This window comes from Candidatus Methanoliparum sp. LAM-1, assembly GCF_020885915.1.
Classification (GTDB): Archaea; Halobacteriota; Methanoliparia; order Methanoliparales; family Methanoliparaceae; genus Methanoliparum; species Methanoliparum thermophilum.
Window position 1 is genome coordinate 285,382 of sequence record NZ_AP025251.1, and the last position, 461,373, is coordinate 746,754.

Here is a 461,373-nt window from a genome sequence, read left to right on the forward strand (position 1 = left end):
CTTTACCAAAATCTATCAAATCATTATCATTTAATAAATCATCTTCATATGCTTTTACTAATTTTTCTCTAACAATCATAGATCTGTATCTAGGGTGAGATAATGGTATATTAGCCATATTTATCCTAAAATTGTTTGATAATCGTCTATATTAATCTTTTTTATCTGATGATATGTGATCTTCCAAACATTATCTCTGTCTCGTGCAATACTCCATGGTCTCTAAGACAGTCGTACTTGTTAATTGCAAATACCGTCCCGCCGATCATAGCCATACTCGCAAGACCACCATTTGTTATTACGTCCTCGATCGCATCTTTTATCTTTCCATCTACCAGCCCTATTTCAGATGAAAACTCGCAAGATAACTTCATAAAATTTTCTAAAGTCGGTCTTTTAAGAAGACTCTTTAGCTTTTCTTTTCCCACCTTGTTAATCATACCCATAATCTTTCCATCTTCAAGAATATCTTTTGTGCAGATCTCTTTAATGAGGATATAACCAACCTTTTTCTCCTCAACAGGTATTATATCGAAAGATCCATAATTTACCGATCCTCCCTTTTTACGCATAACAAGCCCACCACCAACAGAAATTGCATCTACATCTCCCAGTCCTGTCTTATTTTCTACCTCTGCAATATGTGCTATCTCTGATAATTTGTTGAAAGTTAAATTTTTTGAATAAAGTTTATTTAAAGCGAGCGCAGTACTTATAGCACCAGCAGCGCTGGCACCAAACCCACCTTTAATGGGAACATCAAAATTAGAACTAATCTTTACTCCCTCGTTTTTTAAAATTTTAAGTGCTACATAACGGGACGTTTTTGCCTCGTCTTCCACACCATTAATGTATATTTTTATCTCTTCACTATTGTTCTTCTCTGCTTTTGTGATACATCCATCCTTCAAAATTATTCCTGCCCCCATTGCACCTTTTTTTTTCGGGTTTAAATTGTTATCCGCCGAAAAAAATCCGGTTATGTGAGACGGAGAGTATGATTCAGAAAACTCGGTCATCTTTCAAGATCTCGGATAATTTTGATACTATTTTTTCTGCTATTATCTTTTTAGGACCTTGGACATGTTTTATATCATCTCTGCTCTTTATGATGTACACATCGTTATCCGGTGTGCCCATACCTCCTCTTCCTACATCATTGGCAACTATCAACTCCATCTTTGTCTCATCTTTCTTGGCAATTGCTCTGTCGATCAATTCTTTTACCTCCAAATTCGTCTCTGCTTTAAATCCCACTACTATAAGTTCAGGAAATCTCTCTTTGACATCTTTTATTAATTTTTTTGCCGGTTTGAGCCGTAATATAACTTCTTTATTAGAAGAGATTTTTGTATTTGATTTATTTACAATATAATCAGATATGGCAGCCGCACTTATGAAAATATCATATTTCTTAAGATTTAATTCATTAATGACTGCATCATACATCTCTTCTGCACTCTCCACATATATCTCGTCTATGCCGATAATATCGATATTTCCCTTATGTACTACCGTAACCTTTGCCCCCTCTTTAAAACACTCTTTAGCCAATTCCTCTCCGGTCTTACCAGATGCACGATTTGTTATGATACGTATAGGATCTATCGGCTCTACCGTTGCCCCGCTCGTTATCAAAACTCTTTTACCTTTAAGTACCTTCTTTGATAGGATATGTTCTACATGAAGAACGATCTCATCGTTCTTTGCTATCTTTGCCTTCCCCTCCTCTATTCTTGGTCCTATAAAAGTTATACCTAATTTTTTTAATTTTTCAATATTTTCGAGCAGAATAGGATTTCGATACATAGATTCATGCATCGCAGGGACTATTGCTACAGGAATATTAGACCCGAGCGCCGTATTTGCAAAAAGTGTGATCGTAGTATCGCTTATACCCCCTGCTATCTTGTTTATCGTATTAGATGTTGCAGGTGCTATTAATAACAAATCAGCCTCTCCGTCCATCCCTAAAAACTCTATATGTTCAATTCTACCTACCAGTCTTTCAATTACTTCGTGACCTGATGCATAATGAAGTGTATAAGGATGAATAATGTTTTTTGCATCATCGGTCATAGCAACATAGACATCTGCACCGTACCTTATCAGTTCTCTACATAACTCTACTATTCTTACCGCGGAAACGCTACCTGTGACACCTACTACTATCTTCTTTCCTATCAATGCTCTGCTCTTTGTCCCTTTTATCCTTAAGGTAGGATGAAAACCTCGGTCGTTGTTCTCATTCATTTTGTCGATACGATCTTTATAATATCGTTCTCTTTCAATTCATAATTTTCTCCCACTCGCACGTTTTTTCTAGCATCTATTGCAAAAAGAAAGCTTTCTCCTATTTCACTATGTACCTGATATGCCAGATCTCTCGGAGTAGATCCTCTTTTTAACAAAAACGAGTCTGGAAGAATATTACCATTTTTATCGGTCCATTTTTTCTCGTTTTCCACCGGATATACCTTTATCATATTCAGATTAAATACCACGGTATTAATAGCCTCTTGTACCCCGGTACCCCCAAATTTCCTCATTATATCTTTTATTAAATTTAAAGCGTTCAATTGTTTTTTATTCAATTTTTTTATATTTAATATCTCAAAATCTTTATCACCTGGAATATATTTAATTATACCATTCTTTTCTGCCAGCCTTAATGCCAATTCTCCCTCTGCCGTTGTTAATACGACATTATATCCTTTATCCTTAAGTCTTTTTAATTTTTCAATATTTTCTTCGGGTGTTATATCAACTTTGTTTGCCACTATCAAGATAGGTTTACTCTTTTTTATAAGCTGATTAGAGAAGCGCATGAGTTCCTCGTCGCTCCATCGATAAACCTCATCCGGTAAATCCATCTTATTTATTAAATCGATCGTATCTTGTCTATTTATCTTGAGACTGGCCAATTTATCAAAAAAAACGTTTAATCCATCCATCCTCATCTTTCTGCTAATTTTATTCCAATCCCTGTGTATGATATTATATAACCACATAGAAAGCTCTCTCTCTATGAAATCAACCTCTTTTAATGGATCGTATCTGCCAATTCCTACGATATTTCCATACTCATCCGTAGATCCGGACGCATCTATTACATCAATAATGGCATCAACCTCTCTAAGATTGTCCAAAAATTCATTGCCCAATCCTTTTCCTTGATGTGCATCCGGTACCAGCCCTGCAACATCGATCATCTCTATAGGGGTAAACCTATTTCCATCTTTACAATGTCCACATCTTGTATCCAGCTCGGTGCAAGGGCATATACTTCTTACAAATGCGATACCATGATTTGCATCTATAGTCGTGAACGGATAATTTGCTATCGCTATATCGATAAGCGTAGCCGATTTAAAGAAAGTCGATTTCCCACTATTCGGTTTGCCTGCTATACCTATCTTGATCATAAAACAAAATATAGATCAGTATATAAAAATAAATACCTTTCGATTAAAAATCAGAGATATACTCTTTTAAAGATTTTATCGCCATCTTATCATATTTTAGTATCTCGATAGCATCTACTGCTGCTTTTGCTGCCTGTACTGTCGTTATATATGGTATTTTTAAACCTATCGCAGCCTTTCTAATAGAGTAATCATCTTTTCTCGATCTTTTAGACGATAGTATGTTTATTATAAGTGATACATCTCTTCTTTCTATCATATCCAATATGTTAGGGCTGCCCTCATTTACTTTTTTAACATTAATAGTCTCCACTCCGTGTTCATATAGGTATTCTCCAGTTCCTCTTGTTGTTATTATAGAAAATCCATAATCTTTTAGTCTCTTGCTTAAATCTACTATTTTTTCTTTTAATTCATCACAAACAGATATAAAAATGGTGCCGTTTATTGGTAATTCGTTATTTGCAGCAAGCTCTGCTTTAAAAAAGGCTAGACCAAGTTTATAATCTATTCCCATTACCTCTCCTGTACTCTTCATCTCAGGGCTTAATACAGGATCTATTTCGTCTAGCATATCAAAAGGTAAGACTACCTCTTTAACTGCAACATGCCTTTTTATATCTCCTTTTTTATCCAAATATCCCATCTCTCTCAGATTACGACCTATCATGCATTTTGCCGCAATTTTTGCCAGAGGAATACCCGTTGCCTTGCTAACAAATGGTATGGTTCTACTAGCTCTCGGATTTGCCTCTAAAACATAAATTTCGCCGTCTTTTATTGCCATCTGTATGTTCAATAAACCGATTATCTTTAAATTTAATGCAATCTCTCTAGAAATCCGTTCTATCTCCTCTATCTCTCTTTTTGTAAGAGATTGTGATGGAATCACGCATGCAGAATCTCCAGAATGAATTCCTGCCTCTTCTATATGTTCCATTATGGCACCAATCAAGACATCTGATCCGTCTGAGACAAGATCAACATCTATCTCTATCGCATTCTCCAAGAATTTATCTATCAGTACGGGATGTTCTCGCGTTACCTTCACTGCCTCTTTCATATACTTCTCGAGATCTTCCTCGTCGTACACAATCTCCATAGCCCTTCCGCCAAGAACGTAAGACGGCCTAACAAGAACAGGATATCCTACCTCTTTTGCAACTTTTTTTGCATTTTCAAACGATTTTGCAATACCGTTCTTTGGCTGATTGATATTCAACCTTTTCAAAAATGCACTGAAGAGATCTCTATCCTCTGCAATGTTTATATCTTCAGGAGAAGTCCCTAATATCTTAGTATCCAATCTTCTTCTCTCAATCTCTTCTTTTAGCGGAATTACAAGATTGACAGATGTCTGTCCGCCAAACTGTACCATTACTCCATAGTATCTCTCTTTCTCGATGATGTTTATGACATCTTCTACACTTATCGGATCAAAAAATAATTTATCCGATGTATCATAATCTGTAGAGACCGTCTCTGGATTATTATTTATAATATGTGTCTCGATATTCTCTTCTTTTAATGCCATTACTGCATGAACGGTACAATAATCAAATTCTATACCTTGCCCTATCCTTATAGGACCCGATCCAACTATCAAAACCTTTTTTTTATCGGATGGAACTAACTCGCAACTTTTCTCATAAGTAGAATAATAATAAGGCGTTTTTGCCTCAAATTCTGCCGAACAGGTATCAACCATTTTATATGTAATATTGATATCTTCTTCTCTTAATCTGTAAATCTCATCTATCTTCTTACCGGTTATCCTTGCTATTGTCTCATCGGCAAACCCCATCCTTTTTGCCTTGGCAAAATTCGTTTTAAGATCTTTTTTAAGATTTTCTTCCATTGTTATAATTTTTTTAATCTTTTCCACGAAGAATGGATCGATATTTGTCATATTGACTATCTCATCTATGCTAAAGTATCCTTTCCTCAGCGAATCGAATATTGCAAAGATGCGCTCGTTTGTCGGGAGACTTATATGTCTTTCTGCATCTTCTTTACTATATTCTGTCAATATATTCTCAAAAATATCCAAAGACCGTAACGCTTTCATTAAAGCACTTTCAAAAGTTCGTCCTATCGCCATAGTCTCACCGGTACTCTTCATATGTGTTGTTAATCTGTTATCTGCCTGAGGAAACTTATCAAATGGCCATCTTGGTATTTTTACAGCGATATAATCCATTGCAGGCTCGAAAGATGCAAATGTCGTTTTAGTAACATCATTCTGGATCTCGTCAAGATTCAAGCCTATCGCGATTTTTGCAGCGACTCTTGCGATAGGATAACCTGTTGCCTTTGATGCAAGGGCTGAAGATCTGGATACACGAGGATTTACTTCAATTACCCTATATTCTCCGTTTTTAAGAGCAAATTGAATATTGCATCCTCCTTCAACCTTTAAAGCTCTTATTATCTTTAAGGATGCGGTTCTCAACATCTGGTATTCCATGTCTGTCAACGTTTGAGACGGTGCTACTACTATCGATTCACCCGTATGTATCCCTATTGGGTCTATATTCTCCATATTACATACGGTGATACATGTATCTTTTGCATCCCGTATCACTTCATACTCTATCTCCTTCCAACCACCGATGCTCTCTTCTAAAAGTACTTGATGTATCCTAGATTTGTTCAATCCGCCTCTCACGATACTTTTTAACTCTTTTAAATTATTAGCAATGCCTCCTCCCGTTCCACCTAAAGTATATGCAGGTCTTATAATTATTGGAAAACCAAGAGATTCAGATGCGGCTATCGCCTCCTCAATAGAATTTATCGCTTTACTCTTCGGAATCGGCTCTTTTATCTGCATCATAAGATTTTTAAACCTGTTTCGGTCTTCTGTATTTAAAATAGAATCAAATGATGTCCCTAAAAATTTTATGCCATATTTATCAATTATTCCCCGTTCTTTAAGTTCTGCAGAAACATTTAAAGCCGTTTGACCTCCAAAACCTGCAATTAATCCATCAGGCCGCTCTTTTTCAATAATCTTTGAGATTATATCGGCATCTATAGGTTCTATGTATATCTTATCTCCCATATCAGGATCGGTCATGATCGTTGCAGGGTTTGAATTAATCAAGACAACGCTTATCCCCTCCTCTTTTAATACTTTACATGCTTGCGATCCAGAATAATCAAATTCTGCTGCCTGTCCTATCTGTATAGGCCCAGATCCTATTAATAATACCTTCTTTATATCGCTTCGTTTCGGCATATCTATTCCATATTCTCTCACATTATTATTCTTTTTAAATCATATAAAAATTTTTTTTTGCTATCCTGCGGGCCAGGAGTAGCCTCTGGATGGTATTGAACGGTTAAAATATTTAAATAATTGCTATGTAATCCCTCTACCGTATTATCATTTACATTGATCTCTGTTATCTCTATCTTGCTATCTTTATCAAAAGAATTCTCATCTACCGCGAACCCATGGTTTTGTGATGTAATAAATACGTTTCCTGTCTTAAGATTTTTGACGGGATGATTTCCTCCTCGATGCCCAAACTTGAGTTTATATGTATCTCCACCCGCTCCTAAACATACGATTTGATGGCCTAAACAGATACCTATCAAAGGTTTAATTCCTAAAAAATGTTTGACAATATTTATTGCATTTTTTGCTTTTTTTGGATCACCAGGACCATTGGAAAAGAAGATAGCATCCGGTTCACATTCATCAATCTCTTTTACGGTCGTGTTATGTGGATAAATATAAAGATCGAATCCATTATCTGCAAGATATTTTATTATACTCCTCTTAATACCAAGGTCCAATACGGCTATCTTCTTCCCATCTCCTCGCACCCTATATTTATCTTTACAAGAAACCTGCTCAATCAGGTCAAGATCACTTATATAAGGCGCAGATTTTGCGGCATCCAATACTTCCTCATCATTATAATCACCAATCGCAAGGCAAGCTCTCATAACCCCTTGATCTCTAATTTTTATGGTAATGTCTCGCGTATCAATATCTGATATTCCTAACTTACCTTCTTCTCTTATCAACTCTTTTATATTTGAAGGGGTATCACAAAACTCTCTAACCACCACTCCTTCAGCTTGGATACGATCAGATTGAAATCTATCTTTATTAACTCCGTAATTTCCTATCAAAGGATATGTAAAAAGTAAGATCTGTCCTTTAAACGAAGGATCTGTCAAAGATTCTTCATATCCAGTCATAGCAGTTGTAAAAACAATCTCACCTGTTACTAATTTTCTATTACCAATCCCCTTACCATTATAGATCGTACCATCCTCCATTGCCAAAATTGCATTCAAAATATTCCCCCTTAAAGATTTCAAACTTTTATAAGATTTAACGAATCCTGATATTAATTATAACTTAAATAGTTTTTGTACTTATTTATATTATCAAAAACGATAATTATAAATAAGACTAATATATATTTTATAATTAGGTATTATTTAATAATACTGACACGTAAAAGGGGGTTATATAAATGGTGGAAACGAGAAAAACATTGAATTTTATAGGAAGAATAGCGTTCTTGGTAGCTTTCGTGATAGCCATAATAATGGGTTTGCTTACAGGTGCAGAGATAATTACAATGGATACATATGGCTGGGTTATCTTAACATTAGTAATATTAGGCCTGATCGTCGGTCTATTAAATATAGCACAAGAAGAAGTAGCCGATTTTTTGATAGCATCAGTAGCTCTCGTTATCCTCAACACACTTGGTGGATTGTTGCTTCTTATTCCGTATGTAGGTGGCTATATAGAATCTATCATCAACTACATAGCAGTATTTGTCGCTCCAGCTGCTTTGGTAGTCGCATTGAAGGCTATATTCAGCATGGCAAGAGAGTAAACAGATTTAATCTTTAAAATTTAAAATTATTAAATCTTTTTTATTTTTTTGGTATTCTGCATAACCTATCAATCGTTTTTAATAATATCAACAAGTTTACACGTATTGAATACGCCTTTTTCAGTTATCAGCGCCTTGACATATTTAATGGGGGTAAAATCAAACGCTGGGTTGAATACTTTAACATCTTTCGGTGCTATATAACTCCCGTTGATCATCCTTAATTCATCCGCATCTCGTTCTTCTATGATTACTTCTTCCTCCCTTTTACTCCTATCGAATGTTGATAATGGAACGGCTACATAAAAAGGAATACCATTCTCCTTTGCCAATACAGCATGGGTATATGTACCGATCTTATTGAATACACCATCTTTTGTAATCCTATCAGCACCTACTATCACTTTATCTACCATCTTTTTTCGCATTACCATTCCTGCAGTAGAATCCGTGATCAATCTCACATCTATCCCATCATTCATTAATTCCCATGTAGTCAATCGACCTCCTTGGTTTAAAGGTCTTGTTTCGCATGCAACAACTTTTATATCCTTACCCATCTCTACAGCACTTCTAACGATACCCAAAGCAGTCCCCCATCCGACACATGCGAGCCTACCCGCATTACAATGGGTCAATACCGTATCCCCATCCTCCAACAAGGCGGCACCATTCCTTCCTATCATCTTGTTTATTACGATATCTTCATCGGCTATCCTTTCAGCCTCGTTTAAAGCATCCTTTCTTATCTCCTCTATCTTCTTTTCTCTTAAAATTTTGTTTAATACTCTATCTACACCCCAAGAGAGATTTATAGCTGTAGGTCTGGAGTTCTTTATCTTTAAAGAGTCAGATATCAATATATTTTTTAATTCTTCTACATTCGCCCCATCATACGAAAATGATGACAAAGCTACACCATATCCACCAGCTGCCCCTAATGCAGGTGCTCCTCTTATAGACAAAGATTTTATTGCATCTATCAGAGAATCTATAGTTAAACATTTTATTATATCTAATTTTAATGGTAGTTTCGTCTGATCTATCATCTCGATACAGTTTACAGAATAATTCCACCAGATCGTTCTATTATTCATAGATCTCATATTATAAAATTACTACTATTTTTAAACATTTGCAATCTTTTTGATCTCTACACCGAGTAATTTTAATATTCTGTATCTCTCTTTGACGATTGTCGGATCCGTCCTCTCCCTTGGTCGTTTCACATCTACTTTTATCTCTTCTATAATCCTTCCCGGGCTTCTAGACATGATTATAATCCTATCTGCCAAGTAAAGTGCCTCATCAACGCTATGCGTTACGAAGATGACAGTCTTTTTTTCTATCTCCCATATTTTTAATAACTCATCCTGTATAATATTTCTCGTCTGGGCATCTAAAGAACCAAAAGGTTCATCCATCAATAATATAGATGGATTCGTTGCGATAGATCTTGCTATCGCTACTCTTTGTTTCATTCCACCTGAAAGTTCATAAGGATATTTGTTTTTTACTTTGTTCAATCCGACAAGGCTTAAATAATGCTCTGCAATCTCTCTCTTGTTTTCAAATCCGAGAATCTCTAATCCGAACTCTACGTTCTTTAAGACATTCCGCCATGGAAATAGAGAAAACTCTTGAAATACCATACCTCTCTCGGGGGATGGACCATCAATATTCATTCCGTCAAGCATGATCTTCCCAGTAGTCGGAGTATCTAAACCGGCAATCAATCGCAATAATGTTGTCTTACCACATCCAGAAGGACCGATAACACATAAAAACTCGTTAGGTTCTACTTCTAAAGAAATATCGATTAAAGAATGGACTTTTTCATTATTCGAATCGTATATCTTTGTTACTTTATCCAGTACAAGATATCTACTCATCTACCTCACTTCACGATCCCTTTTTTCCATTTAAAGAGTTTATCCTCTACAAAATATCTGAATAAACGATCTAAAATAAGAGCAATAATCCCTATTAGTAGCATATAAGCTATGACATAATCAAGCTGGTTCCATTGATAAAACTCTGAAAACAATCTATACCCAAGCCCGCTCTCACTGACTCCAAACATCTCGGCTGCAACTACACACATCCATCCTACTCCCATTCCCATCTTTGTTCCGGTAGCGATCGATGGTAGAGAATAGGGAAGAGCGATATATCTTATCATTTTAAGATCTGTTGTACATCCTAAGACTTTACCTGTATCTATCAATACTTTTGGTGTATCCTTGATTCCAGTATAAGTAGAGATCATTATAGGAAAAAGCGCTCCTATGAATATAATAAACCCTGCTGCATGGTGAGTTAGACCAATCCATGCAATAATTAAAGGTATCCATGCCAAAGGAGGAATAGGTCTTATTAACTCAACTACCGGATCTAATAATATAAATATCTTTTTAAACCAACCCATTAAAATACCTAACGGAACACCTACACAAAATGCTGCCAGTAATCCAATACCAAAATGGTATAGACTCATTGATATATCCGGATGCAGATAACCTTTAATGGCAAGCTCATAGAAAGAGATGATAACCATTGAAAATCTAGGGAGTAGACTTGGATCGTTTATGATAATTGCTATAACTTCCCAGAGAATGATTGCTATGATCAGTGGTATTAGCCATACCCATTTTTTTCTCATCTTCCCCATCATTTTTTATCAATTACCTTGTCATATTGTCATAGAATCTAAAATCAAAAATATCATGCTCTTTTAACAAACTGTATCCTCTTCGCTCGTATCGATCCCTATTTAAATTATAAATTACTTCTGCATACTTTTCTACCGATTCTACCTGTTTATATGGATCATATATCCATTCCATATCACTCTCTCGTATAGACTGTAACACAACATCTTCATCCGTTCCAATCCATTTAGCTATAATACCAGCAACTTCTTCTGGATGGTCTTTTACATATTCTGTAGCCCTAATGTGTGTTTTTACGATCTGTTCTACGATTTCCGAATCATTTTTTATTAATTCTTCCGATACTGCAAGACAGCAGCACGCATGACCGGGCCACATATCGCCCGACCATTCTACCACTTTTCCAGCACCCTGTTTTTCTGCTATCTCAGGATGTGGTGATGGAAGAAAGACAGCATCTATATGTCCATATATAAGTGCCGAGACTGCCTCAGCAGGACCCATATCTTTTATTATAACATCCTTATTTAGATTCAATCCATTATCTGACAACCATTTTGTAAGAATAGTATACTGTATCGATCCTGGTGGATAAGTTGCTATAACCATACCTCTCAATGATTCCGGTCCGGTATAATTTTCTGCTAATTCAGAACGAACGACCAATCCAGATCCTTGTATCTGCACTGCAGCTACAATTTTTGCATCCATTCCTTCGTATAGATGTGATACAACAGGTGCTGATCCTGTGTATGCAGCATCTATTTTACCATATTGTAATGCTTCCATCTCTGGCGGACCTGATGCAAATTTTTTAAATTCGATGCTCTCTATACCAAACTGTTTTAAATCATCTTCCCACCAACCTTTTTCTGCTGCTACCATTAATGCTGCATGATGTGTGCTAGGTTGGTAGCCTATAACTATCTCAGTCTTTTTGTCCGGTTGCAAACCAATTAATAAAAAGATTAATATAAGAGATACTACGGCTATTATAGCTAACGATAATATCAATTTTTTATTCATATTCATGCTTGTTGTTTAATAGTTTATATAATATATAATTTTTGATGTTTATACTATTTTATTATCTCATTGTGTTATTTTTAGATATCTTTTAATACTAGTTGTACAGATTATATGTAATAATGGATGATATAATGGATGATATCGATAGACTTTTAAGGAGTATTATTATATCCGATGAGGAGTTTAGAAATACTTTAAATAGTATAATAAAAGAAAAGTATAATAGCATCTTAGAATTCAGCAAGATATCTGAGACATCTGCCAGTACTTTATATAAGATACTGTCAGGAGAGAGAAAACCGAGTATTAAGACGTTGCAAAAGATCTGTTTTGCTTTAGAAAAAAGCAAAACACAAAAAGGAAAGTTCATCGCGGTGATTGCTGCAAGATCGGTATTAGACGAGGCAATAATGGACGGGATTACTATCAACGATGTTACTTATAAAATAAGGGAATATGCAGCCTTCACGATGGAAGATGCTATCATATCTGCAATAAAGGCGGAGAGAGACGGGGCAGCAGGATTGGTATGTGCGCCTATAATAAGTCCAACCATTGAAAAGATCGTCTCGATACCTATCGCTACGATAGTACCTCATGAAAGTATTCATAATGCAATAAAAGTGGTTGCTAGGAAGATAGCACGGTTTTAATGGGGTAGTAGGGTAGCCTGGTCGATCCTCGGGCGTTTGGGACGCTCGGACGGCAGTTCGAATCTGCCCTACCCCATAAATTAAAGATTTTATAATTATTTTTAATATAAGATGAATATCGGTATATTCTTTCATGGTTCGAAGATATTTGATAAGGGTTTAGCAAAAGATTTAATAAAATTTTCAGCATCTCTTGGTAGATTAGAAGCATTAGTAAACGGACCTATGGGTTCTACCGCATGTTTTGACAATTTTTTGGAAGATATTGTGCATGTAGAAAATTTAAGATCATCTTTGTGCATATCCAAACTTGCAAAAAAGAACGATCTTGTTATAATCGCTACTTATTCTAAGAACCCTAATAGTGGTCTTGCTTACTGCTGGCATGTCATAAATAGGGCAGATATACCGTCCACTCTCTCTTTAATTCAGATAGAGTTTTCTAGCAGTCTTTTAATTCCATGGTTTATAAATCATGATAAAAAGGATATAGATAATGTAATAAAAGAACTCGTTACCAATTTTTCTCTAATTATAAAAGATCCACCAGAGTTTGGTAAAGTATTATGGAAAGTCGGAGAGGAAACATTTAGAAAAGTTTTGGCTGTCGAACCAGGTGATTTCGTCCTGATCAATGGGATAAATGTAGGTAGAGCAATCTCCGATGATGTTATCATTGTAGAGAAAGGAGGAAAGATAGTCGAGATTAAGAATTTATCGCCTAAAAAAGAGTCTTTAGAAAAATTAAGTAATATGCGTATCGAGTTGGATAAAATAAAAATAGATACGACTAAATCTTTAAGAGATTATGATATGTACTACCATCCGAGAGTTTTGGATCAGAAAGATCTTAACCAAATGGGAATCGGTTTTTTAGATCATGCCGGATATGATATATATAGTATTATAAGAAATTGTAAAGGATTGATAAGTGTTGGCGATGATACCACCTCTGTAGTATCCGATATTGCATATAGGTTTAAAATTCCTGTTATTGGAATAATAGACCAGGATCGCGACAAATTGTTGAATAATGTACATGTTCACGAAGAGTCAGAAGTTTTTATCGTTAAAAAGGATGACGATGCAGGAAAGATCGTCTTCAACGAATTGTTTAATGAATCAAGATTGATAAACGTACCTTTTGATAATATCAAAGAGAGGATATCTGAGTTATTAAAGTGTAAAGGTTTACTTATTAAACGCCTTCCAATGAGGGATTTTTATACTTTTATGGAATAGATATCCGTAAATATCGTTTATAATTTTGGCTTATTATCTCATTCTATATCATAACCCCACCAATCGACAGCATTGATATAACCTTTACCTCTTGGTGTTAATATATACAGATCATCCTTATGCTCAATAAATAACGATTTTTCAAGCATACCGAGATGGTACTTTGTTTGCGTAAGATCCATCTTAAACTCTTTTGTTATCTCATCTATGGTTTTTCCACTGGACGTACCAATAAATTTTAACAAATCTCTCCTTAACGGGTTTTGAAGGGCATCTAATGCTATTTTATGATCTTTTGTTGGATTTTCCATCTTGCCCTCTTTTCTCATCTTTTCTGCCCATTTTTTTATTTCTATTGATAGTTCATCTTTATCCATAGATTACATTTTATCAATATTAGTATATATAACTTGGTAATCTACCATGTATCGATCCACATCTTCAATCCAGACAACATATACTCTATCGCCAATGCTGCGGTTAAAAATCCTAATACTCTAGTTAATATACGTATTCCTCGTTCTCCAAGCAATTTATATATATTAGTAGCCAGATAGAACATAAATGCAGCGATTAATATCGTTAAGACGATAGCTGTTATCGTTATATACCATTGCGTCGTCTGCATAAGAACAATCACCAAAGATATAGCTCCAGGTCCAGCCAACATAGGTGTTCCTAATGGTACAATAGCGATATCATCTAGGTAGGATGGAGGTGCCTCAGACGATTTTTGAAATAGTGATTTATCCCCTTTATAGAGCATACTCATACCTATCTCTAATAACAAAATTCCTCCTGTTATTTTAAGTGCATATATAGAAATTCCTAAAAAATTAAGTATTATATTCCCTAAAAAAGCAAATAAAACAAGTAATATAAAAGCAAATGTGCAAGATTGTCTTATTAATCTGTTTTTTACTTTTTGAGGCTCGTTTGGTGGGCATATCGTTAAAAAAAAAAGTTAATCCTGCAAATGGATCAACTACGATAAAGAGAGGGATAAAAGCCAACAAAAACTCGTTTATTATATCCATATATTGATCCAGCAAATCTATGTTTTTCTATTTATTAATTATTTATCTAATCTATATCAAATCTATTCCATTCGCCTCTTGGTAATGGAGTTAACATTTTTAGTATCATCTGAACGGGAATTTATCCGTTCTATTAATCCAGCAAGTACGTTTTTAAGATCATAGTGAATAATCTACGATAGATAACACGTTCTTCTGGATAACTTATATCTTTGACATAATTAAAACAGATCTGATATAATTTCACGAGGTATTATACTTAAATAACCCAGATAAGGAATTCTAAATTTGGCTTTGCCAATAATCCACTCTTTTTTTACAGGTTTTGAGATAAAAGGTTGATCAAGCATATGATTTGTCGCTTTATTGTCTCCTTTTGTCAAATATCCATCATAAGGCATATCCTCGAATACATAAATATCTCCATCTATCTTGATGAACAAACTTTCACCCTCTTCAAGATAAGCAATTACTCTATGGATTATTGGTGCTTGGTCGTTATCTCCATTTGGTCTATATATAATTACATCACCATAATCACCAAACATCTTATAACCCATCTCTCTTCCATCTATATATGATATAGGATCTCCATAACGATCTATCGATATCATTATGATAAGATCCCCTTCATGTATATGAGGTTCCATACTGGATCCTTGCACTGCAACAAACGGGGTGGCAAAACCGGTTGCGATATAAGAAATACCAAAAATCAAGAGCAGACAAAATATAACACCAATAATAGATCGTGGTAAGACTCCTCGTCGGTTCATCAACATTTATATATCCTTTCGTTATAAAAATTTAACTATAAGATGGATGAGGATGAAATAATTAAATTGGTGCTTGACAGAGGTTTTCTTATAAATGAAGATGCTTTAAACCTTATTAAAGATTTTAAAGATGATAAAAAGATAAGGCAGGTTATAGATAATATCTCTTCCAAAATGGATTCTTCAGCTCCAGTCATCATGCCCGGGCATCTCAAATTTTTGTATAATAATAGAATTAATGTAAAATATAGTACATGTTATGCTGAAGAGAGTTATACCGGCTTTTCTAATCTTTTTATTGATAGGTTTGAAAGGCTTAGCAGTATCTTTAAGAAGAGATTGTCTGTAACACCGATAAAGAATGTCATGAATAACGAAAGTAGGCATGTATTTGTGGTAGGGATAGTATCAGATATCAATCATACAAAGTATGGAAATAAGATTATAACGATAGAAGATGAGACAGGTACGATTAATGTATTATTTTCGAAAGATTTAAAGACTAAAAATGAAAATATATTACTAGATGAGGTTATAGGGATAAGAGGATTTATTAATGAAAAAATTTTGATTTCAGAAGAATTTTATCGGCCAGAAATACCATTAAACAGAGAAAAAGCACGATCTCGTGGAAAAGTAGGCTTAACATCGGATATACATGTGGGAAGCAAGATGTTTAGCTCAAAAAAATGGAGTAAGTTTATAGATTTTATAAGAAAAGACGAAGAAGTCGCAGGAGATTTAGATTGTATAATAATTGCGGGCGATTGTGTCGATGGTATTGGAGTATACCCGAACCAAGAATTAAGCCTGAACATAACGGATATTTTAGATCAATATAAAGAGGCCGCTTTTTTATTGAGCGAAATACCCGAAGATATCGAGATAATTATCTTGCCAGGGAATCATGATGCGATTAGACAGGCAGAACCACAGCCTCCTCTCCCTAAATTTATTCAAGATTTCTTTTTGGATAAGAGAGAACGAATAAAGTTTGTTGGGAATCCATGTTACATATACGTAAATGAGACAAGTATCTTATCATATCATGGTAGATCCTTAGATTATCTAATTCAAGAGTTTTCTGGATCGGATTATAAAAATCCTATCTCTCCTATGATCCAGATGCTAAAAATGAGACATCTTTCTCCCACATATGGTAAAGTTCCTATGACTCCGGCGGGAAAAGATTTTCTTACGATAGATGATGTCCCTAACATATTACACTGTGGCCATGTCCATACTTTTGGTATAGGAGAATACAGGGGTACATTATTGTTCAATACTGGTGGATGGCAGGAGCAAACATCTTTTCAGTACGAAAGAAACATTGTGCCGGATGTTGGAAAATTCCCAATAATAGACTTGGAGACTATGGATATAAAACTATTAGATTTTGGAGGATAGACAGAACGAATGAATATAGAGGACTATTTTTCATTTCTCGATGAAAAACTCGTAAAATCTTTGAATGTAGCAAAAAAAGCTCGATCTAGAGGGTATGATCCTCACGAATATGTTGAGATAGATATTGCCAAAGATCTGGCAGATAGAGTCGAATCTTTGATAAAATTTGATGGTATTGCCGATAAAATAAGAGATTTAGAAGAGGATATGACACGAGAAGAGGTTGCATTTAAAATCGCAAAAGAGATTGTTCATCGGATAAGACCGTTAGAAAAAGGAATAAACCTTGCTATACGAACAGCGGTAGCTATACTTACTGAAGGTATTGTTGCTGCGCCAATAGACGGGATTGCCGATATAAAGATAGATAGCAATGATGATGGATCGAAGTATATAAGATTATATTATGCTGGTCCTATCCGAAGTGCTGGAGGGTCTGCTCAAGCGTTATCAGTTGTGATAGCGGATTATATTAGAAGAGAGGTGGGACTAAATAGATACATTCCACGAGAGGAGGAGATTAAACGTTGCTTAGATGAGATAATATTATATAAACGGGTTGCACATCTTCAACGTATGCCTCCGCCTGAAGATGTTAGAAAGATAGTCTTAAACTGCCCTGTTTGTATTGATGGAGAACCAACGGAGAGTATAGAAGTGTCTTCCAACAGGAATTTAGAAAGGGTGAAGACTAACAGGTTGAGGGGGGGAATGATCCTTGTTATATCAGAAGGAATATATCTAAAAGCGCCTAAAATAAAAAAATATGTCGAGAAGATGGGGCTCGATGAATGGGGTTGGATAGACGAGTTAATCAATAATAAAAATACATTTCAAGATAATAAAGATGATAAAGAAGATGCTTTTTTAAGCGAGATAATAGCAGGAAGACCCGTTTTTTCTTATTCAAATGCAAAAGGTAGTTTTCGTTTAAGGTATGGCAGAAGCAGAAATTCAGGGTTTGCAACGATAGGAATAAACCCTGCTACCATGTTTGTATTCCAGGAGATGATCGTACCAGGCACACAGATGAAGATAGACATTCCGGGAAAAGCCGCCGGTATCGTTCCGGTAGATTCGATAAAAGGACCAACGGTGCGGTTGATAAGTGGGGATGTAATCGAAATAAATACTATAGAAGCTGCAAAAAGCAATTTAGGAAAGATAGAGGAGATCTTGGATAACGGAGAGATCTTGATAAACTATGGCGATTTTTTAGAGAACAATCATTCTCTATTGCCATCCACATACTGCGAAGATTGGTGGATGTTAGAGTTAAAAGAAAAATTAAAGGAAAAAGACGATTTTGATAACCTTTTACAGAATACCTTTATCAAGATAACTGGAAAAGATGCAGTAAGATTATCTGAAAAATATAACGTGCCTTTACATCCTGATTTTACATATAATTGGAACGATATTTCTGTAGATGATTATAAAAAACTAATATATGCTGTAAAAAAGTATGGATCGTTCGATAATAATAAAGATCTGCTAAATATTAAAGATATTCATATAAAAAAGATATTAGAAGATCTGCTCGTTTTACACAAAATTAAAAACGATAAAATAGAAATAAAAGACGCCACTCCTTTAATACGTTCTCTTGGATTGAACGAACAACTAGAAGAGAGCAAAGAATACAATATCTATGAAAATGAGGAAAATACGCTTAAATTAGTAAACAAAAGAAGTGGATTAATAATAAGAGAGAAATCACCAACCAGAATTGGTTCTAGGATGGGAAGACCTGAAAAATCAAAAGAGAGAAAGATGTCACCAACCACACATGTAATCTTTCCTGTAGGGCATAATCAAAATAACAAACGTACAATACAATACGCTGCTCAAAAAAAAGTTATAAAAGTTAATATCGGGCTTAGAAGATGTAAAAATTGTGGCAAAAAATCTGTTTTTAACTTTTGTGAATGTGGAGGAAGAACGGAGATTATAGATGATACGGATAACAAAATAGAGGTAGATCTAAATATAGATCAATTGTATCGTTCTGCTTTAAAAAGAATTAAAGAAAGCGAAAAAATAGAAGTTAAAGGTGTTAAAGGATTAATATCAAAAAATAAAATACCAGAAGCAATAGAAAAAGGAATATTACGTGCTAAGCATGATGTTTATGTTTTTAGAGATGGTACAATAAGATATGATATGACAAATCTGCCATTAACTCATTTTAAACCAAAAGAAATTGGTTTAACTGTAGATAAAGTTAAAGATCTTGGATATTTTATTGATTATGAAAATAATCCTTTAAGTAGAGAAGAACAGATCATAGAGCTGTTTCCGCAGGATATTATTGTATCTGAAGACTGTGGTGATTATATGGTAAAAGTGGCTAATTATATAGATGATCTGCTGATAAAATTTTATGATCTACCCCCTTTTTATAATATAAAAGATAAAAACGATCTTATTGGAGAACTAGTGATAGGATTAGCACCTCATACATCGGCTGGTGTCGTCGGCCGGATAATAGGTTTTGTAAGAAGTTCTGTCTGTTATGCACATCCTTTCTTTCATGCTGCCAAAAGAAGAAATTGTGATGGTGATGAAGACTCTATCACTCTTTTGTTAGATGGTCTTATCAATTTTTCTAGAGAGTTTTTGCCAGAGACTCGAGGAGGATTAATGGATTCGCCCTTAGTACTTACTAAAAAGATCAATCCAAAAGAGATAGATAGTGAGGCACATAATATCGATATAACCGAAAAATATCCGTTAGAATTTTATTTAAAAGCATCTGAGTTTGGTGATCCAAAACAGATAAAGATAGAGAGGGTGGCAGATCGCTTAAATAGTAATAATCCATATCAAAATTTCAAATTTACTCATATGGTGAGTGATATATCTGCCGGTCCGTTGATGAGTTCGTATAAGGTATTAAAAAAGATGCGCGATAAGATGGATGTACAACTGGATATTGCCAAAAAGACGAGAGCTGTAGATGAGAATGATGTTGCAGAAAGAATATTAAAATCTCATTTTATACCGGATATAATCGGTAACCTTCGTGTCTTTTCAACCCAAAATTTTAGGTGTGTAAAATGTAATAAAAATTTCAGAAGGACTCCTCTCTCAAAGACTTGTCCTATATGTAACGGAAATATAATTTTAACTGTATATAAGGCATCCATAAAGAAATATCTTGAAGATTCGTTCAATATTATAAAAGATTTCAAGATATCCAAATATACTACACAACGAATCTACCTCTTAAAATTAGAGATAGATTCTCTTTTCCAGAACGATACATCTAAAATAGAAATATCAGAAAACAAATGTTCTTCACTCTTGTCCAGCACAAGGCTGGACTGCTCAAGGAGGTGCGGGAACGTAGTTCTGCATAAGTCAGAGTTTAAGAGTTTAAACGATTTGGAAGACAAAAATACGATTAATGCGGATGATACAAAGCAAAAAAAGCTTTCTTATTTTTTGTGATCTCAGGAAATAAAAATAGGGGTAAAGAAAAGATATGGACATTATTGGATTTGGTGCATTAAATTTAGATAAAATCTGCTTCGTGGATAAAATTCCTCGCGAAGATGAGGAAGGATTTGTGCTGAGGATGGAAGAATATCCAGGTGGATCGGCTGCAAACACCATTGTAGGATTAACTAGACTAGATATTAAAACAGGATACATAGGAAAGATAGCAAACGATGATGCGGGACGAATAATATTTAAAGATTTATTAAACGAGAAGGTAGATACAACAGGTATAATAAAGGAAAATAAAGGCAGAAGCGGAGTTGCAGAAGTATTCGTCAATAAAAAAGGTGGAAGATCGATTATTGTAGATTCAGGGGTTAACGATTTCATCAAAATCTCCGAGATAGATATAGATTATGTCGAAAAATTCAAGATAATACATCTAACATCTTTTGTATCACTCTTGTCCAGAGACTCGTTCGAGACGCAAAAAAAAATCTTGAAGTTGGTGAATAATCCTGTTGTATCGTTCGATCCTGGTTTTTTATATGCAGAAAAAGGATTGAACGAGATGATTGATTTTTTAAGATATACAGATATTTTATTTATCAACGAGAGAGAGATAATGGTATTAACAAACGAGAAAAATTTCAAATCCGCTTGTAATGTTTTATCTGATTATGTAGAAACATTAATAGTAAAACTTGGGGATAAGGGATGTTTTGTCAAGCGAGATGATAAAGAGTTTTTTTCAAAACCGTTCATCGTAGATGTGGTCGATACTACAGGAGCGGGTGATGCGTTCAATGCAGGCTTTCTTTATGGGATTTTAAAAAAACGTTCCATCGAGGATTGTGCAAGAATAGGAAACAAAGTTGCATCTTTATCCATAACGAGGAGCGGTGCTAGAGCAGGATTACCTTTTATAAAAGATCTGGAGAATGAGAATTATTCATGATAAGTCTCACAACTTTTTTAAACCTATTAATATCAGTATGACGCCCAGAATAACCGAGACAATCGGAAAGAATAGACCAAAAAAGATGTGCCAGTGTAGATTTATAGTCCACCAGCCACTGATTATAATAAATCTTAAAATACCATAGATGAGAAAGATTGCACCTAGCACGATTATTGCAATAGATAACGCTTTACTGGTATTATCTTGGTTGATATCATCGGTTTTCTCTATCTCTTTTATCTCATCGTCTTTTTCTGGCTCGTTGGGGATTATTAGCCAGAGAAGCAAGTATACTATAATTCCAGGCAAAAACTCTGTAAAAATTGTTAATAAGACATAAATTATTCTTATAACCGTAGGATCTATATCGAGATATTCTGCAATTCCACCACAGACACCACCGATTATCTTATTCTTCTTTGATCTGTACAATCTTTTATTCATTCTAATCACCTCAAATCTTCGATTTGTTAGTATTTAAATCTGCTTATTTTATATCAATATATATTGATATTTATAACATAAATACAATCAATGCAACGCTATCCTCGGATAGATCCTCGTGGACTGGATGATCGCCACAGAGGAGAAAAAGCCCTTTTTTACCGATTTTATCAAATTCTTCACAGATATCCTTTATAAAACCATCCATTAACCTTGTTGCATAATCGTAATCTTTTATAACATCTATCGTCCTTAAGTGAGCAACCAAAAGATCTGTCTTTGGAATAAGGTTTAAAACACCTCTTACGGTCTCTTTATCAAAATATATAATATCTGGACGATTGTCTATCGGGACTATATAGGTTAATCTGCCTTTAAAAGATAATGCACCCATCTTCTCCATGACTATTCCTGTAATATATCCTTTTTCTGTGGCAACCTCTAATATAGATTTCATACTGCTTTTATAAACATCATCCGTCGAAAAGAGCATGTGTTTATCTATATTCTTTCCGTTGAGAAGGGTTGCAATACATGGAGTGGTATATCTTGCGACTGCTTTTAATTTAAAAATCATAATTCTATCTTTTTTATTTTCAAGCATACTTGATATGTATTTAAAGTTATCAAGATACCGTTTAAATATATTGAATCCAAGACTATCTATTATAAGGAGCACGACCGCATCGGTATTTTCGCCACCAAACTCGTCTATTACCTCATTAATAGGGTTTCCATCTGCATCGTAACTTATATTCAACAATCTAGCTATCGTCGGGGCAACATCTGTTTGATTGTATATTTTACAATTGTCTAACCATTGATGCATTGTTATCACCTTTTTTTTGCATATTACACATAAACAAGATAACATATATAAAATAACCAAGACGGTAGTCGCTCTTGGTAGTAATCATATAAATAGTAACTATATCATTCAGATAGCCATCACGAATCTTCGATTCGTAACAATACAAAAAAGAAAATTTATATAGTTCTTCGTTTATATTAATTAAATATATATATTATAAATAATCCGATACCTAAAAGTAAAAGAGGCAAAATAGATTATGTGGAAGAATCTTGTTAAAATATTGGCGTGTCCAATTTGTAAAAAAGATCTTCTCCTGATTGTTGATGAAGAGCAAGACAACGATGTTATAAAAGGATATCTATACTGTTCGAGATGCAACGAGAGATATCCTATCGAAGATGGTATCCCAGTCTTGCTTCCGCTTGATCAGAGGTAAAAATGCCTGAAGAGATAGATACAATCATAATAAATAGGATCGATAAAGGCTATATCGAGTTGAATAAGAAAGTATCTGTGAATGTAGAGGTAGGAAAGGAGGATATCATTTACATTCCGATAAAAAATTATGGACCTCCTACCCACGTATACCTTTCGGTCGATCCGAAGATGAAAAATATAGCGTATCTTTTCGAGGCCAATTATTATGTAGAGGACGAGGTAAAGATACCATTGATAATACAACTTCCGTTAGAGAAAAATATCTATGATATAGACCTTATTATAACCGCATCTTACGGATTGATCAACGAAAAATTTTCTATAAAGGCTGTGTCTAAAAATTTAAAACGTAAAGAAGAGATATCCCAAAAAGAGACGCAATATAATGTGCCCACTGCATCAATTATAAGACAGATTATGAAGAATAACATTATATCAAACAGAATTAAAGCTTTTTTTGGCAAATTATACAAGAATAAATAAGGATAAATTGATAAGATGCTATTTCTATTACAAGAATGATAACTTTATAAAAGAGATTATTATCTTATTTCTACTTGGATGAAGTATATTTTTGTTACAGGAGGAGTCCTGAGCGGACTGGGTAAAGGTATAACCACGGCATCAATAGGAAGAATGCTGAAAAATAGGGCTTATAAAGTCACGGTTTTAAAGATAGACCCTTATATCAATATAGATGCAGGAACTATGAATCCATTTCAACACGGCGAAGTTTATGTTTTAAAAGACGGTGAGGAGGTGGATCTAGATTTAGGACATTATGAACGTTTTTTAAATATAGAATTGACAGGTGATCATAATATAACCACCGGTAAGGTTTATTTAAAAGTCATAGAGGAGGAAAGAAAAGGTGTTTTTCTTGGAAATACGGTTCAGATCATTCCTCATATTACCGATGAGATAAAAAAAAGAATAAAAAAGGTGGCAGACAAAAGTAATGCCGATATATGTATAATAGAACTGGGAGGAACCGTTGGAGATATAGAAGGAATGCCTTTTTTAGAATCGGTAAGACAGATCAGAAGAGAAGAGAATAAGGAGGATACGTTATTAGTCCATGTGACACTTATTCCTATCAATGATATCGGTGAACAGAAGACAAAACCCACACAACATTCAGTAAGAGAGTTAAAAAGTACAGGATTACAACCGGATGTAATTGTTGGGAGATGTAAAGATATATTGACTCGAGATACTGAATCCAAAATAGCCTTATTTTGTGATGTATCCGAAGATGCAGTTATAAGCAATTATGATACAGAAAACATTTATATGGTTCCGATGATGCTTGAAAAAGAAGGATTAGGAGATTATATCGTTGAAAAACTGAATATTGAAAAAAGAGAAGTAGATCAAGAATGGTATAATAAAGTTGAGTCCTACGATAATGTTAAAAATAAAAAAAAGATAAAAGTAGCAATAGTAGCCAAATATGGATTTGAAGATGCATATTTAAGTATAAAAGAAGCATTAAAGCATTCTTGCATAGATAGTAATCATGATTATAAGATAGATATAGAATGGATAGATGCAGAAGATTTAGAAAAAGAGTTAACATTAAAATATGACGAGATAGACGGAATATTGGTGCCAGGAGGTTTTGGAATAAGAGGGGCTGAAGGAAAGATAAATGCTATAAAATATGCAAGAGAGATGGATATTCCATTTCTTGGTATCTGTTTTGGTTTTCAATTGGCCGTTGTAGAGTTTTCAAGAAATGTATTAAAGCTTGATGCCACTAGTAGAGAATTTGAAGAGAATAATCAATCTTCCTGTAAAGATTTTGTGATAGATTTGCTTCCAGATCAGAAAACTGTGAACTACAAGGGCGGAACGATGCGTTTAGGAGATTTTTTGATTGATATAGAAAAAGATTCTCTAGCTTATACTTTATATAAGCAAGAGAGGGTCTGTGAGAGGCATAGACACAGGTATGAAGTAAATACTGATTATTTAGATATGTTACAAAATAATGGATTGAAATTTTCTGGTAGATGTGGCAAAAGAGTGGAAATATTAGAAATTCCTGATAAACGATTTTTTTTGGCAACACAATATCATCCAGAGTTTAAATCTAGTATAGATAATCCATCACCTATTTTTCTTGGTTTTGTCAATGCAATGATCGATTATAAAAAGGAGAAAGAGGATAAACATGGATGTAGATAAATTCATAAACGATACGATCTCTTTTATAAAGGATAAAGTGAGAGGAAAAGGTATAATTGCACTATCCGGCGGTGTGGATAGTTCAGTATGCACGTATCTTTCATACAAAGCAATATCCGATAATTTATATCCTGTTTTTATAGATACAGGACTAATGCGGATAAATGAGGTAGATGAAATTAAAAAAACGTTTAAAAATATGAATATTAAAATAATAGACGCAAAAAATAGATTTTTATCTGCATTAAAAGGTGTTACAGATCCGGAAGAAAAAAGAAAGATTATAGGTGCACTTTTTATCCAAATTTTTGAGGAGGTCGCAGAAGATATTGGTGCCGATTATCTAATTCAAGGAACGATATATCCTGATATAATAGAGTCTCATGGCGGGATAAAATCTCATCATAATGTCGGTGGGATGCCTCTAAAATACAAATTTAAGGAAGTAGTCGAACCGTTAAAAGATCTGTATAAAGATGAGGTCAGGATTATTGCAAGAGCATTGTCTTTACCTGAAGAGATATGTGGAAGAATGCCCTATCCTGGACCAGGTCTTGCTGTTAGAATAATAGGAGAGGTTACAGAGGAGAAGTTAGACGTTCTAAAGAGAGCAAATATGATTGTAGAGGATGAACTAAAAGAATACAATCCTTGGCAGGCATTTGCAGCATTAATCGGTAAAGGAACTGGTGTAAGAGGGGATGAAAGGATCTATGGTTGGATTATATCTATCAGAGCGGTAGAATCCAGGGATGGTATGACCGCAGATTATTTAAAACTACCATGGAATATTCTGGATACTATCCGCAGAAGAATTATAAGCGAGATTTATAACGTATCCCGTGTGGTCTACGATATAACACCTAAACCGCCTGCTACAATAGAGTACGAATGAAAACCTTCGGTTCTTTAAAGAGGGATTTGAATGGATAAGATGGATATATTTGAAAGAGAGACGAAGTATATTTTTCATACATACGATAGACAGCCTGTTGTAATAACAAAGGGAAAAGGCTCTAAAGTATGGGATATCAATGGAAAAGAGTATATAGATTGTGTTGGAGGTATAGCCGTCTGTGGTGTAGGACATAGAAACCCTTTCGTGGTTAAAAGAATAAAAGATCAGCTTGATCGTCTTATGCATATATCCAATCTGTATTATACAGATATTTCTGTAGATGCTGCGGAGAAGATTGCTGAAATATCGGGCATGGATAAAGTATTCTTTTGTAATTCTGGGACAGAGGCTATTGAGGCGGCATTAAAACTTGCAATCAAACATACAAGCAAGAATAAATTTATAGCAATGAAAAACGCGTTTCACGGACGAACTATCGGTGCTTTGAGCGTAACATACAAGGAAAAATTTAAAAAACCGTTCGAATCTTTTTTAACCGATGCATGTTTTGTAAATTATGGTGATGTATCAAAGATAGAGGAAGAGATAGATGAAGATACGGCAGCAATAATCTTAGAGCCGATACAGGGAGAAAGTGGGGTAATTGTCCCACCTGATGGCTATCTAAGAGCGGTTAGAGAAGTTTGTGATAAAAACGATCTACTTCTTATAGTAGATGAAGTTCAAACAGGTTTTGGAAGAACAGGACGATGGTTTGCCTTTCAACATGAAGGTATAATGCCCGATATAATTACTATGGCAAAAGGGATGGGGGGTGGATTTCCAGTAGGGGCTATGGCAGCAAAAAATGATGTGGCAGATTTTGAGCCGGGAGATCATGGAACTACGTTTGGAGGGAACCCGCTTGCATGTTCTGCTGTACTAGGGGTTATAGAAGCAATTAATAAAGATAACTTGATAGAAAAATCTGAAAAAGATGGCAGATATTTCAAAGAAAAACTTATAAAGCTAAAAAAAGACGTAGATTTCATAGATGATGTGAGAGGAAAAGGTATGATGATCGGTTTATCACTGAACAAAGATGCAAACGCTCTTGTCTCTTCCGTTTTAAATAAAGGAGCTCTGATCAATGCAACATCTGATAAGATAATCAGATTAGTACCGCCATTTGTGATAACAAGAGACGAGATCGATCGGGTGGTGTCTTATATTGCAGATTAGGAGAATTATAGATAGTATAGCCGAGTATATTCCAGGAAAGAGTGTAGATGATCTATCGTCTTCTGTAAATATTGCAAAAGATAAGGTAGTAAAACTCTCCTCCAACGAGAATCCTTATCCACCGAGTACCAAGGTTATCAATGCTATAAGAAATTCTGCAGATAAAGTAAACTACTATCCAGAATTTCACCCAAAAAAGCTTTATGGTGCAATATCTTTGTATCTTAACATACCTATAGACAATATATACATAAACTCTGGAGTGGATGGCGTACTGGATACATTAATGAGGGTATTTATCGATTGTAACGATAAAGTTCTGATACCCATTCCTACGTTCAGCTATTATGAATTAACATCCATAACACATGGTGCAGTTCCTGTTTTAGTAAAGATGGATGAAAATTTTTTTATATCTGCAGAAACCATCTTGAATAGCGTCGATGATAAAACAAAGATGATATTTTTATGTTCACCAAACAACCCTACCGGCAATACTTATCCCAAAAAAGAGGTGATTAAAATATTAGACGAGTTTAACGGGGTTGTGATTTTAGATGAGGCATATGCAGAGTTTGCAGATCAGAACTATACAGGTCTAATAGATGAATATGATAATATAATAATTTTAAGAACGTTATCTAAAGCTTTCGGTATTGCAGGAATGCGGGTTGGATATGCCGTATTATCTGAAAAAATAAAGAAAGCTTGTTTAAAGGTTTCAACACCTTTTGCTGTAAGCTATTTATCCATCGAAGCGGCTTATGCAGCATTAAATGACTTAGATTATATAAATTATACGATTCAAAAAATAAAAGATGGACGAGATTATCTACGAGAGAACATACCGTTCAAGACTTATCCATCATATGCAAATTTTGTTTTAGTCGATGTATCCCCTTTTAAATCATCTTTTATGATCGATGAATTGGCTAAAATGGGGTTTATCGTAAGAGATTGTTCATCATTCAAAGGGATGGGAGATAAGTTTATAAGAGTCTCTGTCGGAAAAGAGGAGGATAATGTTAGATTAGTGGATGCATTCAACTATATTTTAAAAGGAATATAGACCATAGATGAAAGTTTCTATAACAGGAACGCCAGGTACTGGAAAAACGACCGTTACGATAGATTTAAAAAAGATTTTAAAAGATTTCAAGATAATCCATTTGAACGACTTTATAAAGATGGAGAATATCTACGATGATATAGATGAAAAGACGGATAGTTATCTTGTAGATGTTAACAAATTAAACAGAATTATAAAAAAAATTTTTTATTCTGAGGATAACGTCGTATTCGAGAGTCACCTATCTCATTATCTCGATGTGGACATCGTTATTGTATTGAGAGCACATCCAAAGATTGTTGAGGAGAGGCTAAAACAAAGATGGTACGATTCTAAAAAGATTCAGGAGAACGTAGAAGCAGAGGCGTTAGATGTCATACTTATAGAATCACTCGATCTTCATGGAAAAAAAGTCAGAGAGATAGATACTACCAATCTAAAAAGCGAAAAAGTCGCAAAAAAAATAAAAAGGATCATACTAGACGATGAGAAAGGATATGAGCCAGGAAAGATAGATTGGAGCGAGGAGTTTTTTTGACGCTTGATAAGTATAAAGATTGGATATACAAAAAGACCGAACCAATTGTAAGATTTATTGGAGATAGGATTACACCAAACCAGATATCATTGTTATCTATCTTATGTGCCTTTCTTGCCGGATTGCTCATATTTATATCGAGATTGAACGTTTTCTTCCTATGGATATCCTTATTTTTTATATTTTTAAACGGTTTTCTCGATATAATAGATGGAGGTTTGGCAAGATATCTACATATCGAGAGCCGTAGAGGAGATTTTTTAGACCATATTCTGGACAGATATTCTGATATCTTTATGCTGTCAGGAGTATTTTTTGCTGGATACTGTTCTCCAGAGACTCTTGGTTATCTGGTTTCTGAGTTAATAGGCATATCTGCAATAGTAGGCGTACTGCTTACGAGTTATGTCGCAACTCAGGCAGAGGCTGTCGGATTAAAGAGAAATTATGGCGGCCTTCTTGGACGTTCTGATAGGATAATTATCTTATCTATATTTATAATCCTCCAGGCTTTGATCGGAGAGATCGGTGGGATAGATATGTTAACGTTCATGATGATTTTTTTTGCAATAGTCTGTAACATAACTGCGATACAACGTTTTTTTTACGCATGGAAGAGATTAAATTGAGAATCTCTCTTCTACCTCAATCCATTTTTCTCTATTTTTATGACCCGACACAATCTTTACTCTTGCGTTGAAATGTTTGGTAAGTAATTTTATTACTGCTCTATTTGCTTTATCTTTAATTGGAGGATTTTTTGTTTTTACAACTAAGATATCATCTTTTTCGACTATTTCATCTTTATCTGCATTTGTAATAACTTTTACCTTGATTCTCATTCTATTTAACTATAATATTAATTAAATATATCCTTATTATTACCCATCACTCAAAAACAGAGCTGTCCATCAATTCTAATCCTATTTTTTGTATATTGAGTATAGATTCGTTCAAATTGCTTACTCTTAATATCAAATAAGCCTCAGAATTACTTGAATACGCATATGCATAATCTATATTTATATTTGCGTCTCCTAATGCCTTTGAGATTTTATACAATTCTCCTGGCTCATTTTTTATTTTAATACCTAGTACATCCGTACTGGATACTGTAAACCCTTTTTTTTGTAACTCTTCATAAGCAATCCTTGGTTTATCTACCAGCATTCGAACTATTCCGAAATCCCCCGCTTCAGCAATGTTTAAAGCTAAGATATTCACACCAGAATCTATTATTGCTTTAGCTAATCTGGCTAACCGACCTGGTTTATTCTCTAAAAATATGGATATCTGTTTTATTGCATGTTCTTTCATCCCGATCTCACTCATCCTAAAAACAAAATTTCAAAAATCAAAACTCTCTCTTATCAATAATCCTTTTTGCTTTTCCTTCGAATCTGGGAAGACTACCCGGCTCTAACAGCTCTACCTCTGTATTTATATTTAAAAAGTGTTTAAGCCTATCTTTTATACGATTTTTTAATGCTATCATATCGTTTATCTTATCACTGAATGCCTCCGTGCTCACCTCCACCCTGACGGTCATCTTATCGAGCGCACCATCCCTCTCTACTACTAGCTGAAAATGTTTACCGACTTCTCTCGTTTGCATGAGCACATATTCAATTTGTGATGGAAATACGTTTATTCCTCGTATTATCAACATATCATCGGCTCGTCCTTTGATTCGGGCTATTCTCTGATGAGCCCGACCACATTCGCATAAATCTTGATATAGTTCGGTGATATCTCCTGTTCTATATCTTATTAATGGTAAAGCCTCTTTTTGTAGAGTAGTAACCACCAGTTCGCCCTCCTCTCCCTCTTCTAATACCTCTCCAGTCTTTGGATCTACTACTTCTACGAGCATATGATCACCCCAAATATGAATTCCAGATTTTTCAGAGCATTCTGTAAACATGGGCCCGTTAAATTCACTCATTCCGTATATGTCGTACGCATCAATACCTAATTCATCTTCTATTCTCTGTCTGGTTTTTTCACTCCATGGTTCTGCTCCTAAAATTGCAATTTTTAAATTAGTATCGTTCTTTATACTTATGCCAAGATTCTCGGCTTTTTCTGCCATATGTATCATATAAGAAGGGGTGCATGCAATACTATTGACTTTCATATCTTGCATCAGTTCTATCTGCCGCTCCGTATTTCCGGTACCTGTAGGAATTACGCTTGCTCCTACTCTCTCTGCACCATAGTGCAATCCTAATCCACCTGTAAATAAACCATAGCCATAACTTATCTGGATTATATTTCCCCGCCCGATACCGCAAGCTGTCAAGGATCTTGCAAGAGATTCCGTCCATAAATTAATATCTTGTTGAGTATATGCCACAATGGTGGGTTTTCCAGTTGTTCCTGATGATACGTGATACCTAACAATCTCCTGTTGTGGTACAGCAAACATTTTATCGGGATAGTTATCTCTCAAGTCCTTTTTATAAGTAAATGGAAGTTTGGAGACATCTTCACAATTTTTAATATCATCTGGGGTGATATTATGTTTCTTGAATTTTCTTCGATAGTATGGCGAAAAATTATACAGGCGATATACAAGCATCTTTAGTAACTTGTATTGCATCTTTCTCAATTCGTCTGCAGGGATTTTTTCTATCCTTGGATTCCAGTATTCCATTATCTTACCTCTTTCTAATAATTGTTAATAATATGATCTCATATTTTAAATATCATAAATCTTCGATTTGTGGTTTATAAACCCTTGGTTTATAATATTAGGTTGAATAGGTATCCAATCTCATATTGATTTATATTACTGTTAATAACATAGATCAATAAAAGATATATCTTATGTCTATATTAATAAATATGCATGAATAAAAAAACAGATAGTAATCTTATCTTGACCGAAAAAAAAGATGGCATAATGACGATCTATTTGAATCGGCCTGAAAAGCGGAATGCTTTAAATCCTGAAATCATGGTAGATCTAGAAAATTCTTTTTCAATCGCTTCAGTAGACCCAGAAGTTAAAGTGATAATCTTGGCAGGAAAAGGGAAGGTTTTTTCTGCAGGAATAGATCTTTTCGAGTTTCCATCAATGTTTATAGAGAATATCAACGAGAAAGGTACGAGCTGGTTTAGAAATTATCTTACGGATCTTCATTATAGTTTAAATAAGATAGAATCGCTGGAAAAACCGGTTATATGTGCAATCCATGGTCATACTATAGGAATGGGGCTCGAGTTGGCATTAACAGCAGATTTTAGAATTGCATCTAAAGATACACGTATAGGCATCCCAGAGGTTCAATTAGGGCTTATTCCAGATGTTGGTGGTACAACACGATTGACAAGGATGATAGGAGTAATCAAGGCAAAAGAATTGATAATGACAGGAAGACTGATATCTGCCGATGAAGCGTTCAGAATAAATTTGGTCAATGAAGTAACACCAGAAGGAGAAGAACTAGATGCTTCAATAAAACTGGCACAGGAGATTATAGATAATTGTTCTCCGACTGCGGTAGGTTTATCTAAAAAGGTAATAGATCTCAGCAGAGATATTGATAAAAATACTTCTCTCGAGATGGAAGGCATAGTTCAAAGCATCATCTTCGGTGATATGGATAAAGTAATAGAAGGTTTTCAGGCAAAGATAGAGGAAAGAAAGCCTAAATTCTGATATTTTCTCCGCGTATCATAATATTTATAAATATTATAATCATTTATCTTTCTATATGAGCCAGATAGAAAAATTTTTTAAAGAATTTGATGAGATGTTAGCTAATAAAGAAGAAGTGATCGATCTATTAGAGAAGAATATATAAGAAGAGTTAGGCATGGTCCCTTTTATAATCAAAGAGGTGGAAAAAAGACCAGAACTTTTGAGTGTATATTCTACTACACGACCAAAGAGCCTTGATGCAAAGACTGCTGAACTTGTTACTCTTGCATCAGCCGTTGCTAACAAATCAGAGTGATACGTATCCGTTCATTATGAGGTGCAGCGTTAAAATGCGGTGCGACAAGGGATGAGATCTTAGACGTTATCTTGATAAGTTCATTAATGGCGAAGACAGGAGTCTTGACCACCGCTTTTAGAAAATATAGAGAGAAAGAAGATGATAGAAAGATATAAAGAGCTCCTTAAAAAGCAGGGAGATCATATTATAGGTTCCAACAACCATTCTGCAGTAAAACTCTGCCATTGGTTAAAAAAAAGTGTTAGAGGAGAGGATGAATGCTATAAATCAAAATTTTATGGAATTGTATCTCATAGATGCATCCAGATGACTCCGTTTATAGGATGTAACCAGAATTGCATAATTTGTTGGAGGCCTACTGGTATGTCGCTCTCTTTTGAAAGATTCGATTCACCCGAAGAGATCGTTGAAGAGTCTATAAAAGAGCAGAAGAGACTTTTAACTGGATACAAAGGATCTAACCGGACAGATATTGCTAAATATTGGGAGGCCGTAGAACCGAGACATGTTGCCATAAGTCTTATAGGCGAACCAACGCTCTATCCTTATTTAGACGAGCTTATAAATATTTATGAAAATAAAGGATTTACCACGTTTGTTGTATCGAATGCAACAAGACCAGAAGTGATTGAGAGGATAAATCCGACACAGCTTTATCTATCCCTTGAATCTTTTAACAGAGAGATGTATAAAAAATTATGCCGTCCTATAAAAGATGAATGGGATAATGTATTAAGATCGTTTAAAATTTTGAGTGATAAAGATTGTAGAACAGTTTTAAGAATAACTCTTATAAAAGGATTGAATACCAAGCCAGAAAAGTTTGTTCCCTTGATAAACATGGCGTCTCCCGATTTTATAGAGATAAAATCATATATGCATCTGGGATACTCTCGCCAAAGGTTGGCACGAGATAGGATGCTTGATCAAGAGGATATCGAGAAATTTTCTTATGTTATTGACAAAAAAACAGATTATGAAGTGATCGATGAATCTATCAAGAGCCGTGTTGTGTTACTTTCAAAAAATAATGAGATTAAAAGATTCATCGTTTAAATGATTTATAGCATAATTAATTTTTTATACTAATAAAAAAGGAGAGATATGATATGAAAAAATATCTTAAGATAGTTTCTATAGTTGTCATAGTAACATTGGCAATTTATCCTGTTATCTCTAGTGTACAGGCACAACAAATATATGATCCGCGAGATAAGAATATACCACCGATACCAGACGAACTTAAAAAATTTTATAACGATTTTAGACAAAAACATACACCAGAACTTATCAAGTTTCTCTTGGCTGGTTCATGGAGCAGTAATATAGAAAAAATAGCGAGAGATTTCTTCTCAATAGGTAATTATATAATAGTACACGATACTGGAAAATTACAGACAAATACAAGCAAACTTGCTGAAAAATACTTGAATGATAATGTAATTGATCCTTTAAAGAGTAAAAAAAGCATAACTTTACAAACTGGTGAGACATTAAAATTCAAAAATTTAGATAGGCTAAATACTGCCAAACTTTATTATTACTACGTCCGAGACCACATCTTCTTCCCACATTCCAGTAAAGAAGGAGGAGTAACAAATAATATACCTGGTTTTAATTTACTAGTTAGTACTACACGTGAGAGAGTTAGGTTTCCTACCGAGACCGTTGCGACAGGAGTAGGTGCGTGTGCAGATCAAGCTCTCTTATTAGCAACATTGCTTTATATGGATGGATATGAGGTTGCAATAGGTACCGCACCATCTATCGGTACTGTAAACGAGGATGGATCGATTACTTGGGGAGGTTATCACGTATGTGTATATCTCAAAGATGAAGGCTGGGGTATAGGACGACATGAATTTAAAGAGGACGATTTTGGGAATAATATGGATGGAAAATGGATAATACTCGACCCGATCAATAGCCCAAGACATGTTCAGAATATGAGAATGATCGGTGGAGGAAATGTGTTGGAATTCGGGGATGATCCTGCCTGGCTGAATATAATATCATTCGATGATCCACTAATAGGTTATGCTCTTATAGACGAAAAAGCCGCCAAAGAATTTTCTGCATGAGATCAAGTAATTATTTTATCTATGGAATAGAACCTAAGAATGTCTGGAAGCGAGGATTAAGCCTTATATTAGAGAAAGGTTCGCTAGTAGATGATGAACGGGGAAACAGTACAAAAGAATTATTAAATTTGATGAGTAGGGTAGAGAACCCGTTTGGCGTGTATCCTAAAGAGATAAGAGAAAAAATGTTAGAAACATACGGTGATACATTATTGACGGCAGATAATAAAGGTTTTTCCTATACGTATGGAGAACGGTTAAGAAATTGGAATTGTGATATTACAAATAGTAGATTTGTAAACCACGAACCGAAGGTTCGTGATAGATTAGACCAGATCGAACTAATAATAAGACGGTTGAAGAATAATAAGAATACGAGACGGGCGACTGCCACTACTTGGATCCCATCTATCGATTTTAATAGTGAAGAAGTTCCCTGTATGGTACTGATTGATTTTAAATTAAGAGAGAGGATGGAATTAACGGCGGTCTTTAGATCTCATGATTTTTATGGTGCATATCCTTATAACTTGTATGCCCTATCTAGATTATTAGAATACGTTGCTAAAGAGACAAACGCTGAAAAAGGTGGTATTACAATACTGAGCATCTCTGCACATATCTATCTGAACGATTTAAAAAATGTTGAGACGATATTATAAATCATTACAAATCTTCGATTCATATATATATAAAATCTTGATATAGTAAGAATAACAGCGATAGGGGATGATTATACGGTAGATTTAGTATTACCTAAAGGAAGTTTGGAAGAACCTACGTTCATACTATTCAAAGAGGCGAATCTTGAAGTTATAAGGAGAGATAGAGAGTATAATCCGATTATAGATGATCCGAGAATAGGAAGAGTAAAAATATTACGACCCCAAGAGATACCAAAGTATATCGAATTAGGTTATTTTGACATTGGTATTACTGGAAGAGACTGGGTTGTAGAGAGCGGTGCGGATGTTATCGAGGTTGCAGAGCTACCTTATTCAAAAAAGACTAAGAATAAAGTGAGGATAGTTATTGCTGTAGCAGAAGATTCTGGTATAAATGATGTAAAGGATATAAAACCCGGTAGCCGTGTAACTACCGAATACCCAAATATTACAAAGAGATATTTTGATAATTTGAATATTCCTATCCAATTATTTTTTTCATACGGCGCATCAGAGGCAAAAGTTCCTGAGATTATGGATGTAGTGGTAGATTTAGTCGAGACAGGATCTACTTTAGAGAGAAACAGGTTGAAGATCATAGGGGAGATCATGACATCATATACTGTTTTAATAGCCAATAAAAACAGTATAAAAGACGATTCTAAGAGAGAAGAGATAGATGATATCAAGACACTGCTTCTGGGTGTCGTGGAAGGGCGAGAAAATGTTTATCTTGTTATGAACGTTCCCGATGATAAACTCAATGAGATCATGAATATACTTCCAGCGATGAAAAAACCAACGATCTCTCAGCTTTATGATTCAGGTTATTACTCTGTTCAGACAGTGGTTAGCAAAAGAGAGATAAATGTTCTGATACCAAAACTAAAACAATCCGGTGCGGAAGATATATTGGAGCTAAACATAAATAAGATTGTTAGGTAAATTTCAAGATTTATGACCCTGCTATCTCTTTAAATCTTTTTTTTACAAAATTTATTCCGACCGTTTGTATGAATAAACCAGCACGTGGGCCAGATTTTTTATCCAATAATGCAATATATACAGCTTCAAAAAGTTTGGAGACCTTGATGCCTAGCTCTCCGGCAACCTGATATATCATATAATGGATATCTTCACCGGATAATCCATCCGATAATCTCTCGCTTATACGTTTTAATCCTTCTTTTAAATCTTTATCAAGGGATAAAGCACTTTTTGGCATACTCTCTTGCACACTAAACTTAATAGATTCGGGAGCATAATTTTTTAGCCAATTTATTGCATATTCAGACCATTCTCTGAGCTCGTCTTCATCCAGATGATAACCGCCTCTCTCCAAGATCTCCTTTGATCTTTGTAAATCTCCTTTAGATATCTGAACGACGTTAATCATATGCTCGAAAGGTACTTTTATCCTCATAGTTTTCCCTTCTATACGAGAAAACCTTAGTTCCCTGCTGCTTAGTGGGTCTCTTTCATCGAGCATGTTTAAATCGTTTATAAGTTTTAAGGTAGATAAACCTGGATCGAAATTTAAATGTTTATTGGGTCTAGAACTTGATATTAGATATCTAAGCGCTTCTGGTGGAACTGATTTTAATACGTCGTATATTGATATCGTAATCCCTTTGGAACTCGACATATCATGACCTTTTAATGATATCCATTCATATATAACAGGATACGGCGGCTCGTATTCATATATCTCTCTGGATATAATCTTTCCTGTATCGTAAGATCCTCCAACCGTTGCGTGGTCTTTTCCAAATGGTTCTATTGTAACATTTAAAATCTTCCATCGGGCTGGCCAATCTATCCTCCATCCTAACTTTCCTTCGTCTCTTCTAATATCGGATCGACCCTCGTAACCGCAATTATTACATCTATATTGCACATAATGCCCGCTGAAGGATAATACTTCTGTACTATTGATCCTGCCACAATTTTTACAAAGTGGCGCATAAGGACTCCAATTTTCTGATACCTTCCTTTTACTTTTTGATTCTAATATCTCAGCAATCTTATCCCTATTCTCGATTGCTCGTTTTATGGCATCCTCGTACAACCCTTTTTTATATAACTCATGAGAGCGGTATATCTTTGGATGTACGTCCAATATCTCTAATGATTTCAAAAACGGGTCTAAAAAATGCTCTGAATATGATTCATGGCAACCAAACGGATCTGGAATTCTATATAGTGGTTGGCCTATGTAATCTTTATATAAAGCCGGCAAAAATGGATACAACCTTCTCAACGGATCGAAAGTATCGGCTATATATAGGAATTCAGCCTCAGCACCGAGATCTAAAAGTGCCTTATAGATCATATCACCAGTTAAGACCTCGCGCATGTTTCCTATATGTATCTCTCCCGATGGAGTTATACCTGTTGCTATAACTTTTTTACTTTTTTTTAAGCATTCTTCTGCAATTCTGTCCGCCCAGTGATTACTCATCTCAAGAACTAAAATAAGATTATAGGATTTAAATATTGTGATGCAGGAACGTAGTTCTACTTGAAAACAAATGTTACGAATCGAAGATTTGTGATGTTCTTCACTCTTGTCCAGCACAAGGCTGGACTGCTCAAGGAGGTGCAGGAACCTTGGTTCTGCAAAAGAATACGCCGCCGACAGGTCTCGAACCTGTGACAACCTGGTTAACAGCCAGGCACTCTACCAACTGAGTTACGGCGGCTTATGATGGCTAAGGTAAATCTCTTCTTATAGATTGTATCTCTTCTATCACTTTATCCAAGTCTTCACCAACTTCTTGCATAAATACCTTTGTTTTTTCTGTGGTGATCGCACCTGAAGGTGACGGCTTGATCAAACCTTTTTTTTCTAACACACTTAGCGAGTATCGAGTCATGTAAAAAGATAGACCCAGATTCTTTGATAATCTTTTTATTCCTATAGGCTCGCTTACAATAATCTCTTTTAAAACCTTAATGTGTCTGTCTATTATCTCTATCTCTCTATATATCCCTTTTGTTATGCTGTTCTTCCATTTATAATTTTTTCCTTTTATCATAAATCAATTATGGAACCAATCTTCTTCTGTCTCTGGGAAACATTACAGCCTCTCTAACATTATCAAGATCTAGCATGGTCATTATAAGCCTGTCCAAGCCAAGCCCCCATCCCGCATGAGGCGGCATTCCATATTTAAACGCATCGAGATAAAAACTAAAATTATCCAGGTTCAATCCTCTCATCTCAATCTGCTTTTTAAGTAATTCATAATCATTGATTCTTTGAGAACCTGATGCCAATTCCACACGAGGATGCATCAAATCGAACGACTTAGATAGGATTTTTCTATCTTTCTCCAACGGCATAGTATAATATGGTTTCGATTTGAGAGGCCACTCTCTTATAAAATAATGCTCTCCGATAACACTTCCCAGTTTTTTCTCTTCTAAAGATCCAAAATCGTCTCCCCATTCAAGATTCACGATCTCTATTGCTTCGTCGTATGATACTTGTTTAAACGGTCGTGTTGGAATTTTAAGATCGATACCTATCGTTTTTAAGTATCTATCAGCATTAGTATTTATATATCTATATATATAAATAATCAGTTCTTCTAGCAATCTTATTACGTCGTTATCATCCGCATAGCTCATCTCAATATCTATAGAAGTCGCCTCGTTTAGATGTTTTCTGGTAGAATATTCTTCCGCTCTAAATATCGGACCTATCTCAAAAACCCTCTCAAAACCGCTTGACATAAGAATCTGTTTGTAAAGTTGAGGGCTCTGGTTTAAAAAAGCCTCTTTATCAAAGTACGATATGGGAAATAACGCTGCTCCCCCCTCTGTTGCTATTGAGACAATCTTTGGCGTGTTAACCTCTACAAAATCTTTCTTATAAAAAAAATCTCGTATAGCCCTCACAACAAGGCTTCGTATCATAAATATCGATTTAATCTTTGGTCTTCTCATATCCAAGAATCTCTGATCTAATCTCGTCTCAAGCTCAGCTACTACTTTATCAGTCGGATCTAACGGAAGCGGAGACTTTGCAATAGCTAATATATCTAAAGAATTAGGAATAACCTCAAATCCGTTTGGTGCTCTCTCGTCTTTGCTAATTATCCCTTTTACACGGATAACACTCTCTCTCGATATTGTCTTCACTTTATCGATCAACTCGCTCGATACTTTACGTTTCGAAAATGTTATCTGAACTATATCGTCTCTGGTACGTACTAATAAAAACCTTATTCCGCCTAGATCTCTTATCTCATGTACCCATCCTGCAATCTCTACCATATCAGTATTTTTCGAATTCATCATAATATCCTTCTCTCTATTGATCTTGCATGGGTTTTTAGTCCTTCTTTCTTGGCCATATATATTACCTCTCCTCCTATTACTTTTAACGCCTCTTTATCAAGCATCTGAACAGAGATCCGTTTGATAAAATCATCTACAGATAACCCAGATAAAACTTTTGCGTATCCTGCGGTAGGAAGGATATGATTGGTTCCTGAAGCATAATCACCAGCAGCAACCGGGGAATAATTTCCTATAAATATAGATCCGGCATTTTTTATATGTTTTAATACATATATCGAATCTTTTGTTACTATCTCCAGATGCTCTGGTGCAAAATCGTTTGTTATCCTTATAGAATCATCTATAGAATCCGATTTTATCAGGTATATACTGCCTTTCCTTCGATTCGTATCATCTTCCCGTCTTATATCGTTCTCAACCGCTTCTATGAGACCCTGTGAAGTCGTGATCAATACTGCTATAGAACTGTAATCATGCTCCGCCTGTGCCAATAGATCAAGCGCTAAAAATGATGAATTTGCAGAATCGTCCGCTATAATCAATAACTCGCTCGGTCCTGCCGGAAAATCTATCTCTACTCTGTCTCTTAAAAGAATCTTTGCTGCAGTAACATACTTGTTTCCAGGCCCAACAATCTTTTCTACCTTGGGGATGCTCTCGGTTCCATAAGCCATTCCTGCTATTGCCTGTGCACCTCCAACCTTGTAAACAGAGACGTTGGTCATCTTTGCAGCGATGAGAACCAAGTCGTTTATTATTCCTTTTTTATTAGGAGGAGTACAAACAGAAATATTCTTAACACCTGCGACCTTTGCAGGAATAACAGACATTAATAAACTTGAAAAATACGATGATGGGACATAACAACCTATATTTTCCATTGGAACAAAAATTTCTCCCAATATCGATCCATCTTTCTCTATAAACCAATTTTTTCTCTTTTGTTTATCATGATACGAATATATCCGTTCATAAGCTAAACTTAAACAATCGATCGTTTTTTGATCGACGTTATCGAATGCAGAATTAAATTCTTCATCAGTGACGGAAAGATTATCGATATCTGCGCCATCAAATTTATTCTCCAATCTTATGATAGCATCATCTCCACCCCGTCTGACATCATCTATTATCCTTTTTACATCCTCGTATACATCTTCAATGATAGATCTTCTATCAAAAAAACGCTCGTCCAAATGCTTGATATGACATTTTTTCACGTTCATTTATCGTTTTTCTCCTTAAAAACCACTTTTATATCCGATATTCTTGTAGTAGGATACTCTCCTTTGCTATCCTTCTCGAGATATTTTACCATATCCCATATAGTCAATAAAGATACACTTAATCCATGCAACGCTTCCATCTCTACACCAGTTTTGTAGAATGATTCTGCCATTGCCTCCGTCTCAATATAGTCTTTATTTATATTGAAGCTTATGCTTGCATTCGTTATAGGTATTGGATGGCATAACGGGATTACGTTTGACGTATTTTTAATAGCCATTATTCCTGATACCTCTGCAACAGCTAATACGTCTCCTTTTTTTATTTCTCCGTTTTTTATAGACTTTATAGTAGATTCTTTCAGGTATATCCGGCCTGATGCGACAGCTCTCCGCTGGACATCTTTTTTCTCACCGATATCGACCATTGAAAATCTTTTGATTTGTAACATCTTCTCTATATATACCTTGCAATATGGTTATATTAATATTACATTAAAATTTCTATTATTATTATTATTATGCAAAAAGATTCAAGAGATATTACCACCTTTTTAAATTATCTTCGTACAATAGCAGATTTTCAATTTGTCATCAATGCGGGAGAGATATTATTTCCTGATAATATTAAGATACTATATTCAAAAACAGGCAAACCAAGACAGGTTTTTTTAAATGGAGAGAGAGTCGCTACGATTAGACCAAAAGATGGGTTGTTTACTCTAAGCATATTAGGTGCAGAACTTTTAAAAGAGCATTTTTCCTATCCTTCGCTAAGGGTTGTAGTGATGAACGAGGTGTCTGAATTTATTTCAGATGGAAAAAACGTCTTTGCTAAGCATGTTATCGCAGCGGATCAGAATATAAAAGGAGAGGAGGAGGTTATAGTCGTGAACGAGGACGATCTCCTCTTAGGCACAGGAAGATCTGTTTTAAGCGCTGAAGAGATGCTGCTATTCGATATAGGCGTCGCTGTCAATATACGATACGGTAGTAAGAAGAGATTTTAATTATCTCCTCGTTGATTTTTTTCTTTTAACTTTGTTTATCTCTTTTATGACCGAATTTAACTCATTCTTCAGATCTTTAAGATCAAAATTTTTTCCTTTCAGATCTCTCATTATGTTATATTCGTCTTTCTTCTCATACTTCGAAAGTTTTTCCAGCTCTTTAAAGAGAGATGTATCCGAGTCGTTACCTCCCATCTTCTCTTTGACCTGCTTATCTCCTTTTTCCTTATCTACCACATCTTTTATCTCTTCTATATCTTCATCGCTATCTTCGAGAAACATCTCATCTATTCCTGCCAAATCATCATCTAACACCGATTCGTCCATCACTCCTTCTTTTATAAGCTCTTTTCCTAGATTTTTTGTCTCTTCATCGATCTCTACGTTATTTATTTCTTTCTCTGTATCTATTTCTTCATCGTCTTTTTTAGACACCAATTCATCTAATTTTTCTTTAATCTCTTTTTTGGAGATTTTTTTGTCTTTTTTAGATTCATCTTCTTTATCTTTTTTTCTTGCAAACAAATATATCACCACTAATATAGCTATTACAACCACTAATACGGTAGACAATATAAGAGCTATCTCTTCCATTTTATAATCCACCCTCTAATCCTGGACTGACAGGTAACGTGAAAGTAGGAAGTATTGAATTTAAAAAGAATGGCATTAAGAGCAGAGAGACGCCTGCTATTATAAAAAAGATAGAACCAAATATATAATAATCGTATAAATTGCTTCCTTTGCTTATTTTACATGCGAGAGCCGATACGATCGTAAGGACAAAAGTGATAGCTATGACATAGTTATGTAAAACTTCTATCGATAACATCGAAAATATTCCGAATGTCGTACCGATCCCAACGGTCATGCTGGATACTCCACTCACGATACCTGCTAAGTTTAACAATATCTGGCTTATCGCAATGAAAGTCAGAAGCATTACGATATGCAGAGGTATGGTTAACATTACGAATTGGTTAGATTCCAGCTCTTTCGATGATCTTAATAATACAGACTCAAGACTTGATGAGGCCACCAAATCGCCTGCTTTATCCGGTCTTCCGCCCAACCTTATCGTATCTGTAAATATGTTCGTAAATTTATAGAAGATATTACTGCCGCTTTCACCGATAAACCTGTTCCATGATATATCCATATCGAGTCCTAACTTGATCCTATTTTCGAGCCTTACGATACTATCTTTAATATTCGGAAGAGACTTTTTATCGACTTTAGATAATGAGTTTAAGATAGATTGCCCGGTAGATCCCATAATTTGTCCCAATCCTTTTATAAACGCAGTAAATTCCATATCTCTTTTATTAATTTTTCTATCGTCCTTTATTGCCATCACACCAAGCGGTAGGATCAACACACCAAAAGAGATAAAACCGATGGATTCTGTCAGATATGGAAAATCTATTAATAAGAGAGGGTCAGTCATGATATAAGGTAGCAGAATAAACGATAATATCAGAGTGATAAAAGCAAAAGGGACTAATATCTTCTGCCATTTAAATATAAAGTTTTGTTCATCCGACTTTATAGGTAATGGATGCATCTTAAACTCTTTCGGTACTGCATCAAACAATAAAAAGACTACAAACATAGATATCATCGTTTCTAAGACTACAGAGAGATATAATACTATATTGATTCTCTCTGAAACATATAACGACGCAGCCAATAACATTACGATTGATATAACGGATGTTGCAATTATAAGAGATGTGAACGCATCCATCGCCTTTTTAAGCGTCTCGATATCACTCTCATATCTATCTTTGGTTACTATCTTGATCGTATTTAACTCGCTCTCTAAAAACTCTTTATCGATCTCTCCAGCTTTTATTGCGTTTCCCATACGTTCTAATGTTCTTTTAACCATCTCATCTTTTGTATTCTTTGCTTCTATATCACAGGCAGTTGCATAATCATAATTCCAATCTTGGACGATTTGGCTTATATATTTGATATGTTTTGATGTATAGTATTCTTCTTTATTACCAGTTTTTTTAAAAATCTCGTCCCGTGTAAGATCGGCCGTTGATATAGATGCCATATATGTCAGCATATAAAGAAGGTCGTTTCTTGAATATTTTTCGTAATACCATTCTTTAATACGACTTATCAATCTTCTTACTTTATCTTCAACGTTCGGAAGATGATGCATAAGTTCTATTTTATCCCTATATCTTTCATCAAGATCCATTTTATGCCACAGATTCTATTTTTAGGATACCTTCTTTGTGTATCCTGGATATAGTATGATACAGATCGTAAAAGTTTGTTATACCCCTCTCGTGTATCCTCTCCAGCATCCTCTTTCTCTTCTCTATCTCATTGTATATAATGTATGTTCTCTCTTCAGGAATACCAAGGTTTCTAGCAATTTTACTCTCTAACAGATAACTGTTGTTTGCAGCAGTAAATATATGCCTATCTGTTGTAGGATCCCACTGGAACGCTCTAACAAAAGATACACTGCTCTTCTGGGGATTGTACCCTATAACCTCATTTACGCTCAAAACTCGCCTAACAACCGAGCCGTCTGGTCGTCTTACCGCACTTTGAATGATAATAGCATTCAAATTATCTATAAACGTCTTTGGGATATTTATTGGTGGGCCGGTTATACGTTGTATGAGCTTCTCGACACTACTTGCATGAAACGTTGAGAGTAGAGGATGCCCAGTCTGTATAGACTGGAACGCGATATTACCCTCTGCACCTCTTATCTCTCCTACAATTATATAGTTAGGCCTTTGTCTCAATGCCGCCTTCAAAAGGTCGAACATCGTCACATCTGATCCAGTACCTTCCCCCATTTGCACTCCCCTCTCACTCACTCGTGCCACCTCTCTTGTCCAATGAGGCAGTGGAACCTGCAATTCTGGTGTATCCTCTATAGAGACAATCTTGAAATGAGATGGAATGAACGTAGTAAGAGCATTCATCGTAGTAGTCTTACCAGATGCTGTCTCTCCAGAGACGAAAAAAGACATCTTGTTCTCTATTAATAGCCATAGATAAGCAGCCATCTCATAATTAAGTGTTCCTCTCTCTATAAGGTCTAATATACTATATGGAACCTCTGTAAACTTTCTTATCGAAAAATTACTCCCTTTAAGTGTTATATCGTCACCATAGACGATATTCAATCTCGAACCATCTGGCAATGTAGTATCTACTATCGGGTTTTTATACGTAATAGGTTTTCCAACCCGTTCAGCCAATCTTACTACGAAATTATCTATATCTTCCTCCTTTTTAAACTCTATAACACTTTTAAGCGATCCAAATATCTTGTGCTCTATATAGATAGGTCCCACTCCGTCTGCCGTTACATCCTCTAGATATGGATCAAGAACGAAAGGATGGAGTATTCCCAAGTATAATTTATCTCTTAACAAGGCATACTCGAGGACGTTATACTCGTGGGGCGATATATGTATCAACCCATCGTCTTTATTTCTTGTAAAAGATAATGGTATTGAGATTTTAGCGCCTATCGTATTGAGTAAGCTATATATCTTGGCTCCTACAACTGCAAAACTTAAATTTTTTCTAAAATATGGTAGATTAAAGGTAGCATTTGTGTTTTCACGAATCGGAGATTCGTGGTTTACAAACCAAGGGTTTGTAATTCTTGAAGAAGTCTCTTTTTCTATTACACATATACTTTTAAGCACCTTTTGTAATATCTCTTTCTTCTCTTCAAAAGTCTCTACTGTTATATCTCTTAGATAATCTACCATCTTCTCTTCTGCAACTTTGACGTATTTCTCGACAGAATGTAGCAGCATTGGTTCTATTGGGATGTAATAGTTTCTTAGATCGTTAGCATCATAATAGATGTGAATATATACATTGTCCCCAACAGGATATATCAAATTTGGTTTTGATATATTTCTTAATTTAGGACTTAATTTGGGATAAAACCGCGGGATACCCACTTTATCTATCGGGACTATATGAAGATATTCGTGTAGATGAGGATCTTTTCTTGCATAAGTCTTTACTTTATCTGGTAATAACCTATATATCCCACAAATCTGTAACTCTTTTTCATTAAAATCTTCATGATCCGTTATGACTCTTCTTTTAAACGGAAGATTTACATATGGTCCTTCTTCACTCTTTCTCTCATTCATATTTTTTATTTTTACCATTCTTTTGATCTTTGATCTTATATTTGAGCCTGAGTTATAGGTATCACCCTTAGTCCAAATCCAGGATGCACTTCAAATGACACAATATTACCTGTCGTCTTATTTGCGCCTCTAACCTTAGCAACCTCTAATATGTTTATATATCGATCACCTATCTGTTCTTTTCTAAGTACAAGATGACCATCAAAGATGGATCTAATTCTTACCAATGTATCTTCCTCGTATGCATATTTATGCAACGTTACGAACATGGTCTTTCCTGAATCACAGATAAATCTACAATCTGCCAGGAAATCCATTATGTCGTCTTCTGTACTATAAGTAGTAAAAACAGTCAAAGAATCTATCATTATTACATCTTCTTTGTTTTTAGAGATATGTGTAGAGATCAGATCTAATATCCTTTTCATTTCTTTTTGTGACCATTCTATATCTTCTATCTGTAAAGGATAAATTTTTAAATATCCCCATATAAAGTGATCGACCATATCCAGACTCAAGCTCGTAGTCTGACTTAAAAAACTGCTTATAGTATTCTCTGATGTGTAGTATGCCACATTATGGTTCTGTCTTAATGCGCCCCAATTAAACTGTTGAGACAATACGCTCTTGCCTGTATCGTTCTCTCCCTCTATCAGGTTAAGCGTTCGACTCGGTATTCCTCCACCTATAATCTTATCTATCTCTTTATTTCCTGTGGATACTATACTACTGATACTAGCCTTCTTTGCCATAATTTATCACCCTTTAAAATCTTAAAAATATTACAAACCAAATCTTTCTGTAGCCTCTATCCCATTAGGTGTAACGATCTTGATATAAGTGGCAGCATCTGGAACCAGATAGGATATATGCAGCGGATAGAGATCTATCTCCATTACCTCCCCAGGATCGAGTATTCCAGGATTTAAAACATCTTTTAATATGGTTTTAGACCATTCACCCGGATTTGGAACGTTACCATTGTTATATCTTAATCTCTCTATCCATCCATCTCCGTATATTATTACATCCATATTATCAAAATCATTTATCTTAACCGAACCGGTGTTTTCTAGACGTATTCTTATAAGATAACCTATGTCATCTTTTTTTATATCATCTATCTCTATCCTCGTATTAAGCTTATCAAACTGGTCATCGTTCATTATTTTATAGGATTCAAACACCGTATTCATATTTTTGACAAAGTTACCACTAAACATAAGTATCATAGCGACTATACCTACCGTCAAAATACCTACTACTAATACAGTATCCAGCCCCATTTTTCAGTACCATCTTGATTTCGATATTGTTATGATATCGTCTATCGTGTACCCATTATACATAACGAACCTTACAGTGTATTCTCCTGGCTCTAACGGGCGTGTCATGAAGGCATCTATATATATAGTCTCTCCCTGTTTCCAATACGTCCTCTTATCCTCGTCTCTTGCAGGGAGGCTATACTTCCAATAGTTATTTTTGTACATATCTTTATGATTTATCCCAATAAACGCAGTCTTTGCATTTTTATCGCTTAGTTTTTCAGCATCTCGTGATATAATATATATCTCGGACTGTTTTAGCCTATCAAATGGAATATCTGCCTTGCCGGTATTCTTTAACATAATATGGATATTGTTTTTACCGGTAACGTACGTAAAAATAGGAGTGATATCTGTCAGTGTATTATCGCTTATTTTATCCGATAAAGTATTAACAGCATCATTTATATCAGACAACGCAGGATACATCACCTGAGTTAATAAAAGCGTTGCGGCAGTAACCCCTACTATAATCAATACTGCGGTGGTAATCACATTGCCAGGCATTATAAATCACATTTAATATCTCTTCAAGAGGATATCAAGAATCCTTCCTTTTGCTGTATCCCCCTTTACGATCGTATATAACTTATACAGATCTGCCACAAGATCGTTAGTATTTATCTCTCTTACTCCTGCCATTGTATCAGGGAATAGATGTGATATCTTATGGATAATCTTGATATTCTCTTCAGGAACGTATCCTACTAACTGGGATAACTCTAAAATATCTTCAAATTTTCTTCGTCCATACTTGTTCAGCGTATCCCTCGTCCAATCGACAAGGTTGCTTACTAAAAACGGATCCATAAAATCTTCAATTTTAAACTCTTCCTCAGAGATTTCTCTTGTCTTTCTCTCCTCTCTTTTTTCTGGTAAAGGTATAGCAGCCTCTCTTCTCTTCTCTTCTTCCTTCTTTTCCTCTTTTTTTTCAGCCTCTTCTTCTTCGGTCTCCCCTTCTTCTTTACTTATTGCAGGTGCATTAATCAACGTTGTAAAACCTTTTAGATCTCTGAACGGACTCTCTATATTGCTCATCTGTTCTCTTAAATCCAACAACAACTTCTTTATAGACCCCTTTATCTCATTAATCTCTTCCTCTAACTTTTTAATCCTCTGTTCAGGCTCTTCTGCCTCTATTTCTGATATTATCTCACCCGCTTTATCATTTTTAAGATCATAATCCAATCTTTATCACTCTCGGATGTTTTTAATAAAAAAGAAAAAAATTTTCGTTAATACCGTTTTAATGTTTTACTATTCAACGTTTAATCTATAACAGAGATATCTGGTTTACTGGATCTATATATGCAGGTGCTCTACCAGATATTATATGTGCTATTCCTTCAGCAGTCATCATCCTTAAAGTAAAATCTTCAGAAGGCAACACGCCTCTGTTCTTTCCAGCAAGCATTACAGCAATCTCCATCCTCTCTCCTTTTTCAAGTAGCTGATCTCCATCACCCACGTATGTCGTAACAAGCCACTCGCCCGGGTTCGGAACCTTTCCTTCCCTGTATACCCGATTCCAGTCAGTACCCGCGGCGCTTATAGTATAAATCTCATCTTTAGTTATGAAATCCATCGAGACATTGGTCATATCTATCGATGAATTGCCACCATACATCCAGAATTTGATAAGATCTATACTCTCACCTGTTCCCATGGTATCCAACCCTTTTACTCCATCAGGAGCGAATGCTATCGTATCTATACCGCTAAGCGTCTGATCTCTAGCACTTTCAGCAGCATTCTGTCCTAACCCCATAAAGACATAGCTGAATATTACTGCCACGGCAATAAATGCAATCAAGACTATAGCCGCCTCAATACCACTGAACGCCTGGTCATCCTTCCTTATATCAACCATCTAATCACCTCCTTTTCTATTTTTTATTTTATTTTTATTTATTATTTTATTATTTACTTTCCAAAAAATCTCGCACAACCACTAAAAGTCAACTCGCAACAGCTAACAAAAGGAGCTAAACACGACTCTACAGCTTCTCCCAAAGCACCAAGGGCGTCTTCTTCTTCAAACATCCTTTTTACCGTTCTCATTTTTAATCCCCCTCTTTTATTTATCTTTTAAATTCTTAAATGTAGTAAGTCCCGCAACAGATCGATACGATCGGAGCGATACAGTACCCCGTGTGCAGACACGCATATATTATCGGATTCAGACAGAACATCTCATCACCTCAATACCCTTTTCCTGTACATGCCATAACGATCGGAGCAAGACCATACCCCGTCTCGGCACACCAACTAGACCATAAAGCAAAGTATCCCATAATTTACCACTTTCCTGTACAAGCTCTTATAATCGGTGCACAGCCGAATCCATTGCTTACACAGGCATCCACCAGAGTCACACAAGAGGGCACCTATCATCCCTTTCTATCTTCATCTTTTATCTACTTTCCAAGACATATCTGTGTTAGCGGAATAATTCCGAAACATGTTCTAAAACAAATATTTACCGTATCGAACATGCCGGTGATGCACACATCACTTATATCTGCTAAACAGGGAATAATTCCGCAGCATGTAAAAATCTGATTAAACATTTCCATAACGTAGGGCATAGCGTTCTCATCTCTCAACATTTTTCCAATCTTTTTAAACATTTTTACCTCCTTTTTTCTTTTATTGCATACTTTACCGAGATCTCAAAAAACGTAACTCCGTATTAGTGTCTTCAGATCAAACAACGAAACACTAACTATATAAACTTTTGCTTTTTATCTATTATATAATATTTTTATATATATAATATTTTTATATATATTATAATTCATAACATTTTGACTGTGTGATAACGCTTCGTCTGTTAAATTCTGCGATATTTCAACGACTATTTTGTTTTTATCGTAATCAGCTCTGGTTAAATTTTTATTACGCTTGATACTATCAAGTTTATCTAAATCTATACTCCCAAAATCTATATTTGTCTCTGTCCTCTTTTATACGTCCTCATTCTCCGTTTTTTCTGCTAATTATTCTCAAGATTTCTCATCTGCCTGTAAAATATGGTTGTTATCGTTATCAGGGAGTTTAGATAATATATTTGTCAAATTCCAACTATAATTTACATCAAAACTATAAATTTTCTCAATTTTGCTAACCAATGGTCATATACTATCCTTTTATGCGTATCTAAAGGTTGTCCCAATTACTGGAATACTACAAAAAGAGAGGGGGTAGAGTGGACCCCTGCTGAACCAGCACTGAACCAAGTATGGGACACTTATGAATATACCTGGACCACTTTGTTATTATGTAGACCACCTATGAACCATAGTTAAAATTTAAAACAGATCATCGATAGAACGGTGCGAATGCAAGATCGATCCATCTTGCCACAAGAGCAGAAATATAACGCATATCTGCCTGTAATCCCATCAATCCGCCTATACAACTTGTAAGACCACAACAACAACAACACGGACAAGATAAGCCTGGTAAGAAACCTAAGCAAGATCCGATTATGGTCATCGCTTCTTCCTCTTTGAAGAGGTTTTTTAAACTTTTTTTCATATCTTCATGTTAAATACAAAGATATTTAAAAATATGCTAATCTCACAAAAATAGAAAAAATCAAAACTCTTTAAACCTGTTGGTCAGAGGCATTCTTAAAGCCCTTCTTGTTATCTTTATGCCTATTGGTGCCTGCCTCCTCTTGAATTCGTTTTTCCTTATCAAATCAACGACCAATCTTACTGTATCCCGCTCAAATCCCATCCTGATAATATCCTCCACGCTTTTACCCTCATCTAAATATGCTATTAAGATAGGATCTAAAACATCGTAAGGCGGTAAAATATCCGTATCCTTTTGTCCATCGCTTAACTCTGCAGACGGTTCTTTCTCCCGTATAGAATCTGGTATCACTTTTTTTATACTGTTCCTGTAATCTGCCAATTTATACACCATACTCTTATATACATCGCTTATTACTGAGAATCCGCCAGCCATATCTCCATAGAGCGTAGTATAACCAACAGCCGCCTCGCTCTTGTTACCCGTTGACAGGACCAACCAACCGAACTTGTTCGATAACGCCATAAGCAGATTCCCTCTTATACGGGATTGTATATTCTCTTCAGTTTTATCTTTCTCATAATCTTTAAAATAAGGCTCCATCTGGTCTAAGTACTCTTTATAAATCTTATCTATCGGTATCTCCAGCAATTCAATTGCAAGGTTATTGGCAATAGTTTTTGCATCGTTTAGGCTCTGTAATGAAGTATATACCGATGGCATCATTACCCCTATGACGTTATCATTACCAATAGCATCGACGGCAATAGTCGCGACAAGGCTGGAATCTATTCCTCCAGACAAACCCAGAACTACCTTTTTAAACCCGTTTTTAATAACATAGTCCTTAGTTCCTAAGACCAATGCATTGTATATCTCTCCTATCGATGATAAACCTTCTATCTCCCTTTCATCATCCCTACTCTGTATTTTAGGTTTATCCAAAATTATTGGGGCATCTGATATCATTTTAAAAGTGAGATCACCGTCTCCTGTTATTCGCTTTTCAAGACTATACATCCTTTTTTTAGATATTTTATCTATGTCTATGTCTGCAACGATAAAATCTTCGTCAAATTGTCGTCCTTTTGCAATTATTCTCCCATCTTCATCTATTATTTTACTATATCCGTCAAATATAATCCCGTCCTGTCCACCGACCATGTTGCTATTGAGTATTACTGATATACTATCTTTGGCACGTGCCATCAATATATTCTCCCTGGTAGCCGTCTCTCCTATATAGTAAGGAAAGGAGCTTATATTTACGATGACTTTTGCCCGATTATAGCTAATATACGATAACAGATCGTTACCTATGCTGATACCGACAGGCACACCTGATATCTGATAGATAGAGCCTTGTTCACCTTTTTTAAAATAATAACTCTCATCATACTTTCCAAATAATGATAATCTCCTCTTATGGTACATGCCAGCCAGTTTTTTATTATGAACGATGGCAGCAGCATTGTAAAGGCTGTCATTCTTCTTATCAATATCGACGAGACCGACTACTAACGTAATATTATCGGAATGGTTTATAATATCATCCAACGATCTCAACTCTTTATCTATAAATTCCGATCTATACACCAGATCTTCTGGAAGATATCCTGATATTGCAAGTTCCGGGAAGGTTAAGAGATCAACACCAAATCTTCGTGCCCGATCTATGCCGTTTAATATCTTTATAGTATTGCCTTCAAGGTCTCCTACCGTACTATCAATCTGAGCTATACCAACTCTAAAGAATTGCATTCTATTCTTCTTTTGCTCTTTTTATTGATATACCTTGTTAGTGGACTACTCCTCCCTAACAGAAAGAGCTTCTTGATTCATCGACCAGACTCGATCTCAACAAGCGTAAATTCCCTCTATCCCATCGGTACATACATAATACATTATTCTACTACTTTTATATACTTTTCCCTTTTTCCGCCTCTCATCCTCCATATCACAAGGGGACTTCTCGGCGATGAGTAAAAAAGCAAAATAAATAAAGGAGAGGAAACAACTCTCCATCTAGTACATACCCATTCCGCCACCTGGAGGCATTCCGCCACCTGGAGGCATTCCTCCACCTGGAGGCATCTCTGCTCCACCTTTCTTGGAAGCAATGACATCGTCTATTCTTATTATCATCGTTGCAACCTCGGATGCAGAGCTTATTGCCTGTGTCTTGATACGCAATGGTTCTATAACACCAGCTTCTACCATATCTTTAGCCTTACCTGTATCAAGATCGAGGCCGTATGTCTTCTTACCCTCTTGATGTGCTTTTCTGAGTTCAACGAGCGCGTCTATAGGATCCAATCCGGTGTTTTCTGCCAGAGTTCTCGGTATAACCTCTAATGCTTTGGCGAACTCTTCTATGGCAAGCTGTTCTCTACCTCCAACAGATGGAGCGTAATCCTTCAACCTCAAAGATAGCTCTATCTCTGTAGCACCACCACCGCATACAATCTTTGTATCCTCTATTACAGCAGCAATCACATGAAGTGCATCATTGGCACCTCGCTCAAGCTCATCCAAAATGTGCTCGGTTGATCCTCTCAATAGCAACGATACTGCCTTGGGATTCTTACAATCTTCAACGAAGACCATCTTGTCATCACCAATCTTCCTCTCTTCTACCAATCCAGCATAACCTAAATCTTCAGATGCTATCTCTTGTATATTTGATACGATCTTAGCACCGGTGGCTTTTGACAATTTATCCATATCACTCTTCTTTACACGTCTAACTGCCAATATTCCATTTTTTGCCAGGTAATGCTGTGCAAGATCGTCTATACCTTTCTGACAGAACAAGACGTTAGCACCGGATGAGACGATCTTATCAACCATCTTCTTTAAGATCTTCTCCTCTTCATCAAGAAACGCCTGCATCTGCTCAGGAGATGTTATCTGTATCTTTGCATCCATTTCGGTCTTTTCGATCTCTAATGAGGAATCTACAAGAGCTATTTTTGCATCCTTAACTTTTTTCGGCATTTCTGTATGTACGACCTCTTTGTCTATTACTAAACCATTTACAAGTATGCTATCTTCTATTTCTTTGCCTTCTTTCTTTTCTATATTAATATTATCGACATCTACCGACCCGTTCTCTTCTACTGCTAATACAGCATCAACACATAAACCTGAGATAGCTTCTGATGCCATTCCAGCACTTTTTCCGGTTAACGATGTTAATGCAATCTTTTTCAACAACTCTTTGTCATCTTTGGAGATATCCGTTGCAATCTCATTCAGGATCTCATAACATTTGTTTGCTGCCAACCTAAAACCTTTAGAGATTGTAGTTGGGTGGATATCCTGGTTAAGCAACTCTTCTACTCCTTTCAGCAAAGCACCGGCTAATACAACTGCAGTAGTAGTACCATCGCCTACCTCATCATCCTGTGTCTTGGCGACCTCTACCATCATCTTGGCTGCAGGATGTTCTATATCCATCTCTTTAAGTATAGTTGCCCCATCGTTAGTGATGGTCACATCGCCTAACGAATCGACGATCATCTTGTCCATACCTTTAGGACCTAACGTAGTTCTAACGGCTTCTGCCACGGCTTTAGCCGCCATTATGTTTCCGGACTGAGCATCTTTCCCTCTTCTTCTCTCAGTCCCTTCTTTTAAAACTAATATTGGCATTCCTCCTAACTGTGCCATAATCTTATACCTCCTTTAGTTTAAAGATTGGTTAGTTGTTCTATATAAAACTTTCGATCACATTCCTCATCTACATTCAAGCATTTATAAATTTTTAATAGTCTGATTATATATATGATAATAATATGTATGATAACTATATTTATCTGGATCATACGGCTGATGTAAAATTTAAAGCATATGGAAAAACATTAGAAGATTGTTTTGCTAATGCTGCAAAGGCGATGTTTAACCTTATAGTTCCTTTGAATAAGATAAATATTGAGTTGAGACAGAATATTAAGATAAAAGCAGAAAATTTGGATTTTTTACTTTATAAATGGCTTTCGGAGCTTTTATATTTATTTTATGGTGAGAACAAACTTTTTTCTGAATTTGAAATAAGTATAATTAGAGATAAGGATGGTTATACGCTGGATAGTATATTATATGGCGAGTCGGTAAAAGATACTCATTATATAGATATAGAGATAAAGGCTGTAACGCTTCATGATCTGTACGTGAAGAGAGATAATAATATCTACACGTGTCAGGTTGTACTTGACGTTTAATATTTATAGGATTTTCAAAATTTATTATAATCTTGAAAAAGATTAAAAACTAGGTGATTTTAATGAATCTAATAAAAATTACGGATAATATATGGGAAGTTCCTATCGGATACACTGAAGGGATGAGAGTTCCGGGAAGGATTTATACATCAGAAAAATTGATGAAGAATTTAGAGCCAGACGCGATAAAACAAAATGCTAATGTGGCAACACTTCCTGGTATTTTAAAATATTCAATTGCTATGCCTGAGATGCACGTAGGTTATGGCTTTCCTATTGGTGGCGTTGCGGGTTTGGATGGAAATGATGGAGTAATATCCCCTGGCGGGGTTGGATTTGATATAAATTGTGGTGTTAGGCTTTTAGTTACTAAGATACCTATGAAAGACCTGCTTTTAAAACTGGATCAGCTGATAGAAGATATATTTAAAACGATACCATCTGGTGTTGGTTCAAAAGGAAGATTAAAGCTGGATGCCAATGAACTGAAAAAAGTCTTTGAAGAGGGGGCAAGATGGGCTGTCTCTAACGGATATGGCACTGAAAGAGATTTAAATTTTTGTGAAGAAAATGGTTGTATGAAGGATGCAACTTCGGATAAAGTAAGCAAAAAGGCGATAAGTAGAGGATTATCACAATTAGGAACTCTAGGATCTGGTAATCATTTTTTAGAGATCGGATGTGTAGAAGAGATATTTGATACGGACGCGTCTAAAGTATTCGGTTTAGAGAGAGGGATGACCACGATAATGATACATACGGGATCAAGGGGTGCCGGGCACCAGATCTGTACGGATCAGTTGGAGGTGTTTGCGAGTGCCGTTAAGAAATACGGTATAAAACTTCCTGATAAACAGCTCGCTTGTGCCCCATTAGGAAGCAAAGAGGCAGAGGAGTATTACGGAGTTATGTGTGCAGCGGCCAACTATGCATGGGCAAACAGACAGATAATAACACATTGGATGCGGGAAGTATTCGATAAAATTTTAGGAGATAACGATTTGAAGATCGTATATGATGTTGCTCATAATATAGCAAAGATAGAAGAACATATAGTAGACGGGAAGAAAAAGAGGGTAATAGTCCATAGAAAGGGGGCAACACGCGCGTTTTCGAAAGATAACGAGCATATACCTATCGAATATCGTAGTATAGGACAACCTGTGCTGATTCCAGGAAGTATGGGAACTTATTCTTACGTTCTGAAAGGGACGGATAGAGCGATGGAAGAGACATTTGGAAGCACCTGCCATGGATCTGGAAGAGTGTTAAGCAGAAGCAGTGCTAAGAGAAAGTATCGTGGAGAGAACGTTAAAAAAGAACTTAAGGAGCATGGGATCATAGCCAAAGCGGTATCTGATTCTGTTCTTGCAGAAGAAGCACCACTGGCTTATAAATTGAGCGATGATATCGTCGATGTTGTGGACTCTGTGGGCATATCTAAAAAAGTGGCTAAGATTAGGCCCTATGGGGTAGTTAAAGGATGAAATATCTAAGCTGATGAGAAAGATTATACAATAATATGCGATCTGCTGAAGGATGTAGGTTATGTGCTAAAGGGGCAAAGATGGTCCTATTTGTCACGGGTCTATGTAATAGATGCTGTTTTTATTGCCCATTATCTGAAAAAAGGTCTAAAAAAGATGTTGTTTATGCGAACGAGAGACCGGCCTATAGTGATAAGGACGTATTGGATGAGAGTGTAAAGATGAGGGCGTTAGGAGCAAGTATAACTGGTGGAGAACCGTTATTAGTCTTAGATAGGACTATTTACTATATACAATTATTAAAGAGAGAATTCGGCAAGAAGTACCATATTCATCTCTATACCACCCAAGTTATCGATAAAAAGGTTGCTGATGAACTAAGTTCGAGCGGATTGGATGAGATAAGGTTTCATATCTTGGATAAACCAATAAGATATAGAGATGGCATATCCTATCTTAAAAATGCCGGAGTATGTGTTGGAGTAGAAATGCCGCTCGTACCGTTACCATTTATGGAGAATAGGATCATTGAGATTATAAAATGCCTCGATATAGACTTTTTGAACCTGAACGAACTTGAGTTTTCAGAGACGAATTATATAAATATGAAAAAAATGCAGATAGAGACCGAAAACGGTATATCTGCAAAAAAGAGTACCGAATTTGCAAATAAGATTATAGATAAATATAAAAGAAGGATTCCAATAAATTTCTGCACGGCCGCGTTTAAAGATGGGATTCAACTACGTAGAAGACTGATAAGAACGGCAAAAAATATCGTAAAAAGTTACGAATCTATTACAGAGGATGGTACTATTGTTAGAGGCGTTATAGAGGGAGATATTAAGGATATAAAAGATATAATAGGAGGATTACCTTTTGAAGAAGTAGATGGTAAGATTTATATGAACGCGTATCTTCTCAGAAGGGTAGCATCTCTATTCGCAGATAAGAATGTTATTGCATATATAAGCGAGGTATATCCTACTTGGGATGCATTAGAAGTCGAGAGAGAGTATATTAAAGATTATTTTGAAGATTCTCATCAAAGTAAAAATTAAATTAAAAAATATTCAGAGTTGTTTGATATGGATCCTAATTATCCAAATATCTTGGTGGCAGACAGTATATCTGAGGAAGGTATAGAAAGATTGCAGAAAGATGCAAACTTGGATGTCTTAACTAATATAACAAAGGATGAACTATTAGAGATAATAGATAGATACGATGCATTGGTGGTAAGAAGCAGAACTAAAGTTACAAAAGATATTATAAACAGAGGAAAAAGACTAAAAGTTATTGGTAGAGCAGGTGTTGGTGTGGATAATATCGATGTGGAAACAGCTACTGCAAAAGGCATAATCGTGATAAATGCACCAGAGGGTAACACCATCTCTGCAGCAGAACATACGATAGCTATGCTTCTCAGTCTAGCAAGAAAGATACCGCTTGCCAATTCATCTGTTAAAAAAGGAGAATGGAAGAAGAGTGATTTTATCGGTATTGAGGTAAGAGAAAAGGTAATAGGAATAATCGGGTTTGGCAGGATAGGATCATACGTTGCTAAAATGGCTCACGGATTAGGAATGAATGTTATAGCCTACGATCCATACGTAGTTCCAGCAAATATTGAAAAAACTGGCGGATTAAAGGTTGATTTTGATACAGTATTGAAAGATTCAGATTTTATAACGGTTCATGTTCCTCTTAACAAGAAAACTACGGGTTTAATAGGAGAAAATGAGTTCAGAAAAATGAAAAAAGGTGTTCGTATTATCAACTGTGCACGAGGAGGAATAATAGATGAGACTGCTTTATATAAAGCGATAAAAAATGGCATAGTTGCAGGCGCGGCGTTAGATGTATTCGTGAATGAGCCACCTAAGAATAATCCTCTTTTGGATCTTGATGAAGTCGTTGTCACGCCCCATCTGGCTGCATCTACAATCGAGGCACAGAAGAACGTCGCTATTATTATAGCAAACCAGGTTCTAGCTGCATTAAAAAACGAACCAGTGATGAATGCTGTAAATATGCCTGTAATACCTAAGGATGCAATAGTCGTAATCCGTCCTTATATTCCTCTTTCTGAAAAATTAGGAAAGATTGCTTCACAATTGGTAAATGGGACTATTTTACGAGTGAAGATGATTTATAAAGGAGATATAGCCGGATATAATACCGAATATATAACCAAATCTGCGTTGGTTGGTATATTTTCCAATATTTTGAATGAGCATGTAAATCTAATAAATGCTCCGGTTATCGCAAATAATAGAGGAATAAACATTTCAGAAGAAAAAAGCAAAGATATTGAGGATTTAACCAATTCTATCACAATAGAAGTGGAGACAGACTCTATGAAAAAAGTGCTTATCGGTACTATATTTGGAAAGAGCGAGGAGAGGATAATAGGCATAGACGGATTCAAGATAAACGTAATTCCATCAAAATATATGCTGATCTCCAATCATACGGATAGACCGAGTATAGTAGGAAAAATAGGGAAATTGCTGGGAGATGAAGATATAAATATAGCAGCCATGGAACTGGGGAGAAAAAAACCTAGAGGCGAAGCGATAATGGTTCTCAGCGTGGACTCCCCTGTTCCTGACCATATACTTGAAGAGATAAGAAAGATAGAAGGAATCCATGATGCCATATTAGTCTCTATATAAAATAATGTAATGGAACGATCGCAGAGAATACCAGCCTTTTTATGCTATTTATATCTCTCTGATGAAGAGATAAGGAAGTATGATTGCCCTATTTATTTTTTTTACATATTACCTTACCACCTAATCGACACTGTTACCAAGAAGTTCAATTATATGGTCTGTAAGCCTATCCACTATAACGATCTTATTTACAATTCCCACTTTTCTATCGTTCTTATTTACTAAAGCAGCAATTGCATTAGGATCTTCTATGATCTTAGTAATAGATCTATATAGAGGATCGTCAGCATTTATATTTATTGCCTTGTTTGAGATAGATCCTACCTTATCGTCGGATCTGCCATCTAAAATTGCCGCAAAAACCTCTTTTATTGAGACAATTCTAAGTTCTCCCTCCTCTAAAACAGATACCGCGTATAATTTTTCATTTTTCATCTTTAATGCAACATCTTTTATCGTAACGTTACCCTCTACTACCACAAATTCGGTCATAAAATCTTTTGTTGGATGTTTTGGCAACGTCTCTATATATTCGGCGTCGATTAATATCTTATTACTAACAGCATCCTTCCCTTCTATTACTCCACTAACAAGAAGTTTATTTACTGGGGTTGGCCCAACAGTGATTTTATCACCTATCTTAAATATCTCTATATTACCCAATATTTGTATCTCTGCTTTGCATATGTTGGGATGTCTTACAGTTGTGAAAGATACCTCTTCTACGTTTACCTCTTCTATCAATTTATTATTTACCCGTACTTTTATTATAGCCTCTTCCGGTAATAAATCTATACCTAATGCTTCGTATGCCTTTATTCTTGCTCTATATCCACCCTTTGGACCTGGAACTCCATCCACTAAACCTAATGCCTTCATTGTCTGCATCTGATTTCTAATTGTTCCTGGGTTTCTTTTTATAAATGTGGCAATATCTTCTCCTCTAATTGCCTCGCCTTTCTTTCTCTGTAGAGTTATCAAGGCCATCAAAGTCTCTCTTTGTATCGGTGTTAATTTCAAACTCATTTGAGAATACCTCCTATTTTATTAATTTTTATTATTATTTCTTTAAATATTTCTATTCTTTTATTATCATATAAAAGTTATTTTTATATATGTTCTCTTTATATATAGTATTTTATCTAAAAATGAAATACTATATATAATTTGTTGATAATCTTAAATGAACTTTTTCTGTAATGAAACGTATAATGATAAATATTGTTAGATATATAGGTATAGATTATCTTTATAAATCATTTATCTTTACTCTCTTGTAGAGACGGAGAGTAGCCACGTTTTCTGACGTTTAAAAAATTTTCTGCATGCTCTAAGACACCCCTCGATTCAGCATAAGTCAACAATTTATATGCCTTTTGGTATGTTGCCCATGTATAAGCAGTATGCTCATCTGAAATCTTTATCTCATCCGTCTCTACCCTTGTAAGAAATAAAGTAACACTCTTGTTTATCATTTGATCATTTTTAGTAAAGGTATAATTTATTTCCTCTTTAAAACCATCTATTATATCCAAATCGGTTATTCCAGTTTCCTCTCTAATTTCTCTGATAGCTGCATCTATCTCTTCTTCTCCTTGCTCGATATGCCCTTTTGCAAAATCCCAATGGGATTTTTTATGTTTAAGAAGAAGATAGACTCTTTCGTTATTATATTCTTTATATGTTATAAATCCTGCTGATCTCTCTTTCTTCATATTCAAAGAACCTTTTAGATATTATTAAATATATATCAATATAACAATATAAAAAGGGATAATAATGGTAAAAAATATACGCGATTCGATTAAAAAATTGGAAGTAACAGCGATTTTTGAGCTTATTTGGCCGTCTCTATCTAAAAAAATAGATAAGATAACACCTCAAGATATATCTACTGCTATCGATAATTGGGATGATCCATGGAATTATATAACTCCAGATATCGAAGAAAAATTAGCAACGTTAAAAGACAGATATAACACCTTGATTAGAAGGTATATTAATATTATAACTCCTGAAATGATGATGGATATATTGCTTAAGGAGAGACCCAATATTGCCAAGGCTATCATCAGTCATAAAGACGGTGATAAATGGTGGACAGAGATAATAAATAATGGAAAGAAGAGAATCATGGAAGACCTTGATAATAAAAAATATTAAATAATAGATATCAAAACCATTCGCCAAGCGTTCTTTGCTGATCCGTTTTCGAAAGATTGATCTCGTCTAAGGTTTTTATCACTCGTTCTCTGGAAAAATCATGCTCGTTACATAAAAACTCGATTATTTTCTCTTTATCTGGTTTATACCATACCAACCTATACTCTTCTGTAACGTTTGGATGGAGAAAAATATTTTTTATATCATCTAAATTCTCTATCTCTTTACCAATAGCCGCCAATACTTTTTCTATACTTCCATATTTTTTTATCAATTTTAATGCTTTTTTAGGTCCTATATTTCTTATTCCCTCATTATAGTCCGTTCCAACAAGAATGGCAATATCTACCAATGCCTCCCTATCTATCTCATGCTTTTCTAAAATCTCGTTTAATATATATAGTTCTGGTGTTATATCAACATACTCCTTCTTGTTAGGTAATTTTCTCTTTTTACCCACAGCTAAATTCCTAACGAGCTGAGTAGAACCAAACAATAAAGAATCATAATCTTGAGATGCTACAATGTCTACATCGCCTTTTATAGTCATAAATGCTGCCTGTGATTCTCCTTCTGATGGAGCAAAGACAGAAGGAATACCTAAATATTTTAATAAAATTACTGTCTCTTCTATTATCTTATGATTTAATCTTGTAGACATCTGAGCATATTTTATGGCGTTTTCAAAATCTTTATTCTCTCTTGCAATTATATACTTCTCAAATGCTTCTTCACGGATAATTTTTCTCTTATCTATCGTGTCAAACTTTAATTGAGGTGGCTCTCCGTCAAATACATATACCGGTTTGATATTCTTTTTTAACATGTTAGAAGTTCTATAAAAAACGCCAGAAAGATGGGAAGTAATATTTCCTTTACTATTTATCAAAGAAGTGCCATTTTTCTGCCTTATTATCGATATAAACTGATATAAAGTATTATACGCATCTATTGCAAGTTTCTTATTGGCCAAATCTTCAAAAGATACCTCTTTTTTCACAAGGATCGGACTGATATTTCTACTCATATATTAAACTGTTCAATTTAAAACTATAAGTATTTAAACTATGGCGAAAGATATATTAATAATAAAAATAAATAATTGATAAACAATTTTTTAAAAAATAAAGATATGAAACCAACTAGTAAATGCCTGATCGATTATAAACATCTTCCAATAGGTCTTGATATAGAATTCGTATCTGGTAGTTATGTTCCATTAGATGAAAAAATCCTTGATTTTAACAATAAAAAAGTCTTATACGTGATCGGTAGTGCTATCTTAGATAACTCTTGTTGCGGAGTTGCTGGATGTAGATATGCTATAGTGCCCGGATATATCGTTGACTTTAAATATAAAAGGGAGAATAGTCTGTTTGTATCAAAGGTCGAACCCATACGGGATTTAAAACAGAGACAGGAGATTAAAAAGATGATAAAAGGACGAGAAACAGTAAAACAGATCGATTTTTGGTAAATTCTATGTAATAAGGTGTAGTATGAGGATACTCGGTTCAGAAGAGAAGAGAAAGGAATTAATAGATGAGTTAAAGGCTAAAGGCTATATAATAAGTAAGAAAGTAGAAGAAGCTATGTTATCTGTTCCAAGAGAGCTATTCATCCCTGACAATAAGATAATGTATGCATACGAAGATCAACCTTTGGAGATCGGATTAGGACAGACGATCAGCGCACCACATATGGTTGCCATGATGACAGAGATTCTAAATTTACAAGAGGGTAATAAGGTGCTCGAGATAGGTACAGGATCGGGATATCAAGCAGCCATCATATCGAAGATCGTTGGTAAAGATGGAAAGATCGTATCCATAGAAAGATTTGCAGATTTGGCAAGATTTGCAAAGGAAAATTTGAAAAAAGCTGGAATAACTGGTGTAAAGATCGTAATTAGTGACGGATCGCTAGGATACAAAGATGAGGCACCATACGATAAGATATGTGTAACCTGTGCAACACCCGATATACCTCCACCGTTAATCGAACAACTCAAGCCTGGTGGTCGTATGGTAATACCGGTAGGTAGCAGATATTTTCAGGAACTTTTTGTTGTAGATAAGGATGAATATGGACATATAACAAAAAAAAATACCGGTGGCGTAGTTTTTGTTCCATTGATTGGTAAATATGGGTTTAAATATGGAATCTAACCTTTGAATATAACAATACTTTACAAATATCATCCCTTTTTTATATGTCTTAATATATGAGGAGCCTCTTTTAAAATCAATTGTTTCATGGCTAACTTCACGGCGTTTGGAGATCCTGGCATGACAAAGATAACCTTATCTCTTACGATACCGGCACTTGCCCGAGATAAAATAGCAGCGGATCCTATCTCTTCGAAGCTTAGATATCTGAATAACTCACCAAAACCATCTATCTTCTTCTCATAATATTTTGATGCCGTCTCAATGGTCAGATCTTTTTTAGCAAGTCCTGTACCTCCACTAATCAAGATTACCTCTGCATCCGATTCTATTGCATAAGATAGTGCATTATCTATCATATCTATGTCATCTGGTACCAATTTGTATAAAACAAGATCGCTTTTTGCTTTTTCTATCAGATCCTGCATTATTTCACCACTAACATCTTTTGCATCGCTTGGATTGGATACATTTTTGTAATTTGAGTATCTAGAGCTGCTAACCGTAATTATTCCATACTTCAAATCTTTTTTTGCATCTTTTTTATGATCTTCTGAAGACATGATTAAACCCTTATTTAAATAATTTTTTCTTAAATATCTTTTAATCATAAAATTATCTTTTCTAACATTCTACTCCACGTATCATACATCTCAATCAGCGAAACATTTAAAAGATCTTTATTGCCATCTTTTATAACCAGCCTATCTCCTCTCGTCTCTCCCAATCTTATAATACTCACGCTGCACTCCATAAAAGTTCGAATCAAATCTTTTTCATCGTCTTTTTTTACTTCAACGAGCCAACGCGTGTTAGATTCAGAGAATAGTTTTATATCACTTCTCATACCTTTAATACCAGATATATCTAGATCAGCACCGATACCTCCGCCCATACACATCTCTGCAACAGCAACAGCAATACCTCCTTCAGAAACGTCGTGTGCCGAGATTATAATCTCGTTTTTAATACCATTCAATACGGCTTCTATAGACCTTCTCAATCTATCAACATCTACAGAAGGGACCACGCCTTTCTTTCCTATAATCTTCAGATACTCAGATCCTCCTAATTCTTCATACGTATCTCCTATTAGGTAAAGCAAGTTCTCTCCTTTTATATCTGACGTAACAACCTTTCTTATATCTTCTACGATACCTACACCAAAGAGAGATGGTGTCGGTACTATTTGCGAATCTTCAATCTGCGATCTCTCATTATAAAAACTGACATTTCCCGATGCATAAGGAATTTTTAGTTCTTTTGCAATCTCACCTAGCGCCCGAACGGATTCATAAAAATCTCCCATAACGATTGGCTTCTCAGGATTTCCAAAGTTAAGAGTGTCTGCAAGAGAATGCGGTCGTGCTCCTACTGATACCAAGTTTCTACAAACCTCATCCACTGCAGAGAGAGCCCCTTTATAAGGATTGATCCCCATAAAAGATGGGTTTATAGCTGCGGATATCGCAAGCCCCTTGTAAGAATCTTCCAAAGGCTTTATAACGGCTGCATCTCCATGTGAAGGATTTTTTATACCTCCATTTAAAGGTTTCAGGATCGTTCTGCCACCCACCTCATGATCGTATCTCCTTATTACAGACTCTCTACTGCAGATGTTCAAACTTGATAAGACTGATAAAAACATACTGTTATAATCTTTCGGTTCATCAAAATACTCTTTTTCCTCTTTAATCTCTCTTACTTTTATCTCCCTATCGTATCTTATACCGTTTATCAAAAAATCCAACTCCAGCTCATATATCTTCTCACCATAATATGTTATTATAAATAAATTTCCTGGCAGAGATCTTCCTATAATGGTTGCAGGAACGTCCCAGTAATCGAATATTTCTAATACTTCATCTACTTTATCCGGACTTATAGATAACATCATTCTCTCTTGAGATTCAGAGACAAGAATCTCCCAGGGATGCATCCCTTCTTCCTTTAGAGGAACTTTTTCTATCTCTATACACGCCCCACATCCAGCCGCAAAAGACATCTCACCAATGGCACATGAGAGCCCTCCACCCCCCAAATCCTTCATCCCATCTACAAGACCTTTATCTGTCACTTCCAGACATGCATGGATAAGAGGCTCTTCTAAGATAGGATTTCCCAACTGTACGGCACTACGATCTTCTTCTGATCTCTCTGAAAGCTCTGCTGATGCGAATGTAACACCATGTATTCCATCCCGCCCCGTCTTTCCGCCGGTTAAGACGAATAAATTACCTTCTTTTGATCTGCTCGGTACTACCTGGCTTTTTTTTACAATTCCAACACAGCCAGCATTTACTAGACAGTTGTTTTTATATCCTTCATCGAAATAGATTATTCCTGCAACTGTTGGAACGCCTATTCTATTTCCATAATCGCCTATACCGGATATTACTCCGTTAAACAAAAATTTAGATCTTTTATCTCTGTCGGGTAATCCAAAAAACAACGAATCTATAAGAGCGATAGGTTTGGCACCCATACATAGGATATCTCTTACTACACCACCAATACCTGTCGCGGCACCACCATATGGTTCTACGTTAGAAGGATGATTATGGCTCTCAAATGCCACTGCATATGCATATTCTTCATTGAAATCGATTATTCCTGCATCCTCACCAAGAAGAATACCTTGAGATGAGTCGGATAATATAAACCTCTTAAGAAGGTTTTTTGAGCTCTTGTAACAACAATGCTCAGACCAAGCCTGAGCTAACGATTGCAGTTCTATATCGGTTGGGTCTCTGTTAAGCCTTTTAAAATAATCTTTTATTAAACCCAATTCGTACCTATTAAGTCCCAACCCCATCTCTCTTCCAATCTGCTCTAGTTGATCTTCTGAGACAGAGAGGTCTATCTTTTTTACGTTTGATAGGTAGTACATATCTCTCTTTATTCGATGATCTCTATATAATAATCGTGTATTACAGGATTTGCAAGTAATTTATCACATATATCTTTTATTTCTTCGATAGCATCATCTTTTTTTTCACAATCAATCTCTATTATATACGATTTTAACGTTTTTACTCTTATAACATTATCAAATCCGAGAAGTAACAATGCTTTCTTAATATTATCCCCTTCAGGATCTGATATCCCGTTTTTTAATCTTATTTTAATCTCTGCCTGCATGATTACCCCTATTATGTTAAGTTTATTATTTTATATTTTTTTCCGCTTTCTCCTGCCTTATCAACTGCGTATTTTACTCCTATCGGTCCAATTATCTCAAATATGACAGTAGTTGCAGTGATTATCGTAATTGCCAAAGATCCAAGATATTGTCCAATCTCTCCATAAGCGGATAGTTCTTTTGCAACCATAGATGCCAGCCCGATTGCTACACCAGCTTGAGAAAGTAAGGCAAATCCCAGATATTTTTGAATAACAGGTTCTGATTTTGCCAATTTACTACCAAAGAATGCACCGATCATCTTTCCTACCACTCTGCATCCTATATATATAAATCCTACCACTCCCATCTTGATAAATAGATCCGGACGTAGTTGTAATCCGGCCACAATGAAGAATATAGTATAAATAGGAGGAAGAACATCTTCTATTATGTTAAAAGACATCTTACTCACATTTGGAGCTAAGTTAGCGAACACCACCCCCAATGATATACAGGCAAGTATCAATGATATGTCTAAAAGCTCTGCCAAACCTGCACAGATTAAAATGGCTGATAATGAAATTATAAAAAGATTACTTCTATCTTTTATCATCTTTGCAACATAGGAAAATGCTATTCCACAGATAATACCAAGTATTATCGCTCCACCGATCTCTATCAATGAACCGACTATTGTAGCAGATATAGACGAAGAACTGCCAAGCATAACTCCAACCATAGCGATAGCAGCAGTAAATATAATTACTCCGATCCCGTCATCCAATCCAACGATCACCGTAGTAATCTTACTTAAATTGCCTCTTGCTTTACAACTGTGAATCACAGCCATAGTACCAGCAGGAGCAGTAGCAGGAGCTAAAGAACCAAGAAGTAAAGCAAGGATTAAATCATGGGTATATAGATATATTCCAAGTGTTACTAAAATAAAAGCAGCGAGCGATTCAAAAATTAGTATTATTCCAACATCTTTTCCCATTTTTTTAAGAAAATCGATTGTAAAACTTCTCCCAATCATGAAAGCAACAAATGCGAGCGTAAAACTAGTTATTATATTTATAAGATGAGGACTTAATTCTACAAGATGGATTACAGGTCCTAAAATTATACCGACAATGATATATCCAACGATCGTTGTAAGCCCTAAACGATTGGTTATCATTCCTACGAGAAAACCAAAAGCGAGTATGATACCAACGGATAGAATAATGTTGTCTATTACCATGAGTTTATAATGTTATAAAATTTGATTATCAGCTGATGGATTGTTATTTCGCCCACTATCTCTTCATCTTTCAATACAGGAAGGCTCCTCACGTTGTGAAAGGTCATCTTATCCAATACATCTTTTATTTTCTCCTCTTCCGTACATATTATTGGATTTTTCGACATTATATTCTCCGCATTTTCAAAGAATTCGTAGTTTAAGGATGTTTTATTTGGTACCCCAAAATATGAGATCTTTTTGCCTGGACGGAGAATATTTAGAAAATCTTTCTCTGTTATAACACCAACAAGTCTTCTGCTATCTCTGCTCTTTACGACCCATGCATGATTATTTACGGCAATAAACGCGGCAGTCTCCATTATTCCCATATTTTGATCTATTATGGGAATAACCGATAGCCGGCTCTCCATAACATCTTTTACTCTCTTTTCATAAAATTTATCTAATATTGTTCTATAATCTATCGGCATCTTTAAAACACCATTTTAAAATATAATATCTGTTCAAGAACGCCTATCATTATGCATATCTCTCAAAATATTCCCAAACTCTGAATTGATTATAGATCGTACGCCCATAGTCTTTGGATGAAGATCTACTTCCACAATCACGTACTGGTGTTTTAATATTTTTTTAAGCGGCTCTACCTGTCTTAACCCATTAGTGATAGAAAAAATCTCATAATCCATATTTTTGAGAGGAACAGCATGCGGTACACCAGCAATAACCAAAAAATCTACATTTAGCTTTTTTACAATTTCCGCAGCTTTTTTTCCGGTTATTGCATACTCATCCAATCCACCCGTTATGTAATCGATCTTCACACCGCTCTTTTCAAGATCTCTCTTTATAATCTTTGCATCATTCCTGATTTTAGAAAGCCCAAGATTGCTAGATAAATTGGCGATATTTATGGGTTTGATATCATGGGATACTTCATTTACTGCGCGCATTATATCTGCAAATATGTAAGTAGTCTCTTTCTTTGAATTTAATATGCATGCACCATGTTTTCCCTCGTCTATTAACTCCAAAAGTCGTTTTCCAACCAGGTATTTAGAGTCTCCCTGTGATGGCTCGATGTATGCTTTATACGCCGCCCCAAAATTTTCTTCTAACTTTGTTGCCTCCCTCATCAGATATTCCTGTCTCTTAAACTCTTCTTCTGTTATAATACCAGACGAAACTGCAGATTTTAGAGCTGCTATTACGCCTGCAGTATTCTCTTCATAACCTCCATGTATATCTACGGTCAAGACGGGTATATCTATACCAGCATCTTCGACAGCACCATCGATATCTTCACCAACAATCATACTGGCACACGTCCCTACGATAGCCATATTTTTTGGATTAAACATCTTTATTGCCTTATATATCGTCTCTACAAGCGCGTCATGGCCGCCAAAGATGAATTTATCCTCGCCCATCCCTGTGGTAACTACCTTGACACCGTCTTCATCTAAGAGTCTTGCATGTTTAAAACAGCACCCAGGTGGCCCATGAACCACAATTAAATCTATATTTAGATCTCTTAGAGTATATAATGCAGCAGCTATAGCATTAGGCCTTGGATGTAATGTAAGTGCCATATCTATCCCCATCTTTTAACAAAAGAGATTATCATGTCTCCTTTATCCAGCAAGGATAAAGCATATTTTATTCCGTCGTTCATCGTCTTGAATAAGGTATAATCGCTAATAACATCTTTTTCATGATCATCATCACAATTTTTATCTTTTATAATCAAGATAAGGTCAAAACATTCTTTGTAATCGTTTAATATTCTATAAAAATCGTTTTTATCAAGACCATTACAGATGTATTTGGTCTCTTCCCCTATAATCAAGACAAGCCTTCGTCTATTATTTGTTAATGGATTTACAAAGATGGAACGATCTTTCAAGATTTTATCAAGATGGATCAATCTTACACCTGAGTTTGAGTTGTTTAATAGATATATTCCATCTATCATTTTAAGATCCATTCTGCCTTCTACACCTGAGAAATTAACCAAAAAATCTGTTATATCGGTATCGTCCACGTTTAAGGATAACGCTGCCGTGATAGATGAGAGTAAAGATTGGATATAAAATTCTTCTTGTATTGGTAATAGATTCATAAGAGAAAGATTGATAGATCCTGATCTTCTTATATTCGATCTTGATGTATCAAGTATCTTTATATTGTTATAGACGATCACCCTACCATCACAATCTCCTATATTGTTATCTTTTATATAGACGATACCTTCATCTTTTTTACTTAAATCATCTCTGTGTATATTATTTGTTAGATCAGGATTGTAATCATAATCATTTTGATAAACACCGAATCTAATAATATTTAGATTATCAAAACAATTTATCAAATCTTTATCTATATCAGATGGGACTATTACCGTAGATCCATCGTTTATATTCTGTATGGATTCTAATTTAACAATACTAGCCCATTTTGTATTTGATGCGATAGTATAATCCTCTTTTAAAGAAGAAACGATGTTTATATCTCCTATACCAGAAAAACCTAACGATATCTCGAAGATAGCAAAATCTGGATAAAATTTATCGAATAGTGCTTGTCTTACTACAGGTAATATACTTGCAGGTGCTATGCTTAACCTTCCCACTTCTTTAATCTTGTTTCTATAAAGATAAAACGTTCCAATACTTGTATGCAATAGAATTCTATAATCTGGATTTGATGATTCTAAAATAGAATATAAGATCGATAAAGTACTTGTTTTACCTATAGTACCCGTTATTTCTATCTTAATGGAATCCCTCAAATAATTTTTAGACTTAAAGATATAATTCAACATTTGATGATGGTTTATTATCGTACATCCGGATTTTAACGCTTTTTTTAAATATGGGTTATCTCTGCTTAAATGTACCGGAGCGACCACCAAATCTTTTTTAGATATATTGTATCTAAGCTCACCTTGTTTATAAACATCTATCACCTCACAATTAAAACCAAGACTTACAAGATCTTCTCTAAACCTATCAGCACCATGAACTATGTCGAATAGATATATCTTATCGATACTTTCTATCCTCACGACAAAGCCTCGTTGATTCTATCAAGAGCGATATCTAAAAGTCTGTCGTCGTACTCTAATGGTCTTGTATAGATAAGATCAACCTTTCTTCCGTCGACTTCTATCTCTGCTGTATTACCATCTTTAATACCGAGTTGTTTAGGAATATCCTCAAGTACATGTACCCCTTTAGCTAAAAAGAGCGGAAATACAACAATTTTATGCACATCGGTATTTAATAGTTTTTTAATACCATCTGATATGCTTGGCTGCTGTATATTCAAAAAAGCTACTTCTACATTTTTAATTTTTTTAGATAATTCTTCAGCCAATTTGTTTATTATATTTGAATTATATTCTAAATTGCTGCCATGTCCCACCACCAGCAATCCGATATCTTCTCTCATTAAAATTCCTCCTACCGAATGGTACTATCTACTCATTAATATTATTTTCTATCGATATTTGTGTTACTTTTTGTTACTATTTATAATTTTTTTTATACTTAAGAAGAAATTTCAAATTTTAAACAAGATAGGATAAAATAAGACCTTATTCAGATAATAAATATAGCTGCAGCTATTACAGTAGTCCAAAGATGGTTTTTATCGCCATAGGCAGATTTACAGATATTCATAGAGTTGAAGATTCTACCACTTGCTCTGTATATATCTTTCCGCTCGTCCCATGCAATAGAAGGATCAAATTCTATTCCTAACGTAGTAGCAAGCATCGTTGCAGCTAGATCTTCAGCATAATCTCCTGTCTCTTTCTCATTCATGTCAAAAGCGTGGTACTCTGATAGGTATCCATAATGATTATTACCACTCGGTATTGCCAAACCAACTGCGGCAGATATGAGCCTGTTCGGCTCGTTTGTCTGATTTTTTGCCATAATACTATATACTATCTGTCCTGGTTTTAAATACTTTAATCCTTCCTCCTTTGTCAGTATATTACAACCTGGAGGAAATATACTCGATACCATTACTATATTGTATTTTTCTATACTTGCATCTCTTAATGCTGTCTCAAACGATGCAAGTAGATCTTTATGAACACCTACACCTTTTGTAAAAAATATTTTAGACGGAATCATTTTATAATCCGTCTTTGTTGGCTATATATTAAGTTTTTGATGAGACAATTCTTTATATTATACTGCTTATGCTGAGCGAAAAATCAATTCCTTTGACACTGTGTGTTAAAAATCCTACCGAAATTAAATCTATACCTTTTATAGCATAATCAAGTATATTTTCTGGTGTTATTCCTCCAGACACCTCTAAAATAAGATTATTTCTTAAATTTTCTCTCTCTAATATATCTATCACTTTTTTTATATCGTTGGAAGCAAAATTATCCAGCATAATAACTTCTGCACCAGATTGTGCTGCTTTTATAGCATCAGCAGGAGTTTCTACCTCTACTTCTATTTTTTTAGTAAAATATTTTTCTTTTCCAGATTTAATAGCATTATCCAATCCCAATATAGCGATATGGTTGTCTTTTATGAGTATCGAGTCGCTTAAACCCATTCTGTGGATATATCCACCACCGATCATCACAGCTTTTTTATCAAAGTATCTTAATCCAGGTGCTGTTTTCCGAGTAGACGATATTTTAATATTAAATCCAGTTTTATCGATCTTATCTTGTAGCATTCTAGTAAGAGTTGCTATGCCGCTCATTCTTGATAAAAGGTTCAAAGCGGATCGTTCTATAAGTAAAATATCTCTTGCATTACCCTTCATATGACATATTCTCTCATCTTTATAAATTTTCTCACTATCGTGATGTATCGGATCGATATCTATACCAAAATAGTTTGATAATATAATAAGCTCTTCCATTCCTGCTAAAATACACGCCTCTTTTGAAGAAATGTCTGCAGTTATACTTACATCTGGACTTATCAAAGTAGAAGTAATATCACCGTATGGTGCATCTTCTTCAATAAATTTTAATAATTTCTGTATAATGAATTTCTCCATCTTATCTTCCTATCTTTTGAACATATATTAATAATTTCTCTTCTTAATTTCAAGGTATGTTCAATATTATTAAATATCAAAATTATAAAGGATTATCTACAGTAGATATCGATACTGGTTATTGTTAATATTTATATATCCTCGCTATAAATAAAGATATAAACCAAACCTTGTAAAACTTCATATAAGAGATGTTCTAATAATGGACCTTTCAGATTTAGTAATCGGAGAGAGTGTGCATAAATCAAAATGGATGCATCTTCCCAGGATTGTTGTAGTTGGTCATAATAAGATATATGATATCATAGACGTATGCAACGAGTTAAAACTTGATGGGAATGCTCTTATCATATGTGGACCTAATACTTTAAATGTGGCAGGTATATTGGTTAAAGACTTATTGGAGGATAACAATATAGATACAGAAATAAAAATAGTCGATGAGGCTACCATAAAAGAGGTCAACAACGTAAAAAAAATTGCTAAAGAGATTAATGCTAATTTTTTAATTGGTGTAGGTGGCGGAAAATCGATAGATGTTGCAAAACTAAGCTCTTTTGAGCTGAAAAAACCATTTATAAGCATACCTACTGCGGCATCTCATGATGGTATCGCCTCATCAAGATCATCTTTATCTAGAAGAAAACAGCATGTATCGATAGAGGCAAATGCTCCTATTGCTATAATTGCAGATACCGAGATTATCTATAAAGCGCCATATAGATTGCTCGCAGCTGGATGTGGTGATCTTATATCTAATTTTACTGCAGTCAAGGATTGGCAACTTGCCAACAAACTAAAAAATGTAGAATATAGTAGTTATGCGGCTGCATTATCTCATATGGCTGCAGAGATTATAGTAGAGTCTGCCAGTATTATAAAACAACGCTTAGAAGAGTCTGCATGGATTGTAATGAAAGGTTTAGTCTCCAGTAGTGTTGCTATGAGTATAGCGGGGTCTTCTTATCCTGCAAGTGGATCAGAACATAAATTCAGTCATATGTTGGATAAGATAGCACCAAAACCGGCGTTACATGGTGAACAATGCGGTGTGGGTAGTATCATGATGATGTACCTCCACGGAGGTGATTGGAAGTTGATAAGAGATACTTTAAAGACTATAGGATGTCCCGTATCCGCCACAGAGCTTGGGATAGATGTAGAATATATAATAGATGCTCTCGTTAATGCTTATAAAATTCGTCCTGAGAGGTATTCTATATTGGGAAATGGTATAACTATAAAGGCAGCAAAAAAACTTGTAAATATAACAAAAGTAGGAGAGTGAGATAAAGATGGATAATGAATTAAAGGTTACACTAATTGGCACAAAACTTGCAACCGTTGGTAATGAATTTATATTTTTTGGTAATGGCACGGAAGAATGCGAAAATTGTAAATTAAGAAATAGTTGTATGAACTTGGAAAGGAATAAAAGATACAAGATAGAAAAAATATGTAACGATACTGTACATGACTGTTATCTGCATGATGGTGGAGTTAAAGCAATTGCAGTTAAAGAGGCACAAATAATCGTTTCGTTAGATCATAAAAAGGCATTAGAAGGGGCTAAAATAGAATATAATTTCATAGAATGCGATAATTTGGATTGCGAATTTTTTGATTTTTGTCATCCAGAGGGGGTTGTTAATAATGGTCGTTATTTAATTCAAAAACAGCTATCCAATATCGATTGCCCTAGAGGATACAATCTGAGACTTGCTGAGATATTTAGATTATAAAGGTATATAGAAATATAAGTAGTGAGATAGATATACAATTGAAAAATATTAAAAAATAAAAATTAAAATATTTGAGGAGTTAAAAGATGGTATTATAGAGAGACTACTCATCATTTTCATCGCTTTTCTCCGTCTTTCGATACCTCTCTATATACTTAACCTCTTTAAGATCGAGATTATCTAAAAGATCATCTGCAATACTCTTTTTAAATACCATCCACTGCCGATCTATAGATAACTCATAGCTAACATAGATAGATGCTATATTATCTTCGGATATCTCCACTTCGTCGACGTCTTTGTTAACGTAGACTTTAATTAGAGATTTTATCTGTTCTATTGGGTCTTCTATTTTTCTAACAATCTTGTAGTTGTATTTGAGCACTTTACCCGCTAAAGGTAGATTAAAATCTACCAAGGCACGTCTTCCTACCACCCGCTCTATCGTACCAATCTTTCCATCAACCATCACCCTCATTCCAGGTGTAGCATCCTCTTTAATCTTGTTTATCGGTATAAGCATCTTTAAATCTTCTTTATAATCCCCAAAGCCTTTTTTTGGCGGTATCTCCACATTACCTTCGTATTCTACCTCTTTACCGATCAACTCCTCCTCAAGTCCTTTTATTATATGGCCTGCACCCAACATGATGGTAATTGGTCCATATTTCAGATTCTCTTTGTAAATCCCCTCTTTCTTAGCCAGCTCTTCATCTGTAGTATCAAATATCTCATTATCTACCATGCCTGTATAGGATAGCTCTATTGTATCCCCTTTTTTTACTACTGTACCATTCATATACATTTTTTATCTATCTGATAAATTTCTCAGTCATTGGAATACTATGTTTATCTAATCCTAACTCTTTTGTACTAAATCCAAAAGAAAGCCCGATCAATTGCGTGATAAACAATATAGGAAGATTATACTCCTCACCAAACTTTTCTTTTATCTCGATCTGTCCTCTATCCATCTGTAAATGACAGAATGCACAAGTATCTACAGAGGCCTCTATTCCTGCATCCTTCATATTAGCAATTTTTTGCCTGGTAAATTCGAGAGAAGTATTAAGATCCCTTGATCTTAATCCGCCACCAGCGCCACAACACATAAGTTTATCTTTATAATCGATACTCTCTGCACATGTTGCTTCTATAAGCTCGTCTAGGATGGTTGGCTTCTCAGGACTACCATGACCTCTAACTAGACTAGGTTTCAAAAAATGGCATCCATAATGTGCCCCTATTTTTGCATTGATCGGTGAGACTACCGCATCTTTTATCTTATCTACACCAATATCTTCGTATAGAACTTCAATGATATGTTTCACCTTTATTCTTCCTTTATATTCAAGTCCTTCATCTGAAAGAATCTCATTTACCCATTCTTTAAGTTCAGGTCTCTCTTTTAAAAGATGATCTGCCTCTTGGAGGGATCCGTAACAACCGTTACACGTTACATATATATCTAAACCAATCATATCTGCCAATGTAACATTTCTTGCCGCTATAAGTAACCATGTATTCAAGTCGAAAGATCCAAAAACACCGGGTGCAGGACAACAGCTTGCCCCATTAAGGTCTCTTGTCTCTATTCCAAATCTCTTTAAAACTTTAATAGTAGAAGCTTCTATACCAGGATACCTGTTAGGTGTTATACACCCAAGAAAATAAGCGTATTCTTTCATTTTTCCCCCCTCTCTTCTAAACTCATCGTATCCCAATCAAATCCAACTAATTTGTCAAAATTGGTCTTTTTAATTATCTTACGGATAGATTCCAACGCCTTTGGAAACTTGTGTGTTGTTGGTGGAACCTCAGATAATCCAAGCTCCTTTCTCAATTTTTTTGTCTCATCGTTTATAGGAACAGCATGGCCGGTCTTTATAACATAACTAGCGGTAGCTCTGTGAGATTTTGACATATATCCCTCTTTTGCTGCCAAGTTTCTTACCGCTCTTATTATATCTGTGATCCTTACCTCTCTCGGGCATCTTTCATAGCATGTGTAACATGTTGTACACATCCAAAGGTTCGGATCAGCCAAGACAGACCGATCACCTGCTTGTAGTCTGTTGATCACTCTTCTTGTCCTATATGATGTTACTCTACCAGAAGGACAGCTACCGGTACATTTACCACACTGCATGCATGCTAAAAAACTATCTATGGTATCTTTACCGATTACTTCACCACACTCTTCTATCTCACTTAAAAGACTCAATTGTTACACCTCTTCATGACACCTATAGCCTTTACAGCAGCAGCGCTACCCTGCATTAGAGAATCCTGTATATCTTTCGGACCCTGACAACAACCTGCTATAAAAATCCCATCTTTCTCTGTCTCACATGTATCATATATACTCTTTTCAACAAAGAATCCACAATCGTCAATTTGCAAACCTAACACCTTGGATAATTCTGCAGAATCTGATCTCGGCTCAACACCTACTGCAAGGACAATTAAATCAGCATTAAATTCATACGCATTTGATAAAAGTGTATCTTCCGCCCTAAGAACTACTTGGTCACCCGCTCCATATATCTCTGCTGCAACTCCTCTTCTATATAAAACCTGTTTTTTCTGCACCTCTTCATAAAATTGCTCACAACCTTTTCCAAACGCTCTCATATCTATGTAAGAGACGGATATGGTAGCATCAGGTATCTTCTCCTTTACCATGTATGCTTCCTTAGCGGTATACATGCAACAGATTCTTGAACAATATGGATTATCCACTTTTTTATCTCTCGAACCAATACAATGGGCAAAGACTATCGATTTAGGCTCTTTACCATCTATTATTATCTTTCCTTTTGTTGGTCCATTTTCATCTAGCATTCTTTCAAGCTCTAACGATGTTATAACGTTTTTATACTTATCGTATGCCAGTTCAGGTCTGAGATTAGGATCAAACGGATCAAACCCAGTAGCAACTATTATTGAACCTACATCGTCTATTTGTACTATCTCTCTCTTTTCCTCAAAGTTGATACCATCACAGACCTCATTGCATCTACTACAGCCCTCATCCTTGAAATGTAAACAGGATTTTTCATCGATTACGCAACCATAAGGTACAGAATAGGAGAAAGGAATAAAAATAGCCTTTCTCTTATCAAACAACCCAAGGTTGAACTCATTTGGAACCTCTACAGGACAAACCTCCATTGCCTTCTTACAGGCATCATCAGTACATTTTTCAACGTTTACATAGGTTGGCCTCTTTTCTACCTTTACTTTGAAATTACCTACCTCGCCATCTACGCTAAGAACTTCCGCGTTTGTAAGTACGGTTATCTTCTCGTGATTATAAACCTTTTCCATAAGAGGTTTCATAAAATCTTTGATGTCCGTGAGATTAGGATAATTCTTTGCTATCTGAACTGCATGGCCACCCAAAGAGAAGTATCTCTCTACCAGATAGACATCATATCCAGCATCTGCCAGATCAAGCGATGCCTGTAGTCCTGCAGGACCGCCGCCTATAATAAGACTTCTCATTTTTATCCCTTTATCTCTTTAATTTTTTGTGTCAATGCTGGAATAACTTTCAATACGTCATCTACTATTCCATACTGTGCCACCGAGAATATTGGTGCTTTTGGATCTTTGTTTACTGCTACAATCATATTTGCCCCTTTCATCCCTGCAACATGCTGAAAAGCACCGCTTATACCGAGAGCCAGATACAGTTTTGGTTTAACGGTCTTGCCAGATGTTCCAACCTGTCTTTCTTTTGGAAGCCAACCGTAATCTACTATCGGCCTGGAGCATGAAAGGACGCCACCCATTATTTTTGCAAGCTCTTCTACTAATGGTATATTTTCTTTATCCTTTATACCTCTGCCAACCGATACCAAGATATCTGCTTGGGTGATATCCACCCCACCAACTTCTGGCTGTACAAATCCTACAAACTTCTTGTTGGTTATCTCTTCCTTCAATGGTGAATCTACTCTCTCAATTTTGCCATTTTTTTCACTCAACTCTTCTGCAGAAAACTCTCCTGTCCGTATTGTGATTATATAGGTCTCTGCATCTTTTAAGTAGTAATCTGCTAAAACTTTCCCATTATAGATAGATCTCGTAACTTTTATATTCCCATCTTTTGAGATATTGACGACGTCGGTAGCGATTGGTAAACCAAGATCTATTGCCACTGCCGGAGCAATATCCATACCCATAGATGTATGACCCATAATCACGATCTTAGGCATCTCTTTTTTTACTAATTCATCTAAAACTCTAGTATATGCCTCATTGTTGGTATCTATCTTAGGATCTTCTACTATAATCACTTTATCAGCATATTTTACCACTTTTTCTGCCAAATCACTCACATTTTCTCCGCTCAATACTGCTATTACCTCATCGTTCAGCTTCTGAGCCGCAGATAAAGCCTCAAACGAGATATCCATCAATTTCCCTTCTCTGTGCTCAATAAATACAAATACAGCCATTTATAATACCCCCTTTCCTTTTAATACAGAAGCAAGTTTTGCCGCCGCCTCTTCTGTGGAGCCACCAATAAATTCAGCCAATTTTCCTGGCGGTGGCAGATACATCTTATCCAATCTAACCATCGGTTCTATACTGCCAATACCAAGGTCAGACTGAGTTAATACATCCAATGGCTTTTGTCTTGCTTTACGTATCCCTGAAATAGATACGTATCTCGGCTCGTTGATACCTGTCTGTATTGTAAACAATGCAGGCAACTTTATATCATAAATCTCGTTCAATCCCCCTTCAAGCTCTCTGCTTGCTTTTATGCTTCCATCTAAGACTTCAATACCATTAACCATTGCTGCATGAGTTATTCCTAACATCCGAGCAACTAATACCCCGGTGACACCCCTATTAAAATCGCCTGATTGTGCACCAAATAACACAAGATCAAATTTTTGATTTTTTATGACGGCAGATAAAACATTTGCAAGAATATATGCGTCCTCTGGATCTTCCATATCGACACGTATTGCTTTATCTGCACCCATTGCAAGGCTTCTTCTTAATATATCTTCTACATCTTTTGGTCCGACCGTTATAACTGTAACGGTTCCACCATATTTCTCTTTTAGCTGTATTGCTTCCTCCACTGCATAGTTATCCCATTCGTTTATAGTAAAGGTTAACCTACTCTTTTCTATATCTTTACCGCTTTTTTCTACCATGACATCTGCTTCTGCAGTATCGGGAACTTTTCTTACAGATACTATAACATCCATTTTTTACCTCCATTTCTTATTTTATAGTTTATTTCAAAACTTCATCCAATATCTCAAATATATCTTTTACTTCCATACTCTCCTCATATCCTGCCGTTGATCTGCCATCTTCTAAGGTAGATAGACAAAAAGGGCAAGCTACTGCTATTATTTCTGCATTCAAAGCATTTGCATCTCTTACTCGTATAACAGCGTTTCTTTCGCCAGTTCCTGTGCCCTCAGACCACATCCTTCCGCCGGCTCCTTCGCAACATAAACTCCGATCCTCTCTTCTCTCGAACTCAACAAGGTTTATACCAGGTATAATACTCAATACTTTTCGTGGCGGATTGAATATGTTGTTTCTCTTACCGAGGTAGCATGGATCGTGATACACTACTGTCTTATTAAACTCATTCATCATATCGCTTGTTAATCGTCCTTCTTCAATAAGCTCTGCTAAAAATTGGGTATAATGTTTCACATCTAATTCTAAATTCGGAATCTCGATACCTTCTTCCTCAAGTCTCTTCTTATAATCTTTATAGTCTGTTGTAAACGTATTATATGCATGTGGTGATAGAGTTATTATTTTAGAGATACCGAAATCTTTAAAAAGGTTCATGTTGTCCTCTACAAGCATCTCAAATAATCCAGATTCTCCCATCATTCGTGCCTCACTACCGCAACATGGCTCTTCTTCACCCAAAACACCAAAATCTACTCCCAGTTTTGTTAAAACATGTACTGCCGCTCTACTTACTTTTTGTATCCGGGTATCGTAAGATGCTGTACATCCAATATACAACAAGTATTCCGCCTCGTCTCCTTCAGAAAGGTTTTTAACTTCTACATCCAGATCTTTCATCCAATCTGCTCTCTTAGATTTTGGCCTTCCCCATGGATTGTTATTGTTTCCTATACTTTCAAGAGCATCCCGGATTGTTGAAGGAACTTCTCCTTCCTCTACCAATATAGATCTTAACCCTACAATAACTTCTGATGGTTTAAGATCTCGAGGACAGCGTACTGTACATATTCCACAGGATGTGCAGTCCCAAATCTCCTCATGCTCTTTAACATCCTCATTATTGCCGAGTATCGCGATTCTCATTAATTCTCTTATATTAAAATCACTTCTTAATGATACTGCGCAGCTACCTGTACATTTTCCGCATTGCATACATGCATATACTTCATAAAGTTCATCAAAGTTAGTCTCTTCGACTTCCATCATCTTTATCAGCTCTCACAATTATAAATTTTCTTGCTTAATAAAAACCTTACCATTAAATGAACACATTTTTTATTTTAGGATCCAATCCATCAATTGCATTAAGTTTCTCTGATCTAAGTTTATTCAAAGTATTTACTCTTTTTTTAAACTCTTTTACAGAGAAAAGCCTTTCTGGATGGAAATATATAGAATCTACACCACGTACAGACGCCGGAACTTTAAAACCGGCAGGAGACTCTATCCAATTTGTCAAACCGCCACGAATAAGTGAATCTAATATGCTTATCGTATAATTTAGAGATATATCTTTATATTTCTCGCCTATACCAATACCACCAGTATTCAAAAGATAGTAATTCACGTGGGGGAGATTAGACAGAATTTTATACAGCCTGTTTGCATGTTCTCCTTTATCACCCGACATAAACGGATCATAAAAAAAGACACTTCTTACCGATCCGGCTTTTTCAGGATTTCCTGCTGAGGACTCTATCGACAACCCCAAAACCATCATTGCCATCGCTTCTTCTAAGCTCATCTTGGATATTGCAGGGATGATAGCACCTCTTGTGATTAGTATGAAATTATCTATACGATCGACAGAGATGTGTCGGGATGCATGCATGAAGTCTCGCCTGCAGATTACTGCTCTCCCGTTAGATGTCATCTCGTAATTATAAAAATCCATGTCTCCATCATCGGTTACATAAACGTTCTCGCATAATGTATTCTCTTTTAATAGCCCATAAAATATCTCTGTTTGGTTTTCTACATCTACTCCTTCCGTTTTTACAAATATGCCACCACCTTCAAACCCGTGAAATGATCCATCAGGCATAAGAGTACCCCCATCATCCTGAACAAGCCACGAGACCTCACCACTTTTTCGTGCTAATATTTTGGATACGGTAGTTGTCTTACCATTAGCGCTAAGAGCAACAAACAAAGATCTTGATGTATTATAATCTCCATTGACGGACTGTAGATGATCCTCTCTACATCCTGCATGGAGAAATATTCCTCCCCGCTTCTTAGCAGCCCAATCTTCACATGCAAAGACGCCTTTCTTGTATTCTCCTATATAATTGCTATTTCGTACTATCTTAATAACTCTTCCATTGTCGAGCATTGCTAATCTTATCGTTATATCTTTCTTTGAGAGGGTTTTTTTCTTATTTCTTTCAAACTCTTCATCATAAAACATTATGATCTCATAAGTTGTGTCCTCAACACCTTCTGCAGGATAAAACAAATTTCCTCCACCATATGCAACATGGGCAAATTTTTCAGGAATGGTTAATCTTACGGTAATATTACTCTCTTTTTCTCCTACGATTCTGTCTATAGAGATTAATCTCTCCTTTGATAACTCCTTCTCACAAAGTTTCAGAAGATTGAATTCCTCATCTCCGAAAGGATAATCCACCGAATTTTTAGTAAACATCTCTGATCTTGAGGATGGTTCACTTCTAACGACTATGTTTCCATATTTGGTTAATTTTGCATCTTTCTCCTTCAAGACAAGATCTCTAAGTACCGAGTCTGAAGGATTATGCAATAATCTACCCTCTTTTATTGCCCTTTCTCTTATATTCTTTGCAGTCGTCTCAAATAAATTTAGATCTAATTCCATCTCAAAAAGCTTTTTTGTTTTATTATTTAAGTTTATTGTTTTTCATGCTCTGTCGAACAATTTAATAGATATACTTCATACTGATAGTCTAAATACGATCTTCTTGGCTTAAAACTTACGGTATATTCGACATTAGTAAAGTTAACGAAAGATTTAAATAAAATAAGAAATATTATTAAAATATGGTCAAATATAAACATGATGCAATAGGAGCAGGTTTAGGTGCAATCTTGTTGGCAATATTAGCATTTTTGTTATACATACTCGTTCCAATCACGAAAGAGGCTTTTGTAATAGTCTTTACAGGCGGTATTTTTCTCTTATTGATAATAGGTGCGATAGCGCTGTTTGTTGTAGCGATAATAGTCCTTATACAGAGGAAAGAGGATACAAAAATAGACAAAAAATTGAAGACGGATAAAGAAGGAGTATAATTTATCCGATTTTAATTTTTAAGAAAATTGGATATAAATACAACGAAGGAGGGAGTATAAGATTATTAGTATGATATAGAATGATTAAACATAGAGTATCTTTTAAGAGTTACTTTTATTATTATACCATGCTTGGTGCATTAGGTAGCAACAGGAATTTATAAATATGTTAAACAGATAGATACATTAATATGAAAAGAGTTTCTTACCTGATTATTGGTCTACTGATAGGCATTTTGATAGGGGCTATAATCTTTATTGCTTTATTCTCGGAGGAGTCTTTATCCCTGGGAAATAATGTTGGTGTTATATACATAGAAGGACAGATAATTGCAGGGAGAGGAGGAGACGGATATATAGGATCGGAAGATATAATAGACGAGATCAATAAAGCATTAGAGGATAGATCAATTAAAGCAATCGTTCTACGCATTAATAGCCCAGGAGGATCTCCTGCTGGCGCCCAAGAAGTCGCAGATGTGATAAAAAAAGCTAAGGAGAAGAAACCGATCGTGGTCTCCATGGCTGATACCGCTGCATCTGCTGCCTATTATCTTGCCCTTCCAGCAGATTACATCTATGCATTACCAGATACTATTACTGGATCCATAGGCGTTATGTGGGTACATAAAGACGAGAGTGAGCTTATAGAAAATAGTGGGCTGACTTATACTATCGTAAAATCTGGCAAATATAAAGATATGAGCGCAAGTTGGAGCAAATTGGATGGATGGGAAGAGAAATATATGGCAAAGATAGTCAATGATTCGTTTAATAGGTTTATCAATGATATATCATCTTATAGAGGAATACCTATACAAGACGTTAAAAAAATGAGCGATGGAAGGATTTACAGGGGAGAAGAAGCAAAAGAGCTCGGATTAATCGATGAAGTAGGGACTTTGGAGGATGCTATACAGATGGCAGCCAAATTAGCAAACGTCGAGAATCCTTCAACCAAATATATCAATAAAACTATGGTTACCGATAAAACACAAAACATGTCGAATAAATTACTTTGGATCGATGATACGTTCTTTTAATTAAATATAAGATATTAGATCCAAAAGTGCTTTTTTCTGATTTTTTGCCTTTATTACTCCCGAAGCCAGCAAGATACCATCTGCTCCCAGATTAACCGCAGATCTGACATCTTCTCCGTTTGAGATACCAGCACCACAGAGTACTTTTATATTTTGGTCGATATATTTAACTGATTCTACAGTATGGGATACAACCTCCGGTCTTGCAGAAGATACAGAAACACCCGTCCCGATTAGTTCAGGTGGTTCTATAGCCACAAAATCCGGTCTCAATTCTGCAACCGCTCTACTGGTAATTTCATTATTTGCACAAACGATGGATATAAGGTTAAAAGAGCGTAATACTCCTATTATAAGGTCTGTATCTGCTAAATTCATTTTGTGTTCAGAATGATTTATTAAAGAGCCTTTAGCACCAGAATTTTTGACAGAATTTATCGATACCCATCCGGTGTACCCTCCTGACTCGATAGGATCTACGTGTTGCGATAAACAAGGAATAGTTACATTTTTACATATGTATGTCAGATCTACTTGTTGAGGGCAGATCATTATGCTAACATCGTTCTCTTTCGCTAAATCTTCGCAAATTTTTGCTAAATTTAGACCATTCTCTCCAGAAGACTCTTGATAAGATTTCATATTTAAAATAATAAAAGGAGGTTTTAAGAGCATCTATTCCACATCCAAAAACCTATCTTTAAGCTTTTTTAATACATTAGGCAACGTTGTATATTCCATCTCTTCCATTGGCAATCTATGTGGTTCAAATGGCCCATGTCTTCTCATATAATCTGCAATAGTTATAGCCTGTTCTCTTGCTAGATCGAATGCTGGATCATCAAATAAGTCTAAAGGACCGATTAATAAGCCATCTGATATTTGAAAACCTGCTGCTATTACCCTTGGCGGACCGTCAAACCGAGTACACTTTGCATAATTGAAAGATACAGGCATTATTGGCCCATTGTGGCTTCCTCGCATCCATCCTGCCACAAGATACGAGAACGAGAAAGGTTCTAAAACCTCTCCAACAGCCGGTAGCCCGCTCTGAGCTCTTACCAGTGCAACAGGATCATCTTTACCGACGTATTTTTCTGCTATCTGATATAATTTTTCTGTGCTCACAACCGCTACAGGTTCATCTTTTGGTAATTTTGAGTTTTCTGCCGGAAAAACATGTTTTATGACATACCTGCTCCGAGATCCTATTAACGCCAAGATATCGTACATCTCGCTGGGACTATGCATTATTATCTTTTTATGATTTAAAATATCAATTATCTCAAATCTAAATCCATTATGCAGGCTGGGATCGATTATTAAACCTGCTGTATTAAAAGGATCAGAGAAAATTTTGAATAACGGAAGATTAAACGATCCTGGCTCGGTTTTGTCCATCATAAATACGATCAATGGCTCGCTTTCTCGTTCTGAGAATTCCATTTCGGCAACACCTGGGCCTAACCCTCTTATGTTTCCACTAAACGCATCTTTTAATAAATCTTGACCAGCACCATATAATTTAAGCTTTTTAGCTTGATTTGTGGCTTTTTTAAAGATATCCCAAGCGAGTTTATGAATCTCTTTGTTGTCTATACCTTTTTTATGGCTCAACAACAACTGTAAATCATCACCCACCGCCATTACTTTGTAATCGACCAGCAGATCAGATACTTCTTTTATCTCTTTTAAAGATTCTTCAGCTATCTTGATAAGTTGAGGATTTACTGATACATGACCAGGATATCCACCAACGTCCGCCTTAATCAAGCTTATTGTTATCCTATTCATTTTTATTCACCATTTTAATTTTAATCTTGATAAAACATATTCAAAATAACATATAAATCATCTTTGATAACCAACAACTCTAGCCTAATCTTGCTGCTGATCCTCTGATCAATCTTCTATATTTCTTATGAAGAACAATTATATCATCCAAAGATCTTCCTTTTCTCTTTAGAAGGTTATGAAAGAAGGGAATATCATCTAAATCCCTAGTTAAATCGGTTGTTAAATTATTTTTTATAAATGTTAAATCAGAAAATCTATATTCTTCCAATAGATCGACCAAGTCGAATATTCTTTCAAAATCGCCCATACGAGAGGTGATCAAATGCAGCCATCTTATATCCAAAGCAGCTAGACCTATAGAAGCGTAAGGAATAGCATACTCATTTCCATTGAAGACGATCGATACGCCATTTTTTCGTTTTATTCCTTCTAACATTTTATAATCGGTTATACTATCCCCTACAGCAATAATATCGCTTAAAGGAGTATTAAATTTATCCGAGATAGAGTTTAGAACATCTAGTTTTTTTTGCCCACCGATAACCTTGACTTTATCAAGCACGTTGCCGTATGACGATCTAGGAAGATCTTCAAAGAAGAAACCATCTAAAAATTGCTTTAATTTTTTATCATCTTCTATTTTAAGTATCTCTTTTTCTGCATCAAGTATTATTCTTCTTGTATCGTTATCTATGCTTTTTTTTATCTTTGAAAGGTCTAACCTTGTACAAAATATGTTATCTCTTGGTATTCCAAGCATGCTACCTATATTATAGGCATGCCATTCATAACTTGTAGAGATCACAAATACGTCCCATCCCTCTCTAAACAATACATTGATCAATTCTTTAGCACCAGGAACCACAACAGAAAGTTTAGAAACCCTTGATATATCCGAATTTGATATATCATGAGCAGACAAAAAAGGAACTATCAATGCAAGGGTATCTCCTGCCTCATACCGATCTAATGGAGATGGACCTAACGTTAATAGATCGTCGTATCTACTTATCTTCTCAAACAGCTCTTTACCGTAAGGAATCTCACTCATTACATCATAAGCATTATCTTGGGGGGATAAAGGTCCCTCAAGATCAAAACAGATTATTTTTTTTGTCAATACCATATATATCTAACCATATATATAATCTCTTGCATGATCATAGATCACTCTTAATAAATCTCTTTCCGTAAAGATACCAACCATCCTATCGCCGTTCAAGACAGGAAAACCACCACTGTTTGTAGTGGACATCTTCTTTGCAGCATCTATAACATTCATATCTATGTCTAACGTGTTAAATTCATTCAACATTACATTTTTTACCTCCAAATTGTATATCTCGTCAAAATCACCTGTAACAAGCTTATTAAAAATCTTTCCACTACCTAAAAATCTCATTACGGATGTTGCAGTTAAAGAACCGATCAAAACATTATCTTTTATAACAGGCAATCTTCTAAAACCATTATCCAACATTTTACGCAATGCTAGACCAAACGTCTCGTTCGCATCTACGTATATCACTTTTTTAGACATATAATCTTTTATTTTTTTGTAAGAGATCTCTCTAAAATGATTGTTATCAGTATTTATACTATTGCCGACTAAAATCTTGATAAAATCTCTTTCTGTAACAATCCCTTTTAAAATCTTTTTTTTATCTATTATCGGAAGACCACCGATACCTTTTTTTATCAGCATCTCTGCAGCATCTATTATTGTATCATTCTCCATTAGGCATATGACATTTTTCTCCATAATCTCTTTTATTTCGCTATTAACAGTTGCTAAAAGGTTTCCTTGGTATTTATTTTTTATAAGGTTGTATTTGGATCCTCCTCCAAGCAAATTAACGATATCTACTGTCGTAACAATACCATTTAACCTATTAGTCCCGGCATCCGTTATTGGAATTCGTCTAAAACTATATCTTTCCATAATCTTGGCAGTATCGATGATACTGGTGGTAATCGGTACGCTAACTACATTCTTTGTAGCTATTCTGAAAATATCCTTCTTATTATTCACATTATTCATATTTTTCATCCTTTGAAATAAAAATAATCCTTTCTTAAATTTTTAAAAAAGGGCATCATAACAATCATCACAGATCAGCATACCATCATATTCATTTAAAGATTGTGAAAAACTACCACATTTATCACATTTTCCCTGTATGATCTCTTTCTCTTTTTTTCTCTCTACCAAATAGATATCGTTGATCTTGATCATATCTATTAGGATTCTATTTAGTTCCGGCGAGATAGATAGTATATCTCTAAAAGTTATTATTCCTACCAGCTCACCATCAGATACAACAGGCAACCGCCTTATATTTCTCTTAAACATGATCTCCATCGCAGATATTACATCAGCATTAGGAGATATCGTTATCAAAGAGGATGTCATTATATCTCGTATCTTAACAGATCTTGGAAGAAAATTTTTAGCAACAATCTTTCTGACAAAATCTTCTTCTGTGACAATACCAATCGCTTTTTTATCCTCCATAACGATCAAGTTCCCAACGTCGTGACGGCTCATTCTCCTTGCTGCAATATCTGCAGGATCATCTGGGGATATTCCAATTATACTCGTACTCATTATTTCTTTTACCGGTATATCCGACTCCAAAAGCATCACCACCCTTTATTTAATAAAAAATCATGTCTATTTAAAGATAGTTTGTATTTGTATAAAAAACTTACTAAAAATTAAATTAATAACAATCTTTATATAAATAAAATATCTATAGATATAATATGGCTAAAGACTTATATGCTATACTTGCAGGAATATTATTTATATTAATCGCGATAACACTTTTTTTAGCCGGTCTATGGTTAGGAACTATACCTTTGGTTATAGGAATTCTTGTAATAGTATTTAAAAATAGAGAAAAAAAGATAGAAGAGGTGAAAAAATGATTGTAACAACCACAGAACATATACCGGGATACGATATTACCGAGACTCTTGGTCTGGTTGATGGCAGTACAGTAAGAGCGAAAAATATAGGAAAAGATATCATGGCATTCTTTAAAAATATAGTAGGTGGCGAGATAGAAGAATATAAGGATATGCTCGATGATGCAAGGCTTGAAGCATTAAACAGAGCTATAAATAACGCAAAAGATATGGGTGCGGATGCTATAATAGGAACAAGATTTATGACCAGCTTTATAACACAAGGAGTGGCAGAGATCCTATGTTATGGAACAGCAGTAAAGATATCTAAAAAAATAGATAAATAAATTCAAAGATTAAGGCATAGATTAAAGAAGCAATATAAAACTTTACATCAACCTTTCTTTATCCTCTTTATATGCATCTTTTACCTGTTCAACCATAGATGCCACGCTTTCCGCCCAAGCCTTACCTTCTGAGGCAGAAACCCATTGTAACCTGAACCGTTTTGGATTTATACCTATCATTGGCAGTATCTTTTTTAGATACTCCGCCCGCCTCTTCGCTTGTTCGTTTCCAGATACATAATGGCAATCTCCTGGATGGCATCCAGATATTATCACACCATCCGCCCCTTCTTTAAACGCTTTTATTACAAAGTAAGGATCCACTCTACCGGAACACATCACTCTTATAATACGAACGTTCGGTGGATACTGTATCCTTGAAACTCCTGCCAGGTCTGCACCACCGTATGTACACCAATTACAGATAAAAGCAATTATTTTAGGCTCAAATCCTTCTTCTCTCTCTTCAACCCACATCAGATTATACCTCCTCTTTAAGTAAAGCATCTATCATGACAGATATCTCTTTATCATCAAAGTGCCTTGCTTCTATAGCACCAGTAGGACACTCTGCAGCACACGCACCGCAGCCTTTACAAAGAGCGTCATTAATTCTCGATTTAAATACGCCAAAACCTCTTTGAACCAATTTAATTGCGTTGTAAGGACAGATATCAACACATCTACCACAACCGATGCAGATATTTTCATCTACTCTTGAAGTTGTAGCCTCTGTATCCATCTCTTTTTTGCTTAAGATACGGGCAACTCTAGATGCAACACCTACCGCCTGTGCCATGTTATCGATGTAATCTTTTGGACCTTGGGCAGTACCGCATAAAAAGAATCCGTCTGATGTGAAATCTAACGGACGAAGCTTTAAGTGCGCTTCCAAGAAGAATCCATCTTGGCCTAAAGGCACTTTAAACAATTTAGATAAATCCTCAAATCCTTCTCTTGGAACGACAGCTGCAGATAAAACAATTTTATCCGCTTTTATCTCCGTATCTTGCTGTAAAATGGTATCAAATACATGTACGACATTATTTTCATCGACTTCTGGTCTTTTAATATTTACATCGTATCGTATAAACTGCACACCTTTCAATGCAGCCTCTCTATACTTCTCTTCTGCATTCTTTGCAAAAGTCCTTATATCCCTGTATAAGATATAAACATCCGTATTTGGATACTTTTCTCTTATATCCAACGCGTTTTTGATAGCCTCGCTGCAGCAAATTCTGGAACAATACTCTCTCTCACCTTTCTCCCTGCTACCCACACACTGGATCATAACTATGGTCTCACCATCGTTAATCTCACCGTTATATATCACCTCTTGTAGTTCCAGTTGAGTATATACATCTTTCTGGCCATAACCATATATGTTAGGTCTCCATTCATCGCATCCTGTCGCTATAACGATAGCACCGACCGTTGTTTCTGTACCATCCGTTAATTTAATATCAAAATTACCTACAAACCCGCTTAAATCTTCAACCGTGGTCCCGAGATGGACGGATATATTCTTTTCAGACTCTATCTTGCTAATCTTTTCGGCCAATATCTCTTTAGGATCGATATCAATGAACATATGATGCATCCTTCTAAGAAGACCGCCTAACTCGTTATCTCGCTCTACCAAGATTACTTCAAATCCTAACCGTGCAATATTATAAGCTGCCTCCATTCCTGTAACCCCACCACCTATTACCAACGCACGTTGTGTAACGCCTATCTTTCCTGCTTTTTGAGGCTTTAAAAGTCTTGCTCTTGAAACAGAAGCCCTTATTATCTCTTTTGCCTTCTCTGTTGCTTTTTTAGGCTCATTACGGTGAACCCAGGAACAATGTTCTCTTATATTTGCAAATTCAAAAAGGTAAGGATTTAACCCAGCCGCTTGGCAGGTCTCTCTAAATAATGGTTCGTGCGTTCTCGGCGTGCAGGATGCAACGATGAATCTATTTAATTTGTATTCCTTTATCACCTCTGATATTCTCCTACAGGAATCTTCTGCACAGGCATACATCACGTCATCACAGAATATGACATCTGGAAGCGTTTTGATATAATCTCTTACTTCGTCTACATCCACCGTTGATGCAATATTTGTCCCACAGTGGCAGATAAAGACGCCTATTCTAGGTTCTTGTTCCGAGACGTCAAATTCTGGCGGAAAAACCTTCTCTTTTGCAAGTTTGCCCCTTGCTGATAAAAGATCCACAGCAGAAAGAGCAGCAGCACCACTGGACATCGATACAGTATCAGTAATGTCTCGCGGAGCTTGAGCTACACCTGCAACGTAAACACCGGGTCTTGATGTAATCATCGGATTATTGTTCTGTTCCTTTACAAACCCATCATCGTCCAATTCTATCCCAAGGATTTCAGAAAGATTCTTGTTGTTAGGCTTTATAGCATTAGCAAGAACTACCATATCGAACCTTTCTTCTCTCACTTCGCTTGCAGTAGTATCTTCAAACCTCACAATAAGGTCTCTACCATCTTGAAAAACCTCTCCTGGGTTTCCTCTTATAAATTTGATCCCATATTCGTCTTTAGCGCGGTTATAAAACTCTTCTTGGCCTTTGCCGAAAGCCCTTATATCCATATAAAAGATCGTACAATCGATCTCTGGATGATGTTCCTTGACAAGTATCGCTTGTTTGATCGCATACATACAACAGACTCTTGAACAGTATGGCTGTCCTGCTTTTACATCTCTGCTACCCACACATTGGATGAAACCGATTCTTTTAGGGACCTCCTTGTCGTCCGCTCTGAAAATCTCTCCGCTCGTAAAACCAGACGCATTTATAATACGTTCAAGCTCTATACCAGTCAAAACGTTGGGATATTCTCCATAACCAAGTTCTGGTCTTAACGATGGATCCCATAGATCAAAACCAGGAGCAAGGATTATGGTTCCTACTTCTAGATCTATTATCTTATCTTTTATGTTAAAATCGATACAATTCTTACCTATACTTGCTTCTATACATTTGTAACATTTTATACAATGTTCTGTATCGATGACAAACAATTTGGGAACTGCTTGAGGAAAAGGAGAATAGATCGCTTTCCTTATACCACCGTTCTCATCATATTCATTTGGTACCTCTACAGGACATACAGATGAACAATCACCGCAACCAATACAATTATCGTTTACTCTGCTCTCCATCTTTCTTAATTTTACTTTAAAACAACCTACATTACCATCTACCGACTCTAATAGAGTATATGGCATCAGCTCGATATTTGGATGTCTTGATATATCTACCATTCTTGGTGCCATAGTACACATAGCACAATCCAACGTAGGGAATGTTTTATCCAATTGAGACATGGTCCCGCCGATCGATGGGGTTTTGTCGATGAGATAGACTTTATATCCATTATCAGCCAGATCAAGGGCTGATACCATACCAGCAATCCCACCACCAACGATCAATACAGAACCAACGATCTTATTATTATCGTTCATAATTACATTTTTTATTTTTTATAATTTTTAATTTATATTTTAACATTCTTATTCGAGCATCTTTCTGGCAAGGGAGACCAGATCGATGATCTCAAGATTATAATCCTTTGTGCCCTCGTTTATAGCACATTTGAAGTGGATCTGGCACTTCTGACAGGGCGTTACCAGATATCCGCCTTTTGCTGTATTCTCCGCCTCATCAAGCCTATCGTATCTTATCTTCTTTGAAAACGGATCACATGATACCCAACTGCTTACACCACAGCACAACGCGTATTCTTTCGTTCTTGGCATCTCCGAAAGATCGCCCATCTTGGATAAGACCGATCTCGGCTCATCAAACAATCTTAAATACCGCCCCATCCTGCACGAATCATGATATGTCATCGGCTTGTTGAGATGTTTAAATCCAAGATCGTTCTTGCTCAATAACTCCGTCAAATGCTTAACTTCTATCCCCTCAAGGTTATAATCCTGTTTTAACGTCTTTGCACATTCAGGACAGATCGTCACTATCTCTTTTATCCCCAATTTCTTAAATTTTTCCTCATTCAACTCTTTTAGCTGATTGAATGTCTCTTCGTCTCCTGCCCACCTTGCATCGTGTCCGCAGCACAACTCATCCTTGATCACCATCGGTTCTATACCAAGTTTATTAAATAAGATTAGTGCAGAGTCGAATATTTCCTTACCATCAAAGCCTAGATCATCCTTGAAATACAAGTCCCAAACCGGTAGACATCCTATAAAGAAGAGAGTATCTCCTTCATTACTATACTTCCCCTCTTTTGCACTCTCAGCCAACCAACTCGATCTGTCTATCAACGGAGCATTATCTGCACTTAACCTAAACAGACTTTGAAATATCCCTTTGTGTGCCACCGGAACGTTTAAATTTTTAACGCGTCTCTCACGCACTACTTCAGGTATATTGACACCTTGCGGACAGACCTCCATGCATTCTTTGCATGTCAAACATCGCCAAACCTCGTTACCTGAATTTATATCCAAAGATACCTCCGCTATAAACTTATGCGGTTTAAAACCGCTGCTTGATACCGGGCAGATGCTTGTACATCCTCCACATTTGTAACAATACTCTGATAATAACATCTCTTCTTTGTTTAATAAAGGCATATTTAAATACCCCCTAGCTCTCTCTCAATAAGATCATAATTTATATAATCAGATAACTCGTTTTGATCGACTAAAATTAATGCATCCGTTGGACAGATCTTCACACATTGAGGGTCGTTATCACACAGATCACATATAAGTGGAAATCTCTCAGGGTGGATACTTATTGCACCATACGGACATACATCGATACACCATCCGCATCCATTACATCTTTCTTTATCTACGACTATGATTCCACCATCCTTTTGTGTCAACGCTTTAGTAGGACATTGAACCACACAAGGTGGCTCTTTACAAAATCTACACGCTGTAGCAACGTTTGCAAGACCTATTCGCGCCTTTTTTATCCGAGAGAGTAACGGATTAAAACTTTCCTCTTTATACCATGAACAGATAAGTTCGCAGATGCCACATCCGTTACATCTCATCGTATCCGAAAATATGAACTTTGCCAAGTATATCACTCCTTTTTGTTATCTTTATCCCATTTCATAAAATAATAAAAATCTTGTCTTCTCGATAGGAAACTATCCTTATCACCAAAAAGTTCATCTATAATCCGTGCTGGGAGCATATCGTCATCTTCGTTAAATCCTTGTTGTATGTTAAACTCCCTTTCTATAGTATTAACATCTATTTTTAACAGTTCAATATCAAAATCTCGATCGCCTGTAATTGATGTAAATAGATGATAAATGTCCTCATTAGAATAAAAGTCATGAACCGCCGGATGTATACCCAAAAAATTGTATAAACGAGATTTAGCAAAATCTTTTACTCCAGAATAGATTCCAGATGGAGATACTGCCGTATTAAAAGCAAAATCTTTGTCAATAAATGCATCTATGCTCAGTTCTATACCTTTACTATGCATAGCAATATCTTTTGCATCAAATTTATCTGCAGCATACTTTACACCGTTAGCAAATACATTATCGTCATCAACGATTGATTTTATAAAATCTAAACTTTCTTTATCTTTTTTCCATCCAAGGTTGGATAATATCGTTTTTTCTCGCTCTTTTAATTCATTTGCAAACGAAATGATAACAGCCATTGATAACGGATCAATACCAAGACTATAACAGAGATGTTCTGCTTTTATAATAGTATCAACGTTATATATTTCATTTAGTATTCCAATTGCTATACCACCAAGCGTAATCGGTGTTACTATGCTATCTATCTGGTATAAAGTTGAAAAAGAGATCGGAAATTGTTGAAACGATTCTTTTTTAAATTTATATTTTTTTATTTGATCTATAAGATCCATAAAACTTTTTTTCTCTTCTGCAGACGCTTTTTTAAAGTTATGCCCAGGAAGGTCGTAATTGGCAAAGTTATCTAAAAGATCGATACTACCATAAGTCTTTGCAATCTTACTTGTTAACGATTTGTATAATTCAAGAATTTTGCTAGGATTTTCTGGTTTTATATCGCCACTCCCTCTTATAGCGATTGCTTTCAATTTTTTAGATCCCATAACAGCACCTAAACCACACCTAGTATATTGAAAATCGCTATATATCGTCGAAAACCTTACTTTTTTCTCTCCTGCAGGGCCAATCGATAACACACCAACAGACGGATCGTTTAACGACTCTTTAATCATCTTTTCAGTCATCCAGGGACTTCTTCCCTTTAATTTATCTGCCCTGAGTATGGATGAGGATGAGTCATCGATATACAGATATACAGGTTTTTCAGATACGCCTTTAATCGCAATGATATCGTAACCGGATCGTGCCATCCTATCTCCAAACGTCCCAAATAGATAACTTTCTCCGATATAACCGGATAAAGGAGATTTGGAATATATACCTACCCCACCAGCAAAAGGAACAGGTAAACCGGCGAATGGGCTTGTAGTAATCACTAATAAATTTTTTGGGTTTAATGGTTCTACATCTTTTCCAACATTATCTTTTAATAACTTAATTCCCAAATAACCGGCGATATAATCGTCATCTAACTTCTCGGTATATCTTTCTCCAGAATCCAAATCGATTATTAATAAAACTATGTTATTCATGGAAGTACCTCTTAACAATACGGGTGTCTCTTTTTACTTTCAAATAAATTTTATACCATAAATAAATTTCTTTTTTTTATCCTTGTAAAAATATTTATACCATAAATAAATTTCTTTTTTTATCCTTGTAAAAATATTATATATAACTTCATGCATGATATTTTTATATAAAAGAATAAGGAAAAAATAAAAAGAGGCTATGAATAATGAGAGGAGAACCTGTTAAGATTATACGCGGTAACGAGTCGATAGTCAAGAGAGAGATGTATTTTCGTAAACATGAGGTAATTGTAAACTCAAAGATATGTAGAGGATGTGGTACATGCATTAAAGTTTGTCCAGAGGAGGCGATATCGCTAAAACCTGCTGTAATAGAAGATGGAAGATTAAAGAAGAGTGCGCTTGCCATTATAGATGAGAAAAAATGTACATTTTGTGGTGTCTGTTCTGAAGTATGTTACTTTAATGCAATAACGTTTAAAATAGACGGAGAGGTCAGTAGAAACGTATTGGGAGACGATTTTCCAAGATTTATAAGAAGAGTGGAGTGGAACGAGGTTTTATGCGATCCGATCTGTAATTTATGCGAGATGTCTTGTCCAACCAAGGCTATAGAACTAGGCGAAGATAAAGATAGGCAGTATGGGATAGTAACGATTAATCTACCTGAAGATGCATCAAAAACATTAATAAACCGTTTCAGTGATGCATTAAATAAAGGATACGACGAATGCATAAAATTGGCTAAAGAGTATCCATCCGTCAAGGTTAATAAATTAGATAGATATCGCAGATTTTTTTATTACGATAAAGAAAAATGTATAGCATGTGGTTGGTGCCAAGGGGTCTGTCCAAACGGTGCAATAATTAAAGAAGGTATATACATAGGTACAGTATCAATTAAAAATGAACTCTGTTCTGAAAATTGTAGGGTCTGTATGGATGTCTGCCCGTGTAAAGCTATATATGGGTCTCCGTTAAGAGTAAACCAGTCTTATTGCATGCTTTGTGGAGCATGTAAAGAATCTTGCCCAGAGGATGCAATAACTATTAAAAGAGATAAGATATTTGCAGAAGATGGCCATTCAGGAACATGGATTAGGGCACTAGACAGACTTACTAACGGTGAATCTTATACAAAAGAACTTTATGTAAGAGGTCTCAACAAGACGATTAGTTCTGTAAAATCAATATTTCAAGATGATAAAAAAGATAATGTCAAGTCAAATATAAAAGATACAGAATATAAAATGGAAGGAGGGGTCTGATTTGAGAGAGTTTGATGCAGTAATTGTTGGTGGTGGGGTTTCTGGGATAAGATCGGCGTTAGATCTTGCAGATATGGGATATAAAGTCGGACTGATAGAAAAAACCCCTTTTATTGGTGGAAAAGTATCAAAAATAAAAAAAACTTTTCCAAAATTTGAAGATGTTAGAAAGGTTTTAACAGACGAGATGGAGAGGTTATCGATCAATAAAAATATAGAATTAATGACCAATTCAGAGATTAAAGAATGCACCGGTGATTTTGGAGAATACAACATTAAGGTTATCCACAAAGCAAGATTTGTAAAAAAGATGGGCGATTTTTTTAATAAATGTGTAGAAGTCTGTCCTGTAGAGATACCAAACGAGTTTAATGAAGGTTTAGATAATAGAAAAGCGATATATATGCCATATCCTAATGCCGTTCCAAGATTGTTTGCCATAGACGCAGAACATTGTAATAAATGTGGCGAATGTGTCAAAGTGGCCGGGGATGATGCTATCGATCTTGATATGAATGATGAGGAGGAGGATATTAAGGCAAAAACGATAGTTCTGGCTACAGGGTACGATCTATTTAAGCCCAACGGGCTTTACGGGTATGGAGAAATTAAAGATGTCATAACATCTATGCAATTGGTTAGGATGCTCGACCCGGATGGACCGACAGAAGGCAAGGTACTGAGACCTTCGGATGGTGTTGAGGCGGAAAAAATTGGATTTATACTATGCGTTGGTAGCAGAAATATAAACTATAATCGATACTGTAGCAATTATTGTTGCTCTTTCACAATAAAAAATGCTCTTGAGTTGAAAGACGAAGATCAAAAAAAAGAAGTTTATATAATTTATATGGATATAAGAACCCCTTTTAAAGGCACAGAAGAACTTTATATTGATGCTAGAACCAAGGGGCTTCATTTTTTGAGAGGAAAGCCTGCTATAGTAACGGAGAACAATAATAAGATTAAAGTTAAGTTTTTTGAAACGTTTATCGACAAAAGTATCGAATTAAATTTAGACTTGTTAGTATTAGCCGAAGCATCGTTACCATCAAAAGATGCAGAAAATCTGGCAGATATATTTGGCATAACTACAGATGATTATGGATTTTTTACTGGTAATTCCAGATTATCGCCGATAGAGACTAACAAAAAAGGAGTTTTAATCTGTGGATGTGCGGAAGGATTGAAAGATATATCGTTAAGCGTCTCTCAAGGTTCAGCCGTAGCAGCAAAGATTTCTACGATGATATCTAATAATTAAACAGGATAAAAATTATGGATAAGAAGAAAGTCGCTATATTGGGAGCAACCGGTGCTGTTGGACAGAGGTTTATCCAATTATTAGACAAACATCCGTGGTTTGAGATTACCGGCCTGGCAGCATCGGAACGTAACGTTGGTAAAAAGTATAAAGATACAAAAAAATGGAGATTGGATACACAGTTACCTGAAGAGATTGGAGAGTACGAGATCTTGCCAATGGATCCTAAGAAGATCGATGCAGATCTCGTATTTTCGGCATTACCCGCAGATGTAGCTGGAGAGATAGAGACTAATTTTGCAAAAGAAGGTATTGCCGTATCCAGTAATGCCAGTGCTAATAGGATGGAGAAGGATATCCCATTGATTATCCCAGAAGTAAACAAAGAGCATCTATACTTGATAGATTTACAAAAAGAAAAAAGAGGATGGGAAGGGTTTATAATAACAAACCCGAACTGTTCTGTTATCGGATTGGTCGTTACTCTTAAGCCGTTAATGAAGTTTTGTATGAAAGAAGTAAGGGTAGCAACGATGCAAGCGGTATCTGGTGCGGGGTTCGATGGAGTATCTTCGATGGACATATTGGATAACGTAATACCATATATAAAGAACGAGGAGGAAAAAATGGAGACTGAAACGCTCAAATTGCTTGGTACCATAGATAATGACGGAATAAAACCTGCTACGATAAAGGTTAGTGCAAGTTGTCATAGAGTATGTGTTATAGATGGGCATACCGAATCCATTTGGGTTAAAACAGATCAAAAGATAGATGCTGAAGATGTAAAAAAGGCTTTTTTAACGTTTGATCCACAATTAAAAGATTTACCGTCAGAACCTAAAAAAGTAATTTTCTTACATGATAGGGAAGATAGACCTCAAGCAAGGTTGGATAGAAATATAGGAAGAGGTATGACGGTATCTGTGGGAAGAGTACGAAACGATTTTGACGGAATAAAGTACATAGCTCTATCTCATAATACAATAAGAGGTGCTGCAGGAGCTTCGATCTTAAATGGAGAGTTATTGGTCAGAGAAGGATATGTCTAAACATAATATCTTCGATCCTCTTTTTAATCCCGAAGGGGTGGCAATAATCGGTGCGTCAAACAATCCTGGGAAAGTAGGCGGGATGATGATGCTCAGTACTCTTATCGGTGGGTTCAACACCGATCGTCTCTATCCTGTAAATAATAAAGAGGAAGAGATATTCGGCTTAAGATCTTACAAGACGATCAAGGATGTTCCATATAGAGTAGATTTAGCGATAATATGCATTCCTGCCCTTGGTGTTAAAAATGTTATAGAGGAATGTATCGAGAAGGGAGTAAAGTTTGGAGTTATAATATCTGCAGGTTTTTCAGAATCAGGAGAAGAGGGAAGAAAAAGGGAGGAAGAGATCGTAAAGATCGCAAGACATGGTGGAATGCGGATAATAGGACCGAATTGTATGGGTATTTCGAACTCTAAAGTTCATTTACATGCATTAATGAACATGCTAGTTCCTAAAGAGGGAAATGTATCGATAGTCTCTCAAAGTGGAACGATAGGATCGCTTACAATGGCTACTGGATCTGTTGAAGGGATGGGATTTAGCAAATTTGTAAGCAGTGGAAACGAGGCAGATATACATACAGAAGATTTGATCGAGTATCTTACAGAAGATAAGGATACAAGGATAATATTGGCATTTATAGAAGGGCTTAGAGACGGTAAGAGATTTTTAAAGATAGCAAAAAAGGCATGTGAGAAGAAACCGTTTATAGTAATAAAAGGAGGTATTACAGAAGAGGGCGCGAAGGCTGCAAGGTCCCATACAGGATCTATAGCTGGCTCCTCATCAATTTATGCCGCTTTATCAAAACAGACAGGAATAATATCTGCCATAGACATGAACGATTTAATTAACCTGGCAAAAGGATTCTATATGTTACCATTACCAAAAGGCAGAAATATAGGTATAGTTAGCGCATGGGGAGGTATTGGAGTTTTAGCGGCGGATTCATGCGCAAAAGAGGGGTTAAAAATACCTAATCTTTCTAAAAAAACGATAGATTTGCTTAACGAGTTGTTACCTCCATTCTGGAGTAGACAGAATCCTGTCGATATGACTGCTGCAGGTATTTATGGTAGCTGGGATCTCTTTATAGAAGTGAATAAACTTGTACTCACCGATGATAATATAGATGCGGTTATATGTATGATTCCGTTGTTTACATCATTATTCAGATCAGTTCTTGAAAGGAATGAGGAGACAAGATATTATGCAGAGGGGCTTGTCGATTTTATGAAGGATACAGAGACAGAGCTTGTTAAAAATTTTGTCAGATTGAAAGAGTACAATAAACCATTGGTTGCTATTGATATATCCAGAAGCTTGGAGTCTAAAAGCGTTAAGTACCTTGAAGAGAATGGCATACCATTTTATAGTTCTCCGATGGATGCTGCACATATCTTATCTAGTATGGTGGGATATAAAGAGTATCTGGACCGTCTAAACGATAAATATTAGGTAATTTTATACCTCAAAATTGCTGCAATTCCGCCTAAACCTGCCAATTTTTTTCCTGGTTCAAAATCAGAACTGAATATGATTAACTTGCCTCCTTTCTCCTCCACCTCTTTTAAAAAAGAATCTATATCATTTGATCCTCTTTCTTCTCTCAAAAATTCATCTAAGATCAGCAAGGTATCGATCGCTCCAAACTCGTTGGCTTTTTTAACATCGTTCATACCATACGTGGCCAATCCATCCGTTGCTATCTCTTTCAACAAGATATCTATATACCTTGTCTCTTTGGACAACCTGTTTTCATTAATTATCTTCTCGATAGCACCACGTCTCAAAACTTCTTGAAATCCTGAAATTCCTATAGATGATGTATTTTCCAATGTAATCGAATCTACAAACTGTGGATATCTTTCTTTTATAAACTGATAAAGATCGTTCTTTGTAAAACCTGGTCCTGCTATAACTATCTTTGTCCAATCATTAAAAAGGTTTATGATCTGTTTTAATAAATCTGTAAAAAATTCTGCTCTTTTACTTTCTCCGCCAGATTTTCCAGATGATAACGAGATATTAAAAGACTCGTCTATTCCATACTGTCGAAGAATTCCAACAGAAGCTTCTCCTTCTTCAATAGTAATTATTATAACTTTTGGTTGGTTGGATGCTCTCACCGCATCATCTATTCGTTCCAGTTGATCCTTCTTCCATTCATCTTTAAAGATACTTACCTCGATTCCTGGCTCTATATTTAGTGTATGATACTGGGCTAAATCTGTTCCTACACGTATTTTTCCGGTTACCCTTAATCTATTTGAAAATTTATGAAATTCTGTCTCTTCTACCTCTATTCCCAACCAGATTTTCTTTTTCTCTTGTTTATCAGGTCTTATCTTATCCGTCGAATTGCTTATATCCCTCCATGTATAAGAAGATACCAGATCATTTCTATCTATTATATGTTTTAGATGCCATATATCATCCAAATTCTGAGGTACAAGTTTTATCTCGCCATTATTATTCTTTAACACCTTTTTTTCTATCTTCATTGATCCGTCTCGTAAGATCGTTTATATAATTTTAAGAATCATCTATGCCTACTTTATCTTAACTCTTAACTTTTCAATATCCTCTTTTATCTCTATCTTTAACCCAATATAACTTAAAAATATTTCTATAAACGTTTTAATAAATTTTTTTGATAATTCGGAGAATAGAACTAATGTAAATTCCTTGTTAGAATTTTCTACTAATTTAAAAAATCCGCATGATTCCAATCTTTTAAGAAGATCTTTTGCTGTTTTTATTTTATAAGACAGCTGTTCTGCATGAGATAATGCTATCTTCTCATGTTTATTCCAAAACTCCTCTTTATTAGGATGATCTTCTATAAATTTGAGAAACAAGATCCAATGGTCCACGTCAAGTATTATATGCTCGTTACTTGACATCATCTCTATCTGGTTCTCAATCTTCTCTTTATCTTTTAATAAATTACTGTATTCATGATAAAATCGGATGGCTCTCCGTATAAGTTCGCTTTGAGATGCATTCGTCTCTTGGATCATATATTTTAAGATATCTATCGTTTGATCATCTACTGCAATGGTTATTCTATTTGGATTCATTCTAACTTCTGGCATTTACTCTTTTTTTAATAATAAAAGATTTATTATATCTATCACCATGTTAACACTTTAAATGATAAAAACATAAAAATAATTAATAAAGACAAGAATGCGCTGACCGGGAATTGAACCCGGGTTTGGAGCTTGGCAAGCTCCAGTGATAACCACTACACTACCAGCGCATTAGATTCTTACTATATCTAACATTTTTAGTATCAATTTCTATATATAGTTTTTGATGAAACTGGCAAATAAAAGTAAAGAAGGTATTGGTATTTATCTTCTAATCAAGGAGTATGTTCTCCATTTTATCTTTATCAAGGTCTTCTAAAAGTGGTATATTTGTAACCTTCGATGCTTTATCTGTTAGAGATGCTATATCGTTCCTGTCCAGTTCATTCAATCTGAATTTTCTGGACCCTGCCATGAGTTGTCTAAGTCCTACTCCTATCTTATCCATGAGATATGTATATAGACCGATCGCTTCGTATGGCACTTTATCACCATATCTATGGTTGATCTCATCGTTGCAGATCAAAAATTTTTCAGGACTGTCTCCATAACTTTCTATAAAACTTTTCGATAGCTTTTCTTTCTTAGCCATCTCGACGAAGTGTTTTGTCCTCATAACCGCCGTTAAAGGAGCTCGTGCCATCGCAACCGTCTTTATGTAAGGTCTATCTGAAAAATTGCTCATTGCTATAGACTTAAAGATCTGTGTCTCATCTGTAAACCCCCCTGCCATTGCAACATCCGGTATATGCCTGCCGTGTCTTCTCAATATATTGAGACATTCAAGAACTTGTGCCTCCAACCATACGGTAGGCGTAGAACATTCTTGCATCATCGGTATCGGACTCATACCTGTCCCACCACCAGCACCATCGAAGGTTATAGCATCTATCTTTGCATCTGATGCACATCTTAATGTAAAAGCAACGATTGACGGCCTATAACCACCAGTTTTCATAAAAACCTTCTTTGCACCTTTTTCTCTAACTTTTTCTACATTCTCTACAAAATCGTTCAGTTTTGGTAATCCTACCCTGCTATGGCGCTCAAAACTCCTAAAAACACCATTTTTAAACAATTTTTGAATATTAACATCTTCAGGATCTGGTATTATTATATACCCTCTCTTTTTAAGCATCTTTGCCTTATCAAGATCGTTTATTCTCACCTCTCCACCTATAGCCTTGGCTCCCTGCCCCCATTTCTTCTCTATGATATTGACCTCAAGTTTGGAGAGTGCATAATCATCGACTCCGAACCTTTCATCCTCTACATTAGTCTGAACAACAACATCTCCCGTCTTTCCATCCCATAACCTTCTAAATGTCTCTACACGATATGTTAAATCCTCAGAATACTCTACTTTTCCATTTGCAAACCTCGTTTTTGGATCCATTCCACATACGTTCTCACCGATAGTTAGGATAGTCCCGCTTATTGCAGCACCGTTTGCAAGACCATCCCAATTTCTTTGAGCAACAGCTGTTGATCCCATTCCGGCAATAATCATAGGAATATTTAACGGAACACCGCCAAATTTTGTGGTTATATCTACATTTGGAAATATTATCCTTTCTATATCTTCCTCTATACCTTTTGCTCCTGATATATCAGTCATTATCTGAATATCGCTCCAATCGACAGGGTAGTTTTTATTTGATGCAGAAGTACTTTTACCAAAATATTCTGGGCTAGGATATAACACTTCTCTCCCTCTAAAAGAGGATTTCCCGATCTCGCATAAAACATTACAATCTTCCGTACATAATGGGCACATTCCACTAAAAGAAGATACGTCCTTTAATCTAGTTCTTGTATCGTTTGTAGATTTTCTGTTTATATAGTTTTCAATCATTCGAGTCACCAAATTTTATGACTTTTGTAACCATATGTTGTATATATATCTTTTTAAGATATTTTGGTAGTGTCAATACGTATAGATTCTTCCGTAAGGTCTCTTCAAAACCGGCAACAGCTTCGTGAAATCCTCCTTTATAATATCTTTTTTATCCATGCCAAAATAATGGGCAAATTCACCTACATACCTCTTTAAAATATCTTCGTCTTTCTCATCTAACTTTGATACTCCTACTTCCTTCCCCAAATGATGCCTCTCTACCTCTCCCCTTATATAAATCACACCACCGTGCATCCCGGTGCCAATGAAGTTTGCTTCGTGTAATGTATTCCCAAGATTTAGCCTGAGAAGAATAACAATGCCTCCAGCCATGTATTCCCCGAAAAAGTCCTGCACTGTACCACCTATAACAAGAACAGGTCTCTTGCTCAAATACTCCTTCATGTGCAGTGCTGCCCTGTATCCCACGCTATCACGAATGAAAATCTTTCCACCACGCATTGACATCGCAACCACGTCGCCAGCTCTTCCATCAACTATTATTACTCCATCGTCCATAGTGTTACCAACGCCGTCCTGCGCATTACCATGCACTATTATTCGATGTCCATCGAGGAAAGCTCCTAAATTGTTTCCAGGAGTGCCAAAGATCTCTATTTCTACCTTATTATTTGGAGAATAAAGCCTAGTCCCTATATACCTCTGACCATAAACATTTCGCAGTATAATTTTCTTCACTCCACTATGCATACAATCCATTATGGCATCATTCAGTTCCTTTTGCGTCAGTTTAGATGCGTCTATTTCCATTTCGTTACTCCCCCGCACCTTTTACACCCAAAACATCAAGCTCCCACTCATGTAGTCCAACTCCTCTTAAATGGTCTCTGTTACCTCTTAAGCTTTCAATTGCATTTATTCCCATGCCACCAATCATCTCCTTTATCTCCAAGCTCCAAGCCCTCAACAAATTGAGAAGGCGACGGGATGCAATTTCAGGATTTATTCGCTTCGCAAGGTATGGGTCTTGCGTACATATTCCCCAATTGCATTTTCCAGTATAGCACTTCTGGCAGAGTGTGCAGCCCATAGCAACAAGAGCAGCAGTCCCAATATAAACGGCATCTGCACCAAGAGCAATTGCCTTGACCACATCTGCACTGCATCTTATACCTCCAGCAGCTAAGATAGAGCATCTATTTCTTATCCCTTCTTCTCGAAGCCTCTTGTCAACAGATGCAATGGCAAGCTCTATTGGTATGCCAACATTATCCCTTATTATCTTCGGAGCTGCGCCTGTACCACCTCTTAAGCCATCCAAAGCTATTATATCCGCGCCTGCACGAACCATTCCAGAGGCTATTGCTGCAGAATTGTGAACCGCAGCAATCTTCACACTGATAGGCTTCTCGTAGTTCGTTGCCTCTTTAAGCGTATAGATAAGTGTTGAAAGGTCTTCTATCGAATAAATATCATGCTGTGGTGCTGGCGAAATAGCATCCGTGCCTTCTGGGATCATCCTTGTTGCAGCAATAGAATAAGAAACTTTCTCGCCGGGAAGGTGCCCTCCTATGCCAGGCTTAGCCCCTTGCCCTATTTTTATCTCAACTACAGCTGCACAGTTTAAATATTCGGGGTCAACACCAAATCTCCCAGATGCACACTGCACAATTGCATTCCTCCCATATTTTTTACGCAGCTCCTTTGGTAGACCTCCTTCTCCAGTATTAAAAAGCGTTCCATACTTAGATGCAGCAATTGCCAGCGAATTAAATGCTTGATAGCTTATCGCACCATAAGAAAGCGCTGAGAAAATAATTGGCGTCTCTATCATTACATTTGGTATAAATTCCGTCTCTGAATTTATCTTTAAAGCCAAAGCATCAGGTTTACAGCCTAAAAATGTCCTTAGCTCCATAGGTTCCCTTAATGGGTCAATAGAAGGATTCGTAACCTGTGAGGCATTCAATACTAGATGATCGAAGTAGATGCGATAAGGCTTATCGTTACCGCTCCCAGTGAGTATAACGCCGCCTGTTTCTGCTTGCTTTATCAAGTCACTTATCTTCTCTCTATTCCAGCTATAATTTAGCTTATATTGAGAGGGATTGGGGCGGACGACAAGAGCATTCGTGGGACAGAAAACAACGCATCTTTGACAGCTTACACATTTCTCTTCATCTGAAAACATCTTGTCAAGCTCTTCATCATAGTAATGTACACCGAAAGCGCATTGTCTTTCACAAACTCTACACCGAATGCATCTTTCCTCATTCCTTTCAATGATGAATTCAGGCAAAAGGTATGACTTCATCTGTTTATCCTCACTATAACAGGCTCTCCACCATTTGGTGTCCATACTTTGTCTAATTTTTGTGACAATAGCCTTATCGCCGCCTCCTCTAAAGACAGATAAAACATTTCTCCTCTAACGCCAGCAATAAGCGGTCTCAATCGTATTCTGTCTGTTAAACCTATCATCTCATCATGATGAGCAATTATCACAGCAAAAGGTCCGTTTATGAGCATAGGAGCATAGACCATCCTTAATTCGGTTAATAATTTCCTCTCATTCTCATCCATGCGATCGATCAATTCCCAAAAAGGTGGTGCAAAAATTCTAGCCACCAGGCTCATTGGAAGATGCTGCCTCCTCATCAATAGATCCACTGCATATGTCATTACCTCTGCGTCTGTATGCAGCGTGCAATAATATCCATGCATCTCCAAGTAGCGCCGATTTGTTCCGTAGGAGGAGATCTCACCATTGTGAACAACCGTCCAGTCGAGTATAGAAAAAGGATGTGCACCTCCCCACCAGCCTTGCGTATTCGTAGGGAATCTTCCATGAGCAGTCCATATATAACCCTTATACTTATCAAGAAAGAAATACTCCGCAACATCCTCAGGATAGCCTACGCCCTTAAAAACACCCATGTCTTTACCTGATGAGAAGACATAAGCATCCTCTATTTTCGTATTTATGTGCATTACTTTCTGCACAACATAATCATCGTCAGAAAAATTCTCCTCCTCTCTTCTCTTTTTAGGTATCACAAAATACCTCCATACCAACGGTGGATTCACAACTTTAGCATCGCCATGAGGTATCTCCTCATCATAGACCAGATCAAAGTTCATGCTTAGGAATGCATCAGTCTCCTTCTTTGCATCTTTATTCCTCCTTTCAAACATAATATGAAATGCATAACAGTCTTTATACTTCGGATAAAGCCCGTATATTGCGAATCCACCACCAAGACCGTTTCCTCGCACATGCATGTTTGCTATCGCGCTTATAACACCTTCACCTGTAAATCTTTCTTTATTTCTGTTCATCGCGCCGAACAGAGAACAAGCACTTATTTCTTTCTCATAAATTTCTCTCTTTATCCTAGTCATATTTCAACACTCACTTCCGCTCAGGAAGATTAATAAGCCCGAAATCGTCGCTGAGTAGCTCCTCTTTAAACGAAGATACATCCGTTCCATTCCTCATCAAGCCCAAGAATATCCCCGCTCTGTCTATTTTATTCATGAAAATCATGCCAATCATACGATTATCCCTGAGTACTATCTTCTTGTAAATCTTCTTCTTCTCGTCAACCACTTTCAAAATCTCGTAATCCCCTTCATCATTAGCACTAATCCCGGCTGTTATGACCGGAAGCCCGAAGAAATGCATTGAACTCATGTTTGTTCCCCATTTATACTCCTTCACAACGCCACACATATTGAAGCCTGCAATTCTTCCTCCAACATAAGCAGTGGGCCATAAAGGTGTGAGCCTGAAATCATCATGTACGAAATCATAAACCTCTGCACAGTCGCCACACGCATAAACGTCCTTTACAGAAGTCCTCATTCATCTATCTACAACTATCCTCGGTTTACTTTTACCTTCCCCTGAACAAGCTCTAATCTCGGTTTAACGCCTATAGCCAAAATAAGCATCTCGCAGGGAAGCTCAGTGCCACCGTCCAAAATAACGCTACCTTCACCTAAAACCTTGTCTATTGTGTGCTTTGTTATTATATGAATGTTATTTTCCTCTAAATGGTTCTCCACAATGCAAGACCCTATTTTATCTAAAACAGGTGCCAGCACCCTATCCGCAAGATCTACAACTGTTACGTCCAAACCTTTCTTTTTCAAAGCCTCTGATGCCATTAAGCCTATTAAACCACCACCAAGAACAACAGCCTTCTTGTATTTCCCTGTTTCTATCTCGTCTTTTATAATTAAAGCATCATTTAGAGTAGTAAAAGCAAAAAACTCGGTATCTTCAACTCCCACAAATTTAGGAATGATGGGTTTACTGCCGGTAGCTATCAGAATTTTCTCATAGCCTATTACATCTTCGTCGTCTAAAATTATCACTCTTTTTTTTTCAACATCTACATCTATTACCCTTTTCCCTAAAATCAGTACAATATCTTTGCTCTGGTAAAAATCTGATGGTTTTATAAAAATATCAGCGAATGAAGTCTTTTCAGAGAGATAATATGGGATAAGTGCCCTTGAATAGGCGTGATATTCTTCATCAGAGACCATAATAATTTTTCCTTTTTTATCAACATCTCTAATCGCTTCTACTGCGCCAATTCCACCCGCAGAGTTCCCACGAACTTCATCTCGTATTATTGCACCATAAGGGCAAGCCATCACACAACTCCAGCAACCAACACATTTAGAAGCATCAAGCTTTATGATGCCATTTTCCTTGTGAAGAGCACCACTAATGCAAGCATAAACACAATCGGGCTCATTGCAATGCTTACATTGTAAAGCAAAAGAAACAGGTCCTCTTTCTTCCACTTGCACCCTAGAGATTGCCCGTTCTTTCTCATAAAGGAATGCTTTTATTATGTCCTTCGATTTAGAATGCTCTACTGTGCACCAAATTTCACAAAGTCTGCACCCGATGCAAACTTCTTCTTTGCAGCAAATAATCTTCCTTCCCATCCTTATAACACCGACAAATACTCCTTTAACTCCCATTCCGTTACGTTCGCACGGTATCTATCCCATTCTACCTTCTTAGAAATAATGAAATTCCAGAATATGTGTTCTCCTAAAGCTTCCTTAACTAAACTGCTTTTTTCTGTCAGTGCAAGGGCTTCGATCAAGCTACCGGGTAGCGATTTTATTCCCTCTTTCTTTTTCTCTTCTTCACTCAAGTGATAAACATCTTTTTCCGTCGGTGGTGGCAACTCATACTTGTCCTTTATCCCCGCCATTCCAGCAGCAAGCATCACAGAGAATGCCAGGTAAGGATTGCATGCTGGGTCCGGACTGCGGAATTCTACCCTTGTCGCTTTCTCTTTCCCTGGCTTGTACATCGGCACTCTTACCAGCGTTGACCTATTCCTGCGAGCCCATGTGATATACACAGGTGCTTCGTATCCCGGGACGAGCCGTTTATACGAGTTTACCCATTGGTTCGTAACCGCGGTGATCTCGGGTGCGTGTCTGAGCAATCCTGCGATATATCTCTTACCCACCTCGGAGAGATGATGTTCGTCATTTGGATCGAAGAATGCATTTCGATCGCCGAGGAATAACGACTGATGGGTATGCATCCCCGAGCCATTCACCCCGAAGATGGGTTTTGGCATGAATGTGGCATAAAAGCCATAGTGCTGTGCTATCTCCTTTACCACAATTCGATATGTCATTACCTGGTCTGCCATCGTAAGTGCATCTCTATAACGAAGGTCTATCTCATGCTGTGAAGGTGCAACCTCATGATGACTATACTCAACCTCTATCCCCATTGCCTCTAAGGTAAGAATCGTATCCCTTCGCAAATCGCCTCCTGCATCCAGTGTTGTCAGGTCGAAGTAGCCACCTTCATCCAGCACTTCAGGGTTCTTACTGTTCTTCAAATAGAAATACTCCAGCTCAGGACCAACATAAAACGTATAGCCATGCTCGTTTTTCAACTTCTCCAGATTCCTCTTCAAGATGTATCGCGGGTCGCCCTCGTATGAACTGCCATCAGGCTTTAAGATATCGCAGAACATCCGTGCAACCGTGTTCTCCTTTGGTCGCCACGGCAGAATCTGAAATGTAGCAGGATCTGGTTTCGCAAGCATATCACTCTCGTCTATCCTTGCAAATCCTTTTATTGAAGATCCATCAAAGCCCATGCCCTCTTCAAAGGCGCCTTCTAACTCTCTTGGAGTTATTGCAAAACTCTTCAACTGTCCCAAGATATCGGTGAACCAGAGCCTGATGAACTTCACATCGTTCTTTTCCACCGCTTCTAATACCTCTTCCCTCGTTTTTGCATTTGCTTTTTTTTCCATGTTTTTATCCCTCCTAACTTCAACTATCTATTTGTCCTACATGATTTAAATCGCTAAGCTAATATGGCTTTTTATATAAATTTATATTCAAAAGATAAGATTATATACAATTCATGCTCGTACGTGGTCTGCTCACAAAGCTGCGTCACCCATCTCCCCTGTTCTAATTCGTATTGCCTTTTCGACTGGCAGCACAAATATCTTACCATCGCCGATATTGCCCGTATATGCACTCTCAGTTATAGCTTTAATGATCTTATCGGCATCTACATCGCTTGCAACTACCTCTATCTTTATCTTTGGAATTAGCTCCACCTTGAATTCCCTACCACGGAACTGCTCTATTAAGCCCTTTTGCTGACCATGCCCCTCAACACGTGTGATCGTCATCCCTGGATAACCTATTTCTTTCAAAGCTTCTCTTATTTCGTCCAACTTCTCTACTCGAACGATAGCCTCTATTTTTTTCATCTCTACCCACCTCCACCATTCTTGATGTAGAAATCTGGGTATGCAGGTGTACCGTGCTCAGAGATGTCTAATCCTTGTAGTTCTTCCTCTGGCGAGACTCTTATGCCAAAAGCGGCGTCCATTGCCTTGAAGAGAAGATAACCGAGGCCAAACGCCCATAAAACAACAGTACAAGCACCAATGACTTGTGCAATCAATTGCCCCGCACCACCTCCATATAAAAGTCCTATTGCATGAGCGCCCCCCGTAGTATAGTAACCATAGGTGCCATCAGCAAATAAGCCAACGCTTATTAAGCCCCATAGACCGTTTGTCCCATGCACAGAAACCGCACCTACTGGGTCGTCCACACCCCTTGACTCTAAGAAATAAACGCTCGCTACTACCAATACTCCTGCGACAAGACCTATTACCACTGCTGCCCAAGCCTCTACCCATGCACATGGAGCAGTTATTGCTACAAGTCCTGCTAAGACACCGTTCAATGCTATGCCAACATCCCACTTACGTGTCTTCAGGAATATTACCATTAGTGAAGCAAATGCTCCAGCAGCAGCTGATAAAGTAGTATTCACTGCAATCACTGCAATCCTAAGCTGATCTGCGGAGAAAGTGCTGCCACAATTGAAACCTAACCAGCCAAACCAGAGAATAAACACCCCTAAAGCAGCTAAAGTGATACTGTGCCCTGGAATAGCTCTTGGTTTACCATTCACAAACTTACCAAACCTCGGACCCAAGACAATCGTTCCAGCTAAACCCACCATCCCTCCTACTGTGTGCACTACACCTGAGCCTGCGAAGTCAAGATGCCCCATGCCAAATGGTAATGTGGAGAGCCATCCCCCTCCCCAGACCCAGTGACCAAAGATAGGATAGATAAGCAGACTCACGACTGCGCTACAAATGAGATACGCAGGGATTTTTAATCGCTCTGCAACTGCTCCACTTACAATCGACGCTGCCGTCGCACAGAATACAAGCTGCCAGAAGAACGTTAGATACCTGCTCACATCATATTCACCATAGAGAAACCAGCCAGTCGTCCCGATTAGTCCAGCCATGTCAGCACCCATCATAATAGCAAATCCTACTGCCATGAAGCAGAGAGAGCCGATGACAAGATCCATTAAGTTCTTTGCCATCAGATTTGTTGCATTCTTTGCCCTGCAAAATCCAGTTTCAACCATTGCAAATCCCGCCTGCATGAACATCACCAAGAACCCGCAGACTAAAATCCAGATGTAGTTTACTGGCGCTTCTGGATTCTCTTTAAGCGTCCTTGCCCCTGTTGGATCTCCTGCCATTGCACATGGTACCAGTGCCAGTATCATGCTCAACAACACGAGTGCATAAATGGCAGATGTTCCTCTTCTAATTTTTACCACCCTCATTTTTGCTGACGTTACTAAAGCACCCCTCTTTAAAAAACTATTTAAGAACTTTGCATAAAAATTATGAAAAAATAAGAAATTGCGTTTTAAGTATTAAGAGTCCAATGGATGGTCGTGGTGAAGGAGTATGAAGTAGATCTATTAAATTGTTCGATAGAGCATATATATACTATCTTATAAAATTTTAAATAGGATTATTATTTATAAGAATAACAAAATATATTGCTAAAATGATGCCCTTGTTTGTAAATTTGGAAGATAAACAAATTGTAATCTTTGGTGCGGGAAGAGTCGGCTATAGAAAATCTAAAAAATTTATCGAAGAGGGATGTACTAAGATAGTAGTAGCCAGTAATTCTTTTTTGAAAGATTTTGAAGAATTGGCAAAGACAGGTAAGATTAGATTTATAAAGAGAGACCTTACCCAGGGATTTTTGGATCTGCTTGAAAAAGCATTTATGGTTGTTCCTGTGACTGATAATGAACAAATAAATGAAGATATAACAAATAAAGCAATAAAAATGGGTATATTAGTTAATTATAAATCTGGAGATGTTTTTTTACCATCGATTGTACGTAAAGATAATATCGTGATTGCAATATCAACGCTCGGTCTTAGCCCGGCATTCTCTCGGTACTTAAAATTAAAAATAAGAGAGATGCTCGATGAGAGATTTAACATGATGGTAGAGGCCTTATCTTATATTCGTAAAATTTTAATAGATCATGTGAAAGATCAGGATAAAAGAGAGAAAATATTGACAAATATATTAGCGAATAAAGATTTATGGAATCTGTCGAATAAAGACGATATGATAAAGATCGCGTTTAAATACATAGAGGAGTGACTTTATAATGATTGCTCTTTTATCGGTATCACATAAGATCGCAGAGATAAAAGATATCGAGCCATTGCTTTATAAGGAGATCGATAAAGCATTCGATGATTTTGCAAATGCGGACGGTTTTATAATATTACAGACATGCCATAGGTTCGAGATTTATTTAGATCATGATGACCCATCTTCTATTTTAAAAGATTATGCAGACTTTAGAGATATAGATAAATATGAGCTAATGGAGGGAAATGATGTTATAGAACATCTGATGCGTCTTACTTGCGGATTGGATTCCATTGTTTTGGGAGAAAACCAAATATTAGGACAAGTTAAGAATGCATATCTGCTTTCAATGGCGAAAAACCACCTAACAGAAAGATTGAAATTGATCTTTGAAAGAGCTATCAAAGCAGGTAAAAGAGCAAGAACTGAGAGCAAAATTAACAAAGGATCTGTTTCTATCGGAAGCGTTGCTGTTAAACTAGCTGAGAATATATTGGGAGATCTGGATAATAAGAAAATGCTGGTAATAGGCGCAGGTGAGACTGCAACATCGGTAGCAAAATCTTTAATCGGATCGAGAAGCAACATCATCTTTATAGCCAATAGGACCTTTAAACATGCACAATTATTAGCAGAAGAAGTTAAAGGGATTGCAGTAAAATTTGAGAAAAAGGAGAAGTATATCATCGATTCGGATCTCGTAATCACTGCCACGTCTGCGCCTCATATAATTTTAGATTATGATACGATTGCCAGTATAATAAATAAAAGAAAAAAACCTTTGTTATTGATAGATATATCAAATCCACGCAATGTAGATGAGAGGATTGCATCTCTTCCAAATGTAAGACTCTATAATATTGATTCCTTACGTAATGTTTGTAAAACTAATTTAAAAAAGAGAGAAGAAGAGATTAAAAAAGTAGAGACGATCATAGAAGAAGAGATCGATAGATTGTATGAAGAGTTCAAAGAGAGAGAGATAAACGATATAATAGAAAAGATATACATTGATGCTGAAAAGATACGTATAAAAGAGATGAATACAGCATTAAAGATGATAAATTCTAACGGGGATATAGAGAAGATATTGAACGATATGACAAGAGCTATAAAAAATAAAATTTTGGCAAAATTTACAGAGAAAATGAGACAGATATCAAAAGATGGGGATATAGACTTAATAAAAGTATTTGCAGAGGTTTGAAATAAAGATGTATTGTTCTCCAGAGTTTCCTGCATATAGGATGAGACGGTTGAGACGATTTAAGATAATACAAGAGACACAATTAAAAAAAGACGATTTTGTGTATCCTTTATTTATAGATGAAAATATAAAAAAGAGAAAAGAGATTGCCTCTATACCAGGCCAGTACAGATTCCCTCTCAAAGAGATAGTAGAAGAGGTCACGAGTTTACGAGAGATTGGAATAAGATCGGTAATACTTTTTGGAATTCCATCTAAAAAGAATATGGTTGGAAGTGAGGCATATAATAAAAATGGTGTGGTTCAAAGAGCTATCAAAGCAATCAAAAAAGAGATAACGGATATTATAGTTATTGGAGATGTATGTCTTTGTGAATATACATCGCACGGACATTGTGGCATCTTGACAGAGGAGAATTATATAGATAACGATAAGACGCTCGATGTTATTGGAAAGATAGCAGAGAGTTATGCAGAAAGCGGTATAGATATCGTTGCACCATCAGGTATGATGGACGGAACGGTTCGATTTGTAAGAAAAAGACTGGACGATGAAGGATACACCGATGTTGCAATAATGGCATATTCTGCAAAGTATAACTCAGGTTTTTACAGCCCGTTTAGAGATGCAGCCGACTCAAGCCCGAGTTTTGGAGATAGATCTACCTATCAGATGGATTACAAAAATTCAGATGAGGCGATGAGAGAGATTTATCTAGATATAAAAGAGGGTGCAGATATCGTTATGGTTAAACCGGCTTTATCTTATCTAGATATAATATATCGTGCAAAGAAGATGTTCAATTTCCCACTAGCAGCATACAACGTTAGTGGAGAGTATGCTATGCTAAAGTTATCCTCTCTTGACCAAGACCGGGTTATGGAAGAGATCTTATCATCGATAAAAAGAGCAGGTGCGGATATTATAATATCGTATCATGCTAAAGAGTTTATTGAAAGATTTTTATAAAGCATCGAAAAACCTTCATTACAAAGTTTATTGCAATTTATATCTACAGCATCTTTTTTCTCTCAATTTTTATTGAGTATTAAGTTTTTCTAACTTCTTTATATTTAATTTTATTTTTAACTCTTTTCATAGCCCAAGATAGAATAAATGGCGGTTGAAAGTTCGTATAATCTATTAAACGAGATCTCATAAGGTCTCAACTCCATAAGATCACCAAATCTCTCATCTAATAAGTAGAATATAGTATCTATCTCTTTTTTATATTGCTCTCCGACTATATGGGCGGAATTCATCATTGCATTTTTAAGTTTTTTCCTTCTCTGTGTGAAGACTGCTGTTAAAAATTTGAAGAAAAACTGTTCTAAATCATTATATTTCTCTTTACTACGTTTTTTAGGAATAATCCTAACAAGAGCGGAATCTACTTTTGGGCGAGGATAAAATGCACTTTTTGGAACTTTTTCTAAAAATTCGGTATCGGCCCTGTAAGAAAATGTTATCGTTAATCGTCCATAATCCTTACTTCCAATCTTTCCCACCAATCGTCGTGCAAACTCCAATTGGTACATTAAAATACCAGATAGAAAATCATATTCCAGCAGTTTAAATGAGATTTTCGATGATATGAAATATGGTATATTAGATACAACCTTATCAAACTTTGGAAAATCAAGTAATAACGCATCACCACAGATCAGTTCATATTTATCCGAAGGAAAGGATGAACATCTATCTTCTAATATTTTAAAAAGGGATCTATCCTTTTCTATCGCATAGACCTTTTTGCTATTCTTTATTAAGAGCTCCGTCAGGTTTCCAGATCCTGCACCAATCTCAATAACCGTTTCTGTTTGTTTTAGATCGGCATAATCTATAATTCTATTTAAAATGCGATTATCAACTAAAAAATATTGACCGTTCTTTACGTATCGTCTTTTATCTATCATATCTATTTTTTTTAAATTCGGCACGCTTTATAAAAGGTCTTACAAACGTTCTATATTTTATGTTATCTTCTTTGATCTCTTCTTCAATCCGTCTTGCTATTAATCTTTCAGGATGATACAACGTAATTACTCTCTCTTCTATATCCTTGAAACTGGTAAAAGGCGATTTGTTTCTCTCTTCTATAATCTTCCACATTAATTTTTTACCAATTCCTGGTATAATCTCCAGATGATGAAATCGGGAAGTTATAGAGCCTGATTTATTAAAAAATTCGACAAATCTTTTTTCGTTATCTTTTACTATCTCTTCAATCACATTTAATAGCTCCATCTTCGCAGCATTGGTCAGATCCTCGTAAGATATACGCCTCTTCACGTAATCCACTACATCTCTCATCCCCCGACCTATATATAATCGATCATACGGATCTGCTTTTTTACCTTTTTTTGGCACGACCTCTAAGAGAGAGAGGTGTTCTTCTCCAATAGCCTGTATTATAGGTCTTTTTTGATAAACAGGTCTATTATCATTAGGATGTCCATAAGGGAGATAATCTAAGACACGAACATATTCATCTTTTGCATCCTCTTTTTCATAATCCTGCATATATATCTCCCTTTGAACAGTTGTATGGCTATCTGTATCTTGCAACAATATCTAATATCTCATCAAATTCTTTATCAGATAGATTGTATCTCTCTTTCGCATATATAGACCTCAGTTCTCCTCTTGTAGAGGGAAGAATATTGGCAATAATAATCGCTATAGTCTTATTTATTTTATCTAAAGAGAGCAACTCCTCAATTAATCTTCTTGCTTCATCCGCGCTCAATTTATTAAACTTAGTGATATGATATACTGCCCGTCTCTGCTCGTAAAACATCTTGTTATCTTCGCTAACATCTAAAAACTTATCTAATAGCTCTTTAGCATCTGCATTTGATATAAATTCTTCCTCAATTATCTTTTTTACCTTAACCAATTGATCGCCCCTATATTTTAACCAGATGTTGAGGTCGAGATATCAGTATCTTCTTCTTTCCTCCATCTTTTATCTCTACAAGGTATGCCCTTCCTCTTTTCTGCTTTATTACTCCATTTGCACCGTGATATCTCGGATATGGCATTCCTTTATGGACGCTAGAATCAATCTTTATATATACGATATCACCTTCCTCAAACTCTTGTAGAGCGCGAGTTAGAGGAGACAATCCTCTTTCTCTTAGCTTTCTTCTTAATTTACTTCTGGTCTTCTTTCTAAATCCTTTTGTTTTTGGCATTTTTCTACCTCTTATTGATCTTTTTATTAATTTAAGAATGATAAAAAGAAGATATCATATAAAAATTTGTTTTTTGAGTAAATTTATTTAAAAGAGATAACATCTAATGTCTTAACAGTAGCGGTTACATCAAGTAAATCCGACAAATTCGGTATTGTTCTACCATAATCTCCTGTAATCAACTCCTTTACATAAGTTCCGCCCTCGCAAGATATCTCTAAGACTGCAGAATCCCCTGTGTAATCAACCAATTTTATCCAATTTACTCTTCTCTCCCGAATAAGATCTTTCCTTCTATGCAATACCCTTGTTGGTGTCCTTTGCTTCAAAATTACCCCGTTCATAGACCCTATTGCCTTTATGATATCTTTTTTATCTAATATTCTATCAAATGTAACATCACATTTATAAATCTTGTCTACCTTTAACGACTTTAGATAACTGATCTCTTCTTTATCCGCAAACCGTATGTTACTAACCTCGATCTTATCTTTCTCATATTTATTTATATCATTCTCTATCTGTGTTAAATCTAAAAACCTTTTTTTTGGGTTTATTATCTCCAGCACGAATGGCCTCCCATTTCCCAGCATTCTGACATCAATATCTTCTCTTCCCGCACCATGAAACTTTGTAAATTCTCCCAAGAATGATTTAAGGGCATGTTTACCTATTAATTCCTCCACACTCTCTAAATATTTTTTTCCGGTGTAGTTACAGACGTAACAGCCAACACCACCACAAGCTCTACACGGCCATTTTGTCTGTGGTATATCTCGTACATATTTTTTGTATCGTCCGTAGATATAAACCGGTTTTACTTTTATTGTCACCTTATCCAGCGGAATATCTATCAAAAAAAGGATATCTGGTTTTACAAAATCTACGTTTTTTCCTGTAACTTTTTCTATTCTCTTCCCTATTTCCCTATTTATCTCCGCTTTTATGCTCTCTGTATATCTTGCACCCGTCTTTTCCCATAGATACTCTTCCGTTTCATGCAATAGACCTGATATATGTGTTCCAACCAAAAATGTATCATATTCATAATCTTTTGAGATATCTATGCATCTTCTTACCCATTCGTCTAGATCGTCTAAGAAACCGCCACAGATCCAACAAACATTTGATATATGATCTATCTTGTAATAATCCCGCAGAATATTCTTTATTCTTCTTCCTCGCTCTTCGTTACCTATATTGCCCCATAAGTTGACAAACTGCCTGCCTAAACATCTGTTACAGACGTATCCATCATTTATTACCTTTTCAGATATCTTTATTATCTCATCTTGGTATATATGCTCATCCTTATCCATATTTATTTTTAACCTGTCTTACTCTTTAGCCAGCGATCAAGTACGTCTGCATTAAGTTTACGTTCGAATGTTGCATAAAATATATTTATAACATCCAAGAGTTCTCCTGTATGGATCTCTCCATTAAAAATAGGATGGAATATAACCGTATCAATATATCTTTTCTCTTCTGCTTTTTTAGGCACACCAACACCTACTGCTTTCTCTACGGTTCCTAGCGCATGTCTAGAAAAAAAACATGGTAATACTATTGCTCTTTCAGGTATCGTGATCTCCCTTACCTTAATATAAGTCAATTCATTTGCTTTTACTATCTTATTTTCTGCTGCAATAAGCATCTCCCATTGTCCTTTCGGTCCTACGCTATATCCGTATGGATAGATGTCTACGGATATTTTATCTAACTCTTCACCAATTTTATCCTTCCAAACAACCAAATCGATTTTTGCCAATTTGTCTCACTCCTTTGTTTTTTTAGCTATTCTAAATAATGTTCAAAATTAGTTAATATACATTTTAGATATTCAATAAATTATTATTTTTATCATCATATTAAAATTTTTATCATCATATTAAAATATTTTGTATTAATTGCTGTAATTATAAACATAGTTTTATCAATAATCAATATAGAGAGGGAAAATTATGAGTTCATATAAAATACCAGTGATTCCTGGTGATGGCATCGGTCCAGAAGTAATAACAGAAGGTAAAAAAGTTATGGAGGCTGCTGCAGAATTATTCCAGTTTGATATCTCATGGATAGATTTTGATATAGGAGCAGAGAGATATATTAAAACAGGAAAATTGATCGAAGAAGAAGAGTTAAAAGAGCTATCAAGATACAAAGCGATTTATCTTGGTGCAGTAGGAGATCCTAAAGTAAAACCAGGCATATTGGAAAAAGGAATTCTTCTAAAGATTAGGTTTTATTTTGATCAATATATCAATTTACGACCAATAAAATTATTAAAAGGTGTTGAAACTCCCATAAAAAATAAAAAACCAGAAGATATCAATTTTCTTGTAATAAGAGAGAATACAGAAGATTTTTATGTGGGAATAGGCGGACGAGTAGAGAGAGGAAAATCAAAACAGGAACTAGAGCTGGCAAGAGATCTTTACAGTATAAAATTTGGGCTAGATATCGAACACGATGCGGATGAGATCGCATATCAGATCGGAGTTATAAGTAAAGAGGGGGCACGCAGGGTCATTGAGTACGCGTTTGAAAGATCGATGGAACGTAGGAAAAATTTATCAAGCGTAGATAAAGCAAACGTCTTATCGGATATATATGGATTCTGGCGAGACGTCTTCGGCGAAGTATCGAAAGGTTATCCAGATGTAGAGACATCGTTCTATTTTGTCGATGCGATAACGATGTGGTTTGTAAAGAATCCAGAATGGTTTGATGTTATAGTGACACCAAATATGTTTGGCGACATCATAACCGACCTTGGCGCAATGATACAAGGAGGAATGGGATTAGCACCGGGAGGAAACATAAATCCGAGCGGGACGAGCATGTTCGAACCGATACATGGATCTGCTCCCAAGTACAAAGGAAAAAATGTATCAAACCCGATCGCAACAATTTGGGCAGGATCGATGATTTTAGAGACATTAGGAGAAAAAAAAGCGGCAAAAACTATTTTAGATGCAATTGAAGAGAATTTGTCTCAAAGAGTTGCATTAACCCGCGATCTTGGTGGAGACTCTACGACAAAAGAGGTTGGTGATGCGATAGTGAGAATGATGAAAAATATTGAACAAAAATAAAATGAATAGCAACTATTTAATACCAGTAAAGTATGGGAGAACGCAATATCCCAACAATATAATCCCCAAAATACAGGAAATTGCGGGAAATTTTGATATTATAGTTATTCGACCTACTATGTCATATTCACTACATACAGAATATTCATTTAGAAAACGAAATATGAATTCTAATCTTATAGGAAAATTTCAAACCATTGTAAACTCACAAAAAAAATGGTGTTCCTCAGCTTTGGTTTAATGAAGAATGGAGTAAAGAGTTTAGCGATTTTATAAAAGCATTAGTTAATACTAATGACCCTCCTAAGGTTATTGAAATTCATCCCCCATTTAATGATTACTGCAAATCAATGGAGCTATTTGTTGAAAACTATAAAATATTTGAAGATAATAGTCTCAGAATCAGAATATCGAATACCTTTTAGTGAGATCACAGGATCATATGCTATATTGAAAGCAAGTTTAAAAAACTCATTACGATGACGAGGAAATGTAATAGTAATATCATCATAAAAGCCGTTTTGTATCCCAACCCAATTAGTCAGTCCTGACTGGTGGTTATCGCAGGTGTTAGAAGAGTTAGGATATGGAACGTTACTGTGGTTTTGAATTTTAGAGAGAGGTGGAAGAATGCCACAGCTATTTTTTTAGTGCCGCCTCCCTCCAATAAAAAGAATGGCAATTATGTAATATAAGTTTATGCTTTCTAAAACAGGATCTATCATTAGCACGGGCATTTTATATTAGTTTGTCTACACCAGCATTTATATTTTTTGTCAATATTCTTTTTTTTTTACTTCTCTTTGTAATACAATATATAGCAGAAAAAGGTAGTTAGTTGGTATTCAACGTATAGGAAAGTTGCCTAAGATACCCCTTGGGTACCCCCTCTTTAGGTGATTAACACCAAGCACCCGCACACTACAAAACTATCCTTGATATTATGATAGAAGAACTGCAAATTATCAGAAGATGAATTTATTACTATTTTCTTCCATATAGCACACACAAGCCACACATAACAAAGATAAAATACTATCCTTAATTAGGTATACCAATGGCACAGAATACGCCAACAATACAAAACAAACAAATACAAATATGTTTTATCAAGAAACGAATATCTTCGAAATCTATTACAGATGGTGGAATACACAGATGATACACCCCGAGAATTACCCAACCAATTATTATACCTATTATCAACCAGTCAACTATAATGTCTAAATTTTCTCTAATCATTATTGGAATAATCAACAATTTGAATTATTAAGATTTATCAACAGAGCCAACAGCCACACAGCACACACATAACACACACTTAACAAGGCATATCGGCGCCTGCATGCATGGATTGATAGTAACAAGTAAATCAAAATCAGAATTATCAAAAATGATTAAGCCACAGCCACAACCACACCACTATAATAAAAGAGACACTTGAAGAAGATGAAGACAGACACACACTACATCCACACAAGAGACACTTGAAGGAAGCCTTAGATATTTTTTGAAAACAAGACCTTAAGTAGAATTCAACTCTTGTATAGGCTTGATTATCACTACAAGTCAAAGCTGTACAAATACTATTTTTCCCACGACCCAAAATTTTGGTTTATCACAGATGAGTTAACACTTAGGAGAAAGGGAAAGAAGAAAACATCGAATGGAGAGAATAAGAGCGATTTTGACTTGTTGGCTGATGTAGAGGCATCAATTGAGGATGAAAAGATAATAAAATATTACGGACCTATAAATTTTGACCCAAGCTTAGGTATATTTTTTACAGTTCCATTAAAAAATACCCCCATATACCCTATACAAACCTATTTTTTGCACAGCTTTAGAGAGATTTGCACAGGATTTTGGGGATTCTCCCTTGAGTGAGATAATAGTAGAAAGGTTTGCACAGCAGGACCAGATAAATGGAGTTTTTGCACAGTTTTTTAGACGGATTGAAGGAGTGCCGTTATACTTGGTATCCAGCCAACGTGTGCAAATACTCAAACTATATCTCACTCTTCTGAAAACGAATAAAATTCGGTGCAAATTCGATAGAAGAGATATAGACTTACTACCTGCTAGTAAACATATATTGTATTTTAAGATGAATAATAATATCGAAAGTTATCTTATCTCTTGTTGGGCTATCGGAACTTATCTCTTCCCTATGTTTTCTGTTTATCCATTCCTTATTTTTGAAGGTGAAAAAGGCACAAACAAAAGCGGACAACTGACATTCTTATCCCGAATATGCTGGAATCCGACACAAAAACTTTCTCTCCCGAATGAAGCTCCACTTTTCAGAATGATCCATAATGCAAAGCCAACAATGCTTATTGACGAAGCACACCGATTACTAAAGCATCAAGTTTACGGACCGATCTTGCAGGCTTTGTTAGAAACAGGGCACGAGCAAGGTGGATGTGTACATCGTTGTGATCCTGACAATCATGATAAGATTGTTTTTTCAATACTTACTGCCCCAAAGCTCTCGCATCACGGGAACCGTTAGAATTGGAAGAAAAATCAATCACGATTATTATGTATAAGAGTTATGACAGAAAATATGCACTAGCACGGAAAATCCTGGAAACCGACACTGAGCTGGATAACATCCAAGAAACACTCTTAAACTATGCGTTAATGAATTGGAAGGAAATATATGAGGCTTATCACAATATTGAACCAACAGAGCGGTTATATGGCCGGTATTTTTTGTTATGGGCACCCATTCTATCGATTTGCAAAGTCACATATCCTGAACGATATGAAAATATGATTAAGTATGCAGAAGAGGCTACTTTGGGGGTAGAAAGGAAGAGCTTTGAGATAGAAAATCGTGTTTTAGGTTATTTGCTAACACACAGAGATGAAATCAAATCAAAAGGCAACGCTATTTATTTGAAAGACTTAACTGAAGCACTTAACGTTAAGTGGTGGCAGAATATCTTTGATGCCTTGCGGAACTTGGGTTTGATCAAAAAAGCCAAAGATACATCACACGGTAAGAAATATTACTTACATATAGAGCGAGTTGTTGAGCTTGCACGTGAACGAAGCATTGAGGAGGAAGAGACAGACATAGAGACCATTAAAAATTTATCTCAGGTTGAGGAAGGTTTTTGTGAGCTTTGTGGAGAAAGAAAATGGTTAGATCATGAGTGGCGGCACGGCGAAAAGACATTTCTCATCTGCAGCTCATGTGTAAAAGACCTGAAAGATTGACTAAACAATCCATGCGTCTGGATCAGTAAACAGTGTACCAATAAATAAATAGAAACATTTATAAGATCGACAGATCAAAGATACCAAAGTGAGGATGCTGTATGAACAAAAAGATATTGAGCATTTTTCTTATTGGAGTACTTCTATTCGCTTCGTCTGTAGCAACGGCTCAATCGGTGAAGTGGAAGACGTATAAGAACGAAAAATACAATTTCTCGATGAAATACCCGGATGATTGGAATAAGAATGAAATCAGTGGAGATATGTACGTAGCCGTTACATTCTCGGGGCCAAAAACGGAGAATATTGTGGTGAGCATTTCAATAATCGAGACGGAAGGCCCGGATAATCTGACGGAGAAGATAATTACTAAAAACTTCAGTATTGGTGGTATCACGCAAAAACAGATCATAACAGTGAAAAATGGAAGAATGTATGTGATAACTCTTATAGCAAATAGGGAGGCATTCGAGGAGGCGAACGATACATACTTCAAAGAGATGATAAAGAGCTTTTTGATAGAATGATCGTCTTTTCTTTCAATTATGATAATAGAAAAGAAATTATAGATCATCAAGAAATGGTTTAATGGAGATGATGAAAAATGTTTAGACGTGGATTCTATGGTGGATTTAGCTTTTGTTTTCCCGGATTCTACTTCGGGTTTGAATATCCTTCAGAAGAAGATCAACTCCATGAATTGGAGAGATACAAAGCAGATTTGGAATACGAGCTTAAAAAAGTAAACGAAGAGATAGAAAAAATCAAAGACAGAATCAAAAAGAGTAGATGATAGATTATTTAATGAAATCGAAAAGAAAGAGGATGATATTAGATGAGAATAATTGAACAAATATCGGAAGATGACTTTAGGAAAGAGCTCTTGGAATATCTAAATCCATTAAAGGGGATTGTTTCTTTACTGATCATCAGTTTTATCTTGCTGGCCATTTTCACTCCTGTTGTTGATGGTACTGCCGTTGATGAGGGCAATGCCGTTGATGTGTGCATCATTACCCTCGCTTCGGGCATCCTTACCCTCCTTATGGGTATTGGTACCCCTCTTGCGTGCATCGCTACCCTCCTTACGTGCATCCTTGCCCCCATTTTGGGCATCTTTATTACCCCTCTTGCGTGCATCGCTACCCTCCTTCTGTGCATCCTTATCCCCTTTATGTGCATCTTCGGTACCCCCTTTATGGGCATCGTCTCTCTTCCTGCTTGTTGCATCGGTGCCCCTGTTGCGGCTCTTGTTACCCTCGCTGGATGCCTCAGTATCCCCCTTTGGTGCATTATTACCCTTTTTACGTTCCTTACCCCCATTGCACTGTGCATCTTCGGTACCCCCATTTTTGGCATCTTTACCCTCCTATCTGGCATCAGTACCCTCGCTGGGTGCATCGCTACCCTCTGTATGGGCATTGTTGGTTCGGTTGAGTGCATCTCTAGCATCTTGTGGTGATTATAGATTCTTTGAAATTATTCTGATGATAATACAGAAACATGATAAGAATCAAGGCATATCGGTACTTGCATGCATAGAACAAGTAAATCAAAATCAGAATTATCAAAAAAGATGAAGCAAAAAATGATTAAGTCACAACCACTACCCCACCTACCACCCTAAAAAAGGAAGGAATTTATCATGATGATACAATAACCATGTTTTGTAATAAGTCTAAGTGGTGGATTTACTAAAGTTGTATTGATTAAACCAATTGGTTGGTATCTTGTTTTAAAATCAGAAAGGTAGGATATCGTTAATTGTCATCATCTCAAAGGTGGACTGGAATATCTTTGAGAATAGTTTAATATTAGAAAAGAGATAGGTTATCATATTATCAAAGATAAGAGTGTAAAGAGAGGAGGATGAAATTATGGTATGTATAACCGGAACGACATTGGGGGTGGTGCTGGGATCAATTTGGTTAATTTTAATAAGCCCATGCTTGGTTCCGACGGCTCTTTGCATCGGGGGAATTATGGGATGTTTACTTATCCCGTGTGAACTAATACTGATGATGGTTTTGAGTATTCCATGTATAATCGCCCGCCTGATCGCTTTTCCGCCTGAGATAATTCCTATAATAGATGGACAGGGGATTGAAATTGTATGGCCTGCGCCTCTGACGTGTGGCAAATAAAAAGCAGAAAAAGACCATAGCTGATTGGCAAAAATATCGGATTCTTCGGGAGATAAAATAATAGACGAGGAGAAGACCACGAATACGAGAGGCTAAATCATTTTGGAACAGAGGTGGGTGATATGAGAAAGGGACAAATGGTAAATTTACGCAGATAGACGGCAGACTTGGACGGATAGAAGATGATATGAGGGCGAACTTCAGATGGACAGTCGGATTCGTATTTATATTTTCTCATACTATGTATTATTCATCTCTTTCATCCAGCCACATGATACACATACAACAAGGCAGATAGCTACCTACTTTGAATTAGATGATGGCACAGAATACGCCAACAACCCAAAATAATAAGACAAATACAAATAATTGCTTTTATGAGACGAAAATCTTTCGAATCTATCACAGATGGTGAAAAATAAGATCCAAGAATTGCCAAGCTAATTATTATGCCTATTATCAACCCATCAACTATAATCTTTAAATTTTCTCTAATCATTATCAGAATAATTTTATTCCATATAGGCATATATAAATACATCGATGAAAAAAGACGAGAGAATGCAATAGGGATGATTATCCTTCAAGCTATGCGATACCTATAGTAACGATGTTCCCACAGCCATTCGTCAGTAATTATGTCGGGTGGGTGATCGAATAATTCCTTGTAGAAGATTCCGCAATATTCAAAAGGTTCAAGGATATGGTATAGGTCTGATTGTGGATTATTTGGTTGGTTATAGATATTAGGGTCAGGTGGGTTGTTTTCGAAGTTTTTCACGAGAGAATAAGCATCACTGATGAAAGAGACGCCCTCGTTTTTAAAAATCTCTTTAAATGGGATGTAGGGATGAGAGGCTATAATATATGCAGCTTGATAGTTAATATGCCTATGTTTCGGAATGTTGGAGGCAGGATAAGAACAGGAACCAGCCTCTACCCAAACACCTCCTACCTCCAATAAAGAGTTATGCAATAGGTCTGGTATAAACTTAATGATTCAAAAACAGATGTCCATTCTTGGGTAGAGGCTATCATACTTGTAAATAGTATGACACTGGCTTATTTAATTTTTTGTAAATGTTTTTTTGTTTTACTTCTCTTTATCTATCGCAGAGGAAAGGTAGTTAGTTGATATCCAACGCACAAGTGAGTCATCTCACACCTACCCCCTATTTAGGTGGATGCATCTACACACAACACATGATTATCAAGCATGTAAAATCATTCCTCTTTTAATATTTCTTTGACTGTTTTTAGTTCAATAGCTAAGCCATCATGTGACTTTGATCTTGCCACCTCTTCATAAGCACCTTTACTGAAGCTAAAAGCAACAATGATACCCCTCTCCTTTTTCGCCCTTCTAAGCGCAGTCTCAAAATTGTCAATTACATTCCTACCCACTTTTTCGGATTGCTTGACCTGTAAAGGTCTGCCGTCTATGAGCCAACCATCAATGCCCATGTCCCTAGTGCTTCTAACCGATGCCCTCGCCAATAACTTTTCACATACCCAATTCTGAAATTCAAAAGGTTGCATTGCTTTTAATTCTTCTAATGTCTTTGGAAGTCCAATTATGTCTTTTTCTGATATTTGTACTCCTAATTTTCTCATTCGATTTACCATGAGCTTACATGCAGTTGGTGATACATCAATACCAATCCATTGCCTTCCAAGTTTGTGTGCTACGGCTATGGTAGTTCCACCGCCGCACATCGGATCTAAGATGATATTTGTTGGATTTGATGAAACGTTTATAATTCTTTCAAGCAAACTCTCTGGTTTTTGAGTAGGATAGCCTAACCATTCCTTTTGATAACTTGTCAAGGACTTCAAATCCGACCACCAATCGTTAATCGGTATTCCTCTCTCCATATTTAACTTTCCACCTCCAGCAGTTAAGTTACGTCTTGGCTCATGCTTTTTAGTCCATTCTCCATAAGGACGGTATATTTTGTTAAATACCCCATTTTTCTTAAATTTTCTAACATCTTTAACATAACGGAAGATAGTATCGTGCTTTCTTGGAAAATCTTTTTTAGGAATTCCTCCACCACCATAACACCATATTATCTCATTCCTAAAATTGTTCTCTCCAAATACTCCATCCATCAAAATTCTTAAATGAGCATTAGCGTGATAATCGCAATGTAGATACATGGAACCTATATCCTTTAGAACTCTATGGCATTCTTTTATCTTATCTTCCATCCAAGCGATATAATTCTCTATCCCGCCTTTCCATCTATCCTCAAAAGCCCTTTTCTCGTATCCATCACCCCATAAAACCTCATATTGCTTATTTGAGAAGAAAGGTGGGTCAACGTAGATCAAATCAACTGACTCATCTGGAAACTGAGCAAGCACCTTCTTACAATCTCCACAATATATAGTGTTTGTTTTAAACACCATCAAGGATAATGTCAAAGAATCTGTAAGCACCCCAAGAGGGTACCAATGCACTCAACCGGACCAACGGATGCCCATAGTGAGGGTAGCAATGCCCCCATCAACGATAGTGGCATCAGCGACAACAGAGGTGAAAATGGTCAGCAAGATAAAACTGATGATCAGTAAAGAAAAGATCCCCTTTAATGGATTTAGAAAATCTGATATTTGTTCAATTATTCTCATCTAATATCATCCTCTTTTTATATACGTGGATCGAACGGATATTTAAAGGTAAGTTGCCTAACAGAGGTTAGCTCACCTATACTACCCCTCCTTAGGTGACTCTCCTAAGTAAGTAACTACAGGTAACTACCTTTTTTGTTGTATGACACTTTACAAAAAAATCAAAAAGTTCTATCGCACTGACAAAATTAACGCCTTTTAAAATCGATATATCCACATATTTAAAAACAGTTTTTTATCGCACCTCCACTGAACTGCAGTTATGATCTATCTATGTGGTAACAAATACAACTATTGTTTCAAAAAAACAGCACTTAAATGCATAAAAACAGAGGGCGATACAAAAAAAATAATGCACATGGATATCAGCTAACAAAGGAAGATCAGAGACGTCTATCTGAGAGACTGTGGAAAGAAATCTTCTTCCACTCTTTCCTCATAACCTAACTCCTAACTATAATCAAATAATTAATATATATAACAATAAACAATGTTTAAATAACATTAAAATAATTTACAGAGGGGTTGATGAATGAAGGTTTTAGATATAATTAAGGAGAGGCGAAGTGTTAGAGATTTTACGGACGAAGATGTCAGTGATGAAGAGATAGAGACGGTGATAGACGCGGCACGATGGGCCCCATCTTGGGCAAATACCCAGTGTTGGGACTTCGTAATAATAAAGGATGACGAGATGAAAAAAAGACTTTTAGATGCATTTGGTCCGACTAATCCTGGAAAAAAAAGCGTAGAGAAAGCACCAGCCATCATTGTTGTCTGCGGCAAGAAGAAAGTCTCTGGTGTCAAGGGTGGTGAATACGTAACGACGAAGGGAGACTGGTTGATGTTCGATACCGCGCTCGCTACCCAAAATATCTGTTTACAGGCACATGCACTTGGTCTAGGTACCGTTATACTTGGATTTTTCGATGCCGAGTATGTTGCAAAGGTTTTAAATATACCAGATAATGTTGAGGTTGTGGTGATAGTACCAATTGGCAGACCTGCAAGAGTTCCGAAGGCACCAAAACGAAGAGAATTAAACGAGATAATCCACTGGGAACGGTATTAAACTATAAATATTAATTTTTAAATTTATGTTTTTATTAAAAAATTAAAAAATGTAATAAAATAGGAAGATCAAAAAAGATCTTTAAGATCTATCGTATATTTTCCCAATTTTCCTCCGTAGTTTCCTGAAGTTATCTTTACAACACCAGGAACCTTTGTTGCAGCAGTTATACCTTTTCGCATCGCTTCTTTGACCAGATCTAAGCTCATACCATTGGCAATGACCTCATAAATGCCGTTTACTCCTTCTGGGATTTGGCTGTCTTTTATCTTATCTTTCAACGTCGGGCAGAACTTCTCATTTGTAGAAGCTTTTAGAAACTTGTACTTGTTAGATCCAACTTTTGAACCGCTTGCTACGATCCCTCCTGGGAACGGTGTAATACAACCTTCTATGTTAAAGATAGCATCTACAGCAACCTCTGCCGCGTTTAATGCTGACATCTGGTTCTCTGCCATTATAAAAAAGTTTCCTCCAGCAATACCATCTACGATCCCTATCTTCTCTTCTATAATAAAATCACCCTCCATTATAGGGATGGAATAAACCGTTCTACCGTTTATTTCTCTCTTTTCATCGAATCCGTCCCCGAAAAACTTTAGTTTAAACCCTATATTTGACTGTTTTTCTGCGTTTGGCAGACCGTTGAATACAGCAGTTGTAGGAGAAGTTAGGACACACTGTCCAATCCTTTCCAAGATCTGATCCTCCAATTTTTCCGTTTTTCCATGATAAATCTGTATATATGCTCCAAACCTTCCATCGGGTGTTTCTTCCGGTGTTAAATATTTTTCTATCCCTGCCTCAGATGGACAACCTATTATAGACGTTCCAAAACCCGTTGCTTCCGTTGCAGCAACTTTTGCCCATCTTTCATTGAGCGCTGTTATCAAGACTCGTGCACATTTCATAGAAAAAACTTCTGCAAATGTTTCTTCTATCTCAACATTGTTTAATCTCATTTTATTATCTTAATGTTATTTCTAATATTTATACTTTTTATTTATTGCTCATCACAACCTATTTTTTTCTTCTGTTGCAAACTCAAAATCATTCTCTTCTCTTCTACATACAACGGCCGAACAGATAATATGTTCGTAATCTAGCATGCACAACTCTTTTGCTATATCTTTAGCGGTCGATCTTTTTATAGATATTTCCTCTGGAACAGTTTTATTGTATGTAGAAATAAGCATACATCTGTCATTTCTGACTTTATCGATTATAATTTTTTCTTTTTCTATAATACCGATATATAGTGATCTATTATCAAAACACGCTGCAATCCTTGGAGTATTATATTCATCTTTCTCATAATCCATAGCAAATAAAGATATAGCGATCGCATCTCTTCCAGAATATCCAGAATCTAACTTGTTTGCAATTACGTCTGTATGTATGCCGTTAGATACTACAGCCTTATCTTTCTCTACTTTTTTCATACAGTTGTAAGTTATATATGGATTATTATAATCGGCAGTTTTTAAAGGCTCTATCTTGATAGATTCTTCGTCTATCCTTGCTCTCCTCTTTGGAAAAGACATAGATGCAAGAATATATCCTAAAAAAACCTTTTTTTCATTCGTATATCCCGCTATTACCGCTCGACCTATGTACATAATTATCCATCTAAGCCAAATTTTTCGGCATTTTTATCTGCAATCTCTTGAATTATCTCTAATTGATCTTTAAATCCTTTTAAAATATGTCTATATCTTCCCTGCAATCTTAAATACTCCTCTACTGGCTTCCTATTCTTTATCTTTTTTACTTTTATGAGTGTTCCACCCTCTATCTCATATATAGGAAACAATCCAGTTTCAACAGCCAATTTTGCAATCTCTATTGTTTTATTTTCATCAAATCTCCATCCTGTTGGACAAGGTGTCAAAATGTGGATATATTTTGGTCCAACAATCTCTTTTGCCCTTTTTATTTTTCTTATTACATCTTTAGGATATCCAATAGAGGCTGTTGCAACATAAGGCACACCATGTGCCACGGCAATCGCAGGTAGATCCTTTTTTGGACGATCCTCTCCAAATGAGAGTTTACCTACAGGAGACGTGGTTGTTGATGCACCATATGGAGTAGAACTGCATCTTTGAACCCCTGTGTTCATGTAAGCCTCATTATCGTAGCATATATATGTTACATTATCTCCTCGTTCAAACATTCCACTCAAAGCGCCAATTCCTATATCTACAGTGGCACCATCTCCTGCTATAACTATAACGTTTGCATCCCGATTAAGAACTTTTAGTGCTCTCTCAATCCCTGATGCTACTGCTGCAGCATTCTCAAATAGAGAATGTATCCATGGGACACCCCATGCTGATGTAGGATAACGGGTCGTTGTAACCTCTAAACAACCAGTAGGCGATACAACAATGATATCTTTTCCGCTACCTTCCAGTATCAGCTTAATAGCTATAGGCATACCACAACCTGAACAGGCAGTATGTCCTGGTGCAAACAATTGCGAACTCATAATACTTCCTTCCTAAGATTTATAAATCCAAAATCTTCTAATTCAAGAGTTTTTACTTTTTTTACAGCATCTTTTATATCATTCATCCCCACATCCCTACCACCTAATCCTAAAACAAAACCATATAAAAATGGTGTTTGTTTTTTACCATATAAAGCAGCTTTTAAATCGTTCAAAAGTCCTGCACCCGTGCCAATACTTACATCTTTCTCAAAGACTATTCCTTTCTCTATCCCTTTAATCTTATTATAGATCTTCTCTTTAGGGAATGGTCTATAACTGGTTATCTTTAAGATACCTACCTTTATCCCATCCTCTCTCATCTCATCCACTGCGTCTTTAATGGTGCCTAACAGAGACCCCATCGATATGATAACGATATCCGCATCATCCAATCTATATTCATCGATCAGACCATACTCTCTCCCAAAGACCTCTCCAAACTCATTCATTGCCTTTTCTATCTTTTCTTCGGCTTTTATCATTGCATTGTGCTGTTGGTATCTAAATTCCGTATAAATCTCCGGTCCAGCATAGGCACCAAAAGTTAATGGGTTTGCAGGATCTAATATAAAATCCGGTCGAAAAGGAGGGAGAAACTCATCTACTAAGGATTCTTCAGGGATTATTACAGGCTCGAAGGTATGTGTTAGGATGAAACCATCCATACAACACATAGTAGGTAGAAGAATCTCTTTATCTTCTGCAACCTTGTATGCTATCGGTAAGAGATCGCATGCCTCTTGATTATCCTCTGCATAAAGCTGTATCCATCCTGCGTCCCTTACAGATATTGAATCTTGTTGATCGTTCCATATGTTTAATGGAGCAGAGAGAGCTCTATTCACTACTGTCATTACGATAGGCAGTCTCATACCTGATGCATTAAATAGAGCTTCGAACATCAATGCAAGACCTTGTGATGTAGTAGAGGAATAAGTTCTAGCTCCAGTAGCACTAGCCCCTATCAGCGTGGATAAAGCAGAAAATTCTGAATCAGCTCTTATATAATCTGCTTTTATCTCCCCATCAGCTACCATCTTTGCTATATTTTCTACAATATGTGTCTGGGGTGTAATAGGATAAGCAGAGACAATATTTGGTTTACAGGTTTTTACGGTAGATGCAATCGCCATAGAACCTTCCAAAATCTTTATATTATCATTCATCTTTATCCCTCCTTTGATTCAAGTATCATTTTTATAGCATCTTTTGGACATTCTTCTGCGCAGATTCCGCATCCTTTGCAGAAATCGTAGTTTGGATGCCTATATCCTTCTTCATTTATGATAATACAGTTTTCTGGACAGAATATATCGCATATTCCACATTTGTTACATCTTTCTTCGTTAAAGATTGGAATAAAAGTTCTCCAGAAACCGGTCTTGTTTGTAATGGTCGTTTTTGGTCTTGTTATTCCTCCTGGAATCAATCTTATATCATTTCTCTTTGCCTTGTTCATCTATTCAACTCCTTCATTTGATTGTATGCTATCTCCACTGCTTGGATGTTCTTCTCTCTAAGCTCTCCTACAAATCTTTCTCCAACAGCTCTTTTTATGGAGTTTATGCTAATGAGATCTACTGCGCCTGCAAATGCACCAAGCATCGTTGTGTTTGTTATAGGTCTGCCTATCGTATCCAAAGAGATCTTGGTGGCATCGATAGTTCTTACATTGCCTAACTCTCTAAGATCTTTTGTACTGTTTATAACGATAACTCCTCCATATTTTAACCCTTCCGCTATATTTACCGAGCTTATTAATGAAGAATCCTGTACAATTACATAATCAGGATTATAAATATGGCTCCTTAACCTTATCTTCTTATCTGATATCCTTGTAAAGGCTAATACTGGAGCACCACGCCTTTCAACACCGAAAGCAGGAAATGCTTGACTAAAATATCCATCGTAAAATGCTGCAACAGCTAAAAGTTCTGCCGCGGTTACAGCACCCTGTCCTCCCCGTCCATGAAATCTTATTTCTTTCATTGAAACGATCTCCTTTTGTTTTGTTTATAAAACAGAGATTATCTATCTTTCAATAACTATTTTATAAACTTTTTTATAAAGGCACTATCGATTTTTCTAGTGATTTTCAACTTTTTCACATTTTTCAATAGCCATTTTTTTTTGCATGTTAGAAGATTTTAAAACATATTTTACACAATTTTTTATATTCCTCATCGTTATGTTTCAGATAATGGTGAATAACGTTTTGAGTATATCTGAAGTTCCGAGCGAGGCGAGGAATTTGGGGGAGGGCGTAGCCCGAACCAGATACAGATATACTCTGTTAAGTGAGTGCGATAGCACCGTACCGACCGAAAAGAGCAGAGAGTCGGATTTGACTGCCTATTAGGTGAAAGGGCACCAATTATACTGAAGTGAGTATTCATTTAGTCCTCCTCTCATTATTTTTTTGTCTCACATAATTTCTTATCTCCTTAGTGGTTTTTAATTCGCCCTTCTCTATGAGAGTAATACATTGATTAAAATCTGTTTTATTTATAAGTTGTATAGCCTCTTGATATTTTCCCCAACTAATTTCCTCCCTTACTTTATTTTTGGGAAGCATAGCACTGAATTGAACCATATACTGGATAGAACTCTTAGAAAGACCTATTTCCTCAGCAACTGCTTGAATAATATTAGTGATATCCACCCCATATTTTTTACCAATTTTTTTCCTTTCTTCAAGAATTGTATGCCCTATTTCCCATATCTTTTTTCTCGGTATTTTTGATGGGATGTTTGTGCCTACGATGTTTTTTATTTTTCTTAATAGTTTGTTAAATTCATTTATTACCTCTTCTTTAATAATTAAAAGCTGTTTGTTATTCATAACATCTTGAAGGGAAAAAACAATTTCAGTCGTATATCCATTTGTTTTTTTAATCTTCTTTATCATTGCGGGAATGGGCGTATTGATGTCTTCTTTTGCAAAAATCATTTTATATTCACCTCAATTGACCTAAATAATCGCTATATATATTCCATAGGTATGTCTTCTTTTCGTCATCATTAATTCCACCTTGCAATTCAAGTAGGTAATTTAAATATATGTATGTTACATATATATCTAAAGCTTCAACATTTCTCTTTGCAATTATATATGCTGGGTGTGAAGTATTTATAATAAAAGCACCCGCTGATGGATCGAACCAAATTTCTTCCTTGCGATTTTCATCTCCTAATAGGATTATTTTCAGTCCTTTCACTCTTTTCTGAGGGGTTTTAACTTTTTTATCTCCTTTATCATCAACAATTACACCTTTTGTATCTTCATCAGGCCCAAGTGTTGGTATTTCCTCCTCCGATCCAATGGAATCCCCACCAAATGTTCCTGTTGTTAATTGGCCACCATCTATCTCACTCCCCTTTTGGTTACCACCAATATCCGGTATCGGAGTTGGTTTTTTAATTTTTGACAGAAAAGGAAGATTCTTAATAAGTTCGGGATAATTGTTTATGATGGTATTTAAATTTTTTTCAATTTCGTTCATAACAGTTTGTAAATACTCTTCTTCTCTTCTTGGTGGCTCGTACCATTTATCTATTTCTTTTAACCAGCTTTCAAATATTTGTGAGGCATTAGTAATAAAATGCCACCATATAGATGTCCTTCTATTAAAATCATCTTTAGATGTCTTAGTAATCTCAATGAGCTCATCACATCTGATATATCCTGTTATATAGGCATGGTGGCCAGGTTTTATTTGAGGCAAAATGTTGAAAAATTCTCCTCTTACAATAGTTTTTCCGCAAACAACAATATTAATACCTGAACTATATTCCCCTTCAATCTTTTCTGTATTTTTAATATATTCATCGTCCACAAAGAAAAATTCTCCATTCATGTGAAGAGTCGTCTTAAGTTTTTTATTTTTACGTACCGTTTTTTGGAAAGAATGGGGAGTGTCTGTTGGTCTATGGCTTAAAATTTTGTTATCATTGATGAAAATTGACAAAGGGCCGTACGGTTCAATGGAATATTGATAATTCTCTATTATTAATTTCGTTATCGAATCAGCGTTGAGTGATGGGGCGATTAAATTAATAATTTTTATATAGGTTCCTGTTGGCCATGGTAGCAATTCTTGAGGCGATACTAATCTGTAATGAGGTTCTATATCGGTCTTTTTATACCACCATTCAGATGAATATACCTCTTTCCCATTGCTAGTTTCTGAATATATTTTATCGCAAAGATCGATACAAAGTTTAGCCCCAATTCCAGCAAATCCAATAGTGCCAGTCGTTTTATCTTTTGATAAAGAGCCCAAGTTATGATATTCTATGAACTGAGAGTAATTCATCCCTTTTCCATTATCCATACAGATAATTGTTACATTATTTTCATCTCTATAAAATCTAAATTTGATATCTGTGGCTTTTGCATCAACAGCATTAGCAAGAAGTTCTAAAACTGTTATTTCCCATGTTTCTGCATAATTATAATTGCTGCGATAATTATCTAAAACTTTCCTCCAATTTACGCTTGAATGTCTTTCGTCTCCATTTTTCATTATATCATACCCTTCATCTTGCTCTTTCACTTATCCGAATATATCCTACTTTTATTTAAATTTGCGATATTATGGAGGTCAAATTCGATCTCATTTCGCCTAATGTTTTGCAGATAAAAGAAGTTTTGCGAAATAAAAATTTGGGTGCTATTGGGCACGAACCTTTTATGCTGTGTTATACGCTGGGAGGTCGCTTTTTATCATTTGTTGTCCTTCAAGAATTCTCTACCTTTTTCTGTAATTTCCCATATTCCCCTGGGAGAATCTGAACGTAATAATTCATCCTGCACCATTACGAGTCTCTCCCATTGAGCAGTATTCCGCCACCTTATCATACCTCCAGAGGGTAGTTTTTCATAATCAACATCATTAAGAATATGTTTCATTTTATTCTCAACCTTCTCTAATACTTCATGTACTTTACCTTTACCGCCAAGTTCTATAAGTACCTCCAATATAGGAATACGAAATGCTTGACGAGGGGTTCTTTCTCCCCTAGATATTACTCTGGGATATTTAGCCTTTGATTTCCTTTGAGATGTGTGAAAAGTAGAAGTAGTAACCTTTTTCTCGGTGTCAAGTTGTATATCATCTCGTGGTCTACTTCTATTACAATAACGATGTGTTAATCGTGCATTTGCGGGTATCGTCTTTCCCCCTCGCCAATATTGCTCTACATGGTCAACCTCCGCATCATCAACAATTTGAATCCTTTGTCCACATATCGCACAAGTGGAATTAGATTCCCATAGTTGCTTTTTGTATTGATGGGAGAATGTTCTTGGTTCGGTCATGGGAATTCCCACGATTTCTTTAAGAGCAGAAAGCCATTTGTCAAAGCGCGTTATAGTTTTCTCCTTGCTGTCAGTTCCACTACCAGAAATTGCATTTACAAAGTCTTCTTCGTGTGTCATCATCCATAATAATTCTTCTCTAATAGCATCGCTGTTTGGAATAATTTGATTTTCATCATACATTGTAAAACCAAACAGCATAATATCAAAAAGGCTTTTGTTTATTTTCTTATCATAGTATCCATTTGGGTCTTTATTAGAACCGAGTGCAAATCGATGAAAAGCCTTATTTCCAAAAACTGTTTTTGACAATCTAACACTCTTTTTGAAAACACTTCTAAGTTCCTTTTCTTCAGCATTGCTTAAATTTCTATATTTCTCCATTTCCTTGTTCAGAAAGCGTTTCATTGGAGGGGTATATTTGAGATATGTATTATGGTAAAAGGCAAAGAAGCGCAATATTAATTCTCTATCTTGCATACGATGATGAGGTTTTTTAAGTCCCAACAAAAATTGGAAATCCTTATCTTCAGATAACTCTTTCAGCAACTCGTTATATTTTCCTCGATAGATACAATTTCGCAATTCTTGTGCATTGAGTTGGACTGCTCCTGTATTTAATCGTTCAAAAATCTCAAATTTTATGTCAGATTGTGATTCTTTTCTAATTTCAATAATACGAATGGTAGCATTTTCAAATTTATCCTGAAGATTCTTTGGAATATCCTGAAATCTTTTCCCATTCAGTTCCGCTAAAATTCTCAAACCGCTTAATTTGAGATTATTTTCAAGGAATTTAATAAAAGCATTAAGTCTTTGCTGTCCGTCTAAGACTGAATACTTGTTGTCCGATTCTTCGCTTAAATAAATAACAGGTATAGGAACCTCTAATAAAACTGACTCTATTAAGCGACTCGATTTTCGATTATCCCAAACCTGAAGCCTTTGAAACTCTGGCCGTAGCTCTAAATTCCCCTTTTGATATTGGCGATATAATTCAAAAATACTCCTATCAGGTTTATCTGAATAGACCCGTCGTTCTTTAGGTAGGATTTCAATCGGTTGCTCTTCTTCTTGATCTTCAAATTCAAGTTTTTCTTCTTCGTTCATATTCTAACTCTCCTTTTTCAAGCGACCAATTGTATATAACGGGCTCGGTGTTTGTGAAGTTTTGCAAAGCAAAATTTGAGGAAGCGTAGTTTCCTACAAACACCGTGTTATACGCCGTTGGTTCATTTTTTAAACAATATTCTCTCATCGTATCCCCTCTGTTTCAGCAACTCTATAACGAGCCTTGCATTGTAGTAAATCTAAATGGCACTCTTCAAATAAATAACAGTACCTTTTACAAATCGAAACAAGCATAAGCATTACTGGAACTTCAATCAAAACACCGACTACTGTTGCTAACGCTGCACCCGAAGACAATCCAAAAAGCATAGTTGCTGTTGCAATTGCAATCTCAAAATGATTTGATGCACCAATCATTGCAGACGGGGCAGCGTCATGATAGGAGAATCTTAGGAATCTCGCTAAAACAAAGTATCCCAGACTAAAAATGAATATAGTTTGGATAAAAAGCGGGATGGCAATCCATAGTATTGTTAGCGGATAGTTCATTATAATTTTCCCTTTGAAAGAGAACAAGAGGATTAACGTGGCAAGGAGCGCTACTATGCTAATCGGTGTGAGCCGATGCAAAAACCTTGTATTAAACCATTCTAATCATTTGGATTTGATAATCCACATCCGTGAAAAGTATCCTACAACCAATGACAAAGCCACATAAATCATTACTGAAAGCAAGATTGTTTGCCAAGGTATAGGCATTGCATTTACACCAAGTAAAAATCCTCCGAGAGGTGCATAAAGTACAAGCATTGTCAGAGAGTTTATGGCACACATGACTAAAGTAAGCCTATCATTACCTTTTGCCAGATAACTCCACATCAACACCATTGCCGTGCAGGGAGCAACCCCAAAAGAATAGCGCCTGAGATGTAACTTCTCCATAACTCAACTTCTTACCCTGTCTTGATAATCTCGGTCCCAGGCAAGAATCCATTAAAGAGGTGTCCCAAAAAGAATGAAGTAATCAGATACATAATAAACGGCTTAATCGCCCAGTTGATAAACAATGTTAAAGCCACAGGCTTAGGCGTTTTTGTCGTTTTACTACTTCTGCAAAATCTATCTTCACCATGATTAGATACATCATAAAAATAGACAGATAGCAATGGGGATCGATACATTATTGAAAGGGAGTCTAATTTGACTGCAACCTCAGGTGCTATCTTCCTTAAAAAGATGCCTGCACCAATGCAAAGTAAAACCCAGAGTGTCAGGTACTTCTCAAAGACAGACAGTTTTCTTTTCTCAACCATTTTTATTTTCCTTCTTTAAGCCAATGGCGTATAACGTCATCGGTGTATGCGAAGTTCCGCCAAAGGCGGAATTTGGGTGAGCGACCAACGGGAGCGAGCCGTATATGCTGTTAGGCGATCCGAAGGGCAAGGGCGTTAGTTAGCCCGAAGCATATATGCTGTGTTAGGCGATGCGGTGGCGTCATTCCTTCTCCAGCCTCTTAATTTCTTTTCTGATTTCTTCGATGACCTCTGGATTGTAAATGATTTTCTTCTTACCTTCCTTTACTGAAATAACATAGAACACCTTACCTCCATATTTGGCAGTAAATTTCTCATGTGTCTTTTTCTGAAATTTTAGTTCGTTGATGATTTGGGTAATGTAAGCGTACCCTGCTGGTTTAATTTGAAGCCCAATATATTTCTCCCTCACCTTGATGAAGAAATCAACATTGTATCCCCTATCCCATTCATCCGGGGCAGGTTCCACTTTAACACCTAACGCCTCTTGTAATTGCCCATAAATGGTTTGTATTTCAGACTGATAGCCATCGTAGGTTCTACCAATTACCAAATTGGTGATAAAATCAATACAATCTTCCTCTGTTATGCTTTCAATTTCTGCTTGACATACTTCGGTTATCTTTATGTATAGCCTTCTTCCAAGTTCTTCCAAATGCTGTTTGGGATATACATTGTTATAATAATACCTCTCCCAATCCTTCAAAGATTTAGGGGAACACTTTCTTATCAATTCCGAAACCGGACCAACTTTGTTTTTCTTCGTCAGTCCCCATCTCATATTCGCTTGATTTAATATCCATTCTTTTGCCATTATTTTGTCCCCATATAAGTTAAGAATTTAGATTTGTATTTATAATCTTTTGCAACATCCACATCAACCAAACCATTTTTAATCAAATGGGCATTTAGAAAAATCTTGTTCCACAGATAGAGATAGCAAAGCAAGTTATTTTTCTCATCGTACTTCGTAGTATCGAACTTTATGAATACCTTTTGTCCACAGGCTTTTTCTCTTAAAAATTGAATAGCCTCTCCATTCTTTTCTGGTCTTTCTTTTACACCCAATAACCTGATTTTTAATCCATTATTTAAAATCAAAATTTCTGATGAGATTATTTCCTTCACAGTATAATATGTTTCCCTTTCAGATGAGAATTGTCTATTTTAGAGCCAAATCTTAATTTCTTAGGATTAATCTTTTTATCAAATCCTATAGGATCTTTGAAGATATAAGGCTGTCTTTTAATCTCTTCTTTAAAGTCTATTTTCACATTTTCTTGCTTGATTATCTCAAATTCAACATTTTGAAAAATAGTACTTTGTTTTAGTCCAAGTTTTTTCTTTATGATAGGTAAAAAATCCTCGTTTATTTCATATCCCACTGAGTTTCTACTCAGGTTCTTAGCCGCCAAAGAGGTAGTTCCACTTCCAAGAAATGGGTCAAGCACAGTATCTCCAACAAAACTGAACATTTTAATAAGTCGCTTGGGTAATTCTTCAGGAAACATTGCAAGGTGTTTATCCTGTTTTTCACCTGGGAAATTCCAGTGTCCAGTAAAGTATTGATTCCATTCCTCTTGTGTTAGTTTTGATTGCTCTTTGATTTCTTTGCTCACTTTTGGAGAATCTCCATATTTTTTGAAAATCAGAATAAATTCATAGTCTAATTTAAGAATCCCGTTTCTTGGATAAGGAAAAGAGCCCATCACAGTTGCCCCCCAGTTGTATGACATGTAGTGACTTTCTGCCAGATAATAGCACCCATGTAATCGAATCCTGCACTTTCACAGAATTTGATTATCTCTGTTCTTATCGGAATAACCTTATACCTTCCATAATATACAGAACGAGCAAACTGGTCGCCAACATTAATACATAAACGACAGCCCTTATGTAAAACCCTATGACATTCACTCCACACTAAATTAAGGTTGTTTATATACTCCTCATAAGTATCATTAAAACCTATTTGATTCTCATTTCCATAGTCTTTCAATTGCCAATAAGGTGGGGATGTAATGATAAGATGTACTGATTCATCTGGTACCTCTTTCATTCTTCGGGAATCACCGATTATTATTTTGTGTATCGTTTTCATCTTATATCCTCAAATGTTTTTGTCTTACTTAAAGTCACCGTTTCGCCTAACGTTCCAAGCATAAAAGAAGTTTTTGCGAAGTAAAAATTTGGGTGAGTGCCGTAAGGCACAAACTTTTTATGCTGTGTTATACGCTGTCGGACGAAGGCGAATTGGTTATGTATTGAAATATTCCTTTCCGATTTCTCTCATATACTCATTTATAGCCTCTTTGATGAGTTTTCTTCGTTCTACGATAAAATCTTTAAACTTATCTACTTTCCATAACTCTGTATTTAATGGAACAAGCTGAGCTTTCAAGCGATCTGCTTCGATATTGCTTAATAGTCATCGGGTTTGGATTTCAAAATTGTTCTGTTTGCCTTTTGTGAAAGGAATGCGATATTTGCAATATCATCCGTTTCATGTGTTTTGAAATCCCCGCTTGTTTTCAATATTGCTTTTGGAAAGATATGGTATAGTTCAAGTTGATGTTCAGGGCCTACATTAGTAGAACTTATAATGGTTCCTGTAAACCAGTCTTTGGCATTCTTCTTTCGTGAAATAGCAAATATTAGAGATAGAAATGAATGCCACCGGTACTTTCCTTCTATCATCTCAGGTGTTATGTCAAAACTGGGAACATACTTTCTTAAATTAGCAACCATGCTGTTAATCGAATTAGTAAATACTATGGATATCAAATCCTGATCAATCTTTGTTTCTTGGCTACCTGTGAACCTTCCGTGGATAGTTGCCTCAAATCTAGAATTAAGAAATCAGGCACTTTTTTGCTATTCTCGTCAAGAGCTGTGCCTCGTAGTTTGGGTAGCTCCTTAGGTTTCCACAGAAGGATAAGACCCGATGAGTATTCGCGGTAGAGAGAATCTATCAAGTCTCTTGCTTATGGTCTATTCCATACATAACTTCTCTCTATTTCAGTGTGAGATCTGATCTTCCGCGCATTACCAGATCGCCCGGTTCAGGTTTCATGCCCACCACAGGCACATCTTGAAAATAACTTCCATTGCTGGCTGGCAAAAGCCCGAAGGATTCGAATCTTTCCGCTATATAATCCGTAGCCATTTCCTCTCTTCTACTGCCGTGCTTTGCTACTCATTTCGTCACCAGACAAAGCCTTTGTGTTTTCTGCAAGCGCTTCAGCGTTCATCGCATTAACAGCAGCTTTTATGCTCTCTTCCTCCGGCCCTTCAAGCGTTTCCACACAGCCCACTATCAGCAGGGCTGCTATGAACAATATCACTCTATTCATAAATTGTTATATTTTCTCGCATATTTAAAGTTAACTTTAGATCTATGTTTTTTTTTACCCGTACACCTTTTTCTCAGCATTTTCAACCACGAAATCGAAGTAAGAGAAATTATAAACACTCCTTTCTCTTTCAATATCCATCCATGCAAAGTCTGCGGAGATCCATGTGATACCACTCTCAGCCATTCTATCAAAGTCTTCTTCTACAGGCTTGTAGGAGCCATGAGGCAGAGGGTAGGCAACAAGCCCGAACCTGAACCCAGCCGCAGAGGGCGCAGCTAGATAAGGACATCAGAAAGATAAGAAAGTTCATACCCGCATTTTTTATATTCTCTCCGTTACTTAAATTTTCTTTAACCTTTTCAATAGAGCTTAAACCACGCCCTGGATTTAGACAGCAGGTTGTGAAAAGATAGTAAAGATATTGCATGAAAGCTTTTTTAGATCCCAATGGTTTATGAATTTTTCAAAGATTGGAAGATCTAAATCAAAAAGATGTCACTCTATAGATTTAGCATACCAGTCTTTTCCTTCGAGTATTCTTGCAGCTATGATTGCTGCATTCGTATCTCCGGTAGCATTTATCATTTTAGCCGGTGGATCAACCAATGTCGCTATCATTATCATAAGGGGCAGCACCTCAGTGGGAAGCCGTATACTGATATAATTAACATCTCACCGACATATCCCCATAGGGATTCCTGAAAGAGCTACTCCACTCAATACTGCAATAAATATTGCCATTCCCATATTACGTGGTGTAAAAGGAATCCCGAGCACTCCAAAAGCAAATGCAATTTTAAGAACTCCACTTAAACATGAACCATCCATGTGGATAGTCGCCCCCTATTGGAAGGAACAACTCTCTGATATACCCCTGAATTCCTCTTTTTTTCGCCACTTTAACGTATTGCTTGAAAACCAGAGAGCTATTGCTGGCAGATGCTACAACGCAACCGAGAAGGAACCATTGAACCAGCTGAAAGATTGCACCAATCCTTTAAAGATCAGTGCCAGCCCCGCAAGCATAAACGCAAAACCCCTGTTATTTATATAGAAAACTAGATAGTAAGGAGGATTATCAGACAACCTCTTTAGTGGGGGGAGGATATCGCCTGTTTCGCCCTCATTGTATCGTAAAAGGTCTAAGTACTCTATTTATCCCAATATCTCCATGGAGTTCTTTTATATCCCCAGTAAATTTGATTGCTGTGATATATACTTGTTCTTGAGATTGAGAGAATAGATCAGCAATTCGTGCATCTATCTCCTTCAAGTCATCCTCATCAACTTGTATTATCATGGGTGTTTTATCCATAAAAGGAGAAGAATAATACCCGAGTTCAAATTGGTCGATGGGATCCTCCTTATAATAGAACTCTAACACATGAAATAAATCCGGAATACCTTCCATAATCAAATAGAGCTGAATATTTGTCTCACCATTTGCAAGCCTGGATATCTCGAGAGGGTAGTAAAGCATATCTGTTTCAAATGTATAGACCAGTGGAGTTACACTTTTTTCTTTATCACCAATGTCTATAACATCGAGAACGCAATAAAAACCCCTGTTAGTACTGCCGGTGTAACGGTAGCCACCGGTAGAATAGTGATCCAGTATCGCGCCGAGCTCATCAGGAAATGTTATGGAGCTCATTCCAATTCCTTCCAGATATGGAGTAACAAATTCTTTGAATTCCTTGGCATATCTTTCCTCCCTAGCATGTTGAGACTCTATAGCTGGTGTCTCGGAAAAGTTGACAAATATCGTGGTAAGATCATGCGGGCCGATGCGTTTATGAGCTACAATCTCAATTCCAAGCCCACTCGATTCGAGTCCCCTGAACATCGGTGCATTTTTCATAAATATCCATTCTAAAGCACTAAACGATTCAAAAGATCCCTTCTCAATCTCTGGTTCTGAATAAAAAGGTATGATCTCTAAAACTTTCGTATCTCCACTGGCCCTTACATCTGTTGAGAGTATCATCGCCTCCCTTTCTCCATTCCACGCCAAAATAGCTTTTTGTCCCGGTTCATATACCGAAATGTCTGGATAGGCGGCTATCATTCCTCTATCTGCAAAAGCTGAAGAAGATATTAGCAAAACGGCTATAATAGTTGCGATTATACTCTTTATCAAAATTTTCCTATTATTCTCTGGAAACATATAGTTTTCCTGTGCGCCATTTTTCCTATTTATAATTTACTATTCCTTTTTTCCTAGCCGACAAATCTCCAGAGTTTAAATAATAATTATTGCACATTAACCTGTGTCTGGGGTTAAGGTTTAGCTCTAGTATATATATCTAAAGCTGTTGAAAAATGTAGGAATAGAAACAACCGATCGATGAGGAAACGTTGATGGACGGAAGGGGCTAGAAGAGCATCTGTTGATCTATTCTATCGTTGAGGATTGTTGCTTACTGCGTTCTGTAGATCTTTGCAGAGCAAAGATAAAGCGAAAAAAGCTTAGCTATAATAAATGAGATCAATGCTTATTACAATTCATGACTCTTCTTAAGCTTTTCTGTGTTTTTAAGATCATCTCTTTTACGGTATAATGCTTACCGTAGAGATTATTCTGCTGTGTTGAATAAGTATTAAAAACTTCCATTGCGATCTAGTTCAAGAGATCAGGGATGGGATATAAAGATGAGAATTGGAAAGAGTATAACGATTAGTAAGAAGGGGAGAATTTTACTTAGATCTAAACTTTTAAGATCTTGGGATAGAGAACTGGAAGTAATGAATAGAGAAAAGAAGGGAAGGCCCTTTGAGTTTCCTCCATCATACTTAATGATCATCCATGTGATCTTCAGACTTCCCTACCGACAAGGGATTTTTAAGAAAACTTTCTCAGCTCGTTCCAGAAGTGAAGATAACCGATTATACAAACATATTCAGAAACAAAAATAGAGATCCCACTATCGAGTACGATGAAAGAGAGCAATGAAGATGTGATAATTGCGTTGGATTCTTCAGGTGTGAAGGTCTCAAATACTTTGATCCAAATTGAATAAAGGAAGATAGATTAACAAACAGAATTATTCAACACAGCAATATAATGCGGATGGTCGATCTTGGGATCATACAATTATTGCTTATGTGTTTATATTTATAGTCATTTGAGGAGGTTTTGCAAAACTCTCAATATATATTTAGTCAGTATGAAAAAGTTACGATTTATTCAACAGAGCACGTAAATACTAAAACATAAATACTAACGGATAAAATAGACCCCGTGTTTGTAATCCTCTTCATTTTTTCTTTTTTATTGTTGGTTTTATCATCATAAATCGTTCCAATTTTTACCTGTCCATATCCCAAAGATCCTCCACATTAAGAACGAGGCAAACGTGAATATAGCTACGATGATCAAGTAGATAAGAATGCTTTCTTTCAATATTAGCATATAAACAACTATAAAGAGTGGTACCCAGAAGAATAACAAACCCGGTATCATTCCACAAGCATAATCCACGACTGCTCTGCTCCTGTGCAATGGATCTACGATTCTTCCGAGCATTATGCCCGAGGACATCGTTCCCGTGAGCACCCCGAAACAGATGACCATCCTCTCGAAAGTGTGATCCCATATCCTTGGTGCTAACCAGATCGAGAAGAATAACGTTGCAATTCCGCCCAGCAATGCGATAATGATTATCGGCGTGATATACGCTCTTACAACGGGCAACTGTATCGAGCACAATGCCGCAACTATGAGGTAGTCCGTGCTCGTTCCAGCGATTCTTCTTTGAAGACCCGAATCGACGATGTTCATCATCTTTACTCCTTCTAATAAATATCTGACGATTGCTCCTATGAAGACCGTAAAAGCAAATGTTAGACCCCAGAGAACTTCAAGAGAAGGAAATAGACTTGTGATCTTACCGATCAGGAAGATCGTGATCAGATATATTAATCCGATGAAGGAGAGTTGGATCGCGAGAGAATCTATCGCTTCATCCGCAGTGGTTTTATATCCTGCTATCTCCTTTCTTTTAAGAATCCCGGTCCATACATCATCTGGAACACCATCTAAAGATGATATAAAAGTAGCCTTCCTTTTCCGTATTCCCCAGTGTATCAAAGCCATTCCGGCGAAGTATGCCCATAAGAAGCCGATACTTCCAAATATTATTCCTATATTTCCCCCCTTTGTCAGTCCATATTGCTCCAAAGAGCTTCCAATCGCGTACGCCTGACCCGGACCTGCCGCGTATCCTATCCCCATCAGGATGCCGAAGGTTGGATGCAATCGTTTGAAGAACAGAATCGTGGCTAATGATCCGACCAAAATCTGAATTCCTAAAATAAAATTCATATAGATCATCGTGCTCAGCACCCCTCCTTTGAGATCATCTTTTGAAGGCAGAGGCGAAAAGAGCGCTATTGACGCGAAGGTTATGTTTAGAAGGTGGAAGACATAATCGGACAGATAAGCGCTGAAATGTATAATCCCTGGCCATGAGAATATGAGCCCGATCATGCCTGCGATGAGCGCGTTTGGCATCAATGTTCTCTGAACAATAGGGACGCGGGATCTAATTATTGATGCAGTCAGCAAAAGTATGCTCAGAATCAAAAAATCCCATATCACGTTCCAGATCGTAGGTGATAGCACGTGTAACCCCTAAGTTCTTTTTTTATAATAATCTTTTTAAATATAAAATTTTTTATCCAATAATGCATATTTTAGCAGTTTATTTATACATTTGTATTAATAAAAGCGCTTTAGGAGAATCTTTGCTACAAATGTAAACTCAATACTCTATAACTGTATTTTATCCTGCACATCATGCTCTAATCTTCCAATAGCATCTGCCCTACACCGTCTGCAATGCGTCATCTGCTTCAAAACTTCCCCTAATTCCTCCTGCTTCTTCTCCACATCTTCAGGTGTTGGTGGTTCTATTTCTTCAAATTTGTACTGCGGGATGAGTGGTATTAGATTCTGCATATAGATACCGAGCTCTTTTATGCGTTTAGTGATCTCTATTATGTGTTCATCATTTATTCCGGGGATATATACTGTATTCACCTTGACGATCATATCATATTCCATCACCAATTTTCTATCTCCAGCCCACTACTGGGTTGTGCTACGTTTGTAGTTTCTTTGAATAAATAACTCCCGGTCGCACCGACTATCGCTACAACCAAAATGCCAATAATTAGCAATACAAATTTTTTATTCATATATTTTAATTATAACTTATCCAATATAAATATATTATCCGCTCTGCTGTGTTGAATAAGTATTAAAAATTCCATTGTAGTTCAAAGGATCAGGGATGAGATATAGGTATGACAGGGATTGGAAAGAGTATAACGATTAGTAAGAAGGGGAGAATTTTACTTAGATCTAAACTTTTAAGATCTTGGGATAGAGAACTGGAAGTAATGAATAGAGAAAAGAAGGGAAGGCCCTTTGAGTTTCCTCCATCATACTTAATGATCATCCATGTGATCTTCAACCCATAAGGGATTTTTAAGAAAACTTTCTCAGCTCGTTCCAGAAGTGAAGATAACCGATTATACAAACATATTCAGAAACAAAAATAGAGATCCCACTATCGAGTACGATGAAAGAGAGCAATGAAGATGTGATAATTGCGTTGGATTCTTCAGGTGTGAAGGTCTCAAATACTTTGATCCAAATTGAATAAAGGAAGATAGATTAACAAACAGAATTATTCAACACAGCAATATAATGCGGATGGTCGATCTTGGGATCATACAATTATTGCTTATGTGTTTATATTTATAGTCATTTGAGGAGGTTTTGCAAAACTCTCAATATATATTTAGTCAGTATGAAAAAGTTACGATTTATTCAACAGAGCACGTAAATACTAAAACATAAATACTAACGGATAAAATAGACCCCGTGTTTGTAATCCTCTTCATTTTTTCTTTTTTATTGTTGGTTTTATCATCATAAATCGTTCCAATTTTTACCTGTCCATATCCCAAAGATCCTCCACATTAAGAACGAGGCAAACGTGAATATAGCTACGATGATCAAGTAGATAAGAATGCTTTCTTTCAATATTAGCATATAAACAACTATAAAGAGTGGTACCCAGAAGAATAACAAACCCGGTATCATTCCACAAGCATAATCCACGACTGCTCTGCTCCTGTGCAATGGATCTACGATTCTTCCGAGCATTATGCCCGAGGACATCGTTCCCGTGAGCACCCCGAAACAGATGACCATCCTCTCGAAAGTGTGATCCCATATCCTTGGTGCTAACCAGATCGAGAAGAATAACGTTGCAATTCCGCCCAGCAATGCGATAATGATTATCGGCGTGATATACGCTCTTACAACGGGCAACTGTATCGAGCACAATGCCGCAACTATGAGGTAGTCCGTGCTCGTTCCAGCGATTCTTCTTTGAAGACCCGAATCGACGATGTTCATCATCTTTACTCCTTCTAATAAATATCTGACGATTGCTCCTATGAAGACCGTAAAAGCAAATGTTAGACCCCAGAGAACTTCAAGAGAAGGAAATAGACTTGTGATCTTACCGATCAGGAAGATCGTGATCAGATATATTAATCCGATGAAGGAGAGTTGGATCGCGAGAGAATCTATCGCTTCATCCGCAGTGGTTTTATATCCTGCTATCTCCTTTCTTTTAAGAATCCCGGTCCATACATCATCTGGAACACCATCTAAAGATGATATAAAAGTAGCCTTCCTTTTCCGTATTCCCCAGTGTATCAAAGCCATTCCGGCGAAGTATGCCCATAAGAAGCCGATACTTCCAAATATTATTCCTATATTTCCCCCCTTTGTCAGTCCATATTGCTCCAAAGAGCTTCCAATCGCGTACGCCTGACCCGGACCTGCCGCGTATCCTATCCCCATCAGGATGCCGAAGGTTGGATGCAATCGTTTGAAGAACAGAATCGTGGCTAATGATCCGACCAAAATCTGAATTCCTAAAATAAAATTCATATAGATCATCGTGCTCAGCACCCCTCCTTTGAGATCATCTTTTGAAGGCAGAGGCGAAAAGAGCGCTATTGACGCGAAGGTTATGTTTAGAAGGTGGAAGACATAATCGGACAGATAAGCGCTGAAATGTATAATCCCTGGCCATGAGAATATGAGCCCGATCATGCCTGCGATGAGCGCGTTTGGCATCAATGTTCTCTGAACAATAGGGACGCGGGATCTAATTATTGATGCAGTCAGCAAAAGTATGCTCAGAATCAAAAAATCCCATATCACGTTCCAGATCGTAGGTGATAGCACGTGTAACCCCTAAGTTCTTTTTTTATAATAATCTTTTTAAATATAAAATTTTTTATCCAATAATGCATATTTTAGCAGTTTATTTATACATTTGTATTAATAAAAGCGCTTTAGGAGAATCTTTGCTACAAATGTAAACTCAATACTCTATAACTGTATTTTATCCTGCACATCATGCTCTAATCTTCCAATAGCATCTGCCCTACACCGTCTGCAATGCGTCATCTGCTTCAAAACTTCCCCTAATTCCTCCTGCTTCTTCTCCACATCTTCAGGTGTTGGTGGTTCTATTTCTTCAAATTTGTACTGCGGGATGAGTGGTATTAGATTCTGCATATAGATACCGAGCTCTTTTATGCGTTTAGTGATCTCTATTATGTGTTCATCATTTATTCCGGGGATATATACTGTATTCACCTTGACGATCATATCATATTCCATCACCAATTTTCTATCTCCAGCCCACTACTGGGTTGTGCTACGTTTGTAGTTTCTTTGAATAAATAACTCCCGGTCGCACCGACTATCGCTACAACCAAAATGCCAATAATTAGCAATACAAATTTTTTATTCATATATTTTAATTATAACTTATCCAATATAAATATATTATCCGCTCTGCTGTGTTGAATAAGTATTAAAAATTCCATTGTAGTTCAAAGGATCAGGGATGAGATATAGGTATGACAGGGATTGGAAAGAGTATAACGATTAGTAAGAAGGGGAGAATTTTACTTAGATCTAAACTTTTAAGATCTTGGGATAGAGAACTGGAAGTAATGAATAGAGAAAAGAAGGGAAGGCCCTTTGAGTTTCCTCTACAGTTCATACAATTCTTAATGATCATCCATGTGATCTTCAACCCATAAGGGATTTTTAAGAAAACTTTCTCAGCTCGTTCCAGAAGTGAAGATAACCGATTATACAAACATATTCAGAGGGGGAACAATCAGAGGGGGAACAAAAATAGAGATCCCACTATCGAGTACGATGAAAGAGAGCAGATGTGATAGTTGGATTCTTCAGGTGTGAAGGTCTCAAATACTTTGATCCAAATCGAATAAAGGAAGATAGATTAAACAGAATTATTCAACAGAGCAAAGAAACGTCAAAACTTTTATATATCCAAGTTCATCCATATGAAGGAAGTAAAAATCATGAAAAATGACGAGAAAAAAAGGGTGAGAGAGATGATGCTGAGCGACTATTTGGGGGAGTTTTATCATTGTTTCCACTGCCACTTGTGCACCGTGGCCGACTGGCATAGCTTGGATAGGTGGTTGCCGATCTGTCCAACCTTCGCCTATTATGGATTTGAATCGTTTTCGGCGGCGGGAAAGGTGGAGATCGCCAGGGCGCTCGTCGAGAGAGAAATAAATGATGTTACACCACGTATAGCTCAAATAATATTCAGTTGTACTGGATGTGGGGCTTGTTTCGAGCAATGTCGGGAGTTAACCGGGTTTAAGGCAAATCACACGGAAATTTTTGAGGATTTAAAAGAAAATTTGGTGGAACGGGGCCACGCACTACCAAAGCATATAGGATTTGCGAAGAGCATCGAAGAGAATCACAATCCATATTACGAGCCACACGAAGCGAGATTTGAGTGGTTGGAAGAGGGACTGGCAAAAGACGAAGGGGTGGTCTATTTTGCGGGATGCACCTCCTCTTATAGAGAACAACAGATCGCTAAGTCGACCGTTAGGTCATTAGATGCGGCAGATATACCGTTTAGAGTCTTGGAAGAAGATGAATGGTGCTGTGGATCCCCATTGTTGAGAACAGGACAGCGGGAGAAGGCAAAGGAGACGGCAAGACACAACGTCGAGGCGATAAAGAAGACGGGTGCAAAGACGGTCATAACTTCTTGCGCAGGATGTTATCGCGTGCTCAAAAGCGATTATCCGAAGCTATTGGGATTGAGAAGGTTGGCATTCGATGTCGTTCACAGTTCTCAGTTCTTCACATCGTTGATCGATGAAGGGAAGGTGAAGTTCGATGATAAGATCGATATGACCGCAACGTATCACGATCCGTGCCACATCGGAAGGCACATGGGGGTATATGGAGAACCTGTATATGAAGAACCGAGAAAGGTTCTTGAAGAAATAGGGGTGGATATCGTCGAGATGCCAAGAAACAGAGAGAACGCATGGTGTTGTGGGTCAGGTGGAGGAGTTAAATCTGCATTTCCAGATTTCTCGCTATGGACTGCCGGTGAAAGGGTAAAGGAGGCGGAGAGCGTTGGTGTCGATACGATAGTTACCTCCTGCCCGTTCTGCGTACGAAATCTCACGGATGCGGTTGAGGAATCTGGTAAGCCTTTCAAGGTCTATGATTTAAGTGAAATCCTTTCGGAGGCTTTAAAGTGAGGGCGAAAAAAATAGAGAGAGAATTGGTGCAAATTCTCGGAGAAGAGAATGTTTCTTCGGACGTGGGCGATCTCATCCCGTTTGAGCGGGATGATCAATTTGCGCTCGTTCCCCCTCATCGGCCGGATATCGTAGTCATGCCTTCTACGAGGGAGGAGGTTCAAGAGATTCTAAAATTGGCAAATAGACATAAGGTTCCGGTCGTGCCGCTTGCCTCGGGGATCAATAGGAAAGGTCTCTGTATAGCCTCAAAAGGGGGCATTTTATTAGATTTGAGGCGGATGAATCGTATCCTCGAGATAAACGAGGAGATGATGACTGCCACCATCGAACCGGGAGTTAGTTTTGGACAGTTGGTCAAGGAGGCAAGAAAAAAAGGGTTTAGGGTCATAACACCGTATGCACCATCGACGGCATCAGTTTTGGCAAATTATATGTTGAGAGGTATCTATGGCACTGCGACTCGATATGGAATAGATCATCTGATCAACATAGAGGTCGTACTCCCAGATGGAGCGATCCTCCAAACGGGCTCGGCGGCTTTCAACCAATCTCTGCCATACTGTAATATCGTTAATGGACCAGACTTATGCAAGCTTTTCCAAGCGAACCCAGGAACATTAGGAGTCGTAACAAAGGGTGTGATCAGACTTTATGAGATGCCTGAAGTTATCGAGCCTCTGATCGCCTTATATCCGGATTATGCATCGATGGTCGAGCCCTCCATAGAGATGACAAGGAGAAATCTTGTTGCCTCCTGCTGGCCGATGATGTTTACCGGTGCGGCAATGAAGATACTCACGGATTTTATGGAGGAAGACATCTATATGATGTGGTTATACTTGGAGGGGGATAGGGGACAGGTGGAGAGGGATAAAGAAGCGGTTGAGAAGATAACGGAGAGATATAATGGGTTCTTTCTCCCAGAGGTGCCCATGTTAGATAGGGATACGATGATAAAGGATCAGATATGGGAGAGAACCTCCGTTAAGGGATGGAAGGGAGGAAATATGTATGGCTGCTCATTTTACGGTGTGATGAAGTCGGTTACAAGGTATTACGAGGTAACACGTGAGATAAGCAAGAGGCATGGATTCGATGCGTTTCACTACGAATCTGTTCCCGTGGCTCCTTTCCATGGGCAACTCACATACAACGATCCCTGTATATTCTGGGATGCGAGCGATACAGAACAGGTTAAAGAGATCAGAGAAATTCATGAAGAGATAAAGAGATCTCTGGTAGATATAGGAATCTACGGCTGGTTTAGACCATTTCCGTCCGTGGTCGATACCTCAAAGCTCGGGAGATATGGGGAGATGTGGCGGAAGATAAAGGAATTGATCGACCCAAATGCCATAATGAATCCGGGGAAGCCTCCCCTTTGATTTTAATGAGACAACAATAAAAATAACAGTGCCTTACAAGGAGATAGAAGATTTACTGAGAACCCCACCGAGCCACTAATCGCACCAAAAGATTTGGATTAGATCGATCATTCATTTTAGCCCAAGTTCTCTCAATTTTTTCTCATTCGGTATCCCCCTCTCCATTCCACCTCCTCGTCTCGTAATAATAATCCAATAGCCTCTCAATATCTTCCTTTAGAATCTCTCTCTTCTCGTAGTAATCCATCATTGTTCTCCTACCATCCGGGGTATCTCTCGGTGTTAACCATACATTTGAGCATTCATCTCGTTTGGTAATATTCTTCCAGATATCTCTTAACTTTTTTAAAATGCCCCAAAGCAGATTCAAGATAATTATTACCCTTTTTTATATCATCGGGATTGATATTTCTTGCTGATCTGTTATAGTAATATCCGGCCTGCTTAAGGTCTTGTAAGTATAACTTAAATTCGTTTTTTAAAGGCTCTAATGCTGGAGATACATGATAGCGATCTATCTCGCTCAATGCCTTATCACAATCATCATACAGCCATTTACCAGCCATCGCAATACCATCAAGATCATGTTCCTTAAGCGCACTTAATATAAATTCACCGTCTATCATCAATTTTTCTACAGTCCTTATCATCCAGTCTAGAAATTGTTGATCATCACTTTTTGAAGTCCAGTTTATGACTTGATCCTCACTTTTGGAGTCGCCCCTGTAATAGGCACTGTAATAGGCATAGCAAGATCCTGCTACAACCAAAATGCCAATAATTAGCAATACAAATTTTTTATTCGTACATCTCAATTATAACTCATCCAATATAAATATATTATCCACTCTGCTGTGTTGAATAAGTATTAAAACTTCCATTGTAATTCAAAGGATCAGGGATTGGAAAGAGTATAACGAGAAGTTAGTAAGAAGAGGAGAATTTTACTTAGCTTAGATCTAAACTTTTTATTGGAATAGAGAACTGGAAGTAATGAATAGAGAAAAGAAGGGAAGGCCCTTTGAGTTTCCTCCACCATACTTAATGATCATCTATGTGATCTTCAGCCGATAGAGGAAAAGAAAATCAGCCCGAAAATGAAGATAACCGATTATACATGTTCAGAAACAAAAATAGCTCGAGTACGATGAAAGAGGGCAGATGTGATAGTTGGATTCTTCAGGTGTGAAGGTCTCAAATACTTTGATCCAAATTGAATAAAGGAAGATAGATTAAACAGAATTATTCAACAGAGCAAAGAAACGTCAAAACTTTTATATATCATTTAAAATAATTTCCTATAGGGGAAGAGAAAGACTATATAAAATAAAATTTAAAAGAAAAAGAGTGATAGAGAATAAAGAAGATAAACTGTGATATTAAACTGTGATATGGTCGTCGAGAAAATAAAAAGGGAAAGATAAAAATGGTGGAAGAAAGAAGAAACAAATTTTGCTCGAACTGCGGTGCGGAAATAGATAAAAACGCTGAGATATGCCCAAAATGTGGGGTTAGAGTTAAGATAATAACAGATATTTTCGAAGAAGGAATCATTGAGAAGGCGGGCGTCGGTAAGAGATTTGTATCATACCTAATAGACGCGATAATACTGGGGATAGTCGGATTCGTCTTAAGTCTGACCAGTGTGATGAATGTCATAATATCCGCAGCATATTTCACATATTTATTCGGCAGGGGACAGACGTTGGGCATGATGGCGATGAAGATAAAACTCACAAGAACGGACGGCACCTATCCAATAGGATATACACGAGGACTTTTAAGATATGTGGGAATGATGATTTCGGCTTTGGTGATAGGTATAGGCTACCTTTGGATCGTGATTGATAAGGACAACCAGGGATGGCACGACAAGATAGCGGATACGTACGTGGTTCCCGCCTAATCTTTTTCTCTTTTTATGATACAGATTGAGGAGAAGGACGCTCTGAGGAATATTCAGATATTTTGTTTTCTAAATTATTTTGATCTGTAGAATAGGGATATGTAAGATGTAAAATCAATCCTCTGAAGCTTCGTTCCCATGCCTGATCTTAACTGCTATACCCCCTCTCAAATAAGAGCATCTCATTTCCACTCAATATGGATCTCCCAGTTCCCAAGAGCTCATCATCCTTATTAACAACGATCACCTCGTCTCCCGCCTGTATCCTCTCATCCACTTCTATGACGTGTTTGGCAAAGACATTTCTACCTTCCGCGATGAATTCCGAGACATCACTCATCACGCACACCCTGAATCTCGGGTAAGGAAAATTTTTCCTCAATGATTCCGCCCCTAATATGCCAAGCGTTAAAAATCCATCCTTTGGTCTGAGTGTTGCCACTTCTTCTGTCATTTAAGAGCATCTGTCTCGGTTTCCCGTTCGTGGAAAATACGATCTTTGTCTCATCCGGGAAGAGTATCCCCCTGCACCATCGGAAAATTGAAAGTCTGCGATTCTTCTTATAATTTTTAGCATGCGGAGGTCAATATTTTAAAGGCGATGGGGGACCCGTGTCGCCTTGCGATCCTGAAGTTTTTGAGAGAGGGGGAGTACTGCGTTTGCGAGATAATGATCGCATTGAACAGGCCCCAATCTTCTATATCTCATCACCTCTCCATTTTAAAGGATGCCGGGTTGGTAAAGGAGCGGAAGGATGGAAAGTGGTCGTATTATCGGTTATCGGAGGGGGCGGTAATCGAGATAATGAATCAGGTGAAGTTGTTGGTGGGTGAGTAATACGACGTTTGTAGAGAATTTAATCACTGCTGGCTGGTTCTTTATTCAGATAGCAGCAGAATTGACGATTCTGTTCATTGTTATAACATTTATCGTCGGGATATCGGTGTTCCGATGTATATACGGGCAGAGACGCTCATTCCAATCGGTTTTGCGCTGATAGAGAAGGGTTTAAGCACCGGTGCCGTAATGGCTCTTGTTATAGGTGGTGCTGGGGCGAGCGTCCCGGAAGTGTCTCTCCTTTCCGCGATGTTTAAAAAGAAGTTTCTGGCTGCATATGTTATCACGATTTTTTGCATCGCGATTATAGCAGGATATGTATTTGATCTTCTGGTGACAATGCTCTGAACGGGAGATGAAATACAAATCTAAAATGCTCAAACAACCTGAAAAAACCTAGTTCTAAATGTTATTGAAGCACATTCTCTTTTAAAATCTTCTAACATGCAAAAAAATGGCTATTGAAAAATGTGAAAAAGTTGAAAATCACTAGAAAAATCGATAGTGCCTTTATAAAAAACAAAGGTCGTTCGGTCATCAATTTTCCATATATATTTGTTTTATTTTATGTATTATAATCCTATTATGGTTAATTCTCTTTTTTTATTTAGATTAATTAAAAAATTTATCCAAGAAATGGCCCTACTAAGAAGGCTAAAAGTCCGATAGACATAGCAACAAGCGAATATCTCCGCTCAAATTCCAGATTTTTGAAATCTGGTTTAAAGAGCATTCTTAGAGAGATGTAGATAAATAAAGTGTCGGATATCGCAACTATAATCAGGTATCCAAGATTATTGAAAAAAACTTCATCTATATTCACTATAAATGGTACCAAGCTGAGTATTACTGCAGCCAGATAGAACAGAACGGACAATTTTATGGATCTTTTTTTACCGATTATCATAGGAAAAGATCGGGTATCTCGTAATATATCTCCTTCTATATCCATCACATCTTTCATTATCTCCCTTCCAATACCGGAAAGAAATGCGATTAACGATATAAAATAAATTATGGCAGGTATCTCAGTAGTTATCATTGCACTACCAAATATAAAAGGGATTGCCATTGTAAATGCGATATAAAAATTTCCAACAAATTTAAACTTTTTAAACTTAAAATCATAAAAGATAGAGATTATAGCATTTACCATTGCTATAAGAAAACAAATCCAATTTAAAAAGATAGAAAAAAACACTCCTAACGGAATTGAGAAACAGGATAAATAAAAAGCGGTACGTGGTTTTAAGTCACCACTAACAAGCGGTCGATCTATCCTTTTGTTCTTAATGTCTACATCTAGATCGAAATAATCGTTTAAAGCAAATGTCCCTACCTCAATACATAATACAGATAAAGATGCATAAATAAATGTATCTAACGGGACAAGATTCTTGGACGTAATGATTGCTCCGATAAATACGGCAATTATCAAGATTATGCCATGTTCTAATCTGGTCAGTCTCCAGAATCCTTTTAATAAATGTATCGATCGTTCAAACATATAACTCTCTCTCAAAAATATTATCAATTAGTATTATAAATGATTAGATATTTAATAAATGAGCCTTTTGAATTTATTAATTATATACGGAAGTAATTTTGGAGAAAGAATAGTTGGTAATCTCCTTAATTATAAAGATTTTTGTACATCTTGTATCTCTTGTATAGACTGTAGATATGGCAAATATGATTATTCTAAAAATATTACATCTGTAATACGATTTAAAAGTATAGAATCGTTTCCTTTATTTATAGAAAATCCTGAAGAACATATTCCAAAAGATATTCCATCAGCAGATATTGCTATAATACATGGAATACATCAAGATATCCTGTTAGAATTGCCATATAAACTTAAAGACATTGGAATAAAAGGGCTAATTTTTCCTATAGAAGATCCTCATGATATTTCATTAGGCCTTAAAAAACAAATTGAGACTATCTGTAAGGGATTAAATATCGAGACATCTTTTCCAAAACCTTTTTGCAGTTTGACATCAAGTAAAGGGGTAATAAAAGAATTTATCGATGAATTCAAGATAGGAATGCCGATAGTTAAAATAAAGACTATGAAGGATATTATTGTAAGAGTATCTGTAGATCAAAGTGCTCCTTGTGGCTCTACTTGGTTTGTAGCTAGAAAATTAGAGGGTGTAAGACTCAATAAAGATGAGATCAGGGGAATAATATCCGAAGCGCATCATTCTTATCCATGCACTGCAAGTATGGATAGAGATATAGAACTCGGTGATACGATCTTGCATAAGGCAGGGTATATAATACGTGAAGCAGTGGAGGCAGAATTTGGCTATAAAACTGAATAAAAACGGATTGATCGATAATATATATAGATTAAAGAGAGATAACAAAGTTGTAAGTTTAGTCAATTCAAGGGTAGATCTATTTAAAAAGAACCAGAAAAAAGATAACGAATGTTGGTTTTCAGAATTATGTTTTTGTATTTTGACTGCAAACTCTTCTGCATCGCTTGGTATCAAAATAAAGAACAAGATTGGGGCTGATGGATTCTTAAATCTCTCTTTAAACGATTTAAAAAGGATTTTAAAGGAGGAAGGGCATAGATTTTATAACAAACGGGCAGAATATATAGTTGAGGCTAGGCGGTATAAAAAAATCAAAGATCTGTTAATTGGGTATGAAGACAAAAAAGAGGCAAGGGAATGGCTAGTATCAAATATTAAAGGTATCGGATATAAAGAATCAAGCCATTTTTTAAGAAATGTCGGTTATATGAATCTTGCTATCCTCGATAGGCATATCTTACGAGTATTGAATAGTTATAATATCATAGAATCGATTCCAAAAAGTCTTACACGAAAAAGTTATTTAGGTTTAGAATCTATATTAGAAGATATATCTGATATCGTAAGACTAAGTCTTGGTGAGTTGGACCTCTACCTATGGTATATGCAGACTGGAAGAGTATTGATGTGATAATCATTGCGTCAAAGTTTTGTCCAGCTTATATTGATATAAGATATATTTCCTGTCGCTGTATCAACACCAGCAAATATCATCCTCTTTCTTACGCTATTAGCCATTCTAACCGATCTTGCCATATCAGGTATCTTAAATGCATATGAAATATGAAAGACCTGTAAAAGATATTTTGAATGTTCAATCTTGGTTGTGGATACTCGATCTGTGGCCCAAGATAGATCTTTATTATCATATACTCTAAAATCGATACCAAATTTGTAGCCCGTTTTAAGAGTCAACCCTTTCTCTTTAAGATCTCTGTATACTAAGAATATATTATAAAAATTCTCGACCTTTCTTGTGCATAAATCTATAAAATCATCAAGAGTTAATTTAACGTTATCTTTGTACAGATCTATTATCCCTTGTTCAGATAGATACGCTGCCTCGGTCAATGACAATTGTAGACTATCACCTAAAAATTGCTTCCCATAATATTCTTCCAAGAAGAGATCATCTACCGCATCTTTATCCCATATAAAAACATTCTCTTCTAAAAAATCAGCATGATACGGTTTTTTCGGTCTATTTTTTTTTGATGGTTTTGTATCAAACTCTATCTCTTTGATATTGTAGTACGTCACCTCCCCATCTTCATCAACCACGCCTATTATTAGTTTTTTTCTTAAATTTCTGGCTAAATTTACTTGCTCTTTTATATATTTTACCGATAACACGTCCCTTTCCGATATAGTGATTATGTAATGAGTAGACTCACTCTCTCCAGGCTTTTTTCCTCTTGGGTATAACCTAAGTCCCATCACTCCTGTTTTTATCCTATATCCCCGCTCTCTTAGGTCTTTATAAACGATAAACTTTATCTCGAATTTTTTATCGAATTTAGACGCAATAGTTAAAAAATTTTTCTTAGATAGACTATTACCGTCTGCCGAAAAAACTTCTAATCTCTCTTTCTCCATCAAGAACAATACCTCTACTGGGGATGATAGGATGGTTTTCCCACTATCTTTCACTGTTATCTTTCCATTATTATCTATTACTGCAACCATATATTGTATAAATATTATTATAAATAAAAAGAGATCAGGCATAAAATGTGGATATCATCCTATTATTAATATCTATTTTGATAGGTTTTCTACTTGGAATATTTACCGGATTGCTTCCAGGAATCCACGTAAATAGTATCGCACTGGTTCTCTCAAGTCTTTCCCCTCTTTTTCCAATACCTACTTTTTACACGGCAATAATTCTATTCTCCAGCTACATAACAAACACTTTCATTAATATAATCCCATCTGTTTTTATAGGAGCACCAGACGAAGAGACAGCCATAGCCGTTCTTCCTTCACACAAATTACTCTTAGAGGGGAGGAGCATCGAAGTAATAAGACTATCAGCGGTTGGGAGCGCTTTAGCCATACATTTATCGTTTTTGCTTATGCCTATCTTCGCTCTCTTGTTTTTAATGTTATATAGAACTGTCGATGAGATAACCCCTTTTTTACTCGTTTTGATACTGCTATTTATGATCTTTACTGAACGAGAAGATCTGTTACCAGGATCAGGTATGTTTTCTTTCTCTAAAAACAAAAAAAAGATCTTTGCATTGATCTCAATACTCCTTTCTGGATTATTAGGTACTTTTGCATATAAATATCAGAATATTTTTATCCCTTTGATCCCCATACCATCATCTTTTTTGTTTCCTTTACTGACAGGGTTATTTGGGACTCCTCTTATCATAGTTAGCCTTAAAAAAAAGCCAAAAATACCTGAACAAACCTTTAGAGAGATCTCTCACAAACCGAGTATGATACTTAAAGACTCGTTCATAGGCACCATATCGGGATCTTTAGTCTCTTGGCTTCCTGGGATGAGTTCTGGTATTGCAACAGTCATTGCAAGTCTCTTCACAAAAGGTGGAGATAAAGATTATATAATCTCTTTATCAAGCGTCAATACTGCCAATGCGATCTACTGTCTCCTCTTCTTTTATCTCTTAGGAATAGCAAGGAGTGGTACTATAAACTCTTTGAATTATATGATAGGATTAATCTCTTTTGACCAATTCTTGTTACTATTGATATCTTCTGTGATTGTGTCTATCCTCTCTTTTATCTTTTTATATTATTTATCCCCTTCTATTTCAAGCATTTTTACAAAAATCAATTATAATTTGCTCAACTACTTCATTATAATCTTTTTAAGCGGTATGATCTTCCTTTTTACGGGAATAAACGGAATTTTGTTATTTATATTATCTATATCCATCGGATTAATCATCCAATCGATGAACGTCAAGAAGACAAACGCCATGGCATGTATTATCATCCCAGTAATCTTGATGCATTTCGGCATACTTTGAAAACCTTTCGGTTCTTTTCGAATCTTCGATTTGCAACAGCACAAGGCTGGACTGTACAGTGTAGGTTTACCCTACTGTTTTAAAGAAATTGTATAAATTATTATCCTTTGTAGGTTAATAATATTCATACAATTATAAAATAAGGATAAAATAGTGTTGTAATAGGAAACTATATATATGAAAGGGTGCTTAATTAATTTATTATGGTACAAGCAACAATGAATAATTTAAAATCGGATCCGCGTTTAGAGTTTTCATATTGTATGCAGTGTGGCGCATGTACCGCAGTATGCCCTGCTGCATCTATTAATCCAGACTACAATCCTCGAGAAATGATTTACAGAATCTTAAACGGTATAAATCAGAGAAATTATCCTTATGATAAATGTTTTCACTGTTATTCATGTAAAGATATATGTAGATCAGAAAATAATCCAGCAAATATTGCAAAAATTATGAATGAAGAGATAAATGGTTTCCAAGATCATGATATATACAAGACATTTTATGAAAAAGGTCTATGTATAACACCAGAGATCCTTCAGCCTAAATATTTTCCGGATTGGGGAAGTAGTTATGAAAGAGCATGGCAAGAAGTGAAAAAATTCAATCTTAAGCTTCCTCGTATAATTCCACAGGACGCGATCAATGATATACAGAAGATTGTGGATATGAGTAAAAAGACAAAGTTTAATAAGAGAGAAGAAGCCAAAGTCCAATATTTAAAAAAGATACAAACAGATAAAATTTATTTTTTTAAAAGTTGTTTTATGGACTCTCATTATCCTGGGGCTACAGAATCGATCAGATTTATCCTTGACAAGATAGGTGTGGATTATATAGATGATTCTTGCCAATCTACCTGTACCGGTTTTGGATACTATTCTGGTATCATTTCATTTGAGACCACAGTCAATATCAATGCCAGAAACTTCGCAATAGCAGAAGAAAAAGGGTATAATAACATTGCAACGGCATGTGTTACTTCTTATGGCGTATTGAATGAGTGTAAAAAAGTGTTGAACGATGGAGCTGCAGAAGAGTCCAATAAAATTTTGAAAGAGATGGGGTTAAAATATAAGGGTGATGTAAATATAAACCACATATTTGAGACTCTTTATTATTTAATCCCTAAAATAAAGAAGAAGATAGTTAACAGGTTTGATGGTCTACATGTTGCAGTCCATTATGGTTGCCATTATACTAAAATGTTCAGAGAGCTTGCCATACCCGGATCTCTCGAATCTCTCGTATCTGTTACAGGTGCCATTCCAGTTGATTATTCTGAAAAGAACCTGTGTTGTGGAATGGGTTTTTCTCATACCTTAAATAATAGAGGGGATAGTAGAAAGATTGCAGAAAGAAAATTAAGATCGATTAGAGATGCTGGAGCCAAGGTAGTGATAACTGCATGTCCTGGATGCCAAATAACTTTTGATCGGAATCAAGAGAAGATAGAAGAAGAGAGCAAAGAAAAATTTGGGTTGGTTTATTTAAATCATGCTCAATTAATAGCTTTGGCAATGGGTGCAGATCCTTACGAAACTGTGGGTATTCAGACACATTCTAATTCAATAGAAAAAGTGTTATCTGATTTTATTTAATAAAGGATAGCATTTAAGATAATGGTATACAATTCTCTTCTTTTGGACCTTGCAGTTATCACAATAGCAGCAGAAATAGGCGGTATATTATTCAACAAACTGAGACTTTCCCCCATTTCTTAGAATGTTTATTGTAGGTATCATTTTTGGTCCTTTTACTCCTGGATTATCCATCGATCCAGCAAACATTGCAGATCTTGCTGAACTTGGGCGGTCTTTTTGATGTTTAGCATAGGACTATAGATGGATTTGAGCGTCTTTAAGAAGGTAAAATATACCTCATCGCTCATTTTGATTCTTGGTACTCTATTATCTTTTATAGTAGGATTATCGCTTGGTCTTTTATTTGGCTGGAATTTGATGACAGCGGCTTTTTTAGGTGCTATGCTGGTATCGACATCTACAATGTTACTAACATGGTATCCCCTGGGAGTGAAGTACTATTCTCAATAGGTATGTGCTTCCTCTTGGCATTTGTATTCTCTTGGCTCAACCTCTCTTATTATATGGGAGCATTCTTTGCAGGATCTATGATAGCTTCTACAAAGTATTATACAGATGTCTCTCTATATATAAAACCGCTAAGTAACTTATTCTTTGGGGGTATTCTTCGTATCTATGGGTATGATGGTAGATCCCACTAATATCTTGCCTATTCTTCCGATTGCATTAGTGATATCTTTTGCATCTACTTTGGTGGTTTTGTCCCATTATATATCAAAAAAGCACCGATATACAATGCAATCGCTAGAGGGATCTACCTTCTCCAAAAGGATAGGTGGCAATCATCGTTGCAGGGTATAGAATAAGCATAGGAGCACTCTCATCAGACTTTTTATCCATCGGTGCCGTTGTTATGATAGTAACCACATTAATAACTGCATTACTTGCTCGGTTTATTCAGAATAAGAATATAGCATCGAATGGTAATTAACGATCCTTGTTTTATAATCCTTTCTCTTTGTTATTTATTTGTTGTTTAACTACTTATTCTTACCTATTCTCGAGTAAAGGCAGATATGCCGGTTATATCTGATCCTAAGATTAAAGTATGGATATCGTTGGTTCCTTTATTTGCCAGGATATTACAACGGGCAAGAGTTATGTCTCAACCAGAAGAAAGATACGATATCTTACCAACAATGATGAACTGGGCAGAGACGGCAGCTAAGGAGTACAAGATTAGTAGAGAGCAAATAGATAAATGGGCACTAAAAAGCAACCAAAAAGCATGTTTAGCGATCGATAATGGACGGTTTCAGAAGGATGAGCATCCTTACCACGTTATTATATGAAATGAAAAGGAGAGAAATTAAGTGATGATTTAAAAGATTAAATAGTTATAAAAATATTGGAGAAACGACAAAGATGGATGAAGATACAGTAAAAAAATTGTTGGATAAGGCTAAAAAGCCGGTAGAAGATTCAATGAGGCTACATCCTTATTACAAAGGTAAGATTGAGATTGTTCCCAAAGTTCCTATAAAATCTTCAAAAGATTTTAGTGTATGGTATACTCCTGGTGTGGCAGAACCCTGCAGAGCAATAAATAAAGAAAAAGAGTTAGTTTACGAATATACAAACAAATGGAACAATATTGCTGTCGTTAGCGACGGTACGAGAGTTTTAGGTCTTGGAGATATCGGCCCGGAGGCAGGATTACCTGTAATGGAGGGTAAAGCCATGTTATTCAAATATTTAGGTGGAGTAGATGCTGTACCAATCTGCCTCGATACGAAAGATCCTGATGAGATAATAAAGGTATGCAAGTGGTTGCAACCGTCTTTTGGAGGTATCAATTTAGAGGATATAGCAAACCCAAAATGTTTCTACATCCTTGATAAGATGAGAGATACGTTTGAAATACCAGTATGGCATGACGATCAACAGGGAACTGCAACCGTGGTTTTAGCCGGATTGATCAATGCTTTAGAACTGGTTGGAAAGAGGATAAACGATGTCAAGGTTGTCATGGTAGGGGCTGGCGCGGCAAACATTGCAACCGAAAGATTGATTACTTTTGCAGGAATTAATCCTGAAAATATCATTGTTCTGGATAGCAAAGGTACTCTACATCCCAACCGAGAGGATCTTTATATCGAAAAAGATAAAAATCCATATAAATGGAATCTCTGTGTTACTACGAATAAAGAGGGAATCATTGGAGGGATATCAGACGCGTTAAATGGTGCAGATGTTTTGATCTCCTTATCAAAGCCTGGTCCTGGTGTGATCAAGAGAAAAGAGATCAAATGCATGAACAATGATCCTATCGTTTTTGCTATGGCGAATCCTATTCCTGAGATCTGGCCATGGGAAGCTAAGGATGCAGGAGCAAGGATTGTAGCCACAGGTCGTTCAGATTTTCCAAACCAAATAAACAATTCTCTTGGATTTCCAGGTATTTTTAGAGGTGTTTTAGACGTTAGAGCAAAAAGTATAACGGATGAGATGTGTGTTGCAGCAGCGGAAGGGCTTGCAGAGGTTGCAAGGGAGAAAGGTCTTACTGAGGATTACATAATACCAGATATGGATGAATGGGATGTTTATCCTAAAGAGGCTGTTGCTGTTGGTATGACTGCGATGAAACAAGGTGTGGCAAAAATCAAATTGACAAGAGACGAGCTTTACGAGAGAGCCAAAGAGATGATAAAAAGGTCAAGAGATACGATCTCGTTATTAATGAAGAGCGGGATCATAAAAAATATACCAGAAGAGTGATATTTTGGATTTTAATGATACTATAAAGAATCTAACCTACAATCTTCTCAAATTTGCATTATGTACAAATTTTCCGAAGGATGTAAAGGATGCATTAGAAAAGGCTATCGAAAAAGAGGATAATGATATTACAAAGAGCCAATTGGAGGCAATACTTGAAGATATTAAATTAGCATATGAAACACAAATGCCGATATGCCAGGATACTGGTGTTCATATCTTCTTTGTCAAGATAGGTAGTAAGATGAAGATAGATCTTGCTTTGATCGATGATGCTATCAAAGAGGGCGTTTTAGAAGCAACAAAAAAAATTCCGCTTCGTCCAAACGTGGTCCATCCCTTGACGCGAAAGAACCCTGGCACAAACGTGGGAATAGGCATGCCTCATATCTATTACGAAATTCTCCCCCAAAAAGATTATTTGGAGATAACGGTACTTCCTAAAGGTGCTGGATCTGAAAATATGTCCGTTCTTAATATGTTAGATCCCTCTCAAGGAAAAAACGGTGTTAAAAAATTTATACTCGAATGGACAGCAGAGAAAGCCAAGAATGTATGTCCACCCGGGATTGTTGGAGTTGGCATAGGAGGTACTGCAGATGTTGCAATGAAGATTGCGAAAGAGGCATTATTAAGACCGATAGGTTCTCGCAATGCTGAACCAGAGATTGCTAAATTGGAAGATGAGATGTTGGACGCTATAAATAGTTTAGGGATCGGTGCAATGGGTTTGGGCGGAAATACGACTATGTTGGATGTGCATATTGAGTGTGCATCTACTCATACGGCATCTCTACCTGTAGCGATAAATTTTCAGTGTTGGGCAGCGAGACAGGCTACGGGACGGATATATCAGGATGGTAGAATTGAATTTTGAGGGTTGATAAATGATTAAAAGACTTACAACTCCGTTAGATGTAAGAGACTTAAAGGTGGGAGATATTGTATCTATAACAGGGACTATCTATACCGCAAGGGATGAGACACATTTAAGATTGCTCGAAGAAAGTAGCCCTGTAAATCTTGAAGGGGCTGTCATATTCCATTGTGGCCCTATTGTAAGAAGAACAGATGAAGGCTGGGAGGTTGTGGCTGCTGGTCCTACAACGAGTTCTAGAATGAACTCTTTAGAGCCAGAAATTATCAAAAGGTTCAAGATAAGAGGGATTATCGGAAAAGGAGGGATGGATGAAGAAACCCTGAATGCTATGGAAAAATATGGATGTGTCTATCTTGCAATGACAGGAGGGGCAGCGCTTTTAGCCGTTAAATCTATAGAACGAGTAGAGGCAGTATATTGGCTTGATCTTGGCATGCCTGAGGCGATGTGGGTATTTAACGTGAGGGATTTTGGTCCGATGGTCGTTGCAATGGATACGAAAGGTAGGAACATATATGCAGATGTAGACCGATTGGTACAAGAGAGGCTTTTAAAAATAGAGAGAGAATTAAACCTGGCTTAAAAGTTTAAAAGAGTAGAAGATCAGATGTCGACTACGATCGTTATGATATCTTCCAACGCCGTCCTAAATCGAACGCCTTTAGGTTCACATCGGTTGCCTTAGAAGGAACCACCCTCTTTATACACTCTATCAAGCTTTCCTCTTTTAACGGTAGATATCTTGATGCTATACCTATCAATACTATATTTGAAGACAACTCGTTTCCTGCCTTTCGTGCTATTGCGTTTGCGTTACATATAACCGCTTGTTCTGGTTTTGATACCTTTGAACGTATAATTTTTTCTACCGGAGGGTATAGAACCCTGCTTTTTTGAGGAACAATCCTAACATTGTTCGATATTACGAGTCCATCGTTCTTTAAGTAATGAATATATCTGACCGTCTCCAACGGTTCTAGCGATAAGATCATATCGGCTCCGCCTATCGGTATCAAAGGTCCCATAGTACCGTCTATCCTAACATGATTCTCGACAGATCCGCCTCTTTGTGCCATACCGTGCGTTTCCGCAGAGATTACATGCCGTTTCTCTATTATGCATGCCTCACCTATTATTCTTGATGCAAGAATGGTTCCCTGCCCGCCTACTCCTACAATCAAGAGATCAAAACTCATTTTATCCTCCTTATTGCTCCATTTCTGCATAAATCAGAACATACACCACATCCTGTGCATAGATCGTTTATTATCGGTTTTATATCGTATAGTTCAATAGCAGGGCAGCCGTAATCCAAACAATCTCCACATTTAGTGCATCTCTTTACGTCTATCTCATAATATGCTTTTTCGACGTTTTGTTTTCTCTCTATCATATAGCAAGGATGTCGTGCGATTATCACTCTTACTCCTTTTTCTTTTTTGGCTCGCTCGAGTATTTTTTTAGATAGGTTGATATCGAACGGATCTACCGTCTCAACGAAATCCGCACCGCAAGCTTGGCAAATTTTTTCTAATGATAACTCCTTCGACTCTCCCTGTATATTTTGTCCTGTTCCCGCTGTCGGTTGATGCCCTGTCATTGCGGTTGTCCTATTATCAAGAATCACTATCAAGATATTTGCATTATTATATACCGCATTTATCAATCCTGGTATCCCGGTATGCATAAATGTAGAGTCACCTATCGTTGCAACTACGTCTCTTTTATCACAATGGCTGATTCCACTGCCGATTGTTATTGAGGCACCCATGCATAGGCATGTATCCACGGAGAAAGGGCTTAAAGTATAACAACCTATATCACTCGTATAGATCCCATTTTTAAAAATTTTCTCGATTAGATATAATATCGAACGATGAGGGCATCCTGCACAGAGGATTGGTGGCCTGGCAGGTAGCCCCTCAACTGGTTTTTTAAGATCATATTTAACAACAGGGGTTATACCGTTCTTAATAAGAATATCATAGACTATATTTTGGTTTAATTCACCATAAAACGGTACATCTCCCGTATATTTTCCTAACACAGTCGAACATGTGGACATTTTTACTATTTCTTCTAAAATGGGATCCAATTCTTCTATAACGAGAATTTTTTCGTAATTTTTAGTAAATTCTCCCAATCGGTCGATATCTACGGGATACGTACCAATTTTAAAGAAAGGTATATCGTTTGGAATAAGCTCTTTGACATAACAGCTTGCTACGCCACCAGATACAACTGCTATCTTGGTCTCTTTTATATTTTTAACTCTTTTATTAAATGGCGTCCCGTTTAGATCTTCTATTATCTTTTTCTGTTTTATCTGAAGTTCTCTATGGAGTATCTTAGCGTTTGATGGTACTAGCACCCACCGGTCTCTATCTTTAAAGAATCTACCTACTCTTTTCTCTTTTGGTATCTTCACAAATCTTTGATTTGTGGGCTTCAAATCTTCGATTTGAAACTTCTCGACCTCTATGTCGGATCTAGCATGACAAATCCTTGTAGTTGGTCTCAACATTACAGGAATCTCGTATTTTTCGGATAATTCAAAAGCGTATTTTACCATATCTTTCGCTTCTTGCGGTGTTGCAGGATCCAAACACGGAATTTTTGCTGCATGAGCATACCTTCTAGAATCCTGCTCGTTTTGTGAACTATGTGGAAACGGATCGTCTGTAACTATAATAACAAAACCACCTTTTACTCCAGTGTACGCCAATGACATGAACGGGTCTGCGGCTACATTCAATCCAACGTGTTTCATTACACATATGGATCTTAATCCACACCATGCGGCACCTATAGCGTTTTCTAATGCGACTTTTTCATTAACTGACCACTCCACATATACATTTCTCTCATTAGAGATGCTTAATGATGTGATTATCTCGGATGATGGAGTTCCAGGATATCCTGTTGCGAAATCTATTCCAGCCTCCAAGCATCCCTGTGCTATCGCTTCGTTGCCCATAAGAAATTTTTTGATTATTATCTCCTCCTTTTTCAATAGAATAGATGATAGATCTTTATCTTCGATTATTCTGTTTTTGTATACTCGAATAGATCATAGATAAAGATGTTTTTGTTTTGTTATTATTAGATTTATATCTTAAGATTAAAAAGATGGAATAGTGTAACTTATATTTTTTGAGCTTTTTTAACATTTAAGCAAATCTTATTTTTTATTCTTATTTCTTTAGCTAAATATTTTGCCATTTTTTACGTTACTATTCATATTCAAGAACCATGGAGGATTTTCTTGGTCGATTTGTAAGATAAAGCGTTCTTCAGGATAACTTTCTACTTTCGACATAGATAAAAACGTTTAATATTTGGCTATAATCTTCAACGAAGCTATTAAATGATTAAGATGATGAAAGTTTAAACTGAAGATTACTTTTACAGAATTATTTATATATTATAGATGAAAAAGCTGAAGATGATGAAAAATAAAAAAAATACGGTAATATCTTTCGATATGGATGGCACACTGACCGACAAAAGGTTTGTGGATATAATATGGGAAGTGGGATTGCCAAGACTTTATTCTGAAAAATACGGTGTTGGTCTCGATGATGCGGTATCGTTATTCAAGAGAGAGTACGATCGGATAGGTAACGGAGATATTCGATGGTACGATATAAACTATTGGTTGGATCGGTTTAAATTGGGTATAGAACCCAAAAAACTTTTCGGTATGTACAAAGATGTAATAAAAATATTTCCAGACGCTTTAGAGGTATTAGAAGAGCTTAAAGATAAATATACTCTTGTATTATCTACCAACGCCACGATTGAGTTTGTGGATGCTCAATTAGAAGATGTTAAAGACCTATTTGATTATATATTTTCATCTACGTCTCATTTTAAGATGGTTAAAAAAAATCCTGAGTTTTACTTGAACGTTTTAAAAAAAATCTCCACAAAGCCAGATAATTTTTATCATGTTGGTGATAACTATCTATTCGATTATAAAACACCGAAAATACTTGGTATTAAAGCATTTCTCCTTGACAGAGATGACAAATACGACTTTATAGAAGATAATATTAAAGTAAAGAGTCTAAAAGAGTTTTCTAAGAGACTAATATTCTGATATTTGTGATGCAAAAATAATATAAGCAAGATTAGTAATAGGAGACACAGAAGATGAATCGGGTAAGAATTAATTCTGATATTAAGTTAGAACGGTTCGTAGGCACGGATAGATACTATCTATCACCTGAACTCGAATCGATAGTAAACATTGCGCTTGTTATGGAGAAACCTTTGCTTCTCATGGGTGAGGCAGGAACGGGTAAGACCCAGCTTGCCTTCGAGGTTGCCCGTGCGTTGGATATGGATATCTATGTTGCACGATGTAAATCGACGATGAAGGGTGAAGAACTCTGTTACGATCATGATACCGTCGCGCGGTTATACGAGTCGCGGTTTGGATCTAAAGAAACCGGCAGAAACCCAGCAAGGTTCGACGATTATATCAACTATGGACCTATCGGAAAGGCTTTTCTCTCCGAAAAAAAATGTGTATTATTGCTGGATGAGATCGATAAGACCGAATCGGATGTTCAGGATAACCTTTTGGATATATTAGAAGCATACGAGTTCAAGATAAGAGAGATAGATCGTAATATCAAGGCAAAGAACAAACCTTTTATTATAATAACGAGTAATGCTAAACGAGAATTATCCGATCCTTTTTTAAGAAGATGTTACTGCCATTATATCTCTTTTCCAACGCCAGAAGAGATGAAGAAGATCATTAATCTGCATTATCCAGACGCAAACAAGTCTTTGGTCGATATAGCGATAAATATTTTTTATGATCTGCGAGACCAAGGATTTGAGAAAGCTCCAGCGACAAGTGAGATACTTGATTGGATCGGTGCTCTTTCCAAGGAAGAGATAACCGCATCTAAGCTTAATCAGATGAAAGACGAGAATAATCTTCCTTTTATCGGAATACTCCTTAAAAGGAGCGAGGATATACAGAGATACTACAACGATTTTGATGGGAAGAATAAAAAATTTAGAGGAATTCATCTTTAAATGCTATTTTTAAATTTTTTCTATATATTGAAAGATTACGGGATTCCTGTTACTATTGAGAATATTTTGGAACTCGAAAAAGCGATGGAAAAAGGTTTGATATCGAATATTGATGAATTATATACCGTATCGAAACTTATATTTGTTAAAAAGATAGAAGATATCGATAACTTTGATAGAGCGTTTTCCTGGTATTTTTTTGGGTTAGATCTGCCCAAGATAGAGGATATATCCGATTTGTATAGACTATTAGAGAACAAACCATTCAAAGAATGGCTGGATGCAGAGATCAAAAAGGGAGACCTGAAACTAGAGGATATAAGATGGAATATATCACCTGAAGAACTTTTTAAACGGTTTATCGAGACGATGATGAGACAAACTGAGGAGCATCATGGTGGAGACAGGTGGGTTGGAACGGATGGAACGTCCCCTTTCGGTCATTCTGGTAGAAGTTACAGGGGTATAAGAGTCTATGGTGAGTCTGAAAGAATGTCTGCAATAAAGACTATAGGAGAAAGAAGGTATATAGATTATTCTGCAGATTCAGGGCTTAAATCTGAGAATATCAGGCAAGCTCTGGGATTTTTAAAGAATATGGTGCCTAAAGGTCCAAAAGATGAGATCGATCTGGATGAGACGGTATATCAAACGGCAAAGAATGGCGGTGAGATCGAGTTTGTCTTTAAATCTGAATTAAGAGACGATATAAATGTCGTCATCTTGATAGACAACGGTGGTTATTCGATGACTCCTTATGCAAGGATTGTAAGCCTCATATTCTCCAAGATGAAGGATCGGTTTAAAGATCTATCTACCTATTATTTCAGGAACTGTATATATGGAGATCTGTTTATAGACCCGCAAAGGATTAAAAAATATCCTACGGAGAAACTTTTGGCTAAAAAACCAGATACACGCATTATAATTATAGGCGATGCGTCTATGGCTCCTGAAGAGCTTTTTCTATCCCAGGGATCTATAGAATACGGAGTGGATGACTCAAAGCCTGGATATTATTGGTTAGAACGGATTAGTAAAAGGTTCAGGTATTGCGTCTGGCTAAACCCTATTAGAAAGAGCAGGTGGGAGAGTTATGGATGCAGAACGTTTCAAGAGATCAGAAAGATCTTTCATATGGAAGACCTAACCTTGGGTGGCATAAAAGGTATGGTGGAGTTTTTGAAAGGTGAGAGTTAAAAATATCTATGCCTTTCCCAACAGAATTTCAATCCCTTATAGGTAATACACTAACAAAGTATATAAACTTCTTCGTTAATAAATCTTTTGTCGAGATACAATAATTTTTGTCCATTTTGTTAACCGCTAATTATATGCGATCCTACCATATATGGACCATAGTTAAAATATCGATTTAATGATGTTAATGACGGAGATGTATTAATATAGATGAAAATATAAAATTATTATTTAAGATAAAAACCGAGGTGTCATGATGATCTTTGCATCAAAACGCAGAACCAAGGTTCCTGCACCTCCTTGCGATTTCTCAACCAGTAGTGAAGAACGTCTGTTTTCACTTTATGCCAGTTCTATAAAATTACCAATAATAAAAGAAGGAATGGATATTGGAGAACTTTTGGTCGATGAGATTAAAAAGATGGGTACAGGTATAGAGGATAATGACATAATAGTCGTAGCACATACTGCCGTATCTAAATCTGAGGGAAGAACCAGGCTTTTGAAAAATATCAAACCTACTGATAAGGCTATAGAGATTTCAAGAAAAAAAAATGTTACGAATCAAAGATTCGTAGCTCACAAATCGAAGATTTGTGATGACGATCCAAGATTTATACAGGCAATATTAGACGAGACAGAAGAAATAATAATAGAATATCCGCCTATTTTTCTTGTCAAGGCAAAATGTGGCAATATCTGCATAAATGCTGGCGTAGATAGATCTAATATAGAAGATGGTTCTGTCATATTACTCCCTAAGGATCCGGATTTAAGTGCTAGAAAGATTGGGGAGCGGATAGCTGCAATAGAAGATAAAAAAGTGGGTGTAATCATATCCGACACGAACGGAAGACCGTTTAGAAGAGGACAAGTTGGTTTTGCAATCGGTGCATATAATCTCGATCCAATAAGAGATTGGAAGGGAAAGGAAGATATCTTCGGAAGAATACTCAGAGTCTCTGAAGAAGCTATCGTTGATGAACTGGCTGGTTTGGCAAATATATTGATGGGTGAAGGAGATTGGATGACGCCTGCGGTGTTGATCCGAGGATTATCTATCCTTAAAGAGGATGCAAGAGGAATAAAAACAATATATCGGGATGAATCTACCGATTATATAAAGAAAGCTCTAAAAAAGGTATCAAAAATCAAGGATTTTTTTAATAATCAATCTGATATTACATAATTTATATAAAAACAAAACTTTTGGTTTATTTCTTTGTGCATTCAATTGCTCCTATTATTTTCCCCGTATTATATCTCAACTCTCCCTTCAGCACTTCATTCATCCTCAATATCATTACATCCCCTCCTCTTCTCGTTTGTAAGTCCAGCATCTTTTATCAACCCTTTTGGAAATCCAATTTTTATTGGCTTATTTTCATGCACTGGTACAACCAAGATTTTCTCTCTTCCCTCGATGCGATCCACAGTCCAACCATCTTTTTTAAATACACTGATTATCTTTTTACCTGACCATCGAGGAAGTTTATCCACAATTTATACCACCACTTCTTTGATCAGAGCTTTATCAGTGCTTTTAGCATCCTGTATCACTTTCTCGTTTAATGTTTTTAAATACCCGACAATTGCCTCTTTTATGTTTTCCAAAGCTTCTTCTATCGTGTCTCCCTGTGACCAACACCCTTTAAAAGCTGGACAATGGACAATATATCCTTCGTCCTCCAAATCTTCTTCAACCACAACTTTGAAAGTTAAACCATTAATATCTCCCATCTTGAGAGATTCATAGTTGGGGTATATGGTATATATACCTATACCTTTATATATTCTAAAAAAATCATACTACAATTAATAAATTTTTAAAATATGATTATCAATAATAAAAAGCGTGTTGTTGGCATAGATGATATATCTATTGCCATCCCTAAGAGATACATAGATACGAGAGAATTGGCAGATCTTCGTGGGATACCACCAGAAAAGTATACTGAAGGCATAGGTGTTAAGAGGATTGCCATTCTTACAGACGAGACGGTGGACTCATTGGCAGCCGATGCTATAATTGATCTTATTCGTAAGAACGATCTAAACCCGAAGGATATAGGGCGAATTTATACAGCCACAGAGAGTTCTATGGATGAATCAAAACCCCTGGTATGTTTCGTGCTTGGTAGAATGGAGGAAAAGTTAGGTCAGGAGTTCAAGCTCAACCATATTCAGGGATTAGAGAACAAGTTTGCATGTATAGGCGGGTCTTATTCGCTTTATGATACATGCAACTGGATATTATCCGACATGAACGATGGTAAAGTGGGGATAGTTGTATGTGCAGATGAGGCAAGATACGATGTTAATAGCAGTGGAGAACCTACACAAGGAGCTGGGGCAGTAGCTATGCTTGTCAAGGATAATCCACGACTGATAGGACTTGATTTTTCATGTCTTGGCGTCTTTACACAAGATAACAACGATTTTTACCGTCCTTTTGGTAAAAGAACTCCTATAGTCAACGGAGAATTATCGAATTTCTCTTATCTTTTTGCGATGAGGTCTGCGTTTGATAGGTTCAAGAAAAAATACGAAGAAAAAGACCGAAGTTCTGTCCTAATAGATTTTTTTGATTATTTGGTCTTCCATACCCCTTATCCCAAGATTACAAAACATGGGCTAGCATTCCTTTTCAGGCATGAGTTACGAGGAACAGAACGATGGGAAAGGATTTGTAAAGAATTAGGTATAAGATCGAACGGGCTGGTCGAGAATGTGCAGGACAAGATAGAAGATGTCTTTTCTAATAAAGAGTTGATGGATGAAGACTATGCGATAAGGAAAAAATTATTTAATCTGCCAGAATTTGCTGATTTATATAAAAATAAAGTAGAATCTTCGTTGTTTGCTCCAACAAATATAGGCAATACTTATACTGCATCTATTTTTTTATCATTATCTTCTCTGCTTGAGCTACAGTATCGTAAAAAGAGATTAGAAATTGGCAAGAAGATAGGGTTCGGTGCTTATGGTAGTGGGTCGGGTTCGTTGGTCTTCTATGGTACTCTTGCTGAGGAATATGCATCCATTGTCAGTAAGATCGGTCTGATAAAAAAGATAGAAGATCAGGAAAAGCTGCCTATATCTGAATATGAGGAATTAAAAATCAAAGATTTGTGATGAAAACTTGTGATGCAGGAACGTAGTTCTGCAATTGAAATAAAATGAGAGATACTATTGAAAGACTGAGGACAAATAAAGATATCATCGAGATAAAAGATGAAATAAGGTATGATAAAGTGGTAGATATAGCAAATAGATACGGTAACAAGACTATTTTATTTCATAACATAGAAAAAAAAGGAAAGGTTCTCGTCAACTTGATCAACTCGATGGATCGGTTATCTCTTTTATTAAAAAAAGAGAGATTCACAAAAGAGATCCATAATATCCTATTCAAAAGAGGGGACGCGCCAAAGATTCGAAAGATAGATATGCCTTATTTGAAGAAAAAACCAGCAAATCTGATCGATCTTCCTATCTTAAAATATTTTCCAGCCGATCCAGGTCGGTATATAACTGGCGGAGTGGTTGTATCAGAATATGGCGGAATAAGAAACGCGTCTGTGCATAGGATGTTATTGTTGGATGAAAAAAGGTTGGCGATACGTCTTGTTGCTCCACGCCACACTTATACTCTGTTCAATAATGCGGAAAGCGATGGGAAAGATCTTCCTGTGGCAGTATTGATCGGTGTTGATCCATCGTTTCTCTTTGCAGCATGCAGTAGGGTGCCATCGAATGAAGAGTACCGGTTTGCATCATCGTTAAAAGGTGGGCTTGAGATATTTGAGTTAGAAAATGGAGTATGCGTACCAGAAGCTGAAATTATACTTGAAGGTTTCATTAAAAATGGACAAAGAGCCAAAGAAGGACCTTTTTTAGATATCACGGGAAAGTATGACGTAGTACGCAACGAACCAGTTTTAGAGGTTACCAATATGTATATTAAGGATGACCCGATCTATCATGCCATAATACCCGCAAGTATAGAACACAAACTTTTAATGGGTATACCTTATCTCCCGATCATATATAATGCATGTCTAAATGCTGCAGACGTCAAGAATGTCTATCTGACGGAAGGAGGTTTTCATTACTTCAATCTAATCGTTCAGATAAAAAAACATACAGAAGGCGATCCAAAGAATGCAATAATGGCTGCTTTTTCTGCTGATACATCGTTAAAGAATGTGATAGTGGTTGATGAGGATGTAGACATTTATGATATGAAAAAGGTTGAAGAGGCTATATCTTTATGGGTTCGATGGGATAGAGATATCTTGCTGATCAATAACGTTCGAGGGTCATCACTCGATCCGACTCAATCATCTAATGGGACAACTTCAAAACTTGGGATAGATGCTACGAACAAAGGTTCGTAACAATAAAAAAGTTCGTCAGGGGATCGACGACTCTATTATTTGGCAAAAACACGGTAATAAATAGGAAAAATCACTTGATCCGTGTTAATATATATAATCTCTTATTTTTTCAGAGATCGATAAAAGGTTTATTAACGAAGAAGTTTACATATTTTGTTAGTGTATTACCTATAAGGGATTGAAATAAGGGATCCCTCCACCCGTTGCTTACAGAATGCTGGTTTTTAGATTACCTATAAGGGATTGAAATAGATTATGTTGACACGTAAAAAAATCCTGATCGTTACATTAATAGCAATACTAATGTGCATATTAGCTGTGGAAACATGTCAGTTGTATTTAGCAAACACTCCTGATATGATTAATAGACATGTCAGAATTATTAATATCTGTACTGCCGTGTTGTTTTTGGTTTATTGGCTCGTTATTAAACCAGCTATAAGGGATAAATATAATGGATTGAAATGAACGATGCTTTAGTTTTAGATTACCTATAAGGGATTGAAATTGTACAGTTACCTACCACAGGGGTGGGGGTAAAAATAGTTACGTAACTAAAGCTATGAGGTAACTAATGATTGATTCATTCTTAGATAAGTAGTTTTATAGCTGAATACTACTTGGTTTGATTTATCTATAAGGTAAATTAGACTCAAATCCAATTAACATTTTACAATATCTTCTCTATCTCATGATACCATCCATCAATCCTCTCATAACCACCAATTATATCGGCTATCTTTACTGCCAAGATATGCCAACAGTATTCCCCCTTTCGTGATGCGTTAAAAAAGAAGTCTTTGCAGTTACAATAATCTTCTACTACGATATGTTCTTCTTGGCCGACTACTACATAGAAATCGTTATACTTTTTTATTCTTTTTGATTCGATAGATTCTATCGCTTTTTTTCCCTTTTTACCGTATATTTCCTCAAATAAATCTCTTATCTCTTTATCTATCCTTTTTCTAGTCTTTAATAAAAGCCATAGTTCTTTTTCAATATCTTCTCTGATCACGATTTATCCTTTGTTATAGATCATTAATACTAAAATGTTTTTTCACAACTCCTTTATAATACGGTTCTCTCCTGGCAACAGCTACCTTTACCAATCTTTCAATCTCTTCCTCTGATGAGCAGCCTTTTAGATCGACGATATTATCATTTCTTAAAAGACACGGTTTTAAAAATCCATCTGCAGTAAGCCGCAATCTAGAACAACCCATACAAAATTTTGCGTCTATAGGCCGGACTAATTCAACCTCAACACCACGGTATAGATATTTTTTCCTGTTGTGTGTCTTTCTAACACCAATTAAGATTCCATTGTTATTTAAAAAAGCCTCAATTTTTTTCCAATCTGCCTGATCAGGGTATTTTTTCCTAATATCGATCAACTCGATTAACTGAAGTATTACTTCTTTTTGCAATCCCTTCTTCAATATATAATCTATAAAATCGTGAATCTCTTCCTGATTTATATCTAATACTACCATATTTATCTTAACAGGGGTTAATCCTATTTCCACAGCTTTTTCAAGACTGTCTTTAACATACAAAAGCGTTTTTCTATCACCACCGGTTATTCTAGAATATAAATCATCCTTCAACGAATCTATGCTTATATTGACCCTTTTTAATCCTGCCTGTTTTAAATCTTCTGCTTTATCTGCAAGGAATACCCCGTTTGTGGTCATAGATATCTCATCAAAATTTTTTAGCCCTGCAATAATATCTACGCAATCTTTACGCACCAACGGTTCTCCCCCGCTTATCCTGATTTTTTTAACACCAAGTCTTGGAAAGATATTACAAATTCTTTTAATCTCGTCTAATGAAAGTTCTTCTCCTCCGGCAAGCTGTCCATCCATATGGCAATATATACAATTTAAGTTGCATCTTTTGGTTATAGATGCTCTTAAACTTCTTATCTTCCTTCCATATGGATCGATCAACATAATAATAAACCTCACATTTTAAAGATCATCTATTCTATCAAATAGTCGTTTAATTTTATATGATAAACACGATAAAATCGATTAAATTTAAATGTCATGTGCGAACTACGATGATTGATTGATAGATAAAGATGTCGATAATATCAGTAAAGTATCATATCCTGTTACTATTATTAATGACGAGACTCCCGGATTTATTGAATAATGAGATTACCATTAAGATGAATACGGATACATAGCAAAGTTCAAAAGTATAATGAAAAAGTTGTTTTTTAATTATAAGAAAGTTTTAAATAGAGGTTATAGTAAATATTTATAACAGGTATCTTCTGTTTTAGCGGGGTGGGGTAGTCAGGATATCCCGACGGGCTCATAACCCGTAGATCAGTGGTTCAAATCCACTCCCCGCTATCTATTTTTAGATTAGATCTTTTAGGTAGATCTTATAATCTCCTAATTTTCCGTCGTAGTTTCCTGCTGAGATCTTCAACAATCCTTTTTTATCATTTGTAGATATTATTGCCTTCTTCATAGCCTCTTTTACTGCCTCTTCGGTAATTCCATTGATAACTATCTCTGGGATAGATCTTACCCCATCCGGTACGTTGCTCTTACACTTATCCTTCAAAGTAGGACAATAAGGATAATTTGTGGGAGGACCGATTGGTGGATAATTTGCAGGCATAGATCCACTAGGACAGACATAGAAAGGAGTTATAACACCTTCTACATCTTTTATAGCTTCTATGCTACTTAACGCTATATCCCATCCTGATTTAAGAGAGTCGCAAAAATACCATAAGTTCCCGCCAGAGACACCTATACCACATCTTAAATAACGATCTATCTTAAAATCGTAGCCCATCATAAGCGGTATATTTATAACCTCTCGTCCATACTCTTCTGAAAAATACTCGTAACCTCCACCACATCTACCTACGAACTCTTCCGTGTCTATAAGAGCGACATCTTCAAGAATACTATCCTCCTTATTCCAATCAAAGATTCTGGTAAACGGGACCGATAGGATGTCTTGTCTTATTCTTATCGAGACTTCGCGAAAAAAATCATTTATTTGGTTTTCTAGATCCTTTTTTTTATCGTAACTCTTCCAAAATTGAAGTATCACTCCCTCGTTGCCATCTGGCGTGTCTTTTTCATCTATCCATCCCTCTATGCCTCCTTCTACCCTATTCATAACAACGGATGGTGTAGCAGTTGCCTTATATGCTGCCAACCTAAGAGGATCTTTTTCGATATATTGACTTATTCTGTCTTTTTCGTCTATTTGGATCCACCTTGTAACCAATATTCTTATAAAAATACCCTTAAATGCTTCTGCATATGTATCTTCTAATAAATTAGATAATCCGATATGTATCACATCCTTTCTACTATTATTCTTCTATCCGTTTAACTATCTTATAATTAACTATCTTATAATTAATATAATATTCTACGTAATATATTTTTATTCTTGATATTTTATCCTTGATATATTTAAAATTAAGATAACATTATAAAAACAACAATTAAATTTATATACTATATTATTAGTTATGATATATAAAGATGATTAAGTATGGTTGGAATTGTATCTTATGGAGCATATATTCCTTCATATAGGATCGACCGAATGAATATATATATGGCAATGGGATGGCTTAATCCTGCATCTATGCTTCCTGGAGAGAAAGCCGTTGCAAATTATGATGAAGATAGTATAACAATGGCCGTCAATGCAGGTGCCGAGTGTTTAACTGGGTTTAGAAGAGATACGGTAGATGGTTTATATTTTGCTACTACAACACCACCTTTTATAGAGAGACAGAACTCTAGTATTATCTCTACTGCATTAAATCTTTCTCCTAATATAAAGACAGGAGACTTTACAAATTCTATAAAAGCAGGAACAAGTGCTTTAATCTCTGCATATGATTCTATCGAGGCAGGAACGTCTGATAACATCTTGATTTGTACATCAGATTGTAGATTAGGGAAACCTGGTGGTTATTTGGAAGAGATGTACGGGGATAGCGCTGCATCATTGCTTATAGGTAAAAACAACGAGATAGCAGAGATAAAAGGTAGTTTTTCCATCTCTTACGATTTTGTAGACCATTGGAGGACAAAAAAGGATGAATATAATCGAAGCTGGGAAGATAGATGGATTAGAGATGAAGGATACGGTAGATTTATAATAGAGTCTATATCTGGATTATTAAGAAAATACGATCTTAAACCCGACGATTTTTCTAAAGTATGTTATCCCTGTATATATGAACGAGCACATGCTTTCATATGTACAAAGATGGGTTTTAGGCTTGAGCAGATACAAGAACCATTATTTACGAATATTGGGAATACAGGAACATCTTATCCGTTTCTTATCCTTATTTCTGCTCTTGAAGAGGCAAAACCGGGAGATAGAATCCTTTTAGCAAGTTATGGAAACGGTAGTGATGCGGTATACTTTGAAGTAACCGATGGTATAGAAGATGCAAAAGGCAGAGTAAAAGGGGTGAAAAATATGATAGAATCTAAACAGATGATAGATACTTACGAAAAATATGCTGTATTTAAAAATCTATTAGATATAGATAAAGGAGGGCGAGGTGAGGAGGCATTTACGTCTCTGTCAACATTATGGAGAGAAAGAAAGACCGTTTTGGGTCTTGTTGGATCAAAATGCAGAGAATGTGGTACTCCTCAATATCCGCCTCAGAGAATCTGTGTAAACCCAGATTGTGGTGCTATCGATGATATGGAAGAGTATCCTTTTTCGGATAAAAAAGGAACGATTTTTACATATACAGGAGATAATTTAGCATTTAGTCCTAATCCCCCTGCAATATATGGATTGGTTGATTTTGATGGTGGAGGGCGGTATTTGTTTGATTTTACGGATTGTGAACTCGATTCTCTAAAAGTAGGTATGCCGGTAAAAATGAGTTTTAGAAGAAAGTATGCTGATGAGAATAGAGGTATTTACGGTTATTTTTGGAAGGCAGTACCAATACGTTAAATAAGAAAGGTGATATTATGTCTAAAGGAATAAAAGATAAAGTAGCAATTATAGGAATGGGATGTACAAAGTTTGGCGAACTATGGGATAAAGGCAGTGAAGATTTAATGGTAGAAGCGTTTTTAGAATGTATCAAAGATGCAGGGGTAGAAAAAGAAGAAATACAGGCTGCTTGGATTGGATCTTGTTTTGATGAGGTTAATGTAGGGAAAAGTGCTCTCCCTTTATCTACAACGCTCAAATTGCCTTTTATACCTGTTACACGTGTAGAAAATTTCTGCGCTACAGGAACAGAAGCATTAAGAGGTGCAGTCTATGCTGTTGCGTCTGGCGCGTATGATATGGCTTTAGCACTCGGTGTGGAAAAATTGAAAGATACAGGATATGGAGGATTACCCGATTTCGGATCTGCAATGGGGAGCAAAAATAGGCTCATAATGCCTAATATGACCGCACCTGGAGGTTTTGCTATGATGGCAACAAAATACTTTAACAAATACGGTTTAAGCCCTGACGAGGGGAAAAGAATGCTCGCTCATGTATCGAGTAAGAGCCATCATAACGGTACGTTAAACCCTAAAGCACATCTTCGCAAAGAAGCAAGCATAGACCAGATTATCAATGCTCCTATCATTGCCTGGCCTTTAGGATTGTTCGATTGTTGCGGAGTGAGCGATGGAGCAGCTGCAGCCATTGTTGTCAGAGCAGAAGATGCTAAAAAATACAGAGAAGACCCTGTTTATATAAAATCACTCCAGGTTGCGGTCTCCTCAGGTGAAGAGATGCTATTAAACTGGGATGGTGTTCACGTAGAAACGACTCTTCAGGCTGCACAAAGAGCATACAAAGAGGCAGGTATAACAGATCCTCGCAAAGAGATAAGCATGATGGAGCTTCATGATTGTTTCTCCATCACCGAGGCGGTAACCTATGAAGATTTAGGTATCTCGAAAAGAGGCAAGGCAAAAAAAGATATCGAGTCAGGGTTCTTTGATCTCGATGGAAGAATTCCTGCTCAGCCTGACGGTGGTCTTAAATGTTTTGGTCATCCTATCGCTGCGTCTGGTTTGAGAATGATCTATGAGATGTACAAACAGCTGCAGGGGAAAGCAGAAAAAAGGCAGATCCCTAATCCTCAAATAGGGCTGACACATAATCTTGGAGGATTCCCATTCTACAGTGTTGCGGCTATATCTATTCTCGGGCTTTAATCAGTTTTAAATATTTTTCCCTTTATTATTTTTATAACTTCTATTGTTGAGATAATCTTCGTATTAAAACACTTTGCAACATCTATGATAAAGGATCCAAGGGTATTAATCTTTAGGCCAAAGTCTCCAGAATGGTTTATATTTTTTCCAAAGTCCAAAAGCAGGACCAATCAGCCAGATTACTATACACATTACGATCAATATTAAAAAGTATAGTACCCTTGTCCATATTGCGAAGGGGTCAATATAGATTACGAGACCGCCTAACGCAATGATAAATTGGACAATAAGTATTAATGGCGACCCCATTATAAAATCTAACAATGAAGGAGACTTAAAATCAGGATCTACAACTCTCATAAGTGCCAATCCTACCCCAAAAGCCGCCTGCATTGCCTGTGTAAAACTAATACACAAACCTGTTGACAATCCACTAGTTTTAAACTCTTTCCACGATATCTTAACGGCGCTTAATAGAATTGAACAGTAACAGAGGTTTAGAAGATGATAAGGATAAAATACCATGTTTTCAGAAAATGGTATGTATAAAAGACCGTTGCTCAGGATTAAGCCAATAACTCCGGATATTATCGCATTGGGTATAAGCCATTTTTGAAATAACTTTATCCGGGCTCTCAATATCGTGCCTAAAATAAGCAATAACGATGCAAAGATAAAATCCCATAATACTATATCCCCGCTTATATTTGAGATCGCCATAAGGAAAAACCTATTATACCGTATCCTATTTGTTGTTTAATAGTTTATATAAATTTTCGATTTATACTATTTTATTATCTCATTGTGTTATTTTTAGATATCTTTTAATACTAATTATACAGATTATATGTAATAATGGGTGATATGATAGATTTTTAAGAAGTATTATATTTGATATTTAAATTTTAAAAAAATGTCATCTTTTGATAGATATATTATAAAATTCTGGTGGAATAGCAAGCAATCCAACACTTGTCTTGATCACTGGTACTCTATTATCCTTGATTCTGTCTATAAAATACGGTTTTTGTATCTCCACATTTTTATTTGTATATGGATCTACCACTTCTATCTGCTCCTTACCTATAGATAACAGATCTGTATTTACAACATTTTTTATATTACCAAATATCTTTATATCATCGATATTGCTCTTATTTCCCTTAATGAGCACGGTTTTTCCACTTTTTAAGTCTCTTCCCTCTATATCTTTTGTTACTTTTATAACATGTATAAATTTTTCTTTGAAAGAGATTACATCACCTGGAGATATCTTAAAAAATCTCAAAGAGTAAGTTATCCTGTACAAATTCCTACCATCATCCATACCTACCAACTTTGATGATCGCTGTATCTCTCCTCCATATTTTAACCTGATAGTATTGCATATTTGCTTAGACACGCTTTTAGACCCTAGATAAAAATCAATTCCTTCATCCAATTCTTCTATTTTTGTTATAAATGATCTTTTATCTCCTGCTTCATATCTTTTAATAACATAATCATTGACGATTTTTCTTATATCCTGTTTTACTCTATAGTCTAAAGCTCTTTTGTCTGTCCGAATCTGGAGAATAGACTCATAATACCCTCCTGAAATCCTGCTACAGCTATAACATACGCTATATCTTATATGTACAATACAACTAAACTTTTTCTCTATAAGTCTTCCTTTTATTTCTCCGTTTAATACACCATCAACTCGTATTCTGTTAGAATCCATCCTCTCGGTTGTCATATCTATATCTTGCTCATCTAACTTGTTAGATGTTTTAATACGCGATGAAAGATATCTTAAAACAGCATCTTCTTCATTTACCGAATTCTTCCATTCTCTATCGTAAAAAGCACCACATATTCTACAAATGACTACTTCTTCATTCTCATGATATTCTATAAGATCAGCATTTTTTATAAAACAGTCTACGCATATCCCGTCGATTGTATCATATATATTGACATCTTTACCGCATGCGGGACAGAAATTTTGTTTAATATTTGACATATTATGATTCAACAAAATCAGGATTTATGATTATCTCTTTTGCTTTTATCTTTCCAAAAATTGTTGCATTTTTATTTATTATTACTCTACCTGATGCTTTAAGGTTTCCCCTTACTTTGGAATCTTCTTCGATAATTATATCGTTATGTGATACTATATCTCCATCTATAACCGATCCTTTTTTAACAAAGACATTATCTGCATCGATACTACAATAGATACTACATCTTTCTCCAATCTCTAAAGAAGTATCGACTATCAGGTTTTTCTCTCCTATGTAAGTAGATTCAGGACATAAAAAGATGTCTAATCTTGATGAATTTTTATCAACATCTGTAAAATCTAAAGAACTTAATTCTTTAATATCATCAGCATCTTTATACGAATTGCCGTTCAAGGAAAGATCGATATCGATACTTTTTCTGTGGATTCTTAAAATTACGGATAGGTATAGAAATATAAATAGTATAAAAGGTATGGGATCTCTTATAATTATCCATCCTTTAGACTCAAAACCTCCATCAATCCGTACATCATCCCCGATATCCAAGTTTCCTCCCAAGACGAGTTTGCCATTTATCTTTATTCTATCTGAGAGATATGCATCCCCATCTACATACACATCCCCAGATAAAATCGAGAAATAACCCACCCTTAAATCATTATATGTTCTTATTCCTCCTTTTATATTTACCATATCACCTATAAATATATTTTCACCGATTAAACCACGATGGATCTCTGAATAACTACAAATAATCATATCCCTATTACATATAATAACATCATCGTTTATACTTGTATCGTTGGGAATGATCATCTTTTTAATCATATTTACAACCTTTACTAATGTTCATGTCTACTATTATTTATTGTTTGGTATATTTATTTGATTATGCTTCATTTATGACAACAGATAATAAAATTCAAAATCAAAAATAATCGTTTTTTATCATAAATAAAGATAAACAATAATATCCGATGAAAACTCTTAATAATAGATACCTTATTTATTGTTTTCAGGGTAAGTGTATGAAAAATTTAGTTTTTATAGATGGAGAATATTATGAAGATAATGATGCAAAAATATCGGTGTTAGATCACGGATTTCTCTACGGTGACGGAGTATTTGAAGGAATAAGAGCATACAACGGCAAAGTTTTTAAATTACAGGAGCATATTGACCGATTATACGATTCTGCTAAGGCAATAATTCTCGACATCCCATTAAAGAAAGAGGAGATGATTGAGAATATACTCGATTGTATTAGAAAAAACAACCTGAGCAATGCTTATATACGAGTGATTGTAACGAGGGGAAAAGGTGATCTTGGAATAGACCCAAGTAGTTGCAAAAGGGCAAGCATTGTAATTATAGCAGAAGAATGGGACGCATTATTTGGGAATCTGTATGAGAAGGGGTTAAATGCTGTTACTGTTTCTATCAGACGAAACTCTTACGAAGCGATGCCTCCTGGTATCAAATCTTTGAATTATCTGAATAATATCCTTGCAAAGATCGAGTCGAAGATTAAAGGAGGAGATGAGGCAATTATCTTGGATGTCAATGGAAATATTGCAGAAGGGTCGGGAGAGAACATCTTTATCATCAAAAATGGTATCATATATACACCAAAAACGACTACAAATCTAAAAGGTATAACAAGAGAAACAATTATAAAGATTGCAGAAGAGAAGTTGGGTTATACTGTAAAAGAGGAGTTTTTTAGTTTATTTGAGCTATATACTGCGGATGAAGTCTTTATAACAGGTACTGCTGCTGAAGTAGCACCTATTGTATCAGTAGATGGCAGGATAATAGGCGATGGACGCCCTGGAAGAATTACAAAACAATTGATCGATGAGTTTAAGAATGTGATAACAGACGGGACACCTATTTTTAATCATAGATAAAAAGAATAAGGCATAATCTACTATTTATTTGAAATTAATTATAAATAGTATTAAAAAAGATAAAACCAGTATGGATTACATTATAAAAGATATAAATTTGGCTGAAGAGGGCAAAAGAAGGATAGAATGGGCTAAAAAAAACATGCCGGTACTCTCCTTGATACAGGATGAATTTAAGAGGGAGAGACCATTAGAGGGTATCAAAATTGCTGCTTGTCTTCACGTTACTGTAGAGACGGCTAATCTTATACTAACATTAAAATCTGGCGGTGCAATGATACGGCTGGCAGGTTCAAATCCGTTAAGTACACAGAACGATGTTGCTGCCGCAATGGTTGATGATGGTATAGAAGTATTTGCAATCCGTGGAGAGGATCAGGACACGTATTACAGATGTATATCTAGTATTTTGGATATCAAGCCTAACATAGTTCTAGATGATGGGGCGGATACTATAGCAACTATACACTCAAAACGTAAAGAGCTGATCCCAGAGATATATGGGGGCTGCGAAGAGACAACAACGGGTGTAATACGGTTAAAATCACTTGAGAAAGAAGGAGCATTAAAGTTTCCTATTATTGCAGTAAACGATGCAAAGACAAAAAATATGTTTGATAATAGATACGGCACAGGCCAATCGTCTCTTCATGGAATAATGAACGCTACTAATCTTCTTTTTGCCGGAAAAAATGTTGTAGTTGTAGGATATGGCTGGTGTGGTAAAGGTGTTGCATCTAGAGCACGTGGATTAGGATCAAACGTGATCGTGGTAGAAATGGATCCTATTAAATCTTTAGAAGCTGTAATGGATGGATTTAGAGTTATGCCAATGATAGAGGCTGCCAAAATAGGAGATCTCTTTATCACGGCTACAGGAAACATCTCTGTAATACGTGGTGAACATTTTGAAGTTATGAAAGACGGGGCCATCCTTTCAAATACAGGGCATTTTAACGTAGAAATAAACATAAAAGATCTAGAAAAGATGGCAAACAAGGTAAAAGATGTAAAAGAGAGCGTTAAAGAATACACGATGAACGATGGACGGAGAATATATCTACTTGCAGAGGGCAGGTTGATTAATTTATCGTCTGCGTATGGTCATCCTCCAGAAGTTATGGATATGAGTTTTGCAGATCAGGCTCTATCGGTCAGATATATCGTTGAGAATAGAGAAAAACTGGATAATAAAGTATATTCTACACCTGGCGAGATAGACGAACGGGTTGCACGACTGAAACTCGATGCAATGAATATAAAAATAGAAAGACTGACAGAAGAACAGAAAAATTATCTGAGATCATGGCGTGCTGGGACATAATATCTTATTCTTTATTTGAAGATATGAGATGTAAAAATATTTATATAGAAGAATAACACTTTATTTTTAGGTTATATAAAATGAGTTGGCAAGGTAGATCTAAAAGGAAATATACTGGTGGGAAGCATAAGAAAAATAGGAAGAGAAGAATCTATGAAAAAGGTAGAGATTTCTTACCGTTGGTTATAGGTGAGGTTAAGAGGAAAAAAAATAGAGTTCGTGGTGGCGGAGAAAAATTGATCCTTCTTTCGCATAATAAAATAAATGTGACAGATTTAAAGACAGGTATCACTAAAAATGTGGAGATAAAGACTGTAACAGAAAATTCAGCAAACCCACATTTTGTTCGTAGGAATATTATCACGAAAGGAGCGATAATTGAGACGGAGTTAGGTAAGGCAAAAGTAACAAGCCGTCCAGGACAAAATGGAGTTTTAAATGGTATCTTAATCGAATAAAGAATGTAAAAAAGCCGAGTAAATCTTTATAATCTTGTAAATTTTACTGAAAGATCAATACTGTTTCTGTTTTGTTTTTTACGGACGTTCATAATTTTAATTTATAAGAAAGTATTATTAATATAAGTATGGATTTAAAAATAGTAAAAATAGAACCGATCGATGGGGTAAACATAATATTAGGCCAAGCGCATTTTATAAAGACGGTAGAAGACCTGCATGAGGCTATAGTGGGTACTGTTCCGGGAGTGAAATTTGGAATAGGATTTTGTGAAGCCTCTGCTAAAAGGTTGATCCGACATTCTGGTAACGATTCAGATTTAGAAAAACTCGCTATGAATAAAGCGTTTGAAATAGGTGCAGGTCATTCTTTTATTATATATTTGAAAGATGCATATCCGATAAACATTATGAGGTCGATAAAAGAGGTTCCAGAGGTATGTAATATATACTGTGCTACAGCAAACCCGATAGAAGTAATAATCGTTGAAACAAATCTTGGCCGTGGCATATTAGGAATAATAGATGGATATACTCCGAAAGGGATTGAAGGAATGGAGGAGGTGGAAGAAAGAAAAAAATTTTTAAGAGATATCGGTTATAAGCTCTGAACGATCCTTAGCCCATCCCGAACTTTTGGATCTTTTTCTCTCATCAATAATCTCTCAATTATTTCATTACATTCTGTAATGGTGAGAAGATAACACCCAATATCGAGTATATATACCCCACTTATCCTTCCTCCTATTGTTTTTTAAATTTTTAACGATGATATCAGCTATCTTTTAATTTTAATGCTGAATTCCTATATCAACTTATAAACTTTTCGTTGTTATATTCGATACAAAAACGCTGGGGAAGGGATTCGAACCCTTGCATTCCAAAGGAACAACGAGTCTCGAGCTCGTCGCTTTAGTCCGCTCAGCCACCCCAGCAAGATTATTTATGACCCATTGACAGATGTATCATAATTATCGTTTAATATATCCTCTGATACGACAGATCCAGGTGGTATTTCTACATCGGGCCATATCTTAACATACGATTTTATCTTTGATTTATCACCTACTACCACCCTCGGCCCTATCACAACACCCGTCTCTACCACGCAGTCTCTGCCTATTGTCGTATTGTTATCAATTATTGTACTTGAGACGACTGAGCCGCTCTTGATTATAATATGATCATAGAATATCGTAGAGAGTATCCGTGAGTCACTCTCTATTATGCAATTAGATCCGATAGAAGTGAATGGAGAGATCAGGACATCGTTACCTATGACCGTTCTCTCGCCTATAATCGTTGGTCCTACGATAGAAGTATTATAACCGATTCTTACTCCATTTTTTACAGTTATAGGCCCCCTTATGTTTCCATTGGATAAAAAATCACCTGTTATCTCTGTTCTGTTCATATCTCGTAATTTCCATGAGTTTGCATCTTTATACATTTTAATACTGCCTATATCGCTCCATTTTCCAGGTGAAAGCCAGCCAATCAGCTTCTTACCATTCTCGAGAAAGGTTGGGAATAAATCTTTAGCAAAATCATATTTTTTGTTACTGGGTATCCAATCAAATATCTCAGGATCACAGACATAAATCCCGGTACTTGCCAGATTGCTAAATATCTCACCCGGTTTTGGCTTCTCTTTAAACTTTTTAATATCGTTCGATACATCTATCTCGACTATACCAAAATCGGTTGGATCATCCGTACAGGTAATAGCTATGGTAGCAATGGACGTATTTTTTTTATGAAAATTATAAATTTCCTTTAAATTAAAATCTAAAGCTATATCTCCACCCATAACCAAAAAAGCACCGTCATCCAGATATTTTTTTGCATTTTTTACGCTACCAGCCGTCCCGAGTTTTTTATCCTCAAAACTATAAGTTATATGTGCCCCAAATAAAGCCCCGTCATTCAAATATTCTTTTATCTGTTCTCCTTGATACCCAAGTGTTATAACTATATCATCAAAACCGCTCGCCACCAAGCTTTCCACCAAATGTTGTATTGTTGGTTTATTTAATAAAGGAACCATTGGTTTCGGTCTATCAAATGTAAGCGGTCTTAATCTGGTTCCTTTACCTCCACATAATATACAGGCTTTCATCGCAGATTACTTGAATATCCTTCCAAATATTTGTTTTTTATTCTTAGATACAGCAGAGTCAAATTCTTCAATAAGCTCTTTCTCTTTTTGTGTCAATTTTTTAGGTATTTTTACCTTTACTTTGACATACATATCTCCTAATCTCGATACGCCCAACCCTTTTAAAACAAAAGTAGTATGAGATTGAGTTCCTGGCGGTATCTTTAACTCGGCTTTTTTGCCATCTAGAGTAGGTACCTCTATCTTATCACCGAGTGCCAGTTGGCCAAAACTCACAGGAATTTCACAGTATAAATCGTCCCCTTTTCGTTTGAAAAATTTATCTTCTTTAACATGTATTTCGACATAAAGATCCCCTTCCAATCCTGGACCATCCCCAACCTCGCCTTCTCTTGGAATTTTTAACCGTACCCCGTTGTCTACACCTGGAGGTATCTTTATCTCTATCGTTTTGGATCGAGTTATCTTTCCTTCTCCTTTACATGTTGGACAGGGATCCGTAATGATATCCCCCCTCCCGCCACAATCCGGACAGGTTATAATATTTACAATCCGACCATAAGCAGTCCTTCGGATATTTTGAACCTGTCCCGTACCATTACATCTAGGACAGGTCTGAGGAGGTACGCCTGCCTTGGTCTTTGTACCATTACATTCTGGACACAGTTCGTTTTTTTGTACACTTATTTTTTTTTCTGCACCAAAAACGGCCTCTTTAAGATCTATCTCAAGATGATAGATTAAATCAGCGCCCCTTCTCTGTCTCGCTCTCGGGCTTCTATCTTCAAAATGCTGAGTAAATAAATCTTCAAATAGGTTACTACCTCTTCCTCGGCTACTAAAAGATCCAAAACCGAAGAAATCGGATATTATGTCTCCTAAGCCAAGGTCTCTAAAGATATCACTGAAATCTGCTCCTCTAAATATATCTTCTGTAGAATATCCTCTCATACCCTCTTCTCCATACATATCGTATTTTCTTCTTTTCTCCTCATCTGAGAGGACAGCATACGCTTCAGATATCTTTTTAAATTTATCAGCTGCACCGGGCTCTTTATTAATATCGGGATGATACTTTTTTGCAAGATTTCTGTACGCTTTTTTTATCTCGTCTATACTTGCGTCTCTTGATACACCTAATATCTCATAGTAATCCTTTGCCATTACCATATCACCATTATTTCAAGAATCTTTTAATCTATAAAAATTATCTTATCTTTTATAACTTTTGGATAATAACAAGATTTTTAAATTTATTATTTATCTACGATACAAGAAAACGATATCAACATACATTAGTAAAAAATAAGAGGAGATAAATAATATTTTGTATTTCACATAATATCTCCTCTTTCATTCTTATTTTTTGAAAAAAGTAAATTTAATCTTTTATTTTGTAATCCGCATCTATAACATCTTCTTCGCTTTTACCAGTATCTTCTTTCTCCTCTGATTTACTACTACCAGTTGCTTGCTGTTGTTGTTGATAAATAATCTCCCCAATCTTCTGAGACGCCTCTATAAGCTCCTTCTGTTTCTCTCGTATCTTAGCGATATCCCTTTGTTCTACCGCCTCTTTGAGCTCATTCTTTATAATCTCAATCTTACCACGAGATTCTGAATCTATCTTATCACCGTACTCTCGCAAAGTCTTCTCCGTTGTATAAACAAGAGAGTCAGCATTATTTATGAGCTCTATCTCCTCTCTTCTTTTTTTATCTTCTTCTGCAAACCGTTCAGCCTCTTTTATCTTCTCATTTATCTCTTTCTCATCTAATTTTTGAGGAGCCGTAATGGTTATCGATTTCTCTTTCCCGGTACCTAAATCTTTAGCAGATACATGTAATATACCATTCTCATCTATATCAAAAGTAACTTCTATCTGAGGAACACCTCTAGGCGCTGGAGGGATACCTGACAAGGTAAACCTACCTAAAGATGTATTATCTTTAGCCATTGCTCGTTCACCTTGGAGAACATGTATCTCGACGGTACTCTGATTATCTTCAGCGGTAGTAAATATCTGGCTCTTTTTGGTAGGAATAGTAGTATTACGCTCAATTAATTTTGTAAATACTCCTCCAAGGGTTTCTATACCTAAAGAGAGCGGAATAACATCCAATAGCAGAACATCTTTGACCTCTCCTGCTAAAATTCCACCTTGGATGGCAGCACCAATTGCGACACATTCCATAGGATCTATTCCACCTTCAGGTGGTACTTTTGTGATATCCTCAACAAACTTTCTTACAATAGGCATTCTGGTCGGACCGCCCACAAGTATAACCTTATCCACCTTATCGATCTTTGCATCTTTTATAGCCTGTTCAACAGGATTTCTACATCTCTCTACGATCGGCTCTACAAGCGATTCTAATTTAGATCTCGTTATCTTCATTATAAGATGTTTTGGTCCTGTGTTATCAGCAGTTATATAAGGTAAATTTATCTCAGTCTCAAGCGTGCTGCTTAATTCAATCTTTGCTCGCTCTACCGCATCTTTAAGCCTTATCATAGCACTTTTATCGTTTCTTAGATCGATCCCTTCCTCTTTTTTAAATTCTTCCAAGCAATAGTTCATCAATGCTTCATCCATATCTGTTCCGCCAAGATTGGTATCACCACTGGTAGATTTTACATTAAATACTCCCTCTCCGTATTCCATTATTGTACAATCAAGAGTACCTGAACCAAAATCGAATACTAATATGTTGAGATTCTCTTTTTCTTCTTTATCTATACCGTAAGCCAATGCTGCAGCTGTTGGCTCGTTCACTAAACGTCTTACGTTAAATCCTGCAATCTTTCCCGCATCTTTTGTTGCCTGTCTCTGATTATCATTAAAGTAAGCAGGTACAGTTATAACCGCATCATTAACAGGTTCTCCTAAAAATGCTTCCGCATCTTTTTTAATCTTTCTCAGAATAAAAGCAGATATCTCCTGTGGAGTGTACTCTTTACCATATATCTTTACTTTATAGTCGAGCCCCATCTTTCTTTTAATACCATAGACCGTACCTTCTGGATTTTTTATTGCCTGCCTTCTTGCAGGCTCACCAACTAATACCTGCCCATCTTTTGTAAAAGCTACATAGGATGGGACAGCTTTACCATAAGGGGTCATACCTTCCTCTGCCGGAATAATAGTTGGTTTTCCACCAAGAATCACTGCCGCAGCGGAATTAGTAGTCCCTAAATCTATTCCAATAATCTTTTCTTTTTTAGCTTTTTTTTCAGACATTTTTATTCACCTCTTTATCTCTTTTTTTTGATACTACAACAAGAGGATATCGTATAACCTTTGAATTTAGTTTATAGCCTTTTCTTACTATATCAACGATGATATCCTCTTCTTTTTGATCATCTTCTATAACAGAAGCAACTTCGTGAATGAAAGGATCGTATTTTTGTCCTATACACTCTATTTCAGTTACTCCATAGCTCTCTAATATCTTACTAAGTTGATCATAGATAAGTTTAATACCTTTTAATCTCTCTTCTTCTTTAGTATTTATCCAATCTTTTATACATTTTTCCAAATTCTCATGAACATCGATCAATTCCAAAACCAACGACTCTGCCGCGACTTTTCGATAATCATCTACCTTTTTATCTATAGCTTTCTTGTAATTATCGAATTCTGCCTGTAAATATTTTAGTTTTTTTAAATATTCCAAGGATTTCGCTTTTTCTTCCTCCAATTCCTTCCTCAATGAGTGGATCTCTACCTCTGCATCTGTATTAGAGACTAAATCGTCCTTGTTATGATCTATTGTTGCTTCCTGTTTTTTATCATCTTTATTCATACGTTATTTCTCCCTTATCATCCTACTTGCAAAGACCCTAACAAATAGTTAGTGATATTATTATATATAAAACTTTCGTTAATTTTGTTAATGTCGAATATACTCTAAATTTTAAGCCAAGATGCTCTATAAAAAACCAAAAATAAAAAGATTGAATAAAAATAAGTGATATTAACTTTATTTACAATTTTTTTCGTGGAGGCACTCTTTTTCTTCTGATGGATAGTACTATTACAATAACTATTATTACTAATACAACAACTATAGAAACGATTGCCTGAGTTCTTGTTTTATCCTGTTTAATGCTCTGCCTCTCACCTTCTGCCTTTTCAAGCGTTGCATCTATATCAGATATTATCTGTTCAACATTTTGTATGTTACGTTTAACAGATATAAAATCCCCTTTATTATATAAATTATTTGCCTCCGTATTGAGCTTGGTAGCCTCATTTAATTTATTTTGTATATCTGTGACATTAACACCGTCTTTTTCAAGTGTTTTTGCTGTAAGTTTCATATCGTTTATAATCTCATCATTTTTATAAATTATTTGAAGAATACTACTTGTTCCGTAGACTTTGGATAACCTACTATCTATTACTCTGTTAGATTCTTTATCGATAATATAAATCAGAGATATCGTCTTATCAGAAATATCAATAGGAGTTTTACCACTTAAATGTACAGTAACAGTCTTGCTATCTAATTTTGGAAGAATGAAAGTAGGACCTTTACCGTTTAGTAAAATCGTTTCTCCGCCATCCTTAATCTCTATAGTCCATACCGGATCTATCAATTGAGTATTAAGTTCTAATTTTTCGTTAAATGATAAATCTCGTATACAAAATTCCAGATTTACCTGTTCTGACGGATATAACGTACTTTCTGGAAATTTTGATATATACTCTATAGATGCAGCAGTTCCGGGAAGCGCAACGATCAACAATACAAAGCAACTAATTATTGATATTTTTATAAAATTTTTCACATTAAAAAATTCTTTCCTCTCTATATTAAACTTTTTGGTTAAAGATCAACTCGTTTTATTTTAATAACAAAAATTATATATTATAGAATAATCATAAAAATTATCATGAGTGACTATAGCAATATAGAATCTCCGAACATTTTTTTAGATATAATCGGTAAAATTTCCGAAAATATAATGCCAATGATGCTAAACATGGCAAAGTCTATTATTTCTCCAGAAATGCTAAAATCGACCATAAATATATTTTCAAATGCACTAAAAGCGATGGATGTGAGAAAAATTCTGTCATCGATCAATATTCCATATATTATGAGTACTTTGGTTCCCTTTGTTAAAGGAATCTCTGATTTTGTGCTTGATTTATTCGGCTCGATGATAAGTAGGTTTTTAGATCTTATGAATCCGTTTTTCCAGATAATATATCGTTTTATAGATTTTTTAAGCCCGGTTATCTATTTTCTGGCTAGACCGATCGGTGAGATATTAGATAAATTTGTAAGCGGATTAGAAGCAATTTTTGGACCCGTACCATGATCAGGAGGTAAAAAATGAGTGATAAAACACCTATTGAAAAAATTTCCGATGTAATAAATGATTTTGCTAATCACACGGTCAGTGCAATCGCTAAAACTTATTATGCTATAAACCCGGATAAAAAACCGACTTATGCCGGAGTTGGGAATGATCTTGACCTGAGTCTTTTGGAGGTAGGAGATATAATAAGTGTGCATGGAATCAATTCACCAGAGGTTGCTGGATTATTACGACCAATTACAAAGTTGATCTTAGGATTTATGTCCGGTTCTCACTGGTGTCACACTGCAATATATGCAGGGAATGGAGAGATAATAGAAGCATGGGCACCCTGTGTAAGAAAGGTTGATGCAGAAATATTGAGGACGGCGGATGATGTAGAGGTTCGTAGGGTCAATACCACAGAAGATATCAAGAAGAAAGCAGTGAAGTTTTGTGAGAGTAAGATAGGATTACCTTACAATTACAACTGGATGTTTGTAATTCCCATATTTTATCCATCGGCTAAAAAGATCGAGAATGACAAATACTACTGTAGCGAGCTTGTCTGGGCTGCATATAAAGTTGCAGGTAATATAGATATCAATGCTTATCCCGAGTTTAAGATCACTCCGCCGATCTGTGGTTATGCGATTGCCCCTCAAAATATAGCGGATAATGATAAATTAGAGGTTATAGCAAGGGCTGATGGAAGAAAAAGTTTAAATAATCATTAAATCTTTTTATTATAAATTTAAATTTTTAGTAGATATATCTGTTTTTATTTTATTATAAGAATATAAGTGATCATATTACAAAATCATATTATAAGAAACTATTATAATAATGTAATAATGTCTGACTAGCAATTAACGTTTTATGATCAACATAGTTGGATATATATTTAAATACTAATTTTAAAATTTCTAGGTGTTATATTTATGCAACTGGATTATGAATTGTTAGGATTTAAAGCAGGTTTGGAGATTCATCAACAGTTAGATACTACAGAAAAATTATTCTGTAGATGCCCACCTATTTTAAAGGATGTTAAAGATGCAAAATATAGCTTTAGTAGGTATCTAAGACTATCTGAGAGCGAGTTAGGAGAAAAAGACAAAGCTGCAATAGAGGAGGAGAAAAAGGAGAAAAAGATAAGATATATCGGCTACGATACCACCTGTTTGGTAGAGGCGGATGAAGAGCCTCCAGGTCCGTTAAATACCGAAGCACTCGATATAGCGTTAGTCATATCTCTTCTTATGAATATGCATCCTGTAGATAAAGTATTTACGATGAGAAAGATAGTATTGGACGGATCAAATACATCTGGTTTTCAAAGAACGGCTTACATATCTTCAAATGGGATGATAAAATCCAATTTTGGAAATGTCTCGATATCTTCTCTTTGTTTAGAAGAAGATGCAGCACAAAAGATAGATAATGCCGATAAGAATGAGGATACATACTCTCTTGATAGATTGGGTATTCCTCTTGTAGAGATCAGTACCGCAGCAGATATAAAGTCATTGAAACAGTTAAGGGAGGTTGCAGAGAAGATAGGGATGATATTAAGATCTACTGAAAAGGTTAAGCGGGGTCTAGGGACAATAAGACAGGATGTAAATATCTCTATAAAGGATGGTGCGAGAGTAGAGATAAAAGGAGTACAAGACCTCAGATCTTTAGAAGAGGTGGCTAAAAATGAGGTTATTAGACAAATTAACTTATTAAACATAAAAAAAACGCTTAAAGAAAGATGTGCAACCGTTAATAAAAAAATATTTAATGTTTCAGGAGATGATACCTTTGCGATAAATTTAAAAAAATTTGGTAATCTTCCTGAGATAGAAAGAGAATTTGATACTCGGTTAAAGAAATTTAATCCAGATTATTATGCCATCATATCTAACGATAAAGATGCTAAATTAATAGGATTAAAGGAGGAGATAGACTATAAAAACGGAGATTTAGCAATTGTTGTACGGGACAAAAGGAAAAAAGCTATATCTATACTTAATTCTATTCTTGAACGGGCAGATTATTTTTTAATAGGCGTTCCTGAAGAGACGAGGAGAGCTCTTCCTGACAACACTTCTGAATATATGAGGCCTCTACCTGGAGCCGCACGAATGTATCCTGAGACGGATGTTGAGCCGATAATAATAGATCGGGACAAGATAGAAAGAATAAAAGAGAATTTACCTGAATTGATCGATCATAGAACCGAGAGATATATTAAGGATTATCTAATTAGCGAAGAATTGGCATCACTCATTTCGAGATCGAAAAACTACAGGTTTTTTGAAGATGTCGTAAATAAGTATAACCTCCCTCCGACCCTAGTAATACGAACGTTGGAGATAATACCTCAAGAATTAAAAAGAAATAATATTCCTGTGGAAAATATAACTAAGAATCATTTTATCTCTCTTTTCAGGATAATTCAGTCAAAAGAGATTGCTAAAGAGGGAATACCGCAAATTTTAGAATTTTTAGCAAAAAATCCTGATAAATCTGTGGAAGATGCGATAAAATATATAGGCCTAAATACCGTAGATCTGGCAGATATTGAGGAGTATATTGATAAAATAATAGAAGAAAAGCGCGATTTATTGATTAATAAGAGAGATTTATCCTTTTCTCCACTTATGGGTGTAGTTATGAAAGAGTTTAGAGGAAAGGTAGATGGAAAAAAGATTAGCGATATATTAAAGAGAAAGATTGATGAATTTATTAAAAATATTTGACTTTTTAATCTCCTCCTTTTTTATTAATACTCATCTTTTTTAACTCTTTTTCCCCTTCTCTAGTCCCTTTAGCAATTATTATATCTCCCTCTTTTATTACAAAGTTTAAATAATTGGATGGATAAAATATCCATAATTTATCTCTTCTTATAGCAATAACATCCATACCAATATCCGTCTCCAAATTAAGATCATCAAGTATTCTACCATCTAATTCTGATCCGTTTTCTACCATTACAGCAGTTATTATCTCATCTGCTTCTTTTAAAGCCAATATCAATGCAGGATGGGTATCTATTTCCCTGAAGAGGATATCTACCATCTCGTTAGCAGCATCAGATATGATCTCTGCAGAGTTTGAAAAACCAAGTAGGCATCTCAATCCATCGTAATTGTCTGTATTTTTCGCATTTTTAAGTGTGAGCAATTCTAACTCGTAGTGCATCTCATCCATTTTAGATTCTATCTTTCTGACCTCATAAGCCAAATCTTTACTGTTAAACAACAATGCTCCATATGCAAGGCTGACGGCTAACTCAAAGAGATTCTTCATCTCTGTTATAAGTTCAGTCATGTCATCAAGTCCATCGTTCACATATTCCTCTATTATCTCATCTGTTGTATAAGGAACGCATGTTGCAAGTTCATATAATATTGGAACACCATCATCTGGTCCTTCTGAAATTATTATATCGTTTGGTAGTAATCTGGTATTTTTATCTACGTTAAATATCCATTTATTATTCCTTCTTAATGCGATAACCTTCATTCCAGTCTCTGTTTCTAGTCTCAATTCTTCTAAAGTTTTTCCAGCCAAAGGAGATTTTTCATTGATATCTACTCTCGTTACCGTCTCTTTTGTCTCTTTAAGCGAAGAAATAATACTTTTAGGTATCTTCATATCTTTTAATACTAGTTTTGCTATATCTCCTGCCGCGTTGGATATTATTTCTGCAGAATTAGCAACCTGTAACACACCAGCCATCTCTTCCGCCTCACTTACGTTTCTGGCTCCTAGTGTTGCAGATATTCGTACGTGGTATGTATAACAATCCATTATCTCTTCGAGATGTAAGACCTCTTTTGCTATATCTTTACTATGATACAACATCGAGTAATATGCCAAATCTATCATCAATTCGGATGTATCTTTCATCTTCTTTATCAAATCCTTAACGCTATATGCTCTATATTCTATTCTTCTCATCAAGGAAGGTACACCTTTTACATCAAATCATATAATTATATTAAGGTAACTATACTTATAATTTAAAAAGATACTTAATAAATATATATTATTATGACAACGTTATTCTCTCATCAAGGTGATCTTTTCTCCTTTACTAACAGCCATAAATCCCAATTTTTCCAAGTATTTTTTTGATTCCCCGTCTCCAAAAACCAATAAATCGAGAAGATCCTCTTTTTCATCTATATCCGTACCTGCAAGTAGGGAATCGTATAGATGATACGATAATCCATTGTCTATAGCGATTTTCTCGTGGTTTTTAAAACTTATACCATAGTAATCTACCTTAAATTTAGAAGGATTTTTAATAAAAAGTATGTTCGTTCCTCCTTTTCGTCCTGGAGTGATAACAATATCTTCTTTTCTATTTATTATCTCTTGAACCACGGTAACATTTATCAAAGGTAAATCGGACATTAATATCAACAAAGGGTTGTTTTTCGAGCTTTTAATAGATATAATCTCATTAAGTGCCTCGTTCAGTTTTTTTGTATTGATAATTATTTCAAATCGTTTATAGATAAAATCAGGGAGGTCGTTGGTCGTCGTTAAGATGGATATATTAATATCTCTAAATCTTCTTTGCAGGTTAGAATATTCATCCTTATGAAGTTCTTCAAGCGTGGTTAACACGTCATAAAGCATTTTTAATGCAAACTCTTCCCTTTCTTCTAAGGTCATTATATTAGAAAGCCTTGATTTAGCCCCTTTCCATTTAAATGGTATTATTATATCTAATTTATCCATTTTGAATGCGCTTCTAAATAATAAAAAATAAATATATCCTCTTTAATACTCTTTTCGTATCGATGAAATATGTAACTTTTTCCAAAAATGTATTCATTCCAGTAACGAATATCTGTAGAAATAATTGTTTATACTGTGGATTTAAAAAGAATATAAACGATAAAGGTGCTTTTTTACTTAGTTTTGGCAACGTTGAAAAGATCTTAAAAAAAGGTCTGAAAGAAGGATGTATAGAAGCGATGTTCACATTTGGCGAGTATCCCAACGAGGTGGACGGTTTTAAAAATCTGCTCGAAAAGGAAGGATACGATGACTTTATAAAATATGTCAAAGACCTCTGCCTTCTTGCGTTAGATACGAATATGCTTCCGCATACCAACCCTGGATCTATATCTTTTGATGAACTTGATATATTAAAAGATGTGAACGCGAGCATGGGTCTTATGTTAGAAGAAGCGGCCATGCTCAAGGTACACAAAAACAGCCCTGGTAAAGATCCTACGCTTAGAATAAAAACTATAAAAGATGCAGGAATGTTAAAGATACCTTTTACTACTGGTATTCTTATCGGGATTGGTGAGAGTAAAGAGGATCGAATAAGGTCTTTAAAGATAATCAGAGATTTACATGACAGGTACAACCATATTCAGGAAGTGATCATTCAGAATTTTATACCTAAAAAGGGAACCTTTATGGAGTATTATAATTCACCATCCGTGGAAGAGATAAAAGAGATTTTAAGGATTGCAAGAGGTATTCTTCCAGATGATATCTCGATTCAGATACCACCAAACCTTATCTCGCTTAATTTATTACCTGAATTGATGAGATATGGTGCAAATGATCTAGGCGGGATCTCAACAGTTACTTTAGATTATATAAACCCAGAATCACGCTGGCCGACCGAGAAAGAATTAAAGTATATATTAAAAGATTTTATATTAAAAGAGAGATTACCGATATATCCTAAATTTGTAAAGTATGGATGGTATAGCAAAAAAGTAGGGAGGGTAATTGAAAACTATGCAGACAAAGATGGGTTTAAAAAAAAATGAGATAGATGAACTCATTGATAAAGCTTGGAAAGGCAATTTAGAACGTAACAACGTTATTGCCCTGTATAATGTAAATCCAATAATTTTGTTTCAATTAGCCGATTCTATGAGGAAAAAAGTAGTAGGAGATTATGTAACGTACGTTATTAACCGAAACATAAATTTTACCGATATCTGTATAGATGATTGTGCTTTCTGCTCGTTCAGATATAACGAAGGATACATACTATCTATCGAGGAGATTCTTGCAAAAGCAGATGAAGCAGTAGAACGTGGTGCAACGGAGGTCTGCATACAGGGTGGATTGTTGGAAGGTATGGGATTGGAAGATTATAAACTGATCGTTACATCGATAAAAGATAGGTTCCCTTCGTTACATATACATGCATTCTCGCCGATGGAGGTCTATCATGCTGCAAGAACATCCGAAATGGATTTTAGAGATGTATTAAAAGAACTTAAAAAAGCCGGGCTTGGATCTATGCCTGGAACTGCTGCCGAGATACTCGTCGATAGTGTAAGATCAAAAATTTGTCCACATAAGATATCATCGGATAAATGGGAGGAGATTATTAAAGAAGCTCATAGATACGGGATACCTACCACTTCTACTATAATGTATGGACATATAGAGTCTATAGAAGATAGGATCGATCATATTCTTAGGATAAAAAGGATTCAAAAAGAGACCGGTGGGTTTACCGAATTTGTCTTACTTCCTTTTATGAGTAAAAACAACGCTTTAGGCAGAATAGCAGATAAAAGAAGTGGAATAGATGACATGAAGATGCATGCAATATCAAGAGTTCTTTTATATAATGTTATAAATAATATTCAGGCGTCATGGGTTAAATTGGGTCTTGATATGGCTCAATTAAGCCTTTTGTTTGGTGTAAATGATTTGGGTGGTACTTTAATGGAGGAAAAAATATCGAAATCTTCTGGATCCGAGGTAGGTGAGTATCTCTCACCGGAAGATATGGAAAAACTTATATTAAAAGCTGGTAGGATACCTCGTAGACGAGATACACTCTATTTTATGGTTTAATAATTTTGAAGAGATTTAAAGAATTAAAGATATTCAAAGTTATGCAATCTAACAAGTTGCTTAGATCGATATTGATCCTTACTTTAATAGGTCTAGTTATTGTTGTTATAGGTCTTATCCTGCTCTGGGTTTTTATGCCAGAGGGTGCGACGATATCCGATAGCATTTCCAGTTTAGGGATAGATTTTGAAAGATTGTTACAGTATGGATATCCTGGTCTTTTTTTAATTACACTGATTGCAGGGACTTTTATTCCGATGGGAAGTCCTATTGCAATTGGAATGGCTGGAATGCTCGGTATGGAAAAGATACCAACAGTCTTTTGTGCTGGGTTTGGGTATACCATCGGTATACATATCGATTATTTCTTGGCTAAACTGCTTGGAGAACCTTTTGTTATAAAAAGAGTGTCAGAAGAGACGTATAACGAGATTACAAATTGGTGGAATAAATGGGGTTTTGCTCTTCTCATAATCTTTGCCATCTGGCCTGGTTCTCCTCTTGACCTTGTTGCATTGATCTGTGGATTATTTAGATTCAGATTATGTTATTTTACACCAATAGTATTATTTAATAGTTTTTGGGGTTCGTATTTTTTCGTTTATATCGGGTTATCCGTTGCATCTATATTCGGATGGTAAAAAGATAATTTTATTTATAGCTTTTTATGTGATTGAAATGATAAGGTTTTTATAGTGTTATATAACAACGTATCTAAAATAAAAATAAAAAGGTGATTAAAAGATGGCTGAAGAGTTTCCCTTTGATATAAGTCCGATGTATGAAGGGGAAAGAATAAGAGGAAAAGACTTCTATGTGGAATTGGGTGGGCCTAAGAAACCAGGATTCGAACTTGTACGAGTTGCACCGATGGACGAAGTGGAAGATGGAAAATTTACTTTAATAGGTCCAGACGTACCGGATATACCTGAAGGATCCAGTATCGCTTTTGCACAGATATATAAAGTCGCTGGAGAAAAATTAGAAGAGGCATTAGAAGGCGTTTTAGAGAGGAGAGTTCATGATTTCCAGAATTATATTCAGGGATTCATGCATTTGAACCAGAGATACGATATATGGCTAAGATTAAGTAAAGAGGATGTTAAAAAAGGAGTAACGTTTAAGACGATTGCAGATGCTACTATGATGTTGTTCCGAAACGAATTACCATTTATAGAAAAAATGGAAGCAATTTATATTACAGACGAAGAAAAAGTAAATGAACAGATACATGAAGCAAAAGAGATATATAAAAAGAGGGATGAGAGAACAAAAGGACTTCATGATGAGGATGTCGATACATTTTATGGATGTACTTTATGCCAATCATTTGCACCGACAAGCTGCTGTTGTGTATCTCCAGACAGAATATCCCTTTGTGGAGCGATAACTTGGGCTGATGGAAGAGCTGCAGCTAAAATTGATCCTGAAGGACCAAATTTTGCTATACCTAAAGGAGAATGTATTAATCCGATAACTGGAGAATATACTGGTGTTAGCGATATGGTTAAAGAGAAATCTGGTGGTGCTTATGATCGTATGACTTTACACTCATTCTTTGATGCGCCACATACTTCTTGTGGTTGTTTTGAAGTTATAGGGTTCTATATTCCGGAAGTAGATGGTATCGGCTGGGTGGATAGAGATTTTCCAGGAAAAGCACCAAACGGTCTAACCTTTGCTAACATGGCAGGACAAGCTGGTGGTGGTAAACAGATAGTTGGTTTCCTTGGTGTTGGTATTGGTTATTTTGGTTCTGAAAAATTTATACAGGCAGATGGTGGGTTATACAGGACTGTATGGTTGGCTTCCACACTTAGAAAAAGAATAGAAGAGAATATACCAGAAGATCTAAAAGATAAAATTGCCGATGAGAGCATACCAGACATTGATTCACTAAAGAAGTTTTTATTGAAAGTGAATCATCCTGTCGTTACCGGTGTTATAAGAAAGGTGGATAATAAACAGATTACCGAAGGATGGACACTTAAAAAGATAACAGGAAAAATCAAAAACGATGTTTTAAAATACATAGAAGAGTCCGGCGGGGATATAGATCTAGATGATGTGGCAGATAAATTGGCATTGAGCGAAAAACAGTTCATGCAGGTTGTAGATAAATTGGTTGAAGAAGGATATATAGAGATGTAATTGAACTTGGAGGTGAAAAATAATGGAGAAAAAAAAGTTAAAATTAAAACTTAAAACGCCTAGTAAGGAGAAAAAGACTGAGCCCCCCACAAGTACAACGCAACAAGCTGCAACTCAACAACCAGCTCCTATAGCACCGATGGGCGGGTTTAGTATGCCCCAATCGCAGGCTGTTGAGGGAGGCATTAAGATCATTCTAAAGAATGCTAAGATAGAAATAGGTCAGGTAATCTTAAAAGGCAAAAAAGAGGAGAAAGAAGAGGAATAATCTTTCCTCTTTTCCTTTATTTATACTGTTTAAATTGTTGATAGGTAGATTACATGACGAAGATAGTTGCTATATCAGGGAAAGGTGGGACGGGTAAAACGATATTATCTGCCATGCTGATAAGATATCTTATTGATACTAGAAATAATAAGAGTATTTTGGCAGTAGATGCCGATCCTGATGCTAATTTATCTAACGAATTAGGTGTTAAAGTAGATAAGACTATTGGTGACATAAAAGAGTATATGGAGCGAAATAAGATCGATATTCCTGGAGATAAGATGTTACATTTCGAAGCTAAGGTAATGGAGTCTTTGGTAGAAGAGAAAAATTTTGATTTTCTCGTTATGGGCAGGTCTGAAGGTCCTGGATGTTATTGTTATGTAAACAATCTTCTTAGAGAGGCTATCTCTAATTTAGTAGATAACTATGACTATGTAGTTATAGATACAGGTGCAGGATTGGAACATTTTAGCAGGCAGGTAATAAAAGATATCGATACTCTTTTGATAATAACGGATCAATCCAAAAATAGTATTAATACCGCACGAAGTATAAAAGAGATTAGTGATGAGCTAAATTTGAATATAAAAAATATATACATTGTTGCAAATAAAGTATCTAACAAAAGTGTCGTTGATTTGATCAAGAAATATGCATCTGAGATTTCTTTAGAACTTATTGGAGCATTACCTTTAGATGACAACATCGTTAATATAGATCTAAATGGTAAGACGATATTTGAGATACCAAAAGAGTCTCCTATATACAAAGAGGTCATACAGATTGCAAAAAAGATCGGATTGCCATAATTTATTGATTATGTATAAAAATTATTTTATAAAGAGGGAAAATAAATGTCAGAGAATAAAGATCTAAGTTTAAGCCTTAAAGATATCCAAAATATGCTGGATAACTATGGGGTAGAAGAATTAAAAGATATTAAGATAGAAGGGGATCTGGAGATCGAGGTAGAGCCATTATCAGGAGGGGTTAGTATCACACCTGAGATGCTACAATCGATGGTCGTTGCAAACGAGGCTAAACAGGCAGTTTATCATATATCCAATCTCTTTAAAATGTTTGGATTATCTCTATCATTTCAAGATATATCTACGATACCAACGCCTGTTCAAGCCCCTGTTACAGAAGAAGTCCTAAAACCAAGGTTTAAGCCGTTAGAAAACCTAATAGCGAAAAAATTCAATGTTAGCAAAGACGAATGGAGATTAAAGGTAGAAGAGATAACGTTAGGTGCAACAAAGACAGATGGCGGGACAAGAGGCAACGTTATAAAGATAGGCGGAGAGCAGGCAATGCCGTTCTATTGTTGGGATGGCAATATTCCCAACAGACCCGTAGTAGCTTTAGACGTGTTCGATATGCCTATTTCTCTTGCTAAAGCTGTAAAAGTTCATTATGAAGATGTTGTGCATGATCCAGGGGATTGGGCTAGAAAAGCCGTCAAAGACTACAAAGCGGATATGGTGACGATCCATCTTATCAGTACAGATCCTCTTATAAAAGATACACCGGCAAAAGAGGCTGCTAAGGCTGTTGAGGAGGTTTTACAGGCTGTAGATGTTCCAATTGTGATAGGGGGGTCTGGAAATCCAGATAAAGATCCAGAAGTCTTAGAAAAAGCTGCAGAAGTAGCAGAGGGAGAAAGGTGTCTAATTGCCTCGGCAAACTTGGATATGGATTGGGAGAGGATTGGGAACGCTGCCAAGAAATACGGTCATAATATCCTATCATGGACGCAACTAGATATGAACAACCAGCGAGAACTGAACAGAAAATTATTAAAAGTGGTTGAAATGCCTAGAGATCGGATTGTGATCGATCCAACAACTGCTGCGCTTGGTTATGGTCTTGATTATGCTTATACAAATATGGAGAGGATACGTCTTGCTGCATTAGGCGGCGATGATGAGTTAAGTTTCCCAATGTCTTCAGGAACGACCAACGCTTGGGGGGCAAGAGAGGCATGGATGATAAATTCGCCAATGCCTGAAGATTCTGATTGGGGTCCGAGAGAGTTCAGAGGTCCTTTGTGGGAGATATATACAGGGCTGCCTCTTGCCATTGCAGGGGTTGATTTGTTTATGATGATGCATCCTTTATCCGTCCGTGTTCTTAAGGAGACAACACAGACGCTTCTTGGTATGATAGAGGGCGAAAAAGTAGATATCTCAAATTGGATAAAGGAGGTATAAAGATGAAGGTACAGAGTCCGTTAGAGGTTTATAATTATCTTCCAGGTACCAACTGTAAGGAGTGTGGAGAGGAGACATGCATGGCATTCGCTTCTAAGCTTATTGATCGTTCTAAAACGTTAGATATGTGTAAAGAGATCTTAGACGAGGCTTATAAAGAAGAGTATGAAAAATTAGAAGATATGCTTTCTCCTGAGATAAAGGAGATAATTATTGGTGTTGGGGATAAAGCTGTGAAGGTTGGTGGTGAAGATGTCTTATACAGGCACCAGTTAACCTTTTATAATCAACCACCGTTTGCATATGACGTAACAGATGTAATGAGTGAGAAAGAGATCACAGAACGAGTAAATTTTGTTAACAATTACAAAAAATTCTACGTTGGCAATTTTTTAAGACTGGATATGATTGCAATACGTAGTGTCTCAGATGATCCTGAAAAGTTTAAAGAATGCGTTAAAAAGGTAAAGGATCTGACAGAGTTACCTATCATACTTATGTCTTTCAATCCGGATGTTTTAGATGCTGGGTTGGAGATTATTAAGGATAGAAGACCTCTTGTATATGCAGCAAACGAGGATAACTGGCAGAAGGTTGCAGAACTTATAGATAAATATAAAGTACCGGTCGTATTGTTCTCGCCAGATCTAGACAAACTATCGTCTCTAGCGAAAACGTTTGTTGAAATGGGGATGGATGAGCTTGTACTTGATCCAGGTACTTATCCTTCTGGAAAACAGTTAATGGGCACATTTGAGAGGTTTATCAAACTAAGACGAAGTGCTATCAAAGATGGTAACAAAGATGTGGCGTTTCCACTCATAGGCATACCGGCGATCTCTTCATTGATAAGCAAGGATAAAGATGAGTTTGAACAGGCTGTCTCCGAATCAATATTGACGATATTAGAGATTTTAAAGTATGGCGATCTATTGGTATTTCATAATATCGCACCTTACGCCATCCTACCGGCTATCCATCTAAGATTTAACATATACACAGACCCGAGATCTCCTGTACAGGTTGATGCTGGTTTATTCAAGATGGGCAATCCAGACGAGAATTCTCCTCTCTTCCTGACAACAAACTTTGCACTTACATACTTTACAGTGAAGAGCGATCTGGAGTCTAATAATATAGATTCTTATCTTCTAGTAGTAAACACAGACGGTATCGGCGTGGAGGCATCGGTTGCTGGTGGCCAGTTGAATACTGGCAAGATAAAAGATGCTATAGAGACTACGAAAGCAAAAGAGGTGATAAAACATAATACTTTGGTACTCCCAGGGCTTGCTGCTAGATTATCTGGTGCAACGGAGGACGAAACAGGTATGAAAGTTTTGGTAGGTCCGACTGATTCTGGTAGAATAGCCAAATGGATGGAAGATCACTGGGAATCAGATAAATGATCTTTTATCTATTTTAATTTTTTATCTTTTAATATAGGGGTGAATTTTTGAAGATTGCAATAGCAGGTAAGGGTGGTGTTGGAAAGACTACGTTGGCAGGAGTTTTGGCAAGATTATTCGGGGAGGATGGATACTCTGTTATAGCGATAGATGCAGATCCTGATATGAATCTCGCCTCTTCAATAGGGATTAAAGATATACCAACGCCTATAATCGAACATAAAAAACTTATAGAGGATAGAGTGGGTGTAAAAGGAGGAATTTATAAACTTAATCCCAAAGTGGATGATATAATCGATAGATACAGTACAGAAGGACCAGATAATATAAGACTCCTCGTAATGGGGACAGTTAAAAAAGGAGGCTCTGGGTGTTATTGTCCTGAGGCAGCCTTTTTAAGAGCCCTAATGCGGCATACTGTTACTAAACGGGATGAGATAATTATTATGGATATGGAGGCTGGAATAGAACATCTTGGGAGAGGGGTGGCAGAGAGTGTCGATGCGATGATCGTAGTTGTTGAACCAGGAAAACGCGCAATTGAGACAGCAGAAAGGGTAAAACAATTAGCAAGTGATATAGGTATAAAAAATGTTTTTGCGGTAGGAAACAAAATATCTAATAAAGATGAGGAAAAATTTATAGAAGAAAGCCTTTTTAATTCAGGAATAACACTATTAGGCACGATTCCATTTGATTTAGAGCTAATTAAGGCAGATAGGGAAGAAATTTCAATTTTAGATTTTAATTCTGATTCTAAGATTATAAAATCTATACAACATATAAAAGAGAGGTTACAAGAGAGGTTACCTGTTGAAAATAGGAGTAATTAAAAGAGGAAAATACGGATCACGTCTTATAGATACTTTAAAAAACCATTCCCCATTTGATGTAGTCTCTATTGAGGTACAAGAGGATCTACCCTCGTTTATCGATTATCCTGAAGATTATATAGATAAAGATCTTGGGTTCTTCAGAGATTCTGATCTAATAATCTCGTTTGCTTTACATATCGATCTAGACTTATATATTGCAAAATTGTGTGCAAAAAATAATACCGAGTTGCTAATTCCTGGAGAGGAGAATGTTTGGCATTCTGAAAGATCTGCTTTGGTAAAAGAGCTGAAAAAAACAGGTGTCACGTTTGCATTTCCCAGGATCATGTGTATGCTTGGTGAGAAGAGTTCTCCTGTATTAGGGGAATATTCTAAACTATTTGGTATACCTATATTCAAATGTAAGATCGAGAACGGACGGATAGTATCCTGTAAGGCGATTAAATCTGCTCCATGCGGAGCGTCTTATTTTGTAGCTAAAAATATTCTTGGTTGTTCTGTAGAAGAGGCTCCGCAACAAGCGGCATTATTTGCTCAATATTATCCTTGCCGAGCACCAAGAGGTTACAATTATGTTGCTAATGAAGTAGAAGGGATACATCTGGCCGGAGAAGTTCATAAAAAAGCTATGGAGGATGCAATAAAAGATGAAAAAAGATAATTTTGAGGAAGATAAGACTATAAAAGAGATCAAAAAGAAGAAAATGGAGGAAATTATGAAAAAAATCAGTGAACAAGAAGAGTATAAATATTTAGACAAACCTGTCATAGTAAATGAGAAAAATTTCAACGAATTTATTTCTAAGTATCCTAACGTGATGATAGATTGCTGGGCTGAATGGTGTGGACCATGCAGGATGGTTGCTCCTATTATAGATGAGTTGGCTAAGGAATATCGTGGAAGAGTGGTCTTTGGAAAGCTTAATACCGATGAAAATAGCAGACTGGCAATGAAGTTTGGAATAACGGCGATACCAACATTTTTATTCTTTAAAGATGGAAAAAAAGTAGATACAATGATCGGCGCCCTTCCAAAAGAGGCATTTGAGCAGAGACTGAAAAAAGTCTTTATTCTGTCTTAAGCTTACCGACCGCTTCTTCTATATCAATATTCCCGTATTGAGATATGACTGTATTCAATTGGACGGTATCTCCTGTAACTCTTCTTCCGCAAACCATCTTTCTTTTTCTTTCACCTTTTCTTTTCTGTTTATATCCAACTCCATTCTTCCTGAACAGCACTTTTTTCTTATCCCCACCAGGCAAATCTGCCCGCATTGGAGTTCCGTCTTTATTTGATCCGCCGGTTACCCTTAATTTGTATCCTTTTAATCCAATCTTACTGCCATCAAACTCTTTTCCTATCTCTAAACCCAAAAATACGTTCTCAGTATCTATCTGATACGCCTTTCCTGTATTTTTATCCGATATTACTAATTTAATTTTTGTCATAATTATACACTCTCTTTTAAAGATTTTTGATTTGCTATCTCTTATTTAGCCCAAAAAGGGTTATCTTTTCTTTTTAAACTGATAAATTGGTTAAAAGCCTCGATTTCATCTGCTGATAATTTACCGTACAATTCTTCTTCTATTATTTTCGCATGTTTTTCTGGTATATCGACGTACAATGTATCTCTCTCTTTTATATGCCTCCCTACTATCACGGATTCTATAGATATTGCAACCTCTTGATTCTTCCCTGCAATTTTCAAATTCTCATTCTTATCCTGTATCTGTTTAATTTTTCCGGAATATTTTCCAGCTTTGTTTATTAATGTTACTCCGGTCTTTATACTACCTGCTAACACTTTTACACCCACTATTGCTGGCTTGCTACTTCTGAATATACAGTTAGGCAATATTTCAATGATACCCGGTTTGACGATAGCTTCAACCTTTTCTTGCTCCTTAATTTTTTCTTGCTCTTCTATCCATTCTGTATATTCATCTATAAGTTGATAGATTACATCTCCAGTGAACACCTTCACATTAGATTGTTTTAAATATTCGCTTGCGTTTGGTAGTATATCTACGTTGAAACCGATTATAACCGCATAAAGGTCGTTTTCTACTATATCCGCCTCAATTATATCTCGTTTTGAGATGTTACCCAGGTTTGCCATCTTAATAGATATGTTTTTAGCACTCAACTCGTTAATAATCGCATCAAGGCTTCCTATCGTATCTGCTTTTACTATTACTCCATCTTTATCAGTACTGATCATTATCTTTTCTAATCTTGCATCTATCTCTTTTTTTATCTCATCTACGCTTCTTTCATCAGAGACAACCATTATAGGAGATCCTGCCATGGCATTTTCCAAATTTGGGGCAACAATCTTTATACCAGCAGCTGCATTGACTTTTTTAACGTTCTTAAATTTTTTTTCAAACCTTATATCGGTTCCAGGTTCTGTCTTTAACAAAGCCCTCACTTTCGTCTCTATAAATACATTATCTCTCCCACTAAGTATGATCGTATCGCCTATCTTTAGCTCACCATCATATATTATCGCATTTATAGTAGTTCCTAATCCTTTTTCCTCTTTTACCTCTACTACGACACCCTCTGCTGGACCCTCTGGATATATCTTAAGACTCTCCTCTAAAAACCGTTGTGCAAGACCAACCAGAACAAGAAGTAGATCGGCAACACCTTCTCCTGTTTTTGCACTTATAGGAACCACACAAATATTCTTACTAAAATCCCTTATCTTATCGAATCTATCAGCACTGAATTGGTAATCGTAGAGCTGACCTATAAACATATACAGCCTATCATCTAATAATTTTCTGCTAGATTCCGATTGTTTATCGTACGAATCGAGAAACTTTGCATTTTTATATGGCCTCCATCCTTCTATCTTATCTATTTTATTAGCAGCAACAACAAACGGAGTTTTATAATTTCTTAGGATGTTTAGGGATTCTATAGTTTGAGGTTTAAATCCTTCCGTTATATCCACAACAAGAATAGCTAAATCTGCCAAAGCACCTCCTCGATTTCTAAGTGTAGTAAATGCATGATGACCGGGTGTGTCTATAAAAAGAAGACCTGGAACCTTATAATGCAATTTTACTCCACATAAGTCTTTTATAATCTTGATAGGGATCTCTGTGGCACCAATATGTTGAGTTATAAATCCAGCCTCCTTACTCTGTATACTACTTCCTCTTATCTTGTCAAGTAGGGAAGTCTTCCCATGATCAACATGGCCTAAAACACAGACGATAGGAGTTCTTATAACATATTTGGATCTATTCATAAAGCCAATCTTCATCGATTCTTCTATAATTGATCATCTCTTTTTTTGAAAAATGTTGTTCTATCTCTCGTTTTGCAGATTCGTGTGAATCTGACGCATGAATAACATTTCTGCCGAGATCTATCCCATAATCTCCTCTTATAGTTCCTGAAGCAGCATCTTTTGGATCTGTCTTTCCAACCATAGACCTAACGATTGATACTGCACCTTTTCCCTCGATGACCATTGAGACAACAGGACCAGATGTTATAAAAGAGACAAGGTTTTTATAAAAATTTTTGTCTTTATGTTCTGCATAATGCTCCTCCGCCTCTTTTGTCGTCATTCGATACATCTTTAATCCTTTTATCTTCAATCCTTTCTGCTCAAATCTCTGAATAATCTTGCCAACTATACATCTCTGCACTCCATCAGGCTTTATCATAACAAATGTCTCTTCTAAACCGTTTTTTTCTTCACCCATCTTACTTTCCTCGGAACTCTGCCTAATTTTAGCATATTTTTTTGGCATTTTTTTGAACAAAAACGAAGTACGGTCCCATCGTTCTTTACGTAAACTTTCCCTTTTCCTATAGGTATTTTCGCCTCGCAAAAATTACAATTAAACTCTTCTGTCATATTATAAAACCTCAAAACATATCAATCGAGAATTCTTAATCCCCGATGTATTAGATAGTAAAAAAAGAATAACGAATCTAATTTAATCTATCTATTTTATCGAAAGTTTTCTTGCCTCTCTTGATGACTCCATTAAAATCAGAACGTCTCCTACCTTCACTCGCCCAAGAACGTTTCTAGTTATCATCCGTCCTTTGTTAGGACCATCTAATACTTTACATCTTACTTGAATTGCTTCCCCATGCGTTCCTGTCCTACCTACAATTTCTATCACTTCTGCCATCGCTCCCTCATCTGCCATATCTCATCACTTTAAAGATTTTATTTTTTTTATTAATCTATCCAGCGCATCTCTGCTCTTAACCAGATCGATGATCGCTGCGGTTGCAGTAGGTACAGTTAATCCACAAGCGTTACCTAGCTCATTTTTATTTTTAATGTAAATATACGGAACTCCTTTTTCCTCACAGAGCAGAGGAATATGTGCGACTATCTCCTCTGGTTTCACATCTTCGCTTATGTATACTAATCTTGCCATTCCTCTCTCAATAGATTTTGTAACCTCGTTTGTACCTTTTTTAATCTTGCCCGTATCTTTCGCCTCGGCCAGTATATCCAACGATTCTTTCTCCAACTCTACAGGAACATCAAATCTAACAAATATTGGTCTTACCATTTTTTAAAACCTCTTTCAAGTCATATTAAATATGCTCTCATTATTCATTGGTATGAAAACCTTCCAAAATCAAAGTTTTAATCCTGCATAGCATAAATGATAAATGTAAGATTAGATTGTTAAACCAATCGCTCTTTGCGACATACCTTTATACTACACAAGATTAAAAAACATGTATCTTCTCATTTATATACTTTTTTCCTATCTCTCTGATTTAAGAACTTAAAAATTTATCTATTGCCCTCGCTGCCTTTTTTCCAGCACCCATCGCAGATATCACGGTTGCTGCCCCTGTTGTGATATCTCCACCTGCATATACCTTATCTATGGAAGTTTTTCCGTTATCATCTACCACGATGGTTCCTTTCTTAGATATTTTTAATCCCTTGGTATTATTAGGTATCAACGGATTGGGCGTGTTTCCAATGGCAACAACTACCGTATCCACATCCATCAAGAATTCTGACCCTTTTATAGGGACAGGTCTTCTTCTTCCGCTCTCGTCTGGTTCTCCTAACTCCATCTTGATGCATTCAATCTGTTTTACGTTGCCTTTCTCGTCACCTATATATCTAACAGGATTGGTAAGAATATGGAACTCTACCCCCTCCTCTTTCGCATGTTCTACCTCCTCTTTTCGGGCAGGCATCTCTTCTTCGGTTCTTCTATAGATTATCATCGATCTCTCAGCACCTGCTCTAAGCGCGCATCTTGATGCATCCATAGCAACGTTTCCTCCTCCTATCACGGCAGTTACTTTACCTACTTTGATAGGAGTATCGTATTCCGGAAACTTGTAAGCCTTCATCAGATTTATTCGAGTTAAAAATTCGTTCGCTGAATAGATACCATTGAGATTTTCTCCCGGTATGTTCATAAACATCGGCGAACCTGCACCAGATCCTACAAATATCGCATCATACTCGTCTATTAATTCGTCCATACCTATCGTCTTTCCTACTACTACGTTTGTCTCTATATCAACACCTAATTTTTTGATATACTCTACTTCTCGATCTACTATACTCTTAGGAAGCCTGAACTCTGGAATTCCGTATCTAAGCACCCCGCCTGTATCGTGTAGAGCCTCAAATATCGTTACATTATATCCTAGTTTTGCTAAATCTCCTGCTGCGGTCAGACCCGCTGGCCCAGATCCTATTATAGCAACTTTTTTATCTTTTTTCTTTAAAGGATCGACTGATTGTTTTTTCACAGAATAATCCACAACAAACCTTTCTAATCTACCTATAGATACAGGATCTCTCCCTTTTCCTTTACCAAGCCGACAATATTTTTGACATTGTTGTTCTTGCGGACAGACCCTTCCACATATTGCAGGAAGGTTGTTCTTCTCTCTAATTATATTTAAGGCGTCTTCCATCCTTTTTTCTCTTATACATTTGATAAAAGCCGGTATGTCGATCTCTACAGGGCAACCATCGATACATATCTCTTTACCCTCCTCTCTTTTACATTGAAGACATCTTTCTGCCTCTTTTATAGCAACCTCCATATCATAACCGAGAGCAACCTCATCAAAGTTTTTTATCCGCTCTTTTGGATCCTGTTGCGGCATTGGATAAGAGAGCTTAGGGATCTTTTTTTTACCATCAGCCATTTTTTAGCCCCTCTAAAGATACCTTCTCTTCTTCAAGAAATCTTTTGTTTCTTGCGATAAGATTATCAAAATCTACCTGATGCGCATCAAAATCCGGTCCGTCTACACAGGCAAACATTGTATTTCCTCCAACTTGTACCCTACATCCACCGCACATACCTGTACCATCTATCATGATCGGATTGAGGCTTACTATCGTCTTTATTCCATACGGCCTTGTAACATCGGCGACGACTTTCATCATAATGATAGGACCTACAGCCATCACGATATCTATCTTCTTTCCATCATCTATTAACTCTTTCAAGACATCGCTGACGAAACCTTTCCTACCTTTTGTCCCATCATCGGTCGTTATATAGAACTCATCACTCATTTTTGATATCTCTTCCTCAAATATCATCAGATCTTTTGTTCGAGATCCAACGATAGAGATTACGTAATTGCCTGCCTTTTTAAACGCTTTGATCTCAGGATATATCAATGCTATACCGACTCCTCCACCTATACACACGACAGTGCCATAATTTTTTATCTCAGTCTCTCTCCCTAACGGTCCTACCACATCTAGGATTTTATCGCCCTCATTGAGCATACCAAGCTTCTTAGTTGTCTTTCCTACCTCTTGTACCACGATTGTTATAGTACCATTCTCAACATCGCTATCAGTTATAGTTACAGGTATCCTCTCACCATGATCATCAATCCGTAATATCACAAAATTTCCCGGTTTAGCATTTTTTGCGATCAATGGTGCTTCTATCTCAAATAACTTTATATTTTCAGCCAATGTTTTCCTTTTTTTGATATCATAATTCTTCATTTTAGATCTAGGATCTCTTTTGCTTTGTTAAATGCATATTTATAATCGAATATTCCTTTCTTAGCATCTTTGGCAGCCTGTAACATGGCGATCTCTACCTTGTATTTCAAATCTCCAACTGCCAACGCACCCAAACCGTATATCCCAGGAACAATCTCTTTTCCATCAGAAGAAAGCTCTAATCCTTCTATACCTAATGGTGGGTTTGCATTTACATCGGCTACTACTTTACATCTCTCTAATTTCCCTAACATCTCTTTATTGACCAGACATACACCTGCTTTGCCTGTCGCGATGACCACATCGGCATCTTTTATAGATTCCAATATCTCATCATCGTTTGAAGCCTGAACTCCTTTCATCTTGAAACCTGACTCTTTTTCTAGTTCACCAACAATCTTCTCTGCTCTTTCCTTTTTCCTTGATGTAATAACTACCTCTGCACCTTCTGATGCACAAATCATCGCGGCTAATTGTCCCACTTGACCTGTACCTGCTAAGATAACGACTTTTAATCCTTTAAGGCTATAATTATTCTTTACTAATAATTTCTCTATCTTAGCAACGAGTGCGGATGCAGTCGTATGTCCTCCTCTCGGATCTACGATTACTGCTATCTCAAACGGGGGAAAGAGCGTCTTTTTTATATTTGTCAGGATTTTTTTTGCCTCTTCGTCGTCTTTACCGCCGACGAATATCGTAGTATGTGCAACACCTTTTACTCCTCTTGGAAACATAGCATCTTGTGTTAATGTTATAGCACTCTCAGCGGTTACTTTTGCGTATGGTACTACTATATCGAAACCTGCATCGTACGATATCAGTATGTCAAAAGGTGTTGTATATTCATCCGTGTCGAACAGTAGTAATATATTTTTCATTTTAGATCACTTGGATTTCAAGAACTTCTTATCTCAATATAAATTTTTCTAATGATGAAACTTAAAACAAAAATTTATATAATCTGTTGTTGTAATGTTAAATTATACTACAGCCATACATGGGAATGGAATTGAGATGCCTGTTATTCTTAACTTCTCAGTATAGAGGATATACCGAGGTTATAAGAGGACATTGCCAAAAGAGATAGGTAATACGTCTGATAGGAGCAGTAAGCTTATAAAGCGAGTGCTTGGTGATACATAAGATGAGACCAGATATCTCTTTTTCTCATATTTAATCCTATTTTATGATATCCGTCTGCTTGATTAACAGTTTATATGCTTCTGGAACTCTATCTGTTAAGGAATAATTCTCTTTTCGTATCTCTTTCAAAAGGTCTATATCAAGATCGGCAGTAACGACTTCTTCCTTATTCTCATCTGTTGAATACTTTAATATCCCCCATGGTGCAACGATAAGACTTCTTCCGACAATTTTAAGCCCTGTGATAGACTTACCGATTCCTCCAGCCTTTATTATATAATAACTGTTGTCATAGGCACGAGATATATATAATGCTCTTCTTGCGTCTTTAGTTGGATCAGTATCTCTGTAAAATGATACTACCGGATTTAATACAATATCTATATTCATTAATCCTAATATCCGGCACATCTCTGGATACAATACGTCAGCACAGACTAAAACCCCGATACGTCCGATCGAACTCTCAAATGCATTTATCTCTCTACCTGGAGTTATGCCTAATGCTCTTTCCCCTCTTGTGGGGTGTATCTTTACCTGTTTCCCTATCAAAGATCCTTTTTCATAAATATAAGCTATGTTATAATATCTTTCTTCTATCTCTTCTAAAACGTTACCTAATATTATTATTCCATATTTTTGAGAGATATCTTTTAAAAAACTCAATGTATCTTCTTTATTTTCATCTAACGTTTTTAAAAAATTGCTATCCATCGAAAAATATTCTGGAAGACATATTATATCTGAATTTTTGGATATTGCTCTTTCTATAAGTTTTTCTATCCTTTTAAAATTCTTCTTTACTTCTTTATCCTTTTGTACTTGTATTGCAGCTGCTTTGATCAACGTTATACCTCCTCTTAATTAAGACTATTACTATAACAGAAAAATTATAGTAATATTTTATATAGTTTTAAATTAGATAATAAAGATTAAAGATAGAATGAGGCTAAATATATGGAAAAAGATAAAAAAACAGATCTGTTAGAAAAAGGAGCTATAGTTCAGAGGGATTATGAGACGTACGCAGTTGCTCCTCACCTGCCAGGAGGCATATGTGATCCCCAAACTTTAAGAAAGATTGCAGATGTTGCAGAAAAATACAATGCCAAAGCATTAAAGTTGACATCCGCTCAACGGATTGCTATTGTTGGTATATCTGAGAACGATATAGATAAAGTATGGAAAGAGCTTGATATGCCACCAGGGCATGCTGCCGGATTATGTGTGAGAAGCGTAAAATTCTGCCCTGGAACCACATTTTGTAAAAGAGGAAAACAAGATTCTGTAAAGTTAGGTATAGAGCTCGATAAAAGATATCATGGAATCAGCATGCCCGCCAAATTTAAGATAGGCGTCTCTGGTTGTACAAACTGTTGTGGAGAATCAAGAATCAAAGATTTAGGCTTTATAGGTAGGCCTAATGGATGGGAAGTTGTTGTTGGAGGATCTGCTGCCGCATCGCCAACGATAGCACAGACGTTAATGAAAGACTTAACCAATGATGAAGCGTTAGAGCTTGCCGATAAAGTGATAAACTATTATAAAAATTCCGATACGAAACAAAGGTTGGGAAAATATATAAACAAGATAGGATTTGATAAATTCAAGGAAAATGTACTCAAGGGATGAAACGTAAATCTTATAGATATTGCTGTTTACTTCTCGATTTTATTTTTGTTATTCCTTCTTTATTAAAATCGAATAACACTCCTTCTTCGTCTCCTTTTTTAACTATAAATTTTTTATCTTTTGTAACGTTACCTATCTTCTTGGAAGACATTGTAGTCTCCTCGAAGAGGGAGATTACCTCATCCGTATTCTGTTTTTTACAGGTTACTACAAATCCTATACCTCCTACTGGATAGAGATTAAGCCATTCTTCTAGGCTAAATCCTTTGGGTATAGGTATCTCATCGAGATCGACGATAGCACCCATATCACTTACTTCAAGCAACATGCCGGTTGTACCTAGTATTCCGGGATTACTCAGATCCTTTCCTGCTGTTACCAACCTTCTTTTACCGAGAACGCTCATAACTTCTATCTGTTTTTTTAAAGTATCGTTATCCCTCTGAGTCACTGTATCCCAACATAAAGGACAACTAGGGTATCTTCTTCCGTTTAAATCGATTGCTACAATTATATCGTCATTAGGAGATGCAGTATGGCTATATATAACAGAATCTTTATCTGCTATTCCGACTATCGCAACAACTATCGAATTGTATGAAGTATCTGGGTGCGTATGCCCTCCAACTACAGGTATTTTTAATTTCGCTATTGCATCTCTCATTCCTCTTAATATCTCCAAGCAGGTATTTTCTAAATGCATAGATAGAATATCTACCATAGCAAGTGGTTTTCCGCCCATAGCGCATATATCATGTATATTAACGAGTATTGCACAGTATCCAGACCAGTATGGATCTTTCTTTATAAGATCTTCCATAATACCGTCTGCAGAAATAAGGATAACTTCTTTACCATGATCTAAAACGGCGGCATCCTCTCCAAACGAGGCTATTATCAATGGAAAATTGGATATATCGTTCAAATAGTTTGTGATAAAACCAATACTCTTCTTTCTTTTTATTCCTCTGAATTCTTTTATCTCTTTTATAAGGTCGTCTAATCTCATCTTTGTCATCTATTCTTAAATGGTTAAATATATATATTTATTGCTATATCGAATATTTATTGCTATATCGAATATAAGTTTTAAGCCAAGAATCGTATTATCAGGAAGGGATGCTCTATAAAAATAGAGGTTGAGAAGAGTATAGAATAATGAAAAGCGGGTAAAGATCGGCATCTCTTTTATGATATGCTCACAAGGATAAACCGAACTGAGATAAAGGCTTTAGACTATCTGTCAATAGATCTATTAAATTGTTCGATACGGCAGTTTTAACCCCCTCCACCACAAACCTCATCAGAGATTTTTGATAAATCCATCTTCTTCTCCTCCTCAAGTTTTGTCTTTATCTCTGATAAAGATAGATCATTCTTTTCTGCACTTTCTTTAATGCTAGCCTGTTTTAACAGGTCCGTAATATAGTATAATCCGTTGTCAAGTAATGCCCATTTTCTTCCACTTTTCTCTTTTATTTCTTTAACAACACCTTTAGTGCCTGTATTAGCATAGATTACTACATCACCAATCTCTACCATCTTGCCACCTCTTTATTCTGTTCTTTATTCATATTTATATCTATTATTCTAATTGTATTTATAAGTTTTTGTTTAGAAATAAAAAGAATTAAGCATATAAAAAATATTATAGAAATCTATTTATAACAGAATAAACAAAATAAAAAACGTATAAAACTATACGGGGGTGGGGTGTTGGAATCATTTGTAAGAGAAGCGTTTAAACAAAACAAGAGTGAAATTACCGAATCGGGAATAGATGGTAATATTATAGAGGATACCGGTGATAAAAGTATAAAAGAATACATGAAAAAGCCGAGAATTGTAGTTGTAGGTTGTGGTGGTGCTGGAAACAATACAATAAACAGATTATATAGTATGGGAATTAAAGGAGCAGATGCTATAGCGGTTAACACTGATGGAATACATCTAAACGCTATAAAATCAGATCGGAAGATACTTATAGGCAAAAAGTTGACAAAAGGGTTAGGTGCAGGAGGATTTGTTGAAATCGGTGAAAAAGCTGCGGAATTATCAAGAGATGACTTTGAAAAGATATTTACGGATGTAGATCTTGTCTTTTTGACTGCAGGAATGGGTGGAGGAACCGGTACTGGTGCCTCTCCAGTAATAGCAGATGTTGCAAAGAGGATGGGAGCAATTGTGGTAGCAATGGTATCAGCACCATTTATGGTTGAAAGAGCAAGAAGAAACGTGGCAAAGAATGGGATTGAAAATCTAAGACAATCCGCTGATACGGTTATAGTATTGGATAATAACAAACTTTTGGATTATGTGCCGAATCTTCCTCTTGATCAATCATTCGCAGTTATGGATTGTTTGATTGCAGATACTATAAAGGGATTAACAGAGACTATTACACAGCCTTCTTTGATCAATCTTGATTTTGCAGATGTTAAGACGATAATGAACTGTGGCGGATTGGCAGTAATGCTTGTAAACGAGATAGAGAGACAAAGAAGGTCTGTGGGATCGACCAAACAGATCGTTGGTCATCCTCTTCTTGATGTAGATTATACAGGAGCAAAAGGATGTCTATTACACCTAACTGGAGGAAAAGATATGACATTAAGAGAGGCGGAAGAAATAGCAGACTTGGTTACCTATTCGATAGATGATAATGCAAATATAATCTGGGGTGCAAAGGTAATGGATGATTTTGATGGAAAGATAAGGGTACTCGCCATAATGACAGGTATTTCATCCGATCAAGTAGTGCCTGACAAAAAGTCTTCAGATGAGATTAGGGATTTAGATTTAGATAGCTCTTATAAAAATCAAAACAGAAGTAGAAGAGCAGACGGATCGATAGAGTGGTTATAACTTATAAAACCTTATAAAATATTTTAATTTTACCCTTTTTTTATATCTAATAAGAGATTACAAGATTGACATATCTCTCCAATACAAGGTGATTTGCATATCTTACATCTTTTCAGGTTCTTTTCGCCATATTTTACTCTTAAAAGGTCTTCTAACTCATAAAAAGATTTCATTATTGCATATCTTGTACCAGGATGCCTTTCTTCAAGATTTTTTATAATCTGCCTTACCTCGAATCTCATCGCCTCGTTAATATATGGACAACGCTCTTTTTTTGTGGGAAGATCTTTCAACTTGGCATATAATACTACTTCCTCTTCAGGAATGCTGTTTAATGGTTTTAATCTTGGTATAAGTCCTTCTTGAACTTTAGATGGCAAAAATCTTGCAAGTCTTTCTATATCACCTCTAATAAGATTCAATAGAATGGTTTCCGATTCATCGTTCAAATTATGTCCTGTTACTAAGACCGTGGCATTTTCTTCTAATGCTAACTCGTTAAGCAGCTTTCTCCTCAAAACGCCACAAAAACTACAAATTCCTTTCTCTCGTTTCAAGGAAGCGATCTCATCTGTAGTATATCCAAAATATTCCTTAAAGCTGGCTATCCTCTGTTCGATACCCAATCTTTTCGTTAATAATTTAGAATTCTCAATAGATCTGTCTCTATATCCAGTTATACCCTCGTCTATGGTTATAGCAACTATCTCTAAATTTTTCCAATTTTTAAATACATTTTTGATTGAATAAAGCGCCACAGAGCTATCTTTTCCACCACTTAAGGCTACAGCTATCTTATCTCCTTTATTAATCTTTTTTTTTCTTATTGTCTTTCTTATTCTTCGTTCTACATCTTCTTTAAAGTGTTTCTGACACAGATGCATTCCTGAATATCTTTGGAAATAAAACGATTCGTAAGAACACTTATTACATCTTATCATATCGAACCGATATGCTTCACGCAGGCAAGACAATCTAAAGACTTATCTTCTCTTGAGGAAGGACCAAATAAATCTGCTCATGACACGTGCCGCCCTGATCGTAGAGGGGTATACAGGTATACCAGCTTTGAGAAGTCTTTCTTGCACATCATGAACAAACGGTGCCACCTCTGGATCGCCACTTGAACGCACCACCACAACGAGAGGTTTATCTATACTCTTTTTCTCTTCGATGATGGTATCGATCAGCATATCTACCATTACGTTTGTTCCACGGTAGAGCCCAAAAGCTACCGTAGTGTATACAAAAAGAAAATCAATTCCTTCATAGTCAGCCAACGTCTTGAGAGCTCTAGAAAAGATGTCTAGATTCCATCCTGAGGTTGACAAGTCTACTGGATTTCGTACACTCGTTCCTGGATCTACCTCCTCAGGGACGATCTCTCTTAGCTTTTTCTTCATTTTATCTGGGAGTGAAGGTACAGATAAACCTTCATTTTCACAATTGTCTGTTGCTAGGACACCAAAACCTCCACCTACACCGATGATTCCTACCCGTTTTCCCTTTGGCGATTTAAGATGCTTAAACGCTAAAGCCATATCAACCAACTCTTCAAGATCTTGAGCCTGCACTATGCCCAACTGATCAAAGAACGCATTCCAGATGGATCTATCACCAGCCAAAGCCCCCGTGTGGGACGCTACAGCTCTTCTTCCTGCATCACTCACCCCTCCTTTAAGTATGATTATAAATTTTCTTTTTGCAGCCTCTTTCAATGCATTAATAAGGCGCTTTCCATCCTTTGTCCCCTCAAGATAGATTAATATAATATTTGTTTGTGGATCATGAGCAAGATACTCTATGAAATCACACTCATTCAAATCTGAGGCATTTCCAAAGCTAATAACCTTACTAAAACGGAGATCTCTAACCGACCCAAGTTGGACCAGTTCGACAGAGTTTCCTCCACTCTGGGATAGGAAAGCCACATCTCCCTCTTCTTTGGGAAAGGAATTATCGAAAGATATTCCAGACCTAGGGCAGTATATTCCCATACAGTTCGGTCCTATAATTCTCACCCCACCTTCGCGAGCAATATCTACAATCTCTCTTTCAAGACGGATTCCTTTTTCTTCTCCTGTCTCACTAAAACCTGAGGTGAAGAGATGAATAGATTTTACTCCCTTTATTACACATTCTCTCATTAATTGAGGAGTAAGACTCGCTTTAATACAGCAAATAACATGATCTACAGGCCCTGGAACGTCTAAAATGCTGGCATATGCCTTTAAACCAGATATTTCTTTTACTTTGGGATTTATGGGATAGATCTCTCCTTTATACTTAAATTCTATTAAAGGATCTAAAAAAGCCAGTTTGGCAAAATTCGATTCAGAGACACCCACCACCGCTATCGACCTGGGATTGAAAATATACTCAATATTCTGCATTATTTTACCTTCTTTTTTAATTTATGTAATATACTTTTTGTATATAAAAATTTGTTCCTCTTACATCGGATCAAGATATCTAATCTTTAAATCAACAAAATTTATATTAATCTAAATTATTATTACTAATATGAACGATAAAAATCTGAATAGCGAGGTAAGAGTAAAGGTTATAGAAGAAACTGATAAAAGATTTAATAATCCGGTAATTATAGTAGGTTTTCCAGAAGTTGGTCTCGTGGGTACTATAGCAACGTCTTTCATGCTCGATAAGTTAAATTTTGAAGAAATAGGTTATATCGACTCAGAACTTTTCCCTCCTCTTGTAGTGATTCATAACGGCGACATAAAAAATCCTGTTCGGATTTATAGTGATAAAGATGGAGGAATCATTGTGATCCTATCTGAAATAGCAATATCACCATCGATAATATCTCCTTTAGCCGAATCTCTTGTAGATTGGTTTAAAAGAAAAAACGCAAGTTCGGTCATATTATTGTCTGGTATATCCGTAACTAACCGTTTAGAAATCGAAGAGCCTGAATGTATCGGGATAAGCAACACAAAAGAGACAAAAGTTATGCTTAAGAATGCAGATATTGAAGAGATGTTAGAAGGTTTTTTGATAGGAATATACCCAGAATTATTGAAAAGATGTAAAAAAGAAGGGGTACCAGGAACCCTCCTTCTCTCTCAATGCTTCCCAAATTACCCTGACCCAGAAGCAGCTGCATCTGTTCTTAAATCGTTACAAAAACTTATTAATATAAAAATAGACCTAGAAGAATTATTTGTGAAAGGCGAAGAGATTAAAATGAAGGCAAGAGATCTTATGCAACAGACTAGAAGAGTGATAGGTGATATACAAAAAAATATAGAACAGAGTCTTCCCATCATGTATGGGTAGGGGAGGTGACGATAATGTTTGAAAAGATAAATGAGATAATGTGGATGGATAATGGATGTTTAGAACCATTGTACGAGATAGAAGATTTAGATGATAGATTTTTAATAACTTTTGATCTTCCTTATGTAGATAAAGATAATATAAATTTATACGTTGCGGAAGATTCCATAGAATTAGAGGCATCCATGAAAAAAACTCTTTGTTGGGAGAGATGGGGCACAATTCAAAGAAAGATTATATTTAACCAGTTTAAAAAACAGATTAAGCTACCTGAAAAAGTAAATCCTGAGAAGACCACTGCATGGTTTAAAAAAGGAGTGTTAAATATCGATTTACCAAAATTTGAAAAAAAGCATTTAGTCATCAAAATTTAAAAAAAAGAGAATTAGATAAAAATCGAATTGAATATTAAATATAAGGTAATTCTTATAACCTTACAGGGATCCCTCTATCGAATAGATATTTTTTGATATCTGCCACGGTGTATTCTCCAAAATGAAATATGCTGGCAGCAAGACAAGCATCGGCTTTACCATCCTTAAATCCATGGTAAAAATGTTCAAGCGTTCCTGCTCCACCTGATGCTATAACCGGTATATCCACGCTCTCGGCTATCGCTTTAGTGATAGGTATATCATACCCATTCTTTGTACCATCCGTATCCATGCTGGTCAGTAATATCTCTCCAGCACCAAATTTTTCCGCTTTTTTTGCCCAAGATATGGCATCGATACCCGTTCTTTCTCTCCCTCCATTGATCATCACCTCGTACCAACATTCACGACCCTCCACATCTATACGGTTCTTATCCAATAAATTGACATCTTGATCGCTGAAAAATCGCCTCTTACAGTCTATTGCTACTACGATGCATTGAGATCCAAAGATATCTGAACCTTGCTTTATAAGATACTGATCTTTAACTGCTGCCGTGTTGATCGATATCTTATCTGCACCCGCTTTTAAGATTGCATTCATATCATCTATAGATCTAACGCCACCACCAACTGTTAACGGTATAAAGACCTCTTCGGACGTTTTTTCTATGACGTCTATCATCGTTTTTCTACCCTCGTTAGAGGCGGTTATATCCAAAAACACAAGCTCATCCGCCTGCTGATCGTTGTACTCCTTAGCCAATTCTACAGGATCTCCTACCTCTCTCAAATTGGTAAATTCTATACCTTTTACGACCGCACTACCATTCTTATTTAAGGTTACGTCAAGACATGGTACTATTCTCTTAGTAAGCATTTTATCCTATAATTTATCAAATTCTATATTTAAAATATTCTCTATATTAAGATTTTATAAAGGTTTATCTTTATAATTTCTATAAATATGGTGTTCTAAATGGATGACAAAAATGATATAGATAAGATAAAAGATGAAATAAAGAAATTTATAGAGAGATACGCACAAAAAAAAGGATACGTGCTTAATCCAGACAAAGAAACCTTAGAAACATTAATAAACGGGCTGGCTCATAATAAGATCAAATATGGGCGAAGATATTGCCCTTGCAGAATTGTAACAGGTGATGCCACGGAAGATAAGAAGAATATATGTCCCTGCGTCTATCATGAGGAGGAGATAAAAAGGGATGGGCACTGCCATTGTATGTTGTTTTATGATAAAAAGGAAGTGATAAAATGAGTTGGAAAAGAAAATCAAAAAATAGAGAATGTAAACACGGATAAGATGTGTTGAATATGAAACTGTCTGAAATTGGTTGTGTGATGACGGGAGTGGGAGGAATATTAGTGGCTACTGGAGTAATAATTGACTGGATCACTCACGGATTTCTCAATATTCCCTTGTTAGCGTTAGCATGTGTTACAATATTTTTGACTGCTTACTTTTTTGAGCGTAGAAGAAGAAGAGAAGGTGAAAAATGAATAAAGAAGAAATATTCTATGTCGTTTTGTGGGTGATCTGCGGGATCATAATAGATTTTCAGAATATAATATTTTAATCAACACCATCTACCGATTAATTCTGGCATTATTAAATTATTAAAAAACGGAAATCAATTCTCAATCCATCACGATCAGTGCCTTATTTGGACAACATTCTACGCATTTTAGACAGCCGGTGCACTTATCGTAATTTATTCTCGATCGCATCGAAGGGGGCAGACATTGTCACATGTTCCACACCCTTTGCAATCTAAAACAGCTACCATCGGCATCCTTTTTGACTCCTGATCGATAGAACTCATCTTACCCAACGTAACCTTTGAGTTTATTCTCCAGAGCTTTCTTCGGCATCGCACCGATTATTTGATCGACAAATTTTCCATCTTTAAAAATGAGTAGTGTGGGAATTGCCGTTATCCTATATTTTACCGAGCTTGACCTATTTTCATCCACATTCAACTTTCCAAAGACGATCTTTCCTGCCATCTCCTTTGCTAGATCATCAATGATAGGTGCGATCCTTCTGCATGGTCCACACCATTCAGCCCAGCAATCTACCACGACAAGGGGAAATCTGCTTATCGTCTCATTAATAGTCTCATCGGTCACTAACAGAGGTTCGTGAGGATATTCTCCCTCTTTAAAATCTTTTATGCTTTTATATACTCTGTCGCTCGAAGTATCTTTCTTTTTAAATATATTCATAGTTCTTGTTCCTCCTTTATCTTATCTCGACAAAATTCTAAAAATTTAGATATTCATGCACTCATATATAAAGTTTTTGCTCCTTTTATTAAACAAACGTAAAGTATTAATAGAAATAATTCAATGAATATTTGATAATAGTATGGATGAACTTGATAAAAAGATATTGAAGGTGCTTCAGGAAGATGCAAGGCTCTCATATACAAAGATTGCAAAGCGAGTTGGAACTAGCACAGCCACGGTAAGCGATAGAGTGAGAAGATTAGAAAAATCCGGGATGATAAAGGGATACAGTGTGATTCTTAACTCCTCCAAAATAGGTATAACGACACTTATCGCGATTATTTGTGTGAAACCTTTATTTAGCGCGCGAGAGATAGGTAAAAAGATTGCAGAGCTAAGAGAGACATGCTATGTATATAATATAACCGGAGATTTTGACCTTATTGCCAGCTTTAAATGTTTTTCGCTTACAGAACGTGAAGAATGCAAATCGATCATCGATAAGATAAACAAAATTGACGGTATTGAGAGAATAAATACCTATATCGTCTTGGACACGATAAAAGAGGAGTCGCAGATTGGGTGGTTATGATAAAAAGATTTTTTGGAGAAAAAAGAGCCGGCTTTGCCGATGTATACTTAACCCTTATATACAAAACTTACAAAAACTTTAAGGAACCTTAATATGTATATGAAAAATTAAAAATCATCAAAATGAGGCAGATTGCAATTTATGGAAAAGGGGGAATTGGAAAGAGCACTATATCTTCGAATTTATCTATGGCTTTACGTGAGAGAGGATTAAACGTAATGCAAATAGGTTGTGATCCTAAACGTGATTCTACCCGGGTTTTAACCAAAGGTAGATTTATTCCTACGGTGCTCGACACTTACAGAAAGTTTCATGATAGCGGAAAAAAGGATACAGATATATCCCTTGATGATATCGTTTTTAGATCGGATGAAGGTATATATTGTGTAGAGGCAGGGGGACCAAAACCAGGCGTAGGTTGTGCCGGGAGGGGTGTTTTAACAGCTCTTCAAAAATTAAAAAATTTAGATGCCTTTGGTGCGTATAAGATAGATTTCGCAATATACGATGTTCTTGGAGACGTGGTATGCGGCGGTTTTGCAATGCCGATGCGTGAAGGATTTTCAAAAGAGATATACATAATTATTTCAGGCGAGTTTATGGCACTATATGCTGCAAACAATATTTGTGAGGCGATTAAAACGTTTGCAAGTAGAAGCAAAATCGGTCTTGGCGGAGTTATCTGCAATTCTCGTAATGTGTATGGAGAAAGAGAGATTGCAGAAGAATTTTCAAGAAGGATAGGATCGAAGCTTATATATTTTGTACCCAGAGATAACATCGTTCAAGATGCAGAGATAAACAAAAAAACGGTGATTGAATACGCTCCTAAATCCAATCAAGCGGATATATATAGGGATATGGCAAGGTGTGTCTTGGAGAATGATAGATCAGATATACCCAAACCGCTAACGATGGAAGAATTGGAAGATCTTGTCCAATCATATAATAAAGGTTTGTAATCCAATTAATTTAAGTGTATTAAATGAAAAAACCCTATCTGTTTGTGATCTCTGAAATGACACTTGATGGTAAACTTACTTTAAGAAGGGGTGTCTCAAGCAAGATTATTATGAATTATATGTCTAAAGAGTCAAATATCTTTTTACATAAAGAGAGAGCATCATCGGATGCCATAATGGTAGGATGTAACACCATCAAGATAGACAATTCTAACCTTACTGTAAGATACGTCAAAGGAAGATCACCGATAAGGATAATTCCTTGTTCATTTGCCGATATTCCATTAAATTCAAACGTTTTAGACAAAAGTGCACCTACTATAATCGTAACATCTAAAAAAGCGCCTGCAAAAAATATAGATGCGATACGTAGGAAAGGAGTGGAGGTTATGGTATGCGGTGAAGATAAGGTAGATTTTAAACTCTTGATGGAGAATCTGTATGCCATTGGAATAAAAAAACTGATGGTGGAAGGCGGACCGACTATTCTATGGAATATTCTAAAGGATCAATTGGTTGATGAGATAAAGATAATACATCTACCGATACTAATAGGTGGAAGAGATGCACCATCTTTGGTTGAGGGCGAAGGTATAAAAGATCTATCTGATATATTCTTTGCTAAATTAAAAGGAGTGAGAGTATTGGGCAAGGATCTCCTGACAGAATATAAAATAATCTACAAAAAAAGTACTCGCCAATCGTTGGTATAAACGTTAAATCTATTTTTAGATGCAAACCCGATTAAAGTTACATTAAAATCGTTTGCTATATTTATTGCAGCATCTGTCGGGGCAGATAATCCTATAATAATGGGAAAACCGCCCATTATAATCTTATTCATGATAGATTCTGTTTCTCTGCAGGATACAACAATAATACTTGATAGAGGATCTATACCATTTAAAAAAGACATGCCTATCGCTTTGTCTATGGCAGAATGCCTGCTTATATCTTCAACAGCCATAAACGTTTTTTTTTGACAAATTCCTACAACATGAGTACCTCCTGTCTTTTTAAACAAAAAACTATTCTCATCGAGCTTTCTTACTAAATCTAAAACCAAGTTTTTTGATATAGTTAGTCGGGAAGTTATCTTTTTAGGTTTAATTTCGTAGATGCTATCGTTCCAGTCGAAGATCTTATTTTCAGTAGAAATATCGACGATGTAGGATCTTTCATCCCTAGATACATCCACCTGTTGGATAAGCCTAGGATCAAACCCATTCGTTATAAAGATACCTGTTGCGAAATATTTAAAATAGCCTGGTGAGCACGAAAACCGTCTATAATCTTTACCATCAATCTTTACAAGGACATTAACCTCTTTTATAACGAGATCCGTCTTTTTAATCTTTTTACCATCGTTCCATTCGGTAATCTTTATAGTATCGATAAATGATCCGTCATCGTCTTGCTGCATAAATGTATAATATGTTTTTTATATACTTTAAAAAATATAAAATATATCAAATGGTTAAATTTAAAAAAAATCGTTGGAAGCGACCACTTTTTTTACATCAGGAACTCTCTGTTTTATTGTAGTCTCAACGAAATTTTTTAAAGTCATCTGGCTTAAAGGGCAACCACCACAAGCACCCAACAATGCTACCTTGACAACACCATCTTCTAACCCTAAAAATTCTACCGATCCTCCCTCCATTGCCAAAGCTGGTTTTATTTCCTTATCAATTACCTCTTTTATTTTTGTCTCAGTATCCATGATTTGGTCTTTTCTTTAAAATCGTATATATATATTTTTCTAATATTCTGCTTTTTGATATAATACGCAAATGATAATATTTATAAGAGGAGAAAGATCAGTTAAAAATGATTTTAAGATGATCAAAGTAGGTATAAATGGGTATGGAACCATAGGAAAAAGAGTTGCAGACGCGGTATCATGCCAGGAAGATATGAGAGTAGTAGGAGTAGTAAAAACGAAGCCTGATTTTATATCAAAGATGGCAGTCAAAATATACAAACTCTATACTACTTATCCTGAAAATATTAAAGAGTTCAAAAATAAAGGGATAGAGGTAGAGGGAACTATAGATAACCTATTAGATGATGTAGACGTCGTCGTAGATGCTTCTCCAGAAGGTATAGGTGCAAAAAATAAAATTATGTATGAAAGACATGGAGTTAAGGCAATCTTTCAAGGTGGAGAAACACATGAATTGACCGGGGTATCCTTTAATGCCCAATCCAATTATAAAGACGCGTTGTATAAAGACTATGTTAGGGTTGTCTCCTGCAACACGACAGGGTTATGTAGAACGCTTAAGGTGATAGACGAACTTGCCGGAATAAAAAAAGTAAATGCAACAATAATAAGACGAGCAACCGATCCAGGAGACTCAAAAAAAGGTCCAATAAACGCTATAGAACCTGTTTTAAAGATACCATCTCACCATGGACCGGACGTTAAGACCGTTCTACCAAGGATAGATATATCAACGATGGCAGTAAAAGTCCCGACTACTCTGATGCACCTTCATGCTATAACGGTAGATCTAATCGATAAAAAAACCAGTCTCGATGATATTATTAATGCATTTAACGAGGCTCGACGGGTAATCTTAATAAACGGGGCTGACAGACTGGCATCTACTGCAGAAATAATGGAGTATGCAAGAGATTTAGGCCGAAAAAGGGGCGATCTTTTCGAGATTGCGGTATGGAGAGATGGAACGAATATAAAAGATGGCGTTTTGTATTATTATCAGGCGATACACCAAGAGAGCGATGTAGTTCCAGAGAACATAGATGCTATAAGAGCGGTTATGGGCATGGAGGATGGAGAAAAGTCGATGGATATAACCGATAAAAATCTTGGTATTATAAGATCAGATATTACTTTTAATTAGGCGATTTTTTATGATCTACTTGGGGAGCGACCACGCAGGGTTTGAACTAAAAGAGAGGATAAAAGAGTTTTTAAAGAGAGAAAATTACGAGTTTGAAGATATGGGCGCTTATATCTACGATGAGAACGACGATTATCCTGACTATGCCTTAAAGGTATGTAAAAAAGTCTTGAATAACAGAGAAAAAGGCATACTATTCTGTGGAACTGGTCAAGGGATGGATATTGCAGCTAATAAAGTCTTCGGTATTTTGGCAGCCGTTTGTTGGAATGAAGAGACGGCAAGAAATGCGAATAAGCTTAATGTCGATATAATAACACTGAGTGGCAGGTTAACCGAACCACGGATGGCTGAAAAGATTATAAAGATATGGCTGAATCCGATGGATATAGATGATCGGCATATAAGACGAATTAAAAAAGTTAAAGATATAGAGAGAGAATTTTTTAATCCGAAGATGATCTGATATAGAATAAAACGAATTTATATTATTCGATTCATAATTCAAGAAACATATAGGCAAGAAGCGCGTCCAGTTGTATCTTTTCGTTTGATCCTTCGGTTATCCTAAAATCTGTCTCTCCTAATCGATCTATTATCTTAAGCTGCTTGTCTATTGGTATATCAAGATCATGTATGCCCTTATGTATCCCTTTGATTATCTCTTCTGCAGATACTCCCTCATCCAATATCTGATGCAGATACTCCCTCGCTTGGTCGAAAGATCCGTTCAAAACGAGGTGAAAAATCTTTTTAATATCATCAAGTTTAATACTACCTTCGACTGCATAAATTATCTCTGAATTTATCTCTTTCTTTAATGATGCAGCACTTTGAAGCACGTTTATGGCTTTTCGCATATCTCCTTCTGATATTTCAAAAATAGCGTCTATTGCATCGTCTTTAACATCTATCTTTTCTTTATCAATTATTTTTTTTATAACCTCTTTTATCGCCTCTTTAGATAACGGTTTAAATCTATACACGACGCATCTGCTTTGAATAGGTTCGATAATTTTTGAGGGATAATTACAGCTTATGATAAACCGGCAATTTTTATGAAAGATCTCCATAGTTCTTCTAAGTGCAGATTGAGCATCGTTAGTCAATGCATCCGCCTCATCCAAAAATATTATCTTGAATTCAGATTGGCCGATCGGTGATACTTTCGCAAAATTTTTTATCTTATCCCTTACAACATCTATCCCTCTATCATCGCTTGCGTTTAATTCTGTGAAATTATAAATCCAGTCTTCTCCGTAGAGTTCTCTTGCTAAGGCAATTGCAGATGCTGTCTTACCTACACCTGGCAAACCCGAAAATAAAAGATGAGGCATATCTTTTGAGTTTACATAAGCTTTTAATCTTTCTATAACTAAATCTTGTCCTATTATCTCATCAAGTCTTTTTGGCCTGTATTTTTCTATCCAGATCTCTTCTTTAATCGTTATCACCTTACATATTACGATGAATCAAGTAGATTATATACTTTAAGGAAAGATTAATATATAAATATCTCATGAGATGATATTGAAATGATGAAGATTAAAAATATTGAGTTTTGTACTTCTTGTAATACAAGACTTGTAGAAAAAGGGTTTGTGCGTTTTCCTTGTCCTCACTGTGGAGAGACTATCGCAAGATGTGTTAAATGTAGAGAACTTGCTGTAATATATAAATGTCCAAAATGTGGATACGAGGGACCATAAAATGGGAAGAGTTGCTGCAACGATAAAGATAATGCCTAAAGATCCAGATGTAGATATGGATAAACTGAAAGATGAGATAAAAAAGATGATACCAAAAGGCGTAGAATTAAAAAATTTTGATGTGAAACCTATAGCGTTTGGATTAATGGCATTGTATGCATTATTCGTTATGGAAGATAAAGAAGGAGGCACCGAAGATATAGAAAGAGCAATATCCAGATTAGAGGACGTAGAGAGCGTAATGGTTGAGAGCGTAGGGCTAATATAGATAAAAGATCGATTAGGCTTTATAACAAGGTTTTTAACTATATTTTTATTTTATTATTTCAAGGGCTCGTAGCTCAGCTGGAAGAGTGCCGCCTTCGCGAGGCGGAGGCCACGGGTTCAAATCCCGTCGAGTCCATTATTAAATGACCCTCCGTATCGATCTCACCTTTTTTTATTCTTGTAGATGAGATATAGACACCATCATCTGCCAATACATGTTCTACCCTTACGATCTTTACCTCTTTAAGCCTTTTACTAACTCTTATTTTATTAATCGTTCTTGCTACAGGATACGTCTCTGGAGAGACCACTAAATACCCAAAATCTTTTTCAGAGGAGACAGGACCGAAAGGATCGTTTAATTCAATTATATCTGCATCTTTACCGTACGTTTTTTTGATATATTGCGATAAATTTTCTTTTCTGACAGAGAACGGCAAAACAAACCTTTCTCTATCTTTTTTTGCAAGATAGTCCGAAGTGAGCCCTATGCATACATCTCCTAGACTGAAAGCCGTCTGTATGAGTTTTTTATGCCCTTTATGCAGCGGGCTGAAAGTACCACCGAGTGCTACTAACATAAGATTACTCTTCTTTAATCACGTTCAATATAAGAGACGCAAAAGATGAAGATGCATCTATAAGGTCTTCTATGTTTATGAACTCGTTAGAAACATGAGCACAATCTTTTTTGCCCGGACCGAAGATAACAGTAGGAATCTTTCTATCTATAAAAAATCTTGCATCTGTACATCCGTCTATGCTCGTAGTAGGTTTTTCGTATCCAAAAACTTCTTTTGTAGATTTTTTCAGCAATTTAACCACCTTTTCATCCTCCGAAACCTTCACAGGTAGCATCTCTATAACTTTTTTTACATCTATCCCAACCCCATCAACCTTTTCTCTATCTATTATACGGTTTAATTCATAAAAGACACTTTCTCCATCCTCTTCAGGGATCGTTCTTCTATCAACTTCGAATATACATCTATCAGGGACTACATTCACTTCTGTACCACCAGTAATTTTACCAACGTTAATAGTCGGTTTTCCCAACAAACTGTCTTCAATATCGAATTTAAAATCTTCCAAAGCAACGATCATCCGAGAAGCATAATATATAGCGTTCTTTCCTAAATGTGGCATGCTTCCATGGGCAGATTTTCCTTTGACCGTTATCTCGTATATGTTGGAGCCTTTATGTCCTATACATATATTTAGATCGGTCGGTTCTGCAATAACACACATATCTCCGTTTAAATAATCTATAATCCTACCAGTACCGTTCAAACCGCCAATTTCTTCCTCTACCGTTGCTGTAAAGACGATATCACTACCCATGTCTATCCCAAGATCGTGAAGAACTTTAATAGCAGTCATCATCGATGCAAGACCACCTTTCATATCACAAGAACCGCGCCCGTATATCTTTCCGTCTGTTATCTGCGGATCGAACGGAGGATAATCCCAAAAAGAGCCAGCTGGTACTACGTCCATATGACCATTTAATATCAATTTTGCATCTTTATTCTCTCTTTTTTCGCATGTTATTATATTCTTATCGATAGATCTCACATAAAAGTCGATAGATTTAAAAAAATCTTGTATATACTCGCTAATATCGTCTTCTTTCCCACTGATGCTTTTAAACTTGATTAAATCCTTGGTAAGGGTTATTAATTCGTTCCTTCTTTCTCTAATAACCTGTCTTATCCTTTCTGTATTTATCATGATAAACTAAACCACCACAAATTGTTTAAATATGATAAATATAATATACAATATATCATCTGTCTTAAATATCATTTATCTTAATAGTTAAACCTTTCGTGATTTGATATGGACGAATTTTATTATGCGAGTTGTGCCCAGCTTTCGATGCTGTTGGAGGTATCTGCAAATCCAAAACCAGGTAATATAGATAGAGATCACAATTTTAAAGATGCTCGTTACGAAGAGTTTTTAGCATCTGCCGCATCAGCCTATCCAGTCTTCTTGGAAGCGTATAAGACGGATGAAGGAGTAGGCAAATTGATTAAGATGGGGGTAAAAGAGAGTTCAAAATGGCAGAAGGGAGGAAATACACATTTTGGTGCGTTTACTCTGTTAATTCCTCTGATTAAATCATCAAGAAGGTTGGAAGATAGATACAACCTATTAAAGGATAGATCCATATTGATAGACAAGATTATAAACGAGGCGGAAAGTGTATTAAGAGACACGGACTATACAGATTCGATAAATTTTTACAAAACTTTCTCTTTAGAGAATATAAAGGTAGAAAAAGCGGAAAAATTCAACGTAAAAGATCAAAAATCGTTAAACCTCATCAGAGACAAAGAGATAGGGTTGTTTAATCTTATGACACTTGCTCCATCGTACAACCTTGTTGCAAGGGAATGGGTCGAGGGTTATCCAAGGAGTTTAAACGTTGCAAAAAGGTTGGTGAAAAGCTCAAAGTCGGAAAAATTTGATTTGAACGATAATATAGTTTACGAATACGTCAGACTTTTATCTGAGAACATAGATGGACTTATTGTTGCCAAACATGGATTAGAAGAGGCTAAAAATGTTAAAAAAATAGCAGAAGATATAATAAAAGATTATTCGATAGATAAAGTAAAAAAATTCGATTGTTATCTGATAGAGAGGGAGATAAACCCAGGATCAACTGCGGATATAATCGTATCGGCTTTATACATCTTCCTGGCTTACGGTGGATATAAAATATAAAATTTGATTTTTATGATTACGAGAGACGATCTTAAAGCGGTTGGCATTGGAAAAGGTATCACAGAGACGATATCAACGACCAAAGGTTTGAGGTTCAACGCTGCACCTGTAGGATTGGTCAATAGAGAGGCTATATATGTTGAGATATTCCGAGGAAGCCATACTTATAAGAACTTGATGGAGTCGGGAGAGATAGGGATAAATTTAGTCTATGATCCTGTGCTTTTCGTAGAATCTATATTTGGTGATCTGAACGATGATGATTACTATACGATAGACGGTTTTCCTTTCATAAAAAAAGCTTCTGCCGTCCTAAAATTTGCTGTTACCCGGATAGAAGAGAAAGAGTTATCCAGCAAATTCTTTTTAAGATTGGTCTTTAAAAAGATAAGAGATAGAAGGATAAGAGGTATAAACAGAGGATTCAACCTCTTATTGGAACTTGCCATCCTTTCAAGCAGGAGAGAGATAACGGACGAGTATAACAAGATGTATCCTATCTATTCACCTATAATCAGGAGATGCGGCGATGAAAGAACGATAGAAGCGTTAAAATTTTTGGAATTTCAATCCTTATAGATGATAATCTAAAAACTAAATTATTTTTGATTCCCTTTAAATCTTTTATAAAATGCTTTTATAGCCTCTTCCGCTTTTAGCACCATTTTTTCTATGCCATCTATTAATTTTTTTACTGCCTCTTCTATTTCTTTTATCAAACTCATATTACCTCCTTTTTTATAAATTAAAGATCGATTCTGCTTATTTAATCAAACTCTTTATTTATTATGACCTTACATTAAAACAGATGATTCGAAAGATATTATCTTGTAAAGAAAAAAATATAGAAAGAGTTAAAATCCATAGAGTTCTTTGCGCTGGCGTCTTGACTCTTCTCTCGCAATCTTCATGATCTTTCTGAACCTGATTGCCGTTCTTATCGATCCCCTGATCCTTACTTTCCCAGAAAGCAGGAGAGGTAACATCTTTATCGGGTTCTTCTCCATAAGTGGTCTAAGCTTAGCCATTACATCCCCTGGATTATCTGCCTCTATTATTAGAGATTTCGAGTAAGACTCTGGTTCACCTTCTTTTACTTTGAATTCACTCTCGCCTTTTTCAACATATAGCGTGGCAAAACTCGATCCTGTAGAAAAAACGATTGGTCTGCCTACCATGGTAGCCATCGTAGCTGGTGGCAAAGCTCCCTGCATCATTGCAGCACATTCTGCAAGAGCAGGTGCAGCTGCTTGTGGGAGGGCTGCCTGTAAAAGTATCTCTTGCGCTGACTCATCAGCTACCATTTCTTTAAACGATCTCATTACATCACCTTTATATAAAAATTGAAATTAATACTATTTAAAAGTTTGCTAAATAAGAACTACGTTCAACCATTTTAAATACTATAAGAATATTTTTATACTCATTATTCATAAATTTTTACATGCAGCTGGAGACGCTGTTGGATAAATATTCAGAGATATTCGATAACCGCTTACATCAATATATAGATTACAAACTTAAGGAAGATGGATACGACGAATTCTATGATGCGATGGGGCACATCCCATTGACAACCGGTAAAAGGATAAGGCCCATACTCGCCGTTCTCTCTTGTGAAGCAGTTGGAGGAAGGTCCGATGATGCAATGGAGCTTGCACTGGCAGTTGAGCTCTTGCATAACGCTAGTTTGATTCACGATGATATAATAGATGGGGACAAAAAGAGAAGGAATGTACCGACGGTTCATGAAAAATACGGTGTTCCTATCGCGATAAATGTTGGAGATGCTCTTGTTGGGGAAGCGTTTTACATGATCGCGATGCTTCCGAAGGTGAGAATGCAAAAGTACGGACTTGCCGTAGTGAAGGAGCTCTTTGTTTCGTTTACCCTTGCCACAAAGGGATTGTATAGCGGGGAGGCACAGGACATAGAATTTATGGATCGACTCGACATCACCGAAGAGGAATACATGAAGATGGTCATGAAAAAGACATCTTCTCTTTACATGCTTTCTACAAGAGGTGGTGCAATACTTGGAGGAGGGAATGCAAAGGAGATAGAAGAACTCTCAAAATTTGGTAGAGATTTCGGGATAATGTTCCAGATAAAGGACGATCTTTTGGGTATCGTTGGAAAAGAGGAATTGCTTGGAAAGACTGTTGGGATAGATATAAAAGGAAGGAAGAGGACGCTATACATGGTTCATGCATTGCATAATGCATCGGAGAAAGACAAATCTGAATTAAATAAGATCTTGAAGAGAAAATATATGCCAGGAGACATCGATTTAGAGATGGAAATATTTGAACGCACAGGATCGATAGATTACTGTGAGAAGAAGCTTCAGGAGATAAAAGATAGTGCACTCTCTCATCTTGAGATCTTACCTTCCTCGGAGGCAAAACAGGCTCTATCTGATTTGGTGAATTGGTCTATAGAGAGGGAGATATGAGGAAAATAAAATGCGATGTGGTAGTCGTAGGTGCGGGTCCTGGCGGATCTATGGCGGCAAAAACATGCGCTAAGTATGGGTTGGATACGGTATTGGTTGAGAGGAAAGAGTATCCGAGTAAACCGAATTCTATGGGCTGTCTGGTGAGTAGAAGAATAGCTGAGTATGTCCACATCGACAAAAAGACCACTAGCGCACCGATATATGGTATAGTCCAGACCGCTCCAGACGGGACAGAAATTTCAATGCGTGAACCTGATGGATATGAGGTGGCTTACGTGCTGAATAGGGATACGTTCGATAATGAGTTATTAAAGATTACACTCAAAGAGAATATAGAATATATGAATAGAACGAGGGCTACGGGATTGATAAGAGAAGATGGGAAGATAAGGGGTATTGAAGCGAAGATCGACGAGAAAGAAGACGTTGAGATAAGATCAAATATCGTGATAGGAGCAGATGGAGTAGAACATAAAATTGGAAGATGGGCTGGAATATATGAACGATTAGATCCCAATGACGCATGGGTCGTCTTCGATAATCTGCTAGACTACTCGGATATAGATGAGCATACATATTATCAGATTATAGGATGGAGATCGGATGGTAAAGTGATGGCGTATCCAAATGCGGCATGGGTTCTTTACCCAAAGGGAGAAGGAAAGACAGCATTACAACCCATGCCATATCATTCATTGGGTTGGCAGAAAGGGGAGGCGAAGAATGCTCTAAATTATTTCATGAAGAATCATCCCTTATTTAAAAAATCTAAGATCATAGATGTGGGAGGAGGAGTATTACCTGCTGTTCCTCTTAAAAGATTCACGACTGATAACGTGATGCTCATCGGTGATGCTGCACACTTAAATATGATGCCATGGGCGGATGGGGTTATGACTGCGATAGAATCTGGTGTCTTCGCCGGAGAAAGGGCAGTAGAAGCTTGCGAAGAGGGAGATTTCTCTTCAGAGTTCTTATCGGAATACGAGAAAAGATGGAACAGGACCTACGGGGAGAAGAAGATGATTGGATATTACATTGCCAAACTTGCGCAGGCTTTACCTGATAAATATTGGAATATATTCTGCCATCGGCTCAAAGAGGATAATGCCAAATTTACAGATGAACTTTTTAAAGTGATCAAATCACCGAAGCTCATCTCTAAGATACTTTTTAAACTCAAAAAAGAGGGATTGGAAATACCCGATCTACTCTCTTTCGGATCTCTCTTCAAAAAGTATTACAGAAATTACTGGGATACGTTCTTTGAGTGATAAAAAATGAAAACGATACATTCATAGGTTGAATTGAGATGGAAAAACACGAGATAGTCATTATAGGAGCTGGACCGGGCGGTCTAACTGCGGCGAAGGAGCTCGCTAAGAAGGATAGGGATGTTCTTCTCCTCGAAAGAAAACCAGAAGATAAGATAGGAGAAAAAGTCTGTGGTGGAGGTCTTCCTGAGAGGGTCTGGAAGGATGTTCCTTCTTCACTCTTCAAAGGAGTATTCACACCTATAATACATTTAGGAGGGATCGAAGCAACGGCGCAACTATTGGGAATGAAGGTCGCATCGGTCGATAGAATAGATTTAGGTCAGTATCAATTGAGGGAGGCAGAAAAGTTCGGCGCTGAAGTGAGAGGCAATTCTCCTGTCTCCTATGTAAAATTGAGGCAGAATAAGGTCATCTGTAAAGGGGAGGAGATCGGATACGATAACCTCATCGTCGCATGTGGTTCGAATTCGAGACTGTTGAAGAGGTTAGGATTGAGGACATATATAATGATCGGATACGACTATGATATCGAAGAGCATTTTAGAGATATGGAGATTTTTTATGATGTTGAGAAGATAGGAATCGGATACGCATGGATATTCCCACATGGAGACCATGCATCCATCGGTTCTGGTTATATTCCAAGGTTCGGTCAGAAAGGAATAAATGAGAGAAAGAAGATAGAGAATTTCTTCAAAGAAAGAGGAATCGATTTGAAGTATGCAAAGAAGAGATCAGCACCGGTGAATATCGCTTATAACTATTTCAAAAGGAGAAACGTATATCTCATAGGGGATTCTGCCTCATTCACAAATCCACTGACAGGAGAAGGAATATATCAGGCAATGAGATCTGGAGAGATAGCAGCGAATGCAATAATTGATAAGAAATACAAATACAAGAAACCGATAAAAGATGTTTACAGACACCATCAGATCGTGAATCCTCTTCTATTTGCAGCGGATTTTTTTTCTATAAAGAAATTAGAACCAAAACGTATTCAAAAGATGCTTGGATGGTTGGAAAATTCTAAATATGGACATAGAGCGTTGAGCAGAGCAAATTATCTACTGGCAAAATCTTTGAAGATTTATCCTGGATTTGCCAGTTTCTTGTATCTATCGCAGTTATTTGCTCCGACGACCCTTGCCTCATGGGACACGATCAAAGATTATATGGATGTATTAATATGACGGATGGAAAATTAAGCTGTGATGTAGTCATCATAGGTGCAGGTCCTTCTGGTTCTATGGCTGCAAAGACATGTGCAAAGCATGGATTGGACACCGTGTTAATCGAGAGAGAAAAAGACTTTAGAGAAGGGACAAAACCTGTCCTCTTACATAGAAGGATATTTGATTATATAAAGATCGATGATCGATTCTTAGATGCAAAGATTCGTGGAATAAGGATAATTTCTCCAGATAGAACAGAAATCGAGATGCACGAGCCGAAAAATTTTGAACTTTTCTTCTCTTTAAACAGGGGGAGATTTAACGATGAACTGGTAAAACTTGCTGTCTCTGCAGGAACACAATTGATGAGTGGGGAAGAAGTCGTAGAACTGATAAAAGAGGATGGGAGGGTTAGAGGGGTCAAGACAAAGAAGGATGAAATAAGGTCAAATCTTGTGATAGATGCAAGGGGGATCGAATCGAAGTATAGGAGTTTTAAGGAGGTCGATTCGTGCATCGAATATCTTGTGGAGGATGTAGATCTTGATAGGGAGTATATACATTACAGTATAGGAGATAAATTCGAATTTTTCTATATCGTTCCAAAGGGAGACAAATTTGCGATTACTCTCTTTTCCTCGAATCCTACCGAAGAGCAGATGAATCTATTCATCAAAGAGAACTTACCAGAAGCAGAAGTGATAGAGAAGTATAGTTCCCAGATTCCATTTGGATCCAATGGAACTATAAAGGATGGAATGATGCTTGTTGGAGATTCTGCTGGATGTGCATCTCCTTTCAGCAGATTTGGAGTGCTTTGTGCGATAGATTCTGGCATTCTTGCTGGAGAGACAATTGTGGAGGCGTATGAGGAAAATGATTTTTCTTCCGATCTCTTATCAAGATACGAGAAGAGATGGTATAAGCTTCATGGGGCAAGAAACGATATAGAATACGATGTCAGAAAGTTCTTAGAGAAAAATCTATCGAGGGAAGATGTAAATTCCCTCTTTCATATCTTAAAGGATGAGGATGGTTTCTTCACGGATGCGTCCTTCAAAAAACTTGTTGGAAGTAGAAGATCAAAGTTAAGAAGAACGTTATTCGAAAAATTTAAGCGTTATGATTGCAGTATTTGGGATTTATTCGTTAGATGATAGTTCTTAAGGATAAGGATTTTTATGGATCTTGAGCTTGTATTGAATAGATATTCAGAGCGATTTGATAACAGATTGGTACACTATTTGGAGACCAAACTCTCTGATGAAGAGCCACAGATATTTTACGAGGCGATAAGGCACGTCCCACTCATAGGAGGAAAGAGGATAAGGCCAATATTAGCGACACTTTGTTGCGATGCGCTTGGAGGATATCCAGAGGATGCAATGCAGTGGGGTTTAGGTGTGGAGCTCATTCACAACTCATCTCTGATTCACGATGATATAATAGATGGTGACACAAAGAGAAGGAATGTACCGACGGTTCATGAAAAATACGGTATTCCTCTTGCGATAACTGTTGGGGATGCTCTACTTAGCGAGGCATTCAATATACTATCTACACTGCCGGAATTCAGGATGGAGCATCATGGGATAGATGTGGTCAAGGAGCTGATCGTTTCGATTGCTATTGCTGCAAAAGACCTCTACTTTGGAGAGGCCCTTGACCTGTCATTTATGAATCGATTCGATGTCACGATAGATGAATATATGGTGATGATAGAAAAGAAGACAGCTGCATTGCACTGGCTAGCCGCAAGAGGTGGTGCAATACTTGGGGGAGGGAATGCAAAGGAGATAGAAGAACTCTCAAAATTTGGTAGAGATTTCGGGGTAATGTTCCAGATAAAGGACGATCTTTTGGGTATCGTTGGAAAAGAGGAATTGCTTGGAAAGACTGTTGGGATAGATATAAAAGGAAGGAAGAGGACGTTATACATAGTTCATGCATTGCAGAATGCACAAGATGAGTACAGAGAGGTCTTAAAGCATCTATTGATGGGAGATCCCAGACCAGGAGACGTCAAGATGGCAAAGATTATCTTAGATCATACAGGATCGATCAGATACTGTGAGAATAAGTTAGAGGAGATAAAAAGAAGGGCAAAGTCCCATCTGAAGATTCTTCCAGAATCTGACGCTAAGGATGTTCTCCTGGAGATGGCGGATTGGTCTGTAACAAGGGAAAAGTGATTGAGATGCAGATAGAAGGAGAATGTGTATTGTGCGGGGCTTGTGTCGGGGTCTGTCCTGTGGATAACTTGACAATCGTTGGAGGGGAATTAAAAATCGGAGAGGGATGCATCGGTTGTGGCTCATGTGAGAAGATCTGTCCGGTCGAGGCGATAAGTGGGAGGCTTTCACGATCTAAAAACTTTTCCCGAGGAGATATCCACATAAAATACTTATTATACAGAAAAAACAGACGATGACATAGAGGGGTATATCTTCAAGTAACATATCTGAGATGCCAAATGCGATGAGCATCGACCCGAATATCACCCTTATAACCCTACCGACCTGGGGAATGTTATATCCACCATAATATATCATAGAGGCAATGGCATCGGCACAGAAGAAAGTTCCAAAGAATATCAGGATCAAAGACATTTTGAGCATTTACCAGCATCCCTTGTTCCATGATGGAGAAGTTAATCTCAGTTCTTCGATGATGCGGGGAAGTATGTCCAGAACGTACTTGATATCTTTTTTGTTGTTTTCTCTTCCGATTGTCAATCTGATCGATGATCGTGCCTCCTCCATATCTAATCCGATCGCTAATAGAACATGAGAAGCATCAGGATTTCCAGAGGAGCATGCCGAAGCCACAGACGCAGATATACCATGCTTGTCCAGGGCTTTGACCAAAGATTCACCCAAAACACCGGAAAATCTAAAATTAACATTATTTGGAAGCCTCTTTCTCGGATGCCCATTTAGATAAGATTCAGGTATGTTCTTAGATATTCCATCTATCAATATGTCTCTCATTTTCTCCAGCATTTTTGTATCCTTTTTCATCCTCATTTTTGCAATCTCACACGCTTTTCCAAGACCGACAATCCCAGGGACGTTCTCTGTCCCACTTCTGATTCCTTTTTCATGCCCTCCACCGAAGATAATCGGATCAAGATCTGTTCCTTCTCTTATGTAAATTGCTCCTACTCCCTTCGGCCCGTATATCTTATGTGAGGATATAGACAACATATCTATATTCGTATCCTCCACATCGATAGGAATCTTCCCAAAGGATTGGACTGCGTCTGTGTGAAATGGAATATTTTTATTAGACGCTATCTCTCCGATTTCTCTGATATCCTCAATAGTACCTATCTCATTGTTAGCATGCATCACCGTTATTAAGATAGTATCTTTAGTGATGCTATTCTCTATCTCAGATGGATCTATCATCCCGTATTTATCGACACCCAAACGAATTATCTCAAATCCCTCTCTTTCAAGATATCTGCATGGTTCAAGAACAGAGGGATGCTCAATAGAGCTCGTTATTATCCTCCCTTTCCTCTTCTTTCTTGCCGTCCCAATTATGGCCAAATTATTCGATTCCGTTCCTCCACTCGTAAAAAATATTTCTTCCTCCTTTGCACCGATCAGAGATGAGACTTTTCTTCGAGCATCCTCTACCGCATCCCTCCCCTCTCTTCCATGTGTATGCAGAGAAGAAGCACTCCCATATCTCTCACTGAAATATGGAAGCATCGCCTGAAGTACCTCTGGATCGACAGGTGTCGTTGCAGAATGATCCATATATACCCTTTGCATTTTGATCCTCCATTAAGAGCATACGTAATTCAAATAAATATCAAGTTTCAATGAATTGAACAACATCAACTTATAATATAAAACTTTATTTATTAATATAACAATCGATAAGAGAAAGAATACTTTTTATAACAAGAGGGTTATTCAATAGATGAGCAGAAAAAAGATGAAGATAGTGATCTCGATAGGCGGATCGATACTCATCAACGATCTATCATCAGAAAGGATAAAAAGATATACAGACGTTATATACGAGATCTCTAAAGATAACAAGGTATTCATAGTCGTTGGCGGAGGACACATAGCAAGAAGATACATAAAAGTGGCAAAAGATCTCGGATTAAACAATTCTGAAGCTGATTATATAGGGATCGACCTGACAAGAATAAACGCCAAACTTTTAATCTCCGCCTTACCAGAAGAAAGCGTATATAACGATGTTGCTCTCAATTTCAAAGATGCAAAAAATTTTTCAACGTTCAAAGATATAGTCGTCATGGGAGGTACAGAACCGGGGCATACGACCGATGCTGTGGGTGCAATCCTTGCCGAATACGTCTCTGCTGATATGTTTATAAATGCAACATCGGTAGATGGAGTCTATGATAAAGACCCTAATAGATACAAGGATGCAAAAAAGATCGATTCTTTGACTACAAACGATCTGATGAGGATAATAGGAGAGGCAAAGATGGATGCCGGGTTGAACATGATACTCGATATACTTGCTATAAAAGTGATAGAACGATCCAATATAAAGACGTACATCATAGATGGAAGAGATCCTAAAAATATATTGAGAGCCGTAAATGGAGAAGAGATAGGAACAAGAATATGCTTATAAAAAGGTTTATGACAAATCAAAGATTTGAGGAGGTTTTATGACAATATGACAAATCGAAGAGGACCGATATTTTATCCGTTTCCATTAATCTTGATACTTCTATTGATTATACTCCTAATTTTCGCCCCGATATTGATCTATCTCTTCTTTTTTACAGCATTGAGCATCGGAACGGCACTAGACATTGGCTTGGTAGAGTTGTTCTTATTATTTATGGCAATAACGATAGGTAGCGCGATAAACATCCCTTTAAAAGAGTATAACAATCCAGAAAATTATTATTTAGAGCGAGAAGTATCTTTTTTTGGTGTCAGGTTTAAAATACCGGCTGTAAACCAGAAGACAGTCGTATGCATGAATCTTGGCGGTGCTGTTATACCTGCAGGAGTATCTCTCTACTTTATAATCTCTTCCTTGATGAATTATCCCAATATTCGATTAGAATTTATAACGACTTTATTGATAACGTTACTGGTTGTTACCGTAGTATCTAACAGATTTGCAAAGATCGTAGATATAGGCATAACACTGCCGATCTTTCTTCCACCGACCGTTACCGTCTTAACAGCCTTGGTTTTATCTTATATATTAAATTGCCCATTAGATCTTTTAGGAAGAATATCTTTCAGTTCTGGGGTTTTAGGCGTATTAATAGGGGCGGATATCCTTAATTTAAAAAAGGTCCGAAAGATAGGAGCACCGATGATCAGTATAGGTGGTGCAGGATCTTTTGACGGAATTTTTATAACCGGTGTGATATCAGCGATCGTATCCGTCTTGTTTATGATTTAAAAATTAGCCTTTAATGGATCTTCTTTCATTATCTCTCTCAATATAGACGTTGCATAGCTTCCTTTATCCAACAAAAAGTTTAGTGATAGAGCATCATCTATTTTACTGGAAGTTATATGAGCTTTTATAGATATAGGACGCCTTATCCCTTTTGAAGATAATTCTGGCAATTCTTTTATCTTAAACGATCTTATCAAATCTTCTCCTTTAATTTCTTCCGACTCCTCTATCACTTTAAGTTCGAAATCGTTCAGAACGCTATTATACCCTATTAATGGAGCAGTAATGCTTGATCTTCCTTTATCTATCAAATTTTCGTATAATTTTACTTTATTCAGATTAACTTTGTCTATGCCACCATTTTTGAAATATACATAATCTCCTTCTATAACCCTGTTAAATATCCCTTCTTCTATACGCTTGCTCACGATCTTGTTGAACAAATAAGACTGGTATGCATGTATAAACATCATCCGTACGCCTAACTGTATATCTCTCAACGCACCTATATAATCTTCAGGATATCTTACAAGATGGTTTGCCAGTGCTCTTTCGTATCGCAGATGATGTGGAAAATATCTCAAGGCATTCTTAAAATCTTCTTCTTTTGCGTATCTTCTTGCATATCTTGTATCTTCCGGTTCGTAATTGTTTTCATAAGATAAATAAGTCAGTACTGCTCCTTTAAAATCTCTTTTAAGTATTTTTTCTCCAATTTTATGAGAGATCGGGCGTATCGTACCGAACCTCTGCATACCAAAAAAATTTGGAAAACCACCTTTATCGTCTACCTCTCTTTCGATCTCTGCTACTGTATCACATATATCCGATTCGTGGTTAATATCTCTTATCGTTATCTTGAATCGATTCGCAATATGGTTACCTAACTTTACCGGGCTGGTTGAATAACCGACAAATTTTATATCCGCATCTTTTATCTTGATTTTTTCTATACTCTCTTTTGTAACATCACAACTCATAAGTTGTATGGATAACGCATTCTTATCCTTAGTCCCAGAAAAGCCTATTCTCTTTTTACTTATTCCTAATCGGCGTGCGATCTCTCTCACCAACGTATGAGTATCCCAGTTTAACTTTTTTACTAAAATTATAGAATAAATCTTGTTTATTCTGTTTGATACAATCTTTAAAATCTTCTCTGGATCGTATATCTCCTCGACTACAAAATCGTTAGGTACGGTCTTTATCCTACCACCGATACCTTTCGTATCCGTTAGATAATAGTCTATACCGACCTCTTTCTCTATACTGTATGGTGTTGGGATCATAGCATCCTTAAATGACCAGTAACTTTATCTATAATAGAGGATCTACTTGGTCCTATGCCTAAAGCTGTAATCGTGCCTGGTGGAATCTCTGTCAATCCTGCATCTTGTATAAGGGAACAAGGTAGTTTGTATCCTTCAGCAATCTCTTTAAGATTCAATAGCTCTTCTATCGATGACACTTTAAGGACTATCTTTTTCTGTCCACTTTTAATCCATTGCCGTCTTACTGTAAACTTAGCTTTTAGAAAAGAGGAGACTGCAGCATGTGCAACCTGTACTGCAATTTTTCCTTTTGATAATTTTAAATCCGTTCTGATTATTATAGTCTGTTTATATTCCATTTAACAAAGAACAATGAACTAAGCTCTTCTTTCTTTAGACTTCTTTCTCAGTTTATCGTATCCACACTTTCTGCATCGTTTTGCTTTTAGTGGATTATTTGCATTGCATCTCATACAAATTTTTTTATTGAATAGCCTCGCATCTGCTTCAGGAAACCGTACCATTTATTTTCTTCCCTCCTGTTAAAGTTGATTGTTTATATTACATTCTGTATAAAAACATTTTGATCTTCACAAAGTTTTATTGGCATATTAAGATTTGCTTATTATACGTAAGATTATAAAATTTTATAAATATTAAAAATAATCTAAACCCAAAATATTTGAGAGATCCCAATTAGAGAGTAGTTTTAATAGTTTTTATATACAAAAAATATATAATAATTGAGATTATTATCTTGATTAAGATTATATGAGACTTATGAAAAAGAAACAAGGTTTTGTGATAATTGGGATAACAGGATTGCCTGCATCAGGAAAGACAGAGGTAGCCAACTTTATTAAAGAGATGGGTATTCCATCTATAAATATGGGTGATGTTATAAGAAAAGAGTTTCAGAAGATGGACGATTTAGAAAATATTACGAATCAAAGGGTTTGTGATATTGGAAAATATGCCGATTATTTAAGGAAAAAAGAGGGAATGAATACCATTGCTAAAAGATGTATTCCTGAGATCGAAAAAATAATCGACGAGAAGGGAGATAACCTAAGATATATATTGATCGAAGGTATCAGAAATATAGAAGAGGTGGAATTATTCCGGTCTCTGACGGATAAGTTCGTGTTGATTAACGTAACCGCAGACAAGAATACACGATTCGAACGCATCTTGAAGAGAGGAAGAGAAGATGCATCCGAAGATTTGGATGAGAGAGACCGGCGTGAGATAGGATGGGGCTTAGAAAAAGTTATGAAAGATGCAGATATTGTAATAATAAACGATTCTTCTTTAACCGATTTGAAATATAAAGTAAAAGAGATATCACAAATCTTCGATTTGTGAGCTACGAATCTTTGATTCGTAATATTTAACCTTATTATTTGATTTAAAAACTATATCTTTATATCATAAGAACGTTATATTAATGGATTATTCTTTGTTGGTGATTATATGAATCAAAGAGTAAAAATCATTTCTAATCCAACAGATCTCGTTCCAATATTGTATATATTCAATTCTGCTCTACATAGATCAGTCTATAATGAGCTTTTGAGAGGATGGAAGACTGAAAAAGAGTTGGAAGAGATAATAAGGATGGATATAAATAAGAGTATAGAGTTACTCAAGGCGGGACATCTGATATCAGGTCGATGGAGAACACCTGAAAGAGGAGAAAAGCCTGAAATGGAATATACAGCAATATACTCTAAAATAAAAGCTGATTTTCAATCAAATTTCAGTGATCTAGCCGAGATTATAGATATAGCGATTATGGATGATGAGACGTTTGAAGAGTATGAAACAAAGGTAATAAAAAAGATAAGTAAGAATAAAAAATCGGTCAATGAGATCTGTAGAGAACTGGATTATCCATTATATTTTCTAAAAGGTTTGTTGAAAAGATCATTGTTGTTAGATTTGAGAGGACAAGACGTGGTGATGATAAAAAATGCCTATATTGCTGAAAAATAAAAAAAATAGTACTAAATTTCAAATCTTGGTCGAAATAGCTGCCAATCAACCAAACGTAAGACAGAAAGACATATCTGAAAGATTAGAGATAACACCCCAGGCGGTCTCTGAGTATATCAAAGAGATGGTAAGAGAGGGGTTGGTCTATTCTCCATCTAAAGGAAAATACAAGATAACAAAAGAAGGAACGGATTATATAATATCCAGTTTAAACGATTTTAAAGCATATACGAAAGAGATACTAGATAACATAGTCAAAACCATCGCTATATCTCCAGCAATTGCTTCGTACGATATCAAAAAAGGAGATAAAGTAGGGTTATATATGAAAAAAGGGATGCTCTATGCAGGAAGGGATGTAGATGGTGGAGCTACGGGGGTGGCTGTCTGTTATGCTTTAAATGGAGAAGATGTTGGAATAAGCGAGATAAAAGGTATAATTAAGATGGATATTAAAGAGGTAACCATACTCCAGGTGCCAAGCATCAAAGATGGTGGAAGCCGAAGAGTAGATTACAAAAAATTGGAGAATTTTGTGAAAGATAAAGATTTTATCTCTGCTTACGATTTAGAATCTTACGTATCTCTAAAAAAGATCAATGCTAACATAAACTCTTTTTTTGGGTCGATTGCATCTGTATGCGATGCAGCAGAACATGGATTAGAAACCTTGTTTGTATGTACGAACGATAATATTATAAACATAATAAACGAATTAAATAAAAGAAACTTGAAATATAAAGTAGAGTGTGTGATCTATGAAGGAAAGGACATTTAGAAAGATGGTAGAGTCTCTAAATAGTCACATTCCGGAAGAAAGAAAGACTTTATCATCTCTTTTGTCAGAGAATCGACCGATGGTGCGAGGAAAAGATGGATCGATACATGTATTTAAAAAGAAGGAACTTGATAAGATTGCGGAGATTCTGCCTAAAGAAGATTACGACCGATTATTCTTGCCGATTTATATAGAGATGAATTCGGATTATGGAAGAGGTGCTGGACGGGTTGTCGGCAAGATAAATTGTGATATTGTAAAAAGAATACTGGGAGAAGGATACTATTACGAAAAGGATGACGAGATTATATTATATGCCAACGATGTCGCTAATCTACGAAAAATGTTGCCTACAACAACACAGTATATATTCTCCGTATCTATCTAAAATAAAAGATTTGTCCATGTAAGATAAAAATGCCATACGAAGGTATGATTTTTAGACCGCCGAGCGAGGCAGAGAGTCTTATTATTCAAGCAACAGTGGGATGTTCTTGGAATAAGTGCACATTCTGTTCGATGTATCGTTATAAAGACTTCAGAATAAAAGAGTACGATGAGATAAAAGACGATATCGAGACAGCAAAAATGGTTTACGGTGATAAAATAAGACGAGTATTTCTTGCAGATGGAGACGCACTCGTCTTAGATACAGATTATCTTTTAAAGATAATAGATGACTTAAACAAAGCTTTTTCTAAGTTAGAACGTGTGAGTACGTATGCTACTCCTCATAACTTATTAGATAAGGATATTGATGATCTTAAAAAATTAAAAAAACATGGATTGGATCTGGTTTATCTTGGCGTAGAGACCGGGGATAACAATCTTTTGAGATCAATCGGTAAAGGAGTAACACGGGACGAGATGCTTGATGCAGGATTAAAGGCTAAAAAAGCTGGTATTAAACTATCTGTAACTATTATATTAGGTTTAGGCGGGAAAGAAGGTAGTAAAACACATGCAAAAGAGACTGCAAGATTATTGAGTGATATGGATCCGGATTATGTCGGTGCTTTAACTTTAATGATCACTCCTTCTACAGCTGGACGATTGACTCTTTTAAGTCCTATAGAGAGCATTTTGGAATGCAGAAGCATAATTGAAAATATGGAGGTCAGTGACTGTATCTTTAGAAGCAATCATGCATCTAATTATCTCCCACTAGGAGGAAGACTTCCTGAGGATAAAGATAAAATTATAAAGACCATCGACGATATCATTGAAAAAAATAAGACTTATCTATTGCGAAGCGAAGATATTCGAGCATTATAAGCCAGGAACTTGAAATATACAAAAAATATACAAGTGTTTATAAGTATAGTAGAGTTAAGATTTGAACAATCGAGAGGTGTTATATTGGAATTAAGAGATGATGATTTCTTATATTTAGTTGGAGAGGCGTTGGTTGGAGAAGGTGACGAAGTAGCTCATATCGATCTGATTATAGGAGACAAAAGGGGGGCTGTGGGAGATGCGTTTGCTAACGGATTAGTAAACCTTTCAAAGGGGCATACACCATTATTGTCCGTTATAAGACCAAACTTGCCGCCAAAACCATCTACTTTAATCATACCGAAGGTTACTATCAGAGATATGAATGATGCGAACAAAATATTTGGTCCTGCTCAATCAGCCGTTGCAAAAGCCGTTGCGGATTGTGTAGAAGAGGGGGTTATCCCGAAGAAAGATGTAGAACGGATAGTTATCATAGCAAGCGTATTCATCCATCCTAATGCGAAAGATTATGAGAAGATTTATAGATATAACTACGGTGCAACCAAACTTGCAATAAACAGGGCTCTCTCATCGTTTCCTGATATCGATACCGTTTTATACGAGAAAGATCGGTCTATAAATCCTATAATGGGATTTTCTGTACAGAGATTGTGGAATCCGCCCTATCTTCAGGTTGCTTTAGATTTGCCTGAACTACGTAGAATGCAAGAAGTGGTAGAACAGCTGCCGGACAGCGATCATATTATTATCGAGATAGGAACTCCTTTAATCAAGAGATACGGTATAGATGTTATAGATAAGATACGAGAGAAAAAACCGGGTCTATTTATAGTTGCAGATTTGAAGACATTGGATACGGGAAATCTTGAAGCAAGAATCGTAGCAGATGCATCAGGGGATGCTATAGTAATTTCAGGGCTTGCACCGATTAAAACAATAGAAAAAGCTATTTATGAAGCAAAAAAGACTGGTATTTATTCTGTTATAGATATGTTGAATGTAAAAGACCCTATAAGTGTTTTATCCAGTTTATCAATAAAACCAAATGTTGTCGAGATTCATAGGGCGATAGATAACGAATCAATTGAGAAAGAAGATTGGATTATCGTGAAAGAGATTAAAAGCAAGTTCAAAAATATATTGGTGGGAGTTGCAGGCGGTCTCAGACCTGAGAATGTTCAAAAGGCACTTGATAGTGGTGCAGATATACTTATCGTGGGGCGAGGAATCACAGCGTCTAAAGATGTTGAGGGTGAGACAAGAAAGTTTTTAAAACATTTAAATACGGAAGAGATCGATCAATACAGAGTCAAAACAGATTTTTAGACTTTTAAACTATCGAAGAGATTTATCTTTTTTAACTTTTTGTTCTCTATCTTTATTGCTTTAGGTGCAAAAAGAGGTGTTTCATCGTCTGTTAAAACGTTTATCGTCTCTTTAATCTGGATCGATTCTAAAATCCTTCTATCATCTGGGGTATGTGATATATCTTCAAATCTTGATAAATTCAAATCTTTGTATTTATATCCGTCTGGGAGAATCACGGTAACTACCTTTCCTGTTATAAATGGTATTCCTAGCTCTGATGATACCTCTGATAAAAATTCCTCTTTTTCTCCGTTACTTATAATAACATCGCATCCTTTTAAGGTGCTCTTCATGCATCGTTTATCATCGATAAGAGTTATTCTTCTTATATTTTTAAATCCTATATCGGATAATAAATCTTCTAAATTAGAATTAAACGTTGCTATTATACATTTAGAGATAATATCATCATATTTGTGCATATTCTTAAATGAACCGTTATAATCATTTAAAATCTTTTTCTTTTTTATTAATCTGCCTGATTATATTTATAACAAAAAATAGAAACAAGCGTTATGTTTAAAAATATAATGGTAATGGGAGCAGGAGCAATAGGCTGTTTGTTTGGTGGTTTGATCTCCAAAGCAGGATATAAAGTAATCTTGATAGGAAAAGATTGGCAGATTGAGAAAATAAAAAATAATGGGTTGCACATTCATAACGCAGACGAATTTTACGCATATCCTGAAGTATATACCGAACCTGTAGAGTCGGATTTAATATTAATGACGGTAAAAGCGTACGATACAGAGAAATCAGCAAAATCTCTTTTGATTAAGGAAGATAGCGTGGTTTTAAGCCTACAAAATGGAATAAGGAACGAAGAGATAATTGCCAGAATAATTGGGGCTAATCATGTGGTGGGTGGTGTAACATCTCAAGCTGCCTTACTTGTAAAGGCTGGAGAAATAAGACATACAGGATACGGGGAAACCATCATAGGCGAGATGGATGGGAGGGTTACGAAACGGATAAAGGAGATCAAGAGTATATTTGATAATTCAAAGATTGAGACGACTTTAACCTCTAATATAAAAAAAGAATTATGGAACAAACTTATAATTAATGCAGGTATAAATGCGATTGGTGCTATAACAGGACTGGAAAATGGTTATATTTATAAAATAACAAATTTAAGAGATATAAGCAGAAAAGTAGTTAGAGAGGCGATAAACGTTGCAAATAAGGTTGGTATTAACGTTGATGTGAATGAAGATAAGGTATTGATGATTGCAAAACGGACTGAAAAGAACAGATCATCTATGTTACAAGATATAGATAGAGGTAAAAAGACTGAGATAGACGAGATAAATGGGGAGATTGTACGGATTGGTAGAAGTTATATGCTGAATTGCGATGTTAATGAGACTCTATACAACCTGATTAAGGCTAAAGAGATATACAAAGAATAAATTATCTGATATTAGAGATGAGGATTTGCCAAAGACGCCAACGGAGAAGATGTTTAATTAAGTTCTATTTTAAGTTTAATTAAGTTATTAAAGATATATTTAAATATTATAGGAATTAAATATTATTTTAAATAATAAACGATTAAAAATGAGGTGTAAAAAGATGGATTTCAAATTTGGCGAGAAAGAAGAGGCGTTGAGAGAGGAGATTCGTGAGTTTGCAAGAGAGGAGCTTCCGCCGGGATGGCTTACGGTCATGTTAGAGGAGGAAAGCCGCGACGAAGATTGGGCGTTTGCCATGTCTATATCCAAGAAACTTTCCGAGAGAGGATGGCTCACGATGTCTTGGCCCGAGGAATACGGTGGCAAGGGAGCTTCGCTGTGGGAACAACTGGTATATCTGGAAGAATCTGGGTACTGGGGAATACCAGGCACGATGATGGGTATAAGTGGGGTGGCATGGGTAGGTCCCTCCCTCATGATGTATGGTAGCGAGGAGCAGAAGGAGAAATATCTCCCGTTAATCGCCTCTGGAGAGCCAGACGGTGTTTGGTGCACAGGATATAGTGAACCCAATGCTGGCTCCGATTTTGCCAATATTCAGACCCGGGCTGTGAGGGAGGAAGACGAATATGTTATCAACGGGCAGAAAACGTGGACCAGTGCTGCCCACAGGGCAAGATGGTGCTGGCTTGCGGCTGTAACCAATCCAAATGCCCCCAAAAAGCATCAGCGGATCAGTGTTCTTATCGTGGATATGAAGAGCAAGGGCGTTACAGTCAATCCTCTGGTGAACTATGCGGGATACCACATCTTCAACGAGGTCTTCTTCGATGATGTAAGGGTTCCAGAATCCAGCTTGGTCGGTGAGGAGAATAGAGGGTGGTATCAGTTGATGACCTCTCTGGCATACGAGCGGGGCAGTCTCGGTCCCTCAGGCTATGGGTACAACAAGAGGATACTGGACGAGCTGGTTAGATATGCCAAGGAGACCAATCTCTTCCAAAAGCACGAGATCCGCTGTAAATTGGCTGATATGGCTATTGAAGTTGAGATGCAAAGGATGCTTGTCAGCCAAACGACTTGGAAAATGAGCAAAGGAGAGATGCCCACTTACGAGCCATCGAGAGACAAAGTTTTCAATGACAAGGTGCAAGAGCGGCTGGCTATCACCGGAACAGAGATCCTGGGAGCGTACTCTCAAATAGATCCATTACATCGGGATTCCAGATGGTCCAAGCTTAGAGGTTGCGTGGAGAGTTTATATTGGCTCTTTCCTGGCATATCGATTTCGGCTGGGACGGATGAGATCGAGAAGAACATCATCGGTCAATTTGGGTTGGGGTTACCCAAATCGTATTAGGAGGATAAAAAATGGACTTCGATCTTTCAGGGGATCAAAAGATACTCCAAACATCGGTTAGGGAATTTCTGAATAAGGAGTGTTCCAAAGATAAGGTAAGAGAGTTGGAGGAAGATGAAAGAGGATACGACATAGAGATGTGGAAAAAGATGGCGGAGCTGGAGTGGATGGGTGTCGTATTTCCTGAAGAGTATGGTGGAACAGAAGGGGACTTCATCGACTTAATGATCTTGGTAGAAGAGATGGGAAGATACATTCTCCCCTCCCCCTTCTTCTCCACCATTCTTTCTTCTCTCTCCATCCTGGAATATGGTGATGAGGGACAGAAGGAAAAATTTCTTCCCAAGATAGCCAAGGGGGAGGAGATTTGGACCCTCGCCTTGATGGAGTCATCGGTTACCTATGAAGCATCAGGCATAAAACTTCGCGCCATTCCAGAAAAGGAGGAGTACATTCTCGAAGGAACCAAGCTCTTCGTTCCATACGCTCACGTGGCAGATCGCCTCTTGGTTGTTGCCCGAACAAGCGAGGAAAAAAACCCAAAAGATGGAATCACAGTCTTTATTGTGGATGTTGCAAAGACCAAAGGCTTGGAGGTGGAGGTTATCCCTACTGCGGCACATGACAAGCAATGTGAGGTAAGATTTGATCATGTAAAGGTTTCCAAAGACAATGTCTTGGGAGATGTGGGCAGAGGATGGGATGTGGTGAACTTTATCATCCAAAGGGGAGCGGTCTTAAAATGCGCCGAGATGGTTGGAGGGGCTCAAGCCGTACTAGAAATGGCCAACGATTATGCCAAGGAGAGGGTCCAGTTTGATCGCCCTATTGGTTCATTCCAGGCAATTCAGCATAAATTGGCCGATATGTTTACTGAGATTGAAGGACTGCGATATCTCGTCTATGAGGCGGCATGGATGATAAATGTTGGTTCTCCATCCGATTTACTGATATCTATGGGCAAGGCAAAAGCGAATGAAGTTTATCAGCGAACTTGCATTGAGGGTATCAGAATTCACGGGGCAATTGGATTCACGAGGGAAGAAGATGTTGGGCTCTATTATCTGCGCACAAAGGCAGCGGAGTTTGCTTTTGGGGATACCGACTCTCACAGGAAGCAGATAGCCATCGAATTGGAGCGTTCTTAGACTCCGCACGAGATCTCTAACAGCTACAAAAAAGATTATCAGGAATGGTATAACACTAAAGCATCTTTATATACTATGCTCAAGAAGAAAAAATTCGGGATAGCATGATGAAAGAATATCTGAGATCTACTTATTTTATGGATTGCGACTCTCTTCTTATTAAAGACAAAGCCAAAGAGCTTGTTAGAAGCACCGACCATGAATTAGATAAAGCAAGAGAAGTTTTTTATTTTGTGCGAGACGAGATAAAATATGACCCCTATCTATACTCATCCGATGCGGAAGACTTCATAGCAAGCAAGATCTTGAATCGTGGGGAAGGATACTGCGTACAGAAAGCAGTTTTGTTGAGCACTTTGGCAAGGGCTGTAGGCATTCCCTCCAGATTGGGGTTTGCCACCATCAGAAATCATCTCGCACCAAAGGAACTTGTTAAATTTTTGGGTACCAATCTCTTAGTTCATGGGTATAGTGAACTTTTTATCGAAGGGAGATGGATCAAGGCAACTCCTACATTCGATCTTAAAATGTGCCAGAAGATTGATGTACCAGTGGTAGAATTTGATGGAAGAAAAGATGCAATCTTACCCAAATATAACAATAAAGGAGAACCTTATATAGAATATATCAAATATCACGGCTCTTATAGTGATCTCCCCCTAGATCGAATATTAAAGATTGAGATGGAGACTTATGGAAAATAAATTTGTATGGTATAGATTACGTCTATAAAGATGGGAAAAGAGCTAAATTTTGCTCAAATTGTAGCACAGAGATAAATCCAAAGCGAGATATGCAAATATTTGTTTATAGAGGGCTTTGTGAAACTCCTTGAATATTTCTCAATTTACAGGTTTTAGAATATCATCTATGCACAGCCTCCTCTCACTTTATCAACTTAAAGCTTTCTCCAATACTCTATATCTCCTATTGAACCTATAATCATTTTATCTAGACTTTAAATGTAATATCACCAAATACACGATTTAGTCTATCTTCCATCTTAAAGACATATTTTGGTGGATTTGCTCAAAAGTCGAAGTTTTGTAACATCCAAAAATCAAGATTTTAAGACTTTCAAGATAATTAAGCAATAATCTTTTAAATTGAATTTTAAAAGGTATACGGAAGCGATGAAATGAAAGAATTAACAAACCTTATAACAATTAATACGAGCTATTCAAAAGAAAAAGCGGTAGAGATTCTTAAAAAGAATGATTATGACTGTATTTTTCTGGATTTAGCAAGAAATCAGGAGGATTTTATGAGAGCAATAGCGGAAGGAGCCGATTATGAGTTTGTTATAGAGAAGATGAATGAGCTTGGTCTGGTGAAGGAGCCTGAAGATGCACAGGATTACAAAGCAGCTAAACCATTATTTGAAATCTTACCATCGTTGAAAGCTAATTATAATACAACTATATACTGTTATAAAAAAGATTCATCTCTTTTTCTTTCCAGAGATATCGCCCTAAGGATATTATTATTATTAACAGTAAGAGGTAGGATAGGCGTGATAAAGACGGATGAATGAAAGGATCTCCTGCGAGACGATATTTATTACGAGATAGAATCAGCAAGAAATGATACGGAATATATAGCCAGTAGAGCAGGAAAGAGAAATATATGTATAAATGCATCAGAAGATCTCTTAACCGCTCTCTCTATATTGGGCTTTTAAACAAGAGAGATCATAGTTGATGAGCCATGCACGCCGTTAAATATATTAAAGAGGAAAATAAAACAAGAAATCTTTTATAAAAAATTCTTGAAGGATGAAGAGGTGAGAACATTAATAGAAGAACATTTAAAATTTGTGGGTATGATTATGGAGTTGGGATACGAAGATGCATATAAAAAGATTGCGAATTGTTAAGTAAAGTCTCCAATGAACATTAGTATAGTTGGATATGTCTACAAGAGACACCTCTGTGAGATCTTTCAAAGTGTTTTAGCCGGTTTGAATGACTTGGAGAGCAGATTTTACCAGGTTTATACCGTGTAAGCACCGAGACAAAGCTTAAAACAGATTTTATAGGTCTGTCAATTTCTCTCTCGAGCACAATATCGATTGTTTTACTGCGCGGAAACATACTCTATAGTCCCCCCTCCCTGAAGGCTTACTTTCATCAATATGTTATTTTCATTGTACCATGCGATATGCTTTATTTCGAACTCGTAATTCGGTATTTTGCTCGCAATATCAATCTGAACTCTGCGGCACATATAACTCTTATTGTCGGCGTATATTTCTTCCTTGCCTTTGCCTGTTATTTCCATATCTAAAAGACCTATATACAGAGAAGGTCCCCACAAATATTTGCATTTTAAAGGGGTAGTGGAGAGATCATCCAGCAATCCGCTAATCACAATATAGAGATTAATATCATCTATCACTACTTCCTTTTCCGTCTTTAATGTTTTTATCATTGAAAGGTCTTTATAGCGGGATGTGATTGTTAGCTCTTTGTTCAAAGGATCTATAGAAATCTCCATTACCGATGATCCCTCTGCCGCAGGAGTTGAACGATTCTGATAGAGGAGCTCTAAAGTGCTTTCATTTATGTAGCTGTAACAGGTTTTTTCTTCTCCTGATGAATAGACCTCCTTATACTCTATTCTGTAGCATGGTTGGTCCCTATATGTGGATTTTTTGATAGAATATGTCAGAAGGGCCAGCTGTTTACCATCATTGTCAACAAGTCTGTAAGTGTAAGATTTACCATCTTTCAGCATACCACTATCCGAAGTAACTTGGTTTACCCTGATAACCTCGCCGGAGGCGGTAACGTAATGCTTTGCTTCTACTGGATAAAGAACCATGCCAAGAAAGAGGAACACCAATAATAGTGGGATAATGATTGATCGCTTCATATATCACCACACTTTAAGGTTTTTTAGCATACCCTCTAATGTTCTATCCATAATTTTTCCTAATTCCTTTATTGTCCTTTTATCCTATTGTCTTGTTCATATTTATATCTACCTCTCGGGAGTAGAATAATTTTTTTAAAATGGTATGGTACTGTTCCCATTGCAGTAAACACTTTCACATAACCATATTTTTCTAAGATGTCAACTGCATCATTTATTTCTTCGGGAGTTAAACCTTTTAACTTTTGCAATTCAGGTCCTTCGGTATAGTAGTCAGGTGGCTGATTGACAAGAACAGAAAGGATATTTTCAGCATTTTCTTTAACTAACATAATCATTTCACCTCATTTCATTTAATAAAACATTCCACATATAAAAAGATAGCAAGACGATATGCAGGATAAAAATTATATCGACTATGGTTAGAAAGTGTTTAAGAGACCTCTATTGATGTGTACAGATAGAGATTTAACAAAAGGATTTTTGTTAAATCTAAAATTCATGTCGAAGACTATCTCTTCGGGATCTCTCGAACATATTGTTGAAAGAGGCTCTATTCATGGTATCGATTGAGAGATACTTAACAACGCTTACGGCCTGCAGTTATTACGAATAACGAAATATTTCTTCTGTTAAATCCTTATTTTAAAAAAGAGGCAAAAATCTCTCTAATTATTAAAGGAGAGAAAAAATAGGAAAAGAGGAAAAAAGAATATATCTCTAAAGAGTAAAAAAAGAGAGTAGATTAAAGTCTCAGCGATCTGTAGATAAATAAATTTAATTAAATATAAGGTGATACATAAAGCTTATGGTTAAGAGGGAAACATGGAGTAGCAAGGCTGGTTACGTCTTCACAGCGGTGGGTTGTGCTGCTGGGCTTGGGAATATGTGGCGATTTCCATATCTTACATTTAAATATGGTGGCGGAGCATTTTTCATACCTTATTTGATTTCGGCTCTTCTCATAGCAATACCCCTGCTCTATCTTTTGCTGAGTATCGGACACATGGGCAAAAGTAGCCCACCAAGGGCTTTTCGCAGTATTGTAGGAAAAAAAGCTGAATGGGCTGGTTGGATTCAGGAACTCTGTATTCTTATACTCAACTCTTATTATGTTGTGATAACTGCGTGGGCCATCTGTTATATTGCGTTTTCTAGTTATCTTCCATGGGGGGAAGGAGCAGAGGCCGTTTCTGGCGTGAATAACTTTTTTTATAATGAATTTATCGGGTTATCAGAAAGTATTGAGATTGCTGGAGGTTTTTCTATACCCGTGGTAGTTGCTACAATTTTAGTGTGGTTTTTTATATATCTTATATGTTCTAAAGGTATAAAAAGGATAGAAAAAGTTTCAGTATATTTTGTTTTTCTAGCATGGATCTTATTAATAATATTTTCAATCAGAGGTGCGATGTTGCCCGGTGGTATTGACATTGGTTTAAGAAGCTATCTTACTCCAGATTTTTCGGCGATGCTCGATCCAGAAGTATGGGCATCAGCTGCTAGCCAAGCAGCATTCTCTTTGGCACTGGGTGGGGGAATGGCTGCCTACGCCAGTTATTTGCCAGAAAAAGCGGACGTAAATAAGTATAGTTTAATAATAGGCTTTTTAAATATGTTTACATCGATTCTTGCAGGCTTTGCAGTATTTAGCAGCGCAGGTTTTTTGGCGTATTCACTTGGGGTAGAAGTTTCAGAGGTGACTCTCTCTGGCATACCTTTGCTTTTTATAACGCTTCCAACAGCTATTTCAATGATGCCTGCGATGTCGCAAGTTTTTGGCATATTGTGCTTCACAAGTATCTTTATGCTTGCCTTTACCTCTGCCTATGGGATAGCGGGAGCCTTTATCACCACTCTGATAGACAACTTCAAAATTTCAAGAAAAAAAGCCACAGCACTAACAATTCTTATACCAATGACTCTCAGCATATTCGTCTTTGCCCGAGGCTTTGGTATGCACTGGCTGGATATGGTGGATAGGGGAGTATGCTACTATGGGGTGATGATAGGAGGTTTGGTAATGTGCATAATCTTTGGTTGGGTGTATGACCCCAGCAAACTACGAGAACACACAAACAGGATTTCTACGATACATTTTGGTAGGTGGCTAGATATAATTATCAAGTTTGTGATCCCAATCGTAATAACATTCGAGATTGTATGGGGGCTTTTTGTCTCAGGAGACATCTATGGTTATGCTGGTTATCCCTTCTGGGCATCGGCTTTAGGTTTATGGGGCTTAATTGGTATAGTTCTTATATTCTCATTTGTACTTCCAAAAATAACCAAATAAAGAAAATACAAAATGTTCTTGGTTGGAGTACGAATAATTATAGTTGAAATATGACAAATCTATTACCTGATATGCCAGATGACGATAGTAACCACAAAGCAGATGAGATGCAAAAATCTGATGTAAATCTATCCTTTTTGTATCTTTTTGTAGAATCATCTCTTTGTTGGAAAGAAATTGCCCTCTTTACCGTATAGCCTATTATAGACCTCTTCTACCAACATTCTCATATCACTTGTCAGATGGGTAGCACGGAAAAAGAATATGCATCCCTGTAGGTTGGCGGGATATTCGGGTCTTTCTCTACCAGTGCACCTAAATCTACTGCGTAGGCTGATATTGCGGTTGATTCTGATTCTACATCCGAGTGTAGTCTTACAACTTCTGTCCATGGTTTTATATCGCTCACTTTTTCACCTCCTTAATTTTGTCAATAACTTTTCATCAACCATTGCATAAAGCGGATGCCCGGGACTTAGAGAACAGCATCAACATGTGTATCTTTCTCCAGGTCTTCTTTATGAAAAGTAATCTTTTTATACTCTGATTCTGGTTTACCGTAGTGCCTTACAGATTCCAGTTGTTCGGAGCGGAAAGAGGTGGGAACATGGAGGATCCGTAACAGACCATCTGCTCTTTTCTCAACCTTTAATCCAGCTAGTTCTACTGAATTTCGGAAGTATTTCTCTACATATTCAGGTATAAGCCTTTTTTCTTCCGCCTCGAAATTCTTCTTCTGAAAACTGCCGAAATCCACATATGCACGAGCTAACGCAATTCCAATCATCTCTTCATATTTCTTTAGTTTCTCAGGATCAATCTCTTCAATAGTTTACAGATATTCCTCAAGCCGATGAGGATTATAGGCTGCTTCCCTTAGAATTTCTGCTAAATCTACATAATTGAATATGTAAACATCCCTTTTTTGTCCTATACGATGGATTCGACCCATTCTCTGCTCAAGGCGTGCAGGATTCCAAGGTATATCATAATAAATTATGAGATGACAAAATTGGAGATTTATCCCTTTACCAGCTGCCTCTGTGGCAACACAAATCTTCCTGAGCTTTTTTACTCTGATAGACATCCATAAGGCCGTTAATTCTACATGTAGAGAATCCCCAACCTTCAATTTGCTTTTTTATATAAGAGAGAGTATTCCTGTATTCTGTAAAAATCAGAAGTTTTCCTCTGCCATCTTTGAGTTCTGCAAATTTTGCTTTATCTAGACATTCTTTGAGAGCTTTCAATTTAGTATCCGTTGCCTGCTCATAAACAATCCTTGCCATCTCAACAAGATCTTTCAGGGATGCTATCTCTTCATCTATTGCTATATCCCTACGTCTTTCTAATAACTTGACTTTCTCTTTAGCTGATATACTCTCAAGTTCATCTAAAAAATCCTTCTGCTTTTGTAATCTTCTTTTAAGGCTTTCATAAATTGCATAAGTAGAACTTGCCAGACGTCTTTGGAATACCGTCCTAGTTAATGTGTCTGATTCGCCCAGTTCCCTGTATTGCTAAAAACCTGTTCAGATAATTTGTTATCACCTCGTAAAGTTCATATTCATCAATACTTAATTTAAATGGAACAGTTTTCGCACATTTTTTTGTAAATAACGGTCTACCATTTAAGTCACATAAATTTTATCCTTTTTTAGAGATGGACTCGCGGCATCATACCTTTCTTGAAAGGCGGTAAAGCACGGTGTTCCGCTTGGCCTTGGGTGAATACTAAGCGGCGCCCGGCAAAGAAGAATAACCGCTCCACGTTTGGGATCCGAAGTCGGCCACCACTAGACCGTTTGCTTTTTTTTGCCGCCTCGTAGCAGTTGGCGGCCACCTCTAGTATCGGAAGAATTGTCAGCCGTTCTAAAAGTCGCAGAAAACTTAAAAGAATGAATTTCTAATTTTTAAATAAAAAAAAGCGAGGTGAAAATCTGCAGTGGGAGACACTGTAAAAGAGTTATGTTGTTTAATAATGCAAGTTTAGTATATATAAATCTTTCGGTTCGTCAAAATGCGATAAGAACGATCGATCAATTTTTAAGACATATTATCAGACCCGAAAAAGAGTTGGAAGTCCGTTACATAAAAAATGGTCGTTCTCATAGCATACACTACGATTTAGAAGAGTGGGGATTCCACTCTAAAGATCCACGTGATGAAAGCGGTAGAATAGCAGAAGAGTTGGAGAGAGATTAAGCGGACAATAAACGTATATGTTGGTGTAAATGAGAGAGAACATGGAGGAAGAGACTCAGAGAGTGTCTTGTATATTAGGAATGTGTTCTTCGATCTCGACGCAAAAGATTACGAGGGAGATAAAGAAGAGACATTAAGAAACGCAAAGAGTCTTATCTCTATTTTTGAGAATGAGTTTGGGCATGTAGAATATGCCATCATCGATTCTGGTTATGGCTATCACGTCTACTTCCCATTCGGGAAAATCATATTTTTTTCCTTTTTACGGTCTGTTTATTGATTACAGAGTATAACCTGTAGTTTAACGCCTTTGCTAAACCATCCAATCCTGGTTGATTCTCTAATTTCAGGAGATTTTTAATAGAATACGCCTCAAACGGGGAGAATCGAGACCAACAAGAATCATTACACCTTTTTGCGTCGTTCATCCCTCTTTCAGCCTCTACTGTTTGAAACCAGACTCCATCGTTTGCCAACCAGTTTGTTCCTATAGACTTAATCAGAGAATCCAACTGCTCTTCATCTATCTTTAAAAGCGGTAGAGGTATGCCATCTTCGATATCAAAACCTAAAGTTCTTGCAAATCTATCTATAAATATTTTATAACTCTGAGAATAGACATCTTTTAATGCAGAATACGCTTTATTTTCTCCTAATTGATGTTCTATTTCTGTAAACCAAAAGACATGGTGAAATGCTATCCTGTGTAGATAATCAATTAGTAGCTGAGCTTTTTCTTTATTATTATCCATATATATCATTATATATACTTTACTATGATAAGAATAATTAATTAAATTGGCGGTTTAAAAATAAATGATATGATCTAAATCCAATATAAATAAATCAAGAGAAGTATAGAAAATGATAAATATGAATATAGCTTAAATATTCCTCTAAAATATGCAGAATCATACAAGAAGGGCTGCTTATCTATCGATCATCCTGCTGGGTATAGTAAGCTTGATGGGAGATATCGTCTATGAAGGAGGAAGATCGATAATACCATACTTTTTGGAGTTTTTAGGTGCATCTGCAGTATTGATAGGATTTGTTGGAGGATTAGGAGATTTTTTGGGATATGTTATCCGACCTCTGGCTGGTTATTGGGCTGATGTTTCCCAGAGATATTGGTTTTTTACATTTTTAGGATATTTTCTGATTATATCGATACCATTCTTGGCTTTTGTAATTTTTTTACCTAATAAGTGGCAGCTAGGTATGGCAATAAGTCTGATAATGATCGAAAGAGTTGGTAAAGCATTAAGAGCTCCCTCAAGAGATACTATTCTCTCAATAGTAAGCAAAGGCGTCGGTTCTGGAAAAGCATTCGGTATACATGAGACTTTGGATCAAATAGGCGCGATAATTGGACCGTTGATCATCGGATTGTTGGTATCCTCTGCTATCGATTTTACCAATATATTTGGAGTGTTGTTCATACCTTTCTTGATACTGTTGTTCGCTCTTGGGTATGCATATAGAAAGATTGAGAATCTACCTATTATGGAGGAAAGTAGGAAAAATGCAAGGAGGACAGGCATAAAAAGGGAAAGGTTGAACAAAAAATTTTACATATATTCTTTTGCAGTCTTCGTAAACAGTATGGGACTTATAAATATACTATTAGTAATCTCTGAAGCAGGACATATTCTACCTGAATACGTATGGTTTGGACCTATAATATATGTTGTAATCATGGGTGTAGATGCCTTGGCTGCTTATCCTTCTGGGTATTTTTATGATAAGATAGGAATAAAATTTTTGATAATTCCTTTTATTTTCACCGCATTAGCATCTATAATGGTTTTAATCAGCCATGATATATATACGATACTTATTGCATCAATGTTATTTGGCATCGTTCTTGGAATACAAGAATCGGTTTATAGGGCTGTAATTACAGACGTGGCACCGTTGGAATCGAGAGGTACGGCATACGGTATATTCAACACGATATATGGGTTGGGACTTCTTATCGGTGGTGTGATTTATGGATTCTTCATCGATCTTAGTATAAACATCATGATTGTATCATTATATGCAGTGATAACCCAATTTATTGCTATATATCTACTTTTAAGATGTATAAAAGATAGTAAGAACAAAATAAAGTAAAAATAGATGAATAATAAATAAAATACTAATTAAAGAATACACTAAGCTATCTATCAAAGAAAGGGTTTTTTCCTTTTATGGTAAGAGGAATTCCTAATGCGATATCTCCTTCTATCTGTCCTAATTGAAGCGCAGCAACTCCCACCCTATACATAATCCTGTTGTCTATATTGAACATGCTGGCAATTTTTACAGCAGAACCTATCGCAATACCCATATCTATCAGCTTGAATGCACAGATAGGACCATAAAAATCCTTTCCTTTTCGTCTATTATCTACTAAACCGTTACAATCTAGACCACACGCACCACAATCCAATCCAGCATATTTTGCCTCCTTTACTCCGATTAATATCACTACCAAAGCATCGTCCACACTTTTTGCATCCCGTATAAAATTCTTATCTCCGTTCTTGGATAATGATCTCATCTTATCGGAGAGTTTTTTTAAATCATCTCCAAATACCATAGAGACGTTCAGATCATTGATACCTCTCGTCTTAGGTGCGGTTATCATAGATGCTAACATATATTTTGCAATCTCTATAGCTGTTTCTTCTTCTATTTCTTCTAATCTCTTTATAATCATCTTTAAAATCTCCTATATAGATATTATTCCATATATTAAATCGCCGTAGATCAATGCTATAATAAAACCAATAAATATAAAGACCATCAAAGGTATTTTAGGTGAAACCCAGGCATAATCATCATCCTCGTCCATAACTCTCATCTTTACCTCATCTATCTTATCCTTCTCCTTCTTTAGACACATAAACATATAGTAACCTTTATCGCTTCTTTGGTCTCTTGGAAGCTTTAACAAGTTATATACTAGTATATAGATTGGCACAGATAAAGAGACGATAAACGTGTCTACCAATACTACCAAAGGGAAGATAGTAAGGGGAAACGCTCCGATTCCTGTCAAAGGACTGATCATAAGAGACGGTTCTAATGGCATTAACGGATATCTTCCAAAAATAGGATAATGAGTGAATAAGACAGATAAGATTATAAATAGTTTAGCATCCGCTCCACCAAATCCTCCGATAGCAAATATAAAGTATGATACGAAAAAGACTATTATGAACGATACAATATACCAGATTACTTCTGCAATATTAAAGGTTATCGAATATTCTACCGCAGCAAGAATAAGCCCTATAAATAATACAGGCAACCAGACTTTATTTGTGACCTTTCTCCATTTTATATCAGAATAAGAACAGAATATCAACAAAACAAAAGTTACCAATATTCTTAATATGTCGATATATTCAAGAGTAGTAGTCATTATTCCATATCACCAATCCCAAAAATTAATAATTAATCTAATATAAAGCCTTTTTCTAATACGGCTTTGTTATAAGTTCTTTGTCTACATTCGCACTAACTATCAGAGGAAGATCACCTAATAACGCCACTTTTTCATTCTGAACAACCAGAGATCCGATTATATCATCATTTTCATTCATAATACTCTCTATCTTTTTAATCTCATTATTGAAATCATTATGGATAAAATTACCGAAAGCAGTCGCCGCTGCATCTGCTAAAGATACATCTTTTGAAAAAACTGTAACAGCATCAGCATCTCCTAAACTTATAGAAGGTCCTACCCTACCTGATGATGTACATATACCTATTATATCATCACGTGGTTCTATCTCGAATGCATACTTGCAACTAATTGGAGACGACCCGGCATAGATCCCTACATAGCATACTTTATCGTTTATAATAGCGATATCTCCTCCATTATCCACGATAGCATATCTCGATCCAGCCATTTTCATCTTTTCTACGGCTATCCAGGCGATCGTTCCAGCAACCGCCGCCATCGGCCCAACTCCAACTTTTTCAGATGCAGAAACCATTCTTTTCACCACATCCGGCACATCTTTCTTGGGCTGATAAGGCTCAAAGGTTATATAAAAAAAAGGATCCCGTTTTATATAATCTTCTAAATCCATTCTGGCAGAGATTATCGCCTTTTTCGCTATATCAATATCTCTCTCTTCGTTAGATAATATCGATACGTTCGTCTCTTTGATATTAAATCTTACTCTCATATATCAATAATCAATGGTAAGAGATTCCGTCGGACAGAGATCGATGCAATTTTTACATATTATACATCTTGACGAATCCATCTTTACCTCCCAATTTTCCGATATTTTAAAAACATCGACAGGACAGATCATAGAACATATACCGCACATAACACAACGATCTAATCTTCTTTTTATCGGCTCTTTCAGTAGATCTACTTTGATACCCCGCTCTTCAAATGCTTTTTTTACATCTTCCCATCCATCTTTGACATCTACTATCATATCTGCCTTGTTTGTCTCGATATTTACCTTTTCTAAGTTTATCAATACTTTTGTCTTCAAAACTATATCAGAAACAATCGGTTTTCTGACGAGATTAGCTGGAATCTGAATCTTCATCTTCATATTACTAACCCCTAACCAATTTGCTTAAATCAGAGCTGGATATCATGCCTACAACCTCTCTGTTAGGATTTATGACAGGCATTGCAGATATGTTATATTGTTCTAATCTTCTAGCTGCCACATCTACAAGGTCATCCGGACCGATACAAATAACGTTTTTACTCATTGCATCTTTAACTTTTTTATAAAAGCTACCTTTTGCAACAGATTTTGCTATATCCCATGAAGTGATTATACCGGTCAACCTGCCTGCTTCCGAAACAACGGGCATATGGTCTATCCCGTTCCTAACCAAAACTTTCGCTGCCTCTTCTATCGAAGTATCCTCTTCTATAAAGACCACCCTTCTGGCCATCAGATCTTTCACCATCGGATTTACTTTTTTCTGGTACATGGGTTTGATCTTTCCTGATTTAGGAAGCGATTCCACCGGTAGAGATAATTTAAAAGATCCCTTTAAAATCTCCCTCTTTAGTGTTTCTGCAACCTCTTTTGCTTTAAGATAACTCGACATTGGAAACGTCTTAACCTCTTTACCGTTCAGGTCTACAAAACCAGATTTTAATTCTTCATAAGTTACTCTTCTTAATATAGGCTTATCTCTCCTTTGAATACCATAATCGACTAGATTTGTCACGACATCTCTATCTTCTATAGCAGTCGCCTTTGCCATCTCTTCATCCAATATAGGAATGGGTATCCCTAATCCTATATAAAGCGATATACCATACTTATAGATTTTTGCAGCTCTTATAAAGTTTGTATTCATCTCTTTAAGATTTCCTCTTACCATAAGAGTACCAAACCCATTTTCAGGATCATGCTGTGTTCCTTCTCCGATCACATAACCTTTCGCTCCGGCTAAAAATATTCTCGTTCCTATACCGATGGTTCTATATTCAGGGTCATTAGATAGTGGAGATAATAATCCAGAACCAGAATAAGAGATATTTTCAAAATTAGGGAATAATGGACCCATATAAGTATAAAGTACTCTATCACTAGAGTTAGTAGCCGCATTGTATTTTTGATAACCGTTCCTTGGATTGACCATAATTGCCTGATTTAAATCATCTATTGTGATTTCTGTTTCAAGGCTTTTAAGCGGATAACAGTCAGTTCCATAAGATTCTGCCCTTAATTCTATCTCTTTTTTTCCTATCAAATCCTCTATAACATGACCACCACCATACTCTAATGTAGGTCCTCGTGCCTGTTGAGCGGCACCTATATAAGCATCTACCGCCGCAATTCCAGTAAACGCCTCAACATTATTCAAAAAAACTCGTTGCATCTTAATTGGAGGATCTGAGTGGCCAAAATTCAAAAAAGCCCCTGAAGAACACATCATTCCAAAGGTGCCTGTTGTAACAACATCTATCTCTTTTGTCGCTGATTCTAACCCCAACTCTTTAACAATATTTGGCATCTCATCGGATGTAACCACCCTGGCACATCCTTCCGATATTTTTTGGTTTATCTCTTCTATGCTCTTTTTCATCTAAATACAGGTAATAATTTTGTTTTACTTAAATGTTTTTTAGATATATGCTAACCGATCATATTTTAATTTAATTATTCAAATACGTCCAATGCAGAACATGCCCTACATTTGACGCATCCTGCTTTACTCTTCTTCCATGATAAGTTTTCTTTAAGGATAGACGCAACAGATTCATATATATCTTTCATCCTTTCAAACGATGGTGGAATGGCATCTTCCATATAAGAGCCAGGAATTGGATTTATTGGAACGACAAACGGATAGATACCCATACCTGCCAAAGTCTTACATCCTTCGATCACAGATTCGTCGCTTTCTCCTAAGCCTATTATAATAAAGCTACTTACCTGATTTTCACCAAAAATATTTACAGCGTATTCTAACGCTTTTAAATATCTATCAAATCCTATTTTTGCTTTAGCCGGTGCTATATTCTCCAACACCTTCTTATCAAAAGATTCTATATGTATCCCCACCGTATCAACACCTTTACTGTACAGATTTTCCATACGTTTAAGATCCTTCAATGGCTCAAATTGGACATGAACAGGAATTTTAGCGGCATTTTTAATTGCAGATGCACAGTTACCAAGTATCTTTATCTCATCCTCTTCCTTTAAAGCTCCTATAGTCAACGTAACATGTTTAACATTATCCAGTCGTTTTGCAGCCTCGGCCACTTCTGCTATTTCCTCCGGTTTTTTGATATCAAGGGTAGATCCCTTCGATAAATCAATTCCACAAAACTTACATCTAAGAGGAGTATCCCAATAGATGCAATGTTGAACTACGGTTGTAGCTAGGCAGTCTTCCCCGTGCAACAGCGCAATTTTGTTATAAGGTATGCCATCTTTTGTCTTTAATTTGTAAAATTGCGGATTTGGTATCTTTACATCGATTATCTTCTCGTTAAATTTCTTTAAAACATTGTTATCGAGGCTATAAGGAGAATCTGCTACAAACTTGGCAAAAGTAGGTACGTTTGCTACAGTATTTCCAAATATAATATTTTTTGATCCTGCAGGTCCTGCACCGCCTTTTCTTCCTTTATCTTCTGCAGATATTCTTACACCTTTACTAAACAGATCTATTTTTAAATTGCTTATAAATTCTTTTTTGGTCATTGTTAACTTCTTTTTTTATCCTCTTAATAGATTTTGTTGTAATTTTATATATCAATTTTTACATACATTCTTAATCTTCATCTATATCATTCCTTATCTCTGTTTAGATAAAGTAAGAATGCATAGATTAGATTAATTATCAAAATTTATATAGTAGATATAAATAAAGGATTGGCGATTGATAACAAATAAGATAGTGAGGTGATATATACTATGCCATGTGGAAGGAAGAGAAAACGAGCAAAAATGAGAAAACATAAACAGAAAAAGCTTAGAGATAAGATGAGACATAGAAAAAAATAGTTTGTTTAACGATGAAAAAAAGTTTAGTAATAGGAGGAACAAGCAGTGGAGTGGGAAAGACTATAATAACATTAGCATTACTTCACTTATTAAAAAACAAAAATTTACAATCGTTTAAAGTTGGGCCAGATTTTATAGATCCCTTATATCATAAAGCAATCACAGGTATGCCATCCTATAATTTGGACTCTTTTTTACTATCGGAAAATACTATCTTATCCTCCTTTTATTCTAAAAATTTCGATATCGCGATAATAGAGGGAGTAATGGGTCTGTTCGATGGATTAGGGCCGGATTTTTATGGAAGCACCGCCCATATTGCCAAGATAATAGGTTCTCCTATCATCCTTGTTATAGATGGAGAAAAATTGTCTTACAGTGCCGCTGCGATATTACACGGTTTTAAAAACCTGGATAAAAGTTTAAACATAAGTGGTGTAATATTCAATAAGATAGGTGGAGAAGGACATCTAAGAATGTTAAAAGATTCTGCAAAAATGGCAGGAGTTGAATTTATAGGAGCTATACCAAAAAAAGATTATTTTAAAATATCTGAGCGGCACCTTGGATTGGTTAATCCCGAAGAGAAAACATTTAATACAACTATGCTCGATGAGATGAGCGAATTTTTAGATATAGATAAGTTATATGAGTTATCCGCAATAAACCATCCCACCAAGATAAATATTTCAAAAAACACAGGCAAGAATTTTTCAAAGATAAAGATTGGTGTCGCACTAGACCGAGCATTCTTTTTTTATTATCAGGACAACCTTGACTTCTTTAAAGAAAGAAATGTCAATCTGGTATTTTTTTCTCCATTAAAAGATGAATTACCCGATGTAGATGGATTGTATATCGGTGGAGGGTATCCAGAACTCTATGCCGATAAATTAGAAAAAAACGAGAAGATAAGATCCCAGATTAAAAAGAGTAGGATACCTATATATGCAGAATGTGGAGGCATGTTATATCTCTTAAGAAGGTTAGATTCGAGAGAAATGTGCAGTATTTTTAATGCAGAAGCTAATATGACAAATAAACTACAATCGATAGGTTATACTGTAGCAGAAACTGTTGAAGATACTTTAATTGCCCCTAAAAATTATTTGATAAAGGGTCATGAGTTTCATTATTCACAGATATCCATCAACGAGAATTTTGCATATAGATTAATAAGAGGAAAAGGAATAAAAGACGGAAAAGATGGTCTTTTTCGTGATAACGTTATTGCAAACTACATGCATCTGCATGCGTTGAGCGACCCCTTCTTATTCGAGCATTTTTTATCGAGATGTCATGATGGAGCCTAAATACAATAAGATATAAATTGAGCCTTAAGATAACGATATACTCCTCTTACGATTAATTTTCTCGATTCATCATCTCTTTTATGACGTCTTTTACTTTTATCACCTTTTTTATCATACCAACATTTTGTCCAGCCCAAATAGCTCCGTTTTTTATATCTCCATCCAATATGGCAGATCTTGCAAAATTTATATCAAAAAGAGATTTATCAACTTTCTCTTCCCTTGTCAATGCTTCAAACCATTCGTAAAATCCGTTTTTTATCACTCGAGCTGGAAATATACCTCGGGCTATAACCTCCGTCGAGTCTGATTCTGCATTTATGATAGCTCTTTTGTAGTTATCATGAGCGATACACTCTTCTGTTGCAATAAACCGCGTCCCACACTGAACTCCGTCCGCTCCGAGCGCCAGGACAGATAAGAAATTATTGGAATTTACGATGCCTCCTGCAGCAATAACAGGAATTTTCACGTTATTCACAATATTTTGAACTAATACAGAGGTTGTTATCTCCTCTTTTCCTATGTGACCACCCGCCTCAACACCCATAGCTACAACCGCATCGACACCTGCATCTTCAGCCCTTTTAGCGTGTTTTATATTTGTAACCACATGGATCACCTTTATACCTTCTTTTTTAAGAATAGAGGTAAACCAATTGGGATCACCAACAGATGTTGTAACGATTGGTATCCCTTCTTCTATCACAATTTTTACAATCTCATCAGAATTTGGGTTCATTATTGGTATATTAACACCAAAAGGTTTCTTTGTTAATCCTTTCATAATCTTGATCTCTTTTACCAATCCTTTTGTGGTTATCGGACTTAATATACCAAGGCCACCTGCATTTGATACGGCAGAAGATAATTCAGCTGTTGCAACCCATGCCATAGCACCCTGTATTATAGGATATTTTATTCCCAATATATCACAGATATCTATATCCATTTTATCACAATCTATATCTACTGTTATTATTACTATTTAAATATTGATAAAAATTTATATACTATAATATCATCTACTGTTATTATTACTATTTAAATATTGATAAAAATTTATATACTATAATATCACTAACAATATGTTAGTGATGAACACGATCGATGTATCTGAACTCTTCGATATATTAGGAAATAAAACTAGGAGAGAAATTATTAAATTACTCTCTAATAAACCTTGTTATGTAACAGAGATATCAGATAGGTTAAACATAGCACCAAAAGCGGTAATACGGCATTTAAAACTTTTAGAAGATGCTGGTCTTGTAGAATATTACAATACGGATCAGAATAGAAAATATTTTAAGATTTCAAGCAACATTTATTTAAATATGATTATAACAGCACATAGAGTAGGCATAAATGCTGTTCCGTTGAATATAAGGTTGAGAGGAGAAGAATACATACCGTTTGATCTCGACATTATGGCAAAAGTTCTTGAGACAGACAAAAGAGAGAATATTTTAAAGATCAAGTATCTTACGAGAGAGATAAATAAATCGATAGAGATTGAAGATTACTTAAATTCTACCATTCATCAGATCGAATCCCGTATTGCCAGCCTGGAAAAGGAGCTGTATAGCTATATAGAAGAGATAGACGGTTTGATGAAAGAAGAGAAAGATATTCTAAAATTGATATCTAATAAAGAATATGCAGAGGAAGAGATAATAGATATTTTAGATTTATCTCCTTATACTGTAGAAAAAAGTCTAAATAGCCTCTGGACAAAAGGGCTCATTTTAAAAAAAATAATAAACGGCGAAGAGTTCTGGTCGATTATATAATCGATCTTATTTCTTCTTCCTGATCTCTGCATATACCTCTTTTATAGCATTTTCTCGTAAAATACAAGAATCACATCGTCCACATGGCTTGTCTCCGTCATCATAACAACTCCAAGTCATCTCGATGGGAACGCCTAAATTCAAAGCCGTCTTTACAATATCTTTTTTTGTATAAAATAAGAACGGTGCTTCAATCCTGATTGTTCTTCCTTCTACACCTTTTTTGGTACCTAGTTTAACAAGGTTGTTAAAAGCATCTATAAACTCAGGCCTACAATCAGGATACCCTGAATAGTCTATACAGTTTGCCCCATAAAAAACAACATCCGCATCGATCACTTCTGCGTATGCGATCGCTATCGACAGAAATATAGTATTTCTGGCTGGAACGTACGTAATAGGAATATCCTTACTATCTAATATCTCTTCTACATTTTTTTTATTTGGTATGTCTATATCTGATGTCAGTGCAGAACCACCTATACTTCTAAGGTCTATCTTTATAAATTTATGATCTTTCACACCAACTAACTTACCTATCTTTTCTGCCGCATCTAACTCTCTTCTATGTCTCTGACCATAGTCAAAAGAGACTGCATAGACTTCATAATTCATATTCTTGACGAAATATGCAAGAGTACTGCTATCTAACCCACCAGATAAAAGAACAACAGCTTTTTTACTCTTAGACACATCTAACATCTCCAAATACAATTTTATGCTGTTGAAGTATGACTCTTACATCTAAAAGATCCTTTTTACATCTATCAAACAACCATTTAAAATCTTTTGGATTGTTATTACCGAGCTGCGGTTGGAATATACATAAACATCTTGGTTTATATTTCTTTATTATATCTACTGCATAGATGTAATCCTCTTCCGAATCTATTACAAATTTCAGTTGGTCTTTCTCTTTTAGAAGAGAGATGTTAGATAACAAATTTTTCTTTTCTTCACCTGAACTTGGACACTTTATATCCATACTGATCATAATCTTTTTATTTAGAGATTCTATAGGATAACTCCCATTAGTCTCTATTATAATTTTATAGCCCTCTTTTACCAATTCTTCGATTAAAAATCCTGTATCTTTCTGCATCAAGGGTTCTCCCCCTGTTATACATATCCATCGGCCTTTATCCCATCCGTCTTCTTTTATCTTTTTGATTATATCAAATATAACAATCTCTTTAAAATCGTGCTTAGCATAGTTGGTATCACACCATGAACAGGACAGATTGCATCCGCCAAATCGTATAAAATACATCAACTCTCCGATCAGTCTGCCCTCGCCTTGATGAGATATAAAAAATTCACAGATATTTAGCCTCTTCTCTTTTATAAAACTCTGCATAAGATCGTGGATTCTCCCATACCCTCACTTTTTCTACTTCTAACGATGGATTTTTCCTTCTTAAAGATTCTAATTTTGTAAATATCAACTCAGATAAGTTTTCACATGTAGGTTCTCCATCTATTAGTATTAACTTTGTTTTTATATGATGCGCAAGATCGTCTCTCTTATTTAGCACAATAGAATGATCAAACTCATTTACTATATCTTCTATCTCACTAAAATCAATCAACAACCCACTATCTTTATCTTTTTCTCCTGAAATCCATACCTGAACACGCACATCGTGACCGTGTACATTTTCGCATTTACCTTTATAATTCAATATTCTATGTGCCATATTTACATAAATTTCTTTGTATACACGCATGTTTATCCTATCTTTACAATCTTTTATTTATCTTTATTCATCCATTTTCTTTAATAAATCGAAAACCTTTTTAATAAATAGATAAAATATAAAATAAGATAAAAATGTGTGATACAACAGTAGAAAAAAGCTTTATTGGAGAAGCACTCGTTGGTGAAGGCGACGAAGTTGCTCATATAGATCTAGTTATCGGATACAAAGGTGGACCTGTAGATTATGCATTCTCTTCATCATTAGCAATGCCGCGTATGGGTCATACACCCCTTTTAGCAGTATTGGAACCAAACCTTATGCCAAAACCAGCCACTTTGATAGTCAATAAAGTAACTATTAAAGGGGAAAAACAGGCTAGTTTGATCTTTGGTCCTGCTCAAGCTGCGATTGCAAAAGCCGTTGCTGATTGTGTAGAAGAAGGCATAATACCCAAAGAGGATGTGGATGACCTACTTATAATCGTGTCTGTATTCATCCATTGGAATGCAGAAGACAAGAAAAAAGTGTACGATTATAATTATAAAGCAACAAAATTGGCAATAGAGAGGGCAATATCTAATAAACCGAGCATCGATGAGGTTTTGTCCAAAAAAGATATGGCAAAACATCCTTTTGCATAATTTTTATAAATTCTTAATTTTTTATCTTTATTCTTGAACAATCCAGGTTACTATAAAAATTTGGACAGAATTTGTATACTCTCACAGAGATGATCTTTATTTTTAACCTCGATAATAGCATCCTTATCCTTTAACAATGGTATTACCTGTGAAAAATCTATCTTTCCAAGTCCGATGCCTAAATGTTCATCATCTCTTCTATTATTATCATGGATATGTAATTCGACGGGATTACATGATAAAAAGTTTTCTAATTCTCCACTTATTGCCGCATGACCTATATCTAGGATAAGAGGGATACCATATAACTCGTTTATCTCTCTATACTCTTCAGCGGTTCGTATAAACGAGAATGGCCAAAACATGTTCTCTATCGCTATCTCGATGCTGTATTCGATACTTATATTATCAGTTATATAAGATAAAGAGCGCCTATGAGACTCTACAAATCGCTCTTTAAAAGGATCGATAAAGTAGCCCGGATGTATCACCATTCTTTTAGCATCTATCAAAGATGCTCTCATAGCGTAATCTTCTATAACGTCAAGACAGGCCGTCCTGATCCTTTCTAAATTACTGGAGATATTTATGTCGTTTGTTGGAGCATGTACCGTGTATTCAAAATCAAAAGAATTTAGCGTATCGTTCGGTATATCATGGCATTCCGCATAGATCTCTACTATCTCCACGTATCTCTGGTCAGCCAAATAGTTTAAAATATCTGAAATATCTGATTCGTAATAAGGGAGTGTTGATATGCCAATCATACTTCCTCCATCTTTTCTAAAGCACATCCTTCCTTTGATCCATCACAGATCATCCCTGCAACGATACTCGCCATATTATTCACCGCCGTGCCTATTATCTTTGTTTATCAATATCGTTCAAAAACAGTTCTTAAGATTCTAAACAGATGTACGAACCCAGAGTTTTAAAGAAAGATGTTTTTTTTCCAAGATTTTCTATCGCCTCAATGCATTTTTTATCTTCCATATTTCCTTCAAAATCTAAAAAGAAAAAATATTCCCAATTTTTTTCTCTGTTAGGTCTGGATTCAAGCTTAGATATATTTATATTCCTCTTTGCCAGTTCTCCGATACAGCTATATAAAGCACCTGGAATATGGTACGTCGAGAATATGATCGTCGTCTTGATAGGGATATCGAGATAATCGGAAAGGTATCTCAATTTGGTTTGCGGATTCTTGGATATAATAAAAAAACGGGTATAATTACGATCGTTGTTTTCTATACCCTCTTCCAATATTTTCATATTGTATATGCTCGCTGCCTTCTTAGATGCTATTGCAGCCTCTGATTTATCGTTATGCTCTGAAATAATCCTCACACTTCCGGCAGTATTGTAAGTAGGAATTTTTTCCCATCGATATCGATCGATAAAATTACTACATTGCTTCAATCCCTGAATGTGAGAATATATCCTCTTTATATCTTCAATCTCTGCATCCTTATGACTTATTAGACAATGTACGACTCTTAATTTAATATCCAAGACCGCATAGACATTATATTTTATTAATAAATCATACGTCTCGCTTATAGTGCCCTCCTGTGAATTTTCAATGGGTAGAATACCATAATCTACCCTACCTTCATCTACCGATCTTACAACGTCTTCAAAAGAAGAATATGGTATCGTTTTTAATCTACTTTTAACTCCACTTAACTCTGCTATCACATCTTTGTTTTTTAACACCGCTTCTTCGCTGAATGCCCCATGTTCTCCCTGAAATGCCACCAAGAGATTGCCAGAACTCATCGATTAAGCTACTGATATATTGTATGTATCGTTTGTACACGGAGCGATTGCCTTACATCCGATTTCTTCTTTTATATACTCTGCAAAAGCTTCACTTTTTTCTTTCTCGCCATGAACTGTAAAGAATAAATTTACTCCTTTATCAGCCATTCTCTTTACCATACTTTTAAGCTCTTTATCTCCCGAATGTGATGAAAAATCGTACTGCTCCACTGTTGCTTCTATTTTAACAAGATTTCTGTTTAACTTGACAAGACCTTTTTCCAGTATCATCCTACCATTGGTACCCTCAACCTGGTATCCCGTAAACATCAATTTGCTTTTTGGGTCTTTATATATCTTTTTCAGATAATTTAAAACTGGACCCCCATTGGCCATACCAGCCGTTGTTACGATTATAGATGGTTCATCGAATATTCTCTTTCGAATCTTTCTATTTACCAGAGACGCGTTATTAAACGACATCTTAAGAAGAGACGAATTTTTTATGAATGAAGGATGGTTTAATATTATATTAGTCGCTATTATACCCATCCCATCAAGATATGGTGAGATATTGTGTTCTCCCAATATCGAAAGGATTTCTTGTGTCCTATTTATTGCAAAACAGGGAATTATAACGCTTCCTCCATCTTCCATCGTCTCTTTTATAGATTTTATAAATCTATCTTCAAGCTCCTTTCTCGGTGTATGATCTTCTCCAAAATAGGTACTCTCTATTATTCCAACATCCGCGCCAGGAAAACCGTTTGATCCTCTGATGAGCTTAGTATCGATAGAATTTGTATCCGATGAATAAAATAAGGATATATCCTTCTTAATTAAAATAGAAGACGATCCAACGATGTGCCCTGCATCTAAAAAGGTACATGAATAATCATCTATTTTAAACTCATCATTGTAACAAACTGTTTTAAGCTTAGACATCAATAGATCGACATCATCTGTAGAGTATATATGTCTATTTTTTCCTGATTTTTTATTATTCAACCTTATCGAGTCGTCTAAAAGAAGTCTCGTAAAATCAGCCGTTGGCGCTGTAGTAAAGACATTTTTTGTCTTTCTTAAGAGAGGAGCCGATCCGCAATGATCTAAATGACCATGTGAAATAAGTAAATAATCACAATCACTCATTAATGGAAAAGGATCGTCTCCAGCCGTCTGTAATCCATAATCCAGGATTATCTTATCATCTACCAATATTGCCGACTTACCTATCTCGCCACATCCGCCTAAAAATTTTATTTTAATTTCTATCACCTCTTTTTTTAAATAATTAAATTAATTTTAAAATTACATCTGGGACATTTTTCATCCCTTATTTTATTATCAAGAATGGAAAAACCGCTTCTTTTTATAAGAAGGGCTCCACAATTCGGACAATAAGTATTATCTCTATCACTATGAACGTTTCCAAGATAGACATATTCTATACCCTTATCCTTTCCTATCTCATAAGCCCTATTTAATGTCTCAATAGGAGTTGGAGGGACATCCAACATCTTATATTGAGGATAGAACGCTGTAAAATGTACAGGGATAGAAGGATCTAATTCTACTACCCATCTGCAAAAATCCTTGATCTCTTCTTCATCATCATTGAATGTAGGTATAACAAGATAAGTTATCTCAAGATGTATGCCCAACTCTTTAATCAATTTACAAGTTGTTAATACAGGCTCTAACTTTGCATGGCATACTCTTCTATAAAAATCATCTCTAAATGCTTTTACATCCACGTTTGCCGCATCTAAATACGGAGATATCTCTTTTAATGCTTCTTCTGTGATATAACCATTTGTAACGTAAGATACTGTAAGATCATCTTTTTTTGCAATCTTTGAAGTATCATATGTAAACTCGTACCATATCGTAGGCTCGTTGTATGTCCAAGAGATACCATCTGTATTATACTTTTTAGCTAAAGATACGATATCTTCAGGATGTAATTTTTCTAATGGATAATCATCTATCTTTGCAGCCGATATCGAGTAATTTTGACAATGAAGGCATCTAAAATTGCATCCAACAGTCCCAATAGATAAAACCCTTGATCCAGGATGAAAATTATATAATGGTTTTTTTTCTATAGGGTCTATATTGATAGAACTCACTAAACCATAATTCAGCACGTATAATCTGCCATCGATATTCTCTCTGACTTCACATATACCTCTTTTGTTTATACCGATCTTACAACGATGGTTGCAAGTATTACATTGGACTTTATTGCCATATACATCATAGAACATCGATTCTTTCATGTTTTTACCATATGATCGTAGCCTTTATCCTCTACAGTAACTTTTTTACCTTTATTTTTTAAAATTATCTCTTTTTCTTCTGTAGCAGTACCTATAACATGAATTTTTCCTGATAACTCTTTTATTTTTTTTATCTCGCTTAAATCTTCCTCTTTAATAGTAAAGAGCAATCCATAATCCCCTCCACCATATAACAAAACATCTAAGTCAATATATGAAGCTAAATCCGGATCTATAGGGATTTTATCATAATCTATGAGAAAACCAACGTTGCTTTTTCGTGCTATGTTATGTATAGATCTTGCAAATCCATCACTCGTATCTATACAGGAAGTTGCAAAATCAGCAAGAATTATACCTTCTCTAACAAAAGGGTTTTTAACCGATATTTTTGCCCGCATTAGATCTTTTAGTCTATCCACTACAACGGCAGACTCGTTTATAAGATTAATGGACGCTGCCGCACCGCCTAACGTACCGATTATACAGAGCATATCCCCCTCAGATGCACCATTTTGTAAAACGACTTTTTCAGCCTCACCTAACGCAGTACCCACAATGGTAAGCTCGAAATGCTTATCTATATCCCCGCCAACAAGATCTAAAGAATACTTCTTACAACATTCAAAAATTCCAGTTACTATCCCTTCGAAGAAATCAAACGAGGTATCTTCCTCCAAGCCTAATGCCATTAAGATACACAAAGGCTCTGCACCCATAGCTGCCAGATCACTCAAATTAACCGCAACAGACATCCAACCGATATCTTCAGGGGTTAATATAGTAGGAAAATCTGCTTTTTTATGAAGCATATCTGTCGTTGCTACTAAAAACTTCTTACCAAGAGACAAGACAGCTGCGTCATCACCTATTCCTTGTATCACCCTTCTGTTTTTATAACATACCTTATCAGCGATCTTATCTATCAGCCCCCTTTCTCCAATATCTGTGATCTTCATCTGATGATAAATTTAGCAATCAATGAACCTTTAGGAACATTACTATTATAAGCAACTGAATAACATTTTACTCTTAGGATATATATTAATCTTTCTATAAATTTATATTCAAAAGATGAGATTGTCTCATAGTTACCCATACCTTTTGAAATTATTAGATACTCTGGATTCCAGAGATACTCCAAAAAATCCTCGTTTGCTTCATCCAGCAAAACACCTACGGCATGCCCGGACGGGGAAATCTGGCAAGTAAATCCTAATTCTTTAACATCATCTATAGTAGCATCGTTGATAACAGGGGAATCTTTTGGTGATAATACAACCTCTTTATCCATCTCTTCTAACTTATCGACTACAAATTTATCAAACACGACCTCTCCTGCATTATCTAGTAGATATAGTATCTTATCGCTATCTGTAATCGCTTTCTCCACCTTATCTAAATTTCCGATCAAACTCTCGTTAAAAATTTTATAGAATTCTTCCTCGAACTGTTTGTTTGAAAAAGTATGATCCTTGATACCATACTCCATAGAATTTCCCACAGCGGCAATTCTTATAAGTGTCTCAAATTTGTTGGTACTCTCCTCATATAACCTATTAACCAACGGTAAAAGTCTCCTAGCCGACTCGTTAGCCTCCTTTTTTAATGAATAATAATAATCCCTATTTCCCGTCCTCCATTTAACAATTCTGTCCCTATAAGTACCAAAGAAAGCAGGCGAAAGATCTTCTTCACAATGTGATCCTATAAATCGTAATATCTCGGCTAAAGTGCTAATTTTTCCAGACTCATCATCTTTAAACGCCAAATCGCACTCAAATTTTGACCTATTTATCATACATGGAATACATTCAGATTTAATCTTCATCCTTCTCTTCACCTCTATAAAGCAAAGATCGTTTTTTATTCCCTTCTAGCCACACTATTATAACGGCGGTTCGTTTTATACCTGCAGACTTTACTTTATCTATTATATCTTCTGTATCTCCATCTATTATAATTTGATCAACTCTCGATGCATGATAGACGACGGATACAGGCACGATACCTCTATTCTTTCTAATTTTCTCGACCAATTCTTCTAATAGCCCTATGCCGAGAAGAATAACAAGAGTAATTGGAAGCCTGGCAAGTTCTTCTATAATATCTTTATCAAGAGTCTTTCCAGCAGGCCTGGTAATAACAACGGTTTGGGATATTCCAGGGATTGTGAGTTCCTTTTTAAGCGCAGCCGATGATGCAAATACGGAAGAGACTCCTGGTATTATTTCTACATCTATATCTCTCTTCTTTAATTCCGTTATCTGTTCATCTAATGCACTATAAATAGAAGGATCCCCAGATTGTAGCCTAACAACGGTTTTACCATCATCTACGGCTTTTGATATTATATCTACAATCTCTTCTAAGGATTTTTTATAGCTATCTATCTTCTCTCCGTTAAACTCTGAGATAATATCTTTACTAATGATAGAACCGGGATATATGATTAAATTTGCAGTTTTTAAGACTTTTATAGCCTTAAGAGTGAGTAATTCAGGATCTCCCGGTCCAGCTCCAACAAAAAAAATTTTTCTCACATCCATCCCACCAATGTAGTAAAATAATCACTCTCTTCAGGAATATCAAGATTATAAAGGATCTCTTCGTCATCCATATAAGCCCTTTTTACGAGAGCAAAATCGTTATACCCATATCTTTTAAACTTGTTGATAATATCCCATGGCCTCTTTACTTTCAAGACAACGATGACTTTTTCGCCAGTATATTCTTCGGAAATTTTTTTTTCTGTAGTAACAAGCATCGGTTGATCGATAAACACACCAATCTTTGAAAATATAGATGTAGATATAGATATCCCTGGAATTGTCTGTATTTTAATACTGTTATTGATCTCTTTGACTTTTTCAACTATATGTTGGAAGGTTGAATAAACCATAATATCTCCAATAGCAGCAAACGCGATATCTTCATTCTTACATCTTCTACAAAATTCTTCCGTTAAGGAAGAGATTACTCCATCCGCCTTATTGTTCATGGGAATATCTACTAATCGAGGATCACAGTATCGGCTGATAATATTATACGCCAATCTTCCCGGAGCAATTACCTCATCTGAGTTTTTTAAGACTTTTATAGCCTTAAGAGTGAGTAATTCAGGATCTCCTGGACCCAATCCAACACCTATCAACATTTTCTCGATCCTATTATCATAAATATCGGATTTATTGGATGAAATGCTATATCTTCAGCCAAAGAATAACTTTTAGAGATATTTATCATTAGAATTTCATCAAATATCTCTTTATCGTTCATCTTATCAACAATTTTAGAAGCAACACCCAACCGTGCCGCGTTAAAAATAATCTTTTTTGCTTTATCAGCTGCAGCATTAATTATCTTATCATAATATTTAGTCCCTCCAACGAAGACTTTATCATAATCGTACTCTTCAAGAAACTCTGCCCCATCCATATTGAATAATTCCATATTATCCATCTTGATTTTATCCAAATTTTTTATTGCGATCTTATCTAAATCGACAGAATAAACCTTATTAAAATATTTTGACATGGATAAGGAGACTTTTCCGCTACCGCACCCTATATCAACGAATATCTCATCTCGATTAGGATCAAATTTCTTTATTAATATGCCTATTATCTCATCTTTGGTCTCCTTTCCATCAACCTTGCGTTCATACATCTGTACAAGCATTCCCTTTATCTGTTCGTAAGGTTCACCCCATCGCTTAAAATCATATTTTTTTAAGATTCTCTCACAAACCGTATCGTTGGCAAGCGCATTTACATAATTTCTTTTACAACCTTTTTCCTTTGCAAAATTTATAAACTGCTCATACATTGCCTGAGCCGCACCGGTATTTCTATATTCTGGTAAGACTGCCTGTTGTTCTCCAAAACAGCCTTTTTCCGTTATGATAGCTTTATAACACCCTATTAATCTACCATCCTTTCTTACACCAAAATAATAGTAACCCTCTTTAAAATCCGATAAAACCTGTTCTCTCGTATATTGTCTATACATCCTCCATTCAAGAGGATATTTTTCTGCAGTACTCCACACAGCCTTATACACATTAACGATCTCATCTACATCTTTTTCATCCAAAAGTTCTACTTTTAAGTCATCTTCTTCATTATGCATATATTATCACTTTTAATTTGGATCTTTTACAATAAAAACTTTTTCTAAAGAGATATTTTTAAAAATTTTTAGATTTACTATTTATTATATGTGCTGACACCTGTATGATTATGGTTAGCTTATAAAGATCAGGGAAAAGAGGCGAGTCATTGATAAAAGAGAAAAGAATAATCTATGAGATATACAATAGAAATTGGAAGAGTATAGAATAATGAAAAGTTGGTAAAGAGTTCCTCGTCTCTCTAGATTTCCTATAGTCCTGGGATAAAGAACTGAAAGAGATGAATGTAAAGAAGATAAGGTATGATGCTTAGTTTTAGTTTGATATAAACAAAAATAAAAAATTATATATAGCAGCATTTTAATTATATGATATATGAAGAATATTAAATATAAAGCAATTTTTATTACTTCTTGTTTTTTAACCGCTTTATTCGGCAGCGTCTTTTTTGTAACAGGATCTAGTATCGACGAAAAAAATTCTCCTTACTCTGCAAATAAAGAAGGTATAATTAAATGGGTCTCGACCGACTGGCTTCTTGATCATTTAAACGATGATAACTTGGTGGTGATCGACGCTCAGCCAACAATTTGGGATTATACGAAACTACATATTCCCGGAGCGATCTACTTAAACGAGAACATATTTAGGATACATAAAGGTTTGAGTCCATCTTCTTATGCACCACCCGAATCGATAGAACCAATATTTCAAGAAATGGGATTGAAAAATACTGATAGCATAGTAGTATATAGTGGAAAAGGAGGGCATTCTGGTAAGGGCGATGGTCTTGAACAGACGCACGTGGCATACTGTCTTGCACGTTATGGAGCGAAAGAGGTGTATGTTTTAGACGGAGGATTTGAAAAATGGCTCGAGGAAGGCAAGCCGACAACACAAAAATACGGTGAGACTCGAAGATCGAATTTCAAAGTAGAAGATAGATCGAAAGAGTATACAATCTCTATATACGAGCTGAAGAAGATAAAAGACAATCCCAATATAGTTCTTATCGATGCCAGACCTAAAGCTGTCTATGAGGGTCAAGGACCGTGGAGTAAGCCCGGTCATATTCCGGGAGCGATAAATCTTCCTTGGATTGAACTGTACGATGAAGACAATCCGAGATTATTGAAGACCTCAGAGGAGATAGAGGCTATTCTGAAAGAGAACGGAGTCACTCCTAACAAGTTGATCATATGCTCATGCGGCACGAGCAGAGAGGCAACATCTGAATTTATTGTGCTGAAATGGTTTTTAGGTTACCCGAACGTCAGAATTTATGAAGGATCGTTTACAGAATGGACTGCGTATCCAGATAACCCGACTGAAACAGGCCTATATCCTTATAAATAAGCTAAGATATCGTTAGTTTTTGTCCGTTCGATCCTTTATTTTTGATCTTATAACATTCTTCTTTTCTATCTTCAAGGTAAAAACATTTTTTTCGCTCAAAATCTACTTTATTGATATCTATATCTGTTGTTAACAGTTCTTCATCCTTTCCACCTTCCATAACTACCTCTCCTGTGGGATCTATAACTATAGAATGTCCAAAAAAAACATCTTTATCATTTACACCGACACTATTACATGCAACGATAAATATCTGGTTCTCTATCGCCCTTGCTTTTAACAATATCCTCCAATGATTTAATTTAGGATGTGGAAAATTAGCAACGACATAGATAATCTTTGCTCCATTAATGCAGAGATTGGTGATAAGTTCTGGAAACCTTATATCGTAGCATATGACGACTGACGATTTTATATTATTGAGATTGAAGAGTAACGGTTTACATCCCGAAGAAAATTGTTTATCTTCGTCCATAGGTCTAAATAAATGAATCTTCCTGTATTTACCTAAGATAATATTTTTTTCTAATATAACAGCTGTATTGTATATACATCCGCCAAATTTTTCCATAAAAGAAAAGATTATGCCTATATTCGAATTTTTAATTAATGTTTTAATAGTATAATCTTCTATACTCTCCGCATTATTTATATTTCTACCTATAAAAAGCTCTGGTAGAACGCAGACATCTGATCCTCTCTTATCAGCCGTTTTTATGAATTCTAGTGCTTTATCGATATTTTCTTTTTTATTATCTTGTACAATATCTATTTGGGCAAGAGATATTCTCATAGATAACCCACTTTACATACCTGTCATTTTCAGGCATTCCGCAAACTATAAGAATGTTATCCGAAAGATCCTCTATTGGTGATACAAAGGTTCTGTGTAACTGATAGCAGAAATATAAACAACATAATTGCTATCTGAAATGATAATACTTATAGTTTTTCTTTTATTCAAATATATGTATAGATGAGTGGAAAAAGAGGAAAGATAGTATCTTTAAGTGATTTGACTATTTTCAAGTAAAAGGATCGGTCACACAATATTAGGACAGACAAAGGGAGAGGAAATTGGCAAATTCCTTATCATCCTGTATCTTCACATAGATGGTTGTAGCCATAAAACTCCGTCCTAATACTGGCACTTGTTTAGATGTATTCGTTTGAGGATCCCATGAATACTCACGGTTAGAAGTGAAAGATATTTTCCTTTGCTCCTTGGTACTCATCTTTGGATCTCATCAAATATTATTTTTTATTGCTCTCGGGAGGGAATCATATTTATCTTTTTACACTTTTTCCCCGTTTCATCCCACCATATTTTGAAATACTTTATATCCAACGATCCATGCTCTTCTCTATATTCCATTTTATCACACCCCACACTTGATGACTCGGTGAATGTCTTAGGGTAGATGAAATATAGTCCTTAAACCTAACCCTTGCTATTGGTATGTGGTTTATCAGTATTAGGATATCCCCATAATACAAATATTGCTAAATTGATTGAGTAAACTTTGAGCAGTCGCTATATTTATCGTTCCTCTATATGTCCAAACATTCTTTATCTTTTCTTGTCTGCTCGTTCAGGATATTATCCAAAGATCTCCAAAATGATTTAAATTAATTATTTATATACAAAACGGCATACATCAATATGATAAAAAAGTGTGGTGTTTGCTGTGATAGCCATTATAGCCATAGAGACAAAACTCTCTATGGCTATAATGGAGTCGTTACCTATGAGAGATCCTTTACAATATGGTTATCCTGAGAAGATCTCGGGGGTAAGGAATTTTTCTCCACCGAGATGCTCTATAATGCTGTAAAAGATGGAGACGGAAAAGGTCTTGTCTTTGATCTAGGCTCTGCGCCCTTGACACTTTTGGATGGCAGCACGGTTGATCCTGCTGAGATCTATGGAACGATATATAGGTTCCTATCCATTCAAATCACAGGAGAGCGCTTATGACTATAAAAGGTTCAGAACGAGCACATCCATAAACGAAGGTAGGGCAACGATACCTGTAGGTTATCTATTGCAAGAAGGACACAATAGTGAGGATTGGAGCTACTGGGGAACGATAGCGATAAGGTTTGAGCTCTATGGGGAGATGGCGAATAAGGATAGACAACTTGGAACTTACGATATATTTGTCAGTTTTATTAAAGACTCTGCAGGTAATTTTCTAAAGTTGCCATCAATTGTTGAGGGGCCATTTGTTAATATGGTCAGAAGTGATGAGCCAACCAGCGTGTTGATATCTTTCAAAACAATTGAAGAGGGGATAGGAAAAGCTGTAGTAGGAAATAAAGAGTATGAAGAGAGTGCTGCTAGAAAGAATCATGAGATAAAAATAGAGGGATTGATGCCAGATACGAAATACTATTACTATGTCTCTTTTAATGGCGTTCCATCTCCGGTGTGTTCCTTCAGAACAGCTCCGAAAAAAGGAGATGGAGAGGTAGTCTTTGCATATACCGGAGACAGAAGATTTTGAAACTGAGCTCTATGCATGAAAGCAGGCAGTGGGGAGCGTCTGGCACTCAGTGCCTGTCTACCCTGCTAAGGATCTATGATGATGGTTCTAAGTATGGAGCCGAGCTTGACAGATGGCCATATAGTACAGATAGTGCAGAAGCTGTCTTTGCCAACGAATTCTTCAACCCTACCAATGGACCACAAACCAGCGATGGGAGAAGACCAACATACAAGGAGAATGTCTATTCATTCCAATATGGCCCTGTTAAGATTATAGCATTCAACAACTACTGGTTCTCATCAAATCCTGAAAAATATGGAGGATTGCCAGAGGGCTATATCATGGATGATCAGCTAGAGTGGATAAGAGATGAGCTTGATAGCGCTGAGAGTGATCTAATTACCAGGTATGTTATTCTTTTCGCTCAGGAACCGGTTTTACCAAATGGAGGATACATTGGAGATGCTATGTGGTACGATGGAGACAATAATGCCAGAGGATATACAGTCAGTGACAATAAAGTTCTCCCAGAAAAGAGGGGATAATCGATGTGAGAAACGAGCTCATAAAGGCTGCTGCCAGTAGTAGCAAGGTTGTGGCGATTCTGGGCTCTGTGCCCCCCGTGAATAGCTCCTGGTAAAAAACTTGATGTGATCGGTGTTTGTATGCAATACAAGGATCATTTGAGGCCGGATAGAGCTAACGAGTGGGATGGTAGAGGTGATACTGAACAACATCTCTCTATTGTTAAAGACGATGAAATTTATGAGGTTCTTTCTCAGCGGTGTTGTGGAATAACCTTAGGATAACCCTGTTCTCGCCAGGTATATACTGCTTTGCAGAGTTCATTGGCTAAATATGCCTTACTTTGGTCCCTCTGTTCTGGGTATAAAATGACACAGCTTTGTAGTGCTGCTTTCTGAGCTTTTGATCTACATTGGTAATAGCACTCTTTATATTTCTTTCAATCGGTGTACTCACTACCTTTGCGTAAAGCTATCCAGACAAAGAGGGCAGTTCCGCCATAAAACACAACACAACCTATGACTAACATCACTATAGCTGCAGGATCTAGCATATCACACCTCCTTTTTGCTCTTTATGAGAGAGAATATCACAGCTAGAACTATTGGCATCACTAAGAACCCCCAGAAACCGATAAGCTCTGCCGTGATATCATAGGCTAGCACGCTATCTGTCACTCCTATCCCCCATACAACATTTTCACCTGTTATCTCTGCGATCAGCTGTGGAAGCATGGCAACTATACAAAGAGCTGGTGCCACAACCTTTACTAACCAGTCAAACCATCTCCCAAGCTTTATAGTAGATATGGAGTTGAGATGCTCTCTGACCCTATCAGCTCCATAGACCCATCCCACTATTAACATAGCCACCACACCAGTCAATAGTATACCTATAAAAGAGACTGCTCGGTCTATCATGTCCAGCCAGTATATCCCAGCTCCGGTAGTGTATATAAGGCCAATTAAGAACCCAGCCAGGCATACTATGCCTGTAGCCTTTGATTTTGTAATATCCCATTTATCTGTTATCGCTGTTGTTATAGCCTCTGTCATAGAAAATGCTGAATCTATACCAAGGAACCATAGACATAGGAAGAATATAAAACCTGTTAACCTCTGCCCAAATGGCATCAGAGATACTGCTGCAGGATAGGTCTGGAAAGCTAAACCTAGCCCTCCAACCGCAGGAGGGATTATCCCAAGGGAGAAGAGCATATATCCTATGACACTGAAAACAGCAAATCCGGCAAGGAATGCTGTTCCTGAATCGGCAAAAGCGATTATTAAAGCGTTATTAGTTACATCAGACCTCTTTGGAAGATAACTCCCATAAGCATACATTACACCCATACCTATACTGAGAGTGAATGCAATCTGCCCGAATGCTGCCACCCAGATGGATGCATCTCCTAAAGCTGAGAGGTCTGGTGTTAGATAGAGGTTCAGACCATCAACAGCCCCCGGCAGGGTAAGACCTCTTATAGTAACAATTGCAAGTAACAACCATGGTACGATTACAGTGAAGTAAACAACCTTACTCACCCTTCTTACACCTTTGTGCAGGATAAAGAATATTGCTACCCATGTTAAAATGCTACCAAATATTGCAAGCAGATTAAAGCTACCAAACTCAAAAGGTCCTCCGGTTATACCAAGAAAATTATTGAAGAACTGAGGGCAAGCCTCTGCAAGAGCAGTACCAGCTGTCTCCCAGCTCAGAAAGATGGAGAAGCCCATGTAGCATACAGCCCACGACATTATCATCACATAGTACGTGCTTAGGAAAAATGAAAGAAAAACAGGCCACCATCCAGCCCATTCCCATTTTTTTCCGATCTTAGAAAAAGATCCTGGCGCGCCTCTCTGCATTACGTGTCCCATACCGAGCTCTGTGAGGAACCAAGGTATGCCTAAAACGATTAGTCCGATCATATAAAGTATCAAAAATGTCCCTTGTCCATAATTATAGCACATTGCTGAAAAACGCCAGAGATTGCCCAGACCTATGGCTGAACCTATTGCAGCAAAGATGAAAGCACTCCTTGAAGTCCACCTCTCTCTTTCACTATCCATAGATCAATGGTAGATTTTTGTTATTTTAAAAACTTTTTGTTATTTTAAAAACTATTTGAGAATTTTGCATAAGAATTATGAAAAATAAGAAATTGCGTTTTAAGTATTAAGATCTTCCCTATTCTATCGTTGAGGATTGTGTAACTCTTACTGCGCTCTATGAATCCTTGCAAATTAATGATGCAGCGAAAAAGAGGATTGGTGCCTGTAAGCTTTCAGTGGTAAATGAGAGCAGGGAATAGAGGATATAATTTTCGATAGACTTTTTCTCTTCCATAGTTGAGCAAAGACATGAACAAAAGACTCTTTTCTATTTTTTCAGGGAAATTATCCAAAGATCTTTAAAATGGTTTAGATTAATTATTTATATACAAAACGGCACTTTAATTTTATGTACGGTTTTGTCATACTTCTGATCGCATCAGCCATATACCTTGCAGCCTACTTTTTCTATGGGAAAAGATTGGAGAAAAATGTGATAAAGGCTGATAAAAGCTCTCCAACTCCAGCACTAAGGATGTGTGATAACGTTGATTACTACCCTGCAAATCGCTATGTCCTTTTCGGTCATCACTTTGCAAGCATAGCTGGAACAGGGCCTATATTAGGACCGGCTATGGCGATGGGTTGGGGCTGGTTACCAGGGCTTTTATGGGTCTGGCTGGGAAATGTGTTCATAGGAGCAACCCATGACTATCTTGCTTTGATGGCAAGTGTGCGGTATGATGGAAAATCGATCCAGTGGATCTCTGGAAGAGTTATGAGCAAAAGAACATCCTATTCCTTTGGTGTGTTTGTATGGTTCACAATGGTTCTTGTAATAGCTGCTTTTACTAGCGTTGTTGCAGGGATGTTTGTTGCGACACCGCAGGCTGCAACATCAACACTTGCGCTCATACTTGTTGCCGTATTCATAGGCTTTATAATGTACAGAACAAGAATCGGTTTTAAGGTATCTACAGCGCTAGGGGTTATCCTGCTCGTAACAACAATATTCATAGGACACTATTTGCCCATCGAGCTGAGTTATAAGCAATGGAACATCATTCTCTTTTTTTACATAATACTTGCTTCAGCACTCCCTGTCTGGTGTCTTCTTCAGCCAAGAGACTATCTGAACTCTTTTCTGCTTTATGCAGGTTTAGCTTTAGGCTTTGTCTCTCTCATTTTCGCACTAAAGCCTTTTGATTTTCCATCGTTCACCATTTTCAGCGCAAATGTTGTCGGAAGTGGTGGAGGAATAGCCTCACCCTTTTTACCTGCAGTGCCCCTAGTTATAGCGTGTGGGGCTCTTTCAGGCTTTCATTCAATCGTTGGTAGCGGAACCACAAGCAAGCAGCTTGACAGCGAAATAAATGGATTGATGATAGGTTATGGGGGCATGCTCACTGAGGGTTTTCTGGCAACGGTTGTCATCTCGAGCATAGCGATATTTGGCACAGCGGTGATAGCAGCCAATGCCGGGATTGTTGAGTCCGCAGGCTATACTATTTCATCGCTTATCAGCAATCCTGTTTATCTCGGAGAGAACTATCTTGGCGTAATAAATCTGCTCGGCGGAGCACCGACATTCTTTTCAATGTCCTATGCTCTCGTTCTTGAAAACTTTGCAAGGATACCATACGAGTTCGGGATGATATTTGCCACTCTCTGGGTGAGCGCCTTTGCGATAACATCCTTAGACACGGCAACAAGGCTCGCAAGGTTCGTATGGCAGGATTTGCTTGAGCCTGTTAAGGGGTTTGATCTGCTCAAAAACAGGTGGGTAGCAGGTATAATACCTGCGTTCTTTGGAGTGGCTCTTTCTTACACAGGAAGCTATTCCCAGCTGTGGCCAGCTTTTGCAGGGATGAACCAGCTCCTTGCGAGCATAGCTCTAATGACCTCTGCAGTTTGGGTGGCGAAATACCTTAAGGCTGAGAGAAAATATGTGTACCTTATAGTCGGACCAGCGATATTTCTATGGTTTTTAGTCACTGCAGCAATTGTATGGTATCTTCTTTATGTTAGGCCTATTACCTGGGGTGTAGTGATAATACTCTCTATAGGTCTGGCTCTCAATTTTGTTCTGCTTTACGATTTCCAAAACAGGATGAAGCTGCCGGGAGAAGCAACAGGATGAATTTTTTTAAATTTCTACCTAAACTCCTGCAAGAAAATGCTACAAACGTGGTTAGTTTTGAACTGGAGGAGCTGGAAAACCTCTTTGCCCTAATGCTCTTTGGTAACTTTGTTGGCATTCCTTTAACCCCGGTGTCTCTCTCTCTGGAGCTCCTCCCTTATCTAGGAAAGGAGATAGAGGTTATGAATAAAAGAACATTTGAGCTCGATGATATGCTCTGCAGGATCGGGGTTTGATGGAGCCAACATGATACACATCTTCATAGGAAAAGGCGGAGTCGGAAAGAGCACTCTGGCTTGTGCTCTCGCTCTTTCCAGAGAAAAAGTAAAACTTTTTTCAGTAGATCCCATGTCCAATCTGAAAGATATTCTGGGAGAGAATACGGGCATAGACATAGAAGAATTGAACGTTGATAGTGCTGTAGAGGAATACCTTAAAAAAGCTTACAATTATCTCAACGCATTGAGCATGGATTCTTTGGTAGATACCATAGAGTTTACCCCGGGGATAGAAGAGCATGTGATGCTTGTTGAGATTGAAAGAGTAATTGATGGGGAGGTTATTCTAGATATGCCCCCTGCGGGTTTAGCGCTAAGAGTTTTAGAACTGCCTTCTGCAGAGGAAGGGTGGCTTGAAGCTCTCATAGCGCTCAGAGAGAAGATTGTTGAAAGAAGAAGAGCTTTAAGTAAGATATCAGGTTTTCAGGAAGAAGATAAAGTCCTTGAGAGATTAAAGCTTATGCGGGATAGAACTTCTGAGCTGAAGAGGAAACTTCAAAGCAGCATTGTTTATGTTGTTACAACAAAGGAGTCTCTTGCCGAGATGGAAGCCAGTAGAATAGAAAACTCATTGAAAAGACTTGGTTTTAAGTACAAAAGGGTATATAACATGTGTGAAGGTGGCATACCAAAGCTCCCTTTTGAGCCAAAGGGAGAAAAACTGCGAATGTTAGAGGTTGAAAAGTGGATGTAGAACTTATTTTTCTAATAATCCTTCTAAGCGCTATAGCAATGTACCAGTTTTTCAAAGGAAGAAAGCTCAACCTCGGGATCATGAGCAGGGTATCAAATGATCTTGAAGAGAGCTTAAAACCTTTAGATAAAGAATACACCTGGCTTGGAGGTTACGTCGGTTTTAAAGCTAAGTATAAGCTAAGTAATGCAGATGTTGAAGCGACACTGACCCTTCTTCCAAGGCATGCTTTACTATACTTTCCCATAAGCCTCCTTGTTAATAAAGCAGACAGGCTTTACATCGTGGTTAAGGGCAGAATGGAGATCAATGAGCTTCACATTTTCGGGAAATGGAGAATGCTGAGCCGAAATGAGAAGAAAGAATTGAAAGGATTGAAGCTGGAAGAGAGGGGCGGTTTTTCATTTGCTGGGGATGCAGATGAAGCGGTAAAGATAATCAGGATGCTCGATAATAAAGTGCTATTCCATCTGTATGCTAAAAAGGATTATCTCTACATCTTTATGGATCCAAAAGGAAGAATAGAGCTTAACGCACTTCTTTCAGCGCTCTTGCATTAGTCTCTTATCGTCTTTCGTCAAAGCGATGAACGAGAAGATAATGGAGGATGTTGTAACCATAAACACCGTTACACTAATCCAGAACCAAACAGCAGGCATCTGGTTTACAGGACTAGATCTGCTTTGCTCATCTTTGCTTTCCCACTCAAATGCCTCTCTAACAAAACTATCATGCTCTGGCATCACAGATGTTTAATAAAATTTTCTAAGGTTTAGCCTTCATCAACATCAACAACATTAAAGCGCTCCACCTCTGCGCCGATCTGATTAAGCGTTTCTTTGATCTTCAGATTGATGGTATTCTCATCAATCTCTCCTTCCGCTTCAACCTCTATTGTGATGCGCAATTGATCACCTTGAAGCGGCTGAATCACTCCGCGGAATATATTTGACCAGAAATTCCACGGCAACGGCACTTTTGCCCTTATGGCTAACTTTTTCCTTTTTACCTGTTTGCCTGTGACTTCCCCTCTTTCCGGTGGCGCTGGTGGTTGTGGTATTTCTCTATCAAGAACTAGTGGTCTTTCTATATCTTGATCTTCCCTTTTCTTCTCTTTTTTCTGCTCAGCGATCTCCGGGCGCAATACTATGGATTCCATGGTTGGAGAGCAATCTTCCCCAAAGTAAATTGATCCGTCTTCTAAGCCAAATTTCTTTCCTTTAACTCCTGTTTTTATAGCATCAAGAAATATCTCTTTGTTTTCAGGTATTGAAAGCCCCGGTGTTCTGAGGAATAGGTTATAGATATTCTCAACCCGCTTTTCACCTTCCCCCTCGCCAAAAGCTTTGTTAAAAATATATTGTGGAGATATCTCCCTTAGTATTCTTCCTTCCTGTAAAAGATAGTTTTTTACTCTTTCAGAAATACTGGAAGAGAGTCCTATTGTGGGGGTTCCGAGATCCTTCCATACCTTCTCTGGTAGAGCTAAATGTCTATATGCAGAGATAACTTCAAAATTGATATTGCTTTTTGCAGCTTCGATTCTTTCTTTTAGATCTTTTTTATCCTGTGGTGCAAGAGACTGGGAAAGGTCAGGATCTTTTTCTATGCTCTTAAGGGCAAGCCAGTTTTTTATAGCCATAGAGAGAGACTCATGGCTATCCATCCCGATAAGGAATAGTGTGTTTCTGTTTGCCCTGAAACCAGAACCTGCTTTATCAAAAAACTCTAAATTCTCTTTATCAAATTCCGGGGGTAAAATAGCCAGTTTTAGATTCTGATCATCTGGTATATCTGCATGGCTCTTTGGCCAGAGATAACATTGCAGATCACTTCCAGCCCCGTTCTGAATTGCTTTTCTCGTCTCTTCAACAGTTTTTTCTGAAGTTATGGTCTGCTCTCTTTCCACGATGACACGGTTGAGATTGGGTTGAGTTGTAAATCTGTATACGCCATCTGTATGGAGGTACCACAGCTCATCTTTGAGCTTGTTCACAGCATCTCCCACAATAGTGGGGGGTATTCCTTCCCGGAGAATGGCAACCCTGATCTCTGGTAGTGTTATTCCGCTCTTTCCGGAGGAAGTGAAAGAATAGAGAAAGATCGTTGTTGCAATGTTTTTAGCTATTCCGTATTTTTCATATTCACTTCCCATCTCTTTATCAATTCTCTGGGATTTTGCGCTTCTTCCAGCGATATCAGAATCTATGACGCTGTTGTATTCGCTTCCTATGTGCTTGATAAAATTCGAGCGTATCTTTGTATTTTCGAGATTGACAAGAGAGGGATAGATCAGTGGCGAGGGCAACCTTTGTTTATATAGATCATGGACTACCCATGCAAGTAGTGCCATAACCCCTCTAGTTCTCTGAAACGTAGAGTATGAGCCCCATCTTTCATAGAGGAGATCTATCAGCTCGGGATGGAAAGGATATGCATGTTCTATCTTATCTCTGTAAGCTACTTCCTTTACTTTCGGGGGCACATCAGCTCCCATTTTTTGATACATCTCAAAATGGCTCTGGGCAACATTTTTTATGGTGCTTTCATCCCCCACATAATCAAATAAACGTTTTCTTATTATCTCATAGAGTTCCATACCTTTAACAGGCTCATAGATAGTCTCAACTCTACCAAATATCTTCTGAAGCTCGTTTAGAGCTCTCTCTCCTCTTTCCCCATAGGGAGCACTGGATGGCAGGGTGCAGACCAGGCAGCACCTGCCTCTAGCCCTTACAACTTCTGTCAGCTCCTGGGAGAATGCAGATACCTGATCCGCAAAATCTTTAGCTTTTACAGCATACTCAACAAGTTCATCAATGAGAATTAGAAGAGGTTCATCACCCAGAACCTTGCTTAAAACATCTTTGCCCGGACTTATTCTCTTATCATCATGCTCCTTTACAAAATCATACCTGCCGAGCTGATATGCCATCTCACCCCAAGGTGTTCTTCCTTTTAGTGGATCCTGTTTTGTTCCGACGAATACAACAACCTTGGCGCTGGTCTTTGGAAGATTTGGGTAGAGGTAGTCTATTTTATCCCCGTTCTTTATCCAATGATACAAAGCGAGAAGAGCATGCGTCTTACCCCCTCCAAATGGGGTTTTCAACTGTATGACAGGATTGCCACCGTTTCCTGCCAGTATGGATAGAACATCCTCTAAAAGGTTCTTCAAACCCTGAGTAAGATAGGTTCTACTAAAGAATGTTACAGCATCCGTGTACTCTAAAGGAGCTTTTCCATCTACAACATCCCCGAGATCCGCAGCGAATATATCCTCCCTTATGTTTCCTTCCCTTATCTCCTTACTGGGCGTTACTACTTCCCACCAGCTCTGCATTTTTATTCCTCCTCAATTAATTTCTTTTGATACTTATCTATTTTTCCTGTGCTAATAATATTGTCTTTCCCAAACATAAAAACTTGAAGCATCTGTTTCTCCTTATCTCCATCGGGAAGGACATCTGATAAAGCTTGTGCAAACTGCCAGAAATCGTTGTTGTTTATATATCTCTTTTCTTCCAGCAGTTTTTTTATAGAGCCTCTATCGTTTCTTTTCTGGTAGTATAAACAAGAGTGCAGGACATCTATCATACTCCTCTCCTTGCCATGTTCTCTATCATCTGCATTTAAAACCGAGACGAGACTTCCACTCTTTTTTATCAATTTAGAGTCGTCTATAGAGATTCCAACCGCTTGAGCAAGTTTCCTCGCATCGTCATAATCAACCTTCGCCTGACCATAGTTCAAGCGGTATATGATGTAAAACCTTGTTTCCGCATCTACACTCTCTATATGCATCTTTAAAACCGTTCCTAATGCGTAATCTACCACTATCTTTCTCACTAATTCAAGGAGGTCTTTTGCGGATACTTTCTCTCCTGTAGGCTTTTCAACATTTTCATACTTACCAAAAACCTCTATTGCAGACCCTATGGCAGATATGAAAAAGTCCGCTCCTTTTATGTTTTCATTCCAGAACTGATCAAGTTTTTCCTTCACTCTCTGCTCGATCTCAGGCTTGATCTCGTTGAAGTAGGCTGTCTCCTTTTTTACACGTTCGCGACAGATCATATATATGGATGAAGCTAAAGAAGCGGTTTCTTGTGCCCTCAACCTCTCCTTCATTTCCGTATGCACAGGCCAGGAAGCTGTGAGGTATAAGCCTGATACGACAAGAGCGTTTATAATAGTTTCCCATGCCTCTGTTGACTTATGAGCAAAGACAATGCACGCAATACCTTCAGGTTTTAGAACCCTGTAGATCTCTTGAAATGCTTTAGTGATCATATCTTCGAAGAATCTTTTCGCTTTTGTGCTACCTCCATGCCTAACAGGGTTTGAGACTATTTCTTCTGTTTTTGGCGTTAAGGGTGTGGTGAATAGATCAGGATACAAATCGCCAATTGTTCTTTTAAGCCAGACATAGAAGAAGTCTGAAAGTTCAGCGTAGTTCACATTGTCGTAATATGGTGGGTCTGTGATCACCGCATCAAAGTAGTTGTCAGGGTAGGATAAAGAAATTGCGGAGGATTGAAAGACATATGAAAATCCATTCCCTTGCAACTCAACAGATGAGGTTTGGGTAAGAAACTCTATAACTTTAAGTAGTGATTCAATAGCTGTTCTGTAGCCTGTGGTCTCATAAATCGGAGCTATTTCTGGGAATTCCCATGTCATTCGTAATGCTCCTCTTCCAAAAGTATTAACGAACATCTCAATAGATGGATGGTATGTGGATATTGTATTATTTCTATCAGCAACTTTACTAATCCCCAGCCCTAAATAACTCACCACAACCTTCACATACTCCTTATCGTATCCTTCTTCCAGCATCTTCTTATATGCAAGCCGAACCTTCTCCACAAAAGTAATCAATGCCAACTTCTGACGGGAATTGAATAGATCTCCCCATTTTGTCATTCCATAAAGCCACATAGTTCTCGGTTTAACAGAATTTGGATCGATTTCCTCATCTGGAACAGGATCAAAACCCCAATTATCCATCAACTTCGCTCTTTTCTTCTCTAAATATGCTTCCGCTTCTTTAAAGATTTCTAAATCCTTGTCTGTTGCTAATCTGTAGGTTTTACCTTTTTTATCTGGATGGTGCAAAACAACAGCAATCATCCTCTGCCCTGCTTTTCCTTCCTGAAACTGTTTCCTATTATCTTTATCACTTATACCACTTCCACAGCATGGACAGACAACTTTAGCCCTTGCAGTAGTTCCTTCTTTAGGATCAAAATCTATATCTTTTCCTTCTTTAATCTCAAAATCTATTTTATTACCTTTCGGAATGATCTTATATGCTATCTTCTTCTTATCTTTTTAGCCAACCATGTCTGTCTTACCAAAGGTATCTCAGCACCACATTCAGGGTTCTGGCATCTGATAGTTCTTGCCCAGATATAACCGACTGGTATCGAGCCATCTTCATCTTGAGGATAAAATTTGCCAATCTCTTTCTTTGCTTCTTCCAAAACCCAGTATCCCCATCTTTTAACATCTTGCAATAGTGGATTTGTCGTCATCTCACCAAAATAGCTATTTTCTTCTTTGTGTCCATACTTTTGTGGATATTCTAATGTGCATTTTTCTATAAGCACAGCAACAGGGTTTAAATCACTTGCGTATGTCTCACAGCCCAGCCTTAAAGCCTCTAACGGTATAGCACCACCACCAGAAAAAGGATCTAAGACCTTCGGTGGTTTGCCATTGTTTGCTTTTAAGATGTCTTCCCTTGCTCGTTCAATGAGATTTTTGTTTAAAGAGTTCTCCCATTTTGAAAGTTCGCTTATAGACTGCGATCTCTTCATCCTCTCTTCTTCATCCTTCGGTTCGGGTGTGAGTGCTGCATATACCGAAGCTCTCGAAGATGCTAAAGGACGACGTGCCCACCATATATGTAATGTAGAGATGTGCCCATGCCTTATGTTTTTCTCTCTCTCAGATTCATCACTCACTAATCTTATTGGAAAATCTACCTCTATAAATCTTTTGTTTGCACTATTATTCATTCTGCCACCTCTGCTTTATCTTTCCAGTCCTTGACTATATACCTCACGATGCTGACCTCTTCATCAGGCTTCAGACGCGATGCTGGATCCTGCATTATGTAGAGCTCTGGTTCTGTAGCAGCATTTGCAATCACATATAACCAGTACTCCTTACCAAACCTCTGAGCCATCATCCATTCATTTGGCGTCAGCACTATGCTGCCCTCTCCTGCTCTCGCCTTTACCTCTATGTATCTGAACTCTTTTTTATCCGATGATCGGACATCATAACCAAGATTTTCAGAAGAGACATCTTCAGGTATCCTTCCGTTCTTTCTTTCATACTCCATAACTTTCTCCATGCCTATCCGCTCTATCTCTTCATTTCTTACCATTTCTCCCTTACCAGGCTCAACTCTGATAACCCCGAGAACAACTGGCTCTGAAGGAAAAATATGCAGCTCCATCTCTATCTCCCTTTTCAGATTCTCTCTCTTTCTTTGAAGATCCTCCTTCTTTCTGCGCTCATTCTCTATTACAGCCTCCGGTATGTTCTCACCCTTGTTTCTTCTGTCATAATATTCTACCAGTTTTCCCTCAGATTCAGAGATCATAGATTCTAATGAGCGCAAACCATATTTTCTCTTTATCTCCGCATTTCTTTCTCTCTCTTGGAGTATCTCTTTTTTGTATTTATCTATGCCTTTCAGCAGAAAAGATATAGCCCCCTCCTTATTCAGCGTCTCAGAAGGTGTCTCCTGCTGATGCTGAGGCTTGAGATCCCATAGGATAGAGGGGTTTACATAAGAGAAATTGTTTTTACTATCCTCGTATACTGCAAACAACCTTTTACCAGCGATTTCGTTCTTTCCATCCTTTACCTGTACATCCATAAACCATATGTACCCATCCAACCTACCATCAGGATCAATGAACGATGCATACCTGTTTGAATATCTTTTCTCTATCTCTTCCATGACCGCTTCTAGTAGAGGATGACCGAGAAAAACAAACTCCGCATTAGAGGCTTTATCCTTGTCGAATGAGATTCTTTGATATTTTGTATAAACCTCCCCAAATCTCTGTTTAAATTCGTATGTGACGTTACGGATCTCAAACGGTACGGATAATATCTGCCAGGCATCTCCTCTCTTTTCTATCTGTATCCCTAGTTTTCTTGCAGCCCTGACGAAAAATTCTTCTACATACTCAGGTGCAAGCCTGTTTTCCTTAGCTCTTCTTTGATCCGAGAGTATCCTTGAGAGATCTATGTGCTTGGTGGCTAAAGACTCCAATACCGCCTCTTTTACCCTCTTAATTGCATCCTCATCAGGTATAGTCTCTATATCTTTTAAGATGTCGTTGATAGTCCTCGGATTTGCTATAGCCTTCATTATCAGATCCTTCAAGCTCACATCCTTAAGAATGTCGTTTATTACATCGAACACCCTATCATTTCCAAGCTGTCTCTTTATCGCTAAGAGTTTTGCAAATAATCTGTTAAGAATACTGCCCTCTATTGTGTTGTTGGCAACCATGTTGTAGATGTGTACTTCATGTTTCTGCCCATACCTATGTATTCTTCCCATCCTCTGTTCTAAACGATTTGGATTCCATGGTATATCGTAGTTAACCATGAGCCAGCAGTTTCTCTGGAGGTTTATACCTTCGCCGCCAGCCTCTGTGGATACCATAACCTGCACATTACCGTAATTAAATTCGTGCTCTGCTTTTATTCTCTCATCCATATTCATTCCGCCATGTATGGAAGCAACAGAATACCCCCACTCTTCAAGTTTTTTAACAAGGTATTCAAGTGTGTCTTTAAACTCTGTGAAGATAAGGATTTTTGCTCCTCTGGTTTCTTCCATAACCCTTTTCAGCTCATTCAGCTTTGTCTCTACTCCTTTATTCTCTACAGCTCTGGCATGGTTTATCAGCATCTCTATGGTATCAATTTCCTCTTTTAGCTCCTCTATGGTCTCTGAAGATGTCAATTTTTCGAGCAACTCCCCCTCAAGATCCCACCTCTCGCTCTCTTCAAGATCTTCAAGGTAGTCCTCATCATACTCAATATCCTTCTGGGTCATTCCCTGTTCATAGATATCGGTCAAGCGTTTGTGTCTTCGTTCTAATGATCTTCTTATAGCATAAACGCTGGATGCTAAACGGCGTTGGAGGATCATCATCGCAAAGGTGACATTTCTCTTATCTTTACCAAGAGCTTTATTGAACTGATTGCCTACATATCTTGTCACCTCGTTGTAAAGGTCTACTTCATCGGATGACATGTTGTACGCTAGAGTTTGTACATCCCTAGGGGGAAAGAGCGGCCTGCCATCAAAATCGTTCAGATCTTCTTTAAGCCTTCTCAGCACGAGGGGATTTTCCTTGTTCTGTACCGATTCTTCCAGTATCTTTTCATTTGCAAATAGACCCGGCTCCAAGAGATCAAGAAGCAGACGGAAGTTTTCAGGATCTCCTCTATGTGGTGTTGCTGTGAGAAAGAGAAGGTGGTTTGATATGCCCGAAAGAGCTTCACCCAGGAAGTAGCGCTTCGTCTTATCGGTTTTATTTCCATATCTGTAAGCAGACATCTTGTGTGCTTCATCTACTATGCAGAGATCCCATCTGCTGGAGTTTAATGCCTCTCTTACATCTTCCTGTTTTGCAAAGTCCATAGAGATTATAACATTGTTCATTTCGGTAAATATGTTCTGCCCCCATGAAGCATTCATAGTGCCACGATCAACCACCAGAAATCTTTCTGAAAACTTCTCTTTCAGTTCTCTGCGCCATTGATCCTTGAGATGACCAGGGGCAACTATCAGTGTTCTTTCTACAAGTCCACGGTATTTGAGCTCTTTGAGCAGGAGCCCTGCCATTATCGTTTTTCCTGCACCGGGATCATCTGCGAGAAGAAATCTTATCCTCGGATTCTTGAGTATGTGATAATAAACCGCATCTATCTGATGTGGCAGAGGATCTATTTGAGATACATTTACAGCACAAAGAGGATCAAACTGGAAATTATTTCTTATCCTCTTTGCTTCAAGAAAGAGAAAGATCTCTTCGCCATCCCCGGGGCTGAAATCTTCTTTCCTAACTTTTATCTCTTCGATCTCCTCTTTTGTGAGGATGGGGGAATAAAATTTCTCTGTATCGCAACCAACAGCATTTATCACAACGCGATCATCCAAATACCTTACAGATATAACCTTTAGTTTTTCTGGCCAGGATCCTTCCAATATGTCCCCCTCTTTTATCTCAAACATAATTATCATTCTTTCATCTCTATCTGTTGATAAATAATTTTCTCAAAATACAGTAATTCCGAATGTAGATAGGGTGTTTCTAATGAGCTGTTCTATATTTAAACCAGCCTCTGACATTTAGTTCAGGTAAATCGTTCCTAACTAAGATAGATTTACATCTAAGAAAGAAATTATTCTCATTCAGGCGCTTCGCAGGCTCGTTTCTGTGTGGCAGGTTCAGGAAGGAAGAGAACAGAAGTTGTGTTAAAGAGAGGTAGCAAAAAGGCATAAAATAGAAACCCTGGAGATCTTTGTTATGCCTAATCATGTCCACTGGAGGATGTCACAACTTGTAGATTTCCTGAAAAGCTTTAGTGATCATATCCTCGAAGAATTTCTTATCTTTATTTGAATATCTAACAGGATCCCATCCTACCATCTCTGTTATTTCTTCTGCTTTCGGCGTCATTGGTGTTGCAAAAAGTTCTGGATATAAATCTCCTATCGTTCTTTTCAGCCAGACATAAAAGAAGTCTGAAAGATAACTATAAGGTACATTGTCGTAATACGGCGGATCTGTAATGACCGCATCAAAGTAGTTGTCGGGATAAGGTAAAGAAGTGGCTGAACACGAGAAGATAGATTATTTAATAAAGGATAAACTGTCGAGATGTACGGTTGAGAAGAATATGATAGAAAAGCATTTTGGATAAACTCATAAGAGACAATAAGGTCATGAAAGAGGATAATTATTTTAAATCAGTATGAACCTGATTTTTATGTCTTATGCTCAACCTAAATATAAACTATCTTTTTTTACTGCTGTAAGACAAATTGTTTAAAGATAAAAAGGTAAACCTTGATTTAAAAATGAATTAAGACGATAAGAAGTTTTGATATTGATAGAATAGATAAAAACGGGCTCGCCGGGATTTGAACCCGGGTTGTCGGATCCGGAATCCGAAAGGATAGTCCGCTACCTCACGAGCCCATTATTGATATACAATCATAATAATTCAGGTGTTATCATCCAGTCGAGATACCACTCATCCTTATCATCTCGTTCTAAACAGACAACCGAACATGTTTTAAACTTTATCAAGAAGGAATTCGGTGTTTTAGTAAGCATTAAACAGAGAAGATTGGCTAAATGCGGCATATGCCCGATTATCATAGTATCTTCTTTTATATCGCGTTTTAGCTTATCAACATATATAAACGGATCAAAAGACGGGCCAAGAGTTTTATCTTCCACCAACTCTGAAGATAAATTCTTGTTTATTATCTCTGCAGTCTCTTTAGCACGCATTATCCCGCTATGAAATATCCTATGTGGGGTTATATCTTGTTTTTTCAAAAATTTTGCCAATTTTTCAGCATCTTTTCTTCCTTTTTTCGATAATGGTCGAGCTGGGTCTTCATAATCCTTTTTTGCTTTTGCATGTCTGACTAAATAAAGTTTCAAGTTATTTGATTTGATCATTCTATTGATCCCTTCTTTGATTCTTTGAAAACAAAATGTTCTTCACTCTTGTACAGCACAAGACTGGACTATGCTTTATCATTCACCAGGAGGTGCTACGAATCTTCGATTCGTAACTCACAAATCTTTGATTTGTGATGCAGGAACGTAGTTCTGCTTGATAGACAATCTTATACTCTTCGCAAAATTATGCGCTTCTTGGATCGGTATCGGTAATTTATGTTTAGATATAAGGTTTTTCGTGATTTCAAAAGCAGAATCAACAGATATTAGGTTACCTGGTGTTATATAAATGGGATTGGACCTTTTGTTAGGTTTATACGCGTAACCTATCACTTTATCATTTAAAATAATTGGTTTACTCTCGCCTACATCCGTTGGCTTGGTACAAAATCCATAAAACATCTTTTTAGTCACGCCTATCGTTGGTCTTTTTAATATGACCCCGATATGGCTTGCCAACCCTATCCCCATCGGATGGTTTATCCCTCCGCCATCTATCAAGATGACATCCGGTTTTGTCATCAATTTACGGATCGTATTTAACATATTCTTTCCCTCCCGATAGAAGAGAAATCCAGGTATGTATGGAAAATCTATATCATCGATAAGATATATCTTTTCCAAGACATCTCTACTCAGGTAATCGACCAAGACTGCAGCAGTGATTATCTTACCTTGAGAATCATCCTTATTGAGATAAGAAGAATCAATCCCTGCAACACGATCTATATGGCTAAACCGATCCTCAAGTATTATATTACTGCTTAAACGCCGTTGTTCGTCCAATAATCGTTCCAGATCCATTCTCTATTTTTGATATTAGGACTTATTAAAATCTGCCAATTTAAACTCTACCGTCGTAAAGAAGGGGCCTCTTATATCTATCTTCTTTTTTTTGCCTGTCAAATATCTCAAGATATGATCTTTTATAGCAATATTGATCTCCCCAGGGGTTTTGACCATTCTTACCTTGACCTGCCGTATCTCATCATCTTTGATACCGTTACAGATCACCAAGTCTTCTATTATAGATGCTGCTAATTGAGAAAAAGCATCCATAAACGATATATTCGTATCCACCGCACCTTTGAACATATTATAAAATCTTTCATCTTCTGGAACAGCAAAGATATTTCCGTCTTTAACGAATATCTTGTTTTTATAGGCGGGACCACATAGCTTGGTCTTTTCTTCCGGTTCGACGATATCAACAACTATATCTTTCCCGTAAATCTTCCCTCTCCATACAGAAAAACGGCAAGGGCTCTCAATTTCTCCATTTTTTTCACATGCGTCCCTTATAGCTAATGCCAATCTCAATCCATTCATACTTTTAGGCGTCTTTTTTACATATATGCCTTTAGAAATCTCTAAATCGGTTAATTCTTCTTGATAAAATTGGGGATACACCATCTTTCTCATATCTTCCTGGCAGTACAGTATCATAGCAAGCCGTTCCACACCAAGACCCAAATTCATCACAGGATACGATATATCATATTGCACGAGTGCTGTGGGAGAATAAACGCCAAAAGTTGCCACTTCTACCCAACCGTCATTATACTTCGTATTACAACCTACTAGAGCTGGATGATAAGCAAAAACCTCTGTCTGTGTTCCGGGTACGTAGTATTTGCTCCTTTTATCATCCAACCTAAACTTGAAATTTTTAAACCCAAATTGTAGTAACAACGACTCTGATACAGCCATCCCGTCATCCACCGTTACGTCTTCATCCATTATTACACATGATGCAGAATAATACGATTGGAGCCGTGTGGCATCTTCTTTCTGTTCTTTTCTAAAACATCTGTCTATAGAGAATAATTTAATTGGCAAATCTTTTTTATTCAATAAAGAACCAAGTGTGATAAACCAGCCTGACGTCATATGGCTCCTAAGCATGTTTGTTGAGGCTACAGGATTCAATTCTTTGAATTCAGGAAAGACTTCAGATAAGATCTTTGTCCCATAGATATCCTCCACAGAGAGCCTTTTAGATATATCTGCAATAAGATCATCTCCATCTATCTTCCCTTTCTTATATAAATGAAGAGTCTCTTTTATCGCAATTTTTTCATCATCGTTTAATTCTCTTCCAATAATAGATTCTATCCTTTTTATCTGATTCTTAGATACTCCAATATTCGGTCTAGGTAATCCTGCAAGGTAAAAACACCTATCTAAGACCGCAAGCGACTCTGGCCCAAATTGTTTTTTTACATCGTTCTCTTCGACTATAATAGGATTTATAGTCTCCTCAAATCCCATTCTTAAATAAGCAGACCTTAAATTGTTAATCATCTCAAAAACAGGATGCGGTTTGCCATAAGAATATGTCATACGAGGATATTTTTTGTTTATATCCTTTATACTTAGTATCTCAGATCCTTTCAGCCAAGCTGCCTCAAAATCCTTATCTGCCTCTTTATTATATCTTGAAACATCAAATCTCATCTAATACATCCCTTTGAAAACACAATCCAGCTTTACGCTGTTGCAAATCGAAGGTTTTCCATCTAATATATGTCTCCTCTTTCTCTCTTATACTTTTTGATCATCTTTACGATATCTTCCATCTTTCTCTCCTTCAATCTATCATGGTTTCTCTTAATCCATACATCAATCAACCAATCCATCTTATTTTTATCGATTATACCAAACTCTTGAACGTGCATTAATTCTTGATCTATCTTTATATTAACCTCTGAATCATTAAAAAGAGGAATATCTCTCTCATAAAATCTCTCTTTTGCCAGATGTGACATTTCAGATCCAACTATTACCGCCTTTATACCGAAATCTATCAAGAAATCTGCTGTGGATCCTCCACCACCCGTTGCATCCTTAAGATAGATTATATCACCTTTTTTAATACCGATCTTTGCGTTAAATTTTACGATCGCCTCTTTTTTAAAGACATCGATTACCTTTACTGGATAAAAATCTCCCGACGATTCAAGAATTTTTATCTTTCTAAATTGGTCTATTTGTCTAGAATACTCTTTAATTTTATTTTTAAGTCTTATTATCTCCCTTCCTTGTCTCTTTATCTCATTATCTCTTATTTTTATCTCTTTTTCCTTTTTTAGTTCTCTTCTCTCCTTTTTCTTAAACAAATGGATATAATTTTCTAATTTTTTAATCTCTATATCTTTCTCTTCTAACGATCTCTTAAGATACTCATTATCTTCTTTTATCTTATTGATCTGTAGGTTAATCTGATCATTATTTTGTTTTTTTACATCTTTTTGTTTTTTTACATCTTTATTTTTATTTTTTGTATTGTTATCAATGTCTTCTTTATTAACATCTTTAAATGGAGAAGATATTGCAGATTTAAGCGATATTCCTTTCAGAACGGCAGCTTTAACCTCGTCAGAATCTGCCCATACAGGTATCTCTTTATCTATCTTTTCAAATCTATTTTTAAATTTCCTATATGCATCCAATGCTGCAAAGAGTGCGTCTCTCTCGTGAACATTACTAAAATCGTATCCTTTTGTTAGGTTTATCTTCTCTTCGGTCGTAGTATCTTTGGTGGAATATACGATATTGTTAAACGCCCTTTTTATTTTTTCCACAGTATCAGGTATCGGATAGACGTCTGTAGATATCACGATTGGTCTTCCTCTTTCTCTAATAAATTTTATAATATTTGTAACAGATGCATTTCTGAAGCTAGATACGTTTACAACCCTTCCTTCAAAGTCGAGTAATGCGATTGCTGCTGTAGTCCCAGGATCTATTCCTACTATCAGATTCTGTTTTCTGTTTGAATATTTTGAAAAATCTAGCAAATCTTTGGTTATGGGAGAAAGATTTACCTGAACATCTGCACTCCTTTCGGAAGAGATTCCTATGTTTGTTATATTATCTTCTACCAAGAAGAGACCGCTTATATAACCACCATAACCTTCTTTTATAGTAAGAGAATATTCAACCCCCTTCTTATCCAGATAATCTTTAATCTCATTAACCTTTAATTTTACCATTCCATGAACCTTTCTTCTATACCTATTCTGGCTCCATCCACCCTTCCCAAGACTTCTAGATCTGCTTACACGTATTCTTGTTCTATCACTTATATAAGAGACCTCATAACCAACGCCTCTGTATGCCAATAGTGCACATACTGTAGCAGATTCTAAAGGGCTTTTTTTGTTGAATGATATATTATAGTCTGACGCTATTTTACTAAGTTTTTGATTGTTTGTTACCTGGATAAGTTTTGTTTCGTAAGGTAACTCTTTTAAAAATGTTAAAAGATGATTTTTATCTCTCACTAATTCATATATATTATCTACTGCCAAGATACTCGGTCGTCTTTGTTTGATCAGCCGAAAAAGTTTAAATCTACTTATCTCTTCATATTCTTCTACATTCTTACCTGGTTCTAATATTGCCAAAGAATACTTTCCTTGTTCTTTTTTAGATCTCGGCGATCCTTTTAAGATATCCACCCCAAATATTAGGTCTTTTTTTATTAGACCACCCTCTATGACACTAATCTTTAATCTTTTTTAAAACATCATTAATCTCTTTATTAAGAGAATATTTACGTATAAAATAATATACAATCTTTTTTATATCTCTCGTAAGTATTTTATCTGCCATATCTTCTTTTGAATAGATAAACTGAGGCCAGTCTATAAGGACTACTCTATCCCCATCGATCAGTATATTATACTCGCTCAAATCACCATGAACTATACCACAATGATAACTCTTTCTAATCTCATTTATAATACCCTCAAAAAACCATTCAGGATCTTCTAAATAGGTATATTTGAGCATCGTCCCATCTATCTTCTCTAAAACAATAAAATGTCTATTTGTTGCAATTGGTTTCGGAACTGATACGGAAGAATATAATCGGCTTAATGCCTCTTTCTCTCTTAAAGCAGATTTTGTAGATATATTAAACCAGTTTCTCTTATACATATTAGGTCGATTATTCAATACTTTTTTGAAAGAGAATCCTTCGCGATGAATCTTCAATATGTAAGTTTTATCATTAAAAGCTAGTATTTCATAAATATCTGACTCTTTTCCATATCCTATCTGGTCGCCTATCGATCTTATGATCTTTTTCTTATACATCGCGTTTAATGCTAGTATATCAAAACCATAATAGCTCAACGTATATTTTACTCCGTTCGACCTGATTAAGTCAAATTTTGCCAATTTTTTGATATGATAATCCGTTTTTTTTAAACTACTATGAGAAAACGCCGCAATATCTTCCAAAAAAGTCTTTCCAAACTCTATCCCCTGTAAAACCTTGAAATCCCCCTCATTTAATTGCTGATGAATATATGCAACCTCTTTAAGACTTTTTACCTTTTAACACCTCAATATAAAATATATCTAATTTAGATATAAAATTTGTTGATATAAAGATAACTAGTCGTTAAGATCATCACAAAATCGGTATATCTTTTCTGTTTTTTGCGATGTCCAGGTAATATTTGATCTTGCAGATATGTTCTATAGATGATAAGACGAAATACGCCTCCTTAACATTTGATCCTGTACCTATAGTACCATGTCCCTTTATTATCACTCCTAAATGATCTTTTAAAAATTTTGCTGCATTTTTTGCCAGTTCTTTCGATCCTACTCCACCTTTAATTATCGGTATTTCACTCAAAAAATATTCAGTCTCGCAACTATCAGATACGATATATTCGTCGTTCAGCATAGATTCGACTACTGCAAAGACCGAGTGTCCATGTAAAATTGCAGAAGCAGAAGTATTTTTATAGATCTCTCTGTGAACAGGCAATTCAGATGATGCAATCGAGTCAAGGCTGCTCTCCTTATATATAGAGACTTTTACAATCTTTCCTTCTAACTCATCCAGCATACTACCCGTACTGCTTATCAATAGATAATCTCCAATTCGTCTGCTTACATTACCGAAATGTGAATGAACGAGGCCGTTTGCCACAATTTTTTTTCCGTATTTAATGAGTTCATCCATAGCAGAGATTGGAATTTTTTATCATTTATAGTTTTTTTAAAATACAATATACAAATAATACAATACAAATATATATAAAGGAGCGTACCGTATATCATATAATTCCAAAAAGCCAATAAACAGGCATAGGTAAGAATATATGGATTATAATTCGGATACTATTTTAATTTTAGATGGAATAGAAGCTATAAGAAAACGTCCTGGAATGTATATTGGGGATACAGGATCGAAGGGATTACATCAACTATTCTTTGAAGTGTTAGAGAACAGTATAGACGAAGTGATGGAGGGCTACTGTAAGAATATAGAAATTATATTGAAAGATGACTCGATAACAGTAAAAGATGACGGCAGAGGTATTCCTGTTGATATAAAAAAAGAGTTCGGTAAATCTGCGTTAGAATTAGTCTTTACCAAACTTCATTCGGGAGGAAAGTTTAATAGCAATATATACAAAGTTACGGGCGGGCTTCATGGAGTAGGTCTATCTTGTGTCAATGCACTCTCTGAATGGCTTGTTGTAAGAGTAAAAAAGAATAATAAGATTTATGAGATGAGATTTGAGGCGGGTCACCCTGTTACACCATTACAAATCTTCGATTTACAAGATACTCAATTCGTAACAGGCGAGACAGGAACAGAGATAAGTTTCAAACCTGATCCGCTCATTCTAGAAGATACTACTTTTGACTCGGATTATATCGTTAAGAGATTGAGATCGCTTGCATTCTTAAACAACAACGTTAAAATTTTGTTTATAGATAAAGTAAATAATAAAAGATTTGAATTTTACTATGAGCATGGATTGAAAGATTATATAGATTATTTAAATGAGAACAAGACACCAATCCATCCTCCAATCTTAATAAGTAATAAAAATGGAGATGTAGGAGTAGATATCGTTATCCAATACACAGATACTTATTCTGAATCGATATATTCCTTTGCCAACAATATATTTACTTCAGAAGGAGGTACTCACGTAACAGGATTTAGATCCGGCTTGACAAAGGCAATAAATGATTATTTTAAGACTAAACAGGCAGATAATAATTTTAGCGGAGATGATGTGAGAGAAGGAATCACAGCGATCTTAAATATAAAATTACCAAATCCTGTATTTGAAGGACAGACAAAAAACAAGTTGATGAATACTAATATTAAGAGTATAATCGAATCTGCAACTTATTCTGGATTGGAAAAATTTTTAGAGGAAAATCCAAAGGTTGCAGAAAAGATACTCTTAAAGATAGATAATGCTAGAAAGGCAAGAGAGGCTGCTCAGAGAAGTAGGGATATTACACGAAAAAAGAGCTCTTTTGGAAGTGTGCTACCAGGAAAACTGGCAGATTGTAGTGGTAGAGGGATAGATAGAGAATATAGAGAATTGTTTATAGTAGAGGGAGATTCTGCAGGAGGAAGCGCAAAACAGGCCAGAGATAAGAATTTTCAGGCTATACTCCCTTTGAAAGGTAAGATAATCAACGTGGAAAAGAGCCGTATAGATAAAATCTTGAAGAACGATGAGATTCAAGCATTAATCTCAGCAATTGGATGCGGAATTGGTAACGATTTAGATTTGGATAGATTAAGATATGGTAAGATCATAATAACGACCGATGCGGATGTTGATGGCGCTCATATCAGAACCTTACTTTTAACATTTTTCTTTAGATATATGACCCCCCTTATCAAGGAAGGAAGGATTTATTCTGCTATGCCTCCTTTATATAAAATTACCAATGGTAAAAAGGAGTATTATGCATATACAGATGATACGTTTAAACAGATAGTCAAAGAGATAGGAGATAAGGATTTAAAGATACAGAGGTACAAAGGTCTTGGAGAGATGAACCCTGAACAATTATGGCAGACAACGATTAACCCTGAATCAAGAACTCTTATGAAGATAAATATGGATGATGCAGAAGAGGCGGATAAGATATTTACCATGCTTATGGGCGAGAAAGTAGAACCAAGAAGAGAGTTTATTCAGATGAATGCGGATAAAGTCAATCTGGATGTTTAATGGAGGCTCTTTATGGAAAGATTATTAGAAAAAGATATCACTGAAGAGGTAAAATCGTCTTATTTAGATTACGCGATGAGCGTAATAGTATCAAGGGCTATACCTGATATAAAGGATGGATTAAAACCTGTACAACGTCGTATTTTATATGCAATGTACGAAACAGGTATCACGCATAATAAGCCTTATAAAAAATCAGCTCGAGTAGTGGGGGATGTTTTAGGCAAATATCATCCTCACGGAGATCTATCGGTCTATGATGCTCTCGTAAGGCTTGCACAGGATTTCTCGATGAGGTATCCTCTCGTTGAGGGGCATGGAAATTTTGGATCGATAGATGGAGACCCGCCTGCTGCTATGAGATACACAGAGGTTCGTCTGAACAAGATTGCAGAAGAGATGCTCGAAGATATAGAGAAAGATACTGTGGATTTTGTCTCAAATTTTGATGGAAGTTTGAGAGAACCGTTGTTTTTACCGAGTAAAATACCAAATTTGTTGATAAACGGTGCATCAGGTATTGCAGTAGGAATGGCAACGAACATACCTCCGCATAATCTATCTGAGATAGTTGATGGTATTCTTAAATATATAGATAATCCTGATATATCGATCGAAGAGTTAAACGAGATCATTAAAGCACCAGATTTTCCAACTGGAGGTATTGTCAGTATAAGAGAGGTTTTAAATGCTTATAGATCAGGTAAAGGAACCATCCGGATTAGAGGTAAAGTAAAGATAGAGGATAAAAACACGATTATAATAGAAGAGATACCTTATCAGGTAAACAAATCGATGCTGGTCGAGAAAATAGCGGATTTGGCAAAAAAAGAGAGGATAAAAGGTATAAAGAATATATTGGATGAGTCCGATAGAAAGGGAATGAGGATCTCTATAGAGGTCTCTAATAGCATAGATAAAGATTATGTGATACACCAGTTATATAAAAATACTCCGTTAGAGTCCTCGTTCGGCATAAACAACATGGTTCTTCTCGATGGAAGACCCCGACTTCTAAATTTAAAAGAGTTTATCGCCGAATTCGTCAAACATAGAGTGAATATAGTGGTAAGAAGGGCTAGTTATGAGTTAAACAATGCCAAAGAACGTATCCATATATTGGAAGGTTTGTTAGTCGCTTTAAACGACATAGATTCTGTTATTCAGATAATAAAAGGATCTAAAAATATAACAGAGGCAAGAGAAAATCTGTTTAATAGATATAGACTTTCAAAAAAGCAGGTTAATGCAATATTGGATACAAAGTTGCAGAGATTGGTATCGTTAGAGAAGAAAAGTATAGAAGATGAATATACTTCTCTTCTTGCAAGGATTGATGAATTAAACAACATTATTTTGGATAAACAGAAACAATACAACCTAATAAAGGATGAATTACAGAAGGTTAAAGAAGATTATGGCGATGAACGAAGAACAAGGATTGTAAAAGATTTTGAAAAGATAGAAGAGGAGGTATTGCTTCCTGATATCGATTATCTGGTTCTATTAAATAATGATGATTACATAAAAAAAATACCGATCGATAAGTTTAAAACTCAGAAACGGGGTGGCAGAGGTATATCATCGATTAACAATAGCAATATATCAAGTCTCAAACTAATTCGTATAGCAAATAATAGAGATAAATTGCTTTTTTTTACAAATAAAGGAAAAGTATACTCGTTAGATGTTTCTACGATACCTGAAAACGAGCGGACGGCTAAAGGACGGTTTATTAAAAATTTTATAGATCTGGAGAAAGATGAAAAGATCGTATTTATAATAGATTATCAAGATAGCAACGGATCATTGATCATTGCTACAAAGAATGGTTTGGTTAAAAAGACTGATCTCAAGCTATTCGAAAAAATAAAGGCAAATGGTAAGATAGCTATAAGATTAAACGATGATGACAAGATTGTTGGCGTTAAAAAATGCAAAAACGATGATGACATACTTTTAATCACAAAAAAAGGTCTATTGTCCAGATTTAAAGAGAGAGAGGTTAGAAAAACTGGTAGAAATACAATGGGTGTTATTGGAATGAGGTTTAAAGATAAAGATGACGAAGTAGTCGATCTAGATACTATAGACACAGAGATTGAAGATGTCTTAATCATCACTGAGGATGGGATCGGTAAACGAGTATCTGTAAATAAATTCTCTGTCAGGCATAAAGGGACAAAAGGGGTAATAGCTATAAAAATAAAGGATGGTAATTATGTTAAAAACATTTTAGGAGTGAATGATAGATATACTCTACTGACTGGTAGCAAAAACGGATTTATTTTTAGAATAAATGCCTTAAAAATATCAAAACAAGGAAGAACAGCAAGAGGAGTCAATATTATGAGATTAAAAGATGACTCTATAGTTTGTATCGATAAATTGTCAATTGATACTATAAAATAATATTTGATAGCATGACTAAATTAGATAATGCAGGAAATTTTTTGATAGATTTTTCAAAACACCTTGATGGTCTTATACCCGCAATAGTTCAGGATGCTGATACAAAAGAAGTCTTGATGATGGCATATATGAATGAAGAAGCACTTAGAAATACAATAACGACAAAAAAAGCTTATTATTGGAGCAGAAGCAGAAATAAATTATGGCTTAAAGGCGAAGAGAGCGGGAATTTCCAAACGGTTATAGATATAAGGATTGATTGCGATGAAGATACCATTCTGTTGATTGTAAAGCAAAAAGGCTGTGCATGTCATATGGGATATAAATCTTGTTTTTTTAGAGATATAAATGGAAAGATTGTAGAAGAACGACTCTCCGATCCAGATACTATCTATCATAAGAAATCTCAAAAATGATTGATAAAAACAGATTGAGAAGATTACTGGACGATCTTAAATCTATATCCGATAAAGATATAGAAGAGATAATTTTTGAGGCAGGAAAGATACTTGAGAAAGAAAACCTTGTTTGTATAGATAGAGAAAAAGCAATATTTGTTGGAGATACCCATGGAGATCTCGATGCGACTCAAAAGGTCTTATCAAGATATCTTAATCGGGATAATATAGTCGTATTCTTGGGAGATTACGTAGATAGAGGCAAAAATTCTTTGGAGAACATAAACTACTTATTGATAGCAAAAATTCTCTATCCCAAAAATCTAATACTTTTACAAGGCAACCATGAGGCAATAAAAATTTTGAGATTTTATCCTGCCGATTTCTGGGACTCTTTATCCAATAAATTTTATAATTTATATTCCGATCTTTTGGCAAGACTACCTTTGGTTTTAACCACTAATAATGGTATCATCGCTCTTCATGGAGCACTACCAAATGTCTCAAATTTACAGGAGATAAACATGATCGAACGAGGAGATGAGCTGTGGAAACAGATCACTTGGGGCGATTTTTACGAAATGGACGGAGAATTCTTAGGTAATGATTCTATAACCGGAAGACCAATGTTTGGTAGGGACTATTTTAATAGAGTAATGCATTCATTAAATATGAATATTCTAATCCGCTCACATCAACCGAGTGCAGATACCAGGATGTTCAATAATCGATGTATCACTATCTTTACATCAGACGCATACTCTCCTGAAAGAAGGATACTAATCTCTGACGCGGATGATATCTCTATCGTCTATATATAACGTATATAAAAAGTGGTCTATGGAAGATATCTCTTTTTTAGAAGTATATATCCGTGCTCTTTGGCAGCTTCATCGAAGCCTAGATGATGAAACGCCCTTAAAGATGCTATGTTTCTTTCATCAATCTAGGCAAAGAGTTCTTTAAACAGCAACAATCCGAAACCATAATTGCAGATCTCTCTAAGCACCTCTTCGCCATATCCTCTTCCTCTATACTCCTTATCACCTATCAAAATAGATATCTCCCCTGTACCATCTTTTGCATTATATATCGAGCAAAATCCAATAGGTTTATCATCGAGAAGAGCAACAAAATCGTAAGAATCCTTGTTGATCCTCTCTTTCAGATATTCGTAAGTATAAACATCCACGGGGTCTTCCATGTATTTTGTATCTTCTCTATCGTTAAACCATTTTAGAAGGAGAGGTATATCCTGTTCATCTATCGATCTTAACCTTAGCATCGTCTCGCCCTTTCTAATGCAAAACCAAGAAGTGTTTTAACAAACTCTTTAAAGCTTATATCTGCAGCTCTAAGAGCTCTTGAGAAACCAGAATCCTTTGGATTTATGCATGGGTTTGGATTGACATCTATCACAAATATCTTATTGTCTCTTACCCTGAAATCTATCCTTCCATAGTCTCTTATTCCTATTGATCTATATACAGAAAGAGCTAATATCTCAATATCTTCTTTTAACTTCTTTTCAATGTTTGCAGGACACAATGGCTTGGTTTTTTCGTAATAATCGCTCTCAATGGACCATTTTGCATCGTAAGGTAAAATTTTCGGAAAGCTTTCGGAAATGTCAAATGATATCTCCGACAAAGATATAACTCTCGCTTTTTCTCCATCACCCATTATAGAGGCGCTTATCTCCCTCTCGTTTATATACTCCTCACAGATTGCCGGCTCGTTAAAATCGTTAAGTATCTTTTTTACCTCACGGGCAAGATCATTGGGATTGAAAACGACGGAATCACCCGATATTCCCAGGCTTCCATGCTCTCTCACCGGCTTGACGATAACTGAAAATTCGATATCCAGACAATGATTATATTTGGTAAAGACCTTGAACGCAGGAACGCTTATGCCTCTATCCTTCAAGAATCTTTTTACTGTATCCTTCTTATTACATAGTCTTAAAACCTGTGAATCGCTCCCAGTGTATGAAACCCTTATCTTATCCGCTATAATCGGCTCCGCCTTTGAATCTCTACCTATCTCTTCAGCCAGGTTAAAACCACATCAAATTTTTCCAGCATATCGAATATATCCCATCCGGCTTTAATCGGAAAAACGTCATGATCAGGCTCAAGAGATTCTTTTATAGCAACTACACTATCCATCACTTCATTTTCACATCTGACAAACGGATTAGCTTCCTCCACCAAATTGTATAGAACCGCGATCTTCAAACTCTCACCTTTATCTTGTATCTCTCTATTGCTAAGAAGAGTATCCGCCCTATGATATCCCTGTATTCCATGCCGGCTACATAACATGCTCTAGGAAACCTTGAGTTCTCTTTCGGATCTGGAGCCAGCCCGAGTAATGGATTTACATCAAGAACGTTAGGAGATCCGTTATCATCAAGCCTTATATCGATACGGCAGAGGCCTTTACAGCAATCTTTTTTTATCTTTTTTTCGAGATTTTCATCTTTTTGAAAAAGCTCCTTAAGAATGACCGGGTCATCGTTTAACCCCCTCAAAAGAACGCTCTGGCTACCAAGAGGTATGCCTGCATCTGCAAATAGAGCCAAAGCTCTGGAGCATTCTTCATCTATCTCTCTTGGATGCTCGAAGTGTATATTTATGTATAGAGGATGGTATTTTTTAAGCATATCTACTAGTTTTGGTGTTATTCTTGATGGCAGGGTAACAGGTATCCTTGTGCCTATCCTTATTATCTCCACATGCTCTATGCTCCTTACAGCTCCAAGTATCTCATCCAGATCCCTGTTGCTTCGCATAAAAGGATCACCACCTGAAATAAGAACATCCCTGACCTCTTTGTGCTCTTTTATATAATCTACTGCTCTCATTATATCTTTCATCGGTATCTCGTCGATCCGTCCTACTTTTCTTTTTCTCGTGCAGAACCTGCAGTACATACCGCACTTCGAGCTTACTAGAAACAGCACCCGATCGGGATAACGATGGACCAGGTATGGAACCTTTGTGTCCCTTTCTTACATCAATGGATCCGTGATATTACCATCTTTAAGTTCTTCTATGAAGGGGATACATTGCTTCCAAATAGGGTCGTTCTTCTCTTTAACAAGGCTTAAAAAATGTTTTGTTGTCCGTATTGGGTAGACATCTCCAACTTTTTTAATATCTATTGTATCAGCGTTCATCGATGTTAAAAACTCATCTAAAAATCCGCTTTTGGGAGGCGGACGCTCATCAGACGAGTCCAAGTCATCTTCATCATGCATAGAAAAGCTCATTTTATCTATGGTGGTATCATATTTCTTGTTTATAAATTTTTCTTTAGCATATATCTTTATGCAATGTATCATAAGATATAGATAATGTATCTACTACAATAACCATATTTAGAAGATATATAAAAAAAGATGAAAATGGGGCTTAATTTTAAAAGGATAGATCGATATTCTTAAATTGTAATTATAAATATTATTTATTAACAAATTAAAAATAAAGTAAAAAACTATTCTAGATAATTATTTTTACAAAAACCAATAGATTTTGTTTTTTAGTAAGATTTATGTATAGTTACTAAACAGTTTTTATTATTCATACCTAAAGTGTTTATGGTGATCGAATTATGGAAACATTATATAAATATGACCGATCTATAGATGAGTTGTTAAATTCAGATAAATTAAAATATTGTTATGGATGTGGGATATGTACCAGCGGTTGTCCGATTACTGAGATGACAGATGGGATATATAAGCCAAGAAACGTCCTTTTAAAGATATTATTGGATCTTGAAGAGTTAATTAAAGATAAGGATATATGGTTATGTGCAAGTTGTTATAAATGTTATAGATTGTGCCCTCAAGGTATAAAGATCCCAGAAATATTGATCAAACTTAGAGATTTAGCTTTTGAAATGGGATATACAGATGGATTCGTAGAGGCTTTGGATATAATTAAAAGAGATATCCCTTTACCTGCAGTCTCTCTTTTTATATGTTTTGATCCTTTATCTGGAAAGACCGATCGGACGAAAATTTTAAAGATATTTGAAGAATTCATAAAAGATTACAAGAAAGGTTTAGACCTCGTCAATAAGGAATCTATAATCAAGGATAAGAAGATAGCAATAGTGGGATCTGGCCCAGCTGGTTTAACAGCAGCAAAATACCTGATAAAAAAAGGATACCCTGTAACGATTTTCGAGGCTATGAACGAGGCGGGAGGAATGCTGAGATGGTGTATCCCTTTCTTCCGTCTACCAAAAGATATAGTGGATATAGAGATAGAGTACATAAAAAGATTGGGTGTAGTGATAAAGACAGGATCTCCAGTTACTAATTTAGATGATCTAAAGAAGGAATATGATGCGATATTTGTAGGATCTGGTGCAGGTTCGCCGATGTTTATGAACATACCGGGAGAAAATCTCAATGGTATCTATTCAGCGAACGAATTTTTAACTCGAATAAATCTGATGAAGGCTTACAAGTTTCCGGAATACGATACTCCTATCAAAGTAGGTAAAGTAACTGCCGTGATAGGAGGAGGAAACGTTGCTATGGATGCATCAAGATGCGCGCTTAGAGCAGGTGCTGAGAGATCGATGATAATCTATAGAAGAACCGAAGAAGAGATGCCTGCCCGAAAAGAGGAGGTAGAACATGCGAAAGAGGAGGGGGTAGAGTTCCATATTCTTACCAATCCTGTTAGATATATAGGTGACGAGAAAGGCAACGTAAAACAGATTGAATGCATCAAGATGGAGTTAGGAGAACCAGACGAGAGCGGAAGAAGAAGACCTGTCCCTATAAAAGGGTCAGAATTCTTGATGGATGTGGATACGGTAGTTGTTGCCATTGGATCGACACCGGACGTATCTTTTCTGCCAGAAGATATAATCAAGAAGGGTATAGTGAACGCTAACCCGCTTACCACAGAGACTAAAATTCCTGGAATATTTGCTGGAGGAGATGCAATATTTGGTCCTGCAACAGCAACAGAAGCAATACTTACAGGGAAAAGAGCGGCTATTTCGATGGATAAATATTTAAAAGAAGAGGATTAATAAAGATAAATAGGAGTTTTATATGTCTGAGAGTTCTATAAATCATGAAAAAGATACCTCAAAATCGTTTAATGAGGATGTAAGAATAGGCGTTTTTGTATGTCATTGTGGATTAAATATAGCAGGTTCTGTAGACGTTAAAGATGTTGCCAATTATGCTTCAACACTTCCTAACGTAGTTTATGCGGTAGATAATAGGTATACCTGTTCTGATCCTGGACAAGCCGAGATAAAAAAAGCAATAAAAGAGTATAATCTAAATAGGGTAGTTGTAGCATCTTGTTCTCCTAGAATGCACGAGCCTACTTTCAGAGCCGCTTGTGAAGAGGCGGGATTAAACAAGTATCTCTTCGAGATGGCGAACATAAGGGATCAATGCAGCTGGGTGCATCTATACGATAAAGAGGGGGCAACAGAGAAAGCAAAAGACCTTGTTAAGATGGCTGTTGCTAAAGCAGCGTTGCTTTCTCCTGCTAAGGAGCTTGAAGTACCTATAATACAAAAAGCGCTCGTTATAGGAGGAGGGGTTGCAGGGATTCAGGCTGCCCAAGATATGGCCGATGCGGGTTTTAAAGTTTATCTGGTCGAAAAAGATCCGAGTATAGGCGGAAGGATGGCACAGCTCGATAAAAACTTTCCTACTGTAGATTGTTCGATCTGTATCTTAGGACCTAAGATGACCGATGCAGGAAAACATCCCAATATAGAGATTCTATCGTATAGCGAGGTAGTAGATGTTCAAGGATATATAGGGAATTTCCATATAAGGGTTAAAAAGAAACCGAGATATGTATTGACGGATCTCTGTAACGGTTGTGGAGAATGCCAGACTGTGTGTCCTGTAGAGGTCCCAAACGAGTTTGACGATAATATAGCTCCAAGACATGCCATTTACATCCCTTTTCCACAAGCGGTCCCTTCTTTTGCTACTATTGATATTGATCATTGCATAAAATGCTACAGATGCATCGATATATGTGATCGTGGAGCTATAGACTTTACTCAAAAGGAAGAAGAGATAGAGCTAGATGTTGGTACGATCATTATAGCGACCGGTGTGGACGTATACGATCCGACACCCCTTAAACGGTATGGATACTCTAATTATAAGAATATAATAACCTCTTTAGAATTTGAGCGGATGATCAACGCAGGAGGTCCATCTAAAGGACATCTACTCAGACCGAGCGATAAAAAGATACCAAAATCGGTGGCTTTTATACAGTGTGTCGGATCGCGGTCCGAAGTGACCGGTCATCTCTACTGTAGTAATATCTGTTGTATGAACACGTTAAAAGATTCGCTTCTTATAAAAGAACATTGGCCTGATACGAAGATTAATGTCTTTTATATAGACATAAGGGCACACGGTAAGGGTTACGAAGACTTATATAAGAACGTGATAGGACGTGGGGTACGCTTTATAAGAGGGTTACCATCAGAGATCATCGAGGACGAAAAGACGAATAATCTGTATTTGGTCGGAGAGAATACTTTGTTGAACGAGACATATCAAATGGAGGTAGAATTGGTGATACTATCCGTAGGGATAATACCAAGAAGAGATAGCGATAATGTTAAGAGATTGTTTAATCTATCTAAAACCGCAGATGGATTTTTTATGGAGTCAAATCCGATATTAAAGCCTGTAGACGCTCCTACGGGAGGTATATTTTTTGCTGGGTGTGCCGAGGGTCCAAAAGATATCAAAACAAGCGTTATGGAAGCAGGAGCTGCTGCGTCTCATGCAGTGATTCTCATGTCGAAAGGAAAAGTCACCGTCGAGGCGATTACTCCTAGAATAATAGAGGATAGGTGTATCGGTTGTGGGTTATGCGTTAAAGTCTGTCCATACAATGCATTATATGTCAATACCGAGACAAAAAAAGCGGAGGTTATAGAGGCGGCATGTTCAGGTTGTGGTACATGTGGTGCAGAATGTCCACAAAATGCAATAATATCGAGGCATTTTACAGATGAACAGATATATGCACAGATAGATGCTGCTACGGAAGAAAATGCCGATAAAAAGATAATCGCTTTCTGTTGTAATTGGTGTTCTTATGCTGGAGCGGACAATGCCGGTGTAAGCAGGATACAGTATCCAACGAATGTACGTATAATAAGAACGATGTGTTCTGGAAGGGTTAGACCCGATTTTGTAGAATATGCATTCAAGAGAGGAGCTGGAGCGGTTATCGTTGCAGGCTGCCATCTGGGTGATTGTCATTATATAAATGCCAATTACCAGACAAAAAAGAGGATTGAGCGGCTTTGGAACAGGATGGAAAAAGCAGGACTTGATGCTAAAAGATTGCAGTTGGTGTGGATTAGTGCCTCAGAAGGAGAGATATTCGCACAGAAGATTAGAGAGGTGAAAGAGAAAATTATAGATCAGTTAGACAAAGAGGAGATAGAAAAAGCTAAAGAGTTTTTTGTCTCTAAAGAGAAGAAGAAAAGGAGGAAAAAAGAGAAGATTAGTGCCTGATAAAAGCACTACTAAAAAGATAAATGGAAAAAATAATCTTTATAGGGATCTGTGGGGCGAGTGGGGTAATCTATGGTATAAAACTCCTAAAATACCTGAGATCTTTAAATATCAAGACTGTGTTATCTTTGTCAAATAATGCAAAGAGCATTATAGAGATAGAGACACCATTCTCTGTGGAAGAGTTGAAGAATACTGCATCGCTTTATTATGAAAACGATGATTTTTTTTCCCCTTTTGCTTCCGGATCCGTTATCTTTGATTCAGCAGTAATCGTTCCTTGTTCTATGAAGACTATAGGGAGTATAGCAAGCGGGATTTATTCTAATCTGATAACAAGAGTGGCACACATATCGCTTAAAGAGGGGCGAAAACTTATTTTGGTTCCAAGAGAGACGCCTTATTCTCTCATCGATCTAAAAAATCTTGTCATCTTGAAAGAGAGTGGCGCTTGTATCCTACCTGCATCACCAGGATTTTACGGACAACCTAAAACGATCGATGATATCGTAAATTTCATCGTGGGAAAGATTTTGGATCAACTAGGAATAGAGAACGATCTTATTAAGAGATGGTACGAATCGAAGATTCGTAACTCACAAATCAAAGATTTGTGATGCAGGAACCTTGGTTCTGCATTTCACATTTGCATGCCTCTTTTTTGCTATCCTCGTTTATTCGCAAATTTATATAAACTAGTAACAATAACTCTCAAAATTGATGAAGAGTGTAGAATTATATAAAATCGCAAAAGATCTATTGCCTGCAGGAGTTAGTAGCCCAGTAAGGGCAATTGAGCCTTATCCTATCTATATGAAGGATTCAGATGGTTCTAAATTGATAGATGTAGAGGGTAATGAGTATATAGATTATTGCCTCGGTTTTGGTCCCCTAATTTTGGGGCATAAAAACCCCAAGATAATGAATGCTGTCATTGAGAGACTAAAACAAGGTTGGCTTTATGGAACTCCAATCGAGGAAGAGATAATCCTTGCAAAATTGATAATTAAGCATATCAAAAGTATAGAGATGCTGAGATATGTAAATACAGGTACAGAAGCCACAATGTCTGCTATTAGAGTTGCAAGAGGTTTTACTTCAAAAGATAAAATTGTAAAGATAGAGGGAAGTTTTCATGGAGCACATGATATAGTTCTTGTAAAAACAGGTAGTGGTGGAGCGACTTTTGGCATTCCTAACAGTTCTGGTATTCCCAAAGATTCTGTTAAAAATACGATTCAGGTTCCTTTTAACGACCTGGATAGCCTATCTTATCTACTTGATAAAAATAAAGATGAGATTGCTGCTGTCATTTTAGAACCTGTTTTGGGAAATATAGGGGTTATATTACCTGAAAAAGATTATTTGAAAGAGGTTAGAAGATTAACGTTAGAAAACGATGTTTTATTAATATTTGATGAGATAATTACAGGATTCAGATTATCTTTGGGTGGTGCACAAGGTTATTTTGGCATAAAGCCTGATTTAACTACTCTTGGTAAAATAGTAGGCGGTGGTTTTCCGATAGGTGTTTTTGGTGGAAGAAGAGAGATTATGGAGAATATATCACCATTGGGGCCTGTTTATCAAGCAGGAACGTTCAGTGGAAATCCAATATCGCTTACGGCAGGTATCGAGACGATAAAAATATTAGAAGATGTATTGGATGAAATAAATAAAAAAGGCGATTTTATGAGGAGAGCGTTGTGTGAGATAGTAGAGGATAAAAATTATTTTTTTTCAGGAATCGCTTCTATGTTCCAGGTCTTTTTGATAGAAAAAAGGATAAAAAATTACACCGATGCGATGCAATGTGATAAAAACAAATATATGAAATTTTTTAGACGAATGTTGGATGAAGGTATTTATCTTTCTCCTTCCCAGTTCGAAACTAATTTTATCTCTGCTGCTCATTCAAAAGATGATTTAGAAAAAACGTTGGAGGCTTATAAAAAGTGTCTTTAGTTATCGGATCAAGAAGAAGCAAGTTAGCAATGATCCAAGCAGAAATGGTTAAGACGCTATTAGCACGAAAAGGATACGAGACAACCATAAAAAAGATAGTAACAGAAGGTGATGTCAACAAAGATATCCATTCTTTGATATTCCAAGGACAGGTAGGTACATTCGTGAATGAGATCAATAAAGAGTTGATAAATGGTGAGATAGATATAGCAGTCCATAGCCTTAAAGATGTTCCTACATACTTACCGGATAGCATATCGTTCTCTGCTTTTCTGCCGAGAGATTCGCCTTTAGATGTTCTAATCTCTAAAGATAATTTATCATTCGAAGATTTACCGGCAGGTTCTGTTATTGGAACTTCTAGTATCAGACGAAGGGCACAAGTCCTTGCAAAAAGGGATGATTTAATCGTAAAGCCGCTTAGAGGAAATATCGATACGCGATTAAAGAAACTTAATAAGGGAGAATACGATGCTATAATAATAGCAGAGGCCGGATTGAATAGGTTTAAGGTTATAAAAAAGTATCAACGATTGAAAGATGATATATTTCTTCCTCCAGCCAACCAAGGAACTATCGTGGCAATTACTCGCAAAAATTCTGCTGAGGGAAGAATTCTAAGATTGATAAACGATGAGAAGACTGAAAAAGAGTCTGAGATAGAGAGAATTGTGATGAAGGTATTGGGTGTGGGATGTTCTGTTCCTATCGGCATTTTATCTTGCTTAAACGATGATGTTGCAAAGATAGAGGTAAATTTTATACCGGAGAATCATTCTAATCCCCTATATCAGAGTATCGATTTAAATATCAATAAAAATGATTTTTTTGATAAGATAAAAGAATTTTCCATTGATTTTAAAGAAAGAATAAAGATGAAGAATGTTTTATGAATAAAAAAGTATATATAGTAGGAGCAGGACCAGGGGATCCAGATTTTCTTACTATTCGTGCATTAAACCTTATAAAAAGTGCGGATGTAGTATTGGCTGATGATTTGATCGGAGATAAGATCAAAGCGCTCATTCCAAAAGAGAAGTTTGTAAATGTCGGCAAAAAAAGCAGTAATTTATCTCAAGAAGAAATAAACAGGTTAATCGTGAAGATGGCACGTGATGGAAGAGTAGTAGTAAGACTTAAAGGAGGGGATCCTTTTATTTTTGGGAGAGGTAGCGAAGAGGCATTATATTTAAAAAAATCTGGCATAGATTTCGAAGTAATTCCAGGCATAACATCTGCTATTGCAGTTCCTGAATCTGTTGGTATTCCTATCACGGATAGAAGGATAACTTCTACTTTTACCATTATAACAGGACACGAAAAGACAGAAGATAGCAGAATAAACTGGAAAGCATTAGTTGAGCTTGGTGGTACTATCGTCATCTTGATGGGTGTAGAGCGTCTGGAACGTAATATGAACAAACTTTTAGAACATGGGTTAGATCCAACGACGCCGGTATCTATAATAGAAAAAGGATTAACCGATGATGAACGAGTTGTATTCGGAAATGTGGCAAATATCTCCAAGATTGCAAAAGATGAGAATATAACCGCTCCTGCTGTGATAGTTGTAGGCAGAGTAGTGAATCTGTTAAGATGATGCGTGGTCTAAAGGAAGAACAAAAAAGGGCAGATCAAAAATCCTCAACAAACCCTATAAATTTTGTAATCTCATCCAAAGGAACACGTTCTGATTTAAACTTGTTAATAGGGTTTTCCGTATCAGCGTATCCTATAGCAACGATGTTGGATAACCTTAACCTCTTTGGTATCTTTAAATGATTTTTTATCAAATCTTCGAAGATTAAAGGCAATCCTAACGGGCAGGTGCTCAATCCTTTATTATGCGCACTTAAAAGAATATTTTGCAATGCTAATCCCATATTTATCTCGTTAGAGTTAGATTCCTCATCAAAAAGGAGTAGTATTATGACAGGGGCACCATAAAAAGATAAACTCCCATGAATTATCCAGTTTGGATCATCTATTCCTGCCTTTTTGATATAAGGCAGAATCTTCATGACAAAACTATTTGATCGTTCTGTATATCTTTCGTTGAGAGTTCTTCCTTTTCCAGGTGAATAAGTTATACCTGTTTTTTCTTGCTCTTTTAACAATTTTTCCACGATATCATCTTTCTCTTTTCCAGTTACTACCCAAAACTCCCATGGTTGAAGATTCGATCCAGATGGTGCCGATCGGGCAGCATTTAATACTTCTATTATATCTTTTTTAGATACAGGCTTATTTAAAAAAGCTCGTGTTGTCTTTCTATTTTTAATTGCATCCATTACATCCATTTTATTCCACCCCTTTATCTTATCTTACTATTATATTTACACTTTTTGTTCTTACATTCTAAAGATTTATAATCGTGTTCGTATTCTCACCTTTTTTATTTTTAGAAAATATCAAAATTTAAATATTAGAAGTCTTGTTATATTATCATTTAAAAGAAAGGAGTGATGAAAATGGTTGAATATAAGAAAGCATTGAAGGCGTTACCAAAGTGGTTGGCGTATGCGGTTCTACCGTGCATCATCGGGACACTCGTTTCAGTTGGAGGTCTCATGATATTCATGAAAGGAATGATGGCAGGGATTGCCGGGCCGATCGCCGGCATTATAGTAGTGATCATCGGAGTACTCATCATAATGCTGGGTATGGTGGCGGCTATCTTTAAGGTTTTGCCCGAGGAGGTTATGGCCGAATAGATAAAAGGTGAATAAATCAAAAATTAAATAAAATAAGTGGAGTAAAAGATATGAAGAGATCGAAGAATAAGTTGGTTGGTCTGCTCTTTGTGGCAACTCTATTATTTATGCTATTCTCCCCATCTATTTTGGCATCAGAGCAAGAAGAAAAAGTTGGCGTGTTACTGATAGGTTTTGGTGAGCCAGAAAGATACGATGCCGATGCGTATGTTGGATGGAAAAATTTTATTCATAACTACATGGAAGCGGGAATGAAGATGATGGAGATGCCTTATATGGCAACAACCGCTGAAAAATTATTGGATATGATGGATTCCGGCACGTTGCTTGTGGATAGAGATGATCCATTTGCTTCCAAGCCAAAAGATGATCCGAACCTGATTGATGCCTGGGGAAACTCTTACGAAGGTGAAGATTATAAATGGGTATCCAGGTCGTTCGTATCGATCTTCGGCTCGATACCTATGATAGGGGAGATGATGCCTCAACATCCTTACTATTTAGCACCAGACGGACCAGGAAAGGGAGAATCAGACTTTTGGGAGTATATGGGCTTGGACATGTATGGTTTATATCAAAAAATGGATAACTATAATCCTGGTGGGGGGCGAGAGCAGAGAATAATGGATGAGGTAGAATCGATGTTGAAAGAGAGATACGGTGATAAGATCATCATCGGGAGAGGATTTGGTGCAGCTCGTCCGGGTTTTCCAGATTTCAGGGTCGCGGCAGAGAAATTGGTGAAAGAGGAGGGAGTTAAGGATCTCGTATTGGCGGAAGCCTACGTATGCTTCTCGGAGTTCGAGCATCCAGCAGGAGAGATACCTGAATATCTAAAGGAGAAGGGATTAGATGTTAATATTATTACAACGAGGCAGATAGGTGGAACGGATGCGTATAATAAAGGTGTTGCAAATAAGGTAGAAGAAGAGTTGAAAAAAATACAGAATGATAAAGACGTTGTTGTTATCCTAAATCATCATGGAATGCCTTGTTCAGGTATTTGGGGAGATGAGCCATATCACGAATATGCAAAAGAGGCATTCGATGGAGCTAAAAACGAGATATACAACTTGGATATCGTTAAAAACTGGAGAGGAAAGATAGTTGTTTGGCAGGTATACGCAGAAATGGCAGATGGGATGATGGATCCAGATAACGAGATTCTCTCTATAAAAGAGGCGGCAGATAAAGCGGTAAAAGAAGGATACGAGTATTGCATAGACGTTCCATACGAAGTCGGAAACTCTGGATACGAGACGTTGATCGGACTTAGAGAGGCCTGGGGATTGGAGCCTCCTGCATGGGAAGAATACTACGAAGATGGCCTCATAAAGTACAGAACAGAGTTTGAATACGACGGGATGGACGTAGTAATCACGGACGGATGGATCGACGGATACGCCGAAGGATATTATAAACAGATCTCAATGGCGATAGATAAAATTTATGCTGGATCAAACCTTTGATAGATAAATCTATCACTCTTTTTTTTATTTTTCATATAAATTTATCTTTATCTATAATTAACTTTAATCTTAGGTTAGCCAAAAACTTTAAATATTTTTATTTGGGAACCCTAAATAGTGGACAAAATATTATCAAGAAGGAGCGAAGACTATCTCGAAGCGATCTTCAATATACAAAAGGAGAAAAAATATGCAAGGGTAAAAGACATATCTTCGTATTTAAATGTGAGACCATCTAGCGTTGTAGAGATGTTAAAGAGATTAAACGATAATAGGCTTGTAACATATAGAAGACATGAGTATGTGGTGCTTACACCTGCTGGAGAAAAGATAGGAAGAATCATAAATGATAGACACATCACGATAAGGGAATTTTTAGAGATGATAAACGTGCCAAGACGGATAGCTGATTTGGATGCATGTATCATCGAGCATGAATTACATTTGGAGACGATAGAACAGATAAAAAACCTGGTAAAATTTGTAAAATCTGCTCCAAATCATCCAAACTGGCTAAAACACTTTGAAAGATTTTGTGAAAACGGAAAGCACGAGTGCAAAGAGAATAAAAAGGATAAAACATATTTATTAAGTATAGATAGAGAGATCGGGATAAAAAATAGAAGTTTTTAAACTTATGCACCCATCTTACTCTTTATTATCATAGGAGGCCATTCTTATTAAGAATGGATAGACAAATTCGCTACTTTTGACACACCAAATATGCCTTCATAGCCAGTGTATTTGCCTTTGCAGAGTCCATACAATTCTACATATCCCTATCTATACTCAATAGAGATTAGGTTTTTTCCTAAAATATCAACCTAATTTAGGTTTTTTATCTAAAATCGAGCTTTTTTAGGCTATATTTTTTTTAGGCTATATTACTTGTATATCTAATAGTATGACAGATATTAGGATCACCTAAAAATAAGGTATGATATAAGATGGAGAGAAAGATTTGGGATTTTGAAGGTTTTACAATCTGCAGAATATTGGGACTTACGTTTGACCGTATCGAGATGAATACTATCTTCAAAGAGTTGAAGGTCGACGGTTATCAATTTTTAACCGAATCTGATATGCATAGTGCGTTGGTTCGAGCGTGTGCAGAACGCAATTTTGTCTCGGAATACATAGATAAGAGATTGAGAGGGAGGTTTGAACGATATAAAAAGAGGTTGGAGGGGCTTGATCAGGAAGATATCTGTCTTCTCATTGAAGGGGGAGATAAATTCAAAGATGTTCCCCTCGCTGCTCTCATTTGGTTTGCTGCACGAAGTCAGAAGGAAGAGTATTCAATGCTGTTCATCAAAAAGAACATCGAGCTTTAAGGTTTTATGACGATCTTTGTAGAGAATTACCACTCGGCGGGACGGATATGGAGGTGATATCCGAGCTTAGGTCGAGATTGGCATCAAATGGTAAATTAAAGAGAAATTTTGAACGATTAAAAAAGAGGATAGACCAATTTAAGTCCGAGATGGAGGAGATTAAGTCGGATAAATCGAGACTTTTAATCGAGTTGGAGGAGGAAAGGCGGTTGAATATGGAATTAAAGAAAAAATGGGATGATTTTGGCGAAGAAAGAGCATTAAAAAATGTAAAAGAGTTAAAAAGAGAAGTTAAGCTTTTAACAGATGAGATAGATGTATTAAACGAAGAATTGATCGAAAAAACTGCTAATAAACCTATTTTTTGTTATAAGGAATGTATTGAAGATGTAGACGACAATCTGTCCCTCGAAGGTAAAAATATTGCCCTTATTGGCGGCGTAGAATCACTTATACCATTCTATAGAGAGACCGTTAAATCTTTTTATGGCGTTTTTTATCATCATTTTGGGAGGTGTTCGGTATATAAGAAAGAGATAGAAGAGCTTGTAGGAAAGGCAGATGTGCTATTTTGTTCTGTAGATATGAACAGCCATAATGCATGTCGTTATGCTAAGAAGGTGTGTAAATCCAAGAATAAGCCCTATTGTTTCTTTAAAAGCTCTGGTTTGACAACTTTTAGAAAAAAATTGATCGATTTCGCAATATATCAAGACTCAAGATCGAAAGAGCGTTATGAGGATAGAATATGTGGGATAGCTGACCTCTAATTCTTATACAGGCTTATTTAGTTGTCTTTCTATTTTCAATTGCATCCCTAAAGATTTATAATAGAATAAAAGAAATATTTATTTTGTGTAGTATATGAAGGTAATAAGATATAAAAATCGATGATCTATATGGCTGAAAAAAAATTTTTAATTGTAGATAGTGAGGATATAAAAAAAGGATTGGCAACAGACATCTATTTTTTAAGAACGGAAGATATTTTAAACACCAAAAAGATAAATCCAACTGTTGTAGCAGAGGTTACCGTAAGTTCTATAAAGGATTGGGCTGTTTTGGCTGGATTAGAAGACGTTGTCAACCTTTTAGAAGGATTACCTGTTGATGTATATGCAATGGACGAAGGATCTATCTTTTATTCTAGAGAACCGGTATTACGTATAGAAGGTAAATACTTAGATTTTGCAAGGTATGAGACATCTCTGCTCGGCTTTCTCTGCCACGAAAGCGGGATTGCTACTAAAGCAGCAAGAATAAAGTATACCGCCGGTGATAGAAAAGTGATATCTTTTGGAACAAGAAGACAACATCCTGCACTTGCCACGGTAGTAGAAAGATCTGCAATAATAGGGGGAACGGACGGAATAAGCAACGTAATAGCCAGTAAAAGTATAGGAAAAGAGGCAGCCGGTACTATTCCCCATTCTTTGATTATAATAATGGGTGACCAGATAGAAGCATGGAAAGCTTTTGATGAGGTTATATCTCAAGAAGTGCCGAGAATCTGTCTTATTGATACTTATTACGATGAGAAAACCGAGGCTATAATGGCTGCTGAAACATTAAAAGACAGATTAAAATTGGTCAGATTGGATACTCCTGCATCGAGAAGAGGTAATTTTAAAGAGATAATAAAAGAAGTTAGGTGGGAGCTGGATATTCGTGGATTCAAAAACGTAGGAATATTTGTAACTGGTGGAATAGACGAGGATGATATATTAGAATTGAAAGATATTGTAGAAGTATTCGGTGTTGGGACTGCCATTGCGGGTGCAAAACCTATTGATTTTGCTTTGGATATCGTAGAGGTAGAAGGAAAGCCTGTAGCCAAGAGAGGCAAGTATGGTGGTAAAAAACAAGTATATAGAGACTGGAATACTTTAGAAGATAAGGTTTTACCCGATAAAGAGAAAACAGATGGTGATCCTTTGTTAAAACCAATTATCAAAGATGGTAAGATATTAAGAGAGTATTCTATAAACGATGCGAGAGAACTATTATTGAAAGAATTGAAGATTATACGTAAATTAAAGAAGGTTTCTGATAAATTGAGCTAATTTCTTGCTTTTCTCATCGTTTTCTATCAAAATATCGGTAGCATATAGATCGATATCCTTTATTTTTTTCTTATCTATCATATTATCTCTATAATCTACCACAAAAACGTCTAAAATATCCTTATAAAATTCAGCCACCCCGTTTGATGATACCTCTAACCCTTTTACTTGCATAAAAGATGCTGCCGGGCCACTTATTGGTTTTTCTCCAATGATCGGGGATATCGATATGACATACTTATCTTTAAGCCTCTCTCTAAAATTTTCTACCGAAAGGATCGGTAATATACTCGAGATAGGGTTGCTTGGCCCTATCAATACCGTATCTTCCTCTTTTAAAAGACGATCTATCTCTTTCGTTATCTTTGCCTTTTCTATATTACGGAAGTATACATCTTCTACTAAGGGTTCTCCTCTTCTATAAACCCAGAACTCCTGAAAATGCATCTCTCCCTCTCCAGTCTTTATGATTGTATTGATATCCTCGTTGCACATCGGCAATACTTTTTGTTTGATTCCGAAATATTTTGCTAATATTAACGTTGCTTCTGTCTTATTTTTATTCTCTCTTATTAAATCTGACCTAAAAATATGTGTTGCTCTATCCAGATCACCTATCTGCATCCATTCGCCTTTAACTTTTGCGTTATATGCCATTCTGCTGATCTCTTCATGCGTAACAAACGTATCGTCTTTTATCCCCCACCATCTTTCTTTATCGATTATTCCTGCCAGAGTGTAGATTACCGAGTCTATATCGGGTGATATTAAATTCCCTGATATCCAGTAGTCTTCTCCTGTATTCACAATTATATTAAAATCTTCATCGATCTGTTTTAGCCCAGAAATAAGTTTCGGTGTTCCTGTCCCACCAGATAATACGATCATCTTCATCACGTTTTATTTAATAAAAACATTAAACATTAATTAAAAGCTTTTATTTAAACTATTGTAGATATATAGTTTTTGTCAAGAATAACTTAAGGTGGAAAAAATAATCATGAAGATAATCAGAGATCCTATACATAAAAATATCCATGTATCCGATACATGTATCCGATTTATAGATACACCTGAGATACAGCGACTTAGAAGGATTAAACAGTTAGGATTGACTTATTTAGTATACCCCGGAGCGACGCATACTAGATTTGAACACTCGTTAGGAGTGATGTATCTTGCGGATATATTCTCAAAAGATTTAGACGAATATGATCAGAAATTATTAAAAATTTCAGCACTTCTACACGATGTTGGGCATAGTCCATACTCTCATGATTCAGAAGAGGTTATAAAGAAATATACAAAAGAGACACACGAAGATGTTGGAAGGATTTTAGAAAAAGAGACGATCTCGTCAGTTTTAGATGATACTGATCTTAAAAAAAGCGATATTTTAGATATTATTAACAGGAAAAAACCTTTGGGTAAAATACTAAACGGGCCTATAGATATAGACAAGATGGATTATCTTGCAAGAGATTCTTATTATACCGGCGTCACGTACGGATTCATCGATCTTAATAGGCTGGTTCAGGAGATAACTTTCGTTGATAATATGCTTGTTATCGAGAATAAAGGGCTTCAAGCGGTTGAATCTTTATGTGTCTCTCGATTTTTGATGTCCCGTGCAGTCTATTATCATCATGTATCAAGAATAGCAGAATCTATGCTAAAAAAGGCGCTGATTGATCTTTTAGATAGTGAAAAAGCCGACCCTTTTGTTTTAAGAGATATGGACGATTATGAGATTCATATGTTGTTAAAAAATTCCAGCGGTTATCCCAAAAGGATAATAGATAGAATAGAGACGAGAAATTTATTTAAACGAGCGATATATCAAGATATATCGATATTTGACGAGAAGACGATATATGAATATAAAACAAATCGAGAAAAATACGAGATGGAGATTGCCCAGAGTGCCGGGATAGACGAGAGATATGTGATATTAGATATACCCGAATACCATAAAGATAGTTTTGATATTCCGTTCAGGATAGATGATGAGATAAAATCGTTAAAAGACGTCTCATCCTTAATCCGCGTTCTAGATAAAGCAGAAGCTGATGATTGGAAATTTGGTATTTATACATTAAAGGAGTATAAAGATAAAGTTAAAAAGGCTGCATATGATATATTAAACATTCATGATTAAAGATAATTAACAATTTTAAGAATCAAATAAGCCTCGGAGGGGATTTGAACCCCTGACTTCGTCCTTACCAAGGACGCGCTCTGCCAGCTGAGCCACCGAGGCGTATCTTGTTATCGCTTTAAGACTATTGTTAAGATATCTCCGGCATCCAATACATGTGATAGTCCTACCTTCTGGTTATCATATTTAACAGAACTTCCTACCACTCTTGCATATTTAAATCTTTTAACAAAATCTTTATGTATCCTCTCACATACATCTTCTACCGTCGATCCTCTCTTGATAATAATTGGCTCGTCATAATCTACTTTTGATCTTTTTTTCATGTAAACTGGTATCAGATCGAGTTTGTTCAATATCGTCTCTTTAAGGAGGTTTAAATTAATATCTTTCTCGGCAGAGATCTCTAATATATTATTATTTTTTCTTTTGTTCTCTTCATTGATTAAGTCTATCTTATTAATAACTTTTATGCATTTTATATACGTTCTGTTACTATGCAACGCATCTATAAAGCTATTTATATCTATATTCTCCCGTATAATTATCTCTGCATTATGTATCTTGTATTCTTTAAGTATCTCTTTAAATACATCATCACTTATCTCCTGTTCTACTGTGGAATTTATCTTTATACCACCGGTTAATTTTTTTTTGATGGATATATCGGTTCTCTTCCGATTTAATCGTATCCCAATATTATAAAGCTCTTCTTCTATCTCATCAAAGGCATTTAGATTGTATGGATCTGTCATAATTACTATTAAATCCGACGCTCTTATGTAAGATGCTACCATTCTTCCCATTCCTCTTAAATCTTTTATAAGACCGGGAACATCTAATATCTGGATTTTTGCACCTTTGTATCTTAATACACCCGAAATTACATCGACCGTAGTAAAATCGTATGTGCCTACTTCCGAATTTGAATATGTTAGTTTATTAAAAAGAGTAGATTTTCCAACGGATGGAGGCCCAATTAATATTACGGTTGCATCTCCAACTCTGCGGATAGTCTCTTTTTTAGGCCCTCTTGAGGATGATCTTTTTTCAGATTCTTCTCTTAATCTGGCTAATTTTGCTTTTAATCTTCCAATATGATGTTCTGTAGCTTTATTATAAGGAGTATTTTTTAACTCTTTAATTATCTCCTCTATTTGATCATCTACTTTCATCTGTATTCCTCACAAGTTTTTGTTCTTATTTCAAACAACAAAAGCTTAATATATTATTAATATCAACAATCATAAAATATTAAAATAGTAGCAAGACTGTTATATAAATAGATGTAGCTCAAATCAAGGGCCCGTAGCTTAGCGGTTAGAGCGCTCGGCTCATAACCGAGCGGCCGCCGGTTCAAATCCGGCCGGGCCCATACGCTTTTTTGTTTAATATTACCCCAAAGATCGACCCTACAATCAATCCAATCAGGTGTGCAAAGTACGCCACATCTGTGTCTAAAGGCAGCATTATCAGATTGATAAGAATAAAGAATAATAGAGCGTATATCATCTTTATAGGAAAGAAATAGATATATATTGTCATACGAGGAGCAATGATTGCAAGGCACGCCAATACACCAAATATTGCGCCGCTCGCACCTATTACAGGGATCATAGGATTTGAGATAAACAAGATATGTCCTACCCCCGAAAGGATGCCTGACACGAAATAAACGATTAAGAATAACTTTCTTCCTATTCTTCTCTCCAATTCTGGACCTAAAAAGAATAGTGCTATCATATTAAAGAAAAGATGACCGAAATTCCCATGAAGAAACATATAAGTAACGATAGTCCAGATGTTGTGTTGAACGAAGAGGACGTATCTGCTCAATCCAAAGAGATTAATAAACTCTATATTTATGTCTGTAAATAACGGGATTAAAACCTGAAACAATGCAACAAGTATACATAAAAAGACGATGATCAATGAATAAGGTAGGTTTGTTAGATTAATACCAATTTTATGTTCTAATTTCATGATACCGATACTTTTTATTTATATTATTTTTAATTTTTCGATCTCGTCCAATCTTTTTTTTAATTTTTTAATGATATCTGTATTATCCTCAGCTTTAAGATCACTCCTGCATACAGGACACATAAAATGATGATCGCTTGCAAAATCGAACGTATACCTACCACACGGAATTTTTGACGAACAGACAAAGAAGACGTTATTCTCCTCAAACTCTAATCTTTCGCTTAATATTCTATATAAACGGCTTAACTCATCTTTAAGATTTCTCTGTATGTTTTCTGTATCTATCCTCCAATAATAACTGAGCCAATTGCTTTCTTTATCTCTTACTCTCCTGTATCTTGCAATATTATTTTCATATAGTATTGAAAGAACTTTACGAACAAGATTTAGGTTATATCCGCTTTTTTCCACTATCATCATATCGGTAAATTCTTTTTCTGGCATCGATTCTATTATCTCTAATCCATCATCCCCAACCAATTTTTTTAAATATTTTTTAAATACTTCATCTTTTATCTTTACCATTTATCTCTCCTTTTCTATCCCGAGATATCTTGGAAGCATCTTTTTATTTATGAATTTTATTCTATTTAATACCTTTCGTCTGGATGTATCACTCACAGTTATACTGGTAATAGGTCTATTCTTCTGGATGACACTACCAACTTTGGGGATGTCTCTAAAGAACCGATGATCCAATTCATCTTTTATCCTTACATTCTCTCCAGCAAAGACGATAGAACGAGCTGAGAAATTTTTTGATATAGGCTCTTCCTTTGGTAATATGCCTATGGAAGATTTAACATGCATATCAAAGATGTTTATCCCTGTTGAAAGTTCTATTGCGTCCAGACTGCCACAAATCCTAGGATTTACCTCTATTACATATACCTTATCCTTACTTACTTTAAAATCAACACCATTAAATCCTTTTAATTCTAGATCAGATATAAGATTTGAAGCAATCTTTTTTATTTTTTTTGAATTTTTCCCAACATATGGCACAATATTCCCGCAATACGTAAAAGGAGAGGGGGCGTTTAAAAATTTTTCTCCTATTAGTTGCTCATTTGCTGTTAACGATATTGTATCAATCCCGTTTGAGATACAGGACACACTAATATCTTCTCCTTTTTTGATATATTCTTGAAAGAAGAATCCTTCATAATCTTCAGGAATATCTTCTATCCGTTTAATAAGTCTATTTTTTATGCCTCCTCCACCTTCTATAGGTTTCATAACCGTGGAAATTTTTGCATCCTCGTAAAATTTTGGCTGTGTATACCCGAGATTGTCTAATCTTTCTGCCAATTTTAATTTGTTATTTACCTCTCTCATCTTGTCTATGGGGTTTCCTAATATCTTAGCTTTTATAGTATCAGGAATATCGAAAGATTCTATATGAGATGATAAGACGACATGATCGAAAGATAGTTTTGCTATTGCTTTATCAAGGTAGTTATCTTCTATTTTAACATGATTTTTATCGCACCTAACAAGATCTAAATCGTCAAAAAAATCTATGGATATCACATCATACCCCGCTTTTTTGGCAGAACAGACTATATGCCTGACACTCGATCCGATAATAAGAATCTTTCCAATCATAGAGATCTATCCTATCCTGTCCCATTTTTTAATATCTCTTGTTATAAGAGAAAGACAAAATTAAATTAAAATAGGAATAGTAATATAAAAATAGTAATAATAATAAAGATAGTAATAATACTATTGTTCACCATATTCTCTATGCAGGTAGCTTTTAAACTTTCATATATTGGAAAAAATTATTTTGGAATGCAAAAACAAAATGATAAGCCGACAATTCAGGGAGAGGTAGAGAAAGCGTTACGAAAATTTGGAATATTAGACGAGACGGATTCGATTCGATATGGCGGAAGGACGGATCGAGGAGTAGATGCAATCGGGCAGGTTGTCTCTTTTAACGTCGATGATGAAAAAGCATATCTATGCCGGCCGAGTATTCTTAATTCTAAACTAGATGCAGATATCTGTTTTTGGGCATATTCTACCGTAGATTCTCTTTTTAACCCACGAAGGGATGCTATACAGAGACATTATAGGCAAATTATTCCTAAAAGTATCGATGTTTCCGCAATAAATGATGCGGTAGAATTATTGATCGGGACACATGATTTTACCAACTTTACAAGGAAGGATCGATATAAAAAAAATAACGTTAGGCGGATAGATGATGTAAAGATAAGAAGTTTTGATTATTATTCGACGATAGATATCTTTGCCGATAGTTTCACCTGGAATATGGTACGGAGAATATCCAATGCTTTATTAATGATATCAGATGGATTTAGAGATTTACGTTGGTTTAAAGAGATATTGAACAATAAAAAAAACGAAGGAGTACCCCCATTATCGTCCTACGGGTTGATTCTTATGGATATAAAATACGACAAAGAGATAAAATTCGATGAGGATGATTATTCAAAAAAACGGTTTTTAAACCATTTGAATATGCAATATACATACCATTTAAGACGATTGTCGGTCATAAGCGAGATTAACAGTTATTTTAATGCGGAGGGTGGGATTTGAACCCACGGATCCCTACGGAACTAGACCCTGAATCTAGCGCCTTTTCCACTCGGCAACCTCCGCATCTAATTTTTGTTTATTCGTATGCTATTCCTCGTGCGATAAGGGACGCGATAGCACCAGCGTTTACTCCTGCATCGATATTAACCACCGCAAGTCCTGGCGAACAGCTTTGAAGCATTCCGATCAATGCACCAACTCCGTTTTTGCCAAATCCATACCCTGTGGATACAGGTACGCCTATTACTGGACATTTGACAAGACCTGATATAAAACTTGGCAACGCTCCGTCCATTCCTGCTGCCACTATTATACATCTCACCTTCCTTATCTGCATCTTTTTTAAAGGTTCTACTATTCGATGTATACCAGCGATGCCTACATCGTGGCAGGATATAGACCTCACTCCTGTTATATCTAAAACGCATTTTGCCTCCTCCGCTACATGTATATCGCTTGTTCCAGCAGTAATGATACCTACATATCGGCCACTATCCTCAACTCTGAAATCTTTTCGTTTAATTATTATTGATCTTGCCATTTTTCTCTCATCAAGTTCGTATTTATTCCTCAAATCATCTAAAATTTTATAATGTTCTTCTTTTAATCTTGTGGCCAAAAGAATATCTTTTTTTTTCATGTATTCTTCTACAATGTGTAAAAATATACCGGCAGGTTTATTTTCTGCAAAAATAATCTCTGGAATCCCACATCTCTCTTCTCTATAGATATCCAACGATGCAAACGGTTGGATGGCAAAGAAATCGTTTAATATCTCTTTTTCAGCATTTTCTATCGAAATTTTTCCACTTTGCAATTTTTCTAAGATATCTCTCATATTATCTCGTTCAGTCTTACTAAAACTTTTACATTGATATATCCCATCTCTCTCAATCTCTCGATTGCCCCTTCTTCTCTATCTACAACTATAATGATCTCTTTGATAATCCCACCATTCTCTTCGATAATATTTATTCCTTGGATTAAAGTATGTCCTGTAGTCGTGACATCCTCTATAATCAAAACTTTATCTCCTTCATTCATACTTCCCTCTATAAGAGCTTTCGTTCCATATTCTTTCTCTTTTTTTCGTATTATAATAAAAGGTTTATCCGTGAACAAGGATAAAGCAGTAGCCAGTGGTACCCCGCCTAGTTCCAATCCTGCTATCTTATCATACTCTCCGGTGGTTCTTGAAATAATCTCTTTAACTATCTCTTTAAGGATTTTTGGAGATGTTTCGAAGAGATATTTATCCATGTAATATCGGCTTTTTCTTCCCGAACTAAGTGTGAAATCTCCAACCTTCAATGCATTTGATCTTTTTATCATATCGATCAGTTTCATAATTTAAAACCTCTAAAAAATCACAAATGATTTATAACCCTTCCTTTTTTTTTATATATAGATGTTAAAGGTAATGATTATATCAAAACAAGATAAAGAGAATATCATAAAAGCTGAACAAATAGGCAGATACTTCGATGATGTCGTCTATGATGTAAATACAGCTAAAAAATTAAATGCAAATAGCTGTGATTTTAAAGATTTCAAAGATGGTATTATTATAACATTGGGCGGTGATGGGACTCTGTTATTATCAGCTTTATATGCAAAAGTACCTATTTTACCAGTAAAAACAGGCGGTATTGGGTTTTTATGCTCTTTAAATTATTCTGATTTTTTAAATCATATCGACGATCTGAAAGAGGAAAATTATCATTTAAAAGAGGTTAGACGCATAAGATGTAACGATTATCCACCTGCATTGAACGAGATCGTGATAACCCGGTTGGATCCGTCTAAGATTTTTGATCTAATCGTCATGATAGATGGAATAGACTTTGAAATAAGAGGAGATGGATTGATATTCTCAACCATGATGGGATCGACAGCGTATGCACATTCTGCGGGTGGATCGATCATTTATCCTTCTCTTGATATCATCAATATGGTTCCTATATCGCCTATCTCTAAAAAGATAGGGGCTCTTATCGTTCCAATTGAGACAAAAATAAAAGTAACCCCATTAAAGAATGGGATCATTATTATAGATGGACATTGTATTACTAACTTTAAAAAAGAGGAAGAATTTATTATAATGGAGGGCGATCCTCTAAAATTGATATCGTTCGATCAAGAGTCTTTCTATTCAAAATTAAAAGAATTCTTAAGAGAGTGTTGTTGATGAAGATATTTGGTATAATAGGAAATCCTGTAGAACACTCCTTATCTCCATTAATGCATAATTCTGCTTTTAAATATTTGAATATAGATGCAACTTATTTTAAATTTAAAGTAGATTTTGAAAAACTAAAATATGCAGTATTAGGAGCTGACTCGCTTGGTTTTTGTGGATTAAATGTAACGGTTCCTTTTAAAGAGGAAGCAATTAATTATACAAATCCTGATAAGCTTGCGGAACAGATAGGTGCAATAAATACTATCAAATTTGGTAAAAAGATAGAAGGATTTAATACAGATGCAATTGGAGCATTTATGGCATTAAAAGAAATAACCGAGATTAAAGACCGTAATATATTGATATTAGGTGCTGGTGGTGCTGCTAAAGCGATTGCTTACGCTTTATCCAAATATGCAAGAATCTTTATCGCAAATAGAACTTTTAAAAAAGGATCTGATCTGGCAAAAAAAGTAGGAGGAGAATCTATAAAACTAGAAGAGGTTTTTAACATTATAAAATCCGTTGATATTCTTATAAACGCCACTACTGTTGGTTTAAATGAAGACAAATCGTTGTTGTATCATGAAGATCTCCATAAAGACCTTATTGTTTTTGATCTTGTATATAGTCCTGTAAAAACAAGGCTGTTAAAAGAGGCAGAGATGGTTGGAGCAAAGACACTAAATGGGATTAAAATGCTTTTATATCAAGGTGCTGCATCTTTTGAGATATGGACCGGTATTAAAGCACCGATCAGTATTATGGAGGACGCGATCTCTCGATTCTTTGATCCAGTATATTAAAAAATGTGCGAACAAATAAAAATCCTGATAATTGGTGGGGCGGGAGGAATGGGGCGATTTTTGGCCAAGATTTTAAAAGATGATTTTTATGTATCAATATACGATACAAATCCGGATAGTAAGAGAATAGCGGTATCTCTTGGGGTAGATTTTTCAAATAAAGATAAAATAAAAGATTTTGATATAGTGATAGTATCCGTTCCGTTGAAGGTTGCCCCGGATGTCATATCTGAAGTTAGTCAAAAAATGAGGAATGATGCTCTTCTGCTCGATACCTCTTCTGTCAAGATGGATGTAGTATCTGCCATTAAAAACGACAAAATTTATTTTATACCAGTTCATCCTTTGTTTTCTCCAACAGTACAGGATTTTAAAGGACAAATTGTCATCTTAACCCCTGTTAAAAATAACGGGTGGTTAGAAAAAATAAAAAGATTTTTAGAAGAACATGGTGCTTATGTTGAGATAGTTAGTAGCGAAGAACACGATTATATGATGTCTGTTATTCAGGCTTTGATTCATTGGCTGATAATCTCGTTTGGAATTACTTTAAAAGAGATTGGATTTGATATTAACAGATCAAGAAGATTTGCAACACCTATTTATGAGGTAATGTTAGATATAACGGCTAGAATTTTTGCTCAGGATCCAAATCTCTATGCATATATCCAAAAAAATCCATTTGCAATGGATGTTAAAGAGAAATTTTTAGATATATCTCAAAAGCTGAATGATGCGATACGTTCTGGTGATCTAGATTATTTTATATCAAAGATGGTAAGTACCTCAACAATGTTTGGAGATGCAGAAAGATCTATACAAAAATCTGAAAAAGTTCTCAAAAGCAGAATTCTTGATATTAATGATATAAATATTGGTGATAAGGTAGCTTTCGAACATATTTATTCTAAAAAAATACATTATGGCATCGTTGAAAAAATATCTCCAATTGATGTCTTGATAAAGAATAAAAATAATTCAAAGATGACGAGACTTAAAGTAGAGAATTTAAGATTGTTGTCGGATCAGGAGTTGAACGATTGGAGATTAAAAAATTTAAAAAGATTAAAAAGGGACATATCCGTCCAGTTTGAAAATTTTGATAATATATCCCCCGATACTCTATCTAGAGTAATAAGCATGTACGGAGCGGATGAGGTAGAATTGATAGATGTATTCAAAGAGAAGAAAAGTTTTACTTTTAGGATCTTTGTTTGCGAAGATAAGAATATTTTAGAGATAGAAAAGAAGATTAAAACATTTTTATCGGGAGTCGGTGGTAAGATAAGATAATTATAACGTTAAAAATATAAGAATTATAGTATGTATGGTACCATATACAATCTTTTGTTAGAGAATAAAACCGAAAATAAGATTAATGTCGGATCTTTAGAAACTATTCATTTTAAAAAAGGATATTTTGTTTATACAGGATCTGCTTTTGGAATAAATAGTTATCATCGTATCCATCGGCACCTAATAAATTTTAATTACGATAATATCTGTAGAGGTCCAAAGAACTATAAAAGATGGTGGCATATAGATTATTTAAATGACTATATGACTATTATAGGATTTTTATTGAGAAAAACAGATAAAAAGATGGAATGTATGATTGCAAATTTATTATCGGATGAATTTGATGGTATAGAAGGTTTTGGTTGTTCAGATTGCAATTGTTATACTCATCTACATTACTCACCTTCCAAAAAAAAGATTCTGATGGCTTTAATAGATGCGCATAGATACATAGATAGTTCGTTTTAACCTATTTTTATTGATTAATTTTATTAACCATAAATCTATAAGATGAAAAGATGTTAGAAAAAAAGCCTCTATACAAAACTATCGCAATAATCCCTGTATCATCATCCGAACCGGTTGAGCTGGTAAAAAAGTCAATAGAATCAATGGAATCGGTCAAAAAATATTCCGATTATAATAAAAAAGTAGATCTGAAGATAATTTATGTGATAGACGATAGTAAGAAGAGGGTTTATCTTGAAGATATAGCTAATGCGAAAAAAGATGAATCTATAGAATTTATCTTTAGACTGCCGTCTCAAGGTAAAAAGGCTGCCGCATTAAACGATGCTCTTGAAAAAATTTACAGCAGTGATACAAAGCCGGATTTTTTAGCTTTTTTTGATGTGGATAGCAGACCAAAGGAGGATTTTATAGACAGATGCATCGATGTATTCGAGACCAATCTCAACGACAATATAGCGCTGGTTAGTGGTCCTAGGTTTATAATTAACGAAGAGAGTTTTATCCAGAAATTGGTCGGGGTGGAATATCTATTAATCAACGATCTATATAGATTTTCGGATTTTTTTTATTCTTACAAACATTTTAATGGATTAATCGGGCTTGTAAGAGGAGATTTATTCGATAAGATAGGGTTTTTTGATGAAAATAAGATATGTGAGGATCTCGATATATGTGAAAGGATCTATATAAATTCTCTAAAAATTGTATATACAGATAAAGCGATAGTAAAAGAGCAAGCACCGTTAACTTTGAACGATTTTTATAAACAGCGTATTAGGTGGATGATAGGGCATCTTGAGGGGATAAATGCTCATTTTAACGATTTTTTATATATTAAGAATAGATCAATTAAGATCTCGTGGCTATTATTTGTTTTTTTGCCTTTTAATATAGTGGCATTACAGCCTTTTTTTATGATGTATTATTGTAGAGTTATACAGGACTCTATAAAAAAGAATGGATTAAGAAACATACGGAGTTTGCTAGAGAAATTTGTAGCATTGATGGTTTATCCTTACCTTATGGAGTTTTCCAGTTTCAATGCAATATTCAGGTATATCAAGAACGATAAAAGGTGGGAACAATTGGAAAGAGAATTTGTTTGATATGTTAGAACCTTTACCAGACATACCTATACTCTTTTTAAATAGAAAAACGATCGTTCTGGCCGATCTTCATCTAGGTATTGAGTACGAACTGATGAAAAACGGGATCAATATATCAAGCCAGACAGAGAGGTTATTAAAGAAGATTATAACTATAATCGATGATTTTGCCCCGAAAGATGTAATATTTTTGGGAGATATAAAACATAACGTTCCCTATACCAGCAAACAAGAAAAAAAAGAGATACCAGACTTCTTTTTAGAAATATCAAATTATTCTGATGTATATATCGTGAAAGGAAACCATGATGGAAACCTAGAAGATTTAATTCCAAATAGAGAAAATATTTTTTTATACGATGGGAGAGGTTTCTCATATCATGGATTTGGATTATTTCATGGGCATGCATACCCATTTAATGATGTATTAGATTGTAAAACAGGAATAATGGCACATATTCATCCTATGATAAGATTAACGGATGATTTAGGAATATCAAACATCTTACCTATCTGGCTAAGAGTTCCTATCAATAAAAAAGATAAATTTGCTATGAACGAACTAGTAGTTATTCCAGCATTTAACGACCTATGTGGTGGTTTGGCTATAAATATTATGAAAAGTCGATCCTTTGGATTTATTGAGAGTATATTTTCCATTAAAAAAGTAAGAGCGTATCTTTTAGATGGTACCGATCTTGGTTTTATTATATAATTTATACGATTTTAAATTTATTGTTGTGTATAGATGAATAATGTTTTTGATATATTGGATGAGAGGATAAAGTCTATAATTACCGATTTAAACCCGACGGATATACAGATAAGGTCAATACCATTAATATTGGATGGAAAGAATGTTCTTTTGATCTCTCCTACCGGAACGGGAAAGACCGAGGCGGCTATCTTGCCGATATTTCATAAATTTTTGAACGAAGATAGAAGGGACGGTATCTTTGCGATATACATCACGCCTCTTAGAGCGTTGAATAGGGATATCTTGAAAAGGCTGGAAGAGTGGGGTAAAAAACTCGGGATAAAGGTCATGGTAAGACATGGGGATACACCTGAGTCTGAACGAAGAAAACAGACCATAGATCCTCCTGACATCCTCATAACCACACCAGAAACGTTTCAATTGTTGTTTCTCGGCAAAAATTTAAAAAAATTATTGATTGATGTTAAATTCGTAATTTTAGATGAGATACATGAGTTAGCCTCATCTAAGCGAGGCATACAATTATCTATTGCTCTTGAACGCCTTGAAAGGATATGTAATAACAATATACAGCGTATAGGTCTATCTGCGACGATCAAGAATAAGGAAGAAGTGGGTATGTTTCTAGTTGGTAACGATAGGGCTTGTGAAATAGTGGAGGTGCAATCAGACAAATCTTTAGAGATTGATGTTTCTACCGGTATGCCAGACGAAAAGGATGCAGAAAAGGCAAAAGAATTATCTATCGATCTTGAATTATTTGCATGTTTAAAGAAGATTTGTGATATTGCTAAAAAGAGTAGATCTACTCTTATTTTTGTCAACACAAGGCAAGTTGCAGAGATTATAGGATCAAGATTAAAGATGCTCGGTCTCTCCTGCGAGGTGCATCACGGATCTCTATCAAAAGATGTAAGGATAAGCATAGAGGAAAGTTTTAAAAAAGGCGATATCAAAGCGTTGGTATGCACTTCTTCGATGGAATTGGGGATCGATGTAGGTGATATAGATGTTGTCATCCAATATTCCTCGCCCAGACGGGTTAATAGGCTTTTACAAAGGATTGGACGGGCAGGACATTCTATACATAAAGTATCGCGTGGATTGATAATTGCTACATTCCCTGATGATATAACAGAATCTTGGGTTATAGCAAGAAAAGGGTTACATAATGAGTTAGAAGATGTCGATATCATAAAAAATTCGTACGATGTATTAGCCAACCAGATATACGGATCTTTGATAGAAAATAAAACCATTGATGCGATCGATTTTTTTAATATGGTAAAAAAAGCCTATCCGTATAAAACTTTGACGGCTGAAGAATTTTTTAGGCTTTTAAACGAGTTAAACGATTTAGGACAGATATTTCTCGACCGATCCGAGAGAGATAATATGTTGATTAAGCTAAGGAGAAGGACCTATCGGCATTATTATGATAATATCTCTATGATTCCTGACGAAAGAAAGTTTTATGTTATAGATTTCGTAAGTAGAAGGAATTTAGGAACGTTAGATGAGAGTTTTGTAGCATCTTTTCTAAGAGAAGGGTCTACTTTTATCATAAAAGGAGAGCTATGGAGGGTTGTAACAATAGACAATAAGACGGTAGAGGTTGTACCTGCAACCAGTAATGAAGGAGATGTACCGAACTGGTCTGGTGAGGAGATTCCTGTACCTTTTGATGTTGCAAGGGAGGTTGGCAAGATTCGTAGGGTATTTGCTGCAGGTAAGGTTGAAGATCTTCTCTACCTCACTGATGAAGGATCTTATCTTAAAGTCTCTAATCTATTAGAGCATCAGAAGAAGAAAGGGGTTATACCTAACGACGAGGTAATAACTATTGAGGGTGATGGAGATACAGCTGTTATAAACATCTGTGCAGGCCATAAGGTAAACGAGACCATCGGATCGGGGTTAAGTGCTTTATTATCCGCGCGTCTCGGGATTAATGTCAGTATGGGAATAGATCCGTACAGGATAAAGCTTGAATTCCCGAAGCATGTGCCTCTTAATATTATATATGATACATTTACCAATATAGATCCTTCTCATCTAGAAGGCATTATTAAACTCTCATTAAAGAATACTTCTATACTAAAATGGAAGATTATAGTAGTAGCAAAAAGGATTGGTGCTTTATCGAAAGATTTTAATTATGATAAAATATCCTCTAAAAAATTATTACAGTTATTCAAAGATAATCTAATCTATGATGAAGCTGTCAACGAAGTTTTTTTTGATAGAATGGATTTTAAAAACTCTAAATTGATACTTGAGAGGATAAAAAACGGAGATATAAAAGTATTGACTATGCCTGGATTGACTCCGTTAAGTTTAGAAAAATATTTCTCGTTCAGATCAGTGATCTCGTCTGATAATATAGATGATCTAGTCATAAAAAGAGTAAAGGAGAGAATAATGGATGATTATATAGTATTATTCTGTCTTAATTGTCTAAAATGGAATAGAAAGATTAGGATTAGGTTTATCCAGGATGAGATCATCTGTCCGGTCTGTGGAGCCAAGCTTATAGCCGCTCTCAAACCATGGGATGCAGATAAGATAGGACTTATTAAGAAGAGTAGATCTCCCTCAGATAATAAAGAGATCATTAAGATATATAAAAATGCAAACCTTGTTCTTTCTTATGGCAAAAAAGCGGTTATCGTATTGGCTGCACATGGAATAGGACCAAAAACAGCGGCTAAAATACTTAGTCGTCCTATTACCGAGGAGGATTTTTATAAAAATATCCTTGATACGGAAAGAGATTTTGCGAGAACTAGGATCTTTTGGAACTAATACATATCAGCATAAATAACGCTCGATAGTCAACTAATCCTATAATTTTTAATACCTTGATCGTAGAATGTGTTTATTAGTGATGTATGAATAAGCTTATATTTAACAAAAGACACATTTTGTTAAATTATGAAATACCGATTACCATCTTACTTAAATGAGAACGAGGTTGAAACAATTCTTAAACATGCAGAGAATAACGAGCGAAATTATCTAATACTCTTATTGATGTGGCGATGTGGTCTACGTGTATCCGAGGTATGCTCTTTAAAAGAGAGGAACATTTTTTGGGATGATAGTATAATAAAGATAGAACAGTCCAAGGGTAACAAAGATAGATACGTCCCTATTACTGAAGATCTACTAAACAGGATCAAAAAATATCTGATAGATAAAAAAACGAGATCGGATTACATCTTCAATATAACACGAGTTAGGATCTTCCAGATAGTCAAGATGTATGCCAAAAAAAGCGGATTAGACTATAAGAATATCCATCCGCACACGTTCAGGCATTCTTTTGCCGTTTATTTTTTAAAACGTGGGGGTAATTTAAGAGCATTGCAGAAGATACTGGGACATTCTGATCTTGCTACTACTCAGAAATATCTGGATTTGACTTTGAGCGATATAAAAGAGGAATACTATATGGTTTGGGATAGATAAATGTGAATTGTGTATAGATAAAAAAATGCTAATCAAGCTTATTACATCTAGTAGATGATATCAAATTGTGTTAATCCTTATACAACATAGCATCTTATACCGAACAAACCAAAAGATTTATATTATGAGAAACTCAAGATTAACTTGTGAATTCACAGATTGTGATCACATCTTGTAAATTCACACAAAGGGATGGGATGCCGTGAAAAAAATATGCATCGAGATTGAAGAAGATGGGAATAAATCGTGTATAGAGGTTACATCTGATAAAGATCTTAGTGAGATCTATAAATTGATAGGATTATTTATTGAAGGATTGAAATTGCCATCATCTTCAATCAGTGATGCATCTTATTCTTATCAAGAGGTGCCACGTTTTAAGTCTTCGCTTATAGACCGGTTTAAACGGTTCGTTGTCTTTGAATTTTCGGATAGATGGTTTACATCCAAAGAGGTTAAAGAGAGGTTTGACAAAGAGTATAACGATAAAATAAAGATGAGTACAGTATCTACGTATCTATCGAGAATGTGCAAAGAAAATATATTGGAGTGGCGTGGAGATAGAAACAACAGGGAATATAGGGTTATACTAGGTGAAAAAGAGATAAATTCTACAGCACCTGATACTTTTTTATTAGTAGATAAAAAAGAGAGAAGATTTTGTAGATTATGAGGAGTCTTGCGGTAAAGGTTAATAAAAAGAGAGCAGAAATATTGAGGAGAGAGATTAAAGAATTTATTAGAGAGGATCTTACCATCTTAAAAGACGATTTTTATATCTATTTTCCAGTTCAACACTCGATAATGGATTACAAAAACAGTCTTACGTTTGTTAAGATGGATTTTAAAGAACAGGAAAAGAGATCTGATATTCCTCGTATTCCGTATGATATAGTGGGAGATATTGCCATCCTCCCATTAGGTTTGGAAGATGCTGAAAGAGTGGCAGAAGTTTTGCTTAAAAGGAAGAATATAAGAGTAGTATTGAGGAAGGCATCATCTGTAGAGGGCATATTTAGAACGAGAGAATACGAATATATAGCAGGAGAGAAGAGGACTGAGACGATACATAAGGAGAATGGTTGTCTATACAAATTAGATATAGAAAAGGCATATTTTAATCCAAGATTGTCTACAGAACGGAGACGGGTTATAGAAAAGATAAATAACAACGATTTTGTTATAGACATGTTTGCTGGTGTGGGCCCTTTCTCAATTCCAGCAGCAAAAAAAAATTGTACGGTCGTTGCAGTAGATTGCAATCGTTATGCTATAAAGTATTTGATCGAGAATAAAAAATTGAACAATATAGGAAGCAATTTAAATATAATAGTAGGAGATTCAGGATCCGTCTTATCCAAGTATAATGTTGCCGATCATATTATAATGAATCTACCGTTCAATACTTACAATTTTTTAGAAAAAGCTACAAACTTGATCAAGAAAGATGGAATCGTTTATTTTTATACTTTTGGTAAAGAGAATAATAAAGAAGATCTGTTTAAAGAGCATATTAAAAAAATTGAAGAGATCGCTGGAGATATATTTATCCATAATAAAAGGATCGTCAGATCTTATTCGCCTCATTGTTACCATCTATGTATAGAGTTCAGTATCTCTAACGAAAAAACAAAAAATAGAGATGAATCAAAGGTAAATAATAAAATCTAAAACGAACTATTTTCTGCGCTTTTTAATTTATCTATCACCACTTCTGCAGCCTTTTTACCTGATAACAACATCCCGCCAAATATTGCTCCCATTCTTGGTGAACCAAAGACTGCGTTTGCCGCCATGCCTGTTACGACGAGTCCAGGATAAACCTCTTTTGTATTGCCGATAATCTCTCTCTCCCCTTTTTCAGCCCACATACTTTTTTCACCAATAAGACCACCTGTTTCTGTTGCAAGACACTTACCTATCTTCTTCTCAATAATCCGTGCTATATCTGCAGTATGCCCTGTAGCATCTATCACCATCTTTGCTCTAATTGATAAAGGATCTATATGCAGGTTTATCATATCTATAGGACTCCAATTTAGGACTAAGCCTTCTATTTTGGTATCTCTTATTAAGACATCTACTACAGTTATCAGATTAAATATCTTAGCACCAGATCTTATAGCCGATAAACATAACGATGATGCGGTTTCTAATGCATCTAATAAATATAGATTTTTATGTTTAGTATATTTTATACCAAATTCGTCTATTACTGGTATAACTTCTTCTTGAATAACAATCTTTGAAAACATCATTCCGCCACCGAGCATTCCTCCGCCGATGCTTAATTTTCCCTCGAATACTACAACGTGGTATCCGTTTTTTGCCAAATAATATGCAGCCACCATACCAGATGGTCCTGCACCGGCAATAGCAACATCTATATCAATATTTTTCAAAAAATCTTCTACATAACCTTCGATTATTGTACGAGTAATATCTATCTCATCGATCATATTATCCACATTAATATAAAACGGCTATTTATATATTTCTTTTAAAAAAAATATTGTTCGTAATTTTTATTAATGTTGAAAAGTAAGATACGTTATCCTACATTTTCTATTTTTAAATACGAAAACCGGATTAAAGGAGCATCTTGATGGGTAACGAGTTTATTAAAGATATGTTCAATAAATATCTGTATAATAAGTCATTATTTAAGAATAAAGAGGTGCTTAGCCACGCCTATATACCAGAAAATCTACTTCATAGAGATAGAGAATTGGAGGATATTGTATCCATAATTATACCTACAATAAGGCAGGAGGTGCCTTCTAATATCTTTATATTTGGTAAACCAGGAACTGGCAAAACAGCATGTGTAAAACATATTGGTAAAGAATTAAACTCTCTATCTATTAAAAAAGATCTATCGCCATCATTTTTATATATTAATTGTGAGATGGTAGATACACAGTATAGAGTGCTCTCTAACCTGTTATCTTATTATGGAGAGAATGTCCCATTGGCAGGATGGCCTACCGATAAATTGTATAACAAATTCATAGAATGTATTGAGAAGAAAAAGCAGATCGTGATAATAGGACTGGATGAGATCGATAAACTTGTTAAAAAGGGTGGAGATGATCTATTATATAATCTATCCAGAATTAACGGAGATTTAACCAATTCAAAAGTTGTTATTATAGGTATATCAAACGATTTAAAATTCATCAAGTATTTAGATTCCAGAACGTTAAGCTCTCTAGGACATGAAGAGATAGTCTTTCCACCTTATAATGCAGAACAATTAAGAGACATATTGGATAATAGAGCAAAAATAGCATTTGATAAGGAAGTATTGTTAGAAGAGGTCGTCCCACTTTGTGCAGCTTTTGCTGCTCAAGAGCATGGTGATGCAAGAAAAGCATTGAATTTACTTAGAATGGCTGGAGAAATAGCTGAGAGGAATAATGATGTTAAAATTACCGAAGAACATGTTCGAAAAGGTAAAGAAAAGTTGGAAATAGATGGAACGACCGAAGTTATAAAGACCCTTCCTGTCCATTCAAAAATATTGATCTATTCTATCCTTCTACTTGAAAAATGCAAGACACGAGGCATAATTACAAGCGAGGTTTATTCGTTATATGAAAGACTATGCGGTCTTGTTCAGATAGAAAGGCTTACCTATCGACGAATTTCAGATCTAATATCCGAACTTGAGATAATAGGATTAATCAACACCGTCTTGATAAGCAAAGGAAGATACGGTAGAACCAAAAATATATCGTTAGCAGTCGATACGGATACAGTAGAACGGGCAATACAGGATGATGATAGGATAAAATCGATAACTAGGATATCCCATAGTCAACAGATAACGCTTACAAACCATTTAAAATGAGATAGTTATATCCAAAGGATTATATATCAAACTGTTAAAAAAGGTTTTAATAATGAGAATAGCACATATCTCTGATACTCATCTTGGATATAGACAGTATAATCTTTACGAGAGAGAAGATGATTTTTATAACTCATTAAACCAAGCGATAGATAAAGCGATCGAAGAACGGGTGGATGTAATACTTCATTCAGGTGATCTGTTTCATTCTCCTACTCCTCCAATAAAAGCGTTATTCTCGCTTAAAAGCGTTTTAGATAAGATAAAAGGTAAGATAAAGATATTTACCATATTGGGAGATCATGATAAACCAAAGAGAAGAGCGATGATCCCTCATAATGTCTTTGATATACCTGTATTAGGTGCATTTGGAAAGTTAGAAAAAGTGGTGGTAGATGGAGTATTGATATCAGGAATATCCAATATGAAGGGGGCTGCAACCGAGGTATTGAAAGAAGAGATAAAGAGGTTTGATACTATATCTAAAGGTTATAAAAAATCTATATTCATGGCACATCAAGGCATTAAAAAATTTCTTCCGTTCAACTATGAATTGACCGAGGACGACTTGCCGAGAACCGCTAGATACTATGCACTAGGTCATATTCATTCAAGATCTTTGGAACGGTTTGGAAACGGCTGGTTGGCATACAGCGGTTCTACCGATATCTGTTCCACATCTGAAATAAGTCCTTGGAGAGAGAATGGTAAAGGTATCTATATTATAGATCTTACAGATGATGATACAGAGATTTACCCAGTAGATTTAGATATAAGGGCTCAGTATGAGATTGATACGGATAATAGATTGGAAAGAGTAAAGGAAGTATTGAAAGAGATACCAATCTACAATAATAAAAAACCATTGCTCCATATAAATATAATCGATGAATTGGCCAATAAGAGAGAGATAGAGAAATCTTTAAATGAATTGCTAAAAGACAAGATATTCTGGTATAGATGTATTTACAGATCTGCTAAAGAGAGGGATAAGAGTATAGAGATCAAAAAATCCTTTGATATGAAAAAAATATTTGACGAATATTTCAAGGACAATTATCTTTCTGGTTTGGCATACGACCTTTATAACGAGTTATACCTCGATAACATAGATAATGCAAAAGATACGGCGCGTGATTATCTTGCTAAAAGATACGGGGTTAAAAACGAAGGTTTTCAAAATGATAATAAAATCGATTAAGATTAAAGATTTTATCTCTCACGTAGATACGGAGCTAAATTTTAATCCTTACGAGACGGCAGTTATAGTCGGTCCTAACGGTGCTGGTAAAACTTCTATCATTGATGCTATTCTCTATTCACTATTTGGTGAAAAACCAAGAGGTGATAGTGTTAAGGATATCATAAGAATAGGAAAAAACTCTACTGAAGTTGATCTGATCTTTCAGGAGAGTGGTCAGGAGTATAGGGTGATAAGAACAAGAGATTTAAAAGGAAATTATGCTCGTTTGCTGAAAGGAGATAATCATCTCGCTACGGATAAAGAGGTAACATCCGAAGTTAGGAGGATAACAGGACTAGATAAGAATATAGCAATATCTTCCATATTTATCAGGCAAGGTGAGATATCTAAACTGCTTGATGATCAGCCTAAAGAGAGAAAAAATCTTATAGGACGATTAGTAGGATTGGATAAGCTTGAACGATCGTGGGAAAATATTAAATCGATAATTAGCTATTTTGATGATGTATCTAGAAGATATGACAATTTCAAAGTAAAACTTGATGATCTAACAAGAGAGATAAAAAGCATCGAAGAAAGAATTAAAGAGAGATGCGATGAGAGAGAAAGGATGAAAAAAGATAGATCGGATAAAAAAAACGAGCTTGTTGTGATAAAAAACAAATATGATAGTTTAAAACAAGATAGAGATCGATATCAAGAGCTGAATGCATCATTAAAAGAGTTAAATATCAGGATGGATGAGAGAGACGATCAGATCGAAAAATTGAAAAAAGAATTAAGCAAGGCAGAAAATGCAAAGAAAGATGTAGAAAGGCTTGAAAAAGATATTTGGAAGATAGAATATGTTGAAAGATATGTAAAACTAATTCGTGATAAAGAACGGCTTGAAAAAGATTTAAAAGAGATAAAATCGCTTAAAACTGAAATTGATGAGACGAAAGATGCTCATGATAAATTTGAGATATTAAACAAGTCCAAGAATGAATTATTATCTAAAAAAGATAGATTAAACGAGGATTATAAAAAAATTACTGAGATTGATACAAAGATCGAATATCTTAATAAAGAGTTAGAGAATAAAATCAAAGAGAATATAAATTTAGAGTCTAAAGCTGCTAGTATTCTTCCTATTGTGACTATTGAACGCAAAAAGGAAAAAATCAAAGAATTGAGAGAGATATTAGATGATATCGAATCAAGCCTTAACTATATAAAAACAAGAGAAGGGGAGATCAAAGGTAGATTACACGAAATTAATGAATATTTAGAGATATTGGGAGATAAAGAAGCCTGTCCAGTATGTAAAAGGCCGTTTCAAACAGATAAAGAGAGAGATAAAGTAAAGAATGATCTTGAGATAGAAAGAGATCGTTTATCTATCGATATAGAAGATTATAAAAGAAAAAAAGACGGATTAATTATACAAAGAGATGATATTAACAGAAGTCTGGAAGAGATAAAAAATATCGAGATAGAGAGGATTGAAGAGATAAAAAATGAAATAAAATACCTTGAAAGGGATAAGGATATATTAAAACCTGTTCTAATCGAGATTGAAAAAACAAACGAGAGATTAAAAGAGGTCGATTCGGAGATTGAATGCTTGAAAGATTTTTATGATCGGTATAATGCGGCAAAGACGTCTTTAAGATATCGGAATATAGAAGATGTAAAAGCAGATATTGATCTTATGATCCAAAATATTACGGACATAGAAGCAGATATCTCTTCAACTATAAGTATCATTGGATATGAGCCAAAAGATGGGGAAGAAGAATTAAAAAGATTAAGAAAAAGTAAAGAGGAGTATGATAGACTATCAAGTAAGGTAGAAGATATACCTGCCATTAAAGAAGAACTACAGAGATATAAAGATGAGAAAGAAGATCTTATTGTTAAATCAAAGTCGATAGAAGATGAGATAAAGAAGTTAGCATTTTCTGATGAAGAGTTTAAGAGAGTAGAAAAGACGTATAACGAGATCTCTAGTGAGATATCTGAGCTGGAAGGGTCGATTAAACAGTTAGAAAAACAGTTAGACACTTACACTAAAGATTTAGATGAGAAGAATGACCAGATAAGCAAGATTGAAGAGAAAGTAAAAGAGGCAGATAAGATTAAATCGTTCTGTCAGGATCTGGAACAGATTAAAAATGCATTCTCACGAGATGGTATGCAGAAGGTGATTAGAAAGAGGATAGCTCCTTTGATATCAGAGGTTGCGTTATCTTATCTTGATCGGTTTAATCTCGATATAGAATCTATAGATATAAATGAGGATTTCGATATAGAATTATGGAAACAGAGCGGCAAGGTACCAATCGCTTCTATTAGTGGCGGTGAAAAAGTAGCTGTTGCGATAGCGATAAGGTTGGCGATAGCAAACGTTCTTTCCAGTAAAATCTCAACTATAATTATGGACGAACCGACGACCAATCTGGATGGTGAAAGAATAAATGAGCTAGCAGAGATACTGAGTAATTTTTCGACCAGTATATCTTCAAATGTTCCAGTAGTACAACTTATAATAGTAACACATCAGGAAGAACTGGAGAACATCGCAGATACAATATACAGAGTTGAAAAAAAGAACGGAGTATCATACGTTAAAGAAATATCACAAATAGAAGATTGATGAATGATGATTTTAAAGAGGTATAAAAATGACAAGAGAAAGATATAAAAAAGAGATCTCCTTGCTAAAAGATGAAGTATATAAGATGGGGCTGTTAGCAAAAGAATTGATCGAGGCATCGACAAAATCATTTATTACAAAAGATATAGAATTGGCCAAATCAGTCTTAGATAAAGCAAAAAATAGCAACAAACTTGAATTAAATATAGAGAATAAATGTATTCAGATTATTGCTCTCCAACAGCCTGTTGCAAAAGATTTAAGAATAATCAGCACATGTATGAAGGTTATAACTGATTTTAATCGGTTAATACATCTTGCAGGAAACATTGCCGAGACTACCGTTGCTATAGGTGATGAACCGTTTATTAAACCATTAATCGATATTCCAAGGATGATTGATATTGGAAAAGATATGTTGGATAAAGCGCTTAGTGCATTCAAGAATGAAGATTTATCCGATTATAAAATAATGAAGAATCAAGCCGATTTAGCATATGGATTATATGAACAGGTTAGGAGAGAATTACTCACTTTTATCATCGAAGACCCAAAAAAACTCAAGAACGCGTCCGATCTTTTAATTATTGCAAGGTTTCTAAAGAGAATTGTTGCACATGCTTATAATATCTTTAATAGAACTATATATATGGTTACTGGAAATATAATTCTTGATCATGAAGATGCTTCAAAATTGATGCGTGATATATTATGAACGAGGAAGATTTAAAGAGGCAGATAGACAAGGTAAGAGAGTTTCATGGATATTTAAGTTCAGGTGCCGCTTTGGGAATCCCGATGTTAAACTATGCATGCGAGATTTTAGGATGTAATCTGGATAGCAAGTTATTCTTTACGGTAGAATCGGTAAACTGTCTGCCAGATACTATGATGGCATTAACAAAGAGTACTATAGGAAACAAAACGGTAATTATTAAGGATGTGGGTAAGTTCGCGATAACCGTATCTAAAAAATGGGGGGATAAAAGTGTAAGAGTCTTTGTCGATATAAATAAATTAAAAAAATATCCTATTATCTACGATTGGTTTATGAATACAAAAGATATCTCACATGAGAAAGTGGTGCCTGAGATACTTAAAGCATGGACCGATATATTATCTTACGAAGTAAACGATTTAAAAATTCCCGATAAAAAAAAGAAGGCAATAGCTATCTGTGAGATATGTAGAGAACCTTTTGCATACTTTATGGATGATAAAGATGATATAAGAAAGATATGCAAGGATTGTATCGATAAATAAGATTTGAGATGTTGCAAATCGAAGATTTGCGGCTCACAAACCAAAGGTTTGTGATGACCTGTTAATTTTCGCGTATTGGTAAATATAAACGAATCATCCAAATTTACCAGTTATATAGGCCTCCGTTCTTTTATCTTTTGGTGTTTCGAATATATCGGATGTATTTCCATATTCTATAAGCTCACCTGACAAGAAAAAAGCGGTATTATCCGAGATTCTTGCAGCCTGTTGCATATTATGTGTTACAATAATTATTGTATATTTTTCTACAAGGTCTAATATAAGGTCTTCTATCTTCGAAGTAGATATTGGATCAAGAGCAGAACAAGGCTCATCAAACAAAATTATCTCCGGATGAATAGATAAAGCTCTAGCGATACATAGCCGCTGTTGTTGGCCCCCGCTCAATCCAAGAGCCATATCATCCAATCTATCTTTAACCTCATCAAACAATGCTGCAGACTTTAATGATGATTCAACTATCTCATTAAGCTTTTTTTTATCTTTTATGCCATGAATTTTAGGACCATAAGTTATATTATCCTTAATAGACATAGGAAATGGATTCGGATTTTGAAATACCATCCCTATCCGCTTCCTTAATTCATAAACATCTACATCTTTTTTATAGATGTTATCGAATCCATCAAATAAGATCTCTCCATCAGTTGTACAATTTGGAACAAGATCGTTCATCCTATTGATAGATTTTATGAAAGTAGATTTTCCACAACCGGAAGGGCCTATAATCGCAGTAACTTTATTTTTTTCGATATTCATATTGATATTTTTTAATATATGATCCTTACCAAACCATAGATTGAATTCTTTGACAACAATTATATCTCTCATTTTAAGCAGAACCTACGGTTCCTTCAACCTCCTTGAACAGTTAGTTTACTATACAGGATTTTAAAAAATACTCCTTTAAATCGCCTAAAAATATATTCATCCATCTTTCCGAATCTCTACCAAAAAATCGTTCTATTGCATCGTAATAATTTATAAGAAGCATCGGCTCTTTTCTTGTCTTAACAACTTCTTTTAATCTGTTTATTAGTGCTGTATTATCTGTTTTTTTCTCTGATATCTCTGCCAACCTTATCAATTCCACTGGATATTTTTGTTCGTCTATATCTAAGTCTTTTGGCTCAATCAGTATTATATTTCCCTTTTTGGCAATATAATCGTTAATGATCTTTAATATTAAGAGATTATAATCCAGCGGATCTGTCTCCTCATCAAACTCCAAAAAGATGTGTGACCTTTTCTTATATTCACCAATAATATTTGTTAATCCGCCACTATCGCTTGAATAATCTTTTATTTTCTTGTAATTCTTCGTAAATTCCTCAAAATAGTTGAATTCTCCATTTTCCAATGTGATTAGATATTTAAACTGATTTATACGTATTCCTCTCATCTTGTGTATGTACATCTCTCTTATCTTTCTACCTTCAATCTCGTCGTCTTTAATCTCTATTACTCTATCTACAAGGTAATCTAACGGTGTTTGGATTGACCGCTCTAAAACAAGCACAGTATTTGCTTTCATTCCTTTAAAAACATTTAATAATTCCATATCCAATGCACTTGTCTCTCTTTCGCCTATCTGTCCAATAATTCCCTCCCAACTATCTAACACAATGAGCGGCATCCCTTTTATCAAACTAACATGATCATAAAGCTCTTTTATAAATTCAATCTTGTTAGCATACTCAAATCGTACAGAATCCTCTAAAATAGATGATATTTCTTCTGGTATCTTTTCAAAAAATTTGTTTCTATCCACCACATCTACCAGCCATGGAAATTGTTCATAAAGCAAATCTACACTTGTTCTCGTCGAAAAATATAATCCACTATCTTTATACCTCTTCAATAACTCGAGTGCAAACGTGGTTTTTCCTGTACCAGGTGAGCCTCTCACAATGAGTGAAAATCCAGATTTTTTATCTAACGCGTTTATAATCTCTTTTGGGCAGATCATATCCCATCACCAAGTATTTTATCCAATTTATCAAGTGCTATCTCGATATTAAGCATATCTTTAATCTCTTCCATCTTGTTTCTAAAATTAAGCTCTTCGTAACACTTTATCCTAAATTCTAAATCTATCTTTTCAGATAATGCAAGTTTATAAGCGTCTCTTTACTTAATTTTTTCAACTGATCTTTTGGTAAATCTACCATTGTATCCTCTTTCTATACCTATCTCTTATAATTATTGCAATAATATCTATTCCTAAAACCAGAACAATCAAGACAAGAGCAGTTCCCCACGCATTCGTAAACATCTCAGGAGACGATAGACGCATCATAAGTTCATAGAGGTGATAGGTCAACACAGGTGTAGGCTCTAACACGGAAGACGGAATATCCGCCGGGAAAAATACGGTAGCAGTGAACATTATAGGTGCAGTCTCACCTGCTGCTCTACCTATAGAAAGTACCGCACCGGTAATAATACCAGGGACGGCTGCAGGTAAGACAACTCTTCTTATAGTCTGCCATTTGGTCGCACCCATAGCAAGACTTCCCTCTCTTACCGATTTAGGCACGTTCTTCAATGCTTCTTCTGTGGTCACTATTACTGTTGGAACGGTCATGATACCGAGAAGTATCCAACCTGCCAAGAGAGTCGGCCTGCCGAAAAAAGATACCAAGAATGCGTAACCAAATAGACCAAATATAATCGAAGGAATACCATTTAGGCTATTTACTGCTATATTTATTGCTCGCGTTAGCTTGCTGGTATTAGCATATTCTACCATATATATCGCGGTAGGCACACCCAGAATAAGTGCTATTATTACAGTACCTGCGACAAGATATATAGTCCCTACAATACATGGAAATATACCTCCATCGGCACCATAATTAATTACGTCTCCCGTTAGAAATTCTAAATTTATTGCACCACCGCCATTCACAAAAAGTATAAATAATATGTATCCAAGGATCAATAAAACGATGGAAGCGGCCAAACCAAATAAAATAAATACAAATAATTGATTTGCTTGTTTTTTAAAGCCGTGCTGTAGATTCGTAGCCAACTTTATTATGATTATACCCACAATCAACAGTAATATAGAGATAATAATGCTACTATCAACACCTATCATCAAATCATCAAATATTATCGATAGAGAAGGATCGATCGAATGAACGGTCAAAGACAGAATAATCAATACAATAAAATATACGAAAAAGATCGATCTTTTTCTTCTAAAAGATGAATTATCATCTTTTTCATCCGATATTATAATCTTTAAAAAGAGAAATAATGATATCAAGGCTGGAATTAAGAGAATTGCTGGAATGATCCACGAAAAGATAATAGTATAATCAGATATAAAAGATTTGTTGAAGGAGCCTGTAAGAAGAGTAATAAAACCGAAAATCAAGACGATAAAACCGATCGAGTATGCCCATCTATCTATTCTCGTAATTCGTCTGATTATATCAAAATCTTTGATCTTTAAGCGATCCATAATTCACCCAAACTTCTTTTGAACTCTAATACGTGCATAATCCGCGACAAAATTTAAAATAGTAACTATTATTAATAGAATTACGCCTATACCAACCAGAGAATGATAATGAAGCGATCCTCGTGCGGCTTCTCCCATCTCGCTTACTATTCCTGTCGTCATTGTGCTACCACTTTGAAAGATGTTATAAAAGGGGGTTGGTATTCGTGGTATGCATCCTATCAAAAACATAACAGCCATAGTCTCACCTAATACTCGGCCCATTGCTAGAATGATAGAGGCAATAATGCCTGATATCGCACTGGGAATAACAATGTTTTTTATAGTCTCCCAATGTGATGCGCCAAGTGCTAAACTACCTTCTTTGATATCTTTAGGAACAGATCTGATGGCATCATCCGAGATAGTTACTATTGTAGGAAGTGCCATAATGCCCAACACAATTCCAGCTGTAATATATGATTCGCCTACAACCATAGAAAGGCTAGACTCCATGAATGGGATCAAGATTATCATCCCTATAAACCCGTATACGATGGAAGGAATATCGTTTAAGATCTCAATGATCGGTTTTATGATTGACGCGATGGAAGGCGGCATCATTTCAGATAACACAATAGCAGATGGTATACCGAGAATAACAGCTATAACTGTTGCAATGATAGTTACGTAAAAAGATCCTATCAATAGTGGCATTATGCCGTATGTATCAGTAGGAAAAAACCACTCTGTTCCAAATATAAAATTAAAAAAACCAATCGTTGAAAATGCTGGAACTCCTTCCAATATAAGATACAGAAATATAATAAAAACAATCGAGATAGAGATCAGAGACATGATAAGCAGAAATTTTTCGATCGCTTTCTCTTTAAACATCTTAAAACTAATCTTTGATTTTGTGTCATCCATAAATCTCAACTTAACTCTTTAAATATACGGTATTTTTATAGTGGAAGATACCCCTCTTCTTCAACAATTTTTTGTCCCTCACTGCTCAATACAAAATCTATAAATCTTTGCGTTTTTGGTGATGGTTTCCCAAAAGTATAAAAATACAAGCTTCTAGAGATAGGATAACGACCATTGTAGATATTCTCTTTCGTAGGTAACACACCATCTATCGCGATTGCTTTAACATTCTCGTTAAGATATCCTACTGAAAGATATCCTATCGCATTGTCCTTATTTACGATTTTCATCAGCATTTCTGCATTCTCGCTAACTTCTACATCTTTCCCATTAGCTTCTGCATCTGCAGTTCCAAATATGGCATCCATAAATGTATTCCTCGTTCCAGATCCTGTTTTCCTGACTATAACAGCGATCCATTTGTTAGGTCCACCAACTTCACTCCAATTATTTATCTCCCCATTGAATATCTTTCTTATCTCCTCTTTGGTAAGGTCGGTAACACCTGCATTATATATATCAGAACTGACGACTACGGCAACGGCATCCTTTGCAATTGTATGTTCCACAAATTTATCCCCAAAACGTTCTATCTCTGACTCCTTTATATCACGTGATGCCATTCCAATATCTGCTTTTCCAGTCGCAACAGCCTCAATACCGTGTCCCGATCCACCACCAGTTACAGTAACTCTTATTTCGTTCTGTTGTTTGTTAAATACTTCTGCACACCTTGCTGCAATTGGCATAACTGTAGAAGATCCCGTAACTTGAACAATCTCTAAAGCAGATCCAAAGGGTATTATAGTTAGTACAATAACCAATACTATAGCTAGATATTTAATAACAAACTTCATGCTGAGATCCCTACATTTGCAATATACGTAGTGTTAATAAATAATGTATCATCATTTTTTTTCTTATAATTCGTCTTTATATATCTTTCTATTAAGTAATATATATTTTTCACCATTAGAAGATATTCTATATATTTTAAGGAAATCATCGATCTCTATATAATTATAAGACTGGCTGATTTTGCCTTTTGTTCGACTTGTACTTGCTGTTCCAGCGTTAAGAACGATCATATCATTTAAATTCCAGAGCCATGGAACGTGCCTGTGGCCGCAAAGAATCATATCTATCTTTAATCTATCCAAAACATCTAGCAGGTCTCCTGCGTCTGTAGGTACATTCCTTTCTCTGCCACATAATGGTACAGGGATCACATGATGATGAAGTGCAAAAATCTTAAAATCGTCTTTATTCTGGTTAAAACTGTCTATTATATATGGATACTTATCTCTACCAATATGTCCATCGTCTATATCCGGTTCTGAAGAATCTACACCGACAACCGTTATATTTTTATAGCGTAACGTCTTAATCCGTTCTCCAAAATATTCTTCAAAAAGTAGATACCCTGCATTTCGTGTATCATGATTTCCAGGCAAGATAACCATGTTTTTGCATTTTATTTTTTTAATATATCTACTCGCCTCCTCATATTCGGAGAGCCTCCCCTCATTTGTTAAATCTCCTGTAATAACAACTATGTCAGGTTCTATATCATTTATCTCTCTCACTACATCGTCATACATATCTGGAATGAAGTATGGAGATGCTATATGGATATCTGACAGATGTATAATTTTTATGGGCATTGTTACACCTCTTAACACCGAACGGGGATACATCCGTTCGTTCTAATAACATTCTCTCCTTCTTTACTAAATATAAAATCTATAAAGTCTTTTACCATTCCTTTTGGTCCTCCTCTGGTGACAAGATTTAGGTTTCTAACCAAAGGATAAACATCTCTTGAGATATGCTCAATGCTTCCTTCCACATTATCAACAGATAGTGCTTTTACTCTACTTGGATCGAGATATCCGTGCCCTATATAGCCTATAGCGTTCTCATCCTCTGATACGCCGATTACCACACTGCTGTTTGTAGGTAATGGGACCATATCGTTCCTTACCTCTTCTATATTTAAAATAGATTCAACTGTCTGTCTAGTTCCTGATGAAGATACTCTACCCAAAAAAGTGATCTCCTTATTTTCTCCTCCCACATCCTTCCAGTTTTTTATTTTTCCTGTATAAATATCACTTATTTGACTGGAAGTTAAGTTATCTATATTGTTTTTAGGATTAACTATGAAAAGAGTCCCACCTTTTGCAATAGTAGCTACAGATAATGGCGGATATCTTAACGTGCAATATTGCTCTATCTCATAGATAGTAAGATCCCTAGAAACGGTGGCAATATCTATATCACCATCGTTCAAGAGAGAAAGACCATATTCTGAGCTACCTCCAATAACAGTTACCTCTTTATCTGGATCTTCTAATATATAATTATCCGCAACTCCTTCGATAATAGGAAAGATAGTAGTAGACCCAGCAATAATTAATTCTTTTTCTGATTGATCTGTTAAAAAATAATCTGCAAATATTAAGACTGATAAAATTATCAGTAATATTATCATCCATTCAATCTGATTTGCCTTCAAACATACCACCTTTAATAGTAATTATTCCCTCTATCAATTTTACTTAGATAAATCTATTTATCCACAAATATATTTAAACTGGTATAAATAAATTAATATTAATTATTTATACATCATAGTAAAATATATATAGCAGTATATATAATTAATAATATGTAAATAATATCTAAAAGTGGTGATCGAGTGATAAAAGAGGCAAAACGAAAGATTCAGGTAACAGGGGGATTTACCCATATCGTATCCTTGCCGATAGAATGGGTAAAGAAGATGGGATTAAAGAAAGGAGATCATGTCCATCTATTTTTAAGAGAAGACAAGACAATATTAATCGGAGAAGAGAAGAAGAGAGAAAGTCTTGATATATCTATAACAGTGGATGAGAAAGACAGTATAGAGGATATTTACCGATTAGTAGTTGCTTACTATCTTGTAGGTTATGATTTTATAAAAATTATCGCTCCGGAAGAAGGATTTGACAAGATTTATAAAAAATGGTTTAAAAATACCGCCAGAAAATTGCTCATCGGATTGGATGTGGTAAGCGAGTCAAATAAAGAGATGATCCTACGGTGTTTTATAAACTATGAAGATTTTTCATTTTCGAACATTCTGAATACTATGGGTAATATAGTAGAGATAATGTACGAGGATACCGTTTTATCATTAAAAAAAGGAGATACAAATCTAGCTCGAGAGGTCGTGCAGAGAGATAGAGAAGTGAACAGGTTTTATCTTTTTGCAATAAGACAGTTGATCGAGGCGGCAGAGTATAACTCTATAAGAAAAAAGATTGGTATCAAAGATACTACTCAAATTTTTAATTATAGGCTTATCGTTAAAAATATAGAGAGGATAAGCGATCATATAAAAAAAATAGGAGACAGTGTCATACAAACCGAAAATGATAGTATCGATTATCCACCACAGTTTTTTGGTATAACCGATAATATAAAAAAATTATACATCGATTCGTTGAATATTCTATTCAAGAACAGAGTAGATGAGGTAAACATAAATATAAATAAGGCAAAAGAATTGATTGAAGAGGTTAATTTATTAAAAAAAGATATATTAACAGAAGAGGTTGCTTTTTCTAAGAAGATACTGTTCATAACGATACTGAACAGTTTAGAAAGGATATCTGGATATCTTGCAGATATCAACGAGCTTATTATCAACATGAATATAGAAAAATCAAATACATATGGTAATAATTAAAATGAGGTGCAAAAAGTGGTAAGAGATATAATAAAACGGAAATTGCAAATTACAGGCGGCTCTACTTATGTACTCTCTATTCCAATAGAATGGGTAAAGAAGATGGGGTTGAGGAAAGGAGATGAAGTAAACTTAGTTTTGAGGGACGATAATACGATATTAGTTGATAATATAGGTAAAAAAAGTATCTCTGAATCAAAGATCGAATTAAGTAAGGATGAAGACTTGCTCATTGATAATATATATAGAAAAATTGTAGCATATTATCTGGCTGGTATTGATATTATAAGAATCGTATTCAAAAAAAAATTAACGAATAATTATAAAAAAGGATTGAAAGATAAAATCAGGGAACAGATTATGGGATTAGAGGTAATCGAAGAGTCCAGTAAAGAGATAGTTTTAAGATGTTTTATAAATCATGAAGATTTTTCTCTGGATAAAGTAATAAACGGACTGAAAGATATGACAGAATCTATGTTTAGAGATATGATGTATAGTTTAAAAGAGAGAAAAACTCGATTTTTAGAGGATATAATTCAAAGAGATAAAGAGATTAATAGATTCTATCTATTGATAGTGAGACAACTTAAAGAGGCATTAGACATACCAGAAATTGGAAAAAAGGTTGGTATCTTAAAAATAAAAGTTATCGTAGAGTATAGAGTACTAATAAAAAGTATAGAACGAATCTGTGACCATATAAAAAATATAGCAAAAAATCTTATCTTGTTGAACAACACGCCGGATGGTTTATTAAATGTTTGTAATGAGATACAGGATATATTATCCGCATCGTTAAGCTCTTTAACAGCAGATAAAATGAATATTAACGAGTCTAATAGAATTATAAAAAATGCCAAAAAGATAATAGATGAAGGAAGCTCGGATCTCTACGAAAAAATACTGAAAAGCAGCTACGATGATGTTATGTATGGCGTTTATAAGTTATCTATAGTAGATAGCTTGATCAGGATAGCAGAATATATACAGGATGTCGAGGAGATAAAGATAAATATAGTATCTTCTTGATTAATTGATCGTTATTCATCCAATCCAAGGATTGTTTATCTGTTTATTCTTTTTTTTGTTACGAATCAAAGATTTGTGATGTTTTTAATACCTTTATTGGTATTTGTCCTGCCTCATACTCCATTTTTGCGATCAAAATAGGATCTGTCTCACCTTTTGGATCTATAAAGATCCGGGCTCCATTTGCTATCTGTAAAGCCCGTGCGGATAGTATCCTTGCCCGTTCAAATTTTGTATATTCTAATTCCAAAAAACCACCTCTTGCTGAAAACAGATGCTCTTGCAGAACCTACGGTTCCTGCACCTCCCTTTGAAAATAGATGTTCTTCACTCCTGTGCAATCCAGTTTCAAATCGAAGATTTGCAATGGATGGGAGTGAAGAACCTGTGGGTTTTAAAGTTCGCCTATAACCTCATCAAGCATAGCTAAATACTCGTCTTTTTTTCTCCAAATATCACCAAAAGTCATATCTGCGTTTGGCTGATAATAAGGATCTATAGCCAATGCCTTTATATGCGGTACAAAATTCTTTAATGAAGCGAGTATTCCAGAAGTCAGATAATAAAGCGATCCTATAAAGATTACCGTATCATAATTTCCTTTACCATCGAGTCCCTTCCATTCAGGATCCCTTAAACAGTTTGCCAAGTCATTTAATAAGACATATTTTACATTATCCATATATCCTTTATTCCTGAAAGCGACTATGGCATTACCACTTGCAGCAATGGGTATCCCTTTCTTTCCGATCTCTATAGCCTTATCTATCGATCCATGTTCCTCTATATTAGATCCACAGATTAAAAGAGGCTTTTTTGCCCTTTTTATCATCTTTCCGATAATTTTGGGTGCAGTAACCCGGCCCATCTTTGGTCCGGGTATGTTCCCTGCATCAAAAGGTAACATTTTAAGTTCTGCCATTTTTTTTACTCCTTCTTTGTTCTAATTAAATCTTTTATGTTTGTAGGATCAAATGATGGATTGTAATAAACCTTTGGTCCCTCAACAATCTTTTTCGATTTCCAATCTATCTTCCATCCCTGTTCTGCCTCTAATTTCTGCAATAACTCCGTTCTCTTAGCTATAGGAAGATCTGCCTCGGATCTTACGAAGAGATGCCAATCATCTGGATAATCACCCAAATATTTCTGGTTTAAGTCTATATAATGGGTCAATTTTATAGATCTACCCGCAGGAGTATCTGCAGCTCTCATACAAAGTTTAGCTGTTAAGGGTATGCACTCTTCTATCGTCTCGGCTACGACTAGTAGATGCTCAGGTACAGGTCCTACATAGACACGTTCGCCGTTCCTTGCATCATAAACATACCAATCTTCCTCTTTATCTTTTCTACCTAAGAAAGATCTTCTATATTTTATACTGTGCGGGCCTACAACAGCAGGAACTCCAAGTCTGTTGAATCCTGCAGCGATTGATGCTGCCTTCTGTGACATTGCTCCCCAGGCAACTCCACATGCTCCGACCCTGTTTAATATATAATCGGCGATCTCTGCGTAGTTTCCTCTTATATTTCTCTGGGCGAAGATATTCGCGACCTTGATCGCTGCATCGTGTATGTGTGCATTCGAGACGCAGGAACCCACGTTTATGATCCCACCTTTATCGAAGACGTCTGGATGTGTCTCAAAGAGCGTTTTTCCATCCTCGTCCTTGTATAACCCGGTGTCGATCAACATGCATCCCGTCAAACAGACGATGTAACCCCGATCACCAAACTCTTTCGCAATGGTGTATACGTCTTTGGTCCCGTTTGGATAGTTCCCACATCCGATTGGGGCTATTATTCCTGGTATCGTCCCAAGAACGAGCGGTGCTCCAACAGTTCTTATCTCTGTATCAAATATAGGGCCTCTTGCCTGTCTTATCTTTCCTTTCTCCTCCTGTATCAGAGGCCATGCAGCCTTTATCATCGTGCTGACGATCGGTATGTTCTGCGGGCATACCTGTTCACACCTTCCGCAACCGATACAGATATCGAATTGCGATGCCAACAGAGAGCTATCTCCTTCAGCGGCAAGTTTATGTCCATCACCGATCCTTATTCCATTTGGACATGCTATCGTACAGTTTCCACAATTCGTACAGGCTTCCACCTGTTTCTTGAATTCTTCGTCCGAGAGGATCCAGCCCTTCTTTCTCCTGATCGGCTTTATCTGCTGAGCAACCTTCACGGCAACCTCACCCACGTTGAGCGGATCCAGTAAAACAACGCCTGGAACGTTTCCAGAGACAAGATCCTTCACGATCTCATCGGGGTCATCTCCATCCCTGATCTCCAAGTTATGCATTTTCTTGTCGTTCGCGAATATCACTGGTGTTCCGACCTTCTGAGCCTGCTCGATTATATCCGCTCGTATGCACTGCTCATCTACGACGATACAATCAACTAAACCTGCCCGTATAACCCTCAACTGCCTTCCGAGCGAGCTGGCAAGTTTAACAATTGTGGAGTATCTGGAAGAGTCGAGAGCCGTACAACAGACACCCCCAATATCCACCTCATCCTCCAGATTGTGATCTTGAATGTAATCACATATATTCGTTGCAGGCGGAGCGTTGTGCCCTATCACAAGGATGACTGCCTTGTTAGTATCTAAAGTTCCCATCCCTACATCCAACAACGGGCGATCAGGTCCAATTGGGAAGTTGAATGCTGCTATCTGTGCTATATCTGCGGCCTCCTTTCCCAAAGAATCAAGCATACCCATCTGGTATGCCTTAGACTCAAAATCTAAAGCAGAACCTTCTTGTCCTGTGTGAAGCGCGTCTCCTAACTGAACAATATTCTCCTCTATATAAGAGAAGACCTCTTTCAGATCTGCAACCGTTTTGGGTTTTATTCCGGTTATCAATCGTGTTAACGGAGCCTCAACATTTATCTCTGTTCCGAAGTCGATCGGGATCTTGTCTAACTCTCCTTTCATATGCTCTATGTCGTGCAGCATATGTCTCCCGTGTGCAGCGTGGGCACTGCATCCTGCCAAGCATGCTAGAAGGACGATCCTTCCCTGCATCGCTTCTAAGCTTATACCACATGCACCTCTTTTGTTTCCCGTAAGATCGCATTTTCCCATCGTGCAAAGTATACAGGTGTCACACTGTGGTGCATAAAACGGTGGATATCTCTTCAATAAAATTCTATCCCAATATCTCAAATCTGGAATTTTCGGTTTTGGTGTCGGACCCATCGGCGCCCATTCCTCTTCAGGCATCTTCTCGCCCATAATCTCCTTGATCTCGATTTTAACATTTTCCAAATCTTCAATATCGAATATTCCTGGTTTTAATTTTACCATATTCTAAAACTCCTTTTTTACAGGTAACAAAAAGGTTATAATATATAAAAGTTACACTCCTTTAAAAAAAATTATTGCTTTATAAAAACATCTTAATTAGCAAAGGTGTTATATATATCTCTATAAATGCTGCTATTAAGAGAAGAGGTATCGATACGTATATAAAAATTTTAAGAGCGTTTATGATTTCGGGAAAGATTGGAGTATAAAGATCAGTTATTTTTTTAAAAAAAGATGCTCCTATCCTTAAACCAAGCGCACAACATATAAAAACAGCTGTTAGTTCAATTACACCGTGAGGGAACAATGCTAATATTGAATAAGCTACTCCTCTCTCTAAATAGGCAAAATATGCCAAATAACCCATTAAGAAGCCATTCAAGATTAAAACGATGAAAGGAAATATGCCGAAGAATAAACCAAAAATTATAGATAAAAAACAGGTAGATGCATTATTGAAAAATATAAAAAGTGCTAAGATGTAATCTGGCTGATCTTTTATAAATCCAGAGATCTGATCGTCTATTAACTCTATAAGATCAGGCTCTGATAGGGATGTACTAGCGTATGTTATACCTATAATCGTCGAACAAAAAAAAATGATTATAGTAAATATCAAGTATTTTTTAATCTTTGGAAACATATTTATTAATATCGTTAGAATCATTTGGTAAGATAAACATTTCTAATTTGATTAGATCGACATTATGATAACAAAAATAGGTGTCGTTGGGGCACACTCTACAGGAAAAACAACATTCGTCAGAAAATTAAAAGAATATTTAAGCAAAGAAGGATTTACAGTTTATATAATAGAAGAATTGGCAAGACGAGGCAGAAAAAGTTCATTAAAAGAGTTTCATGTTCAAAAAATGATAATTGAGGAACAGATAAGAAAGGAACGTGAGATAAAAGAGAAGATAAAGTCTGATTATCTAATCAAAGGTGGCCAGTATGTGCTTATAACCGATAGGACTACAATAGATAATTTTGTATATCTTGAGTTATATGGGCATAAAGAGAAGATAATAAATAAAAATCTTATGGAAACGATAGAAGAGAATAACCGATCTTACGATATAATTGTATATATTCCTATACAAACGAAAGCATCATCCGATGGGTTCAGAGATGTTAACGAGTTGTTCAGATTCATGATAGACGAGGAGATAAAAGAAAGGTTGGAAAACCTTAAGATTAATCATAATATAAAAGTGTTGAATAACGATGAGAGTATATTTGCAAAGATTATTGAGGTGCTGATAGATAGAGAAAATTTTAACACAGAATTCAAAGAATGGAGAGATCAATAAAATGAACGATAAGACAACAAAAATTTTATTGGACGAGGAAGATATACCTAAAGAGTGGTATAACATCCAGGCAGACTTACCTACGCCGTTAGATCCGCCTTTAAACCCTGCTACGTTAAAACCATTAAAATCAGACGATCTTAAGGCGATATTCCCTATGGGACTCATAAGACAGGAGATGAGCACGGAGAGATGGATCACTATACCTGAGGATGTGAGAGATATTTATAGAATATGGAGACCTACTCCTCTTTATCGTGCCCGACGATTGGAAAAATATCTAAAAACCCCTGCAAAAATATATTACAAATGGGAGGGCGTATCTCCGCCGGGCAGCCATAAATCTAATACATCGGTTCCTCAGACGTACTATAATCTTGAAGAGGGTATTGAGGTGATAACTACCGAGACTGGTGCGGGACAATGGGGATCCGCGTTAGCATTCGGTACGAAGTTATTCGGTATCAAATGCAGAGTTTATATGGTTCGTGCTAGTTACGAACAGAAACCGTATCGTAAAAGTATGATGCAAGTATGGGGTGCAGAATGCCTATCCAGTCCAACCGATAGAACAAAATCCGGACGAGCTATATTGGAAAAAGATCCAAACACACCAGGAAGTCTTGGAATTGCAATATCAGAGGCTGTAGAAGATGCATTATCTGATGATAATACACATTATGCCTTGGGTTCCGTTCTTAACCATGTCTGTCTTCATCAGACGATCATAGGACTAGAAGCAAAAAGGCAGTTTGAACAGATCGATGAGTATCCTGATGTAATCTTTGGATGTGTGGGCGGAGGGTCGAATTTTTCAGGTACCGTATTCCCTTTTTTATACGATAAGATAAAAGGCAAAAAACCCGATTTAAGAGTGGTAGCATGTGAATCGATGGCTTGTCCTAAACTCAAAAGTGGACTTTATACTTACGATTTCGGTGATCAAGCAGGGTTAACACCTCTATTGAAGATGTTTACTCTAGGTCATGACTTTGTACCACCACCAATCCATGCTGGTGGATTAAGATATCATGGTAACGCCCCGCTGCTATGTAATCTCTACAACGATAAGCTGATCGATGCCGTTGCGTACTATCAGACGGAGGTATTCAATGCGGCAATAACGTTTGCAAACACAGAGGGGTTCATTGTGGCTCCAGAATCTGCTCATGCTATAAAAGCGGTAATAGATGAGGCATTGAGATGCAAAAAAGATAATACACCAAAGACGATACTGTTTAATAACTCAGGTCACGGATATTTTGATTTATCGTCGTATGAAGCATACTTTGATGGGAGATTGGTAGATTACGAATATCCTGCTGAACTGGTAAAACAGTCTTTGGAACGCCTACCTAAGATCTGATCAAAATTTTAAAACTCTTAATTTTTTAATTTATGATTATAAAAAGATATTATGAATATCGGCTTTCTGGTAAACCCTATCGCGGGTATGGGTGGTAGTCTTGGACTAAAAGGAACTGACGATGATGCATTGGATAGAGCAATCGCTATGGGCGGGATATATATAGCCGAGAGAAGAGCTGGTATTGCTTTACAGCGTTTAAGCGATAAAAAAAAGACAAAAGAGGGGATATCTTTTAAATTTTTTACATGTTCTGACGTAATGGGAGAGAATATTCTTAAAAAGGTTGGATTTGATTATAAGGTTGTTTATACGGTTAAAAGCGAAAAAACTACCTATAAAGATACATGTGAGGCATGCCGACGTTTTATGGACAAAAAAGTAGATATCATACTCTTCTGTGGAGGGGACGGCACAGCAAAAGACGTTTATAGTGTAACTAAAAAAGATTTGCCTATATTGGGGATACCATCTGGAGTCAAGATGTACTCATCCGTTTTTGCTATAGATCCTACAGTAGCAGGCGATCTGTTGAGCGAGTTTTGTCGTAAGGATAATGATATAGTATTAAGAGATGCAGAGATTGTAGATATAGACGAAGAAGAATATAGAACGAGGGGAGATATAAGCATCGATATCATAGGATATGCAACGACCATATATAAACCCTTTTTTGTGCAAGACCGAAAGACCATCTTTTATGGCAATAATGAAGAGAGGTGCAGGAGAGATATAGCGAAATTTATCTCAGAGGTTATGCTGGATGGCATATTATACATAATAGGACCTGGAAACACCACAAAATCTGTTACTGATGAATTAAACATAAAAAAAACTATGTTGGGCGTCGATATAATAAAAGATGGAAGATTAGTAGGAAAAGACGTTAACGAGAGGGAAATATTGGATATTTTAGAAAAACAGGAAAGATTAAATTTGAGTGGTATAGCAAAGATAATTGTAAGTCCGATAGGCACCCAGGGGTTTATATTCGGAAGAGGAAATCAGCAGATTAGTTCAAAAGTGATAAGAAAAGTTGGTATAGATAATATAATAGTAATAGCCACGCCGCAAAAGCTGAGAGAGACTCCTTATCTATTCGTCGACACCGGAGATACGGATCTAGATAAAGAATTGGCAGGTTACATAAGTGTTATAAGCGGGTATAGAATGGCAGAGCGTAAAAGAGTAGTATCACCCAGGTTATTGTAATCCGTTATTGAATTATGCTTATCAAGAATAACGTTATCAGAAAACCCAAGATGACGCCTCCGTTTAAGAAAGGCAACCCTGCTTTGGGCTTTGAATTATTTATATCTCTTAAAAGAAAGAAAAGTCCAATAACTCCCCCAATTATAGCACCTATCGATGGAAGCAGTCCTACGTAGACGTTCGAAGATACAATAAGAATTGTAGGTATGATCAGGTCACCCAAACCTATTATAAGAGCTTTTCTATCTTTTTTTGCATTTTTATTCCTGTTTTCCTTTAATTTATAATCCGCCATTGAAAAATTCTTATCTTTCGGTATAACCAATAACAACGGCAGGTTATAATCTATCAGATCGTCTGCCAATGTTATCATATGCTTGGTCTTGTATACAGATATATAATCGTATATTGCTAACAATAAGAGCAAGACTATAGATACGATAGGTATGAGAGATATGCCGAAGAGTGTTCCTATAGTTACCGCCAATATTATACCAACAAAATCTATAATATACCATCTCTTAAATTTAAAAAGAATAACTGTCAAGAAAATTGCTATCATTATCGAGATCGCATGTAAAAAAATAGATACTGTAGATTTTGCTATAAATCCAAGTAAGAAAGCGTCAATAGCGATATAAAGAGTTAGAAAGATTGAAAAGATCAACAATGCATAAATAACTCTCTTCATATTATACTTTGATAGCAAGAGTATTATTACGGTTGCAAATACCATTATAATTACAAAGTATATGGCGTTTAATAACGATGTTGGGTCTTCAAATGTTTTAATATGATAATAAGGTGCCATACACAAAGATAGGACCTGTATCAGCAAGAAGATACATATTATAGCTATAATTGAGCGGTAATTATCCAATAATTGCACATCCTTTTTAATACAACGTTTATAATAGCCATTTATAATATTTATGAGTGAGGAATACAAAAGCCAATCACATGATCAAGTAATTTCCGCCAGCAATTTACCATCTTTAAATAATCTCACCTTTTTATCAGTCTCTGAAAGTACAATTGCGATAGCATTAGTATTTTTTGTCATCGATGCAGCAGAGATATGTCTCGCTCCCAATCCTTTGGGTATATCTATCCCTTGGGTAGGCACATCAAGATATCTAGATACTCCAACAATCCGTCCATCATTGTTTATGACAAATGCACCATCTAATTTAGCAAGAGCTTTTATTACATCTCTGGCATTCTCATCCATGATACTGGCATAATTATTCTCGAACGGATAGTATGAGATACTTCTTGATAGCTCCATAACTTTTTCGGAATCACCTATCATGAAGATGGCACCTATAGATTTATCATCAACTCCTTCGTATCCAAGTTCTATAGCCAAGTCTATGATATAACTCAAGACTTCCGTATTTACACAATCAAATTTTAAGAGATTATATATCTTGCTATTAATATCGTTGGAGCTATTAATAAATATCGTATCAAATTTGTCTGAATTAATCTTAAAAACGCATAAAATGGTCTTATCTTTATCTAAAATATGATCATCACATCCTAATAAAATTGCAAGATTTATTACCTCAGTTATATTATTTACTCTAAACGGTAATTTTATTACAGGAGAGGCTATGTTATTTATATCTTTATCGATACAGACTATCTTTCCAGGAATATCGAGACTATCAATATATTTTAAATCTTCTTTATTCTCAGCAAAGAGTATGATATTATCTACAATCCCGGCTCTTAATACCGTTTCCAATATTCTTTTCAATACCATTCTATCATAAACAACCTACTTCATATCCCTTTTTTGATTATTCTTGTATAATACACATTTAACCATCTTTATAGCACAGAGATCACCGCACATAGAACAAGCATCACTCTCAGATCTTCTTTTATCCTTGATCAACTCAGCTTTATCTCTATCGATTGAAAGATCAAACTGTCTCTTCCAATCCAGGTTCTCCCGTGCTTCAGCCATCTCTCTATCCCATAATCTTGCTCTATCCTTAACACCGTCTTTGACAGTATCTGCTATATGAGCCGCGATCTTGGCCACTATCGTCCCTTCTTTGATGTCATCTATAGAAGGCAACGCAAGATGCTCGGAGGGCGTAACCATACATAGAAAATCCGCACCAAAAAAACCTGCCAGGCTTCCACCGACAGCACCGACGATATGATCATAACCAGGAGCTATATCCGTTGGTAATGGGCCTAATAGATATAAAGGAGCGTTATTTGTCAATTTTTTGATAGTCCTAACGTTTATATCGATCTCATCAAGAGGAACATGTCCTGGACCCTCCACTATCGTCTGGACACCATACTCTCTTGCCTTCTTTACAAGCTCGCCAAGGGTTATGTATTCTGAAAAAGTTGATCTATCTGTCGAATCTTCTATGCATCCAGACCTCATCCCATCACCTAAGCTCAGTATCAAATCGTATTCTCTTGCAATCTCACAAAGGTAGTCGAACTCTTTATATAAAGGATTTTCTTCGTCGTTGTGCATCATCCATGCTATCGTGAACGCCCCACCTCTACTGACAACGCCCAATATTCTCTTTCCATTTATCAATCGTTCTACAGAGTTTTTGTTTACTCCAACATGGACTGTTATAAAATCAACACCATCCTTGGCATGCTTCCTGATCGTATTAAAGAGATCATCGGAAGACATCTCCACAACGGCTTTTCCTTTGTTATCCAATCCTGCTTGATATATAGGAACTGTGCCTATAGGCATGGCTAATTCTTTTATTATACTTCTTCTTATTAGATCGAGATCCCCACCTGTAGAAAGATCCATTATCGAATCTGCACCATATTTTAGCGCAGTTCGAGCTTTTTCTATCTCATAATGTAAATCGACAAAATCTCTGGAGGTGCCAATGTTGGCATTTATCTTAGTACTCAACAGTTCTCCTATTCCGATAGGCATTATATCGTGATTAAAATTTTTTGTAATAACTGCTCTACCATTTGCAATCAGATAGAGTAATCTCTTCTCATCGATCTTTTCGGCTTCTGCAACAATTCTAATAGGATCGATGATTTCTCCTTTTTTAGCATGATCCAATATTGTCTCTACCATAATACTCTTTGTTATTATACTTATAAACATATAAATTTATAAACATATAAATTTATATGTTTATAAAATATCAAGTTACTTATTGACTCTACAATATGTTTTGAATTATCTTAAATATCTCGAGAACTCTAATCTATTTTTTATTTTTTTCGAAAAAATCTTTTAAGAAATTCAAGAGCTTGTGCGTATCTTTTAAAAATATACCTCCATTTTCCCTCAAACGTTTAAAAATTTCTGTAGCCTCTCCATTTGTAAAATCTCGCTCTTCTATCGGTGTTTCATCAATAATTAAAACCTCTTTTTTATTCTCTATTGCATATATAGCAGAATATAGATTTTTTATATTTCCAAATCCAATTGGCATATCTGTCATTATCACAATATCTGATCTTTTGATCATATTCAAATTTTCCTTAAATTTTTCATCACTGATCGGAGAGAATGGCAACTCACTTACAACATCGATATCAAAGGATTTAGCAACTTCAAAATCTGTATCAAACTTGTGTATGACACCTGCAGTAACCTCATATTTCTCATTCAAAGAATGCATCAAGGTGCTACCGCTACCTCCTCCGCAGATTATATGTATCTTTAAAAGACCTTTTTCTTTTATCTTTCTCTTTTTTTCCTTTCTTGGAATCACAAGGGATAGCGAATTTGTCAAAGGATCTTTTTTTACCGACGCTTGGACACAAAATGCTTCTCTTATGTTCTCTGATGTTAATACTTCATCTGGCACTCCAAATGAGAATATATTCCCATCTTTCAGGAGCATTACTTCATCGCAGTATATGTAAGCCATGCTTAGGTCATGAATTACAGCTATCACGATCATCCTATCTTCTTTTGTCAGTCTCTTCATCAATTCCATTATTTCTATCTGATTTTTAATATCCAGATGAGATGTAGGCTCATCCATCAACAAGACCTTTGGTTCTTGCGCCAGTGCCCTCGCTATGACTACCTTCTGTAATTCTCCGCCGCTCAATTCATCTATCCGCCTTTCCGCAAGTTCTAAGCAATTTGTCAACTTCATACACTTTTTTGCTATATCAAAGTCTTTTGAACCTTCATTTTCAAATCTTTTCAGATGTGGTGTTCGTCCCATTAAGATGATCTCCATTGCAGTAAAAGGAAAACTTATTGAAGTTTCTTGAGGCACAACTGCCATCTTTCTTGCAATCTCATCTCTTCTCATCTTTGAAATATCAGATTCGTCCAAGAGAACTGTTCCAACTCTTGGCTTTAAGATCCTACTAATTACTTTAAGCAAAGTTGTCTTGCCAGATCCGTTTGGACCAATTATCCCTAGTAATTTCCCCTCTTTTGTTGAAAAATTTATCTTTTCTAAGATTTTTACATCTCCATAATACACGTCGATCTCTTTTACGTTTAACATATCTTCTTACCTCAGTTCTTAATACGAACTCTTTCTTGAACGCAACAGATAGATAAAGAATGGTGCACCGAATAATGCTGTAACAACTCCAACAGGAATCTCTCCCATTGTTCTAGCTATAGTATCGGCAATAAGCAAAATAGTCCCGCCAGCAAGTGCAGATGTTGGTAGGAGTATCCTGTGGTCTGGACCGACTACTATTCGCATAATATGAGGAACAATCAGACCAACAAACCCGATAATACCGCTCATAGAGACAGCAGTAGCGGTAATGATCGAAGATATGATCAATAAGATCTTTTTTAGCGTTTCAACATCAATTCCAAGAGTTTCTGCAGACTCTTCTCCAAGAAGCATCACGTTCATATCTCTGGAGAATATATATAATGCCAGCATACCGATGAAGATAGGGAGTATTATAATTTTAACCTGATTCCAATTTGCGTTCCATAACCCGCCCATAATCCAGAAAACGATTTGGTTCAGATTTTCTCCAGATTTAAACATCATAAAAGAGGTGATTGCAGAGAGAAAATAACCGACCGCTATACCTGAAAGTAATAATGTATTAACAGGAATCTTTCCTCCAACCTTTGCAAGATTATAAACGACAAAAGCTGTTGATATTGCACAAATAACTGCCATTAACGGAACTAACGTATAAGAAAATTGCATAGCAAGAACAGCCCCAAATGCAGCACCAGAAGATATTCCGATAATGTAAGGATCGCCCATAGGATTTTTAAATAAAGCTTGCATTGTTGTTCCTGAAACAGATAATGCCATACCGATTAAAACACCTAAAAAAACTCTTGGTAATCTGATTTGTAAAATTATTACTTCTTCGGCTGACAAAGATACATGATTGTGATTTATAATTATCTTTGCAATTGTTTTCAAAGGTATATCTGCCGATCCAACAGCGATTGAAATGAGAATAGAAGCTGTTAACGTAAATACCAAGGCAATCAGGATTAATAATAACCTGCGTTTCATTGGGCATTTTCGGAATAGATCTCAGGATGAATAAATTTTGCAACATCTTCAAGTGCATCGACGATTCTCGGACCAGATCTATCTATTATGTCTGCATCGATCAGATAAACCCGATTATTCTTCACCGCATCTATACTTTTCAACCTCTCCTCTTCAAGTATGTAATTGTATGCAACATCTTCTTCTCCCCCCATTCCTGCACCGCTACTGACGATTATCACTTCTGGGTTCTTTGTTATCAACTCCTCTAAGCTCACCGTATGCCAACCTTTTTTATCTGAGAAAACATTTTCTCCGCCAGCTTTTTCAAGTATATCTTCTTGAAGAGATTCTGCCCCTGCAACATATATAGGTTCATGCCAACAGATATGTGTCACCCTTACCTTCTTTGCATCTCTCGTTCTATCCGTTATTTCTTTTATTTTATTTTCCATCTCTTCGTATAGAGATAATGCCTCTTTTTCCTTTCCGGTTATCTTTCCAACGTATTTTATCTCTTTTAATGTATCCTCAATACATGTTTCAGGTTTAGAACTTACAACAGCAACATTTAGCCCTAATTCTTTCAATCTTTTAACAACTTCCTCTCCATTCCCATAGGCAGCTAAAACAAGATCCGGCTTTAATAAGACAACCTTCTCAATATCAACGGTGCTATAACCACCGATCTTCTCCTTTCTCTTTGCTTCTTCTGGGTAATTACAATAATCGGTTACGCCTACTACTTTTTCTCCAAGCCCAAGAGCAAAGAGTATCTCAGTATTAGACGGTGCAAGAGAGACTATCTTTTCAATTTCGACATTCTTTTCTTCTGCGCAGCTCGGGTAATTTAATATAGATAAGACCAAGAGAAGAAATACGATCGTTGATGTTACTGCTCTCTTCACCATATTTAAGTTTTTTAAATTTTATTGTAAAAATAAAAATAATAAAAAAAATAATCCTTATTCCATTTTGTTATTCTTTATTTATAAACGCTCTATAATCGTTGTAGCTCCTTGACCGCCACCACCACAAAGGGTTGCACAACCGTAAGTAGCATTTTTCTCTTTTAAAATACGTGCCAACGTTCCTATTAATCTTGGCCCTGATGCAGCAAGAGGATGACCTATCGCAGTAGCCCCACCTTTTATATTTACTTTATCCGGATCTAAACCCAATTTTTTTATAGCATATAGAGCAACGATACAGAAAGCTTCGTTAATCTCCCAATAATCGATATCATCGGCTTTAATCCCAGCATATTTAAGAGCCATCTCTGTCGCAGGAACAGGACCTTTACCCATAACGCTCGGATCTACACCAGCCCAACCCAGTGAGACGATCCTTGCTAATGGTTCAAATCCGTACTCTTTAGCTTTTTCTTCAGACATTAAGATCATATATGCAGCGCCTGCGTTCAATGGAGAAGAGTTACCAGCAGTTATAACTCCATCAGGTTTAAAAGCCGGTGGTAATGCAGAAGTCTCCTCATATGTAGCTCCTCTCCTTATAGATTGATCTTCATCTATCACTTTCTTGCTACCATCATCGAGTGTTACTTCAATAGGCAAGATTTCTCCTTTAAAATAACCCTCGTCCAACGCTTTTTCAGCCAAATTATGAGCTCTTACTCCCCATCTATCCATGTCTTCTTTTGTGATATTCAATCCTTCTTTATTAGCCTCTTCGAATAGTTTTTCTGCGGTTAATCCCATGCTCATCGTTGTCATCATATCGTATTTATCAAAATAAGGTTCGCCCATCAAGGTAGGGGATAGACCCATATGCGGGTTAAATTCTGGTTGCATCGGTAGATGAGTCATATGCTCGATACCACCTGCAATACATACATCTGAGAATCCTAATTCTATCTCCATTGCTCCTTTATGCATAGCAGACATACCACTGCAGCATACACGATCTATACCTTCCGCAGGAACGTTCATAGGAAGTTCTGCCAACATAGGAACTACTCTTCCGCCCAACAACATTTGTTCCGCCTGCTGCATAGTACAACCAGTCAATACATCATTTATCTCTTCAGGATTTATTCCTTTTCTCTTGATCATCTCCTTTATCAGCAAAGCCGCTACATCCGTCATATATAAATTGTTAAAGACATCTTTCTCTGGTTTGTTAGGTCTAGATCTCGAAAAAGGAGACCTTAAATAATCTACTATAACAATCTTATTCAATTTTGGCATTTTTTTCACCTTTTTATTTTTTCACTTTTTTATATTCTTCCTATTAACTCTCTTCCAATCGTATACTTCTCTATTTCTTTTGTACCTTCGTAAATCTCTTGAATCTTTGCATTTCTGTACCACCTCTCGACGTCATACTCTGCCATGTATCCATAACCGCCATGAATCTGTATAGCCTCGTCACATACATAGACGCCCACTTTCGCAGCGTACCATTTAGCCATCGAAGAAAGTGTAGGATCTGCCTGATCGTGATCTATAAGCCAAGCAGCTTTATAAACGAGATTTCTAGCCGCCTCTATATATGTTGCCATCTCTGCAAACTTGAACATCGTCACTTCGAATTTTGCTATAGGTATCCCAAACGCTTTCCTCTCTCTTGCATAAGCCAGTGCTTTATCGAACGCACCTTGTGCCATACCTACGGACATCGCACCAACACCAACCCTTGTAGTATCGAAGAACATCATAGCTTGCATGAACCCCATACCTTCGTTTCCTACAAGGTTTGATTGTGGCACTCTACAGTTATCAAAGGCAATCTCACATGTACTGGTGGAGTTAATTCCCATCTTTTTACCAAGATCAGAGATAGTCACTCCTTCCCTTGTCTGTAAGTCATCTATCCAGACAACACTCATATTGGAAAACTTTGGAGCATCCGGATCGGTAACGGCACATAAAGCTCCACCGTTTGCAACACCACCGTTCGTTATAAACGTCTTTGTTCCATTGATTACAAAATCATCCCCATCTCTTAATGCCGTTGTTTTATAACTGGCAGCATCACTCCCTGCATCCGGTTCTGTATACATGCCGCATGATATATATTCACCTGCTGCTATCTTTGGAAGGTACTTCTCTTTCTGTTCTTCAGAACCAAACAAAAGTATCTGTTCCGATCCAAAAGTGGCAGCCAATATAGGTAGAGAAAGAGTAGAATCTACCTTTGCAAACTCTTCAGAAACCAAACAGGTCTCCAATATACCAAGTCCTTGACCACCGTATTCTTCAGGAAACGCCATTCCGATAAATCCTTCTTTTGCGGCTTTTTTTACCAAATCGATTGGATAGATGTGTTCTTCTTCACATTTTCTCGCAAATTCTATATCAAATTCACCCTCTGCGAATTCTTTAGCAGCATTTTTAATATCCTCTTGTTCTTCTGTCAATCCAAAATCCAATTTTCTCACCCGTTCTAAAAAATAAAGACTCGTTAATGAAAGTTTGTTTTATATTCCCTTAAAGTCTGGTGGTCGCTTCTCCATACGTGCCATCATACCTTCCTGCATATCCTCCGTAGGATACATTAGTCCAGCACCGAAAGATTCCATCTCTAATCCGATATCCATCGGAACTTCTCCGCCTTTATTTACCAATCTCTTCGCAATTGCCATAGAAAGAGGTGCGCACATCTTTGCCATATTCTTTGCAAAATTCATAACTTCTTCATCAAATTTTTCATCATCGTAGACTCTATTTACCAAGCCAAACTTTGCTGCCTCTTCGGCAGTTATTCTCTCGCCTGTAAGAACCATCTCCATTGCTTTCGATATGCCGACCAACTTCACCGTCCTCTGTGTTCCACCCCAACCGGGAATTATACCTAAAGTAACCTCCGGAAAACCGAGCTGAACTTTCTTCTTTGCAAGCCTTAGATCACATGCCATAGCAAGTTCAAGCCCTCCACCAAGAGCATAACCGTTTATAGCAGCTATGACTGGTTTTGGCATCTCGCTAATCCGTCTATATATCCTTTCGCCTTTCCTATTGAACTCAAGAAACTCAAAATGATTTGTAGGTATAGTTCCACCAGCAACATCGGCACCCGCAGAAAACGCTTTTTCACCGCCCCCGGTTATAACGACCACTCGTGTATCAGTATCATTCCAAAGCATATCTATTACTCTGTTCAACTCATTTAAGACTCCATCATGAACTGCATTAACAGGTGGACGATCAAAGATTACTTTTGTCACCTTAGATTCGCTATCTTTTTCTATTTTAAAAAATTCAAGATCTTCTGCCATATAATTCCTCCTTATTTATCTTCTACGGCTTTCTAATAATTCTTTAAGTTTACCCTCTTTAATCGTCTTGGTAGGTTCGAATATCTTCTTATTATACTTCTTTGCCAGACTCTCCAACAAACCTTTTAAATCTTCGAACATGCCAAGCATATCAAACGGTCCCATCGGCATGTTCAATCCTAATTTAACTGCAGTATCTATATCATCTGGGTTTTTAACGACATCTTGTTCAAGAAGTTTTACTGCTTCGTTTATCTGAACTGCAACAGGTTCCATCGGATCAAACTTTTCTGCTGCCTCAGCAGATTTAGATTCGTCTATCTTTGGCCTTCCTTGTGACCAGTCATATATTCCTTTTCCAGTCTTCATTCCAAGTTGGCCTTTACTGATTAGATCTGATATAACTTTTGAAGGTTCATAATCGGATGAAAGTGTCTCTGCACAGTATTTTAGCGTCTCGCAAGATATATCCAAACCTACATAGTCCATTAGAAGATATGCACCCATAGGTTGTCCTACAGACATCAAAAGTGCATCTACTGCCTCTGGAGATACATCTCCTTTATCTAATAGCGCACCAAGAAGCGCATTAGCAGGAGCTGAAATTCTGTTTACAATGAATCCCGTAACATCTTTTTCTACACGTATCGGAACCTTTCCAAGCTTTTTAGATAGATCGTATGTAACCTGCATCGTCTCTTCGCTCGTCTTTTCTCCTTTTATTACCTCGATGAGTTGCATCCTGGTTGGGGGATTGAACCAATGCATGCCCACTACTTTATCCGGTCTGTTAGTTGCCTTAGCAATCTCTGTAATACTCATCATCGATGTATTAGATGCCAAGATTGCATGTTCCGGAGCATATTTATCTAAATCTCCGAATACTTCTTTTTTAATCTTCATAATCTCCGGGACTGCTTCTATAGAAAAATCGATATCAGATGCAGCATCTTTCATATCTACGGCAGTAGTTAATTGCTCGTTCATCATTTTAGCTACCTCTTCCTCAGTTAATTTTCCTTTAGAGACATAAAATTTATCAAATTCTTCTTGCATTGCTTTAACGCCTTTATCAACAAACTCCTGCTTTATATCTCTTAATACAACATTGTAACCAGCCATTAAAGCTACCATCGCTATACCATGACCCATTGCGCCTGCACCCAATACAGCTATCTTTTTTATATCATCTACATTCATTATACTTTACCTCCTTAATCTTATTGGAAAGAGATAGATATATATAAAATTTGTCTTAATAGTAAGATAAAGTAATCATTAATAATAAGGATAAATATATATAGCATTATTATATTACAGTATCGTAAAATAAAAGGAGGGATAAAAGATGCCATTATTGGAAAATTTGATGGAAATACTTAACTTGATCCTTAGTATAACTACAGGTAGTACCGAACTAAATACCTGTACTATTTAATCAGAAAAACAGAGTTTTAATCTCAAGTTTATAAAACTACAATTATTTTATAATTTTTATATTAAATCTTCACCAAAGTTATAATTAAATATAGAATTTTATATATATAGAATTTTATATATTAAGAATGTGAATGATATATTTAAAGCAGTTATAGGAGGAATAGCATTATTTACGAGGTTTCCTGTCAAGACCGATAAAGAGGGGTTTCACGCATTGGCAGAGAATATCTTCGTCTTTCCTTTAATAGGTGTTTTAATAGGGTTTTTAGTAGGGATGTTCTCTACGTTTATTTCACAGATAACCCTATTGGAAGGGATATATCCACTTGCTGTTATATTTTTTTTGTATATACTAACCGGTTTAATTCATATAGATGGTTTGGCCGACCTATTCGATGGATTGATGGCACATGGTAATATTGATGCTATGAAAGATACAAACATTGGGATTGGTGCACTCTTTTCTCTTATTTTTTACCTTTTAGCGTTATATGTTTCTATTGAAAATATAATTGGGCTTAATTTAGTTGTTATATTCATTTTTGCCGAGATTTTAGCTAAAATCTCTATGGTAAATCTAGCGTCTCTCGGAAGAAGTATTCATGAAGGAATGGGATCGTTATTTATAGACAGGATATCATACAGGGATATTTTCTTATCATACCTCTTCATTCTACCTTTTTTATACCTATGGGGTGTAAAAACATTAATTTATATCGCTCCTGTTATCTTAGCCGATTTGGTAATATTGCTGATATGTAACAAGAATTTTGGTGGGATAAACGGAGATGTGCTCGGTGCAGGAAACGAGATTGGAAGATTGTTGGTACTGATGGTGATAGGATGCATACCATTTTGATGGCAGGTGGAAAAGGAAGACGTTTCTTAGTAGATATAGAAAAACCTTTTTTAAATATATCTGGAAGACCGATAATAGAGATTATTTTAGACTCATTGATCGATCTTAGTCTTGATAATACTATTGATAAAATAATCGTATGTACCACGACGTATACACCGATTACCGAGAGATTTGTTCTAAGACTGGCGTCTAAAAGAGAAGATTTATCTATCATAAGGACCAGTGGGAAAGGATACATTGAAGATTTACAAGAATGTATAAATTATCTATCTTTAAGAGAGCCTTTTTTGTATATGTCTGCAGATATTCCATTGTTTGATTCAGAAATATTAAGGTACATAATTTCTATATATAAAAAAGTAGAGAAGGATGCACTTGCTGTCTTTATGCAAAAAGAAGTATACGATAAATATAAAATAAAAACAGATTTAATTCTTGAGTATAATAACGAGAATATAGTTCCAACAGGTATCAATATCATAGATGGGTCGTATATAGATGAAGAACAGGAAGAGTACAAACTTATATTAGGTTTAAAAGATATCAGAAAGGTACCTACTCTTGCATACCTTGCATTCAATATCAATTATGTTGAAAATTATATAAAGTTTATAAAATTATATAAGCAAAATTCTTGTAAAATGGGGAAATTAACAAAATGATTGCCGTAGTTGGATTTAAAAAGGATTATGAGAAGCTTCATATGATTGCCAATATTATGAAGGATAGTACCGTCTTATTCTGGTCAAAAAACTTGTTTAAAGAGATATGGGGATGTAAAGGGATCGTTGCTCTTATGCCGACAGGAATCATTATCAGAGAGATCGCTCCTCTCCTCAAAAATAAATGGACGGATACACCTGTAATCGCTGTAGATAAAACGATGACTTATGCTATACCGTTAATAGGTGGACACCATGGTGCGAACGATATAGCATATATATTATCGAAATCTGGTTTAATTCCTGTAATTACTACTTCTATGGAATATTCTGAAGGATTAAGCATAGGAATAGGATGCGATCGAGGAGTTAATAAAGAGGAGATATTGAACGCATTAAAAAAAGCATTGGATGATATCAACGCAGATTTAAAAGATATTCGAGTGATTGTTACTACAGATCTTAAAAAAAATGAAGAAGGATTGATCGATGCTGTAGATGAGATTAAAAAACCTTTAATCTTTTTAGAGAAAAACAAGATAGAAAAGATGAATGTAAAAGAGAGTAAAGCAAGATTGATAGGATTAAAAAGTGTGGCGGATGCATCTGCATTGTATTTTGGTAAAGAGCTGATCTATCCTAAAAAAGTTTATGGGAGGGTAACGATTGCAATCGCAAGATAAAAAAGGGAAGTTATACATAATCGGGATTGGTCCAGGGGATCAAGAACTATTAACTTTAAAGGCATTAAAAGCACTGAAAGAGTCTGAATATATTATAGGACATAACCGATATATAAAACTCATAGAAGGCATCGAGACGGATGCAAAAAAGATATCCAAAGGTATGGGTAAAGAGATAGAAAGAACAAATATGGCGTTTGAGTTGGCAAAGAATAATACAGTATCTCTGATCAGCGGAGGAGATCCTGCTATCTATGGATTATTAGGTCTTGTGATAGAATTGATAATGAAAAATAATAATGACATCGACTATGAGGTTATTCCTGGAATCTCCGCGTTTAGTGTTGCTAATATAAGATTAGGTTGTCCCATATCAAACGATTTTGCAGTAATCAGTCTGAGCGATCTATTGATCCCGTGGGAGGTTATCAAAAAGAGAATTAAACATGCCGTATCGGGTGATTTTGTAATATCTATATATAACCCTTCAAGCAGAGGAAGAGTTAACAGATTAAAAGAAGCAATAGATGTATTGAAAGAGTATAGACTAGATTGTTGGGTTGGAATAGTAAAAAATGCTACTAGAAGCAACGAAGAACATATAATATGTAGATGTCGAGATTTAGATAAGTATATCGATTTTGTAGATATGAGTACTATCCTGATCGTGGGAAATTCTGAGACGAAGTATAATGATATGTTGATAACACCCAGAGGGTATAAACTATGAGAGATATGGGAGATTATACGAGAGGGGCAAAAGAGATAGCCGATAGAAGTTACAAGATTGTAAGCCAAAAAATCACGGGCGATCTTCCTGAAGATAGAATAATTAAGAGAGCAGTTATAGCAACAGGAGATTTTAGCATAAAAGATCTGATAGTTTTTAAGAATAATCCGATAAATGCAGGAAAAGATGCTATTAAAAGAGGATATAAGGCTTACTGTGATGTGGAGATGATAAAAGCAGGCATCAATAGATATAAAGTAAAATGCGTCCTATCATCGGATTATTCTGAGGACGATAAAAATACAAGGACGGCTTCCGGATTTTACAAAAATAAAGACAGATTAGATGGCTCTATTATTATAATCGGAAACGCACCATCTGCAGCTATTGCAGTATCTGATATGGTAAAAGAGGGTATTATTAAACCAGTGTTGATAATTGCTACCCCTGTAGGATTTGTAAATGCTGCCGAATCGAAAGAATATATCAGAAGTCTGGATATACCATCTATCACGACGGTGGGAACTCGAGGCGGTAGTACTATGGCTGTGGCAATATTCAACGGTCTTATAGATCAGGCTATAGAAGATGAGAGACCCTATAGAACTATATGAGTATCCCACAGAGTGGATAGAAAAGATAACGGATAATGCATTGGAAGATATGATAACAAGTGGATTATACATAGTATGCCCCGATGGAAGATTGCTTAGAAGGGGATTGACGACAGGCACTACCGCATCTGCTGCTGTTAAAGCATTATTTAATAATTATACCAAAGTAACTGTTAAAACTCCTGTAAATATAGATGTAGACGTAAAAGTCAGACTGGTTGGCGAAAACATTGCTGTTGCAAAGAAATTTGCTGGTGATCACGCTTTTGATATTACTAACAATATAGATATCATCGCAAAAAAGATCGGCTATGATGGTAAGAAGATACTGAAAGGATACGGTATAGATACAATCAGCAGATCTGCAATGAGTCAATTACTGGATAATATGGATGATATAACTGTAGAGATAGAAATCCCTGATGGTATAAAAAAAGGTGCAGAGATAGGTAGAGCTGGTATATCTCTGCTTGGAACTACGGGTTTTGTAGAACCGTGGTGTAAAAGATTGATAGATATGAAATCGGAGTTGGTAAAAGATTATAAAAGAGTTGCGATAGTTACTGGTAGGAAAGGATGGAGATGGGCGTATGATAATACAGAATATCAGCCTATAGTATTTGGAATACATATCGATGAAGGGTTGAAGGCATGTACAGGTGAGATCAGTCTGGTAGGTATGCCATCTTTAATAGGCAGATGGGCTGGGATAGATTTTAAAACTAAAAAAGACGATAAAGAAAGGGAAGATGCGGTAAGACAAATCTATTTTAAGGCTAAAAAAATAGCAAAAAACCTAAATTCTGTGTATATTATATTTAAAGATCGGGTAATCAGTTATGGTTAAAGTAATAGGCGTAGGTGCAGCTCCTGGCTTATTAACAGATCAGGCTCTAAGAGAGATAGAGAGAGCTAAAACGGTATATGGTAGCAAACGGGCTATAGATATGGTAAAAAATCAAATAAAAGGCAAAAAAGTAGTCTTAACCAATTACGATGAGATAAAAAATAAAAAACTGACAGACGAAGATGTTATCTTATCCACAGGCGATCCTATGGTCTTAGGGTTGGGTTATCTAGGTGATAAGGTTGTTCCAGGAATATCGTCGGTACAATTAGTCTGTGCAAGATTAAAGATAGATATGTCTAATGTCTGTATAATAAACGGGCATTCCAAGGACGAATATTATGTAAAAAATGAGTTGGATAAAGTATTATCGATAAAACGGGTTGCAATAATTGTGGGACGACCTAAAATAGATATAGCAAAAATTTTGAGCGATGAAAGATACAGAGACCTCGATCTTGTCTTGTTAGAGAATATAGGTTATCCAACAGAGAAGATAATTTACGGAAATAAAAATAACATTCAAAAGATAACCTCTAATTTGGCAATACTTGTTGTAAAACAGAAAGATGAATGAAAAACAAATAAGGAGGATTTTAATAATGGATGAATATGATAAAGAGATAGAGAATTTAATAGAAGTAATAATCTTAAAAATGATAGAAGACGAAGGAATAATAGAAGAGAAAAAGCTGATAAAAAGAATAAAAGAACTAGTAATTGATGAAACAATAGAAGAAAATTAAAATTTAATAAGAGATGCAAAAAAAGAAAAACTTAAAAAAATTAGATTATAAACTTATTAAATCCTTAATCTGGTGGTAAAAATGCCAAAAATATTTTCAAGACATAATCGAAGATTTAAGGTTTGAAAACTGGAAATCACGCCCTTTGAGTCATACAAAAAGCGGATAAAAGGCTCACTTCGTTCGTCCAAATTACCTTCGGCAACTTCTTTTATCCGCAAACCGTTGTGCGAAATGCGTAGGAGAGTATAGAATATGTCAATTGTAATTGATAATCAAAGAGGAAAGAAAGTTGCGGAACTCCTCTATAATTCTTTCTCTACTATGGGTATTCATGGAAGAACTGATATGCCAGAAGATATAACGCCCAATAGTGTAGTAAGAGGCTCTCTTGATCATATACTTTTTATAACACTCACGGTTTCTATTGACTATCAAAGGGATGCCCTATCGTTATGGGAGAGTTCGAGAAAAACATTTGATAATCCAGAAACGAGGTATTTATTCGATCCAAAATTATTACATGAAACTCCATTCAGAAAAATTGTTGATGATATGCAAAAATATAAACTGTCAAAGAAACCTCAAAAAGATGCTAATATTTGGCGAACGGTTGGCGTTACTTTTTATACGAAGTGGGAAGGTGATCCACGTAACTTTCTTAAAAACTGCAACTGGGATTCGCCTCTTATTTTGGAGCGCCTAAGAAAAGATACTCACTTGTATAACGGAAGATTAGTACCAGATTATCCATACCTGCGTGGTTCTAAAATAGGGCCATTGTGGTTGAGGATGCTTAGGGACAATGTAGGCATAACACAATTAAGAAATTTAGAGAAGGTTCCTATCCCCGTGGATATCCACGTAGCAAGAGCAACATTAACTACTGGAGTTGTGAGAGGAAGTATAGAAATCAGATCGAATAAAATGTTTGAATATATAAGAAAAGCCTGGTTTGAAAGTGTAAAAGGGTTGAGCGTTAAGAACAGACCTATGATTGCTTTAGATGTGGATGAACCACTTTGGCATTTATCTAAGTATGGTTGTTCATACCGAAATAAGATAACAGGCTATTGTCCAGTCTCTAATAGATGTGAAGCAAGAGAATTTTGTATTAAAGGTAGGATTGAGATAGAAAATAGCATAGTGAAGTTGGAAACATGAAAACACTTTGTATAGTTCCATGCGGAAATAGGAAGATATGGGATAAGAACCTAAATGCGGGACTCACTAAAGCAGAATATGTGTATCCTATCTGCAAAATATAGTTTTCTATTCTCTAACGATATAGTTCCTGGCACTTACAATGTAAGTTTTAATGACCGAAAGACAAACCCAATAGCTATAAAGGAACTTTCAGCTCAAGTGAAGGAAAAGGAATAAATCCTCAAAAATATGCAGAAAAAGTCATAGAAGTTATTAAAGAGTGTAAAAAATCACTTGAAGTTGAGGGTATCAAATATATTAATTTGGAAGAAAGTTATGATGTTGGTCTTTTAAGGGAGGAAGTAGCAAGTTATGGCAAGTATGTACTAAAAGTACAGAAATCAATTTATGATGGAATAATTAAGGAATCAGATATAGAAGAAGAGTTTGCTAAGGCACTTGATAAAGACTCCCGGATAAAGTTATTTATAAAACTACCTGATTGGTATGCAATAGAAACACCTGCAGGGAACTACACACCTGATTGGGCGATTGTGATAGAAAAAGTTCAGGATGGTGTAACTTCCGAAAAAGTTTACTTTGTGGTTGAAACCAAAGGGACTAATAATATTTATGAATTGAAGCCTGAAGAAAAAATTAAGATAAGAAGTGCCAAAAAGAGATTTGAACTTATAAGAGATTCGAAATTTGTTGCTCCTGTTAAGGATTTTGATAGTTTTGAGAAGGAGTTGTAATGGAAATAGAACAGGCACAGAATAAGGGTTCGGAACTTCATATAACACAGCATAAAAGATTCGCCCTTCGGAGGAACTTCTTTTACGCTGGAACCGTTATGCGAAAGTTTCATTAATAAGAAAGGAGATAATAATCAATATGAGAAAAGATTTAATCAAACAGATTCAAAGCTTAAGAAGTTCAAAATTGATAATCTACTTTACAGGAGACAGCCATCCTGTAGGCTTTTCTATAAAAAATAAGTGTGTAAGCAATATAAATAGAACTTAATCGGTTTTAATCGAATATAAACTCTATCGTCGTTATTGGATCTTCAGTTTTTTTGATCTTGGCATTTATATGCTTGTAAAAATCTTCTATATTATTTGGTAAAAGAACGGAAAACCATGGTCCTTTAGGCATGCTTGCAATTCCAACATCACCCTCTTCCATTTTTTTTGCTTTTACTACGACTTCTCCGTTATCATTATAAACCAGAATGTTTTCATCATCTTTAATATCATTCTTATTCATATCTTCTTCTGTTAACTCGATTATAGCCATCTTTTCGATATAAGAGTTATCAAACGGGCTATCTTGTTTAAAAACGTTTCTATCTTCATAAGATATAATTATAAGATCGTTATCACTCATAATCCCTCACCAATCCTGCTTAATATCTCATACTGTGATAAAAATTCCGAATCGATTACTTTTTCAGCTGTTTCTTCTTTTAGATCCATTCTATATGCATTACCCCCTGATTCTACCCCTGAAATAGACGATGGAATATTTATTCTGGATAGATAAGCTGTTAAATTACTATGTGGGCCTATATATATAGAATTAATATCCTTCAATTTTTTTGCAATTTTATGAGGAAGATACGATGCAATATCCGACTCTACAATCAGAATACTATCTATATCGTCGCCTTTCAAAAGATTGAATATGCTGTTATCTTTGGCATAGCTCTTATCTTCTAGATCTATGCTGTTTATATATCGAAACCGCTCAAACAAAAGTTTGTTAAATCCGATACAATCCATAACAGGCTGTAATTTGAAGCCGATATCATTTATCAAATCTATAAAATCGTTCATATATCCCATGGAATAATCTAAACCATCACCAACAAATACTACACCATATTTAGCCTTTTTTATAGACGTACCAACATTCATCAATAATTTTTTATCCCCAATCTTTGGTAGTTTTCCAGATAAAACGTCTTTAAATGCTTTAAATAACTCAAAATCACGACCCGGACTTACTTTGATAAATTTTTTAGTGATGTTAGCCGTCAAAGATTTTCTTGCATCTATAGCTATGGTGTATCTATCCTCTTCCCATCCTCTCTGCCGGTTCTTCCCTCTGGGATAATAAGAAAATTTGCTCATTAATCGCGGATGTGTACTCATCGGATCGCAACCCCAATAGATAGAGACGTCACAATTATCCCTCACATCGTCTAAAGTACAGGTATTTACACTACCATCCAAAAATCTATTTATGAGATACCCGCCATAAACAGATGAAAAATTATCTATGATCGAGCCAGTCTTTTCACCCAATTTGATCGATTCGTTCTGTGCTTCTAATACAGAATTCTCCAATCCAAATATGGCAGATTTTTTTGAATTCTTTAATATTTCTATCGTTTTGTTAATTGCGTCATCTATACTTGCCTCCTTTTTATTTATGGATGAAATTAACCTATTCTTATTAAAAGCGTCTATTCGTTTGAAACCTTTTAAACAGGCATTACCTACCGTAATTTTATTCTCTTCGTTTTTAAACTCCAAATCGTCACATAAACAGGAACAGCCTAAACAAATCATTTTAAATCACCTAACCCCCAGGAAACTCTATAGCCTTTGTAGGACAAGGCGTGATACAGGCGTTGCATAGAATTTTATGCTCTCCAAACCTTCTGCATCTTTCTATGTTTTGCGCTTTGACCTTACCGTTCTCTACCTTCAATATAACTTTATCTGATGATGCACCTTTGCCAATGGCACAACCTTTTGGATCTTCCGCCACATTTACAGGACAGGCAACAACACAGTTTCCACATCCAAAACAAAGATCTTCGTGTATTACAAGCCCTGTTTCGGTTACATCTGCTTCCATTATCGGCTTTAATATTTTTTCTAATTCTTTTCGTTCTTCCTTGTACTCTTCTTCGTATAAGGGAGTACATTTATCCAAAGTGGTCCCTTTATTTAAGAGTTTGAAAGCAAATGCCATGCATGTCTCCTCTCCACACTCCTTACAATTGGTCTGTGGTAGAAGCTTGTATATCTCCATCGGGCTTAATTTATTGTTTTTTGCCACGTAAGAGATATCATAAGTATTACAAATAAATGTTTCGTCTCTCAAATAAGCATATATGATATTGCCTCTTCTTCCATCAGAGTTAAATAGGGTAATTCTTTCTTGGTCATGGAATAGGATTGGTGATCGACGAATATCCTGTATTAGCCAAAAGATTTAATAATCCATTAAAGAGCAATATGACCAACCAAAACGAGCAATTAAAGATGTTGGGATGGTTGAGTTTGAAAATACGTATGTAATCACAGAAAATGGTGGAATAAGCCTAACTGGAAGATCTAAAGAGATTGTGGAGATTTAAGCTGATTATGTTATAAGCAATCAGATGAAAAGCTTCGGCGAGGAGGCAAACAAATGATCAGACGGCCATAAAGGAATACGCTATAAGTATGATCATCAAAACAAAGAATATCACGAAAGGAATCCACTGCCTCTTTCTTGCTGACTCATACTTCTGTTTACATTCTTCTGAACAAAAAACCTCTTCTGGTTCTACTGCTTTTCCACATACTATACAATGCTTGTGAGGTGTAACCTTTACCATAACTGATCCATCCTTTTTAATACTATTAATAACCTTCGATCTTATAGATACCATATAATACTTTTTATAGAATTATTCTTGCATAATTCAAAATATTAAAAATAATTCTTATTGATTTTTTATCTTTCTTTCAAGATCTTTTTTAAAGATAATCGTTCTGTAAGGGAACGGTATCTCTATACCTTCCTCATCAAATCTCTTTTTAACGGTCTCTCTTAACTTACATGAGGCATCCCAGGCATATCTTCTACTTGGTACCCAAAACGACGCTCTTAAGATTATTGAAAAATCTTTAAAGTCTATTAGCTTCACACTTACCTCGTCATTGAATACTATATTCTCATCCTTTCTCATTTCCTCCAAAATAATTGATCTTGCAAGATCTATATCTGAATCATAAGAGATACCAAAATCAACATACCAATATACAGGTAGTTCTTTTAACGACCAATTGTTTATCGTCTTATTCCCTATGATAGAATTTGGTATTATCACCCGTTTATTCTGCCATGTTTTTATTATGGTATGCCTGAGAGTTATATCCTCGATAGTACCATAGATATCGTCTATATCTACGATATCACCAACCCTAAACGGCTGGGATATTGCAATAGAGATGCCTGAAATAACGTTTGAGACAGTAGCCTGTGCAGCAAGAGCTAGTATAATACCTACAACCCCGCTTGCTGCCAATAAAGATTTTGCAGCCAAGTCTAACTGTGGAATCATGTTTATGATTACAGTACAGCCTATAAAATAGATAAAAACGACTGTTAACCTTCTGATAATGGTATATCTCGTCTCATCAACTTTTATCCTCGTACTGATATCTTTAAAACCAATACGAAGTATTCTGTTGACTATGGATCCGATTACAAAAGTTATAAGGATTGTTATTAGGATTTTAACAATCAGATAAACTGTCTCATTCATAATTTAAGCTCAATTATTTAACTAATTTAAGTATTCGTATTGCTAAATATGCAGCATTTTCACCGTTATCAATCCCTACAACAGCTACTGGAACTCCACGAGGCATCTGAACCATAGAGAAGAGTGAATCCAATCCTAAGAGTTTTCCCTCCACTGGAACCCCGATGACTGGTTTATCTGTCTTAGATGCTATTATACCAGGCAGTGCAGCCGAAAGCCCTGCTATCGCTATAAAAATCTTTGCATCAGAATTTTTAATATATTCGTCCAATAAATCTGGATCTCTATGCGCAGAGATCACTTTAAATTCGTAACTAACATGCTCTCTATCCAATATACTCAATACTTTTTCTACAATCTTTCTATCGGATTCTGATCCTGCAATAATAGCAATATCCATAACATATACCTTTTTTCAATTTTTATTCTTTTATTTTCTTTAGAAGAAGGATGTTATATAAATAAATGCCGATAAGCATACTAATGATTTAACAACCTTTTAATATTTGCAAGTTATTTTAAAACATAATATGGACTTGACAAGAATTGGTGTATCCATTCCATTGGATCTACTAAACAAATTTGATAAAATAATAGAGCAAAGGGGTTATTCATCCAGATCGGAAGGAATACGTGATGCAATAAGAAACTATATACTACATTATGAATGGATGAGTAATATAGAGGGTGAGCGAATAGGTATCATATCTTCATTGTACGATCACCATAGGCAAGGTCTCTCAGAAGAATTGATAACAATCCAACATAGGTATATAGACATTATCAACTCGTCGATACATATACATATAGACAAAGATCTCTGCATAGAAATAATTATTACAAAAGGCGATGGAAAAAGAATAAAAAAGATGACTGAAGATATAATGGCTCAAAAAGGAGTGGAACAGGTCAAATTAATTACTATTGCAGCCAAAAACAAATAATATTTACTTAAAAATTCTAATAAGATATCTCATAACTTTTATAAGTATATCAAGTCTAATTACAAGCAGAGATGGCAATATCGTTGTTATTGAAAGATGGACCGGTCGGGATTTGAACCCGAGGCCTCCACCATGCCAAGGTGGCGATCTTCCAGCTGATCTACCGGCCCATAGTAGTTTAAATATATATTAAATTAGTATAACGGATAGTTTGGTGCCTCATCCGTTATCAGGATATCATGAGGATGACTCTCGAGGATGCTATTATTCGTAATCTTCATGAACCTTGCCTTCCGTTGCATACTCTCTATATCTTTTGCACCTACATAACCCATAGCCGATTTAAGTCCTCCTGTTAGTTGGAACAAAACATCTTCTACAGACCCTTTAAATGGAACTACTCCTTCAACACCCTCTGGTACAAATTTTGTTTGTCCTACTTGAGAATATCTATCCGTTCCGCCCATCACACCTAACGATCCCATACCTCTATAACTCTTATAAAGCCTTCCCTTGATAGTTACTTCCCTTCCCGGAGACTCTTTAGTTCCTGCTAGAAGGTTGCCAAGCATAACAGTATCTGCCCCTGCTGCTATCGCTTTGGCAATATCACCAGAGAATCTTATACCACCGTCCGCTATTACAGGCACATTATACCTCTTTGCAAGATCTGAAACAGTCGCAATAGCTGTCAATTGTGGAACACCCACACCAGTGACAATTCTGGTAGTACATATAGATCCAGGACCTATTCCTACTCTTAACCCATCTGCAAAATCTACCAAATCTTCTGCAGCCTCTGCTGTGGCTATATTTCCGACTACCAGATCTGCACTTATATTATCCTTAATATTTTTAGCACTCTTTATAACATTCATATTATGGGCATGAGCACAATCTATAACGATTATATCTACGCTCTCTGCATCCAATTTTTTTGCCCGCTCTAAATCATAAGGACCAATAGCAGCGCCAACAAGAAGTCTACCCTCGATATCTCTTACCGCGTCGGTATACTTCTCTCTCTCCATTATATTGTGCATTGTGACCATTCCAATAAACTCGTTTTTATCGTTGATAATGGGTAGTCTCTCTATTTTAGAATCATACATCTTTTTAAATGCTTCATCAACAGTAACATTCTCTTTTGCAGCTATAACATCTTTCGTCATGACTTCTGATGCAAGTTTAGATCCAGATATGCCTCTTATATCTCTTGTACTGACAATACCCAGCAATTTATTGTCTTTAAGTATGGGAATACCACTTACGTTTTCTGATCTCATCAGGCTTAAGATATGTGATACAGAATCATCGGGTGATGCGGTTATCGTCTTTCTTATGATAAATTCATCCGATCTCTTGATAGCATAAACCATTTTCACCTGTTTTTCTATAGACATATTTCTATGCAGGATCCCGATTCCACCACTCCTTGCCATGGATATAGCCATCTTAAACTCCGTAACCGTATCCATAGGGCTGCTAACGATGGGTATATTCAATGATATATTCTTAGAAAACCTTGTATTCAAACTTATCTGGTTTGGTTCGACCTCAGAACGAGCTGGTAGGATCAATACGTCATTGAACGTCAATCCCTCCATCCCATTTAATTTTTCCTTAAACATATACTATATTTTTCAATAATCTTACAAGATTCTTGTCTATGTTTGCAGTTCTATCTCCACCGCACACGATCCCCCGTACACCAATTATATCAGGATTTAACAAAATTAATTTTTCGATATCGTCCATATTAAGCGATCCTGCAATAGCAACCTCGAACCCACTTGAATGCGAATCTTTTATAAACGCTTTAATACTATCGATCGTCATAAACTCCAGAGTGGATCTACCGTCTTTTATAGCTGTATCGATCATAACGACATCAACATCGTAACCCATACAAATTTTTGGAAGCAACATAGGAGAGACAGATCCAATTCGTTCAAAATCAGAATAAGCTGCTATAACCACCTTTTTATCATGATCATAATCCTTTATAGACCGGCTTACACTATAAACCATCTCTATAGCTTCATCTTTAGATTTTATGCCATAAAGCCCAGTCTTGATATAGTCAGCTCCACAGGTAGCAGCACCCAAGGCTGCCAGTGATGCAGTACCAGGCTTAAAACAAAAATCACCGATAGCGGCACTTAATGGTATATCTTTTGGAACGATCTTTCTTATCTCTTTTATGATCCATGGAAAATTAGCCCCTAAAGATCCCTCTTTCGGATTTTTTACATCTATAATATCTGCCCCTCCCTCCATTGCAGATTTTGCTTCATCAATATCCCGTGGACTGACAAGAAGTCTCATCTTAATCACCTTAATTTTATTATTTAGTAATAAAAGGGATTAAAAGAGCTTGTATTTATAGCTTTTGGGCAAACCTTGATTAATAACAAAATAAATATATAATAAAATAGATAAATAATAAGATAGATAAATGTTTCTAATATTTGCTATAGAGTTATGGTGATTATTCTTGCCGTTCGATCTGATCTTTGTCATGGATATATTAAATGGAGTAGTCGTTCATGGAATCAAAGGAGATAGATCAAGATATAAACCGATAGATAAATACAGCATGATTGTATCAAGCCAAGATCCGTTAGATGTTTTAAAAACCATAAATCCAAGAGAGGTATATATTGCAGATCTAGACAGAATCATCGGAATAGGTGATAACCTCTCGATTATAGGAGATATTGCAAAAAAATGGAAATTAATTGCTGATATTGGGATAAGAGATATCTCAGATCTTGATATAGGGCACCATTACCTAAAAAACCTTGTTATAGGAACGGAGACAGCCAACATGGATCTCATCTTAAAAGATAGATTTCTTAAAGATGATATAATAAGCCTTGATATAAAGAATAACAAGTTATTAAAAAAAGATAAAATGTTTCCAGACGATCCAAAATGTTTTTTGCAATATCTGGATGGATATGAGATAAATGGCATAATTATCTTATTTTTGGATAGAGTTGGAACAGAGACAGGAATAAATATAGCACCTTTAGAAATAATGCGATCCGTATCCAACCATAGATTGATATATGGCGGAGGAATTAGAGGATTAGACGATATAGAGGCATTAAAAGATATTGGTATAGATGGTGCGTTGATATCTACCGCAATCCATAAAAAGAATATACCTTTAAATCTTTTACAATAGAAAATAAACAAAATAGGTAAGATTGATGTTATTTATCGAGTAAAGGAAAAGGAGAGAACAATGGAAGATTTAGAGGTAGAAGAATTAAAAAAATACAAATTTGAGATAGGTCCCATAAGACCACCATCAGAAGGTGGAAGTCATTCTCTATTGATAAGAGTAACATGTAACTGTCCATGGTCTAAATGTAAATTCTGTTATGGTACTCCATACGGAAGGGAAAAATTCAGGAAAAGAGGCTTAGAAGAGATTATAAAAGATATACAATCGATAAAAAATATCGAAGACGTTATAAAAAGATTAGCAGCAAGGTTTGGAAGTATGGACTGGGTTAGCCATATAATAGATCCATTATTCTTATATGGGAAATTCTTTGATGAACTGGATGATACCGAATATAAAAACATTCAATCTATTATAAACGTCTATAACTGGATGTGTTCGGGAGAAAAAACAGTATTTCTACAAGATGCTAACAGTTTGGTTATGAGTTCCAAAGACCTTGTAACGATCTTGAAATATATTAAAAAACATTTTCCACAAGTAGAACGAATTACTTCCTATGCAAGATCTAGCACTTTATCAAGAAAGAGTTTAAACGATCTTATAATGTTAAAGAACGCCGGATTGGATAGATTGCATGTAGGTCTCGAGAGCGGGGATGATGATGTTTTAAAATATGTTAATAAAGGAGCAACCGCTGATGATCATATAATAGGCGGAAAAAAAGCTAAAAAGGCAAAAATCGAGCTGTCAGAGTATATAATGCCAGGATTAGGCGGAAAAAAATTATCAAGGCAGCACGCAGAAAATACTGCACGGGTAATAAACGAGATAAACCCGGATTATGTAAGATCCAGGCCTTATACTCCAAACCCATTGACGCCGCTTTATGAAGAGATGATTAACGGAGAGTTTGAGCTTTTAACACCACACGAGTATTTAAAAGAGCTTAAAATACTGGTTAAAAATTTAAACTTCGAAGGAAGGCTTTGTTTCGATCATATGATGAATTTTTGGATGAAAAAAGACGGAAAGCCATTATTTTCAAGGAATTATGAAGGGTATAAATTTCCGGACGAGAAAGGCAGAGTTTTATCGTTAATAGACGAAGGTTTAAGCATAGATGAGTCCGTACATGAGCATAAACTCGAATATCTTGCTTAACTGTTTATCTCGCTTTATTGTTTAATCCTCCATATATCTTAATGAGATTTAGTGGAGGTTACAGGAGTTGACATATCGGCTGAAGCTATTAAAATTGCTCGAAAATTACCTAAAAATCCGGTTATTATCATTTTGTGCTTCTGTATCCATCAATTCTCGTATCCATCTCTACTGCTTTAGATAAAGCTATTCCAAAAGATTTAAAAATTGCCTCTGCTTTATGATGATCATTCTCTCCATCTGCAGTGATATGAATCGTTATTCCAGAATTTCTGGAGAAACTTTCAAAAAAATGTTTAATCATATCGGTTGACATACTGCCTATCATCTCACGGATAAACTTTACCTGATATTTACAAAAACCTCTATCATCTATATCGAGTGCTACTTCTGCTATAGATTCATCCATGGGTATTTTTGCATATCCAAACCTATTTATCCCTCTTTTATCACCGAGTGCTTTTTTAATTGCCTGACCAAGCAAGATACCAGTGTCCTCGATCAAATGATGATCATCCACTTCTAAATCGCCTTTTGCTTTTATCATCAGATCGAAGAATCCATGTTTTGCAAAGGAAGAGAGGATATGATCGAAAAAGCCGATACCTGTATCTATATCTATAACTCCAGAACCTTCTATGATAATAGATATCTCGATATCCGTCTCTCTCGTCTTTCTTGTAACTTTTGATTCTCTCATTATTACTCTTTCCATCTTTATCATACTTATTCGTTACTCTTCTAATTTTAGCAGATCTTCTAATCTTACAACCCCTTTATATAAGGCAGATCCAATTATTACGCCCTCTATACCAAGTTTTTTAAGAGAAGATACGTCCTCTATACTTGAGATCCCTCCTGAAACAATCAGAGATGTGTCTTTATTTTTTATACTCTCTAAAATCTTTTTTATAGGTTTGATATCGATGCCGCTCATCCTACCTTCCATATTAATGTTTGTATAAAAAAATCTGCGGATGCCTATATCTTCAAATTGTTTCACAAACATATCCGGTCCCAATCTACTCTTTGATTGCCATCCTTCCATCATGACTTTTCCATCTTTGCTATCTAAAGAGATAACGATTCTATCTTCTCCAAACTTTTCTACAAGAGTTTTAGTAATAGATGGATTTCTGATCGCTAACGTACCTATTATCACTCTATCTACATATTTTAACATATTTGATACGTTTTCTATGGATCGTATTCCTCCACCTGCTTGAATTCGTATCGGAAAGGTTGAAATTCTTTTTATTATCTCAAAATTTTTTATATTACCTTTTAATGCCCCGTCTAGATCTACTATATGAAGCATCTTTGCCCCTTTTTCTATCCACATCTTTGCAATACTTATAGGATCTTCTATACTGATGATTTCTTTTGAAGGGTCTCCTCCTATAAGCTGGACACATTTACCATCTTTCAGATCGATTGCAGGTATTATCTTGAACATCTTTAAAATAAATTATCTTTATTATAGTATTTAAACATATTATACAGCACCAAGGCTACAGCTCTTAAATATTGTATTATTACACTGGTCAATCTCAATATGGTTTATACCTTTCTCTCTCTCTCGTTCTTCTATATCTCAAAAACAAGATTATATTTGGCTTATGTTCTCATATACAATTGCATTCTACTCCCTTAAGAATAATAAATTATTTATAAGATAAGTTTATATTTTTATTTTGGTATGGAAGCCATCCTAGATATAGATTCGATGAAAGCCCTTTCCTGCGATACAAGGATAGATATATTAAAATTGCTGAAAAAGAGAAGGGCAACTCTATCTGAGCTCAGTAAAGCATTGAAGAAGAGTAAACCTGCATTGATCAAACATCTCGATTTATTGATTGCCTCTGAAATGGTTGTTAAAGAAGATGATGGCCATAAATGGATATATTACGATTTAACAGAGAAGGGAAGAATGGTAGTTACAGATAAGAAAAGTGAGAAAAAGTCGTTTATTCTCTTATTAAGTAGCATTATGACGATAATAACAGGATTTTCTATACTCTTACATTACTTCAAGATCACAAAGCCGATTATTATGCACATTGCTGCTTTTAATACCATTAATGCAAGTATTTTGATGTATCTAAGTATTGTTCTTTTAATGATAGGTATTCTCTTGTTTGTATTGTCATACATAAAATATAGCATGAATAAATGTCTGGATTAGTATATAACACAGGATATATGAATAAATTAATAACTATTTTATTATAAGTTTTAATTTTTAAAATGAGAAGAAAATTTTTTTTATTAGCAATTTTATTCTTATTTCTTGTTGTTTCTGGTGCTTTTTTAGCAGAAAACAAAAAAATAGATCAATACTATCCATCTTTAAATAATGAAAACGGCAAATCCCGTGTAATTGTATGGGGAGACTCTATCAATAAATTTGAGATACAGGATGACGAGATGTTACTTTATGATTATAAAATAATAGATGGATATTGCCTAATTGTAGAGAATAACAAACTTAGCAAGATCAAAAAAAGAGCAGAAAGATGCAACCTAGATTATATGATAGATGGCTCGGATTTTGAGTTAGATTTTGATAAATCCGATAAAAAAAATGAGGTTAAAAAGATATATGGAGAATATGGCAACGTTAAATACAACAATCATGGCTCTAAGATAGCAGTATTAGATACTGGTTCTGCTTATCCATCATTGGCAGAGATAGATTTTGTAGAACAGGATTATTATGCAGATGATGAGAATGGACACGGAACAGCGATTGTTTCTATAATCAAAAGAACAGACCCTAGGTCAAACATTTATGTTGCAAAAATCGCGGATAAAAACGGTAACGCATATCTAAGCGATATAATTGCAGCTATAGATTGGGCTATCGAGAACGATGTAAATATAATAACGTTAAACATGTATTCACAGATAGAGAATGATATCATATCTCCTTTAACCTTGGCAATAGATAAAGCAGTAGATAGTGGAATAATATGTATTTTACCAGCAGGTAACTCAGCAGATAACGTTCAAAATTTTCAACCGGCAAATAGTGATAAAGCTATCGTTGTGATGTCATGCGACGCAAATTCAATCCCGTCTTCCTTTTCAAATAAAGGTGGAGATATCTATGCTGTAGGTGAGGACGTACTCGCAAGATCTATAGATGTTAGCAGAATCGGGGAGAGTGTGGTTGACAATATCGTAAAGGTAAGTGGAACAAGTTTTGCAAGTGCAAAAGTTACGGGTGCTGTGGGATTATTAAAAGAAATAAATCCTTTACTCACATCAGAAGAGATAAAAGAGGTCTTAAAAAAGAGTTATGATAATGTAAAAGGAGATGAAACAGGAAGGATTAATATAGAAAACGCATTGAAAATAGGTGAATTTTACAACTATTAACCATTTGATTAACGTTTTCGAATGTATAATAAAGCTACCTCTTTAACTATATTATGGAGGTGATAAAGGTGAAAGGTAAACAATTTGTAAGTCTGATGATAGCCGCAGTCGTACTATCTGCAACTCTTGCAGTTCCTATATTTGCTCAAATAGGAGAACCAGCTGAACCTCAAGATGATGATTCTGCAGAACCTACATCTTTTAATATTTATTATTATATCATCAACCATTTGCTGTTTACTTATCTAAATAGAAAAATATAAAAAGTTTTAAAAAACTATTATTTTTTGTAATTTATAACCATACAAATCTTTTATCAAAGAGGTAAAAAAAATTGATTTTTGAAAAAATAGATTGGAATGAAGAGTGGAAAGATTTTTTTAATACAAAAAGTAAGTCAATAGATATAATCAACAAACAAGAAAAATGGAATAAACGAGCAAAACGATTTAACGAATCTATAAAAAATAGTTGGAATAAACTGAACGATAAAGACTATATAACCCAGATTTTGAGGATAATTGATGTAGATAAAGATGATAGTGTTTTAGATATTGGCTCGGGACCTGGGACGTTGGCCATTCCTTTAGCCAAAAAAGTAAAAAGTGTTACAGCGTTAGATATCTCTATCGAGATGTTAAATTTTTTAAGAGAGAATGCCTCTAATGAAGGATTGAACAACATAAGTTATATAAACAAGGCATGGGAAGACTTAGACATATATCAAGATATAGAAAGACACGATGTTATCGTTGCATCTCGTTCTCTTATTCCGTACGATATGAAGAGAGAATTAATAAAGGTTGACAAAATTGCTAAAAAGGCTGTTTATCTTGTATATCCGACAAAAGATGGCCATTTGTACGATAAAAAACTCTGTGAGTATTTAGGTAAGAACTACTATTCTATAACGAGTACCAGTTTTCCAGGTTTTATCTACATATACAACATACTCTACCAAATAGGGATAGATGCTAATGTAGAGTTCATAAATTGTAAAAGAACTGCATATTTTAGAAATATTGATGATGCATTATCCGATTTTGAGTGGCGTATTGGAGAATTCACACATGATGATAAAGAGAAAGCAAAATTGTTTTTAGAGAACGAATTAATTGAAGAAGACGGCATCTTCAAATTTAAAAATGAATCAAAGACAAAATGGGTTGTAATATGGTGGAAAAAAGGGGAATAAGTATATGCTTGACGTAAAAGATGCGGCTTTCTCTTATAATAAAAATGGATGTATATTTGAAGATATTAGTTTTTCAGTAAAAGCAGGAGATGTTCTATGTATATTAGGCTCAAATGGGAGTGGAAAGACTACACTTATTCGCTGTATTTGTAATCTATTGAAACTTCAAAGTGGATCTGTATCGATCGGAGAAAGAAATATTAAATATTTTGGCGAGCGGGATTTAGCACGATATATAAGTTACATTCCACAGATGCACAATCCTACCTTTCCATATTCCGTCTTAGACGTAGTGCTTATGGGAAGGACACCCTATCTTAATCCTTTTTCTGCTCCATCAAAAAGAGATATCGCAATAGCAAAGTCAGCAATCGATTCTGTCGGGGTAAATCATCTGATAGACAAACCATATACTGAGATTAGTGGAGGAGAGAGACAACTTGTATTATTCGCTCGAGCATTAGCTCAGCAACCAAAGATACTACTTTTAGATGAGCCAACATCTCATTTAGATTTCGGAAATCAGGTACGTGTTCTTAAAATTATAAAGAAGTTAGCAGATACGGGTTTATCCATAGTTATGACATCACACTTTCCAGATCATGCGTTTATTGCTTCAAACATGACGGCGATAATGAAAGATGGACGATTTATAGATATAGGTAATCCCGATGATGTTGTAACTGAAAAAAATCTTAAAAAGATATATGCAATAGATGTGAAGATAGTTCAAGTTTCGAATGGCAAAAATAATGAAATAAAGGTATGCGTTCCTATTATAGACCAATAGCAGATATAAAAGTTAAAGATTCTATCATGTAAAATAAAAATATTTTATTTAAGATAAAGAAAACTTAATATAGTATATATAAAAAAGAAATAAGATAAATATGAAAATAAAAATAATAGATGACCTGATATCGGATTTGAACGATAAAGATCATGAAATAAGAGATATACATGTAGGTTATTCGTGGATAGGCGTTTTAAGCAAGAATTGTGGAATCTCCAAAAATTTTGGATCGCTACATCATTATAAGATCAAGGACCTAGGACGATTAAAGGAAAAAACAGCTATAAATCTGGCAGGTTATGCAAAGTCTTGGAATATGATCGAGGCTGGTCTAGGAGTTGCTGCTATAAATTCTTTGATCGATGTTAAAGGTAAAAAAGGAATAAATTTGCTAGATCTATTATTGGAAAAAGGGGATGGAAAAAAGATAACGATGATAGGACATTTTCCACGGATAGAAGAACTAAGAGAAAAAGCAGATGAGTTATGGGTGATAGAGAAAAATCCTCAAGAAGGTGATCTACCTGATATTGCTTCTGAATATTTTGTTCCGAAAGCAGATATAGTCGTTATAACCAGTTCTGCAATAATAAATAAGTCAATAGAGAGATTATTAGAACTAAGCAACGGTTATACAATTCTTTTAGGACCAAGTACACCAATGTCTCCAATATTATTCGATTATGGTGTAGATCTACTTGCAGGCATAAAAGTAACAGATGAGAGACTTATGATGGAAAAGATAGCGCAAGGATGCGGAATGGTTAGGCAATTCGAAGATGCTATAGATTTCGTGGTGATGGAAAGATGAGAAAGAGTAAGATACTACTTATAGTATTAGTGGCCGCCGTAGCCTTAGCCTTTCTAGCCATCATTCTCTATCAACCAACAGAAAATTTAGAAAATATAGAGACAGAAACAATAATCGATATGGTTGGTCGAGAAGTAGAGATCCCTTTAGAGATAGATAGGGTTTTAGGAACTTCTCCTCCAACTACGTTGATGATATATATGCTAGCACCCGACAAACTCGCTGGATGGAGTTTTATGCCTAATGGGGAATATATTCCTCAAAAATATAGAGATTTACCAGTAGTGGGCGGTTGGTTTGGAACTCAGAGTGGAAATTATGAAAATTTTATAGTAATGAATCCAGACGTTATATTTGAAGGATTTCATACGGAAGGAGATTTTAGAGATACAATATACATGCGTCAAAAGAAGTTTGGCGATATCCCCGTGGTAGGTGTAGCAGAGACGGTCGATATACTATATTTAAAACAGCCTATCCAATTTGTTGGAAAAATTTTAGATGTGGAGAATCAATCCGATGAATTAATATCGTTTTACGATCGTATGATAACTATGGTAAGTAGACGGGTATCAGACATTCCTGATAATGAGAAAAGAAGAGTTTACTATGCTGAAGGTCCAGATGGGCTGATGACAGATCCAAAAGGATCGCCGCATTCACAACTGATCGAGATATGTGGGGGGATCAATATTGCAGATTGTCCTTTAAAGATGGGTTATGGACGGACCGAGGTAAATATGGAACAGGTCATTAGTTGGAATCCTGAAATAATTATTGCTGGTGATCAGATATTCTACGATAAAATCTATTCAGACCCGAGATGGCGAGAAATCGATGCAGTTAAGAATCATAAAGTATATCTCACGCCACTTTCGCCATTTTGCTGGTTTGACAGGCCTCCAGGTGCTAACACTATTATTGGGATACCTTGGACTGCAAAAATTTTGTATCCAGAAAAATTTGATGACATAGATATAAGAAATCTCACTAAAGAGTTTTATTCCAAATTTTATCATTACGAATTGACGGACGAAGAGGTATCTCAGTTATTAAATGGGGTTTAAAAACGAATGGTGATTTATTATTGGTTCTAACCTATTTTTGATCTAAGATATGCTATAGAGATACGAGTGAAATATTGGTAATTGATGGGTAATATCATGGACGAGATCGATTATATCGATAAAAAAAAATGTCGTTGTAAAGGTATCCTTATTATATTACCATTTTTTTTGTTCTTTTTATCATTTTTGATTGGTAGATATCCGATCTCACCAATAGAGGTTATAACTGTTATATTATCTAAAATATTACCTATAGAATGCGATAACATAGCAGAAATGGTTATATTTCAAATAAGAATACCAAGAATAATTGCCGCCATGCTTGTTGGTGCGGGATTATCCATCTCAGGCGCATCATTCCAAGGATTATTCAAAAATCCTTTGGTATCTCCTGACATATTAGGAGTATCGGCTGGTGCAAGTTTGGGTGCGTCTATTGCCATCCTTCTATCATTAAACCTTTTTTACATACAGATATTTGCACTGCTATTCGGGTTGACCGCAGTCGCCATAACGTATTTTGTCAGTAGGCTTGTCAAAAGTAGCTCTAATCTAGTTTTGGTGTTATCCGGTGTGGCAGTTGGATCATTATTTTCAGCATTAACCTCATTTACAAAATATGTGGCAGATCCGTATGAAAAACTGCCCGCTATTGTTTTTTGGCTTATGGGTAGTCTCTCTTCGGTCTCTAATAAAGACCTATTGGTTGTTATTTTTCCTATGTTAGTCAGTATAATGATACTATTGCTGATTAGGTGGAAGATAAACGTAATATCAATAGGAGATGAGGAGGCACGTTCTCTTGGATTAAACACAAAAAAATTTACGACATTGATGATAATTTGTTGTACTATATTAACAGCATCTGCGGTCTGTATCAGCGGCATAATTGGGTGGGTCGGATTGGTGATCCCTCATATAGGAAGGATGATTGTAGGGCCTGATCATAGGAAATTATTGCCGGCAACACTCTCTTTAGGTGCATCTTATCTTTTATTAGTAGATAATTTTGCAAGGGCGTTAACTACGGTAGAAATTCCGTTAGGGATACTGACAGCGATTATGGGAGCACCTTTTTTTATATACCTTTTAAAAAAAAGCAAGATAGGTTGGAGTTAAAGATTTTATCATGTAAAATAAAAATATTTTATTTAAGATAAAGAAAACTTAATATAGTATACATAAAAAGAAATAAGATAAATATGAAAAGAAGAGATATAATATTGATAGTATCTGTATCGATTGTGGCTATTCTGAGTTTAGCATCTTACTATGGTTATAATTATAATGATCAAAAGATCGATGAGGAAAGATTATTGATATATAGCGGAGCAGGATTAAAGCCGGTAATGGATGAGATAGCCGACAAATTCGAGGAAAAAACAGGTATAACGGTCGATATTATTTATGGCGGATCCGGCCATATTTTTGGACAACTCTCGCTATCTCAACGTGGTGACATCTTTATTCCAGGTGGAAAATATTATACCGAACGCGCTATAGAGGAAGGATTGGTTTATAAAAACCTGACAAAAGACGTAGTATATCATATACCTTGCATAATAGTAAAGGATGATAATCCGAAAGGTATAACCTCTTTGGAGGACTTATCAAAACCAGGTGTAAAGGTGGCGCTAGGAAATAAGGATCGGTGTGCTATAGGTCGAGTCTCTAAGGAAATTTTGGAACGAGAGGGGCTTTATGATATAATACGAGAGAACAATTTAGAAGTTGAGACCGCTACTGTGAACGAATTGCTTGTGTATATCCCTACTGGGGTAGTAGATGCTGCGATAGTATGGAAAGAAACGCTCGTAGATGATGATAAGATAGAAGTAATAGAGATCGATCCGGCTAAGAATATAATAGAGACGATACCTGCCTCTGTTACAAGGTGCACAGAGAATTTAGATACTGCAAAAGAGTTTTTGAATTTTATTACGAGCGAAGAAGGGCTTAAAATATGGAGGGAGAAAGGATTTAAACCTATTGAATAAGATAAAGCGAAAAAAGAGCAAATGAGTTATTTCAAAAAAACAACGATTACCATAACTTATCTATTTACTTTTTTAATTCTGACAGTAATATTTGGTATTATATTAAGACTGACACCAGAAGGATTTATATCAAACATTAAAAGTGAAGAAATGTGTTTTTCGCTCTTTTTAAGCATCACAACATCTATAATATCTAGCATATTATGTATGCTGATATCGATTCCAACGTCTTATGCGATCGCAAGATACGACTTTTTTGGAAATAAGCTGGCAAGAATAATTTTAGACCTACCGATATCTTTTCCTCCAATCGTTGCAGGTTTAGGATTGTTGATCATATTTGGAATCACCTTTTTTGGTGCTGCACTAGAAAGTTTAGGTTTAAAATTAGTATTCTCACCTTTAGGAATAGTGTTAGCTCAATTTTTTGTCAATGCTCCATATACAACAAGAATACTTGTTTCTACTTTCTCAAACATAGACCCAAGATACGAATTGGTCGCACGAACTCTTGGTGAAACAGAATTAGGATCCTTCTTTAAAGTTACTCTACCGATGGCAAAATCTGGAATAATTGGTAGTGTGGTAATAACATGGGCAAGAGGGATAGCAGAGTTTGGAGCGGTATTGATATTTGCAGGAGGCATCGCTATGAAGACGGAGACTTTACCTGTAAACCTATTTTTAAGTTTATCTGAAGGAAACATAGAAGGAGCGATCACTTCTGCTGTTATTTTAATACTGATCTCGTTTATAGCATTGGCCATTTTTGAAAAGTTTGGAGGCGGAAGATTTTGATAAGGATTAAAAACCTTGTAGTCGATCTGAAAGAGTTTATATTGAAAGATATAGATCTCGAGATTAAAAAGGGTGAATATTTCGTAATAATCGGACCGACCGGTGCGGGAAAGAGTATCTTATTAGAGACGATAGCCGGTTTTCATCTACCTATTCGAGGATCTATAGAATTAGATGGAAAGGATATTACAAAAGAAGAGCCGAGAAAAAGAAGGATAGGTATCGTCTTTCAGGATTATATGCTTTTTCCGCATCTATCTGTTAAGAAGAACATAGAGTTCGGACTGAATCAGAAAAAAAGTTATCGATTGGATGAATTAACGAGGTTTTTAGAGATAGATCATATTCTTCAAAGGATGCCAGACACTCTTTCGGGAGGAGAAGCCCAACGGGTAGCATTAGCTCGTGCTCTTGTTAACAACCCTAAAATTCTTCTCTTGGACGAACCGTTATCTGCGTTAGATCTGAACACGAGAAAGAAGATAATAAAGATGCTCAACAAGATAAAAGAAGGAAGAAAGATAACGATCGTTCATGTTACTCATGATCAATTTGAGTCGGTTTTGTTGGCGGATAGAATAGCAGTGATAGACAATGGCCGGATTTTGCAGGTGGGAACGCCTGACGAAGTTTTTAGAAGGCCAAACTCAAAATTCGTTGCAAATTTTGTAGGTATAGAAAATTTATTTAGAGGAATAGCAAACATCGATCCTTTAACAGATTTATCCATGATAAAAATAATAGATAAACAAAAATCAGAGGGACTTCTAACGGTTTTTTCTGTTACTAAAAAAACAGGTAATGTTCTGATCTCTATACGGCCTGAAGATATATTAATATCGATAAATAAGATCGAATCGAGCGCGAGAAATACGTACAAAGGCAAGGTTGTATCTATAATGGATCAAGGAACGATAATAAAGGTAGTGGTCGATGTAGGTGTCCCATTCGTTGTAATAATAACAAAGAGATCGTTTGAGGATCTCGCTATCAAAAAAGATACACCCGTCTATATTACGTTCAAAGCAACTGCAGTGCATATCTTTTAATCAGTAAGATCTTTCTAAAAGATACAAGATATCTTCTCTACCTAATTTTTTTAACTCTTCTCGCTCTTTATCGATATATTCTTTAAATAAATCTTTATTTTTACCTTTTTCTAATAATTTGACCGCCAATACTCGTTTTCTTAGCATATATTCTCTGAACGCTTTTTTAAAATCTGGACCGTAAAGTTCCCTCAATACTATATCTCTCCAAGAAGGGCAGCCATTTTTTCTCAAACAACAATATGATAAAGAGCCAAAACAGACCTTTTCATTATCCCAACCGACATCTTTAGAGAATTTATTTTTTACCTCTACAAACTCTTTTTGGGATAAACCGACAGTATTAAGCATATTATCTCTTTGGCATATATTAGAAAAGGTTAATAGATAGCCAGGATGGCAACAGAAGGTCAATGCCCTTGGATCTCCTCCATGACAGACCGGAACAGGACAATATTCCCATCCTGGAACGTTTCTTGTCTCAACCATTACTAAATCAACTCCTTTTTAATAAATCCTATTAAATAGTCGTAATATCCGATATTGGTCTTACCTTGATAAGAATAGACTGCCTGAATAAGGAAGGTTTTATAGCGGCAATCTCTCCCAGCTTATACCCTTCATCATCAAACCTTATCTCGTTTATAACATTATTATACTCATTATAGGGAAGTTTTACCCTTAGACCGTCTATCTGTATAGATATAGGCGATGGTGATACGACATCCTTTATATCAGACACCTGGTTCTCTATCTCATACATTATTTTTGGCGGTTCTATGATGAGAGGATCCTTAGCGATGTTCTCCCTTCTCTCTTCTACGAGACGAATAACGGAGGTTAATACATCATCTAATTTTTTAATTTCACCCTCCTTTTTAAGCCTATGATTTATTCTTCCTATACCACCTACATAACTATTAGCATATCTCAAGTTGAGTCTTTCAGGACCTCCGGTAACAAGAGTAGGTATATTTATGTCTTCCAATAGTTTTTCTTCTTTTTCGATTATGCATGCATCAAAGATGCCCATAACAAATATGGCGATATCGTACTCCTCTATCAACTTTTTCTCACTCTCTTTTATCTGTGCTATTCTCTTACCCACACCACGAGATAAACCAATTAAAGTGGTTGTCGCCCCTTCCCTCCTTAAATATTCTGCAATATCACAGCTAGGATGTGGCATATGATGAAAGGCTAAAGATGGAATGACAAGAAGTATATCCGTCCCAGCAAGCGGTGCATATTTAAGCTCTCCTTTCAATGCATTGGCTTTAGCCTCTAATAAACCAATATCCTCTTTAGGAACGAATAAATTTAAAGAGACCTCTGTCTGCATCTCATTCTTTTGGATTAAGTACCCGCCAAGATCTTCTACGAGTTCTAAAATCTTATTATGCTGATAGACTCCACCTTGATATATCATAGGAGCAAACAATATTATTCACTCCCCTTTATCTCATTCAAAATTCTTTCTGCAGTCTCAAGCCATTCATCTTTTATAGTGTCTTCTGATGCAATAAGATAAATGCTTTTCTTATCATAAAAATATCTTGTAACTCTGAATCCTTCTGGTTTGATCCTATCGAACGCATCTATCAATTTATTAAATATGATGCTAGATGGATCTTCCACAACAAACTTAAGAATATTTTCAAGATCTGAAGCGTTTATAACGACATCTAACCTTTCCGGTTGTTCTATATTCTCTCTTCCATATCTATCCCATAAAAATTTAAGTATCGATGGCATATACTCTTCATTAAATACGGATAAAGCAATTTTTCCGCCCTTCAAAGAGGTAACTGATACGTCTTTAAGAAGAATTGGTGATGCAGGTGAAGCCAAATTGGCTACTATTATAAAATACGCCTCTTTTGGATCCATAAAGACTTTCATTTTTCTAACAGTATTAGAAAGATTTAAGCTGGATATCACATCCCGTATAACCTTATCGAGTGATGATCTCTCTTCATCTAAAAACATAGGAGGTACATTACACAGTTCTATATCAAATTTTTCCGTAAATTCTGCCATTTTAATCCCTTAATCATCTTCTAAATCCTGATGCAAGAAGAGACGCACCTACCGCCCCAATATATTGTGAATCTTTAGGAACAATTATTTTGACCCGTAATAAATCTTCCATTATTTTAACAAGCCCGGATATTAGAGAACATCCACCAACCATTATTACCGGCTCTTTTATATCTATCTCTTGTAACTGTTGTTCAAATATCTGTTCTGAAACACTATGGCACGCCGCGCTAGCTACATCTGCAGGCTCTGCACCTTGTGATAACATGTTAACAAGGCTCTGAATACCGAAGACTATACAATAGCTATTCATCTCGACGTTTCTGTAATCCCCTTTTAATGCAAGCGGTCCAAGCTCTTCTATACTCACACCAAGCCGTCGCGAGGCTATCTCTAAAAATCTGCCAGATGCACCTGCACAGATTCCACCCATCGTAAAACTGCCCGGAATACCATTCATCATAGATATAGCCTTATTATCCATCCCGCCTATATCTATAACCGTTGCCATTCCTTCTTGCTTATCCGCCAAAAAAGCAGCACCCTTTGAATTAACCGTTATCTCTTCTTGAACAAAATTAGGATGCATATTCTCACCGATCAGAAGCCTACCATATCCTGTTGCACCAAAAGCTTCTATCTCATTCTGTTTAATTCCCGCTTCTTCCAATGCAAGACTAAATGCTTTGGATGCGCTCTCTATAACTTGTGTGGTAGGAACCCAGCCGTGTCCTATTATCTCGTTATCCTGCATAACTACAGCCTTAGTAGTAGTCGATCCAGAATCTATACCTGCAGTAAGCCCTTCCTGTTTTTTTATAGCTAAGAGTGCTTTTCTTCTTGCAGTAGTAGTTAATGCCTCCATTCTGGTATAAAGGGTTGCAGCTGTTGTTCGTTCTGTAAAAGAATAACTGATAATAGGGATATTCGATCTTTCAGCGATATACCGTCTTACCTCATTTCTCATCAATGCCCCTTCGGCACATCTGAAACAGGTACATATAAATACCGCGTCGGCATCAGCATTTTTTTCCACAAGCGATTTTGCTTTGGCAGCCATTAACCTGAGATCAGGACTGGCAACATCCATTCCAATCTCTTCCACCGCATCATCTATATCACTGGTCTCGACAAAAGGATGGATGATTTTTGCATTAAACTTATTAATAGCCTTTTCTATCTCAGGATAGACACCGCTATACTCAGCACCGCATGATAACAATGCAATTTTAATTTCATCCATTTTTATTCTCCAAATTAGATAAAAAGTTTTTTATAGAGATTACAAATTCTTTAGCCTCCTCTTCAGTATATGGATACTCCAGCTCAATATAAGGAATCCTTCTTCGTTTTACAAAATACCTCAAATATTCGTTCGTTCGTGCACAACCTACACAACCAAACGTGTAATCAGCATTTTTAACCATAATTGCCGCATCAGCCTTTTCAACGAGCGGGGCCATAAGCGCTAATCTGCCTCTTACACCAGAAGGAACTTCTACTGCAACATATTTCAAACCATCTTTAACATCGTTCGGCGTTACATTAATAGGTGGCGAGTCTAGACTTGGACCAGTAACCCGTTCCCGTACAACTTTCATCATTGCAAGAGGATCATGGCCAAACCGTTCTACCAGATCCGACAAGATAAGACTTGTTGGCGGAAAGATAAAGATTTTCATAGAGGAACATTCTCCTTTATAATACTTTGAAGTTTATCGATACCTATTCTCTTTTTCTTTTTTTTAATCGTTTTTTTATCACTTTTATAGATCTCGTTCAATGCTTTTTCTATATTTGGAAGCATACTTATCTCGTACTCCAACTGATGAAAACCAGGCCGGCCACCACCCCCCCTATCCGCACGGCATCTAACCTTTTCACCAGGAGGAAACCCTCTATCTTTGATAAATACGCTATTTTTGAACTCTTTCCTAAGAAAATCAACGGCATCTTTCACATCTTTCTCCTCCCCGCTGATCATTACACCATAACATGTCTCTTTTATTATTAAATCGAAACCTTTTTCGTATAGTTTAGGTATTATCGGCAGATAATAAGGTGAGACAATAATCTTAGTGATTTTACTCATGATACTCCCTTATATACAAAATATCGTTCTCTTTTAATCTTTTCAGTTTATTCATCTCTAATACCCTTCCAATAATATTAGTCGCTTTAAAGACCTCTCCTGTTGGACCATATCTATTATCATCTTCTAATTTTATACCTATCATACCCATTCTCTTTGCTGCTTGGTTAGTAACTCCAATCTCTCCTTTAAAAACTTTTTCTGATGGCAAATTCTCCGGTAATACTAAACTAGCCAAATTTGGCTTAAACAACCACATGCTGTTATAATGGAAGAATACTGTCAGCATACCGATAGGATATCTATCCAATCCAAGTTCCTTTTTAAAGGATCTAATAGTATTTGGTGCCTTATCGTAGTATAAAATAATGTTAGCAATCGTCTCATCTGGTACAGCCTCGATCTTGACACTCTTTTTCTTTAATATCTCGAAAGAATAATGTGGATCCTGTTTTACAACGATGTAATCTTCTTCGCAATTTTTATAATCCATCGTGATACCATTTTTTGAACAGAAATCTATTGCATCCCTTATACTTTTTCCAATAAGCGAGATCTTTTTGATATTTGTATTAACCTTTACAAAATCTCCCTTTCTTAGAAGATCTAGCAATCTCAAACCATCCTCCACCCAGCCGATCAGAGAATGATCGTTGCTTGCCCCTCGATCTTGTTTATATATGAATATCTTTCCTTTTTCACTACCAGAAGTTCTAACAGTGATTGTTCCTCGTTTTCTTGGTGATCTTACCTCATATAAGATATCTTCCCCAATAAGATCATCGTTTGCTATGTAAGTATAACTTAATTCTTTTGTATTTAAAAATCCATCATCTACAACAAATAAGAAATGTTCGGATCCTTTAACAGATTTATCGTTTAACCTTACATTAATATGAGTCAAGACTTTATCTCCATCTTTTAAGCTTAATCTTGTATTTGTAGAGATAATAGAATTAGATAATTCTTCTGTTTCTAAATCAGGGGTTAAATCTATGATATAATCACTAACGGTAAGGTATTCTAAGACGCTCTTTCCAGATACAACTTTTGCAAATATTGGATCTTTAGGAGATCTATAAGATGCTTTATGGTGTTTTCTTGAGATAATCAAATACAAATTCTTTGTTGCAGATCCAAGAAAAACATCGTAGCTGTTAAAATCATACGCTTCTTCATCTACAGGTATATTCATCTCTACCGGTCCAAACGCTACAGTATTTTTATCGATCCATTCTACTGAGGATTCTTTAAAACGTTGCAGATCGAAAGATTCTCGATTATTATCATCTTTAGATATCATCTCTATCTTCATATCCCCTTTAGATGTTTTAATCACGTAAAATCGTATCTTGGACCTCTCTTTTTTTTCAGCAGCTCTTATAATTGCGAATACTCCTTTATTATCGTAATGATAATCGGCTACAGAAAAAAGATCTGCGACTGTAACCCCCTCTTTAAGTTCTATCTCGTCTCCATTAAGACTAATTCTCAATCTTTTCTCGCTCCCCATCGCAAAAATTATTTATAACCTCAGATACTTCCCCTGTTCCAAGTATCTGTCCCTCTTTCATGAAGGCTACTCTATCACATACAATTTTAACGAAGTTTATATCATGACTCACAATTAAAAACGTTGTCTCTTCCTCATCTCTTGCATTAAGAATACTATTTGCAATATATTTCTGTGTTATTGGATCTATGGTTCCTGTAGGCTCATCCAATATTACAATTCTCGGCTCTTTGACCAAGACTTGAGCCAAGGCTACCCTATGCTTTTCACCCACACTAAGCTCGTATGGAAATTTATACAAGATATCATCAATCTTTCCTTCTGAAAAACCTGCACTCTTTAGACTATACCTTGCTTTAATTGTAGCCAACTCTTTCGGCAGATCCAATCCAATACTCTCGGTCAGATTATCCAATACCGTCCTATATGGAAAGAGATCATATTCTTGATGAAGTAAACCTATATATTGTTTTGCTTTTCCACGAGCATAGATCCCTGGAACAGTTAGATCTATCCATTCATCGCCTATTCTAACAAAAACTTCACCTGCCGTAGGTTCTATAATTCCTGCTATTATCCTACTTGTTGTAGTTTTTCCGCCACCGCTCTGTCCGATTAATCCAAATATCTCCCCTTCATTAACTTCAAAACTTATTCCATTAACCGCATTAACTACTCCTCTCTCTATAGAAACATACTTTTTTTTAAGGTTTTTTACCCTTAAAATAGGTAAACCTAACTCTTTTTTAGGTCTCTGTATCTCTCCCACCTTTTTTAAAAATTCATCTATGATCTCATCAGGATCTCCATATCGTTTTAATGCCCCATTCTCGAGATATAAAGCCTTATTTGCAATCTTCCGTACGGTTTCCGTCCAATGGCTAGTTATAAGTAGAGTATTCCCGTTTTTATTGAAATCTAATAGTTTATCTTCGACTAAATTTGCAGTCTCTTCATCCAACGTTCCAGTGGGTTCATCGGCAAAAAGAATAATAGGCATTTTTGCCAGCTGTCTTATCAAGACAACTCTCTGTTTTTCTCCTCCACTTAGATCACCCGCTCGATGAAACATCCTGTGGCTTAAATTAACCATTTTAAGGAGATCAACTGCTTTTTGTATCTTATCTCCTTTAAAATTGTTTTCTTCAAGGATTTTTAATACGTTATCTATAACGGTATCATCACTGTAAAGAGCAAAACTTCGTTGAAGCATTATAGCAGTCCTTTTTCTTATTTTTTTTCTTATCTCTGGATCTTTCCAAAAATCCATCTTTTCTAATTCAAGAATCTTAGAACTACAGATAGGGCATTTTTTGCCTGCAAGGCTAGGACGATCCAACCATCCACAATTTTTGCATACCGAGAGAGTATATATGATTCTACCTTCTGTAGGTATGATACTACCTCTCAGAACATTTAAAAAAACAGATTTCCCTGCCCCACTAATGCCAATAATACCTAATGCATCCCCTTCTTTTATCTCAAGACTGATATTATCCAAAATCTTTGTCTTATCGATCTCCATAGACAAATTTTCAACACTTATTATAGGTGACGTTTTCATAACCTCCTTTTAATATTATCCAATTAACCATATTTTAAAATTATTTAAATAGTATCAAACCAAAATTTTGTTATTATTATAAAACTTTTTAATAAGAAGAGATCCATTTTGACCATGCTTTTTATTTATATATAAATTTATCGAGATATTTGCTGTATCGAACAATTTAATAGATCTATTAACTGATAGTCCTAAAACTTTTATCTCAGTTCGGTTAATCATTGAAACTCCCATTTTATATTTTTGAAACATATTCTTGAGAAATTTTATTGGCTAATGCTATATCTTTTGTGGCAGATATTATCTTGATGCCATGTAACTGGGCATGTTCTGCATCAATCTTAAGTATTATCGGTCTATCCGTATGAATAGATGCTGCTTCTAATGCTTTTTCGTAAGTTTTGCTTAGATGTACGTATCTTTGTTTTATCGGCTTTAAACCAACGGATAATATGATACCAGCCTCCTCCTCACTTGTACCATAATATAGTATAGACTGATCGTTTTCAGGATAATCGTCCAGGTTTACCACTATCGAATGGCCGTATCTCGCTCTTACTTTTGTGCCTTTTAATTCGTATCTCTCTTTTTCATCAGATTTAATCAATCCAACCAGATGTCTCATCTTTAGCCATCTGTACTTTTTTCGCAATGCTATAAAAAGATCGTTTAGATCTGTCCATCCCTGATCATCTACATCTATGTTAAACTCTTTTGGAAAATGTCTTAAAGCTCCTGATACAATCTTTCCAAGCCTGTATGTCTTTTCTCCGCCCAATACAAAGCATCCTTTTGAATTACAAACAGGACATTTTTTGCCTCTATAATATCCATCTTTATTACACCAATATATTGGATCTCTTAACTCGTTATTCTCATTCTGCGATTTTTCTTTGATCATTTAATCACCTTAATTTTATATTTGATTAGATATATACATGGGATTGTTATGTTTATTGGTATTGATCATGGAACAAGAGCCATCCGTATCTCCTCATCTGATAGATACTCTTTCATGATAGATAGAAAGGAAGCGTCTAAAATATCTTTCGAAAATCTCAGGTATTATATAACAAAACATTTAAAGCAGGATACCGACCAGATAAAACTAGCAGCATTGACATATTCAATGGGTGACGGGATAACTAAGATTAGAAATATAAAGACCATTAAAAATAGAGGATTACTCGATTATAGGGGCGCTGGAAAATTTATCGGTGGTGGAACTAACATATTTGATCTCTTCTATAATAGTGATATTCCTACGATAATTATACCTGGAATCCATCGAGAGAGTGATATAGATATTAGGCTAAAGGTCTTCTCTCATCATGCAAGTCCTGAAAAAGTAGGCGCTTGTTATTACATATTTAAAAAATTTAGTGTAGATAGTTTTATACTATGTGATATTGGAGCAAATACCGTATCTGTGGGAGTAAAAGATGGGAGGATAATAGGTGGTCTGGATGCATGTGTATTCTCTCCAGGATTATACCAAGGTCCAATAGACTTGGAAACGATAAGACAGATAGATAACCATTTTATATCGGCAGGGGATGGATTTAATAATGGTGGAATTATGAAAAAACCTTTTCTTCAATTATTGGAGAGAGAACAACCAGAAGATAAAGAAGCATGGATTACAAAATCTTTATCACTCTTAATATCAATGGAGATTGCAGCAATGGCTGTATTATTGCCTGATACAGATATTTTTTTATGCGGTGAATTATCGTTGAATGAGAAGATAATAGGAGAGATAAAGAGATTGCTTCATAATAAGATCAGAAGTGTAGGGGAGATAGCCTCGATAGGCTGCTCATTCATTGCAAAGGATGTATATAACGGACAGAGAGAGATATTAGGTATAGCGGTAGACATATAGATAGGGTTGTTGATAGAGCCGTATTACAAATCGAGAGTCTTAGTCGGCCAGTATCCGCAACAATTCTTTATCGTATAACATACCCACTATCTCATCTGTTACAGATACTATGGGGATTTGATCTATCCTGTTTCGGATCATCTTTAATATACATTCGTTTATTTTAGATAATTTTGTTGCTGTTATAACATCTTTAATCATGATCTCTTTCACGGGCAACATAGGCTGTTCTATCTTTGAAACCTCGTAATAATGACTTTCAACGTTTCTAATACCTTCCCAAGACCATTTATCATCGTCATACTCGGGTGATGATGCAAAGACTTCTACATAATCATGTATCTCACTAACTCTTATAATATCTTCCTCTGTAACGATACCACTCAATACTCCTTCCGTATTGATCAAAGGTATAGCTTTTTGTCTAGAGAGTTCCATAATACGTGTAATCAATGGAATCGGGGTTTCATCCCATGATATTGTGAGCTTATTAACGATAAAATCTTTAACCTCTGCATTTATATTTAAGATATATATCGCTTTGATGATATCTGCAACAGTGATCATACCAATAAGGATACCATCCATGACGACTGGTAATCTTCTTATATCCTTTTCTAGCAAAATTTTAGCAGCATCTTTTATGCTTGCATGAGGAGATATAGTGTTCAGATCTCTGGTCATCAACAACGCAATCTGATCTTCTTCCAATTTTCTTAATATATCTCTTCTTGTAACGATCCCTACTAGCGTACCATCTTGGACGACAGGCACACCAGATACTTTATATTTCTTAAATATTTTGAGTAAATCGTCTCTTGTTCCAGGAATGCTGACACATATGACGTTTTTTTCTATAATATCCCATACTCTTATATCATCCGCTGTTATATCTCCCTCTTCCACCTCAGAGGGAACGTTCTCTATTATTTTAGAAAAATCTATCTTGTTTAAATCCTTAGCTTGTTTTGTAACGAATATCTTTGCCTTTTTGATCTTCTTCTTTTTTAAGTATTCTAAAACATCATCCGCAGTTCCATAGAGTAAAATAAATCTTTCTGTATCGTGTAATATAGATTTTGCCTCATTTTTTAATCTATCTATCTCTTCTCTGAGTATGTCTCTCATCGAAGGTACAGTATCCAATAGCTCTTTTGAGAAAAATTCGGAATTTACCGGGCATAGTGTCTCGATATTCCTATCTTTCTTCTGAAATTCGTTAGCCCTTATCAAGGAATATTTCGATCCATCAACTATGATTATTTCCTCCATAGATACCCCTCTTATCTTTTTTTTGATATTTTATTCTGTCTTTCAAGATACATCTTCCATTCCTAACACCACCAATAGGATTTTTTGGATTACCTAAAGAGTTCATACACCGTGCCATCATAGCAGCACCTCTTGCTAATCCATCATCTACAAAAACCACGTTATCCACAGGTTTATTATATAATGAAAGTCCGCCGATCTTTTCTAATATTAAAAACGGTTTGAATCCGGTTATAATTGCTCTTCCGGTAAAACCAATAGCTGTCTTGCTGTTAATCAATTCTTCATCGATTGCAACTCTTATCAATCGTTCCGCTACCGTTGAACAAATCTCATCGATCACGTAATATAACGTATCTATCCCTTTCTCGTCTACTATCCTCCTGCCGATCTCTCTTAATTCACCAAATCTATCACCGTTCTTGCCTACGTCACATCCGATAAGAACAATATCATTTTTTATAGCTGCCTCTGCATTTACAGGAACCAATCCATACATCTTTGCATTGTTAGGAACTTTTTCTATCTTTATTATCTCGTTAATCTCTTCTATGTAGGTTTTAGAGACCTTATAGAAGCTATTCTTCCTCTTTATAAAACTATTCATCCTTCCATCCTGATCTTTTATAACGTCTAACGCAGATATATCTCTCTTATTATACGCTCCTCTTACTAAATTATCAGGTATAGCACCAGCAAGACCACAAAAATTGCCTATAGTCTTAGCATACGGAAGATCATCATTAGTTATCCTACCATCAAGGGTTGTACCAAAATCCAACGATGCGCATGGATTTCTATAATCTATACCAGCCCATTTTGCACCCTCTTTGATACCGACTGTAGCTAATTCTCCCTCCATCTCATTTGCCACTACTTCCACTCCTGTAGATCCAAAAGGAGGAAGGACGCTTCCCACTGCTCCATCAAAGTATACTTTATCAAGCATGCTGAATTTTTGAATATGTTTTGGAAGCGCATCTTTACTTATAGCAGGCGTCATATTTCTCGTAGGAACGCCCGCTGCTATACAACCATCTGCTAATGCAAGAATAAACATTCCTACATCATCAGGAGAGCTAAAATTGGCAACAACACCGGTAGATCTTACTACAAAATCTAAATCAGTCTTTATATTGAGACCTACCTCTTTATGTGCATCTATTAAAGTATCTCTTACCAATTCTGTAATTGATTCTCTTGTTAAAGGAACACCATCTAATGTTTTTCCAAATATTTCCTCACCTTGTTTAGGTGCTCTAACATTACGGGTCATCCTGATTTTTTTGTTTAAAATATACGTTTTACCCTCATTCAAGTTTGTAGCGGTCAATATGCATTTCGTAGTAGTGTTTCCTACTTCTACGGAGGCTACAATATAATATACATCTTTGCTCCAATCTTTCATTGAGGAGACTCTTCTAAATCCTTTAATACGTAACACATCTATCTTTTCGCTTTTTGCGAATCTCGGTACAGGATTTCCTCGTCTTGTTAAAAAAATTTTCATTATTATACTCGCATGATAGTCTTATTCTTTATTTGATATCATTATATCTCTTAAAATCCCTCCATAGGCAGGCCTTGTAACCAATACGCCTATCAAAACACCTATTATTATAGTAAGAGCAAAACCTGTCAATTTACCTAACCCCATAACCAATAAAGGAAGCATGGCAAAGGAGGTTGTAGCTGCGGATATAAATATTATCTTAAAGGCATTGGTCAATCTTTTTTCGTAAGTTTTAATCCTTCGTTTTGTCTGCTTTTTTTTGATTTGTTGCTCTTTATCTTTCTCCTCACTTAACATATCATCCGTTATAATAATCAGTTGATCAATACCAGTTCCGATTATTCCTATAATACCTGCTATACTTGGTAAATCCAATTGCCAGCCAATCAAAGGTAGTTTAGATATGCCAACAATTATCAAAACCTCAGAAAATGATATAGATAACATTGGTAGAACGATCTTGTACTCTTTATATCTGTATCCTGTGATTATCGAAACGGCGATTATTGCAAGAATAATTATCAATACTATCTCTTTTTTAAACTGATCGCCAAGAGTGGCTGGAACCTGGCCTGATGTCTCTGTTATAAGCTTTACTGGCAATACTCCTGTACTTAGATGTATTATAAGGTTTCTTGCCTCCATCTTTCCCGTATCACCTATCCCTGTACGAGCAAACAGGCTGTATACTTTCTCGTCCTTGAGCATAGAAGCAAGGTCAGGAGATAACGGTGCCGAATATACCAATTCTCCATCGAGATACATCGCGATAGGATGTTTTTCTGGATCGTTTACAGCGTTATATCTTATACACGCATTTCTAAATTTGCTTGCACCAGCCTCATTCAACGTGAAACCTGCACCCCAGATTATACCATCTTCTGATCTTGGTGCAGGATCCACCTCTGCTATATCATCACCAGAAAGGATTTTTTTATATTGTCCGTCATCTGCCATGATCCTTATCTCAAACACTCCTGGTGTAGATACTATCTTTTCAGTATCGGATAAATTTACTCCTGCTAGATCGATCAAGATATATTTGTTGCCGATCGTTCTAATGACGATGTCTTTACTGCCTAGCGCATTTAATTTTTTTTCTAGCATCGTTTTAGTCTGTTCCAACGTGCTGTTAGATGCTCTATCATCGTAATACGTCAACTTTCCACCTACTGGTTGTATAACCTTCTCTATCTCATCTCGATCGACAGTCTTTCTAAGCTCGTATCGTAACGTGTTATCTTCTACAATCGGTATAACTTCTGCATTTAACATCTCGCTGAGGTATATCGCAACAATCCTTTCGTAAGAGATGGGCATTCTTATATTTCCATCCTCCGATTCTACTGTAAGACCGTATGAAGATAATATCTCTTGAGGAACCTCTTTATCTATGGTAAACACGATTCCATTATCATCTAAACTGACTATTGTAACTTTTCCACCTATTAACTCTTCTAAAAACGCTTTTGAGACCAGATTTTTATCTAAATCTACACTTATAACCACTGCATCTGCTCTCAATCTCAAATATGATCCACCATCTAGATCCAAACCAAAATTTAAATTAGTTTTAAATCTGCCATCCGATACCGTCGGGTGTATGAGAAAGATTGATAAGATAACGAGAATGATCAATATCCAGAACCTGATACTCTTGAAGAGTTTGTTCATCTTCTTTTACCTCTTTTATCTATATACAATCTTAAAAATCCTGCATTCATGAGCCATGTATTCAACATGTCCGCCAGTAACCCAAATATCAATACGGCAGACATCTCGCTCAGTATCGTTATCTGTGCATACGACGTAAAAAGATACGAAAAAGTTGAGACGATAAACATTACGACTACCGCTACCAGCGTAGTGGTGGTCATGGTAAAACCGGTGTTAAATATTCTCTTAAAATCATCTTTTGTATTTTTCCCCTCTTTTAGAACTTTATTAGTTAATAAGATATCCGTATCAACGGAGTAACCGATCAACATCAATAATGCTGCCAGGCTTCCAAGAGTCAATTCAATCCCAAAGATATCCATCATCGCCATAGCCATTATTATATCGGATAACGCACAGAATGTGATCATACAAGATGGTAACGGAATCCTAAACGCAACGAATACGACGATAGCCATAAGTATGAAAGAGAATATTATTGCTATTATGGCTAAACGCTGCATCTCTTCTCCAAAAGTAGCACCAGAATAATCTAATTGGACATTTTCCTCGCCATATTCTTGTATTATAGACTCTCTTAATTCTTTCCCTTTGTCTGGATCTATAAACCCAAATTGAAGCATAGTCCTCGAACCCATATCCCTCACAAATAAAAGGTCGTATGCTTGGTATTTTTCTTCAAGGTATCCTACATCCTTCGTAGAAGGGACGGTAATAACAGTACCTCCAGTAAAATCGTATCCAAGTCTTACAGGCGTATCATATATCACAAAAAAAGAAAAAAGAATACCGATACAGATTACTAGTATAAACAATGGTATCCTTATCATCTTTTTTGTATCTAAATTATACGGATTCAGATCAAACTTCATACAAATTTCGCCCTTTTAGATAAAGTATATGGAAGATTAAGCGATTTTTTTGGTAAAGAGCCTACCTCTTCCTTTACTCTTCTAATAAGGTCTTCAACAGAGAGCTCTTCTTTAGATTTATCCTTCCTGATATTTACACTTAACATCCTACCTTTTCTTTCTTTCTCTCCTATCACTACGATATAAGGAATCCATTCCATCTCTGCCTCACGTATCTTCTTACTCAAAGTGCTATCCCTATCATCTATATCTGCTCTTATCCCTTCATTAAGTAATTTAAAATATACCTCTTCTGTAAAGTCATTCTCCTCTTTATGGATCGGTATGATCCTTACCTGTGTCGGTGATAACCATGTAGGCAATATTGGTATATCCATCATCGATCCTTTCTCGATCAAAGAGTACATAACTCTCTCTATGGCTCCGCTAGGGCTACAATGTAGTATTATTGGTGATTTATCCCTCCCATCGGCATCCGTGTATGTGATGCCATACCTTTCAGCATTCTCAACATCTATCTGTACCGTAGAGAGTGACGTTGCTTTACCAGACTTATCTATAAAATTAAACTCGAATTTCATCACGAAATAGAAGAATCGCTCGTCCCATATCTCGACCAGCACTGGTTTATCTATAATACTTACCAATCTTTCTATAAACTCTTTATCTTCCTCATAAAAATTTCGGGTAAACCGTATAGCAACCTCATAATCTTTGGTACTCAATCCGATATCTTTGAGCATATCTACGCTCAATTCATATTGCTTCTCAAACTCTTCCATCGCCTGGTCTAAATCGGAACAGAAAGTATGCATATCCGGCATGGTGAATGTTCTTAACCTTCTCAAACCTGTTAATTCTCCCCGTTGTTCTCTCCTAAAACTATACTTTGTCATCTCGACCATCTTTAACGGAAGGTTTCTATAAGAGATGGTCATATCTTTTCCGATCAAAAACTGGCCAAAACAAGCGGAAAATCTCAAAAACAACCTCTTTTTTTCGGAATCGATCTCATATCTCCTAGCAGGAAATCTTTTTAAATATTCTCCGAGCGCAGGATGGGATGTATCATACATTACAGGCGTCTCCACCTCCATCGCGCCACTATCTAAAGCTCTTTTCAAGATATATTCTTCTAAAAGAGATTTTATTAATCGTCCTTTAGGATAATACCTCATGTTACCCGGGTCTGATGCAGGCTCGTAATCTGCGATCTCTTCTCTTCTCATTAATAGGATATGGTTAGGAGTTTTATTATCCGTCTTCCTGTCTCCAGTTGATTCGTATATATAAAATCTTTTCAGGTTTTCGTAATTTGTAAAATCAAACAAGTCAGGATCGTATAGCCGTCCTCTTGTATCCAAAATATAAAAGGTAGAGTTTACCTCTTCTTTTGATTCGTCCTCTTCTTTATCTGGAGTTATTGTCCTGGATAACTCAGATAACGGATGGCCTTTACACTGAAGATTAAACGCTTTATACCATCCAAAAGGAGCACGCTTTATATTAAACCCGTCTAAATTGTTTAACTCTGTCTCCATCCTCTTTAACAACTCTATCGAGAAATTAGGATCGGCAAGAGTATCGCTCAGATGGGCGTAGGGGTATAACATCACGTTAACTGTACCGACTTCCTTGCATACATCTTTTATCTCTTTTATTGCTTTTTTCACCACATTTTCAGGATTTTTTTCATCGATCTTTTCAATAGATACGAATACCACCAATGCCTCACCCATACTACCCGATTTAGAAGAATTATCCAAATACTCTGCATATCTTGTCTTATCCTTCAAACTATACTCTATCTTATCCGAGTGTATCAATAATAATCTCATCTTATTACCCGATATCCTACAAAGTATGTATTACGATCTTGATCGATCTTAATATCTGATTCTGTTCCTATAGCAAGATCATCTTTTACAACGATCTGGTGGTAAGATATATCTCTTACTATTACTCCACCTTTTTTGCCTCTTTCAGTCGCTATCCCTCTCACTATCCTTCCGATCCAACTCTTATTTATCTTGCTATATATCTTTTTTGTCTCTTCGGTCATAATCCTTGATCGTGCCTTTTTTATCCTTCCCAAGATATCTTTATCCTCGCATTGCGTGAATGGTCTTGGTGAATATCTTGTTATATTCACTTTATTGGGCATGCATCTGTGTAATAACTCTACAGACTTCTTAAAATCCTCCTCTGTTTCAGAGGGATAGCCTACTATAAAATCCGTAGATAATGTCAAGATACTATCGAACTCTGATCGAAATGATCTTACGATGTTTAGAAAATCATCGACCGAATATCTTCTATTCATATCTTTTAACACTCTATCCGAGCCTGATTGAACAGGTAAGTGTAAAAATTTGAATATTTTTTCGTTTTTAAATACCTCTATAAGCTCGTATAATGTCTTTTTATCCTTTAAAGAGTGAGGATTTATCATTCCCACCCTGATATAAAATCGTTTATCTATGCTTACAATATCTCTTAGTAAATCAGGTAATCCGTATGAGATGTCTCGTCCGTACGCCCCAACATCCTGTCCTGTCAGCCTGACTTCTATTACCCCTTTATCTACCAACTCTTTCACCTCTTTTACGATATCATCGGGAGGTTTGCTCACCAAAGATCCACGTGCAACTTTTGTGATGCAATAAGAACACTCTCCAACACATCCTTTACCTATATTAACAATACCTATCTTACCATCTTTTGCAACGATATCATCGCATTCTCTGAATAATTCATAAAAATAATGTTGATCCAATATAATGGCGTCATTATTAACTTTTTTAATCTTATCAGGCGATACCTTCGCCAGACAACCAGTAACAATCAATCTTTTACCTTCATATTGTTTTATCTTTTTTAACATAGCATTTTCTGTTGCTTCTATTACACAACACGTATTTAAAACAATGGTATCCGATTTGGATGAATCTTTCACAATGTAAACGTCTTTCTTCTCTAAATAAGCCTCAAGTTTTCTTATGAACTCCTCATTAGAAGTACATCCGTATGATTCTAGATACATGTAAGTCATTCTTGTTTATCATCTCTTTCGTAAAATCGTAAAGTTTATAATAAACTATGTAATATAACTATTAAAGGTGAGGTATAATGATGATAAAATGGTTAGGTCATTCAGCTTTCGAGATTACCACTTCTACAGATAAATCTATCTTTATCGATCCATGGATAGAGAATCCGTTATCACCTGTAAGTCTGGACGACATATCCAAGGCAGATCTAGTATTGGTCACCCACGACCATTTTGATCATATAGGAAACACTGTCGATATCTGTAAAAAGACGAGTGCTATGGTTGTTACTAATCCAGAGACTTCAAACAAGTTATCACAATCAGGTGTCGAGAATGTAATAGGTATAAACATAGGTGGAAGCGTAGAACCTATAGATGGAGTAAAGGTTACAATGGTACAGGCGTTCCATAGTTCTGAGAGCGGCTGTCCAGCCGGTTTTCTCTTGCATATAGACGGCAAGATTATTTATCATGCAGGAGATACAGGTATCTTTTCTTCGATGGAACTGTTGGGTGATCTTTACGATATAAACGTTGCTTTGATACCGATAGGCAGTGTCTTCACTATGGATTCTTACCAAGCAGCGAAATCTTTAAGATTATTAAAACCAGATGTTGCGATCCCAATGCATTACGGAACGTTTTCAGCATTGGTAAAAGATGCAAAAGAGTTTTTAGACCTTGCAAAGAGAGAGTCTCCTGATGTTAAAGTAGTTGTTCTCAAACCAGGAGAAGAGTGGGGCTTATAGATTATAAAAAATAAAATGGTAATTTTAAATATTCGTTGTATCAAAGCAATCACTGTTAAATCCCAATCTTCTAAGCATACCTTCCGCATCTTTCATAATTTTTTCAATGAATTCCTTGGCGGTTAATATATCATCAATAACACCGACTGCCATGGATGGAGTACCGGAATCCTTTAATTTATGGTGATAGAGTCTTTCATACATTTTAGGATCAAAACAATCCTGCTTTACGATCATATCTCGTTTAAAATTTTCTGGAATAGGACATTCTTTGGTAGCCATAAAGGCGGTTCCCATATAAACGGCTTCTGCACCCATTGCTAAAGATCCTAAAAATCCTCTTGCATCTCCTATACCTCCTGCAGCAATAAAAGGAATTCTAAGCAACCTATTCGCCATTACCATATTTATCATCGTTGTGTTTTGAATCGGGTTTTTATATCCGGTTCCCTCCAAGCCTACAATCACTACAGCATCTGCTCCATCTTTTTCTGCTTTCAAAGCGTGTTTCATGATTGCACATTTATGTATCCAGTTTATCTCATTATCCTTTAATCTTTCACCAATCTCTTTTGCTTTATAAGCAGATGTAAAACAAGTTTTTATTCCTTCATCGATAACTACGTCTATATATTTCTTATAGTCTCTAGGAGTTTCAACAAAATCAGCAGAGGTACGAGGCATAACAGTAAAATTTACACCAAAAGGGTTATTCGTCATACTCTTCGCCCTTATTATCTCATCTCTCAACCCCTCTGGAGTAAAATTATGTGCAGTAATTATTCCAAACCCTCCTGCATCAGAGACAGGGGCAGCAAGATCAGCCGTTCCAAAAAAACTGAATGCTCCCTGTATTAGAGGATATTTACAGCCTAACATCTTTGTAATCTTTGTTACCCATCTCATTTTATTATAATCCCTCATCTTTATATTTACATAATACAGATACAGCCTTTACTGCTCTTTCTGAGGACGGATATACAGGTACCTTCCTCGATTCTAATATACTGACAAACTCATCCTCTAGAGGGTCCATGGAAGATCTCCATAGAACCAAAGGTTTTCCTTTTTCTTTTATTCTCAAAAATATATCGGCTACAGTATTCATCAACTCTAAAATAATCGATTTTGGAAATTGAGAGTATGCCATCTTTATGAATATCGTAGTAGGAATCTGCATGATCATACAATCGACTCCTTCGTCATCCAAAACAGAAGTAAGATGCTCGAAAAAACTGTAAATATTCGACGCAAAATCTGTTAGATGGAATTCCATACAAACACCAGCATCTAAAGGATTTAACGGAATTTCCCATAGAGGAAAGATTTCTTTGAGTTTTCTATACGTCTTTTCACCCAATTTTGCCATTTTTAGACCATTCCGTTCACAAGCATCCGTTGCGATTACACCTTCACCTCCTGATAAGTTTACTATGGAGATCCTATCACTCTTAGGCATCTCCTTTATAAAATCAAAGATCTTTGCAAAATCGAAGAACTCATCTATGTTTTGTGCACGAATAGCCCCAACCTGTCTCAAGATAGTATCAAGGATCGGATCATTCTCTTGCGCGATTGTGCCGGTATGGGAGGCAACAGCCATTGATCCAGCCTTTGTCCTCCCAGATTTAAGGATTATGATAGGTTTTTCCTTTGACCTCTCTCTCAAAATCTGTATAAATCTTCTTCCATCCCCTTTTATACTCTCGATATGCATTGCTATCACCTCTGTCTCTGGGTCATCTACAAGATACTCCAAAGCATCGACCTCGTTTATATCCATCTTATTTCCAAGGTCGAGGATCTTAGCAATACCTAAATGGGAGAATATCCAATTTAGCTTGTACTCGTATAGACCAGATTGAAAGACAAAGGATAAACCACCTTTATTTAATTTTTTAACAGGATGAAAGCTGATGATAAGATTGTTCGATGTATTGATCGGGCTTAAAGTGTTCGGCCCGAGCACCCTTATTTTTTCCTCTCCTGTAATTCTTTTAACATCATTATATAACTCTCTCCCTTTTTCTCCTGCCTCGTCAAATCCTCCTGCTATTATTACAACTCTTTTTATTCCCAGTTCTACACAATCTTTTATAATTTTCAATGTTTGATTATACGGAACAGCAGAGACGACCAGATCTATATCATCAGGTATATCATTTAACCTCGGATACGTTTTTATCCCAAGAATCTCTTTTGAATTTGGGTTTACAAGATAAATCTTGCCGAGAAATTTTAGCCTCAGTAAATTCTCGGTTATGTGATAATTCATCTTCATCTCATTTCCAGTAGCGCCTACGATCGCAACACTCTTTGGATAAAAAAAAGTATCCAAAAAATATTCTCTTTCTTTCAATATTCTTCACCTCTATAGCATTTATAATCATATTTCATTTTTAATCTTTTATTTATCTCATTTTGATATATATTACTATTATTAATAAATAATAAATCATAATGATATTTTAATACTTTGTAAATTTTGTATCGAAGCAATCGCTGTTAATAAAAGTGAAAAACTTACGAGAACCGGAAACTATGCAGCATTGGCTCAAAATATTCGACTTCTGCTTTATCATATATATCTAATGGTGCAGTAAAGGTTATTAGATAAGCTGTTTTATCATTTACGAAGGCTGCTAACATCTGTTTAGACTCAGCTCCTCTAAATCCTATTGTATATATGCTCCCTGCAACAGGCTCACCATTGATTGTGTCATTGAATGTTTCAACTACGTTCATAGGATATACACACGTTATACCCGTCTCGAGACAGGTTACCGAAGATACTCCAGATCTTAACTCTTTTATGGCTGATGTAATATATTCATCGGGCGTCATCTCTCTTGGTAAGTCCTCTACGCCTACAATAGCATAAACTCCATGTCCTAAAAAAAAGGCTACATCGCCCATGATATTACCCATATAACATTCTACCATTGTCCAATCTTCAGGGTAGTCGACCGAGAAACCATACTCGTTGTTTCTATATGTTGACATCTCCTCTTCTGCAGTTACCGATCCGATTGATGCGATTAAAATAACAGACAAAGTTATCATCACAAACATCCTGTTTGTAAGCCTCAAATCTTTGATTTGAGATATCACAAATTTTTTATTCATCTTAATTTACCTCTTTAACAGATTTAACCTTTATTGCAGAACCTTTTCTGGATTTTACCATCTCCCATCCAGATATTTTAGCCATACCGAAACCTATCGCTCTTTTACCTTCAAATAAAACCAAATCGTTGGGTCTTATCTTTTTGTCCGTATCTATCACACCGATATTGAAAACATCTCCCAATGGAACAAAATCCTCAATCGATACGGCATAATCTCCGGGAAATATATCTTTCCTTATCTTTTTCACGTTTTCTACAGCATCTATCGTCAAATCTACCAGTTTATAAATCATATTAACCTTTAAAAATTGTTTTTTTCCAATAAAAGCCGTCATATATGGATATTTACCCCTTATCTTTATATCATCTTGACCGTTCAGAATTTCGTTAGCCATCTTACAACCGAACTGGTAGGATAGCATCGATCTAAATATTAAAAATTTTCTCTCCTTATTAGTTATCTTTTTATCGGTATCTATATTTAACATAGCTTTTTTTAAATTTTCAATAGATCCGGACGTATAAACGACATTTAGACCTAATTCTTCCTCTACCAATTCACAGATATCTCTGTACGCCCCATCAACATGGGCTATTATATTTTTATACTTATTTTTATCTAAAAACTTTTTAAGACAGTGTTTACCCCATTCAATCTCTTCATAAGTCCATTTTCCTGTAACCGGGATATCATAAGATGATGCTGGATATATCAGCTCGAGCTCTCTCGGCACAAGACCTAAAGGCGAGGTTAATATAACCTCATGAAGATATTTTCTATATGGTAGGATGGCATCTATTATTGTTCTATGTGATGGGGATAAAGAATAAGGTTTTCTTGCAGAACATGGAAGGATTAACAAATTATCCAAATTTGGCTTTTGATATCTCTCCATCACCCGATCGTTAAAATTTTTGATCTCTATTCTATTAAAACTGTCAGATGTGTTAGCATATAGATGAGATCTTCTGAATAAAGGTATCCTTCTACTCAAAAAACCATGATCCATAATTCTGTATAAGGCGGTGATCCATGGTGATGATCTACATTGTTTCTCAATATATTCTGTTATATTCTCCCTCTCAATGAGATACCTTATCTTTTTAATCTCGACCTCTAATACAGACTTGTTGTGCATATATAAAAATTCTATCACTTTTTTTATGTTCTCATTATCTATGTCGGAAGGTTTTTTATCTTTACATGCAGGACAGTTACAAGGGAACTCTGTAAGATCCTTCAGTCTATATTCACCCTCTGTCGTGAGATAAATGCCACGTAGTGCTGCAACTTTTCCATAAATATCGTCGAATAGGTCTACTCCATAATAAACAAAGATAGAAACATTTTCAGGGGATGCAATCGCTCGAAGAAATAGTGCTGAATCTGGGGGGATCGAATCGCGTGTTCTTGTTAGCATCATAGAGAGTTTTCTGTAATCTCCTATGTATCTGTTGGCATATAGTAAGATGTAAATTTCTGCATCTTGATTCTTCAGATAATTTACCGATTTTGAATGATTTTTAAGATAATTTATATGCGGATAAGAGGATTCATCATATATCTTTATTGCAAGATCATTTAGAAGATCTTCTCCGACTAAACCGGGAGTTTTTATCTCTTTCTTATCAGTTAGTTTTAACGATCCCAACCGTGCCACCCCATCCTCTTTTAATACTTCAAATCTCATTTATTAATCTCACATCCACCATTTTCTTAATCTTTTTTATTAATGGGTCTCTGTATCTTTTATCGTATTCAAACGTGACATCTTTCCCTTTATTTTTATCATTATTTAGAAAAACGATCAAATTTAATAAGGCAGTCCTAACCATCTCTTTATCGAGAATTTCAGGCGATTCAAAATTTAATGGGTATGTCTCAGATAACTCCAACGGATACGGACCGAAAGGAGGTTTTAAATAATAAACGCTCTTATAGTCTTTAATATCTTCAATAGATGGTATGGTTGTTATTAAAGCAGGTGTCATCTTTATAGGCATGTTTCTCAGCTTTTTTCTGTATCTTATAACCTCTGTCCGTCTGTTACTTTCCGCGCCACCATAGAAAAATGCCGATTTACTTGAGACGTCGTATCGTTCCAGATTATTAGAATATTTGACCAATCTTCTTAGACCGTTCAGCAATTTTGGATGGCTTGCACATCTGATCTGAACTAACTCCCATAATCTTCCGTCCATTATCGATTGTTTTATCCGTTTTATCTCAGTAAAACTCTCATATAGGTTGTGAATAGCCAACAATCTTACAATATCCTCGTTTTCCAACCCTCTGACTTCTTCAGGGGTATATTTGGAACAGACAGGACAGTTACATTGAAAATATCTCAGGTTGGATAGTTTGTAGGTACCATTTACGGTTAAATATCGTTTATCCATTGCATATAAGATATAAGATGCCGAATCGAAGAGATCGCATCCCATCAAGACAAATATTGCAAATCCCATTGGATGTCCTGCACCAAATAAATGGACAGGTTTGTTAAGTGGGATATTCAGTTTAGAAGCAATCACTACATCGACTATATCATCGTATCTGTACTCCTCTAACAATGGAACTATCGCTCCTATAGCATAAAGATCAAAATCTAATTTGCTTGCTTCTATAGCATTTTTTCTTCTCAAATCTCTGTAAGTAGAGCCTTGAATTGGTGCAACAATGATATTATCTTTGAATATATGTTTTATGTTAGATATTTCTCTTAATCTATTTATTGTTATCGTAACATCCTTTTCAGCCTCATCGTATCTCTCGTTTGGTTTGGTAGGTATATCTAACGGCACACAGATATCCGATCCGATCTCGTTCTGGAATTGTAGTATCTCCATGTTATCAACGTTTATATCTCCATAAACGGATAATTGAAACGATCCAGAATCGGTCATAATCGGTCGATCGAAGTTTAGCATTCTATGAAGTCCTTCTTCTCTCGCTCGATCTCTCAATCTCTGGTTTGAATAGATTATGTAAGAGTTTGTTATTATCGCTTCAGCCCCGATATTCTTCATATCTTCCGGTGGAATTACTATATTATTAGGATTTATAACAGGCAGTATCATGGGTGTCTCAATGATACCATGCTTGGTTTTTAAATGTCCTACCCGGCCCAAGACATCTTTTTTTATTATCTCAAATTTTACATCCATAGTCTTCCGCCTTTGGTTATATAGGAGAGTATTTATTTCTATTTAATTACGGTTTTTATCAAAATAGATTATCATGAGAAGTAAAAGATGATAAGATCGATATGAGAACAGTTTCCAATTCATTATAGGTAAATAAGAGATATAAAAAATCTAAGTAAAGCAATATTATCCATTATTATATCACTGTTTAGCATTCCGTGAATCCTTCTCTCGCTCGATCTCTCATCAAAAAGGACGATTGTTGCACCCCTCTATTTGGTAAGTATAAGTGAGTCGAAGACCTCACCATCAGGATATTTTGCTTTTAATGTTAGTACATTCCCATCTACCTCAACCAAAGTATAATGATAGCAAGACTCTGCATATGAAAAACGTTCATCCTTCTTATCCACAGGATAAAGCGGAGCTCCCGCGCCGCCGGATATCATATAGATAGTCCCACCCCCTCCTGTTATCTCTCCATTCACTATCGGTTTACTCCTCTGGTATCCATGGTCATGCCCAGCAAAGACCAAATCCACGCCATACTCATCGAAAAGTGTGGTTATAGGCTGGACATCGATATTATCTCCGTGTGCTTTTCCACAAGAGTAAGGTGGTCTATGTAGAACGACAATCTTCCACATATCATCCGGGACATTGGATAGATCATCTTCAAGCCATTTGTATTGCTCCGAGCTGGGTCCCATATCAGCCGGGAATATCAGAGGTTCTATGGATGTTAAGAGGGAAGTTTCGGTGTTAAGAACAGCCACGTGCACATTTCCATAATCAAACGAGTACCATCCTTTGTTTTTAAAATCAGGTGTGGCAAACTGGGTAAAGTAGATTGGACTGCGAAACTCGTGGTTCCCAAGTACTACCATAAATGGGGCTTTGAGAAAAAGCTCGGGTGCCGCCGAATCAAACCATAATTTCCATTCCAAAGGAATAAAACCAAAATAGACAAAATCACCCGAGAAGAGCGAGAAATCAAAGTCCTCAGAAGCGGCTGCTTCTGATACCACCTTCCATCCATCAAAATTACAATCTGTTGCCTCGTTTCTAGAATCTCCCACGACGATAAATGATACGTTACCATCGTCCAACGGGGCAGTCTTAAAAGTATGGTCTTGGCTCCAGCCGTCTTCTGATCCACACCTGTAATGGTAGGTTGTATTCGGTTCTAGATCGATCAGATTCACCTCATGAAAAAGCGAAGATCCTTTATCTCCTCTGGCGGTCATTCCATAGTACTGATCCATCCCATACTGGACAAAACTTCCCGCCGGAGCTGAGGTCTTCCATGCGATGGTTATAGAGGTAGAAGGATCTGATCTAAAACCGAGATGTATATTATAGGGTATATTATCATTGGCAAAAAACCCTTCAACATCCCCATAAGCCGAAATGATGGGGAACGAAAGAAGTAGTAGAGCGGAGAGCAAATAGAGAATTCTTCTCCAACATTTATCCATATTCTTTACCCTTACTTGATTTTATGTATCTTATTAATAAATTTTTACTAATATTGATATAAACTTTTTTTATTTATATATCTTTTTATTTATATAAACATTGCATCGACTATGAAGAGATGAGATTTATAGATATCAAAGAAAAGCCATCATATTTTTACTATGTTTTATGGAACAAGACAAGAGAATAGGATTTAAGATTATTCAATCAGGATCTTTACTCTTTCAAAAAAAAGGGTAAATAATAAATTATAATGCTTAAACTTGTTTATTTATATTATTGGCTTCTTTTTACCGCATAGACGACAGGTAGTTCTATAAACGTTATTAACAGCACCACATTCTCTGCATACCCAACCATTCTCTATTTTTGATCTATTTACACTAAAATTCATACATATTACACCAAAGTATTTTATAATTATATAATATATAAACTTTATCATTAATTATTTTTTTATTGAATTATTAAACTATGAGATTTTAATTTATTTGATATGTCAAAGAGTTATAAAATTTAAGATATGGAATCTAAAATTCGGCGATTACGACACAAGTTATAATACGAATATTTTTATATAAAGAGATGTTAATTTGGTTATCTATGAGTGAAAAAATAGCAATAATACCGATAGAAGGTGCCATTTTTGGAGAAAAATCCATATTATTCCTTCCTATTGATTTTTCAGATAAAATATCAAGACTTAAAAGGTATATCAGTAAAGCAGCCGATGATAAAGATGTTAAAGGCATAGTATTTGAGATAGATTCTCCAGGCGGATCTCCGTATTACTCAAAAGAGTTAACACGAGAGATAAAAGAGGTAAAAAAACCAAAAGTTGCAAGAATCGAAGAAAATTGTCTATCTGGTGCGTACTGGATCGCATCTAGCTGTGACAAGATTGTATGTGATGAACTAAGCCGGGTTGGCGGAATAGGTGTTGCGGGTATCAGAGTTGATCTATCAGATTTTATGAAAAAATTTGGAATACAGGTCGATACTTCTGTAACAGGAAGGTTTAAAGATCTCGGTATGCCTTTCAAGCCGTTCGGCATGGAAGAAAAAGAGATAATAGACGAGGAATTAAACCTGATCAACGATCTATTCCTGAACGAAATTGTCAAGAGTAGAAATATCGATAAAGATAGATTAAAAGAGATAAAAGACGGAAAATATTTCTTGGGGCTTAAAGCAAAAGAGATAGGACTAGTAGATTATATTGGGGGAAGGAAAGAGGCTATAGATATATGCAAGAAACTAGCTGGGATAGATGGGGATGTAGAGATAGAGGATTACAGAAAAGAGATGGAAGAAGAATCGTTCAAAGGGATTGGTGATATTTTCAAGATGTTTTTTGATAGATGATGTTTTTAAGTTCTATCCTTTAGCATATCTACCATCCGGTCTCTCTTCTCTATCGCTTTTTTAACAGATTTATCAATCCTTTCTACCATATCTTCAAAATTATCGGGTTTAATATCTCCAACAACCTTTTTTATCGGAGTATACGCCGACTCCCTAAACTTTGGCTCGAATTTTTTATGTATACCATCCTCGACTATCTCTACGCCGGTTCCCATCTCGACGTATCCTATCTCTTCTATCCTTACATCTTTTGTCTTTAAAACATTTTTTATGTCTTTTGCTAAATCTGGTGGGCATATTATAAGAAGAGAATCCAACGATACACCTAGATAGTCTATCTCATACCGATCTAACATCTCAAGGACTCTTTTGTTTACTAAACTTCTTACTTTCTTCTCATAAAAGACCAATTTAACATTAGCAGTCTTCGATATCTCATTTAAATCCCCTCTTAATCCGCCATTGGTGACATCAGTCATTGTATGGATTTTTTTTACTTGACCACTTTTTATTAACGAATCAGCAGCAATTAAAAACTTTATGTTTAATGTCTCAGGTATGACATCTTCTTCCCCATAATATAACGCGGATGTAGATATTGTACCCCCTCCAGAACCTTCTGACATTAAGATAACGTCTCCTGGCTTCGAATAAGACCTGGCAGTTAGATAATCTGTAATACCTACAGCACCCACACATCCCGTCATCCTGTCTCCTATGACCATGTCTCCACCGATTCTTAACGTAGAACCTGTTATCAATGGCACATTCATAAGACGGGATACAGAAGATATCCCAGCGATATGTTCAAATATCTTTGATACGTCACTATCGTCTGCTACATGAATATCTGATAAAAGAGCAACCGGTGTTGCACCCATCACGTATATATCCCGTAAAGTAGCCTTCGTTACATGAAAACCAGATAGAAATGGGAAATCGCTCAATCGAGAATGTATCCCATCAACACTTATTACTATATAATATTCTTTGGTTTTATCTATCTTTACCACGCCAGAATCATCCATATCTTTAGAATCTATTACTGCAGACGTCTTTCCAATTATATCCCCTATCTTCGAATGGATATAAAAATCTCCTAAACCTCTTGAACCTACTCCAACATCTCCAATCTTGACACCTGATCTTTCGTATCGTGCAAAATCATTTTTTATATTTAACGTCGTCTCTGACTCTTGTATTATTGCATTAGCCCATTTTTCAGCTAATTTTTGTTCATATCCTTTGAACTCTATGATTAACTCGATTAACTTCTCTACTATCTTATCTTTATCCACTTTTTTATACAATAGGTTCTTTGCGTATCCTTCTAGGTCCATTTTAACAAATCTCTAAAAAATTATGCAATATCTTTAATCCTTCATTACCACTCTTTTCAGGATGAAACTGAACTCCATATATATTTTTCTTTAAATCTGCTATCGCTGATGGGAACTTTACACCATATTCTGTCTCGCATATTACATACTCATTATTCGTCCTTACGTAATATGAATGTGCAAAATAAAAATAAGATTTATTTATTCCTAAAAAAATAGGATTCTTCTTATTTTTAACTTCAACAAGATTCCAACCCATATGCGGAACCTTAAGACCAGTAAGTATATTTTTATTAAATTTCACTACTTTTCCTGGCAGTATCCCAAAACCTTCTATTAATCCACCTTCCATGCTTTTCTCCATCAATATTTGCATTCCAAGGCAGATGCCAAATAATGGCTTTTTATCATCTATTAAATCATATATAAATGATAAATCTTTTTTTATTTTACATATAGCAGTTTTAAAAGCTCCAACACCAGGTAATATTATTCCATCTGCATTCTTCAATAATCTTTTGTCGGTAGTTATATCGACGATTGCACCTACTTTTTCAAATCCTTTTTTTATACTTTTAAGGTTGCCACAACCATAATCAAAGACTGCGATTTTTTTGTGTATCATCGACTTCAACATTTATAAGTTTATTTTAAAAAAGAAAAAAAAATAAAATTGCTTTTAAATTAAACACGCGTTACTGCCAATTCAATATCTTCGGTCTTTATAGTCTTTCTTCCCGCATGTTTTGCTAATTTTACTGCCTCTTGTACTATAGTCTTTCCTCTTTCTTCAAGAATCTCTGCAAGATCTTTTCTTGCATCATTGCTCACTCTTTCTGCACCAGATTTTCTAATTATTCTGTCTATTGGAGCTATTGGTAAATCTGTCATATTATTTCACCTCTTATTTAAAAACTGAATGCCTGTTTTATGGATATTTAATTAAATTAGGCAATCACCATATTTTAGTTAATACCTATCGTTATATATACTTTTCGATAAAACAGGGCATTTTTAGGAAAGTTTTAATATTATATCAAAAATATATATCAAAAATATACCAAAATAGTTTAAATATAGAATAATACTAACACTAACAAGTGCAGAACTTTTTATTAAGTATATCATCATGATAATGTAGCGTATATGATTGATAAAATATTTATTGTTGATACTACTGTTTTTATAACAGGGTATATTTTAAATGGTTTAAGTGGGATTAATGTTATAACAGTACCCGAAGTAGTAAATGAACTCCAGTGCAGTAAGAATATCTTTTTAGAAATAGCTTTGAACTATAATTTAGGAATAGAATCTAGTAGAGAAGATACGATAAAACAGGTTAAAAATATGGCCAAAGAAACAGGTGATATAAATAAACTTTCAGATACGGATATATCTTTAATAGCAAAAGCGTTAGAGTATAACAATAAAAAAGATGTGGTTATTTTATCGGATGATTATGCAATCCAAAATGTCTGTTCTAAGTTTGGTATAAAATCGAAGGGGATAATACAAGCTGGAATAAAAGAAGAAATTATATGGAAGAAAAGATGTATAGGATGTAAAAGAATATATAACGAGGGGGATATATGCCCTGTCTGCGGTTCTGATCTTAAAATCAAAAAGGTGAAAAGATATGAAAGGGATAGATGATCTAATTAAAAAAGCTTTGGATATGAGGGGGAAAGGGCTTAACACGGCCGAGATTGCAGAGAACCTAAATGTCTCCTTAGAAACGGCGACATGGTTGCTTACTAGACCTAAATTAAGTGAAGAGACAAAACCTAGAGATATATATATTGACTGGTCAAATATAGGAAGAAGTTCTGAACGAATGCGACTTGTTGCTGAGATGTTGGCCGACTTAGCACTAGATACTGTGGATATCCGTGATGTAGATGTGGTTTTGGGTATTGCGATTAATGGGATACCTTTAGGCGCATTAATGGCAGATGTGTTAGATAAAAAATTTGGGATAATAAATCCAAAACAAGAGATATCAGAAAATGATGAATCATCAAGGAGTTTTTTAAGCAGTAATTTTTCTGATGTGGATGGTAAAAAATGTATCGTAGTGGACGATATAATAACAACTGGAAGAACTGCTAAAGTGACATTAAACCACTTGAAAAGTGTTAGTGCGGATGTCCTCTTGATGGTTGTTATAATAGATAAAAAAGGTATAAGCTCTATAGACGGAGTAACAATAAAATCATTAATACATGTTGAGACGATATGAATTCAGAGTTAGAAGAAAAATGGCAAGAAATTTGGAATAAAAATAGAATATTTGAACCAGATCCAGATGATAGAGATAAATTTTTTATAACCGTTCCGTATCCTTATTTAAACGGTAATCTTCATATTGGACATGCAAGAACTTTTGTAATAGGCGACTTGGTGGCACGTTATAAGAGAATGAAGGGCTATAATGTGCTTTTTCCTATGGCTTTTCATGTAACAGGAACGCCGATCGTTGCTCTCGCAGAGTTGATATCAAAAAAAGATGAACGTACCATAAAAGTCTATAATACGTTACATAAGATCCCGTTGGACATCTTATTGAGTTTAAACACCCCAGAAAAGATAGTGAATTATTTTAAAGTTGAATCAGAGCTTGCTTTAAGAAAGATTGGATGCTCTATAGATTGGAGAAGAAAGTTCACCACGACCGATACACCATATAAACGGTTTATAACTTGGCAGTTTAAAAAACTTAAGGATAAAGGTTACGTCTCAAAAGGATCGCATCCTGTTAGATGGTGTCCTAACTGTGATAACCCTGTGGAAGATCACGATATCCTTAACGGCGATGATGCAAATATTATAAATTATACTATGATAAAATTCTCGTTTGATAGATGCATCATTCCTTGTGCCACACTAAGACCAGAGACGGTATTCGGTGTGACAAATTTATGGGTAAACCCCGATTACACTTATACCATAGCCGAGATAGATAACGAAAGGTGGATTGTTAGCTCTTTTGCCTATAAGAAATTATCTTACTTGGATAAAAACCCATTAAGAGTCGGTACTATAAAAGGCTCCCAACTTATCGGAAAGTTTGTTAAGAATCCTATAAACGATAAAGATTTGATAATCTTACCTGCATCGTTTGTAAACCCGGATGATGGAACAGGTATTGTAATGAGTGTGCCCGCTCATGCACCTTATGATTATCTTGCACTGAGAGATCTACAAGAGGGAATCTATGACTTTGGCATAAATAAAGAGATTTTAGATCTTGTTAAAGAGATAAAACCTATAAAACTTATAAATGTTCCCGGATTAAATGATATTCCTGCGATGGATATCGTAAAAAATTTAGGTGTAAAAAACCAGAAAGATAAGAAAGCAGAGAATGCAACAAAGATTCTTTACAAAAAAGAGTTTCATGAAGGAGTTTTAAATGAAGTAACCGGCAGTTATGCGGGTTTGTTATGTAAGAAAGCAAGAGATGTCATAACAGAAGATTTAATAAAGAAAGGTTATGCTGATTTGTTATACGACCTTAGTGAACCAGTCATATGTAGATGTGGAACCGAATGTGTGGTTAAACTGGTAAAAGACCAATGGTTCCTTACTTATTCTAACAAAGAGTGGAAAGATCTGGTTTTGGATTATCTAAGATCTATGACTATAATTCCAGAAGAATACCGAAAAGAGTTCGAAAATAAGATAGATTGGCTTAAAGACAAGGCATGTGCCAGAAAAAAAGGATTAGGAACAAGGTTACCATGGGATAAAGAATGGCTAATAGAGTCTCTTGCCGATTCTACTATTTACATGGCTTATTATACCATAGCAAAATTTTTAAACGACGGAAGGTTGACAGAAGAAGAGATGGACGATGAATTTTTTGATTATGTCTTTTTAGGCATCGGACATCCAAAAAAAGAGATTTATAAAGCAATTAGAGAAGAATTTAACTATTGGTATCCTGTTGATTTAAGATCATCAGGAAAAGATTTGGTGCCTAATCACCTTTTATTCTTTTTATACCATCATGTTGCGATATTTCCTAAAAAGTATTGGCCAAAAGCTATTGCCATCAATGGTTTTGTATCTCTCGAAGGAGAGAGGATGAGTAAGTCTAAAGGGCCTTTATTGACTATAAAAGAGATATTAGATGAGTTTGGTGCGGATGTAACCAGATTTTATATACTAAGCAATTCCGAACAGACTCAAGATGCTGATTGGAGATATTCTAACGTAAAAGATGCAAAAAAAGCTTTAAACAGGTTTTATAGATTGGCAAAAGAGATTATCTCGAACTCAAGAGTTTCGAATAATGAGATAAACATGGATAAGATGACCAGGCAGGATCGGTGGATATTACACAGGTGCCAGATAGCAATAATGGATGTAGAATCCGCAATAAAAGATATGAAAGTTAGAAAAGCCCTTCAAAGTGCTTTTTATTCCATATTAAACGATGTGAAATGGTATAAAAAGAGGGGAGAAGACTCGCAGGTATTGAGAGAAGTGTTGAAGATATGGGTCAGACTTCTCGCACCGTTTATTCCGCATATATCCGAAGAGATATGGTCTTGGTTGTCTAACGTATCTGTATCAGTCTCTGATTTTCCTAAATTTAATGAAAGGTTTGTTGATTTCTCTCTGGATTTAGAGGAAGATCTTGTCAGAAGAACGATAGACGATATAAAAGAGATATTGGCAGTCATTAAAATTGTTCCTACAAGGATTATTATTTATACTGCTCCAGAATGGAAGAATAAAATATATTATAGTGCCATTAAATTGAGACAAGATGATAAATTAAATATGGGTCTTCTTATGGAAGAGATAAAAAAAGATCAGCAACCTCTCTCAAAAAAGGTGTCAAATCTTGCTAAGAATGCCATACGAGATGTAGAGCTGATGGATCCAAATCTTATAAAGATACTATCAAATGTAACCATAGACGAGTTTGATACGATAAAAAATGCTATCAATTTTATGGAGCGAGAAATAGGATGTAGAATAGAAGTGAGAGATGCAAAAGATGCCGAATATGATCCTATGAACAAGAAAGATGCTGCAAAGTTCTTGAAACCTGCTATATATATCGAATAAATTATCTGCAAAAATAGAAAATTAAATATAACACTTTATAAATAAAGTTTGATATGGACAAACGATTTTTATTAAAAATGTTTAATGCTTTATGTGTAATTAGCATACTATTAGGGTCATCTTTTCTAGCGATTGATGTATCTTATGCACAGATATCCATCGTTGATTCTAAAACAAATCCTGAGTATTTCATGGCAGGAGATACTGGAACCGTTACGGTTATTATTAAAAATTCTAGGTCGGGAGGCATCCTCTCGTCCGGTGCAGTGAGCATAAATGAGATTTATCTAGAGAGTAACGAGATAATATGCCATCAAGGATACTCAAACATCGGTGATATTCTGCCAGGTGGTATCCTCTCTGCAGCCGAGAGTAAATCTCTCGTCTTTCCTGTAACCGTCCCTCAAAATACGAAAGATGGTGTTTATTTATTAAACTTAAAGGTCGTTATGGATAGTGGAGTTAAGACCTACCCGATACCTATAGAAGTGGATAATAAAGAAGTAGATCTGATAGAACAAAAAATTCCATCATCTATACCATTAAAAGGATATACCAATGTTGAGTTGAGAGTAGTTAATAATCGGTCGAATCCTGTCTATAATGTAAGAATCAAACCGGTTGGAGATTTTGATTTTACTCCATCTGAGGCAATAATATTATCATCTTCTCCATCGGAAGAGGAAAAAGCCAATACAGATACTGTATCGTCTCAGATTATTCCTGGATTGAGTGATATGCTCGGTCAATACGAAGAATATCTTGGTGGAATGTTAGGAGGACAGAAAGAGATGGCACAGATATCTAAATTGGCACCTTTTGAGTCTAAAGTTGTAACATTCTCGGTAATGCCTAACAAGTTGGGTGATAATATGAAGATGTCTTTCATCTTACAGTATGCAAACGGGAAGAATATACATACGAACAAATTGGTAAAATCGGTAGATGTGATGGATATGGAGGAGATAAAGATCGTCTTTAACGAGTATCCTTCCTCGATTAACCGAGGCAGAGAGGGAGAAATCTCGATGGATGTCGTTAATGGAAGTTCAGAAAAGATAGAATCGGTTAGAGTAATAGCTCTTAACGATAATATCATACCATCAGAGATATTTATTGGTGAAATGCCTGCCAACAGTACGTTTCCTGCAAGTTTTACAATAACTACCGATAAAATCCAGGATACAGGTGAGAAAGATGCCACGTTTAAAGTTATCTACAAGAGTGGAGGAACTTATTACGAATCGAGTAAGTATCCGGTAAAATATAATGTTATAACAAGTAGTACTCCTAAGACAGGGTTTACATATACAATGTTGCCGTTGATCTTGGTTGTATTTATCGTCTTAGGAATATTCATAATAAAAAGAAAGAGATAAAGTAAAGATAGAGATGAGCATTCTTTCTCTGGTAGACGTGGAAAAAATATATGTAAGAGGTGCGATCAAAGTATCTGCGCTGAAGAAGGTGAGTTTGGAGATAGAAGAAGGGGATTTTGTTGCTATAGTTGGCCCTTCCGGATCAGGCAAATCCACCCTCTTAAATGTGATAGGAGGATTGGATAGGCCTACTAGCGGAAAAATTATCTTGAAAGGAGAGGATCTTTCAGAATTATCTGAAGACGATCTTGCAAGAATACGAATGGAAGAGATCGGGTTTATATTTCAGCAATATAACCTCATTCATACGATGGATTCTTTGGAAAACGTATCGCTCCCGCTTTATTTTGCAGGTGTTGGCAAGAAAAAACGATTAGAAAAAGCCAAACTACTTCTAGAACAAATGGGATTGGGTGATCGACTATACCACAAGCCTAATGAGCTTAGCGGAGGAGAACAACAACGAGTGGCAATAGCTCGAGCTCTTGTCAACAATCCAAAGATTATACTGGGTGATGAACCAACGGGTAATATAGATAGCCAAGCTGGTACGATGATAATAGATATTTTAAAAGAACTGAACATGGAAAACAGAACTATAATCATCGTTACACATGACATGGAGATCGCAAAAAAGACTCAATATATAATTAGAATGAAGGATGGAATGATCATAAATTGAGAGTTATATTATGTTTGACACCATCATATTTGCTTTTAGGAACATACGTGAAAGAAAAGTACGATCGATATTGACTATTTTGGGAATAGCTATTGGAATAGCCGCACTTGTAGCATTATTTTCCATAGCCCAAGGTTTAAATGAGGAAATAACCAGTCAACTAAGCGGTTCTATGGACATAATAGTTGTATCCCCTGCAATGGCTGGAGTGACATCGGATAACTTTACAAAGAAAGATTTAATAGATATAAGGAATATCAGTGGTGTAAAATCAGTATCCGAACAGGTGATTTGGTATACAAACGTAGATTACGCAGGAAACAGTAAGATGATGATGATAAATGGAATAGGTCCTGTAGAATACGAAAAAATATTTCCAATATCTCTATCATCTGGAAGAATGTTGAGAGAGACAGATAGAAATGCATGTATAATTGGTCCGAATGTTCCTAATGTTTTAGGAAAGACTGTTCGTTTAAATTCTACTCTAAAGATAAACGGAGTGAATTATACTGTTGTTGGTATAATAGAAGAACAAAAAGAGGGTGATGTTAATATATTTTCTCCAATATCGTCTTCTTCAATATTGATCTCTAACAAAGAGGCAAAAACTCTTTTTGGTGAGAATATACCGTCACAGATATTTGTAAAGATAGAAGATCCTCAAAAAGCTAGTATTATCTCAAAAGAGATCAAAACAACGATAGATCGAAATCATAAAACTGAAAATTTTGCAATGGTGACATCCATAAGCGATGTGCAGCAGCTTTATAACGTAATTATAGGAACCCTAGAATTGTTTTTGGGTGCAATAATGTCTATTTCTCTTATAGTGGCAGCAATAGGTATAACAAATACCATGTTTATGTCGATAATGGAGAGAACACATGAAGTAGGAGTTATGAAAGCTGTCGGTGCTAAAAATTCGGATATTTTAAAACTTTTCTTGGCAGAAACATCACTAATTAGTGCTATTGGTGGGGTGGTAGGTAGTATACTTGGTATAGCCGCAGCAAAGATTGTAAGTATAGTCTTACCGTTGATAGGAGGGGAAGCCATTGGAAGGGTTCCGATGGTAATAGATCCGCTTGTTGTTCTTACTGGAATAATCGTTGCAATTATCGTTGGAATACTTGCCGGTCTCTATCCAGCACGGCGTGCTTCTAAAATGAGTCCTGCAGAAGCAGTCAGGTATGAATAAAATTTGAACGTTCAAGATGAGCTCCCAGCCCTCTTGAGTGAGGGTTGCGAATTCACCAAATTACTATACGGGTCTCTTATCTCTTATATAAATAGCGCCACCCGATGCGATTGAAAACAGATTTGAACCTGGATAGGGCGTATTCTGTTCTCTAAAAGTACCCTACTGACAAAGCCAATCGACATGAACGAAAATGGCGAGAAGAGGCTCTTACCCGCAAACTTCTGGTGTTACTTTATCAACAAGTAAATGCCCGCCGAGACCCGTTTTGCGCCCTAGACATACTTGAGCTCAACGATCGTATTGTCTCTTCTGATACACCAAAGAGCCCGGTTGCAACTTGCGTAATCATGTTATTATCATGCTTTTAGTTCCTCTAGGTAGCCTCCTTCACCCGTGCAGGTAAATATGCATACAGCCTTCGCCGCACGATTATAGCCTTCTACATGAGAACCGGCAAAACTGGGTGTATTGATAATTACGAATTTCACGCGATCTAAGATTTCCTCGCCGAATTCATCCTCTAATCTATTTTTCGCATCGTCTAAATAACTCTGTATAATCGTCTCCTATTATCTCACTGGAACATACCGTGACGATGGAAATTATCTCTGGCTGATAACGGTAAACCAGGTTGTGTATACCTTCTACCAGATTATCACGACCGCCGAACACCGCTCTACTTTACGAATCTGAGTATCCCTTTACAGATGTTGTTTGCTGCATAAAGCGCCATTATCTCGCCAGATGCCACAATATAGATCTCGTGTGCTTTTCCTTCCCTCATTGGCATTGCAAAGCCGCCAAATCCTGTGCGCACAACGTCTTCAAGAATCACGTTCTCTGCTCCAACTTTACGTAAAGTATCCAGAACCGATAGCTGCCTCTTTCCACCCACCAGCATCCGAGTAGAATCTGCCTTAGGATCACAGCCAATCTGCAGCATATGCTTGCCCATTGTTCAAAGTGCTGCAGTCAGGTTCTGCGTCGTCGTGCTCTCTCCAATACCTCCTTTACCATAAAATTGCTATTTATCTAATTTTATTTACCTCCTGCTCTAACATTTAATAAAACACCCTTCTTTAAAAAACTATTTGAGAACTTTTAAGAAATCTTCATAAAAATGCAGAGATGCTTTCCACCAGAAAAGATGTCATATTGAATATAGACCATTGGCTTTTATTGTTAAAAACGGAGCTGGCTCACAAAGCTAAAGGTGAGAATTAGGATGATTTAAACCGCTAACATAGCTTTTTCTATGATGAGTTTACCACTCGTTGTTTTTCTATCCCATGTTTTTTTCGATTTTTCAACGATGATCCTCTCCTTAAAAAGAGGACAATAAATGACAAACGTTTCAAACTCACCACCTTCTCCTGCGATGCACACGTAGCAGGTATCGTGTAAATCACATAGTTTATTAAAAGCCTCTCTATCTATTAGCTGACCAAGCCACTCCTCCGTAAGACCGTAAGCAGCAACAGCTGAGATTATCACCTCAAACCCCGCTTTGAACATCTCATTCCATAGCTCTTTTGGCTTTCTTTTCCAAAGAGGTGCTAAACTCTTTAGACAAAGCTCATTACATATACCATCTATCCTTTCCTTCTGATATCTGGAGAATATTGCTCCTGATACCACGCCTTCTATGCCATATTCTTCTTTTGCTTCTAATAAAGCATCCTTTAAATCTATAAGCTCCTCTTCCTTCTTTCCCATGGAATGCTTGAATATCAAAGGAAGCCTCATAGCCTTTGCCTGGAGCTTAACAAGATCTATGTTGGGAACATGATACATATACGATTCAGGATTGAGTGATTTTATCGTAACTATAACACGAATCTCATGTCTCTTACTGGCAAGATACGTTGCATACAAGCTGTCTTTACCACCCGAAACCAAAGCTGCCAATTTCATGATCTTGCCCTTCATTCTTCGTATCTGTTTGTTATCGGCATCCTTCTACCAGATCCAAATGCTTTAGGCGTTATCTTTATTCCTATCGGTGCTTGGTGTCTCTTATATTCATTATGGTCCACCTTCCGGATTACTTCGCTAACCATACCTTCATCAAATCCCATCTCAATTATCTCTTTTTTGCTTTTGTTCTCCTCGATATATGCATGTAATATCAGGTCTAATACTTCGTATGGTGGTAACGAATCAGAATCTTTTTGTCCTTCTTTTAATTCTGCAGAAGGTTCTTTAAGCAATATGCTTTTTGGAATAATCTCCTTTCCCTTGACCGCATTGATATATTTCGCAAGCTTATACACAGTCGTCTTTGGAACATCTGAGATTGCTGCTAAGCCTCCTGACATGTCTCCATATAAAGTACAATAACCAACTGCCAGCTCAGATTTGTTTCCAGTAGATAAAACCAAATACCCAAATTTGTTTGAAATCGCCATTAATATATTTCCACGAATCCTCGCCTGAATATTCTCTTCTGTTACGTCTGGTTCTGTGCCTTTGAATTCATCTGATAGTATTGCAGTGTATGCGTTAACAATGTCGATAATAGGAATGACTTTGTATTCTATACCAAGATTCTCAACCAATTTCTTTGCATCTTCTCTGCTGGACTGTGAGGAGATTGCGCTGGGCATCGAAACACCAACAACATTTTGCGCATCTAAAGCCTCTGTTGCTAAGGTAGCAGTCAATGCCGAGTCTATGCCACCACTTAAGCCAATAACAACCTTTTTAAACCCGTTCTTTTTCACATAATCTTTAATTCCCAACAATAAAGCACCATAAATCTCTTTTAGTTCATCTTCTTCCTCTGGAACTATTTCATTACCATCCAAATTTGTTATTACGAGATCTTCCTCAAAGTGTTTACTCTCTGCAATTAAAGTCCCTCCTCGATTGAAGGCATAGCTTCTGCCATCAAATACCAAGTCGTCTTGCCCTCCAACTAAATTGACATGTATGATTGGAATCTTATTCTCCTTCGATCTCTTCGCAATTAGATCCCTTCTCACTCTACTTCTACCGATATAAAAAGGAGAAGCGGAGATATTTACAATGAAGTCAGCACCTTTCTTCGTCTGTATCTCCGTAGGACCGTTATCAACCCATATATCCTCACAGATATTTATTCCCAGTTTAAGCTCATCCAGCTCAAAGACAAAATTCTCCTTAGAAGGCTTAAAATACCTCTGTTCATCGAATACATCATAATTTGGCAGATACGTCTTATGTTGTATGCCTATAAGTTTTCCATTTTTGATAAGAGCGGCAGCATTATGGATATTCTTATCAATCTCGTCAACAAAGCCTGTAATAACAGCAATATCTTCCGTTTTACTGATTATTTTCTCTAAAGCTTCTTTATTTGCCTTAATGAAAGAAGGTTTTAATAAGAGATCCTTTGGAGGGTAACCTGTGATTGCTAATTCCGGAAATACTACTAAATCCGCATCTCTTTCTCTCGCTTTTTTGATGTATTTTATAGTCTTTTCTGTATTGTTATCCAGATCCCCAACGGTTGCATTTATCTGTGCCAATGCTACTTTATAATTATATTTACTCATAAAAATTCTCTGAGCTGTGATATTGAATCTATGATTAGGTCAGGTTCGATCTCAGCCTCTTCAACCACACCCGCGCTATATTTACCGGTTTTGACTAATATCCCTTTCATTCCAAATCTCTTTGCACCTCTAATATCTGTAAATATATCATCCCCTATTATAGCAGTATCATACGGTCTGGTATCAAGCTTCCGTAATGCAAGCTCAAAGAACTCCTTAGCAACCATTCCTCACAACCTTTCACTCTCTCTTATAAAAAACTATTTAAGAACTTTGAAGAAATCTTCATAAAAATTATGAGATAATAGAAAATAATAAAAACTTGAAAAATGCTATTATAGTATATTCAGATCTTATAAGAAGAAATACAAACTATAAAAGACATCTCTGTTACTGTAGAAGGATTTATAGCCTGCATAACAATATCTTTTAGAGATATCCAATACCTGGTAACTCCACCTAGAAAATTACCTACAGAGTCTGGAGATAAATCTGTTGGAAGATCGGCGTATCCTCCTACTATCGGAAGACAAAAGAATATTATCAGTCCTGTTATAATTATAATGGGTAAAATTCTCATATTATCGATGAATATATATCCTTATACAGTCAAAGTTAATAATATCTCCAGTATGATAAATAATCGTGTTTTTATCATATTTAAATTTTTGGTCTTATAGTATATTTATCTTTTTAAGCTTCATCGAAGCTTTTAAATATAAATGATTGATATTTAATTATATTTAAACGCTACAAATCAAAATGAGGAGTACCATCAATGTCACATATTATACCCTTAGGTAATTCTTTAAAAGGAAGAGAGCGGATTAGATGGAGAAAAATAGAAGAGAATGCATTCGAGGGTGACAAAAATTATATACCTTTCCCATACGGAGTGAAAGAAGAGGAAGAGAGAGAATATTTTGTACTAGTAGAGGGAGACAAGGATATAGGAAGAGCATCTACTACAATAGATAGAGTTTGGATCAGAAAAAGAGGCGAAAATATCGGATTTATAGATGAATTTGCCATACTTCCCGATTATAAGAAAGAAGCGGACGTATTGATAAAACACTGTATATCCAATCTTAAAAACAAAAAAATGGATAAAATTTTTGTTAGAAGAAGTCCATTATTTCCAGGATTGCTATGCGACCCAAAAGAGCCGCCTGCATTTCTTATGCCTTATAACCCAAAATTTTACATAGACATTTTTTTGAAAGAAGGGTTTAAAGTAGAAAAAGAGTGGATAGAAACACGAATGAGACTACCAACTAGTTTAACAGATGATATTCCGCCTTTGTTTAACGATAGAAAAATCAAAAAATTATTTTTTAAATCCAAAAATCCAAATGATTTCCAAAATCATAAAGACGATGTTTTAAAAATATTAGCAAAAAAGAATGTCCCAGAATCAGTGATAAAGGATGTTTTAAAAGCTTATGAGTTCATTAAAAAGAACGATTCGTATTTTGTTAGGATAGATACTTTGAATATAGAAGAGATGAAAGAGTTAAGCAAGTTCGAACAAGATATCTTTTTAGGCATGGAACATTTTGGATACAATCCACGCGATTTTATGGGGACAGGAGATGTCACGTTCTCCAAAAAGATGCAGCTCAGATTTACAAATTATCTTCTAAAGATAAAAACAATCGCTTTAAGACGATCTGATAACACCCTAATAGGATATGTGACATATTTAGGAGATTTAGCCGCACCTATGTTAAAATTAAAGGAGAAAAAAGGATTTTTAAACTTTTTCCGTTTGTTAAAGTATGCAAGAAGCAACGATAGTTATATGGTCGGAGGGTTAGGGATAGATGAAGATATAAGGGGATTAGGTGCTGTTAGATCCCTATTTTCGGTGATTCTAAAGATAATGGCAGATGATGGGGTGAGAAGACTGACTACCGGTCCAACATTGGCAGATAACATTCCAGTCCAAAAGACCGTAGAGATAATTATAGATGCATATAATCTAGGTGCAGATAATATAAACTATGTTACTCTATCTTATGATCTGAAAGGATGATATATCTCATCTAGATTTTACTATTTTTTTATTATTCTTTCCGGCATCTTTTTTCTCTACAATATTACGAGCTTTTGTAGCATAATCCAGAATTTCTTTCTCTTCTAATTCATCCTTTTGATATAACGATTGTATTGATAAGATTAAAAAGAGTGTAAATATACTTCCAGCAAGTGTTATTATTACTATATCTAAGAGCAAATAAAAAGGCATAACCGGATTAGATAACATAAAGTTGGTATATCTGTTAAAATAGAGTACAATACTTAAGAGATAGATAAAGAACGAGCAAAAAAAGGAAATTATTAATAAAGATAGGTATATCATGCTACTATCATAGAGCATATCGTGAATTTTATCACCAAAGATCACAAAAAATGCTATCAGATATATAAAAAAACGATAGTTTTGAGCGATTGATGACGACAGGATGCTTCTGAGTAAGAAGAATAGAATAAGTATATTGAACAAGAGGGTTGTAATCTTCCGATGGTTTTTGTATAATAGACCAGTAAATAACGTTCCTCCAAGAGAGATAGCTAAAATACCGAAATCTATAAATCCTTCGCTTAAAGAGTAGAGAATACAACCAACCAGTGTTACTATAGAGCCATTATATAGACCCAAGAATAAAAACCATTCGTTATATATAAAGCCTCTTTCAATAAATTAATCGATCCTCCATAGCCAAAAAAAAGAGAATTCACGGATAAAATAG

At 36.0% G+C, this 461,373-nt stretch carries 492 protein-coding genes, 11 tRNA genes and 5 pseudogenes (1 of these 508 only partly in view); 219 read left to right on the top strand and 289 right to left on the bottom strand.

All coding sequences use genetic code 11. From position 1 onward, the window contains the following. The 6 genes in view from LPC15_RS01600 to carA are tightly spaced (at most 43 nt apart) and all read right to left on the bottom strand, a layout consistent with a single transcriptional unit that may run on beyond the window. A protein-coding gene (locus LPC15_RS01600) for a hypothetical protein (RefSeq protein ID WP_229234963.1) crosses the window boundary here: on the bottom strand, positions 1–118 show its beginning. It extends 593 nt beyond the left edge of the window; 118 of the gene's 711 nt are visible here — the first part of the coding sequence; its start codon is at positions 116–118; the stop codon falls past the left edge of the window. 43 nt (positions 119–161) lie between these two features. Then, positions 162–1,019 carry a pantoate kinase gene (locus tag LPC15_RS01605; RefSeq protein WP_229234964.1) on the bottom strand — a complete coding sequence of 286 codons (858 nt, stop codon included), beginning with the start codon at positions 1,017–1,019 and terminating at the stop codon, positions 162–164. Then, positions 1,003–2,253: a bifunctional phosphopantothenoylcysteine decarboxylase/phosphopantothenate--cysteine ligase CoaBC gene (gene coaBC / locus LPC15_RS01610; RefSeq protein WP_229234965.1), complete on the bottom strand. Its 1,251-nt coding sequence runs from the start codon at positions 2,251–2,253 to the stop codon at positions 1,003–1,005. Before coaBC ends, LPC15_RS01605 begins: the two co-directional genes overlap by 17 nt. Next, positions 2,250–3,425 (bottom strand): redox-regulated ATPase YchF, encoded by a 1,176-nt coding sequence (locus LPC15_RS01615; RefSeq protein ID WP_229234966.1) that lies wholly within the window; start codon positions 3,423–3,425, stop codon positions 2,250–2,252. The genes coaBC and LPC15_RS01615 overlap by 4 nt, the downstream gene beginning before the upstream one ends. Before the next feature lie 43 nt (positions 3,426–3,468). Next, a complete protein-coding gene (gene carB, locus LPC15_RS01620) occupies positions 3,469–6,666 on the bottom strand; it encodes a carbamoyl-phosphate synthase large subunit (RefSeq protein WP_420709491.1) in 3,198 nt (1,065 codons plus the stop codon). A gap of 17 nt (positions 6,667–6,683) precedes the next feature. Continuing rightward, the gene (gene carA / locus LPC15_RS01625) at positions 6,684–7,739 is read right to left on the bottom strand and encodes a glutamine-hydrolyzing carbamoyl-phosphate synthase small subunit (protein WP_229234968.1); all 1,056 of its coding nucleotides are present in this window, start codon (positions 7,737–7,739) and stop codon (positions 6,684–6,686) included. Between the two features lie 182 nt (positions 7,740–7,921). Between carA and LPC15_RS01630 the strand changes: the two genes are divergently transcribed. Next, positions 7,922–8,293: a hypothetical protein gene (locus LPC15_RS01630; protein ID WP_229234969.1), complete on the top strand. Its 372-nt coding sequence runs from the start codon at positions 7,922–7,924 to the stop codon at positions 8,291–8,293. A 68-nt stretch (positions 8,294–8,361) separates the two neighbouring features. On the opposite strand, the gene LPC15_RS01635 is transcribed toward LPC15_RS01630, so the two are convergent. Genes LPC15_RS01635 through LPC15_RS01650 form a run of 4 tightly spaced genes read right to left on the bottom strand, consistent with a single transcriptional unit; the run spans position 8,362 to position 11,997 of the window. Beyond that, positions 8,362–9,390, bottom strand: a complete 1,029-nt coding sequence (locus tag LPC15_RS01635; RefSeq protein WP_229234970.1) for an S-methyl-5-thioribose-1-phosphate isomerase — start codon at positions 9,388–9,390, stop codon at positions 8,362–8,364. A gap of 30 nt (positions 9,391–9,420) precedes the next feature. After that, positions 9,421–10,185 (bottom strand): ABC transporter ATP-binding protein, encoded by a 765-nt coding sequence (locus LPC15_RS01640; protein WP_229234971.1) that lies wholly within the window; start codon positions 10,183–10,185, stop codon positions 9,421–9,423. A gap of 5 nt (positions 10,186–10,190) precedes the next feature. Next, positions 10,191–10,955, bottom strand: a complete 765-nt coding sequence (locus tag LPC15_RS01645; RefSeq protein ID WP_229234972.1) for an ABC transporter permease — start codon at positions 10,953–10,955, stop codon at positions 10,191–10,193. Positions 10,956–10,977: 22 nt separating this feature from the next. Then, positions 10,978–11,997: an ABC transporter substrate-binding protein gene (locus tag LPC15_RS01650; protein WP_229234973.1), complete on the bottom strand. Its 1,020-nt coding sequence runs from the start codon at positions 11,995–11,997 to the stop codon at positions 10,978–10,980. 95 nt (positions 11,998–12,092) lie between these two features. On the opposite strand from LPC15_RS01650, the gene LPC15_RS01655 reads away from it, so the two are divergent. From LPC15_RS01655 to LPC15_RS01665, 3 genes are all read left to right on the top strand, one after another. Next, the gene (locus LPC15_RS01655; protein WP_229234974.1) at positions 12,093–12,647 is read left to right on the top strand and encodes a helix-turn-helix domain-containing protein; all 555 of its coding nucleotides are present in this window, start codon (positions 12,093–12,095) and stop codon (positions 12,645–12,647) included. A 1-nt stretch (position 12,648) separates the two neighbouring features. Then, a tRNA-Pro gene (locus LPC15_RS01660) sits at positions 12,649–12,723 on the top strand. 35 nt (positions 12,724–12,758) lie between these two features. Further along, positions 12,759–13,889, top strand: coding sequence for a DUF2117 domain-containing protein (locus LPC15_RS01665; protein ID WP_229234975.1), 1,131 nt, complete (start codon positions 12,759–12,761; stop codon positions 13,887–13,889). A gap of 38 nt (positions 13,890–13,927) precedes the next feature. On the opposite strand, the gene LPC15_RS01670 is transcribed toward LPC15_RS01665, so the two are convergent. The 3 genes from LPC15_RS01670 to LPC15_RS01680 form a co-directional block, all read right to left on the bottom strand. After that, positions 13,928–14,266: a winged helix-turn-helix domain-containing protein gene (locus tag LPC15_RS01670; protein ID WP_229234976.1), complete on the bottom strand. Its 339-nt coding sequence runs from the start codon at positions 14,264–14,266 to the stop codon at positions 13,928–13,930. A gap of 41 nt (positions 14,267–14,307) precedes the next feature. Next, a complete protein-coding gene (locus LPC15_RS01675; protein ID WP_267496967.1) occupies positions 14,308–14,838 on the bottom strand; it encodes a MarC family protein in 531 nt (176 codons plus the stop codon). A gap of 309 nt (positions 14,839–15,147) precedes the next feature. After that, a complete protein-coding gene (locus LPC15_RS01680; protein ID WP_229234977.1) occupies positions 15,148–15,702 on the bottom strand; it encodes a S26 family signal peptidase in 555 nt (184 codons plus the stop codon). Positions 15,703–15,744: 42 nt separating this feature from the next. Here LPC15_RS01680 and LPC15_RS01685 point away from each other — a divergent pair, with 42 nt between their 5' ends. The 3 genes from LPC15_RS01685 to LPC15_RS01695 are packed head-to-tail and all read left to right on the top strand — an operon-like array spanning position 15,745 to position 21,511. Beyond that, entirely contained in the window at positions 15,745–17,109 is a 1,365-nt protein-coding gene (locus tag LPC15_RS01685) for a DNA-directed DNA polymerase II small subunit (protein WP_229234978.1), read from the top strand. Positions 17,110–17,118: 9 nt separating this feature from the next. After that, positions 17,119–20,562 (top strand): DNA polymerase II large subunit, encoded by a 3,444-nt coding sequence (locus tag LPC15_RS01690; protein WP_229234979.1) that lies wholly within the window; start codon positions 17,119–17,121, stop codon positions 20,560–20,562. A 34-nt stretch (positions 20,563–20,596) separates the two neighbouring features. After that, a complete protein-coding gene (locus tag LPC15_RS01695) occupies positions 20,597–21,511 on the top strand; it encodes a carbohydrate kinase family protein (protein ID WP_229234980.1) in 915 nt (304 codons plus the stop codon). A 6-nt stretch (positions 21,512–21,517) separates the two neighbouring features. On the opposite strand, the gene LPC15_RS01700 is transcribed toward LPC15_RS01695, so the two are convergent. Together LPC15_RS01700 and LPC15_RS01705 are read right to left on the bottom strand one after the other, a co-directional pair. Then, complete coding sequence (locus LPC15_RS01700) at positions 21,518–21,958, bottom strand: PspC domain-containing protein (RefSeq protein WP_229234981.1); 441 nt, start codon at positions 21,956–21,958, stop codon at positions 21,518–21,520. A gap of 70 nt (positions 21,959–22,028) precedes the next feature. Further along, positions 22,029–22,787 carry a hypothetical protein gene (locus LPC15_RS01705; protein WP_229234982.1) on the bottom strand — a complete coding sequence of 253 codons (759 nt, stop codon included), beginning with the start codon at positions 22,785–22,787 and terminating at the stop codon, positions 22,029–22,031. A gap of 241 nt (positions 22,788–23,028) precedes the next feature. On the opposite strand from LPC15_RS01705, the gene LPC15_RS01710 reads away from it, so the two are divergent. The 8 genes from LPC15_RS01710 (at position 23,029) to LPC15_RS01745 (ending at position 29,716) form a co-directional block, all read left to right on the top strand. After that, on the top strand, positions 23,029–23,208 hold the full coding sequence (locus tag LPC15_RS01710; protein ID WP_229234983.1) for a methytransferase partner Trm112: 180 nt from the start codon (positions 23,029–23,031) through the stop codon (positions 23,206–23,208). Positions 23,209–23,210: 2 nt separating this feature from the next. Next, positions 23,211–23,693, top strand: a complete 483-nt coding sequence (locus LPC15_RS01715) for a DUF7524 family protein (protein WP_229234984.1) — start codon at positions 23,211–23,213, stop codon at positions 23,691–23,693. 78 nt (positions 23,694–23,771) lie between these two features. Beyond that, the gene (gene pyrG, locus LPC15_RS01720; protein WP_229234985.1) at positions 23,772–25,400 is read left to right on the top strand and encodes a glutamine hydrolyzing CTP synthase; all 1,629 of its coding nucleotides are present in this window, start codon (positions 23,772–23,774) and stop codon (positions 25,398–25,400) included. Next, positions 25,387–26,295, top strand: coding sequence for a glutamine-hydrolyzing GMP synthase (gene guaA / locus LPC15_RS01725; protein WP_229234986.1), 909 nt, complete (start codon positions 25,387–25,389; stop codon positions 26,293–26,295). The genes pyrG and guaA overlap by 14 nt, the downstream gene beginning before the upstream one ends. A 30-nt stretch (positions 26,296–26,325) precedes the next feature. Then, positions 26,326–27,480: an acetylornithine transaminase gene (locus tag LPC15_RS01730; protein ID WP_229234987.1), complete on the top strand. Its 1,155-nt coding sequence runs from the start codon at positions 26,326–26,328 to the stop codon at positions 27,478–27,480. Further along, complete coding sequence (gene hisC, locus LPC15_RS01735; protein WP_229234988.1) at positions 27,470–28,549, top strand: histidinol-phosphate transaminase; 1,080 nt, start codon at positions 27,470–27,472, stop codon at positions 28,547–28,549. Before LPC15_RS01730 ends, hisC begins: the two co-directional genes overlap by 11 nt. A 7-nt stretch (positions 28,550–28,556) precedes the next feature. Continuing rightward, positions 28,557–29,087, top strand: a complete 531-nt coding sequence (locus tag LPC15_RS01740; RefSeq protein ID WP_229234989.1) for an adenylate kinase family protein — start codon at positions 28,557–28,559, stop codon at positions 29,085–29,087. Beyond that, a complete protein-coding gene (locus tag LPC15_RS01745) occupies positions 29,084–29,716 on the top strand; it encodes a CDP-alcohol phosphatidyltransferase family protein (protein ID WP_229234990.1) in 633 nt (210 codons plus the stop codon). Before LPC15_RS01740 ends, LPC15_RS01745 begins: the two co-directional genes overlap by 4 nt. Here the strand turns inward: LPC15_RS01745 and LPC15_RS01750 are convergent. The 3 genes from LPC15_RS01750 to LPC15_RS01760 are packed head-to-tail and all read right to left on the bottom strand — an operon-like array spanning position 29,708 to position 31,743. Continuing rightward, positions 29,708–29,929: a DUF167 domain-containing protein gene (locus LPC15_RS01750; RefSeq protein ID WP_229234991.1), complete on the bottom strand. Its 222-nt coding sequence runs from the start codon at positions 29,927–29,929 to the stop codon at positions 29,708–29,710. The genes LPC15_RS01745 and LPC15_RS01750 overlap by 9 nt on opposite strands. A gap of 46 nt (positions 29,930–29,975) precedes the next feature. Beyond that, entirely contained in the window at positions 29,976–30,419 is a 444-nt protein-coding gene (locus tag LPC15_RS01755) for a hypothetical protein (RefSeq protein ID WP_229234992.1), read from the bottom strand. A 22-nt stretch (positions 30,420–30,441) separates the two neighbouring features. After that, complete coding sequence (locus tag LPC15_RS01760) at positions 30,442–31,743, bottom strand: phenylacetate--CoA ligase family protein (RefSeq protein ID WP_229234993.1); 1,302 nt, start codon at positions 31,741–31,743, stop codon at positions 30,442–30,444. Positions 31,744–31,938: 195 nt separating this feature from the next. Between LPC15_RS01760 and LPC15_RS01765 the strand changes: the two genes are divergently transcribed. The 6 genes from LPC15_RS01765 (at position 31,939) to hisG (ending at position 36,743) form a co-directional block, all read left to right on the top strand. Then, complete coding sequence (locus tag LPC15_RS01765; protein WP_229234994.1) at positions 31,939–32,751, top strand: enoyl-CoA hydratase/isomerase family protein; 813 nt, start codon at positions 31,939–31,941, stop codon at positions 32,749–32,751. Positions 32,752–32,908: 157 nt separating this feature from the next. Beyond that, positions 32,909–33,049 (top strand): hypothetical protein, encoded by a 141-nt coding sequence (locus LPC15_RS01770; RefSeq protein WP_229234995.1) that lies wholly within the window; start codon positions 32,909–32,911, stop codon positions 33,047–33,049. A 141-nt stretch (positions 33,050–33,190) separates the two neighbouring features. Then, a complete protein-coding gene (gene twy1 / locus LPC15_RS01775) occupies positions 33,191–34,108 on the top strand; it encodes a 4-demethylwyosine synthase TYW1 (RefSeq protein ID WP_229234996.1) in 918 nt (305 codons plus the stop codon). A gap of 53 nt (positions 34,109–34,161) precedes the next feature. Beyond that, positions 34,162–35,133, top strand: coding sequence for a transglutaminase-like domain-containing protein (locus LPC15_RS01780; RefSeq protein ID WP_229234997.1), 972 nt, complete (start codon positions 34,162–34,164; stop codon positions 35,131–35,133). Next, the gene (locus LPC15_RS01785; protein ID WP_229234998.1) at positions 35,130–35,795 is read left to right on the top strand and encodes a thymidylate synthase; all 666 of its coding nucleotides are present in this window, start codon (positions 35,130–35,132) and stop codon (positions 35,793–35,795) included. Before LPC15_RS01780 ends, LPC15_RS01785 begins: the two co-directional genes overlap by 4 nt. 60 nt (positions 35,796–35,855) lie before the next feature. Then, complete coding sequence (gene hisG, locus LPC15_RS01790; RefSeq protein ID WP_267496968.1) at positions 35,856–36,743, top strand: ATP phosphoribosyltransferase; 888 nt, start codon at positions 35,856–35,858, stop codon at positions 36,741–36,743. Positions 36,744–36,753: 10 nt separating this feature from the next. Here hisG and lysS read toward each other — a convergent pair whose 3' ends face one another. The 6 genes from lysS to moaC all read right to left on the bottom strand — a co-directional run bounded on the left by lysS (position 36,754) and on the right by moaC (position 41,784). Continuing rightward, entirely contained in the window at positions 36,754–38,259 is a 1,506-nt protein-coding gene (gene lysS, locus LPC15_RS01795; RefSeq protein WP_229235000.1) for a lysine--tRNA ligase, read from the bottom strand. 168 nt (positions 38,260–38,427) lie between these two features. Further along, positions 38,428–38,500 (bottom strand) — tRNA-Asn (locus LPC15_RS01800). Positions 38,501–38,509: 9 nt separating this feature from the next. After that, the gene (locus LPC15_RS01805; RefSeq protein ID WP_229235001.1) at positions 38,510–38,836 is read right to left on the bottom strand and encodes a hypothetical protein; all 327 of its coding nucleotides are present in this window, start codon (positions 38,834–38,836) and stop codon (positions 38,510–38,512) included. Positions 38,837–38,843: 7 nt separating this feature from the next. Beyond that, entirely contained in the window at positions 38,844–40,103 is a 1,260-nt protein-coding gene (gene aspS / locus LPC15_RS01810; RefSeq protein WP_229235002.1) for an aspartate--tRNA(Asn) ligase, read from the bottom strand. Continuing rightward, a complete protein-coding gene (gene hisD, locus LPC15_RS01815) occupies positions 40,100–41,332 on the bottom strand; it encodes a histidinol dehydrogenase (RefSeq protein WP_229235003.1) in 1,233 nt (410 codons plus the stop codon). The genes aspS and hisD overlap by 4 nt, the downstream gene beginning before the upstream one ends. After that, a complete protein-coding gene (gene moaC, locus LPC15_RS01820) occupies positions 41,329–41,784 on the bottom strand; it encodes a cyclic pyranopterin monophosphate synthase MoaC (RefSeq protein WP_229235004.1) in 456 nt (151 codons plus the stop codon). The genes hisD and moaC overlap by 4 nt, the downstream gene beginning before the upstream one ends. 69 nt (positions 41,785–41,853) lie before the next feature. Here moaC and LPC15_RS01825 point away from each other — a divergent pair, with 69 nt between their 5' ends. Next, positions 41,854–42,342 (top strand): PUA domain-containing protein, encoded by a 489-nt coding sequence (locus LPC15_RS01825; protein WP_229235005.1) that lies wholly within the window; start codon positions 41,854–41,856, stop codon positions 42,340–42,342. Here LPC15_RS01825 and LPC15_RS01830 read toward each other — a convergent pair whose 3' ends face one another. The 13 genes from LPC15_RS01830 to thsA form a co-directional block, all read right to left on the bottom strand. Continuing rightward, positions 42,343–42,936 carry a hypothetical protein gene (locus tag LPC15_RS01830; protein ID WP_229235006.1) on the bottom strand — a complete coding sequence of 198 codons (594 nt, stop codon included), beginning with the start codon at positions 42,934–42,936 and terminating at the stop codon, positions 42,343–42,345. A gap of 1 nt (position 42,937) precedes the next feature. After that, positions 42,938–44,557: an archaellar assembly protein FlaJ gene (locus LPC15_RS01835; RefSeq protein WP_229235007.1), complete on the bottom strand. Its 1,620-nt coding sequence runs from the start codon at positions 44,555–44,557 to the stop codon at positions 42,938–42,940. Position 44,558: 1 nt separating this feature from the next. After that, a complete protein-coding gene (locus tag LPC15_RS01840; RefSeq protein ID WP_229235008.1) occupies positions 44,559–46,517 on the bottom strand; it encodes a type II/IV secretion system ATPase subunit in 1,959 nt (652 codons plus the stop codon). 17 nt (positions 46,518–46,534) lie between these two features. After that, a complete protein-coding gene (locus tag LPC15_RS01845) occupies positions 46,535–47,251 on the bottom strand; it encodes an ATPase domain-containing protein (protein ID WP_229235009.1) in 717 nt (238 codons plus the stop codon). A gap of 30 nt (positions 47,252–47,281) precedes the next feature. After that, positions 47,282–47,785, bottom strand: coding sequence for a flagellin (locus LPC15_RS01850; protein WP_229235010.1), 504 nt, complete (start codon positions 47,783–47,785; stop codon positions 47,282–47,284). 3 nt (positions 47,786–47,788) lie between these two features. Further along, positions 47,789–48,334 (bottom strand): hypothetical protein, encoded by a 546-nt coding sequence (locus LPC15_RS01855; RefSeq protein ID WP_229235011.1) that lies wholly within the window; start codon positions 48,332–48,334, stop codon positions 47,789–47,791. Positions 48,335–48,346: 12 nt separating this feature from the next. Then, entirely contained in the window at positions 48,347–49,015 is a 669-nt protein-coding gene (locus LPC15_RS01860; protein ID WP_229235012.1) for a hypothetical protein, read from the bottom strand. An 85-nt stretch (positions 49,016–49,100) separates the two neighbouring features. Beyond that, on the bottom strand, positions 49,101–49,697 hold the full coding sequence (locus tag LPC15_RS01865) for a flagellin (protein WP_229235013.1): 597 nt from the start codon (positions 49,695–49,697) through the stop codon (positions 49,101–49,103). A gap of 53 nt (positions 49,698–49,750) precedes the next feature. Beyond that, positions 49,751–49,888 (bottom strand): hypothetical protein, encoded by a 138-nt coding sequence (locus LPC15_RS01870; RefSeq protein WP_229235014.1) that lies wholly within the window; start codon positions 49,886–49,888, stop codon positions 49,751–49,753. Between the two features lie 356 nt (positions 49,889–50,244). Continuing rightward, positions 50,245–50,457, bottom strand: coding sequence for a hypothetical protein (locus LPC15_RS01875; RefSeq protein ID WP_229235015.1), 213 nt, complete (start codon positions 50,455–50,457; stop codon positions 50,245–50,247). 691 nt (positions 50,458–51,148) lie between these two features. Beyond that, positions 51,149–51,367, bottom strand: coding sequence for a hypothetical protein (locus LPC15_RS01880; RefSeq protein WP_229235016.1), 219 nt, complete (start codon positions 51,365–51,367; stop codon positions 51,149–51,151). Positions 51,368–51,427: 60 nt separating this feature from the next. Continuing rightward, positions 51,428–53,131 (bottom strand): NAD+ synthase, encoded by a 1,704-nt coding sequence (locus LPC15_RS01885; protein WP_229235017.1) that lies wholly within the window; start codon positions 53,129–53,131, stop codon positions 51,428–51,430. Positions 53,132–53,395: 264 nt separating this feature from the next. Further along, positions 53,396–55,042 (bottom strand): thermosome subunit alpha, encoded by a 1,647-nt coding sequence (gene thsA / locus LPC15_RS01890; RefSeq protein WP_229235018.1) that lies wholly within the window; start codon positions 55,040–55,042, stop codon positions 53,396–53,398. A gap of 125 nt (positions 55,043–55,167) precedes the next feature. Between thsA and LPC15_RS01895 the strand changes: the two genes are divergently transcribed. From LPC15_RS01895 to serA, 4 genes are all read left to right on the top strand, one after another. After that, positions 55,168–55,593, top strand: coding sequence for an archease (locus LPC15_RS01895; RefSeq protein ID WP_229235019.1), 426 nt, complete (start codon positions 55,168–55,170; stop codon positions 55,591–55,593). 62 nt (positions 55,594–55,655) lie between these two features. Continuing rightward, positions 55,656–57,080, top strand: a complete 1,425-nt coding sequence (locus tag LPC15_RS01900; RefSeq protein ID WP_229235020.1) for an RtcB family protein — start codon at positions 55,656–55,658, stop codon at positions 57,078–57,080. 35 nt (positions 57,081–57,115) lie between these two features. Further along, positions 57,116–58,141, top strand: coding sequence for a radical SAM protein (locus LPC15_RS01905; protein WP_229235021.1), 1,026 nt, complete (start codon positions 57,116–57,118; stop codon positions 58,139–58,141). A gap of 27 nt (positions 58,142–58,168) precedes the next feature. Further along, positions 58,169–59,758 (top strand): phosphoglycerate dehydrogenase, encoded by a 1,590-nt coding sequence (gene serA / locus LPC15_RS01910; RefSeq protein ID WP_229235022.1) that lies wholly within the window; start codon positions 58,169–58,171, stop codon positions 59,756–59,758. A gap of 120 nt (positions 59,759–59,878) precedes the next feature. On the opposite strand, the gene LPC15_RS01915 is transcribed toward serA, so the two are convergent. Together LPC15_RS01915 and LPC15_RS01920 are read right to left on the bottom strand one after the other, a co-directional pair. Then, complete coding sequence (locus LPC15_RS01915; protein ID WP_229235023.1) at positions 59,879–60,784, bottom strand: HTH domain-containing protein; 906 nt, start codon at positions 60,782–60,784, stop codon at positions 59,879–59,881. A 230-nt stretch (positions 60,785–61,014) separates the two neighbouring features. Next, the gene (locus LPC15_RS01920) at positions 61,015–61,473 is read right to left on the bottom strand and encodes a bis(5'-nucleosyl)-tetraphosphatase (RefSeq protein WP_229235024.1); all 459 of its coding nucleotides are present in this window, start codon (positions 61,471–61,473) and stop codon (positions 61,015–61,017) included. 64 nt (positions 61,474–61,537) lie between these two features. On the opposite strand from LPC15_RS01920, the gene LPC15_RS01925 reads away from it, so the two are divergent. Next, positions 61,538–61,921 (top strand): hypothetical protein, encoded by a 384-nt coding sequence (locus LPC15_RS01925; RefSeq protein WP_229235025.1) that lies wholly within the window; start codon positions 61,538–61,540, stop codon positions 61,919–61,921. 10 nt (positions 61,922–61,931) lie between these two features. On the opposite strand, the gene fen is transcribed toward LPC15_RS01925, so the two are convergent. Further along, the gene (gene fen, locus LPC15_RS01930; protein WP_229235026.1) at positions 61,932–62,948 is read right to left on the bottom strand and encodes a flap endonuclease-1; all 1,017 of its coding nucleotides are present in this window, start codon (positions 62,946–62,948) and stop codon (positions 61,932–61,934) included. Positions 62,949–63,053: 105 nt separating this feature from the next. Between fen and LPC15_RS01935 the strand changes: the two genes are divergently transcribed. Then, positions 63,054–63,398 (top strand): hypothetical protein, encoded by a 345-nt coding sequence (locus tag LPC15_RS01935; RefSeq protein WP_229235027.1) that lies wholly within the window; start codon positions 63,054–63,056, stop codon positions 63,396–63,398. Positions 63,399–63,420: 22 nt separating this feature from the next. Then, entirely contained in the window at positions 63,421–64,089 is a 669-nt protein-coding gene (locus LPC15_RS01940; RefSeq protein WP_229235028.1) for a protein-L-isoaspartate O-methyltransferase, read from the top strand. Positions 64,090–64,118: 29 nt separating this feature from the next. Here the strand turns inward: LPC15_RS01940 and LPC15_RS01945 are convergent, their stop codons facing one another. From LPC15_RS01945 to nadC, 10 genes are all read right to left on the bottom strand, one after another. Next, complete coding sequence (locus tag LPC15_RS01945) at positions 64,119–64,652, bottom strand: MogA/MoaB family molybdenum cofactor biosynthesis protein (protein ID WP_229235029.1); 534 nt, start codon at positions 64,650–64,652, stop codon at positions 64,119–64,121. Between the two features lie 44 nt (positions 64,653–64,696). Then, positions 64,697–66,979 carry a phosphoribosylformylglycinamidine synthase subunit PurL gene (gene purL, locus LPC15_RS01950; RefSeq protein ID WP_229235030.1) on the bottom strand — a complete coding sequence of 761 codons (2,283 nt, stop codon included), beginning with the start codon at positions 66,977–66,979 and terminating at the stop codon, positions 64,697–64,699. A gap of 8 nt (positions 66,980–66,987) precedes the next feature. Continuing rightward, positions 66,988–67,230 (bottom strand): phosphoribosylformylglycinamidine synthase subunit PurS, encoded by a 243-nt coding sequence (gene purS, locus LPC15_RS01955; protein WP_229235031.1) that lies wholly within the window; start codon positions 67,228–67,230, stop codon positions 66,988–66,990. An 11-nt stretch (positions 67,231–67,241) separates the two neighbouring features. Next, positions 67,242–68,456 carry a cation:proton antiporter gene (locus tag LPC15_RS01960; protein WP_229235032.1) on the bottom strand — a complete coding sequence of 405 codons (1,215 nt, stop codon included), beginning with the start codon at positions 68,454–68,456 and terminating at the stop codon, positions 67,242–67,244. Then, positions 68,450–68,929, bottom strand: coding sequence for a cyclic nucleotide-binding/CBS domain-containing protein (locus LPC15_RS01965; protein ID WP_229235033.1), 480 nt, complete (start codon positions 68,927–68,929; stop codon positions 68,450–68,452). The genes LPC15_RS01960 and LPC15_RS01965 overlap by 7 nt, the downstream gene beginning before the upstream one ends. Before the next feature lie 33 nt (positions 68,930–68,962). Then, positions 68,963–70,051 carry a Ni-sirohydrochlorin a,c-diamide reductive cyclase catalytic subunit gene (gene cfbD, locus LPC15_RS01970; RefSeq protein ID WP_229235034.1) on the bottom strand — a complete coding sequence of 363 codons (1,089 nt, stop codon included), beginning with the start codon at positions 70,049–70,051 and terminating at the stop codon, positions 68,963–68,965. A gap of 2 nt (positions 70,052–70,053) precedes the next feature. Continuing rightward, entirely contained in the window at positions 70,054–71,526 is a 1,473-nt protein-coding gene (locus tag LPC15_RS01975) for a hypothetical protein (protein ID WP_229235035.1), read from the bottom strand. Then, positions 71,523–71,912, bottom strand: a complete 390-nt coding sequence (gene cfbA / locus LPC15_RS01980) for a sirohydrochlorin nickelochelatase (RefSeq protein ID WP_229235036.1) — start codon at positions 71,910–71,912, stop codon at positions 71,523–71,525. Before cfbA ends, LPC15_RS01975 begins: the two co-directional genes overlap by 4 nt. A 149-nt stretch (positions 71,913–72,061) precedes the next feature. Beyond that, the gene (locus tag LPC15_RS01985) at positions 72,062–72,604 is read right to left on the bottom strand and encodes a pyruvoyl-dependent arginine decarboxylase (protein ID WP_229235038.1); all 543 of its coding nucleotides are present in this window, start codon (positions 72,602–72,604) and stop codon (positions 72,062–72,064) included. A gap of 52 nt (positions 72,605–72,656) precedes the next feature. Beyond that, positions 72,657–73,499, bottom strand: coding sequence for a carboxylating nicotinate-nucleotide diphosphorylase (gene nadC, locus LPC15_RS01990; protein WP_229235039.1), 843 nt, complete (start codon positions 73,497–73,499; stop codon positions 72,657–72,659). Positions 73,500–73,701: 202 nt separating this feature from the next. Here nadC and LPC15_RS01995 point away from each other — a divergent pair, with 202 nt between their 5' ends. Beyond that, the gene (locus LPC15_RS01995) at positions 73,702–74,787 is read left to right on the top strand and encodes an NAD(P)-dependent glycerol-1-phosphate dehydrogenase (RefSeq protein WP_229235040.1); all 1,086 of its coding nucleotides are present in this window, start codon (positions 73,702–73,704) and stop codon (positions 74,785–74,787) included. A gap of 7 nt (positions 74,788–74,794) precedes the next feature. Beyond that, complete coding sequence (locus LPC15_RS02000; protein ID WP_229235042.1) at positions 74,795–75,241, top strand: UPF0179 family protein; 447 nt, start codon at positions 74,795–74,797, stop codon at positions 75,239–75,241. A 103-nt stretch (positions 75,242–75,344) separates the two neighbouring features. Here the strand turns inward: LPC15_RS02000 and LPC15_RS02005 are convergent, their stop codons facing one another. From LPC15_RS02005 to LPC15_RS02040, 8 genes are read right to left on the bottom strand one after another with little or no spacing between them, the layout of a single operon-like run. Beyond that, positions 75,345–76,040 carry an FKBP-type peptidyl-prolyl cis-trans isomerase gene (locus LPC15_RS02005; RefSeq protein WP_229235043.1) on the bottom strand — a complete coding sequence of 232 codons (696 nt, stop codon included), beginning with the start codon at positions 76,038–76,040 and terminating at the stop codon, positions 75,345–75,347. A 13-nt stretch (positions 76,041–76,053) separates the two neighbouring features. Beyond that, positions 76,054–76,929, bottom strand: coding sequence for a CoB--CoM heterodisulfide reductase subunit B (hdrB, locus tag LPC15_RS02010; RefSeq protein ID WP_229235045.1), 876 nt, complete (start codon positions 76,927–76,929; stop codon positions 76,054–76,056). Continuing rightward, positions 76,926–77,465, bottom strand: a complete 540-nt coding sequence (gene hdrC, locus LPC15_RS02015; RefSeq protein ID WP_229235046.1) for a CoB--CoM heterodisulfide reductase subunit C — start codon at positions 77,463–77,465, stop codon at positions 76,926–76,928. Before hdrC ends, hdrB begins: the two co-directional genes overlap by 4 nt. Continuing rightward, positions 77,462–78,748 carry a CoB--CoM heterodisulfide reductase iron-sulfur subunit A family protein gene (locus tag LPC15_RS02020; RefSeq protein WP_229235048.1) on the bottom strand — a complete coding sequence of 429 codons (1,287 nt, stop codon included), beginning with the start codon at positions 78,746–78,748 and terminating at the stop codon, positions 77,462–77,464. Before LPC15_RS02020 ends, hdrC begins: the two co-directional genes overlap by 4 nt. A 2-nt stretch (positions 78,749–78,750) precedes the next feature. Beyond that, on the bottom strand, positions 78,751–79,707 hold the full coding sequence (locus tag LPC15_RS02025) for an electron transfer flavoprotein subunit alpha/FixB family protein (protein WP_229235049.1): 957 nt from the start codon (positions 79,705–79,707) through the stop codon (positions 78,751–78,753). After that, positions 79,708–80,475: an electron transfer flavoprotein subunit beta/FixA family protein gene (locus LPC15_RS02030; RefSeq protein WP_229235050.1), complete on the bottom strand. Its 768-nt coding sequence runs from the start codon at positions 80,473–80,475 to the stop codon at positions 79,708–79,710. Positions 80,476–80,503: 28 nt separating this feature from the next. Then, positions 80,504–81,691 carry a (Fe-S)-binding protein gene (locus LPC15_RS02035; protein WP_229235051.1) on the bottom strand — a complete coding sequence of 396 codons (1,188 nt, stop codon included), beginning with the start codon at positions 81,689–81,691 and terminating at the stop codon, positions 80,504–80,506. Positions 81,692–81,743: 52 nt separating this feature from the next. Next, a complete protein-coding gene (locus LPC15_RS02040) occupies positions 81,744–83,324 on the bottom strand; it encodes a phosphoenolpyruvate carboxykinase (RefSeq protein ID WP_229235052.1) in 1,581 nt (526 codons plus the stop codon). A 182-nt stretch (positions 83,325–83,506) separates the two neighbouring features. On the opposite strand from LPC15_RS02040, the gene LPC15_RS02045 reads away from it, so the two are divergent. Both LPC15_RS02045 and sppA (LPC15_RS02050) read left to right on the top strand, forming a co-directional pair. Beyond that, the gene (locus tag LPC15_RS02045; RefSeq protein WP_229235053.1) at positions 83,507–83,758 is read left to right on the top strand and encodes a hypothetical protein; all 252 of its coding nucleotides are present in this window, start codon (positions 83,507–83,509) and stop codon (positions 83,756–83,758) included. 191 nt (positions 83,759–83,949) lie between these two features. After that, positions 83,950–84,801 carry a signal peptide peptidase SppA gene (sppA, locus tag LPC15_RS02050; protein ID WP_229235054.1) on the top strand — a complete coding sequence of 284 codons (852 nt, stop codon included), beginning with the start codon at positions 83,950–83,952 and terminating at the stop codon, positions 84,799–84,801. On the opposite strand, the gene tpiA is transcribed toward sppA (LPC15_RS02050), so the two are convergent. The 5 genes from tpiA to LPC15_RS02075 form a co-directional block, all read right to left on the bottom strand. After that, positions 84,802–85,476, bottom strand: coding sequence for a triose-phosphate isomerase (gene tpiA / locus LPC15_RS02055; protein WP_267496956.1), 675 nt, complete (start codon positions 85,474–85,476; stop codon positions 84,802–84,804). It lies immediately after the preceding gene. Beyond that, positions 85,477–86,595: a fructose-1,6-bisphosphate aldolase/phosphatase gene (gene fbp, locus LPC15_RS02060; RefSeq protein WP_229235056.1), complete on the bottom strand. Its 1,119-nt coding sequence runs from the start codon at positions 86,593–86,595 to the stop codon at positions 85,477–85,479. It abuts the gene before it with no gap. Positions 86,596–86,674: 79 nt separating this feature from the next. Continuing rightward, on the bottom strand, positions 86,675–87,724 hold the full coding sequence (locus LPC15_RS02065; protein WP_229235057.1) for an HAD hydrolase family protein: 1,050 nt from the start codon (positions 87,722–87,724) through the stop codon (positions 86,675–86,677). 6 nt (positions 87,725–87,730) lie between these two features. Then, positions 87,731–88,648, bottom strand: coding sequence for a CBS domain-containing protein (locus tag LPC15_RS02070; RefSeq protein ID WP_229235058.1), 918 nt, complete (start codon positions 88,646–88,648; stop codon positions 87,731–87,733). A gap of 33 nt (positions 88,649–88,681) precedes the next feature. Then, the gene (locus tag LPC15_RS02075; protein ID WP_229235059.1) at positions 88,682–89,242 is read right to left on the bottom strand and encodes a cyclic nucleotide-binding/CBS domain-containing protein; all 561 of its coding nucleotides are present in this window, start codon (positions 89,240–89,242) and stop codon (positions 88,682–88,684) included. Between the two features lie 122 nt (positions 89,243–89,364). Here LPC15_RS02075 and LPC15_RS02080 point away from each other — a divergent pair, with 122 nt between their 5' ends. Both LPC15_RS02080 and LPC15_RS02085 read left to right on the top strand, forming a co-directional pair. Further along, a complete protein-coding gene (locus tag LPC15_RS02080; protein WP_229235060.1) occupies positions 89,365–89,529 on the top strand; it encodes a hypothetical protein in 165 nt (54 codons plus the stop codon). Next, complete coding sequence (locus LPC15_RS02085; RefSeq protein WP_229235061.1) at positions 89,526–89,855, top strand: YbjQ family protein; 330 nt, start codon at positions 89,526–89,528, stop codon at positions 89,853–89,855. Before LPC15_RS02080 ends, LPC15_RS02085 begins: the two co-directional genes overlap by 4 nt. A 42-nt stretch (positions 89,856–89,897) precedes the next feature. Here the strand turns inward: LPC15_RS02085 and LPC15_RS02090 are convergent, their stop codons facing one another. From LPC15_RS02090 to LPC15_RS02110, 5 genes are read right to left on the bottom strand one after another with little or no spacing between them, the layout of a single operon-like run. Continuing rightward, a complete protein-coding gene (locus LPC15_RS02090) occupies positions 89,898–90,332 on the bottom strand; it encodes a hydrogenase iron-sulfur subunit (protein WP_229235062.1) in 435 nt (144 codons plus the stop codon). Positions 90,333–90,336: 4 nt separating this feature from the next. Further along, a complete protein-coding gene (locus LPC15_RS02095) occupies positions 90,337–93,342 on the bottom strand; it encodes a CoB--CoM heterodisulfide reductase iron-sulfur subunit A family protein (RefSeq protein ID WP_229235063.1) in 3,006 nt (1,001 codons plus the stop codon). A gap of 48 nt (positions 93,343–93,390) precedes the next feature. Then, positions 93,391–94,479, bottom strand: coding sequence for a (Fe-S)-binding protein (locus LPC15_RS02100; RefSeq protein WP_229235064.1), 1,089 nt, complete (start codon positions 94,477–94,479; stop codon positions 93,391–93,393). A gap of 2 nt (positions 94,480–94,481) precedes the next feature. After that, positions 94,482–94,937 carry a 4Fe-4S dicluster domain-containing protein gene (locus tag LPC15_RS02105; RefSeq protein WP_229235065.1) on the bottom strand — a complete coding sequence of 152 codons (456 nt, stop codon included), beginning with the start codon at positions 94,935–94,937 and terminating at the stop codon, positions 94,482–94,484. Positions 94,938–94,942: 5 nt separating this feature from the next. Then, positions 94,943–96,514 carry an aldehyde ferredoxin oxidoreductase N-terminal domain-containing protein gene (locus LPC15_RS02110; protein WP_229235066.1) on the bottom strand — a complete coding sequence of 524 codons (1,572 nt, stop codon included), beginning with the start codon at positions 96,512–96,514 and terminating at the stop codon, positions 94,943–94,945. A gap of 206 nt (positions 96,515–96,720) precedes the next feature. On the opposite strand from LPC15_RS02110, the gene LPC15_RS02115 reads away from it, so the two are divergent. The 4 genes from LPC15_RS02115 to LPC15_RS02130 are packed head-to-tail and all read left to right on the top strand — an operon-like array spanning position 96,721 to position 101,560. Then, the gene (locus LPC15_RS02115) at positions 96,721–97,782 is read left to right on the top strand and encodes a 4Fe-4S binding protein (protein WP_229235067.1); all 1,062 of its coding nucleotides are present in this window, start codon (positions 96,721–96,723) and stop codon (positions 97,780–97,782) included. A 1-nt stretch (position 97,783) separates the two neighbouring features. Continuing rightward, complete coding sequence (locus LPC15_RS02120) at positions 97,784–99,046, top strand: FAD-dependent oxidoreductase (RefSeq protein WP_229235068.1); 1,263 nt, start codon at positions 97,784–97,786, stop codon at positions 99,044–99,046. A 14-nt stretch (positions 99,047–99,060) separates the two neighbouring features. Next, entirely contained in the window at positions 99,061–100,098 is a 1,038-nt protein-coding gene (asd, locus tag LPC15_RS02125; RefSeq protein ID WP_229235069.1) for an aspartate-semialdehyde dehydrogenase, read from the top strand. Beyond that, positions 100,064–101,560: an acetate--CoA ligase family protein gene (locus LPC15_RS02130; protein ID WP_229235070.1), complete on the top strand. Its 1,497-nt coding sequence runs from the start codon at positions 100,064–100,066 to the stop codon at positions 101,558–101,560. The genes asd and LPC15_RS02130 overlap by 35 nt, the downstream gene beginning before the upstream one ends. On the opposite strand, the gene LPC15_RS02135 is transcribed toward LPC15_RS02130, so the two are convergent. From LPC15_RS02135 to LPC15_RS02190, 12 genes are all read right to left on the bottom strand, one after another. Next, positions 101,557–102,606, bottom strand: coding sequence for an mRNA surveillance protein pelota (locus LPC15_RS02135; protein WP_229235071.1), 1,050 nt, complete (start codon positions 102,604–102,606; stop codon positions 101,557–101,559). The genes LPC15_RS02130 and LPC15_RS02135 overlap by 4 nt on opposite strands. 48 nt (positions 102,607–102,654) lie before the next feature. Continuing rightward, a complete protein-coding gene (locus tag LPC15_RS02140; protein ID WP_229235072.1) occupies positions 102,655–103,200 on the bottom strand; it encodes a ribbon-helix-helix protein, CopG family in 546 nt (181 codons plus the stop codon). Between the two features lie 95 nt (positions 103,201–103,295). Next, positions 103,296–103,367, bottom strand: a tRNA-Gly gene (locus LPC15_RS02145). 101 nt (positions 103,368–103,468) lie between these two features. Next, positions 103,469–105,052, bottom strand: a complete 1,584-nt coding sequence (locus tag LPC15_RS02150; RefSeq protein WP_229235073.1) for a glutamate synthase-related protein — start codon at positions 105,050–105,052, stop codon at positions 103,469–103,471. A gap of 72 nt (positions 105,053–105,124) precedes the next feature. Further along, on the bottom strand, positions 105,125–105,865 hold the full coding sequence (locus LPC15_RS02155) for a hypothetical protein (protein WP_229235074.1): 741 nt from the start codon (positions 105,863–105,865) through the stop codon (positions 105,125–105,127). Positions 105,866–105,869: 4 nt separating this feature from the next. Continuing rightward, positions 105,870–107,369: a glutamate synthase-related protein gene (locus LPC15_RS02160; protein WP_229235075.1), complete on the bottom strand. Its 1,500-nt coding sequence runs from the start codon at positions 107,367–107,369 to the stop codon at positions 105,870–105,872. After that, complete coding sequence (locus LPC15_RS02165; RefSeq protein ID WP_229235076.1) at positions 107,366–108,457, bottom strand: class II glutamine amidotransferase; 1,092 nt, start codon at positions 108,455–108,457, stop codon at positions 107,366–107,368. The genes LPC15_RS02160 and LPC15_RS02165 overlap by 4 nt, the downstream gene beginning before the upstream one ends. Positions 108,458–108,467: 10 nt before the next feature. Next, the gene (locus tag LPC15_RS02170; protein ID WP_229235077.1) at positions 108,468–108,920 is read right to left on the bottom strand and encodes a hypothetical protein; all 453 of its coding nucleotides are present in this window, start codon (positions 108,918–108,920) and stop codon (positions 108,468–108,470) included. Between the two features lie 14 nt (positions 108,921–108,934). Continuing rightward, a complete protein-coding gene (locus LPC15_RS02175; RefSeq protein ID WP_229235078.1) occupies positions 108,935–110,056 on the bottom strand; it encodes an FAD-dependent oxidoreductase in 1,122 nt (373 codons plus the stop codon). Continuing rightward, positions 110,023–111,366: a glutamine synthetase family protein gene (locus LPC15_RS02180; protein ID WP_229235079.1), complete on the bottom strand. Its 1,344-nt coding sequence runs from the start codon at positions 111,364–111,366 to the stop codon at positions 110,023–110,025. The genes LPC15_RS02175 and LPC15_RS02180 overlap by 34 nt, the downstream gene beginning before the upstream one ends. 132 nt (positions 111,367–111,498) lie before the next feature. Next, on the bottom strand, positions 111,499–111,837 hold the full coding sequence (locus tag LPC15_RS02185; RefSeq protein ID WP_229235080.1) for a P-II family nitrogen regulator: 339 nt from the start codon (positions 111,835–111,837) through the stop codon (positions 111,499–111,501). A 2-nt stretch (positions 111,838–111,839) separates the two neighbouring features. After that, a complete protein-coding gene (locus LPC15_RS02190) occupies positions 111,840–113,231 on the bottom strand; it encodes an ammonium transporter (RefSeq protein WP_324255066.1) in 1,392 nt (463 codons plus the stop codon). A gap of 233 nt (positions 113,232–113,464) precedes the next feature. Between LPC15_RS02190 and LPC15_RS02195 the strand changes: the two genes are divergently transcribed. Genes LPC15_RS02195 through hemB form a run of 3 tightly spaced genes read left to right on the top strand, consistent with a single transcriptional unit; the run spans position 113,465 to position 116,250 of the window. Then, complete coding sequence (locus tag LPC15_RS02195) at positions 113,465–114,079, top strand: precorrin-2 dehydrogenase/sirohydrochlorin ferrochelatase family protein (RefSeq protein ID WP_267496957.1); 615 nt, start codon at positions 113,465–113,467, stop codon at positions 114,077–114,079. 7 nt (positions 114,080–114,086) lie between these two features. After that, entirely contained in the window at positions 114,087–115,280 is a 1,194-nt protein-coding gene (gene hemA / locus LPC15_RS02200; RefSeq protein ID WP_229235082.1) for a glutamyl-tRNA reductase, read from the top strand. Continuing rightward, on the top strand, positions 115,267–116,250 hold the full coding sequence (hemB, locus tag LPC15_RS02205; protein ID WP_229235083.1) for a porphobilinogen synthase: 984 nt from the start codon (positions 115,267–115,269) through the stop codon (positions 116,248–116,250). Before hemA ends, hemB begins: the two co-directional genes overlap by 14 nt. A gap of 116 nt (positions 116,251–116,366) precedes the next feature. Here hemB and rsmA read toward each other — a convergent pair whose 3' ends face one another. The 6 genes from rsmA to LPC15_RS02235 form a co-directional block, all read right to left on the bottom strand. Next, positions 116,367–117,221 carry a 16S rRNA (adenine(1518)-N(6)/adenine(1519)-N(6))-dimethyltransferase RsmA gene (gene rsmA / locus LPC15_RS02210; protein ID WP_229235084.1) on the bottom strand — a complete coding sequence of 285 codons (855 nt, stop codon included), beginning with the start codon at positions 117,219–117,221 and terminating at the stop codon, positions 116,367–116,369. Beyond that, a complete protein-coding gene (locus tag LPC15_RS02215) occupies positions 117,187–117,804 on the bottom strand; it encodes a DUF655 domain-containing protein (protein ID WP_229235085.1) in 618 nt (205 codons plus the stop codon). Before LPC15_RS02215 ends, rsmA begins: the two co-directional genes overlap by 35 nt. Before the next feature lie 28 nt (positions 117,805–117,832). Continuing rightward, positions 117,833–118,180 carry an RNA polymerase Rpb4 family protein gene (locus LPC15_RS02220; RefSeq protein ID WP_229235086.1) on the bottom strand — a complete coding sequence of 116 codons (348 nt, stop codon included), beginning with the start codon at positions 118,178–118,180 and terminating at the stop codon, positions 117,833–117,835. A 10-nt stretch (positions 118,181–118,190) separates the two neighbouring features. Continuing rightward, complete coding sequence (locus tag LPC15_RS02225; protein ID WP_229235087.1) at positions 118,191–118,478, bottom strand: 50S ribosomal protein L21e; 288 nt, start codon at positions 118,476–118,478, stop codon at positions 118,191–118,193. A gap of 83 nt (positions 118,479–118,561) precedes the next feature. Next, positions 118,562–119,797, bottom strand: a complete 1,236-nt coding sequence (locus LPC15_RS02230) for a tRNA pseudouridine(54/55) synthase Pus10 (protein ID WP_229235088.1) — start codon at positions 119,795–119,797, stop codon at positions 118,562–118,564. A gap of 8 nt (positions 119,798–119,805) precedes the next feature. Further along, on the bottom strand, positions 119,806–120,249 hold the full coding sequence (locus LPC15_RS02235; RefSeq protein WP_229235089.1) for a DUF22 domain-containing protein: 444 nt from the start codon (positions 120,247–120,249) through the stop codon (positions 119,806–119,808). A gap of 193 nt (positions 120,250–120,442) precedes the next feature. On the opposite strand from LPC15_RS02235, the gene LPC15_RS02240 reads away from it, so the two are divergent. The 6 genes from LPC15_RS02240 to LPC15_RS02265 all read left to right on the top strand — a co-directional run bounded on the left by LPC15_RS02240 (position 120,443) and on the right by LPC15_RS02265 (position 125,600). Further along, the gene (locus tag LPC15_RS02240) at positions 120,443–121,579 is read left to right on the top strand and encodes an isocitrate/isopropylmalate dehydrogenase family protein (RefSeq protein WP_229235090.1); all 1,137 of its coding nucleotides are present in this window, start codon (positions 120,443–120,445) and stop codon (positions 121,577–121,579) included. Positions 121,580–123,274: 1,695 nt separating this feature from the next. Further along, positions 123,275–123,466 carry a hypothetical protein gene (locus tag LPC15_RS02245; RefSeq protein WP_229235091.1) on the top strand — a complete coding sequence of 64 codons (192 nt, stop codon included), beginning with the start codon at positions 123,275–123,277 and terminating at the stop codon, positions 123,464–123,466. Continuing rightward, positions 123,459–124,094, top strand: a complete 636-nt coding sequence (locus tag LPC15_RS02250) for a hypothetical protein (protein WP_229235092.1) — start codon at positions 123,459–123,461, stop codon at positions 124,092–124,094. Before LPC15_RS02245 ends, LPC15_RS02250 begins: the two co-directional genes overlap by 8 nt. Positions 124,095–124,096: 2 nt before the next feature. Then, complete coding sequence (locus LPC15_RS02255) at positions 124,097–124,807, top strand: hypothetical protein (protein WP_229235093.1); 711 nt, start codon at positions 124,097–124,099, stop codon at positions 124,805–124,807. Between the two features lie 101 nt (positions 124,808–124,908). Continuing rightward, on the top strand, positions 124,909–125,334 hold the full coding sequence (locus tag LPC15_RS02260) for a PsbP-related protein (RefSeq protein WP_229235094.1): 426 nt from the start codon (positions 124,909–124,911) through the stop codon (positions 125,332–125,334). A 77-nt stretch (positions 125,335–125,411) separates the two neighbouring features. Beyond that, positions 125,412–125,600 carry a tektin family protein gene (locus LPC15_RS02265; RefSeq protein WP_229235095.1) on the top strand — a complete coding sequence of 63 codons (189 nt, stop codon included), beginning with the start codon at positions 125,412–125,414 and terminating at the stop codon, positions 125,598–125,600. Between the two features lie 38 nt (positions 125,601–125,638). On the opposite strand, the gene LPC15_RS02270 is transcribed toward LPC15_RS02265, so the two are convergent. After that, complete coding sequence (locus LPC15_RS02270; protein WP_229235096.1) at positions 125,639–126,259, bottom strand: hypothetical protein; 621 nt, start codon at positions 126,257–126,259, stop codon at positions 125,639–125,641. A gap of 425 nt (positions 126,260–126,684) precedes the next feature. On the opposite strand from LPC15_RS02270, the gene LPC15_RS02275 reads away from it, so the two are divergent. Continuing rightward, positions 126,685–126,951, top strand: coding sequence for a hypothetical protein (locus LPC15_RS02275; RefSeq protein ID WP_229235097.1), 267 nt, complete (start codon positions 126,685–126,687; stop codon positions 126,949–126,951). A 583-nt stretch (positions 126,952–127,534) separates the two neighbouring features. Here the strand turns inward: LPC15_RS02275 and LPC15_RS02280 are convergent. The 3 genes from LPC15_RS02280 to LPC15_RS02290 form a co-directional block, all read right to left on the bottom strand. Then, positions 127,535–127,912, bottom strand: coding sequence for a hypothetical protein (locus LPC15_RS02280; RefSeq protein ID WP_229235098.1), 378 nt, complete (start codon positions 127,910–127,912; stop codon positions 127,535–127,537). Between the two features lie 263 nt (positions 127,913–128,175). Continuing rightward, positions 128,176–129,363 carry a DNA methyltransferase gene (locus LPC15_RS02285; protein WP_229235099.1) on the bottom strand — a complete coding sequence of 396 codons (1,188 nt, stop codon included), beginning with the start codon at positions 129,361–129,363 and terminating at the stop codon, positions 128,176–128,178. Positions 129,364–129,414: 51 nt separating this feature from the next. Then, entirely contained in the window at positions 129,415–129,585 is a 171-nt protein-coding gene (locus tag LPC15_RS02290; RefSeq protein ID WP_229235100.1) for a hypothetical protein, read from the bottom strand. 532 nt (positions 129,586–130,117) lie between these two features. Here LPC15_RS02290 and LPC15_RS02295 point away from each other — a divergent pair. Then, positions 130,118–130,657 (top strand): nitroreductase family protein, encoded by a 540-nt coding sequence (locus tag LPC15_RS02295; RefSeq protein ID WP_229235101.1) that lies wholly within the window; start codon positions 130,118–130,120, stop codon positions 130,655–130,657. 68 nt (positions 130,658–130,725) lie between these two features. Here the strand turns inward: LPC15_RS02295 and fhcD are convergent, their stop codons facing one another. The 23 genes and pseudogenes from fhcD to LPC15_RS06920 all read right to left on the bottom strand — a co-directional run bounded on the left by fhcD (position 130,726) and on the right by LPC15_RS06920 (position 149,410). Then, positions 130,726–131,619, bottom strand: coding sequence for a formylmethanofuran--tetrahydromethanopterin N-formyltransferase (fhcD, locus tag LPC15_RS02300; RefSeq protein ID WP_229235102.1), 894 nt, complete (start codon positions 131,617–131,619; stop codon positions 130,726–130,728). 51 nt (positions 131,620–131,670) lie between these two features. Continuing rightward, positions 131,671–132,276, bottom strand: a complete 606-nt coding sequence (locus LPC15_RS02305) for an IMP cyclohydrolase (protein WP_229235103.1) — start codon at positions 132,274–132,276, stop codon at positions 131,671–131,673. A gap of 2 nt (positions 132,277–132,278) precedes the next feature. Continuing rightward, positions 132,279–133,148, bottom strand: a complete 870-nt coding sequence (gene porB / locus LPC15_RS02310) for a pyruvate synthase subunit PorB (RefSeq protein WP_229235104.1) — start codon at positions 133,146–133,148, stop codon at positions 132,279–132,281. Further along, positions 133,145–134,317 carry a pyruvate synthase subunit PorA gene (porA, locus tag LPC15_RS02315; RefSeq protein ID WP_229235105.1) on the bottom strand — a complete coding sequence of 391 codons (1,173 nt, stop codon included), beginning with the start codon at positions 134,315–134,317 and terminating at the stop codon, positions 133,145–133,147. The genes porB and porA overlap by 4 nt, the downstream gene beginning before the upstream one ends. Positions 134,318–134,319: 2 nt before the next feature. Next, on the bottom strand, positions 134,320–134,610 hold the full coding sequence (locus tag LPC15_RS02320) for a 4Fe-4S binding protein (protein WP_229235106.1): 291 nt from the start codon (positions 134,608–134,610) through the stop codon (positions 134,320–134,322). Beyond that, entirely contained in the window at positions 134,607–135,140 is a 534-nt protein-coding gene (locus LPC15_RS02325) for a pyruvate ferredoxin oxidoreductase subunit gamma (protein ID WP_229235107.1), read from the bottom strand. The genes LPC15_RS02320 and LPC15_RS02325 overlap by 4 nt, the downstream gene beginning before the upstream one ends. A 403-nt stretch (positions 135,141–135,543) precedes the next feature. Then, complete coding sequence (locus tag LPC15_RS02330; protein ID WP_229235108.1) at positions 135,544–136,101, bottom strand: hypothetical protein; 558 nt, start codon at positions 136,099–136,101, stop codon at positions 135,544–135,546. A gap of 7 nt (positions 136,102–136,108) precedes the next feature. Further along, the gene (locus LPC15_RS02335) at positions 136,109–137,707 is read right to left on the bottom strand and encodes an ATP-binding protein (protein WP_229235109.1); all 1,599 of its coding nucleotides are present in this window, start codon (positions 137,705–137,707) and stop codon (positions 136,109–136,111) included. A gap of 170 nt (positions 137,708–137,877) precedes the next feature. After that, the gene (locus tag LPC15_RS02340; RefSeq protein ID WP_229235110.1) at positions 137,878–139,581 is read right to left on the bottom strand and encodes a GmrSD restriction endonuclease domain-containing protein; all 1,704 of its coding nucleotides are present in this window, start codon (positions 139,579–139,581) and stop codon (positions 137,878–137,880) included. Continuing rightward, complete coding sequence (locus LPC15_RS02345) at positions 139,559–139,729, bottom strand: hypothetical protein (RefSeq protein WP_229235111.1); 171 nt, start codon at positions 139,727–139,729, stop codon at positions 139,559–139,561. Before LPC15_RS02345 ends, LPC15_RS02340 begins: the two co-directional genes overlap by 23 nt. Continuing rightward, a pseudogene (gene arsB, locus LPC15_RS06990) lies at positions 139,726–140,855 on the bottom strand (ACR3 family arsenite efflux transporter). The gene LPC15_RS02345 and the pseudogene arsB overlap by 4 nt, the downstream one beginning before the upstream one ends. A gap of 181 nt (positions 140,856–141,036) precedes the next feature. Beyond that, complete coding sequence (locus LPC15_RS02360) at positions 141,037–141,669, bottom strand: MjaI family restriction endonuclease (protein ID WP_229235113.1); 633 nt, start codon at positions 141,667–141,669, stop codon at positions 141,037–141,039. After that, a pseudogene (locus tag LPC15_RS06995) lies at positions 141,669–142,956 on the bottom strand (DNA methyltransferase). Before LPC15_RS06995 ends, LPC15_RS02360 begins: the two are co-directional and overlap by 1 nt. A gap of 156 nt (positions 142,957–143,112) precedes the next feature. After that, on the bottom strand, positions 143,113–143,256 hold the full coding sequence (locus LPC15_RS02375; RefSeq protein ID WP_229235115.1) for a hypothetical protein: 144 nt from the start codon (positions 143,254–143,256) through the stop codon (positions 143,113–143,115). A gap of 20 nt (positions 143,257–143,276) precedes the next feature. Beyond that, complete coding sequence (locus tag LPC15_RS02380; protein WP_229235116.1) at positions 143,277–143,639, bottom strand: hypothetical protein; 363 nt, start codon at positions 143,637–143,639, stop codon at positions 143,277–143,279. A gap of 392 nt (positions 143,640–144,031) precedes the next feature. Next, a complete protein-coding gene (locus LPC15_RS02385) occupies positions 144,032–144,208 on the bottom strand; it encodes a hypothetical protein (RefSeq protein ID WP_229235117.1) in 177 nt (58 codons plus the stop codon). Between the two features lie 54 nt (positions 144,209–144,262). Then, positions 144,263–144,439, bottom strand: coding sequence for a beta-galactosidase (locus tag LPC15_RS02390; protein ID WP_267496971.1), 177 nt, complete (start codon positions 144,437–144,439; stop codon positions 144,263–144,265). A 267-nt stretch (positions 144,440–144,706) separates the two neighbouring features. Beyond that, a complete protein-coding gene (locus tag LPC15_RS06915; RefSeq protein WP_267496960.1) occupies positions 144,707–144,835 on the bottom strand; it encodes a hypothetical protein in 129 nt (42 codons plus the stop codon). Between the two features lie 48 nt (positions 144,836–144,883). After that, the gene (locus tag LPC15_RS02395) at positions 144,884–145,045 is read right to left on the bottom strand and encodes a cation:dicarboxylate symporter family transporter (protein WP_324255071.1); all 162 of its coding nucleotides are present in this window, start codon (positions 145,043–145,045) and stop codon (positions 144,884–144,886) included. Between the two features lie 289 nt (positions 145,046–145,334). Next, positions 145,335–146,378 (bottom strand): hypothetical protein, encoded by a 1,044-nt coding sequence (locus tag LPC15_RS02400; protein WP_229235120.1) that lies wholly within the window; start codon positions 146,376–146,378, stop codon positions 145,335–145,337. Positions 146,379–147,500: 1,122 nt separating this feature from the next. Next, a complete protein-coding gene (locus LPC15_RS02405) occupies positions 147,501–148,724 on the bottom strand; it encodes a hypothetical protein (protein WP_229235121.1) in 1,224 nt (407 codons plus the stop codon). Between the two features lie 258 nt (positions 148,725–148,982). Next, complete coding sequence (locus LPC15_RS02410; protein ID WP_229235122.1) at positions 148,983–149,282, bottom strand: hypothetical protein; 300 nt, start codon at positions 149,280–149,282, stop codon at positions 148,983–148,985. Further along, on the bottom strand, positions 149,276–149,410 hold the full coding sequence (locus LPC15_RS06920; RefSeq protein WP_267496961.1) for a hypothetical protein: 135 nt from the start codon (positions 149,408–149,410) through the stop codon (positions 149,276–149,278). Before LPC15_RS06920 ends, LPC15_RS02410 begins: the two co-directional genes overlap by 7 nt. Positions 149,411–149,518: 108 nt before the next feature. Here LPC15_RS06920 and LPC15_RS02415 point away from each other — a divergent pair, with 108 nt between their 5' ends. Beyond that, positions 149,519–149,695: a hypothetical protein gene (locus tag LPC15_RS02415; protein WP_229235123.1), complete on the top strand. Its 177-nt coding sequence runs from the start codon at positions 149,519–149,521 to the stop codon at positions 149,693–149,695. Between the two features lie 454 nt (positions 149,696–150,149). On the opposite strand, the gene LPC15_RS02420 is transcribed toward LPC15_RS02415, so the two are convergent. The 3 genes from LPC15_RS02420 to LPC15_RS06925 form a co-directional block, all read right to left on the bottom strand. Continuing rightward, on the bottom strand, positions 150,150–151,373 hold the full coding sequence (locus LPC15_RS02420; RefSeq protein WP_229235121.1) for a hypothetical protein: 1,224 nt from the start codon (positions 151,371–151,373) through the stop codon (positions 150,150–150,152). 258 nt (positions 151,374–151,631) lie between these two features. Next, positions 151,632–151,931 carry a hypothetical protein gene (locus LPC15_RS02425; RefSeq protein WP_229235122.1) on the bottom strand — a complete coding sequence of 100 codons (300 nt, stop codon included), beginning with the start codon at positions 151,929–151,931 and terminating at the stop codon, positions 151,632–151,634. Next, positions 151,925–152,059, bottom strand: coding sequence for a hypothetical protein (locus tag LPC15_RS06925; protein WP_267496961.1), 135 nt, complete (start codon positions 152,057–152,059; stop codon positions 151,925–151,927). Before LPC15_RS06925 ends, LPC15_RS02425 begins: the two co-directional genes overlap by 7 nt. 108 nt (positions 152,060–152,167) lie before the next feature. On the opposite strand from LPC15_RS06925, the gene LPC15_RS02430 reads away from it, so the two are divergent. From LPC15_RS02430 to LPC15_RS02440, 3 genes are all read left to right on the top strand, one after another. Then, positions 152,168–152,353: a hypothetical protein gene (locus LPC15_RS02430; RefSeq protein ID WP_229235124.1), complete on the top strand. Its 186-nt coding sequence runs from the start codon at positions 152,168–152,170 to the stop codon at positions 152,351–152,353. 270 nt (positions 152,354–152,623) lie between these two features. After that, positions 152,624–153,859, top strand: a complete 1,236-nt coding sequence (locus LPC15_RS02435; protein WP_229235125.1) for a (Fe-S)-binding protein — start codon at positions 152,624–152,626, stop codon at positions 153,857–153,859. After that, positions 153,856–155,247, top strand: a complete 1,392-nt coding sequence (locus LPC15_RS02440; protein WP_229235126.1) for an FAD-binding oxidoreductase — start codon at positions 153,856–153,858, stop codon at positions 155,245–155,247. The genes LPC15_RS02435 and LPC15_RS02440 overlap by 4 nt, the downstream gene beginning before the upstream one ends. Positions 155,248–155,549: 302 nt before the next feature. Here LPC15_RS02440 and LPC15_RS02445 read toward each other — a convergent pair whose 3' ends face one another. Further along, on the bottom strand, positions 155,550–156,062 hold the full coding sequence (locus LPC15_RS02445) for a hypothetical protein (protein WP_229235127.1): 513 nt from the start codon (positions 156,060–156,062) through the stop codon (positions 155,550–155,552). Positions 156,063–156,673: 611 nt separating this feature from the next. On the opposite strand from LPC15_RS02445, the gene LPC15_RS02450 reads away from it, so the two are divergent. Beyond that, positions 156,674–157,153, top strand: coding sequence for an RDD family protein (locus tag LPC15_RS02450; RefSeq protein ID WP_229235128.1), 480 nt, complete (start codon positions 156,674–156,676; stop codon positions 157,151–157,153). Between the two features lie 148 nt (positions 157,154–157,301). Here the strand turns inward: LPC15_RS02450 and LPC15_RS02455 are convergent, their stop codons facing one another. Beyond that, positions 157,302–157,607, bottom strand: a complete 306-nt coding sequence (locus LPC15_RS02455; RefSeq protein ID WP_229235129.1) for a PUA domain-containing protein — start codon at positions 157,605–157,607, stop codon at positions 157,302–157,304. A 147-nt stretch (positions 157,608–157,754) separates the two neighbouring features. On the opposite strand from LPC15_RS02455, the gene LPC15_RS02460 reads away from it, so the two are divergent. Both LPC15_RS02460 and LPC15_RS02465 read left to right on the top strand, forming a co-directional pair. Further along, the gene (locus LPC15_RS02460; RefSeq protein WP_229235130.1) at positions 157,755–157,991 is read left to right on the top strand and encodes a metalloregulator ArsR/SmtB family transcription factor; all 237 of its coding nucleotides are present in this window, start codon (positions 157,755–157,757) and stop codon (positions 157,989–157,991) included. A gap of 114 nt (positions 157,992–158,105) precedes the next feature. Next, complete coding sequence (locus LPC15_RS02465) at positions 158,106–158,339, top strand: permease (protein WP_229235131.1); 234 nt, start codon at positions 158,106–158,108, stop codon at positions 158,337–158,339. 277 nt (positions 158,340–158,616) lie between these two features. Here LPC15_RS02465 and LPC15_RS02470 read toward each other — a convergent pair whose 3' ends face one another. Then, on the bottom strand, positions 158,617–159,498 hold the full coding sequence (locus tag LPC15_RS02470; RefSeq protein ID WP_229235132.1) for a UbiA family prenyltransferase: 882 nt from the start codon (positions 159,496–159,498) through the stop codon (positions 158,617–158,619). Between the two features lie 67 nt (positions 159,499–159,565). Between LPC15_RS02470 and LPC15_RS02475 the strand changes: the two genes are divergently transcribed. Further along, positions 159,566–160,321 carry a DUF166 domain-containing protein gene (locus tag LPC15_RS02475; protein ID WP_229235133.1) on the top strand — a complete coding sequence of 252 codons (756 nt, stop codon included), beginning with the start codon at positions 159,566–159,568 and terminating at the stop codon, positions 160,319–160,321. Next, the gene (locus LPC15_RS02480) at positions 160,308–160,952 is read left to right on the top strand and encodes an N-glycosylase/DNA lyase (RefSeq protein ID WP_420709492.1); all 645 of its coding nucleotides are present in this window, start codon (positions 160,308–160,310) and stop codon (positions 160,950–160,952) included. Before LPC15_RS02475 ends, LPC15_RS02480 begins: the two co-directional genes overlap by 14 nt. Positions 160,953–160,963: 11 nt before the next feature. On the opposite strand, the gene endA is transcribed toward LPC15_RS02480, so the two are convergent. Then, the gene (gene endA, locus LPC15_RS02485; RefSeq protein ID WP_229235135.1) at positions 160,964–162,049 is read right to left on the bottom strand and encodes a tRNA-intron lyase; all 1,086 of its coding nucleotides are present in this window, start codon (positions 162,047–162,049) and stop codon (positions 160,964–160,966) included. 5 nt (positions 162,050–162,054) lie between these two features. On the opposite strand from endA, the gene LPC15_RS02490 reads away from it, so the two are divergent. The 9 genes from LPC15_RS02490 to LPC15_RS02525 all read left to right on the top strand — a co-directional run bounded on the left by LPC15_RS02490 (position 162,055) and on the right by LPC15_RS02525 (position 169,114). Further along, a complete protein-coding gene (locus tag LPC15_RS02490) occupies positions 162,055–163,326 on the top strand; it encodes a tripartite tricarboxylate transporter permease (protein ID WP_229235136.1) in 1,272 nt (423 codons plus the stop codon). Positions 163,327–163,529: 203 nt separating this feature from the next. Beyond that, positions 163,530–164,930 (top strand): heterodisulfide reductase-related iron-sulfur binding cluster, encoded by a 1,401-nt coding sequence (locus LPC15_RS02495; RefSeq protein WP_229235137.1) that lies wholly within the window; start codon positions 163,530–163,532, stop codon positions 164,928–164,930. A gap of 243 nt (positions 164,931–165,173) precedes the next feature. Next, a complete protein-coding gene (locus LPC15_RS02500; RefSeq protein ID WP_229235138.1) occupies positions 165,174–165,383 on the top strand; it encodes a hypothetical protein in 210 nt (69 codons plus the stop codon). A gap of 2 nt (positions 165,384–165,385) precedes the next feature. Beyond that, positions 165,386–165,574: a hypothetical protein gene (locus tag LPC15_RS07000; RefSeq protein WP_420709493.1), complete on the top strand. Its 189-nt coding sequence runs from the start codon at positions 165,386–165,388 to the stop codon at positions 165,572–165,574. Positions 165,575–165,708: 134 nt separating this feature from the next. Beyond that, the gene (locus tag LPC15_RS02505) at positions 165,709–165,864 is read left to right on the top strand and encodes a hypothetical protein (protein ID WP_229235139.1); all 156 of its coding nucleotides are present in this window, start codon (positions 165,709–165,711) and stop codon (positions 165,862–165,864) included. An 85-nt stretch (positions 165,865–165,949) separates the two neighbouring features. Further along, complete coding sequence (locus tag LPC15_RS02510; protein WP_229235140.1) at positions 165,950–166,225, top strand: hypothetical protein; 276 nt, start codon at positions 165,950–165,952, stop codon at positions 166,223–166,225. A 73-nt stretch (positions 166,226–166,298) separates the two neighbouring features. After that, a complete protein-coding gene (locus LPC15_RS02515; RefSeq protein ID WP_229235141.1) occupies positions 166,299–167,651 on the top strand; it encodes an NAD(P)-dependent malic enzyme in 1,353 nt (450 codons plus the stop codon). A gap of 4 nt (positions 167,652–167,655) precedes the next feature. Then, complete coding sequence (locus LPC15_RS02520; RefSeq protein WP_229235142.1) at positions 167,656–168,528, top strand: fumarate hydratase; 873 nt, start codon at positions 167,656–167,658, stop codon at positions 168,526–168,528. A gap of 10 nt (positions 168,529–168,538) precedes the next feature. Then, entirely contained in the window at positions 168,539–169,114 is a 576-nt protein-coding gene (locus LPC15_RS02525; protein ID WP_229235143.1) for a FumA C-terminus/TtdB family hydratase beta subunit, read from the top strand. A gap of 40 nt (positions 169,115–169,154) precedes the next feature. Here the strand turns inward: LPC15_RS02525 and LPC15_RS02530 are convergent, their stop codons facing one another. Next, entirely contained in the window at positions 169,155–169,727 is a 573-nt protein-coding gene (locus tag LPC15_RS02530; RefSeq protein WP_229235144.1) for an indolepyruvate oxidoreductase subunit beta, read from the bottom strand. Further along, positions 169,724–171,544 carry an indolepyruvate ferredoxin oxidoreductase subunit alpha gene (gene iorA, locus LPC15_RS02535; RefSeq protein ID WP_229235145.1) on the bottom strand — a complete coding sequence of 607 codons (1,821 nt, stop codon included), beginning with the start codon at positions 171,542–171,544 and terminating at the stop codon, positions 169,724–169,726. The genes LPC15_RS02530 and iorA overlap by 4 nt, the downstream gene beginning before the upstream one ends. Positions 171,545–171,976: 432 nt before the next feature. On the opposite strand from iorA, the gene LPC15_RS02540 reads away from it, so the two are divergent. From LPC15_RS02540 to LPC15_RS02555, 4 genes are all read left to right on the top strand, one after another. Further along, positions 171,977–172,633, top strand: a complete 657-nt coding sequence (locus LPC15_RS02540) for an HAD family hydrolase (RefSeq protein WP_229235146.1) — start codon at positions 171,977–171,979, stop codon at positions 172,631–172,633. Between the two features lie 53 nt (positions 172,634–172,686). Then, a complete protein-coding gene (locus tag LPC15_RS02545; protein WP_229235147.1) occupies positions 172,687–173,586 on the top strand; it encodes an AAA family ATPase in 900 nt (299 codons plus the stop codon). A gap of 27 nt (positions 173,587–173,613) precedes the next feature. Then, positions 173,614–174,786: a hypothetical protein gene (locus LPC15_RS02550; RefSeq protein WP_229235148.1), complete on the top strand. Its 1,173-nt coding sequence runs from the start codon at positions 173,614–173,616 to the stop codon at positions 174,784–174,786. 253 nt (positions 174,787–175,039) lie between these two features. Then, on the top strand, positions 175,040–175,975 hold the full coding sequence (locus LPC15_RS02555) for a coenzyme F420-0:L-glutamate ligase (RefSeq protein ID WP_229235149.1): 936 nt from the start codon (positions 175,040–175,042) through the stop codon (positions 175,973–175,975). 95 nt (positions 175,976–176,070) lie between these two features. Here LPC15_RS02555 and LPC15_RS02560 read toward each other — a convergent pair whose 3' ends face one another. Continuing rightward, on the bottom strand, positions 176,071–176,286 hold the full coding sequence (locus tag LPC15_RS02560) for a type II toxin-antitoxin system HicA family toxin (protein WP_229235150.1): 216 nt from the start codon (positions 176,284–176,286) through the stop codon (positions 176,071–176,073). Positions 176,287–176,289: 3 nt separating this feature from the next. After that, positions 176,290–176,526 (bottom strand): type II toxin-antitoxin system HicB family antitoxin, encoded by a 237-nt coding sequence (locus LPC15_RS02565; protein ID WP_229235151.1) that lies wholly within the window; start codon positions 176,524–176,526, stop codon positions 176,290–176,292. A gap of 93 nt (positions 176,527–176,619) precedes the next feature. On the opposite strand from LPC15_RS02565, the gene LPC15_RS02570 reads away from it, so the two are divergent. Then, positions 176,620–177,921, top strand: coding sequence for a hydroxymethylglutaryl-CoA synthase family protein (locus tag LPC15_RS02570; protein WP_229235152.1), 1,302 nt, complete (start codon positions 176,620–176,622; stop codon positions 177,919–177,921). 44 nt (positions 177,922–177,965) lie between these two features. Further along, complete coding sequence (locus LPC15_RS02575; protein WP_229235153.1) at positions 177,966–179,186, top strand: UbiD family decarboxylase; 1,221 nt, start codon at positions 177,966–177,968, stop codon at positions 179,184–179,186. 670 nt (positions 179,187–179,856) lie between these two features. Here LPC15_RS02575 and LPC15_RS02580 read toward each other — a convergent pair. Both LPC15_RS02580 and moaA read right to left on the bottom strand, forming a co-directional pair. Continuing rightward, the gene (locus LPC15_RS02580) at positions 179,857–180,204 is read right to left on the bottom strand and encodes an SWIM zinc finger family protein (protein WP_229235154.1); all 348 of its coding nucleotides are present in this window, start codon (positions 180,202–180,204) and stop codon (positions 179,857–179,859) included. A 13-nt stretch (positions 180,205–180,217) separates the two neighbouring features. Continuing rightward, positions 180,218–181,144, bottom strand: coding sequence for a GTP 3',8-cyclase MoaA (gene moaA / locus LPC15_RS02585; RefSeq protein ID WP_229235155.1), 927 nt, complete (start codon positions 181,142–181,144; stop codon positions 180,218–180,220). Positions 181,145–181,480: 336 nt separating this feature from the next. On the opposite strand from moaA, the gene LPC15_RS02590 reads away from it, so the two are divergent. After that, a tRNA-Met gene (locus LPC15_RS02590) sits at positions 181,481–181,555 on the top strand. A 7-nt stretch (positions 181,556–181,562) separates the two neighbouring features. Here LPC15_RS02590 and LPC15_RS02595 read toward each other — a convergent pair. Further along, a complete protein-coding gene (locus tag LPC15_RS02595) occupies positions 181,563–182,528 on the bottom strand; it encodes a hypothetical protein (RefSeq protein WP_229235156.1) in 966 nt (321 codons plus the stop codon). 198 nt (positions 182,529–182,726) lie between these two features. Between LPC15_RS02595 and LPC15_RS02600 the strand changes: the two genes are divergently transcribed. Together LPC15_RS02600 and LPC15_RS02605 are read left to right on the top strand one after the other, a co-directional pair. Further along, positions 182,727–184,169 carry a hydroxymethylglutaryl-CoA synthase family protein gene (locus tag LPC15_RS02600; protein WP_229235157.1) on the top strand — a complete coding sequence of 481 codons (1,443 nt, stop codon included), beginning with the start codon at positions 182,727–182,729 and terminating at the stop codon, positions 184,167–184,169. A 17-nt stretch (positions 184,170–184,186) separates the two neighbouring features. Further along, complete coding sequence (locus LPC15_RS02605; protein WP_229235158.1) at positions 184,187–185,380, top strand: acetyl-CoA acetyltransferase; 1,194 nt, start codon at positions 184,187–184,189, stop codon at positions 185,378–185,380. A 105-nt stretch (positions 185,381–185,485) separates the two neighbouring features. Here the strand turns inward: LPC15_RS02605 and LPC15_RS02610 are convergent, their stop codons facing one another. From LPC15_RS02610 to LPC15_RS02620, 3 genes are all read right to left on the bottom strand, one after another. Continuing rightward, on the bottom strand, positions 185,486–186,100 hold the full coding sequence (locus LPC15_RS02610) for a hypothetical protein (RefSeq protein ID WP_229235159.1): 615 nt from the start codon (positions 186,098–186,100) through the stop codon (positions 185,486–185,488). Positions 186,101–186,296: 196 nt separating this feature from the next. After that, positions 186,297–187,385: a 60S ribosomal export protein NMD3 gene (locus tag LPC15_RS02615; RefSeq protein ID WP_229235160.1), complete on the bottom strand. Its 1,089-nt coding sequence runs from the start codon at positions 187,383–187,385 to the stop codon at positions 186,297–186,299. Between the two features lies 1 nt (position 187,386). Continuing rightward, the gene (locus LPC15_RS02620) at positions 187,387–188,217 is read right to left on the bottom strand and encodes a polymer-forming cytoskeletal protein (protein ID WP_229235161.1); all 831 of its coding nucleotides are present in this window, start codon (positions 188,215–188,217) and stop codon (positions 187,387–187,389) included. 200 nt (positions 188,218–188,417) lie between these two features. Here LPC15_RS02620 and ilvE point away from each other — a divergent pair, with 200 nt between their 5' ends. The 4 genes from ilvE to LPC15_RS02640 all read left to right on the top strand — a co-directional run bounded on the left by ilvE (position 188,418) and on the right by LPC15_RS02640 (position 191,692). Continuing rightward, on the top strand, positions 188,418–189,299 hold the full coding sequence (ilvE, locus tag LPC15_RS02625; protein WP_229235162.1) for a branched-chain-amino-acid transaminase: 882 nt from the start codon (positions 188,418–188,420) through the stop codon (positions 189,297–189,299). Between the two features lie 70 nt (positions 189,300–189,369). After that, positions 189,370–190,623 carry an adenosylhomocysteinase gene (locus LPC15_RS02630; protein ID WP_229235163.1) on the top strand — a complete coding sequence of 418 codons (1,254 nt, stop codon included), beginning with the start codon at positions 189,370–189,372 and terminating at the stop codon, positions 190,621–190,623. 80 nt (positions 190,624–190,703) lie between these two features. Then, entirely contained in the window at positions 190,704–191,081 is a 378-nt protein-coding gene (locus LPC15_RS02635) for a 30S ribosomal protein S8e (RefSeq protein ID WP_229235164.1), read from the top strand. A 128-nt stretch (positions 191,082–191,209) separates the two neighbouring features. Further along, a complete protein-coding gene (locus LPC15_RS02640) occupies positions 191,210–191,692 on the top strand; it encodes an adenosine-specific kinase (RefSeq protein ID WP_229235165.1) in 483 nt (160 codons plus the stop codon). A 239-nt stretch (positions 191,693–191,931) separates the two neighbouring features. Here the strand turns inward: LPC15_RS02640 and LPC15_RS02645 are convergent. The 6 genes from LPC15_RS02645 to LPC15_RS02670 form a co-directional block, all read right to left on the bottom strand. Continuing rightward, positions 191,932–192,016, bottom strand: a tRNA-Ser gene (locus tag LPC15_RS02645). A gap of 8 nt (positions 192,017–192,024) precedes the next feature. Beyond that, entirely contained in the window at positions 192,025–193,200 is a 1,176-nt protein-coding gene (locus LPC15_RS02650; protein ID WP_229235166.1) for a sugar phosphate nucleotidyltransferase, read from the bottom strand. A 6-nt stretch (positions 193,201–193,206) separates the two neighbouring features. Then, complete coding sequence (gene dnaJ / locus LPC15_RS02655) at positions 193,207–194,370, bottom strand: molecular chaperone DnaJ (RefSeq protein WP_229235167.1); 1,164 nt, start codon at positions 194,368–194,370, stop codon at positions 193,207–193,209. 211 nt (positions 194,371–194,581) lie between these two features. Then, positions 194,582–196,441 carry a molecular chaperone DnaK gene (gene dnaK, locus LPC15_RS02660; protein ID WP_229235168.1) on the bottom strand — a complete coding sequence of 620 codons (1,860 nt, stop codon included), beginning with the start codon at positions 196,439–196,441 and terminating at the stop codon, positions 194,582–194,584. Next, complete coding sequence (locus LPC15_RS02665; protein ID WP_229235169.1) at positions 196,434–197,006, bottom strand: nucleotide exchange factor GrpE; 573 nt, start codon at positions 197,004–197,006, stop codon at positions 196,434–196,436. Before LPC15_RS02665 ends, dnaK begins: the two co-directional genes overlap by 8 nt. A 181-nt stretch (positions 197,007–197,187) precedes the next feature. Next, complete coding sequence (locus tag LPC15_RS02670) at positions 197,188–197,949, bottom strand: hypothetical protein (RefSeq protein ID WP_229235170.1); 762 nt, start codon at positions 197,947–197,949, stop codon at positions 197,188–197,190. 150 nt (positions 197,950–198,099) lie between these two features. Between LPC15_RS02670 and LPC15_RS02675 the strand changes: the two genes are divergently transcribed. The 3 genes from LPC15_RS02675 (at position 198,100) to gatE (ending at position 201,260) form a co-directional block, all read left to right on the top strand. Continuing rightward, positions 198,100–198,531, top strand: coding sequence for a hypothetical protein (locus LPC15_RS02675; protein WP_229235171.1), 432 nt, complete (start codon positions 198,100–198,102; stop codon positions 198,529–198,531). A gap of 14 nt (positions 198,532–198,545) precedes the next feature. Next, positions 198,546–199,247: a YiiX/YebB-like N1pC/P60 family cysteine hydrolase gene (locus LPC15_RS02680; protein WP_229235172.1), complete on the top strand. Its 702-nt coding sequence runs from the start codon at positions 198,546–198,548 to the stop codon at positions 199,245–199,247. Between the two features lie 204 nt (positions 199,248–199,451). Beyond that, the gene (gene gatE / locus LPC15_RS02685) at positions 199,452–201,260 is read left to right on the top strand and encodes a Glu-tRNA(Gln) amidotransferase subunit GatE (protein ID WP_229235173.1); all 1,809 of its coding nucleotides are present in this window, start codon (positions 199,452–199,454) and stop codon (positions 201,258–201,260) included. A 4-nt stretch (positions 201,261–201,264) separates the two neighbouring features. Here the strand turns inward: gatE and LPC15_RS02690 are convergent, their stop codons facing one another. Continuing rightward, complete coding sequence (locus LPC15_RS02690; RefSeq protein ID WP_229235174.1) at positions 201,265–202,467, bottom strand: potassium channel family protein; 1,203 nt, start codon at positions 202,465–202,467, stop codon at positions 201,265–201,267. Between the two features lie 102 nt (positions 202,468–202,569). After that, positions 202,570–203,256 carry a 2-phospho-L-lactate guanylyltransferase gene (gene cofC, locus LPC15_RS02695; RefSeq protein WP_229235175.1) on the bottom strand — a complete coding sequence of 229 codons (687 nt, stop codon included), beginning with the start codon at positions 203,254–203,256 and terminating at the stop codon, positions 202,570–202,572. A 62-nt stretch (positions 203,257–203,318) separates the two neighbouring features. Between cofC and cofG the strand changes: the two genes are divergently transcribed. The 11 genes from cofG (at position 203,319) to trxA (LPC15_RS02750) (ending at position 213,321) form a co-directional block, all read left to right on the top strand. Continuing rightward, positions 203,319–204,311, top strand: coding sequence for a 7,8-didemethyl-8-hydroxy-5-deazariboflavin synthase subunit CofG (gene cofG, locus LPC15_RS02700; RefSeq protein WP_229235176.1), 993 nt, complete (start codon positions 203,319–203,321; stop codon positions 204,309–204,311). Next, a complete protein-coding gene (gene cofH, locus LPC15_RS02705; protein WP_229235177.1) occupies positions 204,280–205,359 on the top strand; it encodes a 5-amino-6-(D-ribitylamino)uracil--L-tyrosine 4-hydroxyphenyl transferase CofH in 1,080 nt (359 codons plus the stop codon). Before cofG ends, cofH begins: the two co-directional genes overlap by 32 nt. 5 nt (positions 205,360–205,364) lie before the next feature. Further along, positions 205,365–206,000 (top strand): VTT domain-containing protein, encoded by a 636-nt coding sequence (locus LPC15_RS02710; RefSeq protein WP_229235178.1) that lies wholly within the window; start codon positions 205,365–205,367, stop codon positions 205,998–206,000. Positions 206,001–206,103: 103 nt separating this feature from the next. Next, positions 206,104–207,510 (top strand): CO dehydrogenase/CO-methylating acetyl-CoA synthase complex subunit beta, encoded by a 1,407-nt coding sequence (gene cdhC, locus LPC15_RS02715; RefSeq protein ID WP_229235179.1) that lies wholly within the window; start codon positions 206,104–206,106, stop codon positions 207,508–207,510. 22 nt (positions 207,511–207,532) lie between these two features. After that, positions 207,533–207,778 (top strand): hypothetical protein, encoded by a 246-nt coding sequence (locus tag LPC15_RS02720; protein ID WP_229235180.1) that lies wholly within the window; start codon positions 207,533–207,535, stop codon positions 207,776–207,778. 53 nt (positions 207,779–207,831) lie between these two features. Next, positions 207,832–208,590: an AAA family ATPase gene (locus tag LPC15_RS02725; RefSeq protein ID WP_229235181.1), complete on the top strand. Its 759-nt coding sequence runs from the start codon at positions 207,832–207,834 to the stop codon at positions 208,588–208,590. A 45-nt stretch (positions 208,591–208,635) separates the two neighbouring features. After that, complete coding sequence (cdhD, locus tag LPC15_RS02730; RefSeq protein WP_229235182.1) at positions 208,636–209,994, top strand: CO dehydrogenase/acetyl-CoA synthase subunit delta; 1,359 nt, start codon at positions 208,636–208,638, stop codon at positions 209,992–209,994. A 2-nt stretch (positions 209,995–209,996) separates the two neighbouring features. Then, positions 209,997–211,403, top strand: coding sequence for an acetyl-CoA decarbonylase/synthase complex subunit gamma (acsC, locus tag LPC15_RS02735; RefSeq protein ID WP_229235183.1), 1,407 nt, complete (start codon positions 209,997–209,999; stop codon positions 211,401–211,403). A gap of 47 nt (positions 211,404–211,450) precedes the next feature. After that, the gene (locus LPC15_RS02740) at positions 211,451–212,236 is read left to right on the top strand and encodes an AAA family ATPase (RefSeq protein ID WP_229235184.1); all 786 of its coding nucleotides are present in this window, start codon (positions 211,451–211,453) and stop codon (positions 212,234–212,236) included. Then, on the top strand, positions 212,217–212,900 hold the full coding sequence (locus LPC15_RS02745; RefSeq protein ID WP_229235185.1) for a DUF166 domain-containing protein: 684 nt from the start codon (positions 212,217–212,219) through the stop codon (positions 212,898–212,900). The genes LPC15_RS02740 and LPC15_RS02745 overlap by 20 nt, the downstream gene beginning before the upstream one ends. Beyond that, entirely contained in the window at positions 212,887–213,321 is a 435-nt protein-coding gene (trxA, locus tag LPC15_RS02750) for a thioredoxin (RefSeq protein ID WP_229235186.1), read from the top strand. Before LPC15_RS02745 ends, trxA (LPC15_RS02750) begins: the two co-directional genes overlap by 14 nt. Here the strand turns inward: trxA (LPC15_RS02750) and LPC15_RS02755 are convergent. From LPC15_RS02755 to LPC15_RS02795, 10 genes are all read right to left on the bottom strand, one after another. Continuing rightward, the gene (locus LPC15_RS02755; RefSeq protein WP_229235187.1) at positions 213,308–213,691 is read right to left on the bottom strand and encodes a 30S ribosomal protein S6e; all 384 of its coding nucleotides are present in this window, start codon (positions 213,689–213,691) and stop codon (positions 213,308–213,310) included. The genes trxA (LPC15_RS02750) and LPC15_RS02755 overlap by 14 nt on opposite strands. A 41-nt stretch (positions 213,692–213,732) precedes the next feature. Then, positions 213,733–215,523 carry a translation initiation factor IF-2 gene (gene infB / locus LPC15_RS02760; protein WP_229235188.1) on the bottom strand — a complete coding sequence of 597 codons (1,791 nt, stop codon included), beginning with the start codon at positions 215,521–215,523 and terminating at the stop codon, positions 213,733–213,735. Next, positions 215,501–215,971, bottom strand: a complete 471-nt coding sequence (gene ndk, locus LPC15_RS02765; protein ID WP_229235189.1) for a nucleoside-diphosphate kinase — start codon at positions 215,969–215,971, stop codon at positions 215,501–215,503. The genes infB and ndk overlap by 23 nt, the downstream gene beginning before the upstream one ends. Next, complete coding sequence (locus LPC15_RS07005) at positions 215,947–216,126, bottom strand: 50S ribosomal protein L24e (RefSeq protein ID WP_420709484.1); 180 nt, start codon at positions 216,124–216,126, stop codon at positions 215,947–215,949. The genes ndk and LPC15_RS07005 overlap by 25 nt, the downstream gene beginning before the upstream one ends. Before the next feature lie 91 nt (positions 216,127–216,217). Beyond that, positions 216,218–216,427 carry a 30S ribosomal protein S28e gene (locus LPC15_RS02770; protein ID WP_229235190.1) on the bottom strand — a complete coding sequence of 70 codons (210 nt, stop codon included), beginning with the start codon at positions 216,425–216,427 and terminating at the stop codon, positions 216,218–216,220. Between the two features lie 6 nt (positions 216,428–216,433). Beyond that, on the bottom strand, positions 216,434–216,802 hold the full coding sequence (rpl7ae, locus tag LPC15_RS02775; protein ID WP_229235191.1) for a 50S ribosomal protein L7Ae: 369 nt from the start codon (positions 216,800–216,802) through the stop codon (positions 216,434–216,436). Positions 216,803–217,016: 214 nt separating this feature from the next. After that, positions 217,017–218,423, bottom strand: a complete 1,407-nt coding sequence (gene gltA, locus LPC15_RS02780; RefSeq protein ID WP_229235192.1) for an NADPH-dependent glutamate synthase — start codon at positions 218,421–218,423, stop codon at positions 217,017–217,019. Then, positions 218,416–219,246, bottom strand: coding sequence for a sulfide/dihydroorotate dehydrogenase-like FAD/NAD-binding protein (locus tag LPC15_RS02785; RefSeq protein WP_229235193.1), 831 nt, complete (start codon positions 219,244–219,246; stop codon positions 218,416–218,418). The genes gltA and LPC15_RS02785 overlap by 8 nt, the downstream gene beginning before the upstream one ends. Then, positions 219,243–220,127, bottom strand: coding sequence for a methylene-tetrahydromethanopterin dehydrogenase N-terminal domain-containing protein (locus LPC15_RS02790; protein ID WP_229235194.1), 885 nt, complete (start codon positions 220,125–220,127; stop codon positions 219,243–219,245). The genes LPC15_RS02785 and LPC15_RS02790 overlap by 4 nt, the downstream gene beginning before the upstream one ends. A gap of 301 nt (positions 220,128–220,428) precedes the next feature. After that, positions 220,429–221,238, bottom strand: a complete 810-nt coding sequence (locus tag LPC15_RS02795; RefSeq protein ID WP_229235195.1) for a carbon-nitrogen hydrolase family protein — start codon at positions 221,236–221,238, stop codon at positions 220,429–220,431. A gap of 111 nt (positions 221,239–221,349) precedes the next feature. Here LPC15_RS02795 and LPC15_RS02800 point away from each other — a divergent pair, with 111 nt between their 5' ends. Beyond that, positions 221,350–222,024 carry a hypothetical protein gene (locus LPC15_RS02800; RefSeq protein WP_229235196.1) on the top strand — a complete coding sequence of 225 codons (675 nt, stop codon included), beginning with the start codon at positions 221,350–221,352 and terminating at the stop codon, positions 222,022–222,024. Between the two features lie 10 nt (positions 222,025–222,034). Here the strand turns inward: LPC15_RS02800 and LPC15_RS02805 are convergent, their stop codons facing one another. Continuing rightward, positions 222,035–223,042: a methanogenesis marker 2 protein gene (locus LPC15_RS02805; RefSeq protein ID WP_229235197.1), complete on the bottom strand. Its 1,008-nt coding sequence runs from the start codon at positions 223,040–223,042 to the stop codon at positions 222,035–222,037. A gap of 260 nt (positions 223,043–223,302) precedes the next feature. Continuing rightward, entirely contained in the window at positions 223,303–223,566 is a 264-nt protein-coding gene (locus tag LPC15_RS02810) for a DUF2098 family protein (protein ID WP_229235198.1), read from the bottom strand. 174 nt (positions 223,567–223,740) lie between these two features. Here LPC15_RS02810 and ftsZ point away from each other — a divergent pair, with 174 nt between their 5' ends. Next, positions 223,741–224,889 carry a cell division protein FtsZ gene (ftsZ, locus tag LPC15_RS02815; RefSeq protein WP_229235199.1) on the top strand — a complete coding sequence of 383 codons (1,149 nt, stop codon included), beginning with the start codon at positions 223,741–223,743 and terminating at the stop codon, positions 224,887–224,889. A gap of 29 nt (positions 224,890–224,918) precedes the next feature. Here the strand turns inward: ftsZ and LPC15_RS02820 are convergent, their stop codons facing one another. Together LPC15_RS02820 and LPC15_RS02825 are read right to left on the bottom strand one after the other, a co-directional pair. Then, positions 224,919–225,830 carry a TIGR00269 family protein gene (locus LPC15_RS02820; RefSeq protein WP_420709485.1) on the bottom strand — a complete coding sequence of 304 codons (912 nt, stop codon included), beginning with the start codon at positions 225,828–225,830 and terminating at the stop codon, positions 224,919–224,921. Between the two features lie 42 nt (positions 225,831–225,872). Continuing rightward, positions 225,873–227,282, bottom strand: a complete 1,410-nt coding sequence (locus LPC15_RS02825) for an acetate--CoA ligase family protein (RefSeq protein WP_229235201.1) — start codon at positions 227,280–227,282, stop codon at positions 225,873–225,875. A 130-nt stretch (positions 227,283–227,412) separates the two neighbouring features. Here LPC15_RS02825 and LPC15_RS02830 point away from each other — a divergent pair, with 130 nt between their 5' ends. Beyond that, entirely contained in the window at positions 227,413–228,189 is a 777-nt protein-coding gene (locus LPC15_RS02830) for a proteasome assembly chaperone family protein (protein ID WP_229235202.1), read from the top strand. 14 nt (positions 228,190–228,203) lie between these two features. Then, positions 228,204–228,563 carry an Hsp20/alpha crystallin family protein gene (locus tag LPC15_RS02835; RefSeq protein WP_229235203.1) on the top strand — a complete coding sequence of 120 codons (360 nt, stop codon included), beginning with the start codon at positions 228,204–228,206 and terminating at the stop codon, positions 228,561–228,563. A 52-nt stretch (positions 228,564–228,615) separates the two neighbouring features. Here LPC15_RS02835 and hisF read toward each other — a convergent pair whose 3' ends face one another. Further along, positions 228,616–229,443 carry an imidazole glycerol phosphate synthase subunit HisF gene (gene hisF / locus LPC15_RS02840; protein WP_229235204.1) on the bottom strand — a complete coding sequence of 276 codons (828 nt, stop codon included), beginning with the start codon at positions 229,441–229,443 and terminating at the stop codon, positions 228,616–228,618. A gap of 99 nt (positions 229,444–229,542) precedes the next feature. Between hisF and LPC15_RS02845 the strand changes: the two genes are divergently transcribed. Continuing rightward, positions 229,543–229,845 carry a ferredoxin-thioredoxin reductase catalytic domain-containing protein gene (locus LPC15_RS02845; RefSeq protein WP_229235205.1) on the top strand — a complete coding sequence of 101 codons (303 nt, stop codon included), beginning with the start codon at positions 229,543–229,545 and terminating at the stop codon, positions 229,843–229,845. A gap of 380 nt (positions 229,846–230,225) precedes the next feature. Here the strand turns inward: LPC15_RS02845 and LPC15_RS07010 are convergent, their stop codons facing one another. Further along, positions 230,226–230,315 carry a 4Fe-4S binding protein gene (locus LPC15_RS07010; protein WP_420709486.1) on the bottom strand — a complete coding sequence of 30 codons (90 nt, stop codon included), beginning with the start codon at positions 230,313–230,315 and terminating at the stop codon, positions 230,226–230,228. 96 nt (positions 230,316–230,411) lie between these two features. Then, the gene (gene trxA / locus LPC15_RS02850) at positions 230,412–230,813 is read right to left on the bottom strand and encodes a thioredoxin (RefSeq protein WP_229235206.1); all 402 of its coding nucleotides are present in this window, start codon (positions 230,811–230,813) and stop codon (positions 230,412–230,414) included. A gap of 142 nt (positions 230,814–230,955) precedes the next feature. Here trxA (LPC15_RS02850) and LPC15_RS02855 point away from each other — a divergent pair, with 142 nt between their 5' ends. The 3 genes from LPC15_RS02855 to LPC15_RS02865 all read left to right on the top strand — a co-directional run bounded on the left by LPC15_RS02855 (position 230,956) and on the right by LPC15_RS02865 (position 233,083). Next, positions 230,956–231,408, top strand: coding sequence for an Lrp/AsnC family transcriptional regulator (locus LPC15_RS02855; protein ID WP_229235207.1), 453 nt, complete (start codon positions 230,956–230,958; stop codon positions 231,406–231,408). A gap of 122 nt (positions 231,409–231,530) precedes the next feature. Next, positions 231,531–232,370, top strand: coding sequence for an AAA family ATPase (locus LPC15_RS02860; protein ID WP_229235208.1), 840 nt, complete (start codon positions 231,531–231,533; stop codon positions 232,368–232,370). 23 nt (positions 232,371–232,393) lie between these two features. Next, entirely contained in the window at positions 232,394–233,083 is a 690-nt protein-coding gene (locus LPC15_RS02865) for a RibD family protein (protein ID WP_229235209.1), read from the top strand. Here LPC15_RS02865 and fdhD read toward each other — a convergent pair. After that, positions 233,050–233,793, bottom strand: coding sequence for a formate dehydrogenase accessory sulfurtransferase FdhD (gene fdhD, locus LPC15_RS02870; protein ID WP_229235210.1), 744 nt, complete (start codon positions 233,791–233,793; stop codon positions 233,050–233,052). The genes LPC15_RS02865 and fdhD overlap by 34 nt on opposite strands. Before the next feature lie 60 nt (positions 233,794–233,853). After that, positions 233,854–234,093, bottom strand: coding sequence for a NifU family protein (locus LPC15_RS02875; protein WP_229235211.1), 240 nt, complete (start codon positions 234,091–234,093; stop codon positions 233,854–233,856). Between the two features lie 118 nt (positions 234,094–234,211). Here LPC15_RS02875 and LPC15_RS02880 point away from each other — a divergent pair, with 118 nt between their 5' ends. Further along, complete coding sequence (locus LPC15_RS02880) at positions 234,212–235,240, top strand: type II glyceraldehyde-3-phosphate dehydrogenase (protein WP_420709494.1); 1,029 nt, start codon at positions 234,212–234,214, stop codon at positions 235,238–235,240. 10 nt (positions 235,241–235,250) lie between these two features. After that, the gene (locus tag LPC15_RS02885) at positions 235,251–235,706 is read left to right on the top strand and encodes an RpiB/LacA/LacB family sugar-phosphate isomerase (protein WP_229235213.1); all 456 of its coding nucleotides are present in this window, start codon (positions 235,251–235,253) and stop codon (positions 235,704–235,706) included. Positions 235,707–235,737: 31 nt separating this feature from the next. On the opposite strand, the gene LPC15_RS02890 is transcribed toward LPC15_RS02885, so the two are convergent. Next, the gene (locus tag LPC15_RS02890) at positions 235,738–236,685 is read right to left on the bottom strand and encodes a replication factor C small subunit (RefSeq protein WP_420709495.1); all 948 of its coding nucleotides are present in this window, start codon (positions 236,683–236,685) and stop codon (positions 235,738–235,740) included. A gap of 90 nt (positions 236,686–236,775) precedes the next feature. On the opposite strand from LPC15_RS02890, the gene LPC15_RS02895 reads away from it, so the two are divergent. From LPC15_RS02895 to LPC15_RS02905, 3 genes are all read left to right on the top strand, one after another. Then, the gene (locus LPC15_RS02895; RefSeq protein WP_229235215.1) at positions 236,776–236,949 is read left to right on the top strand and encodes a zinc finger domain-containing protein; all 174 of its coding nucleotides are present in this window, start codon (positions 236,776–236,778) and stop codon (positions 236,947–236,949) included. A 1-nt stretch (position 236,950) separates the two neighbouring features. Further along, complete coding sequence (locus LPC15_RS02900) at positions 236,951–237,217, top strand: elongation factor 1-beta (protein WP_420709496.1); 267 nt, start codon at positions 236,951–236,953, stop codon at positions 237,215–237,217. 62 nt (positions 237,218–237,279) lie between these two features. Beyond that, a tRNA-Ala gene (locus LPC15_RS02905) sits at positions 237,280–237,352 on the top strand. 10 nt (positions 237,353–237,362) lie between these two features. Here LPC15_RS02905 and LPC15_RS07015 read toward each other — a convergent pair. Both LPC15_RS07015 and LPC15_RS02910 read right to left on the bottom strand, forming a co-directional pair. Next, positions 237,363–237,797: pseudogene (locus LPC15_RS07015) on the bottom strand (phosphopantetheine adenylyltransferase); the annotation flags it as partial. A 4-nt stretch (positions 237,798–237,801) separates the two neighbouring features. Further along, the gene (locus LPC15_RS02910) at positions 237,802–238,947 is read right to left on the bottom strand and encodes a M20 family metallopeptidase (RefSeq protein ID WP_229235217.1); all 1,146 of its coding nucleotides are present in this window, start codon (positions 238,945–238,947) and stop codon (positions 237,802–237,804) included. A 108-nt stretch (positions 238,948–239,055) separates the two neighbouring features. On the opposite strand from LPC15_RS02910, the gene LPC15_RS02915 reads away from it, so the two are divergent. Continuing rightward, positions 239,056–239,949, top strand: coding sequence for a triphosphoribosyl-dephospho-CoA synthase (locus LPC15_RS02915; RefSeq protein WP_229235218.1), 894 nt, complete (start codon positions 239,056–239,058; stop codon positions 239,947–239,949). 12 nt (positions 239,950–239,961) lie between these two features. Continuing rightward, positions 239,962–240,528 (top strand): DUF447 domain-containing protein, encoded by a 567-nt coding sequence (locus LPC15_RS02920; protein ID WP_229235219.1) that lies wholly within the window; start codon positions 239,962–239,964, stop codon positions 240,526–240,528. A gap of 20 nt (positions 240,529–240,548) precedes the next feature. Here the strand turns inward: LPC15_RS02920 and LPC15_RS06930 are convergent, their stop codons facing one another. Next, the gene (locus tag LPC15_RS06930) at positions 240,549–240,674 is read right to left on the bottom strand and encodes a hypothetical protein (protein ID WP_267496962.1); all 126 of its coding nucleotides are present in this window, start codon (positions 240,672–240,674) and stop codon (positions 240,549–240,551) included. A 129-nt stretch (positions 240,675–240,803) separates the two neighbouring features. Further along, positions 240,804–241,271, bottom strand: a complete 468-nt coding sequence (locus LPC15_RS02925; RefSeq protein ID WP_229235220.1) for a hypothetical protein — start codon at positions 241,269–241,271, stop codon at positions 240,804–240,806. A gap of 122 nt (positions 241,272–241,393) precedes the next feature. Between LPC15_RS02925 and LPC15_RS02930 the strand changes: the two genes are divergently transcribed. The 6 genes from LPC15_RS02930 to LPC15_RS02955 are packed head-to-tail and all read left to right on the top strand — an operon-like array spanning position 241,394 to position 247,290. After that, the gene (locus LPC15_RS02930) at positions 241,394–242,404 is read left to right on the top strand and encodes a polyprenyl synthetase family protein (protein ID WP_229235221.1); all 1,011 of its coding nucleotides are present in this window, start codon (positions 241,394–241,396) and stop codon (positions 242,402–242,404) included. Beyond that, on the top strand, positions 242,401–243,681 hold the full coding sequence (locus LPC15_RS02935) for an NAD(P)/FAD-dependent oxidoreductase (protein WP_229235222.1): 1,281 nt from the start codon (positions 242,401–242,403) through the stop codon (positions 243,679–243,681). Before LPC15_RS02930 ends, LPC15_RS02935 begins: the two co-directional genes overlap by 4 nt. Before the next feature lie 38 nt (positions 243,682–243,719). Continuing rightward, entirely contained in the window at positions 243,720–244,877 is a 1,158-nt protein-coding gene (locus LPC15_RS02940) for an FAD-dependent oxidoreductase (RefSeq protein WP_229235223.1), read from the top strand. Then, positions 244,874–246,016: an NAD(P)/FAD-dependent oxidoreductase gene (locus LPC15_RS02945; RefSeq protein ID WP_229235224.1), complete on the top strand. Its 1,143-nt coding sequence runs from the start codon at positions 244,874–244,876 to the stop codon at positions 246,014–246,016. The genes LPC15_RS02940 and LPC15_RS02945 overlap by 4 nt, the downstream gene beginning before the upstream one ends. Before the next feature lie 24 nt (positions 246,017–246,040). Next, the gene (locus LPC15_RS02950) at positions 246,041–247,051 is read left to right on the top strand and encodes a polyprenyl synthetase family protein (protein WP_229235225.1); all 1,011 of its coding nucleotides are present in this window, start codon (positions 246,041–246,043) and stop codon (positions 247,049–247,051) included. Then, positions 247,027–247,290, top strand: coding sequence for a DUF362 domain-containing protein (locus tag LPC15_RS02955; protein WP_229235226.1), 264 nt, complete (start codon positions 247,027–247,029; stop codon positions 247,288–247,290). The genes LPC15_RS02950 and LPC15_RS02955 overlap by 25 nt, the downstream gene beginning before the upstream one ends. Before the next feature lie 187 nt (positions 247,291–247,477). Here the strand turns inward: LPC15_RS02955 and LPC15_RS02960 are convergent, their stop codons facing one another. Next, entirely contained in the window at positions 247,478–248,641 is a 1,164-nt protein-coding gene (locus LPC15_RS02960; protein WP_229235227.1) for a cysteine desulfurase family protein, read from the bottom strand. Between the two features lie 151 nt (positions 248,642–248,792). Between LPC15_RS02960 and pyrH the strand changes: the two genes are divergently transcribed. Beyond that, complete coding sequence (gene pyrH, locus LPC15_RS02965; protein WP_229235228.1) at positions 248,793–249,485, top strand: UMP kinase; 693 nt, start codon at positions 248,793–248,795, stop codon at positions 249,483–249,485. A gap of 45 nt (positions 249,486–249,530) precedes the next feature. Further along, positions 249,531–250,277 (top strand): DUF1614 domain-containing protein, encoded by a 747-nt coding sequence (locus LPC15_RS02970; protein WP_229235229.1) that lies wholly within the window; start codon positions 249,531–249,533, stop codon positions 250,275–250,277. Here the strand turns inward: LPC15_RS02970 and truD are convergent. From truD to LPC15_RS02985, 3 genes are read right to left on the bottom strand one after another with little or no spacing between them, the layout of a single operon-like run. Beyond that, complete coding sequence (gene truD, locus LPC15_RS02975) at positions 250,274–251,566, bottom strand: tRNA pseudouridine(13) synthase TruD (RefSeq protein WP_229235230.1); 1,293 nt, start codon at positions 251,564–251,566, stop codon at positions 250,274–250,276. The genes LPC15_RS02970 and truD overlap by 4 nt on opposite strands. Further along, positions 251,563–251,907, bottom strand: a complete 345-nt coding sequence (gene pth2 / locus LPC15_RS02980; protein ID WP_229235231.1) for a peptidyl-tRNA hydrolase Pth2 — start codon at positions 251,905–251,907, stop codon at positions 251,563–251,565. Before pth2 ends, truD begins: the two co-directional genes overlap by 4 nt. Before the next feature lie 18 nt (positions 251,908–251,925). Continuing rightward, positions 251,926–252,072 (bottom strand): 50S ribosomal protein L40e, encoded by a 147-nt coding sequence (locus LPC15_RS02985; protein WP_229235232.1) that lies wholly within the window; start codon positions 252,070–252,072, stop codon positions 251,926–251,928. A 256-nt stretch (positions 252,073–252,328) separates the two neighbouring features. Between LPC15_RS02985 and LPC15_RS02990 the strand changes: the two genes are divergently transcribed. The 6 genes from LPC15_RS02990 (at position 252,329) to LPC15_RS03015 (ending at position 256,886) form a co-directional block, all read left to right on the top strand. Further along, positions 252,329–252,913, top strand: a complete 585-nt coding sequence (locus tag LPC15_RS02990; RefSeq protein ID WP_229235233.1) for an AAA family ATPase — start codon at positions 252,329–252,331, stop codon at positions 252,911–252,913. Between the two features lie 108 nt (positions 252,914–253,021). Further along, positions 253,022–253,543, top strand: coding sequence for an ArsR family transcriptional regulator (locus LPC15_RS02995; protein ID WP_229235234.1), 522 nt, complete (start codon positions 253,022–253,024; stop codon positions 253,541–253,543). Beyond that, positions 253,521–254,321, top strand: coding sequence for a MarR family transcriptional regulator (locus tag LPC15_RS03000; protein ID WP_229235235.1), 801 nt, complete (start codon positions 253,521–253,523; stop codon positions 254,319–254,321). Before LPC15_RS02995 ends, LPC15_RS03000 begins: the two co-directional genes overlap by 23 nt. Beyond that, positions 254,302–254,709 (top strand): DUF61 family protein, encoded by a 408-nt coding sequence (locus LPC15_RS03005; RefSeq protein WP_229235236.1) that lies wholly within the window; start codon positions 254,302–254,304, stop codon positions 254,707–254,709. The genes LPC15_RS03000 and LPC15_RS03005 overlap by 20 nt, the downstream gene beginning before the upstream one ends. A 29-nt stretch (positions 254,710–254,738) precedes the next feature. Further along, positions 254,739–255,596, top strand: a complete 858-nt coding sequence (locus tag LPC15_RS03010; protein ID WP_229235237.1) for a radical SAM protein — start codon at positions 254,739–254,741, stop codon at positions 255,594–255,596. 84 nt (positions 255,597–255,680) lie between these two features. Then, positions 255,681–256,886 carry a bifunctional 5,6,7,8-tetrahydromethanopterin hydro-lyase/3-hexulose-6-phosphate synthase gene (locus LPC15_RS03015; RefSeq protein WP_420709497.1) on the top strand — a complete coding sequence of 402 codons (1,206 nt, stop codon included), beginning with the start codon at positions 255,681–255,683 and terminating at the stop codon, positions 256,884–256,886. Here LPC15_RS03015 and LPC15_RS03020 read toward each other — a convergent pair. Beyond that, positions 256,883–257,350 (bottom strand): hypothetical protein, encoded by a 468-nt coding sequence (locus LPC15_RS03020; protein ID WP_229235239.1) that lies wholly within the window; start codon positions 257,348–257,350, stop codon positions 256,883–256,885. The two genes, LPC15_RS03015 and LPC15_RS03020, sit on opposite strands and share 4 nt — an antisense overlap. 93 nt (positions 257,351–257,443) lie before the next feature. On the opposite strand from LPC15_RS03020, the gene LPC15_RS03025 reads away from it, so the two are divergent. The 5 genes from LPC15_RS03025 (at position 257,444) to LPC15_RS03045 (ending at position 262,385) form a co-directional block, all read left to right on the top strand. Then, positions 257,444–258,340 (top strand): ketopantoate reductase family protein, encoded by an 897-nt coding sequence (locus LPC15_RS03025; RefSeq protein WP_229235240.1) that lies wholly within the window; start codon positions 257,444–257,446, stop codon positions 258,338–258,340. A gap of 163 nt (positions 258,341–258,503) precedes the next feature. Then, positions 258,504–259,703, top strand: a complete 1,200-nt coding sequence (locus LPC15_RS03030) for an acyl-CoA dehydrogenase family protein (protein ID WP_229235241.1) — start codon at positions 258,504–258,506, stop codon at positions 259,701–259,703. Between the two features lie 11 nt (positions 259,704–259,714). After that, positions 259,715–260,851 carry an acyl-CoA dehydrogenase family protein gene (locus LPC15_RS03035; protein ID WP_229235242.1) on the top strand — a complete coding sequence of 379 codons (1,137 nt, stop codon included), beginning with the start codon at positions 259,715–259,717 and terminating at the stop codon, positions 260,849–260,851. 104 nt (positions 260,852–260,955) lie between these two features. Next, on the top strand, positions 260,956–261,555 hold the full coding sequence (locus LPC15_RS03040; RefSeq protein ID WP_229235243.1) for a transglutaminase-like domain-containing protein: 600 nt from the start codon (positions 260,956–260,958) through the stop codon (positions 261,553–261,555). Between the two features lie 434 nt (positions 261,556–261,989). Next, positions 261,990–262,385 (top strand): hypothetical protein, encoded by a 396-nt coding sequence (locus tag LPC15_RS03045; protein ID WP_229235244.1) that lies wholly within the window; start codon positions 261,990–261,992, stop codon positions 262,383–262,385. Positions 262,386–262,927: 542 nt separating this feature from the next. Here LPC15_RS03045 and LPC15_RS03050 read toward each other — a convergent pair. Both LPC15_RS03050 and LPC15_RS03055 read right to left on the bottom strand, forming a co-directional pair. Next, the gene (locus LPC15_RS03050; RefSeq protein ID WP_229235245.1) at positions 262,928–263,674 is read right to left on the bottom strand and encodes a hypothetical protein; all 747 of its coding nucleotides are present in this window, start codon (positions 263,672–263,674) and stop codon (positions 262,928–262,930) included. Positions 263,675–263,793: 119 nt separating this feature from the next. After that, entirely contained in the window at positions 263,794–264,057 is a 264-nt protein-coding gene (locus LPC15_RS03055; protein ID WP_229235246.1) for a hypothetical protein, read from the bottom strand. A gap of 97 nt (positions 264,058–264,154) precedes the next feature. On the opposite strand from LPC15_RS03055, the gene LPC15_RS03060 reads away from it, so the two are divergent. Then, positions 264,155–264,298, top strand: a complete 144-nt coding sequence (locus tag LPC15_RS03060; RefSeq protein ID WP_229235247.1) for a hypothetical protein — start codon at positions 264,155–264,157, stop codon at positions 264,296–264,298. Positions 264,299–264,533: 235 nt separating this feature from the next. Then, positions 264,534–266,021: a sodium-dependent transporter gene (locus LPC15_RS03065; protein ID WP_229235248.1), complete on the top strand. Its 1,488-nt coding sequence runs from the start codon at positions 264,534–264,536 to the stop codon at positions 266,019–266,021. Between the two features lie 238 nt (positions 266,022–266,259). Here LPC15_RS03065 and LPC15_RS03070 read toward each other — a convergent pair whose 3' ends face one another. From LPC15_RS03070 to LPC15_RS03080, 4 genes are all read right to left on the bottom strand, one after another. Further along, positions 266,260–266,430: a hypothetical protein gene (locus LPC15_RS03070; protein ID WP_229235249.1), complete on the bottom strand. Its 171-nt coding sequence runs from the start codon at positions 266,428–266,430 to the stop codon at positions 266,260–266,262. A 66-nt stretch (positions 266,431–266,496) separates the two neighbouring features. Then, on the bottom strand, positions 266,497–266,808 hold the full coding sequence (locus LPC15_RS03075; protein ID WP_229235250.1) for a hypothetical protein: 312 nt from the start codon (positions 266,806–266,808) through the stop codon (positions 266,497–266,499). Positions 266,809–266,853: 45 nt separating this feature from the next. Further along, entirely contained in the window at positions 266,854–267,108 is a 255-nt protein-coding gene (locus LPC15_RS07020) for a helicase-related protein (protein ID WP_420709487.1), read from the bottom strand. After that, the gene (locus LPC15_RS03080) at positions 267,050–267,310 is read right to left on the bottom strand and encodes a hypothetical protein (protein ID WP_229235251.1); all 261 of its coding nucleotides are present in this window, start codon (positions 267,308–267,310) and stop codon (positions 267,050–267,052) included. Before LPC15_RS03080 ends, LPC15_RS07020 begins: the two co-directional genes overlap by 59 nt. 643 nt (positions 267,311–267,953) lie before the next feature. Between LPC15_RS03080 and LPC15_RS03085 the strand changes: the two genes are divergently transcribed. After that, the gene (locus LPC15_RS03085) at positions 267,954–268,226 is read left to right on the top strand and encodes a hypothetical protein (RefSeq protein ID WP_229235252.1); all 273 of its coding nucleotides are present in this window, start codon (positions 267,954–267,956) and stop codon (positions 268,224–268,226) included. A 245-nt stretch (positions 268,227–268,471) separates the two neighbouring features. Here LPC15_RS03085 and LPC15_RS03090 read toward each other — a convergent pair whose 3' ends face one another. Further along, the gene (locus tag LPC15_RS03090) at positions 268,472–268,978 is read right to left on the bottom strand and encodes a DUF6125 family protein (protein WP_229235253.1); all 507 of its coding nucleotides are present in this window, start codon (positions 268,976–268,978) and stop codon (positions 268,472–268,474) included. Between the two features lie 151 nt (positions 268,979–269,129). On the opposite strand from LPC15_RS03090, the gene LPC15_RS03095 reads away from it, so the two are divergent. Beyond that, the gene (locus tag LPC15_RS03095; protein WP_229235254.1) at positions 269,130–270,344 is read left to right on the top strand and encodes an MFS transporter; all 1,215 of its coding nucleotides are present in this window, start codon (positions 269,130–269,132) and stop codon (positions 270,342–270,344) included. A gap of 46 nt (positions 270,345–270,390) precedes the next feature. Here the strand turns inward: LPC15_RS03095 and LPC15_RS03100 are convergent, their stop codons facing one another. The 6 genes from LPC15_RS03100 to LPC15_RS03125 all read right to left on the bottom strand — a co-directional run bounded on the left by LPC15_RS03100 (position 270,391) and on the right by LPC15_RS03125 (position 275,434). Then, positions 270,391–270,933 (bottom strand): ferredoxin domain-containing protein, encoded by a 543-nt coding sequence (locus LPC15_RS03100; protein ID WP_229235255.1) that lies wholly within the window; start codon positions 270,931–270,933, stop codon positions 270,391–270,393. A gap of 12 nt (positions 270,934–270,945) precedes the next feature. Continuing rightward, positions 270,946–271,641: an A24 family peptidase gene (locus tag LPC15_RS03105; protein WP_229235256.1), complete on the bottom strand. Its 696-nt coding sequence runs from the start codon at positions 271,639–271,641 to the stop codon at positions 270,946–270,948. Positions 271,642–271,696: 55 nt separating this feature from the next. Beyond that, complete coding sequence (locus LPC15_RS03110; protein WP_229235257.1) at positions 271,697–272,419, bottom strand: UPF0280 family protein; 723 nt, start codon at positions 272,417–272,419, stop codon at positions 271,697–271,699. Between the two features lie 3 nt (positions 272,420–272,422). Beyond that, positions 272,423–272,806 carry a 4Fe-4S binding protein gene (locus tag LPC15_RS03115; protein WP_229235258.1) on the bottom strand — a complete coding sequence of 128 codons (384 nt, stop codon included), beginning with the start codon at positions 272,804–272,806 and terminating at the stop codon, positions 272,423–272,425. A gap of 4 nt (positions 272,807–272,810) precedes the next feature. Continuing rightward, the gene (locus LPC15_RS03120) at positions 272,811–274,307 is read right to left on the bottom strand and encodes a homocysteine biosynthesis protein (protein ID WP_229235259.1); all 1,497 of its coding nucleotides are present in this window, start codon (positions 274,305–274,307) and stop codon (positions 272,811–272,813) included. Between the two features lie 74 nt (positions 274,308–274,381). Then, positions 274,382–275,434, bottom strand: coding sequence for an MSMEG_0568 family radical SAM protein (locus LPC15_RS03125; RefSeq protein ID WP_229235260.1), 1,053 nt, complete (start codon positions 275,432–275,434; stop codon positions 274,382–274,384). A 314-nt stretch (positions 275,435–275,748) separates the two neighbouring features. On the opposite strand from LPC15_RS03125, the gene LPC15_RS03130 reads away from it, so the two are divergent. After that, positions 275,749–277,050 carry a cobyrinate a,c-diamide synthase gene (locus LPC15_RS03130; protein ID WP_229235261.1) on the top strand — a complete coding sequence of 434 codons (1,302 nt, stop codon included), beginning with the start codon at positions 275,749–275,751 and terminating at the stop codon, positions 277,048–277,050. Between the two features lie 52 nt (positions 277,051–277,102). Here the strand turns inward: LPC15_RS03130 and LPC15_RS03135 are convergent, their stop codons facing one another. After that, entirely contained in the window at positions 277,103–278,002 is a 900-nt protein-coding gene (locus LPC15_RS03135; RefSeq protein ID WP_229235262.1) for an NAD(P)H-dependent flavin oxidoreductase, read from the bottom strand. A gap of 145 nt (positions 278,003–278,147) precedes the next feature. Here LPC15_RS03135 and LPC15_RS03140 point away from each other — a divergent pair, with 145 nt between their 5' ends. Next, positions 278,148–278,843, top strand: a complete 696-nt coding sequence (locus LPC15_RS03140) for an ArsR family transcriptional regulator (protein ID WP_229235263.1) — start codon at positions 278,148–278,150, stop codon at positions 278,841–278,843. 6 nt (positions 278,844–278,849) lie between these two features. Here LPC15_RS03140 and queC read toward each other — a convergent pair whose 3' ends face one another. Genes queC through LPC15_RS03155 form a run of 3 tightly spaced genes read right to left on the bottom strand, consistent with a single transcriptional unit; the run spans position 278,850 to position 280,540 of the window. Then, positions 278,850–279,536 carry a 7-cyano-7-deazaguanine synthase QueC gene (queC, locus tag LPC15_RS03145; protein ID WP_229235264.1) on the bottom strand — a complete coding sequence of 229 codons (687 nt, stop codon included), beginning with the start codon at positions 279,534–279,536 and terminating at the stop codon, positions 278,850–278,852. Then, entirely contained in the window at positions 279,529–280,200 is a 672-nt protein-coding gene (locus LPC15_RS03150) for a 7-carboxy-7-deazaguanine synthase QueE (RefSeq protein WP_229235265.1), read from the bottom strand. Before LPC15_RS03150 ends, queC begins: the two co-directional genes overlap by 8 nt. Continuing rightward, complete coding sequence (locus LPC15_RS03155; protein ID WP_229235266.1) at positions 280,160–280,540, bottom strand: 6-pyruvoyl trahydropterin synthase family protein; 381 nt, start codon at positions 280,538–280,540, stop codon at positions 280,160–280,162. Before LPC15_RS03155 ends, LPC15_RS03150 begins: the two co-directional genes overlap by 41 nt. Positions 280,541–280,674: 134 nt before the next feature. On the opposite strand from LPC15_RS03155, the gene fae reads away from it, so the two are divergent. Continuing rightward, positions 280,675–281,184 carry a formaldehyde-activating enzyme gene (gene fae / locus LPC15_RS03160; RefSeq protein ID WP_229235267.1) on the top strand — a complete coding sequence of 170 codons (510 nt, stop codon included), beginning with the start codon at positions 280,675–280,677 and terminating at the stop codon, positions 281,182–281,184. A 50-nt stretch (positions 281,185–281,234) separates the two neighbouring features. On the opposite strand, the gene LPC15_RS03165 is transcribed toward fae, so the two are convergent. The 9 genes from LPC15_RS03165 to LPC15_RS03205 all read right to left on the bottom strand — a co-directional run bounded on the left by LPC15_RS03165 (position 281,235) and on the right by LPC15_RS03205 (position 289,358). Beyond that, positions 281,235–281,951, bottom strand: coding sequence for a sugar phosphate isomerase/epimerase family protein (locus LPC15_RS03165; protein WP_229235268.1), 717 nt, complete (start codon positions 281,949–281,951; stop codon positions 281,235–281,237). Positions 281,952–282,081: 130 nt separating this feature from the next. After that, on the bottom strand, positions 282,082–282,963 hold the full coding sequence (gene pheA / locus LPC15_RS03170; RefSeq protein WP_229235269.1) for a prephenate dehydratase: 882 nt from the start codon (positions 282,961–282,963) through the stop codon (positions 282,082–282,084). A 3-nt stretch (positions 282,964–282,966) separates the two neighbouring features. After that, complete coding sequence (locus LPC15_RS03175) at positions 282,967–284,223, bottom strand: MBL fold metallo-hydrolase (RefSeq protein ID WP_229235270.1); 1,257 nt, start codon at positions 284,221–284,223, stop codon at positions 282,967–282,969. Between the two features lie 8 nt (positions 284,224–284,231). After that, a complete protein-coding gene (gene amrS, locus LPC15_RS03180; protein ID WP_229235271.1) occupies positions 284,232–285,227 on the bottom strand; it encodes an AmmeMemoRadiSam system radical SAM enzyme in 996 nt (331 codons plus the stop codon). Beyond that, on the bottom strand, positions 285,224–286,186 hold the full coding sequence (gene thiL / locus LPC15_RS03185) for a thiamine-phosphate kinase (RefSeq protein WP_229235272.1): 963 nt from the start codon (positions 286,184–286,186) through the stop codon (positions 285,224–285,226). The genes amrS and thiL overlap by 4 nt, the downstream gene beginning before the upstream one ends. Then, entirely contained in the window at positions 286,183–287,058 is an 876-nt protein-coding gene (locus tag LPC15_RS03190) for a damage-control phosphatase ARMT1 family protein (protein ID WP_229235273.1), read from the bottom strand. The genes thiL and LPC15_RS03190 overlap by 4 nt, the downstream gene beginning before the upstream one ends. Continuing rightward, positions 287,048–287,776, bottom strand: coding sequence for a cobalt-precorrin-4/precorrin-4 C(11)-methyltransferase (locus LPC15_RS03195; protein ID WP_420709489.1), 729 nt, complete (start codon positions 287,774–287,776; stop codon positions 287,048–287,050). The genes LPC15_RS03190 and LPC15_RS03195 overlap by 11 nt, the downstream gene beginning before the upstream one ends. Next, positions 287,767–288,384, bottom strand: coding sequence for an SAM-dependent methyltransferase (locus LPC15_RS03200; protein ID WP_229235275.1), 618 nt, complete (start codon positions 288,382–288,384; stop codon positions 287,767–287,769). Before LPC15_RS03200 ends, LPC15_RS03195 begins: the two co-directional genes overlap by 10 nt. Next, positions 288,378–289,358, bottom strand: a complete 981-nt coding sequence (locus LPC15_RS03205) for a GNAT family N-acetyltransferase (protein ID WP_229235276.1) — start codon at positions 289,356–289,358, stop codon at positions 288,378–288,380. Before LPC15_RS03205 ends, LPC15_RS03200 begins: the two co-directional genes overlap by 7 nt. Positions 289,359–289,734: 376 nt before the next feature. Here LPC15_RS03205 and LPC15_RS03210 point away from each other — a divergent pair, with 376 nt between their 5' ends. Further along, positions 289,735–290,715: a sulfurtransferase gene (locus LPC15_RS03210; RefSeq protein WP_229235277.1), complete on the top strand. Its 981-nt coding sequence runs from the start codon at positions 289,735–289,737 to the stop codon at positions 290,713–290,715. Position 290,716: 1 nt separating this feature from the next. On the opposite strand, the gene LPC15_RS03215 is transcribed toward LPC15_RS03210, so the two are convergent. Then, a complete protein-coding gene (locus LPC15_RS03215; protein WP_229235278.1) occupies positions 290,717–291,508 on the bottom strand; it encodes a nitrilase-related carbon-nitrogen hydrolase in 792 nt (263 codons plus the stop codon). 895 nt (positions 291,509–292,403) lie between these two features. Between LPC15_RS03215 and LPC15_RS03220 the strand changes: the two genes are divergently transcribed. The 4 genes from LPC15_RS03220 (at position 292,404) to LPC15_RS03235 (ending at position 294,013) form a co-directional block, all read left to right on the top strand. Further along, positions 292,404–292,550, top strand: a complete 147-nt coding sequence (locus LPC15_RS03220; RefSeq protein WP_229235279.1) for a hypothetical protein — start codon at positions 292,404–292,406, stop codon at positions 292,548–292,550. 90 nt (positions 292,551–292,640) lie between these two features. After that, the gene (locus tag LPC15_RS03225) at positions 292,641–293,222 is read left to right on the top strand and encodes a fibronectin type III domain-containing protein (RefSeq protein ID WP_229235280.1); all 582 of its coding nucleotides are present in this window, start codon (positions 292,641–292,643) and stop codon (positions 293,220–293,222) included. Positions 293,223–293,233: 11 nt separating this feature from the next. Further along, positions 293,234–293,749: a hypothetical protein gene (locus tag LPC15_RS03230; protein WP_229235281.1), complete on the top strand. Its 516-nt coding sequence runs from the start codon at positions 293,234–293,236 to the stop codon at positions 293,747–293,749. Between the two features lie 120 nt (positions 293,750–293,869). Continuing rightward, a complete protein-coding gene (locus LPC15_RS03235) occupies positions 293,870–294,013 on the top strand; it encodes a hypothetical protein (RefSeq protein ID WP_229235282.1) in 144 nt (47 codons plus the stop codon). A 155-nt stretch (positions 294,014–294,168) separates the two neighbouring features. Here LPC15_RS03235 and LPC15_RS07025 read toward each other — a convergent pair whose 3' ends face one another. Both LPC15_RS07025 and LPC15_RS03240 read right to left on the bottom strand, forming a co-directional pair. After that, on the bottom strand, positions 294,169–294,282 hold the full coding sequence (locus LPC15_RS07025) for a MetS family NSS transporter small subunit (RefSeq protein WP_420709490.1): 114 nt from the start codon (positions 294,280–294,282) through the stop codon (positions 294,169–294,171). A gap of 1 nt (position 294,283) precedes the next feature. Beyond that, positions 294,284–295,804: a sodium-dependent transporter gene (locus LPC15_RS03240; RefSeq protein ID WP_229235283.1), complete on the bottom strand. Its 1,521-nt coding sequence runs from the start codon at positions 295,802–295,804 to the stop codon at positions 294,284–294,286. 391 nt (positions 295,805–296,195) lie between these two features. Between LPC15_RS03240 and LPC15_RS03245 the strand changes: the two genes are divergently transcribed. The 4 genes from LPC15_RS03245 to LPC15_RS03260 are packed head-to-tail and all read left to right on the top strand — an operon-like array spanning position 296,196 to position 299,458. After that, positions 296,196–297,926: a carbon starvation protein A gene (locus LPC15_RS03245; protein WP_229235284.1), complete on the top strand. Its 1,731-nt coding sequence runs from the start codon at positions 296,196–296,198 to the stop codon at positions 297,924–297,926. Beyond that, positions 297,923–298,162: a hypothetical protein gene (locus LPC15_RS03250; protein WP_229235285.1), complete on the top strand. Its 240-nt coding sequence runs from the start codon at positions 297,923–297,925 to the stop codon at positions 298,160–298,162. The genes LPC15_RS03245 and LPC15_RS03250 overlap by 4 nt, the downstream gene beginning before the upstream one ends. Beyond that, positions 298,134–298,898 carry an ArsA family ATPase gene (locus LPC15_RS03255; RefSeq protein WP_229235286.1) on the top strand — a complete coding sequence of 255 codons (765 nt, stop codon included), beginning with the start codon at positions 298,134–298,136 and terminating at the stop codon, positions 298,896–298,898. Before LPC15_RS03250 ends, LPC15_RS03255 begins: the two co-directional genes overlap by 29 nt. After that, positions 298,889–299,458: a hypothetical protein gene (locus LPC15_RS03260; RefSeq protein ID WP_229235287.1), complete on the top strand. Its 570-nt coding sequence runs from the start codon at positions 298,889–298,891 to the stop codon at positions 299,456–299,458. Before LPC15_RS03255 ends, LPC15_RS03260 begins: the two co-directional genes overlap by 10 nt. On the opposite strand, the gene LPC15_RS03265 is transcribed toward LPC15_RS03260, so the two are convergent. The 13 genes and pseudogenes from LPC15_RS03265 to LPC15_RS03320 form a co-directional block, all read right to left on the bottom strand. After that, a complete protein-coding gene (locus LPC15_RS03265) occupies positions 299,441–299,641 on the bottom strand; it encodes a hypothetical protein (RefSeq protein WP_229235288.1) in 201 nt (66 codons plus the stop codon). The two genes, LPC15_RS03260 and LPC15_RS03265, sit on opposite strands and share 18 nt — an antisense overlap. Positions 299,642–299,670: 29 nt before the next feature. Beyond that, complete coding sequence (locus LPC15_RS03270) at positions 299,671–302,241, bottom strand: ATP-binding protein (RefSeq protein ID WP_229235289.1); 2,571 nt, start codon at positions 302,239–302,241, stop codon at positions 299,671–299,673. A gap of 2 nt (positions 302,242–302,243) precedes the next feature. Next, entirely contained in the window at positions 302,244–304,031 is a 1,788-nt protein-coding gene (locus tag LPC15_RS03275; protein ID WP_229235290.1) for a DUF1156 domain-containing protein, read from the bottom strand. Positions 304,032–304,213: 182 nt separating this feature from the next. Then, positions 304,214–304,921, bottom strand: coding sequence for a DUF1156 domain-containing protein (locus LPC15_RS03280; RefSeq protein WP_229235291.1), 708 nt, complete (start codon positions 304,919–304,921; stop codon positions 304,214–304,216). Beyond that, on the bottom strand, positions 304,918–308,184 hold the full coding sequence (locus LPC15_RS03285; RefSeq protein ID WP_229235292.1) for a helicase-related protein: 3,267 nt from the start codon (positions 308,182–308,184) through the stop codon (positions 304,918–304,920). The genes LPC15_RS03280 and LPC15_RS03285 overlap by 4 nt, the downstream gene beginning before the upstream one ends. A gap of 316 nt (positions 308,185–308,500) precedes the next feature. Then, positions 308,501–308,794 (bottom strand): annotated as a pseudogene (locus LPC15_RS07030) (DNA methylase); the annotation flags it as partial. A 278-nt stretch (positions 308,795–309,072) separates the two neighbouring features. Further along, a tRNA-Arg gene (locus tag LPC15_RS03290) sits at positions 309,073–309,145 on the bottom strand. Positions 309,146–309,160: 15 nt separating this feature from the next. Then, positions 309,161–309,637: a phosphohistidine phosphatase SixA gene (sixA, locus tag LPC15_RS03295; protein ID WP_229235293.1), complete on the bottom strand. Its 477-nt coding sequence runs from the start codon at positions 309,635–309,637 to the stop codon at positions 309,161–309,163. 117 nt (positions 309,638–309,754) lie between these two features. Further along, on the bottom strand, positions 309,755–310,444 hold the full coding sequence (locus LPC15_RS03300) for an endonuclease V (RefSeq protein ID WP_229235294.1): 690 nt from the start codon (positions 310,442–310,444) through the stop codon (positions 309,755–309,757). A 15-nt stretch (positions 310,445–310,459) separates the two neighbouring features. After that, positions 310,460–312,097, bottom strand: coding sequence for an O-phosphoserine--tRNA ligase (sepS, locus tag LPC15_RS03305; RefSeq protein WP_229235295.1), 1,638 nt, complete (start codon positions 312,095–312,097; stop codon positions 310,460–310,462). A gap of 62 nt (positions 312,098–312,159) precedes the next feature. Next, on the bottom strand, positions 312,160–314,103 hold the full coding sequence (locus tag LPC15_RS03310; protein ID WP_229235296.1) for a DUF460 domain-containing protein: 1,944 nt from the start codon (positions 314,101–314,103) through the stop codon (positions 312,160–312,162). A gap of 43 nt (positions 314,104–314,146) precedes the next feature. Further along, positions 314,147–314,956: an RIO1 family regulatory kinase/ATPase gene (locus tag LPC15_RS03315; protein WP_267496973.1), complete on the bottom strand. Its 810-nt coding sequence runs from the start codon at positions 314,954–314,956 to the stop codon at positions 314,147–314,149. Positions 314,957–315,062: 106 nt separating this feature from the next. Continuing rightward, entirely contained in the window at positions 315,063–315,626 is a 564-nt protein-coding gene (locus LPC15_RS03320; protein ID WP_229235298.1) for an aldolase, read from the bottom strand. Positions 315,627–315,765: 139 nt separating this feature from the next. Between LPC15_RS03320 and LPC15_RS03325 the strand changes: the two genes are divergently transcribed. The 4 genes from LPC15_RS03325 to LPC15_RS03340 are packed head-to-tail and all read left to right on the top strand — an operon-like array spanning position 315,766 to position 321,286. Further along, complete coding sequence (locus tag LPC15_RS03325; RefSeq protein WP_229235299.1) at positions 315,766–317,655, top strand: DNA gyrase/topoisomerase IV subunit B; 1,890 nt, start codon at positions 315,766–315,768, stop codon at positions 317,653–317,655. A 12-nt stretch (positions 317,656–317,667) separates the two neighbouring features. After that, positions 317,668–320,067, top strand: coding sequence for a DNA gyrase subunit A (gene gyrA / locus LPC15_RS03330; RefSeq protein WP_229235300.1), 2,400 nt, complete (start codon positions 317,668–317,670; stop codon positions 320,065–320,067). 11 nt (positions 320,068–320,078) lie between these two features. Continuing rightward, positions 320,079–320,483, top strand: a complete 405-nt coding sequence (hisI, locus tag LPC15_RS03335) for a phosphoribosyl-AMP cyclohydrolase (protein WP_229235301.1) — start codon at positions 320,079–320,081, stop codon at positions 320,481–320,483. Next, positions 320,480–321,286, top strand: a complete 807-nt coding sequence (locus LPC15_RS03340) for a metallophosphoesterase family protein (protein ID WP_229235302.1) — start codon at positions 320,480–320,482, stop codon at positions 321,284–321,286. Before hisI ends, LPC15_RS03340 begins: the two co-directional genes overlap by 4 nt. Positions 321,287–321,411: 125 nt before the next feature. Here LPC15_RS03340 and LPC15_RS03345 read toward each other — a convergent pair whose 3' ends face one another. The 5 genes from LPC15_RS03345 to LPC15_RS03365 are packed head-to-tail and all read right to left on the bottom strand — an operon-like array spanning position 321,412 to position 323,814. Next, entirely contained in the window at positions 321,412–321,750 is a 339-nt protein-coding gene (locus LPC15_RS03345) for a GNAT family N-acetyltransferase (RefSeq protein WP_229235303.1), read from the bottom strand. Next, positions 321,744–322,523 (bottom strand): D-alanine--D-alanine ligase family protein, encoded by a 780-nt coding sequence (locus LPC15_RS03350; RefSeq protein WP_324255072.1) that lies wholly within the window; start codon positions 322,521–322,523, stop codon positions 321,744–321,746. The genes LPC15_RS03345 and LPC15_RS03350 overlap by 7 nt, the downstream gene beginning before the upstream one ends. After that, entirely contained in the window at positions 322,508–322,705 is a 198-nt protein-coding gene (locus LPC15_RS03355) for a hypothetical protein (RefSeq protein ID WP_229235305.1), read from the bottom strand. The genes LPC15_RS03350 and LPC15_RS03355 overlap by 16 nt, the downstream gene beginning before the upstream one ends. Next, a complete protein-coding gene (locus tag LPC15_RS03360; RefSeq protein ID WP_229235306.1) occupies positions 322,702–323,433 on the bottom strand; it encodes a radical SAM protein in 732 nt (243 codons plus the stop codon). Before LPC15_RS03360 ends, LPC15_RS03355 begins: the two co-directional genes overlap by 4 nt. 48 nt (positions 323,434–323,481) lie before the next feature. Continuing rightward, positions 323,482–323,814 (bottom strand): hypothetical protein, encoded by a 333-nt coding sequence (locus LPC15_RS03365; protein ID WP_229235307.1) that lies wholly within the window; start codon positions 323,812–323,814, stop codon positions 323,482–323,484. A gap of 269 nt (positions 323,815–324,083) precedes the next feature. Here LPC15_RS03365 and LPC15_RS03370 point away from each other — a divergent pair, with 269 nt between their 5' ends. The 6 genes from LPC15_RS03370 to cobA all read left to right on the top strand — a co-directional run bounded on the left by LPC15_RS03370 (position 324,084) and on the right by cobA (position 331,579). Further along, a complete protein-coding gene (locus LPC15_RS03370) occupies positions 324,084–325,526 on the top strand; it encodes an FAD-dependent oxidoreductase (protein WP_229235308.1) in 1,443 nt (480 codons plus the stop codon). Positions 325,527–325,548: 22 nt separating this feature from the next. Beyond that, positions 325,549–328,014, top strand: coding sequence for a CoB-CoM heterodisulfide reductase HdrA2 (hdrA2, locus tag LPC15_RS03375; RefSeq protein WP_229235309.1), 2,466 nt, complete (start codon positions 325,549–325,551; stop codon positions 328,012–328,014). A gap of 23 nt (positions 328,015–328,037) precedes the next feature. Further along, positions 328,038–328,631: a UbiX family flavin prenyltransferase gene (locus LPC15_RS03380; RefSeq protein WP_229235310.1), complete on the top strand. Its 594-nt coding sequence runs from the start codon at positions 328,038–328,040 to the stop codon at positions 328,629–328,631. 103 nt (positions 328,632–328,734) lie between these two features. Further along, on the top strand, positions 328,735–329,979 hold the full coding sequence (gene hemL / locus LPC15_RS03385; protein ID WP_229235311.1) for a glutamate-1-semialdehyde 2,1-aminomutase: 1,245 nt from the start codon (positions 328,735–328,737) through the stop codon (positions 329,977–329,979). After that, positions 329,970–330,872 (top strand): hydroxymethylbilane synthase, encoded by a 903-nt coding sequence (hemC, locus tag LPC15_RS03390; RefSeq protein ID WP_229235312.1) that lies wholly within the window; start codon positions 329,970–329,972, stop codon positions 330,870–330,872. The genes hemL and hemC overlap by 10 nt, the downstream gene beginning before the upstream one ends. Further along, the gene (cobA, locus tag LPC15_RS03395; RefSeq protein ID WP_229235313.1) at positions 330,869–331,579 is read left to right on the top strand and encodes a uroporphyrinogen-III C-methyltransferase; all 711 of its coding nucleotides are present in this window, start codon (positions 330,869–330,871) and stop codon (positions 331,577–331,579) included. The genes hemC and cobA overlap by 4 nt, the downstream gene beginning before the upstream one ends. Before the next feature lie 34 nt (positions 331,580–331,613). On the opposite strand, the gene LPC15_RS03400 is transcribed toward cobA, so the two are convergent. Beyond that, the gene (locus LPC15_RS03400; protein ID WP_229235314.1) at positions 331,614–332,279 is read right to left on the bottom strand and encodes a nitroreductase; all 666 of its coding nucleotides are present in this window, start codon (positions 332,277–332,279) and stop codon (positions 331,614–331,616) included. Positions 332,280–332,450: 171 nt separating this feature from the next. On the opposite strand from LPC15_RS03400, the gene LPC15_RS03405 reads away from it, so the two are divergent. From LPC15_RS03405 to LPC15_RS03430, 6 genes are all read left to right on the top strand, one after another. Then, the gene (locus LPC15_RS03405; protein WP_229234630.1) at positions 332,451–332,693 is read left to right on the top strand and encodes a hypothetical protein; all 243 of its coding nucleotides are present in this window, start codon (positions 332,451–332,453) and stop codon (positions 332,691–332,693) included. A gap of 50 nt (positions 332,694–332,743) precedes the next feature. Further along, on the top strand, positions 332,744–334,162 hold the full coding sequence (locus tag LPC15_RS03410; RefSeq protein WP_229235315.1) for a hypothetical protein: 1,419 nt from the start codon (positions 332,744–332,746) through the stop codon (positions 334,160–334,162). Between the two features lie 117 nt (positions 334,163–334,279). Next, the gene (locus LPC15_RS03415) at positions 334,280–334,795 is read left to right on the top strand and encodes a metal-dependent transcriptional regulator (protein WP_229235316.1); all 516 of its coding nucleotides are present in this window, start codon (positions 334,280–334,282) and stop codon (positions 334,793–334,795) included. Positions 334,796–335,109: 314 nt separating this feature from the next. Continuing rightward, positions 335,110–335,496, top strand: a complete 387-nt coding sequence (locus LPC15_RS03420) for an ERCC4 domain-containing protein (RefSeq protein WP_229235317.1) — start codon at positions 335,110–335,112, stop codon at positions 335,494–335,496. Further along, entirely contained in the window at positions 335,427–336,266 is an 840-nt protein-coding gene (locus tag LPC15_RS03425) for a DUF2325 domain-containing protein (protein ID WP_229235318.1), read from the top strand. Before LPC15_RS03420 ends, LPC15_RS03425 begins: the two co-directional genes overlap by 70 nt. Before the next feature lie 129 nt (positions 336,267–336,395). After that, positions 336,396–337,559: a nicotinate phosphoribosyltransferase gene (locus tag LPC15_RS03430; protein WP_229235319.1), complete on the top strand. Its 1,164-nt coding sequence runs from the start codon at positions 336,396–336,398 to the stop codon at positions 337,557–337,559. On the opposite strand, the gene cofD is transcribed toward LPC15_RS03430, so the two are convergent. Beyond that, positions 337,530–338,453 carry a 2-phospho-L-lactate transferase gene (cofD, locus tag LPC15_RS03435; protein ID WP_229235320.1) on the bottom strand — a complete coding sequence of 308 codons (924 nt, stop codon included), beginning with the start codon at positions 338,451–338,453 and terminating at the stop codon, positions 337,530–337,532. The genes LPC15_RS03430 and cofD overlap by 30 nt on opposite strands. A 106-nt stretch (positions 338,454–338,559) precedes the next feature. Between cofD and LPC15_RS03440 the strand changes: the two genes are divergently transcribed. Then, positions 338,560–339,717, top strand: coding sequence for an HD domain-containing protein (locus tag LPC15_RS03440; protein WP_229235321.1), 1,158 nt, complete (start codon positions 338,560–338,562; stop codon positions 339,715–339,717). 29 nt (positions 339,718–339,746) lie between these two features. On the opposite strand, the gene LPC15_RS03445 is transcribed toward LPC15_RS03440, so the two are convergent. Further along, positions 339,747–339,819 (bottom strand) — tRNA-Thr (locus LPC15_RS03445). 8 nt (positions 339,820–339,827) lie between these two features. Next, positions 339,828–340,892 (bottom strand): OBG GTPase family GTP-binding protein, encoded by a 1,065-nt coding sequence (locus LPC15_RS03450; RefSeq protein WP_229235322.1) that lies wholly within the window; start codon positions 340,890–340,892, stop codon positions 339,828–339,830. Positions 340,893–341,019: 127 nt separating this feature from the next. Between LPC15_RS03450 and LPC15_RS03455 the strand changes: the two genes are divergently transcribed. Continuing rightward, positions 341,020–341,092 (top strand) — tRNA-Ile (locus tag LPC15_RS03455). Here the strand turns inward: LPC15_RS03455 and LPC15_RS03460 are convergent. Genes LPC15_RS03460 through LPC15_RS03470 form a run of 3 tightly spaced genes read right to left on the bottom strand, consistent with a single transcriptional unit; the run spans position 341,074 to position 343,311 of the window. Next, on the bottom strand, positions 341,074–341,700 hold the full coding sequence (locus tag LPC15_RS03460; RefSeq protein ID WP_229235323.1) for a rhomboid family intramembrane serine protease: 627 nt from the start codon (positions 341,698–341,700) through the stop codon (positions 341,074–341,076). The genes LPC15_RS03455 and LPC15_RS03460 overlap by 19 nt on opposite strands. 18 nt (positions 341,701–341,718) lie before the next feature. Next, complete coding sequence (locus tag LPC15_RS03465) at positions 341,719–342,228, bottom strand: hypothetical protein (protein ID WP_229235324.1); 510 nt, start codon at positions 342,226–342,228, stop codon at positions 341,719–341,721. Continuing rightward, a complete protein-coding gene (locus LPC15_RS03470; protein ID WP_229233989.1) occupies positions 342,229–343,311 on the bottom strand; it encodes an ATP-grasp domain-containing protein in 1,083 nt (360 codons plus the stop codon). A 141-nt stretch (positions 343,312–343,452) separates the two neighbouring features. On the opposite strand from LPC15_RS03470, the gene truA reads away from it, so the two are divergent. Further along, a complete protein-coding gene (truA, locus tag LPC15_RS03475; RefSeq protein WP_229233990.1) occupies positions 343,453–344,277 on the top strand; it encodes a tRNA pseudouridine(38-40) synthase TruA in 825 nt (274 codons plus the stop codon). Here the strand turns inward: truA and LPC15_RS03480 are convergent. From LPC15_RS03480 to pyrE, 3 genes are all read right to left on the bottom strand, one after another. Then, positions 344,259–344,340 (bottom strand) — tRNA-Leu (locus LPC15_RS03480). The two genes, truA and LPC15_RS03480, sit on opposite strands and share 19 nt — an antisense overlap. A gap of 13 nt (positions 344,341–344,353) precedes the next feature. Beyond that, positions 344,354–345,115 (bottom strand): nickel pincer cofactor biosynthesis protein LarB, encoded by a 762-nt coding sequence (larB, locus tag LPC15_RS03485; protein ID WP_229233991.1) that lies wholly within the window; start codon positions 345,113–345,115, stop codon positions 344,354–344,356. Next, complete coding sequence (gene pyrE / locus LPC15_RS03490) at positions 345,112–345,624, bottom strand: orotate phosphoribosyltransferase (protein WP_229233992.1); 513 nt, start codon at positions 345,622–345,624, stop codon at positions 345,112–345,114. The genes larB and pyrE overlap by 4 nt, the downstream gene beginning before the upstream one ends. Positions 345,625–345,685: 61 nt before the next feature. Here pyrE and LPC15_RS03495 point away from each other — a divergent pair, with 61 nt between their 5' ends. The 10 genes from LPC15_RS03495 (at position 345,686) to LPC15_RS03540 (ending at position 356,001) form a co-directional block, all read left to right on the top strand. Continuing rightward, a complete protein-coding gene (locus LPC15_RS03495; protein ID WP_229233993.1) occupies positions 345,686–346,465 on the top strand; it encodes an NAD(+)/NADH kinase in 780 nt (259 codons plus the stop codon). Continuing rightward, positions 346,465–347,265 (top strand): shikimate dehydrogenase, encoded by an 801-nt coding sequence (gene aroE, locus LPC15_RS03500; protein WP_229233994.1) that lies wholly within the window; start codon positions 346,465–346,467, stop codon positions 347,263–347,265. Before LPC15_RS03495 ends, aroE begins: the two co-directional genes overlap by 1 nt. A gap of 3 nt (positions 347,266–347,268) precedes the next feature. Then, positions 347,269–348,558, top strand: coding sequence for a prephenate dehydrogenase/arogenate dehydrogenase family protein (locus tag LPC15_RS03505; protein WP_229233995.1), 1,290 nt, complete (start codon positions 347,269–347,271; stop codon positions 348,556–348,558). Positions 348,559–348,612: 54 nt separating this feature from the next. Further along, the gene (locus tag LPC15_RS03510) at positions 348,613–349,032 is read left to right on the top strand and encodes a GIY-YIG nuclease family protein (RefSeq protein WP_229233996.1); all 420 of its coding nucleotides are present in this window, start codon (positions 348,613–348,615) and stop codon (positions 349,030–349,032) included. Between the two features lie 50 nt (positions 349,033–349,082). Beyond that, positions 349,083–350,141, top strand: a complete 1,059-nt coding sequence (locus LPC15_RS03515) for a glycosyltransferase (protein WP_229233997.1) — start codon at positions 349,083–349,085, stop codon at positions 350,139–350,141. Beyond that, a complete protein-coding gene (locus tag LPC15_RS03520) occupies positions 350,077–350,856 on the top strand; it encodes a metallophosphoesterase (RefSeq protein ID WP_229233998.1) in 780 nt (259 codons plus the stop codon). Before LPC15_RS03515 ends, LPC15_RS03520 begins: the two co-directional genes overlap by 65 nt. Before the next feature lie 33 nt (positions 350,857–350,889). Beyond that, complete coding sequence (locus LPC15_RS03525) at positions 350,890–353,664, top strand: DEAD/DEAH box helicase (RefSeq protein WP_229233999.1); 2,775 nt, start codon at positions 350,890–350,892, stop codon at positions 353,662–353,664. Between the two features lie 129 nt (positions 353,665–353,793). Beyond that, positions 353,794–354,330 carry a tyrosine-type recombinase/integrase gene (locus LPC15_RS03530; RefSeq protein WP_229234000.1) on the top strand — a complete coding sequence of 179 codons (537 nt, stop codon included), beginning with the start codon at positions 353,794–353,796 and terminating at the stop codon, positions 354,328–354,330. Between the two features lie 202 nt (positions 354,331–354,532). Further along, positions 354,533–355,003, top strand: coding sequence for a hypothetical protein (locus LPC15_RS03535; protein WP_229234001.1), 471 nt, complete (start codon positions 354,533–354,535; stop codon positions 355,001–355,003). Continuing rightward, positions 355,000–356,001 (top strand): class I SAM-dependent methyltransferase, encoded by a 1,002-nt coding sequence (locus tag LPC15_RS03540; protein ID WP_229234002.1) that lies wholly within the window; start codon positions 355,000–355,002, stop codon positions 355,999–356,001. The genes LPC15_RS03535 and LPC15_RS03540 overlap by 4 nt, the downstream gene beginning before the upstream one ends. Here the strand turns inward: LPC15_RS03540 and LPC15_RS03545 are convergent. Continuing rightward, positions 355,998–356,789: a sulfide-dependent adenosine diphosphate thiazole synthase gene (locus LPC15_RS03545; protein ID WP_229234003.1), complete on the bottom strand. Its 792-nt coding sequence runs from the start codon at positions 356,787–356,789 to the stop codon at positions 355,998–356,000. The two genes, LPC15_RS03540 and LPC15_RS03545, sit on opposite strands and share 4 nt — an antisense overlap. A 143-nt stretch (positions 356,790–356,932) precedes the next feature. Here LPC15_RS03545 and LPC15_RS03550 point away from each other — a divergent pair, with 143 nt between their 5' ends. The 5 genes from LPC15_RS03550 to LPC15_RS03570 are packed head-to-tail and all read left to right on the top strand — an operon-like array spanning position 356,933 to position 363,288. Beyond that, the gene (locus LPC15_RS03550) at positions 356,933–358,183 is read left to right on the top strand and encodes an ORC1-type DNA replication protein (RefSeq protein WP_420709462.1); all 1,251 of its coding nucleotides are present in this window, start codon (positions 356,933–356,935) and stop codon (positions 358,181–358,183) included. Positions 358,184–358,235: 52 nt separating this feature from the next. Continuing rightward, positions 358,236–359,384 carry a DNA repair exonuclease gene (locus tag LPC15_RS03555; protein WP_229234005.1) on the top strand — a complete coding sequence of 383 codons (1,149 nt, stop codon included), beginning with the start codon at positions 358,236–358,238 and terminating at the stop codon, positions 359,382–359,384. Further along, positions 359,365–362,025 (top strand): AAA family ATPase, encoded by a 2,661-nt coding sequence (locus tag LPC15_RS03560; protein WP_229234006.1) that lies wholly within the window; start codon positions 359,365–359,367, stop codon positions 362,023–362,025. Before LPC15_RS03555 ends, LPC15_RS03560 begins: the two co-directional genes overlap by 20 nt. A gap of 28 nt (positions 362,026–362,053) precedes the next feature. Further along, the gene (phoU, locus tag LPC15_RS03565) at positions 362,054–362,740 is read left to right on the top strand and encodes a phosphate signaling complex protein PhoU (protein WP_229234007.1); all 687 of its coding nucleotides are present in this window, start codon (positions 362,054–362,056) and stop codon (positions 362,738–362,740) included. Continuing rightward, entirely contained in the window at positions 362,737–363,288 is a 552-nt protein-coding gene (locus LPC15_RS03570) for an FmdE family protein (RefSeq protein ID WP_229234008.1), read from the top strand. The genes phoU and LPC15_RS03570 overlap by 4 nt, the downstream gene beginning before the upstream one ends. A gap of 93 nt (positions 363,289–363,381) precedes the next feature. Here LPC15_RS03570 and pstB read toward each other — a convergent pair whose 3' ends face one another. From pstB to LPC15_RS03605, 7 genes are all read right to left on the bottom strand, one after another. Beyond that, positions 363,382–364,140: a phosphate ABC transporter ATP-binding protein PstB gene (pstB, locus tag LPC15_RS03575; protein WP_267496921.1), complete on the bottom strand. Its 759-nt coding sequence runs from the start codon at positions 364,138–364,140 to the stop codon at positions 363,382–363,384. Positions 364,141–364,180: 40 nt separating this feature from the next. After that, entirely contained in the window at positions 364,181–365,278 is a 1,098-nt protein-coding gene (locus tag LPC15_RS03580) for an RAD55 family ATPase (RefSeq protein ID WP_229234009.1), read from the bottom strand. 195 nt (positions 365,279–365,473) lie between these two features. Then, positions 365,474–366,781 (bottom strand): phosphate ABC transporter permease PstA, encoded by a 1,308-nt coding sequence (gene pstA / locus LPC15_RS03585; RefSeq protein ID WP_229234010.1) that lies wholly within the window; start codon positions 366,779–366,781, stop codon positions 365,474–365,476. 3 nt (positions 366,782–366,784) lie between these two features. After that, entirely contained in the window at positions 366,785–367,690 is a 906-nt protein-coding gene (pstC, locus tag LPC15_RS03590; RefSeq protein ID WP_229234011.1) for a phosphate ABC transporter permease subunit PstC, read from the bottom strand. Between the two features lie 35 nt (positions 367,691–367,725). Then, positions 367,726–368,547: a phosphate ABC transporter substrate-binding protein gene (locus tag LPC15_RS03595; protein WP_229234012.1), complete on the bottom strand. Its 822-nt coding sequence runs from the start codon at positions 368,545–368,547 to the stop codon at positions 367,726–367,728. Positions 368,548–368,610: 63 nt separating this feature from the next. Next, positions 368,611–369,354, bottom strand: coding sequence for a metallophosphoesterase family protein (locus tag LPC15_RS03600; RefSeq protein ID WP_229234013.1), 744 nt, complete (start codon positions 369,352–369,354; stop codon positions 368,611–368,613). A gap of 11 nt (positions 369,355–369,365) precedes the next feature. After that, positions 369,366–370,208, bottom strand: coding sequence for a phosphate ABC transporter substrate-binding protein (locus LPC15_RS03605; protein ID WP_229234014.1), 843 nt, complete (start codon positions 370,206–370,208; stop codon positions 369,366–369,368). A 183-nt stretch (positions 370,209–370,391) separates the two neighbouring features. On the opposite strand from LPC15_RS03605, the gene LPC15_RS03610 reads away from it, so the two are divergent. Beyond that, positions 370,392–371,426 (top strand): phosphate signaling complex PhoU family protein, encoded by a 1,035-nt coding sequence (locus tag LPC15_RS03610; RefSeq protein WP_229234015.1) that lies wholly within the window; start codon positions 370,392–370,394, stop codon positions 371,424–371,426. 15 nt (positions 371,427–371,441) lie between these two features. Next, the gene (locus LPC15_RS03615; RefSeq protein WP_229234016.1) at positions 371,442–372,458 is read left to right on the top strand and encodes a phosphate signaling complex PhoU family protein; all 1,017 of its coding nucleotides are present in this window, start codon (positions 371,442–371,444) and stop codon (positions 372,456–372,458) included. Between the two features lie 58 nt (positions 372,459–372,516). On the opposite strand, the gene LPC15_RS03620 is transcribed toward LPC15_RS03615, so the two are convergent. From LPC15_RS03620 to LPC15_RS03635, 4 genes are all read right to left on the bottom strand, one after another. Continuing rightward, positions 372,517–372,708 carry a DNA-directed RNA polymerase subunit K gene (locus LPC15_RS03620; protein ID WP_229234017.1) on the bottom strand — a complete coding sequence of 64 codons (192 nt, stop codon included), beginning with the start codon at positions 372,706–372,708 and terminating at the stop codon, positions 372,517–372,519. Positions 372,709–372,852: 144 nt separating this feature from the next. Further along, positions 372,853–373,380 (bottom strand): CO dehydrogenase/acetyl-CoA synthase complex subunit epsilon, encoded by a 528-nt coding sequence (gene cdhB, locus LPC15_RS03625; RefSeq protein ID WP_229234018.1) that lies wholly within the window; start codon positions 373,378–373,380, stop codon positions 372,853–372,855. A gap of 5 nt (positions 373,381–373,385) precedes the next feature. After that, complete coding sequence (gene cdhA, locus LPC15_RS03630; RefSeq protein ID WP_229234019.1) at positions 373,386–375,776, bottom strand: CO dehydrogenase/acetyl-CoA synthase complex subunit alpha; 2,391 nt, start codon at positions 375,774–375,776, stop codon at positions 373,386–373,388. A 79-nt stretch (positions 375,777–375,855) separates the two neighbouring features. Continuing rightward, on the bottom strand, positions 375,856–376,443 hold the full coding sequence (locus LPC15_RS03635) for a stage II sporulation protein M (RefSeq protein ID WP_229234020.1): 588 nt from the start codon (positions 376,441–376,443) through the stop codon (positions 375,856–375,858). Positions 376,444–376,483: 40 nt separating this feature from the next. Between LPC15_RS03635 and LPC15_RS03640 the strand changes: the two genes are divergently transcribed. From LPC15_RS03640 to LPC15_RS03650, 3 genes are read left to right on the top strand one after another with little or no spacing between them, the layout of a single operon-like run. After that, the gene (locus tag LPC15_RS03640; protein WP_229234021.1) at positions 376,484–377,089 is read left to right on the top strand and encodes an AAA family ATPase; all 606 of its coding nucleotides are present in this window, start codon (positions 376,484–376,486) and stop codon (positions 377,087–377,089) included. Between the two features lies 1 nt (position 377,090). Then, a complete protein-coding gene (locus tag LPC15_RS03645) occupies positions 377,091–378,455 on the top strand; it encodes a TrpB-like pyridoxal phosphate-dependent enzyme (protein WP_229234022.1) in 1,365 nt (454 codons plus the stop codon). 51 nt (positions 378,456–378,506) lie between these two features. Beyond that, the gene (locus LPC15_RS03650; protein ID WP_229234023.1) at positions 378,507–379,667 is read left to right on the top strand and encodes an ATP-NAD kinase family protein; all 1,161 of its coding nucleotides are present in this window, start codon (positions 378,507–378,509) and stop codon (positions 379,665–379,667) included. A 4-nt stretch (positions 379,668–379,671) separates the two neighbouring features. On the opposite strand, the gene LPC15_RS03655 is transcribed toward LPC15_RS03650, so the two are convergent. From LPC15_RS03655 to LPC15_RS03700, 10 genes are all read right to left on the bottom strand, one after another. Further along, the gene (locus LPC15_RS03655; RefSeq protein ID WP_267496923.1) at positions 379,672–380,556 is read right to left on the bottom strand and encodes a presenilin family intramembrane aspartyl protease PSH; all 885 of its coding nucleotides are present in this window, start codon (positions 380,554–380,556) and stop codon (positions 379,672–379,674) included. Between the two features lie 75 nt (positions 380,557–380,631). Further along, positions 380,632–381,435, bottom strand: a complete 804-nt coding sequence (locus LPC15_RS03660) for a DNA integrity scanning protein DisA nucleotide-binding domain protein (RefSeq protein WP_229234025.1) — start codon at positions 381,433–381,435, stop codon at positions 380,632–380,634. Between the two features lie 15 nt (positions 381,436–381,450). Further along, a complete protein-coding gene (thiC, locus tag LPC15_RS03665; protein WP_229234026.1) occupies positions 381,451–382,758 on the bottom strand; it encodes a phosphomethylpyrimidine synthase ThiC in 1,308 nt (435 codons plus the stop codon). 133 nt (positions 382,759–382,891) lie between these two features. After that, positions 382,892–384,160 (bottom strand): ABC transporter ATP-binding protein, encoded by a 1,269-nt coding sequence (locus tag LPC15_RS03670; RefSeq protein ID WP_229234027.1) that lies wholly within the window; start codon positions 384,158–384,160, stop codon positions 382,892–382,894. An 18-nt stretch (positions 384,161–384,178) separates the two neighbouring features. Further along, positions 384,179–385,156, bottom strand: a complete 978-nt coding sequence (locus LPC15_RS03675; RefSeq protein ID WP_229234028.1) for a FecCD family ABC transporter permease — start codon at positions 385,154–385,156, stop codon at positions 384,179–384,181. Then, positions 385,153–386,046, bottom strand: coding sequence for an ABC transporter substrate-binding protein (locus LPC15_RS03680; protein ID WP_229234029.1), 894 nt, complete (start codon positions 386,044–386,046; stop codon positions 385,153–385,155). Before LPC15_RS03680 ends, LPC15_RS03675 begins: the two co-directional genes overlap by 4 nt. A gap of 78 nt (positions 386,047–386,124) precedes the next feature. After that, positions 386,125–387,342, bottom strand: a complete 1,218-nt coding sequence (locus LPC15_RS03685; protein ID WP_229234030.1) for an acetyl-CoA C-acetyltransferase — start codon at positions 387,340–387,342, stop codon at positions 386,125–386,127. 29 nt (positions 387,343–387,371) lie between these two features. Continuing rightward, the gene (locus LPC15_RS03690) at positions 387,372–388,535 is read right to left on the bottom strand and encodes an acyl-CoA dehydrogenase family protein (RefSeq protein ID WP_420709463.1); all 1,164 of its coding nucleotides are present in this window, start codon (positions 388,533–388,535) and stop codon (positions 387,372–387,374) included. A gap of 39 nt (positions 388,536–388,574) precedes the next feature. Next, positions 388,575–389,372, bottom strand: coding sequence for an enoyl-CoA hydratase/isomerase family protein (locus LPC15_RS03695; RefSeq protein ID WP_229234032.1), 798 nt, complete (start codon positions 389,370–389,372; stop codon positions 388,575–388,577). 15 nt (positions 389,373–389,387) lie between these two features. Continuing rightward, positions 389,388–390,572, bottom strand: a complete 1,185-nt coding sequence (locus tag LPC15_RS03700; protein WP_229234033.1) for a 3-hydroxyacyl-CoA dehydrogenase — start codon at positions 390,570–390,572, stop codon at positions 389,388–389,390. A gap of 367 nt (positions 390,573–390,939) precedes the next feature. Here LPC15_RS03700 and cobS point away from each other — a divergent pair, with 367 nt between their 5' ends. From cobS to LPC15_RS03750, 10 genes are all read left to right on the top strand, one after another. Next, entirely contained in the window at positions 390,940–391,671 is a 732-nt protein-coding gene (cobS, locus tag LPC15_RS03705; protein ID WP_229234034.1) for an adenosylcobinamide-GDP ribazoletransferase, read from the top strand. Next, the gene (locus LPC15_RS03710; RefSeq protein ID WP_229234035.1) at positions 391,656–392,336 is read left to right on the top strand and encodes an NTP transferase domain-containing protein; all 681 of its coding nucleotides are present in this window, start codon (positions 391,656–391,658) and stop codon (positions 392,334–392,336) included. Before cobS ends, LPC15_RS03710 begins: the two co-directional genes overlap by 16 nt. After that, the gene (locus tag LPC15_RS03715) at positions 392,333–393,019 is read left to right on the top strand and encodes a cobalamin biosynthesis protein (protein ID WP_229234036.1); all 687 of its coding nucleotides are present in this window, start codon (positions 392,333–392,335) and stop codon (positions 393,017–393,019) included. Before LPC15_RS03710 ends, LPC15_RS03715 begins: the two co-directional genes overlap by 4 nt. Further along, positions 393,003–393,749 (top strand): precorrin-3B C(17)-methyltransferase, encoded by a 747-nt coding sequence (gene cobJ / locus LPC15_RS03720; protein WP_229234037.1) that lies wholly within the window; start codon positions 393,003–393,005, stop codon positions 393,747–393,749. The genes LPC15_RS03715 and cobJ overlap by 17 nt, the downstream gene beginning before the upstream one ends. Next, positions 393,746–394,363, top strand: coding sequence for a precorrin-8X methylmutase (locus LPC15_RS03725; RefSeq protein WP_229234038.1), 618 nt, complete (start codon positions 393,746–393,748; stop codon positions 394,361–394,363). The genes cobJ and LPC15_RS03725 overlap by 4 nt, the downstream gene beginning before the upstream one ends. Next, complete coding sequence (locus LPC15_RS03730) at positions 394,338–395,210, top strand: cobalt-precorrin-5B (C(1))-methyltransferase (RefSeq protein ID WP_229234039.1); 873 nt, start codon at positions 394,338–394,340, stop codon at positions 395,208–395,210. Before LPC15_RS03725 ends, LPC15_RS03730 begins: the two co-directional genes overlap by 26 nt. Further along, positions 395,203–395,787 (top strand): precorrin-6y C5,15-methyltransferase (decarboxylating) subunit CbiE, encoded by a 585-nt coding sequence (gene cbiE, locus LPC15_RS03735; RefSeq protein ID WP_229234040.1) that lies wholly within the window; start codon positions 395,203–395,205, stop codon positions 395,785–395,787. The genes LPC15_RS03730 and cbiE overlap by 8 nt, the downstream gene beginning before the upstream one ends. 25 nt (positions 395,788–395,812) lie before the next feature. Further along, positions 395,813–395,956 (top strand): hypothetical protein, encoded by a 144-nt coding sequence (locus tag LPC15_RS03740; RefSeq protein WP_229234041.1) that lies wholly within the window; start codon positions 395,813–395,815, stop codon positions 395,954–395,956. A gap of 255 nt (positions 395,957–396,211) precedes the next feature. Continuing rightward, a complete protein-coding gene (locus LPC15_RS03745) occupies positions 396,212–397,120 on the top strand; it encodes a hypothetical protein (RefSeq protein ID WP_229234042.1) in 909 nt (302 codons plus the stop codon). 305 nt (positions 397,121–397,425) lie between these two features. After that, complete coding sequence (locus LPC15_RS03750) at positions 397,426–397,857, top strand: hypothetical protein (protein WP_229234043.1); 432 nt, start codon at positions 397,426–397,428, stop codon at positions 397,855–397,857. Positions 397,858–398,134: 277 nt separating this feature from the next. On the opposite strand, the gene LPC15_RS03755 is transcribed toward LPC15_RS03750, so the two are convergent. From LPC15_RS03755 to purE, 6 genes are all read right to left on the bottom strand, one after another. Further along, positions 398,135–398,491 carry a molybdopterin dinucleotide binding domain-containing protein gene (locus LPC15_RS03755; protein ID WP_229234044.1) on the bottom strand — a complete coding sequence of 119 codons (357 nt, stop codon included), beginning with the start codon at positions 398,489–398,491 and terminating at the stop codon, positions 398,135–398,137. Further along, positions 398,488–399,678: a hypothetical protein gene (locus tag LPC15_RS03760; RefSeq protein ID WP_229234045.1), complete on the bottom strand. Its 1,191-nt coding sequence runs from the start codon at positions 399,676–399,678 to the stop codon at positions 398,488–398,490. Before LPC15_RS03760 ends, LPC15_RS03755 begins: the two co-directional genes overlap by 4 nt. 10 nt (positions 399,679–399,688) lie before the next feature. Further along, the gene (locus LPC15_RS03765) at positions 399,689–400,219 is read right to left on the bottom strand and encodes a (Fe-S)-binding protein (RefSeq protein ID WP_229234046.1); all 531 of its coding nucleotides are present in this window, start codon (positions 400,217–400,219) and stop codon (positions 399,689–399,691) included. 313 nt (positions 400,220–400,532) lie between these two features. Then, a complete protein-coding gene (locus LPC15_RS03770; RefSeq protein WP_229234047.1) occupies positions 400,533–400,772 on the bottom strand; it encodes a DUF2116 family Zn-ribbon domain-containing protein in 240 nt (79 codons plus the stop codon). Positions 400,773–400,826: 54 nt separating this feature from the next. Then, the gene (locus LPC15_RS03775; protein ID WP_229234048.1) at positions 400,827–401,651 is read right to left on the bottom strand and encodes a mechanosensitive ion channel family protein; all 825 of its coding nucleotides are present in this window, start codon (positions 401,649–401,651) and stop codon (positions 400,827–400,829) included. A gap of 13 nt (positions 401,652–401,664) precedes the next feature. Beyond that, the gene (gene purE / locus LPC15_RS03780; protein WP_229234049.1) at positions 401,665–402,051 is read right to left on the bottom strand and encodes a 5-(carboxyamino)imidazole ribonucleotide mutase; all 387 of its coding nucleotides are present in this window, start codon (positions 402,049–402,051) and stop codon (positions 401,665–401,667) included. A gap of 130 nt (positions 402,052–402,181) precedes the next feature. Here purE and nikR point away from each other — a divergent pair, with 130 nt between their 5' ends. Next, entirely contained in the window at positions 402,182–402,595 is a 414-nt protein-coding gene (gene nikR, locus LPC15_RS03785) for a nickel-responsive transcriptional regulator NikR (protein ID WP_229234050.1), read from the top strand. Between the two features lie 97 nt (positions 402,596–402,692). Here nikR and LPC15_RS03790 read toward each other — a convergent pair. From LPC15_RS03790 to LPC15_RS03800, 3 genes are all read right to left on the bottom strand, one after another. Continuing rightward, a tRNA-Ala gene (locus LPC15_RS03790) sits at positions 402,693–402,765 on the bottom strand. Between the two features lie 24 nt (positions 402,766–402,789). Next, positions 402,790–404,226: an IMP dehydrogenase gene (gene guaB / locus LPC15_RS03795; RefSeq protein ID WP_229234051.1), complete on the bottom strand. Its 1,437-nt coding sequence runs from the start codon at positions 404,224–404,226 to the stop codon at positions 402,790–402,792. After that, entirely contained in the window at positions 404,219–404,923 is a 705-nt protein-coding gene (locus LPC15_RS03800) for a (5-formylfuran-3-yl)methyl phosphate synthase (protein ID WP_229234052.1), read from the bottom strand. The genes guaB and LPC15_RS03800 overlap by 8 nt, the downstream gene beginning before the upstream one ends. Positions 404,924–405,092: 169 nt before the next feature. On the opposite strand from LPC15_RS03800, the gene LPC15_RS03805 reads away from it, so the two are divergent. Both LPC15_RS03805 and LPC15_RS03810 read left to right on the top strand, forming a co-directional pair. Further along, positions 405,093–405,788 (top strand): HisA/HisF-related TIM barrel protein, encoded by a 696-nt coding sequence (locus tag LPC15_RS03805; RefSeq protein ID WP_229234053.1) that lies wholly within the window; start codon positions 405,093–405,095, stop codon positions 405,786–405,788. A gap of 60 nt (positions 405,789–405,848) precedes the next feature. Further along, positions 405,849–406,955: a radical SAM protein gene (locus tag LPC15_RS03810; protein ID WP_229234054.1), complete on the top strand. Its 1,107-nt coding sequence runs from the start codon at positions 405,849–405,851 to the stop codon at positions 406,953–406,955. Between the two features lie 127 nt (positions 406,956–407,082). Here the strand turns inward: LPC15_RS03810 and hisB are convergent, their stop codons facing one another. Together hisB and hisA are read right to left on the bottom strand one after the other, a co-directional pair. Then, positions 407,083–407,655: an imidazoleglycerol-phosphate dehydratase HisB gene (gene hisB / locus LPC15_RS03815; protein WP_420709498.1), complete on the bottom strand. Its 573-nt coding sequence runs from the start codon at positions 407,653–407,655 to the stop codon at positions 407,083–407,085. Between the two features lie 33 nt (positions 407,656–407,688). Next, positions 407,689–408,411: a 1-(5-phosphoribosyl)-5-[(5-phosphoribosylamino)methylideneamino]imidazole-4-carboxamide isomerase gene (gene hisA / locus LPC15_RS03820; RefSeq protein WP_229234056.1), complete on the bottom strand. Its 723-nt coding sequence runs from the start codon at positions 408,409–408,411 to the stop codon at positions 407,689–407,691. A 243-nt stretch (positions 408,412–408,654) separates the two neighbouring features. Here hisA and LPC15_RS03825 point away from each other — a divergent pair, with 243 nt between their 5' ends. From LPC15_RS03825 to LPC15_RS03875, 11 genes are all read left to right on the top strand, one after another. Further along, positions 408,655–409,143 (top strand): ArsR/SmtB family transcription factor, encoded by a 489-nt coding sequence (locus LPC15_RS03825; protein ID WP_229234057.1) that lies wholly within the window; start codon positions 408,655–408,657, stop codon positions 409,141–409,143. A 62-nt stretch (positions 409,144–409,205) separates the two neighbouring features. After that, positions 409,206–410,339 (top strand): S8 family peptidase, encoded by a 1,134-nt coding sequence (locus LPC15_RS03830; protein ID WP_229234058.1) that lies wholly within the window; start codon positions 409,206–409,208, stop codon positions 410,337–410,339. A gap of 68 nt (positions 410,340–410,407) precedes the next feature. Beyond that, a complete protein-coding gene (locus LPC15_RS03835) occupies positions 410,408–410,602 on the top strand; it encodes a hypothetical protein (protein ID WP_229234059.1) in 195 nt (64 codons plus the stop codon). A gap of 71 nt (positions 410,603–410,673) precedes the next feature. Then, positions 410,674–411,534: a class I SAM-dependent methyltransferase gene (locus tag LPC15_RS03840; protein ID WP_229234060.1), complete on the top strand. Its 861-nt coding sequence runs from the start codon at positions 410,674–410,676 to the stop codon at positions 411,532–411,534. A gap of 4 nt (positions 411,535–411,538) precedes the next feature. Further along, positions 411,539–412,324, top strand: a complete 786-nt coding sequence (locus tag LPC15_RS03845) for an ABC transporter ATP-binding protein (protein ID WP_229234061.1) — start codon at positions 411,539–411,541, stop codon at positions 412,322–412,324. Between the two features lie 100 nt (positions 412,325–412,424). After that, a complete protein-coding gene (locus LPC15_RS03850; protein ID WP_229234062.1) occupies positions 412,425–413,138 on the top strand; it encodes a DUF364 domain-containing protein in 714 nt (237 codons plus the stop codon). Continuing rightward, positions 413,135–414,205 (top strand): ABC transporter substrate-binding protein, encoded by a 1,071-nt coding sequence (locus LPC15_RS03855; RefSeq protein ID WP_229234063.1) that lies wholly within the window; start codon positions 413,135–413,137, stop codon positions 414,203–414,205. The genes LPC15_RS03850 and LPC15_RS03855 overlap by 4 nt, the downstream gene beginning before the upstream one ends. A gap of 96 nt (positions 414,206–414,301) precedes the next feature. Next, the gene (locus tag LPC15_RS03860) at positions 414,302–415,324 is read left to right on the top strand and encodes a FecCD family ABC transporter permease (RefSeq protein ID WP_229234064.1); all 1,023 of its coding nucleotides are present in this window, start codon (positions 414,302–414,304) and stop codon (positions 415,322–415,324) included. Positions 415,325–415,407: 83 nt separating this feature from the next. After that, positions 415,408–416,202 (top strand): molybdate ABC transporter substrate-binding protein, encoded by a 795-nt coding sequence (gene modA / locus LPC15_RS03865; RefSeq protein ID WP_229234065.1) that lies wholly within the window; start codon positions 415,408–415,410, stop codon positions 416,200–416,202. Between the two features lie 21 nt (positions 416,203–416,223). After that, complete coding sequence (locus LPC15_RS03870) at positions 416,224–417,000, top strand: ABC transporter permease (RefSeq protein ID WP_229234066.1); 777 nt, start codon at positions 416,224–416,226, stop codon at positions 416,998–417,000. Beyond that, positions 416,997–418,049, top strand: a complete 1,053-nt coding sequence (locus LPC15_RS03875) for an ABC transporter ATP-binding protein (RefSeq protein ID WP_229234067.1) — start codon at positions 416,997–416,999, stop codon at positions 418,047–418,049. The genes LPC15_RS03870 and LPC15_RS03875 overlap by 4 nt, the downstream gene beginning before the upstream one ends. On the opposite strand, the gene LPC15_RS03880 is transcribed toward LPC15_RS03875, so the two are convergent. From LPC15_RS03880 to LPC15_RS03920, 9 genes are all read right to left on the bottom strand, one after another. Further along, on the bottom strand, positions 418,050–418,538 hold the full coding sequence (locus LPC15_RS03880; RefSeq protein ID WP_229234068.1) for a hypothetical protein: 489 nt from the start codon (positions 418,536–418,538) through the stop codon (positions 418,050–418,052). Positions 418,539–418,569: 31 nt separating this feature from the next. Continuing rightward, entirely contained in the window at positions 418,570–419,490 is a 921-nt protein-coding gene (locus tag LPC15_RS03885) for a methanogenesis marker 7 protein (protein WP_229234069.1), read from the bottom strand. A 2-nt stretch (positions 419,491–419,492) separates the two neighbouring features. After that, positions 419,493–420,089, bottom strand: a complete 597-nt coding sequence (locus LPC15_RS03890) for a methanogenesis marker 17 protein (protein ID WP_229234070.1) — start codon at positions 420,087–420,089, stop codon at positions 419,493–419,495. A 13-nt stretch (positions 420,090–420,102) separates the two neighbouring features. Beyond that, entirely contained in the window at positions 420,103–421,332 is a 1,230-nt protein-coding gene (locus tag LPC15_RS03895; RefSeq protein WP_229234071.1) for a methanogenesis marker 15 protein, read from the bottom strand. Further along, positions 421,325–421,771 carry a methanogenesis marker 5 protein gene (locus LPC15_RS03900; RefSeq protein WP_229234072.1) on the bottom strand — a complete coding sequence of 149 codons (447 nt, stop codon included), beginning with the start codon at positions 421,769–421,771 and terminating at the stop codon, positions 421,325–421,327. Before LPC15_RS03900 ends, LPC15_RS03895 begins: the two co-directional genes overlap by 8 nt. Further along, on the bottom strand, positions 421,768–422,181 hold the full coding sequence (locus LPC15_RS03905; protein WP_229234073.1) for a methanogenesis marker 6 protein: 414 nt from the start codon (positions 422,179–422,181) through the stop codon (positions 421,768–421,770). The genes LPC15_RS03900 and LPC15_RS03905 overlap by 4 nt, the downstream gene beginning before the upstream one ends. Next, a complete protein-coding gene (locus LPC15_RS03910) occupies positions 422,174–423,694 on the bottom strand; it encodes a methanogenesis marker 3 protein (RefSeq protein ID WP_229234074.1) in 1,521 nt (506 codons plus the stop codon). Before LPC15_RS03910 ends, LPC15_RS03905 begins: the two co-directional genes overlap by 8 nt. Continuing rightward, positions 423,666–425,258: a methyl coenzyme M reductase system, component A2 gene (gene atwA, locus LPC15_RS03915; RefSeq protein WP_229234075.1), complete on the bottom strand. Its 1,593-nt coding sequence runs from the start codon at positions 425,256–425,258 to the stop codon at positions 423,666–423,668. The genes LPC15_RS03910 and atwA overlap by 29 nt, the downstream gene beginning before the upstream one ends. Positions 425,259–425,493: 235 nt before the next feature. Next, a complete protein-coding gene (locus LPC15_RS03920) occupies positions 425,494–426,159 on the bottom strand; it encodes an RNA 2'-phosphotransferase (protein WP_229234076.1) in 666 nt (221 codons plus the stop codon). A 48-nt stretch (positions 426,160–426,207) separates the two neighbouring features. On the opposite strand from LPC15_RS03920, the gene LPC15_RS03925 reads away from it, so the two are divergent. Beyond that, on the top strand, positions 426,208–427,143 hold the full coding sequence (locus LPC15_RS03925) for a methanogenesis marker 12 protein (protein WP_229234077.1): 936 nt from the start codon (positions 426,208–426,210) through the stop codon (positions 427,141–427,143). A gap of 39 nt (positions 427,144–427,182) precedes the next feature. On the opposite strand, the gene LPC15_RS03930 is transcribed toward LPC15_RS03925, so the two are convergent. Genes LPC15_RS03930 through LPC15_RS03955 form a run of 6 tightly spaced genes read right to left on the bottom strand, consistent with a single transcriptional unit; the run spans position 427,183 to position 435,529 of the window. Beyond that, the gene (locus LPC15_RS03930; protein ID WP_229234078.1) at positions 427,183–428,415 is read right to left on the bottom strand and encodes a CBS domain-containing protein; all 1,233 of its coding nucleotides are present in this window, start codon (positions 428,413–428,415) and stop codon (positions 427,183–427,185) included. Further along, a complete protein-coding gene (locus LPC15_RS03935; protein WP_229234079.1) occupies positions 428,393–429,925 on the bottom strand; it encodes a methanogenesis marker 14 protein in 1,533 nt (510 codons plus the stop codon). The genes LPC15_RS03930 and LPC15_RS03935 overlap by 23 nt, the downstream gene beginning before the upstream one ends. Positions 429,926–429,946: 21 nt before the next feature. Further along, positions 429,947–431,602: a hypothetical protein gene (locus LPC15_RS03940; protein ID WP_229234080.1), complete on the bottom strand. Its 1,656-nt coding sequence runs from the start codon at positions 431,600–431,602 to the stop codon at positions 429,947–429,949. After that, positions 431,599–432,477, bottom strand: a complete 879-nt coding sequence (locus LPC15_RS03945) for a protein translocase subunit SecF (protein WP_229234081.1) — start codon at positions 432,475–432,477, stop codon at positions 431,599–431,601. Before LPC15_RS03945 ends, LPC15_RS03940 begins: the two co-directional genes overlap by 4 nt. Beyond that, positions 432,474–434,315 (bottom strand): threonine--tRNA ligase, encoded by a 1,842-nt coding sequence (locus tag LPC15_RS03950; protein ID WP_229234082.1) that lies wholly within the window; start codon positions 434,313–434,315, stop codon positions 432,474–432,476. Before LPC15_RS03950 ends, LPC15_RS03945 begins: the two co-directional genes overlap by 4 nt. Then, positions 434,312–435,529 carry a tRNA (N(6)-L-threonylcarbamoyladenosine(37)-C(2))-methylthiotransferase gene (locus LPC15_RS03955; RefSeq protein ID WP_229234083.1) on the bottom strand — a complete coding sequence of 406 codons (1,218 nt, stop codon included), beginning with the start codon at positions 435,527–435,529 and terminating at the stop codon, positions 434,312–434,314. The genes LPC15_RS03950 and LPC15_RS03955 overlap by 4 nt, the downstream gene beginning before the upstream one ends. 77 nt (positions 435,530–435,606) lie before the next feature. On the opposite strand from LPC15_RS03955, the gene LPC15_RS03960 reads away from it, so the two are divergent. Then, positions 435,607–436,278, top strand: a complete 672-nt coding sequence (locus tag LPC15_RS03960) for a metal-dependent hydrolase (RefSeq protein ID WP_229234084.1) — start codon at positions 435,607–435,609, stop codon at positions 436,276–436,278. Positions 436,279–436,302: 24 nt separating this feature from the next. Here the strand turns inward: LPC15_RS03960 and LPC15_RS03965 are convergent, their stop codons facing one another. The 7 genes from LPC15_RS03965 to LPC15_RS06940 form a co-directional block, all read right to left on the bottom strand. Further along, positions 436,303–437,184, bottom strand: a complete 882-nt coding sequence (locus LPC15_RS03965) for an NAD(P)H-dependent flavin oxidoreductase (RefSeq protein ID WP_229234085.1) — start codon at positions 437,182–437,184, stop codon at positions 436,303–436,305. Positions 437,185–437,188: 4 nt separating this feature from the next. Further along, the gene (locus LPC15_RS03970; RefSeq protein WP_229234086.1) at positions 437,189–438,637 is read right to left on the bottom strand and encodes an acetate--CoA ligase family protein; all 1,449 of its coding nucleotides are present in this window, start codon (positions 438,635–438,637) and stop codon (positions 437,189–437,191) included. Between the two features lie 164 nt (positions 438,638–438,801). Then, positions 438,802–439,404, bottom strand: coding sequence for a PsbP-related protein (locus tag LPC15_RS03975; protein ID WP_229234087.1), 603 nt, complete (start codon positions 439,402–439,404; stop codon positions 438,802–438,804). Between the two features lies 1 nt (position 439,405). Beyond that, complete coding sequence (gene arcS / locus LPC15_RS03980) at positions 439,406–441,097, bottom strand: archaeosine synthase subunit alpha (protein WP_229234088.1); 1,692 nt, start codon at positions 441,095–441,097, stop codon at positions 439,406–439,408. Further along, positions 441,087–442,574, bottom strand: coding sequence for a tRNA guanosine(15) transglycosylase TgtA (gene tgtA / locus LPC15_RS03985; protein WP_229234089.1), 1,488 nt, complete (start codon positions 442,572–442,574; stop codon positions 441,087–441,089). The genes arcS and tgtA overlap by 11 nt, the downstream gene beginning before the upstream one ends. A gap of 251 nt (positions 442,575–442,825) precedes the next feature. Beyond that, positions 442,826–444,031 carry a purple acid phosphatase family protein gene (locus LPC15_RS03990; protein ID WP_229234090.1) on the bottom strand — a complete coding sequence of 402 codons (1,206 nt, stop codon included), beginning with the start codon at positions 444,029–444,031 and terminating at the stop codon, positions 442,826–442,828. 272 nt (positions 444,032–444,303) lie between these two features. Continuing rightward, positions 444,304–444,426: a hypothetical protein gene (locus tag LPC15_RS06940; protein WP_267496924.1), complete on the bottom strand. Its 123-nt coding sequence runs from the start codon at positions 444,424–444,426 to the stop codon at positions 444,304–444,306. Positions 444,427–444,635: 209 nt separating this feature from the next. Between LPC15_RS06940 and sppA (LPC15_RS03995) the strand changes: the two genes are divergently transcribed. Beyond that, on the top strand, positions 444,636–445,397 hold the full coding sequence (gene sppA, locus LPC15_RS03995) for a signal peptide peptidase SppA (RefSeq protein WP_229234091.1): 762 nt from the start codon (positions 444,636–444,638) through the stop codon (positions 445,395–445,397). Between the two features lie 5 nt (positions 445,398–445,402). Here the strand turns inward: sppA (LPC15_RS03995) and LPC15_RS04000 are convergent, their stop codons facing one another. The 3 genes from LPC15_RS04000 to LPC15_RS04010 are packed head-to-tail and all read right to left on the bottom strand — an operon-like array spanning position 445,403 to position 447,628. Then, entirely contained in the window at positions 445,403–446,737 is a 1,335-nt protein-coding gene (locus tag LPC15_RS04000; protein WP_229234092.1) for an AIR synthase-related protein, read from the bottom strand. 1 nt (position 446,738) lies between these two features. Then, a complete protein-coding gene (hisH, locus tag LPC15_RS04005; RefSeq protein ID WP_229234093.1) occupies positions 446,739–447,362 on the bottom strand; it encodes an imidazole glycerol phosphate synthase subunit HisH in 624 nt (207 codons plus the stop codon). A 59-nt stretch (positions 447,363–447,421) separates the two neighbouring features. Next, complete coding sequence (locus LPC15_RS04010) at positions 447,422–447,628, bottom strand: histone family protein (RefSeq protein WP_229234094.1); 207 nt, start codon at positions 447,626–447,628, stop codon at positions 447,422–447,424. 255 nt (positions 447,629–447,883) lie between these two features. On the opposite strand from LPC15_RS04010, the gene LPC15_RS04015 reads away from it, so the two are divergent. The 6 genes from LPC15_RS04015 to LPC15_RS04040 are packed head-to-tail and all read left to right on the top strand — an operon-like array spanning position 447,884 to position 455,081. Beyond that, the gene (locus LPC15_RS04015) at positions 447,884–448,393 is read left to right on the top strand and encodes an NOB1 family endonuclease (RefSeq protein WP_229234095.1); all 510 of its coding nucleotides are present in this window, start codon (positions 447,884–447,886) and stop codon (positions 448,391–448,393) included. Beyond that, positions 448,377–448,979, top strand: coding sequence for an orotate phosphoribosyltransferase-like protein (locus tag LPC15_RS04020; RefSeq protein ID WP_229234096.1), 603 nt, complete (start codon positions 448,377–448,379; stop codon positions 448,977–448,979). The genes LPC15_RS04015 and LPC15_RS04020 overlap by 17 nt, the downstream gene beginning before the upstream one ends. Then, complete coding sequence (gene leuS / locus LPC15_RS04025; RefSeq protein ID WP_229234097.1) at positions 448,976–451,819, top strand: leucine--tRNA ligase; 2,844 nt, start codon at positions 448,976–448,978, stop codon at positions 451,817–451,819. The genes LPC15_RS04020 and leuS overlap by 4 nt, the downstream gene beginning before the upstream one ends. Positions 451,820–451,872: 53 nt before the next feature. Continuing rightward, positions 451,873–453,198 carry a COG1361 S-layer family protein gene (locus tag LPC15_RS04030; protein WP_229234098.1) on the top strand — a complete coding sequence of 442 codons (1,326 nt, stop codon included), beginning with the start codon at positions 451,873–451,875 and terminating at the stop codon, positions 453,196–453,198. Between the two features lie 13 nt (positions 453,199–453,211). Next, the gene (locus tag LPC15_RS04035) at positions 453,212–453,880 is read left to right on the top strand and encodes an ABC transporter ATP-binding protein (RefSeq protein WP_229234099.1); all 669 of its coding nucleotides are present in this window, start codon (positions 453,212–453,214) and stop codon (positions 453,878–453,880) included. A 10-nt stretch (positions 453,881–453,890) separates the two neighbouring features. Next, complete coding sequence (locus LPC15_RS04040; protein WP_229234100.1) at positions 453,891–455,081, top strand: ABC transporter permease; 1,191 nt, start codon at positions 453,891–453,893, stop codon at positions 455,079–455,081. A gap of 528 nt (positions 455,082–455,609) precedes the next feature. Here LPC15_RS04040 and LPC15_RS04045 read toward each other — a convergent pair. The 6 genes and pseudogenes from LPC15_RS04045 to LPC15_RS04070 all read right to left on the bottom strand — a co-directional run bounded on the left by LPC15_RS04045 (position 455,610) and on the right by LPC15_RS04070 (position 459,200). Further along, positions 455,610–455,756, bottom strand: coding sequence for a nitrogenase component 1 (locus LPC15_RS04045; RefSeq protein WP_229234101.1), 147 nt, complete (start codon positions 455,754–455,756; stop codon positions 455,610–455,612). Between the two features lie 7 nt (positions 455,757–455,763). Further along, positions 455,764–456,087: pseudogene (nifH, locus tag LPC15_RS07035) on the bottom strand (nitrogenase reductase); the annotation flags it as partial. A gap of 227 nt (positions 456,088–456,314) precedes the next feature. Continuing rightward, positions 456,315–456,998, bottom strand: coding sequence for a diphthine--ammonia ligase (locus LPC15_RS04055; protein ID WP_229234103.1), 684 nt, complete (start codon positions 456,996–456,998; stop codon positions 456,315–456,317). An 11-nt stretch (positions 456,999–457,009) separates the two neighbouring features. After that, positions 457,010–458,620: an NAD+ synthase gene (locus LPC15_RS04060; RefSeq protein ID WP_229234104.1), complete on the bottom strand. Its 1,611-nt coding sequence runs from the start codon at positions 458,618–458,620 to the stop codon at positions 457,010–457,012. Next, a complete protein-coding gene (locus LPC15_RS04065) occupies positions 458,617–458,847 on the bottom strand; it encodes an HAD hydrolase-like protein (protein ID WP_229234105.1) in 231 nt (76 codons plus the stop codon). The genes LPC15_RS04060 and LPC15_RS04065 overlap by 4 nt, the downstream gene beginning before the upstream one ends. Positions 458,848–458,966: 119 nt before the next feature. After that, complete coding sequence (locus LPC15_RS04070) at positions 458,967–459,200, bottom strand: hypothetical protein (RefSeq protein WP_229234106.1); 234 nt, start codon at positions 459,198–459,200, stop codon at positions 458,967–458,969. Between the two features lie 198 nt (positions 459,201–459,398). Here LPC15_RS04070 and LPC15_RS04075 point away from each other — a divergent pair, with 198 nt between their 5' ends. After that, complete coding sequence (locus LPC15_RS04075) at positions 459,399–460,655, top strand: hypothetical protein (RefSeq protein ID WP_229234107.1); 1,257 nt, start codon at positions 459,399–459,401, stop codon at positions 460,653–460,655. 6 nt (positions 460,656–460,661) lie between these two features. Here the strand turns inward: LPC15_RS04075 and LPC15_RS04080 are convergent, their stop codons facing one another. After that, the gene (locus LPC15_RS04080) at positions 460,662–460,868 is read right to left on the bottom strand and encodes a hypothetical protein (RefSeq protein ID WP_229234108.1); all 207 of its coding nucleotides are present in this window, start codon (positions 460,866–460,868) and stop codon (positions 460,662–460,664) included. A 217-nt stretch (positions 460,869–461,085) separates the two neighbouring features. Here LPC15_RS04080 and LPC15_RS04085 point away from each other — a divergent pair, with 217 nt between their 5' ends. After that, positions 461,086–461,235 (top strand): hypothetical protein, encoded by a 150-nt coding sequence (locus LPC15_RS04085; protein ID WP_229234109.1) that lies wholly within the window; start codon positions 461,086–461,088, stop codon positions 461,233–461,235. Positions 461,236–461,373 lie beyond the last annotated feature (138 nt).

Bases quoted from the DNA above. Each gene is read 5' to 3' on its own strand.
- LPC15_RS01730 (WP_229234987.1), top strand. From the start codon at position 26,326: ATGGATAAGATGGATATATTTGAAAGAGAGACGAAGTATATTTTTCAT.
- LPC15_RS03680 (WP_229234029.1), bottom strand. From the start codon at position 386,046: ATGGTGAAGAGAGCAGTAACATCAACGATCGTATTTCTTCTCTTGGTC.
- LPC15_RS02150 (WP_229235073.1), bottom strand. From the start codon at position 105,052: ATGATTGAAAACTATATAAACAGAAAATCTACAAACGATACAAGAACT.
- LPC15_RS02635 (WP_229235164.1), top strand. From the start codon at position 190,704: ATGAGTTGGCAAGGTAGATCTAAAAGGAAATATACTGGTGGGAAGCAT.
- LPC15_RS04020 (WP_229234096.1), top strand. From the start codon at position 448,377: ATGAAAGGGATAGATGATCTAATTAAAAAAGCTTTGGATATGAGGGGG.
- LPC15_RS02800 (WP_229235196.1), top strand. From the start codon at position 221,350: ATGGAAAAAGATAAAAAAACAGATCTGTTAGAAAAAGGAGCTATAGTT.
- purE (WP_229234049.1), bottom strand. From the start codon at position 402,051: ATGGATATTGCTATTATTGCAGGATCAGAATCCGATAGAAAGATTGTA.
- dnaK (WP_229235168.1), bottom strand. From the start codon at position 196,441: ATGTCTGAAAAAAAAGCTAAAAAAGAAAAGATTATTGGAATAGATTTA.
- LPC15_RS06925 (WP_267496961.1), bottom strand. From the start codon at position 152,059: ATGAATAAAAAATTTGTATTGCTAATTATTGGCATTTTGGTTGTAGCG.
- LPC15_RS03715 (WP_229234036.1), top strand. From the start codon at position 392,333: ATGATTGCCGTAGTTGGATTTAAAAAGGATTATGAGAAGCTTCATATG.
- cdhA (WP_229234019.1), bottom strand. From the start codon at position 375,776: ATGGTAAAATTAAAACCAGGAATATTCGATATTGAAGATTTGGAAAAT.
- LPC15_RS01865 (WP_229235013.1), bottom strand. From the start codon at position 49,697: ATGGTTGATATAAGGAAGGATGACCAGGCGTTCAGTGGTATTGAGGCG.
- LPC15_RS03095 (WP_229235254.1), top strand. From the start codon at position 269,130: ATGCAGAATCATACAAGAAGGGCTGCTTATCTATCGATCATCCTGCTG.
- LPC15_RS02675 (WP_229235171.1), top strand. From the start codon at position 198,100: ATGAGTGACTATAGCAATATAGAATCTCCGAACATTTTTTTAGATATA.
- LPC15_RS02140 (WP_229235072.1), bottom strand. From the start codon at position 103,200: ATGCCAGAAGTTAGAATGAATCCAAATAGAATAACCATTGCAGTAGAT.
- fdhD (WP_229235210.1), bottom strand. From the start codon at position 233,793: ATGCAGCAAGACGATGACGGATCATTTATCGATACTATAAAGATTACC.
- nadC (WP_229235039.1), bottom strand. From the start codon at position 73,499: ATGGAGAAATTCATTATACAGAAATTATTAAAATTTATTGAAGAAGAT.
- leuS (WP_229234097.1), top strand. From the start codon at position 448,976: ATGAATTCAGAGTTAGAAGAAAAATGGCAAGAAATTTGGAATAAAAAT.
- LPC15_RS01880 (WP_229235016.1), bottom strand. From the start codon at position 51,367: ATGAAAAAAAGTTTAAAAAACCTCTTCAAAGAGGAAGAAGCGATGACC.
- LPC15_RS01985 (WP_229235038.1), bottom strand. From the start codon at position 72,604: ATGATTCCGTCTAAAATATTTTTTACAAAAGGTGTAGGTGTTCATAAA.
- fen (WP_229235026.1), bottom strand. From the start codon at position 62,948: ATGAGTAGAAATATCAGTCCGATCCTTGTGAAAAAAGAGGTATCTTTT.
- LPC15_RS02110 (WP_229235066.1), bottom strand. From the start codon at position 96,514: ATGAATAACATAGTTTTATTAATAATCGATTTGGATTCTGGAGAAAGA.
- LPC15_RS01615 (WP_229234966.1), bottom strand. From the start codon at position 3,425: ATGATCAAGATAGGTATAGCAGGCAAACCGAATAGTGGGAAATCGACT.
- acsC (WP_229235183.1), top strand. From the start codon at position 209,997: ATGAAGGTACAGAGTCCGTTAGAGGTTTATAATTATCTTCCAGGTACC.
- LPC15_RS02805 (WP_229235197.1), bottom strand. From the start codon at position 223,042: ATGACAAAGATGAGATTAGACGACCTTATAAAAGAGATAAAAGAATTC.
- LPC15_RS02880 (WP_420709494.1), top strand. From the start codon at position 234,212: ATGATCAAAGTAGGTATAAATGGGTATGGAACCATAGGAAAAAGAGTT.
- LPC15_RS04075 (WP_229234107.1), top strand. From the start codon at position 459,399: ATGTCACATATTATACCCTTAGGTAATTCTTTAAAAGGAAGAGAGCGG.
- LPC15_RS03250 (WP_229235285.1), top strand. From the start codon at position 297,923: ATGAATTTTTTTAAATTTCTACCTAAACTCCTGCAAGAAAATGCTACA.
- LPC15_RS01750 (WP_229234991.1), bottom strand. From the start codon at position 29,929: ATGAGAATCAAGGTAAAAGTTATTACAAATGCAGATAAAGATGAAATA.
- LPC15_RS01705 (WP_229234982.1), bottom strand. From the start codon at position 22,787: ATGCATCAATGGTTAGACAATTGTAAAATATACAATCAAACAGATGTT.
- LPC15_RS01770 (WP_229234995.1), top strand. From the start codon at position 32,909: ATGGTCCCTTTTATAATCAAAGAGGTGGAAAAAAGACCAGAACTTTTG.
- LPC15_RS02825 (WP_229235201.1), bottom strand. From the start codon at position 227,282: ATGCAGAATATTGAGTATATTTTCAATCCCAGGTCGATAGCGGTGGTG.
- nikR (WP_229234050.1), top strand. From the start codon at position 402,182: ATGGACTTGACAAGAATTGGTGTATCCATTCCATTGGATCTACTAAAC.
- LPC15_RS02545 (WP_229235147.1), top strand. From the start codon at position 172,687: ATGAATCGGGTAAGAATTAATTCTGATATTAAGTTAGAACGGTTCGTA.
- LPC15_RS03155 (WP_229235266.1), bottom strand. From the start codon at position 280,540: ATGGCACATAGAATATTGAATTATAAAGGTAAATGCGAAAATGTACAC.
- LPC15_RS04055 (WP_229234103.1), bottom strand. From the start codon at position 456,998: ATGAAATTGGCAGCTTTGGTTTCGGGTGGTAAAGACAGCTTGTATGCA.
- LPC15_RS02340 (WP_229235110.1), bottom strand. From the start codon at position 139,581: ATGAACGAAGAAGAAAAACTTGAATTTGAAGATCAAGAAGAAGAGCAA.
- LPC15_RS03140 (WP_229235263.1), top strand. From the start codon at position 278,148: ATGAACACGATCGATGTATCTGAACTCTTCGATATATTAGGAAATAAA.
- LPC15_RS03800 (WP_229234052.1), bottom strand. From the start codon at position 404,923: ATGAGACTTCTTGTCAGTCCACGGGATATTGATGAAGCAAAATCTGCA.
- LPC15_RS01875 (WP_229235015.1), bottom strand. From the start codon at position 50,457: ATGTTTAAAAAGATTGGAAAAATGTTGAGAGATGAGAACGCTATGCCC.
- LPC15_RS03960 (WP_229234084.1), top strand. From the start codon at position 435,607: ATGATGATAAAATGGTTAGGTCATTCAGCTTTCGAGATTACCACTTCT.
- porA (WP_229235105.1), bottom strand. From the start codon at position 134,317: ATGAATGATAATATAAAGATTTTGGAAGGTTCTATGGCGATTGCATCT.
- LPC15_RS01920 (WP_229235024.1), bottom strand. From the start codon at position 61,473: ATGAAGAAAGAGAGATCAGCAGGATTTATAACATATAAAGAATATAAT.
- LPC15_RS07020 (WP_420709487.1), bottom strand. From the start codon at position 267,108: ATGTCTATCAGAGTAAAAAAGCTCAGGAAGATTTGTGTTGCCACAGAG.
- LPC15_RS02420 (WP_229235121.1), bottom strand. From the start codon at position 151,373: ATGCCAAACGCGCTCATCGCAGGCATGATCGGGCTCATATTCTCATGG.
- LPC15_RS03730 (WP_229234039.1), top strand. From the start codon at position 394,338: ATGAGAGACCCTATAGAACTATATGAGTATCCCACAGAGTGGATAGAA.
- LPC15_RS04035 (WP_229234099.1), top strand. From the start codon at position 453,212: ATGAGCATTCTTTCTCTGGTAGACGTGGAAAAAATATATGTAAGAGGT.
- LPC15_RS02215 (WP_229235085.1), bottom strand. From the start codon at position 117,804: ATGCAGGATTATGAAAAAGAGGATGCAAAAGATGAATATGTTCGTGTC.
- LPC15_RS03230 (WP_229235281.1), top strand. From the start codon at position 293,234: ATGCATGAAAGCAGGCAGTGGGGAGCGTCTGGCACTCAGTGCCTGTCT.
- LPC15_RS02090 (WP_229235062.1), bottom strand. From the start codon at position 90,332: ATGTGGGTTGAAGAGAGAGAAGAAGGATTTGAGCCTAAAATAATTGCT.
- LPC15_RS01765 (WP_229234994.1), top strand. From the start codon at position 31,939: ATGAATAAAAAAACAGATAGTAATCTTATCTTGACCGAAAAAAAAGAT.
- LPC15_RS02320 (WP_229235106.1), bottom strand. From the start codon at position 134,610: ATGAACAAGGCAAAGAGAAATGATATAAGATTGATTCCAGGAGGAATA.
- LPC15_RS03495 (WP_229233993.1), top strand. From the start codon at position 345,686: ATGTTAAAGGTAATGATTATATCAAAACAAGATAAAGAGAATATCATA.
- cobA (WP_229235313.1), top strand. From the start codon at position 330,869: ATGAATAAAAAAGTATATATAGTAGGAGCAGGACCAGGGGATCCAGAT.
- LPC15_RS01835 (WP_229235007.1), bottom strand. From the start codon at position 44,557: ATGGATCTTGATGAAAGATATAGGGATAAAATAGAACTTATGCATCAT.
- LPC15_RS03020 (WP_229235239.1), bottom strand. From the start codon at position 257,350: ATGCACAAATATGATGATATTATCTCTAAATGTATAATAGCAACGTTT.
- LPC15_RS03270 (WP_229235289.1), bottom strand. From the start codon at position 302,241: ATGCAGAGCTGGTGGGAAGTAGTAACGCCCAGTAAGGAGATAAGGGAA.
- LPC15_RS02945 (WP_229235224.1), top strand. From the start codon at position 244,874: ATGACGGATGGAAAATTAAGCTGTGATGTAGTCATCATAGGTGCAGGT.
- LPC15_RS06920 (WP_267496961.1), bottom strand. From the start codon at position 149,410: ATGAATAAAAAATTTGTATTGCTAATTATTGGCATTTTGGTTGTAGCG.
- LPC15_RS01845 (WP_229235009.1), bottom strand. From the start codon at position 47,251: ATGGCAAAGAAGGCTAGTATCAGTAGTATAGTATCCACAGGAAATAAA.
- LPC15_RS02155 (WP_229235074.1), bottom strand. From the start codon at position 105,865: ATGGAAATAGACGCATCTAAACTGACGCAAAAGGAACTGAATGATGCC.
- LPC15_RS02785 (WP_229235193.1), bottom strand. From the start codon at position 219,246: ATGAAGAATTATGATATCAAAAAAAGGAAAACATTGGCTGAAAATATA.
- LPC15_RS03600 (WP_229234013.1), bottom strand. From the start codon at position 369,354: ATGCCCATAAAAATTATACATCTGTCAGATATCCATATAGCATCTCCA.
- modA (WP_229234065.1), top strand. From the start codon at position 415,408: ATGAAAAGAAGAGATATAATATTGATAGTATCTGTATCGATTGTGGCT.
- sppA (WP_229235054.1), top strand. From the start codon at position 83,950: ATGAAAAGAGTTTCTTACCTGATTATTGGTCTACTGATAGGCATTTTG.
- LPC15_RS02865 (WP_229235209.1), top strand. From the start codon at position 232,394: ATGAAAAAACCCTATCTGTTTGTGATCTCTGAAATGACACTTGATGGT.
- LPC15_RS03035 (WP_229235242.1), top strand. From the start codon at position 259,715: ATGGACTTCGATCTTTCAGGGGATCAAAAGATACTCCAAACATCGGTT.
- LPC15_RS01895 (WP_229235019.1), top strand. From the start codon at position 55,168: ATGTATGATAACTATATTTATCTGGATCATACGGCTGATGTAAAATTT.
- LPC15_RS04000 (WP_229234092.1), bottom strand. From the start codon at position 446,737: ATGGACCTAGAAGGATACGCAAAGAACCTATTGTATAAAAAAGTGGAT.
- LPC15_RS02405 (WP_229235121.1), bottom strand. From the start codon at position 148,724: ATGCCAAACGCGCTCATCGCAGGCATGATCGGGCTCATATTCTCATGG.
- LPC15_RS03895 (WP_229234071.1), bottom strand. From the start codon at position 421,332: ATGGATGAAATTAAAATTGCATTGTTATCATGCGGTGCTGAGTATAGC.
- LPC15_RS03130 (WP_229235261.1), top strand. From the start codon at position 275,749: ATGAAAAAAAGTTTAGTAATAGGAGGAACAAGCAGTGGAGTGGGAAAG.
- hisF (WP_229235204.1), bottom strand. From the start codon at position 229,443: ATGCTTACTAAGAGAATAGTACCATGTCTTGACGTAACCTTAAATAAG.
- fbp (WP_229235056.1), bottom strand. From the start codon at position 86,595: ATGAATAGGATAACAATAAGCTTGATTAAGGCGGACGTTGGTGGATAT.
- LPC15_RS01840 (WP_229235008.1), bottom strand. From the start codon at position 46,517: ATGGTAAAAATAAAAAATATGAATGAGAGAAAGAGTGAAGAAGGACCA.
- fae (WP_229235267.1), top strand. From the start codon at position 280,675: ATGTGTGATACAACAGTAGAAAAAAGCTTTATTGGAGAAGCACTCGTT.
- LPC15_RS06915 (WP_267496960.1), bottom strand. From the start codon at position 144,835: ATGATAATGATAGCGACATTGGTTGATCCACCGGCTAAAATGATAAAT.
- moaC (WP_229235004.1), bottom strand. From the start codon at position 41,784: ATGTTACAAATCAAAAGATTTTCAATGGTCGATATCGGTGAGAAAAAA.
- LPC15_RS02005 (WP_229235043.1), bottom strand. From the start codon at position 76,040: ATGAATGGTACAGTAGTAAAAAAAGGGGATACAATAGAGCTATCCTAT.
- LPC15_RS02755 (WP_229235187.1), bottom strand. From the start codon at position 213,691: ATGACAAAAATTAAATTAGTAATATCGGATAAAAATACAGGAAAGGCG.
- LPC15_RS02985 (WP_229235232.1), bottom strand. From the start codon at position 252,072: ATGGTACGGTTTCCTGAAGCAGATGCGAGGCTATTCAATAAAAAAATT.
- LPC15_RS02295 (WP_229235101.1), top strand. From the start codon at position 130,118: ATGAAGGTTTTAGATATAATTAAGGAGAGGCGAAGTGTTAGAGATTTT.
- LPC15_RS02345 (WP_229235111.1), bottom strand. From the start codon at position 139,729: ATGAGAGAATATTGTTTAAAAAATGAACCAACGGCGTATAACACGGTG.
- LPC15_RS02230 (WP_229235088.1), bottom strand. From the start codon at position 119,797: ATGGATAAGGATGAGCATATATACCAAGATGAGATAATAAAGATATCT.
- pheA (WP_229235269.1), bottom strand. From the start codon at position 282,963: ATGAGTTCTGGCAATCTCTTGGTGGCATTTCAGGGAGAACATGGGGCA.
- LPC15_RS02275 (WP_229235097.1), top strand. From the start codon at position 126,685: ATGGTATGTATAACCGGAACGACATTGGGGGTGGTGCTGGGATCAATT.
- LPC15_RS01690 (WP_229234979.1), top strand. From the start codon at position 17,119: ATGAATATAGAGGACTATTTTTCATTTCTCGATGAAAAACTCGTAAAA.
- LPC15_RS02465 (WP_229235131.1), top strand. From the start codon at position 158,106: ATGTATATACGGGCAGAGACGCTCATTCCAATCGGTTTTGCGCTGATA.
- LPC15_RS07000 (WP_420709493.1), top strand. From the start codon at position 165,386: ATGTGCTTCCTCTTGGCATTTGTATTCTCTTGGCTCAACCTCTCTTAT.
- LPC15_RS02095 (WP_229235063.1), bottom strand. From the start codon at position 93,342: ATGAACGATAATAATAAGATCGTTGGTTCTGTATTGATCGTTGGTGGT.
- LPC15_RS03255 (WP_229235286.1), top strand. From the start codon at position 298,134: ATGATATGCTCTGCAGGATCGGGGTTTGATGGAGCCAACATGATACAC.
- LPC15_RS02820 (WP_420709485.1), bottom strand. From the start codon at position 225,830: ATGATAAGATGTAATAAGTGTTCTTACGAATCGTTTTATTTCCAAAGA.
- LPC15_RS03345 (WP_229235303.1), bottom strand. From the start codon at position 321,750: ATGCTAAGGTTAAGATCGATAGATGAACAGGATATACCTCTCCTTCTA.
- LPC15_RS01870 (WP_229235014.1), bottom strand. From the start codon at position 49,888: ATGAGAACGGTAAAAAGGATGTTTGAAGAAGAAGACGCCCTTGGTGCT.
- LPC15_RS03685 (WP_229234030.1), bottom strand. From the start codon at position 387,342: ATGCCAAAATTGAATAAGATTGTTATAGTAGATTATTTAAGGTCTCCT.
- LPC15_RS03420 (WP_229235317.1), top strand. From the start codon at position 335,110: ATGGAGAGAAAGATTTGGGATTTTGAAGGTTTTACAATCTGCAGAATA.
- larB (WP_229233991.1), bottom strand. From the start codon at position 345,115: ATGAGAGATATCTTAGAAAAATTGCAAAGTGGAAAAATTTCGATAGAA.
- cofC (WP_229235175.1), bottom strand. From the start codon at position 203,256: ATGGATAAATTAGATATAATAATACCATTTAAATGGAAAGGGGCTAAA.
- LPC15_RS02470 (WP_229235132.1), bottom strand. From the start codon at position 159,498: ATGTTTGAACGATCGATACATTTATTAAAAGGATTCTGGAGACTGACC.
- LPC15_RS03945 (WP_229234081.1), bottom strand. From the start codon at position 432,477: ATGAAGTTTGATCTGAATCCGTATAATTTAGATACAAAAAAGATGATA.
- LPC15_RS07010 (WP_420709486.1), bottom strand. From the start codon at position 230,315: ATGCGATCGAGAATAAATTACGATAAGTGCACCGGCTGTCTAAAATGC.
- LPC15_RS03340 (WP_229235302.1), top strand. From the start codon at position 320,480: ATGATTGATAAAAACAGATTGAGAAGATTACTGGACGATCTTAAATCT.
- LPC15_RS03990 (WP_229234090.1), bottom strand. From the start codon at position 444,031: ATGGATAAATGTTGGAGAAGAATTCTCTATTTGCTCTCCGCTCTACTA.
- cofG (WP_229235176.1), top strand. From the start codon at position 203,319: ATGAAATATGTAACTTTTTCCAAAAATGTATTCATTCCAGTAACGAAT.
- LPC15_RS02995 (WP_229235234.1), top strand. From the start codon at position 253,022: ATGAATCAAAGAGTAAAAATCATTTCTAATCCAACAGATCTCGTTCCA.
- LPC15_RS03540 (WP_229234002.1), top strand. From the start codon at position 355,000: ATGAGGAGTCTTGCGGTAAAGGTTAATAAAAAGAGAGCAGAAATATTG.
- LPC15_RS02960 (WP_229235227.1), bottom strand. From the start codon at position 248,641: ATGCAAAGGGTATATATGGATCATTCTGCAACGACACCTGTCGATCCA.
- LPC15_RS03860 (WP_229234064.1), top strand. From the start codon at position 414,302: ATGGACGAGATCGATTATATCGATAAAAAAAAATGTCGTTGTAAAGGT.
- LPC15_RS02845 (WP_229235205.1), top strand. From the start codon at position 229,543: ATGGATGACAAAAATGATATAGATAAGATAAAAGATGAAATAAAGAAA.
- LPC15_RS03515 (WP_229233997.1), top strand. From the start codon at position 349,083: ATGTTAGAAAAAAAGCCTCTATACAAAACTATCGCAATAATCCCTGTA.
- phoU (WP_229234007.1), top strand. From the start codon at position 362,054: ATGACAAGAGAAAGATATAAAAAAGAGATCTCCTTGCTAAAAGATGAA.
- hisD (WP_229235003.1), bottom strand. From the start codon at position 41,332: ATGAACGTGAAAAAATGTCATATCAAGCATTTGGACGAGCGTTTTTTT.
- LPC15_RS02325 (WP_229235107.1), bottom strand. From the start codon at position 135,140: ATGAAAGAAATAAGATTTCATGGACGGGGAGGACAGGGTGCTGTAACC.
- LPC15_RS03265 (WP_229235288.1), bottom strand. From the start codon at position 299,641: ATGCCAGAGCATGATAGTTTTGTTAGAGAGGCATTTGAGTGGGAAAGC.
- infB (WP_229235188.1), bottom strand. From the start codon at position 215,523: ATGAAGATTGGCTTTATGAATAGATCCAAATATGTTATAAGAACTCCT.
- LPC15_RS02435 (WP_229235125.1), top strand. From the start codon at position 152,624: ATGAAGGAAGTAAAAATCATGAAAAATGACGAGAAAAAAAGGGTGAGA.
- LPC15_RS03965 (WP_229234085.1), bottom strand. From the start codon at position 437,184: ATGAGATGGGTAACAAAGATTACAAAGATGTTAGGCTGTAAATATCCT.
- LPC15_RS03740 (WP_229234041.1), top strand. From the start codon at position 395,813: ATGGATGAATATGATAAAGAGATAGAGAATTTAATAGAAGTAATAATC.
- LPC15_RS03695 (WP_229234032.1), bottom strand. From the start codon at position 389,372: ATGGCAGAAGATCTTGAATTTTTTAAAATAGAAAAAGATAGCGAATCT.
- LPC15_RS03045 (WP_229235244.1), top strand. From the start codon at position 261,990: ATGAAAGAATTAACAAACCTTATAACAATTAATACGAGCTATTCAAAA.
- truA (WP_229233990.1), top strand. From the start codon at position 343,453: ATGCAGGTAGCTTTTAAACTTTCATATATTGGAAAAAATTATTTTGGA.
- serA (WP_229235022.1), top strand. From the start codon at position 58,169: ATGGATCCTAATTATCCAAATATCTTGGTGGCAGACAGTATATCTGAG.
- LPC15_RS02525 (WP_229235143.1), top strand. From the start codon at position 168,539: ATGATTAAAAGACTTACAACTCCGTTAGATGTAAGAGACTTAAAGGTG.
- LPC15_RS02180 (WP_229235079.1), bottom strand. From the start codon at position 111,366: ATGGAAAAAAAAGCAAATGCAAAAACGAGGGAAGAGGTATTAGAAGCG.
- LPC15_RS03505 (WP_229233995.1), top strand. From the start codon at position 347,269: ATGTGCGAACAAATAAAAATCCTGATAATTGGTGGGGCGGGAGGAATG.
- LPC15_RS02460 (WP_229235130.1), top strand. From the start codon at position 157,755: ATGGGGGACCCGTGTCGCCTTGCGATCCTGAAGTTTTTGAGAGAGGGG.
- LPC15_RS03090 (WP_229235253.1), bottom strand. From the start codon at position 268,978: ATGGATAATAATAAAGAAAAAGCTCAGCTACTAATTGATTATCTACAC.
- carB (WP_420709491.1), bottom strand. From the start codon at position 6,666: ATGCCGAAACGAAGCGATATAAAGAAGGTATTATTAATAGGATCTGGG.
- LPC15_RS03465 (WP_229235324.1), bottom strand. From the start codon at position 342,228: ATGGTAAAGATAAAAGATGAAGTATTTAAAAAATATTTAAAAAAATTG.
- LPC15_RS03775 (WP_229234048.1), bottom strand. From the start codon at position 401,651: ATGAATGAGACAGTTTATCTGATTGTTAAAATCCTAATAACAATCCTT.
- LPC15_RS02940 (WP_229235223.1), top strand. From the start codon at position 243,720: ATGGAAAAACACGAGATAGTCATTATAGGAGCTGGACCGGGCGGTCTA.
- endA (WP_229235135.1), bottom strand. From the start codon at position 162,049: ATGCCTGATCTCTTTTTATTTATAATAATATTTATACAATATATGGTT.
- LPC15_RS02240 (WP_229235090.1), top strand. From the start codon at position 120,443: ATGAGTTCATATAAAATACCAGTGATTCCTGGTGATGGCATCGGTCCA.
- LPC15_RS03470 (WP_229233989.1), bottom strand. From the start codon at position 343,311: ATGATTGGAAAGATTCTTATTATCGGATCGAGTGTCAGGCATATAGTC.
- LPC15_RS01650 (WP_229234973.1), bottom strand. From the start codon at position 11,997: ATGAATATGAATAAAAAATTGATATTATCGTTAGCTATAATAGCCGTA.
- LPC15_RS03440 (WP_229235321.1), top strand. From the start codon at position 338,560: ATGAAGATAATCAGAGATCCTATACATAAAAATATCCATGTATCCGAT.
- LPC15_RS03555 (WP_229234005.1), top strand. From the start codon at position 358,236: ATGAGAATAGCACATATCTCTGATACTCATCTTGGATATAGACAGTAT.
- LPC15_RS02330 (WP_229235108.1), bottom strand. From the start codon at position 136,101: ATGATTTTTGCAAAAGAAGACATCAATACGCCCATTCCCGCAATGATA.
- LPC15_RS02565 (WP_229235151.1), bottom strand. From the start codon at position 176,526: ATGGGAGATATTAATGGTTTAACTTTCAAAGTTGTGGTTGAAGAAGAT.
- LPC15_RS03300 (WP_229235294.1), bottom strand. From the start codon at position 310,444: ATGGATCTGGAACGATTATTGGACGAACAACGGCGTTTAAGCAGTAAT.
- LPC15_RS02035 (WP_229235051.1), bottom strand. From the start codon at position 81,691: ATGATGGAAGTCGAAGAGACTAACTTTGATGAACTTTATGAAGTATAT.
- LPC15_RS02605 (WP_229235158.1), top strand. From the start codon at position 184,187: ATGTCTAAAGGAATAAAAGATAAAGTAGCAATTATAGGAATGGGATGT.
- LPC15_RS02500 (WP_229235138.1), top strand. From the start codon at position 165,174: ATGGATTTGAGCGTCTTTAAGAAGGTAAAATATACCTCATCGCTCATT.
- LPC15_RS02970 (WP_229235229.1), top strand. From the start codon at position 249,531: ATGACAAATCGAAGAGGACCGATATTTTATCCGTTTCCATTAATCTTG.
- LPC15_RS03030 (WP_229235241.1), top strand. From the start codon at position 258,504: ATGGATTTCAAATTTGGCGAGAAAGAAGAGGCGTTGAGAGAGGAGATT.
- LPC15_RS03460 (WP_229235323.1), bottom strand. From the start codon at position 341,700: ATGAAATTAGAACATAAAATTGGTATTAATCTAACAAACCTACCTTAT.
- LPC15_RS03955 (WP_229234083.1), bottom strand. From the start codon at position 435,529: ATGACTTACATGTATCTAGAATCATACGGATGTACTTCTAATGAGGAG.
- LPC15_RS02130 (WP_229235070.1), top strand. From the start codon at position 100,064: ATGGAGAGTTATTGGTCAGAGAAGGATATGTCTAAACATAATATCTTC.
- thiL (WP_229235272.1), bottom strand. From the start codon at position 286,186: ATGAAGATCACAGATATTGGAGAAAGGGGGCTGATAGATAAGATCGCT.
- LPC15_RS02305 (WP_229235103.1), bottom strand. From the start codon at position 132,276: ATGTACATAGGTCGAGCGGTAATAGCGGGATATACGAATGAAAAAAAG.
- aroE (WP_229233994.1), top strand. From the start codon at position 346,465: ATGAAGATATTTGGTATAATAGGAAATCCTGTAGAACACTCCTTATCT.
- gatE (WP_229235173.1), top strand. From the start codon at position 199,452: ATGCAACTGGATTATGAATTGTTAGGATTTAAAGCAGGTTTGGAGATT.
- LPC15_RS04070 (WP_229234106.1), bottom strand. From the start codon at position 459,200: ATGAGAATTTTACCCATTATAATTATAACAGGACTGATAATATTCTTT.
- LPC15_RS03165 (WP_229235268.1), bottom strand. From the start codon at position 281,951: ATGATTGGCATATCAACACTCCCTTATTACGAATCAGATATTTCAGAT.
- LPC15_RS03920 (WP_229234076.1), bottom strand. From the start codon at position 426,159: ATGATCAAAGAAAAATCGCAGAATGAGAATAACGAGTTAAGAGATCCA.
- LPC15_RS03760 (WP_229234045.1), bottom strand. From the start codon at position 399,678: ATGATTTGTTTAGGCTGTTCCTGTTTATGTGACGATTTGGAGTTTAAA.
- LPC15_RS01935 (WP_229235027.1), top strand. From the start codon at position 63,054: ATGAAACCAACTAGTAAATGCCTGATCGATTATAAACATCTTCCAATA.
- LPC15_RS03745 (WP_229234042.1), top strand. From the start codon at position 396,212: ATGTCAATTGTAATTGATAATCAAAGAGGAAAGAAAGTTGCGGAACTC.
- LPC15_RS01805 (WP_229235001.1), bottom strand. From the start codon at position 38,836: ATGATAAAAGGAAAAAATTATAAATGGAAGAACAGCATAACAAAAGGG.
- cfbD (WP_229235034.1), bottom strand. From the start codon at position 70,051: ATGGCACTTACATTACATCCAAGGCCTAATGCTATAGCTGCTGCATTA.
- LPC15_RS03520 (WP_229233998.1), top strand. From the start codon at position 350,077: ATGCAATATTCAGGTATATCAAGAACGATAAAAGGTGGGAACAATTGG.
- LPC15_RS01830 (WP_229235006.1), bottom strand. From the start codon at position 42,936: ATGGAAGAGATAGCTCTTATATTGTCTACCGTATTAGTGGTTGTAATA.
- LPC15_RS03000 (WP_229235235.1), top strand. From the start codon at position 253,521: ATGCCTATATTGCTGAAAAATAAAAAAAATAGTACTAAATTTCAAATC.
- LPC15_RS03195 (WP_420709489.1), bottom strand. From the start codon at position 287,776: ATGGATGTGAGAAAAATTTTTTTTGTTGGAGCTGGACCGGGAGATCCT.
- LPC15_RS01635 (WP_229234970.1), bottom strand. From the start codon at position 9,390: ATGAATAATAGAACGATCTGGTGGAATTATTCTGTAAACTGTATCGAG.
- cofD (WP_229235320.1), bottom strand. From the start codon at position 338,453: ATGAAGATGATCGTATTATCTGGTGGGACAGGAACACCGAAACTTATT.
- LPC15_RS03210 (WP_229235277.1), top strand. From the start codon at position 289,735: ATGAAGAATATTAAATATAAAGCAATTTTTATTACTTCTTGTTTTTTA.
- LPC15_RS03190 (WP_229235273.1), bottom strand. From the start codon at position 287,058: ATGAAGATTAAATCTGAATGTATTCCATGTATGATAAATAGGTCAAAA.
- LPC15_RS04010 (WP_229234094.1), bottom strand. From the start codon at position 447,628: ATGACAGATTTACCAATAGCTCCAATAGACAGAATAATTAGAAAATCT.
- LPC15_RS03080 (WP_229235251.1), bottom strand. From the start codon at position 267,310: ATGGCAAGGATTGTTTATGAGCAGGCAACGGATACTAAATTGAAAGCT.
- LPC15_RS03950 (WP_229234082.1), bottom strand. From the start codon at position 434,315: ATGAGATTATTATTGATACACTCGGATAAGATAGAGTATAGTTTGAAG.
- sixA (WP_229235293.1), bottom strand. From the start codon at position 309,637: ATGATCAAATCAAATAACTTGAAACTTTATTTAGTCAGACATGCAAAA.
- LPC15_RS03640 (WP_229234021.1), top strand. From the start codon at position 376,484: ATGATAACAAAAATAGGTGTCGTTGGGGCACACTCTACAGGAAAAACA.
- LPC15_RS07025 (WP_420709490.1), bottom strand. From the start codon at position 294,282: ATGCTAGATCCTGCAGCTATAGTGATGTTAGTCATAGGTTGTGTTGTG.
- LPC15_RS03380 (WP_229235310.1), top strand. From the start codon at position 328,038: ATGGAAAAAATAATCTTTATAGGGATCTGTGGGGCGAGTGGGGTAATC.
- LPC15_RS02935 (WP_229235222.1), top strand. From the start codon at position 242,401: ATGAGGAAAATAAAATGCGATGTGGTAGTCGTAGGTGCGGGTCCTGGC.
- LPC15_RS03560 (WP_229234006.1), top strand. From the start codon at position 359,365: ATGATAATAAAATCGATTAAGATTAAAGATTTTATCTCTCACGTAGAT.
- LPC15_RS02690 (WP_229235174.1), bottom strand. From the start codon at position 202,467: ATGAGAAGAATAGAATATAGAGCATATAGCGTTAAGGATTTGATAAAG.
- LPC15_RS01965 (WP_229235033.1), bottom strand. From the start codon at position 68,929: ATGCCGATAGATTATAGAACAATATTAGATAAATTTTATGAAAAGAGA.
- cfbA (WP_229235036.1), bottom strand. From the start codon at position 71,912: ATGAGAGAAGATATCGGATTGCTGGTGGTGGGACATGGCAGCAATTTA.
- pstC (WP_229234011.1), bottom strand. From the start codon at position 367,690: ATGGATGACACAAAATCAAAGATTAGTTTTAAGATGTTTAAAGAGAAA.
- LPC15_RS02020 (WP_229235048.1), bottom strand. From the start codon at position 78,748: ATGAGAAGTCTTATTATAGGCGGCGGTCCTGCAGGACTACAGGCATCG.
- LPC15_RS03930 (WP_229234078.1), bottom strand. From the start codon at position 428,415: ATGGAGGAAATAATCATAGTTGATGGATCGAAATATTCCTTGATAAGG.
- LPC15_RS02170 (WP_229235077.1), bottom strand. From the start codon at position 108,920: ATGAGGACTTCTGTAAAGGACGTTTATGCGTGTGGCGACTGTGCAGAG.
- LPC15_RS01945 (WP_229235029.1), bottom strand. From the start codon at position 64,652: ATGTCTTCAGAAGATCATAAAAAAGATGCAAAAAAAGATTTGAAGTAT.
- LPC15_RS03400 (WP_229235314.1), bottom strand. From the start codon at position 332,279: ATGGATGTAATGGATGCAATTAAAAATAGAAAGACAACACGAGCTTTT.
- LPC15_RS03055 (WP_229235246.1), bottom strand. From the start codon at position 264,057: ATGTTAGTTAAAGAAAATGCTGAAAATATCCTTTCTGTTCTTGTCAAT.
- LPC15_RS02040 (WP_229235052.1), bottom strand. From the start codon at position 83,324: ATGGAATTAGATCTAAATTTATTTGAGACGACTGCAAAGAATATAAGA.
- LPC15_RS02265 (WP_229235095.1), top strand. From the start codon at position 125,412: ATGTTTAGACGTGGATTCTATGGTGGATTTAGCTTTTGTTTTCCCGGA.
- LPC15_RS02810 (WP_229235198.1), bottom strand. From the start codon at position 223,566: ATGGTAGAGATTGGTGATGTAGTAATCTATGCTAATACAGGCACTAAA.
- guaB (WP_229234051.1), bottom strand. From the start codon at position 404,226: ATGTTTAAGGAAAAATTAAATGGGATGGAGGGATTGACGTTCAATGAC.
- LPC15_RS03110 (WP_229235257.1), bottom strand. From the start codon at position 272,419: ATGAGAGTAAGATTTAATATCAAAGAGACGAACGTATCGATATTATCT.
- LPC15_RS01825 (WP_229235005.1), top strand. From the start codon at position 41,854: ATGCAAAAAGATTCAAGAGATATTACCACCTTTTTAAATTATCTTCGT.
- LPC15_RS03365 (WP_229235307.1), bottom strand. From the start codon at position 323,814: ATGATACATTGCATAAAGATATATGCTAAAGAAAAATTTATAAACAAG.
- LPC15_RS02540 (WP_229235146.1), top strand. From the start codon at position 171,977: ATGATGAAAAATAAAAAAAATACGGTAATATCTTTCGATATGGATGGC.
- arcS (WP_229234088.1), bottom strand. From the start codon at position 441,097: ATGAGATTTGAAGTATTAAAAGAGGATGGGGTGGCACGGTTGGGATCG.
- truD (WP_229235230.1), bottom strand. From the start codon at position 251,566: ATGATCCCAACACCATACAGTATAGAGAAAGAGGTCGGTATAGACTAT.
- LPC15_RS02790 (WP_229235194.1), bottom strand. From the start codon at position 220,127: ATGAAAAATATATTACTACTGTTCGACACGGATGAATATACAACACCT.
- LPC15_RS03235 (WP_229235282.1), top strand. From the start codon at position 293,870: ATGCAATACAAGGATCATTTGAGGCCGGATAGAGCTAACGAGTGGGAT.
- LPC15_RS02455 (WP_229235129.1), bottom strand. From the start codon at position 157,607: ATGACAGAAGAAGTGGCAACACTCAGACCAAAGGATGGATTTTTAACG.
- tpiA (WP_267496956.1), bottom strand. From the start codon at position 85,476: ATGCTCTTAAAACCTCCTTTTATTATTTTAAATATGAAATCTTATCAA.
- LPC15_RS03675 (WP_229234028.1), bottom strand. From the start codon at position 385,156: ATGAAACGCAGGTTATTATTAATCCTGATTGCCTTGGTATTTACGTTA.
- LPC15_RS03580 (WP_229234009.1), bottom strand. From the start codon at position 365,278: ATGATCTGCCCAAAAGAGATTATAAACGCGTTAGATAAAAAATCTGGA.
- LPC15_RS03810 (WP_229234054.1), top strand. From the start codon at position 405,849: ATGGAAGATTTAGAGGTAGAAGAATTAAAAAAATACAAATTTGAGATA.
- dnaJ (WP_229235167.1), bottom strand. From the start codon at position 194,370: ATGGTAATGGCAAAGGATTACTATGAGATATTAGGTGTATCAAGAGAC.
- LPC15_RS02510 (WP_229235140.1), top strand. From the start codon at position 165,950: ATGCCGGTTATATCTGATCCTAAGATTAAAGTATGGATATCGTTGGTT.
- guaA (WP_229234986.1), top strand. From the start codon at position 25,387: ATGGATGTAGATAAATTCATAAACGATACGATCTCTTTTATAAAGGAT.
- LPC15_RS03285 (WP_229235292.1), bottom strand. From the start codon at position 308,184: ATGATAATTATGTTTGAGATAAAAGAGGGGGACATATTGGAAGGATCC.
- LPC15_RS04015 (WP_229234095.1), top strand. From the start codon at position 447,884: ATGATTGATAAAATATTTATTGTTGATACTACTGTTTTTATAACAGGG.
- LPC15_RS02725 (WP_229235181.1), top strand. From the start codon at position 207,832: ATGACGAAGATAGTTGCTATATCAGGGAAAGGTGGGACGGGTAAAACG.
- LPC15_RS02065 (WP_229235057.1), bottom strand. From the start codon at position 87,724: ATGGTATTGACAAAAAAAATAATCTGTTTTGATCTTGAGGGACCTTTA.
- LPC15_RS01940 (WP_229235028.1), top strand. From the start codon at position 63,421: ATGAGGATACTCGGTTCAGAAGAGAAGAGAAAGGAATTAATAGATGAG.
- LPC15_RS01645 (WP_229234972.1), bottom strand. From the start codon at position 10,955: ATGAGAAAAAAATGGGTATGGCTAATACCACTGATCATAGCAATCATT.
- LPC15_RS01755 (WP_229234992.1), bottom strand. From the start codon at position 30,419: ATGAGTGAGATCGGGATGAAAGAACATGCAATAAAACAGATATCCATA.
- LPC15_RS02610 (WP_229235159.1), bottom strand. From the start codon at position 186,100: ATGGCGATCTCAAATATAAGCGGGGATATAGTATTATGGGATTTTATC.
- LPC15_RS01640 (WP_229234971.1), bottom strand. From the start codon at position 10,185: ATGAGTAGATATCTTGTACTGGATAAAGTAACAAAGATATACGATTCG.
- LPC15_RS02555 (WP_229235149.1), top strand. From the start codon at position 175,040: ATGATGATCTTTGCATCAAAACGCAGAACCAAGGTTCCTGCACCTCCT.
- LPC15_RS01710 (WP_229234983.1), top strand. From the start codon at position 23,029: ATGTGGAAGAATCTTGTTAAAATATTGGCGTGTCCAATTTGTAAAAAA.
- sppA (WP_229234091.1), top strand. From the start codon at position 444,636: ATGAGTGAAAAAATAGCAATAATACCGATAGAAGGTGCCATTTTTGGA.
- sepS (WP_229235295.1), bottom strand. From the start codon at position 312,097: ATGAGATTTGATGTTTCAAGATATAATAAAGAGGCAGATAAGGATTTT.
- LPC15_RS02925 (WP_229235220.1), bottom strand. From the start codon at position 241,271: ATGAGATCGTTTAAAGAAATGGTAGCTGATGAGTCAGCGCAAGAGATA.
- LPC15_RS03660 (WP_229234025.1), bottom strand. From the start codon at position 381,435: ATGGTATTGAAAAGAATATTGGAAACGGTATTAAGAGCCGGGATTGTA.
- LPC15_RS03890 (WP_229234070.1), bottom strand. From the start codon at position 420,089: ATGGCAGAATTTACGGAAAAATTTGATATAGAACTGTGTAATGTACCT.
- LPC15_RS02570 (WP_229235152.1), top strand. From the start codon at position 176,620: ATGATTATCAATAATAAAAAGCGTGTTGTTGGCATAGATGATATATCT.
- LPC15_RS02450 (WP_229235128.1), top strand. From the start codon at position 156,674: ATGGTGGAAGAAAGAAGAAACAAATTTTGCTCGAACTGCGGTGCGGAA.
- LPC15_RS02855 (WP_229235207.1), top strand. From the start codon at position 230,956: ATGGATGAACTTGATAAAAAGATATTGAAGGTGCTTCAGGAAGATGCA.
- LPC15_RS03545 (WP_229234003.1), bottom strand. From the start codon at position 356,789: ATGATCGATGAGATAGATATTACTCGTACAATAATCGAAGGTTATGTA.
- hisB (WP_420709498.1), bottom strand. From the start codon at position 407,655: ATGAGAGAATCAAAAGTTACAAGAAAGACGAGAGAGACGGATATCGAG.
- LPC15_RS01780 (WP_229234997.1), top strand. From the start codon at position 34,162: ATGAAAAAATATCTTAAGATAGTTTCTATAGTTGTCATAGTAACATTG.
- pstB (WP_267496921.1), bottom strand. From the start codon at position 364,140: ATGAGAGATATAATTGTTGTCAAAGAATTCAATCTATGGTTTGGTAAG.
- LPC15_RS01925 (WP_229235025.1), top strand. From the start codon at position 61,538: ATGGTAAAAAATATACGCGATTCGATTAAAAAATTGGAAGTAACAGCG.
- LPC15_RS02770 (WP_229235190.1), bottom strand. From the start codon at position 216,427: ATGGCAGATGAGGGAGCGATGGCAGAAGTGATAGAAATTGTAGGTAGG.
- LPC15_RS02720 (WP_229235180.1), top strand. From the start codon at position 207,533: ATGGAGAAAAAAAAGTTAAAATTAAAACTTAAAACGCCTAGTAAGGAG.
- LPC15_RS02285 (WP_229235099.1), bottom strand. From the start codon at position 129,363: ATGGTGTTTAAAACAAACACTATATATTGTGGAGATTGTAAGAAGGTG.
- LPC15_RS02680 (WP_229235172.1), top strand. From the start codon at position 198,546: ATGAGTGATAAAACACCTATTGAAAAAATTTCCGATGTAATAAATGAT.
- LPC15_RS06930 (WP_267496962.1), bottom strand. From the start codon at position 240,674: ATGAGTTTGATAAAAGAAATAGAAGAGGCAGTAAAAAAATTAATAGAT.
- tgtA (WP_229234089.1), bottom strand. From the start codon at position 442,574: ATGGATGTAAAATTTGAGATAATAAAAAAAGATGTCTTGGGCCGGGTA.
- LPC15_RS02070 (WP_229235058.1), bottom strand. From the start codon at position 88,648: ATGAAAAATATGAATAATGTGAATAATAAGAAGGATATTTTCAGAATA.
- LPC15_RS03900 (WP_229234072.1), bottom strand. From the start codon at position 421,771: ATGAAAATCTTTATCTTTCCGCCAACAAGTCTTATCTTGTCGGATCTG.
- LPC15_RS02600 (WP_229235157.1), top strand. From the start codon at position 182,727: ATGGTTGGAATTGTATCTTATGGAGCATATATTCCTTCATATAGGATC.
- LPC15_RS07005 (WP_420709484.1), bottom strand. From the start codon at position 216,126: ATGACAGAAGAGTTTAATTGTAATTTTTGCGAGGCGAAAATACCTATA.
- LPC15_RS02025 (WP_229235049.1), bottom strand. From the start codon at position 79,707: ATGGCTGTATTTGTATTTATTGAGCACAGAGAAGGGAAATTGATGGAT.
- porB (WP_229235104.1), bottom strand. From the start codon at position 133,148: ATGAGTTCGCAATTGTTTGCACCAGGACATACTGCCTGTTCAGGTTGT.
- cdhC (WP_229235179.1), top strand. From the start codon at position 206,104: ATGGCTGAAGAGTTTCCCTTTGATATAAGTCCGATGTATGAAGGGGAA.
- LPC15_RS04085 (WP_229234109.1), top strand. From the start codon at position 461,086: ATGCTTCTGAGTAAGAAGAATAGAATAAGTATATTGAACAAGAGGGTT.
- LPC15_RS02415 (WP_229235123.1), top strand. From the start codon at position 149,519: ATGACAGGGATTGGAAAGAGTATAACGATTAGTAAGAAGGGGAGAATT.
- LPC15_RS03530 (WP_229234000.1), top strand. From the start codon at position 353,794: ATGAAATACCGATTACCATCTTACTTAAATGAGAACGAGGTTGAAACA.
- LPC15_RS02895 (WP_229235215.1), top strand. From the start codon at position 236,776: ATGATGAAGATTAAAAATATTGAGTTTTGTACTTCTTGTAATACAAGA.
- ndk (WP_229235189.1), bottom strand. From the start codon at position 215,971: ATGGGTGAAGAAAAAAACGGTTTAGAAGAGACATTTGTTATGATAAAG.
- LPC15_RS03845 (WP_229234061.1), top strand. From the start codon at position 411,539: ATGCTTGACGTAAAAGATGCGGCTTTCTCTTATAATAAAAATGGATGT.
- LPC15_RS03450 (WP_229235322.1), bottom strand. From the start codon at position 340,892: ATGAAAGTAGATGATCAAATAGAGGAGATAATTAAAGAGTTAAAAAAT.
- fhcD (WP_229235102.1), bottom strand. From the start codon at position 131,619: ATGAGATTAAACAATGTTGAGATAGAAGAAACATTTGCAGAAGTTTTT.
- LPC15_RS04080 (WP_229234108.1), bottom strand. From the start codon at position 460,868: ATGCCTTTTTATTTGCTCTTAGATATAGTAATAATAACACTTGCTGGA.
- LPC15_RS02100 (WP_229235064.1), bottom strand. From the start codon at position 94,479: ATGCCTTTATTAAACAAAGAAGAGATGTTATTATCAGAGTATTGTTAC.
- LPC15_RS04030 (WP_229234098.1), top strand. From the start codon at position 451,873: ATGGACAAACGATTTTTATTAAAAATGTTTAATGCTTTATGTGTAATT.
- LPC15_RS03005 (WP_229235236.1), top strand. From the start codon at position 254,302: ATGAAGGAAAGGACATTTAGAAAGATGGTAGAGTCTCTAAATAGTCAC.
- LPC15_RS02915 (WP_229235218.1), top strand. From the start codon at position 239,056: ATGGACGAATTTTATTATGCGAGTTGTGCCCAGCTTTCGATGCTGTTG.
- LPC15_RS03430 (WP_229235319.1), top strand. From the start codon at position 336,396: ATGGCTGAAAAAAAATTTTTAATTGTAGATAGTGAGGATATAAAAAAA.
- LPC15_RS03245 (WP_229235284.1), top strand. From the start codon at position 296,196: ATGTACGGTTTTGTCATACTTCTGATCGCATCAGCCATATACCTTGCA.
- LPC15_RS03700 (WP_229234033.1), bottom strand. From the start codon at position 390,572: ATGAATGTAGATGATATAAAAAAGATAGCTGTATTGGGTGCAGGCGCA.
- LPC15_RS03025 (WP_229235240.1), top strand. From the start codon at position 257,444: ATGTTTAAAAATATAATGGTAATGGGAGCAGGAGCAATAGGCTGTTTG.
- LPC15_RS02190 (WP_324255066.1), bottom strand. From the start codon at position 113,231: ATGAGGGTGGTAAAAATTAGAAGAGGAACATCTGCCATTTATGCACTC.
- LPC15_RS01905 (WP_229235021.1), top strand. From the start codon at position 57,116: ATGCGATCTGCTGAAGGATGTAGGTTATGTGCTAAAGGGGCAAAGATG.
- LPC15_RS03910 (WP_229234074.1), bottom strand. From the start codon at position 423,694: ATGGGGAGCGAGAAAAGATTGAGAATTAGTCTTAATGGAGACGAGATA.
- LPC15_RS03925 (WP_229234077.1), top strand. From the start codon at position 426,208: ATGTTTATTGGTATTGATCATGGAACAAGAGCCATCCGTATCTCCTCA.
- LPC15_RS02000 (WP_229235042.1), top strand. From the start codon at position 74,795: ATGGATAATGAATTAAAGGTTACACTAATTGGCACAAAACTTGCAACC.
- ilvE (WP_229235162.1), top strand. From the start codon at position 188,418: ATGAAAAATTTAGTTTTTATAGATGGAGAATATTATGAAGATAATGAT.
- LPC15_RS02835 (WP_229235203.1), top strand. From the start codon at position 228,204: ATGTTTGAAAAGATAAATGAGATAATGTGGATGGATAATGGATGTTTA.
- LPC15_RS01995 (WP_229235040.1), top strand. From the start codon at position 73,702: ATGGACCTTTCAGATTTAGTAATCGGAGAGAGTGTGCATAAATCAAAA.
- LPC15_RS04040 (WP_229234100.1), top strand. From the start codon at position 453,891: ATGTTTGACACCATCATATTTGCTTTTAGGAACATACGTGAAAGAAAA.
- LPC15_RS02080 (WP_229235060.1), top strand. From the start codon at position 89,365: ATGGCTAAAGACTTATATGCTATACTTGCAGGAATATTATTTATATTA.
- lysS (WP_229235000.1), bottom strand. From the start codon at position 38,259: ATGAGTAATCACTGGGCGGACAGAATTGCAGAAGAATGCTTAAAAAAA.
- LPC15_RS02665 (WP_229235169.1), bottom strand. From the start codon at position 197,006: ATGAATAAAGATGATAAAAAACAGGAAGCAACAATAGATCATAACAAG.
- LPC15_RS02185 (WP_229235080.1), bottom strand. From the start codon at position 111,837: ATGAAAAAAATAGAGGCTATCGTTCGAGTAGAGAAGTTGGACGAAATA.
- LPC15_RS02615 (WP_229235160.1), bottom strand. From the start codon at position 187,385: ATGTCAAATATTAAACAAAATTTCTGTCCCGCATGCGGTAAAGATGTC.
- LPC15_RS03570 (WP_229234008.1), top strand. From the start codon at position 362,737: ATGAACGAGGAAGATTTAAAGAGGCAGATAGACAAGGTAAGAGAGTTT.
- LPC15_RS02920 (WP_229235219.1), top strand. From the start codon at position 239,962: ATGATTACGAGAGACGATCTTAAAGCGGTTGGCATTGGAAAAGGTATC.
- LPC15_RS01700 (WP_229234981.1), bottom strand. From the start codon at position 21,958: ATGAATAAAAGATTGTACAGATCAAAGAAGAATAAGATAATCGGTGGT.
- LPC15_RS03755 (WP_229234044.1), bottom strand. From the start codon at position 398,491: ATGAGTGATAACGATCTTATAATTATATCTTATGAAGATAGAAACGTT.
- LPC15_RS02830 (WP_229235202.1), top strand. From the start codon at position 227,413: ATGAACGATAAAAATCTGAATAGCGAGGTAAGAGTAAAGGTTATAGAA.
- LPC15_RS02225 (WP_229235087.1), bottom strand. From the start codon at position 118,478: ATGCCAAAAACAAAAGGATTTAGAAAGAAGACCAGAAGTAAATTAAGA.
- cdhB (WP_229234018.1), bottom strand. From the start codon at position 373,380: ATGGCAGAACTTAAAATGTTACCTTTTGATGCAGGGAACATACCCGGA.
- LPC15_RS02930 (WP_229235221.1), top strand. From the start codon at position 241,394: ATGCAGCTGGAGACGCTGTTGGATAAATATTCAGAGATATTCGATAAC.
- LPC15_RS02530 (WP_229235144.1), bottom strand. From the start codon at position 169,727: ATGAGTTTTGATCTCTTGATTGTAGGAGTAGGCGGGCAGGGAACCATT.
- LPC15_RS03200 (WP_229235275.1), bottom strand. From the start codon at position 288,384: ATGTTGATAGGTGTTGGATTGGGTCCAGGAGATCCTGAATTACTCACT.
- LPC15_RS02515 (WP_229235141.1), top strand. From the start codon at position 166,299: ATGGATGAAGATACAGTAAAAAAATTGTTGGATAAGGCTAAAAAGCCG.
- LPC15_RS02385 (WP_229235117.1), bottom strand. From the start codon at position 144,208: ATGAATAGAGTGATATTGTTCATAGCAGCCCTGCTGATAGTGGGCTGT.
- LPC15_RS01670 (WP_229234976.1), bottom strand. From the start codon at position 14,266: ATGGATAAAGATGAACTATCAATAGAAATAAAAAAATGGGCAGAAAAG.
- LPC15_RS02860 (WP_229235208.1), top strand. From the start codon at position 231,531: ATGAGGCAGATTGCAATTTATGGAAAAGGGGGAATTGGAAAGAGCACT.
- LPC15_RS01680 (WP_229234977.1), bottom strand. From the start codon at position 15,702: ATGAACCGACGAGGAGTCTTACCACGATCTATTATTGGTGTTATATTT.
- LPC15_RS03975 (WP_229234087.1), bottom strand. From the start codon at position 439,404: ATGAATAAAAAATTTGTGATATCTCAAATCAAAGATTTGAGGCTTACA.
- LPC15_RS03595 (WP_229234012.1), bottom strand. From the start codon at position 368,547: ATGAAGTTTGTTATTAAATATCTAGCTATAGTATTGGTTATTGTACTA.
- LPC15_RS03050 (WP_229235245.1), bottom strand. From the start codon at position 263,674: ATGGTTCTTTATCCAGTAGAAGCAAAGCATTACGTTACCGCCTCCGGC.
- LPC15_RS02910 (WP_229235217.1), bottom strand. From the start codon at position 238,947: ATGATAAATACAGAAAGGATAAGACAGGTTATTAGAGAAAGAAGGAAC.
- LPC15_RS03325 (WP_229235299.1), top strand. From the start codon at position 315,766: ATGGATTATAATTCGGATACTATTTTAATTTTAGATGGAATAGAAGCT.
- LPC15_RS03115 (WP_229235258.1), bottom strand. From the start codon at position 272,806: ATGAAGATGAAGATTCAGATTCCAGCTAATCTCGTCAGAAAACCGATT.
- LPC15_RS03870 (WP_229234066.1), top strand. From the start codon at position 416,224: ATGAGTTATTTCAAAAAAACAACGATTACCATAACTTATCTATTTACT.
- LPC15_RS01605 (WP_229234964.1), bottom strand. From the start codon at position 1,019: ATGACCGAGTTTTCTGAATCATACTCTCCGTCTCACATAACCGGATTT.
- LPC15_RS02290 (WP_229235100.1), bottom strand. From the start codon at position 129,585: ATGAGAATAATTGAACAAATATCAGATTTTCTAAATCCATTAAAGGGG.
- hemL (WP_229235311.1), top strand. From the start codon at position 328,735: ATGAAGAGTGTAGAATTATATAAAATCGCAAAAGATCTATTGCCTGCA.
- thiC (WP_229234026.1), bottom strand. From the start codon at position 382,758: ATGGTAGAGACAATATTGGATCATGCTAAAAAAGGAGAAATCATCGAT.
- LPC15_RS02115 (WP_229235067.1), top strand. From the start codon at position 96,721: ATGAGAGGAGAACCTGTTAAGATTATACGCGGTAACGAGTCGATAGTC.
- trxA (WP_229235186.1), top strand. From the start codon at position 212,887: ATGAAAAAAGATAATTTTGAGGAAGATAAGACTATAAAAGAGATCAAA.
- LPC15_RS03100 (WP_229235255.1), bottom strand. From the start codon at position 270,933: ATGATTATAAAGAGATTAGAAGAAATAGAAGAAGAAACAGCTATAGAG.
- LPC15_RS03205 (WP_229235276.1), bottom strand. From the start codon at position 289,358: ATGCATAATGAAGAAGATGACTTAAAAGTAGAACTTTTGGATGAAAAA.
- cofH (WP_229235177.1), top strand. From the start codon at position 204,280: ATGCAGACAAAGATGGGTTTAAAAAAAAATGAGATAGATGAACTCATT.
- LPC15_RS03825 (WP_229234057.1), top strand. From the start codon at position 408,655: ATGGAAGCCATCCTAGATATAGATTCGATGAAAGCCCTTTCCTGCGAT.
- LPC15_RS02270 (WP_229235096.1), bottom strand. From the start codon at position 126,259: ATGCTAGAGATGCACTCAACCGAACCAACAATGCCCATACAGAGGGTA.
- pth2 (WP_229235231.1), bottom strand. From the start codon at position 251,907: ATGGAATATAAACAGACTATAATAATCAGAACGGATTTAAAATTATCA.
- thsA (WP_229235018.1), bottom strand. From the start codon at position 55,042: ATGGCACAGTTAGGAGGAATGCCAATATTAGTTTTAAAAGAAGGGACT.
- LPC15_RS01885 (WP_229235017.1), bottom strand. From the start codon at position 53,131: ATGCAATTCTTTAGAGTTGGTATAGCTCAGATTGATAGTACGGTAGGA.
- LPC15_RS02875 (WP_229235211.1), bottom strand. From the start codon at position 234,093: ATGGATACTGAGACAAAAATAAAAGAGGTAATTGATAAGGAAATAAAA.
- LPC15_RS01850 (WP_229235010.1), bottom strand. From the start codon at position 47,785: ATGGGGCTGGATACTGTATTAGTAGTAGGTATTTTGACGGTAGGTATA.
- hisH (WP_229234093.1), bottom strand. From the start codon at position 447,362: ATGATACACAAAAAAATCGCAGTCTTTGATTATGGTTGTGGCAACCTT.
- aspS (WP_229235002.1), bottom strand. From the start codon at position 40,103: ATGATGAATTCGAAAAATACTGATATGGTAGAGATTGCAGGATGGGTA.
- amrS (WP_229235271.1), bottom strand. From the start codon at position 285,227: ATGAAAGAATCGATGTTCTATGATGTATATGGCAATAAAGTCCAATGT.
- LPC15_RS02360 (WP_229235113.1), bottom strand. From the start codon at position 141,669: ATGGCAAAAGAATGGATATTAAATCAAGCGAATATGAGATGGGGACTG.
- LPC15_RS03105 (WP_229235256.1), bottom strand. From the start codon at position 271,641: ATGACTACTACTCTTGAATATATCGACATATTAAGAATATTGGTAACT.
- LPC15_RS02085 (WP_229235061.1), top strand. From the start codon at position 89,526: ATGATTGTAACAACCACAGAACATATACCGGGATACGATATTACCGAG.
- LPC15_RS01695 (WP_229234980.1), top strand. From the start codon at position 20,597: ATGGACATTATTGGATTTGGTGCATTAAATTTAGATAAAATCTGCTTC.
- LPC15_RS03040 (WP_229235243.1), top strand. From the start codon at position 260,956: ATGATGAAAGAATATCTGAGATCTACTTATTTTATGGATTGCGACTCT.
- LPC15_RS04065 (WP_229234105.1), bottom strand. From the start codon at position 458,847: ATGGTTGCTAAGGAGTTCTTTGAGCTTGCATTACGGAAGCTTGATACC.
- LPC15_RS02650 (WP_229235166.1), bottom strand. From the start codon at position 193,200: ATGAAAGCCTGTATATTATGTGGAGGTAAAGGAACCAGATTAAGACCG.
- LPC15_RS02195 (WP_267496957.1), top strand. From the start codon at position 113,465: ATGCCCTTGTTTGTAAATTTGGAAGATAAACAAATTGTAATCTTTGGT.
- LPC15_RS03525 (WP_229233999.1), top strand. From the start codon at position 350,890: ATGAATAATGTTTTTGATATATTGGATGAGAGGATAAAGTCTATAATT.
- LPC15_RS03150 (WP_229235265.1), bottom strand. From the start codon at position 280,200: ATGCAGAGTTTTATAAAAGAGAAGAGGCTAAATATCTGTGAATTTTTT.
- pyrG (WP_229234985.1), top strand. From the start codon at position 23,772: ATGAAGTATATTTTTGTTACAGGAGGAGTCCTGAGCGGACTGGGTAAA.
- LPC15_RS01760 (WP_229234993.1), bottom strand. From the start codon at position 31,743: ATGGAATACTGGAATCCAAGGATAGAAAAAATCCCTGCAGACGAATTG.
- hisA (WP_229234056.1), bottom strand. From the start codon at position 408,411: ATGTTCAAGATAATACCTGCAATCGATCTGAAAGATGGTAAATGTGTC.
- LPC15_RS03710 (WP_229234035.1), top strand. From the start codon at position 391,656: ATGCATACCATTTTGATGGCAGGTGGAAAAGGAAGACGTTTCTTAGTA.
- LPC15_RS02640 (WP_229235165.1), top strand. From the start codon at position 191,210: ATGGATTTAAAAATAGTAAAAATAGAACCGATCGATGGGGTAAACATA.
- LPC15_RS02990 (WP_229235233.1), top strand. From the start codon at position 252,329: ATGAAAAAGAAACAAGGTTTTGTGATAATTGGGATAACAGGATTGCCT.
- LPC15_RS03645 (WP_229234022.1), top strand. From the start codon at position 377,091: ATGAACGATAAGACAACAAAAATTTTATTGGACGAGGAAGATATACCT.
- hisI (WP_229235301.1), top strand. From the start codon at position 320,079: ATGACTAAATTAGATAATGCAGGAAATTTTTTGATAGATTTTTCAAAA.
- LPC15_RS03405 (WP_229234630.1), top strand. From the start codon at position 332,451: ATGGTTGAATATAAGAAAGCATTGAAGGCGTTACCAAAGTGGTTGGCG.
- purL (WP_229235030.1), bottom strand. From the start codon at position 66,979: ATGTACTACCTATCAAACGTAAAAAAGATAGACCTCTCTGTCTCAGAA.
- LPC15_RS02030 (WP_229235050.1), bottom strand. From the start codon at position 80,475: ATGGATGTTATAGTATCTGTAAGAAAAGTTCCCGATACTGCAGAAGCA.
- LPC15_RS03240 (WP_229235283.1), bottom strand. From the start codon at position 295,804: ATGGATAGTGAAAGAGAGAGGTGGACTTCAAGGAGTGCTTTCATCTTT.
- gltA (WP_229235192.1), bottom strand. From the start codon at position 218,423: ATGGCTGATGGTAAAAAAAAGATCCCTAAGCTCTCTTATCCAATGCCG.
- LPC15_RS03275 (WP_229235290.1), bottom strand. From the start codon at position 304,031: ATGATTGCTGTTGTTTTGCACCATCCAGATAAAAAAGGTAAAACCTAC.
- LPC15_RS03065 (WP_229235248.1), top strand. From the start codon at position 264,534: ATGGTTAAGAGGGAAACATGGAGTAGCAAGGCTGGTTACGTCTTCACA.
- purS (WP_229235031.1), bottom strand. From the start codon at position 67,230: ATGCAGGCAGAGATTAAAATAAGATTAAAAAACGGGATATCAGATCCT.
- coaBC (WP_229234965.1), bottom strand. From the start codon at position 2,253: ATGAATGAGAACAACGACCGAGGTTTTCATCCTACCTTAAGGATAAAA.
- LPC15_RS03880 (WP_229234068.1), bottom strand. From the start codon at position 418,538: ATGGTTGAGACAAGAAACGTTCCAGGATGGGAATATTGTCCTGTTCCG.
- LPC15_RS02260 (WP_229235094.1), top strand. From the start codon at position 124,909: ATGAACAAAAAGATATTGAGCATTTTTCTTATTGGAGTACTTCTATTC.
- cdhD (WP_229235182.1), top strand. From the start codon at position 208,636: ATGTCAGAGAATAAAGATCTAAGTTTAAGCCTTAAAGATATCCAAAAT.
- LPC15_RS02135 (WP_229235071.1), bottom strand. From the start codon at position 102,606: ATGAAGATAGAAAAAAAGGTGTTAAAGAATAATAATGGCGAGATAAAA.
- LPC15_RS03725 (WP_229234038.1), top strand. From the start codon at position 393,746: ATGAGAGATATGGGAGATTATACGAGAGGGGCAAAAGAGATAGCCGAT.
- LPC15_RS01740 (WP_229234989.1), top strand. From the start codon at position 28,557: ATGAAAGTTTCTATAACAGGAACGCCAGGTACTGGAAAAACGACCGTT.
- LPC15_RS03125 (WP_229235260.1), bottom strand. From the start codon at position 275,434: ATGACCAAAAAAGAATTTATAAGCAATTTAAAAATAGATCTGTTTAGT.
- LPC15_RS03830 (WP_229234058.1), top strand. From the start codon at position 409,206: ATGAGAAGAAAATTTTTTTTATTAGCAATTTTATTCTTATTTCTTGTT.
- LPC15_RS03010 (WP_229235237.1), top strand. From the start codon at position 254,739: ATGCCATACGAAGGTATGATTTTTAGACCGCCGAGCGAGGCAGAGAGT.
- LPC15_RS01785 (WP_229234998.1), top strand. From the start codon at position 35,130: ATGAGATCAAGTAATTATTTTATCTATGGAATAGAACCTAAGAATGTC.
- hemA (WP_229235082.1), top strand. From the start codon at position 114,087: ATGATTGCTCTTTTATCGGTATCACATAAGATCGCAGAGATAAAAGAT.
- LPC15_RS01665 (WP_229234975.1), top strand. From the start codon at position 12,759: ATGAATATCGGTATATTCTTTCATGGTTCGAAGATATTTGATAAGGGT.
- LPC15_RS01900 (WP_229235020.1), top strand. From the start codon at position 55,656: ATGAATCTAATAAAAATTACGGATAATATATGGGAAGTTCCTATCGGA.
- LPC15_RS03225 (WP_229235280.1), top strand. From the start codon at position 292,641: ATGGAACGATATATAGGTTCCTATCCATTCAAATCACAGGAGAGCGCT.
- LPC15_RS03320 (WP_229235298.1), bottom strand. From the start codon at position 315,626: ATGGATGAACTCATTAAATACGGAAAAAAAATTGTGGCAAACGGCCTC.
- hdrA2 (WP_229235309.1), top strand. From the start codon at position 325,549: ATGTCTGAGAGTTCTATAAATCATGAAAAAGATACCTCAAAATCGTTT.
- LPC15_RS01960 (WP_229235032.1), bottom strand. From the start codon at position 68,456: ATGGTAATAGACAACATTATTCTATCCGTTGGTATCATACTCGCTTTT.
- LPC15_RS02175 (WP_229235078.1), bottom strand. From the start codon at position 110,056: ATGGGAGTTAAAGGAGTATTTGTCGGTGTTATAAGGATGGGAAGGAAG.
- cbiE (WP_229234040.1), top strand. From the start codon at position 395,203: ATGGTTAAAGTAATAGGCGTAGGTGCAGCTCCTGGCTTATTAACAGAT.
- LPC15_RS02950 (WP_229235225.1), top strand. From the start codon at position 246,041: ATGGATCTTGAGCTTGTATTGAATAGATATTCAGAGCGATTTGATAAC.
- twy1 (WP_229234996.1), top strand. From the start codon at position 33,191: ATGATAGAAAGATATAAAGAGCTCCTTAAAAAGCAGGGAGATCATATT.
- LPC15_RS02045 (WP_229235053.1), top strand. From the start codon at position 83,507: ATGGTCAAATATAAACATGATGCAATAGGAGCAGGTTTAGGTGCAATC.
- pstA (WP_229234010.1), bottom strand. From the start codon at position 366,781: ATGGATCGCTTAAAGATCAAAGATTTTGATATAATCAGACGAATTACG.
- LPC15_RS01915 (WP_229235023.1), bottom strand. From the start codon at position 60,784: ATGAGTTTGAAATTAACACCGATACAAAGAGAGACTTTGATGGCCTTG.
- LPC15_RS02620 (WP_229235161.1), bottom strand. From the start codon at position 188,217: ATGATTAAAAAGATGATCATTCCCAACGATACAAGTATAAACGATGAT.
- LPC15_RS03850 (WP_229234062.1), top strand. From the start codon at position 412,425: ATGAAAATAAAAATAATAGATGACCTGATATCGGATTTGAACGATAAA.
- LPC15_RS02900 (WP_420709496.1), top strand. From the start codon at position 236,951: ATGGGAAGAGTTGCTGCAACGATAAAGATAATGCCTAAAGATCCAGAT.
- gyrA (WP_229235300.1), top strand. From the start codon at position 317,668: ATGGAAAGATTATTAGAAAAAGATATCACTGAAGAGGTAAAATCGTCT.
- LPC15_RS03215 (WP_229235278.1), bottom strand. From the start codon at position 291,508: ATGAGAATATCTCTTGCCCAAATAGATATTGTACAAGATAATAAAAAA.
- LPC15_RS02630 (WP_229235163.1), top strand. From the start codon at position 189,370: ATGGATTACATTATAAAAGATATAAATTTGGCTGAAGAGGGCAAAAGA.
- LPC15_RS02165 (WP_229235076.1), bottom strand. From the start codon at position 108,457: ATGACTAGGATAAAGAGAGAAATTTATGAGAAAGAAATAAGTGCTTGT.
- pyrH (WP_229235228.1), top strand. From the start codon at position 248,793: ATGAGCAGAAAAAAGATGAAGATAGTGATCTCGATAGGCGGATCGATA.
- LPC15_RS03670 (WP_229234027.1), bottom strand. From the start codon at position 384,160: ATGTTAAACGTAAAAGAGATCGACGTGTATTATGGAGATGTAAAAATC.
- LPC15_RS01715 (WP_229234984.1), top strand. From the start codon at position 23,211: ATGCCTGAAGAGATAGATACAATCATAATAAATAGGATCGATAAAGGC.
- LPC15_RS02495 (WP_229235137.1), top strand. From the start codon at position 163,530: ATGGTACAAGCAACAATGAATAATTTAAAATCGGATCCGCGTTTAGAG.
- LPC15_RS02075 (WP_229235059.1), bottom strand. From the start codon at position 89,242: ATGCTTTTGGAGTCGGATATACCGGTAAAAGAAATAATGAGTACGAGT.
- asd (WP_229235069.1), top strand. From the start codon at position 99,061: ATGGATAAGAAGAAAGTCGCTATATTGGGAGCAACCGGTGCTGTTGGA.
- rpl7ae (WP_229235191.1), bottom strand. From the start codon at position 216,802: ATGGTAAGACCAATATTTGTTAGATTTGATGTTCCTGTAGAGTTGGAG.
- LPC15_RS01685 (WP_229234978.1), top strand. From the start codon at position 15,745: ATGGATGAGGATGAAATAATTAAATTGGTGCTTGACAGAGGTTTTCTT.
- LPC15_RS04060 (WP_229234104.1), bottom strand. From the start codon at position 458,620: ATGAGTAAATATAATTATAAAGTAGCATTGGCACAGATAAATGCAACC.
- LPC15_RS02885 (WP_229235213.1), top strand. From the start codon at position 235,251: ATGATCTACTTGGGGAGCGACCACGCAGGGTTTGAACTAAAAGAGAGG.
- LPC15_RS02430 (WP_229235124.1), top strand. From the start codon at position 152,168: ATGACAGGGATTGGAAAGAGTATAACGATTAGTAAGAAGGGGAGAATT.
- LPC15_RS02160 (WP_229235075.1), bottom strand. From the start codon at position 107,369: ATGAAGTCATACCTTTTGCCTGAATTCATCATTGAAAGGAATGAGGAA.
- LPC15_RS03120 (WP_229235259.1), bottom strand. From the start codon at position 274,307: ATGAAAAAGAGCATAGAAGAGATAAACCAAAAAATATCGGAAGGATGT.
- LPC15_RS02400 (WP_229235120.1), bottom strand. From the start codon at position 146,378: ATGTTTCCAGAGAATAATAGGAAAATTTTGATAAAGAGTATAATCGCA.
- LPC15_RS03635 (WP_229234020.1), bottom strand. From the start codon at position 376,443: ATGATTCTAACGATATTAATAAATATGTTTCCAAAGATTAAAAAATAC.
- LPC15_RS02575 (WP_229235153.1), top strand. From the start codon at position 177,966: ATGAGAGATACTATTGAAAGACTGAGGACAAATAAAGATATCATCGAG.
- LPC15_RS03940 (WP_229234080.1), bottom strand. From the start codon at position 431,602: ATGAACAAACTCTTCAAGAGTATCAGGTTCTGGATATTGATCATTCTC.
- atwA (WP_229234075.1), bottom strand. From the start codon at position 425,258: ATGAAAACGTCACCTATAATAAGTGTTGAAAATTTGTCTATGGAGATC.
- LPC15_RS03935 (WP_229234079.1), bottom strand. From the start codon at position 429,925: ATGAAAATTTTTTTAACAAGACGAGGAAATCCTGTACCGAGATTCGCA.
- LPC15_RS03650 (WP_229234023.1), top strand. From the start codon at position 378,507: ATGAATATCGGCTTTCTGGTAAACCCTATCGCGGGTATGGGTGGTAGT.
- LPC15_RS03410 (WP_229235315.1), top strand. From the start codon at position 332,744: ATGAAGAGATCGAAGAATAAGTTGGTTGGTCTGCTCTTTGTGGCAACT.
- LPC15_RS01630 (WP_229234969.1), top strand. From the start codon at position 7,922: ATGGTGGAAACGAGAAAAACATTGAATTTTATAGGAAGAATAGCGTTC.
- moaA (WP_229235155.1), bottom strand. From the start codon at position 181,144: ATGTTGATCGATCCATATGGAAGGAAGATAAGAAGTTTAAGAGCATCT.
- pyrE (WP_229233992.1), bottom strand. From the start codon at position 345,624: ATGAAACTGATCGATATGATAAAAAGATCAAATGCATTGAAGGTTGGA.
- hdrB (WP_229235045.1), bottom strand. From the start codon at position 76,929: ATGAAAGAATACGCTTATTTTCTTGGGTGTATAACACCTAACAGGTAT.
- LPC15_RS03135 (WP_229235262.1), bottom strand. From the start codon at position 278,002: ATGGATATAGATATCTGTGATATATTGGGAATAAAATATCCTATAATA.
- LPC15_RS06940 (WP_267496924.1), bottom strand. From the start codon at position 444,426: ATGAATTTTAGTGTAAATAGATCAAAAATAGAGAATGGTTGGGTATGC.
- LPC15_RS03370 (WP_229235308.1), top strand. From the start codon at position 324,084: ATGGAAACATTATATAAATATGACCGATCTATAGATGAGTTGTTAAAT.
- LPC15_RS03855 (WP_229234063.1), top strand. From the start codon at position 413,135: ATGAGAAAGAGTAAGATACTACTTATAGTATTAGTGGCCGCCGTAGCC.
- LPC15_RS03770 (WP_229234047.1), bottom strand. From the start codon at position 400,772: ATGGTATCTATAAGATCGAAGGTTATTAATAGTATTAAAAAGGATGGA.
- trxA (WP_229235206.1), bottom strand. From the start codon at position 230,813: ATGAATATATTTAAAAAGAAAGATACTTCGAGCGACAGAGTATATAAA.
- LPC15_RS03905 (WP_229234073.1), bottom strand. From the start codon at position 422,181: ATGAGTAAAATCACTAAGATTATTGTCTCACCTTATTATCTGCCGATA.
- LPC15_RS03280 (WP_229235291.1), bottom strand. From the start codon at position 304,921: ATGAATAATAGTGCAAACAAAAGATTTATAGAGGTAGATTTTCCAATA.
- LPC15_RS03075 (WP_229235250.1), bottom strand. From the start codon at position 266,808: ATGATTGGAATTGCGTTAGCTCGTGCATATGTGGATTTCGGCAGTTTT.
- LPC15_RS01855 (WP_229235011.1), bottom strand. From the start codon at position 48,334: ATGCCTGGCAATGTGATTACCACCGCAGTATTGATTATAGTAGGGGTT.